This window comes from Methylovorus glucosotrophus, assembly GCF_009858335.1.
In the GTDB taxonomy this organism is placed as follows: Bacteria; Pseudomonadota; Gammaproteobacteria; order Burkholderiales; family Methylophilaceae; genus Methylovorus; species Methylovorus glucosotrophus.
This window is the reverse complement of sequence record NZ_VMSE01000001.1, coordinates 1,959,016-2,322,754: the sequence shown is the minus strand read 5'-3', so window position 1 is coordinate 2,322,754 and position 363,739 is coordinate 1,959,016. Positions and strand designations below refer to the sequence as shown.

Below are 363,739 nucleotides of genomic sequence, written 5' to 3'. Positions count from 1 at the left end.
ACCACCCCTTCCCATCTCGAACAGGGCCGTGAAACGATTCTGCGCCAATGATAGTATACTTCTCGTATGCGAAAGTAGGTCACCGCCAAGCTTCTCATTAAAAAAGCCTCTGCTGATGCAGAGGCTTTTTGCTTTTGTGGTACTTGAAATCCATTATTACTAGCACAATTACTAGCTCACTCCGGACAGTAACCATGCTGTCCGGAGCTCTTAATGTACTCAGTTCATCATGCAAACCTAGCTGTGTATCTAGCTTGCTGCAGTTTTGAACACATGAATCGAGCGTGCTGGTATTACTAATATATCCTTTTGCTTTACCTCTTTGCCTTCACCCGATGAACTCACCAGGAATTGCCATTGCTTGATTTCGCAGTCTGGGATGGTGGCTTCTATTTCAATGTGCGAGGCATTGAATATCACTAGTATGCTAGCTTGGTGCTTGTCGACAGCCATGAGTTTCACGATAAGCGATTTATTGAAGGGGTCTTCCCATTGCTCGTTGGTCATTAGCTGACCATTGACGTTGTACCACGCTACATCGGCATTCCCGTGTTTGTTCACGCCGGTTAAAAACTCTGCCCTGGATATCGCATTATTTTCACGGCGTATCTGGGCAAGTAATCCGACAAGTTCGATCAAGGTTTTGTCAGGGTTTTGCCAGTCTATCCATCCAATTTCACTATCCTGACAGTAGGTATTGTTGTTACCGCCCTGGCTGTTGTGTAGTTCATCCCCCGCTAACAGCATGGGGACGCCTTGCGAAAGAAATAATGTAATAAGGAAATTTTTCTTTTGCTGCAGACGCAACGCATTAATCTCGGCATCTTCAGTTTCACCTTCTACACCACAATTCCAGCTTCTATTGTCATTGGCACCGTCGTTATTATCTTCGCCATTTGCCTCGTTATGTTTTTCGTTATAGGAAACAAGATCGTGCAGTGTGAATCCATCATGGGCGGTCACGAAATTCACACTGGACCACGGACGGCGATGCTGGGCGTCGAACAAATCACTGGATGCAGCAAATCGGCCTGCGAATTTGGCTAAACAGCCTTCATCCCCTTTCCAGAAATCACGAGTCACATCACGATAGTCGCCATTCCATTCCGAAAATCCAGGTGGAAACTCACCTAGTTGATAACCACCCGGGCCGACATCCCATGGTTCTGCGATGAGTTTGCAGCGGGACAATATGGGATCTTGCAATATGGTATGGAAAAAAGGGTGGCGGGCTGTAAAACCAGTGTCCTCGCGGCCCAGGGTTAAGGCCAGGTCAAATCGGAACCCATCAACGCCATACACCGTTGTCCACATCCGCAGACTATCCATGACCATCTGCAGTACTTTCGGGTGCGATGTATTCAAGGCATTCCCGCACCCGGTCAGGTTGTCGTAATAGCGCGGTTCACCAGGCAGGGATCGGTAATAACTTAGATTGTCTATGCCTTTCCAGGATAAGGTAGGTCCCAGATGATTGCCTTCACATGTATGGTTGTAAACAACATCCAGAATCAACTCAATGCCGGCTTCATGCAAACGATCCACAGTCGTGGCTATTTCTTCGAGATCCCCGCTATGCAGGTAATTGGTCTCTGGGGCAAAGAAGGCCAGAGTGTTATATCCCCAATAATTTCTAAGATTACGCTCAATCAGATGCCTGTCCTGAGCAAAGGCGTGTATCGGCAACAACTCCAATGAAGTAATGCCGATGCGATGCATATGGTCAATCAAGGCAGGGTCTGAAAGGGCTGCAAAGCTTCCACGAATATCATCCGGTATGAGGGGATGCTTCATGGTCAGCCCTTTGACATGGGCCTCGTAGATAATGGTTTTGGGCCATTTGACTTGTGGTTTGTTTGATTTGGTCAGCGGCGCAGGATCCACCACGATCGCTTTGGGCATAAAGGCCGCGCTGTCGCGATCATCCATGCGGAGGTCCGCATCTTTGGATGGACTGAGCTGGTAGCCATACAGGGCATCATCCCACTGGATATCCCCGGAAAGCTTTCTCGCATAAGGATCGAGCAATAATTTGTTGCTATTGAAACGCTGCCCTTGAACAGGATCCCAAGGGCCATGAACCCGGTAACCATACAACTGGCCTGGCTGGATGTCTGGAATATAAACATACCAAACCCCGTTGGTGCATTCCGTGAGGTCTATTCGTTCAACTTCTTTGCCATCTGCGGAAAACAGGCACAAGGTCACACCTGTGGCATTATCAGAAAATAATGCAAAGTTAGTACCTTTGCCATCGTATGTTGCGCCCCGGGGAAAAGGGGATCCTTCTTTTATTGTGCGCATACTTTCCTCAAAACAGTAGGTGGATGACGAATGTTCAGTTTGGAACGTACTATCCGGATAAAGTTTATTCAGGGATTGCCGTATTAGGATTATCGACAAGCAATATAGCAACGCGATGAAGCATGGGCAGAGGCTCCGCCATGCTTGGTCATGGGGATGCTATTGCTGAGGTATAACAAGGGGGCGGGGCAATGGAAAGCAGGGTTGCAGCGAAATACGTATACCAGATACGAAGTAGAAATGGTGTGGTGGTAGACAATTTGCAGATATTCGGCCGAGACGAGACGGAAGCCCGGCTAAAACTGCAAAAAATGTACACGCACTGTGAAATTCTGGATTGTCGGGTGTTATCCGGTGGCAAAGCGCCGACTTCCAATTACGAAGATATACTGGACCTCTTGGTTAAATCCACATGAACAGCAGGATCAAGCTTTTCGCTCAGCTCAATCTTGCTGAGCTCCTGCAGTAGTGCCATATAGTCATGGGCGCCCTTCGCCTGAGGGCTGTAGCTGAAAATATCCTGTTTGGCCTGGGGGCTTTCTGCGACTGCCACATTTTCCGAAATAACTGTCTGGCATAGCTCGTGAGCGAAATATTGCCGCGCGAGCTTCTCGACTTCGAACGTCATGCTTCTCCGTCTATCGTAACAAGTCAGCAAATAACGCCGAGGCACTCGACGTTTAAGCACATTCTCCAGCGCCTTCAATGTCTTCTCTACTTTCTGGGCCCCCTGCAGAGATAAAAAATCGGAAGCAATCGGCACGATAATCAAGTCTGCTGCAAATACCGCATTCAAGGAAAGTACGCCCAGATAAGGGCAGCAATCCAGTAATATGCAGTCAAGATTGATCTTTTTTTCCAGCGCATCCAGTCCTGATCGCAGGCGATTAAGGATAGTGGGACCCTTGCCAAAAATACTATCCACCTTCACCAATTCCCGATGTCCCGGAATCAACAAGCCAGCGTCATTCCATGGCGTAGTGAGCTCATCAAGCGGTGTATTGTTCTGGTAAAAGCCAAATAAACTGCGCTGCGAACTGGGAAGGCCGTCGCTCAGGATTTCCGTGAGATGGCATTGGGGGTCCATGTCGATCAATAACGGCGATTGTTTCTGACTGAGCATGGCGGCTGCAAGATTAAGCACGGAGGTTGTTTTTCCTACGCCTCCTTTTTGATTGAATACCGCAATTCGACGCATGTAATTCCTTTTAAGGCATACAAAAGCTGAATCTGAAACCCGATCTTCGTGTAAAACAGAACTATCATACGATCAAGCCCACTAATTCGGTAGTAATTGATAGCAGCGATTTTTTCGTTTGCGATAACTGACAGGATGCGCCATGGTAAAAGAGTTGGATGTAGCAGTATTGGCGGGCGGTTGTTTCTGGTGCCTTGAGCCTGTGTTTTCACAGCTGGATGGCGTTGAGAAAGTCGTCTCCGGATACACGGGCGGGCATACATTGCAGCCGGACTACAAACAGGTGTGCCGCGGGGATACGGGGCATGCGGAAGCCATCCGTATCAGCTTCGATCCTGCGCGGATCAGCTTCTATGAATTGCTGGAAATCTTCTTTTTATCGCATGATCCGACGACGCCAAACCGGCAGGGAAATGATATTGGCACCCAGTACCGTTCGGCGATTTTCTGCCAGAATGCAGCACAGCGATCTACTGCCGAACAAATGATTGCCGAGCTCAATCAACTGCATGTGTTTGCCTCGCCTATCGTCACCGAAGTTAATGATGCCGCCGTGTTTTATGCCGCGGAAGATTACCATCAGCAATACTATGAGCAACATCAGGAGCAACCCTATTGCATGCTGGTTGCAGCCCCCAAGGTCGCTAAGATTCGCGCCAAATTCCCTGAAAAAATTCGCAACTGATAAAGCCTGGGTAGAGGAGCCAGGCCTAGTGCCGGCTCAGCCATTGGCGGCGCCAGAATAAAAGCCCCATGGAGGAAGCGACAAAGGCCATGACGCACAGCGTCCACCAGAAACCATTGGGGTTTTTAAGCCACGGCATGCTGTCAAAGTTCATGCCGAATATCCCGGTGATCAAGGTAGCCGGCATGAAGAGCATGGTGACGACCGTCAGCGCCCGCACTTCCATGTTGACCCGGTTGCTGATGCTGGACATGTAAATATCCAGCATGCTGCCTAACTGATCCCGTATCGCTTCCAGCGATTCGATCAGGTGGATGGTGTGGTCATACACATCGCGCAGGAAGACGACATTTTCCACGGCAAAAAACTTATCGTCATTACGCACCAGCTGGTTGACGGCTTCACGCAATGGCCAGATGCTGCGGCGCAATTCCATGCTCTGGCCCTTGAGCTTGTGCAGCTGGAGCAAATGCTGATTGTTGGGCGCGTGCAGCAATTGCTCCTCCAGCTCCTCGCATTCATCACCCAGTTTTTCCAGGGTGCTGAAATACTGGTCCACGGCGGCATCCAGCAAGGCATATGCAAGATAATCTGTCCCCGCCTCGCGTATGTGTACGCGGCCATTGCGCAGGCGCTCGCGCACTGGCTCGAAGCAACCGGTAGGGCGCTCCTGAAAGGTCAGTACATAGTCGCGCCCGAGGATGATGCTGATTTGTTCGGTTTGCAGCTGGTCAGATACCGAGTCGTAGGCCACATGGTGCAAGACGATATAGAGGTAATCGCCATAGCTTTCCACTTTGGGACGCTGATTGGTGTTGAGGATATCCTCCATGACCAGCGGGTGTAGTCCGAAACATTTACCTAATTCAGCGATCAGGCTGGTTTCGTGCAAACCATAGACATTCAGCCATAACTTGCAGGAGGGCGGCCGCTGGTAATGCGCGAGCTCAGCCTGGGTGAGCTGCTTTTCATGCAGGCTCTCCGCTCCATATTCCAGAATATGAATGGCGGGTTGCTGGGTTTTGATGTCCCCGATATACACCAGGGTGCCGGGGGCTGCCCCGGCTTTTTTCAGGCGCGATTTGCGATGCTTTTTACTCGCCATTACACATCCAGGTGGCTATAAAGCGGCGTCGACAAATAGCGTTCGCCAAAGGATGGAATAATCACCACAATCAGTTTGTCCTTGTTTTCCGGGCGGGCGGCCAATTGCAATGCGGCCGATACGGCTGCGCCGGAGGATATGCCGACCAGCAAGCCTTCCTCCGTTGCCATGCGGCGGGCGATGTCCATGGCATCATCATTCTTTACACGGACGATTTCATCATAAATCGCCGTATTCAAAATCTCGGGAATAAACCCTGCACCTATGCCCTGAATCGGATGCGGACCGCGAGCGCCTCCGGATAATACCGGGCTGGCATCGGGTTCTACGGCAACCACCTGTATGGCAGGGTTGCGGGCCTTCAACACCTCGCCAACACCCGTAATGGTGCCGCCGGTGCCAACGCCAGACACAAAAATATCCACCTTGCCATCGGTATCGCGCCAGATTTCCTCAGCGGTTGTGCTGCGGTGTATGGCCGGGTTGGCGGGATTGGAAAATTGCTGGGCGATCACATACCGGGAATCAGCCGCCGCCAGTTCTTCTGCCTTGCGTATGGCTCCAGGCATGCCTTCGCTACCCGGGGTCAGGATCAGTTCTGCCCCATACGCCTTCAGCAGCAGTTTGCGCTCGCGGCTCATGGTTTCCGGCATGACAAATGCACAGCGCAAGCCGCGCGCTGCACACACCATGGCGAGGCCTATGCCCGTATTGCCACTGGTTGGTTCAAGCACGATGCTGTCTGCCTTGAGTTTGCCAGCGGCCTGCAAGGCATCAATCATGGCTACGGCAATGCGGTCTTTCACGCTATGGGCTGGATTCATGTATTCCAGTTTGCAGACGATGGTAGCGGGCAGATTGGCACTGATACGATTCAAGCGTACCAGCGGGGTATTCCCTACCAGCTCAGCGGTATTGTTGGCAATGTTCATCCTGATAGCTCTCCAAAAATTAAGCGATGCACGAAGGCAAAATATAATGGCGTTATTTTATCCGCGCTCTTGCTTTAGCAGGCGCATAAATTGCATCTCCCTAGCAGATTTTCCCGGCGCGTCAAATCAGTATTGCCATTTACAGTCACTCTGGAAAGGGTTACTGTACGAACATTGGGGATGTACATATAAAAACAGATGCAACATGATGAAATTACTACCATTATTAAAAAATTCAATGATGCCAATATGCCTCCTATAAATTCCCTTGCACGCAGGTCCGGCTTCAAAGCGCTTTCGCTGATACTTCTGCTGGTATTGGTGCCTGTGCTTGCGTTTGGTGCAGGCCTGGGGCGTATCAATGTCAAATCGACGCTGGGGGAACCACTTAACGCAGACATCGAGTTGCTGGAAATGCCAGCCAAGGAAGCCGCCACGCTTGTCGCGCGTATCGGCAATAATGATGAATATCTGACAGCCGGACTGCAGGATGCCATCGTGCCACCGGGAGTCCGGGTTACCAGTGTGGCGCGGCCAGATGGCACACATGTTCTGCACGTCACCACACCAAGAGTGGTCAATGAGCCTTTTCTTGAGCTGCTTATCAAGGTGGACTCGGATAATTTGCATATGGTTCGGCAATACACGGTATTGCTCGATCCTCCCGCCAGCAAAATGGGCGATGAACCTGTCCTCGTCAATACGATCCCCGAGTTGCAAAGTCAGGGGCTGGTCGCAGAAGTACCGCCTCCATTCCCGGTAAAATCCAAATCCCGCAAATCACGCTCTGGCGGCAATGGTGCCCATGCGTTTGACACGTCCAAAGCCGCTATCCCGTTATCCGCCGATACCTATCTGACACAGCCGGGCGATATTTTTGGCAAGGTTGCCCAACAATACCAACCGGCGGGAGTACCACTGAAAAAGGTGATGGCCGCTTTGTATGCCGCCAACCCCGAAGCCTTTCTCGATGGCGATATCAATCAGCTCAAGTCTGGTCAGGTGCTCAAGATTCCCAGTCCTGAAGCGCTGGGCGGAGAGCTTCCAAACAAGGCAAAGCCTGCGGTCGTTGAGGTGCCTCCTCCTGCAGCTCCCAAGTCCGCAGATGCTCCAGCCAACCCGGAGTTTGTTTTAAAAATATCGCCCGGAGATACCTCCGATACTGCCGACAAGGATGGTCAGACTGGGGAGCCCGCTGCCGATGCAAACGCGGAAGCGAAAAGTCAGGGTGCGCAGGCCACTCCCGCGCCCGAGCCTGTTGCGCCAGCGCCTGCTGTCGCCCAGGCTGCACCCCCCGCACCCTCACTGGCAACGGTTGCCAACCAGGGGCAGCCGGGTTTCTGGGATACGGTGCTCGACCGCCTGGTATGGATAGGCCTGGGCTTGCTGCTGGGATTGGTCTCACTGGGCATGGTGTATTACCTGCACATGCGTCGATTGACCGCCATGCAGAAATGGCACGAAAGCATGGTACAAACGACCACTCCTCGCCCTCATCCGAATGATGTTGAGCCTAAAGTGGTGAGCGCGCCTCCGCCGGTAATGCCTGTTGAGCCAGCCGTAGCGGCTATTATGGCCCCTGCCATTGCGGCGGCTGTGGCAGAGGATAAGCCGGAGGCATCCTCATCGACTGCGCCGTCGCAGCCCGGCTCGGAGCAGGAGGCTGATTTTGACATCCATGAGGTGGATCCTATTGTCGAGGCAGAGATTTACATCTCCTATGGACGTGACGAGCAGGCCGAAAACATTCTGCTGAATGCACTGGAAAAAACACCGGATCGCCATGAGTTGACGCTTTGCCTGTTGAAAATTTATGCGGAACGTCAGGACGCGATTGCCTTCGATAATCTTGCATTGCGCTTGCAACAAGCTGCGGAAAATGGGGAGCCAGGTACGCTGGAACAATGGCACACTGCGGCTGTGATGGGGCATCGCCTGTCGCCGCATAACCCGCTTTATATTGTTGAGGGGCTGACGGATCAGACACCCTCTCCAGAACCAGAAGAAGACACTCTGATGTTGCCGGAGCTGGAGCCTATTGTGGAGGAGCCTCCGGTTCTTCCCGAGTTTGAACCATTAAAGCCATTGGCGGAAACCAATATTCTGGAATTCACGTTTGAAAAAATCCCGGCAGAGGGTGCCCAGAAAAAACCACAAGAGGTTGAAGAGCATGACACCCATGCCACTTTGTTTCCCTCTGAGAAAAAATAGCACCAGGCAGTGAATGAAAAAGCCGACGATGACGTCGGCTTTTTTGTTTAAGTCGCCTGAATACTCTTGCCGGGCGTGAAGAAAAATCCTCCGGCCACATGGTGCAGGGTTTTCAATGCATCATGATCGTCAAAATGCCAGCGACCATCCGAGAATACCCGCTCGTCTGCCCAGGCGGCGACTACCTCAGCGAGGTATAAATCGTAGGTATCCTGAATATGGGGCTCAGGAATCAGCTCGCATTCCAGCCATGCGACACAACCCTTGATTAACGGTGCCGGGACTTTGCTGGCAGCAAAGGTTGGCAAATCAAAAGCGGCAAACTTGGTGGCTGGTGCCTTCCCCAGCAATTCACGTCCCGAGCTCGAGCCTACCTTCACTACCAAGTCGGCTTGAGCCGCACATGGTACGTTAATGGCAAACTTGCCACTGGCCAGGATGAGTTCGCGTGTGTAGGTATTGCTGTCGATCACTATGGCCACTTTGGGTGGCTTGAAGTCCAGCGGCATGTTCCAGGCCGCTGCCATCACATTGCGTTGATCCCCATGGGCAGAGCTTACCAGCACGGTGGGCCCGTGGTTCAGCAGTCGATATGCTTGCTCCAGGCTCACCGCGACCACATTTTTCTCCATGGGGGTCAAACGGCCGGCTTATTTCTGCCAGGCATCGCGTAATGTCACGGTGCGGTTGAACACGGGTTTGCCCTCCACCGAGTCTTTTTTATCGGCGACAAAATAACCATGGCGTTCAAACTGGAAGGTGTCTTCCAGTTTGGCTTCCTTGAGGGCAGGTTCGAGTTGCGCCGTGATGACGGTGAGCGAGTTCGGATTGATGTCATCCAGGTAGTTGCGGTCGCCACTGCCTGGATGAGCCTCCTTGAACAGGCGATCATACAGCCGGACTTCGGCGGCATAGGCATGCGCGGCGGACACCCAGTGGATGTTGCCCTTGACCTTGATGCTGTCGGCGCCAGGCGTGCCGGACTTGGTATCTGGCAGGTAATCGCAGTGCACGACGGTCACATTGCCGTCGGCGTCTTTTTCAAAGCCAGTACATTTGATGACATAGCCATAACGCAGGCGCACGGTATTGTCCGGGAACAGGCGGAAATACCCCTTGCTGGGGACTTCCATGAAGTCTTCGCGCTCAATCCAGAGTTCGCGCGACAAGGGGACTGTGCGTTTGCCGAGTTCTGGTTTTTGCGGGTGGTTAGGGGCAAAGCAGTCTTCGGACTGACCTTCCGGATAATTGTCGATGACAAGCTTGATCGGGTCCAGCACGGCGATACGGCGTTCGGCAGACTCATTCAGCGTCTCGCGCATGCAGTCTTCAAGTATGGTGTACTCAATCCACGAATCGGCTTTGGAGACGCCGATGCGGTCGGCAAACAGACGGAACCCTTCGGGGGTGTAGCCGCGACGGCGTGCGCCCGCCAAGGTGGGCAGGCGAGGGTCATCCCAGCCGCTGACATGGCCGCCATCTACCAGCTCAATCAGCTTGCGCTTGGACAGCACCACATAGGTGAGGTTGAGCCGCGAGAATTCGTATTGTTTGGGCAACGGGTGTGCCAGCAGGCCACCCTCTGCCAGTTTTTCCAATACCCAGTCGTAAAACGGCCGCTGGTCTTCAAATTCCAGCGTGCAGATGGAGTGGGTAATGCCTTCCAGCGCATCCTCCAGCGGATGGGCATAGGTATACATCGGGTAGATGCACCAGGTGTCGCCCGTGTTGTGGTGCGTCGCGCGCTTGATACGGTAAATCGCCGGGTCACGCAGATTGATATTGGGGGACGCCATGTCGATCTTGGCGCGCAATACCATGCTGCCATCCGGATGCTTGCCATCACGCATCTCGCGGAAAAGGGCAAGGTTTTCTTCAGCCGGGCGGTCGCGCCAGGGGGAATTTTTGCCCGCTTCGGTCAGCGTGCCACGGTTAATCCGCATTTCTTCGGCGGATTGCTGGTCGACATAGGCATTGCCGGACGTGATCAGGTATTCCGCCGCGCGGTACATGAAATCGAAATAATTGCTGGCGTAATACAGATGGGAGTGACCAAATGCCTCCCAGCCAAAGCCCAGCCATTGCACGGAGTCCTTGATGGAGTCCACGTACTCTTGTTCTTCTTTTTCCGGGTTGGTGTCATCGAAGCGCATGTGGCATACGCCCTGATAATCCCGCGCCAGACCGAAATTCAGGCAAATGCTCTTGGCATGGCCGATATGCAGGTAACCATTGGGCTCAGGCGGAAAGCGCGTGCGGATCTTGGCCGGATCGGGCTGGCCGGTTGCCTGCGTGCTTGCATCGCCGGGTTCGCCACACCATTGGCGGCTGGCATAGGTGCCTTGCTCGATGTCGCGTTCAACGATGTGGCGAATGAAATTGGAGGCAGGTGCTACTGGGGTTTTATCGGCTGACATGGAATCTGACTAAAATGGGATTGCCGATATTTTACACCCAGCCGCCTGCTGAGTGGACACTCGTGCCTATGCTAATATAGCCCTGACATGACAAACCCGCTTACATTCCCCATTCTGCACCGCCTGGCGGATAGGGGCTTCCATTCTGGCGAGGCACTTGCTGCCCATTTCAAGGTAAGCCGATCGACGGTATGGAATGCAGTCAAACATGCAGAAACACTAGGCGTTGAAATTTTCTCGGTGCGTGGCAAAGGCTATCGTCTTTCCCAGCCGCTCAATTTATTGCGGGCCGATAAGATTTCGGCGGCGCTCGGGTCTGCCTCTAACAACGTGCATCTATTGGTGCACGATCAGCTCGATTCCACCAATCGCTGGTTGATGCAGCAGGCAGCTAACGGGGCTGCTCATCTCAGCTGTGCCGTTACCAGTCATCAAACCCAGGGGCGAGGGCGCCGTGGTCGGGTATGGCAATCCGCGCTGGGTAACAGCCTCACATTCTCTCTGCTTTGGCGCTTCGATACGGGGGCGGCAGCCTTATCTGGCTTGAGTCTGGCAGTTGGGCTGGCACTTGGGCAGGCATTTGCCGAGATGGGCGTGACCGTTGCGCTCAAGTGGCCGAATGACGTGCTGGTGGAGTACCGCAAACTTGCCGGTATCCTGATTGAGTTGCAGGGCGATATGGAGGGGCCGAGTGCTGCTGTGATTGGCGTTGGAATCAATTTGCGTTTGCCGGAGCGCATGCTGGCGCAGATTGACCAGGCGGCGATTGATCTGCAAAGCCTCAAGGATGAAGCCGTGGATGCCAATGTGGTGCTGGGCATTGTGCTGAAGCACATGCTGCAGGTGATTAGCCGCTTTGAGCAAGAGGGGTTTGCGGCGCTGGTCGCCGACTGGCAAGCCATGCATGTTTACCATCAGCAGCCCGTGCGCTTGTTGATGCCAGATGCTACCGAACGCCATGGCGTGGTCGCTGGCGTGGCGGAGGATGGCAGCTTGCGGGTGATGACCGAGGCGGGTGAGCAGCGTTTTACCTCAGGCGAAATCAGTTTGCGAAAGGGCGTGGCGTGATACTGGCAATCGATGCTGGCAATACCCGTTGCAAATGGGCCTTGTTTGATCCCAAGGCAAGCGTGGTGGCCGAGGGCAGTTGGCTAAACGAGGCGTTGGCGGATTCAGTCTTGCCCACGTGCTGGCAAGAGGCCAAGCGCATTGTCGTTTCGAATGTGGCTGGCCTGGCGGCAAGCCGACCTTTGCTCAGCCTGTTTGAACAACTGAAAGCACCAGTGCACTGGGTACATGCATCGCATGCTGCGGCTGGGGTGTTTAATGGTTATCAGCCGCCTGAGGCCCTGGGCAGTGATCGCTGGGCCGCTCTGATTGCGGCCTGGCAGCACTATCGTGAGCCTTGTCTGGTGGTAAGTGCAGGCACGGCGCTGACGGTGGACATGCTAGGTCGTCACGAACAACCGTCAGGTGGCGAATTTAAAGGGGGCACGATCAGTCCCGGTTTTCGCTTGATGCATCAGGCCCTTTTGCAGAATACCGACGGCATCCGGACTTTGCCCGGGATGTGGCGTACAGCGCCGACGAATACTGGCGATGCCTTGTATACTGGCATCTCGCATGCGATGGCGGGCAGTGTGTTATTGCAATGGCAGCAGATGAAAACCCTGTCAGGGTTGGATCCCGCTATCGTGATTCCGTGCGTGCTGACCGGTGGCGATGCGGAATTGTTAAGACAGGCATTGGTGCAAGCGCAAGCTGATATGCCCATCACAATAGATGCTTCGCTGGTATTGCGAGGCTTGTTCTATCTTGAAAGAGAATGTTTATGAAGTGGTTGGTTTCCGCGCTGATCGTTGTGAATGTATTGGTCTGGGCCTATTTCAAAACGCAGCCCTCCGGCAACGAATTGCCTGGCGTTGCTGAGCAATCGATTTCACCCGAGCGCATCAAACTTTATACCGCAGAAGAAGCCGCCAAGCTGCCGAAAAAAGCAGCGGTAGAAGCTGAGAGCACTACCAACGCATGTTACGAATGGGCGGGGTTCACCGCCAATACTGTCGCGACGGCGCGCGCTGCACTGCTCAAATTATCCATATCGCCTCAGGAGCGTGAGGATAAGGTCAGTGATACCATCCGCTACTGGGTTTACATTCCGCCCATGAAATCCCTGCAGGCAGCCCAGGCAAAAATCCAGGAACTGCAGTCATTGGGAATTACCGAAAGTGCCGTGATGCAGGATCCTTTATGGAGAAACGCGATTTCACTGGGGGTATTTACCGATGAGCAACTGGCCAACCGTCTGCTTAATGATTTGCGGAACCGCGGAGTGCGTTCTGCAACCAAGGGAATGCGGCATGCGGAAAAAGGCCTGACAACCTTGTTGCTCGGGCCGTTATCTACCGAAGTCGTGACCGAAGTCGAAAAACTGAAGCCGGAGTTTGCCGGCACTGAATTCAAGCAGGTTAATTGCCAATAGGAGGTAGTATGGGGTTTTTCAACACAGTACTGAAGTCCGTCGCAAAGAAAGCTGCGCTCGCCGCACTGGTCGTCGTAGGCAAGCAGGTGCTTACCAAAGCCATTGGCAGTGCCATTGATAAACGCAAGGCAGAGGATACCGGGGTGGGCGAGGAAACGCAGGCGCCATCCGCAGCCGCTCCCTCTGACGTGACAGTAAAAGCCAAACCAGTACGCAGGTCCCGCGCCAAGCCCAAGCCAGCGGTGGCTACGGATGAGAAGCCCGTCAAAAAGCCCGCTGCCAGTCGCAGCAAACCCAAGGATGCCAGCACAAGCACCGCGACCGCCCGCAAGCCAAGAGCACCCAGAAAACCGAAAGTCGTGGAAAGCAAAGGGGAGGCGCCAGGCACTCCGAACCAGCCAGCACAAGGGCCAGCCAGCGAGTGATGAACTTAACCCTCGCCGGAATGGCGAGGGTGGGACTACTTGACTACTTCACTTCTGCCGTTGTTTTCGGGGTAGCAACTGCTACTTCGGTAGGCGCAGTACCTGTGCTCTTGCCTGCCAAGGGTTGGTTTTCTACCTCGTCCTTGCGGTCATAAACCAGGTGCTGACCCATGACAACCTTAATCCAGGAAGGATAGCTGTAAGCGGTACCTTTGTTGTGATCAATGATCGCACCAATGCCGCCTCCAAAGAGGATATTGCCATACATCCCCCCATTGGCGCGCGAGATGACTGTGCCATCACCAGTAGGCTTGTCTTCCAGTTCGCAATGCACTTCCAGATTCTCCCCCGAGCGATGCACGCTGACGCTACCTGGTGTGTAAGTGGTCCATGTGCCCCGATCATTTTTTGCTGAACAACGTACCCCTTTTACAGGTTGATTGTCAGCAGTGAATGTTTCAATTTGGACGCTCTGATTGGCATCTTTGGTGATCGTTGCACAACCGCTGAGTAATGCTGAATACGCTAACACTCCTGTTAGCAAAGCCATGCTTTTTTTCATTATTGTCATATCCCTAAAAATAAAAGAGCCGCGATAGCGACACATTATTTTCTCATGAGCGTTCCCATAAATCATCGGAACGCATCAACAATATTTCAAATTTAGAGGATATCTGCTTAAGGGCGAATAGACGTAGATTCTGTGGTGACGAACGCAGTCGTTGCGGGAAGCTGATCTTTTTTCCGTTCTGAGCCGTATGTGAGCGATGCATCATTACCCATGACCACCCGCATGGTGATGGGGTAGTTATAACCATAGCCAGTGGCGTGATCAATCAGCGCTCCTATGGCGCCACCTGGCATCACCAGATTGCCGCGAGCGGCATCATTCGCGTGCGATGCTGAGGTAAAACGTCCGGCCTCATTGTCACCGCGTTCACGCTCGCAAATAATCCTGAGGTCGCCACTGGAACGATGAATTTGCAATTTCCCGGGGGCATAGCCGACCCACGTCCCCACATCATTGCTGGCTACACAACGCGCCTGCACGGACTGGTTGTCCTTGGTATACGCTTCCAGCATCACCGTCTGCATGCCGTCCTGTGTAAGGGTTGCGCAGGCATCGAGCGTGGCTGCCGCTAGCATTAGGACCGCATATATCAAAGCATTCCGCATGTTGCTCTATCCTCTCAGGCAGAATTTCTGTAATTCGTCATTTTTATAACGACAGAATTTAACGATTGTTTAATCGCTGCCCTCATTTTTTTTCGGGGGCCAATTCTTGAGTGTGGAAAATGGGTTTTATTCTTATGGAGATGATTGATGATCTTGCATTTATGCAGCAGAATCATTACGCCTTATAAAAGGCAATTACATAACAAAAGGGTCAATAATGAAAAAAATAATCAAATTAATGCTTGTGATAACAAGCTTGCAGCTTTCCGGATGTGCCAGTTTAGTTGCTCCCAGTTACAGTCCTAGCTATGAATCCATTGATCAGGTCAAAAAGGTAAAAGCAGTGCGACTTTCTGTTGGTACCGTGTTGCCGACAGATCCCGCAGCGAAAGTGAACACCATTTCCTTGCGCGGCTCTTCTCTTAAGGCTTCAGATGGAACATTCGCCAAATATCTGGAAAATGCCATTGTTTCCGACCTGAAGGAGATGGGGTTCTATGACAGCACGTCGTCATCACGCATCGATATTACGATTCTGAAAAACGATATTGATATTTCCGGGTTCAGCAATGGCAACGGGATGCTGGAGGCCGCAGTCAAGGTGACGCGTAATAATGTGGTTAGTCTTGACAAAACATATACGGCGACAACGCAGTTTGACTCTTCATTTGCTGGAGCTGTCGCGATTCCCAAAGGGCAGAGTGAGTATCCCAATTTAGTGAGAGCGTTTTTGACTCAGCTATATAGTGACTCGGCGTTTGTCGAAGCTATCAAGCAGTAACGGAGGCATGAACATGATCAGAATATGCCTTTTGATACTCATGAGTTTCCTGGCTGCTTGTGCCCATCCTATTAATGTAAGCCCACTGTCTGCCCCGAAACGGGATGAGGCACACCTTGTGAACAAGCACGTTGCTTATGTCATGACAGACGAACTTCGAAACAAGGTAGTGACGAGCAGTGGTGGCGGTGGGGACAATGTAAGCTATACGCCATACAAAGATGTCGAGAAAGCCATACGCGACGCCTTGCGAGCAGTCTATACAGAGGTATCTGTTATCAAAGCCGCTGCAGATGCCAAGGCTTATTCTGCAGAGCCGATAGCATTGGTCTTTACGCCTGAAATCTCAACGTCATCCAGTTCAGATTCAATGCTGACGTGGCCACCTACCCGTTTTTTCATCAACCTAGAGTGCGTGGCAACGAATGCTAATGGGGAAGAAGTCTCAAGGTTGCGAATAAGTGGTAACGGCTCTGCGGAGTTTTCAGAGTTCAAGGCCGACTTCGGTCTTGCAGGTAGGCGGGCATCAACGGATTTGGCAAACAAATTGGTAAAAGAAATTCTAGCCACCCCATCTTTGCAATAACGTCTCTGGGGAAAATAAAAACGGCGCATAAGCGCCGTTTTTATTGTTTCAAATATTGATTAGCGTTTTTTCGGTGGCAGCATATCCGTGATCGTGCCTTCCTTCAGTTCTGCGGCAAAGCAGATGGTTTCAGACAAGGTCGGGTGCGCATGGATGGTGAGACCCAGATCATGCGCATCGGCGCCCATCTCAATGGCCAGCACGGCTTCTGCCAGCAATTCACCGGCATTTACCCCGACGATACCCGCACCAATGACGCGATGGGTTTCCTTGTCGAAAATCAGCTTGGTAGCACCTTCGGTACGTGCGATGGACAATGCACGGCCGCTGGCGGCCCACGGGAAGGAGGCCTTTTCGATTTCGATGCCTTTGGCCTTGGCTTCGGTTTCGGTCATGCCTGCCCATGCGACTTCAGGGTCGGTGTAGGCGACAGATGGAATGACCAGTGCCTGGAACTCGACCTTGTGACCGGCAATGACTTCGGCGGCAACTTTGGCTTCGTGCGTGGCTTTGTGCGCCAGCATGGGTTGTCCGACGATATCGCCGATGGCGAAGATGTGCGGCACATTGGTACGCATCTGCTTGTCGACCGCAATAAAACCACGATCATCTACCGCAACACCGGCATTCTCGGCGCCAATGTTCTTGCCATTGGGGCGGCGGCCAATCGAAACCAGTACGCGGTCATAGACCTGGGCTTCTTTCGGTGCATTTTCGCCTTCAAAGCTGACATGAATGCCATCTTTTTTGGCATCAATCTTGGCAACCTTGGTTGACAGCATGATGCTTTCAAAGCGCTTTTCCATGCGTTTCTGCAATGGGCGGATCAGGTCGCGGTCGCAACCGGGGATCAGGCCATCCATGAATTCGACCACGCTGACTTTACTGCCCAGCGCGTCATAAACCGTGCCCATTTCCAGGCCGATAATCCCGCCGCCAATGACCAGCAGACGCTTGGGGATATCCGTCAGCGCGAGGGCGCCAGTGGAGTCCATGATGCGTTCGTCATCCGGCGCACCGGGGAATTTGGTGGCTTGCGAGCCAGCCGCGATAATCGCGTTCTGGAATCCGACCGTCGTTACCTTGCCATCGGCTGCCGTGACGGCAATCTGATGTGAGCTGGTGAATTTGCCTACACCCTGCACCACCGTTACGCCACGTTGCTTGGCCATGGCGGCCAGACCACCTGTCAGCTTGCCAACGACATCGTTGGCTTTCCAGTTACGCAGTGTGTCGAGATCTACCTTGGGCGCGCTGAAGCTCACGCCGTGATGGCTGGTTTCTTCGGCTTCGGTAATGACCTTGGCCGTGTGTAAGAGTGCCTTGGACGGGATGCAGCCTACATTCAGGCAAACACCGCCCAGGGTGGAGTAGCGCTCGATCAGCACTACCTTCTTGCCCAGATCAGCAGCGCGGAAGGCCGCGGTATAGCCGCCAGGGCCAGAGCCGAGTACGACCACTTCTGTATCAATATCATTGTTGCCACTGGGCGCTGCTGCCACGGGGGCAGGAGCGGCTGGCGCGGCAGCTTGGGTCGGTGCAGGCGCTGCGGCAGCAGGGGCAGGGGCACTGGCGGCGACGGGCGCTGCTTCGGCAGCAGATGCTTCCACCAGCAGAATCAACGAGCCCTTGGCGACTTTGTCACCGACCTTGATCTTGACTTCCTTGACGGTGCCGGCGTGGGAGGATGGAATATCCATGGAGGCCTTGTCGGACTCCAGGGTGACCAGTGCATCTTCCTTGGCGATAACATCGCCCACCTTTACCAATACTTCAATGACATCGACGCTATCGAAATTGCCGATGTCTGGGACGAAAACTTCTGTTAACTGACTCATGAAAACCCTTTACAGCAAGAGACGGCGAACGTCGGACAGCATCATGCGCAGGTGGCTGGTAAAGCGCGCACCATCGGCGCCATCGATCACGCGGTGGTCGTAAGACAATGACAACGGCAGGATCAGACGCGGCTCGAAGCCTTTGGTCTTGGGGTCATACACCGGCTGGAAGCTGGAACGTGACACGCCCAGGATCGCTACTTCAGGGCAATTGATGATGGGCGTGAACGCCGTGCCACCGATACCACCCAGGCTGGAAATCGTGAAGCAACCACCCTGCATTTCCTCGATCTTGAGTTTGCGCTCGCGAGCCTTGGCAGACAGGTCAGCCAGATCACGGGCAATATCCAGCACATCTTTCTGGTTCACATCACGGATGACGGGCACGACCAGGCCATCCGGCGTGTCGCAGGCAAAACCGATGTGGTAATACTGCTTGAGGATCAACTCGTCGCCAGCAGGAGATAGCGAGGAATTGAAGTTGGGGTAAGTGCGTAGGGCGTTGACCACGGCCTTCATCAGAAAGGCCAGCATGGTCAGCTTGACGCCGCGCTTGGCTGCTTCATCCTGCATGGACTTGCGGAAATCTTCCAGATCGGTGATGTCGGCTTCGTCGAATTGCGTGACGTGCGGTGCGGTCACCCAGTTGCGATGCAGGTTGGCACCTGACAGCTTCTTGATGCGCGACATCGGCTTTTGCTCAATGCTGCCGAACTGGCTGAAATCAATGACTGGCGCCTGTGAAACGGCAATGCCACCGGCGGCGCCACTGCTTTGCGGCTTGGCCAGCTGGGCTTTTACATAGGCTTGCACATCGCTTTGCAGGATGCGGTTTTTCGGGCCGCTGCCGCTGACCAGCGACAGGTTGACGCCGAGCTCGCGCGCAAACTTGCGGATGGATGGGCTGGCATGGGCCAGTTTGCCAGGCGCAGCCGCTGTGCTGGCGGCAACCGGATTAGGCGTGGCTTGCGGCTGGATCACCTTGGGTGGCTCAGCCACGGGACGGCTAGGCGCAGGCACGGCCTGCTCCTGTACCGAGGTCACCACGGGTGGTGCCGTTGGTGCTGGCGCAGGCTTGGCTGCGGTCGCCTGTTCCTCTGCGGCATCCAGCGTCAGGATCAATGTGCCCTGAGCAGCCTTGTCACCTACCTTGATGCTGACTTCCTTGACTACCCCGCCAAAGGGGGCGGGAATGTCCATGGAGGCCTTGTCGGATTCCAGGGTCACCAGCGAGTCATCCTTGGCGACGGTGTCGCCAGCTTTGACCAGCACTTCGATGACATCTACGCTATCAAAATTGCCGATATCGGGGACGAGTACTTCCTTGATTGCCATTTTCTAATCGTCTCCTGAATTAAAGAGTCACCGGGTTTGGACGGGTGATATCGATGTTGTATTTCTTGATCGCTTCCGCGGCCTTGGCTGCAGGCAGCTTGCCTTCGTCAGCCAGCGCCTTGAGGGCGGCCAGCACGACGTAGTAGCGGTCTACTTCGAAGAAACTGCGCAGTGCTTCACGCGAGTCCGAACGGCCGAAACCATCGGTACCCAGCACCACATAGCGCTGCGGGATGAAGTTGCGGATCTGGTCAGCAAACGAACGCATGTAGTCGGTGGAGGCGATCACCGGACCTTCGGCCTTGGACAGTTGCTGTGCCACATAGCTTTGCTTTTGTTTCTTTTCAGGATTCAGCAGATTCCAGCGCTCGACATCCAGGCCTTCGCGACGCAGCTCGGTAAAGCTGGTGACGCTCCAGATATCGGCAGAAACGCCCCAGTCTTTTTCCAGCAGTTCGCCAGCGGCAATTACTTCACGCAGAATCACGCCGCTGCCCATGAGTTGTACTTTAGGGCCCTTGGCTTTGGATTTGCTGAAGTTGTAGATGCCTTTGAGGATGCCTTCTTCAGAACCCTTGGGCATGGCCGGATGGCTGTAGTTTTCGTTCATCAGGGTGATGTAGTAGTACACATCTTCCTGATTTTGCACCATGCGGCGCAGGCCTTCCTGAATGATCACGGCCAGCTCGTAGGCAAAGGTCGGGTCATAGGAAATGCAATTCGGCACAGTGGCAGACATCAGATGGCTGTGGCCATCTTCGTGTTGCAGGCCTTCGCCATTCAGCGTGGTGCGGCCGGCAGTAGCGCCGAGCAGGAAGCCACGCGTACGGCTGTCGCCAGCGGCCCAGGCCAGGTCGCCAATACGCTGGAAACCGAACATGGAGTAGAAGATGTAGAACGGGATCATTTGCACGCCGGTCACGCTGTAGGACGTGCCCGCTGCAATCCAGGACGAGAATGAACCGGCTTCGTTGATGCCTTCTTCCAGAATCTGGCCGTCCTTGGATTCCTTGTAGAACATGACCTGGTCAGCATCCTGTGGCTCATACAGCTGGCCCAGGTGCGAGTAGATGCCCAGCTGGCGGAACATGCCTTCCATACCAAAGGTGCGGGCTTCATCCGGCACGATAGGTACCACGAATTTGCCCAGCGTCTTGTCACGCACCAGGGTGGAGAGAATGCGCACAAAGGCCATGGTGGTCGAGATTTCGCGCTCGCCGGTGGCACCCAGCATGTTTTCAAAGGCGGAAAGCTCGGGCACGGTCAGTTCGTTACCCTTGCGGCGGCGTGATGGCACAAAACCACCCATGGCTTCGCGACGCTGCTTCATGTACTGCATTTCCGGGCTGTCATCAGCCGGCTTGTAGAAGGACAGGTTTTCTACCTGTTCGTCGGTCAGCGGCAGATCAAAACGATCACGGAACGCCTTCAGCGAGGCAATATCCATGCTCTTCTGCTGGTGGGTCGTGTTGTGACCTTCACCAGCTTCGCCCATGCCGTAGCCCTTGACCGTCTTGGCCAGGATCACGGTAGGTTGGCCCTTGTGGTTCACTGCCGAGTGGTAGGCCGCGTACACCTTGTGTGGGTCATGACCACCGCGATTGAGGCGCCAGATGTCCTCATCGGACATGGCGGCGACCATTTCCTTCAGCTCGGGATACTTGCCGAAGAAATGTTCGCGGGTATAGGCGCCGCCCTTGGCCTTGAAGTTCTGGTATTCGCCGTCCACGGCTTCTTCCATGCGCTTCTTCAGCAGGCCGTCCTTGTCCATGGCCAGCAATGGATCCCAGTAGGAACCCCAGATCACCTTGAGCACATTCCAGCCGGAACCGCGGAAATCGGATTCCAGTTCCTGGATGATCTTGCCATTGCCGCGTACCGGACCGTCCAGACGTTGCAGGTTACAGTTGATGACGAAAATCAGGTTGTCGAGCTTTTCACGGGCGGCCAGCGAAATCGCACCCAGCGATTCCGGTTCGTCCATTTCACCGTCGCCGCAGAATACCCAGACCTTGCGATCGGAGGTATCGGCAATGCCGCGGTCATGCAGGTATTTCAGGAAGCGTGCGGTATAGATGCCTTGCAATGGTCCCAGGCCCATGGACACCGTGGGGAATTGCCAGAAATCAGGCATCAACCATGGGTGTGGGTAGGAAGACAGGCCATTGCCGCCGGTTTCCATACGGAAATTGGATAATTGTTCTTCATCGATGCGGCCTTCAAGGAAGGCGCGAGCATATACCCCAGGGGACGAGTGACCCTGGAACAGCACCAGATCGCCGCCGAAGTTATCGGAAGCGGCGCGGAAAAAGTGGTTGAACCCGGTGTCATACAGCGTGGCAGCAGACTGGAAGCTGGCAATGTGGCCGCCGACGCCAGGGGATTTTTCGTTGGCGCGCAATACCGTCATGATCGCGTTCCAGCGTACTAGTGCGCGGATCTTGCGCTCCATGGCGGTGTCGCCAGGATGCTTGGGCTGCAGGTGGGCTGGAATGGTGTTAACGTAGGCCGTGGTGGCATTGTACGGAAGGTATGCGCCTGAGCGTCTTGCCTTGTCTACCAGGGTTTCGAGCAAAAAGTGCGCGCGTTCTGATCCCTCGTTCTCAAGTACCGCATCGATGGCTTCCAGCCACTCGTGGGTTTCTTGAGGGTCAATATCGGGGGTTAATGCCATGTGAGAAGTCTCCGGGAAACTTTTGTCTATGCTGTAGGTATAATCAGCCAAGGACTTATTGTTGTGCTTGAACTGAAGCTTGAGTGCCGAGGCAGTTTTTGACTGACTGACTTAAGGCGATATATTGGCTTTTTTGACTATTTTGGTCAAGTTAAGCATCTCCAGTAGATTTAAAACTTCTGCTGCTAAGTGCCCGCAAAATCTGAAAAATTTGTAACAAACTGTATACATTCCAAGAGGGTTTATGGCCATCCAATTAAAGCAAAATGCGGCATATGCTGATGCCAGCCAGCTTAACAACGCGACGCATATCCTGTTTGTACTCCCCGCCAAGCGGCCGCAGGATCTCCCTCATGCATCGGTGCTGGATGCCAGAATGAAGCGGCAGCGCAGTCTATATGCTGAGCTTGCCAAGTCCCCCTTGACCGCCGACTTGCCTGAAGGCGCCAGGGCAAGTTGGGTCGTGCTTGAGCAAAAGCAATCTGTGTTCCAGCGTCACACCTTGCTGCGCAAAGCGGTCAAGCCGCTGCTGGATGAGTCGCCAGCGCAATTGGTGATTGCAGTATATGGTGACGCGGAAGAGGCCGCGCAGGCAGCTGCAGAGGCGCTGTATGTCACTGAGGTGAATGCAGCGGTGCTGCCCACCCGCAAATCCAAATCAAAAAAACATGCGCTCAAGACGATTCAGCTCTATGGACACAAGCGTGCCGACGGCTTTGCGGCGGTGCGTGCGCGTGCCCAGGGCAATATTCTGGTGCGCCAGCTCACCGTGTTGCCACCGAATGAACTGACGCCCGCCCTCTATCGGGACCGTATCGCCGAGTTGGCAGCCAAGCATGGCTGGGACCATGAGAGCTTTGACATGAAGAAGCTCGGCAAAATGGGCGCCGGGGCATTTGTGGCCGTGGGCCAGGGTTCAGACCCGCAAGACGCCGCGATTGTGCATCTGCGCTATAAACCCAAGCATGCCAAAAAGCGCATCTCACTGGTGGGCAAGGGCATCTGTTTTGATACTGGTGGCCATAACCTCAAGCCTGCCCGCTACATGAATGGCATGCATGAGGACATGAACGGCTCCGCTGTGGTGCTGGGTACGCTGCTTGCCGCTACCGAGGCCGGCTTGCCTGTGGAAATTGATGCCTGGCTTGCCATTGCGCAGAACCACATCGGCCCACGGGCCTATAAACAGAATGACGTCATTACCGCGCTCAACGGTACCACCATCGAGATTGTGCATACCGATGCCGAAGGCCGCATGGTGCTGGCGGACACGCTTACGTTGGCTTCACGCCAGAAGCCGGACCTGATGATCGACTTTGCCACGCTGACCGGCAGCATGGTGACGGCGGTGGGCAATCGCTACAGCGGTGTGCTGGGCAACCGCCCCGACATGCTGTGCCATGCGGTGGCGGCGGGTAACGAGGCGGGCGAGCGTGTGTGTGCATTCCCGTTCGATGCGGATTATGAGGAAGAGCTGGATAGTGATATTGCCGATATCAAGCAATGCACGCTGGATTCGGATGCCGACCATATCATTGCGGCGCGTTTCCTTTCGCGTTTTATCGAGGGCGATATTCCCTGGATGCATGTCGACCTCGCTGCCGTGAACCGCAAGGGCGGGCTGGGTGCTGTGGCTACCGATACCACCGGTTTCGGGGTCGGGTTTGCGCTGAATGTGATAGCGGCGTTTATGGCGACCAAGGCATGAGTGCCGGCTACAGGCATCACTAGATAGGACGCGGGCAGCCATGGCTCACATCAAACCCATTACGGATCTGGACTGGTTGGTGCAATTCCCCGCGCTGATGGCATTGGAGCCCGAGGCGCGGAGCTTGCTGCTGAAGCATGCGCGCGTGGTCGAAGCCCCGGCCGGCACCATAGGCTATGAAGAGGGCACCCCTTGCCACGCTTATGTGCTGAGATTGGCGGGGCAATCGCGCGTGTTCAAACTTTCCAGCAGCGGCCGGGAGATTTTGCTGTACCGCGTGACGGGTGGCGAAACCTGCGTGCTGACGACCACCTGTCTGTTGGGTTCCAGCGACTATCCCGCATCCACCATCGTGGAGGAGCCGATACGCGATATCCTGGTGCCGGCCGCTGCCTTTCACGAAATGATGCTGGAGTCACGCGTGTTCCGCCGCTTTGTCATGGAAAACTATGGCGCCCTGATCAGTGACCTGATTGTGCTGCTGGATGAAGTGGCTTTCCATAGTCTGGACGCCAGGCTTGCCAAACTGCTGCTGGAGGAGCCGGGTGACCAGGTTCGCCGCACTCATCAGCAGCTTGCGGATGAACTGGGCACGGCACGTGAAGTGGTGAGCCGCCAGCTCAAGCGCTTCGAGCAAAAAGGCTGGCTGGCGCTGGGGCGTGGCAAACTGGAATTGCTGGATCGGGCTGCGCTGGAGCGCATGATTCATTAGCCGGATTTTTTATACGGAAGCGTTGTGTGCGGATTTGCGCCGTTTGATCTGCCGCCACAGCCAGCTATCCGCCAGCTGCTGGTCATGCAGCATGTAGCGCATGGTTTTGAAATCTGCCAGCGCGTAAGTCGTGGTGCTCTTGGCGTTGTCATGGCCGCAAAACAGGATACGGTCACCGCGTTCAAGCGGGGTAGTGGCTTCTGGCAGCAGTAGCGGCTGATGGTTGCGTAATATCATCAAGGGCACAATCGGCAGACTGGTTTCGCGATGATGCGGATTGCGCAGGATGTCCGCCAGCGTAATCGGTTCATGCGCCAGCATGTGGAACAGGGCGGGCGTGTTTTCCTGCGTAATGCTGATGGCCCAGGTTTCCGGCACATTTTCGCCCACGGTTTCCACCAGGCGCTGTATCAGGCTGTTGGCCCAGACATTGGTTTGCAGCCGGACCAGGCTGAGGAATTGCGCCAGCAGCGGTGAAATCATGTTGGCCAGGCATTCATGCGCAATGATGTCGCTGGGTTCCATGGTGATGTCGGCCTTGAAGTGCTCAAACAGCGCGGCGTTGAAGCGCTTGTTCTTGCGCAATACCACAAACAGATCCGGGTTCATCTCCCGCGCGGTCATCACGATAGACAGGTTGTTGATGTCGTCATTGGTGCCCGCCACGATACCCACCGCTTCATGCACCCCCGCCTGTTGCAGCGTCTCCTTCTCGGTGCCATTGCCCACGATACATTCCTTGCAGCCAGTGCGCTCCGGGTCGGCCTCAATGATGGTGGTAACTATGTGCTCCAGCTCCAGATTCTGCACGACCGAACGGCCAAAGCGGCCATAGCCGCAAACGATCCATTTGCCGATGGGCGGGCAGATCGGCGATTTCAGGCTTTCCCCAGGCACGCCGGTCAACCATTCATGCAGCAGGTAAGTGCCAATGGCATGCACTTCCATCGCCAGATGATCGCCAAAAATCGTGTAGGGATTGATGATGTGGTCAGTGCCAAACGAGGCCATGTTGGACGCCGTCTGTTCGGTTTCGGCGCGCCCCAGTACGCGTAGCTCCGGGCTGATCAGCTTCACTGCCACGGCAATGGCGAGATTGGCATGATCGTCATTGGTGAGCGCGGCAACGCCCTGACACATCGGGTTTTTCAGCCCGGCACGCAGCAGGGTTTCGGGCAGCTTGGCGTCGGCACACAGGTTGGGGATATCAAACTGGTAATCTTCCAGCTCCAGCTCATTGATGCGTTCCTGCTCCAGCTCGATCACCACCACGCGCACTTCGTTCTTGTCCAGTGCCCGCACCAGCAGGCTGCCGGTTTCGCCATAGCCGCAGACGATATAAAACGGTTCCATCAGATGGTTGACCTCACGCGCAAAGCGCGAGGTGGTAAAGGCCTGGCGCAAGCCTGGGTCCTGAAACAGGGTAATGATCTTACCGATGGCATAAAACCAGGGTATCACCGTGAGGTAAATCGAAAACGACATCCACATGCGTTGTGCCGTGGAGTAAGGGTAAGGCACTTCGCCAAAGCCTATGGTGGTGGCGGTATAGCTGATGACGTAAAACGCTTCAAAAATGCTGAGCCGCCATGGGTGACCATCCGGGTCTACCCCGGGCACGAGCGACATGCCGGCGACCGCGATGGTGTAGCTGACAATAACCGCGATGATAGGCAGGCGCATGCGCCTGAGAATCAGAAACAGGATGTTGTTCACGGCGTGGCGGCTTTGTGCTTGCCTTGGCCTAGCGCTTGATCTGGATGGTTTCTGCAATCAGCAGAACCACGGAGGTGATGTTGGCAAGCAGTGCGCCGCCCGAGAGCGAGACCACACTGACGATAACGCTGGGGTCATCACCCTGCGTGCCTGCTGCTGCCCAAAGGATAGCCGCGGCAATCAGTTGCAGATCCGCGACCAGGCTGGTGGCCAGGTGAATGGCCCCAATATGCGTGCGGTCGCCGAACTTGAGCACGGTGGCAATCAGATTCACCACAATCGCGACATACAGCTCATAGGCGTGGTGATGGTGCGGGTTATCAATGTCGCCGATAAAAAAGCCGAAATTCAGCGTCAATGCCAACAGGATAAAAAAACCGAAAATGACTTTCTCGAGATTCATGGTATTCCCTTGTGCTGATGAGGCTAAAAGCGGTTACCCATTATGCAGAGCTTACCGGGGCTGGACAAGCGTTGCCTGGGCCAGCAGCCAGGCGCCGGTTTGCAGCAGCAGGCGCTGGCAACGCTGGCTATGCAACAGCGTGTGGATGTGATGCGCTGCTGCTTGGTCATCCGGCTGCGTGGCATGGGCCGTATCGTGCAGCCAGTGGTATTCGGTCAGCAATGCAGCAGGCGTGGATTTGAAGAGCTGCAGTGCGCTTAGCAGGTATTGCAAGGTGCTACGGATCTCGGCGATGGCATGCTGCTGGAGTTGAGTGTCGTCTGCTTCCAGCAAGGCTTGCTTGCTTTGCACTTGATGCACGCATGCCCACACCAGCTTGGTCAGCGCCGCTTTATCGAGAGCTTGCGGCAATGCAGCCAGCGCCAGGGTGGAAAGCGATGGCGGCAGCGTGCGGTAATGTCCATAGCCGCGCTGTGCCTTGCTGATGTTTTCGATGGTGAGCGGAATATCTGCCTGCAAAGCCAGCGCCAGCGAAAATACCTGTGCGGCATCGCCACTTTTCAGTTCGATCTCGACTTCGCTGATGGTTTCGCGAATATGGCTGCCCACTTGCAGCTCGCCCAGATCAAGAGCCACTTCCAGCGCCGTGCCGTCAGGCATGCGCAGTTGCCATTCGGTGCGTGCTACATCGGTCACGAACAGGGGCTGCAAGGCATCGCGCAATTGCCGGTCGGCAAATATGGCAGCCAGCCCGGGTTCGGTGATTTTGCTGAAATCAGGCTCGCTGCCGCTGATAATGTCTTCCCACTCCATGCGCTGGTGGAGGCCGGCGACGGAGGAGCCCGCGGCTTTTACCGCCTGAAACCAGCCGCCGGACATGCTGCGCACGCGCAGGCTGATCTCGGCATCCAGCAAACGCAGGTCGGGGGTGTCGAAGTACGTGCTGATGAGCTGGCGCGTAAGCGGGCCATGCTCCAGCCCATGCGTCAGTGCTGGGTGATTGAACAGGCGCGTTGTGTCAGCCGCGTCTATGCGCAGCTTCAGTTCTATTTCATTAGGCATTGCGGTCTGCGTTCACCAGCCAGTGCAGCAACGGGGCCCATTGCTGCAAATCACGAGCGACCTGCGATGGGCGAATGTCAAACAGGCTGGCGCCTTGCTCGGCCACCAGGGCATAAATCTGCGCATCCCGCAGGTTGCCCATGACGGGGAAGCCGCTTTTATCCAGATAGCGCTGCAAATTCGCTGCCGAACGGGTACGGCTGTCGATGCGCATGCCGACGACGGCGACAAAGGTACGCTCTTTGCGCACGGCTTTTTCTTCGCGCAGGGTTTCAAGAAATTCCTGGCTGGCGCCAATATCAAAGGCCGAGGGCTGGATGGGCACAATCACCCAGTCGGCTGTTTTTACAGCATCGGTCAGCTTGTCGCCGCGCAGTCCGGCGGGGGAGTCGATGATGGTCCAGTCTGCACTCAGGCTGTCTGCGTGTCTGCCGCGACCATCCATGCCATGAATCAAGGGTAATTGACTCGGTCTGCGCTCCAGCCATTGCAGGGAAGATTGCTGCCTGTCCATGTCCGACAGCACGACATGGCGTCCACGGCTGGCAAAGTACCCGGCAAGATTGGTGGCCAGTGTGGTTTTGCCGCTGCCTCCCTTGGGGTTGGCGATCAGTACGGTTCTCAAATTCAGTCTTCCTTGTTTGCCGGCCTGTTGTGCCAGCCGGTGGCTGACCACGTTATTCCGCGCGGCATTTCTTCTTGTGTCTGTTTATGCTTGGGCGCTTGATTTTGCATGCTGAGCGTTATGGGATGCAACCAACAGGCTTGCGATATATCTCCAGGTAACGCGTTTTATAGATGATCCGGCGAGATAACCGCACGCAAAATGGTCTGGTCTTCATGGGCGCGCTGGCGATTGCTCAGCCACCAGATATTGCCTTTCTTGACGCACCAGTACTGAATTTTTCCGCTCATGGCCAGCGCAGCCGCCATACCAAGCGAGGGTTGATGCCCGACAACCAGCACTGAGCCCTGAGCCTTGGGCCAGCCGGCGGCTTGCAATACATCATGCGGAGCGGCGCCGGGGGCGAGGGCGTCGACTGTCGTGAAATCCATCCCCAGTGCCAGCGCAGTTTGCTGGGTGCGCGTGGCCGGGCTCACGATAATGCGAGTAGCGGGGGGCAAGTGCTGGCGTAACCATTCGCCCATGACAGCGGCCTGCTTTTTACCATTGGCCGTGAGTGCGCGAGTGATGTCAGGTGAGGTGTCGTCTGCTTCGGCATGACGCCATAAAATGAGATCCATATAGCGTATCATTCTGTTAAGTTGAATATATCTTAGCGCCTGCACGGCGTATAACAAAGTGACATCTAAGTGAACCTGAAGTGAATCTCCAGATTTTCCTGAAAACACCGCACACATTAATGACCATGAGTCCCGCCGTGGCGGCGACCTTTGAGCGTTTGCTGGCGGTAGGTCGACGCGAATTCCTGACGACGACCATTGATGAGATATTGTGCAGCAGCGCGGGTCTTGCCAGGCAGCAAGACTGGCCGCTGGCGTCATTGGCGGCGCTGGCTGACGGCCTTTCATTGTCGACCGAGTATGTGTTTTTTGCCCAGCCTGTGCATCTGCAACTGCAGCGCGACTCTTTTACGATTGCCGGGCCTGAGGCCTTGTCGCTGCAAAAAGCAGAGGCGGATAGCTTGCTGACTTTATTGAATGAGCATTTTGCGGAGCAGGGACTTAAGTTTGCACAGAGCCCGCATTGCGCTGATCGCTGGTATTTGCAGGTGCAAGCGCCGTCGCATATTCAAACAACCCCGGTCGATGTGGCAATGGGGCGCGATATTCGCGGCCTGTTGCCGCATGGGCAGGATGCGGCTTTCTGGAATGCTGTTTTGAATGAAGTGCAGATGTTGCTGTTCGAGCATCCGCTAAATCAGGCGCGCGAGGCGCAGGGCGCATTGCCGGTAAGCGGCCTGTGGGTCTATGGCGGCGGCGTCTTGCCAGCGAAATCCCCCCGGGTATTGCCGCTGCTTTTTGCTGAGGATGCCGTGGCGCGTGGTCTGGCTACCCTGCAGGCAGGCGAATGCCATGCGGTGCCGCAGGATATTCGCGAATTGCTACGGCATGAAGCGACGCAGGCCTGGCTGGTTCCGGTTGAGTCGGCAGCCGCGGTGGTGAATGGATTGCCCATGCTATGGCAGGCGCTACGTCGCGGGGGGCTAAGTCAGCTGGAATTGAATATTGCTTTGGGAGATCGGGTATTGCAGTGTCGCGTGAACAAATGGGATACCTATCAATTCTGGCGTAAATCCAGACCGTGGACGGAGGTGCTTGGTGGTTAATATTGTAAGACGCGAGCCTGACGAGGCTGCTGCTGCCACGCTGGCAGCCAGTGGCTTGTCGCCATTGCTGGCGCAGCTGCTGGCGGCGCGCGGAGTTAAAACGCCAGTGCAGCTTGAAGCCTCGCTCGCCGGGCTGATTCCTCCTGATCGTCTGACCAATAACACCCGCATGGCGGCTTTGCTGGCAGATGCGATTGTCGCAAAGCGCTCTCTGCTGGTCGTCGGCGATTATGATGCAGACGGGGCAACCGCCACCGCCGTGATGGTGCGCGGCTTGCGCATGCTGGGCGCGGTAGTGGATTTTCTGGTGCCTAATCGCTTTGAGTATGGCTACGGCCTGACGCCGGAAATTGTAGAGCTTGCTGCCCAGTCCAAGCCGGATTTCATCATCACCGTGGATAATGGCATTGCCAGCGTCGATGGGGTGGCGCGTGCTAATGCCCTGGGCATGTCCGTGCTGGTGACGGATCACCATTTGCCCGGCGACCATGTGCCGGCAGCCGCCTGCATTGTGAATCCCAATCAGCATGGCTGCGATTTCCCCAGCAAGCATCTTGCTGGCGTGGGCGTGGCGTTTTATGTGATGCTGGCTTTGCGTGCCGAGATGCGGGCGAGAGGCTTGTTTGAGGGCAAGGCTGAGCCGAATCTGACCAGCCTGCTCGACTTGGTGGCCTTGGGAACGGTGGCTGACCTGGTCAAACTGGATGACAACAACCGCATTCTGGTTGAGCAGGGGCTGCGGCGTATTCGTGCCGGCCAGTGCAGTCCGGGTATTTTATGGCTGATGCGGCTGGCTGGCCGCGAGCCCGCCACCAGTTGCGCGCAGGATCTGGGGTTCAGCGTGGGGCCAAGGCTGAATGCGGCAGGGCGCCTGGATGACATGACGCTGGGCATCAGCTGTCTTCTGGCGGAGGATGAGCCATCGGCCCATGCCATGGCCCAGCAGTTGCATGCCCTCAACCATGAACGTCGCAGCATAGAGGCGGATATGCAGGAAAGTGCGCTGGCTGAGCTGGATGGCCTGGATGCGGAAGGCCGCTACAGCCTGAGTTTGTATCAGCCGGACTGGCATCAGGGGGTAATAGGCATTCTGGCATCGCGCATCAAGGAGCGTTACCACCGTCCGGTGATTGCATTTGCCCAGGCAGGCGATGGGGTGCTCAAAGGTTCGGGGCGCTCTATACCCGGGTTGCATCTGCGCGACGCGCTGGATCTGCTGTCCAAGCGCGAACCTGATCTGATACTCAAGTTTGGCGGACATGCCATGGCGGCCGGATTGAGTATTCGCGAAGAGGATATGGAGCGTTTCCGGCTGGGTTTTGAGTCGGTGGTGACAGGGTTGCTGACCCCGGCTGATCTGGAGTCGATTATTGAAGTCGACGGCGCGCTGACGCTGGATGACATGCACTGGGATGTAGCGGTGGCGCTGCAGCGCCAGGTGTGGGGGCAGGGATTTCCTCCCCCGATGTTTTGCGACGATTTTGAGGTGGTGGCGCAACGGATTGTCGGTGGCAAGCATCTCAAGCTCACTTTGTCGACCCGAGGACGCGCCGTGGATGCGATATTTTTCCGGCAGGAAGAGTTTTTGCCGCAGTATGTCACGGCGGTGTATGAATTGCAGACCAATGCCTTTAACGGCGCCCGCAACGTACAGTTGCTGATCAAGCACTGGCAGCCTGTGGCGGCGCAGTCAAATTGACTGCCGAGCAGGCTGCACGGTACCATTCGGAAAATTTTTAGGTATTCATATGCGTCGTAAGCTGGTGGTCGCTAATTGGAAAATGCATGGCGACCTTGCGCAAAACAAGGTGCTGTTTGATGCATTCAGGCAGCGGCTTGATCATTTGACCTCGGCCGATTTTGCCGTCTGCGTGCCATACCCTTATCTGTTTCAGGCGCAGCAGGAGCTGCAGGGCAGCCATATTGCCTGGGGCGCACAGAATGTTGCCAAGCATGAAGTCGGAGCATACACCGGAGAAGTCAGTGCGCGCATGCTCAAGGACTTTGGTGCCAGTTATGTGATTGTGGGGCACTCCGAGCGCAGTACCGCCTATTGCGAAAGCGACGAGAATATTGCCGCCAAATTTGTGGTGGCGCGCAAATCGGGCATCACGCCTGTGCTTTGCCTGGGAGAAACCCTGGCCGAGCGCGAGTCCGGCCTGTGCCATCAAGTGATTGCCAGCCAGATTGATGCCGTGCTGAAGACGGTGGGGGCTGGCGTGTTTGCACATGCGGTTGTTTCCTATGAACCGGTATGGGCCATCGGCACGGGTTTATCTGCAACACCGGAACAGGCGCAGCAGGTACATGCGTTTATCCGTGATAGAATCGCCGCGCTGGATGTGCATGCGGCAGAAACCGTAAGAATTCTGTATGGGGGTAGCGTAAATCCCCTAAATGCGTCACAATTATTCGTTATGCCGGATATAGACGGCGGTTTGATTGGCAGATGTTCATTGAATGCCAACGATTTTGAGGAAATTTGTCGCGCTGCTTGTCAGTAGATTTGATAAAATCAAACTAAAGCTGACTTAAGCAGTGGATTTGAGAGAACATGGAAACTTTAGTATCAATTGCGCACGTATTGGCTGCACTCGGTGTTATCGGATTGGTATTGCTTCAGCACGGCAAGGGTGCTGATATGGGTGCCGCTTTTGGTAGTGGTGCTTCAGGCAGCCTGTTCGGTGTTAGCGGATCCTCCAACTTCATGAGTCGTGCCACCGCTGTTTTTGTGGCCATCTTCTTTGCTACCAGCTTGACCCTGGCTTACATGTCCAGCCACCGCACCCAAGGTTCAAGCGTCGTCAAGCTCCCAACGAATTCTGTTGTTGCACCTGGCAAGGCAAGCGAAAGCGCGCCAGCCAAACCTGCTGAATCCTCACCAGCAAAGGATGTGCCGCAGTAATAGTTGTATTGGCTTTAGCAGCCAGACTTGCCGTCGTGGTGGAATTGGTAGACACGCTATCTTGAGGGGGTAGTGTCGAAAGACGTATGAGTTCGAGTCTCATCGACGGCACCAATAATTAAAATACTCAATCACAATTAGGTGCATTGAGTTAAATTGGGGCGTGAACATGCTGGAAAACTACTTTCCTATATTACTGTTCATCATCGTCGGTTTAGCCGTCGGTATAGCCCCTATTGTCCTTGGCAAAGTGGTGGCCCCCAGCCGCCCTGACGCCGAAAAAAATTCTCCCTATGAATGCGGCTTCGAAGCTTTCGAAGACGCTCGCATGAAATTCGACGTACGTTATTACCTCGTCGCTATCCTCTTTATCCTGTTCGATCTTGAAATCGCTTTCCTCTTTCCCTGGGCCGTTGTGCTGCAGGAAATTGGTCTTTTCGGTTTTATTGCCATGCTGGTTTTCCTGGGAATTCTGGTGGTGGGTTTCGTCTACGAATGGATGAAGGGGGCGCTCGAGTGGGAATAAACCTCAATCGCTGTCCTGGTAATGTGCCATTGGCGGCGCATGTTCAGTCCGCTGCCTTGCTATCCATTACGCATATTGTTATCGCTCTGCTACCTGCTTTATGGCAAGTAGATGCCGACTACGGGGTCTCTGCATGAGTATTGAAGGTGTACTGGAAAAAGGGTTTGTCACGACCACGCTGGATACGGTCATCAATTACACGCGCACGGGTTCGCTGTGGCCGATGACGTTTGGTCTGGCGTGCTGTGCGGTGGAGATGATGCATGCGGGCGCATCCCGTTATGATCTGGACCGGTTTGGCATTGTATTCCGCCCAAGCCCTCGCCAATCCGATGTGATGATCGTGGCAGGCACGCTGGTCAATAAAATGGCGCCTGCGCTGCGCAAGGTATATGACCAGATGGCCGAGCCGCGCTGGGTTATTTCCATGGGCTCCTGTGCCAATGGCGGCGGTTATTACCATTACTCGTATGCTGTTGTTCGCGGCTGTGACCGTATCGTTCCTGTCGATGTATATGTGCCAGGTTGTCCACCGACAGCCGAGGCGCTGCTCTATGGCATCATCCAGTTGCAAAACAAAATCAAGCGTACCAATACTATCGCCAGGTGATCACATGAGCTCCCGTCTGCAACAACTTACCGCCAATATCGAGTCGGCGCTTGGAGACAAGCTGGGCCGTCTGGTGAGCCATGTCGGCGAATTGACGATTGAATGCTCGGTTGCCAATATGCTGGATGTCTGCCTTATCCTGCGAGACCATCCTTCGCTTAAGTTTGAACAGCTGATTGATCTCTGTGGCGTCGACTATGCCGAGTATGGGGAGGGCAGCTGGAGCGGGCTGCGTTTTGCCACGGTCTACCATTTTCTTTCCATCAGCTTGAACCAGCGTGTACGTTTGCGGGTATTCGCAGCAGATGATGATTTTCCCGTACTTCCTACGCTGGTGGATATGTGGCCGGTTGCCAACTGGTTTGAACGCGAGTCCTTCGACCTTTACGGCATCATGTATGAAGGCCATCCTGATTTGCGCCGCCTGCTCACCGACTATGGTTTTGTAGGCCACCCTTTCCGCAAGGATTTCCCGATGATAGGCAATGTGGAAATGCGCTATGACCCTGAGCAACAGCGCGTCATTTATCAGCCAGTGACGATTGATCCCCGCAACAACGTGCCACGCGTTATTCGTGACGAGGGCTTCCATCATGGCTGAAATTCGTAACTACACCATGAACTTCGGTCCCCAGCACCCGGCTGCGCACGGCGTGCTGCGACTGGTGCTGGAGCTGGATGGCGAAGTCATCCAGCGGGCCGATCCGCACATTGGCCTGTTGCACCGTGCGACGGAAAAGCTGGCCGAGAATCGCACCTATCTGCAGTCCGTGCCTTATATGGATCGCCTCGATTATGTGTCGATGATGGCGAACGAGCATGCCTATGTCATGGCGATTGAAAAGCTGCTTGGGCTCGAAGTCCCCATCCGCGCCCAATACATCCGCGTGATGTTCGATGAAATTACCCGCGTGCTGAATCACCTGCTGTGGCTGGGTGCGCATGCGCTGGACGTGGGGGCGATGACGGTATTCCTGTACGCGTTCCGCGAGCGTGAAGACCTGTTTGACTGCTATGAAGCCGTCTCTGGCGCTCGCATGCACGCTGCTTACTACCGGCCTGGCGGTGTCTATCGTGATTTGCCAGCCCGTATGCCGCAATACGAAAGCTCGACGGTACGCGCCAAGGATGAAATCAAGCGCCTCAATGAAAATCGCCAGGGCTCCTTGCTCGACTTTATTGAAGACTTTACCAACCGCTTCCCAGGCTATGTGGACGAATACGAAACCCTGCTGACTGATAACCGTATCTGGAAGCAGCGTACAGTGGGTATTGGCGTGGTGACGCCTGAGCGTGCCTTGGCGCTGGGCTTGTCCGGTCCCATGCTGCGCGGTTCTGGTTTCGCCTGGGACCTGCGCAAGAAACAGCCTTACGAAGTCTACGACAAGATGGATTTCGACATCCCGGTGGGCGTAAATGGCGATTGCTATGACCGTTACCTGGTGCGTATCGAAGAAATGCGCCAATCCAACCGCATCATCAAGCAATGCATAGACTGGCTGCGCAAAAATCCTGGCCCGGTGATTACTGACAATCACAAGGTGGCACCACCCGCCCGTGAAGGCATGAAGCAGGACATGGAGTCCTTGATTCACCACTTCAAGCTGTTTACCGAAGGCTTTCATGTGCCCGCCGGAGAAGCCTATGCAGCGGTGGAACACCCCAAGGGTGAGTTTGGCATTTACCTGATTTCGGATGGGGCGAACAAGCCTTATCGTTTGAAAATTCGTGCGCCTGGTTTTCCGCATCTGGCAGCGCTGGATGAAATGACGCGCGGCCACATGATTGCCGACCTGGTGGCCATTATCGGTACACAGGATATCGTTTTCGGGGAGATTGATCGCTAATGTTGTCTCAGGAATCCCTCGCCAAGATTGATCGCGAATTGACCAAATACCCGGCTGACCGTCGTCAGGCAGCCGTCATGTCCGCCTTGCGTATTGCCCAGGACGAAAAAGGCTGGTTGTCCAAAGATACAGTGGCCTTTGTGGCGGAGTATCTGGGCATCCCGCCGATTGCCGCTCTGGAAGTCGCCAGTTTCTACAATATGTATGAACTGGAACCGGTAGGGCAGTACAAGATCACCGTCTGTACCAATATCTCCTGCATGCTGCGTGACTCCGATGTCATTGTGGACCATTTGCAGGAGCGCCTCGGTATCGGCTTCAACGAAACCACGCCTGATGGCAAATTCACACTCAAAGAAGGCGAGTGCATGGGCTGTTGCGGCGGTGCGCCTTTGTTCCATATCAACAACAAGCGCATGTGTGAATTCCTGACCAAGGAAAAAGTGGATGCGATTCTGGAGGAGTTGAAGTAATGGCTGCTTTTGATACGCCTGTTCAACATCGCTCCGACAAGGAAACTCTGGTCTGCCTGCGCACGCTGGGGCAGCCTGATCCCGCATCGCTGCAAGCCTATCTGAATGTGGGCGGCTACAAGCAATTGCAACGCCTGGTGCAGGATAAGGTGAAAGCCACCGACGTCATCACTCAGGTCAAGCTTTCCGGTCTGCGCGGCCGCGGTGGCGCTGGTTTTCCTACCGGCCTCAAGTGGAGCTTCATGCCGCGTTATTACGATGGCACCAAGTATCTGGTATGCAATACCGATGAAGGCGAGCCCGGTACCTTCAAGGACCGCGACATCATCCGCTACAACCCGCACCAACTGATCGAAGGCATGGCCATCGCCGCCTATACGCTGGGTGCGCGCGTCGGCTACAACTACATACACGGTGAAATCTGGCAGGACTACGAGATCTTCGAGCGTGCGCTGGATGAAGCGCGTGCTGCTGGCTTCATAGGCGAAAACCTGTTCGGCACCACCTTCAGTTTTGATCTGTTTGCCGTGCATGGCTATGGCGCTTACATCTGCGGTGAAGAAACTGCACTGATCGAGTCGATTGAAGGCAAGAAGGGCCAGCCGCGTTTCAAGCCGCCATTCCCCGCCAGTTACGGTGTGTTCGGCAAGCCGACCAATGTCAACAATACCGAGTCCTACACCTCGATTCCCTGGATACTTGAGCATGGTGGCGATGCCTTCCAGGCGCTGGGTGTGCCAAACTCAGGCGGCACCAAGCTGTTTTCGGTGTCCGGTCATGTCGAGCGCCCGGGCAATTACGAAGTGCGCATGGGCGTGCCGTTTACCGAACTGCTCGATATCGCCGGTGGCGTCTGGAAAGGTCGCCAGCTTAAGGCCGTGATTCCTGGTGGTCCATCGACGGCCGTCATGCCCGCTGCCGCCATCATGGGTGCGACCATGGATTACGACGGCTTGTCCAAGGCGGGTTCAAGCCTGGGTGCAGGATCCATGATCGTGATGGATGAAACCACCTGCATGGTGAAAACCCTGAAACGTCTCTCGTATTTCTTCTATGAAGAATCCTGCGGTCAATGCACGCCGTGCCGTGAAGGTACAGGCTGGCTTTACCGCGTGGTGAAACGTATTGTCGAGGGTGAAGGTCGCATGGGCGATCTTGATCTTCTGACCGATGTGAGCAGCAATATCTCCGGCCGCACGATTTGCGCGCTGGGCGATGCCGCTGCCACGCCGGTGCTCAGTTTCATCAAGCATTTCCGTCCCGAATTCGAATATTACATTCAGCATGGCAAGTCCATGGTGACGGGCAAGGCGGAGTGATGGTCATGACCACGTACACATGTAATTTCAGTCGTGATAAAGCCAGCCAGCTGGCGTTCTTGCGTGTGCCCGGGGTTGAACATGGCTTTTCAGTGTTAGGCTTTTCAAGGTTAGTACCATGCTGAATATAGAGATAGACGGCAAAGCCGTAGAAGTCGATCACGGCACCACGATCATCGATGCAGCGGACAAGCTTGGCATTGCCATTCCGCGTTTCTGCTATCACAAAAAACTCTCCGTCGCCGCCAATTGCCGCATGTGCCTGGTGCAGGTCGAGAAGTTTGCAAAGCCTTTGCCTGCCTGCGCAACCCCGGTTGCTGATGGCATGAAAATTTTCACCCGCTCCAAAGCCGCCGTGGAAGCGCAGAAAAGCGTCATGGAGTTTCTGCTGATCAATCACCCGCTGGATTGCCCGATTTGCGATCAGGGTGGCGAGTGTGACCTGCAGGATATCGCCGTTGCCTACGGCGCCCCCGCTTCGCGCTATGCCGAAGAAAAGCGGGTGGTACTGAACAAGAATATCGGCCCACTGGTCTCCACCGACATGACGCGCTGCATTCAGTGCACGCGCTGCGTTCGCTTCCTCAAGGAAGTCGGCGGCATGATGGAGCTTGGCATGGTCGGCCGTGGCGAGCATGCCGAAATTACGGCGTATGTCGACAAGAGTGTCGACTCTGAACTATCCGGCAATATCATTGATTTGTGCCCCGTGGGCGCACTCACCAGCAAGCCATTCCGCTACAAAGCCCGTACCTGGGAACTGACGCGCCGTCCTTCCATTGCACCGCATGATGGTCTGGGTTCGCAGATCGAAGTACATATCAAGGATGGCAAAGTGCTGCGCGTACTGCCGCGCGAGAAGGAAAGCATCAATGAATGCTGGCTGTCTGACCGCGACCGTTTTTCCTATGAAGGCCTGAACAGCCCCGACCGTCTGACCGTGCCTATGATCAAGCATCACGGTGAGTGGCACGAAACGGACTGGAAGACAGCACTGGAATTTGCGGCAGGCCAGCTCAAGGACATTACCAATGCCGATGGCGGCGAGCAGCTGGGCGTACTGGTTTCACCCAACAGCACCATGGAAGAAGCCTACCTTGCCAAGCAGATTGCGCATGGCCTGGGCTCCAGCAATATTGATTATCGCCTGCGCCAGACCGACTTCCGCCTGGATGGCAAGCGCATGGGTACGCCGTGGATGGGCTGCAATATCCCTGACCTGCAAGAGATGGATCGCATTCTGGTTATCGGTAGCAATCTGCGCAATGAGCACCCGTTGCTGGCAAACCGTATTCGCAAGGCAGTAGCGCAGGGCGCCGAGCTGTCGCTGGTCAACCCGATGGATGATGATCAGTTGATGGCCGTCAAGCACAAGGCCATCTGCACCCCGAACGATATGGTCAACGTGCTGGCGCAGATACTGAAAGCCATGTCAGGCTTGCAACGCCTGTCGCTGTGTTTGCCCAAGTCCCTTAATGATCTGCTGGAAACCGTCCGCGTGTGGGATAACTCGCAAGCCATGGCAGAAAGCCTCGCCGGGCTGGGCAAAGAGGTCGACCTCGTCAGCCCGCGCACCGGTATTTTCCTGGGCAATATTGCCCAAAGTCATCCTCGCTTTACCGAGCTTTACAGTCTGGCTGAAGCCATTGCATCGCTCTGCGGCGCTACCTTTGGCATCCTGTCGCCAGCAGCCAATAGCACCGGTGCCCATCTGGTGGGCGCCCTGCCAGGCGAGCATGGCCTGAATGCCAAAGCCATGCTGGAGTCACCTCGCAAGGCTTACCTGCTGGTGAATGTGGAGCCTGAGCTGGATTGCCATCATGCTGCGCAGGCCCGCCAGGCCATTGCGGAAGCCGAGTGTGTGATCGCGCTGACAGCATACAAATCCGAGGCGCTGGAGCATGCCGATGTGCTGCTGCCAATTGCGCCGTTTACCGAGACCTCCGGCACCTACATGAGCATGGAAGGGCGCGTGCAGAGTTTTACCGCGGTGACCAAGCCGTTGGGCGAATGCCGTCCGGGCTGGAAGGTATTACGCGTGTTGGGCAATACCCTGGGCTTGTCCGGCTTTGATTTTGATAGCAGTGAGCAAGTTAAAAACGCGATTTTTGGCGGTCAGAAACCTTCTACTGTGGTCTGGAATTCGCTCAATAACAATCTGCGCGAACTGATCGAAATTCAGGTCAAGATCAAATCCAATGTCTTGCAACGCCTGGGCGAAGTACCGCAGTTCCAGTCCGATGCCATCGTGCGTCGCTCACCGCCATTGCAGAAAACCCGTGCCGTGCAGGCTCCGGTAGCTGCCATGCATAGTCAGCTGCTTACAGAGCTGGGCCTGGATGATGGTGAAATGGTCACCGTGAAGCAGGGGGTGGCAAGTGTACTGCTGAAAGCCAAGCGTGATGATGGCCTGCCACATGGCGTGGTGCGCGTACCGACCGCTCTGCCGGTAACCAGCCTGCTGGGTGATCTCATGGGCGAAATCGAGGTGACACGCGCATGATCGCCTTTATGCAAAATCTGTTGGGCCCCGCGTGGCCCGTGGTCTGGACCCTGGTCAAGATCATTGCCATCGTGGCGCCCATCATGGGCGCGGTGGCTTACCTGACTCTGGCTGAACGCAAGGTGATTGGCTTCATGCAGGTGCGCATGGGGCCTAACCGTGTGGGCTATTTTGGCTTGCTGCAGCCGATTGCCGATGGCCTGAAGCTGCTGATGAAGGAAATCATCATCCCTTCGGCGGCTAATAAAACCTTGTTCCTGCTGGGGCCTGTGCTGGCGATTGCGCCTGCGCTGGCGGCCTGGGCCGTGGTGCCGTTTGATGTGGACATGATACTGGCCGATATTGACGCTGGCTTGCTGTATATCCTCGCCATGACTTCGGTGGCCGTATATGGCGTGATCATCGCCGGTTGGGCATCCAACTCCAAGTATGCCTTCCTTGGCTCGCTTCGCTCGGCGGCTCAGATTGTTTCCTACGAAATTGCCATGGGTTTTGCCCTGGTAGGCGTGCTGATGTGCGCCGGCAGCCTGAATCTGGGCAAGATCGTGGTCGCGCAGGCGGGCGGTTTCTGGCAATGGTACTGGTTGCCATTGTTCCCCTTGTTTATTGTTTACTTTATCAGTGCAGTGGCTGAAACCAATCGCGCCCCATTTGACGTGGCCGAAGGCGAATCCGAAATTGTCGCGGGGTTCCATGTGGAATACTCGGGCATGGCGTTTGCCGTGTTCTTCCTGGCTGAATACGCCAACATGATACTGGTCTGCATGCTGGCAGCCATCATGTTCCTGGGTGGCTGGCAGCCTTTGCTGGACGTAGCGCCTTTCAACATGATTCCAGGCTTCCTGTGGCTGATCATCAAGGTGGCGCTGCTGTTGTTCTTCTTCCTTTGGTTTCGGGCTACTTTCCCGCGTTATCGCTATGACCAGATCATGCGACTGGGCTGGAAGGTGTTTATTCCTATCACGCTTGTTTGGATCATCGTGGTTGGCGGTCTGATGCAGACCCCGCTGGCCTATCTGTTCCACTGAGACCATTATGCTAGCCAAGATCAAAACCGTATTATCAAGCCTGATGCTGGTCGAGTTGCTGAAAGGCATGGCGCTGACCGGACGTTATTTCTTCGCGCGCAAGATCACCATTCAGTTTCCGGAAGAGCGCACTCCCATGAGCCCGCGTTTCCGTGGTCTGCATGCCTTGCGCCGCTACCCGAATGGCGAGGAGCGCTGCATTGCCTGCAAGCTGTGCGAAGCGGTTTGCCCGGCCATGGCGATCACCATTGAATCTGAGCAGCGCGAAGACAATACGCGCCGCACCACACGCTACGATATCGACCTGACCAAGTGCATTTTCTGCGGCTTCTGCGAAGAATCATGCCCGGTCGACTCCATTGTGGAAACGCGGATTTTTGATTACCACGGCGAGAAGCGCGGCGATTTGCTCTATACCAAGCCCATGCTGCTGGCGGTGGGCGATAAATATGAAACCCAGATTGCGGCGGATCGCAGTGCGGACGCCAAATACCGCTAATTTAGCGTGCCAATAAACACGAGCGACGGATACGAAAAACCATGCGCCCTACATCAACCGAGCTGACTAGATGAATTTCAACGACTACGTATTCTATGTCCTGGCGGCTATCCTGCTGTTTGCTGGCTTGCGCGTCATTACTTCACGCAATCCGGTGCATGCCGCCTTGCATCTGGTGCTGGCCTTTTTTACCGCCGCCGGTATCTGGTTGCTGCTGGAAGCCGAGTTTCTGGCGATTGCCCTGGTGCTGGTTTACGTGGGCGCGGTGATGGTGCTGTTCCTGTTTGTGGTGATGATGCTGGATATCAACCTCGACAAGCTGCGTGAAGGTTTCTGGGAAGCGCTGCCGATTGCCTTGCCCGTGGGCATTCTGATGACGCTGGAAATGGTCATGATTCTGGGCTCCAGGCACTTCGGCGTTGACCGTGTTGCAGCGCCAACCCCGCATCCCGCCGGTTATAGCAATACTGCCGAGCTTGGGCGCCAGCTGTATACCGATTACCTGCTGCCGTTTGAGCTAGCTTCTGTGGTGCTGCTGGTGGCGATTGTGGCGGCCATTGCGCTGACCCTGCGTGATCGCAAGGATTCGAAATTCATTGACCCGGCCGAGCAGGTCAAGGTCAAGCGTGCAGATCGTATTCGCATGGTGAGCATGCCTGCCGATGTGGAAATCCCGGCAGCTGCCGAGACCGAAGGAAAGGACAAGGCGTAATGGTTGGACTCTCGCATTACCTCATACTGGGTTCATTGCTGTTTGCCATCAGCGTGGTCGGCATTTTCCTTAACCGCAAAAACGTCATCGTGCTGTTGATGGCGATTGAGCTCATGCTGCTGGCGGTTAACCTCAACTTTATTGCCTTCTCGCATTATCTGCAGGATACGGCTGGCCAGGTGTTCGTGTTCTTCATTCTGACGGTGGCGGCGGCAGAGTCTGCCATTGGTCTAGCCATTCTGGTGGTGCTGTTCAGAAACCTGAAAACCATCAACGTCGATGACATCAACAGTCTCAAGGGTTAAGCGGAAAATAACAAATGACTGACATGCAAACCATCTATCTGCTGATCCCGCTCTTGCCACTGGTAGCAGCGACCATTGTCGGCCTGTTTGGCCGCATGCTGCCGCGCGCTGCTGCACACTGGCTCACCATTGCCGGTGTGGCAGGTGCCTTTGCGCTGTCGGTAGTGGTATTCAATGATGTGTTGCAGGGCAGGGTGTTCAACGGCACGGTCTACACCTGGCTGACCAGTGGCGATACTAGCTTTGAAGTGGGCTTCCTGATTGACCGGCTGACAGCTGTCATGATGCTGGTGGTGACCTTTGTTTCGCTGATGGTGCACGTGTACACCATAGGCTACATGGCCGAAGATCCTGGCTATAGCCGCTTCTTCAGCTATATCTCGCTGTTTACCTTCTCCATGCTGATGCTGGTGATGAGCAACAACTTCATGCAGCTCTTCTTCGGCTGGGAGGCGGTGGGCCTGGTGTCCTATCTGCTGATTGGTTTCTGGTACACACGTCCAACCGCCATCTACGCCAATCTCAAGGCTTTCCTAGTTAACCGCGTGGGCGATTTCGGCTTCCTGCTCGGCATTGCCATGGTGCTGTATTTCTTTGGCAGCCTGGATTACGCCGCCGTGTTCTCCATCGCACCGCAGTTTGCCGATGCCACGGTCAGCATCATCCCCAATACCGAATGGTCGCTGCTAACGGTGATTTGCATCCTGCTGTTCATCGGCGCCATGGGTAAATCGGCGCAAGTGCCTTTGCATGTGTGGCTGCCAGATTCCATGGAAGGCCCGACCCCTATTTCTGCGCTGATCCACGCGGCCACCATGGTGACCGCCGGTATTTTCATGGTGGCGCGCATGTCGCCGCTGTTTGAAATGTCGACCACCGCCTTGTCCACCGTGATGGTGATCGGCGCGATTACTGCCTTGTTCATGGGCTTTCTGGGCATTATCCAGAACGACATCAAGCGCGTGGTGGCGTATTCCACACTTTCACAGCTGGGATACATGACAGTGGCGCTGGGTGCATCGGCATACTCCGTGGCCATCTTCCACCTGATGACCCATGCCTTCTTCAAGGCCTTGCTGTTCCTGGCCGCCGGTTCTGTGATCATGGGCATGCACCACGATCAGGACATCCGCAATATGGGTGGCCTGCGCAAATACATGAAGATTACCTGGATCACCTCGCTGATTGGCTCCCTGGCGCTGATCGGCACACCATTGTTGTCCGGCTTCTATTCCAAGGATTCGATTATCGAAGCGGTGAAGCTGTCGCATATCCCCGGCAGTGGCTTTGCCTACTTTGCCGTGCTGGCCGGCGTGTTTGTGACGGCGTTTTACTCTTTCCGCATGTATTTCCTGGTATTCCATGGCAAGGAGCGCTGGATGGAAAAACCAGCGCACGCGCATGATCACCATGATGCCCATGCCGATGATGATCATGATCACGACGAGCATCACCACGGCCTGGGTCCGCACGACAAGCCGCACGAGTCGCCCTGGGTGGTGACCCTGCCGCTGATCGCACTGGCGATCCCATCGCTGGTTATTGGCTATATCGCCATTGGCCCCATGCTGTTCGGACATTTCTTTGATGGCGTGATCTTTGTGGATACCGAGGCACACCCCGTCATGCATGAGCTGGCGCATCATTTCCATGGCGCAGGTGCCATGGCGCTGCATGCCCTGACCAGCCTGCCTTTCATTTTTGCCCTGGCGGGTGTGGTGCTGTCGTGGTTTTTCTACATGAAGCGGCCGGACATCCCTGCCGCCATCCAGAAGCGTTGCGGCTGGCTGTATCGCCTGATGGAAAACAAATATGGCTTTGATACCTTTAACGAGAAGGTATTCGCCGGTGGCTCGCGCTTCCTGGGCGGCAAGCTCTGGGGCATAGGCGACGTCAAGTGGATCGATGGTTATCTGGTCAACGGCACCGCACGCCTGATTGGTCGCATTTCTGGCATCATCCGGCACTTGCAGTCCGGCCTGATCTATCACTACGCCTTTGCCATGATCATCGGCGTGTTCCTGTTACTGTCCTTGTTCATGAAAGTATAAGCGGTGGATTGGCCTATTCTTAGTCTAAGTATCTGGGTACCTATTTTCGCCGGGGTGCTGGTGCTGTGCACGGGCGGTGATCAAAACGCACGTCTGGCGCGCTGGCTGGCCTTGTTCGGCAGTATCGCGGCTTTCCTGGTCACGCTGCCTTTGTATACCCATTTCAACATGATGGATGGCGGCTTTCAGTTTCAGGAAGGCCATCGCTGGATCACCTCCTTCAATATCAATTACCACCTGGGTGTTGATGGCCTGGCCGTACCGCTGATCATCCTCACCAGCTTTACCACGGTGATAGTGGTGATTGCCGGCTGGGAAGTGATCGAAAAGCGCGTGGCGCAATACATGGCGGCATTCCTGATCATGTCTGGGTTGATGATCGGCGTGTTTGCCGCGCTGGATGCCATTCTGTACTACATGTTCTGGGAAGCGATGCTGATCCCGATGTTCCTGGTGATTGGTATCTGGGGTGGGCCTAACCGCGTCTATGCCACCATCAAGTTCTTCCTGTATACCTTTATCGGCTCTCTGCTGATGCTGGTGGCTTTCATCTATCTCTATCACCAGAGCAATAGTTTTGAGCTGGTGGATTACTACCAGCTGCCGCTCAGCTTCAAGGCGCAGATCCTGATCTTCCTGGCTTTCTTCATGGCATTTGCCGTCAAGGTGCCGATGTGGCCTGTGCATACCTGGCTGCCGGATGCCCACGTGGAAGCGCCAACGGGTGGTTCCGTGGTACTGGCGGCCATTGCGCTCAAGCTTGGCGGCTACAGCTTCCTGCGCTTTGCCATGCCGATAGCTCCAGATGCTGCGCATTACCTCTCCGGCTTCATGATCACGCTGTCGCTGATTGCCGTGGTGTATATCGCCCTGGTGGCGCTGGTGCAAAAAGACATGAAAAAGTTGATTGCCTATTCGTCGATTTCGCACATGGGCTTTGTCACGCTGGGCTTCTTCATTTTCAATCCGCTGGGCATGGAAGGCGCGATTGTGCAGATGATTTCGCACGGTTTTGTATCCAGTGCCATGTTCCTCTCGGTGGGCGTGCTGTATGACCGCATGCATAGCCGCCAGATCGCCGATTACGGCGGTGTGGTCAATACCATGCCAACATTTGCCGCCTTTGCTGTGCTGTTTGGCATGGCCAATGCCGGTCTGCCAGGCACCTCCGGCTTTGTGGGGGAATTCATGGTAATTCTGGGCGCCTTGCAAGCCAACTTCTGGTTTGCCTTCCTCGCCTCCACCACGCTGATCCTGGGCGCAGCCTATACGCTGTGGATGGTGAAGCGCGTGTTCTATGGTGAGATCGGCAATGCCCATGTGGCCGCGCTGAAAGACCTGAATCGCCGTGAGTTTTTCATCCTGTCGGTGCTGGCTGTGCTGGTGATCGGGTTTGGCGTGTATCCGCACCCGATTACCGAAATGACACACGCCACCGTGAACAACCTGCTCGCGCACATGGCGCAGAGCAAGCTGCTTTGATAATGCCTAGATAACAAGCGAACCAGCCAATGAACGCGATTCAATCCGACCTGTATGCCGCCTTGCCGGAGATCATCATTCTCTGTATGGCGATGTTCGTGCTGCTTCTGGACCTATTCCTCAAGTCACACAATCGCTCCCTGATATACATTTTTACCCAGCTGGGCCTCGCAGCGGCGGCAGTCGTCACCGCGTGCACGCACAATGTCTCGGTAGTGAGCTATGCCTTCAATGGCATGTTTGTCGATGACCCTTTGTCTGATGTGCTCAAGCTGATGATGTACCTGACAACATCGGTGATGCTGGTCTATACCCGCCAATATGTCTCGCTGCGTGACATGTTCCGTGGCGAGTATTTTGCCCTCACGCTGTTTGCTTTGCTGGGCATGATGATCATGGTCTCCGGCCAGCACTTCCTCACGCTCTACATGGGCCTGGAACTACTGTCGCTGTGTCTGTATGCACTGGTCGCCATGGACAGGGATAATCCGCGCGCCACCGAAGCCGCCATGAAGTATTTTGTGCTGGGTGCGCTGTCCTCCGGCATGCTGCTGTACGGCATGTCCATGCTGTACGGCGTGACGGGGACGCTGGATGTTGCCGAAGTCGCCAACGCCTTGCTGCAAGGCGCACCTGATCATGCCGTGCTGGTATTGGGCGTGGTATTCCTGATTGCAGGCCTGGGCTTCAAGCTGGGTGCCGTGCCGTTCCAGATGTGGGTGCCGGATGTGTACCATGGCGCGCCAACGGCCGTCACGCTGTTCATTGGTTCCGTGACCAAGCTGGCCGCATTTGCCTTCATGATTCGCCTGCTGATCCAAGGGCTGTATGTGCTCGCCATCGATTGGCAGGGCATGCTGGCGATCATGGCTGTGTTGTCCATCCTCATCGGCAATATCACCGCCATTGCGCAAACCAACCTCAAGCGCATGCTGGCATATTCCACCATCTCGCATGTGGGCTACCTGCTGTATGGCTTCATGAGTGCGGGCACCAATGGTTATGTGTCCGCCATGTTTTACATCATGGCTTATGTGCTGATGACCCTGGGCGGCTTCGGCATCATGCTTTTGCTGTCACGCAAAGGCTTTGAGGCCGATAACCTGGAAGACCTGAAAGGCCTCAACCAGCGCAGCCCATGGTATGCCTTCCTCATGCTCATCATCATGTTCTCCATGGCCGGTGTGCCACCCACGCTGGGCTTCTACGCCAAGTTTGCCGTGCTGCAGGCCGCGCTCCAGGCTGGCTTTGTTGGCCTCGTCATCTTTGCCGTGGTCATGGCCGCGATTGGTGGTTTCTACTACCTGCGCGTGGTCAAACTCATGTACTTTGATGAACCACTGGATAACACGCCGATCAAAGCCCCGATCGACATGAAAGTGCTGCTCAGCCTCAATGCGCTGCTGTTGCTCGCACTCGGCATGTTCCCGCAACGATTGATGGATATTTGCGCTTACGCCATCACCCACAGTTTTCAATAAGTAGCTGATATGACACAAACGATTTTGCTGTTGCTGGCCCTGGTGCTGGCGAATATGCCCTGGTTTTCCGAACGCCTGTTTTTCGTGATCCCGCTTAAAGGCGGCACCAAGCACACTGGCTGGTGCCTGCTCGAACTCATCGTGATGTACTTTGTCACCGGTGGCATCGCCCACTACGCCGAACTCTCTACCATGGGCCAGGCATTCCCCCAGGGCTGGGAATTCTATGCCACCACCGGCAGCCTGTTCCTCGTCTTCGCCTTCCCTGGCTTCGTCTACCGCTACTTCTGGCTCAACCGCGCCTGAGCCTGCGTTATCAAGCCGCCAGCACTCAGTGATGGCGGCCTGTCTGTTGAATTTTGCTTTCAGGACCAGGATAATAAAGCCTCCTTTCGCCATCACCCGCATGGCTTCCGGGGTGTAGCTTAGCCTGGTAGAGCGCCGCGTTCGGGACGCGGAGGCCGGAGGTTCGAATCCTCTCACCCCGACCATCTCTCAATACTAAATTCATTCCTTTATTTCATTGGCCGACTGGGCTTCGCTGAATGACAATAATAGCGACTGCCATAATTAATAGAACTGTTATAAGTCCGATCTTTCTTCCCCAGCCAATAGGGTGATGCGTGATTGTAAAACCACATGATTTATCCCAGCTCGTCTCACCAGTTGTCGTTAGCCTTCTGTAGGCCATGTATTGCGCGACGGTACTGAGAAATGGCACGCCAAATGCCATCCCACTCCACGTTAAGGCGACAGTTCGTTTTAAAGCGTCCAGGTATTCGATTAGTTCAGAACCATTTTTATTGATTTCTATATTGAACAAAAACTTCCCTGGAGTTATTCCAAAGCTCGTGAGAATAATTGGCTCAATGATACAAGCCAGGGCAAGTATCAGGATATTGATGAGTCTCCCATCTAAAAACTCATTGCCTGTAAACACCAATGGCGCTGAGTCGGATGGTATGAATACACCAATTATTAAGCCGATAATAAGGTACAAAGCAACATAGTCTATAGTCCTGGCAAACAGCCTTCTCCATGGGTGCGTTCCTGAAATTGCCTCAGAACTGCAAACTGAGTTGCTTGTTATTTCAGCACCGGTTGGAGTCAGGCATTCCGAACAAATCTCGGTCCCCTGATCATAATTCTTTCCACAGCTTACACAGTAGTTCATGACGTTAAATTTCCCCTTTATTTTTCGATCAATTCGCCTTTTTATGTTTGTGTTATATCGTGGAGTTTTGTGGGGCTCTGGCAGAGCATCGCACTTCTATTTTGACCTATCTTCTCTGTCGTACAAACATTAAAGTTATTTAAGTCCACGTTTCAGCTCGATGGAATATACACGCAGGGCTTTAATCTCAGACATGGTCCTGTTGGGCATCTGTATCAAGAGTACTTTTAAGCGGTAGTGGAGGACGCGCCTGCTTGCCGATATTAAGCAGTAACCCAGCGCATGCCCATAGCCGATCTATGGACTTGCAAGCATAAGCGCTGGTCCGTACCATGTTCTTCAAGCTGGCGGTGCTTTAAGTGACGGAGATGTGAAGAGCGCTGCAGGATTTCTTGCTCTCGGAGCAATTGAGTTCGAAGGACGGAAATCGCTTGGGCTGGGGGCGAACACTGGAGTCTCCGACGGCGCATTGTTGATCGGTAGTAAACGACTTCAATTTAATCAACCAAAGAGCCCAGAATATCAGCCAGTCAGAAATGAACCTGCAACCATATACGGTAGAGAGTATTCGGGTCATGCTTTAGATCGCATGCAGGATCGAGGAGTTATGCCCTCTGTTGTCCAGAATACTGTTGAAAATGGGTTTGCAACTCCCAGCAGAGGTTCTACAACAGTTCATTATGACTCGGTCAACAACGTTACCGTAGTGACAAATAGCAAAGGAAAGGTTGTAACCGTCAAGTATGGACGATAGTCTTGATAAGCATGTGTTTCTTGCAGAAGCCAGGGAGGCAGTCAGTACTCATATTGCATTTTCCCGTTTTGTGCGTGGTACCGAATCCTTATGCGGTAGCGGTAACCCGTTTTTGTCAGGTGAGGATATTTCACGGTTCGACAAACTGTGGTTTGAATTAGAAATCGTCAATGCTGGTGCGCTCTCTGATTGGGAGGATCAGGGCAAGCCAGCCAACTGGATTAATGAATGGGAGGCAACGTATAAGCCTGATGCAGTGGAATTAATCGAAAACCTTGTGGTTTTGCTACAGAATAAATAAAACGGCCTCTTATCGTAGATGCAAATAAAGCATTACAGGCATCTAGCCGCCCACATGGTCGAACCGGCGGGTGCTTGGCCTTGGGGCAGTTATGGGCGCCAATGTTGGTGAAATACCTTCTTCGTTATCAATCCCTTTGTATGACTTTCATCCAGATGATGGTAAAGCCTAACCCGTAACAGCTGCATGTCTGATGGAATGAAAAAACAACAGGGATTGCTAGACTCAAGTTGGCTATGGCATCGTATCTTCTCTTAGAGATATCAGTGACGAATGATATGGTTCACATCCTAGTTAAACACTACCTACCCATGCGCATAGCCGAATGTCCCGCTATCGCTTAAACTCAATCCTCTACCTACTAATTCCTCCCTCCCATGCACAACTACAACGACCTCATCGAAACTCCTATCTCTTCTGAAGTAATCGCCTCGGGCGGTATGCTGACGGCGCGCCGCGATCAGGTGCGCTTGCCTAATGGCGGGCAAAGCCAGCGCGAGTATGTGTTGCACCCCGGTGCTGTGGTGATGGTGGCACTGCTGGATAACGGCCATCTGATACTGGAGCGACAGTTCCGCTACCCTTTGCGCCGGGTGTTTATTGAGTTGCCGGCGGGCAAGATTGATCAGGGCGAGGCGCCGCTGCTGACTGGGCAGCGCGAGTTGCTGGAGGAAACCGGCTACACCGCCAAGGAGTGGGTGTATCTCGGTTTGCAGCATCCCTGCATTGGCTACTCAAATGAAGTGATTCATATCTATCTGGCCCGTGGTCTTACCGCTGGTGAACACAAGCGCGATGAAGATGAGGCTTTGCATATTATTGATGCCAGCTTGCAGGATTGCCTGGCGATGGTGCAGCGCGGCGAGATTACCGATGGCAAAACCATCGTGGCGTTGATGTGGGCGGAGAAGTATTTGTCTGGCCAATGGCAGCCGATGCCAGCGCAGGCTTGAGATGACAGATCGCGCACTGGTAGTGGGCTGCGGTGATCTGGGGCAGGCCGTCGCCAGCCTGCTGCAGGATGGAGGACTGGAAGTGTATGGGCTGAAGCGCAGCGCCACGGACTTGCCGGCAGGTGTGCATCTGCTGCAGGCGGACGTGACGCAGCCTGAAACCTTGCAGGGGTTGGCGGCCTTGAAGCCCCGTATCGTGATTTATTGCGTGGCGGCGGATGCGCATCGCGATGACAGTTACCGTGCGCATTATGTGGATGGTTTGCGCAATACCCTGGCGGCCCTGCGGCAAGCGCCACCTGAGCATGTGTTTTTTGTTTCCAGCACGGGCGTGTACGGGCAGGTGAGCGATGATCTGCTGGATGAAGCCACGATACCGGTGCCGGATGGTTTTAGTGGCGAACGCATGTTGCAGGCGGAGCAGCTATTGGCGAGTGAATATCCTGCCGCGCATACGATTCTGCGTTTCTCGGGCATCTACGGACCTGGCCGCCGCCGTATGCTGGACCTGGCGCGTGAGCCTGCGCGCTGGCCCGCGCAAAATGGCTGGACCAACCGCATCCACCGGGATGATGGCGCGGCCGCGATTGCCTACCTGGTCAAGCAACTGTTTGCAGGCAAGCCGGTGGAGCCGCTGTATGTGGTGACGGATGACCGGCCTGCATCGCAATACGAGGTGCTGCAATGGCTGGCACAGCAGATGGGGGTGCCGGATGCCCCGCAGGCTGCGCCTGCGATTAGTGGCAACAAGCGCCTGAGCAATCAGCGCCTGCGGCATACAGGGTTTCAGTTGCGCTATCCGGATTATCAAGCAGGTTATGCGGCGCTCTTGGAACAGGAAAACCTGGAGCCTTGATTATTCTGCCAGGATAGTCAGCAACGCCGTTTGTCGGGCATGCTCCCATCGGGGCCTCATCCCCACGCAACCCTTGCGGATATGAATGGGCGGGCGATTCCGACAATACAGGTTCGATAATATAGAGCCGATCAAACAGAAATACGCATATCCCAGTCCGTCAGGCCAGGGCTTGCTGGGCCAGCTGATTCAGCGCCAGCAACAGCTCATCCATATCTTCTGTTTGTGTGTAGGGGTTCATCAGCGTGGTGCGTAGCCAGACGCGGCCTTCCAGCGTGACGCGCGTTAAATGAAAGCGGCCGCTCTGCACCAGTTGCTCGCGCAGGCGGCTCTGATGCGCATCCAGCGCGGGGCCTTCCAGTGCAGTTGGCCGATGGCGGAAACACACGATATTGGTTTGCGGCTGCATGAGCAGCTCAAAGTCTGGATGTGCATCCAGCTTTTGAGCCAGCAGGCGCGCCTTGGCAAAGGTGCTGTCCAGCAGTTGCGCCATACCGCGCACGCCATACAGTGAAAACGCCACCCACAGCTTCAGCCCCATCATGCGCTTGGTGCATTCCAGCGTGCGATAGCTGACGTTATACATTTCCTCAATGTGCTCGCCGCCCTGAAAAAGGTAGGACGCATCCTGGCTGAATGCTTCAAAGCTGCTGGCCGTGTTGCGAAACAGCACGGCGGAAACAGCGGCGGGCATGTACAGCAATTTGTGACCATCCCACACCACGGAGTCGGCGAGGGCAATGCCTTGCAGCGCAGGGCGATGCTGCTCGGAAAGCAAGGCTGAGGCGCCATGCGCGCCATCTACATGCAGCCACAATCCATGGTCCTGGCAGTAGCGGCCTATCTCCAGCAACGGGTCTATGCTGCCCGTGGGGGTGCAGCCTGCGGTAGCCACCACGGCCATCACCGTGGTGTCATTCGCCAGGACTTCGGCATGCGCAACAGCCAGCGCGTTGACCAGCATGCGGCCTTCGGTATCGGTAGGAATACTAACGACGGCATCGGTACCCAGCCCCATGATGCCCGCCGCGCGACTGATGGAGTAATGCGCATGCTTGGACACCAGAATGCGCAACGGTTTGACGTCGGCCACGCCATGCTTCCATACATCGGCCGCATGTTGGCGCGCAGCGAGCAGGGCGGTGAGATTGGCTTGCGCGCCGCCCGAGGTCAGTATGCCACCTGCATCCTGCCAGCCGATCAGCTCGCCCAGCCAGCGCAGGACTTGCCGCTCCAGCATGGTGGCACTGGGGCCGGTTTCATAGACGGCCATGGCCTGGTTGGTGAGGGCGGCGACCAGATCGCAAAGGGCGGCCACGGGCAATGGCGTGGCGACCTGATGTCCCATGTTGTGCGGATGATGAATCGCCAAACTGGTCGGGAGGATGTCATTTTTCAGGCGTGCGAGTAATCCGTCAGCATCAAGCACAGGCTCTTGTGGCAAGGGCATTTGCCATTCTGCGTCCGCTTTCTCGGGGGCTTGCCAATGCATCACCGGGTCTTGCCCTGCCAGATTGCCAGCCAAGTAATCTGCCAGTAAATCGATCAGCTTATGCCCTAGCTCACGGAAGGTCTCCGGGGCAAACATGGCGGCGATGTCCGCCGAAGGGGTTGGTGGTGTGTTCATCAAATGGCAGTGCTGCGTGTTCTGAACCAGCCAGTCAGGCTGATGCGTTCGCGGCGTGAAGGCATGACTTCATGCATAAAGCGGCCAGAGAGAAAGGTGACCAGCGTACCGCCGGTCGGGCTGATGTCCATATAGGGTTCGCTGGCGTTGCCATTCAGGTAGATGCGCAAGGTGCCGCCGTCTTCCGGCTGCCAGTCTTCATTCAGGTACAGGATGCAGCTTACCTGACGCTCAGCACGCCCCTGAAACTGATCCAGATGTTTGCGATAAACGGCCCCGGGCGGATAAACGGCCAGATGCGTTTCCAGCTCAAACAATCCCATGAACAGGGCCTGGTTGAAGTCCTGCTGCAACTGCCGCATGGCGGCCAGATAATTCTGCTGTGCCGGGCTGGCGAGCTCATCCTCAAGCCAGTGAATGAAGTCACCCCGCAGCCCTACATTGTCTGCCGACCGGCGACTGGAAAGTCCCGTGGTCGCCGCCTGCAGTGCGCCTTGCGCATGCAGGGCCTTTGCCTCATCTGCCAACGTCTTGATCAGGGCCGGTGGCAAAAAGTCAGGAGTAATGGCATAGCCATCATTGGCAATGGCATCCACCAGTAAATCATTGGAACGTGAATTCATGTGAGGGCAGAACCCGGACTAAGAGCAGTCGCCCATTATAGCCCGCACAGGCCGGGCTTATGCAGCGGGCAGATGATACAAGGCGTATGCCAGGCCTCCTGCAAGCAATACCCCCAGCCAACCCAGCAAACGCAAACGCCGCCGCAGGGATTCCATCTGCGCCACCATCCCGGCATTCTGCTCGGCCAGCCGCTTGATCAGCTGACCCGACTCCTCCAGCTCATCATGCAAGCGCGCCAGTGCCTGACGCTGCTCACGCACGGCCTGCGCCAGGGCTTCCGGTTCGGGCGGAAGTACCGTAATCCCGGTTCCATACGTGTCGGTTTCCGCCTGGCCTTCGGCTCTCAGGCGCTGATACAGCCTTTTTGCGCCATCCAGCACTTGGGGGGCGTGATCAATCACTTGCCCCCACGGGATCAATTTGAATAATGTAGACCAGAGCATGATCTTCCTTTGAATAATGACCCTTGAATAACCGCTTACCTGATCAAAAGACCGCCAGCGGCTGAAATCATTCCCTCCCGCATGAAGATCAAGCGTCATCTGGCGTGCGTTACGGTGATTGTTCCACGCCGGGAGTTCGGCTATAATGCGTGCCTCTTGAAGCTTGAGGCATCAATTCAAGCCTGCAGTCGCGTAGCTCAGCTGGTTAGAGCACCACCTTGACATGGTGGGGGTCGATGGTTCGAGTCCATTCGCGACTACCAAACAAATAAAAAAAGCCGCTCATTTGAGCGGCTTTTTTTATTGTCAGATTCAGTTCAAAGATTACTTGGATGCCAATCCATACCAGCCGCTCTTGCGCATGCAAATAAGCAAGCCGCGAGTGGTGTATTGCGTGACCGGGTCCGGACGATGCTCTTCGCCGAGTTCAGCAACGCACTGGTTGGTGGCGTCTGCCAGCTCAGTACGTCCTGCTCCGCGCTTCCACCATGACGTAACCTTGAATTTGTCTGTCATGCTTTTGACGGGCGCGGCTGGCGCGCCATCTGGCGCTTTGCTGGCAGTTGAAGCCGGTGTGCCGGACTCTACCATGGTGGCTGCGGCGGCTGCCGCCACATCACCCTGGCTGCTACTACTGCGGTTATCTTCATTTGGCATCAGTATCGCTACCGGGTCCATATCGCTCAAGTCATGTACGAACCAGCCTTGATCTTCCAGGCATTTTTTCACGGCGGCGTCGCTCATGCCGTTGGCTTTGCAGGCGTCTCGGGACTTTTCAAGATCAGCGGCAGTCGCCCCGCGCTTATAAGAAAACTCGCCGCAAGCACTTAACAGCAGGCAGGCCAGCAAAGGCACTAGTAGCACTTTTTTCATCGGGATGTCCTCGCCTTTATTCACGTCATCAAATTCCTTGTAGGACAAATGCTCACACAGCATACCGCTCTCGTCTGTAAAAACAACTACGCAATATGACGTATTTAAGCCCCCCTTCGCACTCGCTAATCTAGCACCACGTTGCACGTCAGTCGGCTGTTGCGATGGATGACGTGAAACCCGTTTCAGGGTGCAGGTTTTTTTACAGTGTGCGGCTCATCAACATAAAGGGGATTACGCGATGAAATTCAAGCTTAACAAGTGTTTGCTGGCAGTGGCTGCGACCATGACGATGGCTGTTCCTGCCATGCAGGCGCAAGCAGGTGGCACCATCAATTTCGGTGATGATAAGTCCATTACCGTCGGTCTGGGCATGCGGACCAGTTTTACCAGCCAGGAAGATGCAGCGCCTAATACCACTTCACGCAGCAAAGATTTCAACCTGGACAGCATTCGTCTGTATACCAGCGCTTCGCTGAACAAGTACATCAAAGGTACTTTCAACACGGAAAAGAACGCCGATGACACGGTCAAGATGATCGATGCCATTGCCCAGTTCGAATTCATGCCTGAATTCAACCTGTGGGCAGGTCAGATGCTGCCACCAAGCGACCGCGCCAATCTGGATGGTCCATACTACCTGACTGCCTGGAGCTATCCAGGCGTGGTTTCGCAATACCAGAACAAGAACACCGGCCGTGACGTGGGTGTGACCGCCTGGGGTAAGTTGCTGGACAAACACCTTGTTTACTCGGTGGGTGCCTATGAAGGTAATCACGCGTCCAATCTGGCAGGCACAGGCACTACTGATCCTAATCGTAGCGATGCGCTGATGTATGCCGGTCGTGTGCAATATGATTTCTGGGAAGCTGGCCTCGATCCCGCTTACTACACCAGCAGCACCTATTACGGCAAGGATGTCCTTTCTGTCGCCCTGGTTGGCATGTATCAGAAAGATGCCGTCGGTTCTGCCACCACCAAAGACGATTACCTCGCTTACAACATTGATGCTGTCCTGGAAAAGGTGATGAGCGCTGGGGTGCTCAATCTGGAAGGTGCTGCCTACCGCTATGACTTCAGCAACGATGCTGTTATTGCAGGTGCCGGTAGTGGTACTTCCCCGGTAAAGGCAGGTAAGGCTTATCTGGGCCTGGCTGCCTGGATGTTCCCTGACGTTGTGGGCTGGGGCAAGTTCCAGCCGTATGTTCGCTATCAGAAGTTCAATGGTGACGGCTCTGCCAGCCTGGATGTTAAGGAATATGACGTGGGTCTGAACTACATCATTGATGCTCACAACGCTCGCCTGAGCGCCGTGTACACCAAAAATGACACGGAAACTCAAGAAAAATACAACAAGTTCACTGTCGGTCTGCAATTGCAATTCTAGGCAGTTTAAAGGGGATGCGCACCGGGAAGCCGGTGCGCAACGGACCGATGCGAGTGCTGCTCTGATCGTACCGGGAAGAGCCCCCGCAGGGGCATTAATAAAACATGAGGATAGCTATGAAAACCCTTGTAAAACTCGATCTTGATAAAAAGCCATGGGAACAGGACGGCCAGATTCACAATCGCTGGCATCCCGATCTGCCGATGATTGCCATGGTGAAGCCTGGTGATGAATTCCGGGTGGAGTGCATGGATTGGACTGGCGGTCAGATCAAGAACGACGACAGTGCAAACGACATTCGTGATGTGGATCTGTTGCAAGTGCATTACCTGAGTGGCCCGATTGGCGTCGAAGGTGCCGAGCCGGGTGATTTGATGGTGGTGGAGATTCTGGATGTAGGCACGCTGGAAGATTCGCAGTGGGGTTTCAATGGTTTGTTTGCCAAGGAAAATGGCGGTGGTTTCCTGACCGATCATTATCCTGAAGCACGCAAGTCGATCTGGGACTTCCACGGCATTTACACCACATCGCGCCATGTGCCCAACGTCAAGTTCGCCGGCATCATGCACCCTGGTCTGATCGGTTGCCTGCCATCCCGCGAGTTGCTGGATACCTGGAACAAGCGCGAAGGCGAGCTGATTGCGACTGATCCTGAGCGCGTGCCACCACTGGGCCTGCCACCAAATGCGCAAGCCGCCGTGATGGGCAAGATGACCGGTGAAGCTGCCAAGGCGGCTGCGATGGAAGGTGCGCGTACCGTGCCGCCACGCGACCACGGCGGTAACTGTGACATCAAGAACCTGACCAAGGGTTCCAAGGTGTTTTTCCCGGTCTACGTCAAGGATGGCGGTCTCTCCATGGGCGACCTGCACTTCTCGCAGGGCGACGGTGAAATCACTTTCTGCGGCGCGATTGAAATGGCCGGTTACCTCGATATCAAGGTCAGCCTGATCAAGGATGGCGTCAAGAAATACGGCATCAAGAATCCGGTGTTCCAGCCTAGCCCATTGACCCCCAACTATCGTGATTACCTGATTTTTGAAGGTATTTCGGTGGATGAGCAGGGCAAGCAGCATTACCTGGATGTGCATGTGGCTTACCGTCAGGCCTGTCTCAATGCCATCGAGTACCTCAAGAAGTTTGGTTACAGCGGTGCGCAAGCCTTGTCGATTCTGGGCACAGCGCCGGTAGAAGGCCATATCAGTGGCGTGGTGGATATCCCGAATGCGTGCGCCACCTTGTGGTTGCCGACCGAGATCTTTGACTTCGACCTGAAGCCCAATGCCGATGGACCGAAAATCATGGTCGCCAGCGGTCCTGACCTGGCCAAAGCCAGCTGATCAGAACGTCGTCGACTAGCGTAAATAAAGGGGAAGCCGGTATGCCTGTATATGAGTATCACTGTGAAAGTTGTGGCGTGTTTTCTGCACTGCGCAAGATGTCCGAATCCAGCCAGCCAGCCGTCTGCGAAAGCTGTGGCGGCATGGGCGAGCGGATTCTGTCAGTACCCAACCTGGCCATTCTTGGCAAGGCACAGCGCAGCGCACACGAGCGCAATGAAAAGTCCGCACACGAGCCAGGCGTACGCCGTCGCTCCAGTTGCGGGTGCACGGGTTCTCATACCTGCAAGCCATCCGGCGGCGCCACCAAAGAGAAATCAGCAGGTGGTAACAACGGTTTGCAGATGCAAACCAAAAAAACGGCAAGGCCGTGGATGCTGGGGCACTAGCCCCTTTATCCCCGCCTTTGCTGCAAGCAGTTTTTCGTAGGGCAGATAAGGTTAGCTTCACTTTCAACTAGGAGAAATTTATGAGTACCAATGATAGACGTCGATTCATGACTAAAGTGGGCGCCCTGACCGGCGCACTGCTGGCGGTCAGCATGGTTTCCGGCATGGGCAGCGCTTTTGCCGAGGACTTTCCTACTGCCAAGGTGAACACCACCAAGCTGGCCGTGACCGACAAGACCGTCAAGGTCGGTATTCTGCACTCGGCTACCGGCACCATGGCCATCAGTGAAACAGGTTCCATCCAGGCTGAAAAGCTGGCGATTGCCCAGATCAATGAAATGGGTGGTGTACTCGGTCGCAAGATTGAAATCATTCAGGAAGACGGCGCCAGCGACTGGCCGACCTTTGCTGAAAAATCCAAGAAACTGCTGGAAAACGACAAGGTAGCCGCCGTATTCGGTTGCTGGACTTCCGCCTCCCGCAAGGCCGCCTTGCCTGTGTTTGAAAAAGACAACGGTCTCTTGTTCTACCCCACCTTCTACGAAGGCCTGGAGCAATCCAAGAACGTGTTCTACACCGGTCAGGAAGCGACTCAACAGATTCTTGCTGGTCTGGACTGGATCGCCAAGGAAAAGAAGGCAAAAACCTTCTACCTGATTGGCTCTGACTACATCTGGCCACGTACTTCCATGAAGATTGCCCGCAAGCACATTGAGCAGCATCTGGGTGGCAAGGTGGTAGGTGAAGAGTACATCGCGCTGGGCGATACGCAGTTTGGTTCCGTGATCAACAAGATCAAGCTGAAGAAGCCTGATGTGATCTACGCAGCGGTTGTAGGTGGCAGTAACGTGGCCTGGTTCAAGCAATTGAACGCTGCTGGTCTTAACTCCAGCAAGCAAACCATGCTGACTATCTCGGTAACCGAAGATGAAGTACTGGGTATCGGTGGTGAAAACCTGGCTGGCTTCTACTCTGCCATGAAGTACTTCCAAACCTTGAAGAACCCGAACAACGAAAAATTCGTGGCTGACTTCAAGAAAATGTGGGGCCCGAAAGCCGTTATCGGTGACGTGACCCAGGCTGCTTACCTCGGCCCATGGCTGTGGAAGGCTGCAGTTGAACGTGCTGGCAGCTTCGACGTGGACAAGGCAGTGGTTGCATTGCCAGGCTACGAGCTGAAGACAGCGCCAGAAGGCTACGTCAAGGTTGATCCTAACCATCACCTCTGGAGCAAGCTGCGCATCGGTAAATGGCGCGCTGATGGCCAAGCTGATGTGGTGTACGAATCTGAGCTGATCAAACCTGATCCGTTCCCAAAGGGTTACCAATAAGCATCACGTAAACCATACGGCCCTTAGGGGCCGTATTGGTGAGCGGTAACAAAAACAGTTCAAGCAATGGGAAGTTTTGTGAAATTGTGCAGTGAATTTTTCAGGCAAGTCATACAAGTGGAGGCCTAATCATGTTCGGATATTCAATGGCGGAAATAGGAAACATCATGGTGATGCAGGGCTTCGCCGGCCTCAGCATGTTCAGCGTCCTGTTACTGATGGCGCTAGGTCTCGCGATCATTTTCGGGCAAATGGGGGTGATCAACATGGCGCATGGCGAGTTCATGACCATAGGCGCATATACCACCGTGATGCTCTCAAAACTGGCCGTCGCCTACGGCTTTGTTAATTACTACTTTATCTTCGCCATTATCGTGGCCTTTGTGCTGGCTTTCGCCATCGGCTACCTGGTTGAGTTCACTTTGATCCGGCATCTCTACAAGCGACCGCTGGATACCTTGCTGGCGACCTGGGGCTTAAGCCTGGTCATGCAGCAGATTTTCCGTTCCAGCTTCGGTGCCAAGGAAGTGAGCGCTGAATTGCCAGAATGGCTGCTGGGTTCTTTCCAGCCTACACCTGATATTGATATCCCGATTAACGGCGTATTCGTGATGGGCCTTGCTGCCGTCGTCACCTTCGGTGTGTTCCTCTTCATGTTCCGCTCGCAATGGGGCCTGCGTGTCCGCGCTACCGTGCAAAACCGTGTCATGGCAGGGGCTGTTGGCATCAATACCAAAAAGGTGGACCGCGTAACGTTCGCACTGGGCTGTGGCATTGCCGGGGTTGCCGGTGCTGCATTTACCACCATTGCCTCCACCGGTCCTACCACCGGTACGCTCTACATCGTCGACAGCTTCATGGTCGTCGTGTTTGGCGGTGCGGCAAGTCTGTTCGGTACCATTGCTTCTGCCTTCGGCATAGCCCAGGCGCAATCGATACTGCAGTTTTTCATGACCAGTTCCATGGGTAAGGTGGCCACCCTGCTCACCATCGTCGGCATTCTGATGATGCGTCCTGAAGGTCTGTTCGCTTCCAAAGTACGTAAGTAAAGGAAACATTCATGAAAATACTCTCCGATAAATTATTGGGCGGCAAGCAGGGGGTCTTGGGCCTTGCCCTGCTGGCGCTGCTGATCCTGGTTATCCTGCCGCTGGGCCTGGATATCTTCCGGCTCAACCTGGTGGGCAAATACCTCACTTACGCCTTTGTGGCACTGAGCCTGGTGCTGCTGTGGGGCAATGGCGGCATCCTTAGTCTGGGGCAGGGCATGTTCTTCGGCCTGGGCGGTTACTGCATGGCGATGTTCCTGAAACTGGAAGCTTCTGACCCGATCAGTACCAAGATCCAGACCACGCCAGGCATTCCTGACTTCATGGACTGGAACCAGCTGACGGCCTTGCCATGGTTCTGGGAGCCGTTCAAGAGCTTGCCATTCACCATCCTGGCAATCCTGATCGTGCCCACCATCTTTGCCTACATCATCGGCTTTGCCATGTTCAAGCGTCGTGTGGGTGGTGTGTACTTCGCCATCATCACGCAGGCGATTGCGCTGATCCTGAGCATCCTGATTGTGGGTCAGCAAGGCTATACCGGTGGTGTGAACGGCATTACCGACCTAAAGACCATGCTGGGCTGGGATATCCGTACCGATAGCGCAAAGTACATTCTTTACTATGTGAATGCGATTCTGCTGTTCGGCTGCATCTTCCTGTCGCGTTACATCCTGACCAGCAAATTCGGCATGCTGCTGCTGGCGATGCGGGACAAGGAAGAGCGCGTGCGCTTCTCTGGTTACGATGTGTCTGACTTCAAAATCTTCACCTTCTGCGTGGCAGCGATGATCTCCGCCATCGGCGGCGCCATGTTCACCCTGCAAGTGGGCTTCATGTCACCTTCGTTTGTCGGCATCGTACCGTCGATTGAAATGGTGATCTTCGCTGCTGTGGGTGGGCGCATGTCGCTGATAGGCGCGGTATACGGCACCTTGCTGGTCAACTACGGCAAGACCGTGTTCTCGGAAACCTACCCTGAACTGTGGCTGTTCCTGATGGGTGGCCTGTTCATCGCCGTGGTGATGTTCTTCCCGGATGGCCTGGCTGGCATTTACCAGAAACATGCCCGCAAGATTCCTTTCCTCAAGCGCTGGGTGGCGGAGGAAAAACAAAAGCAGACTGACGCCCATGCCAGTCATGGCAAGGTAGGCACCAAACTGGGAGCAGAAGCATGAGTAATACTGACTTTATCCTGGCAATTGAAGACCTGACCGTATCGTTTGACGGTTTCAAGGCGGTGGACAAGCTGAACCTGTACGTCGACAAGAACGAGCTGCGCGTGGTGATCGGCCCTAACGGCGCCGGCAAGACCACCGTGCTCGATCTGATCTGCGGCAAAACCAAATCCACCTCGGGCTCGATCAAGTTCAAGAACAAGGAGTTGACCAAGCTGGCCGAGCATGAAATTGTGCGCGCCGGGGTGGGGCGCAAGTTCCAGACGCCTTCCATCTACGAAAACCTGACGGTGTACCAGAATCTGGAAGTGTCGTATCCACGTGGCCGCAGCGTCTGGGGCAGCCTGCTGTTCAAGCGCTCTGACGATGTAATGACACGGGTGTACAAGGTGGCGGAAGAAATCCTGCTGAAAGACCTGCTGGATATGGAAGCCGCCTTGCTGAGCCACGGCCAGAAGCAATGGCTGGAGATCGGCATGCTGTTGATGCAGGAGCCTGAACTCTTGATGCTGGACGAGCCAGTGGCGGGCATGAGCGCCAAGGAGCGCGACCAGACGGCCGACTTGTTGAATCGTATCTGCCAGAACCGTTCGGTGATCGTGATTGAGCACGATATGGAATTCGTGAAGAAGATCGCGCACAAGGTGACTGTGTTGCATCAGGGCAAGATTCTGGCCGAAGGCAGCATGGACAAGGTGCAGGCCGATGAAAAGGTCATTGAAGTGTATTTGGGCCACTAGCAGTTGAGCCATTACGTCACGGGAGACAGACGATGTTTGAAATTCAAGACCTGAATGTGAGTTATGGCCAGAGCCAGGTAATCCATGGCCTCAGCTTCAAGGCTGAGCGCAACGAAACCCTGGCCATCATGGGCCGCAATGGCATGGGCAAGACCACGCTGTTCAAATCGCTGATGGGCATACTGCCCAGCAAGGCCGCCAAGGCAACGGTGGATGGGGTAGACCTCAATGGCAATGAAAGCCACGAGCGCGTGGCCAAGGGCCTGGCATATGTGCCACAGGGCCGGATGATATTCCCCACCATGACGGTGCAGGAAAACATCATGACCGGCATGGAGAAATCCAAAACGCGGGAAATTCCTGAGGATATCTATGCCTTGTTCCCAGTGCTGTTCGAGATGCGTAACCGCAAGGGCGGCAATCTCTCCGGTGGTCAGCAGCAGCAGCTGGCGATTGCCCGCGCACTGGTGACCAATCCCAAGGTATTGCTGCTGGATGAGCCCACCGAAGGCATACAGCCTTCCATCATCAAGGACATTGCCAAGGTGCTGAATGAAATCCGCAAAATGCGCGAGATCACCATCATCGTGTCCGAGCAGGTGCTCAGCTTTACCATGGAAATTGCCGATCGCATCATCGTGATCGACAAGGGTAAATTCATCCACGAAAACAAGCGTGAAGAAGTGGATGCGGCCAAGATCAAGAGTTACCTCTCGGTGTGAGCGACCGGGAGTTTCCCCCGACTGGCAGGCCCTTTCAGACTGCCAGTCGGCCCTTTTCGCAGTCCGTTTTTCCATTTTTTTATGTCATGATGCGGTATGAACCAGATTTCCCATAAGGCGCTTACCGCATTATCCGGCGCATATGCCGCAGGCTGGCAAGCCAGGCTGGAGCTGGAGTTTGCCGTCAGTCACCAGCGCAGCACGCTGGTTCGCCGCGCCCATCAGGGGCCGCTGGTCATACAGAAAAGCCTGCATCCGGAAGGACCTGAAGTCTGCCACGGCATTATCGTGCATCCGCCCGGTGGTGTTGCCGGTGGTGATCAGCTGACACTGCAAGCCACGCTGGGGCCGCAATCGCAGGCCTTGCTGACGACACCCGGGGCGGGCAAGTGGTATAAATCCGGTGGTCGTCGCGCCAGTCAGGCACTGCAGTTTCATCTGGCTGACCAGGCGCAACTGGAATGGCTGCCGCAGGAAAATATATTGTTTGATGGTGCTGATGTGCACTTCGAAGCCGACATTGACCTGACCGGCCAGGCTGTTTTTGCCGGATGGGATATTCAGTGCTTTGGCCGTCAGGCGCGTGGCGAGCAATGGCAGCACGGTGGTGTGCGCCAGCGCTTTACCATCCGTCGTGATGGGCGCTATATCTGGCTGGAGCGTGGTCACTGGCATCCAGAATCCCTGGTCATGCGTTCGCCCGTCGGTCTGCATCACGCGCTGGTCCATGGCAGTTTTGTGGTCGCCGCGGGCAGTGCGCCCAAGGATATTCTGGCGGATTGTCAGGCATTGACGGTGGCATCCGCCGCGCGCGTCGGCGTGACTGCTTTGCCGGAGATCGTTGTGGCCCGCTACCTGGGGGATTCTGCCCCGGAAGCCCGGCAGTATTTTGAGACCCTATGGCAGCGCTTGCGCCCCTGGTACGGTGCGCGTCTGGCTGTGCGGCCGCGTATCTGGAACACCTGACAGGTCAGGGTACCTCGGCGGGGTAAGCAGCCGGACGGTGTTCCTGTGTCTGCGTGGCTTGGCGATCATGGCGGTGAAGTGGTAGAAAACGGCTTGCTATAACAGGATGAGTTGGCGAAATGCCAAGAGGATGAAACGAGGCAAACGATGGAATTAAGCCCAAGAGAAAAAGACAAATTGCTGATTTTTACAGCCGCGCTGCTGGCTGAGCGTCGCAAGGCACGCGGGCTCAAGCTGAATTACCCGGAATCGGTGGCGTTTATTTCAGCCGCCATCATGGAAGGCGCACGCGACGGCAAGACCGTGGCCGAGCTGATGGGTTATGGCGCCACGCTGCTGACGCGTGACGATGTGATGGAGGGCGTGCCGGAGATGATTCCTGAAATACAGATTGAAGCGACATTCCCCGATGGCACCAAGCTGGTCACCGTCCATCACCCCATACCCTGATTGTCTGTCACGCAAAAGTTAACGAAAAGAGACATGTCATGATTCCTGGCGAAATGCAGGTAGAAGCAGGCGAGATACTCCTTAACGATGGCCGTGCCACGGTGACGCTGGCTGTTGCCAACACTGGCGACCGGCCGATACAGGTAGGCTCGCATTACCATTTTTACGAGACCAACGAAGCCTTGAGTTTTGACCGTCAGCTTGCCTATGGCTTCCGGCTGGATATCGCCGCGGGCACTGCAGTCCGTTTTGAGCCGGGGCAGACACGCACCGTGCAACTGGTAGCACTGGCGGGTGACCGGCAGGTGTATGGATTTGCCGGCAAGGTTATGGGAGCACTGAAATGAGCGTCAAGATTACACGGCAAGCCTATGCTGAAATGTTTGGCCCTACGGTGGGCGACCGCCTGCGACTGGCCGATACCGATCTCTGGATCGAGGTGGAAAAAGACTACACGCTGTATGGCGAAGAGGTGAAGTTCGGTGGTGGCAAGGTGATACGCGATGGCATGGGCCAGGGCCAGCGTGTCGCGGCCGAGGTAGCCGACACGGTGATCACCAATGCCCTGATTGTGGACTACACCGGCATCATCAAGGCCGATATTGCGATCAAGGCAGGCCGTATCGCCGCGATTGGCAAGGCGGGTAATCCCGATATTCAGCCTGGTGTCACCATTGCCATTGGCGCCGCCACTGAAGTCATTGCCGGCGAAGGCATGATCGTGACCGCTGGCGGCATTGATACCCATATCCATTTCATCTGTCCGCAACAGATTGAAGAAGCGCTGATGTCGGGCGTCACCACCATGATAGGCGGCGGCACCGGCCCGGCAACGGGTACCTTTGCTACTACCTGTACCCCGGGCCCCTGGCATATTCATCGCATGTTGCAGGCGGCAGATGCCTTCCCCATGAACCTGGGTTTTCTGGGCAAGGGCAATGTCAGCGTGCCGCAGCCGCTGGTGGAGCAGGTGGAAGCCGGCGCCATCGGTCTCAAGCTGCACGAAGACTGGGGCACCACGCCCGCCGCCATTGATAATTGCCTGAGCGTGGCGGAGGACATGGATGTGCAGGTGGCCATCCACTCCGATACCCTCAATGAATCCGGCTTTGTCGAAACCACGATTGCTGCCTTCAAGGATCGCACCATCCATACCTTCCATACCGAAGGCGCGGGTGGCGGTCATGCGCCGGACATCATCAAGGCGGCAGGCTTTGCCAATGTGCTGCCATCTTCCACCAATCCGACCCGGCCCTACACCGTCAATACCATCGATGAGCATCTGGATATGTTGATGGTGTGCCATCACCTTGATCCCGCCATTGCGGAAGACATCGCGTTTGCCGAAAGCCGCATCCGCCGCGAGACCATTGCCGCAGAAGATATCCTGCATGACCTGGGTGCTTTTTCCATGATGTCGTCCGATTCGCAGGCCATGGGCCGCGTGGGCGAAGTCATCATTCGGACCTGGCAGACCGCGCACAAAATGAAAGTGCAGCGCGGCGCCCTCGCCGAAGATACCGCGCGTAACGATAATTTCCGCGTGAAACGCTATATCGCCAAATACACCATCAACCCCGCACTGACGCACGGGATAGCGCACGAAGTGGGCTCCATCGAAGTCGGCAAGCTGGCAGACCTGGTGCTATGGCGCCCGGCATTTTTTGGCGTAAAACCCTCTACTATCCTCAAGGGGGGCATGATCGCCGCGGCGGCCATGGGCGATCCCAATGCGTCCATTCCCACGCCGCAGCCTGTGCACTATCGCCCCATGTTCGGCGCCTACGGCGGCGGGCTTAAAACGTCGGTGACCTTTGTTTCGCAAGCTGCGCTGCATAATCCGCAGCTGGCGGCACTGGGCTTGCAAAAGCCGCTGGTGGCCGTGCGCGGCACGCGCGATGTCAAGAAAAAAGACATGATCCACAACGGCTGGATGCCAACGATCGATGTGGATACCGAAACTTACGCCGTGCGCGCCGATGGCATGCTGCTGGTGTGCGAGCCCGCCACCGTCCTGCCCATGGCGCAACGCTATTTTCTGTTTTAATGGCATGTATTGCATGGCCGCAAGTCAGAGAGAAGCGCAGATTCAATGAGCGAAATGCTGAATATATTTGAACGGGCCGCTGGCCACGACCACATTGATGACCGGGTGGCATTGCCATTTGACCGTCGCCAAAAAAGCCGGTTGCGCGTCACCTTGCAGTCTGGCCAGGAGGCCGCCTTGCTGCTGGAGCGCGGCACTATCCTGCGTGGCGGTGATTGCCTGCGCGCGGAAGATGGCCGCATTGTTGAAGTACTGGCGGCCGACCAGCCGGTGATGGATGTGACGGCCGCCGATGCGCCGACGCTCACCCGTGCGGCTTATCATCTGGGTAACCGGCATGTGCCTTTGCAGGTTGGCGACGGCTGGTTGCGGCTGGAACAGGATCACGTGCTGAAAGACATGCTGCTGGGGCTGAATGTGACGGTGCATGAACTGCAGGCACCGTTTGAACCTGAAGCCGGTGCCTATGGCGGTGGGCATCGCCATCATCATGATGAAGATACCGGTAGCAACCTGCGTCCGCCCACGCGGTTGAAGCGCTATGCCGGATAAGGCTCTGGCCCTTTCGCGCCTGTTGCAGCTGGCAAGCCCGATGTTGCCAGTAGGTGCCTACAGTTATTCGCAAGGTCTGGAGTGGGCTATCGAGTGCGGCGATGTCAGCGATAAAGCCAGTGCTGAGGCCTGGATAGGGGCGGTGCTGGCGATGTATCAGGGGCAGTTTGAGTTACCGCTTTTGCACCGCCTGATGCTGGCATGGGCGGCGGGTGATCAGCCAGCGGTCCATGAATGGGATGCGATTTACCAGGCCGGGCGCGATACTGCCGAAGCGCATGCCGAAAGCCGCCAGATGGGCTATTCACTGGTGCGATTGTTGAGCGAGTTTGACTCGCTGCCAGCCGAGTGGCTGGCGCGCCTGCAAGCGATGCCAACCCCGGCGTTTATCACGGTATATGCCGGGATTGCCGACCAGTGGCAGATTGCCTCTGAGCAGGCCTTGCATGCTTATGCCTGGTCCTGGCTGGAAAATCAGGCCTCTGCCGCCATGAAGGCGGTGCCACTGGGGCAGGTGGCCGGGCAGAAAATACTGCTGGAACTGGGCGGGCGATTGCCCGCGCTGGTGGCGAGTGCCATGGCATTGCCGGACGAGGACATCAGTAACTTCTGCCCCGGCCTCAGCATTGCTGGCTGCCGCCATGAAACACAATATACCCGGCTATTCCGCTCCTAATGGGGTAGCCGTGACCATCGCAATGAACAGTGAGATCAAGCCAAGGAACACGATATGAGCACATCGACAGAACACACGACTGAACCCCTGCGTGTCGGCATAGGCGGCCCGGTAGGCTCCGGCAAGACGGCGCTGACACTCGCCTTGTGCAAGCGTTTGCGCGACGTCTACAACATCGCCGTGGTGACCAACGATATTTACACCAAGGAAGACGCTGAGTTCCTGACGCGCAACGAGGCCCTGAGCCCGGATCGCATTATCGGCGTGGAAACCGGCGGCTGCCCGCATACCGCCATTCGCGAAGATGCGTCCATGAATCTTGAGGCGGTGGCACAGCTCAGTCAGCGCTTTGCGCCGCTCGACGTGGTATTCGTCGAGAGCGGTGGCGATAACCTCGCCGCCACCTTCAGCCCCGAGCTGTCAGACCTGACGATTTACGTGATTGATGTAGCGGCAGGCGAGAAGATTCCACGCAAGGGCGGTCCTGGCATTACCAAATCCGATTTGCTGGTCATCAACAAAATCGATCTCGCCCCCATGGTAGGCGCATCGCTGGAGGTCATGGACCGTGACGCCAAACGCATGCGCGGCGAGCGGCCATTTCTGTTCAGCAATCTCAAGACCGGCCAGGGCCTGGAAGACATTGTCCGCTTTATCGAAAAACAAGGGCTGATGCAGTAATTGCACGGTCCGTTACCCGCTACACAACAGGAGTCCATTATGCAAAATCGACATACACACACAGGTCTGGCAGCCATGGCCTTGCTGCTGAGTCCAGCGCTGGCACTGGCGCACCCGGGTCATGGCCTTGACAGCGCCGCAGCTGGCTTCATGCATCCGCTGACCGGCTGGGATCACTTGCTGGTGATGCTGGCGGTGGGGCTTTGGGCTGGGCGTCTTGGCGGCGCTGCCCGCTGGCAATTGCCGCTGACCTTTTTACTGGTGATGCTGGTGGGCGCACTGGCCGGCATGGGCGGGCTCACACTGCCCGCGATGGAAACCGGCATTGCTGCCAGCGTTATGGCGATTGGCCTCTTGATTGCCTTGCATGTGGTATTGAAACCCCTGTGGCAGGTGGCGCTGGTCGCGCTGTTTGCCCTGCTGCACGGTGTAGCGCACGGTGCTGAGCTGGTCAGCCACTCAGCGCTGATGGTGCTGCCTGCCATGCTGACGGCCACGGCCTTGCTGCATATGGCGGGTTTGCTGTTGGCCTCGCGCGGCCTGCCTTTGTCCGCACGCCTGCAGCAAGCCATCGGCGGTGCCATTGCGCTGGCGGGCGGCTGGATGCTTTTCGCCTGATACCGCTTCACGGAATCACTTGAAAAACGCCTGCCCATTCTGGGTGGGCGTTTGTTTTTTCCCTCCTGTCATCTGCCATTTCTGCATGGCAGCTTGGCGATTCACATTTCTTTACCGGGGCGTATTGCCCGATATTGATGATTTTGGTGTTATAAAACACTGACTATGCGCAGAGCTGGCAGGTAAGGTGCATCTCTTTGAAATACGTCATTTGACGCAGTGCGAAAAGTTTTGAGCTTGCGTAGGATGAAGTGGGGCAGGTTTGTGCCAAACAAATAACAAGGCAGCAGGGGGCATTGCTGCGCTATATGGCGGAAATGAAATGGCAGACGGGACAGTCAATCAGGGGAAATTGAACGGCGAATCCATGGCGACGCAGCGTATCGTGAAGATACGTCGCGACTACAACACATGGGTCGCCAATGAGACCCTGGAAGACTACGCCCTCCGATTCACTCCGCGCTCTTTCCGCAAATGGTCGGTGCTACGCGTGGCGAATACCGCATTCGGCGCCATTTCCTTTCTGGTGCTGGAGGCCATAGGCGGCACCATCGCCGTCAACTACGGTTTTATCAATGCCTTCTGGGCCATCATGGCCGTCGGTCTCATCATCTTCATGACCGGGCTGCCCATCAGTTATTACGCTGCCAAGTATGGCGTGGACATGGATCTGCTGACCCGTGGCGCTGGCTTCGGCTATATCGGCTCAACCATTTCCTCCTTCATCTACGCGTCGTTCACTTTTATTCTGTTTGCGCTGGAGGCCGCCATCATGGCCTATGCGCTGGAGCTCTGTTTCCATTTGCCGTTGTGGATAGGGTATATGGTGAGCGCGCTGGTGGTCATTCCGCTGGTGACGCACGGCGTGACGCTAGTGAGCCGCATCCAGATGATCACCCAGCCGATATGGCTGGTGCTGCTGGCCTTGCCTTTCATTTTTGTGATCTATAAAGATCCGGACATACTCAATCGCCTGCATGCCTATAGCGGCAGTTCCGGCCTGCATGGCGAGTTCAACCTTCTGATGTTTGGGGCCGCCATTGCCGTGGGTATCGCCCTGATTCCGCAGATTGGCGAGCAGGTCGACTTCCTTCGATTCATGCCGGAAAAAACCGAAAAGAACAAATGGCAATGGCATGCGGGCGTTTTGCTGGCGGGCCCGGGCTGGATATTGCTCGGCATCCTCAAAATGCTGGGTGGCGTGCTGCTGGCGTATCTGGTGATTGAGCAGGGCGTCAGTCATGAGCAGGCGATCAACCCGACGCATATGTACATGGCAGGGTTCAATTACGTCTTCTCGTCGCCGCAGGTGGTGCTGGGGGTCACGACCCTGTTTGTGGTGATCTCGCAGGTCAAGGTCAATATGACCAACGCCTATGCCGGTTCGCTCGCCTGGTCCAACTTCTTCGCGCGGCTCACGCACAGTCACCCCGGACGTGTGGTGTGGATGGTGTTCAATGCGCTGATTGCCGTCATGCTGATGGAGCTCGATGTGTTCCAGGCGCTGGAGCAGGTGCTGGGGCTCTACTCCAATATTGCGATTGCCTGGATCGCCGCTGTGGTGGCCGATCTGGTGATCAACAAACCGCTGGGCTTGAGTCCCAAGGGCATCGAATTCCGCCGCGCCTATCTGTTTGACATCAATCCGGTAGGGGTGGGCGCGATGCTGCTGTCATCCGTGCTATCCATCCTGGCGTTTTCTGGCACCTTTGGTCAGCAGGCGCAGGCATTCTCGGCCTTTATTGCCTTGTTTACCGCCTTGCTGGCATCACCGCTGATTGCCTGGGCCACGCGCGGCCGTTATTACATTGCGCGTGAGCCGTTCAAGTTCACCTTGCCACAATCCAGCATCCCCATGCGCATCGCCAAATGCTCGGTGTGTGGCAATGATTACGAAACTGACGACATGGCGAACTGCCCGGCCTACCAGGGCTTCATCTGCTCGCTGTGCTGCTGTCTGGACGCCCGCTGTAACGATGCCTGCAAACCGCAGGCGCGTTTCTCCGAACAGTGGCAGGACATGCTCAAGTTTGTCTTCCCCAAGGCCTTGTGGTCCTATTTGCAGAGCGGTCTCAGTAACTATCTACTGCTGATGGGGGTCACGCTGACCTTCCTGGGCGCCCTGCTCGGGCTGATTTACTTCCACGAAACGCTGATACTGGAGAAAAGTGCCGCCGCCGCTTTGCTCGGGCCCTTGCGGCTGGCCTTCCTAAAGGTATTTGCGGCGCTGGTGTTTGCCAGTGCGGTGATCGCCTGGTGGCTGGTGCTCACCAGTGAAAGCCGCCGTGTGGCGCAGGAAGAATCCAATCGCCAGACCGGCTTGCTGCTGCGCGAAATCGAACTGCACCGGCAAACCGACGCTGAGCTGCAACAGGCGCGCCAGGTGGCCGAGCAAGCCAATCAGGCCAAGAGCCGCTATATCACCGGCATCAGCCATGAGTTGCGCACGCCGCTCAACAGTATTCTTGGCTATGCCCAGCTGCTGGATAACGATGTTTCCATTCCTGCTGCCCGCCAGCCCGCCATCCGCGTGATTCGGCGTAGCGGTGAGCATTTGCTATCGCTGATTGAAGGGACGCTGGATATTGCCCGTATCGAGAGTGGCAAGTTGACCTTCGATATCAAGCCCTTGCGCCTGCCGGAGTTTATCCAGCAGGTGGTCGATATGTTCGAGCTGCAGGCCCGCAACAAGGGCTTGACCTTCAGCTATCAACTCACTGGCGATCTGCCCGATATGGTGCGCGCCGATCAGAAGCGCCTGAGCCAGATCCTGATCAATATTCTGGGCAATGCCGTGAAATTCACCCGGCAGGGCGGCGTGGTATTCCGGCTGCGCTATGCGCGCGAGCTGGCTGTCATTGAGATCGAGGACACCGGCCCTGGCATTCTGAAAGATGAGCTGGATGAAATCTTTGAGCCGTTTGCCCGTGGCAGTGCGGCCAATAACAGCACGGTGGCAGGCACCGGCCTGGGGCTGACCATCAGCAAGATGCTGACGCAGTTGATGGGCGGCGAGCTGAGTGTGCGCAGTGTGGTGGGCAGTGGCACCGTGTTTCAGATACGTCTCTTCTTGCCGCAAATTCACAGCAGCAACGAGATGCAGTCGGTCATCATTGCGCAGCCTGTGGCATACAAAGGCCCGCGTCGCCGCGTGCTGGTGGTGGATAACGAGCATGTGGACCGCGAGCTGATCATTAATATTCTGGAGCCGCTGGGCTTTGAAATGGCGCAGGCGGCCAATGGGCGCGAGTGTCTGGAGATATATCCCAATTTCCGTCCCGATCTGATTTTGATGGATCTGGCGATGCCGGTGATGGATGGCTGGGAAGCGAGCTACATCATACGCAAGGTGCATCAATCCGATGTCTGCATTGGGATCGTTTCGGCCAATGCTTTCGACAAGGGGCTGGAAAACACGGCCGGAATTCCGACTGAAGACATTATCCTCAAGCCGGTGAATGTGTTTGAGTTGCTGGGCTGGATGGGTAACCGCCTGGGCCTGGAGTGGGTGACACGCGCCGAGAGCGTTGCCGAGGAGCCACCTCCACCACCGCAGGAGCCTTTGCTATTCCCGCCGCCGGAGTTTCTGCATGAGTTGCAGTCGTTCCTGAAAATCGGCTTTGTGCGTGGAGTGGCAGAAAAACTGGAAGTCATTGCCTTGCTGGGCCCACAATACGGCCCCTTTGTGACCCTGATGCAGCGGCTGCTGAAAGAATTTCAGCTCGATGCCATGCGAAAAATACTGGAAGAAGTGAGTCTCCATGAAAAAAGCGAATGATGACCGTAGCGTGCAGACGGTTGTTCTGATCGTTGACGATGTGCTGGATAACCTGGCGGTATTGCATGATGCCCTGGATGAATCCGGCTTTATGGTGCTGATTGCCCAGGATGGCGCAACGGCCCTGGCGACAGCGGCACAGGCTCAGCCTGATGTCATTCTGCTGGATGCCATCATGCCGGGGCTGGATGGCTTTGAGGTATGCCGTCGCCTGAAGCAGGAGCTGGTGACGCGACATATTCCGGTGATTTTCATGACTGGCCTCACCGAGTCCGAAAACATTGTGGCGGGGTTTGAGGCGGGCGGCACCGATTATGTGACCAAGCCCATACGCACGGCAGAGGTACTGGCACGTATCAGCGCACATTTGAAGACATCGCGACTGGTACACCAGACCCGTGGGGTGCTCGATGCCTTTGGCCAGGCCGCGATTGCGGTGACGCCGGGCACTGGCAAGATCGTCTGGCAGACACCATTGGCGCGGCAGTGGATGGAGCGTTATTTTGGTGAAGAAACCATGCCTGAATATAGCGCTACCATGCCGCCGGAGCTGGTGCGCTGGCTGAAAGAGCTGTTCGAGGGCGGCATTGCTGGACTCAACAAGCCGACACTGACCATTCCGCAAGGCAGTGGCCGCCTGATTTTTACCCTGGTGGAAATCGATAACGATGACCAGTGGGTGATTCTGCTGCACGAAGAGTCGGATGCTGCCAAGATTGATGCGCTGATGACCACCTTCAAACTCACCCGACGCGAGTCCGAGGTGCTGTACTGGGCCATGCAGGGCAAGACCAATCGCGATATCGGCGACATCCTGGGTACCAGTCCGCGTACCATCAACAAGCATCTCGAGCACGTGTTCACCAAGCTCGGGGTAGAGACCCGCACCGCCGCTTCGGCGCTGGCAAGAAGCAAACTCAAGATTTAGCGTTTCCTCGTTTGGCTTTAAGGCCGGATATGCTATGTTGAACCACAGGATAATAAATCCAGCAGTTCAATAACAGTCACAGCGCATGCCGTCAGCGGCAAGGCGCATCTATGGGTGGAGAGCATATGGCGGCAAAGATCGGCCGTTTTGAAATCGTGCGCATGCTGGGCAAAGGCGCGCAAGGCATTGTATACCTTGCGCGTGACAGCCATCTGGGGCGCGATGTGGCGATCAAAACCCTGCATGCCACGCAAGAGGGCATGGGCGCGCTGCTGCAGGAGGCGCGTATCGTCAGCAAGCTGCAGCACGCCAATATCGTGACCCTGTTTGATGCGGGAGAACACGAGGGCGCCCCCTATCTGGTGTATGCCTATGTGCAAGGGCAGACGCTGGCGCAGCTGCTGCACGCGGAACCCGGGCTGCCGCTGACCCGTGCCGTGCAGATTGTCAGCAGCCTGCTGGATGCCGTTGCCTATGCGCATGCGCAGGACGTGCTGCATCTGGATATCAAGCCCGCCAATATCATGCTGAACGCGACCGGCCAGCCGCAGATCATGGATTTTGGGATTGCGCGTAGCATCAGCCAGCCACCTCAGGGCCGTATTGAAGGCTCGCCACATTACATGGCGCCCGAAATGGTCACCGGCAAAACAATCACGCCGCGTGCCGACCTTTATTCGCTAGGCATGCTGTTGTATGCGCTGGTGACGGGCCAGCCCGCAGTGGAGGGCGATGATGTGCAGGAGGTGCTGCGCAAGACGCTGCATGATGCCACCACCGCGCCGTCTGAACGCAACATCCATGTGGATGCCCAGCTGGAAGCCATTATCCTGAAAGCGCTGGCAAAAAATCCGGATGACCGCTATGCCAATGCTGCCGCCATGAACCAGGCCTTGCAGCAATACCTTGACCCGACGCGCGAGGATGAAAAATCCGGGCACGACGGCAAGCACAGCACGCTGGAGTTTTTGCTGCGGCGCATGCAGAGCAAGAGTGATTTCCCGATTTTGTCGTCTACCCTGAGCGAGATCAATCGCGTGGTGGATGACGAGTCTGCCAGTACCAACATTCTCACCAAGACCATCCTGCAGGACTTTGCCCTGACCAACAAGCTGCTGCGACTGGTGAATACCGTCACCTATGGCCAATTTGGCGGCAAGATCAACACCATTTCCAAGGCGGTGGTGATCCTGGGTTTTGAGACGGTGCGCAATGTGGCGATGACGCTGATTCTGTTTGAGTTTCTCCAGAACAAGGCGCAAGCCGCCCAGCTGAAGGACGATGTGCTGTCATCGTATTTTGCCGGGATACTGGCCGCGCAATTTTCCTCGGGCCGCAATATACGTGATGCCGAGGAGGCCATGATCTGCTCCATGTTTCGTAACCTGGGCAAGCTGTTGGCGACGTTTTATTTCTTTGAAGAAAGCCAGGAAGTCGCGCGGCTGGTGGAACAGGGCGACGGCGAGGAAAAGGCAGCGGTAAAGGTGCTGGGCATAGGGTATAGCGAGCTGGGCGTGGGCGTTGCCAAGAGCTGGAATTTCCCGCCCCGTCTGCTGGCGGGCATGCAAAGACTGGTGGGTGAGGTGATCAAGCCCTATGGCGAGCTGGAAACCCTGACGGTGACGGTCAATCTCGCCAACGAGCTCTGTGCGGTGATTGCCCATGGCAACGCCGAGCAGCAAACACAGGGCATACGCAAGATCATGAAGCGCTACAAAGATGCGGTGGCGATTACCGAGCCGCAGTTGCGTGCGGCGATAGAGTCCAGCCTGGCTGAAATGTCGGCACGCGCCGGTATCGTCAGCATCAATCTCGCCCAAAGTGCCCTGATGAAAAAAATGCGGCAGTGGGCCGGGGAGGAAGAGCCAGTCGCCAAACAGCAGCCTCCCGAAGTGGATAGCATGGCCGGTATCACGCGTCTGGACATGGGGCATATTGCCGATGTGGAGGATGGGGATGCTGACCGGCACGATGCCGATGCCATCCTGTCGGCGGGCATTCAGGACGTGACCAATACGCTGGTGGAAGACCATCAGCTCAATGACATCATGCAGATGGTGCTGGAAACCATGCATCGCGGCATGGAGTTTCAGCGCACGATTATCTGCGTGCGCGATGCCAAGCACAACGTGATGGCGGCCCGCTTTGGTTTTGGCAAGGATGCCGACGCCATGCTGCCCAAGTTTCGCTTTCCTATCAGTACGGCGCCCGATGTGTTTCAGATCGCGCTCAGCAAGGCCGCCGATCTCTCCATCGCGGACATCAATGCGCCCAATATTGCGGACAAAATTCCCGCCTGGTATCGCGCCATGGTGACGACGGGTAGCTTGCTGCTATTGCCTATCGTCATCAAGGAAAAACCCATTGCCCTGTTTTATGCCGATATGCCTACCGCCAACAGCATGCAGATATCGCAGCGACAGTTGTCCTTGTTGCGCACCTTGCGCAATCAGGCCGTGCTGGCCATCCGCCAGAAAATGTAGCGCGAACGCCATGGCGTGATGGCGGTCACATTGGTAGTGAGATCAATAATGGGAGGTAATGCATGGAAAGCCCCGCGCATGAAATGGCTCAATTGTTTGAGCAGCTAGGATTGCCTTCGGATGAAGCATCGATAGTGGAGTTCATTAGCACGCATGGCCATTTGCACACGGGTCTGGCGTTGAGCGAAGCCCCATTCTGGACGCTATCGCAGGCGGCATTCCTGCGTGAAGCCATCCAGGCCGATGCCGATTGGGCCGAAGTGGTGGACAGATTGAATGCCAGTTTGCATGCGGCGCGCGATGCGGTTGGCGACCAGGCTTGAGAAAGATGGCAGCTGTCCGGAGTTAACAAAAAAGGCAGCTCAGGCTGCCTTTTTATGTATTAGCACGCCTTAAGACGGGCTATTTTGACCGTGGCGGCCGGGGAGCGATTTGCGCTCTGGCGGCTGATGGGCTGTCGACGGTGAAGTGGCGATGTTGCCCAGCTGTAGAAAGCCCACGCGGCCGAAACCACAAAGCCGGTTGTGCCGGTCAGCATGGCGCCGTCGCTTTCATTGGCAAACCAGCCTAAACCAGCGCTGAATGCAGTAAAGACAAAGGGTATGGCAAACAGAATGAAAAACTTGATAAGCATAATGTCCTTTTGGGATTTTTGATGTTGAGAAATCGTTGGTTTGGGTAAAACCAACAATTGCATTGTGACAGACATTTGTTACAGAAAAATGTAATAAATGAAAGCAATTGAAACAGCGGCTGGCTTGCGGCGGCCTTGCCACTGGGTTTGAAGCCCGCAGAGCGCTGAGCTTCAGGGCTTTGTTCAGGCCTCTGTTCAGGGCTCAGAAAGCTCAGCCAATATCGCCTGCCACTCTTCTTCCGGCGTCTCGTATTCCTCATAGCGACGGCTAGTCCTCGCATACCAGTAGCGGCTGTTGCCCTCGTCAGGTTCTATCTTATGCAACACGGCGTGAATCCAGTGCGCGATGGGATGCCCCGAGGCCTGGGCAATGTTGTGGGCGGCATCCCATTGGCCAGCCATCGCCAGATGAGTGGCTCGGATCAATTCTTCACGTGCTGTTTCTGGCTTCATTCTACTGGCTCCTTGTCTGGCATCAGCGCGCCACGTTTACCCAGGTTGGCTGCTTGCCATAAATACCACGCAGCAATACTGCGGTAGGGTTTCCATTGTTCGCCAATCACAGCCAGGGCTTTGGGCTTAGGCTGCTCAGGCAGGTTTTTAAGCAGGCGCCAGCCTTCGCGTACGCCAAAATCATCCACCGGCAGCACGTCATTGCGTCCCAGGCTAAATATCAGCAGCATTTCTACCGTCCACCGGCCTATGCCCTTCAGCGAGGTGAGGCGGGTGATCAACTCTTCTTCGCTCATGCCCGCAGCGAGCCTGGCGCTGGGGACGGTGCCCGCCAGCGTGGCTGCGGCAATGCCCCTGATGGCGTTGACTTTTGCCATGGATAGACCGCAGCTTCTGAGCTGTGTTTCATCCGCGGTTGCAAGCTGCTCCGGACTGGGAAAACCATGATGCGGAAAGCTTGCCATCAGTCTGGCCAATATGGCGGCGGCGGCGTTGCCATGCAATTGCTGGTGGGCGACGGCGCGTACCAGCGCCTCATAAGGTTCTCCCTGCTCGCGGCGCTGAATGGCGCAAGGCCCCACCAAGGTGACCAGGCGTTGCCAGTCTGCATCCAATCCCGCCAGAAAGCGGCTGGCTGCGATGTCTGTATTGTCAGGTGGGGCTGTTTGCATGGGCTCTCGTCATGAATGTGCGGCATGCAGGCGTGTTCAACATGAGGTGTTCGGGTGCCTGATTTTCCGCAAATGGGGCATAAATAGCCTAGCATGATTCAGTTGGTCAGGGATGTTGTCCAGCTTTTGCGCTTTGTGCGATAATTTCCCGTTGGGCGGCATCCTCCCCCATACGCTGGAAAGCCGTTAAATCAACGACTTTTACATCTGCAGTCCCCTTAATAGCTTGAAAGATCACTATGCCGGTAATACGTTTGCCTGACGGCTCTGAACGACAGTTCGACGCCCCCTTAACCGTTGCTGCGGTTGCGCAAAGCATAGGCGCAGGCCTTGCTCGTGCCGCACTGGCAGGCAAAGTCACATTGCCGGGGCAGGAGCCTCGCCTGGTGGATACGTCTTTCGAGATCGCCGAGGATGTGGACCTCGCCATCATTACGGACAAGGATGCGGACGGCCTTGAAGTCATTCGCCACTCCACTGCTCACTTGCTGGCGTATGCGGTCAAAGAGCTGTTCCCGGAAGCCCAGGTAACCATTGGCCCGGTCATTGATAACGGCTTCTACTATGACTTTTCATACAAGCGTCCATTTACGCCGGAAGATCTGGAAGCCATTGAAAAGAAAATGGCCGAGCTCGCCAAAAAGGATGAGCAGGTAACCCGCAAGGTATTGCCGCGCGATGAAGCCGTGGCGTATTTCCAGTCCATAGGCGAGGCCTACAAGGCGGAAATCATTGCCTCCATTCCGGCGGACCAGGATGTGTCGCTCTATACCGAAGGCAATTTCACCGACCTCTGTCGTGGTCCGCATGTGCCCTCTACCGGCAAACTCAAGGCATTTAAGCTGATGAAGGTTGCTGGCGCTTACTGGCGTGGCGATTCCAACAACGAAATGCTGCAACGCATTTACGGTACTGCCTGGGCAAAAAAGGAAGACCTGGAAGCCTATCTGCACATGCTGGAAGAGGCGGAAAAGCGCGATCACCGCAAGCTGGGCAAGCAGTTGGACTATTTTCACATGCAGGACGAAGCGCCCGGCATGGTGTTCTGGCATCCGCGAGGCTGGAACTTGTGGCAGGAAGTGGAGCAGTACATGCGCGGCCTGTTCCGTCAGTACGGTTATCAGGAAGTCAAAACGCCGACCATCATGGACCGCTCCCTGTGGGAGAAGTCTGGTCACTGGCAAAATTACCGTGAAAACATGTTCACCACATCCTCGGAAAATCGCGATTACGCGGTGAAGCCGATGAATTGCCCTGGCCATATCCAGATATTCAACAGTGGTTTGCACAGCTACCGCGACCTGCCCCTGCGACTGGCCGAGTTTGGCTCCTGCCACCGCAATGAGCCTTCCGGCGCATTGCATGGTCTGATGCGCGTGCGTGGGTTTACCCAGGATGACGCACACATTTTCTGTACTGAAGATCAAGTAAAGCAGGAAGTTGCGAACTTTATTGTCATGCTGTACCAGGCTTACAAGGATTTTGGTTTTAACGATGTGCTGGTCAAGCTCTCGACTCGCCCTGAAAAGCGCGTGGGTTCTGATGAAACCTGGGATAAAGCCGAAGCATCCCTGGCAGCGGCATTGCGGGAAAATAATCTGGCATTCGACCTGCAACCGGGCGAAGGCGCGTTTTACGGTCCCAAGATTGAATTTACCCTGAAAGACAGTCTGGGCCGCCTGTGGCAATGCGGTACTATACAGCTGGATTTCAACTTGCCAGAGCGCCTTGGTGCGGAGTATGTGGCTGAGGACAACACGCGCAAGCACCCTGTGATGCTGCATCGCGCCATCGTCGGTTCCATGGAGCGTTTCCTGGGTATCCTGATTGAAAACTATGCCGGAGCGATGCCTACCTGGCTCGCCCCTGTTCAGGCCATGGTCCTCAATATCACCGATAGCCAGTCTGCTTATGTGCAGGAAGTGGTCGCCGAACTCAGGAAAAACGGCTTCCGGGTCGATTCGGACTTGAGGAATGAGAAAATAACCTATAAAATTCGCGAACATAGCTTGCAGAAGCTGCCTTATCTGCTAGTGGCAGGTGACCGCGAAATGCAAAGCGGACAAGTGGCTGTGCGTACCCGCAAGGGTGAAGACCTTGGTTCCATGTCGGTGAGCGCTTTTATAGAGCGACTCAAGGCGGACGTTGGCGCCAAGGTTTAAATTTATGCATGGCCGTTTAATGATTAATTTGGAGAATTTGCGATAGCTCAAGAAAAAGAAATACGAATCAACGGTGACATCACTGCACAACAGATTCGATTGGTGGGGGTTGATGGCGAGCCGCTGGGGATCATGAGTCTCAATGAGGCTTTTGCAAAAGCGGAAGAAGCTGATATTGATCTGGTTGAGATTGCGCCTCAGGCGCAGCCGCCAGTCTGTCGCTTGATGGATTACGGCAAATTCAAATATGCCGAAAGCAAGCGTCAGCACGAGGCTCGTCTCAAGCAGAAGCAGGTTCAGGTCAAGGAAGTGAAATTCCGACCAGGCACGGATGAAGGCGATTACCAGGTCAAGCTGCGTAGCCTGATCCGCTTTTTGCAGGAAGGCGACAAGGCCAAGATTACCTTGCGTTTCCGTGGCCGTGAAATTACCCACCAGGAACTTGGGCTCGCACTTTTGAAACGTGTGGAAGCCGACTTGCAGGAACATGCGGTGGTAGAGCAGTTCCCCAAGATGGAAGGCCGTCAGATGGTGATGGTGCTCGGTCCGCACAAGAAGCAGAAGTAAGTGCATTAACTTCAGCCCGTTATTGCGTTATAATAGCGGGCTGTTTTGATGATGACTGGCGCTAAGTGGTGCCAGTATCAAGCAGCAAGAGGTAGCGACGCGGCTAAAGGCATGCCCGATCGCTCTTTTTTATTGTTCCTTCAGGAGAAAAAAATGCCAAAAATGAAAACCAAGAGTGGCGCCAAAAAGCGCTTCAAGTTCTTGGGTAATGGCAAGGTTAAGCGTACCCATTCGCACCTGCGCCACATCCTTACCAAGAAGACCACCAAGCAGAAGCGTAACCTGCGTGGCACGGCTATTATTTCCGCAACTGACGTCAAGCGCGTACGCGCCATGATGCCAACTCAATAAGGAGATAGAGCATGCCTAGAGTAAAACGTGGTGTCATCGCCCGCGCACGTCATAAAAAGGTTTTAGACGCTGCCAAGGGTTACCGTGGTCGTCGCAAGAATGTATACCGCATTGCCAAGCAAGCGGTAATGAAGGCTGGTCAATATGCATACCGTGACCGTCGTCAAAGAAAGCGTCAATTCCGTGCCTTGTGGATCGCGCGTATCAACGCCGGTGCACGTGAGTATGGTTTGACATACAGCCGTTTCATCAACGGTCTGAAGAAGTCTGCGATTGAAGTGGATCGCAAGGTATTGGCCGATCTGGCTGTGTTCGACAAAGTGGCATTTGCCAAGTTTGCCGAGCTGGCAAAATCGGGCCTTGCTGCCGCTTAAATCCGGCAATTGAAAAAGGAGGCCTTGTGCCTCCTTTTTTATTGGGTTTTTCCCTCAGCCGTTTCGCTGTGGATTTCCGATGGAATTCCTGCATCTGAATGCTGATGAAAATGCCCTGGTTTATTGATGCATGACACATGCAAGTAAGGTCTCAAGAATATATGACACAACATCTTGATCACATCCTGAGCGAGGCACAAAGCGCGTTTGCTGCGTGTGACAATCTCAATGATCTGGAGCAGGCCAAGGCACGATTCCTCGGTAAGAGTGGTGCCTTGACCGATGCATTGAAGGGCTTGGGTAAACTGTCAGCCGAAGAGCGTCCCGCCGCCGGTGCGGCGATAAATGTCGTGAAGCAGGGCGTAGAAGAAGCTTTGCGCAACCGTCGCGATACGCTGTTGCTGGCGGAGCAGGAACGTCAGCTTTCCAGCGAGTCGCTGGATGTGACATTGCCAGCCCGGAGTGGTGATCGCGGTGGCGCACACCCGGTTTCGCTGACGCTGGCACGGATTGAGCAACTGTTTCATTCGATCGGTTTTGATGTGGCTGAAGGCCCGGAAATCGAGTCCGATTTCTATAATTTCACCGCCCTGAATATTCCTGAAGATCACCCTGCGCGTGCCATGCACGACACGTTTTATGTGGATGAGCAGCATGTGTTGCGTACGCACACCTCGCCTGTGCAAGTCCATTACATGCAGAACAAGACCCCCCCGCTGAAAATCATTGCGCCTGGCCGCGTGTATCGTGTGGATTCCGATGCCACCCACTCGCCCATGTTCCATCAGGTGGAAGGCTTGTGGGTCGATGAAGACATCAGCTTTGCCAACCTCAAGGGCGTCGTGCAGGATTTCTTGCAGCGTTTCTTCGAGCGCGAAGATCTGGAAGTGCGCTTCCGTCCTTCCTTTTTCCCGTTCACCGAACCCTCTGCCGAAATGGATATGAGCTGGAATGGTGGCTGGCTGGAAATCGGTGGCTGCGGCATGGTGCATCCCGAAGTGTTCAAGCATGTGGGTATCGATAGTGAAAAATATCGTGGGTTTGCCTTCGGGCTCGGCGTTGAGCGCCTGACGATGCTGCGGTATGGCGTGAATGACCTGCGCCTGTTTTTCGAAAACGATCTTCGCTTCCTCAAGCAGTTTGGTTAACGATCATGCAATTCTCAGAAATTTGGTTACGCCAGTACGTCAATCCTGCCATTAGCAGTGAGCAGCTCGGTCATGCCTTGACCATGGCTGGCCTTGAGGTGGAAGCGATGGACGCTGTGGCACCAGCGTTCAGTCACGTCGTGGTGGCAGAAGTGCTCACGGCAGAAAAGCATCCGGATGCGGATCGCCTACAAGTATTAACAGTGGATGTCGGCTCGGGTACGCCCCTCCAGATCGTCTGTGGCGCCAGCAATGCTCGCGTGGGCCTGAAGGCGCCATGCGCCATGGTTGGTGCGGCCTTGCCTGGCTTTAACATCAAGCAAGCCAAAGTGCGTGGTGTCGAGTCGTTTGGCATGATGTGCTCCGCCAAGGAGCTGGGGCTTGCCGAAGAGAGCAGTGGCTTGCTGGAGCTGCCTGCCGAGGCGGTAATCGGTACGGATATTCGTGATTACCTGCAACTCAATGATCAGCTGTTTACATTGAAGTTGACGCCTAACCGTAGCGACTGTCTGAGTATCGTTGGTGTTGCCCGCGACGTGGCCGCGATCACCGGCGCCGCCTTGCAGGTACCGGCGACGGCCAGCATCAGCCCGGTTGCCAGCACCGACTTCAAGATCTCCGTGCGTGAGCCTGAGGCATGCCCGTATTACAGTGGGCGCAGCATCCGTGGCGTGAATGCCGCCGTGGCGACACCCGACTGGATGCAACGACGTCTGGAGCGTAGTGGTATTCGCAGCATCAGTGCGATTGTCGATATTACCAATTATGTATTGCTGGAACTGGGGCAGCCTCTGCATGCCTTTGACGCTGGGAAGCTGCAGGGCGATATCGAGGTGCGATATGCCAATTCTGGCGAGGCGCTGAGCTTGCTGAATCAGCAGCAAGCGAACTTGCAACAGGATATGCTGGTGATTGCCGACGCCCATGGCCCACTGGCCTTGGCCGGTATCATGGGTGGGCTGGACTCGGCTGTGTCACTGGAGACACGCGACATTTTTCTGGAAAGTGCATACTTTGCCCCCGGCGTGATCGCTGGCAAAGCACGCCGCCTGGGCTTGTCGACGGACTCGTCGTATCGCTTTGAACGTGGCGTGGATTTTGGCAGCACCCGTCAGGCATTGGAGCGTGCAACCGCGCTTATTCTTGAGATTTGCGGTGGTGAGCCTGGTGATGTTGTCGAAGTCAAATCTGCCTTGCCCACGCGCAAGCCGGTGACATTACGCTATGAGCGGCTGCTTTCGGTGCTGGGTATCCCGCTGGAGCGTAGCGAAGTATCGGCCATATTTGCCCGCCTTGGTTTCGCGGCACGTGAGTCGGATGGTCGTTACGAGATTACGCCTCCCAGCTATCGCTTTGATATCGAAATTGAGGAAGACCTTATCGAGGAAGTGGCTCGCCTGCATGGCTATGAGCATATCCCCGCGATTGCGCCGCAAGCCACATTGGCCATGTTGCCTGCCTCAGGTAGCGAACTGAATCGTGCCTGGGTGCGCGACGCTCTGGTGGCTGGTGGCTATCAGGAAATCGTCAGCTACAGTTTTGTGGATGCCAGCTGGGAACGTGACTTGCTGGGGAATAATGACGCGATAGTGCTGAAAAACCCCATCGCCAGCAACATGAGCGTGATGCGTAGCGGCTTGTGGGGCGGTCTGTTGCAGACGCTGGTTTATAATCTCAACCGCAAGCAGCCGCGCGCCAAACTGTTTGAAATTGGCTCCGCCTATCATAAAGCCGATTCTGGCTATGCTGAAACCATGCGGGTTTCCGGGTTGGCTTACGGTGCTGCCCACCCTGAGCAATGGGCTGAGGACGAGCGTGATGTGGATTTCTATGATGTGAAAGCCCAGGTGGATGCGCTGACGCACGGACGCGCTGTGTATCAGGCCGCCACGCATCCGGCGCTGCATCCAGGTCAATCTGCCCATATCTTGCTGGATGGCAAGATCATCGGCTGGCTGGGCAAGTTACACCCCAAGTGGCAACAGCATTATCAATTGCCACGCAGCACGGTGGTGTTTGAATGTGATCTTGCCCCTTTGCTTACCGTTCAGTTGCCTAGATATCAAGAGGTGGCTAAGTTCCCGCCTGTGCGACGCGATATTGCCGTGGTGGTGGATGAGGCAACCCCTGTTCAAGCGCTATTGGATACCATGAATGATGCGAAAAATGTCTTGATTTCAGACATCGCATTGTTCGATATTTACCGCGGAAAAGGTGTTCCGGAAAACAAAAAAAGCCTTGCATTTCTTGTGCTTATGCAAGATACTCAAAAAACTTTGACGGATGCTGAGGCAGATGCCGTCATGAGTAATTTGCTAGCATTGCTCAAGACCAAACATGGTGCGGAATTAAGAAATTAGAACGCCAATGGGGCGCCAGTTTTTAGAAAATGCGTCGCGATGGTGCGAAAGTTAAGAAAAGTAGTTGGGAGATTTGCATGACATTAACCAAAGCCGATCTGGCTGATTTGCTCTTTGAACAGGTTGGGCTGAACAAACGTGAGGCCAAAGATATGGTCGAAGCGTTTTTTGAAGAAATACGTACGGCTTTGGAATCAGGAGACAGTGTAAAACTGTCGGGTTTCGGCAATTTCGAATTACGTCAAAAATCAGAGCGGCCAGGCCGCAACCCCAAAACAGGCGAAGAAATCCCGATCACGGCACGCCGTGTCGTCACGTTTCATGCCAGCCAGAAGCTCAAGCTAAAGGTAGAGGAGGCTTATGCCGGAGACCGCGCCTAAGGTTGTGTTGCCGCCGATTCCTGCCAAGCGTTACTTCACCATTGGTGAGGTCAGCGAGCTATGTGGCGTTAAGCCCCATGTCTTGCGCTATTGGGAGCAGGAATTCACGCAGCTAAAACCCGTCAAGCGTCGTGGTAATCGCCGGTATTACCAGCATCATGAAGTTCTGCTGATTCGCCGTATCCGTGAATTGCTCTATGAGCAAGGCTTCACCATCAGCGGCGCCCGTAACAGGCTTGATGATGCGGCACAAGCAGTAGAAGCTCCACCTGAAACTGTGGTGGAAAAGCAGGTTGAGCATTCCTCACCTGCCTCCGCCTATCCGCAACTGGATGTTGGTTTGTTGCGCAGCGAGTTGCGTGAAGTGCTTGATCTGCTGCGCGCTCCCTAAAAACCAATTTCCTGTTTGTTCCCTCCAGTTCATTCCGCTATAATGCAGGCCTTGTTGCTTTAGCGACATCGGGGCGTAGCGCAGCCTGGTAGCGTACTTGCATGGGGTGCAAGTGGTCGCAAGTTCGAATCTTGCCGTCCCGACCAGTATCCAAAAGGGGTTAGGTAACTAACCCCTTTTTTCATGCCCCTTTTTCATGTTCGTGCGATCAGCACGATATCTTGTTTATTCCTGTTTCCGGACTATCACGTTTTTCCAAGGCGTTGGAATCTTCACGTTTTGTTATCGCTCGGCTCGTTCATGGGTTCCGAATTGGATTCTTAAGCATCGACATTGTTAATGAGAATTGTTATTATTTGTAAATGCTTCTTAATAACAATGATGTGCAAGGAAAATAATGTCTCGCTTCTCTTTACTGACCAGTTCGGTCGATCCCATACAAGTTTCTGGCAAGGCAGCGGGTGCTTTATTACTGTTGGCATTTTCTACGGGCGGGTCTGCAGAGGAGGTGACAGAGCAGCAACTGGCGGATAAAAAGAAAGCACAGCAGAGTGCAGCGGCAACGCCAGTTGCGACAACACTGGATACTGTCCATGTTGTTGATAAGTCGGCAGATACGGTTTTGCCTGGCGAGTTGATGCCTGCGTATGTGGGTGGTCAAGTCGCGCGAGGGGGGCGGGTGGGATTGCTGGGCAATAAGTCAGTGCTGGATACGCCATATAGTGTGATTAGCTATACCCGTGAGCTGATTCAGAACCAGCAGGCGACGACCTTAGCGGATATTGTCGAAAACGACTCATCCATTCGCAATAACAACCCCAGGTTTGGTCGCTTTGATCAGTTCTCCATCCGTGGTTTTTCTCTATCGAATGGGGAGGTGGCGCTGAACGGTTTGTTCGGGCTGGTTCCCAATTACACAGTACCACTGGAGGGGGTTGAGCGAGTTGAAGTGCTCAAGGGGCCTAACAGCTTGTTGAATGGCATGGCACCTACGGGTGGCGTTGGCGGTGCGATCAATGTGATTGCCAAGCGGGCGACAGATGCACCGATTACCCAGTTTACCGCTAACTATGCCTTAAGCTCGGTTTTTGGCGGGCATGTGGATATTGGTCGACGCTTCGGTAGCGATAACCAGTTTGGCATTCGTCTGAACTCGGTATATCAGGATGGCAGGACGGCATTTTCGAATGATCAGAGAATAGAGCGCTCACTCATGACATTGGGGCTGGATTTTCGAGGTGAAAATTTACGCCTGTCTACGGATGTTTGGCATTACGAGAATCGAGGCACGGCGCCAATGGAACGGGTAACCTTGAACAGCCGCGGTGGTGTTCTGGCCGCCGTGCCAGATGCCGATAAGGTCACGCGCAACTTTGCCCAGCGCTGGTCTTATGCCAATACCATAGACACGACCGTTGCCGTGCGTGGCGAGTATGATTTTTCACCTGCTATCACAGCCTACGCCGCGGTGGGGGCTCGTCGCGGTCGATATGATTTTCTGCGGGTGCCGGTGGCGGTCGATTCTGCGGGCAATTTTGTTACCACGACCGGTAATACTACGGTCAATACGAGTACCGTGAATCGTTTTCTAAGGCATGAGGATACGGTGTCTGGAGAGGCGGGCGTGCGCACCATGTTTGATACTGGTGTGGTTCACCACACGGTGAATCTCAATACCAGTTTGTATCGTATCCAGTTTGGTAATCTGGAAAATGAAATAGGCACGGTGGCATCCAATATTTACAACCCGGTGAATGGGATAGAGCCAGCCGTGATTGGCATGTCCAATACACCTCCACGAACAGCGGAGACCGACTTGAGCAGTATTGCCCTGAGCGATACTTTATCCATGCTGGATGATCGTCTGCAAATCACCATAGGCGTCCGCAAGCAGGCGGTGCTTAATAAAACCTATCTGGTGACAGGGCCCGTGCGTGCCAAGTATGACGAAGACGCACTAACGCCGACGTTCGCTTTTACGGTAAAGCCGCTCGACCATCTCGCCCTTTATGGAAATTACATTGAGTCGCTGACCCAGACCGCTATGGCCCCTACAAATGCTGCCAATGCGGGAGATATTTTTCCTCCAGCCAAAACCAAGCAGGTTGAAGTGGGGGCGAAGCTGGATCTTGGTAGCTTCACTTCTACCTTGGCATTGTTCCGGATTGAACGTCCCAGTACATTTCGCGACCCCACCACTCTTGTTTTTGGGTTGAATGGCGAGCAACACAACACGGGCCTGGAGTGGTCTCTGTATGGGGAGCCTGTGAGTGGCGTACGTGTATTGGGTGGTGTGACACTGCTGGATGGCAAATTGAAAAAGACACTGGGTGGCGCGAACGATGGCAATACTGCGCCAGGCGTAGCCAAAGTGAATGCCAATCTCGGCATGGAGTGGGATGTTACTGCCATACCTGGTTTTACCTGGACGGCACGTACCATCTATACCAGTGATCAATATGTAGATGCTGCCAATACGCGCGAGATTCCCGATTGGGCGCGGCTGGATCTTGGTGCCCGCTACCGGTTTGTTTCGGCGGGTAAAAACGTAACCCTGCGCGCCACGGTAGATAACGTGCTCGACAAGCATTACTGGGCTACCGTCAGCACTAGCGATAGCGTGAATGGCCTGACGTATGGCACACCGCGCATGGCATTTTTCTCTGCCACGGTGGACTTTTAATCGGAGCGATATCTGGGAGTTAATGGCCAATGGCTGATTCCAAGCCATTGGCCATCAGACTATTTTTGGCTCTGGCGCTTTTTGAGCCAGATAAAGACACCGGTCCAAGCCAGCAATACGGTCAGCAAGCCTGTGACTAAAATGAGTATGCGCCCGGGCAATCCAAATATCTGCCCGGTATGTAGCGGATATTGCAGAATACTCAATCGATCTCCCGTTTTGCCTTGTGAGTAGCCGTATTGGGCTTTCAGTTCGCCCGTGTTTGCATCAAAAAACACTTGTTCACGCTTGAAGGTCAGCCAGGCATTGGGTTGACGTTCATCAAAGGTCAACCGGTAGACATTCTGCTTGGCCAAGTATGAAATATTGGCAACCCGGTAATCATCCGCACTGGCGGGCCGCAAGGCTAAGCCACGCTGATAAGCAGCATCCCAATCCAGTGAAATCTCCCCATCTTTCACTTTGGGCAAGGTATCACCAGGAAGAGGGCTGAAGGGCATTATCATGCCCATCACCGGTCTGAACACTTCCCGGTTGAGATTGAGATAAAAACTACTGAACGCGACGACAGCCAGCACGGGCCACAGCCACAAGCCACTGGCACGATGCAGGTCAAAATTTACGCGAGTTGCATTTGCCTGATACTTTATTTTCCAGGCGGGCGCCCATTTTTTCATGAACTGCACGGGCGATGGCAGTAGACCATGTCGGGGCAAAGCCAAATAAAATCCAACAAAACAATCCAGTAGCCAAAGTATGGCGACGCCACCCAATAGCCATTTTCCAATTTTTCCTGGCAGATGAAGTGTGTCATGCAATTTGAACAGGAATGGCATCAAGCCCTGACGACTGATATCAACCTTGCCCCATTCGCGGGCGCCCAGAATTTCATTGGTATAAGGGTTAACAAATACCTGCATGGGAAGAGGGGCGTCGTCGCCAGTCTGTTTACTATTCATACGCACAATCAATGCGCGATCGGCGCTGTGCTGAAACTCAATGCGTGCTATCCGATGGTCGGGATAGGCCTGACTGACCTTGCGTGCAAGTTGTGCTAGCGGCACTGGTGAGGCAGCCGTGGGCGTCACCAGCATCCAGTCCGGATTCAGCCATTCATCAAGCTCGTGATAAAACGCCAGCGATGCTCCGGTTAGTCCCGCAACCGTTAAAAACAACACTAGGATTAACCCCGCATAACGATGCAGGCGGACAAACAATTTTCTGGACATGAGGGCGAGAGCCTGTTCTTTGGTGTCGCGATTGGAAATAGCAAGGATGCCTGCCGTAGACCTGGATGAATGAGGCGGACGGGTAGCGTGTATTATCGTAAAGTGTAAATGATATCAATTATCATTTGAGATGTATAATGCGGGACGAAAATATACACGCAGGAGCTGTTATGAAATTAAAGTGGGGCGTTGTTTGTGCCTTGATGATGCCGTATTGGTCTGTCCATGCTGAAGTGGCGGAGGATGCCGCTGAATTGCCGGAAGTCGCTGTCAGCGCCCGGCAGGAGGAGTCGGCCACCGGGCCAGTAAAAGGCTACAAAGCCAGCCGTTCGCAAACGGCCACCAAAACCAATGCCGCGTTATCAGAAACCCCCCAGTCCGTGACGGTGATTGGCAGTGAGCAGATCCGCGATCAGGGCGTGCAGTCGCTGGCGGAGGCTTTGCGCTTTACCGCTGGGGTCGATGCCGGGCAGCGCGGACGGCGTGGGCTGGATGATATTTCCATCCGCGGTTTTGTGCAGAGTGCTTATGTGCTGCGTGATGGCATGCGCATGGATAACGACATGTGGATACAGAACGAGCCGTTTGCCTTTGAACGTATCGAGGTACTGAAGGGCCCGGCATCTGTGTTATATGGCCAGATTTCTCCGGGTGGGCTGGTTAATCTGGTGACGAAACGGCCAACTGACAAGCCTATTGCCGAAATCGGCATCGGTCTGGGCAATTACAATCAGAAGCAACTGACTGCCGACTTTTCGGATGCGTTGAACGAAGATGGCACAGTGCGTTATCGCCTGGTGGGCATTTCATCCGCCAGCGATGACCAGGTAGATTTTGTCGATCGCCAGCGTACCTATATTGCGCCGTCATTAACCTGGGATATCAGCGACAAGACCAGCCTGACCTTGCTGGCAAGCTATCAGAAGAGTGACTTTGTGCCGATTCGTGGCCTGCCTGCGCGCGGTACCGTGCTTGCCAATCCCAATGGCCAGATTTCATACAGCCGGTTTGTCGGCGTGCCGGGTGTGGATAAATACAGCACCGAGCAGACGCAATTCGGCTATCTGTTTGAACACGCGTTTACCCCGTCAATCAAATTCAAGCAGAGCATGCGCGTGAACGATTATGACCTGGAAGGTGCCTTTACCAGCCCCACATCGCTGTCGGCCAACGGGCTCAACTATGCGCGGCAGATCCAGTATCGCGATGTGCATGGCCAGATGCTGACCATGGACAATCAGCTCAACATGCAGTTTGACACGGCAGCCTTGCGCCATGATGTGCTGGTGGGGTTTGATTACCTGCATTTTGACAGCAAGCGCACGGACAAGCGCGCCAGCGTCACTGCGCTGAATCTCTATAACCCGAATTACAGCCCCACTATAGGTGTTGCCGTTACAACACCTACGACCACCGGCACGGACAAGCTCGAACAAAAAGGGTTATATCTGCAGGATCACATCAAGTTTGGCGATGGCTGGAATCTGGTGCTGGGCTTGCGTCGCGATGAATCTGATCTATTGGAAAAACGCCTGAGCGGCAGCAGGACTCGCACCAATCCGGGGGCAACTACCGGGCGTGCCGGCTTGCTGTATGCCTTTGGCAATGGCTGGTCACCTTATATCAGCTATAGCGAATCTTTCGTACCCGTTACCGGCAGCGGGGCAGACGGTACTGCCTTCAAGCCGGAAACCGGCCAGCAGCGCGAAATCGGCCTCAAGTATGAAACTCCCAACAGGGCATTTGGCACCACCGTGGCGCTGTATGACCTGACGCGCCAGAACGTGACGACGACGGATCCCAATAACACCGCATTCAACATCCAGACCGGCGAGCAGCAGCATCGAGGTGTGGAAATCGAGGCTACCGGGCAACTGACCTCGCGGCTCAATGTGGTGGGCAGCTACAGTTATATTGATGCTGAAATCACCAAGAGCACGACGGGCACGCTGCACAAACGTCCGATTCTGGTGGCGAAAAACATGGCCAATCTCTGGGCCAATTACGACATGGGGCGCTGGCTGCAAGGCCTGGGTGTTGGCATAGGCGCGCGTTATATCGGCAAGCAGGCGGGGGATGATCTCAATACCTTCTACACGCCGCATTACACCGTGTACGATGCCGCCTTGTTCTACCGCACGGGACCATGGCGCTTTGCCTTGAATGCGCGCAATCTGGCTGACAAGGAGTACATTGCCTCCTGCTCCAGCGTGAGCGCCTGTTACACGGGTGATCCACGCATGATCATGTTGAATGCCACCTACGCCTTCAAATAACACCGCCATTTAGCTGAGAAACCGCGGAGCCTGGCCATTCGGTCAGGCTCCGTTTCCATATGGGGCGGCATCTGCTACATTGAGGGCAGTGTTTACTACCTCATCGAGATACCTCCTTGTCGGCCTCTGCCTTGCACGATTACCCCGCATCGTTTCCTGTAGCACGCGGCATGCGGCGCCATTTCCATTTTTACCTTGGCCCTACCAATTCCGGCAAAACCTATGAAGCACTGCAAGTGCTGCAGCAAGCGGCATCGGGCGTCTATCTGGCACCTTTGCGACTGTTGGCAATGGAGGTGCGTGATCGGCTGATGGAAGCGGGGGTGCCCTGTAACCTGGTCACCGGGGAAGAGCGGCACTGGGTGCCGGGTGCCCGGCATACGGCCTGCACGGTTGAGATGATGCGGCCGGATCAGGTGGTGGATGTGGCTGTCATCGACGAAATCCAGATGCTGCAGGATGAGGCGCGTGGCTATGCCTGGACCGCTGCACTGGTTGGCGTCCCCGCGCAGCAGGTGTTTGTGTGCGGTTCGGATGCCGTGACGCCCATCTGCCTGGCCTTGCTGGAATCGCTGGATGAGCCGTGGCAACTGACGCGGCTTGAGCGCAAAACGCCATTGATACTGGAAGAGCACGCCATTTGCGGCCAACGCTACAACCGGACGCGGCTAAAAGGCAAGCTGCAAAAGGGCGATGCCGTGATCGCCTTTACGCGCAAGGATGTGCTGACCCTGAGTGCGCGCATACGGCAATGGGGCTTGTCGGTGGCCTCTATTTACGGGGCCTTGTCGCCCGAAGTGAGGCGTACCGAGTCGCGACGCTTTGCCAATGGCGAGGCCGATGTGCTGGTGGCGACCGATTCTATTGGCATGGGGCTGAATCTGCCAATCCGGCGCGTGGTGTTTACTACCGTACATAAATTTGATGGCGTCGCGAGCCGCCTGATCGGCCCGACCGAAACCCGGCAGATTGCGGGGCGTGCCGGACGTTACGGTATCTATCCCACCGGCTTTGTCGCCGCGGTGGAGGCCGATGAACTACTGCATCTGCAACACATGCTGACGACATCGGATAGTGCGGAGTTGCAGCAATTGCCGGTGGCCGCCAATTGGCCGGATATCGCGCGGCTTTCGCAGCGGGTGCACGCCGCGCGCATAGGGGAATTGCTGGAGCGTTTTTCCCGGCAAGCGCTGGAAAGTGATCTGTTTCACCTCACCAGTGCCGAGGGCCAGATTGCGCTGGGGCATCTTATCGACCAGCATGCTCCTCATATGCCCCTGGCCGACAAGTTCCGGTTTTCATGCGCCCCGGTGTCTTTCGACAAGCGGCACGAGATGGATTATTTCATTCAATGCCTGAAAGCCCATGCCGACCACAAGCGCAGGCGCCTGCCAGAGGATGTGGCCTGGCTGGACAGCAGCGGGCCGCAATACCTGGAGCAGGCGGAACAGTTCAGTCAGGACATCAGCCTTTATGCCTGGCTGGCATTCAAGTATCCGCAGACCTTTCCTGATGGCGAGCTGGTGCCCATGCTGCGGCAGCGGGTGAGCCGTTATATTGAGCGCGCGCTGCTGACGCAGGCGGGCTATGGGGATATCACGCGCGAGCTGTATGTGTATGGCTGAGACGTGCATGCCTCTGCCGGAGTAAGCGGGAAACGACAGTCACCTGCCGCGCTACCCAACACGCGTAGCGGGGCTAGCGCCCCAGCCCCAAGCTGGCCTTAGCTAATAAAAGCTAGACGCACACGGCACGCACTTGTGCGATATCGGTTTTGCCCTGGAGTACCTTGTTGATGCCATCCTGCTTCAGCGTCAGCATGCCGCTATTGAGGGCTTCTTCCAGCAGTTCACTCACCGGTGCGCGTTTCTGAATCATGCGCTTGATTTCCGGCGTCACGATCATCAACTCATACAGGCCAAGACGCCCACGGTAGCCGGTGTTGTTGCACTCTTTGCAGCCTTTGGCGCGATAAAGGGTGAATTTGCCCTCACGCGCAAACTCCTCCTGAAAACGCGCCAGTTCTTTCGTCGCGCCATGGCTGGTGCCAAGGACAAATTCGGCCGCCAGCTCTTCCAGCTCGGCATGGCTGGGTTCATAGGCTTCCTTGCATTTGTCGCACAATGTCTTGGCAAGACGTTGGGCCATGATCGCCAGCAACGCATCGGCAAAGTTGAAGGGGTCCATGCCCAGATCGAGCATACGCACAATACTTTCCGGCGCGCTATTGGTGTGCAGCGTGGAGAGCACCAGGTGGCCGGTCAATGAGGCTTCAATGCCGATCTTGGTGGTTTCCTGATCACGCATTTCACCCACCATGATCACATCCGGATCGGCTCGCAGAAAACTGCGCATGGCGGCGGCGAAGGTCCAGCCTATCTTGGCATTCACCTGCACCTGGCGCAGCCCCTGCTGGGTAATTTCCACCGGGTCTTCGGCTGTCCAGATCTTGCGTTCCGGGGTGTTGATGTACCCCATCAACGAGTGCAGCGATGTGGTTTTGCCTGAGCCGGTCGGGCCACAGACCAGAATCAGCCCATAGGGCCGCTGCATCAGCTTTTTCAGGTTTTCCAGTTTGTCCTGCGCCAGCCCGAGTTTATCCACCGGTACAGGTTTGGCCGCTGCCAGCACCCGCATCACTACATCTTCCAGGCCATTGGCTGTGGGGATGGTCGCCACGCGCAGCTCGACATTGGCCGGGCCGAATTGCTTGAAATCCAGCTTGCCATCCTGTGGCTTGCGCCGTTCGGAAATATCCAGCTGCGACATGATCTTGATCCGCGAGATCAAGGCATTGCGGAAATTGGATGGGATTTCCAGATACTGCACCAGCGTGCCATCTTTGCGGAAACGCACCTGCGTATTGCGGCGATCCGGATAGGTTTCAATATGAATATCCGACACGCCATCCTGATAAGCATCCAGAATCATTTTATTGACCAGCTGCACCAGCGTGTTATCAGACTCTGCCACGGGCTCTTCGGCAGACTCAAACTGCATGCTGTTCTCTTCGCTGAACAGCTTGGTGGCCAGGTCATCAATCTGCATGCCGGCGACATTGCTGGATTTCAGGTCGAAATCCAGCATGTCATCCTTGCTTTTGCTGAATTCAAACGCACCGCTGCGACCATAAAAGCTGTCAATAGCCGTGACGATATCTTCACGCGAGGCCATGGCAGGCAGGGTTTTCATCTGCGTGAGAAAGCGTACCTCATCAATCGCCTTCACATTCATCGGATCTTCAAACGCCACCACCAACGCGCCTTCATACATGCACAGCGGTATCAGCAGATGCTTGCGGGCCACGGGCGCGCCAATCAGGCGTATGGCATTCGGGTCAAAGTTGAATTTACTGAGACTGACATACGGAATCCCCAGCTTTTTCGCCAGCGTGCCCTTGAGGGTCTGCTCATCGACGATGCCCATGTCGACCAGAATGCGACCCAACGGAATACCGCGGTTTTCCTTCTGCTTGTTCAAGGCATGCTGCAGTTGATCTTCGCTAATCAGCTCCAGCTGTCTCAGTGCCTCGCCCAGCTTGAGAATCGGGCGACTTTCCTGATGGCGAATCGCCTTTTGCAGCTCTTCACTGGTGACAATCTGATTTTCAAACAGGTAATCGCCTATGCGCTGATTGCGCAATTCGTCCTGGCGTTTCAGCGCTTCTTCCACCGCATCTTTGGTTGCCAGCTTTTCCTGAATCAGGATTTCGCCTATTTTCTGGCCAATCTTGTAACTCTTGATGGACGCGCGTGGAAAGTAACCGCGGATGATCTTGCTGTCAGCCGTGGTCGGGTAAATGTACAAGCCATGGTTTGTGGTGACATAGCTGTAGGTATAACCCACCACCATTTCGCCATCGGTATATTCAATGGCATAGGTTTGTTTTTCGGAAGGGGGAAACAGCTCCTCAGCCCTGTCCTCAAGAAAAGACTGGTTGGGCACCAGTTCCATGGGTTGCATCAGCTGTATGCTTTTGATTTTATCGACGGCCAGCGTTTCTTGCGGTTTATCCTTGGCGGTACGATAGATCAGGGTATTGGCATCGGGCATGAACTCGATGAGCTGTCCCAGCAGCTTCTTGCCATCAAACAGGTAGATCAGGCAGATTTCGTTAGCAGGGCTCTCGCCATTGGCAGCAAAGCTGAAATAAGGTGGCTTGGGCCACTCGATCACTGATTCTTTCATACTCCCCCTAGTGATACGTACGTATATATTCCGCTTATTAAAGCACGGCCCATGCCATCACATAAGGGGGCTTTTATTTTTATTTTAAATGGGTAACGCTGGCATGCCACAGGCCTGAGAGGCGGGGCGACAATACCATCCGTTAGATGAGGGGCAGCCTGGCTTGCCCATCCGGTCGGCGCATGATGTTCTGCAGTCAAGACTGGGTAGTGCCTTCCTCGCCATCCCGCATGTTCAGGTGAATTCGGGAAAATTTCCCGAATGATGAAAGGAGCTAAGACTATAGAATAGCCGTTTTCACGAAGACGGAGCGCCATGAGCCTCAAGTTACGCTTAAATCTGATGATCACGGCCCTGCTGGTGCTGATCATGGCGCTTGGCACCATGCTGATGGTGGCAAATGCACGGCAGGATGTGCGTGCCGAGGTGGAGTCCACCGCCAAACTGGCCCTGTATCTGCTGGATGCAGAAGCCTTGTATTACTCCCAGCTTTCCAATCCCCAGCAGCTGCGTTCATTCCGGCTTAAAAGCCTGAGCAATCTGCGTCACTTGCGCATTGAATTCTATGATCACAACGGCACGCTGGTGGACAGCAACAGCCTGCCTGCCGATGCGGAAAACGAAGCACCACCTCCACGCTGGTTTGTCAGTGCCATGGGCATGGTATCGAGCGAGTGGATACAGTCGCGCCGCATGATCAAGGTCAATGGCCGGGTGATTGGTGTGCTGGTCGTCACGCCTGACCCTTCTTACGAGATTGCCGAAGTGTGGGGCGATACCCAGGATCTGCTGGTGCTGTCGGCGCTGTTTTTCCTGCTGGTGAATCTGATGGTGTACTGGGCGGTGGGCCATGCCTTGCGTCCGGTGGATACGGTACTGGCCGCGCTAAACGAACTGGAGCGTGGCAATCTCAAGGCACGCCTGCCGGATTTCAAGCTGAAAGAGCTGGCGCGCATCAGCCACAAATTCAATCTGATGGCGCACAAGCTGGAAACCAGCGTGGAGCGTAACCATCGTTTGTCGCAACAGCTGATACGTGCGCAGGAAGATGAGCGCAAGCATCTTGCACGCGATCTGCATGACGAAATCGGCCAGAGCCTGACGGCGATCAACGCCGATGCCACGGCCATCGTGAATTCCGACTCAAGCAATCCGCGCATCAAGGAGAGTGCGGCGGCGATTGTGCAGGTGGCACGCCATGTGGTGACTATTGTGCGCGACATGCTGGAGCACCTGCGGCCAGATACCCTGGATAAGCTCGGCCTGCACATTGCCCTCACGGATCTGGTGAGCAACTGGCGTCAGCGGCATCCCGAGGCGACCATCACCATCAATATTGAGGAAGACCTGGAAGATCTGGGCGAGTTTATCCCGATCACCATCTACCGCCTGGTGCAGGAGGCGCTGACCAATATCAGCCGTCATGCCAGGGCGGGGTCGGTCAGCCTGGCAGTGCAACGCATGGGCAACCACCTGCATCTGGTGATACGCGATAACGGCTGTGGGTTTGAAATGGAAAAAGCGCCTTCCGGCTTTGGCTTGGCTGGCATGCGCGAGCGGGTGGAAGGGTTGGGCGGCAAGCTTGATGTGCAGAGCGCGCCAGGGGAGGGGACGACCATCATGGTCAGTATCCCGGTGATAAATCAACAGGAGTTGTCAGGTGAGTGAAGAAATTATCCGGGTCTTGCTGGTCGATGACCACACAGTGGTGCGCTCTGGCTTGTGCCGCTTGCTGGAGCAACACTCCGGCATCAAGGTGGTGGCCGAGGCTGAGAGCGGTGAGCAGGCTTACCAGGTGTTTGGCGAATACCTGCCCGATGTGACGGTGATGGATCTTTCCATGCCGGGCATGGGCGGGCTGGAAGCCATGCGCCGGATATTGGCGCGGTATCGTACAGCGCGCGTGCTGATTTTCTCCATGCATGAAAATGCCGCGTTTGCCATGCAGACCCTGAAGAGCGGTGCGCGTGGCTATGTAGCCAAAACCGGCTCGTTTGATGAGCTGGTAAAAGCCGTGGTGGAAGTGGCGCGTGGCAAGAGCTATATCAGCACCAGCATTGCCCAGAAGATCGCCCTGCAAACAGTCATCGGCGATGGTGACCTCATCAGCCAGCTGTCGCCGCGTGAATTCGAGGTGTTCCGCTTGTTTGCCGAGGGCAAGAATGCCGAGGAAATTGCCGAAGTGTTGAAGATCAGCCAGAAAACGGTGGCGAATTACCACACGCTGGTGAAGCAGAAGCTGGGCTTGTCCAACCCGGTGGAGATGGTGCGTTTTGCCATCAAGCACGGCTTGATTGATAGCTGAGGCCAGTTCATGGCTGGTCTGGCGAACCATATAAGCCAGCGCAAAAAAAAGACCGGCAAGGGTATGCCGGTCCATCAACTATGGTGTTGTCAGTGGAGAGAGACAACTGACTCCAGTGTAAAAGCAGAGCCCCGCTTGCCGTGAGAGACAGCTTCATGATTTCAGCGGGAAATGTTCACGTTTTGATGATGTTGAGCTTGATGGCGAGCAGCATCAGTTGCGCGGCGTTTTCCACATTCAGTTTTTGCCGCAGGCGCGTCTGCACATTGGCGATGGTCTTGTAATCCAGACACAGAGCCGCGGCAATATCCTCAATCGAGCGGCCCTGGGCCAGCAGGTTGAATACCTCGAATTCGCGTGAGCTCAGGCTGTTGAGTATGTCGCCGCCATTGATGTTGTGCATGGCGATTTCCTGCGCGATATCGTGGCTGACGTATTTGCGGTTATTGGCAATGGCAAAGACGGCCTCTACCAGCACATCCGGCGCAGACGACTTGGTGACATAGCCACTGGCGCCCGCTTGCAATGCGCGGGTGGGGAATATGGCATCGTCATGCATGCTGAACACCAGCACCTTGGCATTGCGGTCGCGCGAGACAATGCGCTTCAGCGCTTCCAGGCCGCCCATGCCGCGCATGGAAAGGTCCATCACCACCACTTCCGGCTGGTGCTCCGAGTAAACCCGGTAGGCATCCTCGCCGCTATCCACTTCGGCGATCACCTTGATTCCGGATTTTTCCAGCAGGTGGCGATAGCCCTGCCTTACCACGGCATGGTCGTCCACTAGCATCACTCTTACTGCACCTTGCATTACACCATCTCCTTTATCGGGGTTATGGGGATGACCGCGCGAATCCGGGTGCCCGTGCCAGCAGCGCTGGACACCTCGAATTTACCGTCAACCGCCTTGATTCTTTCACGCATGCCGGCAAGCCCCAGGCCTTTGTGTGGCTGGGCCTGCGAGATGCCGCAACCATCGTCGGTAATATCCACGATCAGCCTGTCACCCTGCATGAACAGGTGCACATCAATCAGGCTGGCCTGGGCGTGGCGTGCGGCATTGGTAATCGCCTCCTGAATCACGCGATAGATATTGATGGTCAGCTTGTCATCCAGATGATCAAGCGCATCGTCTATCGCCAGCTGATAGCGCGTGCCATTGGCAGGATATTTCCAGGTGTCGATCAAATGCTGCAGGGCGGCACCCAGCCCAAGCTCGTCCAGCGCGGCAGGGCGCAGGCGATGAATAAGCTGGCGCGCCGAGCGGTAGATATGATCGGAGTGCGAAATAATGTGCAGCGCCACTTCACTGATACTGGGTGGCAGATCCGGCATATTGACCAGGCTGGTGGCGTTGGCCTTGATCGCATTCAGGTATTGCCCCATGTCGTCGTGCAGGTCGCGGGCGATATGGCGGCGCTCTTCTTCCTGCAACTCCAGCGCCTGCCGCAACAGAAAGTGATTCTCCCTGAGCAGGTTGGAAATTTCCGATTCGGCGGTTTTGATCTCGGTGATATCGGCAGCAAACACATGCAGGAACTGCAAGCTGCCATCCTGGCTGAAATGCCCGAGGATGCGAGCCATGGCATAGGTGCGTTTACCGTAGACGCCTATTACACAGAGCTGCTCCACATCCACTTTTTGATGTTCTTTGACCACTTCCATCAGGTGCGACCACGACGGGCCGTGCTGTAAGTAGTCGGCCAGGTTATTCCCCACGGCCAGCTCTGGCGTCTGTATTTCCAGGAAGCAGGCCATGGCTGGGTTGCACATCTGGATCACGCCTTGCGTCGTGACCACGGCATTGCCCGCCAGGTTTTCATTGAATAGTGTCTGGAATTGCAGGCGCTCGGCCAACAGTGCCTGTTCGGTCTGGTTGCGGCTGCGCACCTCGCGCTTGATCTCCTGCCAGCGGCGCCAGGCAAACCAGCTCATGGCGAGGGTGGCGGCGGCCAGCGCATAGGGCAGCTCATCAATGTCGTATTCGTCTTGGCTGGTCAATGTCCAGTCGATGAAGATTTCCGACAGCTCAAAGTAGCCTGCCAGCAGGTAAGTCAGGATGAAGCTGCAAGGGACAATCGCAAACTCAAGCAGGACATTCTTTCTATCCAGCTGCTTGCCTAGGGTAATGGGGGCGAACGGGATGCGCATAAATGCTCAGTATGCGCTGTGTCACATTGGCGCCCTAGCGACTCGCTCCCGAATGTGACCGGGAGCTCATCCTTACATTGCTACAAAATGTAATTAAGTATTACAAATTGTGAATATGTGAATTTTTCCCTGCGCAAAAGTGAATGGCGCACCTCGTGCCGCAAAGGCAGGTTTGAGATAGTTCGTCGTCGCTCTACGACAGTGGTAGCGAGGGAGTAGGACTATATCAACATACGAGGAGGATTCCGAAGATGAAGGCAAGAATAACAGCTACTGGCTTTGCAGTTGCTGGATTGGCATTGTCAGCCATGCTGCCATCAGTAGCTGCGGCAGCTGATAGCCTGGAAGCGCTGGGTGCCAATCCCAATAACTGGACAATGCAAACTGGGGATTATACGGGGCAACATTACAGCCGCCTTTCACAAATCACGACAGGTAACGTCAAGAACCTGAAAGCTGCCTGGTCGTTCTCCACCGGCCTGCTGCACGGTCATGAAGGTGCGCCGCTGGTGATTGGCGACATGATGTACATCAACACGCCATTTCCAAACAATACATTTGCCCTCAACCTGGCTGAGCCAGAAAAGATTGTCTGGCAGCACAAGCCCAAGCAGGATGCCTCCGTCAAGGCGGTTGCCTGCTGTGACATCGTGAACCGTGGCCTTGCCTACGATGATGGTCGCATCTTCAAGACCCAGCTGGATGGTCACCTGGTTGCCCTGGATGCCAAGACCGGCAAGGAACTGTGGAAGATGGAAAACTGCGATCCTGCAGTAGGTTCCACCATTACCCAGGCGCCTTTCGCTGTTAAGGGCAAGGTGCTGGTTGGTTGTTCCGGTGCTGAGCTGGGCGTGCGCGGTTACGTGACTGCCTATGATCAGAAAACTGGTGAGCTGGTATGGCGTTCGTTCGCGACCGGTCCTGACAATGAGCTCAACCTGGCCAAAGACTTCAACAAGGACAATCCTCACTACGGTCAAATGGGCCTCGGCACCAAGACCTGGGAAGGCGAAGCCTGGAAAATCGGCGGCGGCACCAACTGGGGCTGGTATGCCTATGATCCCAAGCTGAACCTGTTCTACTACGGTTCCGGCAACCCTGCTCCATGGAACGAAACCATGCGTCCAGGCGACAACAAGTGGACCATGACCATCTGGGCACGTGATGTGGATACTGGCGCTGCCAAGTGGGGCTACCAGAAGACTCCTCATGACGAGTGGGACTTCGCTGGTGTTAACCAGATGATCCTGACCGATCAGCCAGTTGGCGGCAAGTCGCAGCCTCTGCTGACTCACGTTGACCGTAACGGCATCATGTACACACTGAACCGTCAAACCGGTTCTATCGTACAAGCTGCCAAGGTTGATCCTGCAGTGAATGTATTCAAGAAGGTGGACCTGAAGACCGGCCTGCCATTGCGCGATCCTGAATTCAGCACCCGCATGGACCACAAGGGTACCAACATCTGCCCATCTGCCATGGGTTTCCACAACCAGGGTCTGGATGCTTACGATCCTGACAGCCGCACGTTCTACTTCGGTCTGAACCACATTTGTATGGATTGGGAGCCGTTCATGCTGCCATACCGTGCAGGTCAGTTCTTCGTTGGTGCAACGCTGGCTATGTACCCAGGCCCTAACGGCCCAACCAAGAAGGAAATGGGTCAAGTTCGCGCCATGGACGGTGTGACAGGCGAAGTGAAGTGGACCAAGTGGGAGAAATTCTCCGTTTGGGGCGGCACTCTGGCTACCAAGGGCGGCCTGGTGTTCTACAACACTCTCGACGGCAACATCAAGGCTCTCGACAAGACCAACGGCAAGGAAATCTGGAAGTTCAAGATGCCTTCCGGTGCGATTGGTGCGCCTATGAGCTACGCCTACAAGGGTAAGCAGTACATCGCTACCAACTACGGTGTGGGCGGTTGGCCTGGTGTAGGTCTGGTATTTGACCTGACCGACCCAAGTGCTGGTCTGGGCGCTGTAGGTGCCTTCAAGGAACTCCAGAACTACACCCAGATGGGCGGTGGTGTGATGGTGTTCGGTCTGTAATACAGGCCTTGTGATTAGGCCGCCGGTGCCCGGCACGATGACAGGGTGCCGGCGGTTTTTATCAGATAGCGTTTTTACTGTGCAGTTTTAAAGATCATCACGGTGTGTTTTAAGGGAAAGCAATGAAACTGATCAAGTGGAGTGTGATGTTCGCCATCTGGGCGAGCGCGTTCGGCGGGCAGACTGCCATGGCGCAAGACAATGCGCAAATCAAGACCAAAGCCGACAGTCCATTACGAATTTGTGCGGGTGAGGATGAACTGCCTTACTCGAATACCCGGGAAGAGGGGTTTGAAAACCGGATCGCCGATGTGCTGGCCAGTGAACTGGGCCGCAAGGTGGAAAACGTCTGGTGGAAAGATGCGCGCTATGTGGTGCGTGACCTGCTGGATAAGGATAAATGCGATGTGATTATTGGCGCCGATGAAAACGACCCACGTGTCGCCACGACGCCTGCTTATTACCGTTCCGGCTACATCTTTGTTTACAAGAAAGACAAGGGCGACCTGGGGCTGACGGACTGGAATAGTCCTTACCTGAAGAAATCATCCACCCAGATAGGCTGGATTCCGGAAACGCCACCAGAGGTGATGCTGGTGCAGATCGAGCGCTTTGTCGACATGTTCCAGTACAAGGCCGAGATCTCCAATTACAAGTCGCCGCGCAACCATTACATCAAGTATGACCCATCGCGTGTGGTGAATGATGTGGTGAATGGCCGCCTGGATGTGGCGGTGCTGTGGGCGCCTGCAGCTGCCCGATATGTCAAGCAGTCCAGCGTGCCGCTGGTGGAAAAGCTGGTGGTGGATAACGCCAAGAAATCGAATGGTGAGCGTGTTCCGCATCAGTTTTCGGTAAGCGTGGGTGTGCGTAAGAACGATACCGAGCTGCTGAAGCAGATTGAGCAGGCGCTGGTGAAGCGCAAGGGCGATATTGATGCCATTTTGAAGGCAGAAGGTATCCCGCTGTTGCCAACAACCAAGCCTTGAAGCGACGCTTTACTGAGCGGTAGCCACGATTTTTCAATAAGCAATAAAGGGTAATGCAATGCGTAAACGTAACAAACTGGTTCTGGTCGCAGCACTTCTGGCGGCCACCGTATCTGTCTTCGCGGATGACCTGATCTTCCGCGGCACCATCTCCGGTGAAATGCTCGATTTCAAGGGCCTCAACGAGACGGAAACCGATGCGGTGAAGAAATTCAAGCAAACCGGCGTCAACCCCTACAACGGCAATGCCGAGGTGATCAAGAAGGGTGAGAGCCTGTTCTCCACCGCCTGTTCAGGCTGTCATGGCCATCTGGCCGAAGGCAAGCTGGGCCCGGCGCTGTCCGACGACTACTGGACCTACCCCAAGAATGCCACCGACAAGGGCTTGTTCGAGACCATTTTTGGTGGCGCCGAAGGCATGATGGGCCCGCAACGCGGCCGTCTGACGCAGGATGAGATGCTGCAGATCATGAGCTGGGTACGTTCCATTTATCAGGGCGATCCTGAAAAAGCCAAGTGGCTCAATAACTAAGTTGCTTTTGTATCACTCCCTTCGCGATGTGATCCTGGCCGCGCGAAGGGTTCTTTAACTGCCGGGTATGAGGAGGAATGCAATGCAAAGCAAAAATTGGCTCAAGCACGGTCTGATGGGCGTGGCGGTTTTGGTATTTTCATCCAGTGCTTTTGCTTACGATGGCACCAACTGTAAAGAACCAGGCAACTGCTGGGAACCAAAACCAGGTTTCCCGGAAAAGATTGCTGGTTCCAAATACGACCCCAAGCATGACCCCGTCGAACTCAGCAAACAGGAAAAGGCCATCAAGGCCATGAACGAGCGTAACGCCAAGCGCGTTGCCAACCTGAAAGAAACAGGTCAGTTCAAATACGACGTCAAGTAAAGCGATTGATTTAACTGGCGTAGCGGATAGTGCATGTTATGCGCTATCCGTTTTTTCCGGTGCCACCGCGGCATCCCGGACCCCCTCTGCCGCCTTGCGCGGATTAACCCGATAGTGAGTTCCATGAATACGACACCTTCTGCTCTGGCCGACTGGCGTGAACGCGCCACGGCGTTTGAACAATCCCTGAATGCGGTCGTTCTGGGGCAGACCCACCCGATCCGTTCCCTGCTTATTTCACTGTTTGCCCGTGGCCATGTATTGCTTGAAGGCGATGTGGGCGTAGGCAAGACCACGCTGCTGCGAGCGGCAGCGCGCGCGCTGGGTGGCGCTTATCAGCGCGTTGAGGGCACGGTGGACCTGATGCCTTCCGACCTGATTTACCACACCTGGATAGATGATGCCGGGCAGATGCGCATTGATCCTGGCCCCTTGCTCAGTCAGGGCGACGCCTTGTCCGTGTTTTTCTTTAACGAAATCAACCGGGCGCGTCCGCAAGTCCACTCACTGCTGCTGCGCGCCATGGCCGAGCGCAGCGTGACGGCATTTAACCGCGAATATTATTTCCCGCATTTCATTCTGTTTGCCGACCGTAACCGCGTGGAAAAAGAAGAAACCTTTGAGCTGCCCGGCGCCGCGCGCGACCGATTCTTCATGGAAGTGCTGGTGAAGGCTCCGGACGACGACGAAATTCGCAAGCAACTGATGTTTGATACCCGCTTTCAGGATACCGACAAGCTTATCGAGAGTGTGCCTGCGGCCATCCTGCCGTATGACCAGCTGAACGATGTGGCCGCCAGCATTCAGAAGCATGTGCAGGCCAGCCCTGCACTGCAGAATTACGCGCTTGCCCTGTGGCAAGCCACTGCCAAACCACAGGATGTGGGTGTGCAGTTATCCGGCATTGACGTGAGCAGTCTGGTGCTGGCCGGAGCCAGCCCGCGTGGCATGGGCATGCTGATGCGTGGTGCGCGTGTGGTAGCGTGGCTGGCCGGGCGTGATTACCTGATGCCGGAAGACATACGCGAAGTGTTCTACGACATTATTGCCCACCGCGTGTTTCTGCAGCCAGTGCACGAGCTGCACCGCGATGTGATTGCCCCAGCCTTGATGGAAGCCGTACTGGCACAAGTGGCGGCACCGTGAGCCTGTTGTCCTCTATCCCCGAGCTGATTCACTACTATGTGAAATGGCGCGCCAACGGCTTGCGTGCTGGCGCCCATGTCGGCCGCATTGCCGGTTCCGGCAGCCGTTTTCGCGGGCACGGCCCCTTGCTGGATAACCCGGATCCGCGCCGCATTGATGTGCGTGCGACTGCACGTGATCCATACCGCCGCCTGCTGGTGAAGATGTACCAGCAAAATGTATCGCTGCCAGTGTGGGTGGTGGCCGACTGGTCGGCCTCCATGGCGTTTCAGGGCGAGCAGGGGACAAATGATGGCCAGCCTCAGCATTCCGCTGGGAATTCCGTTTCCAAACCTTCTGCGCGTATTGACGCAAACAAGATCGAGGTGATCGCTGACCTGTGCGAGCAACTGGCCTGGTCTACCTGGCGTATGGCAGACCGGCTGGGGTTCATAGCCTGCAACGATGGCATCGTGCGCGAGCTGCAAGTCCCCGCGCGCTGCAGCCGCCTGCAGGGCAGCGCCATTCGCCAGCGGCTCATGCAAGCGCCCGCTCCGCAAGGCGGCGCGCATGGTCTGGCCTCTGCCGCCGCCGAGATCGGCCGCGAGCGTTCGCTGGTTTTTCTGGTGACCGATGCCCATTACCCCTTGCCTGAATTGCAACAGGTGCTGCAAAGCCTGAGCGGCCATGATGTGGTGCCCGTGGTGCTATGGAATAGCGCCGAATACAGCGCCCTGCCGCGCTGGGGCTTTGCCCGCTTTCGCGATGCCGAAACGCGGCAGGAGCGCCTGCTGTGGTGCCGGCCTCGCCTGCAGCAAAAAATCAATGCCGCCTATGAGGCGCGCCGTGAGGCCATTGCCGAGGTCTGTGCGCAATGGGGACGCCTGCCGTTTTTTATCAGCGACCGCCTGCAAGCGCGGGCGCTGACACATTATTTTATGGAGTCGGCACGATGATGCCTTTACACCGTCCGTGGCGCCTGATTCGCGGGTGCCGCAGGGCATGGCTGGCGATGCTGGGCCAGGCCATGCTGGTTTTTTCGATGGCAAACGCACACGCCGCCGCTGATGCGCATGTGGAAAGCCATTACCGCGAGGCCGGATACTTTATCGGCGACGTGATTGATGAAGTGGTGGATATTACCGCCACGCCCGGTGCCACGCTGGTGGAAGAAACCCTGCCGCGCAGTGGCGATGGCCAGTGGATAGAGCTGCGTGAGGTGGATGTGCAGGAAAACGCCCCCGAGCAGGGCCGTTTCAAGCTGCACCTGCGCTGGCAGTTGTTCAAGGCCCTGCGTGAGACGCGCACCATTCCCTTGCCTGCCTTCACCGTTAACCTGCGCCATGGCCAGACCGTGTTGCCGGTTAAAATCCACGAGCGGCAGGTCATGGTGTCGCCCTTGCTGCCGGTGATTCTCGATACCAGCCAGACCAGTTTGCGCCCAGACAGCCTGCCGCCATTACGCGATACCGCGCGGCCCATGCGCTACACCTTGCTAGCACTGGCGCTGACGCTGACTGCCGCACTCTGGCTGTTATGGCGCCATGACAAACCGCCTTTCCGCTGGGCGCCCGCTGGGCCATTCACGTCGGCCTGCCGTCGTCTGCGTGGTCGCCAGGGCCGCAAACTCAGCCTGGCGCAAAGCTTTGCCGTGGCGCATCACGCGTTTAACCAGGCGGCAGGGCGGACGGTGTTTGCCAGCGATGTGCCGGTGTTGCTGAAACTGCGGCCTGAACTTGCGCGCCTGCGCCCCGAGATTGAAGCGTTTTATGCGCGCTCTGCCCGCGTGTTTTTTGCCGAGGCACCGAATGCCGCGAGCGCTGACGATGTCGCTGCGATCAAGACCTTGCTGGCCGCCTGTCGCGCATTGGAGCGAGGCCGCAAACCGTGATCAACGCCCTGGGGTTTGATACGCCAGCCGCTCTGTGGCTGCTAGTGCTAGGCCTGTTGCCCCTGTGGCGCCATGGTCAATCGGTATTGCGCCATCCAGCCATGCTGTTGATGCCGGAAGACCGCTGGTCGCGCATCTTGTCATGGGCCTTGCGGCTCATTGGCATGCTGAGTGTGGTGGCGCTGGTGCTGGGCATGGCGGGCTTGCACCTGCGCCAGTCCGAGGTGGAGCGCGTGGGGCATGGCGCCCATATCATGGTGGTGCTGGATCGCAGTGCCAGCATGAACGATGACTTTGCCGGCAAATATATCCAGTCGACCGACGCTGTGCAGAATCCCTCCAAGCTCAAAGCCGCCCGCGAAGTGCTCGCCAAATTTATCGAGAGCCGCCAGCAGGATCTGGTGGGCCTGATTACTTTCAGTACCTCGCCGGTGTTTGTGCTGCCACTGACGCATGACCAGGTCGCGCTCAAGGCGGCGCTGGATAGTGCCGAAGCCCAGGGTATGGGCTTTACCGCCGTGGCGCGGGGCCTTGGCATGGCGCTGGATTACTTCAAGGGCAAGCCGGTGACAGGCGCCCGGCTGATCCTGTTGGTATCCGATGGTGGTGCCCACATCGACAGCCAGACGCAGGATCGGATACGCAGCTGGTTTGCCAGTGAGCACGCAGCGCTTGCCTGGATTTATATCCGCGGTACCAATTCCCCCAGCATTTTTGTGCAGCCGGGGGAAGGTGACGATGCCGCCAGTGCCCCTGAGTATTTCCTGCATGAATATTTCAAAACCCTGGGCGTGCCTTATCAGGCTTATGAGGCGGAAAACCCGCGCGCGCTGGAAGCCGCATTGCGCGATGTAGGCAAGATGCACAACCTGCCTTCGCATTACTTTGAAAAACAGCCACGCCGCGATCTGGCAGGGATTTGCTATGCCGCAGCCCTGCTGTTGCTGGTGCTGCTGTATGGCGCAAAACGAATGGAGATATCGCAATGGCACGCATGATCTTGTGGCGCGAGACCCTGGCCTGGAGCCTGCTCGCCGCCGGTCTGGGGCTTACCACCTGGCAGGGCTGGCAATGGTTGCAGGCCAGCCAGGTGAATCAGGTACTGGCTAACCCCAAGGAGCCGATAGAGAAGCACGCGCCATGGCTAAGCCAGACCCCCGAAGGGCAGCTGCTGCAAGCCTGGCAGCTGACGCGACGTGGTGATAGTACGCATGCGCTGGAAATCTATGGTCGGCTGGAGCAGCGCCTGCCCCCGGCCTTGCTTGCGCGCGCCAAATACAATATGGGCAATACCTATCTGTCGACGGCGCTGGGCGCGTTGACTGAAGAGGGCGCGCTGGCCTACAACCAGGCCGCTCCCTTGCTGGCGATGGCCAAAGATGCTTATCGCGATGCCCTGCGCCATGACCCGCAGCTATGGGATGCCCGTCACAACATGGAGCTGGCGCAGCGTGCCAGCCCGGATCTGACACCCGGCATCCGCAATGAGCAATCACAGGAAGAAACCGAGCTGAAGACCACCACCGAGCGTGCCTGGCCGACGATCCCAGGTTTCCCCAAGGGCATGCCGTGAAGCAAGGCTGGCGTTTGCGTATTGCCCGGGCGCCGGGGCGGGCGCTGCTGCTGGCGGCCTGTATCCTGATGTTGCCGGTGTTTCTGCATCTGGAGCTGCCCTTGCCGCGCAAGGTGTACTCGGTGGGCTTTGTCATCGATATTACTCAGAGCATGAATGTGCGCGATGGTGGCCCCGGTGGTGTGGCACGCCTGGCATTCGCCCGACAAGCGGTGCGCGATGCCTTGCGTCATCTACCCTGTGGCTCGCTGGTGAGCATCGGCATGTTTACCGAGCGCGACGTTTCCATGCTGTTCAAGCCCATGGAAGTCTGTGCCCATTTCAGTGTGCTGGATGAAGCCGTGGAGCGGCTGGACTGGCGCATGGCCTGGGCGGCGGATTCCTTCATCACGCATGGCCTGTATCGCGGTATTGAAGAAACCCGCAAGCTCAAGCTCGATACCCTGGTGTTTCTGACCGATGGTCAGCAGGCACCGCCTGCCAATCCGCGGTACATGCCGGTGTTTGATGGCAAACCGGGCGAAGTAGGCGGCATCATTGCCGGGGTCGGCGGGCTGCAACGGCAAGCCATCCCCAAGCTCGATGAAAACGACAACATTACCGGCTACTGGCTGCCGGAAGATGCCATGCAATTTGCCACCTTCGGCATGTCCCACGTGCAGTCCGTGCTGGAAATGGAAGGCTACCATGGACGCAATGCGCCGCATGGCGCACATCCCGAAGGCTCGTATACCGAGCATATGTCGGCCCTGGATGAAAAAGGCCTGCAGGAACTCGCCAAGATAACCGGTCTGCATTATCTGCATTTGCAGGACAAGGCCCAACTGGCCGATGCCTTGCGTCAGAACACCTTGCACCGGCAGTGGGTTGCCAGCGATATCCGCCCCGTATTTGCCGGGCTGGCCTTGCTCCTGCTGCTGGCCTCGTATTTCCCCGCTTTTATTTCATCATTGTTCAAGAAAGGAAAACCATGAAATCATGGATTGCAGCACTGTTATTGGCATTACCCCTGGCGGCGTGGGCGCATGGCCCCACCCCGCAGAAAGCCGAGGAAACTGTAGAGATCAATGCGGCACCCGCTGCTGTCTGGGCCAAGATCAAGGACTTCGGTGCGATTGCCAGCTGGCAACCTGCCGTGGAAAAAGTGGCGGCTGAAGGCGGCAATGGCAATGGCGCCAAGCGTACGCTGACATTCAAGAGCGGCGGTGTGCTGGAAGAAGAACTGGATGATTACTCGGATGCCGAGATGCGCTATGCCTACCGCATGGGCCGTGACATGGATATCAAGGCCTTGCCGGTCAGCTCGCTGAATGGCCGTCTGGAAGTCACTGCAGGCAAGGACGGCAAGACCGTAGTGACCTGGAAGGCCCGTTTCTACCGTGCTTTTACCGGCAATGAGCCGCCAGCCGGGCAGGATGATGCCACGGCAGTGGAAGGCGTGAAGGCCTATTTCCGTCAAGGCCTGGATAATCTGAAGCAGCTGGTGGAAAGCGGCAAGTAACTTTCGGGAAAAATTCCCGAGGTTTTTCGGGAGTCCCAGTGTAGTGGCAACAGACGGCGACCTTTAGTATGCAACACATGCTCTAGTGCAATTGAAATGTCAGGAATGACGGTTCGCGTGTCGCACAATGTTCAGGCATACTCCATAGAAATTCAACCAGACTTGCTCTCCAGGTCTGGTTTTTTTTTGCCGGTTATCGGCCGGTCTGATCCTCCCCGCAATTAACGCTTGTGAAATTATGTGGATGCGATTATCTTAAAATCGCTTGCACGCCTTGTGCTGACTGCCTGCAAGCGGCTTGATCTCCATAAAAACTTATCCATGAACAACAGGTGATGTCTTGCTAGAGGCAACGATAGCCAATCCATTTTTTTCTGCACTGATGTCAGGCATGTCGGATGAAGCGTATCTGGTGGATGCCAACAACATGCAACTGGCCTGCGTCAGCAGCCAGGCGCTGGTCAGTCATCAATGCACGCTGACGCAATTGCATGCGATGCCATTGCATGCGGTGCTCGGAATGCCCGAGACCGAGCTTGTGCAATGGCAGGCCCAGTGTGTGAAACAACCATCCGGCGCACCGTTGACGACGCTGTTATTACCCAAGGCCGATGGCGAAAAAGGGCGGCGTGCAGGCGACAGCACAAAAGTGAGCTTTTTTGAGGCCGAAGGGCGGTCCTGGATGCTGGTCATGAAAAACAGCGTCAGCCGCTCTGCCATGCAGGCGCTGGATGACAGCGAGTCGCGCTTTCAGGCGATTGTGGCCAACACGCCGGGTCTGGTATTCCAGTTCAGATTGCTGGGGCCTGGTCGGCTGGGCTTTATCTATCTGAGCGAGGCCTGTTATGCCGTGCTGGGCATTACCGAAGCCGAGCTGACCAAGACGCCGTCGCAGTTTTACCGGCTGATGGCAGAAGAAGACCGGCCATCGTTCCGTGAAGCCTTGCTGACCTCGGCCAATGAAATGAAAGTATTGAACTGGGAAGGCCGCATCTGGATCAAGGCCTGGCAGGATACCAAGTGGATCAACCTGCGCGGCAGCCCCATCAAGCTGCACAATGGCGAGGTGCAGTGGGGCGGCATCATTACCAACATCACGCAGAGCAAAAACGAAAAACTCGAGATTGAACGTTCACGCCAGCGCATGGCGGAGCTGTCTGCCCACCTGACACAGGTGAAAGAGCAGGAGCGTCGGCGCATTGCGCGCGAGATACATGATGATCTCGGCGGCAACCTGACCGCGATCAAGATCGGCCTTACCTCCATTATCAAGCGTATCAATCCCGACGAACCCAAGCTGGTGGAGAAGGCACTCAATCTGGAAAGCATTGTCGATCGCACCTTTGATATCGTGCATCGCATTGCCAGTGACTTGCGGCCGGATGTGCTGGAGCTGGGAATAGTCGCGGCGCTGGAGTGGCAATGCGGGCAATTTGAAAAGCAGTTTTCCTTGCCATGCCGGTTTTACAGCTCGCAGACCGAGCTTGCTGTCAGTGCCGATGAGGCGATCACGCTATTCCGCATCTGCCAGGAGGCGATGTCCAATATCGCCAAGCATGCCAGGGCCAGGCAGGTGGAAGTTGAGCTTCTGGTGGAAGACCGCGATATCATGCTGCGTATCGTCGATGACGGCCAGGGCATCCGCATGCAGGACCAGCATAAAGCCAACTCTTTTGGTCTGCGGGGCATGCGGGAGCGCGTCGCTGCGCTGGATGGCAGTCTTGAAGTCGAAAAACGTGTACGTGGGGGTACAGCGGTGCAGGTTAAAATTCCACGCAGTCTCAAGTAAGATTGCGACATAACGAAGGTGATACGGGGACAAGCATTTATATGCCTGCAGATAAAAAAATAAAGGTCATCATCGCCGATGATCATGCGATTCTTCGCGAAGGGCTGAAGCAGATATTGTCGGAAACCGAGGATATCGAAGTCATCGCCGAGGCGCAAAATGCCAGCGAGGCCATCCACTACGCCTGCAAACTTGAGGCCGATGTGCTTCTGCTGGATATTTCATTGCCGGACCGCAGTGGTATCGATGCGCTGCGCTATATCAAAAAGGAAAACACCAAGATTGCCATCCTCATGCTGTCCATGCATCGTGAGGATCAATACGCCATCCGCTCGCTCAAGGCCGGCGCGGCTGGCTATCTGGGCAAGCAGGGTGCCTCTTCCGAGCTGGTGAATGCGATCCGGGTGATCGCCAAGGGCAAGAAATACATTACGCCGGAAGTGGCGGATGCCCTGGCCAATCAGGTGATGGACACTGAAAAGCCCTTGCATGAATCGCTGTCCGACCGCGAATTCCAGACGCTGACGCTGATTGCCTCCGGCCTGACGGTGGGCGAGATTGCCCTGCGGCTGTCGCTATCCGTCAAAACCGTGAGCATGTACCGCACCCGGCTACTGGAAAAAATGCAGCTGAAGCACAACGCTGAACTCACGCACTACGCGATAAAAAACAATCTGGTCGATTAGGCGGCTGTCGCTGCCTGGAGACAGCGCAGATGTGAGTCCACGTCTCTGGTCTGACCCTACTCTGGCAAAGCTCAGCCGTGGGTTTTGCCGATTTAAGCGGTTTTTACCTCCCTGTTAGGCTGTTTGCATTGTCGTCTGTTTGATTAGCATGGCGGAATCAAACTATAGACGGAGCCTTTGCCCGAGCGGCAAAGGAGATGCAGCCATGGCAGACCCTACTCTCCATATCTATCAGCAGAAACCCGCCTTGCTCGGCCAGGAAATCCTGGCACGACTGGAGGCGCGTGATATTGCGCCTACGCCTGAAGCCTATCAGGCCTTGTATCTGGAATTGACTGGACAACAGGCCGCCGCGCCGACGAGCGCCCCACAACAGGGCAGCCCGACGCCTGCCGCTCCCAGCATGCTGGAGCAGCGCTTTCAGAAAGTGGCCCGCCAGCTGGCGAAAAACTCCAATGAAGCGGGGATGAAGCTGGCCTATGCCATTGAGAATGAAGACTGGGATGCATTGCTGGACGGGATTTTCAAGCTGGTGAAGGCCTCGGTGGCCATCCAGTCGCAACGGTCCCGGTTTGCCGCCTTTGGTGATTTAAGCAATGCCGCAGATGATGGCCGACCCTGGCAGGATCAGCTTGCCAAGATGTTGGCACATACTTTGCCTGCATTGTTGCAGAACGAATCCGAGCTGGCCATGAAGTCACGTCAGCTGGCTGAACAGGTGAAGACAACACAATCTTACCGGGCCATGCAAAAGGTCATGCGCGAGGTCAATGAGCTCAGTTATCGCATCAGCATGGTGACCGAAGATGAGTACGGCAAGCAGAAAGCGTTCATCCGTTTGCTCAATTTGACACTGGATAGTCTCACCGAAGTGATCCAAAGCGACGATCAAGTCCTGCATGAAGTGCGGAATTTTCAGAAAATCGTCAATGAGCCATGGGATCAAACCAAGCTAAACAAGGCAGCAAAGCAGTTGACCACGCGAGTTTCGGCTCAGCGTGCATAAGTTTAAGTAATTGATTTTTATAGTTCTTAATAAAAATATATGAGAAAGGTTTAAAGATTTGTTAATTACGGCCGTCATCAAACACAAGATTGCTTGATTCGGAATGCTTGAAAATTTAAATAGCCAACCCCGCTAAATTTTCACTAAAAGTAACCGATAAACAATTTAACAGCGGCGCGATGAACGCAATGCTGAAATGCAAAGTAAGTGTTTGAATCAATTAACAAAGGAGAATTACCATGGCTGCTGTAATTAACACCAACATCGCCTCGCTGAATGCTCAACGTAACCTGTCGTCTTCTCAGTCGAGCCTGAATACTTCGCTGCAACGTTTGTCTTCTGGTCTGCGCGTAAACAGCGCTAAGGATGACGCTGCTGGTATGTCCATCGCAACGCGTATGGACTCCCAGGTTCGCGGTCAAACGGTTGCGATCCGTAACGCTAACGATGCGATCTCTTTCGCACAAACTTCTGAAGGCGCGCTGGGTAAAGTAACCGATGCACTGCAACGTATGCGTGAACTGGCTGTGCAATCTGCCAACGCCACCAACGGTACTGGTGACCGTTCTAACCTGGATGCTGAATTCCAGCAACTGGCTAGTGAAATCACACGTCTGGGCACTGACACCAAGTTTAACGGTATCGCTGTGTTCGGTTCTACCAGCATGACCTTCCAGGTGGGTGCAGATAGTGGTCAAACCATCACCGTTAGCGCAGTAGCAGCATCTTCGATCTCAGGCAACATCCTGACTGACACGGCTGCCAACACTGCACTGTCTGCGATTGATACGGCCCTGAACACTGCCAATACCAACCGCGCTACGCTGGGTGCTGTGCAAAACCGCTTTGAGTCTGTGATCAGCGCCTTGCAAGTATCGGTTGAAAACCAGTCGGCAGCCAAGTCACGGATCATGGATGCAGACTTTGCGGCAGAAACCGCCAACCTGACCCGTACGCAGATTCTGCAACAGGCAGGTACCGCGATGTTGGCCCAGGCTAACACCGTACCGCAAAACGTGCTGACCCTCCTGAGAGGCTAAGACGTAAGCGAAGGCTAGATGGGATGAATCGCCCGTAGAAGGAACGAAAGCCTTCTACGGGCATTCACACAAAGGAGCTAAAAATGTCGATCGCAAATATAAATGCATATACATATGGCGCTGGCAGCAGCCCCCAGGGTTTGGGTGGCGGCAGGGCAGCAGCGACAGTGTCAGCACCAGCCCAGACAACGGCTGCGCAAAACGACACCAACAAGACAGCGAGTGATAAGGATATTGCAGCGGCGGTAAAAACGCTGAACAGTTTTATTTCACCCGTGGCACAGAGTGTGCAATTTTCCATGGATCAGGATTCCGGAAAAGTCGTGGTGAAAGTAGTGGATACAGAAACAAACAAAGTGTTGCGGCAAATCCCCAACGAAGAAGTGCTGGCGATTTCCAAGACGCTGGATAAATTGCAAGGTCTGGTTATTAAACAAACGGCTTGATGCCGATAGGTAGGAGAGGATTATGGCGACATTGACAGGATTAGGAAGTGGTTCCGGACTGGAGCTCGAGACCTGGGTGACGGCATTAGTCAACGCAGAAAAAGGCCCTCTTACCCAAGTAACCGCGCAAAAGACTGCAACGCAATCCAAGATATCGGCCTATGGCACCTTGAAAAGTGCGCTGTCAACTTTCCAGACCACGATCAGCAGTCTGGCAACCGCATCCAAATTCAACCTGCAAACGGCAACGTCCAGCGATACCAGCCTGTTCACGGCTACTGCCACCGGCAGTGCTACTGTGGGCAATTACTCGATCAATGTGACCCAGCTTGCCCAAGCGCACAAGATCGCTTCTTCCGGTTTTTCCTCGACCAACGCGGTAATCGGTAGCGGCACGCTGGAGATCAGCTTCGGCGAGTACAACAGCACCACCAATACCTTTAGCGTCAACGGCAGCAAAACCGGGGCGACCATCACCATTGACTCTTCCAATAACACCCTGGCTGGCGTGCGCGATGCGATCAATTCCGCCAATGCCGGTGTGACGGCGTCGATTGTGAATGACGGCTCCACCAATGGTGCGCGTCTGGTGGTGACCTCCAAAGAGACGGGTGCCTCCAGTAGCGTCAAGATCAGCGTAACCGATAGCGATGGCAACAGCAGCGATGCCAGCGGTCTTTCGCAGCTGGCCTACGACCCAACCAGCACGGCAGGCGCGGGCAAAAACATGACACAAAGCCAGGCTGCTACCAATGCCTTGCTGACAGTGGATGGCATCAGTGTCACCAAGTCCAGCAATACCATTACAGACGCGATTCAGGGCGTGACCCTCAATCTGCTCAAGGTAGGCACCGGCACCGCCACCAATCTGAATGTGGCTACCGATACGGATGGTATCGTCAAGAATGTGCAGGCGTTTGTCGATGCCTACAACGCCCTCGACACCACCATACGCAACCTGACCAATTTCAATGCGACAGACAGCACCAAGTCTGGCGTATTGCTGGGGGATTCTGGCGCACGCTCCATCTCCACCCAGATGAAAAGTATTTTTACCCAGACCATTGATGGCACCAGCACTTACAGCACCCTGTCGCAAATTGGCGTCGGCTTTCAGCGCGATGGCAAACTTGCGCTGGATAGCACCAAGCTCAAGACTGCTCTGGAAACCAATTTCTCTGATATTTCAAAACTGTTTGGTGCCAGCGGCACGACCACGGATGCGCTGACTGCATACGGCGGCAGCTCCACCGCTACCAAGGCCGGTACCTATGCCGTGACGGTGACACAGCTGGCCACCCAGGGCACCATGGTGGGCGGTGGCGCCCCTAACCTGACGATTACCGCCGGCAGCAACGACAAGGTGACCTTTTCGATTGACGGCAAGGACTACAGCATTACGCTCGCCGCAGGCACTTATGCCAGCACCCAGGCCCTGGCTGACCAGGTGCAGCAGCAGCTGGTGAGTGCAGGTTCCCTGGCCCAGATTGGCGTGGATGGCGGCGGTGCGCTGAAAATCACTTCGCCCAGCTACGGTTCTGATTCGCGGATTACGTTGAATGGTGGCAATGGTGCCAGCGATCTGTTTGGCAGTGCCACTTCCACCACCGGTGTGAATGTCGCCGGCTCGATCAATGGCGTTGCCGCTACCGGCACAGGGCAGAGCTTGAAGGGCGCGACGGGTGACGATTCTGAAGGCCTGTTCGTCAAGATTCTGGGTGGCAGCACCGGCAGTCGCGGCACGATTACCTTCAGCAAGGGCTTCGCCAGCCAGTTGAATGAAGTCACGACCAATCTGCTGAGCGACGATGGCTTGCTCGCGACGCGTACCGATGGTCTGAACAGCTCAATAACTCGTTTGACCAAGCAGGAGGAGGCCTTGAATGATCGTCTGGATGCGATTGAAAAACGCTACCGCGCCCAGTTCAGCGCGTTGGATACTCTGGTCGCCAGCATGAAAACGACGAGCAGCTACCTGACCCAGCAGCTCGCGCAACTTTCGGCAAACAGCTAACCCTGCCATTTAAGGAATAAAGATTATGTTTGGATCTAGTCGTGGTGTGAATGAATATTCCCGGGTTGGCGTTGAAACCGGCGTGGTCTCCGCCGACCCCCACAAGCTGGTGGTGATGTTATATGACGGTGCCATGACGGCCTGCCACACCGCCGTGATGCATATGGAAGCCAAGGATTTTGAACGCAAGAGTGCCATGATCTCCAAGGCGATCATGGTGATTGAGAGCGGCCTGCGCCTGAGTCTGGACAAAAAAGCCGGTGGCGAGATTGCCACCAGTCTGGATGCGCTGTACGGCTATATGAGCGACCGTCTCTATATGGCCAATATTAAAAATGATCCATCGCTGATACAGGAAGTCATACGCCTGTTGGGCGATCTCAAGAGTGCCTGGGAAGCCATTGGTATCCAGGTTTCACCTGACAACACCCAGTTTCAGCGTGTACAAAATTACGCAAAGGCATCGTGATGAGTGAATCCATGGAAGTCCAAATCTACGAGTCTGTGGCCGATGTCACTGGCGAAATGCTGCTGGCAGCGCGCGAACATGACTGGGAGCGCCTGGCACAGCTGGAGCAGCGCTGCGCGGATTTTGTGCAGCAACTGAAGTCCTGCACCGAAGAGCATTTGAGTGGGCCATCCTTGCAGCGCAAGATCGCCAGCATCAAGAAAATCCTGGCAGATGACCGTGAAATCCGCAATCTGGTGGATCCTTGGATGGTCAAGCTGTCGGCCATGATCAGCAGCAACAGCAACGAGCGTCGACTCGGTAGCAGTTATCGGCAGTAATGAACTGCCATGCAGATCAAGCTATCGGATACGCCAGGAGTTGCGCCGGTTAGCCGGGTAACCCAGGCGCTGCCTACGGTCAGGGTTGCCGATACTGTTCAGGATGTCGATTTTCGTTTCAATCAATTCATCAAGGGCCAGGATTATCTGGCCCAGGTGATGTCCCGTGCCGATCCGCGGCATTTCAATGTGGAAGTTGGCGGCACGCTGCTCAAGATGGACCTGGGTTCGCAGGCCAGGGTAGGGCAAAACCTCACCCTGCGTTTTCTGGATGAAACGCCGACCCCCACCTTTCAGCTCATGTCATCGCTTACTGCAGAGGCCGAGCCCGACATTGCCCTCAGTTCTGCCGCCCGACTGATCGACAGCAAATTGCAGGAAGCCCAGAAGCAGGGCGTTCCTACCCGGTTTGAGGCCACAGGCATTGTCAGCCAATCGCCACAGGCGCCGCAGCAAATGGCGCAGGATCTCAAGCAGGCCCTCACGCTGACCGGGCTGTTTTATGAATCGCATCTCAAATCCTTTGCCGAAGGTGGGCGCCCCCTGGCGGCGATCCTGCAAGAGCCACAGAATCAACCCAACTCCAACGCTGGTACCATGCTGTTGCCGCAGCAGCTTTCCGTGCTGGAAAACAGCCGGGTGAACTGGCGCGGCGAGGTTTGGCCAGGCCAGCAGATGAACTGGTCGGTGGAGGTGCAACAACAGACGCAGCAATCCCAGCAACAGGCGCAAGCGTCATCGGCATCCATCGCCCAAACCGCACAAGCACAGGCATTCAATCAGCCATCGCCGTTGCAGCAATCCATGTTGCCCAATCCTGCTCTCAATCAGCCCTTGCTGTACCAGCCGCCCTCGGTGCCGGTGGAGCAGCGCGGCAATCAGCAGGATACGGCTACCGATCACGCCACCGCGCAGCTGGATTACGAACCTGAAGTCAGCAGCGAGCTGACGCTGGACTTGCCACAACTGGGACGCGTCAGCGCCCGCCTGCGCGTGGTGAATGGCCACATGAGCATACAGCTGCAGGCGCAGCAGATCGATACGCTGCAAACCATGCGCGCACGTCGGCATCAGCTGTTTGAGGCATTGGAACAAAGCGGGCAAACGATAGATGCCTTGGTGGTGGTGCGTGATGGCGAATAAACCGGCCGAAGCGGGTCTGACCCAGCAGGCGATAGCCCTGGCCTACGAGACCGGTGACTTTGCGCCGCGTGTGGTGGCCAAAGGCCGTGGGCTGGTGGCGGAGCAGATTATTGCGCGGGCGCGCGAGCATGATGTGTTTGTGCATGAATCCAAGGAGCTGGTGTCCTTGCTGATGCAGATTGATCTGGACGACCATATCCCGCCCAAACTGTATATGGCGATTGCGGAGATTCTGGCCTGGCTCTATCGGCTGGAGCAGGATGCGGACGCGGAGCCGCCGCAATACCACCCCTGAAATTTTTATCCTGAAACGGCTTAAACCTGCATGTTCATGATGTCCTGGTAGGCGGACACCAGTTTATTGCGCACCTGCAAGGTGGCCTGGAAGGAAATATTGGCCTTCTGCCCGGCAATCATGACATCGGACAGGCTGACCGAATCATCACCCATGGCGAAATTCTTGCCCAGGCGTTCCGCTTCCAGTTGCGACTGGTTCACCTGATTCAGGCTGGCTTTCAGTGTTTCGGCAAAGTCGACTTTGGGTGTGCTCTGCGTGTTGCTGGCAGGCGTGGTCTCAGCAACAGGCGCCATGGCTGGCTTCTGCGTTGCCGCTCTGATCTGCGCCAGCATGGATTCTATCCTGCTGGAATCTATTCCGTTAATGGCCATCTTGTCCTCACCGCATAGGGAATGCTACGAAGCTAATGTATCATTCCCCTTATCCAGTCAGCCCCCAAATAAACCAGTGAAATTCGCTCTATTCCAGCATTTGAAAATGGCGGATGCGATGATAATGACCTGCAATCGGTAATCCCTGCTCAAGGGCCCAACATTAAACCGGTCACTTGAGCGCGTTTTGAATTGGAGATGGATATGGCTGCAGCACCTGACGCCGTTGTTGAAGCTGCCCCCACTGGCATATTTGGGCAGAACACGGCTGTATTGACCAACAAGGTTTTGCTCGCATTGGGCGTGGCCGCCGTGGTCGCTGTCATGGTGGTGTTCTGGCTATGGAGCCAGCAACCCGAATACCGTGTGTTGTTTTCCAATTATGCTGACAAGGATGGCGGCGCCATTGTCGCCTCGCTTGAGCAGATGAATATCCCCTACAAGTTTTCCGAGAGCGGCACCGCCATTCTGGTGCCAGCATCGCAAGTGCATCAAGTGCGACTGAAGCTTGCAGCCCAGGGCTTGCCCAAGGGCGGCAATATCGGCTTTGAGCTGCTTGAAAACCAGAAATTCGGGGTTTCCCAGTTTGTCGAGCAGGTGAATTTCCAGCGCGGCCTCGAAGGCGAGCTTGAGCGCAGCATCCAGACCATCTCCGCCGTTGAAGTGGCCCGTATTCACCTGGCGATTCCCAAGCCTTCCGTCTTTGTGCGCGATCAGCAAAAGCCCACTGCCAGTGTGCTGCTCAATCTGCGCCCAGGCCGCATGCTGGATCAGCAGCAGGTGAGCGCCATCGTGCACCTGGTGGCGAGCAGCGTGCCTGAGCTGCCGATTGCCAATGTGACCGTGGTCGACCAGAACGGCAATCTGTTGTCCGATACCGACAAAAAAGCTGGCCGCAATAATCTGGACCCAACGCAACTTAAATATATAGACGAGTTGCAGCAAAATATCGTGCGCCGCGTTGAGTCCATCATCGCGCCTATGGTCGGTGCCAAGAACGTGCATGCCGAAGCCAGTGCCGAGGTGGATTTCTCTACCCAGGAGCAGGCGGCTGAAACCTATCGTCCCAATCAGGCACCAGATGCCATGTCGGTGCGCAGCCAGCAATCTAATGAATCACAAAGTACCTCGCCGGCTGGCGTGGGTGGTGTCCCTGGTGCGCTGTCCAATCAGCCACCGGCACCAGCCACGGCACCGCTGAATACCGCTGTTCCAGCCAATGCCGGTGCGCCCGGCGCAGGCACGCCGGCGAATGCAGCGGCCGCCAACGCAGCCAATGCCACGCCTGCCGTACCGGTTAACACGCAAAAGAACGTCACCACCAATTACGAGCTGGATAAGACCATCCGCTATGTGCAACAACCCATGGGTGGCGTCAAACGTCTGACCGTGGCCGTGGTGGTGAATCACAAGCAGGTGGTGGACAAGAATGGCAAGGTGACCAACCGTCCACTGACCGATGCCGAGAAAACCGAGATCAGCGATCTTGCCAAGCAGGCCATGGGCTTCAACCAGGAACGTGGCGATTCGCTGACCGTGGTCAACAGCTCGTTTGCCGGTGATCAGATCGAAGCCATCCCTGATCTGCCATTGTGGAAGCAGCCAGAAAACATCGAGATGGCCAAAGAGTGGCTGAAGATGGCCGCAGGCCTGCTGGTAATCTTCCTGCTTTATCGTAAACTGATGAAACCGATGATGCAAAAGCTGGTAAAGTCGGATGAAAAGGAAGCCTTGCCCGCGCCCGGTGACGATGATGCCGCCGTGGTGACACTGACTGGTGCCGCTGAGGGAGCGGAGGGTGAAAATATGGTGGGTGTGCCGAGAAAGCTCGCCGCCAAGGGCTACGAACAAAATCTGGAAGCTGCCAAACAGCTGGCCAAGGAAAACCCTAAACTGGTCGCGAGTTTGGTAACGAATTGGGTGAGTAAAGAATGAGTGAAGATGGCGTGATGAAAAGCGCAATCCTCATGCTCGCATTGGGGGAGGATGAGGCGGCGGAGGTCATGAAGTACCTGAGCCCGAAAGAGGTGCAGAAGCTTGGGTCGGCCATGGCGGGTATGAAGTCGGTTGAGCATGACCAGATTGAAGCCGTGGTGACGGAGTTTCTCGATATTGCTGACCAGAAAACCTCCATCGGCCTCGATTCCGACGAGTACATCCGCTCTGTGCTGACCAAGGCACTGGGCGATGACAAGGCAGCCGGGCTGCTGAACCGCATTCTGCAAACGCGCGACGCCAGCGGCATTGAAAGCCTGAAATGGATGGATGCGCAGACCGTGGCGGAATTCATCAAGAACGAACATCCCCAGATCATCGCGACTATCCTGGTCCATCTTGAGCCCGATCAATCCGCTGAAGTGCTGAGCAATTTTACTGATCGTCTGCGGCAGGACGTCATGCTGCGCATTGCCACGCTGGATGGCGTAAAGCCGGTCGCGCTGCGCGAACTCAATGAAGTGATGACCAAGCTCCTGACTGGCAACGAAAGCCTGAAGAAGCAGCAGATGGGCGGTATCAAGGCGGCAGCCGAGATCATGAACTATCTGGGCGGCGACAACGAAGCCAGCGTCATGGAAGGCCTGAAGAGCTACGACGAAGACATGGCCCAGAAGATCATGGATGAGATGTTTGTCTTTGATAACGTCATTGATATCGACGACAAGGGCATACAGGTCATGCTGCGCGAAGTGCAGTCCGAAACCCTCATCGTGGCACTCAAGGGTGCGACGCAAGAGCTGCGCGACAAGATATTCAAGAACATGTCCAGCCGTGCGGCTGAGATGATGCGCGAAGACCTCGAAACCAAGGGCCCGGTCAAGCTTTCCGAAGTCGAGGCGCAGCAGAAGCAGATCCTGCAGATCATTCGCCGTCTGGCCGACGAAGGCCAGATTATCTTAGGCGGCAAGGGCGATGAGGCTTATGTCTAACGCCACCATCCCCAAGGAAAAACAGACCGCATATCAGCGCTGGGAGCTATCCTCATTTGCCGAGGATAAACCCAAGCCGGTGGCGGTCGCGAAATCGCCCCAGGAAAAAGAAGCCGACAGCGCCAAGCTGGCGCAGATGATAGACAAGCTGCGCCAGGAAGGTTACGCCAAAGGACTGGAAGAAGGCTATGCCGCTGGCATGGCGCAAGCCCTGGAGCAGGCGCAGGCCGAGCGTGAGCAATTGCAGGTGTTGCTTAACTCGCTGACCGAAGCCATGTCGGCATCGGATGAAGCCGTGGGCGAGCAATTGCTGGCACTGGCGCTGGATCTTGCCAAGGCCATGCTGAAGACCAAGATCGAAGTCGATCCGGCCGCCGTGCTGAGCGTGGTGAAAGATGCCATCCACTATTTGCCCTATGTGCAGCGTCCTGCCCGTATTCTGGTGCATCCCGAGGATGTGAAAACCCTGAAAAACTATCTGGTGGACGATATTGCCGAGCACCACTGGATGATCCAGGAAGATCGCAATGTCGAGCGTGGTGGCTGCATCGTGGAAACCGCCGCCAACCAGATCGACGCCACCAATGAAGTGCGCTGGAAGCGCATTGCCGATGCACTTTCCCAGCAGAATGACTGGCTGAAATAATGACCGCCGCCAATCCTCACGTGCAACGCTGGCATCGCTATCTGCGCGATTGCGGCGAGATACTGGAGATTGTTGAGCCGCTGGAAGTGGCAGGCCGTATCACCAAACTCACCGGGCTGGTAATGGAAGCCGTCGGCATCAAGCTGCCCATCGGCAGCGCCTGTGTGGTGCCACTGGCCGAAGGCCGCCGAGTAGAGGCTGAAGTCGTGGGCTTTGATGGCGATAAATTGCTGTTGATGCCGCAAAGCGGGGTAGAGGGTATCGTCCCCGGTGCCAAGGTGTTTGCCATGGACGTGTCCGATGCCTTGCCCAAACCCAGCCATTCCAATCCGCCACGCCGCCGTACCTCGGATCGTGCCCGCCATTTGCCGGTCGGCGATGGTTTGCTGGGGCGCGTGGTTGATGGTGCTGGCCGTCCGCTGGATGATCTCGGCCCATTGCTCACGCAGAACAGCGTGCCACTGAATACCCGTCCGCTTAATCCCTTGATGCGTGCCCCGATTACCGATGTGCTGGATGTGGGCGTACGCGCCATCAACAGCATGCTGACCGTAGGCCGCGGCCAGCGCATGGGCCTGTTTGCCGGTTCCGGTGTGGGCAAGAGCGTGCTCCTGGGCATGATGGCGCGCTACACCACAGCCGATGTGATTGTGGTGGGCCTGATCGGCGAGCGCGGCCGCGAAGTGAAAGAGTTTATTGAACAGATTCTGGGCACGGATGGCCTGGCCCGCTCGGTGGTGGTGGCGGCTCCGGCCGATGTGCCCGCACTGATGCGCTTGCAGGGCGCCAGCTATGCCACGGCGATTGCCGAGTTTTTCCGTAATCAGGGCAAGAATGTTCTGCTGATCATGGATTCGCTGACGCGCTATGCCATGGCTCAGCGCGAGATCGCATTGGCGATCGGCGAGCCGCCTGCCACCAAGGGCTATCCGCCTTCGGTATTTGCCAAGCTGCCTGCGCTGGTGGAGCGTGCGGGCAACGGACGGCCTGGCGAGGGCTCTATCACTGCGTTTTATACTGTGCTGACCGAAGGCGATGACCAGCAGGATCCGATTGCCGATGCCGCGCGTGCCATTCTCGATGGGCATATTGTGCTGAGCCGTAGCCTGGCAGAAAGCGGCCATTACCCGGCGATTGATATCGAGCAATCCATCAGCCGCGCCATGCATAACATAACCTTGCCCGAACATCAAAAGCTATCAAGAAGGTTAAAGCAGCTCAATTCGCGGTATACACGCAGTGCGGATTTGATTAATGTAGGAGCATACGAAGCTGGCAGCGACCCGGTCCTGGATGAGGCGATTGCCAAGCACACAAAAATCGAGGCGTTTTTGCAGCAGGATATTGCAGAGCGCTCCGATGTTGAACATAGCATTGCTGAGCTTGCCGCCGTGGTGGCAGGCTGAGTTAATCAGTAGGGGGCAGATATGACAGCACAATCACTGGTTCTGGTGACATTGACCGAGCTGGCTGGCAAGGAGGCCGATCAGGCCGCCGAAAAGCTGGTGGCACTCAACAAGCTGCTCGAAGACGCACAGGTCAAGCTCAATATGCTGACCGAATACCGCAATGACTACATGGCCAAGCTGGCGCGTGATCTCGAAACCGGCATGGATGCCCAGTCGTATCAGAATTTTCAGTCCTTTATCCGCAAGCTCGACCAGGCGGTAGGGGGGCAGCAGGAATCTGTGGAACTGGCGCGCAACCGTGTTTCCGCCCAACGCATCGTCTGGCAGGAATGCCAGAAAAAGAAATTATCTTATGAGGTACTGGCAGAGCGCTCGGAAAAGAAAGCGCACCAGCAGGAGCAAAAGCGCGATCAGAAACTGATGGATGAGCATGCCATGCGCAGCAGCCGTCAGCCTGGCCGAGGCTAGCTCCCATACTGCGAAAGAGTGAATCATGCAAAATACCCCGTTACCGATCATTTCCAGCACCCCGTCCAGCAATGGCATGGGCTCCATGAATGCCCCCAAGTCCACGACGACAGACAACGCGGCGGCCACCAATAGTTTTCAGAAAGTGCTGTCCAACCAGGTGCAGCAGCGCCAGCAAAAGAACGACAGCCAGCAGGGCAAAGCCACGACGGCGAATGTGAAATCGCCGCAGGCCGAGCAAAAAGCGACGGATACCAAGGCGGCTGACGCCAAAAAAGATGCCGCAGACAGCAGCGCCAATATCGCCCCTGAATTGGCTGACCAGTTCAAGGACCTCGCCTTGCTTGCCAAGCAGGGAAAAGACCTCAAGGGCAAGCCTGAGAAGTCGGAAGAAACAAAAGAAACCACAGATGCCGCGTCCGTGGTGACTACGGATCCTGCCATTGCGGCACTGGCCGTGCCTGCCAACGTGCCGGTAACGCCTGCTGACAAGCCTGCCTTGACCACAGAAGATGCCGCAGCCGCCCCGAAGCCGCAGGTGGATACCACAGACAGCCGCCCTCGAGGCCGTCTGGATCAGGAGCTGGGCAATATGCTGGCTCAAAGCCGCACTGACACTAGCGATACCAGCCAGATTGCGCAGGCTGGCAGTGACCAGGCCGATATGAGTGCATGGCTGGAAAAAATGCTGCCAGGCTTCAGTACAGGCGAAACCGCCAAGCTGGCTGAACAGCAAGCAGCCAAGGTGGATAACACCGCCACCATTGCCCAGGCGCAAGCTGTCGCAGCGACTGCGCCCATGAATCCTGTGCAGGCGAGCGAAGCCGTCGGTAGTTCCAATACCATTACGGCGTACCCTGGCCGCGCAGGCTGGGATCAGGCCATCGGCCAGAAAGTGGCCTGGATGGTGGCTGGCGGTGAGCAATCTGCCACACTGACCCTGAACCCGCCTGACATGGGGCCGCTGCAAGTGGTCATTCATGTGCACAATGACATTGCCGATGCCACCTTCATGTCCAACAACCAGGAAGTGCGTCAGGCGCTGCAGGATGGCATGTCCAATCTGCGTGACATGCTCAATGCCTCTGGCATCCAGCTTGGGCAGAGCAACGTCGGCGAGCATACGCAATCCCAGCAGCAACTGGCAGAAGCGGGTGGCCGTAGTGGCCGTGCTTCCGGCAATGCTGCGGAAGATGGCAGTGCAGCTCCCGCCGCCGTGCAGTCTACCGTGGTGCGTAGCGGCAACGGCATGGTGGATACCTTCGTCTAGGGCGTTTGCTCAGTCACGTAAGTCGGGCACATTCAGCCGGGCACCTTCAGTCGCCCTGATACACAGATCGGCATCCGCTCTGGCCCTCATACGGCCCGGATGCCCATCCAACCCTCCCCGCCGCGCTCTCTCTGCCCGATTTGGGCTATTTTTCTCCCTCTTTTCGACGCATCTTGGTATCCTTGGATTTTTCATAATAGAAGCGTCCAGATAGACGCGGTTACAAGGGAAGAGCATTAGATGGCAAAAGATCCAAAAGCGGCAGCGCCCGCAGAAGAAGCACCTGCAGCGGGTTCCAAGAAGAAGCTAGTCATGATTATCGTGATTGCCCTGCTGGTGCTCGGCGGTGGCGGTGGGGCGGCAGCATGGTTCTTCCTGCACAAACCTGCCAAGGAAGAACACAAGGTCGAAGAAAAGCACGAAGAGGCGCCAAAACCGCCGGTCTTTGTCAGCCTGGAGACTTTCACCGTCAATCTGCAACCTGATCCTGAATCCCAGTTCCTGCAAGTCGACCTCACATTGAAAGTCGCCGATGCCGAGCAGGCCGAGATCGTGAAGCTGCACATGCCGGAAATACGCAACCGTCTGCTGATGCTGCTTTCCAGCAAAAAGCCTTCCGAAGTTACCAGCATTGAAGGCAAGAAAGCCTTGAGCGACGAGATTGTGGCGCAGGTCAAACAGCCATTCTCGGCGGGCGAAAAGCCGCTGGAAGTCAGTGGCGTATTTTTCACTTCATTCGTGGTGCAATAAACAGCCATGGCGGACAGTTTTTTATCTCAGGATGAAGTCGATGCCCTGCTGAAGGGCGTGGGCCTTGACCAGGACGATACCCCGGTCGAGCACGACCCGCATGGCGTGCGCGAATACAACCTGGCCACCCAGGAACGTATCGTCCGTGGGCGCATGCCTACGCTTGAGATCATTAACGAACGCTTTGCCCGCCTGTTGCGCATTGGCCTCTTCAACTTCATGCGCCGTAGCGTGGAAGTCTCCGTAGGCCCCGTGCGCATTTCCAAATACAGCGAGTTCGTGCGTAATCTGGTGGTGCCTACCAATCTTAACCTGGTGCACATGAATCCACTGCGCGGCACCGGGCTCATGGTGTTTGATCCCTCGCTGGTATTTTCCATCGTCGACAATATGTTTGGTGGCGATGGCCGTTTTCATACCCGCATTGAGGGGCGCGACTTTACCCAGACCGAGCAGCGCATCATCCAGCGCGTACTGGCGATCGTGATCGAAAACTACGAAAAATCCTGGGAGCCGGTATATCAGGTCAAGTTTGAATACCTGCGCTCGGAAATGAACACCCAGTTTGCCAATATTGCCACTCCCAACGAAGTGATCGTGGCGACTACCTTCAGTATTGAGCTGGGCCCGGCAGGCGGCGAAATCCATTTCTGCTTCCCGTATTCCATGATCGAGCCGGTGCGTGATCTCCTGACTTCCAGCCTGCAAGGCGAGGTGCTGGGCGTGGACAAGCGCTGGGTGCGCCTGATGACGCAACAGATTCAGGCCGCCGAGGTAGAGCTGGTGGCTAACCTGGCCAAAGCCAGAATGCAGCTGGGCGATGTACTGAACATGAAAGTGGGCGATGTGATTCCCCTCAATATTTCGGAAACGATAGAGGCGCATGTCGATAATGTGCCGGTCATGGAATGCAAATACGGGGTGTTCAACGGGCAATATTCGCTGCGGGTAGAGAAATTGCTGCGGGCCAACGCCTCAGAGTATGTAAAAGGAGAGAAACATGGCGAATAGCCCGGAAGACGAATTTGAACAAGCCGCAGCAGACGCTGCCGCTGAAGACGACTGGGGTGCCGCCATGGCAGAGCAGCAGCAGGCCGAAGACAGTCCGCTGCAAGCCAAGCCTGCCCAGGCGACGGTGTTTACCGAGCTGACCGGCAAGAAGATGAGCGAGACGCAGAACGACATCGACTTCATTCTCGACATTCCCGTACAGCTGACCGTCGAGCTGGGCCGTACCAAGATCGCTATCAAGAACCTGCTGCAACTGGCGCAGGGCTCGGTGGTGGAACTGGATGGCATGGCCGGTGAGCCGATGGATGTTCTGGTGAATGGCTGCCTGATTGCCCAGGGTGAAGTGGTGGTGGTGAATGACAAGTTTGGTATCCGCCTCACCGATATCATCACCCCGGCTGAACGCATCCGTAAAATCAACCGATAGGCAGCGCATGAGAAAACTGGCTGCCCTTCCCGCGCTGCTGTTGCCGATGATGGTGTTTGCTGCTGATGCGCCACCGACGCCTGCCACCAGTGCCCTCAAGATGACGTTTGGTTTGCTGGTCGTGCTTGCCATCATGGCTGGCCTGGCCTGGCTTGTTCGCCGGTTTGCCCCTGGACGCACCGCCCAGAATTCGGTCGCCCGCGTCGTGGGTGGCGTCAGCGTGGGTACCCGTGAACGTGTCGTCGTGGTCGAAGTAGCGGGACGCTGGATCGTCGTGGGCGTGGCCCCCGGGCAAGTGCGTGCACTGGCCGATCTTGAAGCGGGTGACAGCCAGGTCGAGCAGGCCATCACCAGTGCCAACCCGCAGCCCTTTGCCGGCTGGTTACAACGATCCGCAGAGAAATTTCATGGCAAAAAGTAATTCCATCCTGGCGCATCGTCATTGCAAAACCCTGCTCCGGCATCTGCCATGGGCACTGCTGGCTATTCCGACGCTGGCCCATGCCGAGGCCGCCATGCCCCTGATCAATGCCGCTCCGGGCTCCGGTGGCAGCCAGAATTACACCCTGAGCCTGCAGACGCTGCTGCTGCTGACCTCGCTTTCTTTCCTGCCTGCTGTATTGCTGATGATGACGGGCTTTACCCGCATCATCATTGTCTTGTCGCTATTGCGCCAGGCGCTGGGTACGCCAACTTCGCCACCCAACCAGGTGCTGGTGGGGCTGGCGCTGTTCCTGACATTTTTTGTGATGAGTCCGGTGATGGACAAGATCTATGTCGAGGCTTACCAGCCTTTGTCCGAGAACAAGATCACCCTGCAGGAGGCGCTGGAGAAGGGCGCTGCCCCGCTCAAGACCTTTATGCTGAAGCAAACGCGCGAGGCCGATATTGCCCTCTTTATGCGAATTTCGCGCAGCGATGCCGTCGATGGCCCGGAGCAGACGCCTTTGCGTGTGCTGGTGCCTGCCTTCATGACCAGTGAGCTGAAAACCGCCTTCCAGATCGGCTTTGCCATTTTCATTCCCTTCCTCATCATCGACATGGTGGTCGCCAGCGTGCTGATGTCCATGGGCATGATGATGGTGTCACCTGCCATTGTGGCCCTGCCATTCAAGCTCATGCTGTTTGTGCTGGTGGATGGCTGGCAACTGGTGCTTGGCTCGCTGGCCGAGAGTTTTTACTGAGGTCTCGGCTCGCTAGCCGGGATTTTTTATAGAGAAAGGTGCGGACATGACCCCAGAAGGCGTGATGACCCTGGGCCGCCAGGCCATGGAAGTGACTCTGATGGTATCGGCGCCCATGCTGATCGTGGTGCTGGTCATCGGCTTGCTGGTCAGTATTTTTCAGGCGGCGACGCAGATCAACGAAACCACCTTGTCGTTCATTCCCAAACTGGTCGGTGTATTTGCCGTGCTGGTGATCGCGGGCCCGTGGATGCTCAGCGTCATGCTGGACTACATGCGCGCCATCTTCACCAGCATTCCTTCCCTGGCGGGATAAGCCCACGCTGTGGTCTCTCTCAACACTGACATCCTGCAATCCTGGATCGTGCTGCTGTTGTGGCCCATGACCCGTATTCTGGCCATGATCGCCGTGGCCCCTGTCCTCAGTCACCGTTCCATCTCCGCCCGCGTCAAAATCAGCATGGCGCTGATGATGACACTGGCGCTACTGCCTAGTCTGCCTCAACCGCCGTTGCTGGATATTTTCAGCTGGAAAGGCATGCTGGTGCTGGCGCAGCAGATGGTGATCGGGTTTGCCATTGGCTTCAGCATGCGTATCGTGTTTGCCGCGGTGGAAATGGCGGGCCAGATGATAGGCATGACCATGGGTCTGGGCTTTGCCATGTTTTACGATCCGCAGACCCAGGGGCAGAGCAATGCCATCAGCCAGTTCATGGTGTTGCTGACCACGCTGATCTTCCTGAGTCTGGATGGGCATTTGCTCATGATCTCGGCGGTAATGGAAAGCTTTGCCAATTTCCCCCTGAGTGCCGAATGGCAGGGCGGGCTGGACTTCATGAAAATGGCGAACTGGGGCGGCAAGATTTTCAGTGCCGGTCTGCTGATTTCACTGCCGGCGATCGCGGCCTTGCTGATTACCAACATGGCGCTTGGCATACTGACGCGTACCGCGCCGCAGCTTAATCTTTTCGGGATAGGGTTTCCGGTGACCATCGCCATAGGCTATGTGGTGGTCGCGCTGGTGTTGCCGGGGATTTTGCAGCCTATCCTGCAATTGATACAGGAAAGCACGGCCAATATGGCCTTGCGTTTCTAGCCACCTTATCTTCAAACCGCCTGTCTTCAAGCCCTGCACATTCGCAGGCAGATCACATTAGATGTACTTGAACAGCGTGAGGCCGGAGAGCTGAACGTAAGACTGCTGCGCTGCTTCCAGAATGGTTTTTTGCTTGGTAATGTCGGACAAGGCCTGGGCGTAATCCAGATCCTGAATGTCAGACAGCTCTGCCTTGTATTGCAGATTTCTATCGTCGCCGTTGTTGTCCAGCGCGTCGATTTCCTTCAGCTTGGAGCCGGTGGAGGCGCGCACGGTCAGCACGTTGTCCAGGCCTTTATCCAGACTGGTATTGGCCGAGGCCAGGGCGGTATTCAGCGCGGCGGAGGTGGTGGCGGGGTTGGAGAGCAGGTCCACAATATTGGAAAGCGTGGCAAACACGTCATTGCCCTGTGCCTGAAATACGTCCGGGCCATTTTCCGTGGTCGACATGCGGCGGGTATCGCTGACCTGCATGTCCATCTGGCCATTATCCCCGTTGTAAGTGGCGCCTGTGGTAGTGGCGGTATAGGGCTGGGTTGTGTTCTTGAAACCGCCGAACAGGTAGTTGCCATTGCCGTCCTTGCTATTGGCAAGGCCGATCAATTCCTGCAGATCATTACTCAGCTGGGTGGCAATGTAATTTTTTTCCTCGCTCGACAAGACCGCATTGCCTGCACCGACCAGCGTGCTCTTGGCCGACACCATGAGATCGGTCACGCTGGTCAAGGTGCTTTCAATTGAGTTCAGATTGAACGATGCCATGGCGCGGTTATCGGCATACTGGCTGTTAATGCTCTGTGCCTGGCTGATGGTCAGCGCGCGGGCAGCGCCGACAGGATCATCGGCGGGGGTCAGAATACGTTTGCCGGAAGAAACCTGTTGTTGCAGCTTGTACTGCTCGCTCTGCAGGGCGCTGATCTTGTTGATCCCGGTTTGATAAATTGTATTGGTGCTAATGCGCATGGCGATATTCCTTAGCGGATATTGATCAGCGTGTCGAACATCTGGCTGGCAATCTGCATGACTTTGGCAGCGGCCTGATAAGACTGTTGATAACGCAGCAGGTTGGCGGCTTCTTCGTCCAGGTTGACCCCGGAGTTGGACTCCATTTCGGCCTGTGCCTGTTCCAGCAGGGTGGCTTCTGCCGCGCCTGTTACCTGCAGCTCACTGGTCTTGTTGCCCACTGCGCTCACGATTTGGGCAAAGGCAGCTTCATATGACTTGTTGCCGCTAACGGTAGAGGCTGTTTGCAGCTTTGCCAGCAACAAGGCGTTGGTATTGTTGCCCGAACTGCTGCCGGTGCTGGGCGTCAGCGTGAAGCTGTCGCCGTTATTCGGTGTGCCGCCCATGGTGAAACTGGCCCCGGCCACGGTGTAGGTTGCCCCGGCGGTATAGGGAACAGCAGCGCCAGCGGCATAAGTCGTCGTGGTACCGCTACTGGTTTTGACGGTGACGGCTTCGGTCGCGGGGAAACCATTCAGCGTGCCTGTACCGCTATTGTATGTAAGGGTCAGCGCGCTGCTGAACGGGCTGCCCATGTAGGCACTGTTCACTGTCAGGTTGCTGATGGCGCCGCTACCGGTGTTGCTGCTGCTTTTGGCGGCAATTAATGGTGATGCTGCGGCAATCTGGTCGGTGCCGGTGATCGACACGGAAATCTGTCTGGCGGCATCGGCTGTGGGCTGGATGAGGAAGTTATCACCGCTGCTCATGGTGCCGCTACTGACGCTGATGCTGACCCCGTCAATGGTGATCGGCATGCTGGTGTAGTTGGTGGTGGTGCCATCACTCAGGCGTTTCACCGAGTAATTGGTGCCGCCGTTATAGGTCAGCGTATAGTCGCTGGTGGTAACCGCCGAGGCATCGGTAAAACTGCCGGTCAACACGGCATTGCCGGTATTGTTGCCATTGGATTTGATGGTCGGGCTGATGGTGTTGAAGTAATTCACGCCCGCATTGCCATTGAGGTCCAGCCCCAGTTTTTGCTGAGCGTTGAAGGTCTCGGTCAGTGAAACGGCAATCTGGCCCAACTGGTTTTTGGTGGTATCCAGCGAGTGGTTGCGGAACTGAATCAGGCCGCCCAGTGTGCCGCCGGTGACGCTGTTTTCCCCCAGGATAATGGGTGTGCCACCCTTGCCGGAATATGCCACTTCAAGCCGGGTGCTGTCGGTGGGCGAATTGACCACGGACAGGCTGTAGCTTTCCTTGTCCACCACCAGAGGCAAACCATTGCCGACAAATACGTTATAGCTGTTGCCCGATTGCACGATGGTGGTCTTGATCTGACTGCTCATCTTGCTGACCAGCAGATCACGCTGGTCCATCAGGTCATTGGGTGTTTTGCCCGTGGCTCCCATCGCATTGTTGATCGAGTCATTCAGAGAAGCGATCTGCTGGGCGTATGAGTTGACCAGTGAGGTGCTGCTTCTCAGTTGCGAGTTGACCGAATTTTCCATCTCGGTGAGGCGGCTGCTGAGGCTCTGAAAACGGCTGGCAAGCGCTTCGGATGAAGAAAGCATGGCCTGGCGGCTGGAAGCCGAGCCCGGGTTGTTGGTCAGGTCCTGCACGCTGTCGAAAAAATCCTGCAGGGCAGGCGACAAGCCAGCCGAAGAATCGGCCAGCATGTTGTTGATACTGTTGATCTGCGAACTGTAGGTGGAGAGCTCACTGCTGCGGGCCTGGCTGACATTCACCTGCTTGGCCAGCAGGGCACTGTATACCCGCTCGATGCTGGTTACCTGGGTACCTTTACCCAGATAGCCAAAGCCTACATTCTGCGAAGCGGCTGCTGATTGCGAAATCACTTGCCGGTTGTAACCCGCACTGGAAGCGTTGGAGATATTGTTGCCCGTCACGCTAATCCCGATCTGGGCTGCGTTCAGCGCACTTTTACCTATATTTAAGATATCGCTTCCCATGGTTCTTTTTTCCTAGACTATGGATTATTGACGGCAGAAGCCGCAGGAACTTTAATCGTGGGCATCAGGCGGTAGTGACCTTCTTGATCACACTGATCAGTTTGCTGGCGTAGTCAGGATCTGTAGCGTAACCCCCGTTTTGCAGTCCTTGCGCGTAGGCATTGACGTCGTTCAGGTTGGACATGGCGTTGCCATAGCGCGGATTCTTGCTGATCATGTTGGCAAAATCCTTGAAGGAGTCTGCATACGAGTCATAGGCGCGGAAGGTTTCCACGCGCTTCTGCTTGACGCCATTCACGTATTCCGTGGTGACGGCATCCACGGTCTTGCCAGTCCAGCCGGCGGTGGCCTTGATGCCAAACAGGTTATAGCTGTTCTCGCCGTTGACGCCCTTGATTTCGCGTTTGCCCCAGCCGCTCTCAAGTGCGGCCTGACCCAGCATGAAGTTGGCCGGGATGCCCGTTGTGCGGCTGGCTTCCTCGGCATACGGCGCCATGGTGGCCTGGAAGCTGTCAGCATTGCCATCGGACTTGGTCGAGCCTGAGCCCTTGTTGGCGTCCTGTGATGGGTCCGCATACATCTGCAGCGCCGTGCGGGGCACAAAGGGGCTGCTATAGGGCAAAGCCGCGCTCACACCGTCATCCTGATCGGGGTTGGCGCCGGGGGTAACACCAGTTTTGCTCAGCTGTCTTGCCAGTACATCGGCCAGGCCTATGCCCTTGGATGCAATATTCTGACTCAACTGCTGATCCAGCATGGCAGTGAAAGTGCGGCTTTGTTCATTGTCAAACATGCCCTCCTGGGGCGTGGCATCGCGCATGCTTTTCAGCATCATGTTGACGAATACGGCTTCAAACTGCTTGGCGACGGCCTTGATCGCTTCAGGCGAATCATTCTTGCCGGCCAGCTTCAGCTGATTCAGGCTATTTGCATCAAATGCCAGTTTGCCGGTGCTGTCTGAAGGAGCGTTGACCATGGTGTCTGGCCTAGATCACTTCAAGTTCTGCGCGCAAGGCGCCAGCAGACTTCATGGCCTGCAGAATGGCGAGCAGGTCCTGGGGGGTGGCGCCGATGGCATTCAGGGCCTTGATCACATCGGATAGCGATGCGCCGCCATCCAGTTTCAAGACCTTGCCAGGTTCTTTTTCAATGGAGATTTCCGAGCGGGCAGTGCTGACCGTTTGTCCGCCGGAAAGCGCGCCAGGCTGGCTGATGACCGGCGCAGTGTTGATGACGACGGAAAGATTGCCGTGCGATACCGCGCAGTCTTCCAGCGATACCGAGCGGTTCATGACCACCGAGCCGGTGCGCGCATTCAGAATCACCTTGGCCGAAGATTCGGCCGGATTGACGTTAATCGACTCCAGCGCAGCCAGAAAGCTGACGCGGCTGCTGTCTGCGGGGGCATTGACGCGGATGACGCGGCCATCCTGCGCGGCGGCCGTGCCCGTGCCAAAGCGCTGGTTGATGGCATCGACCACCTTGCTGGCGGTGGAGAAGTCCGAATCTTTCAATTCCAGGTTAATGCCGGTGCCCTGATTCAGCGCCACCGGAACCGCACGTTCCACCGTGGCACCGGCCGAGATACGGCCTACGCCCAGGTGATTGATCTGGGTCTGGCTGCCATTGGCCGAAGCACCCACGCCGCCCACCACCAGGTTGCCCTGTGCCATGGCGTAGACTTGGTTATCAGCACCTTTCAGCGGTGTCATCAACAGCGTGCCGCCGCGCAGGCTCTTGGCATTACCCATGGAAGATACCGTCACGTCCAGCGCCTGGCCCGGCTGGGCAAATGGCGGCAGGGTAGCGGTGACCATGACGGCAGCGACGTTTTTCAGTTGCAGGTTGGTGCCCTGTGGCAGGGTCACGCCCATGCCTTGCAGCATGCTGATCAAGCTTTGTACGGTAAATGGCGTTTGTGTGGTCTGGTCACCCGTGCCATCCAGACCCACGACCAGACTGTAGCCGATCAATTGGTTGGAGCGCACGCCCTGTATGGTCGCCAGATCTTTCAGGCGCTCCGCTTCCACCGGCAGGCTCATGCCCAGGTCGGCGGCCAGCAGGGCAATCAGCAGAATATTCAGGCGGCGTTTAGGCAGAAGCGTGGTCATGATGGCATTCTCACAGCGGGATGAAGCTCAGGAAAAAGCGCGACAGGATGGACGTCACCAGGGCGGCATCCACACGGCTGTTGGTGCGATATTCGATACGGGCGTCAGCCACGCGGGTCGATGGCACGGTGTTGGCGGCCGTGATGGTGTCGGGGTTCACCACGCCGGACAGGCGTACAAACTCGGTGCCTTTATCCAGAGCCACCTGTTTTTCGCCACCCACGACCAGATAGCCGTTAGGCAACACATCAAGTACCGTGACCGCAATCGAGCCAGTAAAGACGTTGCTGGCATTGGCGGCAGCGGCATCGGTGTACGACAGGTCAGATGCGCTGTTAAACGCGGCACGTGGTACTGGGCTGCCAAACGAGGCGGTGACGGAAGAGTCTACGCTGCCTTTTTTGCTGGCGGAGCTGCCGTTGGCTTTCGTGGCCGAGGTGTTCTCGGTAATGTTGATCATCAGCGTGTCGCCGATCAGGCGCGCGCGACGGTCTTCAAACAGCGGGCGGTAAGCGGCGACGTTGTAAATGGCGCCGTTGGTGGGCGGACGTGCCGAGGCCGGGTAAGGCTTGGTGGTCAGCGGCCCTTGCGTGATCGAGGTGGGTGTGCAGGCGCTCAAGGTCAGCGCGCCAGCCGCCAGCAGCCCCAGTACGGCGGGCTTCAGTTGCGTTGCAATATGACGAATGATCTTAAGCATGTTCATACTCCCGGCCTTGCCATGACTATAGCTGCGACAGCCTTTGCAGCATCTGGTCAGAAGTGGTGATGGCCTTGCTGTTGATTTCATAGGCGCGCTGGGTCTGGATCATGCTGACCAGTTCCTCAACGACGTTCACGTTGGAGGTTTCCACGTAACCCTGATTCAATACACCCGCGCCGTTGGCGCCTGGGGTATTGGTGCTGGCGGTTCCCGAAGCCGAGGTTTCGACATACAGGTTTTCGCCCTTGGATTGCAGACCGGCCGGATTGATAAACGTGGCCAGCTGGATGGTGCCAATCTGGGTGGTCGCCACCGAGTTGGGCAGGGTGACGGACACCGTGCCATCGCGACCGACCGTGATGCTCTGCGCATTGGCCGGAATGGTGATGGCAGGCTGGATGGTGTAACCGCTGGCGGTCACCATCTGGCCCTGGTTATCGACCTGGAATGAACCATCGCGCGTATAGGCGGTGGAACCATCGGGCAGCAGCACCTGAAAGAAGCCTTCGCCATTGATGGCGAGATCCTTGGCATTTTCCGTTTGCTGCAGGTTGCCCTGGCTGAAAATGCGCTCAGTGGCCACGGGTTTGACACCGGTGCCGAGCTGCATGCCGGAAGGCAATTGGGTTTGCTGAGAAGACTGCGCACCGGGCTGGCGGATGTTCTGGTAGAGCAGATCCTCGAATACGGCGCGTGAGCGCTTGAAGCCATTGGTGCTGACGTTGGCCAGGTTATTGGCGATCACGTCCATTTGCGTTTGCTGCGCATCCAGGCCGGTCTTTGAAATCCACAGTGAGCGTATCATGATGATGTCCTCTCGTGCCCGAGATGCATAAACGGGCGTTGGTATGACTGCATATTAACGTAAGCCTGATCAACCCAAACTGAAGAGTTGACTGGCTTTATTGGCGTTATTCTCGGCGTTCTCCAGCAGTTTCATCTGCGTTTCGAACTGGCGGGCCAGGCTGATCATGTTGACCATGGCATCCACCACATTGACATTGCTGCCTTCCAGCGCGCCGCTGGCGACCTGGATATTGGCATCAGCCTGTGCTGGCTGGCCATTCTGCGTGCTGAACAAGCCATCCGTGCCACGCACCAGCGTGCTTTCGTCCGGATTCACCAGCTTGATGCGGCCGACAATATTGGTCGGGCTGGGTACGGTCACGCGCGACACGGTGGATACCGTGCCATCCCTGCCGATGGCGATTCTTTCATCGGGCGGTATGGTGATGGGGCCACCATCGCCCAGCACGGTCAGGCCGTCTGCCGTCTGCAAAATGCCGTTTTCATTGACCTTGAGCGAGCCATTGCGGGTGTAAGCCTCCCTACCATCCAGCCGTTGCACCGCAATCCAGCCCCGGCCCTGAATGGCGATATCCAGATCGCGCGAGGTGCCGATAATGGTGCCGGGCGTGAAATCGGTAGCCACGGTGGTGTCAATGACGAAAGCCCGGGTTGGCAGGCCATCGCTGACGATAGGCACAGCGCGGAAAGAATCCACCTGGGCCTTGAAGCCGGTAGAGGTGGCATTGGCCAGATTGTGCGCCGTGGTCGCTTGCTGCTCCAGAATATGCTTGGCGCCTGACATCGCGGTGTAAATCATGCGGTCCATATGGTCTCTCCTTTACGGCTTCAGCCCGGGCTCAATGCTTAACGCAGGTTGACCAGGGTCTGCAAGACCTGATCCTGCGTCTTGATGGTCTGCGCGTTGGCCTGATAGTAGCGCTGTGCGGTAATCATGTTCACCAGCTCAGCCGTCAGGTCGACGTTGGAATCTTCGGTGGCCGAGGATTGCAACACACCCAGGCCGCCGGTGCCGGCTTTGCCGATCACCGGTACGCCAGCGTCTGAAGTTTCGGCAAACTGGTTGTTACCCAGGGCAGCGAGGCCGTTGGGGTTGGCAAACTTCGCCAGTACCACCTGGGCCAGGGCCTTGGCCTGGCCGTTGGTGTAGCGGCCGATGATGGTGCCGTCAGCCGCGGTGCTGAAACTGGAGAGGCGGCCGGAGGCATAGCCATCCTGCACCTGGCTGTTCAGGCTGTAATCGGAACCGAACTGGGTAGAGCTGGCGAAATCGACCGTAATGCTCTGGGCGGCAGGTACCGTAGGTGGTGCCAGCGTCACGGTTTGCGTGGTGGTGCCCGTCAACAGGCCGTTGGTGTCAAAGGTTAGTTGCGATGAACCGACAGCGGTAGTGCCACCATCAACAGTGGTGCGTACATCCCAGGTGTTAGCAGCGGTTTTGATCAGGTAGCTTTGCAAGGTATGCGGATTGCCCTGGCTGTCATACACCGAAATCGGCACCACCTGGGTGTAGGTGGTGGGGTCGGCTGGATCGAACGAGGCGATCGGCAGCACGGCGCTACGCGAGTCCAGGTTGAATACGTCACTTACCTTGGTGGAAGCCTGAGGTGCCAGGTCGGCCGAGTTGATCTTGATGTCGGTCAGGGCGCCGGTCTGCAGGGCGCCATTGCTGTCTGCCACATAGCCAGTCAGATGCTCGCCGCTGGAGGTGACGATATAGCCTGCCTTGTCGAGCTGGAACTGACCATTGCGGCTATAGGTAATGGCGCCGCTATTGCTGAGGCGAAAGAAGCCGTTGCCATTGATGGCGATGTCCAGCGGATTTTCGGTGTTGGTGATATTGCCCTGGGTGAACTGGCGCTGGATGTCGGCGACTTTCACGCCGATACCGGCGGAGCCGGTGCCAGAACCGTTCAGTGCGTTGGCGTACACATCAGCAAACTCGGCGCGCGATTGCTTGAACCCGACTGTGTTGGCGTTGGCAACGTTATTGCCAATGACGTCCAGACTCTTGGATGCGGCATTGAGGCCGCTTAACCCTTGTTGAAAACTCATGTTGATCTCCTTGTTAGCGTGAGGACGTGCATTGACTAAAAGACTTCCACGACATCATCAATACCGATGGAGTCGAGTTTGCCCAGGTTGAGTTTGATGCCACTGCTGCTGTTGGATACGCTCATGACCTGATCGTAAGACAACGGCGTGGCGGTGACGCTGGTATTGGCGGTGGTGGCGGTGACTTCGAACTTGTAATTGCCGTCTGCTGCCTTGGAACCGTCATCCTTGTAACCATCCCAGCTCAGTGGCAATACGCCTGCTTCCTGCTTGCCCAGGGTCAGTTGGCGCATCTGATTGCCGGCAGAATCCTTGATGGTGACGGTGACCTTGTCGGCGCCTACCGGCAGGTTGATGCCCAGATAGGATTTGCTCTCGGTGAGGGTCAGGCTGTCGCCCTTGGTCAGCACATAGCGGCCTATCATATTGGATGCCTGGTAGGTCTGGCTGGACTGCACATTGCTGATCATGGATTCCATGGTGCTGTTCAGCTTGTCGATACCGGTAACCGTGGAAAGCTGGGCCAGCTGACTGGTCACCTGCGCGTTGTCCATCGGGTTGAGCGGGTCCTGGCTTTTCATCTGGGTGATGAGCAGGGTCATGAACCGGTCCTGCGCATCGGCGGCTGTGGAGCCCGAGCCGGATTTGCGCGTGTTCATCGTGGTCAGCAGGTCATTGGAAATGGTGGTCATGGCGTGATCCTTAAAAGGAAATTATTGTCCGATGGTCAGTGTTTTTAACAACATGGTCTTGGCGGCATTCATGGTTTCCACGTTATTCTGGTAGGCACGCGAGGCCGAGATCATGTTGACCATTTCTTCGGTCACATTCACGTTGGGCATGGTGACATAGCCTTGCGCATTGGCTGCCGGGTGCTTGGGGTCGTACACCACCTTGGGTGGAGACGGGTCTTCAATCACCTGTTGCACCTTGACCCCGCTGACAGCGGCGTTGTTGGTGGGGGTGGCGCTGAACACCACCTGCTTGGCCTTGTACGGCTGACCATTGGCACTGGTGGCGCTATCGGCGTTGGCCAGATTGCTGGCGACGGCATTAAGCCGCTGCGACTGGGCGCTCATGGCTGAGCCGGACACATTGAATACATTGAACAGAGACATGATGGTGCTCCTTTATATAATCCGGCTATTGGCCCTGAATCGCCGACAGCAGCTTCTTGATCTGGCCGTTGATCATGTTGAGGCTGGCTTCGTAACGGATGGCATTGTCGGTAAACTGGTTGCGCTCCACATCCATGTCGACGGTATTGCCATCCACGCTACCCTGGATAAGGGGGCGGAACATGGGCTCGCCCGGCTTGCCGGTCGGCACGTAGTCGACACTGGTGGGATCACCACTGAGGTGGGCGCTGGATGTTTTGCTGACGTCGAGGCCAGAGCCGGGGGTGTCGTTACCGCTCAGGGCATTATTGAGCGCATCATTGAAATTGATGTCGCGCGCCTTGTAGTTCGGGGTATCGGCATTGGCGATATTGGCGGCAATAAGCTCCTGCCTTTGCGCACGCACGCGAAGAGCGGACTGCTGAAATGCCAGTGCTGCATCTAGTCTGTTCATGTGTACTGACCTCCTGTTTCGATCCGGCTTAAAGTTTTCACCCAGCTCAGGTTTTTACCTGGCTCAAGTTTTCACTTAGTGCAGCCGTTATCTATGATGAGGGCGAGTGTAGAGCGCGACAGTCAACTTCAATCAGAGGAGTAAAGGGGGAAATGTCGTCTTTTTCCACCATTTACTTTTGTCCCGGCTACGTAGAATGCAGGCTGTATCTTTCTCCGCAGTCGAGGAACGCATCATGGCAAGTCATTCTATCGTAAAGCAATTTTTGGCATTCTGCACAGGAATATTGCTCCTGGCTGGCAGTGCGCTTTCCCACGCTGAAGCGATGCCGAATACTGACCAGACGCAGAACCTGACCTCCATCCGCAAAAAGGTCGAAGAATTCCTGACCGTGCAGACCGCCGGTTATCCCGGTCGTGTCACCGTCACTGCCGGTGCCATAGACAATAATCTCAAGCTCGCCAAATGCCCGGCGCTGGAAGTGTTCATGCCGCAGGGTAGCCGTGCCTGGGGCAAGACCAATGTCGGTGTGCGCTGCAATGCGCCCGCCTGGACCATCTACATGCAGGCCACAGTGAATGTGGTGGGGCAGTATCTGGTGGCGGCCGCGCCGCTGGCCCAGGGCCGGGTGGTGGATAGCGGTGACCTGCTATTTGAAAGTGGCGATCTCGCCCAGCTGCCTCCCGGTATCTTTACCGATCCCGAGCAAGCCATTGGCCGCATCGTTAATATTTCCATGAATGCCGGTACCGTGCTGCGCCAGGAGATGCTGAAAGCGTCACCTGTCGTACAGCAAGGTCAAACGGTGACGCTGATTACGCGAGGCAAGGGTTTCAGTATCAGCGCCGAAGGCCACGCACTCAATAATGCTACCGATGGCCAGCTGGTGAGGGTCAAGGTCGCCAATGGGCAGGTAGTAAGCGGGATTGCCCGCAATGGTGGAAAAATTGAAGTCAGTTTTTAAGCATGTGTTTTTGCGTCGAATGAATGTAAAGGCTGGCAAGAGCCGTTTCAAACTTGCCGATCGGTGTTAAAGTTTAAGAAAACCCTGCCGATATGAGCCTTATAGAAGGCAAGATGCACACACATTCATGCATGAGGAAAAACCATGAAGATCAATGACTCCATCCAGAAAACCACTGGGTTGGTGACCGAGAAGATCGAATCCGGCACCGCAAAGAAAACACCGGCAGCGGCAGTGGGTGGCGCAACCGCCACCGAAAGCGTCACGCTTTCACCACTGTCCTCGCAATTGCAATCCCTGGAAGCACGGATTGCGACGCAGACGGTATATGACACAGATAAGGTAGACGCCATCAAGACGGCGATTACCAACGGCCAATTCCAGGTCGATTCCGGCAAGGTTGCCGATGGCCTGATTGAAACCGTTAAGGATTTATTAACTTCAGCCAAATCGTGAGATAACCATGAGCACAAGCATCTCGTTCGAGCAGGATAGCCAACTGGTCAATCAATTGATCGTTTTATTATCCCGTGAACAAGCCAGCCTGGTGAGAGCCAATATGGACGAGATCGAGCAGATTCTTGATGAGAAGGCGCATCTGCTCAGCGAGCTTGGTAGCACGGTACAAAAGCGTCACGACGCCCTGGTGAAACTGGGCTTCGAAGGCAGCGAAAAAGGCATGGCAGATTGGCTGGTAGCCCAGAAAACTGCGGCTGTGCAGCAATCGTGGATGCAGTTTCACAAAATGCTGGTGCAAGCCCAGGAAATGAACCGTGTGAATGGCGTGCTGATCAACAAGCACTTCAGTCGTAATGAACAGTTTCTCAATGCGCTGCATGCGCATCACTCACCTGGCCAGATGTATGGTGCCAACGGCCAGGCCACGACGCAAAGTTATCTGCGGAGTGGATTACAGGCCTAGCGAACTTCCAGTTCCTCCAGAGGCGTTAAGTGTAGTTAACGCCCCGCCGCCCCGATGGGCGGTTTTTTTTTGCCTGCGGATGCTGATCCGCCTGGTTTACTGACCCTCGCTGTCTTGCTTGCTGCCTTCTTGCGCCTGGTGATACTGGTGGGCAAGCTTGGGCACGATATGCAGGATGGCATACGCCAGAATCGCGCTCAGGATGGCGGTGGACTCGCGGCCCAGGCCAGCGGCAACGCCGATGGCGGCCGTCATCCACAAGCCGGCGGCGGTGGTGAGGCCATGCACTTCGCCATCGTGTCCATGTTTGATGATGGTGCCTGCGCACAGGAAACCCACCCCGGCAATCACCCCTTGAACCACGCGGCTGATTTCAGCGTCGGTGAGACCGGCCTGTATTGGCACCAGCACAAACATCGCTGCGCCCAGCGCTACCAGCATGTGCGTGCGCATGCCGGCGGCCTTGCCGCGGAATTCACGCTCATAGCCCAAAAGCCCGCCCAGCATCGCGGCGATGCCCAGACGCAGAACCACGCGCGTGACCTCGGCCCCGTTGGGCAGGTCGGAAAACTCGGCCATGATGGTGTTTATGACTTCGTGCAGCAGGCTATCCATCCGGTTTCCTTCGTCTTACTTGCTAGCCAGGCTGACGCTACGCCCGCTGGCGGCGGCTTCCAGCGTCGCGACAATCGCGCGGCAATTGGCCCTGGCATCCTGCAGGCTCAGTAGTGGGGTTTTATCGTTGAGCACACAGTCGCTGAAATGGGCGATTTCCAGATTGAAGTGGTTGCTGGGCGCGTAGGTTTCGACGTGTTTTTGACCGTCATCGGTCCACCAGCTGATCAATGGCACATCGCTGGTGCCTGGCAGTTGCCACACGGTATGGCAGATCAGCGAGCCTTTGTTGCCGACAATACGGTATTCGGACTGGCGACTGCATTCAAAGCTCACATCAAAATGCCCGCGTTTGCCATCGCCAAAGTCGAGGATGCCGCTGGCAGAAATATCGGCGCCGCTTTCGGCGTATTTGGCCATGGCCGATACGGCGAGGGGCTCGCTGCCAAAGCAGTGGCGCAGGGTATGGATGGCATAAGGGCCCACATCCCACATGGCACCGCCGCCATTGGCGGTGTCTTTTGCCAGGCGATAAAGCCGGGCAGGGCGCATCAGGAATGAAAAGCTGGCGTGCGCATAGCGGATTTCGCCCAATACCCCCGAGGCCACAATCTCTTGCACGCGCTGGTGCTGCGGGTGAAAGCGATACATAAAGCCTTCCATCACCTTGAGGTTTTTTGCCTGGGCAGCGGCTTCAATGGCGTTGATGTCCTCTACCTTGAGTGCCATGGGCTTTTCGATCAGCACATGCTTGCCTGCGGCCAGTGCCTTCAGCGCCCATTCGGCGTGCTCGTCATTGGCCATGGGCAGGTAGACGGCTTCCACACGTTCATCCTGCAGCAGTGCTTCCAGGTTATGGTAAAGCGAGATACCGGGCGTGCCGGGCGCGTATTTTTTCAGGGTTTCGGCCGCGGCATCGGGACGGCGGCTGGCAATCGCAACCAGTTCGGCATTGGGCGCTGCCACGATGGCAGGCAACAGGCGTTCATTGACTCTGGCAGCACCCAGAATGCCCCAGCGCAGGCGAGAACTTGAGCTCATGTACAGGCCTTATGGTGATAAGTGAAGCGTTGAATGATGGCAGAATTCGGGGGCCGCGGCTAGCTGAGCCGTGAGCGGTGGCTAGTTGGCGGCGGGTTTGCTGCTGGCTGCAGCTGGCGGTTTGGCTGACGCCGGTGCTGGTGCCGCTGCCGGCGTAGCGGTGGCTTCCGGGGCATTGCTTGCCTCGGGTGCGGGTGGCGCTGTTGGCCGGATGACCGTCGTTTTGTCAGGGGTAATCTCGGAAACATCGGTCTGATTGGGCATCAGCGAGTCGTAAAGAATCATGATGGAAACGCGACGGTTGCGCGCCCGGCCCAGTGGCGTGCTGTTGTCCTCCAGCGGTTGCGAGGCGCCAAAGCCCACGGCGCTCAGGCGTTTCTCATCCAGGCCGCTATCCTGCAGCATGCGTACCACGCTGCTGGCGCGCATGGCGGACAGCTCCCAGTTGGAGTAAAACTTGTCGTTATGGATGGGCACATTGTCGGTGTGGCCTTCCACCTGAATCGCATGGTTATTGGCTTTCAGTGCCTGCGCGATTTCGTTGAGCGGACCGCTGGCGATGGGTTGCAGCTCGGAGGCGCCGGGCGCAAACAGCAGGCTGTCGTGGATATCCACCCGCACGCCGCGGTTGTTCTGCATGACTTTGATCTTGCCTTCCAGCACCATGGGGGCCAGGTGGTTGGCGAGATTGTTCGCCATGGCGGTCATGGCTTCGCGTTCACGGCGTTGTTTGTCGTTGCGGCGGGCGAGTTCCAGCGGACGGATGAACGATGGCTGCCCATACAGGCCCTTGATATTGGCATGCTCGTTGTTGCCATCGGGCGGGTTGTTGAGTTGGGGCGTGTTTTCGCCGGTGAAGGCGGTGCCCAGAGAAGATGTCAGCTGCTCGTACTTGCCCTGATTGACCGAGGAGATCGCGTACATGACCACAAAAAACGCAAACAGCAGGGTGATGAAGTCAGCATAGGACACCATCCAGCGTTCCTTGTTGTCCTCGTCTTCCTCTACCTGTCTTCTGCGCATGGATAGGGTTCCGTATCAGCGCATGTAGCTGTTGAGGCGCTCTTCCACCACGCGCGTATGGTCGCCTTGGGCGATGGATACCCAGGCATTCATGAGCATTTCGCGCCGGCTGGCCTCTTGCAATACGTAAGCCTTGAGCTTGCTGCCTATGGGCAGGAACACAATATTGGCGAGGCCCACGCCATAGATCGTGGCGACGAATGCCACCGCAATGCCACTGCCCAGACGGCTGGGGTCGGACAAATTTTCCATCACATGAATCAGGCCCAGCACCGCCCCCAGAATGCCAATGGTAGGCGCGTAGCCGCCGGCGGAATCCCAGATTTTGGCGGCGCTGCGGTACTGGCTTTCGTAATAGTAGATATCAATGGCGCAGATTTCGCGGATCTTGTCAGCGGCGATGCCGTCGATCAGCAGGCGCAGGCCTTTTTTGATAAAGGGGTCAGTTTCGTTATACAGCTGGGCTTCGAGCTTGAGCAGGCCATCGCGGCGGGCGGTGTGGCTCCAGCCGATGATGCGGCGACTGAGTTCTTTTCGGTCATCCACCGGTGGTTGCACGATCCAGCGCAGCAGCATGATACCCAGCTTGAAATTGGCAGGTTTGCTTTGCAGCAGGACGGCACCAAAGGTGCCAAAAACCACAATCAGGAAAGCCGCAGGCTGAATCAGCGAGGCAACCTTGCCGCCTTCAATAGCTTGCCCCAACAGAATGCCGAAAATGGCGAGTAAGATGCCGCCTAGGCTGCCCCAGTCCATAATTGCTCTTTCATGTAAGCGCGTAATCGAGCAATGGCTTGACTATGCAACTGGCAGACCCGTGATTCTGAGACATTCATCACGGCGCCAATTTCTTTGAGGTTAAGTTCTTGTTCGTAGTACAGACCCATTAAAATCTGTTCGCGCTCGGGCAGGTTTTCAATTGCTTCAATCAGGGTTTCCCGGAAATTGCTGTCGAGCAGGCCTTTGATCGGGTTGCCTGAGTCATCCTGCAGAAAGCGGTCCAGAAAGTGGTCGCCGCCTTCGGATTCATGAAAATCTTCGTAGTAGAGCAACTGGTGGCCGCTGCATTCGCCCAGCATGTCGTAGTAATCATCCAGCGACATCTTGAGTTGCTTGGCGACTTCGCCTTCGGTCGGTGGCCGTCCCAGCACTTGTTCCAGCTGGTTGATGGCACCTTCCACATCGCGCATGTTCTTGCGGATGCTGCGCGGCAGCCAGTCGGCATTGCGCAGCTCATCTATCATGGCGCCGCGTATGCGCTGGGCTGCGTAGGTTTCAAACTGGGCGCCATGCGTATCTTCATAACGATTGATCGCATCCAGCAGGCCCATCATGCCGGCCTGCACCAGGTCGTCCAGCTCCACGCTGGGCGGCAGCTTCGCCTTCAGCTGATAGGCCAGCTTCTTCACCAGCGTGGCATGCTGGTGCAGCAGGCTATCTTTCTGATTGGGTTTTCCCGTGGCCGTATACATACTTTCCTTGCTTGGGCACCTTGTCGTTTAATAGTGTGAGATGGATCACAAGCATTGCTTGCCGACATTCTACACCCGTGCCGCGCGAGCGCCAGCCCGCCTGCGGTTGCGCATATCAATCCGATATGTGCAACCGTGCCTGAGCCGAGGCTGCGGCAGTGTCTTGCCCTGCGTATTGTGGCCTGGCCTTACAGCGTGATCGAAGTGCGCTGAATCTCTGCCAGTATCGCCTGCCGGTAGTCCAGCTTGCGCGCCAGTGCCTTGAAGGCAGCCGAGGCTTGTGCCATTGGAAATGCATCAATGACTACGCGCCCCAGTTTTTCTGCCCGGCTCAGGTGCTCATCCGCCGGGATCGCCCCCATGAACTCCAGGTCTATCTGCATGAAGCGGCGTGCTACCTGTGCAATGTTCTCAAACACCAGCATGGCCTGGGCCTGGCTGGCGTTGCTCACCACAATACCGAAAGAACGTCGCCCCAGCTGGCTGCATACCTGCTTGATGAGGATATAGGCCTGCTTGATCGACTCCGGATCGCGCGTGAGTTGAATCACAATTTCGCCATCGTTGAGCGATTGTAATGGCAGAGCGTTATTATTTAAAACAGTATCGACCAACACGATGTCATATTCCTGCGCCAGCTTGCCGAAGATACGGTCCAGCTGCAGGCCTTCTGCCTGCTGGAACTGCATGCTGCCCTGCTTGGGCAAGAGACGGCTGATGCGATAACCCTGCTCGGAAAACTTTATCGCCTTGTTCAAAGGCACGCGCTGATTGGCAACTTCCAGCAGGCTGGGGGTATTGCCCAGCTTGTAATGGGTCAGGGCATCGCCGGTATTGGCGGTGGCGTGCACGATGATGACATTGTTGCCATCATCCTGAATCGAGGCGCCGAGATTCTTGATCAGTCTGGCCTGGGCATTGCCCGGCATGGCGGATAACACCGACACGATACGGGGCCGGGGGCCGGACATGATGCGCCGCAGACCAGCGGCTTGATCTTCGCGGAAACTAGACATGATCGGCTCCCATGCTCAGCTTGGTGGCGACTGGCGAGGTATTGCCCATCAGGAATGGCAGCTCGTTATGCTTGAACTGGAAGGATGACGTGTTCTGCGCGCCAGCGCGGAAAGCGCGATGGATCAGCAGCTTTTTATTGGCGACATGCAGGTCTTCCGGCACGCGCTGACCATTGGCCACGTAATACAGGCGCAGTTTTTCGCGGATGATCACATCCAGCGCGCTGCCGATGGTGGCGGCTTCGTCCAGCTTGGTGATGATGCAGCCATCCAGCTGCTTGACCTTGTAAGCACGCACCACATCGGTCAGTGTTTCGCCGGTGTTGGTGGCGTTGAGGCACAACAGCTTCTTGATCGGCTGGCGGGTGCTGGACAGCATGGCGATCTGCTCGGCCACCATGCGGTCTTTCTGGCTGACGCCCACGGTATCAATCAGGATGGTGTGCTTGCCCTTGAGTTCTTCTAGGGCAATTTTCAGGTCGGCTTCGTCTTTCACCGCATGCACCATCACGCCCAGAATCTTGCCGTAGATGCGCAATTGCTCATGACCGCCAATCCGGTAAGCATCGGTCGTGATCAGGCCCAGCTTGCCAGGGCCATGCTTCATGACAAAACGTGCGGCCAGCTTGGCGGTGGTGGTGGTCTTGCCGACACCGGTTGGCCCGATCAGCGCAAACACGCCACCGCGATTGAGGATTTCATCTTCATTGGGGATGGCCTGCAGGTTCTTTTCCAGAATCGATTGCACCCAGGTGTTGGCTTCGGCGCTGGTGCGATGATCTGGCATGTTTTCGGCAATCTGGCGCGACAGCGCAGCACTGAAGCCTGCGGACAGCAGCATGTTCAGTGTGTTGGATTTGACCGGGTCACGGTGCTGGATATTGCCCCAGGAGATTTCCACCAGTTGCGATTCGATCACGCTGCGCATATTGCGGATCTCGTTCAGCATGTCATTGATCTGCTTGTTGGACTGTGGCGCGGCTGCTTGCGCTGGCGTGGTGGTGACCTTGGGGCGTGCCGTGGTGGTAGGTGCAGGCTCGGTACGCACGGCGCGATAAGGTTCGGCTTCGGGCGCAGCCTGACGCACAGGAGGACGTGCCTGGCGTGCGGCGGGGCGGGCCTGCGCAGCTTGCAGGGGCTCCATGGCAGGCGCTGCACGGCGCTTGCTGCTTTGCACCGGGGTATCATCGGACATGAAGGAGGCCATGTCTTCTTCCTTGAAGGCCAGGATCTCGTTACCCCCGTTGACCGCACGGTTAGACAGGATAACGGCATCCTCACCCAGGCTTTTACGGACCATGGCTAATGCTTCGCGGGAACTCGATGCGAAAAAGCGTTTGATGTTCATGCTTGACCTCCAATAAGGCTAGTGACACGGATAGTTTTTGAATCAGGAAGCTCTTCATGCGACAACACACGAAGATGCGGAATAGCACGGCGCAGGAATTTCGACAGGGCAGAGCGCAACGGACCCGGTACCAGCAGCACAGGCGTCATGCCCAGTTGCTCCTGCTTGCGGGTAGCGGCTTCGGCCTGTTTGGACAGGGTTTCAGCCAGGCCAGGCTCAATGGCAGCACCGCCTGCATTGCTGCTGCTCAAGGCTTGCATCAACAGGCGTTCCAGCTGGTTATCCAGCGCCATGACAGAGACTTCATTACCGTTGGGGAACAGCTGCTGCACGATGGCGCGGCCCAGCTGCACGCGGACAAAGGTAGTCAGCTCGCTTGGGTCTTGTGTGCGTGAGGCGTATTCGGACAGGGTTTCGACGATGGTGCGCATATCGCGGATGTGCACGCCTTCGCTCAGCAAGTTCTGCAATACCTTCTGCACCACGGACAATGGCAATTGCTTGGGCACCAGGTCTTCGACCAGCTTTGGCGAATCCTTGCCAATATGGTCCAGCAGCTGCTGGACTTCCTGGCGGCCCAGCAAGTCAGCGGCATTGGTGGTGATGATGTGATTCAGGTGGGTAGCCACCACGGTGCTGGCATCCACTACGGTATAACCCATGGCCTGGGCCTGATCACGCACTGTGGATTCCACCCAGATGGCAGGCAGGCCAAAGGCCGGGTCGGTGGTGGCGGTGCCAGGCAGGGTGCCACTGACCATGCCAGGGTTGATCGCCAGAAACTGACCATGGTTGGATTCGCCGCTGCCGACCTCAACACCTTTCAGGGTGATGCGATAGCCGGAAGGACGCAGCTCCAGGTTGTCGCGTATGTGCACGGTAGGAGCGAGGAAGCCGACTTCCTGGGCGAATTTCTTGCGCAGGCCTTTGATGCGTTTCAAGAGATCGCCACCCTGGGCTTTGTCGACCAGCGGAATCAGGCGATAACCCACTTCCAGCCCGATGACATCGACCGGGAGCACATCATTCCAGCTAGCCTCTTCAGGCTCGCCGGTAGGAACAGGTGGCGGTGCCACCACAGGGTCTTCTGCGCTCTTCTTTTTCTCGGCCACGAAATAGGCCAGACCGGCAAGCAGGGCACCCAGCGTGAGGAATGCAAAGTGTGGCATGCCAGGAATAGCGCCCATGCTGCCGATAATGGCGGCGGTGACATAAATGACCTTGGGGTTGGAGAACAGCTGGGTCACCAGTTGTGTGCCGACGTCTTCCGTATTGGCGACGCGGGATACCACCACACCGGCCGCCACAGAAATCACCAGCGAAGGAATCTGCGCGACCAGACCGTCACCAATCGCCAGCAGGGTGTAATTCTTGATGGCATCGGCAAAGGCCATGTCGTGCTGCACCATGCCGACGATCAGGCCACCGACGATATTGATGACCGTGACCAGGATGCCAGCGACGGCATCGCCCCGTACATATTTGCTGGCACCGTCCATGGCGCCGTAGAACTCGGCTTCCTGACCGATCTCGGAACGGCGGCGGCGGGCTTCATCTTCACCGATCAGGCCGGCATTCAGGTCGGCATCAATCGCCATCTGCTTGCCGGGCATCGCGTCCAGGGTAAACCGGGCGCCCACTTCGGCAATCCGGCCAGCACCCTTGGTCACCACGGTAAAGTTGATGATGGTCAGGATCACGAACACCACGATACCCACGGTGTAGTTACCGCCAATCAGGAAGTGGCCGAAGGCTTCGATCACTTTACCTGCAGCATCCGGACCGGCATGCCCCTCGGTCAGCACCACGCGGGTGGAAGCCACGTTCAATGACAAGCGCAGCATGGTGCTAACCAGCAGCACGGTCGGGAAGGCGATGAAGTCCAGTGGCTTGGATGTTTGCAGGCCTATCATCAGCACCATGATGGACAGGGCGATGTTGAAGCTGAACAGCACATCCAGTGCGATGGCAGGCAATGGCAGAATCATCATCGCCAGCAACATGACGATCAGCAGCGGGGCGGCGATGGTGCGGCCGCCCAGATGACTCAGGATATCCTTGAGGGCAAAGTTGTTCATCAGGCTGTTACCTCAGTCAGCTTGTGATGGGGATCCAGTGCATCCGGCACATCCAGTTGGGTCGGTGTTTCAGGGCGGAAGCCGCCATGCTTGTTGAAGGCGCGCATCTGGAACACATAAGCGATGATCTCAGCCACGGCGGAATACAGTGCCTGAGGAATTTCATCGCCCAGCTCGGTGTGGGCATAAAGCGCCCGTGCCAGCTTGGGGGATTCCAGCGTCATGATCTTGTGCTCGGCGGCCACTTCACGAATCTTCAGGGCCACGGCATCGGCACCCTTGGCAATCACCACCGGTGCACGCATGCCCAACTCCTTATATTGGATAGCCACGGCGTAGTGGGTCGGGTTGGTGATGACGACATCCGCCTTGGGGATTTCCGACATCATGCGGCGGCGGGCAATCTCACGCTGTTGCTGACGGATACGTGCCTTGATCTGCGGGTTGCCTTCGGATTCCTTGGACTCCTGCTTGACCTCTTCCTTGGTCATCTTCAGGTTATTGGCATAGGTAGTGAGCTGGTAGGGCACATCAATCGCGGCAATCAGCACCAGGGCGCCCACAATGAAAAAGAAGCTTTTCAGCAGCATGTCTTCCACTTCGGCGATGCTGGTGTGCAAGGGCAACAGGGCAAGCGAGAGGATGGTGTCGACATCATGTGCTACCACGACATACGCCACCGAGCCCACCAGTATGGTTTTGCCCACGGCCTTGAGCAGTTCCACCAGGGCATTTTTGGAGACCATATTGCCCAAACCACTGACGGGGTTGAGGCGGTTGAATTTGGGCACAAAGGCCTGATTGCTGACGTTCCAGCCACCAATGAGGGTAGGGGCGGCAATCGCCATGATGAACAGCAAACCTGCCAGCGGAGCAAAGGTGATTAACAGACTATATATAGAGTCGGAAATTTTCATGAGCAGCAGATTGCTGTCATAGGCCAGGGCGCGCTCAAAATGCAGGCTGCCGCCCATGGTGTGCTTGAGCGCATCACCAAACTGCGAACTCATCATGGCAATGCCCATGCCGCCAGCCAATAACATTGCACAGGTCACGAACTCGCGTGAGCGGGGGACATTACCTTCCTCGCGCGCCTTTTCGAGGCGCTTGGGCGTCGCCGGTTCTGTCTTTTCTAAATCGCTGTCTTCAGCCATTTCGTGTCCTGTGTGCCGTGTGTGTGATGGGGATGTGCGGTCCCGCTGACATGGAGCACATTATCAGTGGCTGACCCCATGGAGCATTCCATGAATAAAAGGGGTAAACCCATGCTTAATTCCAATGGCGATGGTGGACTTGAGAAGATTCAGTACAGATTTTTAAAAAAATTGAAAATAAAAATATATATAAAACAAATACATATTAATTTTATTAAAAATAATTTAAAAAAATCCTAAAGTTTTCCTGAAGCCAGCCGATAGACCATTTGTGTGATACGGATTAATGCGTCTTCAAGGGGTTGGCGGCGCGTAGTGCGTATGTTGGTGTGTGTAGCAGCAGCCTGGCTTTAGGGATTTTTTAATAAAATTAGGTTAATTGAAACAATGAGTTATCAAATTAATTCTAATTTTTTAAAAAAATCCCTAAAGTTTTTAAAAGCCGGGCCGATAAATCCTTTGTGTGTAGTCCAGTAGTGTGTGTGGTGGTGTGGTTTGTTGAAGTGTGTGGCTTTAACAAATCTGACAATCGTAAACTTGTGTAAGGTTGTGTAAAAATTAAGGTTTTTATAAACAACAACTTATCAAATTGTTTATGATGCATTCCAGGTAAGCGCTAAAGTTTTTCTCAGGCGTGCCGTAATGGAAGTGTGTGTAGTAAATCGTGTGTGTGTCAGGCTGCTTTTAGCGCCTACCCGATGTGTGCAGTAAAGTAGTAAAGCTTATAGCTCTTTGATTTTAAAAGGCTTAAGCTCAAAATCAGTCAAGTATCCCAGCCGGATGTAGGCGTTTGTAAGACAAACGCCTACATTTGCGCGTCTTCGCGTCTTACGCAAAAAACCGACAGACTCCAGTTATGCCCGCATCCCTTTAGGTTCAAAGTACGTCTCACGCGCCCCACACACAGCGCACACACACACGAGGGACCCAAAATGACTGAAAAAGACATGATGTCTGACATCAAAGACGCCAACCTGAGCTACCTGATGCTCGCCCAACAAATGATTCGCTCCGACAAGGCTTCCGCCATCTTCCGTCTGGGCGTCAGCAAAGAAATCGCGGATGTTCTGGAAAGCCTGACTACCGCTCAATTGCTCAAACTCTCCAGCACCAACATGATGCTTGCCCGCTTTCGCTTCGACGACTGCGCCATTCTGAACATGCTGACCAGCTACACCAAGGATCGTCACCTTGCCAGCGCGCATGCCGCCATCCTGATGGCAGGCCAGGCGCCTGAGGCAATGGCTTAAGGTTTTTGGAAAGCGCCGCTCCGGCAAATTGATCAAGAAGGCAGGCATTATCATGGAAAAGAAAAGCGTAGTTAACGAAGCACAACAAATCCAGTTGGCGATACAGCTGATCACGCTGGGCGCACGGTTGCAACTGCTGGAATCGCAGACGACCTTGTCCCGTGAGCGCCTGATCAAGTTGTACAAGGAGCTGAAAGGCGTATCGCCACCCAAGGGCATGCTGCCGTTTTCCACCGACTGGTTCCTGACCTGGCAGCCCAACATTCACTCCTCCATGTTCCTGAATATTTACAATTTCATGCGGGAACATACGGATGTGAACGGCATAACCGCCGTGATCAAGGCCTACCAGCTGTATCTGGATGAAACCGGTACCGAAGATCCCGAAACTGCCGTGCTGTCGCTCACCCGCGCCTGGACTCTGGTAAGATTTGTCGAGAGCAAGATGCTCAAGCTGCAAGCCTGCAGCTGCTGCGGCGGCCACTTTGTGGTGAATGTGTATGACTTGAATCAACACTTTGCCTGCAGCTTGTGCCATGTACCATCGCGTGCTGGCAAAACCAAAAAAACCAGGGAAATGGCTGCCGCCTGAGGCGCCGGGCAAATTCGCGCTGTTGAGGTATCACCACACCGCCAGTGAATAGCGCCCCGCGCGCCAGGGCGCTTGATCGGGGGTAGGGTGAATTACGCAAACAAGCAACATCAACAGCAAGCGACATTACCCCGAGAGGTATTTGCCTGCGCAGGCTCAAGCCATGTCGTGGCGCCTGCCATCCGGCCGGGTGATTTTCTGTCAGCTGACAGTCATTGTCCCTTGTTCATCACCCCGTCTTTTCTAAACCTGCCTGGCGTTCTCCATGGCATCTGAATCTCCTCGTGTATTGCCCGCAACCCTTGCCTTGCTGATACAACTGGGCATGCTGGGCATCAATTTACTCATTGCCTTGCTGTTTGGCCAGCTCACCGGGCGCGTATATCCCTTCTGGTTGCTGGTGCTGATACAAGCGGTAGGAGCTTATGTATTGGCCCGACTCTGGGGCATGGCCTCGTGGTGGCGCCTCATCCATCTCTTTTTTTCGCTGGTCGTCTGGCTCATGGTGCAGCTGCATCTTCCCAACTGGGTGTACCTGGCTGGATTCTTGTTTAGCCTGATGCTGTTCTGGACCACATTTCGCACACAGGTACCGTTTTACCCCTCCTTTCCGGCAGTGTGGCGGCAAGTGCTGGCGTGGATGCCAGCGCGGCAGGGCTTGCGCATGATTGATATAGGCAGCGGGCTCGGTGACATGGCCATGCACATCGCCAAGGTGCGCCCCGACTGCCAGATGCTCGGCATTGAAGTGGCCCCGCTGCCATGGCTGATCAGCCATGCGCGTGGACGCTGGCGCAGATCCTCCGCCCGCTTTGTGCTGGGGGATTACCACAAGCTGGACTTTCGGGAATTTGATGTGGTGTTTGCCTATCTGTCACCCGCGGCCATGCCCGCGCTGTGGCAAAAGGCGAGTGCCGAGATGCAGCCGGGCAGCCTGCTGATCAGCTATGAATTTGAAATACCGGGCCTACCGCCCGCATTGCAGCAGCCTATTGGTGAAACGGGGAAAGTGCTTTATGGCTGGATCATGCCGGGCATGTGAGCTCACTATTGATCGCGAAGCAGCCGCCTGTTGCCAGACATCACAATCGGGTTGCCGGAGGCTGGGCATCGTGCGCCATACTTGATGATACCCAGCCTGCTTTAACCTAAAAATCCATGGTGGCCGATAGCATTACGGTGCGCGGCTGGCCAAGATATAACCAGCTGCCGGAGCTGCTGCTCCAGTAGTCGCGACCAAACAGATTCTGTATTCCCAGTCTCAGGACCAATGGCCGTTCGGCCGCGGTGGTTTTGTAGCGAGCACCGACGTCCCAGCGAGTCCAGCCCGGAATGCTGCGTGTATTGGCTTCATCCAGATACTGGGCGCTGGTTGACATCATGCGGGCGGTGAGGGTCATGCCTGGCACCAGCGAAAGATCATATTCGCTGCCCAGGTTCAGCTGCCAGCGCGAGACGTTGGGCGCGGTGTTGCCGTCATAAGCGTCGCTGCTCGCATGCGTGAGTTTGGGCTGGATGTAAGTCGCCCCGCCAAGCAGGCGCACGCCCTGAACTTCGCCGAACACATTCAGCTCAATACCGCGATTGCGTTGTTCTCCTCCTACCTGGTAGGTCGAGGTGCCATCGCCATTGGAAACCGTCAGCCCGCTTGGTTTTTCAATCTGGAAGGTGCTAAGCGACGTAGTGAAGCGGCCAAAATCGTATTTCACCCCGACTTCGTGTTGCTTGGTCTTCACCGGAGGGAACACCTTGCCTGCATTGGTGGTGCCGATAGGCGCAGTGTCGCCTTGCGTCAGCCCTTCTATGTAATTGCTGTAGATGGACCAGTTTGCACCGGGTTTCCACACGGCAGCCAGCACCGGAGTCACGGCATGCTTGTCATAGGAGGTGGTGCTTTCCCCGGTGCTGCTGTAGTCAATCACTTCTACGCGCTGATAACGTCCCCCCAGGGTAACGGTGAGTCTGTCATCAAGAAAGCCCAGGGTGTCGGCCACGGCCAGAGATGGCAGCTGCAGGCGGTTGGTCTTGTCCGGGTGGGAGTCCATGCCGGCAGTGGATGGGCGGCTAACACTGGGCGGGTTGTAGATGTTGGTAGCAAAACTGCTGAAGCCATAATAGTCGGCCGTATAGCCGCTATCTTTCATCAGGTAGTTGGCGCTGATGTTGAGCTGATGGCTAACCGCGCCCGTGCTGAAATTGCCACGCACACCGCCCTGTGCAGTGCGGTAATTCGTCCAGTTGGGCCAGTAGTACACGGTGGCTTGCGCATTGCCCTGGGCATCGGCCACGCTGACGTCGGTGGAAAGATAACTCGAGATGGTATTGCTGCCGCCTGCTGCGCCGTAGAGGGTCCAGGTGGGGGTGAGGTCATACTCGGCTTTTGCCAGCAGATAATTGCTTTTGGAGTTGGCATACTCCCAATCCTGGGCAATCCGTTTTTTGGCGCTGGGCGGAGAGGGGATGGTGATGCCGTCGGCAATGCCGAAACCAGCTGCGCCCTGAGGAGCTTCGTTGTTCATGGTCTGATGCCCGGCATCCAGCGATGCCCGCAGACGATTGCCGCGGTAATCAATGCCGATGGTGGCTGCGCCCAGTTCAACCGATTGCCCGGCGGTGGCATTTTTGCCGTCGCGATATACGCCATTGAAGCGGATGCCCCAGGCATTATCCTCGCCAAAGCGCCGCCCGATATCGACATGACCACCGAAGTTGCTATTGGACATATAGGTGGCCGTCAGTCGGGTCAGGGGTTTGTCATCCGCCCGCTTGGGTACCATATTGATGGTGCCGCCGACAGCTCCGCCCGCGCCTGGCGCCATGCCGTTCAGGAGGGCGCTCGGGCCTTTCAGCACCTCGATGCGCTCCGCCATCTCTACCGGGGCAGCGCGATTGGATGCGATGCCGCTGATGCCATCAAACAGCACGGAATCCTGAACCGAAAATCCGCGTATCAGGAAAATATCCCCGCCAGCGGCCGCGTTGGTCAGGCTGTAAGACACCGTGCGCACGGAAGGGTCGTTGAGCACCACATCCGCAGCGGTGATCGCCTGCTGGTTTTCCATCAGTTCGGCGGTGTAACTCGTGGTGTTGAATGGCGTATCCAGCACATCCTTGTTGCCCAGCAGTCCCAGACGGCTGCCACGGGCGACCTGGTCTCCAGCATAGGCGGCGGGCAAGCCATCAGGCCGTTCTGCATTTGCTGTGACGGCCACAAGCGGTAAGGTAGACACGTCATCCTTGCGCGTGCTTGCGGCTTTGACCGCTACCGCCCGCATGCCATAACTGCCATCGGCCTGCCGGTATGCCTCAAGCCCGCTTCCGGCCAGCAGCCTTGCCAAGCCATCCTCCACATTAAAATTACCCTTCAATCCCTCGCTGGTCTTGCCTTCGATTATCTCGCCAGCCCCGACCAGGTATATCCCGGATTCGCGCGAAAATCGGGTCAATGCGACGCTGAGCGGCCCGGCGGGAATGTCATACGTGCGCAGGCTCTGGGCGCCGCTGGTTTGTGCGTGGGCTGGAGGCGCCCATACGCCAAGGGCGAGCGCGCCCTCGAGCATGAGCAGGTGAATGGCGAATGCCAGTGGGCGCATCTTGGGGAAGCGTGCGGCAGTCGCAGGTGAAGCAGGCTTGGTCTGGTCGTGGTGATACATCAATGCATATCCTTCAGCGTTAAGGGTCTGGAAAAAGCGAAGACCCTTACGGCACGGATCGTTTGGCTACCTTGACGCATCGCGGCCATTGCCACGGGAGGTCATCTTGAGGATGGCGGGAATTCAATGATGAAAGGGGTCTTCTTGCTTGGTATAACCATTGGCAAAGCAAAACCCGGAACTATATTTTGCAAATATTTTTTCAGCGCGCGGATTCCAGCGTTGTCCACCAGGGCAGCGGCTGCTCGACGCGGATGGGCAAGGCCGATGCCAGCATGCGCAATACGCGATCTGTGTCTTGCAGCGGGAAGCTTCCGTAGACCTTGAGTTCGGCCACGCCATCCGCCACACCAAGATGGCCTGACCGATAGCGGCGCAGTTCCTGCACGACGTTGTGCAATGGAATGTTATCGGCCACCAGAATGCCCTGCGTCCAGGCTTCCCGCGCAGCACCCGCCGTTGCCATGGCGGTAATGTCTGCGCGATCAAAGCGTGATTGCTGGCCTGCCCTTACTACGCGGCTGATGGCGCTTGACGCCGTGCGTATTTCCACCGCGCCCGCATACACGTCGAGCTGAGTGTGTGCTTCATCCAGATACACATTAAATCGCGTGCCCAGTGCCCGCATGCGGCCATGCGGTGTTTCCACCAGAAATGGTCGAGTTTCATCATGGGCGGTTTCAATGAACACCTCACCTTGTACAAGCTCTATGCGACGTTCACTAGCACTGAAGTGAACATTAAGGGCACTGGCTGTATTGAGCCAGAGCTGGGTGCCGTCGGCCAGGGTGAGGCTGCGCTGCTCCCCGGTGGGGGTGCGATGATCGGCTGTCCACGCCAGCATGCTTGCAGGCAACATGCTTTGGCGCCAGCTCAGCAAGCCCAGCGTGCCGCCGCTGGCGAGCGCGGCCAAGGTAATCAGTACGCGCCTGCGGGCATGCAGGCGTGCATGGGCCTTGGTCAGCGCATGGGCGGTTTGCCGTGGGTCAACGGTGGTGCGCAAGGGGTCAAGTCCGCGGCTGATGTCTTCCACATACTGCCAGGCGGCTTGATGTTCTTCGGCGGCGTGCAGCCACGCTTGCCAGCGGGCGGTCTCGTAGCTGCTGGCGCTGCCATCGCGCAAGCGGGCATACCATTCGGCAGCTTGGGTCAGCACGGCGTGCGAGGGGGCTGGCTGTAGATTGCTGGTAGGGGCGGGTTTCATGGATAACGATGAACGTATAACAACAAGCGCATCAGCTTGCAGGCTCGCTAGTCAACTCGCGCATGGTCTGCTGCGCGCGCAGCGTCAGACAGCCCAGCATCGCCTGTGCCACGTATTTTCGTACCATGCGGCCAGACACACCCAGCGCTAACCCGACTTCGTCGTCGGTCATGTCGCAGATAACGGCCAGCGTGAACGCGCGAGCGGCTTTGGGGGGCAGCTGGCCGAGCATGGCGGTGACTTCTTCCAGTGCCTGCAACACCATGGCCTGGCGTTCGGCAGAAGGGTGGTGCGTGGCAGGCATGGCTGCCAGTGTTTCCAGCCAGGCTTGCTCAATCTCGCGGCGACGCCACAAGTTGATGCATAGATGCTGTGCGGTAGTGCGCAGATAGGCTCTCGCTTCGGCCACGCTGTCAAAACGCCGTTGCGTGCGACCGCTGATCAGTCTGACAAAGGTGTCATGTGCAAGGTCGGCGGCATCGGCGCCGTTGCCCAGGCGACGGCGCAGCCACCCCTGCAGCCAGCCATGATGATGAACATAAAGATTTTCAAGAATAGAAGATGGCTGGCTCAATGGAGGATGCTCAACGGCAAATGAGAATTAATATCAATTATTGCCGAACAGAGGCCGATGCGCAACTCCCGGCCACAGGGAGATTACCTTTTCAGCAGATGGTATGCGAAAATCAGCACAGGGGCAGACAGCGCAAGCCAGGAAGCCCAGTGCCATATTCCAGTGCCCAGCAAGGCGGCCAGCAGGCCAAATGCAATCAGCACCGCCATCAGCAATGGCGCGCGCCAGATTTGCCAGGATGTTTTCATTTGGGCTCCTTCAGGTCCACGGCAAAATCCAGATGCAGCTGCTCCAGTTCGCTGATGCGTTTGTCGGTACGCTTGCGTCGGCCCCACCAAAGATAGAGACCGCTGCCCAGGACCACGATGGCGAACATATCGAAGAGGGTCCAGAGCATCTTCAGGGGAAGGCCGCCGTAATCGCCGAAGTGCAGGGGTTGGGATAACAGCAGTGTTTTGACATACCACGGCATATCGCGCGTATCGGTGAGCTCACTGGTCGTCGTGTCAATCAGGGCGGGCTTGAGCAGGCGCGATGTCAGCGGCGTATTGCCTTTCATAAAGACGGTGTAGTGATGGGGGCTGGAGAACATGCTGCCAGGGAAGGCCACAAAACTGGGATGCATGTCTGGCACGGCTTGGCGCGCAGTTTGCATGGCCTTTTCCAGTGATCCCGTGCTTGTCGGTGGCGGCAGGTTTTTATAGGGTTGCAGCATCTCGGCCATCTGGTCTTGCTGCCAGATGGCAATGATGATCTGGCTCAGCGTGTTGATGGAGCCAGTGATGCCGACAACCAGAACCCAGACAATGGTGACGATGCCAATCAGGTTGTGCACATCTAGCCACTTGAGACGCTGCGATTTTTCCTTGCGTACCGTACCAAAGTCCAGCTTTCTCATGAATGGCTGATACAGCACAATCCCGGAGACAACCGCTGCAACGAAGAGCAAGCCCATCAGCCCTAAAAACAAGGTGCCGGGCAGCCCGGCAAACATGTCGGTATGCAGCTTGAGCATGATGTACATGAAGCCTTTGTCCGGCGGTGGCACATCCAGTATGTTTGCGGTGCGGGAGTCGAGCAGCACCGTCTTGAATTCGTCAGGTGGCGTATCCATGCGTTCTGACATGGAGACCTGAGTGATATGCGGGTGTTCCTCCGCATCCCAGAACATGAACTGGATGACGTCGTTCGGGCGGGCTTGTTTGGCTGCCGTCACGATGGCGTCCAGGCTGGCATCCGGTGTATCGGCGGCCATCAACGGTGCTTCAACCACGCCGCTGAAGTGCTCGATTTCTTCATGAAAAATCAGCGGCAAGCCTGTCAGGCAGAGCATGAGCAGGAAAATGGTACATAGCAGGCTGGTCCACTTGTGGGTCAGGTACCAGAGACGGATGTTCATGAGGTTTCCTTCGTGACGCAGGTCATGACCGGGCTTGGTCTGTCATGACCTGCATGCGGAACTAGAAGTCTACTGTCGCGGACAGCAGCAGCGTGCGCGGCGCACCGATAAACAGGTAGCCCTCGTTGGAGGAGCCCCAGTAGCGCTTGTCGAACAGATTTTCGATATTGGCGCGCAGGGTCACCGGTTTGTCCTGAAGCACGGTCTTGTAGCGGGCGCCGATATCAAAACGGGTCCAGGCATCGATATCCAGATTGTTGGCGCTATCGACATACTGTTTGCTGGTATAAACCGTACGCGCATTGAGGCTCAGGCCTTGCACCGCCAGCACATCCCAGTCCGCGCCGAGGTTGGCTTGCACGCGCGGTACGGCAATGGCTTCGTTGCCATCATTGGTGCCACCTGCGGTGTTGTCCAGACGGCTGCGCGTGATCGCCATGCCGCCGAGCAGGCGCACATGGTCAACAATCTCGCCAAATACGTTGAACTCCAGGCCACGATTTTTCTGCTCGCCATCGACACTGAACGTGTTGTTGAAGGTGTAGCTCAGCGGTCTTTCAATCTCGAACAGGCTCACCGTCGTGGCGATCTTGCCCCAGTTGACCTTCACCCCCGCTTCCTTCTGACGGGTTTTGTATGGCGAGAATATCTCGCCGGCATTGCTGGTGCCTACCGGAGCGCGTTGACCTGGGCTCAGACCCTGAATGTAATTGGCATACAGCGAAATGTTTTCCCAGGGTTTGATGACGATGCCCGCCAACGGGGTCACCACGCTTTCATCGTAAGAAGGGCCATTGCGCGCGCCGGTGCCAAACTGGTAACTGGGAGTGTAAACATTCTGATGACGCAGCCCCAGCGTTAGCTGGATGCGGTCATCCAGAAAAGACAGCGTGTCCGCCAGCGCGTAGCTGGTCAGCGTAGTGCTGGCATATTTCGTGATATTGGTGTCAATGCCGTCGGTACTTGGCGTGTCGCTATATAAGGGCGAGTAAATATTGGAGTTTCTGCCAGAAAAAGCCGTATCGAAGAAGATGAATTGATCTTGCACGACGCGGGTGCTACCCAGCGAAAGGCTATGGCCAACGTTCCCGGTATTGAAGCGTGCCTTGACGCCAGCTTCGATGGAGCGTGATTCGATATGGAAAAGCTGCCAGGCGGGCGAGGAGGTGAAATTGCCATTATTGCTGGTCAAAACAGGGTTGCCGGCGATAGCGTCCATTTCGCTCTTGCGGGTGCCATAGCCGCCATAAACCGTCACCTGGTCTGTCAGATCATACTCCGCACGCAGAATCTGGCTTTTGTCCTTCATTTTGGAGTGGCCATAGCCCGGGTAGTTGAGCTTGTTGTCCGGTGCACTGGGCATCTCGGTCAGCAGGCTGCCCACCGTAAATTGCCGCGTCACGGCATCTATGTTCTGCTGCTGCTGGATATGGTCAAAGGTGACACGCAGTTTTTCGCCGCGATAATCCAGGGCTAGCGAGCCTACGGTGTCTTCCAGGTCCTGATGGTCTATGCGGGCGTCGCCTTCACGGTAGGCGCCGTTGAAACGGATGCCGAATTCCTTGTTTTCGCCAAAGCGTCTGCTGACATCCACATGGGTGCCGAATATGGCGTCCGACAAATATGAGGCGGTCACGCGCGTCAGCGGATCATCGCCAGCGCGTTTGGGGATAATGTTGATATTGCCGCCGACATTGCCGCCTGGCGTCATGCCATTCAACAGGGCACTCGGGCCCTTGAGGACTTCGACCCGCTCGATGAACTCCACCGGGGTGCGGTAGAACGGGGAAAGGCCATACATGCCATTGATGGCAATATCCTGACCCGCCACCGTCAGGCCACGAATGGAGAAATCTTCGTTGATGTTGTTACGGGCGGAGGACAAGCGCACTGAGGGATCCGCGATCAGCAGATCGGACAGGCTGCGTGCCTGCACATCTTCTGCGCTCTGGCTGGTGTAGCTGGTCTGATTGAATGGGGTATCCATGAAGCTTTTGCTGCCCAGAAGGCCAAGACTGCCACCTTTTGCAACCTGGCCGCCTGCGTAGGCACGGGGCAGAGCATCTGATTTTTCGGCGCCCGACACCACGCTGACCTCCGGTAGCGTTTCGACGGCACTGGAAGGACTCCGGCGCTGAATAACCGTGGCGCCGTCGTGGGTGACGGCTTCCAGGTCGGTATCCTTGAGCATCTGCTTGATGGCCTGATACCGGGTGTAGGTCCCACTTAGCCCTGCCGAAGTTTTGCCTTTCACCAGCGCTGGATCAAAGCTCAATGTCATGCCATTTTTCTTGGCAAAGGCATTCAGTGCGTCTTCAAGATTGCCAGCGGGAATCTGAAAAGTCTGGTTTGCCTCGTCCGCGATTGAAAAGGGTGAATACACTAAAGCCGTGATCAGGCTGCTTCCCAAATAGAGCGAGGGCAACAACGCCGCGATGGACAGTTTACGTTTAAAGCCCCAGGCGTCGGCCGACAGCGGCGACGGCAAGGAGCGGGCAGTTACTGCATTTGACATACGATATCCTCATGGAAGAGTGTGTTGATACCCGTATGCCGAATGAAGACTAAAAAACCCACATACCCCACGCAATTTTTTTCAGATTATTTTTTTTCGATCTGAAGTTGCGTGGCAGAAAACTGCGAAATCTTGATAGGCAGGCTGCGAGCGACGGCCCGCAGTGCGTGGACTGCCGGATATTGCTGATTCAACTGAAAAACCCCAGAGACGGTCATGGCGGCAACTTCACTATCCATTTGGATATGGACGGCCTGATAGCGTGAAAGCTCGCTGGCAAAGTTGTCTAGCCGCATGCCCTTGGCGACCAGCACGCCATCCATCCAGCCCGTCGGGTCAAAATGGGTGTCGGCCGTTTTAATGGGGTCCTGGTTGGCAGCGTAAATGTCGTAGGATTCGCCCGCATGCACGTTCAGGGTTTGCGCGCCATGAATTGCCACCGCGCTTTCAATGACATGCAGACGCGTGCGCTGTTTATTCTGGTCTACCGTGAATTGCGTGCCGAGCGCTTCCAGGCTGGCGTTTGGCGTTTGCACCCAGAAGGATCTGTGCGCCCAGGGACCTTCGCTGTCACTGCCGGTGGCGATATAAATCTCTCCCGAGGTCAGCACGATCTCGCGTTTCAGCAGGGAGTAATACACCTTGATGCGGGTATTGGTGTTCAGCATCAGCCGGGTGCCATCCGCGAGATCCAGCTGCATTTTTTTACCAATGGGGACTGCATACTCGGTCTCCAGCGCCCACGGGCCATGATCGTTAAGAAAGCAGGCCCCCGAAGTGACGAGCACCAGGCCTATGCCTAGCAGCTTAAGCGCTTTTCTACGGCCATGATGGACTGCGTGCTGCCTGCTGGCGGCATCCAGCGTGTTGATGGCCAGGGTTTTGGCTGTTTCCGGCATGTTGACCAGATTGGCCTCCAGGGCTTGCAGCTTTTGCCAAGCCTGCTCGTGAGCGGGGTTTGAGGCTCGCCACTGGTGAAAATCTTCATAATCACGCTCAGTGGCTTGCCCCGAAGCAAGTTTCACCGACCATGAAACAAGCGCTTCCTCAATGTCAGAAAATACGCCAGAGCTGGACGGCATGGAATTGCTTTCCGAAGGAGTTTTCAAAGCCGGATCAAGAAATGAAAAGGAGGCTAGCCTAATGTATCTTGTCGGGCATTGGCAAGCAGATGGCCGATGGCTTTGGCCATATAGCCCTCGACCGAGCGCAGGGAAACACTCATTTCCCGGGCAATGTCGGGATACGTCATCCCGTGCAGGCGTGATAGCAGAAACGCCGTTCTGATATTGGGATTCAGTCCGGCAAACATCGCGTCGATGCGCATCAAGGCTTCAATATTCATCATGCGTTCCTCGGCCGATTCCATGTGCCGGGTGGGCAGATGTTGCAATGCCTCAAGATAGGCCTGCTCGATGGCCCGGCGCCTGAACTGGTCGACCATCAAGCCATGGGCGATTCTGCTAAGAAACGCCCTGGGCTCGTGAACTCCCTGAATAACCAGTGGCTTGTCCAGCACCCTGACAAACGTATCCTGTGCCAGATCATGTGCATGATGAACGCAGCCCAGCCGGCGTCGCAACCACTCCACCAGCCATCCGTGATGAATGTTGTATAGCTTGTGGACTTCGTGATGAGGGGCGGAACTCAAGGAACGCTTTTCTGATTTTGATAGGAATGATTCTCATTATAGGGTGTGGGGTGCAGATTAGGCAATCTGTTCGCGCTGACTTGCAGGCCAAACAGATTCCCGGATATGCGCATGCGGGATGACAGCCTGTGATGCGATGTTGAAGTGGCAAGCCATCAACAGCAACCCAAACCATGGCTTAAATCAACGCCAATGATTTGAGTTGCAGTTGAATAGCTCTCAAGAGGGATATTAGAAAGTGCCGCGCAGTGTCAGCATCATGCTCTGGGGTTCACCATACCAGTAGTTACCTGCCACCGTGTAATAGTGCTTGTCGAACACGTTGTTGATATTTATGGTAGCGGTCCAGTGCTTGTCAACGCGATAGCTGGCACTGGCATTCCATACGGCATAACCTTCCTGCGTGTAACGTACCGTTCCGTCTTGAGTATAAATTTCGCTTTGCAGATTAACCCCGCCGCCGACGGTGAATTTCTCCCATGCACCTGGCAGCTGGTAAGTCATCCAGCTGCGCAAGAGCTGGCGCGGGATGAAACTGCTTTGGTAAGCGCCGCCCTCATTTGCGGTTGGGTTGCCTGTGGCATCGCGATCGCGTACATATTTGGCAGTATTGTAGGTGTAGCCAGCGAACACCTGCAGTCTTGGCAGAATTTCACCATTTATCTCGGCATCAAAGCCTTCACTTTTCAGCTTGCCACCGTTGATAGAGCAACCTCCTTGCGCAGGCGTTCCCGGACAGCTTGTCGGATTCCTTGGGTCGGTCTGGGCTAAATCATCCATATTGATCCGGAATAGCGCAAAGGATGTATTCAATTTGCCACCGGCAAATTCCCCCTTGATTCCTGCCTCATAATTGCTGCCGAGTGCTGGGTTGAGTGGGGTGCCACTGGCAGTATAGGAGTTGCTCTGAGGACGGAATACATCCGTATAGCTACCATAGGCGGACCATTCATTATTGAGGCGCAGGATAGCGGCGACATAGGGCGTTACCTGGTGTGTTTCTTTGGATTGCGTAATGCCTAACAGGCTATTTTCATACCAGCTGACACGTCCGCCTAAGATCACTTTCAGCGGAGCTGATACTTGTAGTTTCAGGTTGCCATAAAAGCCTTGCGTGGTTGTTTCGCCGCTGATTGGCGTACCGTAGGGTCCACTGTACAGGCGAGCTAATGCTGATAAATCAGGAGAACGTGGATCTATCAATATGGGAGACGAATATGTCACCCTGCTGCCCTTGTAAGACAATGTTTCTTCTTTCTGCCAGTTAGCCCCCAGAAATAGCTGGTGCTCTTGGCCCCATGCGCCAAATTTGCCGTGCAATTGGGCATCTGCTCCTCGGGTGCGGTACTGGTTGTCTTCGAAATCGGCTCCCCGCAGATAAAAATTTTGCAGGTTGTTGGGGTCTAGCGGAAGATTTTCGTTGTATATGGCAGCATCTTGCCGTTCGCTTAGCTGAGCGGTCCCAGTTAATTTGACTGACCAGTCATCATTGATATGGTGCGTGATATCCCCAAAAACCTCTCTCACCGTGCTCTTGAAATAGGTCCAGCCAGGGCCGTAAGAGGTAGAGCGGGATAAGCCCAAATCACTGCCATCGCTTGATATGGGCAATCCATACGCCCAGCGTCCGCCTTGCTGTGAATAATGCTGATAGCGCGCACCTACGGCAGCCACAGTCTTTTCGCCCAAGTCGGCTTCCAGCATGCCATAGAGCAAGGGCAGCTTGGTTTGCGCTTCATCGTAAAAATAATGCCTATCTTCGTAGCCCGCGAGCAGGCGGCCGCGCAGGGTGCCTGCATCGTTTAGCGGGCCGGTGATGTCGCCATCCAGGCGGTAGTAATCCCAGCTGCCAGCGCGAGCAGTAATTTGCATCTGTTTTTCGGCCAATGGCCGTTTGCGTACCATGTTGACCGTGCCACCGGGGTCGCCATTGCCGATTAGCAAGCCGGGGGCTCCTCGTAGCACTTCGATACGATCAAAGATCGCGGTGTCAGGGGCAATGCCTATGCCGCCGTAATAGCCCATGGGGACACCATCGGTCATGAAGTTATCCAGGGCAAAACCGCGTGAGTAATAAACAGTATGGCCGTAATTACGGAACTCCTTGGTTACCCCTGTCACCTGGCTAAGTGCGCTGTCCAGTGAGGTCAAGTTTTGGTCGTCCATGCGCTGGCGCGTCATGACCGAGACGGATTGAGGAATATCGCGCAGGGATTGCTCGCCTTTGCCTATGCTGACGGCACGCGCCGCATAGGATCCGGTTCCTTCGCTCACCGCCTGCGACTCGCGATCAGAACTGGCGACCACGCTGACTTCGGGCAGTGTCGCGATACTCTCTTTAGTCTTCGGTGGCTGGACAGCAGGCGCAGGCCTGAGCAAATAGCTTCCATTCTCCAGTGTTAGGGCCTGCAAACCAGTACCAGCCAGCAATGCATTTAGCGCGGATGAAGCGGTATGCGGCCCTTTGATTCCTTCCGTGATTTTTCCATCGGTCTGCTCTGCGGTGAAGGTCAGCAGCACATTGGCTGTGCTGGCGAAGCTGCGCAGCGCCGGCGCCAGCGGGCCCGCCGGGATATTGAAAGTGTATGTGGCGCTTGTTTGCATGGATGGGCTGGCGATGGCCTCTGCTCTTGCCGAGCCTGTTGTGGAGAGCAGCGCTCCACAAATTGCCAGCGAGACGGCATGGACCAAAGGACGCAGGCCTGGTGAATGTGCTGATGGATGGAGGTGTCTGCGTATATGCAGGCTGTGAGGGCGGGCGCCAAGGCCGCTGTTTGTCATGATGGTTTCCCCAGATGTTGATATTGAAATGAAGTCCTTACTGGGTAGGTGGCATGAGATTCAAAATCGGGCAGGCCAAAAGCAAAAAAATCTCAACATAGTTTTTATGGCATGTGTTGCATGGGTTTGTGCCTATGGGGAACGATGCTGGATGGCGCGTCCTGAACGCAAGCCGGATTCCCTGATCTTTTATCGCAAACAGTGCTGGGAATTCAGGAGACTGTGTCGATTGTGACCCAGTAGCGCGTTCGCAGCAGAATTCTGACGGGTAGAACGCTTGGTAGTGTAGCGAGGATACGGTCAGTGTCTTCCAGCGGGAACACGCCGGAGAAACGCAGGTCGGCAACGGCCGGATTGCAGCGTATCAAGCCTGGCCGATAGCGGGACAGTTCGGTGGCAAAATCCCCCAGCCGCATCTGGTCGGCAATGATTTGTCCTTTGGTCCAGGCGGTATCGCTGTCTCGCAGGCTGTTGATGGTGAGGCTGTCGCGGGTGAAGATTGCGCTCTGTCCTGCCGATAGTCGATGCGAAGGCGCCTGCTCGAGTGTGATTTCAACGGCGCTTTCGAGGACGGCGACCCTGCTGCTCCCATCCGGCTGCTGTCGCACCGCAAAACGTGTGCCCAATGCACGGATACGGCCTTCTGTTGTTTCAACCACGAAAGGGCGCGCATCGGAGATGGCGTGACCAGTGGTGATCAGCACCTCACCTGCCACCAGGCGAACCAGCCTTTGCTGATGGCTGAAATGTACATTGATGGCGCTGGCGGTATTGAGAGTGATGACAGTGCCATCGTCCAGCGTGATCGTGCGTTGCGTGCCGGTATCGCTGTGGTAATCAGCGACCATTTGCTGCCAAGCCGGTGTGCGGCTGGCCAGCAGGCCAGAGGCGCCTGCTGCCCCCGCCCACAGCAGCATGACGATAGCTTTGCGTCGATCCTGGGAGTGCAGGCCTTCCCGCCTGGTGTAAGGCGAAAGTGTCTTGTAAGCAGCATGCGGCTCCATGATTTTTAGCCGGCCAATAATGGTCTCGATATGCTGCCAGGCGCGTTCGTGGTCTGCATGTTCCATCCGCCATTGCTGCCAGCGCTGGCGATCATCTTCGCTGGCCTCGCCTGACATGAGCAGGGTCAGCCACTCTGCCGCCTGATTTGCCACCGCTTCGCTGACAGCAATGCCCCCGGCGAAGGCTTGCACATGCCCGGCGGATGATGCGATGGAGGCATCAGGCATTGCCTTGTTGCGTGTACTTTGCTGCATCAGGCCAGCGCGAACAGACAATGCCGGTTGGCACGCGTAAGGTATTGCTTGACCGAGCTGATGGACACCTTCAGCCGCGTTGCGATCTCCAGGTAACTCAGCTCTTCAAAGTGCGCAAGCAAAAAGGCTTCTTTCACCCGCGGTGGCAAGCCGTTAAGCGCCTGGTCGAGCTGACGCAAAGCCTCTAATGCCAGGTATTGTGCCTCGGGCGATGGCATCAGCGCTTCTGGCAAAGTGGCCAGCATGTCAAGGTAGGCATTTTCGAGCAGCTGACGGCGATAGCGGTTGGCGATCAAGCGGCGCGCAATAGTGGCGAGAAATGGCCTTGGCTCCTGAATCTGGCTGGCAGAGCTTGCGGTGAGGATACTGACGAACGTATCCTGCGCAAGATCTGCAGCGGCGAACGAATCTCCCAGCTTGCGCCTGAGCCAGCCATACAGCCAACCATGGTGGTCGCTGTACAGGCTTTCAACCGTAGGGGAAATTGAATTGTCAGGCATGCTCACAAGAGGGCGTCATGCTGCGCGGCGGGGACCAGCAGCATGAAGGTTCCAGTCATAGGGTTTATATGAGAATAGTTATCATTATCTCATGTGCTTAACATCGTACGCAATACCGGATATGGCATGTGGGCCCGGCATGTTGTTATGGTGGGAGGCCTTCGCATAATTCGCCTATGTGCGGCAAGAACAAATATCTGAGGTTTGCGAGGAGGATAAACATCCAGAGAATCAAGACTCTATACCTGGATAGTCATGTCTGGCTGCATCGGTCCTCCATGAATAATGGCCAGAATTTCAGGCCTGGGTGGCGGATTAGAGGGATTGGTCGGTATGATTTGCGACCATGGTCGATGGCAATATGTGCTGCGTCATGGCGCTCGTGCCTTAATTAATCGAAACTTATGCCGACATAATGCATGTTGAGCCTGAAATCGTGCCGCATCCGCCTGTGCATTTGGCGAATGACAGGATTGGCAATATAAAATGGAAAACACAGGCTGATCGACGTTTGGCGGATAACAATACCCTGCTAAGCTTAGGGGAATGGCTTAATATGTGGCATGCATCACAGGCGATAGACGCTGTTTTTTAATCGGGGGGTTTAAAAGTGCTAGTAATCGTAGGGTATGTTGTGGTCCTGGCGGCCGTGTTCGGGGGATACGCGCTGGCAGGGGGGCATTTGGGGGCCTTGTGGCAACCCCTTGAAGTATTGATGATTTTTGGTGGTGCCATCGGGGCGTTTATTGTCGGCAATAACGGCAAGGCGTTGAAAGCAACGCTGGGCGCGCTGCCAACACTATTCAAAGGTTCCAAATTCACCAAAGCGCTGTACATGGATTTGCTGGCCTTGCTGTTCGAAATTCTCAGCAAGATCCGCAAAGACGGCATGATGTCGATTGAAAACGACGTTGAAAATCCCGAGAGCAGCCCCCTCTTCAGCAAATACCCTGCCTTGCAGGCAGATCACCACCTTATGGAATTCATCACCGATTATCTGCGCTTGATGATTTCCGGCAACATGGATGCCTTCCAGGTGGAAAATCTCATGGATAACGAAATCGAAACCCACCACCAGGAAGGGCATGTGCCGGTGCACTGTATCGCCCGCCTGGGCGATGGCCTGCCTGCTTTTGGTATTGTGGCCGCGGTGATGGGCGTGGTGCACACCATGGAAAACGTGGCCTTGCCACCTGCCGAACTGGGCATTCTGATTGCCCACGCGCTGGTGGGTACCTTCCTCGGTATTCTGCTTGCCTATGGTTTCATCGGCCCGCTTTCCAGCCTGCTGGAACAAAAGCTGGATGAGTCCACCAAGATGTACCAGACCGTGAAGGCTACGCTGCTGGCCAGCCTCAACGGCTACGCCCCGGCGATTGCTGTCGAGTTTGGCCGCAAGGTACTGTACTCCACCGAACGCCCTGGCTTTACCGAGCTCGAAGAGCACGTCAAGCAAGCCAAGTCCAAATAAGCCCATAGCGTAGCGGAGTCTGTCGTGGCAGAAGATACCAAGCCGATAATTGTCAAACGCATTAAAAAGGTGGCCGGTGGTCACCATGGCGGGGCATGGAAGATTGCCTACGCCGACTTCGTCACCGCCATGATGGCGTTCTTCCTGCTGATGTGGCTGTTGGGGTCTACCTCCAAGGCCACGCTGGAGGGAATTTCCGAGTATTTCAAAATGCCGCTCAAGGTTGCGCTGCAAGGCGGGCCCTCGGTTGCAGCCAGCGATTCGGTGCTAAAAGGCGGCGGCAAGGACCTCACCAAAAAGCAGGCGCAGGTAAAACCTGTCGATGGCCCTAAAGGAAAGCAAAAAGAGGTCGATATAAAAGATGCGAAGACTGCTCTGGAGAAGGCGGAACAGGAAAAACTGGCTGAACTGAAACTCAAGATTGAAGAAGCGATTGATGCCAGCGCCACCTTGAGCAAGTTCAAAAAGCAATTGCTGATTGATATTACGTCGGAAGGCTTGCGCATCCAGATCGTGGATGAGCAGAACCGGCCTATGTTTGCTTCTTCCAAAGCCGAGCTACAGCCTTACGCCAAGCAGATTTTGCATGAGATAGGCAGCATGCTGAACGATGTGCCAAACAAGATCAGCTTGTCGGGACATACCGATGCTGTGCCTTACCCCACCGGGGATAAAGGTTACAGCAACTGGGAGCTTTCTTCTGACCGGGCCAATGCCTCGCGCCGCGAGCTGGTGGCGGGCGGAATGGATGAATCAAAGCTGTTGCGTGTGGTGGGGCTGTCATCGGCTTCCTTGTTTGACAAGGAAAACCCGTTGAACCCGGTGAACCGCCGGATCAGCATCATCATCATGAACAAAAAGGCCGAGGAAGACGCGGTCAAGGATGAAGGTGCGACGGTCAATGTGCCGTCGGATAACGCCGCCAGTGAAGTCCAAAAAGCGACTGAAGTGCAGAAAGCGGCGACTGGCCAATGAAGACATAGATAACGACCGTACTGGTACTGAATACGGCGAATAAAAAAGAAGGATGATGGGAATATGCAGTCGGAGACAATACCAGTAGAAGAGCTGAGACAGTTGTTGGCGGGCGTGTCCGACCATGGGACACAGCACCTGCTTGAGGTCGAGGCCGATCTGATGCAAACCACCTACCTGCTGAGTGAGGCGATAGAGAAACTCGGCGCCTGTTTCATGTCCGTCCACGAGGCCGTCACGGCCCAGCAGCAGGAGCTTGATCTCCTGCTGCAACAAACCAAACTCCCAGACCAGCAGCAGCAAAAGCTGCTCCAGTATCGCGAGCACATCGCCAAAGAAGTCAATACAGCCGTTACCGGGCTGCAATTCCAGGATTTAACCAGTCAACTTATCGCCAGAACCATCAAGCGCGTCAACGGGCTCAAGGAGCTATTGAGCGCGCTCGCCACGCACGGCGACAGCATGGACAGCGAGCAGGAGCACCAGGAAATCGCCCGGCTTCTGCAAGAAATGAATCGCAGCCTGAATAGCCGCAGTGTTGAGCTGTCAGGCGGTTTGCGCAAAGCCGTGGACCAGCACCATATGGGAAGTGGAGATATTGAGTTGTTCTGAGGATTGAGATCGGCAGATTCATGGTATAGAGCAGTTCATGTGTAGAAATTTAATCAACAAGCGAGTATGAAAATGGCAAAAACAATTTTAGCGGTCGATGATTCGGGATCTTTACGTCAGATGGTGGCGTTCAGTCTGACGGCGGCTGGCTATCAGGTCGTGCAAGCTGTGGATGGCCAGGATGGCTTGAACAAGGCGCGCGACCAGGTAGTGGACCTGGTGCTGACGGATCAGAACATGCCCAATATGGATGGCCTGACGCTGATCAAATCCCTGCGTGGCATGAGCAGCTATCAGAAGGTGCCTATCCTGATGCTGACCACCGAATCCAGCGACGAGATGAAGGCCAAAGGCCGCGCTGCCGGTGCCAATGGCTGGCTGGTCAAGCCGTTTGATCCCAAGCGCTTGATTGATGTTGTACAAAAAGTAATCGGTTAATACCTCTTTTTTCGACCTAATGAATACGCCCGCCGCATGATGCAATGCAGGCAAGCAAAAATGGAGTCAGCAAATGTCGATTGATATGAGTCAGTTTTATCAGGCTTTCTTTGATGAAGCCGAGGAATTGCTCGCCGAGGCGGAGCATCTGTTGCTCGCCCTCGATCTGGACAATCCCGACTCGGAAGACCTGAATGCCATTTTCCGTGCTGCCCATTCCATCAAGGGCGGCGCCGCCACTTTCGGCATGACCGACATGGCAGAAATCACACACGTTCTGGAAAACCTGCTGGACAAGATCCGCAAGAACGAGATGGCGTTGACCGGTGAGCATGTGGACACCTTTCTCGAAGCCAAGGATGTGTTGAATTCGCAGCTGGAAGGCCACCGTTCCGGTGCCGATGTGGATCGCGATGTGCAGGAAGAAGTCAAACGCAAGCTGAAAGCCTTGTCCGAAGGCAAGCCGGTATCGGCCGCTGCGGAAATGGCGGCAACGGCCGCCCCGGCTGCGGCATCTGCCCCGGCGGCTCCCAAGCCCGCCGCTGCCGCCCCGGCTGCACCCGCAGACAAGATGCGTCATTACAATATCGACGTCAAAGCCTTGAGCGAAAAAGACACCGCCAACCTTGAAGGCGAGCTGGGTCTGCTCGGCGAAGTCAGCAGCAAGCGCCTTGATAATGGGCATGTGGCTTTCTCGCTGAAAACCGAAGACAGTGAAGATGACATCATCTCCATCTGCGCGTTTATTGTTGAACCCGAAGATATCAAGATCACCCTGCAGTCTGGCGCTGCTGCGCCAGCGGCTGCGGCGGCTGCCCCTGCCGATGGCAAGCACCGCTTCAACATTGAAGTGCCCGAGCTCAGCGACAAGGATGCAGAAAACCTGAAATCCGAGCTGGCATTGCTGGGTGACGTCAGCATCAGCAAGGCGGGTGGTAAAACCATCTTTGCCCTGACCACCGAAGATAGCAAAGACAGCATCGAATCCATCTGTTCGTTTGTGGTGGACCTCGACACGCTGGTGATCAAGGATGCCCCAGCCGCGGCTGCGCCAGCCCCTGCTGAAGCACCTGCGGCAGATGTCGCAGCTGCGGCAAGTGGCTTTATTGAAGGCGATGGCTTCGGCTTTTTTGAGCCGATCACGCCACCAGCGCCAGCACCCGTCGTCGAGGCGGAAGCTCCCAAGCCAGTGGAAGCAGCACCTGCCCCGGTTGCCGAGAAAAAACCCGCCGCCGCCAAAAAAGAAGTCGAAAAACCGGCCGCTGCCGAAACCACCTCGATTCGGGTGGGCGTAGAAAAGGTCGACCAGCTGATCAACCTGGTGGGCGAACTGGTGATTACCCAGGCCATGCTGGAAGAACGTATCAGCAAGCTGGACCCGGTTACCCATGAAGATCTGCTGAATAGCCTGGGCCAGCTCACCCGCAACACGCGTGATCTGCAAGAGTCGGTGATGTCTATCCGCATGATGCCGATGGACTATGTGTTCTCGCGCTTCCCCCGCATGGTGCGTGATCTGGCTACACGTCTCGGCAAGAAAGTGGAGTTTGTCACCAGTGGTGCCGCCACCGAGCTCGACAAGGGCCTGATCGAACGCATTGTGGATCCTTTGACCCACCTGGTGCGCAACAGCATTGACCATGGCATTGAAGTGCCGGACGTACGTCATAAATCCGGCAAGAATGAAACCGGCCGCTTGTCCCTGTCTGCTTCCAATCGCGGCGGCAACATCGTGATTGAAGTAACGGACGACGGCGCTGGCCTCAACCGTGAACGCATTCTGAGCAAGGCCAAGCAGAGCGGCCTGCCCGTGAGCGATACCATGCCCGATAGCGATGTCTGGCAGCTGATTTTTGCCCCGGGCTTTTCCACGGCCGAGCAGGTGACCGATGTATCCGGTCGCGGCGTTGGCATGGATGTGGTGAAGCGTAATGTGAGCGCCATGGGCGGCGTGATTGATATCCGCTCGGCGCTGGGCTACGGCACTACCATGTCGATCTCCTTGCCGCTGACGCTGGCGATTCTCGATGGCATGTCGGTTTCGCTGGGCGACAACATGTACGTGGTGCCACTCAATCTCATCGTGGAAACCATGCAGCCGCAAGCGACGGACATCAAGACCGTCACCGGTGCCGGTTTCATGGTGCATGTGCGCGGCGAATATCTGCCGATTATTCCGCTGTATTCCCTGTTTAATCAGCCTACCCAGATCACCAACCCGGTGGATGGTGTGCTGGTGATCATTGAAGCCGAAGGCAAAAAAGCCGCCCTGTTTGTCGATGGCCTGGTTGGCCAGCAACAGGTGGTGATCAAGAGTCTGGAAACCAATTACCGCAAAGTGCCCGGTATTTCAGGTGCCACCATCATGGGCGACGGCTCGGTCGCGCTCATCCTGGATGTGCCCACCATTATCAAGATGGGCCAGAACAATAATTCTGAAGGAGTGTATCAATGAGCAGCATCACGGAAAGTGGTAACAACGACGGCGTTACCAATGCCAAGGAATTCCTGACCTTTGTACTGGGCAACGAAGAGTACGGCCTGGAAATTCTCAAGGTGCAGGAAATCCGTGGTTACGACGCCGTGACCAAGATTGCCAATACGCCTGACTTCATCAAGGGCGTGGTCAATCTGCGCGGCCGTATCGTGCCGATTGTGGATCTGCGCATCAAATTCAATCTGGGCAAGGTGGAGTACAACGAATTCACCGTGGTCATCATCCTCAACCTCAATGGCCGCATTGTCGGCATGGTGGTGGATGGCGTATCCGACGTGATGAGTCTGCAACCCAACCAGATTCGTGCAGTGCCCGACATTGTTGCCAGCATTGATACCAAGTACATCGTGGGGCTGGCATCGGTGGAAGAGAAAATGTTCATCCTGGTGGACATTGAGCAGTTGATGAGCAGTACGGACATGGAGCTGATGGATAGCGTCGCCATGCATTAAGTGAAGCACCTAGCCGAGCGTCACGCCGGCACATAACTATAAATTTGAGGAGTATGCACATCATGAAAATGACTGTCGCAAATCGTATCAAGCTGTTGATTGCTGCTGCAGTAATCGGTCTGCTGATCGTGGTAGCCATCGGTCATGTTCAGACTGGGCGGGTATTCGACAAAGCCAACTATGGCAACGAAAACACCACGCCAAGTGTCGCAAGTCTGGGCCTGATACAAGAGTATTTCCAGCGCTATCGCATCGTGGTTCTGCGCCACATTCTGGATACCGAGCCTGCGGAAATGGTCAAGGATGACCAGCGATTGCTGGAACTCAAAGGCAAGCTCGACGATGAATTGAAAACCTATGGCGATAATTACATCAGCAATGATGAAGACCGCCAGATGTATGACAAAACCAAGGCAGACTGGGATAAATATCAGCAGCTATTGCAGAATGTGCTGAGCCTTTCACGTGCAGGTGAGCGCGATCAGGCGGCCGCACTGCTCAAAGCGCAGGCCGATAATATTGCCCGGGATCTTACCGCCCATATCGAAGAACACTTCAAACTGAACATGACCTTTGGTACCGCTGCTGCGGAAGACGCCTTGGCAACGCGTCATACGGCGACCATCATTAATGTTGTGGTTGCAGTAGTAGTGACCCTGGCCGTGATTGTGATTGGTATCTTCATGCTGCGCGCCATCATGCGCCAATTGGGCCAGGAGCCAGCAGAGCTGGCTGAAATGAGCCGGAAATTTGCTGCGGGCGATCTGACCCAGAAAATCACGGTGGCCGAAGATGATAAATCCAGCGTGGTGTACTCCATGCGCCGGCTGCAGAAGACCCTGCAAGGCCTGACCGATTCTCTCAATTTTGTCAGTGCCGCCCATGAAAAAGGCGATATCGACGAGACCTTGAAGGCCGATCTGTTTGAAGGCTTGTTCCGTGATGTTGCCAATGGCGTCAATGGCATGGTCGGTGGCCATGTGAACATGATGCGCAAGACCATGGCTACGGTTGAAGGCTTTGGTGCCGGCAATTTTGATGCGCCGCTGGAGAAATTCCCGGGCAAGAAAGCCTTCATCAACGACACCATTGAAAAAGTTCGCAGCAACATCAAGAGCTTTATTGCGGACATGAACCACATGTCGCAGGAGCACGATGCGGGTGATATTGATGTCCGCATGGACGTGAGCAAATATCAGGGTGCCTATGCCGAGATGGCAAATGGCGTGAATACCATGGTGGGCGGTCATATTGATGTGAAGAAGAAATCCATGGCCGTGGTGCGTGCATTTGGTGAAGGTGATTTGACCGCGACCATCGAGCAATTGCCAGGCAAGAAGGCTTTCATCAACGAGGCGATTGAGAAAACCCGTGGCCAGCTGAAGGCTGCTGGCGAGGCTGCCCGTTTTGCCGAACTGATCAAGACCAGCCTGGACAATGCCGCTGTCAGTGTCATGGTAGCCGACCCTGATGGCATCATCATCTACATGAACAAGTTTACCGAAGACCTGATGAAGCGCTCCGAAGCCAATCTGCGCACACAACTGCCCAACTTCTCGGCGAACAATATCATTGGTCAGAACTTCGACGTTTATCACAAGAATCCCAGCCATCAGCGCAATATGCTGGCCAGCCTGCACAGCCCTTATGCCACGGAAATCACCGTCGGCGAGCAGATATTCAAGCTCAATGCAGCGCCTATCTTCAGTAGTAGCGGAGAACGTATGGGCACCGCCGTGCAGTGGATAGATCGCACGACCGAGGCACATGCCGAGCACGAAATCGGCGAGATCGTGAAAGCTGCTGCGGATGGTGACTTCAGCAAACGTGCGCGCAGTGATGGGCGTGAAGGCTTCTTCAAGCTGGTGGCTGAAGGCCTCAACCAGACCCTGGATACCATCATCGCGCCGATCAGCACGGTAAAAGAAGCGGCAGATGCGATCAACACCGCCGCGAAAGAAATTGCGCAGGGCAACTCCGACCTGAGCCGCCGTACGGAAGACCAGGCATCGTCGCTGGAAAAAACCGCTGCCAGCATGGAGCAGTTGGCCTCCACCGTGAAGCAGAACGCCGACAACGCCAAGCAAGCCAACCAGCTCGCTTCTGCGGCATCCGGTGTCGCTGTAAAGGGCGGCGAAGTGGTCGCCGATGTGGTGTCTACCATGAGCGCCATCAACGACAGCGCCCGCAAGATCGAAGACATTATCTCGGTGATTGACGGCATTGCCTTCCAGACCAACATCCTGGCGCTGAACGCTGCGGTAGAAGCCGCCCGTGCTGGTGAACAAGGCCGCGGCTTTGCCGTGGTAGCAGGCGAAGTACGCAACCTGGCGCAACGCTCTGCGGCAGCTGCCAAGGAAATCAAGGAACTGATCAACGACTCGGTTAGCAAGACCACCGAAGGTACGACTCTGGTGGAAAACGCCGGCAAGACCATGGAAGAAGTGGTGCAATCTGTGAAACGCGTATCAGACATCATTGGCGAAATTGCCGCGGCCTCGCAAGAGCAGAGCGCCGGTATTGCGCAGGTGAACGACGCCGTGATCAAGATGGACGACGTGACGCAGCAGAACACCGCGCTGGTGGAAGAGGCTGCTGCGGCAGCGGAATCGCTGGTTGAGCAGGCCACTGCGCTGACCGATGCCGTGGCAGACTTCAAGCTGCGTGAAGGCGATGTCCGCGCACCTGCCGCTGCCAAGATGCTGTCCCGGCCAGAAGTACGAAGCAACCCGGCTCCGCGTCCAGCGCCTGCCAGAGCAGCAGCTGCGCCAGTGCTCAAGGTCGCATCCAAGGCCAGCGTGAATGAGGATGAGTGGGAAGAGTTTTAATGCAAACATCCTGATTTGCATCTCAATGAAGTAAAAAAAGCCCCGGATTTCCGGGGCTTTTTTTTGCATAGGAGTGCAGCCTATGCAATCTGTAATCAAGTGTAAATACTGTAAAAAATCATGAATATATGCATTTTGTAGCTGTTTTTTGAATTAAAGCCCTAAAGTTTTTCAATGCATTGATTTAATTGGGTATTTTTTGTCTTGTTCCATGTATTCCCGGCAATATCGGGAAACTTTATTGTTAATGATGTGTAATTTTCCTAAAGAAATCCGAGGGTTAGGTCGTAGCAGGTTCAGATGGTGATGATCGAGAAGTGAGCGCCTCACCAGTCTGCAGTACCTATATATCCCTACATGGAGAATGACAAATGACAAAGATGATCGTAGCAATCGTTTCCCTGGTGGCTGCAATGGCAGCATTCAATGTGCAAGCTGAAGAAGTGTGCAAGGTAAGCGTAATGGGCCGTATCTGCACCAATGACAACAGTGCTGAAACCGCCGCCCACATGAAGGGCAACGCTGTTGCCGAAGCCGAAGCCAAGAAGCTTGCTGCTACCACTAAGGATGGCAAAACCGTTCTGGTAGATGCCAAGGACGTGCAGTCCAAGTAATCCAGCACCCCGGGTAGCCCGTGCCCGAGAGCCAAGTCTCATCTCCGCGACCACCGCTCTCGCACTGATAGCTCCCAAAGATGTACTAACCGCTTCTTATTGAAGCGGTTTTTTTTTGCCAGTACCTGGAGCATATTGCCCAGACAGGACAGTGGCCACATGGCCTGCATGGCATAAATAAGCTGTAAATACGCGTTTGTTCATGCGATGACCAGAAGCAGCTGGTCGCTATAGTGGCTGGCATAGGGGTAAAACCCTGCACAGGACAGGCGCGATGCACTGAAAAAAATGCGTTAAAGATTCAAGTTCTGCGGAATTTACACGTAAGAGATGTAGAAGCTTGTAGCTCGGTTTGCCGAGCGCTGCACCGGATCAATGCCAAGGCATGAAACAACATAAAAATGAAGTCGGAGAAAAGAAATGACTGTCGCTAAGCGTATGTATCTTTTGATGGCGGTTGCCATTCTGGGGCTGGTGTCCTTGGCCGGGTTGGCCTATCACCAGATTAATCGGGTCTATGACATCACCAACTTTTCCAATGTGGATTCCATGCCCAGCATTGCCAGGCTCGATGAAGCGCTCAGTGAGTTTGAAGAGCTGAATACCCTGGTATGGCAGCACATGACCAACCAGGACAATGCCAAGAAGGCTGAGATTGAGACCAAGGTTGCTGCGGCTCACGTACGCCTGACCGATACCCTGAAAAAATACGAAGACAATCATATCTCCGATGATGAGGACAAGCGTTTGCTGCAGGTGGATCGCCTGTTGCTTGCGGACTACGACAACCTGGCGGGCAATGTGCTGACGCTTTCTCTCGCCAACAAACATGATGAAGCGCGTGATGCCTTGCTGGCAGGCGAGACCACCATTCTCAAGTTGCAAAAGGCGATCGCTGACCACCGCCAGCACAACGTTGAGTTGGGTTCCCAGAGCGCTGAAAAAGCGGCTGCCATCAAAGCCAGTGCAACCGAGTTCATGATCATTATCGCCATCGTGGCTCTGGCTCTGGTCACCGTGATCGGCTTCATGATCATCCGCACCCTCATGCGTCAGCTCGGTGGCGAGCCCGCCCTGGCTGCGCAGGTGGCCAAGCGTATTGCGGCTGGCGATTTGCATGTGGCGATCAAGCTGGCCAATGATGATAAAACCAGCCTGATGTATTCCATGAAGCAGATGACCGACACCATCATCACCCTACTCAAGGATCTGGAAAGCCTGGCCGATCAGCATGAAGCCGGCAATATGCGCGCCACCATCGTCAGCAGCCGCTTCAATGGCGAATTCAACACCCTGGCTGACAAGATCAACCACATGGTGGGCAATTATGCTGACGTGCTGAATAAATCCATGTCCTGCATTACGGCGTTCTCCCAGGGCGATTTCACCAAGACCCTGCAAACCCTGCCAGGTGACCTGGCCTTTATCAACAAGGGAGTGGAAGGTCTGCGCCAGAATATCCAGACCCTGATCTCCGATATGCATTACATGTCGAACCAGCACCGTGAGGGCGAGGACGATGTGGTGATGGATATCAGCAAATACAGCGGATCCTATGCCGAAGTTGCCGCCGGTGTGAACAGCATGGTCGGCGACCATATTGAAGAGAAAAACAAGATTGTGAGCTTCGTGACCGCCATTGGTAACGGTGACTTCACCATCAAGGTGGATCCATTCCCAGGCAAGAAGGCTTCCATCAACAAGAGCCTGGAAAAAGTCCGTGGCAACCTGCAAGGCCTGATTGACTCCATCAAGTGGGTCAGCAACGAGCATGAGCAGGGCAATATCGACATGACGCTGCATGCGCATCTGTTCAAGGGTGACTTCAGCAAGGTAGCCGAGAACGTCAATATCATGGTGGGTGGCCATATCCAGCTGATGGAAAAAGCCATGGCCTGTGTCAAAGCCTTTGGTGAGGGTAACTTCAATGCCGAACTGGAGCAGTTCCCAGGCAAGAAGGCGTATATCAACGAAACTGTTGAGCAAGTGCGCAAAAACCTCAAGGCACTGAATGAAGACGTACAGATGCTGGTGCGTGCCGCCAATGAAGGCCGTGTATCGGTACGTGCCGATGCCAGCCGCCATCCTGGTGACTTCCGCAAGATTGTCGATGGCGTGAACGAAACGCTGGAAATGATCGTAGGCCCGATCAGCACGGTAAAAGAAGCCGCAGATGCGATCAACACCGCCGCGAAAGAAATTGCGCAGGGCAACTCCGACCTGAGCCGCCGTACGGAAGACCAGGCATCGTCGCTGGAAAAAACCGCTGCCAGCATGGAGCAGTTGGCCTCCACCGTGAAGCAGAACGCCGACAACGCCAAGCAAGCCAACCAGCTCGCTTCTGCGGCATCCGGTGTCGCTGTAAAGGGCGGCGAAGTGGTCGCCGATGTGGTGTCTACCATGAGCGCCATCAACGACAGCGCCCGCAAGATCGAAGACATTATCTCGGTGATTGACGGCATTGCCTTCCAGACCAACATCCTGGCGCTGAACGCTGCGGTAGAAGCCGCCCGTGCCGGTGAACAAGGCCGTGGCTTTGCCGTGGTGGCAGGCGAGGTGCGCAACCTGGCCCAACGCTCTGCGGCAGCGGCCAAGGAAATCAAGGAACTGATCAACGACTCGGTTAGCAAGACCACCGAAGGTACGACTCTGGTGGAAAACGCCGGCAAGACCATGGAAGAAGTGGTGCAGTCTGTGAAACGCGTATCAGACATCATTGGCGAAATTGCCGCGGCCTCGCAAGAGCAGAGCGCCGGTATTGCGCAGGTGAACGACGCCGTGATCAAGATGGACGACGTGACGCAGCAGAACACCGCGCTGGTGGAAGAGGCTGCTGCGGCAGCGGAATCGCTGATGGAACAAGCCAACGGCCTGTTGAATTCGGTGAGTGTATTCGTGCTGGATGGTCAGGCTGCGCCTGCCGTCGCCGCGCCTACCCGCCGGCCCGCCATTGCCTCCGCACCGTCTGGTCGCCCGGTGCCTGCACCGCAACCCAAGCTGCAAGCACCGGCCAAAACCGGTACGGATGACGAGTGGGAAGAGTTTTAACGCTGTAAACGCAATACGCTGACAGGCTGGGGCAGGGCGCTTGTGTCTTGGCCTGCCTGTCAGGCACTGTCAGTGCAATAAACGAGAGGTAATGCCAACCAGGACATTACCCGGTACCAGGTGGAGAAAGCCATGCATTATCCTGTTCTTGAATCGGCAAGGTCGCCATACGATGGCAGCGTTGCTGGTCTATGCTACGTGCGATTTTTCACCTGTCCTGTTCACGATGAGCCATTGGGGCCCAGGGGCGCAATTTGCGGCAGTGTCTGATTTCCTGTCGTGCATATTCATGCGATGCTGTTTGCGAAGTTGCCGGCGGGTTGGAGGTCGATCAGACCATGCTGACCTGGTGGCAAGCGCTTGATGGGTTGAAAAGAAAACAAGGTTAATTATGGTAACGAAATCCAGCCATGGTGGTGAGCGCGAGTTCGAGTTTACGCAACAGGACTTTGAAAAGGTACGCAAGCTGATTTATGCCCGTGCCGGCATCTCATTATCCGAAGCCAAAGTCGACATGGTGTATAGCCGTATCGGCCGCCGATTGCGTGCTCTCGGCATGAATTCGTTCAAGTATTATCTGGATGCACTGGAAAGCAATGCCAACCCGGATGAGTGGGAAGCCTTTACCAACGCGCTGACCACCAATCTGACCTCGTTCTTTCGCGAGGAGCACCATTTCCCCGTGCTGGCCGAGCATCTGGCCAATCTCAAAAAACCGATTACCATCTGGTGCTCTGCCAGCTCGACTGGCGAAGAGCCCTATTCGATAGCCATGACCGCTTGCGAAGCGTTTGGCACCCTGCATCCGCCCGTCTCCATTATTGCTTCCGATATTGATACCAATGTGCTGGCAACAGCCGCGCGTGGTGTGTACCCGGAAGACCGCATCAGCAAGATGTCCCCTGAGCGCTGCAAGGCGTTTTTCCTGCGCGGCAAGGGCGCACAGGAAGGGCTGGTGCGCGTGCGCAATGAGCTGCGTGATCTGATTACCTTTCAGCAAGTGAATCTGCTGGCCGATGAATGGCCGTTGAAAGAGCCGTTTGATGCGATTTTCTGTCGCAATGTCATGATTTACTTCGATAAGCCGACCCAGGCCAAGATTATCAGCAAGTTTGTGCCATTGATGAAGCCGCATGCCTTGCTGTTTGCCGGCCATTCTGAAAACTTCCTGTACGTGTCGCACGACATCAAGCTGCGCGGGAAAACCGTCTACGAGTTGAATCCTGCCACTGCAGGTGCGGCGACGGAGTCTGCCATGAGCCGACTGGCAAGGGAGACCGTCTAACCATGCTGGTGAATGAAGAAATCTCGACCTCGCTTTACTACGATCGCACTTTTGATTGCGATGCCGCCAAGATATCGCCCGGCGAGTATTACTACACCGACAAGGACATGGTGATTGTCACCGTGCTGGGCTCCTGTGTATCAGCCTGTATACGCGATACCGTCTCCGGTATAGGTGGCATGAACCACTTCATGCTGCCCGATGGCGGTAATGCCGATAAAGACAACCCGGCTTCTGAATCCATGCGCTATGGTGCCTATGCCATGGAAGTGCTGATCAACCAGCTGTTGCGCAATGGTGCGCGCCGCGAAAACCTCGAAGCCAAGATTTTTGGCGGCGGTAACGTACTGCGCAGTTTTACTTCCATGAACGTGGGTGAACGCAATGCGCTGTTTGTGCGCCAGTTCCTCAAAGATGAAAACATCAAGGTCACCGGTGAAGACCTCAATGATATCTATCCGCGCAAGGTCTACTTTTTCCCGAAAACGGGTAAAGTACTGGTCAAGAAGCTCAAGCAGCTGAACAATTACACTCTTATCAAGCGCGAAGAAACATACGCAAGCCGCCTCAAGACGGACAGTGTGGGTGGTGAGGTTGAGCTGTTTTAACGATTAATCAACACATAACAAAAAAAATTTAGGGAAGAGATTAAGCAGAATGAAGATCAAAGTATTGGTGATAGATGACTCCGCCTTGATACGCAGCCTGTTGACGGAGATCATTAACAGTCAGCCCGACATGGAAGTGGTCGCCACCGCGCCCGACCCGTTGATCGCGCGTGATTTGATCAAGCAAACCAATCCCGACGTGCTGACGCTGGATGTGGAAATGCCGAAGATGGACGGGCTGGATTTTCTGGAACGCCTGATGCGCCTCCGCCCCATGCCGGTAGTCATGGTCTCCACCCTGACCGAGCGTGGCTCGGAAATCACCATGCGCGCGCTCGAGCTTGGCGCCATTGATTTTGTTACCAAGCCCAAGCTCGCCATCAGTGACGGCATCCGTGAATACGCTGATCTCATTGCAGACAAGATCCGCGCTGCCAAGCAAGCCCGTATCTCAACCTTGGCGCCACGCAGCACCGCGCCAACTCCAGGCGCACCTCAACAAAATGCTTCGCTTCGCAACCCGCTGATCAGTAGTGAAAAGCTGATCATTATTGGCGCCTCGACCGGTGGTACCGAGGCGATCAAATCTTTCCTGATGGAAATGCCGCCTGACTGTCCCGGTATCCTGATCACCCAACACATGCCAGCTGGCTTTACCCGTTCATTCGCCAATCGCCTGGATTCCTTATGCCAGATTTCCGTGGCCGAAGCGCAGGGTGGCGAGCGTATCCTGCCGGGGCATGCCTTTATCGCACCGGGCGACAAACACTTGCTGCTGGCACGTAGCGGCGCCAACTATGTAACCGAATTGAGCGATGCCGCGCCGGTGAGCCGTCACAAGCCATCGGTAGACGTGCTGTTTGACTCGGCAGCCGCCCAGGCTGGCAAGAATGCCATTGGGGTGATACTTACTGGCATGGGCAAGGATGGCGCCCTCGGCATGCGCGCCATGAAAGAGGCAGGTGCCTACAATTTTGCGCAGAACGAAGAGAGCTGCGTGGTCTACGGCATGCCGCGCGAAGCGGTGGCGCATGGCGGTGTGGATGAAGAATTGCATCTGCGCGACATGCCTTCCCGCGTGCTGGCGTACCTGATGGCCAACAGCTCGCAGTCGCTGCGTGTGTAATTTTGCTAAGATGCTGATTAAAGCTTGCCCGGTTTTGGACGATAAACAAGGTAAGACCTTAATCAATGCTCGGTAACATGATTCAATTCGCTAACATCACGGATCAGCCTGATTGGATCATGGCAGCACATAACTATGGAGTTTTAGATGGCTAATCCAAATACCAAATTTCTCGTGGTTGATGACTTTTCAACCATGCGCCGAATTGTGCGCAACCTGCTCAAGGAGCTGGGCTATACCAATGTCGATGAAGCCGAAGATGGCGTCATGGCCCTCAGCAAGCTGCGTGGCGGCAATTTTGAGTTTGTCGTGTCCGACTGGAACATGCCAAATATGGATGGCCTGACCATGCTGAAGGAAATCCGCGCCGACCCCACCTTGTCATCGCTGCCCGTGCTGATGGTGACCGCAGAAGCCAAGAAGGAAAACATCATCGCCGCTGCCCAGGCTGGCGCTAATGGTTACGTGGTGAAGCCCTTCACCGCTGCCACGCTGGATGAGAAGCTCGCAAAAATCTTTGAAAAACTGGAAAAGTCAGGGGCATAACATGAGCGAGCCTCTTACTTCTGAAGACAATAGCTCGTCGGCAGCTCCAGTGAATACCAACGACGAAATCCTCAACCGTATCGGCCATGTCACGCGTGCCCTGCACGACAATCTCTCCGGCCTGGGCTTTGACAAAATTCTGGAAAAAGCCGCCTCAGAAATCCCCGATGCGCGCGAACGCCTGAATTATGTGGCCAAGATGACGGAGCAAGCGGCTGAGCGCGTGCTGAATGCCACCGATGTCGCTACACCGCTGCAAAATGCCTTGTCCACCCAGGCTGCCGATCTGCAGAAGCGTTGGGATGCCTTGCTGGCTACCCCGGCCCTCAAGAGCCAGTACGATGCGATTGCGACCGATACCATGGCTTTCCTGGACCAGACGGTGAAGAACACCTCTGAGACCAAGGATCTCTTGATGGAAATCATGATGGCGCAGGATTTTCAGGATCTTACCGGTCAGGTGATCAAGAAGATCACCACGCTGGCGCAGGATCTGGAACAGCAGCTGGTACAAGTGCTGATCGACTTCTCGCCCGGCCATATCAATACGCCCAAGAAAGAAGCCGATACCGGTCTGCTGAATGGGCCACAGATCGACCCGAATGCGGTCGATGTGGTGGCGAGTCAGGCACAGGTGGATGATCTGCTCGATAGCCTGGGGTTCTGAAGCGCGCAGTATGAATGAAAAAAGCCGACGAAAACGTCGGTTTTTTTTATGGGGCAGAATGGAATTGACTGGCTGATCGCATGTATCAGGATCAGCCAGCAGGTGTTTTGCCGCTTATCCCACCACCGTGTAGCCTGCCTCTTCAATAATGCTGGCCAGCTCTTGCTTGCTGAGTGTGCTTTCAGTGCTCAGCTTGCCGCTGGCAAGATCCACTTCCACTTTGGCTGCAGCATCCTCGTTCTGAATCGCCCGGGTAACAGCATTAACGCAGCCGCCGCATACCATGCCTTCTACCTTGAATGTCTCCATGCGCTTTGCTCCTGACCTGATTTTCTGAAAAACCGATTATACTGATGATGCTGTTGTCATATGAGACTGGCGTTGCCGATAAAGGTTTTGCTTTCGCTGAACGAGATGCCGGAATCCGGTATGACGGCTGATGATAGCCGGGCAGAGTTGCCCGTGAATGTGAAGCAAACCAGGCAAATAAAAAAGGCCTGTGCAGAGCACAAGCCTTTGTTTTTGGTGGGAGATCGGGGGATCGAACCCCGGACAAACGGATTAAGAGTCCGCTGCTCTACCAGCTGAGCTAATCTCCCTTTGCGACTTCAAAATCGCGAAGAAGGCGAATTATCAATATAAACGTGACCTCTGTCAACCTTAAGTCACCAAAATCAGGAAGAGTATTCATGACAGTACAAGTTGTTGCCAGCCAACCCTATCAGGACCAGAAGCCAGGGACTTCCGGCCTGCGTAAACGCGTGCCTGCATTTCAGCAGGTGCACTACCTGCAGAATTTTGTGCAGAGCATTTTCGATACCATACAGGCAGCTCCCGGCGCGACACTGGTGCTGGGCGGCGATGGCCGTTACTACAATCGTCAGGCCATTCAGATTATCCTCAAAATGGCGGCGGCCAATGGCTTTGGCCGCGTGCTGGTCGGGCAGGGCGGTATCTTGTCCACGCCCGCCGCTTCGTGCGTGATACGCAAATACAAGACCTTTGGCGGCATTATCCTGTCTGCCAGCCATAACCCCGGTGGGCCAGATGGCGATTTTGGCATCAAATACAACATGGAAAATGGCGGCCCGGCGACGGAAACCGTGACCGAAGCCATTTACGCCCGCAGCAAGGTCATCAACGAATACCGCATTGTGGATGCCGCCGATGTGGCGCTGGATGTGATCGGCGAAAGCCAGCTGGGCAATATGGTGGTGCAGGTGATTGATGCGGTGGCGGATTATGCCGAGCTGATGGAGTCCCTGTTTGATTTTCCTGCCATTCGCAGCCTGCTCGCGAGCGGCTTCCGGCTCAAGTTTGATGCCATGCATGCGGTAACAGGCCCTTATGCACGCGAGATTCTGGTCAAGCGTCTGGGCGCCAGTGCAGATAGCGTGATGAATGCCGTGCCCTTGGAGGATTTTGGCCAAGGCCACCCCGACCCCAATCTGACCTATGCGCACGAACTGGTCGAGATCATGTATGGCGAAAATGCGCCTGAATTCGGTGCTGCTTCAGATGGTGATGGTGATCGCAACATGATACTGGGCGATCATTTCTTTGTGACGCCCTCAGACAGTCTTGCCTTGATGGCCGCCAATGCGCGTTTGATTCCGGCCTATGCGGCTGGCATTGCCGGGGTGGCGCGCTCCATGCCTACCAGCGCGGCGGTGGACCGTGTGGCTGAAGAGCTTGGGATTCCCTGCTATGAGACACCCACGGGCTGGAAGTTTTTTGGCAACCTGATGGATGCTGGCAAGGTGACGCTGTGCGGCGAAGAAAGCTTCGGCACTGGCTCTGACCACGTGCGTGAAAAAGATGGTTTGTGGGCCGTGCTGTTCTGGCTCAATATTCTGGCCATCAAGCGCCAGCCGGTGGCAACCCTGGTCAAGCGGCATTGGCGCCAGTTTGGCCGCAATGTGTATTCGCGCCACGATTATGAAAACCTGCCAACCGAAGCGGCACAAGGCGTTATGACGCTGCTGCGGGACAGCTTTGCAAGCCTGCCTGGCAAGAGCTTTGGTCGCTACACCATCGCCAGCTGCGACGACTTCAGCTATACCGACCCCATTGATGGCAGCCTGAGCACCAAGCAAGGCGTGCGTATCCTGTTTGAAGATGGTTCGCGCATCGTGTTCCGGCTTTCCGGCACCGGCACTGAAGGCGCAACTCTGCGCATCTACCTGGAAGCCTACGAACCTGATAGCACCAAGCATGACCTGGATGCACAGGATGCGCTTTGGGACATGATCAAGATTGCCCTGACCATCTCGGAGCTCGCCACCCGCACCGGCCGCGATACACCTACCGTGATTACCTGATGCAAACGCGGATGTGCCCTGTGCCTGTATGGGCATAGCTCACATCCGCGAACCTTGAATGGGTGAAATGAGGGCTGGCAGGAATGCCAGTGCTCAGAAATCGCCGCCTTTAGCAGCAGGGACCGGTTCATCGCCTTGTTTGATGGTCATGCTGCCACGAAACAGCCGCACATCCATGCGCCCCAGAAATGACATGCCGAGCAGGGCCTCGCCTTGCAGACCTGGCGTGATCATGGCGGCGACATCCTGGGCTTCCACATCACCGATCTTGACGCTGCGAAGGCGCGTGATATAGGCCACGGCGTCCCCATTGGCCGTGCTGGTGCGCGCTGCCACATGGCTACTCAGGCCCAGACGCTCGGCAGTCTGGCTTGAGATCGCCACTCCCGTCGCGCCTGTGTCCACCAGCACTTCCACTTTTTCGCCATTGATCAGCGCGGTGGCCCGGTAATGCCCATCCATGCCGCGCTGCAGTGTTACTTCGCCGCCCTGGCTGCTTGGGTTGCGGTTGGGGTTCATGCGGGCATCCACCACATAGTAGATGCCGCCAGCCGCCAGCAACCAGGCTAGCACCGCCAGCCATGCCGTTTTACTCAATGGATCACCTGTTTAGAAAGGCAGATGCACGTGCGGCGCTGCCGCCAGAATCACACTGCGGAAGGCTTCCTGAATACGGCGCAGTGCGGCTTCGTCATCCGCTTCAAAGCGCAACACGATCACCGGGGTGGTGTTGGATGGCCGCATCAGACCAAAGCCGTCCGGGTATTCCACGCGCAGACCATCAATGGTGATGACTTCGGTGGCGCCCGCAAATTCAGCGGTCTTTTGCAGGCTGGCGATCAGCGCATGCGGCTCGCCTTCATTCATGTGTATGTGTTGCTCAGGCGTGCTGACGCTGTCTGGCAATGCATTCAGCAGCGCGGAAGGGTCGGACGAGCGGCTCAGGATTTCCAGCAGGCGCGCGCCGCTGTAAAGGCCATCATCAAAACCGAACCAGCGTTCCTTGAAGAATACATGCCCGCTCATTTCGCCCGCCAGGGCCGAGCCGGTTTCTTTCATTTTTGCCTTCACCAGCGAGTGGCCGGTTTTCCACATCAGTGGCAAGCCGCCGCGTGCCTTGATCCAGGGCGCGAGGTTGCGTGAGGATTTCACGTCATAAATGATGGTGGCGCCGGGTTCGCGCTGTAGGACATCTTCTGCAAACAGCAGCAGTTGACGATCAGGGTAGATGATCTTGCCATCTTTGGTGACCACGCCCAGTCGGTCCCCATCGCCATCGAATGCCAGGCCGATTTCGGAGCTGCCTTTGCCGAGGGCGGCAATCAGATCCAGCAGGTTTTCCGGCACGGAAGGATCAGGGTGATGGTTGGGGAAATGGCCATCGACCTCGCAGAACAGCTCTTCCACCTCGCAACCCAGAGCGCGGTAGAGCTTGCCCGCGTAGGCGCCAGGCACACCATTGCCGCAATCGACGGCAATGCGCATGGGGCGGCTCAGCTTGATGTCAGAGGCAATGCGGTTGATGTAGTCATCGGCAATATCGTAATCGCTGGCCTTGCCACTGCCGCTGGCAAAGTCCTGTTGTTCAATGCGGGTACGCAAACGCTGGATGCTCTCGCCGGAAAGGGTTTCCTCGGCGATCACCATCTTCAGGCCGTTGTAGTCAGGCGGATTGTGGCTGCCCGTCACCATGACGCCACAGCCGGTCTTGAGCTGATGCGCGGCAAAATACACCATAGGCGTTGCCACCAGGCCCAGTCGTATGACATCCACCCCGGTGCTGAGAATGCCGCGTGCCAGGGCTTCCGCCAGCTCGGGGCCGGAGAGGCGGCCATCGTAGCCTATGCAAATGGCTTTCTGCTGCAGTTTGGCAGCTTCGCTACCGATTGCCTTGCCGATTTGTTCGACAATCTCGGGAGTCAATGTTTTACCGACAATACCGCGGATATCGTAAGCCTTGAAAATCTCTTTTGGTGCAAGCATGCGACGTGCCCTTTGCTGAATGGAATTACTCCTATTCTAAACGGGATTCCGATATCGCGGCTTGCTCAAATCGGGCAATACCACAGGCAATAGTCCAGATGGATTAAGGCTGGAAAATTTTAACCATAAATATATAATGGTTATTATGGAATTCCCGACCTCACTTGTGCACAAATACAGCAAGGCTGCGCCGCGTTACACCTCGTATCCTACGGCCTTGCATTTTCATACCGGCTTTGATGCCGCAGCCTGGCAGCATGAGCTGCAAGCCAGCCGTGACAGCGGGCGCGATATCTCGCTGTATGCGCATATCCCGTTTTGCGACACGCTCTGTTATTACTGCGGCTGCAATATGGTGGCCACGCGCGATTACAGCAAAGCCGAGCGCTACCTGCAGGTATTGCTGCAAGAGATGGCGCTGGTGGCAGACACTGCCTCAGCTGATCGCCTGGTGCGGCAGATGCACTGGGGTGGCGGCACACCTACTTATTTAAAACCGGATGATCTGGTGAAGCTGCATCAGGCATTTGCCCGTCGTTTCCGCATGACGGACGATGCCGAAATCGGCTGCGAAATGGATCCGCGTGAGCTGACGCGTGCGCATGTGGATGCACTGGCTTCCTGTGGGTTTAACCGCCTGAGCCTGGGCGTGCAGGATCTGGATTCGCAGGTGCAAGAGGCCATCAACCGCATTCAGTCGCAGGATCTGATCGAGCAGGTGTACGGGTGGATACGCGATGCCGGGATCAACAGTATCAATTTTGACCTGATCATCGGCTTGCCGCACCAGACTCCCGAGCGCTTTGCCCATACGCTGGATGCGGTGATCGCGATGGCGCCGGATCGACTGGCCGTCTTCAATTACGCGCATGTGCCGTGGATGAAAAAGCATCAGCGCCTGATACCTGAATCTGCATTGCCGACGCTGGATCAGCGCCTGGAGTTGCTAAGAATGACCTTGGATCGCCTGACGGCGGCGGGCTATGTGCACATTGGCATGGATCATTACGCAAAACCCGAGGATGAGCTGGTACGTGCCCAGCAGCAGGGGAGCTTATATCGCAACTTTCAGGGCTACACCACGCACAAGGATTGTGACATCCTGGCGTTGGGCGCCTCAGCCATTTCGCAAACGGAAAACGCCTATGCGCAAAATACCAAGGTGCTGTCAGAGTATCGCGATACGGTGACGGCAGGGCGGCTGCCGATTGAACGTGGCTTGCACGTAACCCCCGAAGACCAGCTGCGCCGCGCGGCCATTACCCAGGTGATGTGTGAGTTACGCCTGGATAAACGCGCATTTTCAGCGACATGGAATATCGATTTTGATGACTATTTTGCTGCGGCTTTGCCTCAGATGGAGGAGATGCAGCAGGATGGTTTGCTGGTATTGCAGGGCGATGAACTTCGCGTCACCGAGATCGGCCGCTTGTTTCTGCGCAATATCGCCATGCTGTTTGATGGCAGGCAGGAGCCGAAAGCAGCAAACAGCGGTCAGACGATCCAGCTTCAGCCGCGGTATTCCAATAGCATCTGACGGATTGCGCTAATACTGAAACAAGATGAAGAAGCCTGGGCCGGAGCAGGGGCTTAGTCACCCGCTACTCCCAGCTGCCCGAGCCTAGTGCTTATTCTGCCTCTTCTATCCAGGCCAACTGGATCGCTTCCAGTATCTTTTCGCCGCATTTTTCCGGCGCATCGTCAAACTCCTCCAGATTCAGCACCCATTGATACAAATCGGTAAAACGGATGGTCTTGGGATCGATATCCGGGTGTGCGTCATACAGCGCTTCAGCGATGCGCAGGCTGTCAGTCCATTTCATGCGGGTTTCCTTGCGTAAGAGTGAATATCAAAAACTTTTGGCACGCTCGTACTGCAGCGGCCAGGGGTGATCTGCCCGTAATTCGCGTGCGGCATGCAATGGCCAGTGCGGGTCGCTCAGCAACGTGCGCGCCATGAAAATCACATCGGCCTGATGCGTGGCGAGAATATGCTCCGCCTGGGTCGAGGTGGTGATCATGCCCACTGCACCACTGGCAATGCCGGCTTCATTGCGAATACGGCTGGCAAATTCGGTCTGATAGCCAGGTCCGGTGGGAATCACGGCATCGTAAATCAGGCCGCCGCTGGAGCAGTCAATCAGGTCAATGCCGATCTCCTTGAGCCAGCGTGCGAATTGCACGGACTGAGCGATATCCCAGCCGCCTTCTATCCAGTCGCTGGCGGAAATGCGCACGAACACAGGTTTATCCTGCGGCCAGAAGTCGCGCAGGCGCTTCGCGATTTCCAGTGGCAGGCGGCAACGGTTTTCCAGGGTGCCGCCGTATTCATCGTCGCGCTGATTGGCAAGCGGCGACAAAAATTCATGTAGCAGATAGCCGTGGGCGCAATGTAGTTCAATCACGTCAAAGCCCGCGGCCAGCGCCCGTTCAGCCGCTACCATAAACGCATCCGAAATACGGGCGATGCCTGCTTTATCCAGCGCTTGTGGCGTTGCATGCTGCGGGCTGAATGGTATGGCGGATGGCGCGACGGTCTCCCAGCCAGCCTGCGCGACGGGTATGCCCGTGCTGCCTTCCCAGGGGCGGGTCGACGATGCCTTGCGTCCGGCATGCGCCAGTTGAATGGCGGCCGCGGCGCCTTGTCCATGAATGAAATCCACAATGCGATGCAAGGCATCGCGCTGGGTGTCGTTCCACAAGCCCAGGCACTGCGGTGTAATGCGGCCTTCCGGCAGCACGCCGGTGGCTTCCACCATCACCAGCCCGGCCCCACCGCGGGCAAAGCTGCCCAGATGCACCAGATGCCAGTCATTCGGCATGCCCTCAATGGCGGAGTACTGGCACATAGGCGATACAAAAATGCGGTTGCGGATAGTCAGCTCACGCAGCGTGATGGGAGTAAAAAGATGGGCCATGACGGGACTCGCTTCCTAGGCAGTAAAAATGGGGATGTCGGCAATCTTTGGACGCCATTCCGCCGGGCCGGTTTCATGCACCGAATGGCCCTGGCTATCGACGGCTACCGTCACCGGCATGTTTTCCACGGTGAATTCATACACCGCTTCCATCCCCAGATCGGCAAACGCCACCACGCGCGCGGCTTTGATGGCGTGCGAAATCAGATAAGCAGCACCGCCGATGGCAATCAGGTACACCGATTGATGACGGCGTATGGCATCTACCGTCGCTTCACCGCGTTCGGCTTTGCCTATCATGCCCAGCAAGCCGGCTTCGCCCAGCATGGTGTCGGTGAAGCGGTCCATGCGGGTGGCGGTGGTCGGGCCTGCGGGGCCGATGACTTCATCGCGCACCGGGTCTACCGGGCCGACGTAATAAATGAAGCGGTTATGAAAATCCAGGCCATCCGGCAAGGGATGGCCGGAGGCCAGCAGATCGACAATGCGTTTATGCGCGGCATCGCGCCCGGTCAGCAATTTGCCGCTCAGCAGCAGCTGTTCGCCCGGTTGCCATTGCAGGATGTCGGCTTTGGTCAGGCTGTCCAGGTTCACCTGGCGCATTGGCGTGCCTGATTCCTGCGCAATCTGCGGCCAGTCTTGCAGGCGCGGCACGGGCAATATGGCCGGGCCGCTACCATCGAGCGTGAAATGAATATGACGCGTGGCCGCGCAGTTGGGGATCATGGCGACCGGTAGTGAGGTGGCGTGCGTGGCGGTTTGCAGGATTTTGACATCCAGTACCGTGGTCAGGCCGCCCAGCCCCTGAGCGCCTATGCCTAGGCGATTCACTTTTTCGTAAAGTTCCAGCCGCAGCTCTTCCGCGCGGTCCGCCGGGCCGCGTGCCCGCAGTTCATGAATATCAATCGGCGCAAACAGCGATTGCTTGGCCAGCAGAACGGCTTTTTCTGCCGTGCCGCCTATGCCTATGCCCAGCACGCCCGGTGGGCACCAGCCGGCGCCCATGGTCGGCACCGTGCGCAGTACCCAGTCGACGATATTGTCCGACGGCTCCAGCATGGCGAGCTTGGCCTTGTTTTCCGAGCCGCCACCCTTGGCAGAAATGTTGATCTCGACCTTGTCGCCCGGCACCAGTTCCACATGCACCACGGCAGGCGTGTTATCCCGTGTGTTCAGGCGCTTGCCTGCGGGGTCAGAGACGATGGAGGCGCGCAGGCGATTATCCGGATCGCCATACGCCAGGCGCACGCCTTCATTGACCATCTCTTGCAGACTCAGCTTCGCATCCCATTGCACCTGCATGCCAACCTGCACAAAGGCCACCACGATGCCGGTATCCTGGCACAGCGGGCGCTGCCCCTGCGCGCACAGGTAGGAGTTGATGAGTATTTGCCCCATGGCATCGCGCGCGGCGGGCGCGGGCTCGCGTTGCCATGCCTCATGCAGCGCCTGCAAAAAATCAGGTGAGTGATAGCAGGCAATGTATTGCAGGGATTGGTAAATGCTCTGTATGAAGTCGTCTTGGCGAATCGTGGTCATGGAAGCGCTCGGGGATAAATGCTCGGCCATTATAGCGCTCAACAAGGACCTCACAAAAAAAGACCGCTGTGCGGCCTGAGCCATGCACAGCGGGTGAAGAGACCTATGAGATATACGTTAGGAGACTGCCATTAGCTGTATCGCAAGGCGCGTGCCAGATATTTTTTGATTTTTAATCAATGGCTTGAGTTTAGCGCTCGGTTGACTGGTGGTTGTAATCAGCCACATGGCTGTATATAGCCACCAATGATGCACTGCGCAATGAGTGAAGCGTATTCATTCTTTAAGTGGCTGATCATGTTAAAATTCTGCCTATTTACTTTTTAAGCCCTTGGAAAATTGAACATGTTTAGCACGGCAAAAACCCTGAACGTCGCAGATCCTGAACTTTGGCAGCATATAGAAGCCGAGCGTCAGCGCCAGGATGAGCATATTGAACTGATCGCCTCTGAAAACTACACCAGCCCTGCTGTCATGCAGGCGCAAGGTTCTCAGCTGACCAACAAGTATGCTGAAGGTTATCCAGGCAAGCGTTTTTACGGTGGCTGTGAGTTTGTCGATCAGGTTGAGCAATTGGCCATTGACCGTGTGAAGAAGCTGTTCGGTGCTGAATATGCCAACGTGCAACCGCATTCCGGCTCTCAGGCCAACCAGGCTGTGTATTTCTCCATTCTCAAGCCAGGCGATACCGTCATGGGCATGAACCTTGGCCACGGTGGTCACCTGACCCACGGTTCCCCAGCCAACCTGTCCGGCAAGCTGTTCAACATCGTGCCTTACGGCCTGAACGACAAGGAAGAAATCGATTACGACGAGATGGAGCGTATTGCCATCGAGTGCAAGCCCAAGCTGCTGATTGGCGGTGCTTCTGCCTATGCCTTGCGCTTTGACTGGGCACGCATGGCCGAGATCGCCAAAAAGGTGGGCGCTTATTTCATGGTCGACATGGCGCATTACTCCGGCCTGATTGCCGCTGGTGTTTACCCTAACCCGGTACCCCATGCCGATTTCGTGACCTCCACCACCCACAAGACCCTGCGCGGTCCACGTGGCGGCATCATTCTCGCCAAGGCTGAGTTTGAAAAGTCCCTGAATTCCAATGTGTTCCCATCCCTGCAAGGCGGCCCGCTGATGCACGTGATCGCAGGCAAGGCCACCGCTTTCCTCGAAGCATTGCAGCCAGATTTCAAGGCGTATCAGGAGCAAGTACTCAAGAATGCCAGCATCATGGCGCAAACCCTGGCAGAGCGCGGCCTGCGCATTATCTCCGGCCGTACCGAGTCGCATGTGTTCCTGGTGGACCTGCGTCCCAAGAACCTCACCGGCAAGGCGGCGGATGCTTATCTCGGCCAGGCCCACATCACCGTGAACAAGAACGCGATCCCGAATGACCCGGAAAGTCCGTTTGTTACCTCCGGCATACGTATCGGTTCGCCAGCCATCACCACCCGCGGCTTCAAGGAAGAAGAAGCCCGTCTGGTGGCCAACCTGATTGCTGATGTGCTGGACAACCCGACCGATGAAGCCGTGATTGCTGCGACCAAGGCCAAGGTACATGCCTTGACCAGCCGCTTCCCGGTATACGGCGCTTAATTCCCGCCCATCACCATCGCGACACATGAAAGGGGACATGTGAAACATCAGGCTGGCGGGTCCATATCCATGGAAGAGGGTAAACCTCGTTCATGGGCAGAAGGTCTGCTGCCTAGGTTTCATCCCTTTCAACGCGTTGCGTTTAACCTGCCTGGTCAACTCTCATGAAGTGTCCTTTTTGCGGTACCGATGACACCCAGGTCATTGATTCCCGGGTGAATGAAGAAGGCAACTCCATCCGTCGCCGTCGCCGTTGTGCGGCCTGCGACAAGCGCTTTACCACCTACGAAACCGCCGAGCTGCATCTGCCGCAAGTGGTCAAGCAGAATGGCAACCGTGAGGAATTCAATCGCGACAAGCTGCGGCTTTCTTTTACCCGTGCCTTGCACAAGCGTCCCGTGCCCACCGAATATGTGGATCGCGCCATCGAGCACATTGTGCAAAAGCTGCTGGCCAAGGGCGAGCGCGAAATCATGGCGCGCGATCTCGGCGAGAGCGTGATGCAGGAGCTGCGCCTGATGGACAAGGTGGCCTATGTGCGCTTTGCTTCGGTGTATCGCAGCTTCCAGGATGTCGACGATTTCAGCGATGTGATTCGCGACCTGGACAAGCCCCACCGTCGCCTGACGGACCCTGCCGGAGAATAAGCCCGTGTTCAGCGCGCTGGATCATCAGATGATGGCGCGAGCCCTGCGGCTGGCAGAGCAGGGCCTCTACACCACCACTCCCAATCCCCGTGTCGGCTGCGTGATCGTCAAGGACGGTCAGATTGTCGGCGAAGGCGCGCACCTCAAAGCTGGCGAGCCGCATGCCGAAGTACATGCCCTGCGGCAAGCGGGCAATCTGGCGCAAGGCTCCGATGCCTATGTCACGCTTGAACCCTGCAGCCACCATGGACGTACACCGCCGTGTGCAGACGCCTTGATCAAGGCCGGTGTGAAGCGCGTGGTCGCCGCCATGCAAGACCCTAACCCCCAGGTTGCCGGAAGTGGTTTGCAGCGCTTACAGGCGCAAGGCATTGCCGTGCAGTCCGGCTTGCTGGAAGCGCAGGCGCGCAGCCTGAATGCTGGATTCATTTCGCGCATGACGCGCCGTCGTCCGTTTGTGCGCAGCAAGATTGCCGCCAGCCTGGATGGCGCCACCGCTCTGCAAAATGGCATCAGCCAATGGATTACCGGCCCTGAAGCCCGCAAGGATGTGCAACACTGGCGCGCGCAATCCTGCGTCATGCTGACTGGCATAGGCACCGTGCTGGCCGATGACCCGCAACTCAGCGTGCGGGATGAGGCTGGAGAGTTGCAAGGCCGCCAGCCGCTACGCGTGATTGTGGATAGCCATCTGCAGATTTCGCCGCAAGCGCGCATCCTGCAAGGTGGCAATGCCCTCATAGTCTACGGCAGCGCCAGCGCGGACCGTATCGCGGCCCTATGCCAGCATGGAGTAGAGTTGATGCACTTGCCCGACCATCAGTCGCGCGTCAGCCTCGATAGCCTGCTGGAACTCCTGGCGAGCCGTGGCATCAATGAAGTGATGGTGGAAGCCGGCGCCACGCTGAATGGGGCCTTGCTGCATGGCGGACTGATTGATCAGCTGATTCTGTATTACGCCCCCAAGCTGCTGGGCGCCGATGCCCGTGGCATGTTTGCCCTGCCTATGTTGCAAAGCATGGCGGCCCGCATTGATCTGGATATTACCGACATGCGACAGATCGGCCGCGACATCCGTTTGCTGGCAACGCCGCACCCGCCACAACCCTGAATCACCAAGGTCCGCCACACGGACACCTCACCCCAGGAGAAGCCGCGCGTGCTTGTCGATACCCATTGCCATCTTGATGCGCCAGAGTTCGATGCCGACCGGGCAGACATTGCCGCGCGTGCGCATGAGGCTGGCGTTGCGCGCATCGTGGTGCCGGCGGTAGAGGCGGCAAATTTCACTATCGTGCAGGCATTGGCCGCCGAATTTCCCTGGTGCCGCTACGCGCTGGGCATACACCCACTGTTTATTGCGCGTGCTAAAGAAGAGGATATCGATGCGCTGAAACAGCAGCTGGAGCATCGCCTGCCCGTGGCGATTGGCGAAATCGGCCTCGATCTCTTCATCCCCAACCCGGATATCGAACGCCAGCAGGCTTTTTTCGTGGCGCAGCTCAAACTGGCGCGTGACTTTGATCTGCCGGTCATCCTGCATGTGCGCAAATCCAGCGATCTGATCCTCAAGCACTTGCGCCGCATCGGCGTAAAGGGCGGCATTGCCCATGCTTTCAATGGCAGTTTTCAACAGGCAGAGCGCTTTATGGAGATGGGCTTCAAGCTCGGCTTTGGCGGCGCCATGACCTATGACCGCGCCCTGCATATCCGCGAGCTGGCCCGGAAACTGCCACTGGAAGCCATCGTGCTGGAAACCGATGCCCCCGATATTGCCCCCGATTGGCTGGGACATCGTGGCCGTAACAGCCCGCACGAGTTGCCTGCCATTGCCCGGGTACTGGCTGATTTGCGTGGCCTGCCGTTGGCAGAAGTCATTGCTGCGACAGGCAAAAATGCCCGGGAAGCCTTGCCTGCGATAGCCTAGTTATGCACATGAGCTCATGTGCTACATTAACTTGAAGCGAAAAACCTTAACAATCCAATGACATAACATAAGTCATTGTTTTTAAATGGTTATTTATAAGACTATTTTTTAGGCGTTTTAAAAAATCCCTTACGGCAGCCATAGTTACATTTTTAAGTCACAGCTGTTCACAGTTTTATCCACAGAAATTGTGGATGGATAGTGAAGGCATAATTAACCAGCCTTAAGGCGTGTTTAGCAGGGCATCCGTGTCAGGAAGATAGGCAAAAATCCATTCGCTGTAACTGGTCTGCTTTTCAAAGCTTTGATAGATAGGCGGAAAGTTGCGCTGTTTGAAGGGCTTACCCTGCGCCAGGCTGTAGACCCCCATGATGCCTCCGCTGGGTGCTTCCAGTGTGCCCCAGCTGGCTTGCCCGGTCAGCGGGTCGGCGTAGAGTGTTCTGAGATAGCGTTCTGGTTTGGGAAAACGGTTATCTTTTACCAGTTCTTCCAGCGAGCGCGGATACTGCTTCACCAGCCCCGGCGAGCGCTGATAGTAATTGCCGATGGCTTCCCGTATTTTGCTGCCGACACGCAGCAGTTCCTGTTCGCGCTCACGCTGACGCATATTGCTCCAGCTGTTGGCGGCCTCTGCCAGGACCAGGCCCGCGAGTATGATCACCAGCAATATGCCCAGCAGGGCAAAACCCCCTTGGCCACTTTCCCTTTGGACTATCTCTCGTTTACCAGTCTGCATAGGCTGTTCCATCTTCGGCGATCTCGGCTGAGCCGCTGCGTATATCGTAGATGGACCCTTTGGTTTCGGGGTCGGCAGGCGCAACAAAAGTCCAGGTTTGCGAGCTTTTGGTGATGGGATCTTCCGGAATGCTGCGCAGGTATTTGCCTTGCACCAGGTCTTCCAGGGTATCTGGATAGGCGGCGTTATCGGCATAGTATTTATCGATAGCATCGCGCATGGTGGCGAGATCGTGCTTGAGTGAAGTTTCCTGCGCACGCGAGATGGTATCAAAGTAGCGAGGGGCGACCAGGCTGAGCAGGGTGGCAATGATCGCCAGCACCACCAGCACTTCGATCAGGGTAAAGCCTTTACGCTTATGCATTACCACTCCCGGTATGGACGTTTGTCCAGCCCTGTTTCGCGAGACAGCGAGTAAACGTCATACACATCCTCGCCCGGCTGCGGTTCATCGAAAGAGCTGGCATAACTGCGCAAGCCCCAGGTGGCTTCCGGGTTGGTCTCGCTGGCCGGTGCAAACGGATCCCGCGGGATACTGCGCAAGAAGGTGATCTTGCGTTTCTTGGGGTCACGCTGGTTTTCCACGCCTTTTACCAGTATCTGCAAATTGGGCGGATAGCCTGATTGCCCCGGGATTTTCTTCACCAGGCCATCGTCGCCTGCCTTTTTGTAAGCATCCAGCGCATCGCGGATTTGCCACAGGGCGCGGCGCAACTCCTGCTCCTTGTTGCGCTTGATGGACATCTGCACCATGGGCGCGGCAGAACTGAGGATCAGCGCCAGCAAGACCAGCGCTACCATCAGTTCGATCAGGGTAAATCCCCGCATCACAAACCTCGATGTCATGGTTCAGGGCGCCGTTGCGCCCTGCGGCGCGCTGATCTGGTCTACTGGCCGCATTACCGAGTCGGCAAATGCTTTGTCCTCGCGTGCACGGGCTGCTTGCACATCCTGCGGTGTCGCGGCGGCTGCCTGTTGCGCGACTGGCGCTTCCTGCACCGCAGCACGGCCTGCGGCCTTGTTCAGGCCGCGGTCCACACCCGCCGGGAAAGCGGTGTACATGGCATCTGCCGGAGTAATGTTGCTGATGATGCGGGGTGTGATCAGCAGGGCGATTTCCTTTTTGGTGCGATCGGTGTTGCGGTCGGTGAACAGCTTGCCTATCAGCGGCAGGTTAGCCAGCCCCGGTACCTTGTTGGAAATCTTCTGTTCGTCATCGCGCAGCAGGCCCGCCAATACCTGTGTTTCGCCGTTTTTGAGGCGAAGCATGGTATTGGCGTTACGCGTGCCTATGGTATAGGTCACGGTGCCTGAGCTGGAGGTGATCTTGTCGGTCTGGTTGCTGACCTCGAGGCCCACCTTGATCGAAACTTCGTCATTCAGCAGCACGGTAGGCTCCACATCGAGCTTGATGCCCACCTCGATATAACTGACCGACTGCGACACAAAGCCGGTGGAGTTGGCGATGCTGGTCAGCACCGGGATACGGTCACCCACGTGAATCTTGGCTTTTTCACGATTTTTGACACGGATGCGCGGATTGGCCAGCAGGTTGGTGTCGGTATCCTGCTGCAAGAGATTCAGCGCCAATACCGGGTCGCTGATGCTGAATACACCAAGGTCCGAGTTGAAGTTTTTGAGCTCACGCACAGTCAGCTCACCTGGGCTCAAGGTCGTGGTGCCATTCACCGTATCGCGACCCTGCACGCCCACACTCACGGCGCTAGGATAACGGATGCCGATGGCTTCCAGGCTGCGGCGGTTGATCTCCAGCACTTCCACCTCCAGCACCACTTCCGGCTCTGCCATGTCCTGCGACATGATCAGCTTTTCGGCGGTGCGGATGGCCTCGGGCGTATCGCGCATGACCAGCGTGTTCAGCTTTTCATCGATGTAAACATCCTTGCTTTTCACCACGGTCTTGATCATGTTCATGGCTTTTTTGGCCTCGGTATTGCCGAGGTAAAAGCTGCGCACATACATTTCCTGGTATTCCTGGCTGCGGCTCAGGGGGTAGATCATCAGCGTGTTGTCATTCAGCACCTTCTTGGCCAGCTGGTTGCTGGTAAGGATGACTTCGATGGCGTCTTCAATCGGCGTATTGCGCAGGAACAGGCTGGTGCGCTGGTCATTCGGCATGTCGTGGTCGTAGGTAAAGTTGATGCCCGCCGCCTTGGAAATAAACTCGAACACCGACTTGATCGGCACATCCTTGAACTCCAGGGTGATGGGCTGCTTGAACGCCGACTTGATCAGTGGCGGGTTGGCAATCTTGTCTATGCGTTTCTGTTCGATATCTTCAAACATGGCGCGCGCCGCCACATGGTTGCTTTCTTCCGCCAGCACGGCGCGGGTGATGTTCTGCGCGCCCTCGCTATCGCCTGCCTTAAGCAAAGCCTGCGCGCGCTGCAGCATGGCATCGTGACGGGCCGCATTGTTGAGCTGGCGCAAGCCTTCCTGCGCACGCTGGTTCTGATTGTCCAGGGCCAATACGCGGTAATAGCCTGCCTCGGCTTCTGTCATCCGGCCTTGCTGCTTGTTCTGGTCGGCTTCTTTCAGCAGCAGGGTCAGCTGCATGTCCTGTTGCTGTTTCAGGTAGGCGCGATACTGCGGATTATCAGGAAAGGTGCGGAGCAGCTCGCGCAGGCGGGCGATGCCGCCTTCAATATCTCCGGCATTTACCAGCTTGCGGGCTTCCTGGAATTCGGCATTGCCTTGCTGCACCTTTTTTTCCTGCGCGGAACAGGCGGCCAGCCCCAGCATCAATGCAACAACAACAGCGCGATAAGGGCGGGGCAATTTCAATTGATATCTCCAATCATCATGGGAACTTCGGTATTCAATGGGCGGTAGCTCATGATCATCTGCGGCGGCTCTATGCGTTTTACCTGCCATTTGCCGATGACATCGCCTTCGCGCACGGTGTAATTCAATGCGCCCTTGCTGAGAAACACCGTCAGCTGGCCGTTGTTAACCAGCTTGCCCGCATAGATGAATGGCAAGGCCGGCGTTTGCGGCACGGGTGGAGCTTCCTGCGCCTGGGCAGACTCAGGGGGCTCTGGCATTTCCAGATTGAACAGGTTGGGAATAGGCTCATCGCTGGTGCGTTGGCTCAGCTTGCGGATATCCAGTTCGTCGTTATCCGCGGCTTCCTCACCGCGCGAGCCGGAGGCGAATACCTGGCGTTCTGGTTTTATTGCGGTAGCGGGCTTGCCAAGTTTGCTGACCTTAGGCCTTGCCGCGGCAACATCCGCTTCAGGTTCGTTGATGGATGTCCACACGGTGGCGCCCAGTGTCAGCGCCAGGCCCAGCCAGATCGCATAGCGGGAAACAGGCGTGCGTTCGCTCATGACTGACCCCGCTGCAAAAATACGGTGAAGCGCAGACGGGTTTCCAGCGCTTCGGTATTGATATCCTGGCGTTTCAGCGTGATCTCGTTCAACGCCGCCGAGGGGATGCGCTGCAATACCTGGTTGGCAAAGCTGCGAATCTGGACATAGTTTCCACGCACTGGCAGGGTGATCTGATAACGGGTAAAGGCCGCGGCTGGGCTGCGTGCCAGAGAGTAGTCGGCTTTTTCCGGCACCAGTTGATGCTCGGTGGCGGTGGTCAGTATGACGCCCAGCAGGCGAGTGGCTTCTTTTTCCGCGGGCAAAAAGCCATAAAAGGTATTGAGCGTGGCCTGTGGGGAGCGATCCACAAAGCGGGCCTGATGTTGTGGCATGGTGGCACGCAAGACGTCCAGCTCCTGCTCACGCTGTGCCAGATGCGTATTGCCTGGCACCAGCCAGCCTAGCACCAGGGCCGCGCTGATCACCAGCAAGACCAAGCCGACCAAGCCCTGCCAGCCCAGCTGACGCGCCTGATACTGCAGCCAGGCCATGATGGCATGCTGATTTACTGTACCCATGCCGCCTCCACAACAAAATGCACGGGCATGGGGCTGCCTTCGCTGCGTTCATGGGTCAGCAAAAACACATCCTGCAACACCGGTTGTGCTGCCAGTTTTTGCACGTAGCTCAGCATGCCTTCCACGTCCATCGCCTCGGCGGTAATGCGGATTTTTCGCAGCCTGGCATTGGGCTCAATCGCCAGCAGCTTGACCTCGGGCGTATTCAGGCCTTCCAGGGTTTTAAACAGCGGCCGCCAGGGCAGTGCCAACTCGGCCATCACGGTTTTTACCGCGGCAATCTCATCGCGTTTGGCGGCGTTTTCCTTGCCACTCAGCGAGAGACTGTTGGTGCTGCGGCGTGGCTGCTGCCATTGCTGCAGATCCTGTTCCAGCTTGCGCTGCTGTTCGTCGAGTTGTTGCCAGGCAATGCCGGTGGCGACAGCGGCCGCGCCGCCGATCAGCAACAACAGACGGGCAAGCGAGGTTTGCGCGTGGGCAGGGCGCCCATGATCAAGTACCAGGGTTTTCATGATGCGGTCTCCGCCAGACCAGGCTGGCGTACAAAAGGAATTTCACGGCTGAACTGCTGCAGCGCACGGCCACTGATATGCACGCGCGGCGCACCCGGTTCAGCGCTGTAGATTAATACCGGCCATGGCTGGCTATCGAGCCCGGCCAATATCGCATCGCGCTGAATCAGGGCGGGCAGGGCGTCAACATGGGCGCTGTGGCACTGCACGCTGCGCCATTGCTTGTCCTGTTGCAGCAGCACGGCGATACGCCCCTGCTCCAGCACCGCGAGGCATAAGCCAGATGCGCTGGTATTGCCGCGCTTGCCTTTGCCTGCACGCTTGCTGCGCTGGCGAGCGGTCTCGTTAATGGCCTGCATTAATAATGGGTGTATGTGTTGCAGCCGCATGCCCGCTTCCGCGAAACAGTGCTGCAAGGCTTGCAGCAGGGCGGGGTCGACGCCACTGGCGATCGCGGCCTGTCCATAGCCCGCCGGGCTGACGCGCAGATCCCATTGCCGGGCAGGCTCGCCATAAGCCTGGGTAAAACAGTGGCGCACAAAGGCGTGTTTTTCTTCCGGCCGGCTGAGGCTGGCGTTCCAGGGAATCAGCACATAGCGCACCAGATGATTGGAGAGCACGACACGCGGCTCGCAGGCTTGCCAGGCCTGATCGCGTAGCGCCAGGGCCAGTTGGGTGAGGGCGGCTTGCCAGATGGCAGGGGCGGGTATGCCGGCATCACCGGCCATGGCAGGGGACGGACGGGCAATGGTGATCACGTCTTCGCATATCACGCGCTGTTTGCGCCAGCCACCCAGGCGCGTCAGCACCAGCTGGTGCGGCTGTACCAGCACGCGCAATTCGTCGCGCCCCAGCTTGCCTATGAGTGGCAGGCGCGAGAGCAGGCCAGAGGCGCTGCCTGTGGAAAGGCCAGAAGATATGTTAGACCAGCGAGGTAACACGGTTGATCTCCAGTAAGGTGGTTTCGCCACGCCGCACCATATCCAGCGCAGCTTCGCGCATGGTGCGGGTACCGTTGGCGCGGGCGGCTTCCTTGACCTTGCGCACGGGTTCACGGGTAACGATCAATTCGCGGATCAAATCATTGAATACCAGCAATTCGGCCACCGCCTTGCGGCCCTTGTAGCCGGTGCCGTGGCAATGGCCACAGCCCTGTCCGCTGCGGAAGTGAAAGCTGGGCAGCATGTCGGCAGTTACGCCGGATTTGGCCAGCAGCTCGTCGTCCGGCATGTCATCCACCCCGCAGTGCGGGCAGATGATGCGCACCAGTCGCTGCGCCATGATGCCGTTGATGGCAGACACAAAGCTGTAGGGGTCGACGTTCATATTGGTAAAGCGGCCGATCACGTCAAACACATTGTTGGCGTGCACCGTGGTCAGCACCAGGTGGCCGGTGAGGGCAGACTGCACGGCAATCTGCGCAGTTTCGGAGTCGCGGATTTCGCCCACCATGATCTTGTCCGGGTCGTGCCGCAAAATGCTGCGCAGCCCGCGGGCAAAGGTCAGGCCTTTTTTCTCGTTGACGGGAATCTGCAGCACGCCAGGCAGCTGATATTCCACCGGGTCTTCAATAGTGACGATCTTGTCCTGGCCGTTATTGATTTCGGAGATGATGCCGTACAGCGTGGTGGTCTTGCCCGAGCCAGTGGGGCCGGTGACCAGCAGCATGCCGTAGGGCTCCTCGGCCAGCAGGCGGAAGCGCGCCATGATGGATTCTTCAAAGCCCAGCACTTCCATGCTGAGGCCCTTGGCCTGATCGGTGACGGCCTTGCGGTCCAGAATCCGCAACACGGCATCTTCGCCAAACACGCTGGGCATGATGGAGACGCGCAAATCCACTTCTCGCCCCATGGCCATGACCTTGAAGCGGCCATCCTGCGGCACGCGGCGCTCGGCAATATCCAGCTCGGACATGACCTTGATGCGTGAAATCGCCTGCTCGGCCTGCGTTATCCCCTGCACGCTGCCCACCATGTTCAGCACACCGTCGATGCGGTATTTGATGGTGAGGCCGTGCGGGTCGGTTTCCATGTGGATATCGCTGGCACCGGCCTTGAGCGCGTCATACAGCGTCGAGCGCACCAGCTTCACCACCGGGCTGGTGTCTTCCGAGATGGAGCGTAGCGAAATATCTTCTATGCCGCTGTTGCCGCTTTCGGCATCGCCATGCTCCGGCAGTATGCCATCCATGGCGCGCATGCTTTCTTCAAAGCGGGCGAGGTAGGCGGCAAAATCCTTGCGGTGCGCCAGTGCCCAGCGTGCGGGCTCCGCCAGGCGCAGCTCCATGCGGCCATGCAGGTAAGGGTCCAGCGGATTGGCGCAGACCATATGCAGCTGGCCGTCATCATCGCGCAAGGCAACGCATTCCTGCTTGCTGGCTTCGGCATACGGCAGCAGGGCAAAATCCGGTGTCAGTGCATGCAGCTCGACCATGGGCAATACGGGGTAATGCAGCAAGGCGCCCAGTGCCTGGGCAAAGCTATCGGCATCCAGCGCCGAGAGTTCTTCCAGCACATCCAGCACATGGCGCTGGCTTTGGCTGGCAAGCTGGCGTGCCTGCTCAACTTGAGTCAGCGTGAGTTGGGCCAGTGTGAGCGGAGCAGATGGGCTCATGGTGTCGTTGCCTGTGCTTTGCGCGGCAAGCTGATCGAGCGCGGGCGATAACATGGCGTCCAGAGGTTGGTTCATTGAATATTCCCCGCCAGTTCAAAAATCGGCATATACATCAGCACCACCACCACGCCGATCACGAGACCAATCACCACCATCAGGAGCGGCTCCAGCAGGCGGGTGAACCAATCCACAGCGCGGGCGATTTCCTCGTCGTAAAACACGCCTATGCGTTCCATCATCTCGCCCATGCGGCCGGTGCGTTCACCCACGCGCAGCATGCGGATGGCGATGGACGTTGTCATGCCATGTTCTTCCATGGCGCTGGAGAGTGGCTTGCCTTCGCGGATGTCGCGCTCGACCAGGGCCAGGCTGTTGCGCAGCGCCGGTTGCAGCAGCGAAGACACCATCTGCATGGCGGTGACCAGCGGAATGCCGCCACGCAACAGCATGCCCAGCGTGCGGTAAAAACGCGCCAGCTGATAAATGCGCATGGTTTCGCCCAGCGCGGGGATCTTCCACACCTGATTCATGATGGCGGCGCGCACGGTCTGGCGGCTCAGCACATAGCCCAGTACGCTCACCACGGCAATAAATCCCAGAAACACCTGCTGGCCGTGCTCTTGCAGCAAACGGCCCCAGGCCAGCAATACTTGCGACATCCATGGCAGGTCAGTGCCTGCGCTTTCATAAATCGTGCTGAACTTGGGCACCACATAGCCCAGCAAAAACAGCATCACCAGCCCGCCGACAATAATCAGCAGCACCGGGTAAATGGAGGCAGTGACAATCTTCTTGCGCACGGCATCCAGCTGACCCTGATACGTCACATGGCGGCCCAGCGCCTGCACCATGTCGCCTGTGCGTTCGCTACTGCGGATCAGCGCCACATACAGTGCGGGGAATACCTGCGGAAAGCGCTCCAGCGCGCTCGATAGCGGCAGGCCTTCATACAGTGCCGCCATCACCTGGGTGAGGATGGTTTTGGACTCGGCATTGGCTTCTTTTTCCGCCAGTGCCTCTATCGCCTCCACCAGGCTCAGGCCCGAATCCAGCAGCGACAACAACTCCTGGCTGAACAGCATCAGGTTGAATTTCTGCTTGCCCAGCCCACGCGCCACCGCCAGCTTGCCCTGCGCCTTGGCCGCCAGCACGCTATAGCCTTGCGCCTCAGCCTGCAGTTGGGCTTGTATCGCATCGCCCGCATCTAGCACCAGCGATTGAATCTGCTGCCCGCGGGCCACTTTCAGTTCAAATTTCATGGCAGCTCAACTCTCATCACGCTTCAATTTCATATACTTGAACGGCATATCCACAAATCGCGCCCCATGTCAGCGCGTTAACTGCACACATGCATTTCTGTGTCGCTTTACCACACCTGCACCTGGTCGTTACCAGTTCACCACATCGGCAAACTCATCATTGCCGCCAGCCTGGCCATCCTTGCCAAACGACCACAGGTCAAATTCCCCATGCTCGCCTGGATATTTGTATTGGTAAGGCTTGCCCCAGGGGTCATTCGGCACGGTTTTCTGCAGATACGGCCCTTGCCATTTCGGCTCATCCGACGGCGCGCTATTCAGCGCTGCCAACCCCTGCTCTGTGGTCGGGTAATGCCCGGTATCCAGCCGGTATTGATCCAGCGCCTTGCCCAGCGCATCTATCTGCGCCTTGGCCGTTTTCACTTCCGACTTGCCAATCTGCGCAAAGTATTTCGGCCCGACATAACCCGCCAGGAGGCCGATGATGACCATGACGACGAGGAGTTCGAGCAGGGTGAAGCCGCGGGATTTGGGAGTGGCTGAAGATAGGCTGGAGGTCATTACGTTTCCTGAATATGGGTAAATTAAAATACTGAAACTCCAGAGCCTGCCAGGCAGGCTCTGGCAAACAATTGCTTAGTAAGTGGTAGCTGAAGAACCGGTGCCTGGAACGAGTCCTCGAACCTTGATCTCTATCAAATCACCTGTGCGGGTCTGCCGGATCTTGATGGCATCATCCAGCTGTGTAGTTGTGTAGGTTGCGCTGGGGCAGGAGGCTTCTATGTAATACTGTGCCGTTCCTTCACTAATTAAGTCATATTGGCGGGTGGTAAATGTTACCCAGTTAGGGCTCAATGCAGCAGCTTGCTGCGCAGCTGTGGGCGTACCGGAGGGGTATGAGGTCAATCCATTAATAGATGTGCTCGCAGCAGGCGCGGATGTCGTAAGTGGCAGGTCAACATAGCCAGCACTTGAACGATATTGCACCGCAGTATGGGTGCGTCCGGCACGGAATGCGCCATAGTCCCCGCTCGAACTGGTGACGTAGTAGGCTACATTGACATCTGATGTGCCGTTATACGCAGCGAATCCTCCATAAGCTATATCGTTGATTTCAAAAATCTGGGTTCCGGGGGTATTGAGGTCATAGTCATTCCCTGTCAATCCAGTTAATCGAACGCCAAAAATGCACATATTGGTAGTGGTATTGCGCCATAGATAATTGCGCAAGGTGCCTATAACGACATCTGTATTGTTGGTATGCGTAGCATCGTTCAGTTTGATCTGAAAAGTTCGAGCTAGAGCTAATGAATATCCACTAATAGGTGGAGTGGTGGCAGATGCAGGCGAAACATCGCACGTACTGCAGTATCTATATGCGGAGGTTCCTCCCGTGACGCTAAATCCTGTAGTTGGAAGAGGCACAAATCCTGCGGCCATGGTGTAAGCCGAAGCCAGAGCAAATACGCTAGTCATTGCTATTTTCAGTGCTCGAATTTTCATCATGTTCTCCGTTGCGTGAAAGTACGGCAAGAGCCTGCCAGGCAGGCCCCGCCGTGCATTACTGCTTAGTACGTTGTTGCTGAAGCACCGGTACCAGGCACATAACCAGATGCCTTGATCTCGATCAAGTCACCTGTTTCTTGGCCGGTCTGACGGAACTTGATGACATCTGCCAGTGGGGTGGTGGTGTAGGTATTGCTGGGGCAAGAAGCCTCAACGTAGTACAACGCCGTACCATCGCTGGTGGAAGTGCCGTCATCATCAATTGCATTTGCATCGGTAGTGAAAGTTACCCAGTTGGCGCTCAGTGCAGCTGCTTGCTGGGCTGCAGTTGGGGTGCCGCTTGGATAGCTGGTCAGACCATTGATGGACGTGCTGGCCGCAGGTGCTGAAGCTGTCAGTGGCTGAGCAACATAACCGCTGGCTGGCAATGCATCATTTGTTGGGTCTGCACGGTGCTGTACGGCGGTATGGGTGCGGCCGATACGGAAGGCAACAGAGTCACCGCTGGAATTGGTAACAAAGTAACCGGCATTGACAGCGGAGGAGCTGTTGTAAGCCGCAAAGCCACCGTAAGCCACGTCATTCACCTCAAAGCTTTGTACACCTGCGGTGTTCAGATCGTAGTCATTCCCGGTCAAGGTAGACAAACGCGCACCAAAAATGCACATATTGGTGGTGGTGTTGCGCCACAGATAGTTGCGCAGTGTGCCAATACGGACATTGGTATTGTTGGTGTGTGCAGCATCGTTCAGGTTAAGAGCAACCGAGCGTGAGGCCGCCAAAGTATAACCACTCACAGGGGATGTCGTTGCGCTGGCAGGGAAAACCGCGCAATCGTTGTTGGCAGTCGAGGTTGGCAGAGTAGTATCGTCCGAACCAAAATTGCCTGTGGTGTTGCAAAGGCGATAAGCCGTGGCATTGCCCGAGACTGTAAAACCAGTGGCGGGAATCGATACCAGGCCTGTGGCCATGGCTTGAGCCGAAACAAAACCAAAGGCCCCAGCAATAGCTACTTTGATTGCAAGCTGTTTCATGATTATCTTCCTTGAGTATAATGAACAGGCACTTATGGCTGCCTGTAACACCAATTCGACCCTATCGTCCCAAGTGACCCGCAAAGCTCAACTGGTCTGATAGATGCCAAATTCGTCGCGCAGGCAGTCCATGGTGCACCGCCTGCCATTTTTCTTATCCCTGTTATCTCCCGTCCGCATCAAAGTCATAGCGAATACTGACCCATGCTGCCCGTGGTGCGCCTGGTGCCACAAAGCTGGTGGAGTTCCAGTCGTTTGAGTTGTAGTTCCAGCCACTGGCGCCTACCGTGCCATTGATCGATGGCGAGAAGGGGTTGATGCCAAGCCGCGATGCACTGTAGTACTCTTTATCCAGCAGGTTATTGATCAGCAATGTCCCGCTCCAGCCCTTGCCAAAGTTGTAGGTGGTGCTGAAATTTAAGACGCCATAGCCCGGGGTTTTGCCGGACTGGGTGTAGCGTTTGGTCGTGGTGACTTGCTGACCATCAACTGTGCGTGTGTAGGTAATGGTGGTTGGTGTGTGTTCGTTGTTTTCATTGCCGCGCGCGAAGGATTCGCCATGAGCAATAAAGGTCAGGTTTACCCGCCAGTCACTGGTGAGCTGGTAGCCAAAGTTGGCATTGAGGTTATGCAGCGGTATGCCAGGCATGCGGTTGCCGGGGTTGACCGTCTGCATGTCGTAGTTGGGCAAACCAACGATGTGGTTGACCGAGCTGTTGTCCTGATTCGCCATCTGGAACTGGCTCTGGAAGGTAGCATCGGTCAGTGAATAGTTAATCTTGAAGTCAGCCTTGCCATAACTGCCGCTCAACCCAAGCTCCAGGCCCTGACGCCGGGTGCGGCCTATGGTGTCAAAGAAACTTTGTGTGGCGGTATAACCGACAAAATAAATGTCATCAAACAAATTGCTGCGGTAAACGCTGGCATTCCATTTGAGATTGAGCTGGCCTGGGATGGAGCCTCTGGCACCTACTTCAAATGTGCGAGATACCACCTGGGGCAGGTAAGGGTCGCCTGATAGCGTGGTAGGCAGTGTGCAGGATGTACCGTTTACAAGGCTGCGTGGACGTGGGCCGCCAGGAATACCCAGGCCGCGCCAGTCGACATCTACCAGCGTACTATCAAATGCGCAGCCCAGCTCAATGGCCGATGGGGTACGGGTACCCTGGCTCCAGTTGGCATACAGGTTGAGGTTATCGTTAGGGGACCAGGTGACGCCGGTAGATGGGTTGAGCTTGTGATATCTAAAGCTCTCGCGCTCAGCGCCATTGGTAAAGGCGTCATAGCCGAGAACACGAGTGTCTTCCAGTGGGTTGGTTAACAGGTAGCTATCGCAGGAATCCAGTCCCAGGCCTGTACAGAGCAGGTAATCCATGTAGTTGGCCTGATAGTCCATCAGGCTGATGGAGCTGGTGCCGCGGCGGGTGGACATCACGGTGGTCACCTTGGTGTAGTTGTAACGGGCGGCGAACGAGAAATGCAGGTTTTTCTGCGGAGAAAAGGTTTCCGAGAAATACACGCTTTTGGTATCGCTCAAGCCTGTGAAGTCATTGTTATTGATGGGATAGCGCGCCGCGGTAAATTCGGATCCGATATTGTCAGGGTCCAGATAAGCCTTGCGATTGGCATCCAGCAGCCCCAGCATTTGGCTATTGGCATAGGTGCTATTGGCATGGTCCAGAGAGGTGCCTACCATGAATTTGTGTTTGTCGAGGTTCCAGTTGAACTGGATGGCGCCGCCTTTCACCAATTGATTGATGTCGGTATTGGAAATAACGGATGTGGGTGTGCCATCGGCATAGCCGGTTTTGGACTGACCGCCGGTGACGGATGCATTGGCACCGTTACGAGGAATGGTGTTGCCATTGCTGTCCAATACCTGAATCTGGCCATCTTTCATTTGCGCTGTAGCTGAGTTGACACTGTCAGTGCCGCATGTGCCGTTGATCGGTTCCTTGAACACAAGAAAATGTCTGACGAACTCATCATTGGGGTCTGTGTATGAGTACCCGCCATTCACCAAAGTAGCCCATGTTGAGCCAGTAGTTGTCTCTGGAAAATATACTTGTGCAGCACTGCCCAAACCATCCACAGCATCTGATGTGTACTCGGTGCCGGACCCTGATGTTTTGCTGTAGAGCTGCCCAGGTTGGTAGCCACCGACTCCATGAAACATGTTCGATTCAATTGATCTGGCTGCAGCTAACCATTCGGTGAGTTCTGCTGGTAGGGTCTGATTCAATGTGGATGGATTAATATCGCCAGCGGCGATGGCTCCGGCGATGTTGGTATATACCCCATTGGCAAGCCCCAGCGCGACAGCACTAATTCCTGCGCCAGAGCCATCACCAAACGCTTCGCTCACCACGTAGTAGTCTGGTATGCCGTATTGATTGGTGCTTGAAAATGCACAGACTGGATTTTCGCCTGCTGCGGCTTTGCGGGTGGCGACGCCATCGTAATCTTCAAAGTCCCGATTAATATCGCCAGTGATGGCCTTGCGGTCACTGCGGCGGTTATAAATCTGGCCGGTGATGCTGAAGGTGTCGGATACCTGAAACGCGCTGGCGATCTGGAATTGCAGCAGTTCGTTTTTCGTTTTATCTGCCGAGGTGAAAACGCTGGAGGCACTTTGCTGGTACATCTCCATGGGGATCAAGCCATTGCCGTTCAGGTTGTTGCTGGCATAGAGCACGCTGCCATCCAGGCTGAGACGTTCATTGCGGTAGCTCAGTTTGCCAAATATCTGGTTGACCTTGGAGGCGGAATCCTGGCGCCAGCCGTTTTCATCAAACAGATTCAAGGCGACAAAGCCCGCCACGTCGCCTTTGCTGCCACCGGCGGAGAGCAGGAACTGTTTGCGGCCAAAGGCGCCTGTCAGCACATCGGCGGTGACGCCTGCATCATCAAAACCGTTTTTGGTCCGCATGGCCAGGGCGCCGCCCAGGGTGTTGAGACCAAAAATCGGGTTGGAGCCGGGGAACAAATCCATGCCCGCCAGGGCGTTCATGGGAATCATGTCCCAGTTCACCACATCGCCAAATGGCTCATTGACGCGTATGCCGTCCAGAAAGACCGATAAACCTTGCGGTGTGCCGATTTGTGGGCTGGCGGTGAAGCCGCGGTAGGTCACGTCCATTTGGAATGGATTGCCCTGGTAGTCATTGACGTTTACCGACTGCAGCTGCGAGTTCATAAGGTCGGCCAGGCTGATGGAGCGGGCATTTTTGATCTGCTCGCCGGTGATGCTTTGCACGTTGCCGGGAATCTCTTCCTTGGTCAGGCTGAGACCAGGCATGGGGCCGATATCCATCTCGCGCCTGGCGCGGATATTGATCTCTTGGAGTTTTAGTTCGGACTCCTGGCCGGGCAGGGTTTCCAGGTTGCTTGTTGGCATGCCGTTTTTTTCATCACTACCGGCTGCCAGCAGAATGCCTTTGGATACGTTGTATGTGCCTGCGATGGTAGGGCGTTTGGTGCTGACTTCATCGCTGGATGCATTGCTTGCACTGGTCGCTGGATCTTCAGCATAGGCATGGGCGCATAAGGCGAGACAATAGGCGCCAACCAGTCGGGAAATTTTCCCGACATTTTTCCGGGTAAATGGGTATGGTTCTTGTTTGCCCAGTGCAGCTGCATAGCCCCTCAGGGCAAGGGTTTTGCTTGGTTTTGCGAATAATTTTGTTGATTGGTTATTTGTTTTCTGGTTTTGCATTGACATCCCTCCACTATGGTTATGGAGGGGCAAAAGCTGTGCCAAATGTAAAAGTTTGTAACAAAAATTTGGAAAAAACGAGTTAAATTAAAAACTTGAAATGAAGATTAATTGTAAAAAGTTGTATGCAAGGGTAAAGCCGGATTGGCTGGTTTTAGCCAAATTGGCTGAAGACATGCAACCAAGTTGGTTGATAGCAACCAATGTGCTGAAAAGTTCTTGAGGAATGAGTATTCGGGAAAATTTCCCGATAAAAATTAAGCAGATGTGCAGCTGCCTGGCGTCAGGGCAATGAGACTACAGCGGGTGCGAAATGTTGAAACCGGGAAGCGGTGTGGATGACGAGGGCACCCTAAATGTAAAAAGCCCATTAGGCAGCAAGGCTTTATGAAATTGGTGTAAAAACCGCTTGCCATGCGGGTAAAACAGTGTTTCTTGAATTCATTTATACACACCACCTAAAGTGTTACATTAACTCGTGTAAAAAAATGATACAAATCCAATAACATACGAATTTATTTATTAAAAACAATAAGTTGTAAATAAGTTCAAAAAATAAGCGATTTAAAAAAGTCCTTATAAATGCAATGGTTACATTTTTAAGTCACAGCTATCCACATAATTATCCACAGATTTTGTGGATAGGAATATTTCGTATTTGGCACCCTTTCAAATGAAAATAAATCAAGCTTTTTTTCGTACTATTTGGCCGGTGGTGGAAGGCGGGGCGGTGGAGATTATCGACCAGACCCAGCTGCCGCACCGCTTGCATATCGCCCGCATCGAAACCGTGGATGAGATGGTGCATGCCATCAAGCACATGCAGGTGCGCGGGGCGCCTTTGATCGGTGCTGCTGCGGCGTATGGCATGGCCTTGGGTATTGCCGATAGCGCTCTGGATGGCGATGTTGAACGCACCGGTGAAGCTTTGTTGCAGAGTCGGCCGACGGCGGTGAACCTCCGTTGGGCGGTGCAGCGCATGCAGCGCGTGCTTTTGGCCTTGCCAGAGGAAGAGCGCGCGGCCGCTGCCTGGTGCGAGGCCGCGGTGATTTGCGATGAGGATGTCGCGCTGAATCAGGCCATAGGCCAGTATGGTCTGGCGATGCTGCGTGCGTTGGCGAGTGCGCGTGGTCGCGGCTCTGCGGCGCAGCCCTTGCAGATACTCACGCATTGCAATGCGGGCTGGCTGGCGACGGTGGATTGGGGCACGGCTTTGGCACCCATCTATGCCGCGCACGAGGCTGGGCTGGCGGTGCATGTGTGGGTGGACGAAACCCGGCCGCGCAACCAGGGGGCGGCATTGACCGCCTGGGAACTGGCACAGCATGGCGTGCCGCATACCATCATCAGTGACAACGCGGGTGGGCACCTGATGCAGCATGGCAAGGTGGATTGCGTGATCGTGGGGGCCGACAGGGTGACGGCAACAGGCGATGTCTGTAACAAGATCGGCACCTATCTCAAGGCGCTGGCGGCCCATGACAATGCGGTGCCGTTTTATGCGGCTGTGCCATCGCCCACCATAGACTGGAGCATGCAGGATGGACGGCGGGAGATTCCCATAGAAGAGCGCGATGCCGATGAGGTGCACTATATGCAGGGTGTGACGGCGGATGGGGTAGTGCAGCGGCTGCGTATCACGCCGCCGGGGAGTGCGGCCGCCAACCCGGCCTTTGATGTGACACCTGCGCGACTGGTGACAGGGATTATCACCGAGCGGGGCATTGCCAGCCCTGCTGCATTGCATGCGCTTTTTCATACCTCAGACTGATGGTATGCGGGTGGGGCGCCGCACCGATACGCAGGCTCCAGCAATCCGTGTAAGATCGCAGTTCACGTTCCGGGAGTGAACATCATCATGCTCAGCCAGCGCGAAAACCTGTTGAATACCAGTCGCAAGCTCGTGGAATTAGGGCTTAACCGTGGCACCTCCGGCAATGCCAGCGTGCGCAGCGAAAAAGGGTTTTTCATCACGCCCTCGGGCATGGAGGTGGATGCCATGACCCCGCACGACATGGTGCTGATGGATATGGCTGGCAAACACAAGGCGGGGTGCAAGCCTTCCAGCGAATGGCGTTTTCACCGGGATATTTATCAGGCGCGGCCTGAGGTTGGCGCCGTTATCCATGTGCACTCCACGTTTGCCACCAGCCTGGCTTGCCTGCGTCGCGATATTCCGCCTTTTCATTACATGATTGCCGTAGCCGGTGGTAGCGATATTCGCTGTGCGCCCTATGCGCTGTTCGGGTCGCAAGCCCTGTCGGATGCGGCTTTGCAAGCCCTGCAGGGTAGGCGCGCCTGCCTGCTGGCGAATCACGGCATGATAGCCTTGGGTGCCACGCTTAAGCAGGCGCTGGATATTGCCCATGAGGTGGAAACCCTGTGCGAGCAATACTGGCGCGCCTTGCAGGTCGGTGAGCCCGCGTTGCTGACGGAAGCCGAAATGGCGGAGGTTTTTGAACAGTTCAAGGGCTATGGGGCATGGGCCGAGCCTTCCCAGGCGGCATCGGCATAAGCTGGCAGCACATGCGAGTGCGAAAATGAATACTCAGGAATCGACATGCAAGCCTTATATCTGACCTCCAGCCTGCGCAAGCTTGAGCAACAGTACGCGTCAGAACCGCTGATGGAGCGGGCAGGGCACGCAGTGGCGACTCTGGCCCGCACATTGTTGGCGGAGGGACACAACCGCATTCTGGTGGTCGCCGGCCCCGGCAATAATGGCGGTGATGCGTTTGTCGCCGCGCGCTACCTCAAGGCCTGGTGGCACGAGGTGACGGTGGTATTTGCCGGGCAGCGCACCAGCCTGCCGCCGGATGCCGCGCATGCTTATGATGGCTGGCTGGAATGCGGGGGCGAGGTGCTGAACACCTGGCCGGAAACGGGAGCCTGGCAACTGGCGATTGATGGCTTGTTTGGCATAGGCTTGCTGCGGCCCCTGACCGGTGAGATGGCGGACCTGGTGGCACGCATCAATGCCCTGAGCCTGCCTGTGCTGGCGATTGATATCCCCAGTGGCCTCGCCGCTGACACCGGCGTCATACTGGGGACGGCGGTGCGTGCGACCCATACCATTACCTTTCTTGGCCGCAAACCCGGGCTCTATACGCTGGATGGCCCTGACCATGCCGGGAAAGTGCATGTGGATTTGCTCGGCTTGCCGCCTTTGCCGGAAGCCGATGGTACCTTGCTGGATGCACCTTTCGCCTTGCCTGCCCGTAGGCGCCTGAATAGTCACAAAGGCAGCAATGGCAGCGCAGGCGTAATTGGTGGTGCGGCCAGCATGACAGGCGCTGCCTTGCTGACCGCCCGTGCGGCTCTGCTGCTCGGCGCCGGGCGTGTTTATGCCGGTCTGCTGAATCCGGCTGCGCCTGCGCTGGATGCGGAGTATCCGGAGTTGATGCTGCGCGATGCTGACCAATTGCCCACGGTGCATGCTCTGGCGGTGGGGCCAGGCATGGGCCGCTCGCCGCAGGCATACGCGGCATTGCAGCAGGCGCTGGCTAACCCGGCGCCGCTTGTCCTGGACGCCGACGCGCTTAATCTGCTGGCAGCGGATGCTGATTTGCAGCATCGCCTGGCTGAGCGGGCACCTGGTTCGGTGGTGATCACGCCGCACCCCGGAGAAGCGGCGACCTTGCTGGCGACGGATACGGCCAGCCTGCAGGCGGACCGCATTGCTTCTGCCCGGGCACTGGCGCTGCGTTATCAGGCGATTGCGCTGCTCAAGGGCTGCGGCACGGTGGTGGCAACGCCGGATGGGCGCTGGTGGATCAATGCCAGTGGTAACCCCGGGCTGGGAAGTGCTGGCATGGGTGATACCCTGACCGGCATCATCGTCGCGCTGGCGGCGCAGGGCTTGCCTTTGCTGGAATCCACCCTGCTCGCCGCGTACTTGCATGGGGCGGCAGCCGATGCGGCGGTGGCCCATGGACAAGGGCCGCTCGGGCTTACTGCAACGGAGGTCATGCTCTCTGCCAGGCGCTTGCTGAATCGCTGGCTGAGTACCGCCCACGCTTGATGACTGGACGCACAGAGGCGGTCGATAGGGCCAATTGTCATTTGTGGCGAATGGCCGTTTCCAGTAAAATACGCTTCCGTCCGCAATGTCCGAAAAGCTCCATCACATGACCAAATACGTATTCGTTACCGGCGGGGTTGTTTCCTCACTTGGTAAAGGCATTGCAGCCGCAAGCTTAGGCGCAATTCTCGAATCGCGTGGTATCAAAGTTACCATGCTCAAGCTAGATCCCTACATTAACGTCGATCCGGGCACCATGAGCCCGTTTCAGCACGGTGAAGTGTTTGTCACCGACGACGGCGCTGAAACCGACCTCGACCTCGGCCACTATGAGCGCTTTATCAGCGCCCGCATGGCCAAACGCAATAATTTCACCACTGGCCAGATTTACGAAACCGTGATCAAGAAAGAACGTCGCGGCGAATATCTTGGCAAAACGGTACAAGTCATTCCGCATATCACTGACGAGATCAAGGCCCACATCAAGCGTGGCGCCGAAGGTGCCGATGTCGCCATCGTTGAAGTGGGCGGCACGGTAGGCGATATCGAGTCCCTGCCATTCCTGGAGGCGATTCGCCAGATGGGGATAGAAGAAGGCAAGTCCAACGCCTGTTATATCCACCTGACGCTCCTGCCCTGGATTCCCACCGCCGGTGAGCTCAAGACCAAGCCTACCCAGCACTCGGTAAAAGAGTTGCGTGAAATCGGTATTCAGCCCGATATCCTGTTGTGCCGGGCTGACCGTACTATTCCTGATGATGAGCGCCGCAAGATCGCGCTTTTCACCAATGTGCCACCGGAAGCGGTTATTTCCGCAATTGATGCCAGCTCCATCTATCAGATTCCTGGCCTGTTGCATGACCAGATGCTGGATGAAATCGTCTGTCACAAACTGAATATCCTGGCACGTGCTGCCGATCTTTCCAGCTGGAACAAGATCGTGCATGCGCTGGCAAACCCACGTTATGAAGTCAATATTGCCTTCGTAGGCAAATATGTAGACCTGACGGAATCCTATAAATCGCTGACCGAAGCCCTGATACACGCGGGGATTCATACCGAATCCAAGGTCAAGATCCACTACATCGATTCCGAAGATATCGAGAAAAACGGCACTGGCGCATTGAAGGCCATGGACGCCATTCTGGTTCCCGGTGGCTTTGGCAAGCGCGGCACCGAAGGCAAGATTGCCGCTATCCGCTATGCCCGTGAAAACAAAGTGCCTTATCTGGGCATCTGCCTTGGCATGCAGCTGGCGGTGATTGAATTTGCCCGTGATGTGGCAGGTCTTGCCGATGCCAATAGCACCGAATTTAATCCGGATGGTCCACATCCACTGGTGGGTCTGATCACCGAGTGGAAAGATGCCAGCGGCAATGTGGAAGTGCGCAGCGAAGACTCCGACCTGGGCGGCACCATGCGCCTGGGTGCGCAGAAGTGTCCTATCGAGCCGGGCACCATGGCGGCTGCTATTTATGGCAGCGAAGTCAACGAACGCCATCGCCATCGCTATGAAGTCAACAATCATTATGTTGAACAATTGCAGGCGGCAGGCCTGGTGATTTCGGCGCGCACCCCCACAGAAAATCTCTGTGAAATGATCGAGTTGCCGCAGGATGTGCACCCCTGGTTCGTGGCGTGTCAGTTCCACCCGGAATTCACTTCCAATCCGCGTACCGGGCATCCGCTGTTCAAGGCTTATGTGCAGGCGGCATTAGCCAGAAAAAACAAATAGGCTGGTTTGAAAGGGGAACCTGTCTCCCCTGAGTTTTCCGTCGCAGATAGCTTGATGGGTGATCTGCCTGGTGAGCATGGGCAATTATTAAAGGCGTAAAAGTATGAAATTATGTGGTTTTGATGTTGGTATCGAGCATCCGATTTTTCTGATCGCTGGCCCATGTGTCATTGAGTCCAAGCAAATGGCGATTGATACTGCCGGGCAGTTGAAGGAAATCGCCGCTGCCATCGGTATTCCCTTCATCTACAAGTCTTCTTACGACAAGGCTAATCGCAGCTCCACCAAGACCTTTCGCGGCTTTGGCATGGAAGAGGGCCTGCGTATTCTGGACGATGTGCGTGCGCAGATCGGCGTGCCTATCCTGACCGATGTGCATACCGAAGAGCAGGTGCCGCATGTGGCGGCTGTAGTCGATGTATTGCAAACGCCCGCATTTCTGTGCCGCCAGACCGATTTCATTACCGCCGTCGCTACCTGCGGCAAGCCGGTGAATATCAAGAAAGGCCAGTTCCTGGCGCCAGGCGACATGAAACAGGTGGTGCAAAAAGCCAAGGAAGCCAATGGCGGCGCCGATACCATCATGGTTTGCGAGCGCGGTGCTTCGTTTGGGTACAACACCCTGGTGTCGGATATGCGCGGACTTGCTATCATGCGCGAGACACAATGTCCGGTGGTGTTTGATGCCACCCACTCGGTGCAGCAGCCCGGTGGTCAGGGCGACAAGAGTGGAGGCCAGCGTGAGTTTGTGCCGGTCCTGGCCCGTGCGGCTGTGGCCAGCGGCATTGCCGGTCTGTTCATGGAGACCCATCCTGACCCCAGCAAGGCGCTGTCAGATGGCCCGAATGCCTGGCCTTTGCCCAAGATGAAAGACTTGCTGCAGGTGCTGGTGGAACTGGATCGCGTGGTTAAAAAAGCTGGTTTTATCGAGCATACGCTATAACAGGAGCCTGTCGGCGGAGAGGTCCGCAGGCAGTGCCACAGATCCATACGTCATACCCATAAATACCGTTTATTAAGTACCGTTTTTTTATTCGCATGTACCTGTCCCCGGGGCAGAACCATTCAAGTTTTTATATAAAGGAAGAAAAAGCATGAGCGCAATTGTAGACATCATTGCCCGCGAGATTATTGATTCCCGCGGTAACCCGACGGTAGAAGCGGATGTGTTGCTGGAGTCCGGCATTATTGGCCGTGCTGCCGTGCCTTCCGGTGCTTCTACTGGCACCAAGGAAGCCGTCGAGCTGCGTGACGGTGATACGGGTCGCTACCTGGGCAAGGGTGTACTGCAAGCCGTTGAAAACGTGAATACCGAAATCGCCGAAGCGATTGTGGGCCTGGATGTGGAAGAGCAAAGCTTTATCGACACCACCCTGATTGATCTCGACGGCACGGAAAACAAGAGCCGTCTGGGTGCCAATGCCATCCTCGCGGTTTCCATGGCTTGTGCGCGTGCCGCTGCCGAAGAATCTGGCCTGCCACTGTACCGTTACCTGGGTGGTTCCGGTTTCATGCAACTGCCTACCCCCATGATGAACATCATCAATGGTGGCGCGCACGCTGAAAACAGCGTCGACATGCAAGAATTCATGATTATTCCAGCTGGCCTGCCCAGCTTCCGCGAAGCCCTGCGTGCAGGCGCTGAAGTATTCCACGCTCTGAAGAAGACCCTGCACAAAAAGGGTCTGGCCACTACCGTGGGCGATGAAGGCGGCTTTGCGCCTGACCTGCCATCCAACGAATCTGCCATTCAGCTGATTCTGGAAGCCATTTCCGCTGCTGGCTACGAGCCAGGCCGCGACATTCTGCTGGGCCTGGACTGCGCCAGCTCCGAGTTCTACAAGAATGGCATGTATCACCTGGAATCCGAAGGCCTGCAACTGACCTCTGCTCAGTTCTCTGACTATCTGGCAACCTGGGTCGACAAATACCCCATCATCAGCATTGAAGACGGCATGTCCGAGCATGACTGGGATGGCTGGAAGCTGCTGACTGACCGCATGGGCAAAAACGTGCAGCTGGTGGGCGATGATCTTTTCGTCACCAACGCCAAGATCCTGCGTGAAGGCATCCAGAAGGGTGTAGCCAACTCCGTGCTGATCAAGGTCAACCAGATCGGTACCCTGACCGAAACCTTCCAGACCATTGAAACGGCCAAGCGCGCGGGTTACACCTCGGTGATTTCGCATCGCTCCGGTGAAACCGAAGACACTACGATTGCGGATATCTCGGTAGCGACCAATGCCTTGCAGATCAAGACCGGCTCCCTGTCCCGTTCCGAGCGCATTGCCAAGTACAACCAGCTCTTGCGTATCGAAGAAGAGCTGGGCGACGCAACCAGCTACGCTGGCATCGATGCCTTCTATCATCTGGCTCGCTAAGCACTTGCCGGATTAAATCAACATGCGCAGTTTGCCTGGCAGACTGCGCATTGTTATTTAAAACGTATCCATGCGATTTTTAACCCTTATTTTTGTCATACTGATTGCGACGCTGCAGTATCCCTTGTGGCTGGGCAAAGGCAGCTGGTTGCGGGTGTGGGACTTGAACCGGCAAATCAGCGAGCAGAAAGACAAGAACGCTCAGTTAAAAGCGCGAAATGATACACTGGACGCAGAAGTGCGTGATCTGAAACAGGGCTTTGCTGCCATTGAAGAGCGCGCCCGCAGTGAGCTGGGAATGATCAAGCAGGATGAAGTGTTTTATCAGGTGATCGATAAAGCGCCCGTTGCACCGCCTGCACCGCCCGCTGCACCACAAAAATAAGAGTTCGACTTCATGGGTAAATTCATCATGAATAGACACAAGCTCATTTTTTTATTGACGCTTGTCCTGGCGATGGGCGGTATCAGCATTTCGCTGATGAGCTACTCCGTGTCCAAAGCCTCTATTCACCGCGCCATCAGCGATAACGAGTTGCCACTCACGGCAGACAATGTCTATTCCGAGATTCAGCGCGATCTGGTCCGGCCTGTCTTCATTTCCTCCATGATGGCTTCCGATACCTTCCTGCGCGACTGGGTGCTGGATGGCGAACGGCGTGTCGAATCCATCAGCAAATACCTGCAGGAAATCCAGAGTACCTACGGTACTTTCATCAGCTTTTTCGTCTCGGAAAAAACCCGCCAGTACTATTACGGCAACGGCGTTCTGAAAAAAGTGCAGAAGACCGAGCCCCGCGATGTGTGGTATTTCCGGGTGCGGGATCTCAATCAGCCTTATGAAATCAATGTAGACAAAGACCTCGCGCATCAGGATGCGCTGACGATTTTCGTCAATTATCGTGTTTACGATTATGCGAAAAACTATATAGGCGCCGTGGGTGTTGGCCTGACGGTGGATTCGGTCAAAGGATTGATTGACGGCTACCAGGAGAAATTCCGCCGCTCGGTGTATTTCATCACCTCCGAAGGTACTGTGATGCTCTCCGGCAGCAAGCAGCATATCTCCGGCAGCCATGTGCGCGAATTGCCTGAATTGCACGCCCTGTTGCCGCAGATTACTTCGCAGGAGACCGGCTCATTTGAATACCGCTACAAAGGCAGTGATCGCCTGATCAATACCCGCTACATTCCCGAGCTCAAGTGGTATCTGATCGTGGAAAAAAACGAGAGTGAAGCCACGCAAGTCATTCGCAATACCTTGTATATCAATCTTGGGATTTGCCTGCTGTTGACGGCCCTGGCGGTCTATCTCACCAACCTTGCGCTCAAGCGGTATCAAACCCAGATTGAAACCATGGCGACTACGGACTCGCTGACGCACCTGCCCAATCGCAAGGCCTTTGAGATCATCATCGATGTCATCATGCAGGAGCGCATACGCTATGGCAAAGACCTGGCGGTGATCCTGCTGGATATCGACCATTTCAAGCAGATCAATGATCGCCACGGGCATTTTGCTGGCGACCAGGTGCTGACCGAAGTCGCGCTGATCATACGCTCCTGCCTGCGCTCGGTGGATTTTGTCTGCCGCTGGGGTGGGGAGGAGTTCCTTATCCTGCTCAAGGATTGCAACGAACGGAATGCCCGTCTGCTGGCAGAAAAAATCCGCGAGACGCTGGAAACGCGTCCGGTGGACCACAAGAATGTGCCCATACACCTTACCGCCAGCCTGGGCGTAGCCATGGTACAGAATGGCGAACGCATCGAGCAGGTGCTGGAACGGGCGGATTACGCCATGTACCAGGCCAAGGCGCTGGGCCGTAATCAGGTGATTTTCAGTAACTTCAAGAATGGCTGAGTTGGCTTGCTAGCGTATTGATGCTGCGTCGTCTCGCATAAAAAAAGCCCGCTAAATGCGGGCTTTTTTGTTGGTTTATTTTCTGTCTGGGGGAAAAGCGTAGGGCATGGGTAACCAGGTGATCGCTTGTTGATGCCAGCTTACGGTTTTACCCTCGCTGGCTTCCTGGCGCAGTTCCACCAGCACCCGGCCTTCGGCGCCTGCAATGCCGCTGCTGCGAACTATCTGGCCTACGGCTTCGCCTTCGCCGATAAATACCTCATCGCCTGGCGCGGGTATCTGGTCAGTCGCTGTCAGACTGCCAATCAGCGACCGGCGCTTTACCTTGCCCAGATAATGGGTGCGGGCGACGATTTCCTGGCCGGTGTAGCAGCCTTTCTTGAAGTTGATGCCGCCCAGCGCATCCAGATTCACCATCTGGGGAACAAAGGCTTCCTGCGTGGCGGGGAATATCTCGGGAATGCCAGCTTCGATTTCCAGCCAGTCCCAGCCGGTCTGGCCGACCGGGTCAAAGTGCTGTTCCAGTTCCTGCCAGAGTTCTTGCGCGTTTTCCTGCGAGGTAAAAATCTCAAAGCGCGGCAGCGTGCCAGGCAAGCGGATCAGTGTGGCATTCTCCTGCGTGCTGATGCCGTGAACTTCTGTAGGCACAAACTCAAACATGGCCCCCAGAATTGCCTCGCTATTGCTGCCTGCTACGCCGATGCGCACGATAGTGGCTGACACATCCTGAATCACCACCTTGGAACGCAGCACATACATTTTCAGACGTTTGAGTATGGGCTCCAGCAGGCTGCCATTCAGTTGCAGGTGAATGTGGCCCTGATGGGCAAAGGCGAGAAACAGGGCCAGCAGGCGGCCTTTGGCGGTGCAATAACCTGCATAGTGGCTGTTGCTGCCGTTCAGCAGGTTGATGTCATTGGTCAGCTGGCCTTGCAGGAAGGTAATGGCATCTTCGCCATCTACCTGCAGCAAACCCAGATGAGAGAGATCGGCCATGACATGATCGTGTTGGGCGGCGGCCAGCTCTTTGGCGGGGGCACCGAAATCAAGGAGGCGACCATCGACAATGGAGGCGCCGCGGGACTGTAAGAATTCTTGCCATTGCGTCATGATAGTAAGCCATCAATAATCGAATGGGACATTATAGCGTGAAGCCCCTGCAAGTCGACCTTCGTCCATCGCCCCGGCTCGCGGCCATCCTCATGGTGGCGAGTGCCAGCGCAGTGCTTATGTTACTGGTTGTTCCTCTGGTATGGTGGGTGAAGCTGGCGGGCGGCGTCGCTATCGTGGTGGCCAGCGTATGGCATCTGCGCCGCCATGCCTGGCGCTCTGTTCCGCAGGCTTGGGTGGGCTTGCGCTGGTCAGCGGAAAGCGGCTGGCAAGCCTGGCGCAAGGATGGGGAGGCCATGGCGATTACGATATTACCGGGCTCCATGGTGACCAGCGCGCTTACGGTGATTCGATTTCGCAGCGCTGACCAGCGTTGGCCGCAGGCCCTCGTGCTGCTGGCCGACAGCGCGGATGCGGAGTCCTTGCGCCGCTTGCGCGTGCAGTTGCGCTGGGCTTATGAGCGCACGTCGGCTGAACCGGCCGCGCGCTGACGACGTTCGGCTCTGGCTGCCCGCAGGCGCTTGAACAGATGCACCAGCCGTTGCGGGGTATAAGCGCCGATGATGGCGATGCCTGCCAGGGTAGCGAGTATCCAGTCGATCTGCATGGGCGAAAAATCACGGCGGGAAGGCTTGAGTTCGCTCATGGCGCTGCGTACCGCTTGCAGGCTATCGCCACGCACATAGGTCGCATGGATTTCTTTCGACAGTTGCATCAGGTATTCCTCATCCAGCCGGGATGCGTAACGGTCGTTTTCTGAAGGTGCGACGTTGTCGTCGCGATTACCAAAGTTCTGCTGCGAAATCTGGGCGATACCGGGTTGCATGGTGAAGTTTTCAGCAGACCAGTAGCCAATGACCTTGTTGGACTCATCCATCTTGGGAATGGGGTGCGGGTCCATGCTGCCTATGCCCACCATCAGCCAGCCACCGCCTTGAAAGGTGCTCAGGTCGCGCGTGTTGAAGGCATGCAGCTTGGGTGCTTCTTCACCATCGGTAAAAAACACCACTTGCGAAGCTTCCGGCATGGCACGCAACAAGCGGCTCAATGACTCGGTACTGTCGCGCAGGCGGCTGTTGCCAGACCAGGCCATGCGCCATTCCATATGGTCGATGGTGTCCTGAATCGCCGAGTAGTTGGCGCAGACCTCAATCGGCGTGTAAAGCGCGGCCACACTGACCCCCGCAAACAGCGAGATGCTGACCCGGCTGCCGCAGGGCAAGCGCCCGATAATGTCGTGCAGCATGCTCTTGGTGTAATCCAGGCGCGAGACTTCCTTGCCATGCCAGTACATGCCCTTGACGTTCATGCTCTGGCTGATATCCACCACAAACACATAGCTGTAGATATTTCGGGGGATGGGCACGGTAGGTTTGAATGCCGCTGCCAGCACCAGCACAAACGCGGTCGCCAGCATGGCGGCATCGCGGCGGTGCCACAGGTAATGCCCAAAACGTTTAAGCAGCTCAGTGCGCCACATGATCAAGGCAGCCCGACCGGAATATTGCCCATGATCAGACCCGGCGAATCAGAATCACCCACGCCCGGGGTCGGGTGAGCGGGCAACATGGTCAGCACGCGATCCAGATTGTGGCGGGCATCCCAGAAGTGGTTATCCAGCCGCAGGGATTGCTGGTAGGCGGTTTTTGCCTGCGTTAGCAGATACTCGGTCTGGTCGCGCACGGTCATGTTGGTGCCGTTGATGGCGAGTCCGCGCAGGAAGAAGATATTGCCCATATTGAATTGCACCGCCGAGCGTTGCGTATCCGTGCCCTGGTCATTGAGCTGGCTGAACAAGAGCGTGGCTTCCTGCAGCTTGCCATTTTTGGCCTGCCAATAGGCCACGGCAAACTTGGCTTCGTAAGACTGTTTGTCAGTTTGCGGGGGATCACCCTTGCTGATGGCAGCGTTGAATGCCTTGATCTGCTGGATGCGGTAGGCTTCGCCGGCAGCAACAGCGGCGCTGGCGATGGCAATGACGCTGAGGGTCAGCGTCCATTTTTTAGCACTTAATGCCATGTTCGGACCTCAATGAATTTAACGGCAAGCAGCAAGGCAATCAGAACGGCGGCGATGCTGTAGCACCACGGCGCATAATCCTTGCCAGGAATCTCTTCAATGTACTTGATCGGTTTTTTCTCTTTGCGATTGATATCCTGAATCGCGGCTGCCAGCGATTGCGGATCTTCCGCTTCATAGGGCTGGTAGCCCGAGCGCAGGGTCTTGAAATAATCGTTGAGCTCAATCGCCGGTGGTGGTGGCCGGTCATCCGGGGTTTTGTAGGTCTCATCAAAAATACTGATGGAGCCCGGCTGGCGCAGCACGATCCAGTACAGCGTCACGTGCATGCGGTCCAGCCAGTCGCGGATTTTCTCTTGCGTGGCTGCGCCTATGCGACCGCCGCCATCCGACAGCAGGATAATGGCGCGGGAACCCGAGTCCGGCGTCTTGTCGAACTGGGCAAGGCCAGTTGTCAGGCCGCTGCCGATATTGGTCTGGAACAGCGCCGAGCCGCCAGCCGCGCGGATGGCCGCCAGAATCGCTTCCTTGCTCTCTGTTAGCGGCAACACATGCATGGCGGAGTTGCTGAAGGTCACCATGCCAAACATATCGTTCTTGCGCTCATTGACGAAGCGGGTGATCAGGCGTTCGGCGGCGGCGGCTTTGGATTCACCGGCACGCCCGCTGGCAATCGCGCCGGAAAAGGGGTCATCCATACTGGCACTGCGGTCTATGATCAGTACCAGCTGCGCGCCAACGCCGGTGCGTTCAATAGGCTGCGAGGGCGTGGCCGGTCCGGCAACGCCCAGGATAATGAACATGAGCGCCAGCGCCGCCAGTATCTTGAGCAACAGCCCCAGCAGGTCGGACAAGCCATCGCGCGGGATCAGCTGCATCCATGAGTAACTCTTGCTGTGCTGGCGATCCAGCAGCAGTGGCACCAGTGCCAGCGGTAACAACAGCAGGACCCAGGGTGTGACGAAATTCACTTGTTCAGCCCTCGTTCGCAATCGCGGCAGTGGCGGCAAAATTGTTGCAGCCATTGTTCGGGGTCACCCTGCACCTGGTGCTTGGCCGTGGCATCAAAAAATACGCTACGCGACAGGCGGAAGAACTGGTTCAGCTCATCGCGCATGCTGGCAAAGCCTGGTTTGCGGGCAATGATGTCATCTGCGCTGAATACGCTACCGTCGCTACTCTGGTTCAGGGCATGGTGCATGCGCGTCATGCCCGTCTGCAGGCCCAGGTTCTGTTTGCGGATTTTCTTGATGTCGCGATAAGCGCGCGCGAATTCACCCCCCATGCGCGGCAGCCAGCGGCGGTTGCCCAGAATATAAAGCAGCCCTAGCAGTGAGAGTGCCAGCGTGCCGAGTGCAATCCACAGCGCCAGTTTTTGCTGGCTGTCATCCAGTAGCAAGGGGCCGCGCAACTGGCTCATGTCGTTTTCGATCTTTACCGAGCCATATACCGCCAGCGGGGAAATGCGGAAGCTCCAGTAAGGAATCCGCACCTGAAATACGCGGCCTTCGCCACCAAACTTGACGTATTCCGCCGGCAGTTGGCTGGGCTTAACCACCACGTTGTTGGTAAACACCTGGTATTGCAGCTTGAGCGTGTAAATATTGAAGGCGCCTTGCTGTTTTTCGCTGATATCCACCGAGCGCACTTCCACGCCCTGATTCTGTCCGCGGTATTTTTTCTCCGTGCCCTTGAGCGGCAGTGAAGTGTCCAGCAATTTGTAGCTGGCGGGCGCTTTCAGGATGATGGTGCGATGCAGGATATCGCCCACATGGTAGCCGACATCACGCGCCGGGTTGATCTCAGTGACCAGCACTTGCGGGTTGGGTTGGCTATCGGCAAGTGCGGCGGGGATGCCGTGCACGCTGAGCACTACCAATATCAGGGAGAGTATCCGGGAGTTGATCATCATTAAGCAGCCACAAACTGGTAAAAATACTCGGTTAAGGCGTCGGGCTTGAAGCCGTCTTCCATGAAAAATGGGGGCAGGTCGTAACGCATGAATAGCGCGCTTAGGGCGGCGCGGCGTTCGGCAAAGGCCGCCTGTATGCGTGCATGCATGTCGCCGCGCAAAAACACTGTGCGGCGCTCGCCGGTTTCACTATCGGTAATGTGCGTTACGCCAAACTCCGGCAGCTTGCGATATTCCGCCGCATCCCACAGCACCATGGGTACCACGTGATGGCGTTGCATGCCGACCAAGGCTTCTTCAAGCACATTCAAGGGCATGTGAAAGTCGGATACCAGGAAAATCAGCGCCCGCTCGCGGGAGAGGTAGGGCACGACCTGCGCCAGACCATCGCCCCCGACTTGCGGCGGCTGGTAATCGCGCAGGCGTTCGGCCATCTGATATGCACCTTGCAGGCGGGTGCTGGGGTGTGACATCCAGTCCTCACGCACCTGCTGATCAAAGCCGATAAAGGTGAATGGGTCGTTGACGCGTGAGGCTGAATACGCCGCCGAGGCGGTAATCTCCGCGGCAATCTGCAGCTTGTGGTGCTCGCCGTTGAAGCCCATGGAGCCTGACAGATCGCACACCACGTAAATGGGGGTGGCGCTGCGCTGGTTGAAAATGCGCACAAACACCTGCTCGGCAGGGTCGCGCAGCGTCAGGCGCAGGTCGATACGACGCGGGTCGGGATAGGAAATCAGCGGTGCGTGGCCGACGAAGTCCATGCCCAGCCCGCGCTGTACGCTGGCGTGGCGGCCAGCGTGGCGGCCACGGGAGCGCCAGCCGATCTGGTAAGTGAATTCCTTGGCAAGTGCGTGGGTCATGTGCGGTCAACTATTCCGTAAAATCAACGGCCTTAATTCCTGGCGTGTCGCCGGTGTTCAGCATGAAGGTCAGGGCCATGCGAGGTTTCAGCACCTGTCAAATCAAGGAACGCTGATGGCATTGACAATGCCGGACAGCAATTCACGCGCAATCTCGGTACGGCGCATTTCATAAACCGGGCTAAATACCAGACGGTGCGCCACTGTTTCGTGGAACACGGCATGTATGTCTTCCGGTAGCACGGCATCGCGCCCATTGAGCCAGGCATTGACACGCGCAGCGCGCAACATCATCGCCATGCCGCGTGGGCTGGCGCCTGCGATGACCAGGCGGTTGATGTCGACGCCACTGATCTGTATGCCATATTGGCCAGGGGTCTTGGTGGCCAGCCACAGATTGAGGGCATAGCGGCGCAGGGCAGGGCTGGCTTGCACCTTGTCCTGCACCAGGGCCGCAAATTCATTCAATTGATCAAACTGCAGAATACCTGCGGGAACGCGTTCTACCAGTGCATCCACATTGTGGAAGCGCGTATCAAACATCAGCGATTCCATCACATCGGCATCGCTGGGGACGATGATAGGAATTTCCATCATGAAGCGATCGCGGGCGGCGGACGGGATTTCAAAGGTTTCTTCTTTTTCCACCTGGTTGCGGTCAGCGAATACCAGCATGTGCGGGAACTGGTGTTCCTTGTTGAAGGCGGACAGGGTGCGCTCGGCCATGACGCGCAGCAGCAGCGAGTGCACTTGCGGGCGGGCACGGTTGATTTCGTTGAAGAAGAACACGGCCAGGTTTTCACCTTCGGACAGCAATGGGCCCGGGCTGACATGCGGGCGGCCATCTTCGCCCAGATAGGTGTGGTACACCAGATCGTTGGGCATCAGGTCTATCGTGCCTTCAATACGCTGGTAGCCGCCGCCAATGCCGCGGGTAAAGGCACGCAGCAGGGTGGTTTTGCCCACGCCAACATCGCCTTCAAGCAATACGTGCCCACGCGCAAAAATGGCGGTGGTAATCAGCCGCACCGGCGATTCCTGGCCGACGACGACTTTATTGATTTCGGATTCCAGGTTTAACGCATGTGCTTGCCAGTCAGCTAAAAGACGGTCACTCATTGACTTGATCCTGATGGTAGATAAGGGTGAATGTAAAAAAATGTTACGGCATCTTAGCCAGATTCCCGGTGGGTGTAAACCGATCGGTATACCCCTTGCAAAATATAGTTTATTTTCAAAGGGCTTTCGTTTCGAAGCGTTTCCGGCGAAAATACTGTTTTTTACCGATCAGCATCCTACAAGCAGAATTACATGCAAAAACAAAACAGTTTCACTTTTGAAGAGCTTCTGGCCTGTGGCCGAGGCGAAATGTTCGGCGCTGGCAATGCGCAGCTTCCCTTGCCCCCCATGCTGATGTTCGATCGCATTGTGTCGATTACCGAAGATGGCGGCAAATATGGTCATGGCCAAATTGTGGCCGAACTGGATATCAAGCCTGATCTCTGGTTTTTTAATTGCCACTTTGAAGGTGATCCTGTCATGCCTGGCTGCCTGGGTCTGGATGCCATGTGGCAACTGGTGGGCTTCTATCTGGGCTGGATGGGTGGCGCAGGCCGTGGCCGTGCGCTGGGCGCTGGCGAGGTGAAATTCACCGGCCAGGTATTGCCTACCGCCAAACTCGTCACCTATCGCATTGATCTGAAACGCGTCATCATGCGCAAGCTGGTTATGGGGATTGCCGATGCCCATATGGAAATTGATGGGCGTGAAATCTACAATGCGCAAGATCTGCGTGTGGGCCTGTTTACCCGCACCGACAATTTCTAAGCAAGGTTTTAAATTAACAGAGCAAAGCAGGGTAACGGTATCATCGGGTGCAATGCAGTTGGCGATGTTCATGATGACATACGCAAAAACGACTTTGTCACACGGTTACCCTAGACTCAAAGGTTCATCTGGCAAGTTGAACTCAATAATGTGAGGAATCACGAGATGCGTCGTGTAGTAGTAACTGGCATGGGGATCGTCTCCAGCCTAGGCAACAACAAATCCGAAGTGCTGGACAGCCTGCATGCAGGCCGTTCCGGTATTACCTTTCAGCAGGAATATGCTGACCAGGGCTTGCGTTCGCACGTCGCCGGGTCAATCAAAAACCTGAACGTGGAAGAATTGATTGATCGCAAGCTGATGCGCTTCATGGCCAAAGGTCACGCCTATGCCTGGCTGGCCATGCAGGAGGCGATTGCCGATGCTGGCCTGCCCAAGGAGCTGGTGTCCAACATTCGTACTGGCCTGATCGTGGGCCAGGGCGGTGCTTCGCATGAGAGCATCATGAACGGCATTGATACCCTGCGTGAAAAGGGCGTGCGTCGTGTAGGCCCATACATGGTGACCAAGGCCATGGCGAGCGGTGTTTCCGCCTGCCTGGCAACCGGTGCCGAGATCAAGGGTATCAATTACGCCATCAGCTCCGCCTGTGCCACCAGCGCGCATTGCATAGGCGCCGGGCTGGAGCAGATTCAGCTGGGCAAGCAGGATATCGTGTTTGCCGGCGGTGGTGAGGAAGAGCACTGGACGCTGTCTTTCATGTTCGATGGCATGGGCGCACTTTCCAGCAAGTACAACGACACCCCTGAAAAGGCATCGCGTACCTATGATGCCAATCGCGATGGTTTCGTCATCTCTGGCGGCGGCGGTATCGTGGTGCTGGAAGAGTATGAGCATGCCAAGGCACGCGGTGCCAAGATTTATGCCGAAGTGGTCGGTTATGGTGCCACTTCCGATGGTTACGACATGGTGGCCCCAAGCGGTGAAGGTGCAGAGCGCTGCATGCGTCTGGCGCTGCAGGGCGTGGAAGGTGGTGTGGATTACATCAATACCCACGGTACCAGCACACCTGTGGGTGATCTGAAGGAACTGGAAGCCATTCGCGCCGTGTTTGGCGATAGCAATACCGCCATTGCTTCCACCAAGTCATTGTCTGGTCATGCGCTGGGCGCTGCGGGTGTGAATGAAGCGATCTACACGCTGCTGATGATGGAAAACAATTTCATTGCGGCTTCCGCCAATATTGAAACGCTGGACCCGGCTGCCGAAGGCCTGAACATCGTGCGCCAGCGTATTGATAACGCCAATATCCAGACCGCACTGTCCAACAGCTTTGGTTTTGGCGGCACCAACGCCACGCTGACATTCTCGCGTCGCGGTCTGTAACTTCTTCCCGGCTGTGTGCCTCTGAAGTTCGGAGGGTGCGCGGCCGGATAAATTCCAAGCAAAATGAAAGCGCAGCCAAGCTGCGCTGACAAAGATTCAGTCGTTCAGTCAGCTGGCTGCCGGGTTGACCAGCAGGGCAGCGGCGACGTGACGGTCTTCTGCCATGAGGATGTTGTAAGTGCGACAGGCGGCGGCCGTGGTCATGCATTCCACCGGGATGCCGCGTGCAGTGAGTGACGCCGTGAGACGGGGATGGATAAACCGGTGCTTGTCGCCAGTGCCCAGCAATACCACCTCGGGTGCCAGTTCGGCAATGCGTTCAAAATCCGCTGCGGTGAGCGCATCAAAATCTGCTACCTGCCAATCGGTCACCAGCAGGTTGGGGAGCACCAGCAGGCTGCCGTGATAGCGCTGGGCATTCACCTCTACCCACTCGGGCGCATGTCCGGTAATCAGCTGGTTGCCAGCCGCCTGGGTTAAATGCAGTTTCATTGGTTGTCAGTCCTGGCTTTAAATTGCCTGATAAGGCTATGACAATGTAAGATAACACATTTTTTTCGTCAGGTTTTCCGCCGTGGATCCATTACTCAAGTCTTCCAAACTCAATAACGTGTGCTACGACATTCGCGGCCCGGTATTGGCGCGCGCGCGCGAAATGGAAGAAGACGGCCACCGCATCATCAAGCTGAATATCGGCAACCCTGCGCCGTTTGGTTTTGAAGCACCCGAAGAGATTCTGCAGGACGTGATCCACAATATGGATCAGGCGTCCGGTTACACCGATTCCAAGGGCCTGTTTGCCGCCCGCAAAGCCATCATGCACTACACCCAGCAGAAGAATATTGCGGGTGTGACCATCGATGACATCATCATAGGCAATGGCGTGTCCGAGCTCATCGTCATGGCAATGCAGGCACTGCTTAATAATGGCGACCAGGTACTGGTGCCCATGCCCGACTATCCATTGTGGACAGCGGCAGTCACCCTGGCTGGCGGAACGGCCCGTCACTACCTGTGCGATGAAAACACCGGCTGGTTGCCTGATCTCAAGGATATTGAGTCCAAGATCACCGCCAACACGCGCGGCATTGTCATCATCAACCCGAACAACCCGACTGGTGCGCTGTATCCGCGTGAAACGCTGGAAGGCATTATCGAGATTGCCCGCCATCACGGCCTGGTGATTTTTGCTGACGAGATTTACGACAAGGTGCTGTATGACGGCAACACGCACACCTCCATCGCCTCACTGGCCGATGATGTGCTGTTTGTGACCTTCAACGGCTTGTCCAAGAATTACCGTACCTGCGGCTACCGTGCTGGCTGGCTGGTGGTGTCCGGTGAAAAACGGCATGCCGGTGATTATATTGAAGGCCTGAACATGCTGGCCTCCATGCGCCTCTGTGCCAACGTGCCGGGGCAATTGGCCATCCAGACCGCGCTGGGCGGCTATCAGAGCATCAATGATCTGGTGGCCCCGGGCGGGCGGCTCTGCAAGCAGCGGGACCTGGCGTATGAGTTGCTGACGGCGATTCCTGGCGTCACCTGTGAAAAGCCAGCGGCCGCCATGTACCTGTTCCCGCGGCTGGACCCCAAGATTTATCCTATCAAGGATGACCAGCAGTTCATTCTTGACCTGTTGCTGGAAGAAAAAGTCCTGCTGGTGCAGGGCAGTGGGTTCAACTGGAAAAAACCGGATCATTTCCGCGTGGTGTTCCTGCCCAATGTGGATGACCTGACCGAAGCGATCAAGCGTATTGCCCGCTTCCTCGAAGGCTACCGCAAGAAGCACGGCACAGACAAAATCAGCGCATAACGCGCCATCTGCCGCGGCTTGATATGGCCGCGAGTAGTTGCCATTGTTTACTTTAAAAAGATCAGCGTGAATATGAAATCAATCAATGTAGGCTTGTTGGGTATTGGTACGGTGGGCGGCGGCACTTACACTGTGCTGACCCGTAACCATGATGAAATTGCACGGCGTTCCGGCCGTGACATTCGCATTACCCGCGTGGCTGACCGCAATCTGGAACTGGCTCGTCAAGTGACCCAAGGCAAGGCGGACGTCACCGATGACGCGTTTGCCGTGGTGAGTGACCCTGCCATTGATGTGGTGGTGGAACTGATTGGTGGCTATACCATTGCCCGCGAACTGGTGTTGCAGGCGATTGCGAATGGCAAGCACGTGGTCACTGCCAACAAGGCGCTGATTGCCTTGCACGGCAAAGAGATTTTTGCGGCCGCGCGCGCCAAAGGCGTGATCGTGGCCTTTGAGGCGGCGGTGGCTGGTGGCATCCCCATCATCAAGGCGCTGCGTGAGGGCCTGAGTGCCAACCGCATTGAGTGGATTGCCGGCATTATTAATGGCACCACCAACTTCATTCTTTCCGAAATGCGTGAAAAAGGTCTGACCTTTGCCGATGTGCTGAAAGAAGCGCAACGCCTGGGCTATGCCGAAGCCGACCCTACCTTCGACGTCGAAGGCATTGATGCTGCCCACAAGCTGGCGATTCTGTCTGCCATTGGTTTCGGTACGAATCCGCAGTTTGATAAAGCCTATACTGAAGGTATTACCCGCTTGGATGCGGTTGATATCAAGTATGCCGAGGAACTCGGTTATCGCATCAAGCTGCTGGGCATTACCAAACGCAGTGAAGCCGGGGTGGAGTTGCGCGTGCACCCGACCCTGATTCCGGAAAAGCGCCTGATCGCCAATGTGAATGGCGCCATGAACGCCGTGGTGGTGAAGGGCGATGCAGTGGGCCCCACCTTGTATTACGGCGCCGGTGCCGGTGCCGAGCCTACCGCCAGTGCCGTGGTGGCTGATCTGGTGGATGTGGCGCGCATGATGGATGCAGCCGTTGACCAGCGCGTGCCTTATCTCGCTTTCCAGGATGAGCAGCTGCAGGACCTGCCGGTATTGCCGATCAGCGACATCAGCAGCGCCTACTACCTGCGCCTGCGTGCCATGGACAAGCCTGGCGTGCTGGCTGAAGTGACCCGCATCCTGGGTGACCGCGATATTTCGATTGATGCCATGATCCAGAAAGAGCCGGAAGAGGGCGAGGATCAAGCCGATATCATCATTCTCACCCATGTGACCGTCGAGAAAAACATGGATAGCGCGATTGCTGCGATTGAAGCCTTGCCTGCCATTGCCGGCAAGATCACCAAATTGCGTATGGAAGAACTGGGCCGATAATGAAGTACATCAGTACCCGCGGGCAGTCGCCTGCACTCTCGTTTACCGAAATCCTGCTGGGTGGTCTGGCGCCGGACGGCGGCCTGTACTTGCCCGAGCAATATCCACAGCTGAGCGATGCGGACCTGACACGCCTGCGCGGGATGAATTACCGCGATCTGGCATTCAGCATTCTCTCGCTGCTGGCGGATGATATTCCGCCAGCGGATCTGCGCGCGATTGTCGACAAGACCTACCGTGCGGATGTGTATGCCTATGCGCGGCCTGAGCAAAATGCCGAGGACATTACCCCGACGCTGAAGCTGGAAGACAATCTCTATCTGCTGTCCCTGTCCAACGGCCCGACCTTGGCCTTCAAGGATATGGCCATGCAGTTGCTGGGCAATCTGTTTGAATATGTGCTGGCGAAAAAAGGTGAGACCACCAATATTCTGGGTGCCACCTCCGGCGACACCGGCTCCGCGGCTGAGTACGCCATGCGCGGCAAAAAAGGCGTCAAGGTGTTCATGTTGTCGCCGCACAAGAAAATGAGTCGCTTCCAGACCGCCCAGATGTTCAGCCTGCAGGATGAGAACATTTTCAATATCGCCGTCAACGGCGTGTTTGATGACGCGCAGGATATCGTCAAGGCCGTGTCCAATGACGCCGCGTTCAAGGCCAGGAACAAGATAGGCGCGGTGAATTCCATCAACTGGGCACGCGTCGCGGCGCAGGTGGTGTATTACTTCAAGGGCTACTTTGCCGTGACCCACAGCGACACGGAAAAAGTCAGCTTTGCCGTGCCTTCCGGCAATTTTGGCAACGTGTGTGCTGGCCATGTGGCGCGCATGATGGGCCTGCCTATCGATAAACTGGTGGTCGCCACCAATGAAAACGATGTGCTGGACGAGTTCTTCAAGACTGGCGTGTACCGTCCGCGTAGCTCGGCCAATACCTACCACACCTCCAGTCCTTCCATGGACATCAGCAAGGCCTCCAACTTTGAGCGCTTTGTGTTTGATCTGACCGGGCGCGATGCCGCCAAGGTGCGTGCCCTGTGGAGCAAGGTAGATCAGGGCGGTGCCTTTGATCTGAATGAAGACGGCCTGTTTGCCCAGGTGGCCGATTACGGCTTTGTCTCGGGCAGCAGCAACCATGCAGCCCGCATGCAGACGATACGCGAGACGCAGGCCAAGTATGGTGTCACCATTGATACCCACACCGCTGATGGTCTGAAAGTCGCGTTGCAAGTGCGCGACCCTGCCACCCCCATGCTGGTGCTGGAAACGGCCTTGCCGGTCAAGTTTGAAGATGCGATTCAGGAAGCCCTGGGCCACAAGCCGGAACGCCCGGACAGCCTGCAAGGCCTGGAAGATCTGCCGCAGCGCTTTGAAGTGATGGATGCCGATGTGCAGGCCATCAAGCAATTCATTGTCGACCACACCGCCGATTAGGCTGGATTTACGCGGAAAGCCGTCACTTTATGCAAACCTATCATGATCTGATGCGCCATGTGCTTGAGCATGGCCACAAGAAAGAAGACAGAACCGGCACCGGCACTCTGTCCGTATTTGGTTACCAGATGCGGTTTGATCTGGCGGCTGGTTTTCCGCTGCTCACCACCAAAAAGGTGCATCTGAAATCCATCATCCACGAGTTGCTGTGGTTCCTGCAAGGCAGTACCAATATTGCCTATCTCAAGGAAAACGGCGTCACCATCTGGGACGAATGGGCCGATGCCGAGGGCAATCTGGGCCCGGTGTATGGTTATCAATGGCGCAACTGGCCCAAACCGGATGGCAGCCATATCGATCAGATTACCCAGGTGGTGGACGCCATCAAGCGCAATCCGGATTCGCGTCGACTGATCGTGTCCGCGTGGAATGTGGGCGATGTCGACCAGATGAAGTTGCCGCCTTGCCATGCCTTCTTCCAGTTTTATGTGGCGGATGGCAAGCTCAGCTGCCAGCTGTATCAGCGCAGTGCGGATATCTTCCTTGGCGTGCCGTTCAACATCGCTTCCTACGCCTTGCTGACCATGATGGTGGCGCAGGTGTGTGGGCTTAAACTGGGCGATTTTGTGCATACATTGGGCGATGCGCACATTTATCTTAACCATATGGAGCAGGTCAAAGAGCAGTTGTCGCGCACGCCCCGCAGCTTGCCCACCATGCAAATCAACCCAGACGTGCGTGATATTTTCGCATTCCGCTACGAAGATTTCAGTTTGCAGAATTACGATCCATATCCGCCCATCAAGGCACCTGTCGCTGTTTAAGCTTGGCGGGAAGCTTCATTTTTCCCGCACAAGCGTCACATTTCAATAACTACAATAAATGCCATAATCTGGCTGTAAGCTCTTGTCGGCATTGGTTTTGCTTGCAAATTTTTGCTGACTTGTTTTTTTAATCACTATGGAGTTGTTACTATGAAAAAATTATCTGTTGGTGCTGCACTGATCGCTCTGGCATTTGCTGCTAATAGCGCGGTTGCTGCCGATCTGGTGATCCCCAAGACCAAGGTTAGCCTGGAAAAGTGCCTGGTTGCTGCAACCAAGGCCAAGCCTGGTACCGTGGTAAAAGTGGAAATGAAGCTGGAGAAAAAGGTTCCAGTTTATGAGTTCGACATTGAAGCCGCTGATGGCAAGGCTTGGGATGTGGAGTGCAACGCGCTGAGCGGCAAAGTGACTGAAATCGAGCAAGAAGTGAAGTCTGCTGAAGACCCACTGTTCAAAGCCAAGATGAAGGTCAGCGAAGCCGATGCACGCAAGACGGCATTGGAAGCTCATCCAGGTGAAATCACCGAAGTCGAATACGAAATCGAAGAAGACGGCGCTGCCACTTACGAGTTCGACATCGTGGGTAAGGATGGCAAGGAAATCAAGGTTGAGGTTGATGCCACTTCCGGCAAGATCGTGGAATCGCACAGCGAGATCTACCAGATCGGCAAGGAATAATCAGCAGCCTGATTGGTGTTGATTCGATCCAATAAAAAACGCCCGTGAGGGCGTTTTTTATTGCCTGTTTCCAGGCAGCGGGGGAAGAAAAAAGGCGGACCTCCTCGGGGATTAGAGGCCCGCCACGGGGAAACGTTAAGCGTTAAGCTGGCGCCCTATGCTAAGCCGGACTTGCTCACCCACGGCGAGTCGGGGACGGTCAAGTTGCGTAATGGTATGCGTCACGCCATCTGCCATGCGCACCTGGATGATGTAGGCGGTCAGTTTTTCGCCATCACGCGCCTGCAGGGCGGGTTGTTGCAGTGGATGCTGCAGGGCTTCGCCCTCTACCGTGCGTATCGAAATAATCGTGCCGCAGCTGCTGCAAGCTGACGAATGCTGATCGGGAACCGGCGCAGCAGCGGCCTGGGGCTTGGCAATGGCGGCGTCACGGTGACGGCCATCAGTCAGGCTTTGCGCCGCATCCTGTTTTTCGGAATGCACTGGAATCAGACCGGTAATTGCCGCGCTGCCAAGCAGACTGAAGATTGTCAGTGCGACGGCGGCAACCAGAACCAGTGGATGCGTTTTGCGTGGATTAGGATTTTTCATGGTAATACCCTCCCTTAGTATCCGTAACCTTGATAACGATAGTATCTGTCGTGACCATGGCCGTGGTCGTGATGACGTGGACCGCGCCAGTCGCGCTCATACACCATGTAACCGCGTGGGGCTGGCTGATAGTAGACGCGCGGTGCAGGTTGGTAATACACCCGTGGGGCGGGGCGATAGCGAGGCTCTGCCTGATAGCGTGGTGTCTGCGACGCAATCGCCACACCTGCGGCCGCACCAATGGCGCCGCCGATGATCGCGCCATCACGCCCACCGATGGAGGAGCCGACTATGGCGCCGGCACCGCCGCCCAGTGCGCCACCGAGAATCGAGGGTCCATTCACCTCCATAAAGCCTTCGGCCTGGGCCGAGGTGCTGAAGGCACAAACCAGCGCCAAGGCTGCGCAGGCGTGGGTAATTTTCGTATTCATCTTGTTCTTAAGCATGTGATTTACCCCTTAACAACCAAACTGTTTTTAACCGTTTGCACACCCTGCACGGAGGATGCAATTTCCACCGCGCGATGTGCTTGCTGATCCGTATCGACAAAGCCGCTCAATATCACTTCACCTTTATAGGTTTCCACACTGATGTTGAGCGATTTGGTGTGGCTATCGTGCACCAGTTCATCGCGAATCTTTTCGGTGACTTCGGTATCGTCCAGAAATGCTTCCATGCGGGCTTGCTGGGCAGCTAGCTTGAACTGCTCAAATTCCTGCTCGCTCAAACTGCCATTGCGGTCGATATCGGCATTTTCGAAATGCTGTGCGAGGTCTTGATCCTGAACCGCCTCATCGTGGTTCAGACGGTGATCCTGATTGCTGTCCAGCTTGCTGAAAGCGCTGGCAAAAGGCTGCACCAGTGGACGATCAGCGTTAGCCGCAATCCCGGATGCGCTGTAGGCGCACAGAGCCAGGCTCAGCGTCAGGGCAGTGGTTTTCAGATTAAATGTAGATGGCTTGTTTTTCATGTTGGTTTGCTTACATTGCTCACAAGAGATATGGCAAGTAGCGTGCCAACATGAAAATATTGTTTTAAATCAAGTGATTAATTGAAATTTAGGATTTTGAACCCGCGGTGGAATCGTCGCTGAATGGCGACGTTCCGCAGGGGGTGTTTTGTAAGGCGTTGAATTTAAATAGGAATGTGTGTCGCGAAAACTAGGCAGCTTGGCCGCTGGTGTCGTCTTTGAACAACGCCGGGGTCAGTTGATGCCGTTGCAGCAGCTTGTAGAACTCAGTGCGATTACGTTGAGCCAGTCTGGCAGCTTGCGTGACGCCGCCATTGGTGGCCTTGAGCAGCTTGATAAGGTAGTCACGCTCAAAGTTCTTGCGCGCAATCTCAAATGGCACAATGCCGCCGATATCGTCCTGCAGGGCCTTTTGTACCAGGGAGGTGGATACCAGCGGTGTGGTCGATAACACCACCGTCTGTTCCACGATGTTTTGCAATTGCCGGACATTGCCCGGCCACGGCGCTGCAATCAGCAACTCCATGGCGTCGGGTGAAAAGCCATTGAGGTTTTTGCCGTATTTGGTGCTCAAGGCATGGAGGAAGTTATTGGCCAAGAGGGGGATGTCCTCGCGCCTGCCTGCCAGAGAAGGGATGTCCAGCGATACCACGTTGATGCGGTAATACAAATCCTCACGGAAGCGCCCGGCTTTCATTTCTTCGGCGAGGTTTTTATGCGTGGCCGAAATAATCCGTACATCCACCGCAATCGAGGTGTTGGAGCCCACAGGCCGTATCACGCGCTCTTGTAATGCCCGTAGCAGCTTGACCTGCAAGGGCATGGGCATGTCGCCGATTTCATCGAGGAAAATCGTGCCGCCCTCCGCGCTCTGGAACAGGCCTTTGTTATCCCTGACGGCGCCGGTAAAGGCGCCTTTGGTATGACCAAACAGCTCGGATTCAAGCAGGGCTTCGGGGATCGCGCCACAGTTGATCGCCACAAACGGGCGACGATTGCGCGGACTGGCTTTGTGTATGGCACGCGCCAGCAGTTCCTTGCCGGTACCACTGTCGCCTTGAATAAACACACTGGCGTCCGACATGGCCATCAATTTGGCCTGGCTCAGCAGGTTTTCCATGTGCGGACTGCGCGTAATAATGGCTTCGCGCCAGCTTTGATCTTCCGTGCTGTCTGCCGTGACATGTGCGCCTGCCGTTAGCCGCAAGGCCGCTTCCACCTGTTGCAACAGAGATTTGCTGTCAAATGGTTTGGTCAAAAAGCCAAACACGCCACGCCGGGTGGCATCCACCGCTTCCGGAATTGAGCCGTGCGCGGTGAGCAGGATGACGGGCAGGGCAGGATCCGCCTGATGGATGGCATCAAACAGCGCCAGGCCATCCATGCGCGGCATGCGCAGATCGCTGATCACCAGTGCGGGGCGACTCACCCCGATATGCGCCAGCGCTTCTTCGCCATTGGCAGCGGTGACAACCTGGTAGCCAGCAGCCACCAGCCGCATTTCCAGCAGTTTGAGAATGTCGGGATCGTCGTCTACAGCCAGAATCTTGCGGCCAGTGACGGGCGATAAAGCCAAAACACTCATTTCTTCGGTCCTTGGTCACGATCTATCATGGTTTTTTCAATATCCTTGAGGTCATCCAGTTTTTTCTGCAGGTTCATCATGCCGGTCTGGGCCGTATCCGCGCGCTTTTGCTCATCGCGCACGCGGCTTACCAATCGAAGGTTTTCGCCAACGAAGTCGCGCAACAGACCAAACAGATTCTTTTCATCGGCAGACAACGTTTTCTCTGTCAGTAATTCATCCAGCAAGATTTGGGCCTTCTGCGAATCACGCGTTTTGCTGGAGGGCAGTGCATAAGCAATCGCCAGCTTGCTGCGCGTGAGCAGTGGCAGTTTTTCCTTGCCATTGCTTGTGCTCAGGATGGCGACCTCCTTTTTCTGAGTATCGGCGGGCAGGTCGGTGAAATACTGCGCGTACTCCAGCAAGGCATTGTTGTTGACCACGGGGGTTTCCGCTTTGACCTCGGTTTTGCTGCTATGTTCGTGGTGCGTGGTCGCAGACTCGGTAACCGGAGCCTGTGGTTTGGTTGAGACCGGCGCGCAGGCATTTAACAGCAGCGCGGTGAATAGCGGCAATGCTGCTCGGGTCAGGCCCGGATAAAGGGCGGTAGTCTTCATGGAATATTCTCCTAAAAATTCGTATTAATGCCGATATGCCTGACCACGCGGGGTGAGGCATATTGCTGACATGCCATGAAGGACGGCAATAAGGGCAAGGCTTGAGTGGACTAGGCGGCTTTACTGGCCGGATGCAACGGCAGGCGCACCTGGAAGTGGGCACCATGGTCCGATGGCAGCAGCATGATCTCGCCACCGTGCGCATCTACATATTCTTTGGCAATCGACAAGCCTAGCCCGCTTCCACTGACCAGACTTTCATAGACGCCGTTCCCTTTGTAAAAAGGATCAAACAGTTTTGCCTTGTCCGCCGCCATGACGCCCGGGCCGCCATCATGGACTTCAAACACCAGACTGTCATTAGTTTGCCGGGTGCGCAAGCGGATGGTGCCGGATTTTGGCGTGTACTTGATGGCATTCGAAATCAGGTTGTCGACGATGGTGGCGACTTTTTCTGCATCAGCCTTGAGGTGCACGGTTTCGCAGTCGCGCTCAATAGTAATCTGCTTGCTGCTCATGGTCAGCGCATACGAATTCAACACATTTTCCAGCAGGGTGGGGAAGTCAAATCCGCTTAATTCCAGCTGCGGTTTCTGATACTGCACGGCGGAATAATTCAGCAGGTTTTCTATCATTTTTTGCAGGCGCATGCTGCTTTCGCGCAGGATGTTGGCGATTTCTTTCTGCTGCGGACTCAGGGCGCCACCAATTTCATCGCTCAGCAGTTCGCTGCCTTCGCGGATGGCGGTGAGAGGCGTTTTCAGCTCGTGCGATACGTGGCGCAAGAAACGTTGTTTTTGCTGATTGAGCTCGTCCAGCTGCGCCCGCAGCCAGTCCAGGCGTATGCCCAGGTTATGCAGGTCGCCCGGGCCATCAATGCTGATGGGTTCATCGTATTTGCCTTCGCCCAGCCGCCGGATGGCGGCATCCATGCGCTTGATGGGTTGTGCGACCAGGAATGTGATCACGGCGGCAACCAGTAGCGCTACCGGGATAAGCGTCATGGTCTGGCTAATCAGCATTTCCTGGGTTTGCTCGGCCGTGCGCGCCAGGATCGCTGACTCGCGGTCAATCAGACGATTGTTTTCACGCAGGATATTCTGCGCCTGATCGGATAAATCCAGGAATTCGGCAATGGCTGCCTTGGCCGTTTCCGGGGTGGGCTGCAATTGCACCACCGTGTCGTAGAGCTTGTCTTCCTGCTGGTTGATTGCTTTCAGCGCCTCGGCCTGGCTCGCCGTAATGCTGAGGCCGCTCAGCTCATCAATCGCATCGGCAAACTGCTCGTGTGCACGCGTGAAGTTCACCAGCAATTGCACGTCATGCAGCACAAAATACTGACGGGCGCTGCGCTCCATCAGCATGAGTTGTTCAGCAATCGCCCGGCTGGCGCGGGTGGCCTGCACCGATTGCGCCACGGTCGTGCGACTTTTATCGGCGAGTCTGTCCAGGTAAACCGCCGCATTGCCGAAGGCAAATAGCAATGGGAGCATGGTGAGTGCAAAACCAAACAGCAATAGCTTTAAAAATGATCGAGGATAAGCAATGCGCAACTAATCAATCTCCAATGTTCAGGCCATGCCTGGCTTGCCTGAGCTTGCCGCCATATGGACCGGCGATTTTTCATGAATGGGCGAATGTGACCCTGTGTGTCCGTTGCCGTTCGGCATTCAGGGGCCGGGCAGTATAATACCGCCATGCCCAAACTCTCTCTTATCGTAGCCATCGCGCATGATGGCGTTATCGGGGTCAATAATACCCTGCCTTGGCATTTGCCCGAAGACCTCAAGCGCTTTCGCGCCTTGACCATGGGCCATCATATCATCATGGGCCGAAAAACCTATGAGTCACTGAACCGCCTGTTGCCGGGCCGCACTACCGTCATTGTCACGCGCAATGCTGACTATCGGGTTGAAGGCGCGCTGATTGCAAGCTCCCTGCAGGATGCCATTTTGCAGTCCGCAGGAGATGACGAAGTGTTCCTCATCGGTGGGGCAGAACTTTACCGTGAAGGCCTGGTCCAGGCAGACAGGTTGTATATCACTGAGATTGAGGCCAGTTTTTCCGGGGATGCTTTTTTCCCCGCCATTGACTACTCCTTGTGGAGACTGGTGGCAGAAGAACGCCATGTCAGTGTCAATGGCCTTATCTATCGGTACCTGACATACGATCGTTTGATTCAGACTTAATCACGGGTGATGCATCATGGTGGCTGAAAACATGACCGAAACTGAGAAGACGTCACAGGCTGAGTCCACCGCATGGTTTGCCCAGGCCTTGGCCTACATGCGTATCCAGCATTGGCAAGAGGCTGAGCAGGCGTTGCGCCAGGCGCTGGAGATCGATCCGGACTATGCTGAAGCACTTTGTAATCTTGGCTATGTGCTGGAGCAGCGAGGTTACCCTGATGCGGCGGAAGAGGCGTATCGGCGCTCCATGGCGCTGGCACCCTCGTTGCTGAATGCGGCACTGAATCTGGGTGTCATGTTGCAGAGCCAGAGTCGCTTTGATGAAGTTGAGGCCATTTACCAGCAAACCATCCGGCAGCATCCTGACCAACCGGCGCCATGGACGAATCTGGGGATTCTTTACACCGCCATGCAGCGCGATCACGAAGCCGAGCGTTGTCATCGCCAGGCCCTGATGCTGAATCCTGATTATCGCAAGGCGAGATTCAACCTGAGTTATTTATTGCTGAGGCAAGGCCGTTTTGAAGAAGGCTGGGAGTGTATTGAAGCGCGTACCATGCCCGCGCAGGCAGGCTTCATCGACGCGCCACGCTGGCAAGGCGAGCCGCTAAGCGGTAAAAGTCTGTTGCTGGTCTGCGAAGGTGGTCATGGCGATGCGCTGCATTTTTGCCGCTATGCCATCTTGTTGCAACAGCAGTGGTCGGTGCGTTTGCATATTGTCTGCCCGCCCGCGCTGGAGCGATTGTTTGCCATGCAGCCGGTATTCGAGCAGGTGTTGACTAATCCGACCAAGGCGCAGTGCGACTATTGGTGCCCGCTCCTGAGCCTGCCACGTTTGTTTGGCACGCGCATAGACAATATTCCGGCAGAGACACCTTACCTGCGCGTTAACGAAGAACTCGCCACGCAGTGGCAGGCATTGCTTCCTGAGAGCGGCTTGAAAGTAGGGCTGGTCTGGCAGGGTAACCCCCAGTTTGAAAATGACGCTGATCGGTCACTCTCAACCCTGGCTGTGTTGAGCCCTTTGCGGCAAATTTCCGGGGTGCATTTATTTCGTCTGCAGCAAACTCCTGTGGGTGAGTCCTGTGCAAAAGTTATCGGAATGAAGGATTTGCCCGAAGTGATGGTGGATTTTGCCGATACCGCTGCCGTGATCACGGGCCTTGATCTGGTGATTTCCGTGGATACCGCCGTCGCCCACTTGGCTGGAGCACTCGGAAAGCCATGCTGGCTGATGTTGCCGCATTACATGACCGACTGGCGCTGGATGACGACCCGGGACGACAGCCCCTGGTATCCCACGTTTCGGCTATTTCGGCAGCAGCTGCGGGGGGATTGGGTTTACGTGGGATGGTGCATTGCCCAGGCTCTGCAGGCCAAACTTGAGGCAGACACTACCCGCTAATCGAAGGCGGCCGCGATGAACCGGTAAGTCTCAAGAAAAACGCCTGCTAGCAGGCGTTTTCAGATAGGCGCATGTAGCGCGCTGACCCGAAAGATCAGCGCGTCATGGTTTTAAGCCGCCACGCAATCCACGTAGTAATACGCTTTGCCATCCACCACTTGTTTTACCAGGCCATGCACATCGGTTTCAAAGCCAGGGAAGCGCTCATTGAAATCGCGGGCAAAGCGCAGGTAATTCACGATGATCGCATTGAACTGCTCACCCGGAATCAGCAATGGAATGCCAGGCGGGTAAGGCGTCAGCAGCACGGCAGTGATGCGACCTTCCAGTTCGTCAATCTGCACGCGGTCAATCTTGCGGTGCGCCATGCGCGCAAATGCATCGGTCGGCTTCATGGCTGGAATCATGTTGGACAGATACATTTCGGTGGTCAGACGTGCCACGTCGTTGGCGCGATACACTTCGTGAATCTGCGTACACAAATCCTTGAGGCCAATGCGCTCATAGCGGGGCTGCTTGGCAACAAACTCCGGCAGCACTTTCCACAGCGGCTGGTTCTTGTCGTAATCATCCTTGAACTGCTGCAAGGCGGCGACCATGGTGTTCCAACGGCCCTTGGTAATGCCGATGGTGAACATGATGAAGAACGAATAAAGACCGGTCTTTTCCACGATAACGCCGTGCTCGGCCAAATACTTGGTGACGATGGCGGCGGGGATGCCAAACTCGTCCGAGAACGAGCCATCCACATCCAGCCCAGGCGTGATGATAGTGGCCTTGATCGGATCCAGCATGTTGAAGCCTTCGGCCAGATTGCCGAAGCCGTGCCAGCGTTCGCCGGCTTTCAGCATCCAGGCTTCGCGCTCTTCAATGCCTTCTTCGGACAAGTCGTCCGGGCCCCAGACCTTGAACCACCAGTCGCTGCCCCATTCTTCGTCTACCTTGCGCATGGCGCGGCGGAAATCCAGGGCTTCCATGATGGATTCTTCCACCAGGGCTTTGCCGCCCGGGGCTTCCATCATGGCGGCAGCTACATCGCAGCTGGCAATAATCGAATATTGCGGGCTGGTGGAGGTGTGCATCAGATAGGCTTCATTGAATACATCGCGGTCCAGGCGGTTGTCTTCTGCATCCTGCACCAGAATCTGCGATGCCTGGCTCAGGCCGGCCAGCAGCTTGTGCGTGGACTGGGTGGAGAACACCATTGAGTCTTTGCAGCGCGGGCGGTCAGCGCCAATGGCGTGGTAGTCACCGTAAAAGTCATGGAAGGTGGCGTGTGGCAGCCAGGCTTCATCAAAATGCAGGGTGTCGATCTTGCCATCCAGCATTTCCTTGATTTCTTCCACGTTGTAGAGCACGCCGTCGTAGGTAGACTGCGTAATCGTCAGTACCCGTGGCTTGGCATTTTTGTCGGTGGCAAACGGATTGGCTTCAATCTTCTTCTGGATGTTTTCCCAGGCGAATTCTTCTTTGGGAATCGGCCCGATAATGCCGAAGTGATTGCGCGTTGGCATCAGGAACACCGGCACGGCGCCGGTCATGATGATGGAGTGCAGCACCGACTTGTGGCAATTGCGGTCCACCACCACGATATCGCCCGGGGCGACGGTGGAATTCCACACGATCTTGTTCGAGGTCGAGGTGCCATTGGTCACGAAATACAAATGGTCGCAGTTGAAAATGCGTGCTGCATTGCGCTCGGAAGCAGCCACCGGGCCGGTATGGTCCAGCAGCTGGCCCAGTTCGTCCACGGCGTTGCAGACGTCAGCGCGCAGCATGTTTTCACCAAAAAACTGGTGGAACATCTGGCCGACGGGGGATTTCAGGAAGGCCACGCCACCGGAGTGGCCGGGGCAGTGCCAGGAATAGGAGCCATCGGCTGCGTAATGGGTCAGCGCGCGGAAGAACGGCGGCGGCAGGCTGTCCAGATAGGTACGCGCTTCACGCACGATGTAGCGGGCCACGAATTCCGGCGTATCTTCAAACATGTGGATGAAGCCGTTCAGTTCGCGCAGGATCTCATTCGGGATATGGCGGCTGGTGCGGGTTTCACCATGCAGGAAAATCGGGATTTCCTCATTGCGGTAGCGGATTTCGTCGACGAATTTGCGCAGGTTATCCAGCGCTTCGGGCTTCTCTTCGACAAACTCTTCATCGTCAATCGACAGGATGAAGGCCGAGGCGCGACTTTGCTGTTGCGCAAAGGAGGTCAGGTCACCATAACTGGTCACGCCCAGCACTTCAAAGCCTTCTTCTTCGATGGCTTTGGCCAGCACGCGTATGCCGAGACCGGAGGAGTTCTCCGAGCGAAAGTCTTCATCAATGATGACGACAGGAAATCTGAACTTCATATAGGCCTCCGAAGGCTGCCCGAAATGGCGAAAGGAGCGGAATATAGCACGTTTTCGTGACGTGACAAGCCTTTGAGCAGTAAAGCTTTGTCCGTGTGGAATCGAATATGCGGATTGGAGCGGCTTGGCGGCCGAACGTTCATAAAAATGTCATATTGGCGCATGCATTTTCTGGGGGCTGCCGGGGGCAAAATCGCGCGTTTTCGTACCTGTATTTCTGGCGCTCTGGATATACCTAAGCAGCCCAGACGAAATCAACGCCTGGGCAACCATATTTTCCGGCATATTTTCTGCGCAGCGCTCCTAGAGCTGCATCAGCGCATCGCGCACGCGCAACTCGTCGACGCCTTTGCCAATAAAGACAATACGCGTTAGCGGCTCGTCTTCATCCCAGCCTTCCAGCAGGGTGGGGGGGTAGAGGGTATGTTGCACGGCATGCACGGCAATCGGCGCAGGCTGGTCTTCGGCGTGGATAATGCCCTTGAGTCGCAGCAATTGCTCGCCAAAGGTCGCGCACAGCCATTTCAGCACCGGCTCCAGTTGATCCCAGGTCAGCGGCTTGGGCAGGGTGACGGTGAAGCTGACAATCTCGTCATCGTGCACGGCCTTGGGCAACGTGCCGCGGCCCGCCTTGGAGCGGGTGGGGGCGCGCAACCAGCGTTGTGGTTGCGCCTGCTTGCCATCCTGACTGAACAAGCCCACATCAATCAGGTGTTCGGGCTCAATCTCGCCATGGCGGATCATGTGTTGCGTGGCGCCAGGATTGAGATCCGTGAGTGTCGCCGCCAGCGCCTCCTGCTGTTCGGGCGTGGCCAGGTCTGACTTGGTCAGCAGCAGCACATCGGCCACGGCGGCCTGCTTGCGTGCTTCGCCATGCTTTTCAATCTGCTGAATGCCATATTGACTGTCGATAGTGACCACCACGGCATCGAGTCTGTAAGTCGAGCTGATTACCGGTTCGTTCATCAGGTTGGCGAGGATGGGGCCGGGATCGGCCATGCCGGTGGTTTCGATCACCAGGCGTTTGAATTCGGGAATCGCCGATAACGCGCGCTTGAAGAACAGATCGCGCAGGGTATCGGCCAGCTCATTGGTCAGCGTGCAACACAGGCAGCCCGAGCTAAGTAACACGGTGTTGTCGGCGACATGCTCGCTTTCCACGGTGCGGGCCAGTATGTGGTCCAGCCCGGCCTCGCCCAGCTCATTGATCACCACCGCCGTATCTTTCATGCCGGGGTTGTTGAGCAGCTTGTTCAGCAGCGTGGTTTTGCCGCTACCGAGAAAGCCGGTGAGCAGGGTGACGGGAATGCGAGGATCGTGGCTCATGGATAACCTGTTGCTTGGGGCCAAAAGGCAGAGTTTAAAAGGTTGGTGATGTGTCGTTGCCAGGAATGCGCCAGACCAGACTCTGGCCTGACCCGGCTACATCGCTCAAGTTCTATTGTAGCCGCAGATTCTTCAGCTTGGAAAACCGCTCATGCCGCGTCTTGCTCTTCTTCATGCGCCGCATGCCACGCCGGGAAGGGGTCGGGCAGTTTGCGCCAGCCGGATACGCCGCTGGCCATTTCCTCATCGCTTAGCAGGCAGGCATCAAACCCAGCCCGAATAGCGGATTTGTCCATGTTCATGCCTATCAGCACCAGTTCCTGCTGGCGGTCGCCCCAGGGTTCCAGCCAGCGTTGCTTGATCATGGCGAGGGATTCTTCGTCCTGCGGCCAATAGTCAGAAGGGGTAGCCGCCCACCACATGCCCGCCAGTTCATTGCGCGAGATGGCGCCCGCTTGTGACCAGTTGGCGCAGAAATCAGGACGGCTGGCCAGCCAGAAATGGCCTTTGGACCTGACCACGCCTGGCCATTCCTGCCCCAGCCATGCCCACAGACGCTCCGGATGAAACGGTTTGCGCGCCCGGTAGACAAAGCTGCGGATGCCATATTCCTCGGTTTCAGACACGTGTTCGCCGCGCAGCTCCTTCAGCCAGCCAGGGGCATCCTGCGCCGCTTCAAAGTCAAAGCGACCGGTATTCAGCACGCGGTCCAGCGGCACCTTGCCGAAACTGCTGTGCACGATGTCGGCACGCGGATTCAGTGTCTTGAGTATGCCTTCCAGCTGGCCGATCTCGGCAGGCGTCATGAGGTCAGTCTTGTTGAGGACGATCACATCACAGAATTCCACCTGCTCGACCAGCAGGTCGACCACGGTGCGCGTGTCTTCTTCGCCCATGGTTTCGCCACGATCTGCCAGAAAGTCACGCGAGCTGTAGTCGCGCAGGAAATGGTAGCCATCGACCACGGTGACCATGGTGTCCAGGTGCGAGACATCCGACAGGCCGACATCATTTTCATCGCGGAAGGTAAACGTCTCGGCCACCGGCAGTGGTTCCGAGATGCCGGTGGATTCGATCAGCAGATAATCAAAACGGCCCTCGGCGGCCAGGCGGCGGATTTCCACCAGCAGGTCTTCGCGCAGTGTGCAGCAGATGCAGCCATTGCTCATCTCCACCAGCTTTTCTTCGGCGCGCGATAGTGCCGCGCCGCCTTCACGTACCAGGCGCGCGTCAATGTTGACTTCGGACATGTCGTTGACGATGACCGCGACGCGGCGACCTTCGCGATTATTGAGAATATGGTTGAGCAGCGTGGTTTTGCCGGCGCCGAGAAAGCCGGAGAGCACGGTGACAGGGAGTTTTTTCATGGGATGTCCTTCGCTAGAGAATGTGGCTGGTGTCGGTGGCGCTCAGTGCCCGAACTGGCGTTCACGGCGTTCGTGTCTTTCCTGGGCTTCCACGCACAGTGTGGCGGTGGGGCGGGCCAGCAGGCGTGCCAGGCCGATGGCTTCGCCGGTTTCTTCGCAGTAGCCATAGCTGCCTTCTTCAATCCGGCGCAGCGCGGCATTGACCTTTTTCAGCAATTTGCGCTCGCGATCGCGCGCCCGCAGCTCCAACGTGCGCACTTCTTCCTGGGTGGCGCGGTCGGCCGGGTCGGCGGCATCTTCGGTTTCGCGCAGGTGCTCGCCGGTATGCGCGGCGTTATCGCTGATTTCGGCCTTGAGGCTTTGCAGCAGATGTGCAAAGTACGCCAGTTGCTTACCGTTCATGTAGTCGGTGGCGGGCATGGCGAGTAGCTGTTGTGGGGTCAGGTCTTGTGGCATGTGGGTCAGCAGGGACTGATTATTTTTGCAACAATGTTGCGATTCCGTGCATGCTAATGCCTGGTGTTAAAAAATGCAACCTAGTTGCATTTATGAAGGTGGTGTTGCAGGTAATGAAAATGATGCCGTGTTAAAGACAGGGGCTGGAAGGTGAGACTGGCTGCCACGGATGAGTGGCAGGGGTTTGAGACTCAGGCCTGCGCGCGCTGGCAGTCGGCGCAACAGCCTTTAATGTTGAGTTCGATGGAATCGACGGTAAAATGCTCGGGTATCTGCGCAGGCAATCTGGCATGCACGCCTTCCAGGCAAAACACCTTGCCGCACGAGGTGCATTTGAAGTGAGCATGCTGATGCAGCGTATTTTTTTGCGTGTGCTGGAAGCGGCGAGCCCGGTCATGCCCCATAATAGCGTGCGCCAGACCATGCTCCAGCAGCCAGTCCAGAACGCGGTAAAGAGTGACCCGGTCAAACGATGCTTCGCTGCCCAGGGCCTGCAGGATTTCAGGATGGGTGAGGGCGTGCTGAGCGCCCGCCAGTACATTGAGTACGGCAATACGTGAAGGCGTGGGACGTTGTCCGGCGTCCCGAATCAATTGTTCTGCGTTTTCCATAGGCTTGAAAAGGTTGTCAGCTTTCAAGTGTCAGAGATAACGCCGGAAACGTCAACCACATGCCCACAAGGGCGGAAAAAGAATCAAACACGCATGAATGTATTTTACGAAGAGGATGGAGGCTTCAAGGTTGCCGCCATCATGACCGAGAATCCGGGTTCCTTGCAGGTTGAGGCCCTGACCGGCAAACGTTCCAAGATCAAGTCTGCCAATGTGCTCATGAAGTTTGAGCAATCCCTGTCCGGTTTCATGGAAGCCGCCAATGCCGAGGCTGAGCAGCTGGATATCCCGTTTTTGTGGGAATGCTGTGGCGAGGACGAATTTGCCTTTGATGCGCTGGCGCAGGATTACTACGGACAAAAACCCACGCCGGTGCAATCGGCTGCGGTGGCGATTCGTCTGCACAGCGCGCCGGTGTATTTTTATCGCAAGGGCAAAGGGCACTACAAGGCCGCGCCTGCCGATACCCTGAATGCCGCGCTGGCCGCGATTGAAAAGAAGCGCCTGCAAGCCGAAAAAATTGCCACCTTTGCCGAACAACTGAAGGCCGGTGAGCTGCCCGAAGAGTTCCGCAGCAAGCTGGACATGCTGTTTTACGATCCCGACAAAAACTCCATGGAATGGAAAGCGCTGGAGCAGGCGGCGGCCGAAACCCATACCGGGCATGTGCAAGTGCTGGCGGCTGCGGGTGCCATCGCTTCCATACACGATTACCACCTGGGCGCTTTTCTGCGCGAATATTTCCCCAAAGGCACCGGATTTGATGCGGTGGCCGCCTTGCCGCCGGTCGACGACCTGCCGCTGGCCGAGGTCGAAGCTTTCAGTATTGATGACAGCACCACCACCGAAATCGACGATGCCCTATCGGTAACGCCGCTGGGCAATGGCCTAACACGCGTCGGCATTCATATTGCCGCCCCGGCGCTGGGTATTCTGCCGGACTCACCGCTGGATGCGGTCGCGCTGCACCGTTTGTCTACGGTCTATATGCCGGGCAACAAGATCACCATGCTGCCGGAAGAGGCTATTGAGCCTTTTAGCCTGAATGCAGGCCATGAGCGGCCTGCGCTGTCGCTGTATCTGGATGTGGCGGCCGATTTCAGCATTGTGCATCGCGAGAGTCGTGTGGAGCGCGTGCGTATTGTGGAAAACCTGCGCCATGATGCGCTGGAGCCTTACTTCAACGAGGCCACGCTGGCAGAAGATAGCGGGCATCCCTATTGGGCGCGCCTGCTGTTCCTGTTCAATCTGGCCGAAGCGCTGGAAAAAGCCCGTGGCAAGTACGACCCGACGCGGCCGCCACAGCTCGATTACAACTTTTATGTCACCGACGGCAAGGTGCAGATCGTGGCGCGCCGTCGCGGTTCGCCCATGGACAAGCTGGTGGCCGAGCTGATGATAGAAGCCAACAGCCAATGGGGTCTGCTCTTGAAAGAGCATGCCATTCCCGGCATTTACCGTGCGCAGAATGGCGGCAAGGTTTACATGACCACGCAGGCGGAGCCGCATCAGGGCCTGGGCGTCGGGCAATATGCCTGGAGCACTTCGCCACTGCGTCGCGCGGTGGACCTGATCAACCAGCGCCAGGTGATCTCGGTATTGCGCGCTGAGCTGCCGGTGTATCCGCCGAACAGCGATCTGCTGGCCTCGGCCATGCGCAATTTTGACCAGACTTACAATGCTTACAATGAATTCCAGACGCGCATGGAGCGCTACTGGTGCCTGCAATATCTGGTGCAGGAAAACATCCAGGAAATCGGCGCCACGGTGTGGCGCGAGAATCTGGTGCGGCTGGATAACCTGCCCTATATCACCAAGGTGCACAGCCTGCCGGAGCTGGCACCGGGTACTCGCGTCAAGCTGGAAATTCGTCAGGTGGATACGCTCATGATGGAACTGGACACCAGGTTCAAAGGCGTGGAGACACCCGTGGCGGAGGTGGACCATGTTTAGGATGGGACGCAACATCGCACGCAGCATACACCGGGCCATTACGCATGAAGACAGCGTGGATGTGAGCGAGATCGACGGCGTGCGCTCGCTGCATCTGGGCTCGGATACCGTGCAAAGCTCCATGCGGGTCAAGGCGCCCTATGATCTCGAGCTGAAATACACGCGCGGCATGATGGTGTTTCTGCTGTTCAACAAGCAGGTGCGCAATCTGGTTATGATCGGCCTTGGTGGCGGTTCGGTGCCCAAGTACATTTACCAGTACCTGCCGCAGATTGCCTGCAAGGTGATCGAGATCAACCCCCGCATTATCCAGGTGGCACGCAGTCACTTTTTTGTGCCGCATGATGAATACCTGCCTTCGGGCGAGGCGCGTTTTGAAGTCGTGCAGGCCGATGGCGCCGTGTATGTCGCCGAAAATGCCGACAGCATGCAGGTGCTGGTGATCGACGCCTTTGACAGCCGTGGCATCCCGCAGGACCTCTGCACCCAGTCTTTCTTTGATGACTGCTTTGAAGCGCTGACGCTGGATGGCATGCTGGTGGTCAATCTGTGGGGCTCGGACCGCAACTTTGATGTCTACCTGCAACGCATCGAGCAAAGTTTTCATCAGCGCGTGCTGGTCATGCCGACCGGCCGCCCTGGCAATATCATCGTATTTGCCTTCAAGCGTGCGCCGCAGGATCTGCGCTGGAGCTCGCTGCGCGAACGTGCGCGTGCGCTGGAAGCCGAATACAAGATCGAATTCATGGATTTCATTGAGCGCTTGCGCGACCATAATCCGAATACCCCTAATCGCTTGCTGCTGGAAAGAGAGTCCGCGGAATGAAATCCCATCAATTTTTTGCCACCTGCCCACGCGGGCTGGAAGCGCTGCTGGCCGAAGAGCTGCAGCAACAGGGCGCGCGCGCCGTGCAGGTGACCGATGGCGGTGCCTCGTTTGGCGGCGACATGGCGGTATGCTACCGCGTCAATCTGCACAGTCGCCTGGCGACGCGCGTGCTGCTGGAAGTGGTGCGCGGCAACTATGCCAGCGAAGATGATCTTTATCAGGCCGCGCTCAAGTTCAACTGGCCGGAGTGGTTTGATGTGGGCCGCAATTTCATGGTCAAGGTGACTGGCGTCAAATGCCCGCTGAAGAGTCTGGAATTCGCCACCCTGCGCATCAAGGATGCCGTGTGCGACCGTTTCCGCCAGGCCGTGGGCAGCCGTCCCTATATCGATACCAAAGAGCCGGATGTCCGCATCCACGCCTATCTCGCTGCCGAGCATTTTCAGTTTTACCTGGATACTTCCGGCCATGCGCTATACCAGCGCGGTTTGCGCCGTGCCAGCATAGAAGCGCCGTTGCGTGAAAACCTCGCCGCGGGCATCCTCAAGCTGTCCGGCTGGCAGCCGGGCACCTCGCTGCTGGACCCGATGTGCGGTAGCGGTACCTTTTTGCTCGAAGCTGCCATGATGGCCTTGCACATTGCGCCCGGCAGCCGCCGCCATTTCGGCTTTGAGAAGCTGAAGAATTTTGATGCGGACAAATGGAAGAGCCTGCGTCAGCAAGCGCAGAGCCAGGCCAAGCCTGCGACCTTCCAGAAAATCTACGGCAGTGATCAGGATTTGCGCGCCGTGCGCGTCAGCAAGCAAAACCTGCAGGAGGCTGGGTTACTGGAAGCCGTGCAGCTGAGCCATGCCGATATGGTGGAAGTGCCGCCGCCCGCCGAAGCTGGTGTGCTGGTCGCCAACCCGCCTTATGGCGTGCGTATTGGCGAAGATGAAGAGCTGGCCGCGCTTTACCCCAAGATGGGCGAAGCGCTCAAGCGCAAGTTTGCCGGCTGGAATGCCTATTTTCTGACCAATGATCTGCGCATGCCCAAGCTGATGCGACTGGCGCCTTCCAAGCGCACGCCTTTGTTCAACGGCCCGCTGGAATGCCGGTTGTTTGAGATCCGCATGGTGGCGGGCAGCAATCGCAAGGAGAAGCCTGCCGATGAGTGACAGCCTGGATGAACTGCGTGCCCGGGTAAATGCCTTTGTCGCCGAGCGCGACTGGGCGCAGTTTCATACGCCCAAAAATCTGGCGATGGCGATGATCGTGGAAGCGGCGGAAGTGGTGGAGCATTTTCAATGGGACACCCCGGCAGAAAGCGCCACCATGGATGCTGCCCGCAAGACGGAGATTGGTCATGAGTTGGCCGATACCTTTGTCTACCTGCTGCGGATTGCCGAAGTCTGCGGCATTGACCTGATTGCCGCCGCCAATGCCAAGATAGACCTTAACGCGAAGAAATATCCGGCTGACCTGGCGCGTGGCAGCAATGCCAAATACACCGCTTATCAAGTGCCGCCTGAGACGAAAGACTAGCGCTCAAACGCCTTGCCATACTCGCGCCATCCCTGGCGAGCCTGCTTGATCAATAGACCGGTTTGCCCTTGCAGGGCAGGGCAGCCGAGGTAATGCGGCCTATCCAGGCCGTATTGCCCATATCGCCCTCAGGCAAAAACAATTCCCCTAGCGTTTTCTGGCCTTTAACGTCCGACATGCTGAGCACAAACAGCACGCGCTGATCGGCACGCAGGCGTATATCCCAGCCATGCGCGGTCTGATCCACCGTGCTGGTGCGGTTGGGGTAGGATTCGGCCAGCCTTTGCAGCACGCAATAACTCGCGTTTTCACTGCTATCGGCAAACTGGTAGCGCGCCTTCAGCAGCATGGCGCTCGATTGCGGAGCGTTGCTGGCACAGCTGCTTAGTAACAATGCGATCAGCATACTGGCAAATGTCAGCATGCCGGGGTTGCGGCCTTGATGCATGGCGATTCCTCGCAGGGTGGTCATGATGCGCCGGATTTTAGCAGGCAACAGGCGAGGAATAGGCGGCGGTTTCTGGTAAAATTACATTTTTGCCAACGTCCTGAATTTATTCATGTCCAGCCTCCAAATGATCAGCCTTCGCGGCAGCGCAGCACTCTCCGATTTTCGTCTCGATAAAATTCTCACTGCGCTCAAGGCAACCGCCCCGCGTATCAGCCATCTCTATGCCGAGTTCTGGCATTTTGCCTGGTCCGAAACCACGCTGACCACCGCCCAGCAGGACACCCTGAAGAAGATTCTGACCTATGGCCCCAAGCTGCACGAAGAGCAGCCGCAAGGCGAGTTGCTGCTGGTGGTGCCACGCCCCGGCACGATTTCGCCCTGGGCATCCCGCGCGACCGATATTGCCCGCCACTGTGGGCTGGAAGCCATGCAGCGCCTGGAGCGCGGTGTGGCTTACTATGCGGCCACGGCCGATGGCACGCCCCTGACCGAGGCTGAAAAGCAGGCGCTGAAAGCGCTGATTCATGACCGCATGACCGAAGCCGTCTTCCCGACGCTGGAAGATGCTGCGCGTCTTTATCACATTGCCGAACCAGCTCCGCTGGCCACGGTGGACATTCTCGCTGGTGGCAAGCCCGCACTGGAAGCCGCCAATAGCGAGATGGGCCTGGCACTGTCGCCGGACGAAGTGGATTACCTGCTGGAAAACTTCACCCGCATCGGCCGCAACCCGACCGATGTGGAGCTGATGATGTTTGCCCAAGCCAACTCCGAGCATTGCCGGCACAAGATTTTCAATGCCGACTGGGTGATAGATGGCGTAAAGCAGGACAAATCGCTGTTTGCCATGATCCGCAATACGCATCAGCTGAACCCCGGCAATACCGTGGTGGCGTACTCCGACAATGCCTCGATTGTGCAGGGCGAAACCACCCGCCGCTTTTACCCGCAGGCCGATGGCGAGTATGGCTACATCGAGGAAGACATGCACTTCCTGATGAAAGTGGAAACGCATAACCACCCGACGGCGATTTCGCCATTTGCCGGTGCTGCTACCGGTGCTGGCGGTGAAATCCGCGACGAAGGTGCGACCGGTTCCGGCTCCAAGCCCAAGGCTGGTTTGACCGGGTTTTCCGTGTCCAACCTCAATATTCCCGGCTTCAAGCAGCCGTGGGAAACCGATAACGGCAAGCCATCGCGCATTGCTTCGGCCTTGCAGATCATGATTGACGGCCCACTGGGTGGCGCCGCGTATAACAACGAATTTGGCCGCCCCAATATCGCGGGTTATTTCCGTACGCTGGAACTGGAAGCCGCCGGTGAGCTGCGCGGCTATCACAAGCCCATCATGCTGGCGGGTGGTGTGGGCAATATCTCGGCCAAGCATTCGAAAAAGAATCCGATTCCGCCGGGCGCCTGTCTGATTCAGCTGGGCGGTCCCGCCATGCTGATTGGCCTGGGCGGCGGCGCGGCATCCAGTATGGATACCGGTGCCAATACCGAAAACCTGGACTTTGACTCGGTGCAACGTGGCAACCCCGAGCTTGAGCGCCGCGCGCAGGAAGTTATCGACCGCTGCTGGCAGCTGGGGGATGACAATCCTATTCTGAGTATTCACGACGTTGGCGCTGGTGGTATCTCCAATGCCTTCCCCGAGCTGGTGAACGATGCCGGTGTGGGCGCGCTGTTTGAGCTGCGCAATGTGCATAACGAAGAGCCCGGCATGTCGCCGCGTGAGCTGTGGAGCAATGAAGCGCAGGAACGCTATGTCATGGCTGTGGCGGTGGAAGATCTGGCACGCTTTGCCGAGATTTGCGAACGTGAGCGCTGCCCGTTTGCCGTGATTGGTCATGCTACCGAGCAACGCCACCTGACCGTGGCCGACAGCCATTTTGACAACAAGCCGGTGGACATGGATTTGTCCGTGCTGCTGGGCAAGCCACCCAAGATGACGCGCACCGTGACGCATCTGGAGCGCGATCTCAAGCCTTTCGATGCCAAGGTGTCGCTGAAAGAAGCCGCCGAGCGCGTATTGCGCCTGCCTGGCGTGGCTGACAAGACCTTCCTGATCACCATTGGTGACCGCACGGTGACCGGCCTGATCGCCCGCGACCAGATGGTGGGCCCATGGCAGGTGCCAGTGGCCGATGTGGCGGTGACGCTGGCCGGCTATGAAACCTACCGCGGCGAAGCCTTTGCCATCGGCGAAAAAGCGCCACTGGCACTGATTGATGCCCCGGCTTCCGGCCGCATGGCGATTGCCGAATCCATTACCAATATTGCTGCCAGCCGCATTGAGCAGTTGTCTGACCTCAAGCTTTCTGCCAACTGGATGGCGCCTGCCGGTCACCCCGGTGAGGATGCTGCACTGTTTGATACCGTGCGTGCCGTGGGCATGGAGCTGTGTCCGCAACTCGGCATCAGCATCCCGGTCGGCAAGGATTCCATGAGCATGAAGACCGTGTGGGAAGAGGGCGGCGACAAGAAAGCCGTGACCGCCCCGATTTCGCTGGTAGTCACTGCCTTTGCCCCCACGCCCGATGCACGCCAGACCCTGACGCCACAACTGCGTACGGATCTGGGCGACAGCAAGCTGATACTGATTGATCTGGGTAATGGCCGCAACCGCATGGGCGGTTCTGCCTTGGCCCAGGTATATGGTGCCACCGATAACGTGGCGCCCGATCTGGATAAACCGGAACAGCTCAAAGCCTTCTTCGAGCAGATTCAGGCGCTGAATGCCGCTGGCAAGCTGCTGGCATACCACGACCGTTCGGATGGCGGCCTGTTTGTCACCCTGGTGGAGATGGCGTTTGCCGGTCGTTGTGGCATTGATATTGATCTTTCGGCCTTGTCTGGCGATGCCGTCAGCGTGCTTTACAACGAGGAGCTGGGTGCCGTGATTCAGGTGCTCGCTACCGAAGCATCCACCATTGCCGAGCAGCTCAACCAGGCTTTGCAAGGCTGTGCGCATGTGCTCGGCGCGCCGGTGACCAACAATCACGGCATCATCATCCGCCAGCATGGCGAAGTGGTATTTGCCGAGCTGCGTACCGATCTGCATCGCATGTGGTCCGAGACCACCTACCAGATGCAAAAGCTGCGCGACAACCCGGTATGTGCCCAGCAGGAATACGACCGTATTCTGGATGTGCAAGACCCCGGCCTGCATCAGTACCTGACCTTTGATATCGCCAACAAGATCGAAGCGCCTTATGTGGCAACCGGTGTGCGTCCCCGCATGGCGGTGCTGCGCGAGCAGGGCGTCAATGGCCAGGTGGAAATGGCAGCGGCGTTTGATCGTGCAGGCTTCCAGTCGGTGGATGTGCACATGAGCGACATCATCAGCGGTCGCGTCAGCCTCAAGGACTTTGCCGGTGTGGTGGCCTGCGGTGGTTTCTCCTATGGCGATGTGCTGGGGGCGGGCGAAGGCTGGGCCAAGTCCATCCTGTTCAATAGCCGCGCCAACGATGAGTTTTCAGCTTTCTTCCAGCGCGAGGATTCTTTTGCGCTGGGTATTTGCAATGGTTGCCAGATGATGAGCAACCTGCGCGACCTGATTCCCGGTGCCAGCCACTGGCCGCATTTCGTGCGCAACCGCTCCGAGCAGTTCGAGGCGCGGGTGGCCATGGTGGAAGTCCTGGATTCGCCTTCGCTGTTTTTCAGTGGCATGGCGGGTAGCCGCATGCCGATAGCTGTCGCGCATGGTGAAGGTTTTGCGGAATTTTCTGATGAAAGTGCGGTCAACAGCGTACTTGCCGACAAACTGGTCAGTATACGGTTCGTTGACAATACGGGGAGTGCGACGGAAACCTATCCATTCAACCCCAATGGTTCGCCACAGGGCATTACCGGACTCACTACGCGCGATGGGCGTTTTAGCATTATGATGCCGCATCCGGAGCGTGTATTCCGTACCGTGCAGCACTCGTGGCATCCTGATGGCTGGGGTGAAGATGGGCCGTGGATGCGTATGTTCCGTAATGCACGCAAGTTCATCGGTTGATGTGTGAACGTGGATGTTAATTAAAATACGATAATAAGATTAGAGAGAGAACAGCATGAAAACAATCAAGGCAATCCTGTTGGCAGCAGCACTCTGTATTCCATTTTCGGCCTTTGCGCTGACAGGCGATGAGCAGGTCGAGTACACCGATGCACTGGGTACCGGCAAGCTCAAGGTGGTAAAGAAATACTTCAGCGAACACAAAGTGGACGTTAACGACAAATACTTCGCCTGGTCGGCTTTGCAGATTGCCGCCAACAAAGGCCAGTTGGCCGTGGTGAAGTATCTGGTTGAGCAAGGCGCTGATGTGAATTACCAGCACCCCATGACCAAAATGACGCCGCTGCATCTGGCGGCTTATGATGGCTATACCGATGTCGTCAAGTACCTGATTTCCAAGGGCGCTGACGTCAATATCAAGATGCGTGGTGGTGTTTCCATCGTGCGTGCCGTCAGGGACACAGGCAACACCAAGATGGTAGAAGTGCTGGAAGCTGCAGGCGCCAAGGACGATGGTTGCGAAGGCCAATGTAACTAGGCTTGTTATCAAGCCCATGCAGTTAAAGCTGGTGTTTAACCCGCTATAATCCGAAGAGCGAAGCCTGTCATCGAACACAGGCTTCGCTCTTTTGCATTTCCCGGCCGCTTGGCCCAATCCTGCAACGATTGGTAGCCCATGAAACTGATAGCCTCATACTGGATTCCCGCCTTGGGGATCCTCACATGTATTTCTGGTAGCGCTTATGCGCAACCCCCGCAATATTCCCCCCATATTCAGGTGCTGGCTGCCTCCTGCGCGGCTTGCCACGGCACCGATGGCAATAGTGTCGGTGGAACGCCCGTGCTGGCCGGTCTCGATAGCCTGCATTTCATCCGCCAGATGAAAGCATTTCGTTCTGGTGAGCGTCCGGCGACCGTGATGCAACGCCACGCCAAAGGACTGACCGAAGACGAGATCGTAGGCCTGGCCGCATTTTTTTCCACGCAGCCGCGGGTGACTGGCAAGCTTCCTCCGTCCATGAAGCTGGAGCCCTCCCATGATTGATAGACGCAATTTCCTCAAGCTCGGCTCGGCGGCGGCACTGCTGACCGGGTGCTCGCCTTTATTGCGTGCGGCCGGGAGACCCAAGCCCCGAGTCGTGGTGGTCGGCGGTGGCTATGCAGGTGCGGCTGCAGCAAAGTATCTCAAGCTGTGGGGCGGTAATGCCGTCGATGTCGTGGTGGTGGAGCCCAGCTCGCAGTTTGTCTCCTGCCCCTTGAGCAATCTGGTACTGGGTGGCAGCAAAACCATCGACGACCTCACCTTCAGCTATGCCGCGCTGAAGAAAAACCATGATCTGCAATGGGTGCGTGACTCGGTGGTGGCGATTGATCCTGAACATAAAAAGTTGATCCTGGGCCGCAGTGATTTTGGCTACGACAAGCTGATCCTCGCTCCCGGCGTCGACTTTATTTACGATGCGCTGCCGGGGCTGGAAAGCGACGCTGCCCGCAAGCAGGTGCCCCATGCCTGGAAAGCCGGGGAGCAGACGGTCAATTTGCGCCGCCAGCTGGAGAGCATGCCGGACGATGGCGTGTTTGTGATGAGCATCCCCAAAGCGCCGTACCGGTGTCCGCCCGGGCCTTACGAGCGGGTGTGTCAGGTGGCGTTTTACTTCAAGCAGCACAAGCCCAAGGCACGCATTATCGTGCTGGATGCCAATCCGGAAATCGTCTCCAAGAAAGCCTTGTTTACCAAAGCCTGGGCTGATCTTTACCCCGGCATGATTGAATACCGCCCCAATAGCGTGGTGGTTGAGGTGGATGTGGCGGGCCATACCCTGATGACGGAATTCGACAGCATCAAGGGCGATGTGCTGAATGTGATTCCACCGCAACGAGCCGGTATCCCTGCGCAACTGGCGCAGGCCAACAATATCGACAAGCGCTGGTGCGAGGTCGATTTTCTGACATATGAATCTATGGTGGTTCCGCATGTCCATATCATAGGCGATGCAGTATCGGCGGCCCTGCCCAAGTCGGCGCACATGGCGACATCGCAAGCCCGGGTTTGTGCCAATGCCGTGCTGGCCGCACTGACCGAGCAGCCGATTGATACATCGCCGGTGTTTGCCAACACCTGCTACAGCTATGTCAGTGACCATATGGCGATGCACGTCGCCAATGTGTATCGCTACAACCAGGCGAAAAAAATCATGCTGTCAGCCGAAGGCGGCGGCGTCTCAGACGCACCCTCCGAACTTGAGGCCGACTATGCCCGCTACTGGGCGCAGAATATCTGGTCGGATGTGCTGACATAACAACCTTTACAGGAGCAAGTGAATGCCCAAGCCGAGTATTCGACGTCCGTTCGGCGGATTCTGCATGATGCTGGCGGTGATCATGACCGTCGCATCTGCCAGCAGCCATGCCGATCAGGCCGTTGAGGCGCCCATCCCGGCAGATGTGGCGAGTGCCGTGCGCTTGCCTGCTGGCTTCAGCCTGAATGTGTTTGCCCGTGTGAATCCGGGCGAAGGGTATTTCAGCGGCCCGCGCATGATGGCATTCGGCCCGGATGGCAATCTCTATCTCACTACCGGTATGGGTGGCCAGGTGCTGATGCTGCCTGACCGCGACAAGGACGGCAAAGCCGATGAAACCGTGGTGGTGGCAGACAAGCTGAATGCGCCCAACGGCATTGTTTTTGTGGATAAACAGCTGCTGGTGGCAAATCAGGATGGCGTAGTCAGGCTGGAGCAGCAGGGCGGCAAATGGCCCGCTAGCAAAGCCCAACCCATCATCAGTGGACTGGCGACAGGTGGGCATACGCTCAAGACCATCAGGCAGGGGCCGGATGGTTATCTCTATCTCAATGTTGGCTCCAGCTGCAATGTTTGCGTGGAGCAAGACCCTAGCCGTGCGGCTATTCTGCGCTATACCGTGGATGGCAAGCCTGCCGGGGCATTGATGACGCTGGGACGCCATGCCCAGTCAGCCGTGTGGGCGAGCGGGCTGCGCAATTCACAGGGCTTTGCCTGGAATCCGCAAACGCAGGTCATGTTTGCTACCAACAATGGTGCAGATATGCGCTCGGAAACCCGTGGCGGGCGCGTGAATGATGATATTCCGCCTGAACATCTGAACCAGATTGAGTCTGGAAAGAACTATGGCTGGCCGCATTGCTGGGGCCAGCGCGTGCCGGATCCTAACTTTGAGGGCCCCAGCGGATTCTGTGATGCCATGCAGCCGCCTGCCATCACCTTTGACGCGCACTCCACGCCACTGGGCATTACGTTCCTGAATCAAAGCGGGTTCCCCAGGGATTACCAGCAGGATGCCATCGTGGCACTGCATGGCTCGTGGAACCGGGTAAATCCCTCGGGATACAAACTGGTACGTGTTAAATTCAAGCACAATCAACCCGTTGAAGTCACGGATTTTGCCACTGGCTGGCTGCAAGGAAACGCGGCCTGGGGACGCCCGGTGGATACACTGATTGGCCCGGATGGTGCCTTGTATGTGTCAGATGACCGCTCCGGCCTGGTGTATCGCATACGCTATCAGGGCAAGTAATCGTTTTTAATGAAGGAAAGTACCATGAAACACAAACTGCATTTACTCTCCTGGCTGGTTGCCGGGCTCTTACCGGTGCAAGCCATGGCGCTGGCGGATGAAGCGGCCACCAAGCCAGCCGATATGCTGATTTACATCAATCCGCAGGAATACCAGCACCCGATCAAGCTCTGGCAGTTTTACAACGACTACTGGTTTGCCCAGGGCCCGGCAGTAGAGCCGGTTGCCAAAGAGGTGATGGGGGCCGAGTTTGGCAAGGTCGGCATGTGCGAGAGCAATCTGGTCGGCAATACGCTGGTCAAGCTCCAGCCCAAGATGTTCTACAACCCGCACATGAAGATTTTCTACGGCACCATTATCGTCAGCGCTTATAGTGGTAGCGGCAAGCCGATAGGCACCTATGTCGGCGAGTCGCAGAAAACCGGCTATCTGGATGTTGTGCCTGCCTATCAGGTGGAGCAATCCTACAAGCTCGCCATGCAACAAGTGGTAACCAAGATGAAAGCCGACCCCGCCTTCAGCGATGCCGTGAAAAATGGCATTCCCTCCAACGAAACCGCTACCCCGTGTTCCATGGTGAGCGTGCTGCCTTCCATAACAAGCCCTAAATAACCAACCCAGGAGATATACGCCATGACCCGAATTCCCCGTCTCACCCCGCTTGCGCTCGCGTTGTCCGTGCTGTTCGCGCCGCTGGCGCATGCCCACGAAGGCAAAACCATAGGCGGCTTCAAAACGCCAGAATCCGTGCTGCAAACCAAGGATGGCCGCGTATTTGTCTCTGAAATCGGCGAATTCGGCAAGGATGGCGATGGTCAGATCAGCGTCATCTCACCCGATGGCAAGGTCAGCGTATTCGCGACCGGCATGGATGACCCCAAAGGCCTGGCGATTATCGGGCAGGATATTTATGTCACCGACAAGGCGCGCGTGCTCAAGGTCAAACCCGACGGCAAGTGGGAAGTGTTTGCCGATGCCAAGGCATTCCCGGTGACGCCGCAGTTCCTGAATGACATTGAGCCCGATCCCAAAGGCAATCTCTACGTCAGCGACAGTGGCGATATCAACACCGGCAGCGGTGGCGCCATTTATCGCCTGGACAAGGCCGGCAAGGTCACGCTGGTGATCGACGGCAAACAGGATCCCAAGGTACTCAGCCCCAATGGCCTGGTGGTGGATGATACCGGCGATGTTCTGCTCGATGTCGACTTTGCCTCCGGCATCCTCTACAGCTACAACATGAAATCCAAAAAGCTCACCAAGCTCGCGGAAGGTTTTGGCGGTGGTGATGGCCTGGTGCATGCCAGCTCCGGCGTTATCTACGTCAGCGACTGGAAAAACGGCAAGGTATTTGAACTGGGTCACGACGATGAAGTGAAACTGCTGAAGGATGGATTCAAGGCTTCTGCCGACATTGCCCTCAGCAAAGATGAAAAATACCTCATCGTGCCTGACATGAAAGCAGGCGAAGTAGTGTGGCTGCCTTTGCATCCCAAGAAACACTAAGCTCGCGACCAGCGCAATCAAGTGGCGCTGGTATAAAAAAACCGCCTGTCCAAAGGCGGTTTTTTTTCGTTTATGACGCAGACGGATGGTTAACTGAACAACCCGACCAGGCCTTCCAAACCAACATGATTCAGCGCATAAGAGGCCTGCTGCTGCACGATAGGTTTGGCATGATACGCGACACCCGCAGTGGCGACGGACATCATCTTGAGGTCGTTGGCACCGTCACCAATGGCGACTACCTGATCCGCGCTCAGTCCTAGTTTGTCGCGGGTGGCGATCAGAAAATCGGCCTTGGCCTGGGCGTCGACGATATGGCCGAGCACCTTGCCCGTGAGTTTGCCGTTCACGATTTCCAGGGAGTTGGCCTGGGCATAGTCCAGGCCCAGCATGGCTTTTACCTTGTCTGCAAAGAAATCAAAACCCCCAGATACCAGCATGGTGCGTATGCCGTTTTCGCGGCAGGCGTCTATCCAGGTCTGGGCGCCGGGGTTGAGTTGCAGTCGCTCGTCGATGACGCGTTGCAGGGCGGAGTCTTCCAGGCCTTCCAGCAGGGCCACGCGGCGGCGCAGGCTTTCGGCGAATTCGATTTCACCACGCATGGCGCTTTCGGTAATGGCGGCGACTTGTGGTTTGAGGCCGTACATATCGGCGATCTCGTCTATGCATTCAATGCTGATGAGGGTGGAGTCCATGTCCATCACCGCCAGGCCGAAGCGCTTGAGGGTGTGCTTGTCATCAACATAGGCGCAGTCAATCTGTTGCTCGCGACAGAAGGCGATGACGTTTTGCTGCGCTTCGGTTTGTCGTGGCAGGCTGTAGGCATGCTCGGCCAGTTGCGTGAATTGCAGCCCTTGCTGGGCACCGCTGAGCTGGTGCAAGTGGGCGAGGTGCGAGAAGCTAATGGCAGAGCCTTGAACAACGAGACGCATGGCAGGGATCGAAGTCTGTGAGTAAGGCTGGCATTATACATTGCGCGGGCTCTGCATGCGGCTTCCGGGCCGCTATCTGCACTGGCGCAATAGGCCGAATTGCGCGAAAATGCGGTATTGCATCCACACTAAGCCCCTTCTATGAATTTGCACGAGTATCAGGCCAAAAGCCTATTGCAGCGCTACGGTTTGCCCATTCCCCAGAGTCAGGTCGCAGAGAATCCCCAATCCGCCGTTGAGGCCGCCAAGAGCATTGGTGGCGATGCCTGGGTGGTGAAGGCGCAGATTCACGCGGGTGGCCGCGGCAAGGCCGGTGGCGTCAAGGTGGTGAAGTCGTATCAGGATGTGGAAGCGGTGGCCGCCAGCTTGCTCGGCAAGCCACTGGTCACGTATCAGAATGCGCCGGATGGTCAGCCTGTATTGCAGGTGCTGGTGGAGCAGACCTTGCCGATTGCGCGTGAGCTGTATCTCTCCCTGCTGGTGGATCGCAGCCTGGAGCGCGTGGTGATGGTAGCCTCGGCGGCGGGCGGCATGGATATTGAAGACATCGCCGCCACTCAGCCGGAAAAAATTCTGCAAGAAGTGTGCGACCCCTTGAATGGTCTGGTGGATTTTCAGGCCCGCAACCTGGCGTTTGGCTTAGGGTTGGCCGGTGAGCAGATTGCCGCCTTTGTGCGCCTCGCCAAGGGCTTGTACAAGCTTTTCAAGGAAAACGACCTCGCCTTGCTGGAGATCAATCCGCTGGTGGTGACCAGCGAAGGTGCGCTGGTGGCACTGGATTGCAAGATGAGCGTGGACGACAACGCGCTTTACCGGCAGAAGGCCCTGGCCGAGCAGCGCGACTGGAGCCAGGACGATGCCAAGGAAGCCGAAGCGCACAACGCCGGACTCAATTACATTGCACTCAACGGCAACATCGGCTGTATGGTCAACGGCGCCGGGCTTGCCATGGCCACCATGGACCTGATCAAGCTGCATGGTGGCGCGCCTGCCAACTTTCTGGATGTGGGCGGTGGCGCAACGGCCGCCACTGTGGCGCGCGCGTTCAAGATCATTCTGGCTGATAGCAACGTCAAGGCCATCCTGGTGAATATCTTCGGCGGCATTATGCGTTGCGACATCATTGCCGAAGGCATCATTACCGCGGTGAAAGAAGTCGGCATACAGATTCCGGTTGTCGTCCGTCTCGAAGGTACAAACGTTGAGCTTGGCAGAAAGATGCTGAGCGAAAGCGGTCTCTCGATTATCTCGGCAGCCGGCTTGACCGATGCCGCCCAACAGGCGGTGCGTGCCGTCAATAATGCAGCAGTGAAAGCGTAATCATGGCAATTCTGGTTGATCAACATACCAAGGTCCTGTGCCAGGGGTTTACCGGCAAGCAGGGTACTTTTCATTCCGAGCAGGCGTTGGCCTATGGCACCCGCATGGTAGGCGGTGTGACTCCCGGCAAGGGCGGTCAGCAGCATCTGGATTTACCCGTATTCAATACCATGCGCGATGCCGTGCGTGAAACTGGTGCCAATGCGTCGGTGATCTACGTGCCGCCACCTTTTGCTGCTGACTCCATCCTCGAGGCCTGTGATGCGGGTGTTCCGCTGATCGTCTGTATTACCGAGGGCATCCCCGTGCTGGACATGCTCAATGTCAAGGCCGCGCTGAAGGCCAATGGAGCCCGTCTGATCGGCCCCAACTGCCCAGGCGTCATTACGCCCGATGCCTGTAAAATCGGCATCATGCCGGGCAGCATCCACCTGCGTGGCAAGGTGGGTATTGTTTCCCGCTCCGGCACCCTCACGTATGAAGCGGTACACCAGACCACTGCCTTGGGCCTGGGCCAGTCCACCTGTGTCGGCATAGGCGGCGACCCGATCCGCGGCATGAATTTTATTGATTGCCTGGCATTGTTTGAACAAGACCCCGAAACCGAAGCCATCATCATGGTGGGCGAGATCGGCGGGGCGGACGAAGAGGCGGCTGCCGAGTACATCAAGCAGCATGTGACCAAGCCAGTGGCAGGCTATATTGCCGGCCAGACGGCGCCCAAGGGCAAGCGCATGGGCCATGCCGGTGCGATTATCTCCGGTGGTAGCGGCAAGGCAGAAGACAAGATACGGGCACTGGAGCAGGCGGGTGTTATTGTCGCCAGCTCACCAGCCGGACTCGGCGAAGCAGTACAAGCGGCCATCAAGGCCGCGACCCCAGCGAATTGATCACAAAGGAATCACATGCGGCGCTATCCTGACAAGGTTGCAATAAAACTCCTGCTGGCCCTGGCAGCTCCCATGCTGGCATTGCCATTAGCCTTGCCCGTCGCGCAGGCCGCCGAGCAGATTCCCTATTTGCTGACGGTATCTTCCAAAGGCGATATCGCCACGGTCAAAGCCATTCTGGACAGCGGCGCCAGCCCCAACACCAAGGATGCCGATGGCGTGACCGCGCTGATGTATGCGGCGCGCAAGGACAAGGCTGATGTGGTCAAGCTGCTGCTGCAGAAGGGCGCCAACGTCAATGCCAAGGATAACGGCGGCTGGACAGCGCTGATGATGGCGGCCAAAAAGAACTTTGTGGCCACGGCAAAAGTGCTGCTGGAAAACGGCGCCGACCCCAAGATTCGCGATGAATCCGGCTGGAGTGCATTGGGCATGGCCGCCACCTCTGGCTACAGCGAGATGGTGGATCTGCTGGTGAAGAATGGCGTAGACGCCAGCGCCAAGAGTGACGATGGCAAGAGCGTGCTGATGTATGCCGCCAAGAATGGCGACTTGCCCACGATCAATACCCTGATTGATAACGGGGCGGACATGCGTGCCCGGGATCGTTTCGGCGCCACGGCCCTGATGTGGGCAGCCCGCGAAGGCAATGCCGCTGCGGTGAAGCTGCTGCTGGAGCGTGGTGCCAAGGTCAATGAGCAGGATAGCTCCAAATGGACTGCGCTCACCTGGGCGGTCAAGAAGTCGAATGTCGATGCTGCTACTGTGCTGCTGGACAACGGCGCTGACGTCAATCATCGCGATTCCGAAGGCACGCCGCTATTGCAGCTGGCGGTGGACAATGGCTCGGTCTCTATGGTCAAACTGATGCTAGAGCGCGGCGCCAATGTCAAAACCAAGGATCAATACGGACTGACAGCCCTGGTATATGCCCTCAAGGGTGGCAACGCAGAAATCGTACAACTCATCAAAGATGCAGGTGGAAGCTATTAGTAAATCGCAGATGCAGGTCGCCATCGCCCAGATCAATTGCGTAGTGGGCGATCTCGCCGGGAATGCTGCCAGGATATTGAGCTATGCGCATGAAGCCAAGGCCGCCGGCGCCAGTTTGATGCTGACACCAGAGCTGGCCTTGAGCGGTTACTCGCCGCAAGACCTGTTGTTGCGTGAAGACTTTACCCATCATTGCCAGCGTGAACTGCAAGCGCTAGCCAAGGCATTGCCTGCGGATATTACCGTGGTCGTCGGCCATCCCCACCGTGAGCATGGGCGGTGTTACAACGCTGCCTCGGTATTGCAGGGCGGACGCATCGTGCTTACGTATCACAAGCATGCCCTGCCTAACCATAGCGTGTTTGATGAGGTGCGCTACTTTTCTCCCGGTAACAAGGCTGGCGTGTTTGAACATCAAGGCGTGCGCTGCGGTATCCTCATTTGCGCTGATGTCTGGGAGCCAGGCCCGGCAAAAGTCAGCAAGCAGGCCGGTGCCGAATTGCTGCTGGTGCTGAATGCCTCGCCTTTCCATCTGGAAAAACAGCAGCAACGCTACAAGGTATTGGGCAAACGGGTGGAAGAGACTGGCTTGCCGCTGGTATATGCCAATCTCGTGGGCGGCCAGGATGAGCTGGTGTTTGATGGCAACTCGGTGGTGATTGATCGTTGTGGCGCGCCTGTGCAGCAATTGCCTGCCTTCACTGAGCAGCTGGCGCTGGTCAGTATAGACCTCAGTCCGCAGAACCGCGCCAACCCGTTGCCTGCCGATATCGCGCCAGGTCTGACACGTGAAGAATCTGCCTACCAGGCATTAACTCTTTGCCTGCGCGATTATGTGCAAAAAAATGGTTTCCCCGGCGCCGTGCTGGGCTTGTCTGGCGGTATAGACTCGGCGTTGACCCTGGCGATTGCCGTCGATGCCCTGGGCGCTGACAAGGTGCATGCCGTGATGATGCCTTCGGAATTTACTGCCGACATGAGCGTGGATGATGCTCGCCAGATGGCGCAATTGCTGGGGGTAAAGTACACGGAGCTGCCGATCAAGCCGCTGTTTGACCAGTTTTGTGAAACGCTGGCCGAACCTTTCGCCGGGACCAGCTTTGATATCACCGAAGAGAATCTGCAAGCCCGCATTCGTGGCATGCTTTTAATGGCATTATCGAACAAGTTTGGTAGCATAGTGCTTACCACGGGCAACAAGAGTGAAATGGCCGTGGGGTATTCCACCCTGTATGGTGATATGGCTGGCGGTTTCGCTGTACTGAAGGATATCTCCAAGACATTGGTGTATCGTTTGGCCCGCTACCGCAACAGCCTGTCGCAGGTGATTCCCGAGCGCATCATTATTCGGCCACCGTCGGCGGAACTGCGGCACGGGCAAACCGATCAGGATAGCCTGCCGCCCTATGATGTGCTGGATGCCATCATGGAGGCGTATGTCGAGCGGGATAGCAGCCGGCAGGAAATCATTGCCATGGGATATCGCGAGCAGGATGTCGCGCGTGTGCTCAACCTGATAGACCGCAATGAATACAAACGGCGACAATCGCCGATTGGCGTGCGAGTGACAGAGCGCGGATTTGGTCTGGACCGACGGTATCCTGTGGTGTCCAGATTCGTGAGCAAAGACTGAATCAACTAAAAGAGGCTAGGGGACATAAGCAAATGAAGAAAATTGAAGCAATCATCAAACCATTCAAACTCGACGAAGTGCGTGAAGCGCTGTCTGAAATCGGTGTGAATGGCCTGACCGTGACAGAAGTAAAAGGCTTTGGCCGTCAGAAAGGCCATACCGAACTTTATCGCGGTGCTGAATACGTGGTGGACTTCCTGCCCAAGATCAAGGTTGAGCTGATTATTGCCGACAGCCTGCTGGATGCCGCGATGGAAGCTATCATCAAGGCAGCTCGCACTGGCAAGATTGGTGACGGCAAGATTTTCGTCTCGAATGTCGAACAAGTGGTGCGTATTCGTACTGGCGAAACGGACGAGGCCGCCATCTAGGCTGGCCCCAGGTGGGCTAGATCCTCTTTATGCCGGTCATTGCCAAGACAGTGCTGTTGCTGACCATGTCAAACGTCTTCATGACGTTTGCATGGTACGCCCACCTTAAAAGCCTCAATGACAAACCCTGGTATGTCGCTGCATTTCTCAGCTGGCTGGTCGCGTTTGTCGAATACATGTTTCAGGTGCCTGCCAACCGCGCAGGCTTTACCGTGCTCTCCCTGGGCCAACTCAAGGTGCTGCAGGAAGTCATCACGCTGATGGTTTTTGTGCCGTTTGCCGTGTTTTACATGCATCAGCCACTCAAACTGGATTATCTGTGGGCGGGTTTGTGCCTGCTGGGCGCGGTATATTTCATGTTTCGGAGTTAAGTCAGGTAAGTCAGTTAAGTGCCCGGCGTTCGTCATGAACGGACATTCAATAAAACAAAAGGCCCTACGCCATGGCGTAGGGCCTTTTGTCATTCTGCTGCCAGGCGTGTGTTGTCCGCTGGCTAATACCCTAGTGCACGCGCCGTCTGGTAAAACACAAAGCTCACTACCCACGCCAGGCCCAGCGACCATAACAGCGAGAGCATCATGAAGCCTATGCTTTTGGACTCGTTTTTGAGCGTGGCAATGGTGGAGAGGCAGGGGGTGTAGATCAGCGTGAACAGCATGAAGCTCATGCCTTGCACCCAGTCCAGCTTGGTTGCCATGACTTGCATCAGGGCATCGCCCTGCAGGCCATAGATGACGGCGAGCGCGCCCACGACGATTTCCTTTGCCACAAAGCCAAAAATCAGCGCTATCGCCAGCTGGCCGTCGATGCCAACCGGGTTGAGCACGGGCGCCAGCCAGGTGCCTATCATGCCGGCAATGGTGCCTGTACTGGCGGCAGGAACGTCGCTAGGGAAGTTGGTTAGCGCCCAGACCAGCAGCACCCCGATGATGATGAACTTGCTGGCTCGAGTGAGGAAGTGGCGCACCTCTTGCCAGCCGCGCAGCCATATCTGGCGTGGCGTGGGGAAACGATAAGGCGGCAGCTCCAGAATAAACGGCTCGGTGCTGCTATAGCGGCCTTTATAAATCACCGCCGTCAGGAAAATGGTGGCAAAGCTCACCATGTAGAGCGAAAACAGCACCAGCGGTGCCTGCTTGGGTGTGAACAGCGTGGCCGTCATGAACAGGAAAACCTGCAGGCGGGCCGAGCAAAGCGAAAGCGGGATGACCAGCATGGTGAGCAGGCGCATATTGCGCGAACGCATGACCCGGGTTCCCATCAGGGCCGGCACATTACAGCCAAAGCCCATCAGCATCATGACAAAACCACGGCCATCCAGGCCCATCTTGGCCATCAGCGCATCCACCAGAAAAGCGGCGCGCGACAGATAGCCGCTGTCTTCCACCATGGTCATTACCAGGAAAAACAGCACGATGATCGGAATGAATGCCGCGACCGTGCCTATGCCGTTGTAGATGCCATCCAGCATCAGGCCGCTGAACCAGCCAGGCGCATTCTTCAGCAATGGCTCCAGTACATCGGCACGGAACAGATCAAGCGCCCAGGCAATGCCTTCCTGCAAGGGCGTGCCCAAGGTAAAAATGAACTGGAACAGCAGATACATGGCAGCAAAAAACAGCGGCAGGCCTAGCCATGGGTGCAGCAACACGCGGTCTATGCGTGAGGTCACCACATCATCCAGCTGGGCAGGATAATGCACGGTGCTTTTGACGATGGCTTCCATCTGGTTTTCGATGGTATCGTCGTTTTTCAGTTGTTCGCGAATCTCCGCCGGGCTGGGGTGCTGCTCAGCCAGATGGCGGGCGGCTTCCTTCAGGGCTTCCGGGCAGCCATTGCCATGCTTGGCGCTGATCTGCATGACAGGCATCTGCAATTGCTGCTGCATGCCGGGCAGGTTGAAGGTGATGCCGGATTTTTTTGCCTCGTCGCTCATGTTCAGCAGCAGAATACAGGGCAGGCCCAGCGCTTTTACCTGCAAGGCGAGGGAAAGCTGACGGTCTATCTGCGAGCCATTGAGCACGATGACGGCAAGGTCAACATCATTGTTTTCAAGAAAATGCCTGACCACGGATTCATCGTCTGAAAACCCATGCAGGTCATAAATGCCTGGCAGGTCGATGATTTCGACGATGTGGCCGCCCAGCAGCAGCTTGGCGGCCATCAGGTCTACCGTGATGCCCGGCCAGTTGCCGACACGCGCCGAAGCGCCGCTGACACGATTGAAAAAAGTGGATTTGCCCGTGTTGGGCATGCCGAGCAGGGCGATACGTTTCATTGTTGGCTAATCTGTATGCGGCGCGCTTCTGTGATGCGCAGGATGATATCGGTGGTGCCGATGCGAACATGCAAGGGGCCGTTAAAACTGGCACGGCGGATGACTTCGATTTTCTTGCCAATGCGGAAACCCAGCGCGGCAAGCCGTTGGAACAGGGATTCATCAGCATCTATACCGCAGATCACCGCATGGGTGCCAGGCTGCAGTTGTGAAAGGTCGGACATTGGTTTGTTCAACAAATGATAATTATTCTTATTATTTCACAATTTGCTCAAGCTGGCATGCCGGATTTGTGTTTGCCATCTCGCTGCTTGGCTGAATTCTTCACTGTCGCCAGCCAGAAGGCTCGCAGTGGGTGCTCCTCCGCCAGCATGTGCAAGCTGCATTCCGCCACGGTCTGGCTGCGTTTGGTGATACGGCATTTCCTGAGCTGGTCTCTGCGGAAGAAATGCAGTGTGAGGCTGGCGCCTTCAGCCAGTCGCGCTACCTGTTCCTGTAACTGTTTGGCGCTGGCTTTGATGCCATCGGCGGCAATAATCACATCCTGTGCGGCCAGGCCGGCCTCTTCGGCCGAGCTGTTGCGATAGACATGCGCGATGCGCGTGTCCTGCTCGTTGGCCAGCTGCAAGCCCCAGGCGCTGCGCAGGCTGTTGCTGGCAGTAGGCTTGGCTTCATCCTGATAATCAATGCCAACGTTGGCAAACAGCTTGCGGAAGGCGGGGTCCTCGGTACCACGTACCAGCTTGTCCAGGAGCTTGCGCAGGTCGTGCCCGGTGTGTTTCAGGATAAGAGCATCTATCTGTTCTTCGGCCATGGCTGCCCCCGTTAACTGATAATCCCGCCACATGCCTTGCATCAGGATATCCAGCGAGCTGCCTTTCTTGCGCAGGGTAAGGTCAAGCGCCAGTGCCACCAGCGAGCCTTTCAGGTAATAGCTGATCTGCGCATTCGGCGTGTTCTCATCTGGCTTGTAGAGCTTGATCCATGCATCAAAGCTGGATTCATCGACACGCTGCACATGGCGGCCTGGCGTGCGCAGGTAGCGGGTGATGGTTTTGGCCAGGTCCTTAAGATATTCCTCGGGCGACATCAGGCTACTGCGTACCAGCATCAGGGTATCGTAATACGCGGTAAATCCCTCAAATACCCACAGCAAGCGGGTGTAGGCTTCCTGCCCGAGGTCGGGTTCCACAAATGCCTGGGGGCGCATGCGCTTCACATGCCAGGCATGGAAATATTCATGGCTGCACAGCCCCAGGAAATCCTGATAACGGCTGGCATCTGCCTCCGCACCTGTGGATGGCAGCCAGCTGCGCGGGCAGATCAGGCTGGTGGAGTCGCGATGTTCCAGGCCGCCATACTGGTCGTCGCCCGCGGCATACAGCATGAAGTCGTAGCGCTCAAATGGCGCGCTGCCAAAAAAGCCGATATGCGTTTCGCACAAGGTCTTGAGGTCGCGGGCTATTCTTTTAAGGTCTGCCTGATGCGCGCCTGAAACAATCAGGCGGTGCGGAATGCCAGCGGCCTTGAATGTCACGATAGCGAGCTTGCCTATCTCCACCGGGTAATCGATGAGTGCGCGATAGTCAGGCGCCTGGTACAAGCCGAATCCGGCGCGATTCACCTTGATGGCAGGAAGTGCGGTACCAACTTGCCAGCCTTTGATGTCGGGAGCATGCAGCGTCACCTGACAGGGGGCATGTTCTTGTCCTGTCACACAGAGAAACAGGCTGGAGCCATTGAAGTAGCCGCGTTCGTCGTCAAGGTAGGCCGTCCGCACCGAGAGGTCGTAGGCATATACCTGATAGCGCAAGGTCAGCGGACCTTTGCAGGGGGCACACTGCCAGCGGTGTTTGCTGACTTTTACGATCTCGACGGCCTTGCCGCTGGACATCGCCTCCATGCTGACAATATGGCGCGCAAAATCTCTTACCAGATAGCTGCCCGGTATCCAGGCTGGTAGTGAAACCTCTTGTCCCTGAGGATCGGGCTTGGCGATAGTGCATTGCACTTCAAAGAGATGAGTGGCGGGCTGACCTAAGCGAACTTGATACGAAATGGTGGACATCATCAGGATATGGGCAAGCGAATAAAAATGCGAATGCATGCCAGTGTAAAGCACTCGGCGGCATGTGCAAGTGATGCATAAAAAAGCATGGGTTCACGTGGGCGACGCATAAAAAAAGACCTGGCTAGCCAGGTCTTTTTTATCGCGCCAAGTGCTAGGCCCGAACAACTCCGGGCTTAGCCAGACTTACTTCTTGGCAGGATTTTCTACAATCTTCGCCTTGCTGCGCAAATCGGACAGCAGCTTTTCCAGCTGGCGTTGTTGCAGTTGTTTTTTCAGGGCATCCTGTACTTTTTCAAAAGGCATAGGTTGCGCGTCACGTACATCTTCCAGCTTGATGACATGCCAGCCAAACTGGGTTTGTACCGGGTCTGCAGTGTAGCTGCCTTTTTTCATCTTGGTGACGGCTTCGCTGAATGGCTTGACCATGCTGCCTGGCGCAAACCAGCCCAGATCACCACCATTTTCCTTGCCACCTGGATCCTTGGATTTTTCCTTGGCCAGCTTGGCGAAATCAGCACCCTTGCCCAGTTGAGCAATGATGTCCTTGGCTTCAGCTTCGCTGGCAACCAGAATGTGGCGTGCGTTGTATTCCTTGTCGCCGACTTCCTGCTTGTACTTCTCGTATTCAGCCTTGACCGCAGCATCGCTCACGGGGTTTTTCTTCAGGTAGTCTTCCAGATAGCTGTTGACCAGCAATTCACGGGCGGCCAGCTCTTGTTTGGCCACATACTCAGGACGTTTGTCAAAGCCGCTGCGTTGCGCTTCCTGGTAGATCAGCTCGCTGCTGATCAGGCGGTTGACGATGACGGTACGTACATTGTCATCCACATTCTGGCCGCGGGCAGCCGCATCCTTGGTGATGTAATCGAAGAGCGACTGCTTGATCGGCTTGCCGTTGACGGTGGCAACAGCCGGGTCAGCCGCCATCGCCAGGCTGGAAATGCCGATGGCAACGATGGCCAGCAAGGCTCTAAGTGTGATTTTCATGTTCATACTTCCTTGTCATTTCAATGAGGGGTTGATTAGGGATTGTTTTCATCGGGAGCGAGAGCACGAATGCTGAGCGCGTGAATTTTGCTGGGTATCAAGTCTGCGAGTGCCTGGTAAACGATCCGATGCCGGATTATGGGTGATTTGCCGCTAAATTGCGAGCTGACAACGCACACATTGAAGTGTCCACCACCGCCGTTACCGGCATGCCCCGCATGCAGGGCGCTGTCATCCTGAATGGTCAGATCAACAGGCTCCAGCACCGCCAGCCGTGTGCGGATTTCGTCTAGAAGTGACATCAGGCGGGCAGGGTCTTGCGAAAAGGTTTGACGCTGACCTCGGCATACACGCCAGCAGCCACAAAAGGATCGGCATTGGCCCAGTCTGTGGCTTCCTGCAGCGTGGCAAATTCAGCCACGATGAGGCTGCCGCTGTAGCCTGCCGGGCCGGGGTCTATGTTATCAATCGCCGGGAAGGGGCCTGCAAGCAACAGACGGCCAGCATCCTGCATGGCCTGCAATCTTGCCAGGTGTTCCGGGCGGGCCAGCAGGCGTTTTTGCAGACTGTCTGGCGTATCTTGCGCCACGATGGCATACCACATCACTCGTTGCTTTCCATGTATTTGTTGAGGACCAGGGTCTGGCCGATGATGAACAGAAACATCAGGCCCATGGTGCCGAACAGCTTGAAGTCGACCCAGATGTCGGTGGAGTAGTGAAAGGCGACGTACAGATTGAGGAAGCCCAGAAAGGTAAAGAACAAGGCCCAGGCCAGATTCAGCTTGCTCCAGACGCTATCCGCCATGGTGACCTGTTTTTCCATGAGGGCGCGCATGGCATTCTTGCCAAAGAAAAACTGCGATACCACCATGGCAATAGCGAATACCCAATAAAGTATGGTCGGCTTCCACTTGATGAAATTTTCGTCATGCAAAAACAGGGTGGCGCCGCCAAAGACAATAATGATGACGCCACTGGCGATCAGCATGTTATCGACCTTGCCATGCTTGAACTTCACCCAGGCGATTTGCAGCACTGTGGCAATCATCGCCACCGCTGTCGCGGCATATATGCCGGAAATCTTGAAGACAATGAAAAACAGAATGACCGGGAAGAGGTCAAAAAGAAACTTCATAACAAGCCTTACGCGTGAGGATGAGTTGCCGCATTTGCATGCGTGAGGTATTAGCCCTATCGGTATTTTGCTATGATTCGTCTTGTGCCACAAGACTTTACACTTCATGTTCTTCATTGCCAGCCCGACATGGCGTGCTGCAAGATGTTTTCGAGACGCTTTTCTTGATTGATCTGCATAGCCACTCCACGGTTTCCGACGGTACGTTGACCCCGGCAGAACTGGTGCGCCATGCGGCAGCCCAGGGGGTGAGACTGCTCTCGCTGACCGATCACGACGATGTTGCTGGCCTGGAGGAGGCACGCCAGGTGGCGGATGAGCATGGCATGCAGTTTGTCTCCGGGGTTGAAATCTCGGTGACCTGGAAACGCCGCACCCTGCATATTGTGGGCTTGCGCATAGATCCGACCTACCAACCGCTGGTCGATGGCCTGGCCCGAATTCGGGCCGGTCGTCATATCCGTGCCCAGGGCATGGCAGCGAGCTTGCAGGCGGCCGGTGTCGAAGGCAGCCTGGAAGGCGCTTATAAGCACGCCAAAGGCATTATCAGCCGCACCCATTTTGCCCGCTATCTGGTCGAGGCTGGCTATGCCGCCGATACACGCAAGGTGTTCAAGCGCTATCTGGTCAAAGGCAAGCCGGGGTATTACGAACACCACTGGGCCGACCTGGATGAAGCACTGGGCTGGATTATCGAGAGTGGTGGCGTTGCCGTGCTGGCGCATCCCGGCCGCTATGATCTTGGCCGCACCAACATGCTGTTATTGCTGGAGGAGTTTCGGTCCCTGGGCGGCAGCGCGATTGAAGTCGTCACTGGCAGCCATACGCCCGATCAGTTTCAGGAGTTTGGCAAACTGGCACGGCAATTCAGCCTGCGGGCATCACTGGGGTCGGATTATCATGGCCCCGGCCACACCTATATCGAGATGGGGCGCTTGCCCGATCTCCCGCATGGATGCACTCCGGTCTGGCAGGATTGGCCAGAGCTGGAAAAACTTGCTCCCTTACCTTCTGCAGCATCTCCACTTTAACGACAGGCACGTCTGAATGGCCCAATATTTTGTTTTACATCCGCAGAACCCCCAGCCGCGCCTGATCGCGCAAGCCGTGGAGATTCTGCGCAATGGTGGGGTAGTGGCCTATCCTACCGACTCCAGCTACGCGCTTGGCTGCGTGGTCGGCAACAAGGACGCGCAGGACAGAATACGTGCCATCCGCGGCGTGGACGATGACCATTTGTTTACCCTGGTTTGCCGCAACCTGAGCGAACTTGCCGTCTATGCCCAGGTGGATAACAGCCAGTTTCGTCTGCTCAAGGCCAATACGCCGGGGCAATACACCTTTATCCTGAAAGCGACACGTGAAGTGCCACGTCGCCTCCAGCACCCCAAGCGCAGCACCCTGGGGCTGCGCGTCCCGGATCACGCCGTAACGCAAGCTTTGCTGGAAGCATTGGATGAGCCCTTGCTCAGCATGTCGCTGCAATTGCCGGGGGAGGAAGATGTCCTGAATGAAGCTTGGGAAATCCGCGACCGGCTGGAACACCAGCTGGACCTGGTGATTGATGCCGGTGCCTGTTCCGCCACGCCGACCACCGTGATTGATCTCACCGGTGACAGCCCCATATTGGTCAGAGCCGGTGCCGGGAGCCTGGCACCTTTTGGCCTCACTGAATAACGTTCCACTTTTTAAGGAAATCCTCGTTCGCCATGGAACTCACTTTCATCCAGAAAATTGCGATTTATGCGCTGCCCGTTATTTTTGCCATCACCGTCCATGAAGCGGCGCATGGCTATGCCGCCCGCTATTTTGGCGACATGACGGCCCATCAGGCTGGCCGCATTACGCTGAATCCGTTGCGCCACATTGATCCGATCGGCACCATCCTGATCCCGGCGCTCACCCTGTTTTTTGGTGGCATCCTGTTTGGCTGGGCCAAACCCGTGCCCGTGGATTTCTCGCGTTTGCGGCATCCTAAAAAAGATATGCTGTGGGTGGCGGCGGCTGGTCCTGCGTCCAATCTCATCATGGCCCTCATCTGGGCGCTGATCTGGAAATTTGCCCCTGCGCTATCGCCCAGTATGGCCGTGCCCTTAAGCCTGATGGCGCAGGCTGGCATCATGATCAATGTGGTGCTGATGGTGCTGAATCTCTTGCCACTGCCACCGCTGGATGGCGGACGGATTGCCGTCAGCCTGCTGCCCAACCACCTGGCGGAAAAATACGCAGGCGTTGAGCGTTATGGCTTTGTTATTTTGCTGGTGCTGCTGTTTACCGGGCTGCTGTCGCAGATCATGCATCCTTTCATAAACGCCTCGATCAGCTTAATATCTTGGCTATTCAAATAACAATTCACTTTTGGACTTCTAGACATCATGGCGGTTGAGCGTGTTTTATCGGGGATGCGTCCCACAGGCAATCTACATCTTGGGCATTATCATGGCGTACTGAAAAACTGGACGCGCCTGCAACACGAGCATGAATGCCTGTTTTTTGTGGCTGACTGGCATGCCCTTACCACCCACTACGACACCCCTGAAGTCATTGAGGAAAGTGTCTGGGAGATGGTGATTGACTGGCTGGCCGCGGGTGTGGACCCCGCCAGTGCCACCATTTTCATCCAGTCGCGCGTGCCTGAGCATGCCGAGCTGCACACCTTGCTGTCCATGATTACTCCGCTGAGCTGGCTGGAGCGCGTGCCTACCTATAAAGACCAGCAGGAAAAGCTCGCCAGCAAGGATCTCTCGACCTACGGTTTCCTGGGCTATCCGCTGCTGCAAAGTGCTGACATCCTGATTTACAAGGCCAGCCAGGTGCCGGTGGGCGAAGACCAGATTCCCCATATTGAATTCACGCGCGAGATCGCCCGTCGTTTCAATCATATCTATGGCCGTGAAAAAGGCTTCGAAGAAAAAGCCCAGGCCGCGATCAAGAAGCTGGGCAACAAGCGCGGCGCCCTGTACGAAGAGCTGCGCACCCGCTACCAGGAAAGCGGCGACGATGAAGCCCTGGAATCCGCGCGTGCCATGATTGATGAGCAGCAGGGCATGAGCCTCGGCGACAAGGAGCGTTTGCTGGGTTACCTCGAAGGCGGCGGCAAGATCATCCTGCTGGAGCCGGAATACAAGCTGACTCCGGCCTCCAAGATGCCAGGGCTGGACGGGCAGAAAATGTCCAAATCCTATAACAACACGATTTCATTGCGCGAATCGCCAGACGTGGTGGCCAAGAAGATCAAGACCATGCCGACGGATCCCGCGCGTATTCGCCGTACCGATCCGGGTGATCCGGAGAAATGCCCGGTATGGCAGCTGCATGAAGTGTATTCCGACGACAAAACCCGCGAGTGGGTGCAGCAGGGCTGCCGCAGTGCTGGCATTGGTTGCATTGAATGCAAGACGCCGGTGATCGAGAGCGTGCTGGAAGAACTGAAACCCATACAGGAACGCGCGGCGCAATATGCCGAAGACCCGATGCTGGTCAAGAACGTGGTGGCCGAAGGCTGCGAGCGTGCTCGCAAGCTGGCACGCGAGACCATGCGGGATGTACGCGAGGTCATGGGCCTGAATTACTCTTGAAGCAGATATGAACCACTGGCTTGCGCTTGGTATTGCAATTATCGCTGAGGTGATTGCCACCACGGCCCTCAAATCCACCGAGGGCTTCACCCGCCTGGTGCCCTCGCTCATGGTGGTGGCAGGCTATGGCACTGCGTTTTATTTCATGACGGTGAGCCTGCGCGTGTTTCCGGTTGGCATCATGTATGCCATCTGGGCTGGCGTCGGCATCGTGCTGGTGGCCATCCTGGGCTGGGTGTTCTACAAGCAATCGCTGGATTGGCCGGCCATACTCGGCATTGCGCTCATCATCAGCGGTGTCATCGTCATTCACGTGTTTTCGCGCGCAGTGGCTCACTGATGCAGACCCAGCTCGCAATTGACGTTCGTATCTATGGCGAGCAACTCGATACCATCCCGCAGGATCTCTATATCCCGCCCGATGCGCTGGAAGTTTATCTGGAGGCCTTTGAAGGGCCGCTGGACCTGCTGCTTTACCTGATCCGCAAACACAATCTGGATATCCTGGATATTCCCATGGCGGAGCTCACGCGCCAGTACATGGACTATGTGGAAAAGATGCGCGCTACCAAACTGGAGCTTGCGGCTGACTATCTGCTGATGTCCGCCATGCTGATCGAGATCAAGTCACGCATGCTGCTGCCCAAGCCCGCGGATATTGAGCAGGAAGATGATCCACGCGCTGAGCTGGTCCGCCGCCTGATGGAATACGAAGCCATCAAGCTAGCCGCCCAGCGCCTGGATGAGATGCCACAGGTCGGGCAGGAGATCGTGGTGGCACATGCCTATTTTGAGCAGATTGCCGTGGCAGGCCCGCCCGGCATCAGTTTTGAAGACCTGGTGGCGGCCTGGCAATCGGTATTGCAGCGAGCCAGCCATTTTCAACACCACCGGGTCGGCCGCGCCGAACTCTCGGTGCGCGAGCACATGAGCCTGGTGTTGCGCCGATTGCAGCGCGATAGCATGGTGGAATTCATGGACCTGTTTGATGTGGTGAATGACGGCCTGCCCAAGCTGGTCGTGTATTTCCTGGCGATACTCGAGCTCGCGCGCGAAGGGCTGATCAAGATCACCCAGCAGGCTTCATTTTCGCCCATTTATTTGCAAGCACAGGAGCGATAGCGTGTTGCAGGAACCGCTCAATACCGCGCAAATGAAACAAATACTGGAAGCCGCCTTGCTCACCGCCGGGCAGCCGCTTTCGCTGGACGAGTTGCTGCGCCCCTTTGACGGTCGCATGGAGCGCGCTACCTTGCGCATGCTGCTGGATGAGCTGAAGGCTGACTGGCAGCAGCGCAGCATGGAGCTGGTGCAAGTGGCCAGCGGCTGGCGCTTTCAGGCGCGTCCGGAGTTTTCGCTGTATCTTTCACGCATCAGTCCCGAGCGCCAGCAGCGCTACTCACGGGCTGCGATGGAGACCCTGGCGATTATTGCCTATCGCCAGCCGGTGACACGCGGTGATATCGAGGAAATTCGCGGCGTGGCGGTCAACCCCAACATCATGCGCCAGCTGATCGAGCGCAACTGGATTGATGTGGTGGGCCAGCGCGATGTGCCGGGGCGGCCATCGTTATATGCCACCACCAAGACCTTTCTGGATGACCTCAACCTGCGCTCGCTGTCTGAATTGCCCGCGATGGAGAACTTCAGCCAGCAGGATATTCTGTTTGAGCCGCCGCAACCCGAGTAGCTCCTGCAAGTTTTAATTTTTTAGCGCTCTGGTTGCCCGTATAATAAGCACTTAATTATTCAGGCAAGATTCAGATGGCACGTCCCTTCAAACAGCAACGCAACCCCGGCAATATCAAACCCACTGCTTCCGTCAGTACCGATCCGGATGCAGTGCCACAGCGCCTGCACAAACTGCTGGCGTTGGCAGGCCTGGGCTCACGTCGTGAGATGGAAGAGCTGATCCTGAGCGGCCGCATCACCATCAACGGCAAGGTGGCCGAGGTAGGTGCTGCCGTGGTGCCTGGCGATGTGGTGCGCTTTGATAGCCGCCCGGTGCATCTGCCATTTGAGGCCGAGCTGGCCCAGGTGCTGATCTACCACAAGCCTGAAGGCGAAATCGTCAGTCAGGATGACCCGGAAAAACGCGCTACCGTATTCGACAAGCTGCCACGTGTGCGCGGTGCCAAATGGATTGCCATTGGCCGTCTCGATATCAATACCTCCGGCTTGCTGATTTTCACTACCTCAGGCGAATTGGCTAACCGCTTCATGCATCCGCGCTATGAAGTGGAGCGCGAATATGCCGTACGCATTTTTGGCGAGCTGACCGAAGGTGAAATGCTGCAGCTGACGCAAGGCATTGAGCTGGAAGACGGCCCGGCCAGTTTTGACAGTATTCGCCCCCAGGGCGGTGAAGGTGCCAATCACTGGTATCAGGTTATTCTGCGTGAAGGCCGTAACCGTGAAGTGCGCCGTTTGTTCGATGCTTTCCAGAAGCCGGTCAGCCGTTTGATGCGCGTGCGCTTTGGCCCGGTCAATCTGCCACCACGCCTGAAGCGAGGCCAGATGCTGAATCTTGATCCCAAGGAAGTGCTGGGCTTGCTGGAGTGGGCTGGCTTGCCTTTGCCAAAAGCGCCGTTGCGTCAGCGTACCGCGCGTGAAAAAGAGAAAGCCGGGCAGGTATTTACTCCTAAAGCCCGCCGCGCAGCGCCTGAACGTGAGCCACGCGCTGAGGGCACAACAGGCCGTCCAGCCTATGGAGCTCGCCCGGATGCAGCAGGCCGTGCCGATGGCAGAAAAACCAGCACCAGCCCGGCGCGCAAACCTGCGCAATCACGCCGCATTCGTCAGGATGCGGATATCCCCGCGCCGCGTTCACGTCGCCCTGCCACCAAGCGTTAAGCGGGCTTTGGCAAGACCTTAATTAAGCCATATCCCGGCCGAGCTGCTGGCAAATCAGCCGCTCGGCATCGTCTGCCGTCACCGGTGGGCTGAACAGATAGCCCTGGATTTTTTCGCAGCCATTTGCCCGCAAAAATTCGGCCTGGGCTTGCGTTTCCACCCCTTCCGCCACCGCACTCAGCTTGAGTGTTTTTGCCAGTGCCAGTATCGCCTGGGCAATGGCGCTGCCTTCCGGATCATCGGGCAAGCCCTTGATGAAGCTGCGATCGATCTTGATGGTATTGATGGGGAACTGCCGCAAATAGCTCATGGATGAGTAGCCGGTGCCAAAGTCGTCAATGGCGATATCCAGCCCGGCCTGCCGCAGCATGTGCATTTTTTCGATCATTACGCTGGACTGATCCATCAGCACGCTTTCCGTCAGTTCGATATTGAGCAGTCTGGCGTCAAGCCCGACCTTGTTCACCATATTGACGATGTTCTGCACGATATTCGGGTGGTGGAACTGGCGACCTGAAAAATTCACATTCATGATCAGACCGCTTGCGTAGCGTTCCTGCCAGGCTTTCGCCTGCAGGCAGGCGGTTTCCAGTACCCACTCGCCAATCTGCATGATGAGCCCGGAGGCTTCGGCCAGCGGGATGAAGACATCGGGGCGTATATTGCCCAACTCCGGCTGGTGCCAGCGCAACAGGGCTTCGAAACCGACGATCTTGCGGGTTTCCAGCGCAATGATGGGTTGGTAGTAAAGCTCCAGCTCATGTCCTGGCAGGGCTTTTTGCAGCATGGACATCAGCTTTTCCTGCTGGTGCGCTGAGTCTTCCAGCTCACGCGAGTAATAGCGGAAGGTGTTTTTGCCATCGGCCTTGGCCCAGTACATGGCAGTATCCGCATTGCGCAACAGCCCGGATACATGGTCGGCATCGGCGGGGAAGTTGCTGATGCCTATGCTGGCACCGACAAATACCTCGTGCGCGTTAATGACAAACTTTTCCGAGAACAAGGCGATGATGGCGCTGGCGGTGGCGTCAATCGCCGATAGCGGCTGATCGCGCAGGATAATGGCAAACTCATCGCCGCCTATGCGACAGAGGATGCTGCCCGGCACCAGGGTTTGCAGTATGCGACTGCCAGCCTCCCGCAACAGGCTGTCACCGGCCAGATGCCCCAGGGTATCGTTTACGCTCTTGAAGTTATCCAGATCAATAAACATCAGGTAGCAGCTTTGCTGGCGCTGGGCCGCATGTTCCAGCATCAGCGTCAGTTGTTCATTGAAGAAATGCCGGTTGGGCAGGTGCGTGACCGTGTCGTAGTAGGCGAGTTTATCCAGCTGCTCTTCGGCCAGCTTGCGTTGCGAGAGTTCATCTTCCAGGCGCTTGCCATGGTTGTACAAGCTCAGCAGCATGCCGTCTATGCCTTTGGCCAGGGTGCCGAATTCGTCACGCCGCGCCATGTTTGTACGCAAGCCGTAGTTCTGCTCGGCGGAAACGCGGCTGACAAAGGTGGTGAGCGAACTCAATGGTTCGGTAATCAGCAGATTGAGCCGTGCCGCAATCAGGCGCGCAGCCAGCATGGCAAGCAGACCCGCCATCAACACCACCAGGGCAAACAGCCCCAGGCGCGCATTCAGCTTGTTGAGATTGATCTCGATATACAGAATGGCCAGCGGCTTTTGTTCCAGTATCAGTTCATAACGCCGGTTCATGCGATGCAGCCCGGTATAGGGGATGCGAATATCCGGAGCATCCGGATTCGCTTCCTTGGCGTAATGGCTGAAGCGGCTACCGTTGTAGAGGTAGACTTCGGCGCGATTGATGCTGGGCACCAGTCGCAGGCTGGACAGTATCTCGTCTGCGGTTTTTTTGTCTTCAAATGCCACCGCGGCGCTGAGGTTGCTTTTCAGAATCTCGGCCTGGGCATTGAGGTCATTCTCGATATCGGTCAATGCGCTCTGATACTGAAATACCAGCATGACGGCAAACACCACGATCAAGGCGGTTGCCGTGACGATGAATTGTAAAATCAGCAGCTTGGTGCGTATCGAGCTGATGTTGAAACCTTTATGTGCCATCGTCTTCCTTGCGTACGGTCTTGGCCAGCCTCAGCAGTTTGGAACTGATGGTGACGTTGGCGCGCCTGGACTGCACCAGGTCCACATTAAAGCTGAGGCGTTTGTTTTCCACATTCATCTGAATCATGGCCTGGCTCTGGCTGCCTTCACCTACGATCAGCACCGGGCTGCCTGCCAGCCTTGTCAGCATCTGACGGGTGCCGGAGTCCGTGGCCTTGCCTATGTAAAGCAGCTGGCATTCGTCGGTGTCACGCTGCATGGGTTCGATAATGCGCAGGGTACGGCCGTTGATCTGCTTGCTGGCGAGCAGGCGCACATTCACCAGCGTGGCCTGGCCGGGCAGCAGACATATATTGAGCGTATCGCGGCCATTGTCCGGCCACTCGGTAAATACCGCGAAGTTATAGAGGTAGGCGGCGCGCATATCGCTGATCGGGATCACATCCTCTCCGTGGCTGCGCAGGATGGGCAGCAGGGAGGCAGCAAGCAACAGGAACGCGCGGCGGGTCAGCATCACTTGAAGTCGTAGATGCATTGCAGCCAGAAGGTGCGGCTGTTCTGTGCGATGCGGTCGGGAAGCATGTAGCTGGAAGCGGCCACGGCGTAATCACGATCCAGCAGGTTTTTCAGGCTGGCCGAGACTTCCAGGTTGGGGATCACCTGACGCGATACCAGTGTCAGGTTCACCAGTGTGTAGGAGGGCAGGGTAGCCCGGCTATCGTCCGGGCGCTGCCCCATGTACAACACTTCCAGGCCGGAATTGAGGCGCGGCCCGAGAAGCGGATAGGAAACACTGCTTTTCGCCATGTGGCGCGGCGAGTTGATCATCTGCTTTCCGCTATCGTCGCGGTTATCCTGCCAGGCATAGCTGGCGCGCATATAGGCACCATTGTCCCAGTGCTGTTCCAGCTCGATGTCGGCGCCACGGGCATGGCTGTCTGGCCAGTTGAAATACTGCAGGGTGTTGCCATCGACGTAGGTTTCGCCGATGCGACGCTGGGTCTGATAGTGGTACAGCGAGCTCAGGATGCGGATATTGGGCAGCGGGCGATGTTCCAGCACCAGCTCATAGGCTTTGACCAGCTCGTTTTTCAGGTCGGGGTTTTCGCGCTGTATGGTGCGGTCGCTGTAGTACTTTTCGTAGACATTGGGCCGCCTGAACGCGGTGGAGTAGGAGGCTTTCAGCGTCGTCATGCCACTGAGCTCATAGGCCAGGCCGGCGCGCGGCGAAACCTGGTGCAGATGATCATTGCCCAGGTCCAGCCGGGCGCCATAATTCAATGTCAGCCGGGGCGAGATACTGTATTCATCCTGAATATAACTGCTGACCGTCTGCGTCTGGCGATGCAGGGTGCCTGTCGGCAACTCGAAATCCTGCTGATAATCCTGGCGATACTCCGCGCCCATGAGCAGGCGATGGCCGGCAAAGCGCGTATCCACGAACTTGATATCCGTGCCCCACCAGCGGCCGATCCCGCGTTCGCTGAACAGCTCGCCGTCATACATGTAGCGGCCAGCGTTGCGGTATTGGCCGTAATAGGTACGCAACGACATCTTGAGTACCGGGCTCAGCGTGTCATCGTATTTGAGATTGAGGAAGCCACTGGCGTCGCCCAGGCTGCTGGGTTTGGCGTTGAAATCCGCACTGTAGGCGGCCGTGGGGTCATCCTTGTAGCGGGAGACGTAGCCGCCTTCCAGCGACCATTGTTCGTAACTGCCCTTGATGAAGTAGCGGCGATTGCGTTCGCCATCCAGATCACGGGCCACGCCATCGCTGCCGCCGCTGGCAAACTCCTTGAAATACAGGTTTTGCCCGGCGCTGTAAAAGGTGGAGGCGGACATCAGCACATCCGCCCCGTTATCCAGCACTTTGCCATAGGTAATGCGCTGTTTGCGTCCCTGATAGCTGGAAAACTCGGTACTGACCTGGGTGCCGTCAAATTGCTGGCCGGTTTTGGTAATGATGTTGATGATGCCGTAGAAGGCACCGTTGCCATAGGTCACGGACCCCGGCCCTGATACATATTCCACGCGCTCGATCAGTTCGGTATCCAGCAGACCATCCTGTCCGAGGTATGCCGAGTTGTAGAGGTTGTCATTGGCCTGAAAACCATCGATCAGCAGCATGACGCGCCCGGGATAATCGCCAGTGCGGCCGAATCCGCGGCCACCCATGTAGTCATACTGGCGGTCATTGGACACTTGCAGGCCACGCATGCTGGCGAGGATATCGGCCAACGTGCGGTAACCGAACAGCTTGATGTCTTCAGCCGTCACGATGCTGACGGCGGAGGACGACTGGCTGATCTGCTGCGAAATGCTGGCAGCCGTCTGCACATCCGTTTCCACCAGTTGTTCCAGCGGGATGTCAGTGATATCGCCGACGGCCAGCGCGGGGCCTGGCAGTACGGCAAGGCTGCCAAGCAGGCAGGCCATGAGGGAACGGCTTGAGATCAGGATATGCATGCCAGATAAATCGTGAGGTACAAACAGCTTGGGCTAGCGCAGCGTGTGGAATGCGGTAGCCTTTTTGTCGTGTATGGCCTGATCCTTGAGGTTGAAATCAATTAAGCGTTGGCGGGCAGGGGGAGCTGCTCTTTGCTGAGCAGAAACACAAACTCATTGCCGGACTCCACTTCCAGCCAGGTAAATGGCAGGTCGGGATAGGCTTCATGCAGGGCATCGCGGTTATGGCCGATTTCCACGATCAGCAGGCCACCGTCATTCAGGTAATGCCAGGCTTCGCGCAACAGGGTGTGGGTATGCTCGAGGCCATCAGTACCGCTGCCCAGCGCGATCTGCGGTTCGTTGCGGTACTCTTCCGGCAGTTGTGCCATGGAGGGGGCATCGACATAAGGCGGATTGCTGATAATGAGGTCGTAAGTCTTGCCTTGCAGCGCGCTGAACATATCGGACTGGATGGCCGTTATCTGATCCTGCAGCCCGTAGTTGGCGATATTGATATTGGCGACCGCCAGGGCATCGGTGGAAATATCCACCACATCGACTTCGGCATTGGGGAAGGTGTGCGCCAGCAACACGCCCAGACAGCCACTGCCAGTGCAGATATCGGCTGCGCTTTCCACCATTTCAGGGTAATCAATCCAGGGTGACAGGCCATCTTCCAGCAGCTCGGCGATGAAGGAACGCGGCACAATGACGCGCTCATCCACATAGAACTTGAAGCCCTTGAGCCAGGCCTCGCGCACGAGGTAGGCGGTGGGCACGCGCTGCTCTACACGGCGTTCCAGCAGGTGCGCCAGATGCTTGCGTTCGGACTCCAGCAAGCGGCTATCCAGAAAATTATTCAGTGTGTCGTGCGGAAGATGCAGCGCGCTCATGATGAGCCAGACGGCTTCATCATAGGCATTGTCGGTGCCATGGCCAAAGAAAATGCCGGCCTCTTCAAAACGGCTGACGGCGAAGCGCAGCCAATCGCGGATGGTGATCAGCTCTTCGCTCAAACGAGGATAGTGGGTCATGTCAGCAGGGTTTCCATAGTCAGGCGGTAGGCGTCTTTCAAGGGCTCGATATCGGCCACGCCTACGCATTCATTCAGTTTGTGGATGGTGGCATTCAAGGGGCCGAATTCAACGACCTGGCTGGCAATATCGGCAATGAAGCGGCCATCGGAAGTGCCGCCACTGGTCGAGAGTTCCGGTGTGACACCAAAGGCGGTTTCAATGGCGGCGCTGATGGCTTCGACCAGCGTGCCCTTGGGCGTGAGGAAGGGCTTGCCGGAAAGCTCCCATTGCAGATCGTATTCCAGTGCGTGTTTGTCCAGAATGGCATGCACGCGCTCGCGCAATCCTTCTGCCGTGCTGGCCGTTGAAAAGCGGAAGTTGAACAGGATGGTGACTTCGCCCGGCACCACATTGGTGGCGCCAGTGCCGCCGTTCATGTTGGATATCTGCCAGGAAGTGGGCGGGAAATATTCATTGCCGCTATCCCACACGGTATCGGCCAGCTCCTTGATTGCCGGTGCTACCAGGTGAATGGGATTTTTGACCAGATGCGGGTAGGCGATGTGGCCTTGCACGCCCTTGACGACCAGTTTGCCGGATAGCGAACCGCGGCGGCCATTCTTGATCATGTCGCCGACGACCTTGCTGGAGGTGGGTTCGCCGACGATGCAGTAATCAATCAGCTCGCCGCGGGCTTTCAGCGCCTCAACGACCTTGACCGTGCCATGAGTGGCAATGCCTTCCTCATCCGACGTGATCAGAAGGCCAATCGAGCCTTGATGGTCAGGGTGCTCGGCGACAAATTCCTCAATGGAGGTAATAAACGCCGCCAGCGAGGTCTTCATGTCGGCCGCGCCGCGTCCATACAACATGCCATCCTTGATGGTGGGCTCAAAGGGCGGGGTATGCCATTGGTCGACCGGGCCGGTAGGCACCACATCGGTATGGCCTGCGAAGACCAGTAGCGGGCTTGCGGTGCCGCGTCGTGCAAAGAAATTGTCGACATCGCCAAAGCGCATGCGCTCAATTTTGAACCCCAGCGGTTCCAGCCGTGAAATCAGCAGCTCCTGGCAACCCAGGTCTTCTGGCGTGACCGAGCGCCGGGCAATCAGGTCCTGGGCCAGGTCTAGGGTTTTACTCATGGTTCAGCAGCTTTCCGTAGGTGGATTCATCGAAACCCAATGCCAGCAGTTTGCCATCAGCAACCAGAACCGGGCGTTTGATGACGGAGGTTTTATCCTGCATCAGGCGTATTGCAGAGGTATTATCGGTGACCGCGGATTTTTCTGCTTCAGGCAGATTGCGCCAGGTCATGCCGCTACGGTTGACCAGTTTTTCCCAGGAGGTTTGTGTCAGCCATTGCTGCAGGGTGCTGGCGTCTATTCCCAGCTTTTTGAAGTCATGGAATTCATAAGCCACCTGGTGTTCATCCAGCCAGCTGCGTGCTTTTTTCACGGTGTTGCAATTGGGTATGCCGTAGAGTTTCATCTGCCTGTCTGACATCAAATAATCAAATATCGATTTTAACAGCCCGGCCCTGGCTTTAGGCGGGCATTATCAACGGGTGGTCCGCCCATGCCGGATTGCCATTAGCGCATGAATGCAAAAGGCTAACCCAGGTGGCACCCAGGTTAGCCTTGCAATCACAGCAGCCCTGCAAATCTTGGGTTAGATGCCGCGCAGCAATTCGTTGATGCCGACCTTGCCCAGCGTTTTGGCATCGACTTTCTTGACGATCACGGCGCAGTACAGGCTGTAGCTGCCATCCTTGGAGGGCAGGTTGCCGGATACCACGACGGAGCCCGCAGGTACGCGGCCATAGGTGATGCTGCCGGTTTCGCGGTCATAAATCTTGGTGCTCTGGCCGATGTAAACGCCCATGGAGATCACGCAGTTGTCTTCTACCACCACGCCTTCCACCACTTCGGAGCGGGCACCGATGAAGCAATTGTCACCGATGATGGTAGGGCCAGCCTGGATGGGCTCTAGCACGCCACCAATGCCTACGCCGCCGGACAAGTGCACATTCTTGCCGATCTGCGCGCATGAACCGACAGTCGCCCAGGTGTCGACCATGGTGCCTTCACCGACGTAGGCGCCGATGTTGACGTAAGACGGCATTAGCACCGCGTTTTTGGCGATATAGGAACCGCGACGCACGATGGCGTTAGGTACCACGCGGAAGCCACCGGCCTTGAAATCGGCTTCGGTGTAATTGGCAAACTTGGGAGGCACTTTGTCGAAGTATTTGGTCACGCCATCATCCAGCAGGACGTTGTCTTCCAGACGGAAAGACAGCAGCACGGCTTTCTTGATCCACTGGTGCGTCGTCCATTCCTGGGTATCGCCCACGCGTTCGGCAACACGCAGCTTGCCCGCGTCCAGATCAGCCAGCACGCTGAATACAGCATCCTTGACTTCGGCCGTGGCGGTGGCAGGGGTAATGTCGGCGCGACGCTCAAATGCGTCTTCGATGATGGCTTGCAATTGACTCATGAATGTTCCCGGATAAATGCGTAAAAACCGCTATTTTAACTCAAAGAGCCCGCTTGATCTGCCTAATTGCAGTTATGCGAGGCGGAATGTGAAGTGAGGCTGCCGGACATGGCAGCCTCCTGGTCAGGCTTACTTTTTACCGCTGATGGCTTGCTGGTAAAGCGGCATCACGGTGGGGATCAGCGACTTGATGTCCGCAATCCGACTCTCGTCAGAAGGGTGGGTGCTGAGGATTTCCGGTGGCTTGGAGCCGCCTTGCTGCCCCATTTTTTCCCACAGCGTAACGGCGGCATTGGGGTTGTAGCCCGCACGGGCGGCCAGCTCCAGGCCCATTTCATCGGCTTCGTGTTCGGCCGTGCGGCTATTGGGCAGCGTCAGCGCTACCGCCGCCACAGCACCACCCAGCGCCAGGGTTTTGGTGGCATTGTCCGCACTCTTGGTGGAAAGGCCAATCAGCGCAGCAGCGCCCAGCAGGCCATATTGCTGCACCTTGGCACGCGACATCTGCTCCCGCACATGCTCACGCAGCGCGTGCGAGATTTCATGCCCCATCACTGCAGCCAGCTCGTCATCGGTCGGTTTGATCTGATCCAGCAGGCCGGTGTACACCATGATCTTGCCGCCTGCCATGCAGTAGGCGTTGATCTCCTTGCTTTCCTGCACATTGATTTCCCATTTCCACTTCAGGGCATCCGGCCGGAATACCCCCACCTGCGCAATCAGGCGCTCAGCAATGGCGCGCACACGCTGGGTTTCCTTGCTGTCCGTATTCAGCAGTTTTTTCGATTCTGCTTCTTTGAGCGTCTGCTGGTAGGCGAGTGCTGATTGCTGCTCGGCTTCCTGTTCCGATACCAGGCCGACATATTGTTTGCGGTCCACACCGACGGCGCCAGACTTGGTCGTGCTGGTGGTGGCGCAACCACTTAGCGTCGTGGCAACGAGAAACGCCAGAATCAGGGTCTTCCTCATGTTGATCTCCTGCTGAATTTCATGGGTACTAAGTGAATATGTGCCATTGGGATGGCATCGTTTTACTGTTTATTGTGGTTATTTCTTCATTACAAGGTCACCTGCGCTCCCAGTTCAACGACACGGTTAGGCGGCAACTTGAAATGATTGGTCACGCTATCGGCGTTACGGAACATGGTGATGAACAGTTTCTCACGCCAGAATGCCATCTCAGAGTGGCGCGCGGGGAACAAGGTTTCCTTGCCGATAAAGAAGGAGGTGTCCATGGTTTCCAGCTCCAGACCCTGTTCGGCGCATAGCTCCAGATCGCGTGGCAGATCGGATTCGTCTTTGAAGCCATAACGCACGCTGACGCGGTAAAAATCGTGTGGCAGGGCTTCGACGATGATGCGTTCGCGGCGCGAGATAAACGGTTCATCCTCAATCTTCACGGTCAGCAACACGACCTTTTCATGCAGCACCTTGTTGTGCTTGAGGTTATGCAGCAAGGAATGGGGCACACCGTAGGGATTTGGCGTCATGTAAATGGCATTGCCCTGCACGCGGGTAGGCGGGAAGCTGCCAATCGCATCGACAAAAGGCGCCAGCTCCATGGCTTCACTCTTCAGGCGGCGGAACAGAAGGTCACGCCCGGTTTTCCAGGTGGTCATCAAGGTAAAGATGACAATACCGATCAGCAGCGGGAACCAGCCGCCATCGGGGATTTTGAGTACATTGGCACCGAAGAAGGCGAGGTCGACGGTCAGAAAGACGGCGATCAGCGAGCCAGTACGCAGCCAGCTCCAGCCCCAGATGCCATGGAACACAACGCCCGCCAGCAGGGTCGTGATCACCATATCACCAGTAACGGCAATGCCATACGCAGCGGCAAGATCACCTGATGAACCAAAGCCCAGTACCAGCGCCATGACGGCCAGCATCAAGCCCCAGTTGACGCGGGGAATGTAAATCTGCCCTTGTTCCTTATCTGACGTGTGCATGACCGGCATGCGGGGCAGATAGCCAAGTTGCAATGCCTGGCGCGAAACCGAGAATGCGCCGGAAATGACGGCCTGGGCGGCAATGACCGTAGCCAAGGTCGCCAGTATGATCAATGGAAACAGCAGCCATTCAGGCGCCATCAGGTAAAACGGGTTTTTAACGGCGGCATTGTCATGCAGGATCAGCGCGCCCTGGCCAAAGTAGTTGAGCACCAGCGCTGGCAGCACAAAGCCGAACCAGGCAAGGCGGATGGGTTTTTTGCCAAAATGCCCCATGTCGGCATACAGTGCCTCCGTCCCAGTTACCGCCAGTACCACTGACCCCAGCGCCACAAAAGCCACCCAGGGGGCAGCAGCAAAAAAACGCACGGCATAAATCGGACTCAATGCCTGCAGCACAAGCGGTTCATGCATGATGTTGACCGCACCCAACACCGCCAGCGTACCGAACCACAGCACCATGATAGGCCCAAAAAAAGCACCCACGAGCGCGGTGCCTTTGCTTTGTACCCAGAAGAGAATGAAGATGACGACCATGGTGATCGGGATGATGGCGCCATGCATGTGCGGCGCGGCTACTTCCAGACCTTCCACCGCGGAAAGTACCGAAATGGCGGGGGTGATCATGCCATCCGCGTAAAACATGCAGGCCCCGAGAATACCGATCAGCATGATCATGCGCTCTTTGCGCACATTGCCTGCCACGTTGCGACTCGCCAATGCCAGCAGCGCCATGATGCCGCCTTCGCCGCGGTTGTCTGCCTTCATGATAAAGGCCACGTATTTCACCGACACGATCATGATCAAAGACCACAGGATCAATGACAGGATGCCGAAAATATTGTCATGCGTCAGCGGCACCGGGTGCGGGCTGACAGCAAACACTTCTTTCATCGTGTAAAGCGGGCTGGTACCGATGTCCCCATATACAACGCCAAGTGCAGCCAATGCCAAGGCAGGGAGCGGGGTCTTGCCGGTTTTTGCGGATTCCATTCAGACAGGCTTCTGATAATAGTTTGCAAATTTTAACAGGGTTCAAAAAATGCCTGTCCAGCTTTTTATGATTATTTTTGTTATGCAAGCCAGTCCTCCGCAATGTTTCACGCGAAAAAACGATACAAAAATAGCTATATTTTCATTTATAAACATGAGCTTACATTTTTTTAATCAAACGGACTATTGCTGGACATAGTCCGGTTTTCTACTATTCGTTCCACAAGCTTGCTCTGATGCCATTTCAGAGCTCGGGGGCTTTAGGTTTTTTGTAATTATTTTAATGGCTTACATAAAAAACACGGGGAAATTCAATCATGAATAAAATCAAAATCGGTTTGCTGATCGGTCTGGCTGTATTCAGCCTGAACGCATCTGCTACCAACTTCACTTATGGCAAGGGCGACAAGCACGACCGCGATGGCAAATACAGTACTTCGCACGATGGCTGTGCAGTTTGTGATCCAGACAACAGCATTTTCGGTTCGGATTTCAAAGATGGCAAAACCACGCAAACCTTCAAGAACTTCATTCCTGACACCGATGCCACATTCACGGCTGTTGGTGGCAAATTCGAGAAGAAAACCCAGGACGGCTACACCGGTGTAGGTATTTCCGGCAAGACCGCTGGTGAAATTGATATTGGCGAGCGCATCGATGTATCGTTCACCAAGAACATCATCATCACCAACATTACTCTGGGTCTGCTGTTTGATGGTCCTGAGTACGGCGATGTGAACGAAACAGCCAAGATCACCGCTACCTTCATGGACGGTACCAAGTCTGATTTCTTCCTGACTGCTACTGGCCTGAAGACCGCTACATGGACTGGTTCCGGCACTGTGAGCAACATCAGCGAAGCCAGCTACGGCGAGGGCGCACTGTGGGCGATTGCCAATCCATTCGGCACCAAACAAGTGAGTGGTCTGTCTTTCACTGCAGTGACTGGTCTGTGCGGCAAGGGTAGCTGCAACAACCAATCCGACTACGTTCTGCACTGCATCTCGGCCGTACCAGAGCCTTCTACCTACGCCATGATGATGGCAGGCATTGCAGCTGTTGGCTTCAGTGCTCGTCGCAAGGCCAAGAAAACCCAAGCTTAATCTGCTTGCGTTAATCTGAAAAAGCCCGGTGCAAACCGGGCTTTTTTTATGTCTATTAAGCTAATTCAAATGGTTTCCGTGAATTACTGAGGATGGACCTGATCTACCGATGTCTTGACCAGGCCATCGGAGAGTTGCAGTGTTATCCCTTTGCCCTTTTGCAGGGTCTGGACGGATTTCAGCAGGCTGCCATCTTCCGCATAGGCCAGCGTATAGCCTCGGCTGAGAATGGCTTGGGGATTAAGGTGCACAAGGTTTTGCTGCAGGGTTTGCAATTGGCGGGTTTGGCGATCCAGCTTCTGGCGCATGGCTTGTTGCAGGCGCCATTGCCATTGCTGCAGTTGATGGCCGCGGTGGGCGATCTGCTGGCTGGGGGAGAGTAGGCGGCGGGTGAGGTAGTCCATATGTTGCATACGCTGGTTGAGCAGCTGTTGCATGGCACGGCTCAGGCGACGACTGAGTTGCGCTTGTGCTTGCAGCAGGGCCTGGCGGTCGGCACTGACCAGTTCGGCTGCAGCGGTGGGGGTCGCGGCGCGAACATCGGCAGCAAAGTCAGCAATGGTGAAGTCGGTTTCATGGCCGACGCCGCTGATCACCGGCATGCTGCAGCCGTGGATGGCGCGGGCGACGATTTCTTCATTGAACTGCCACAGGTCTTCCATGCTGCCACCGCCACGGCAGACGATCAGCACATCGACTTCGGCGCGGGCGCTGGCGGTTTCGATGGCGGCAGCAATCTGCGCGGCAGCCCCTTTGCCTTGCACCGGGGTGGGGTAAATAATGACTTCCAGCGAGGGCATGCGGCGGCGCAGGGTGCTGAGCACATCACGCAGGGCCGCGGCATCGGGCGAGGTGACGATGCCGATGCGTTGCGGATGCGCAGGGATGGGACGTTTCAGTGCAGCATCAAACAGCCCTTCGGCTTGCAGCTTGGCCTTGAGTTTTTCGAAAGCCTCGAACAGTGTGCCGAGGCCGGCGCGTTGCAAAAACTCGATGGTGAGCTGAAAATCGCCGCGCGCTTCATACAGAGTGACCAGTGCGCGGGCTTCGACTTTGTCGCCTTCCCGTGGTTGCCAGTCCAGATAGCTGTTGCGGCCGCGAAACATGACGCAGCGCACCTGGGCGCCTGCATCCTTGAGTGAAAAATACCAATGACCGGAAGCGGCCCGCGTGAGGTTGGATATCTCGCCCGAGACCCAGAACAAGGGAAATGCGCGTTCCAGTGTGTCGCGAGCCAAACGATTCAGCTCGGTCACGGTCAATATGCGGGGCGCTGATTCAGCCATTTCGGTGCTTACCTGTAATCCGTTACAATGGCTCGATTATAAAGTGTTGAGGAAATCTCCATGACAATAAAATTCCTGCAAGGCAGAACCGGGTATGTGCTGGGCTTTATCGCCAGCTTTGGTCTGGTGGCGTTTGCCTTGTATATCCAGCAAAAACACAATCTTGAGCCTTGTCCGCTCTGCATCTCGCAGCGCATTGTCTACATGGTGCTGGGCGTGCTGTTTTTGCTGGCGGCCTTGCATAATCCCAAGGCGGCAGGTCGTAAAGTATATGGATTGCTGCATGTGGCGGCGGCGCTGACCGGCGTGGTGATCGCTGCGCGGCATATGTGGATACAGGCTAACCCGGACAAGGTGATGGCCGAGTGTGGCGCGGGCTTTGACTATCTGTTTGAGAGCTTCCCCATGAAAAAGGCCATGGAGCTGGTGTTCAAGGGCACCGGTGAATGCTCGGCGATAGACTGGACGCTGTTTGGCCTGACCATTCCGCAGCTGTCGCTGATTGCGTTCTCGGCGCTGGGCCTCTATGCGGTCTATCTCGCATTCCTGAAAAAGAACTGAATTCAATTTTTATGTATAAAACCCTGGAAGATTTTGTCGGCAATACGCCGCTGGTTCAACTCAAGCGTTTGCCTGGCAATACCAGCAATACCATATTGGTGAAGCTGGAAGGCAATAACCCCGCCGGGTCGGTAAAAGACAGACCAGCCCTGTCCATGATCAAGCGGGCCGAAGCCCGTGGCGATATCAAGCCGGGCGATACCCTGATCGAGGCGACTTCTGGCAACACCGGCATTGCACTGGCCATGGCGGCGGCGATGCGCGGTTACAAAATGGTGCTGGTTATGCCGGAAAACCAGAGCCTGGAACGGCGCCAGACCATGAAGGCCTTTGGTGCCGAGCTGGTATTGACCCCACGCGATGGCAGCATGGAGCTGGCGCGCGATGTGGCGATGAAGCTGCAAGCGGAAGGCGAGGGCATTGTGCTGGACCAGTTTGCCAATATGGATAATCCTTTGGCGCATTACGAGGGCACCGGCCCCGAAATCTGGCGCGATACGGGCGGCAAGGTCACGCACTTTGTCTCCAGCATGGGCACTACCGGCACCATCATGGGCACTTCGCGTTACCTCAAGGAGCAAAACCCGGCCGTTCAGATTATCGGCGTGCAGCCGGAAGAAGGCGCGCAGATTCCCGGCATCCGCAAGTGGCCGGAAGCTTACCTGCCCAGCATTTACGATGCAGGCCGCGTCGATGAACTGGTGTATGTGAGCCAGGCGGATGCCGAAAAAACCACGCGCAAGCTTGCCAGCGTTGAGGGCATATTCGCTGGTATCTCATCGGGTGGCGCACTCCACGCCGCCCTGCAATTGTCAAAAAAGGTCGAAAACGCCGTGATCGTGTCCATCGTGTGCGATCGGGGTGACCGCTATCTCTCCACCGGGGTATTCCCCGGTTAAGCCAGGCCAGCCGTGATCACGCGACGCGATCTGCCTGGTTTGCGTATCACGGTTGGCTGCTGTCGAGCCTTATCAAGACTGATTCCGCTCATTGTTTTCATGGGCATTGCCTGGTCGCCGAGTCTGGTCATGGCCGCCAGCAGCCTGACCATTGAAGCCGACACGGTGGAGGCGGAGGGCTGGCAGGCCAAAGCCGTGAAGCTGGTGCTGGCACCAGCCCAGCGTCCGGCGCTTGCACTCACCAGCCAGATCAAGCTTGCCAAGGCTCCGGCATGGAGCAGCCTGCATGCCGAGTGCGGGCAGATCAAATTGCCTGCCGGGCGTGGTGCATGGTCATGCCAGCAAGGTCTGGTAACCGCCGATCGTATTCGGCTTCCGTTTAACCTCACTCTTGATACAGCCCCCGTCGCCGGTCGGGCCGCCTTGCGGCTGGATGCGCAGGTGCAGGATGCCCAGTTCAGCGATGCTGCCGGTTTGCATGCCGCTGAAAAGCTACATGCCCGTGCGCAAGTGCAGGCGCGACAACAAGCCGGGCGTTGGCTGTGGGATGCGGCCATCACCTGGTCAGGCGGCGAATTGTTCTGGCAGCCGCTCTATATGCAAGGCCAGGGGCAAACGCTGAATGCCGCTGGCACATGGGATGCGCAGGCCTTGCAGCTGGACCGGGCTGCATTGCAGTTGCCCGGCGTGGCGACCGTGCATGCGAGCGGCAAGTGGTCAGTGCCTGAGCGGCAATGGCAAACCCTGCATGTGGATGTTCCGGATGTCGATCTGGCCAAGGCTTATCCTGCGCTGCTTAAACCCATGGTGGAGCAGAGTGCCCTTGGGCATGTCGAGATGGCCGGCAATGTCGCGCTAAAGGCAGACTGGCAGGCGGGGCAACTGCAAGCATTCCAGCTGCGCCTGCGCGATGTAGATATGGAGGACGAGCAGCATCGCTTCGCCTTTTACAAACTGAATGCCAATATCCCCTGGGATTACGACCAACCACAGTCTGTAACGATGGACTTTGCCGGTGGGCATCTGCTCAAAGTGCCGTTGGCCGCGAGTCAGTTGCAGGCGGAGATCAACCGCTATGCGCTGACGGCGCCTGAGCTGCGGCTGAATATACTGGATGGCGCGCTGGTGTTATCGGATGTCTCTGCGGCTACGTTAGGCGGGCAGTGGTATTGGCATCTGCGAGCCAACCTCACGCCTCTCGATATGCCGGAGCTGAGCACCGCCCTGGGCTGGCCGCGCATGGCGGGCAAGGTAGCAGCCTCTATTCCCATGGTGACTTACAACGCAGGCACGCTGACAACGGATGGGGTGCTCGGCTTCAATCTGTTTGATGGCAGCATCAGCGTGAATAACCTGGGCATGCAAACGCCGCTGGGCAGCACTCCGCGGCTGCATGCCGATATCGAAATGCGCAATCTGGACCTGGGACATCTCACCCGCACCTTCTCCTTTGGTGCCATTGAAGGCAAGCTGGATGGCGATATCCAGCATCTGGAGCTGCAGAATTGGCAACCCGTGGCATTCGATGCCGTACTCAAGAGCAGCCCCGGGAAGTATCCGCGCAAGATTTCCCAGCGAGCTGTGGAAAATATCTCAGCCCTGGGCGGTGCAGGGGCTGCTGCTGCCATACAGCGCAGTGTGCTGCGGTTTTTTGATCAATTCAATTATGAAAAACTGGGCTTGAGTTGCCGCCTGCATGCCGATGTATGCACCATGGACGGCGTGGCGCAGGCGCCGCAAGGCTATGTCATCGTCAAAGGCAGTGGCATCCCGGCCATTACGGTCATGGGGTACAATCGCCAGGTCGGCTGGAGCGAGCTTGTGAGCCGCATCCGGCGCGTCACCGAGAGCAATGTCAAACCGGTGATCCAATAGGAGAAATTAACACATGAAACATTTGTACTGGGCGCTGCCCGCCGCATTGCTGCTACCTGCCTGCGTCACCATCAATATTTATTTCCCTGCGGCTGCCGCTGAAAAAGCCGCCGATCGCATCATCGATGATGTCTGGCAATTACAGGATAAAAAAGCGGCGCCTGCTGCCCCTGCTGGCGAAACACCTGCCGTTCAACCCGCGCCATAAAGGATTCTTCATGAAAAATATCATTATCGTCTTCAGCCTTATGATGAGCATGTGGCTGTCATTGAGCCCCGCCCATGCGGCGGCGGATCTTGAAATCAATACGCCCGCCATCAGCGCCATCAAAAACAGCATGCAGGCGCGCCATGCCCAGCTGGCGCCGTTTTACAGCAGTGGTGCGGTCGGATTTTCCCGCGATGGCCTGGTGGCTGTGCGTGATGCCGCGGCAGTTCCGCTGGCGCAGCGGCAGGCCCTGAATAGCCTGGTAGCGGCCGAAAACAAGGACCGCAACGCGCTCTACGCCGAGATTGCCAATGGCAACCAGCATCCCGAATGGGAGCCCGAAATCCGCGCCACCTTCGCCAAACGCTGGGCCGATAAGGCGCAGGGCGGCTGGTGGGTGCAGGATGGCAGTGGCTGGATCAAGAAGTAAGCTCGCGGACAGCTGACTTCAACGCCCATCTGGCTGGCCTTTTTACAACCCCGCTTTATAACCCAGCGCCTCACCGTGCTTTTTCACCAGATATTCACCGAGTGACACCATGACCCCGACCCTTGTGTTCGATATTGAAACCATCCCCGATGTCGACGGCCTGCGCCGCCTGTACGATCTGCCGCCAGACACTTCCGCCGAGGATGTCGCCCGCATTGCCTTTCATCAGCGCCGCCAGCAAAACGGCAGCGAGTTTTTGCCGCTGCAACAGCATAAGGTGGTGGCCATTTCATGCGCCATGCGCGAAGGGGATAGCTTTCGGGTGTGGACGCTGGGCGCTGCGGATGCCCCCGAGCGCGAGATCATTCAGCGATTTTTTGATGGCATTGAGAAGTACAAACCGAATGTGGTGTCATGGAATGGTGGCGGCTTTGACCTGCCTGTGTTGCATTATCGCGGCTTGATTCATGGGGTGCAGGCGAGCAGCTATTGGGATATGGGCGAAGATGATAGAGACTTCAAGTGGAACAACTACATCAGCCGTTACCATACTCGGCATCTGGACTTGATGGATTTGATGGCGCTGTATCAGGCGCGCGCCAATGCGCCGCTGGATCAGATCGCACAGCTATGCGGTTTCCCTGGCAAGCTCGGCATGGATGGCTCCAAGGTCTGGGATGCCTACTGCCGGGGTGAGATTGAAGCCATACGCAATTACTGCGAGACCGATGTGGCAAATACCTACCTGGTCTACCTGCGCTTTCAGCTGATGCGCGGGCATCTTAACCCTGAGTCTTATGCCAGCGAGATCGCGCTGGTGCGTCAAACACTGGCTGCCAGTGAAGGGCCGCACTGGAAAGAATTTCTGGCGGCGTGGGCGGAGGATTAAACCTTGTCTGCGGGCGAGTCTTGCTGCCCCGTTATCTAGTGCAGCCACGCAAATTTGCGATGGCAGGCTGTCCCGCAGACTGGGCTTAAACAGCTGCGCTTATTGCTGGCTAGCGGTGTAGCGGGGCACTTCCAGATTCTGAATATTCATTTCCCCCGACGCGATTCCGCTCAACACTGGGCCGAAAAGTAAAAAAGCGAGTAGTAAATGAACAAACTTTTCCATGATGAATTCTCCCGGTTCAACAAGTTAAAAAAAGTAAAAAAGCGTTGATGGAAGATTAAAACGGCTGGTGTCTGGTCCATATCCGACATAAGCTGATTCTCATGTAGGAATGCAGGAAGCAACGCCTGACCGCAAAGGCGTGGTGAATATAACAAGCGGATCAAGAGCTTAATATAAAAAGATCGGGGTTTGATATCCATGGAGAGCACAATGCAAAACAATAAATTAACGAGTCTGGCGGCATGCCTGTGTCTGATGGGCGGGCTGGCACTCTCTGCCCCCGCCTTTGCTGCCAAGCCGGATGGAGCAGGCCACGGCAATGGCAATGGGCAAGGTCAGCAACATGGCGGCCCGGACCGTGGCGGACGTGATAATGACGGACCAGGCGGGCGTCCCGACGGCGGCGACCGTGGTGGTGATCGCGGAGCCTACAAGGGCGGTGACCGCGGTGGCGATCGTGATCACCATGGCGGCGACGTACGTGTGGGCATGTATTTTGGCGATCAGCAACGCACCATCGTGCATGATTACTATGGTGAACAATTCCGCGGCGGCCATTGCCCACCGGGACTGGCGAAGAAACACAACGGTTGCATGCCACCCGGCCAGGCGCGCAAATGGCGCAAAGGCTATCCATTGCCACGCGATGTTGTGTATTACGACTTGCCACCGCGCATCATTGTTGAGCTCGGCGCGCCGCCGGCGGGATATAAATATGTGCGTGTTGCTGCCGATATTCTGCTGATTGCGGTTGGCACCGGCATGGTGGTGGATGCCATAGACGACTTGAGCCGCATGTAAGTTTTTTTACAGAGACGTGTCATCGCAAAAAGCCCCGGATTACTCCGGGGCTTTTTCTTTTTTGCGTGCATCAAACATGGTGCATGTGCGCTATTTTTGCACGTCCATGGTGCCATGCGCCTGATGCTGAATTTGGCATTGCATCAAGCAATATTCTGGTAAAAATCAAATAAAAACATCAGCATGTAAATATTTTTCACGTTTGTGTGATGGGTGGCATAGCGGTTGCTTTGGTATTACTGAAATTCATTTTCGTAATACTAACCAGGAGAGCCATTGTGATATCACTTTTACCATCTTCAGGCATTAAAAACATTGCACGCATGGCGGTATTAGCCGCCGGTTTCTGTTTTACTTTATCTTTCACTATGGCGGCCGAAGCCGCCGCTCCCCTCAAGATCGGCTATAGCGACTGGCCGGGCTGGGTGGCATGGCAAGTGGCCATCGAAAAAGGCTGGTTCAAGGAAGCTGGCGTGGATGTGAAGTTTGACTGGTTTGATTACTCCGCTTCCATGAATGCCTTCAGCGCGGGCAAGATCGACGCCGTCACCGTGACCAATGGCGATGCACTGGTTACCGCCGCCGGTGGTGCCAAAAACGTCATGATCATCGTCACTGATTACTCCAATGGCAACGACATGATTGTCGGCAAGCCCGGCATCAAGAGCCTGAAAGACCTGAAAGGCAAGAAAATCGGTCTGGAGCTGGGTCTGGTAGAGCATCTGCTGCTGCTGAATGGCCTGCAAAAAGCTGGCCTCAAGGAAAGCGACGTCACGCTGGTTAACACCCCTACCAACGAAACCCCACAAGCACTGGCTTCCGGCGACCTGGCGGCAATTGGTGCATGGCAGCCCAACTCTGGCGAAGCCATGAAGCGCGTTCCCGGTGCCAAGCCTATCTACACATCTGCCGATGAACCCGGCCTGATCTACGACGTATTGACCGTTAGCCCAGCCAGCCTGTCCAGCCGCCGTGCGGATTGGGAAAAAGTCGTGAAGGTCTGGGCCAAGGTAGTGGATTACATCAATGACCCCAAAACCCAGCCTGATGCCGTGAAGATCATGGCCGCCCGCGTGGGAATCAAGCCAGAAGCCTACCTGCCATTGCTCAAGGGCACCCGTCTGCTCACCCTGGACGAAGGCAAGGCCATTATGGTGAAGGCCGATGGCTTCAAGTCGCTGTACGGTTCATCCAAGATCGTGGATGACTTCAACGTCAAAAACGCCATCTACAAGAAGCCGCAAGACCTGAACAAGGCGATTGATCCTACGCTGGTCAGCAAGTAAGTCATCCGTTATCAGGCGCAGGGAGAAGGTTATGGGTTCCAATTGGTTTGCAGTGCGGCAGGAGTTGACGCCAGAGCGTCGCAAATTCCTGGCAATTGCATCGTTTCTACTGCCTCTGCTGGTGTGGGCGCTGGTCAGCTATGTGCCGTTCATCTGGCACCCGATGGTGAAGGTGACTTCACCGGGCGACGTGGATTATTTTCAGGTTGACATGCTGGTCAACAAAGCGACCTTCGAGGAAGAAACGGCCACCATGCAGGAGGAGGGTAAACAGCTGCCGCTGGGCATCCCCTCCAACCCCATTTACCTGCCGCCTCCGCACAAAGTGGTGGAAGCCTTGTATACCGCTTTTACCACGCCACCGGTGCAGCGCGACGGCCTGTGGTTGCACCAAAGCCTGTGGCAAAGCATACAGGTGATTTTCTGGGGCTTTGTCATCTCATCGCTGGTCGGGGTGCCGCTCGGCATCCTGGCGGGCACCTATAGTGCGGTATCGCGTTTGTTTGAACCGTTTATCGAGTTTTTCCGTTACCTGCCCGCCCCGGCGTTTGGCGCCCTGGCCGTGGCAGTGCTCGGTATTTACGATGGCCCCAAGATCGCCATCATCGTGATTGGTACCTTCTTTCAACAGGTGCTGATCATCAGCAACACCACGCGCAAACTGGATTATTCGCTGCTGGAGGCCGCCATGACTCTGGGCACCAGCCGCTGGAAACTGCTGCGCCATGTCGTGATCCCGGGCGTGCTGCCCGAGTTGTATCGCGATCAGCGCATTCTGCTGGGCTGGGCCTGGACTTATCTGATTGTGGCCGAACTGATCGGTACCTCGTCCGGCATCACCTGGTTCATCACGCAGCAGGCACGCTATGAGCACTTTGAAAACGTGTACGCCGCCATTTTGATTATCGGCATTATCGGTCTCGGTACGGATATGGTGCTGGCCCGCCTGGGCAAGCGTCTCTTCCCCTGGGATAAACCGGCGAACAAGGAGTAGGCCGTCATGCAAGCAAATACAGATCAAATCAGTTACCTGACCCAGTCCGAAGCCGTGAAGGCGCGCTTCGACAAGCTGAAACAGCGCGAAGTGATCCTGGAGGTGAAAAACCTGACCAAGGTCTACCGCGGCGCCAAGGGCGAAACCACGGCGTTGAAGGACGTCAGCTTCAAGACGCACCGCCGCGAATTTGTCTGCGTCATCGGGCCTTCTGGCTGTGGCAAGTCCACGCTGATCCGCACGCTGGCAGGCCTGGAGAGCTATACCAGTGGCGAAGTGCTGCTGGATGGCAAGCCGGTCACCGGCCCCGGCCGCGATCGCGGCATGGTGTTTCAGGGCTACACCCTGTTCCCATGGCTAAGCGTAAAAAAGAACGTGATGTTCGGCCTGGAAATGAATGGCATGCCCTCTGAAGAAGCCTCGCGTGAAGTCGCGCTGTGGCTGGAACTGGTGGGCCTGGAGAAATTTGCCAATGCCTATCCGCATGAGCTTTCCGGCGGCATGAAGCAACGCGTGGCGATTGCCCGTGCCCTGGTCAACCAGCCGCGCATCCTGCTGATGGATGAACCGTTTGGCGCACTGGATGCGCAGACCCGCTGCAAGATGCAAACGCACCTGCTGGAGATCTGGCGCAACATCGACATCACCATCCTGTTCATCACGCATGATCTGGATGAAGCCATCCTGCTGGCAGACCGCATTCTGGTTCTGAAAGCGCATCCGGGTGAAGTGCAGGAGCTGATTGAAGTATCGGTGCCACGTCCGCGCAGCCCTGATCAATTGTTCACCCCCGAATTCATTGCCACCAAGGCGCGGCTGGAAGAGCTGATCCATCCGCCTACCGAACCCGTGGATGAAGACGCCGTCTCCGTGCCCAGTCGCATGATTCGCTTCGTCAATGTTGCCGATAACGTGGAGTAAAGAAATGACGATGCAATGGTCTGAAACCACTTGGGATGAACTCCCCGCCAAGCTGGCTGCGGCCAGCGGCACCGCCATGCTGCCGATAGGCGCAACCGAACAGCACGGCCCGCACATGGGCTGTGGCATGGATTACATCCTGGCCGATATTCTTTGCCGCGAAGTGGCGGAAAGCACGGGCGTGCCCATGCTGCCGACCATGCCTTATGGCTGCTCGGTAGGGCATAGCCGCCGCTGGCCAGGCACCATCGCGCTCAGCCCCATCACCCTGATCAATCTGGTGAAGGAGATTGGCGACTGGGCTTACCACAGCGGTGTGCGTCGCCTGTTTATCATCAATAGTCACGTTACCAATGCGGCGCCCCTGCGTTGCGCGCTGGAGATGCTGCGCAGCGAGCACGACGACATGATGGTGGCCGTGATCAATACCGCCACCATGAGTCCGCGCGTCAAGCAGTTCCACCATGCCGATGGCGATGACTGGCATGCCAACGATGCCGAAACTTCGCTCATGCTGGAAAAAGCCCCGCACATCGTGCGCACAGACAAGCTCACGCTGTCCGATGACCCGGACCGCACCGATGACCTGGTGTTTGCCCACCCGGTGAATCGCACCAGCCTTAATGGGGTGACCGGCCAGCCCAGCATTTCCAGTGCCGAAAAAGGCGCGGAATGGTTTGCCTGGATGGTCGAGGATTTATCCGAATTGATACGCCGCGGTCAGGCCGAACAGCCACCGCTCCCACATTCCTATTTCAGCCATGCCGCTGCCTGAGACGTCAGGCCCGGCACAGCAAAACCGCAGCACCCTAATCCGATTTAATTGAAAGGTATGTATATGTCGAAGTCGACTGCAGAAATTGCCACGATCCAGAACGAGCTCAAAGCCAAGGGCGTCAAGTATTGCATAGGCGCTTACGTGGATATCCACGGCGTGCCCAAGGCCAAGGTGGTGCCGATTGATCACCTGCCGCAAATGGCCGCTGGCTCCGAGCGCTACACCGGCTACGCGCTGGATGGCCTGGGCCAGGCACCAAGCGATGATGAACTGACCTCGGTTCCTGATCTGGACCATATCATTCCCTTGCCATGGGAACCGAAAGTCGCCTGGATGCCGGCTGACAATGGCTTTCAGGGCGAGCCCTATGCGCTGAACACCCGCGTGGCACTGAAAAACGTGCTGGCACAGGCCGCCGAAATGGGCTTTGGCATGAACCTCGGCATTGAGTGCGAGATTTACCTCCTGAAGCAGGAAGCCGATGGCAAGCTGTCTATCCCTAACCCCGATGACAAGCTGGTCAAGCCTTGCTACGACGTACGCGGCTTTATGGATAACTTCGGCTGGCTGGACAAGATGGCGACCGCCATCAACGACCTCGGCTGGGATCTGTATTCGTTTGACCACGAAGACGGCAACAGCCAGTTCGAGTTTGACTTCAACTACAGCGATGCGCTGACCATGTGCGACCGCTTCACCTTCTTCCGTTACATGGCCAAGCACTATGCCAAGGAAGAGGGCCTGCTGGCGACCATGATGCCCAAGCCGTTTGCCGACAAGACCGGCACCGGCGCGCACTTCAACATGTCGCTGTACGACCTCAAGACCGGCAAGAACCTGTTTGCCTGCGACCCCAAGGATGATCCACGCGGCCTCGGCCTCACCACGCTGGGTTACCAGTTCATCGCCGGTATTCTCAAGCACGGCCCGGCCCTTTGCGCTGCCTTTGCGCCTACGGTCAACAGCTACAAGCGCCTGGTGCGTCGCGGTGCCATGAGCTACTTCAGCTGGGCGCCGGTGTTCAACTCCTACGGCTCCAATAACCGTACCAACTCGGTACGCGTGCCCATGGGCGGTGGCCGTTGTGAATCCCGCAATGCGGATGGTGCCGTGAACCCGTATCTGGCCGCGACGCTGGCATTGGCCGCGGGTCTGGAAGGCATACGCGAACAACTGGACCCAGGTGCACCGAACGAAGACAACCTGTACGCCATCAGCGAAGAAGAGCGCATGGGCCGTGGCATTCAATTCCTGCCGCAAACCCTGCAGGAAGCGGTTGAGGCATTCGCTGCCGATCCGCTGGTGGAAAAAACCCTGGGCAAGGAGCTGCGTGACGAGTTTGTCACCTACAAGAGCCAGGAATGGGAAACCTACCACCTGACCGTGAGCCAGTGGGAAATTGATCGTTACAGCTACATGTTCTAAGCCGAGGTGTTGACGGGGCAGGCTGCAAGGCCTGCCCCGGTCTGCCATGATGGCGCCTTTAGTCGCGCCAAACCGGCAAGTCACACAGGAGGAAACATGAACGAGAAAAACAAAAAGGCACCGGTAAATCGCATCAGTATCTCCTTGCCGGATGAGCTGCATGCGGAACTTGATTCCATGGTGATTGAGCGGGGCTTCGAAAGCCGTTCGCAAGCCATCAACGACATGCTGCGCCAGCATCTGGCCGAGCATAAGCGTGAAAAAGGCAATGAGGTGATGGTGGGTACCATCACCATTCTTTACAACAATGGCACGCGGGGCCTGCAAAAAACCATTGCGGATTTGCAGTACCAGCACCTGGATGAAGTGATCAGCTCCCTGCACGTGCATCTGGCCGATAACCAGACCATGGAAGTGATACTGGTACAAGGCCCGGCACTCATCGTGCAGGCCGTGGCGAATGAGATTATCGCGCTGCGCGGCGTGATTACCGGCAAGCTGCAACTGATGGGGGCGGTCATCCCGCCGTTACACCCGATGACGCCCAAGGCCCGCAGGGCAGGGCAGTAAGCGGGAAAAGAGACAAGGATAAGAGCATGAGCGCTGTATTTGAACCTGCTGCCGTGCTGTGGGAAGAAACCATCCCCGGCGGCAATCACTGGTCAGGCCTGATACGCCGTGGCACTGCGCTGCGTATCACTGACCTGGAAGGCGGGGCCAATCTGGCCGCGCTGTTTTATAACCCGGAAGACAAGCTGGAACGCTACAACATGCCGGATTCGCTGAAGGCGCAGCATACCGCGTACCTCACCACCGGCCATGTCTGCTATTCCGACATGGGGCGCGTCATGTGCTCCATCATTGGCGATAGCGTGGGCTGGCACGATACCTTCAGCGGCGTGACCGATGCCGCCATGATCGAAGGCCAGTACGGTAAAGCGACCTTCCAGACCCATCGCAATGCCATGCACCGCAGCGGCAAGGATGGCCTGCTGATCGAGCTGGCGAAATACGGCCTGGGCAAGCGCGATCTGGTCGCCAACGTCAATTTTTTCAGCAAGGCCGTGCCGGATGACAACGGTGCGCTGAGCTTTGTCGCCGGCCATAGCAAGGCGGGGGATTATGTGGATGTGCGCTTCGACATGAACGTGCTGCTGGTGCTATCTGCCGCGCCGCATCCGCTAGACCCTGCCACCGAATACAAACCGGCTGCGGTAAAGCTCACGGCCTGGTATGCCGGGGCCGCCGCGCCCGATGATGTGTGCCGCACGCAGTGTGAGCAAAACGCCCGCGGCTTTATCAACACGGAAAGGTATTACCTATGAGCCAGATGCTGACCGAAAGCCCATTGGATCCGCGCAACGCCGTGCTGGACCAGGTATGCGATGCCGGCGATCCCTGGATGGCCGAAGTGAAAAAAGGCCAGATATTCCGCATTCTGGACCTGGAAGGCAACCAAGCGGTGGATACGCTTTTTTACAGCGCCGCTGATCCCGAAGAGCGCTACAGCGCAGTCGATACCATTGCCCGCCAGCGCCAGCTTTACCTGACTACTGGCTCGGTGCTGTATTCAAATGAAGGCCGGCCCATGCTGACCATCACCGCGGATACCTGTGGCCGCCACGATACCCTGGGCGGGGCCTGTGCCGCCGAGAGCAACACCGTGCGCTATGCCCTGGAAAAGCGCCCCATGCACAGCTGCCGCGATAGCTTCATGCATGCGCTCAACCACTGCGGCTGTGCCACGCACCGGAACATGAGCAAGCGCGACATCACCGCCAACATCAATTTCTTCATGAATGTGCCGGTCACCGCCGATGGCCATCTCAAGTTTGATGATGGCATTTCCGGCGCTGGCAAATACGTGGAAATGCGCGCCGAGATGGACGTCGTGGTGCTGATCTCCAACTGCCCGCAACTGAATAACCCCTGCAACGCCTATAACCCGACGCCAGTTCGCCTGCTGGTCTGGGATCCCGTCCAGGCTGCTGCATAAATCTGGCATGCAACATGCTAGGGAATAGATAGATAACCATGGTCAGTTAGTCACAGTCGACTGAATCAACCGCTCACCGGGACGGCCCGGTGAGATCTATACCCAGCGGGACGGCCCGCACAAGGTTAGTCATGTTTCATAAAGTGCTTATTGCCAACCGCGGTGAGATCGCTTGCCGCATTATCCGCACCCTCAAGCAACTTGGTGTCCGCTCTGTAGCCGTCTACTCTGAAGCTGATGCCGGTGCCCGCCATGTGCTGGAAGCGGATGAAGCGATCTGTGTTGGTCCGGCTCCTGCCGCCGAGAGTTACCTGAATATCCCCGCGATCCTGCAAGCCGCGCACCAGACTGGTGCACAAGCCATTCATCCGGGTTATGGCTTTCTGTCTGAAAACCCCGGTTTTGCCGAAGCCTGCGAAGCCGCAGGCATTGCCTTTATCGGCCCCACTCCCCAACAGATGCGTGACTTTGGTCTAAAGCACACCGCCCGCGCGCTGGCCGAGGCCAATGGCGTACCGCTGTTGCCGGGCACCCGTTTGCTGGCGGATGTCGCCGAAGCTCGCACGCATGCCGCACGCATTGGCTACCCGGTGATGCTGAAGAGCACGGCAGGTGGCGGCGGCATCGGCATGCGCCTGATCTGGGGTGAAGATGAACTGGCCGAAGCCTTTGCCTCGGTGCAGCGGTTGTCACGCGCCAATTTCAAGGAATCCGGCCTTTATCTGGAAAAATACGTGGAAGCCGCGCGCCACATTGAAGTGCAGATTTTTGGCGATGGCGCAGGTCATGTGGTGGCGCTGGGCGAGCGCGATTGCTCGGTGCAGCGCCGCAACCAGAAGGTGATAGAAGAAACCCCGGCGCCCAATATCAGCGAGGCGATACGCCAGCAGCTGGCCGAGACAGCGGTGCGTCTGGCCAGTGCCATCGGCTATCGCTCGGCGGGCACGGTGGAATTTGTTTACGACAATGCCAGCGGCGACTTTTACTTTCTGGAGGTCAACACCCGGCTGCAAGTGGAGCACGGCGTGACCGAACTGGTGAGCGGCGTGGACCTGGTGGGCTGGATGATCCGCCTGGCCGCAGGCGAGCGCGACTTTATTGCGGCCTATCAACATCAGCCTAAGGGCCATGCCATCCAGGTGCGGGAGTATGCCGAAGATGCCAACAAGCAGTTTCAGCCCAGCTCGGGCGTGCTGACCGAAGTGGTGTTCCCCTCCGATGTGCGGGTGGATGCCTGGGTAGAGCAGGGCAGCGAGGTTTCGCCGTATTACGACCCCTTGCTGGCCAAGGTGCTGGTGCATGCCAGTGACCGCGCCGCCGCGGTGCAGTCCATGCAAACCGCGCTCGACCAGACCCGCCTCGCCGGCATTGAAACCAACCTGGAGTATCTGCGTCAGGTGCTGGCCGACAGCGTATTCCCGGCAGGGCAACAGACCACGCGCTACCTCAATAGCTTTGTTTACCGCCCACACACGCTGGATGTGCTGGATGGCGGCGTCATGAGCACCATACAGGATTATCCCGGCCGCACCGGCTACTGGAACATTGGCGTGCCGCCTTCCGGCCCCATGGACCATCTGGCGTTTCGCTTTGCCAATCGCCTGGTGGGCAACGCCGAAGGCATGGCGGGCCTGGAAATCACCCTGATTGGCCCCACGCTGAAATTCAATACTGATACCGTGATTGCCGTGACCGGCCCTGAGCTGGCATTGACACTGGATGGCCAGCAGCTCGCCATGTGGCAGGCGCATGCCGTCAAGGCGGGCAGCACGCTCGCCATCGGCAAGCTGGGCGACCTGGGGTGCCGTGCGTATCTAGCCGTGCAGGGCGGCTTTGATGTGCCGGATTACCTGGGCAGCAAATCCACCTTTACTCTGGGTCAGTTTGGCGGCCATGGCGGCCGCGCCCTGCGCGTGGGCGATGTGCTGCATCTGGGCAAGCTGGCTGCGGCGGAAACTGCGATATCGGTGATTCCGCCCGCCCTGCGCCCGCAATACACGCACGAATGGCAGATCGGTGTGCTGTATGGGCCACATGGCGCGCCGGATTTCTTTACCGACGACGATATTGCCATGTTCTTCTCCACCGACTGGGAAGTGCATTACAACTCCAACACCACCGGCATCCGTCTGATCGGTCCCAAGCCCCAATGGGCGCGGCAGGATGGCGGTGAGGCGGGCTTGCATCCCTCCAACATCCACGACAACGCCTATGCGATTGGCAGTGTGGACTTTACCGGCGACATGCCGGTGATTCTGGGGCCGGATGGCCCCAGCCTGGGCGGCTTTGTCTGCCCGGCTACCATTGTGCAGGCCGAGCTATGGAAAATGGGCCAATTGAAAGCGGGCGACAAGGTGCGCTTTGTCCGTCTCTCCCAGGCCCAGGCACGCGTGCTTGAAGTCGCGCAAAACGCCATGCTGGCAGACCTGGCAAGCGCCACTGCGCCGCTGGCCTTGCCCGCCTCCGATCTCGCCCACACCACAACCCCCATTCTGGCCACCTTGCCGGAGACGGCAGAGCGCGTGGCCGTGGTGTATCGCCAGGCCGGTGACAAATACCTGCTGGTGGAATATGGCCCGCTGGTGCTGGACCTCAACCTGCGCTTCCGCGTGCATGCCCTCATGCAGGCGCTTGAGCAGGCCAAGGTGCCCGGCATCATTGATCTCACGCCCGGCATACGTTCGTTGCAGCTGCATTACGACAGCCTGCGCCTGCCGGTGGAGCAGTTGCTGACCACCTTGCAAACCCTGGAAGCGCAACTGCCCGCCATCGATGAAATGGAAGTGCCGACCCGCATCGTGCACCTGCCGTTGTCGTGGGACGATGCTGCCACCCAGCTCGCCGTGGAAAAGTACATGCAATCGGTGCGCAAGGATGCGCCCTGGTGCGATGTGGAGTCCGGCCATGGCAGCAATATCGAGTTCATCCGCCGCATCAACGGCCTCGATAGCATTGAGGACGTCAAGCGCATCGTGTTCGAGGCGAGCTACCTCACCCTGGGCCTGGGCGATGTGTATCTGGGCGCGCCCGTCGCCACGCCGGTAGACCCGCGCCACCGTCTGGTGACCACCAAATACAACCCGGCCCGCACCTGGACGCCGGAAAACGCCGTGGGCATTGGCGGCGCCTATATGTGCGTGTATGGCATGGAAGGCCCCGGCGGTTACCAGTTTGTCGGCCGCACCTTGCAGATGTGGAACCGCTGGCGTGCCACAGCCGACTTCCCGCAGGGCAAGCCCTGGCTGCTGCGCTTTTTTGACCAGATCCGCTTTTACCCGGTCAGCGCGGAAGAGCTGCTGCAAATCCGCGAGGATTTCCCGCGTGGCAAATTCAAGCTCAAGGTGGAAGAGCAGGTGTTCCGCCTCAAGGATTACAACGCGCTGATTGCCGCTGAAGCCGCCACCATGATCGCGTTCAAGGAGCGCCAGCAAGCCGCATTTGATGCCGAGCGCGAGCGCTGGATTGCCAACGGCCAGGCCAATTACAGCAATGATGAGTCGGCAGCGAGCACGGTGGCGGAAGACGCGCTGCCCGATGACTGCCGTGCCGTGGCCGCCCATGTGGCCGGCAATCTGTGGCAAGTGGCAGTGAATGTGGGCGATACGGTCGCCGCGGGCGATACGCTGGTGATTATTGAATCCATGAAAATGGAAATCGCCGTGGTCGCCCCGGCAGCCGGGACCATCAGCCATGTGTTGTGCCAGCCGGGCAAGCCCGTCAGTGCCGGCCAGACCCTCATTGCCATTGCAACGGAATAAATCATGACCACACTCGATCTGCAAATCACCAGCCTGCGCGAGCAATACCGCACAGGCAGCCTCACCCCCTCGCAACTGGTGCGGCAGCTGGATGCCGCCATGGGCACGGAAGACCCGCACCGCATCTGGATTCATCGCCTGCCGCTGGCGCAGTTGCTGTCTTACGCCGAGGCGCTGGTAGGGCGCGACCCTGCCAGCCTGCCGCTGTATGGCATTCCCTTTGCCATCAAGGACAATATTGATCTCGCCGGCGTGCCGACTACCGCCGCCTGCCCGGACTATGCCTATACCCCTGCGCAGCACGCCACCGTGGTGCAGCGGCTGATCGATGCCGGGGCCATTCCCTTGGGTAAAACCAATCTGGACCAGTTCGCCACGGGCCTGGTGGGCGTACGCTCGCCGTATGGCGCCTGCCATAACAGCATAGACCCGGATTATATTTCCGGTGGCTCCAGCTCAGGCTCGGCAGTGTCGGTGGCGCTGGGCCTGGCGAGCTTCAGCCTGGGTACGGATACCGCAGGCTCAGGCCGGGTGCCGGCCGCGTTCAATAATCTGGTTGGGCACAAGCCCAGCTGCGGGCTGCTCAGCACCCGTGGCGTGGTGCCTGCCTGCCGCACGCTGGATTGCGTGTCCATCTTTGCGCTGACGGCACAGGATGCCGCCACGGTGCTGGAAGTCGCACAGGGCTTTGATGAGGAAGACCCGTATTCGCGTGAGGCGCTCACGGCAGGCAAGCCCTTGCCCGAGCATGGTTTCCGCTTTGGTGTGCCACGTGCCGATCAGCTGCAGTTTTTTGGCAATGCGGAAACGCCCGCTTTGTTTGATGCTGCCGTCGCCAAACTGGTGGCGCTGGGCGGGGTGGCGGTGGAGATTGATTTCACCGTGTTTTTGCAAACGGCCCGCCTGCTCTACGAAGGGCCATGGGTGGCCGAGCGCTACGCAGCTATCCGTGAATTCATCGAAGCCAAACCGGAAGCGCTGTACCCGGTCACGCACAAGATCATCAGCGGCGCGACACGCTTCAGCGCGGCCGATGCCTACAGCTTCGGTTATCAGCTGAAAGCCCTGCAACGCAAGGCTGCTGCGGTGTGGGATTACCTGGACATTATCGTCACCCCGACGGCGGGCACCATTTACACGATTGCCGAAGTCGAGGCTGATCCGGTGCAAACCAATTCCAACCTGGGCTATTACACCAATTTCATGAATCTGCTGGACCTGTCGGCGATTGCCGTGCCTACCGGATTCCAGGCCAACCGCCTGCCATTTGGCGTCACCCTGTGTGCCCCGGCGTTTCATGACGCTTCTCTGCTGGCGCTCGCCGCCCGCATGGAAGACGCCGCGCGCACGCTGGGCGCTACCTCATTTACCCGCAAGGAGATTCACGCATGAGCGATACCCCCATGATCAAAGTCGCTGTGTGCGGCGCCCACATGAGCGGCCTGCCGCTCAACCCGCAACTGATGGCCCTGGGTGGCGAATTCGTCGAGAAAACCCGTACTTCGCCTTATTACAAGCTGTTCAAGCTGAATGGCTTCACGCCCGAGCGGCCTGGGCTATTGCGGGTGACAGAGGGTGGTTCGGCGATTGCGCTGGAAGTCTGGCAACTGCCGCTCACCAATTACGGCGCCTTTGTCGCCAGTGTGCCTGCGCCCCTGGGCTTCGGCACGCTGGTGCTGGAAGACGGCTCGCAGGTGCAAGGCTTTATGTGTGAAGCCTATGCCACCGAAAACGCCGTGGACATCTCGGCATGCGGTGGCTGGCGTGCCTGGTTGTGCAAAAAAGAGACAGTCTGAGACTGGTGTGGCTATTTTGCCAAAATGGGATAGTGCGATGTTTTTCAAAGGAGGATTATCAAACCCAACACGTGATTGTGACGTTTGTTTTTTTATCTCTATTCATTCATTAAATAAGGGGATTGTGATGTTGAATACACCTGTAAAGAGTCTTGTTGCCCTGATGTTTGCTGCAGGCTTTGCTGCACCAGTTTTTGCTGCTGACGAAGCTGCTGCTCCTGCAGCCGAGTCGGACTGGACCTTTCCAAGCAGCATCGGCTTTGTCAGTGATTACATCTTCCGTGGCCAGTCCCAGACCTGGGGCAAGCCAGCGGCTCAACTGAGCGTTGAAGCAGACCACAAGTCCGGTTTGTATGCGGGTTTCTTTGCTTCCAATGTATCTGACAAGTGGTTGCCAGGCGCCAACCTGGAAACTGACCTGTACGCAGGTTTCCGTAACACCATTCCAAGCACAGCCGTGGGCTACGATGTGGGCGCGATTTACTACATCTACCCAGGCGCAGACTGGGAAGACTCTGCTTTCAACCCACCAATATATCCAGCTGGTACTACCAAGGCCAACCGCCTGAATACGCTGGAAATCTACGGCTCGCTGACCTACCAGTGGCTGACGTTCAAGACTGGTATCACCGCCACTGAATACTGGGGCTGGAACACCAACAACTCTCCTGTGAATGGTGGGTTCGCGGGTGATCTGAGCGCTGGTGTGACTGGTAGCACCAAGGGTTCGTATTTCTACGAGCTGGATGCTGCCTATGAAGTGGTGCCAACCTGGAACCTGACAGGTCAAGTCGGTCATCAAGTGATCAACAACTCGACCGGTCTGGATATCACCTACTACAAGGCAGGTGTTGCCAAAGTGTTTGACAAGGGCTGGTCTGTCGGTGCTTTCTATTCCGGTACCAACGAACCTGATGCATACAAGGACTTCCTGAGTCTGGAAAACACGGTATCCAAGTCGGATATCGCCAAAGACAAGTTCTTCGTTTCGATCTCCAGAGCATTCTAATGCTGGTCAATACGGCGGCTGAGGCCGCCGTATTGGTTTCTCACGTCCATTTTCGATACGGAGTTCTGTCATGAGCACCTCTTTAAAATCCTCTTTGAACGGCTGGCACCTGTGGGGCCTGGCTGTGGGCCTGGTGATTTCAGGTGAATATTTCGGCTGGAGCTACGGCTGGGCGCAAGCCGGTACGCTGGGCTTTCTGGTCACCGCGATCCTCATCGCGATCATGTATACCACTTTCATTTTCAGCTTTACCGAGCTGACAACTTCCATTCCGCACGCGGGTGGGCCGTTTGCCTATGCGCGGCGTGCCCTGGGTTCCAAGGCGGCCTTTATTGCCGGCTTTGCCACGCTGGTGGAGTTTGTATTTGCACCGCCGGCGATTGCCATGGCTATCGGCGCCTATCTCAATGTGCAGTTCCCGGGCGTTGATCCCAAGATCATGGCGGCCGGGGCTTATGTGATCTTTATTGGTCTCAACATCATCGGCGTGCGCATTGCCGCGACCTTTGAGCTGTTTGTGACCATTCTGGCCATTATTGAATTGCTGGTGTTCATGGGCGTGGTGTCGCCTGGCTTCTCTTTCAGCAATTTTGTGGCGAACGGCTGGTCTGGCGAGAACACCTTCAGCATGGCCGCTATCCCCGGCATTGTGGCGGCGATTCCGTTTGCGATCTGGTTCTTCCTGGCGATTGAAGGCGTGGCCATGGCAGCAGAAGAAGCCAAAGATCCTAAGCGCACCATTCCCAAAGCTTACATTGCCGGTATTCTGACCCTGGTAGCGCTGGCGATAGGCGTGATGGTATTTGCCGGTGGTGCTGGTGACTGGCGTACGCTGTCCAACATCAATGATCCATTGCCACAGGCGATGAAGATGATCGTCGGTGAAAACAGCGGCTGGCTGCATATGCTGGTGTGGATTGGCCTGTTCGGCCTGGTGGCTTCGTTCCACGGCATTATCCTGGGCTACTCGCGCCAGATTTTTGCCCTGGCTCGGGCTGGCTACATGCCCAAGTATTTCGGTGAAGTGCACCCCAGGTTCAAGACCCCGCACCGTGCCATCATTGCCGGTGGTGTTGTGGGCGTGGCCGCGATTTTCAGTGATGACCTGATTCAGTTCGGCGGTATGACACTGACGGCCAACCTGATCACCATGGCGGTGTTTGGCGCGATTGTCATGTACATCATGTCCATGATCAGCCTGTTTGCGCTGCGTAAAAAAGAGCCTAACCTGGAACGTCCGTTCACCGCGATTGCCTATCCATTGTTCCCGGCAATTGCGCTGGGTCTGGCCGTCGTCAGCCTGGTGACCATGATCTACTATAACCAGCTGCTGGCTTTCATCTTTGTTGTGCTGATGGCGCTGGCCTATGTGTACTACAGTGTGACCCAGCATCACCGCGATGCTTCGTCAGACAATGTGGTAGCAGGCACTGCCGTATAGTTTCAGAGAGTTATTTGTGATCGTCATGTAACAATGGCCGCAGGAATGTCAGTGCCGGGGTCTGCCGACTCCGGCACGGCATGCGGGCAGCTTGATTGCTACCTGCGGCCATCTTCAACCCAATGGATGCATGCCATGAAATACAGTCATAGCGTAGGCCAAGTCCACTATACCTTTACCGATTTGAAAGACGTGCTGGCCAAAGCAACGCCAGCCCGCTCCGGCGATTATCTGGCCGGTGTGGCCGCGGAGACCTATGCCGAGCGCATGGCCGCCCGCATGTGCCTGGCCGATATTCCCTTGCGCCAGTTCCTGCAGGAAGCGGTTGTGCCGTATGAAGAAGATGAGGTGACGCGCCTCATCCTGGATACGCACGATGCCACCGCCTTTGCCGAGATCAGTCACCTTACCGTGGGCGGTTTTCGCGACTGGCTGCTGTCTGATATGGCCGATAGCGCCACGCTGAAGCGTGTAGCCCCCGGCATTACCCCGGAAATGGCCGCGGCGGTCAGCAAGCTGATGCGCAATCAGGATTTGATACTGGTGGCGCGCAAATGCCATGTGACCACGGCGTTTCGCAATACCATAGGCTTGCCCGGCCGCCTGTCGGTGCGCTTGCAACCGAATCACCCCACCGACGATGCGCGTGGCATTGCCGCCTCCATGCTGGATGGCCTGCTGTATGGCTCCGGCGATGCGGTGATCGGCATCAACCCGGCGACCGATAGCATCCCGGCGCTGATGGATCTGTATTATCTGGTGGATGAAGTCATCAATCAATATGGCATTCCCACCCAATCCTGCGTGCTGACGCACGTCACCAACCAGATTCAGGTGATGGAAAAGGGCGCGCCGGTCGATCTGGTATTCCAGTCGATTGCTGGTACCGAAAAAGCCAACCAAAGCTTTGGCATCAATCTGGGCATTTTGCAGGAAGCCTACGATGCGGCACTGGCGCTCAAGCGCGGCACGGTCGGCAATAACGTCATGTATTTTGAAACCGGGCAGGGTTCGGCCTTGTCTGCCAACGCCAATTTTGGCGTGGACCAGCAAACGGTAGAGGCGCGTGCCTATGCCGTGGCACGCCGCTTCTCGCCCTTGCTCAGCAATACCGTGGTGGGCTTTATCGGGCCCGAATACCTCTACGATGGCAAGCAGATTATCCGCGCCGGGTTGGAAGATCATTTCTGCGGCAAGCTGCTGGGACTGCCGCTGGGCTGCGATGTCTGCTACACCAATCACGCCGAGGCCGACCAGGACGACATGGATACCCTGATGACGCTGCTGGGCGCGGCGGGCATTACCTTTATCATGGGCATCCCGGGTGCGGACGACATCATGCTGAATTACCAGACTACCTCTTTCCACGATGCGCTCTATCTGCGCAAGGTGCTGGGCCTGAAGCCCGCGCCGGAGTTTGAGCAGTGGCTGATGAAAATGAACATCATGGATTCGCAGGGCCTGGTGCAGCCGGTGCGCACTGGCCATCACATGTTGCAAAACATGCCCAAGAATCTGTTGAGTGCGGCGTAACCCCTCATGAAAGAAAACGATCAACCCCTTAAACCGGAAGCCTTGGCCGATGACCCTTGGCAGCAGCTGAAAGGCTTTACCCGCGCGCGTATTGCGCTTGGCCGCGTCGGCAGCAGCCTGCCCACGCGTGAAGTGCTGGATTTTGGCATGTCGCATGCCATGGCGCGCGATGCCGTGCATCTGGCACTGGATATGGATCAGCTGGCGGCAGGCATTTCAGAACTTGGCTACGACACCATGCAGGTCAACAGCTGCGCGCCGGATCGCGCCACCTATCTGCTGCGGCCCGACCTCGGGCGCCGCCTCAGCGAGGCCGATAGCGAAAAACTGCTCGCCATGCGTAGCGCCAGTCCGATAGACCTGCTTATCGTGGTCGGTGACGGCTTGTCGTCGCTGGCGGTGGAGCGGCATGTGCAGGGCTTGCTGGCGGAGATCAAGGCGATTTTTCCGCCAGACTGGAGCACAGGCCCGGTGGTACTGGTGCGCCAGGCGCGTGTCGCCATTGCCGATACCATAGGCGAGTTGCTGAATGCCCGCATGGTCGCCATGCTGATTGGCGAACGGCCGGGCCTGAGTTCGCCTGACAGCCTGGGTGTTTACCTGACCTATGACCCCCGCACCGGGCGTAACGATGCTGATCGCAACTGCATTTCGAATGTGCGGCCAGAAGGCCTGATGTATGCGGCGGCGGCCCGCAAACTGCTGTGGCTGGCGCGCGAATCCATGCGGCTCAAGCTATCGGGTGTGGCGCTGAAGGATGAGAGTGATGCGGTGGAAATCGAGGTACAGGCTGCACCGCGTTTGCCGGGGGAATCTGCCTGACTAGAACTCTTCGTCGGTCAGGTTGTAGGTCTGCATATTGCCGTTTTCCACTTTGTACAGCGTCATGGTGATCTTGCTGAACTGTATGCCATCGGTGGTGCTTGATTCTTCCAGTTTGAAAGCTTCTGATCTTGCCAGGGCGCCATTGTGCAGGTTGCGGTAGCGGATATCGTAATTGCCGGGGTTGACCTTGGTCAGGGTAAATTTGCCGCGGGCGGGAATGAAAAACTGCCGTACCGGAAATGCCTGGTCATCGCCCAGGTAGACCAGTTTGACGAAGACATCGCCATCGTTCTGACGATTATCCACGGTCACGGTCGATAGACCCTTCATGCGCAACTTGGGATAGCCATCCACATAGCCCGCGTTGTGGGGCCATGGCGCACCATTGGGCGCGAATGGCTCGCGCTTGCTGGCGGCCAGCGTGGGCTCGGGCTCCATGGGCGGATTCGCCACATACTGCTTGGGCATGGTGACCGCCGGGGCCTGCTTGTCGCTGCTGAACGTCCAGATGAAGACGGCGCTGCTGATGTAAAGCAGGCCATAGCGCAAAAGATGCTTCACGGCCCAATGCTGGCGCAGACGGCTTGCAAAAACGGTCGACGATTTCGGGGCGGGTGTTTCTGTTCGGGGCTCAGTCCGGGTGGCACGCGGCTGCTCGGGAGGCGGTGGCGGTGCCCGCCGTACTACCACTTCCTGCTCGGCAATCCAGAGATCATGCGATTTGCGTTTTTCCTGATCAGACAACACTTCATAAGAGGTGTTGATCAGCGCCATGATGCGCGAGGCCTCAGCGTTATCCGGATTGCGGTCCGGATGGTACTTCTGCGACAGGGTTCTGTAGGCCGCACGAATCACTTCGGGTGGCGCGTTGCGCGCGACCTTGAGGTTGTCGTAATGCGTATGCAGTTTCTTACGCATTGTCCCGATGTTGAATGATGTGGCCGCTCAATGCGTGCGGCGCCTTGGTGGAGCTAATCATGGTCTATGCCGATTTATCGTTTTGAAGGCTTATTCCCAAGCCGTGTTGCATGATAATCAAAGCGTCATGCGGGTGCAATAATCCTTTATGACTAATGACTTATCATGTCCCCTCCGCTGATTGCCGACGGGAGAGGGCTTAAATGCTGATTTGCGGCGTAAATCGTCACGGTGTAAATAATCAATCTACTTTTTTTTGCACAGCTCTTATAATAGCCGTTTTACTTCAAGCACATCGTTTGCGCCTTGCGCTGCATTGCAGAATTCATGAGTCCTAGTCAAAAATTTGCCACCGATGATGTCCGTATCAAGGAAATCAAGGAGTTGCGCCCACCGTCAGACCTGCTGGATGAATTGCAGGCCACGAGTGCGACGACAGACAATATCCTCGAAACCCGCGCTGCCATTCACCGTATCCTGCACAGCTCCGATGACCGCCTGCTGGTGATCATCGGGCCATGTTCCATCCACGATTACGATGCGGGCGTCGAATACGCCAAGCGCCTGCTGCAAGAGCGCAAGCGTCTGGCAGCCGATCTGCTGATCGTCATGCGCGTGTATTTCGAGAAGCCACGCACCACCGTGGGCTGGAAAGGCTTGATCAACGACCCGTATCTCGATGGCAGTTTCCGCATCAACGAAGGCCTGCAACTTGCCCGTCGCTTCCTCTTGGAAGTGAATGAGCTGGGCATGCCTGCCGGTACCGAATTCCTCGACACCATTACGCCGCAATACACCGCCGACCTGGTGAGCTGGGGCGCTATTGGTGCGCGTACCACCGAGTCGCAGGTGCATCGCGAGCTGGCCTCCGGGCTATCATGCCCGGTGGGCTTCAAGAATGGCACGGATGGCAATATCCGCATTGCGGTCGATGCCATCAAGGCGGCCGCCAGCCCGCATCACTTCCTGTCCGTTACCAAGGAAGGGCATTCTGCGATTGTCTCGACCAGCGGCAATGAAGATTGCCATGTGATACTGCGTGGCGGCAAGGAGCCTAATTACCAGGCACCCTACGTCGAAGCAGCCGCGCATGAGCTGGCGACGGCAGGCTTGGCCGCCAAGGTGATGATCGATTGCTCGCATGCCAATAGCCTCAAGCAATACCGGCGTCAGCTGGATGTGGCGCTGGATGTCTCCGGCCAGCTGGCGGGTGGCGATGATCGTATCATCGGCGTGATGGTGGAATCGCACCTCAACGAAGGCCGTCAGGAACACAGCCCGGGCTGCACGCTGGAATACGGCAAATCAATCACCGACGCCTGTCTGGGGTGGGATGACACGGTGTCCCTGCTTGATACGCTGGCCGCCGGTGTGCGTGCCCGCCGCAAATTTCAGGATGAAACCGAGTAAGGCATAAGTTCAACGTTTGGTGAATGCCTGCACGGGCGGATGCCGACGATCTAAAAAGGCTTGATGATGGACACCCGCGGGTGCCCATCATCAAGCCTTTAGTTTTTTGGCGGAGATACTAGTTGAGGGGGTGCAGGCGACGAAAGGTCGTCGATGGCAGCTCGCCAAACATCTTTTTGTATTCCTGCGAAAAGTGCCCGAAGTGCCAGAAGCCCCAGTGGGTCGCGGCTTCGGTCACCGAGTTGGCGGTTTTCAGCATGCGGCGCACGCCATTCAGACGTTCGGCGCGCAGGAAGGCAATCGGGCTGATATCCAGCGCCTGCTCGAAATGGTATTGCAGACTGCGGCGGCTGGTGCCCAGCTTCTGGCACAAATCCGCGACGGTGAGGGCCTGAGTATCCGGCTGGCTCACCAGTTCGCGTACTTCGGTAATCATTTTCCAGGATTTTGCCCCAGGGACATGAATCGCCTCCGCGGCAGGCAGCAGGCAATCGGCAATGACTTCAAGGCCGGCCATGCGCACGCTTTCAAGGAAGGCGGTGCTATCGGCGAGCTCTGGCGTGGTCGCCAAGCGTTCAAACGTGCCAGAAAGATACGTGCAGAGTTTGATCCAGGCGCTTTCGCTCACAGGCAGCAGGCGTGCCTGTTTGATGACATTCATCAGCTGCGCCTGCTCATCGGGGCAGAGCGCCGCCAGCAGGACTTCGCGCTTGATGGTCAGAACGCCCACCAGGGTCTCCTGGGCGGAAATATATTCAAAGCCCTCGTTGCCGGAATACAAATGCACAGCCGCAGGCTGGCAGGTGCTGCCACAGAACATGCCGTGTGGTCTTTGCAATGGAACGCCGATGGCGATGACATCCTCGCCGAGGTGGCCGCTCTGGTAGAGCACCTGGTTGGTGTATTCGAGAAACAGATGCATGTCACGCAGGTAAAGCTCCGACACATAGCCTTCGAACGCGCCAGCGGAGAGTTGCAGGTAATCCTGGTTCCAGCCCTTCAGCAAGCTGGCCTGATGTTCAAAATCCCCGGTCTGCTGATGCTGTATCAGGCTGGATGTCATGGTGCTCAGTGCGGTATGAGATGCAGTTTGCATACGGCCTCTGTTCTGAATAAATGTGATCAGGAACACTTCAGCAAAAAACATGCCCATGGGGACAATGGCCTTAATGCATTGGTTTGCATGGAATTTGTCCGCTGGCACAGGAGATTCTGCACCTGCCGGGTGCATGTTCACCAAATAAAGGTGCATGCATCGATGTATGACGTGTGCAAGGCAGTCTGCGGTAAAATGCGGGCCATGGAAAATTCTACTATTGCATTTATTGAGTCGCTGGATCAGGAAGGGCGCGGTGTCGCCCATGTGGACGGCAAAACCATTTTCATTGACGGTGCGCTGCCGAGCGAGCAGGTGACCTACAAATCGCATCGCCGCAAATCCAGCTACGAGGTGGCGGATGTGGTGGAGGTCTTGCAGCCATCCAACCTCAGAACCACGCCCAAATGCCCGCATTTTGGCTATTGCGGTGGCTGTGCCCTGCAACATCTGGACTTCTCCGGGCAAGTGGCGGCCAAGCAGCGGCTGCTGGAAGGCAATCTCTGGCATATCGGCAAGGTGAAGGCCGAAACCATGCTGCCACCTATCTACGGCCCGGCATGGGGCTATCGTCACAAGGCCCGGCTGCGCGTGCGCCATGTGCCGAAAAAAGGCGGTGTGCTGGTTGGCTTCAATGAAAAAGCCAGTAGCTTTGTGGCGCATATGGATAGCTGCGAAGTCTTGCCTCCGCACGTGTCGGCATTGATCGTGCCCTTGCAGCACATGATCGCGCAACTGAGCGTGCGCGAGCGCCTGCCGCAGATTGAAGTGGCGGTGGGCGAGCAGGCCACCGTGCTGGTGTTGCGCATACTCGAGGCATTGCGGCCCGAAGATGGTCCCATTCTCAAGGCGTTTGCCGATACGCATGGGGTGCAGATATGGACCCAGACCAAGGGGCCGGATACCGTTATGCCGTTTTATCCATTGAACGGTCCGGCGCTGACTTATTCGCTGCCGGAATTCCAGCTGACCTATCCGTTCAAGCCGACTGAATTCACCCAGGTAAACCCGCATATCAATCGCGTCATGTTGCGCCGTGCCATGCAATTGCTCGGCGCCCAGCCGCAAGATCGTATTGCCGATTTCTTCTGTGGCCTGGGCAACTTTACTTTGCCTATCGCACGCAGCGGCGCGACCGTGCTGGGCATGGAAGGCTCAGCCGCGCTGGTGGCGCGTGCGGTGGAAAGCGCCAGTCTGAATGGCTTGGCCGATCAGGTGGAATATCGCGAGGCCGATCTGTTCAAAATGACGCCGGAAGCGCTGCAATCGCTGGGCTACTTCGACAAATGGCTGATTGATCCACCGCGCGATGGCGCACTGGAACTGATCAAGTCGCTGGCGGATGTCGGCCGCGGCGAGGATGGCGCCATGCCAGTCGCCCCCAAGGTGGCCGGGCCTGAGCGCATCGTGTATGTCTCGTGCAATCCGGCGACGCTGGCGCGCGATGCGGGTGTGCTGGTCAACCTCAAGGGCTATCGTCTGCTGGCTGCAGGCGTGATCAATATGTTTCCCCATACCTCGCATGTGGAATCGATCGCACTGTTTGAAAAAATCCAGACTCCCGTCTGACGTCGGATACCTGCGTCTGGCCATGCTTTTCAGGCCTGACCAAGCGCCTGATTAAGCTAAAAGCGCTTGGTCAGCGTTTCCAGCATCAGCCCCGGTACTTTTTGCAGGCCGTAGCGCGGATCATCGGGGAAGGGTTGCAGCTTGCCGGTGCGCTGGTAGCCCAGACGCTCGTAATAGGCAATCAGGCTGGTGCGCAGGGTGATCACCGTCATGAAGATCTCGTTGGCTTGCCAGCCTTGGCGCGCGGTTTGCTCGGCGTGCGTGAGCAGGGCGCGGCCAGTGCCGCGCTGCTGCAAGCCCGGCTCCACGGCCAGCATGCCCACATAGGCTGACTGGCTTGCCGTCTGGTTAAGATGGATGGAGGCGATGATCTGCCCGGCCTGCTCGGCCAAGAGAATATACGAGGCTGGTGCCGCGATCAGCTCGGACAATTCCCCGGCATCCGTACGTTGCCCGCCCAGTATGTCAGCCTCGGTGGTCCAGCCACGGCGGCTTGATTCACCGCGATAAGCGCTGTTGACCAGTACCGCCAGGGCGGGAATATCGGCGGTGTCGGCCACCCTGAAATGCAACGTACTCAAATGGCATCAACCCTGTAATGTGGCGAGGAAGCCCTTGTGATCCATGGGAACGGAAAACATGGGGAAGTTTTTGGCAATCGCCATTTCCTGTTCTTCCGGGCTCAAGGTGGCGGTGCAATCGCCCAGGGTAATCACCTGGTAGCCCAGTTCGTAAGCGGTACGCATGGTGGACTCCACACAGCAATTGGTGAGGAAGCCTGCCAGTGCCACGTGTTGTATGCCGCGGCTGCGCAGGACAAAGTCCAGATTGGTGCTGGCAAACCCGCACAGGCCGCGCTTGCCTTCCACGATGATGTCGCCTTCAGCAGGTGTCAGCACATCCACAATCTCGGCGCCCCAGGTGCCTTTGCGAAAAGACTGGCTATCCACTACGCCCTTGAGAATGCCGTAGGGCGCGCTGGGCAGCTCACGGTAGTCCGGCGTAAAACTGATGGGCACATGGACGATGGTAACGCCCTTTGCACGCGCCTGATTCACGGTATCCACGGTATTCGCCAGCATGTTGTTCTGTGCCATGACACCGCTTACCGCGCCATGCAGGCTGCCGCCTTCGGACGTAAAGTCATTCTGAAATTCAATCATTACCAATGCCGTTTGCTTGGGATTCATTTCATCTCCTGAAGATTGGGAAAAGGACAGCGCCATGGCGGCCCGACATGCCATCAGACTGCAGCGCGGCAGGATATGTTGCCTGCATCAACGCGCTAGTCTGCTACAGGCGTATAAAAAAGCAATACTCCCTAAATGTAATAGAATGCCAGGCAGCGGGAATCGACAATGACGGGAAAGGGAATGACGCTTGCATAGGTATTTAAGCGCTTGGTGGCTGGGCTTGGCGCTGGTGCTCAGCAGTTGCACGCCGTCTGCCCCCGATACCGCCTTGCACATGGGGCTGGCGCAGGCGCCGGTGAATCTGGACCCCCGCATGGCGACGGATGCAGCCTCTGCCCGCGTCAATCGCCTGCTTTACCAAGCCCTGGTGCGCTTTGATGCCCATGCCCTCCCGCAACCGGCGCTGGCCCACTGGCAACAACTGGCCTCTGATCACTACCGCTTTCATTTGCTGAAACCTGTGCCGCGATTTCATGATGGCAGTGCCATGACCGCCCATGATGTCGTCGCGACCTATCAGTCCATGCTCAAGCCTGGCGCCAGCCCGCTGGCCGCCGAGTTTTCCCATATCCGCAAGGTATGGGCCGTGGATGATGATACGGTGGATTTCACGCTGGATGCGGCAGACCCGGAATTTCCAGCGCGGCTCATCATCGGCATTTTGCCTGCGCACCTCATTGCCGCCGGGCATGATTTCAGCCGCCAGCCTGTGGGCAGCGGACCTCTTGCCTTTGTGAGTTGGCGCGGTCCACTCGTATTGCAACGTTGGTCTGACGGGCAGCGCTATGTGCTGGAAGAGGTGAAAGACCCGACCGTGCGCGTGCTGAAGCTGGTGCGCGGTGAAATTGACCTGCTGGCGGGCGATCTGCCGCCCGAGCTGCTGGTGTATCTGCAAACTCAGCCAGCGCTCAAGGTGGAACATACGCAGGGCGCCAATTTTTCGTATATCGGCTTTAATCTGCAAGACCCGCTGCTTGCCAACCCCAAGGTACGTCAGGCCATTGCCCATGCTATTGATCGGCCTGTCATCGTGCGTCTGGCCCTGGTGCCGGATAGCCGTCTGGCAGGTGCCATCTTGCCGCCCGAGCACTGGGCTGGCAATGCCAGCCTGACGCCGTATGCGCATGATCCGCAATTGGCGCGTCAGCTGTTGCAGGAAGCCGGGGTGCACCTGCCGCTGACGCTGGTTTACAAGACCTCCACCGATGCCCAACGCGTGCGGCTAGCCACCATACTGCAGGCGCAAATGCGCGAGGCGGGTATCGATTTGCAGATACGCAGCCTGGACTGGGGCACATTTTTTGATGATATCCGCCAGGGTCATTTTCAGATGTACAGCCTCAACTGGGTGGGTATCCGCACGCCGGATATTTACCGGCTGGCGTTTCATTCGGCCAGCGTGCCGCCGCTCGGCGCCAACCGTGGGCGGTTGCATGATGCCGGGCTGGATGCCCTGATAGTCCAGCGCAACTGGCCCGCGGCCACTCAGCGCATTCATGCACTGCTGCCGTATGTGCCGCTATGGTACGAAGGGCAGTTTGTCGCCATGCGGCGTGGCCTGTACCATTACACGCTGGCAGCCGACGGTAATTGGGATGGCCTCATCACGCTAACGCGGAACAGTAAAAACGACCATGCAGATTAATATTTCCTTTAAAAAGCAACAGCTTGATGTGCTGGGTGACGATGGTGCACTGCTGGCGAGCTATGCCGTTTCTACCGCGCTGAATGGCCCAGGCGAGCAGAAAGATAGCGGATGCACGCCGCGTGGCGCGCATATCGTACGGGCCAAGATAGGCGCGGACGCAGCGCCTTATACCGTGTTTCGTGGCCGTCGCCCCACAGGGGAAATCTGGACGCCTGAACTGGCCGCCCACTATCCGGGACGCGACTGGATATTGACCCGCATACTCTGGCTTTCCGGCTGCGAGCCTGGCTTCAACCGGCTGGGGCAGGTCGATAGCATGCAGCGCTACATCTACATTCATGGCACGCCCGATACCGAACTCATGGGGGTGGCGGCTTCGCATGGTTGCGTGCGCATGCGCAATACGGATGTCATCGCACTGTTTGATCTGGTACCGGTGGGAACACCCGTATGGCTTGAGGATGATACGGCGCGTGATTAAGCGATTGTGGGGCGTGCTGCCGGTCGTGTTTGGCGTGCTGCTGCTGACTTTTTTGCTGTTGCATCTGGTGCCGGGCGATCCGGTGGATGTCATGCTGGGCGAGTCTGCCGCCGTGGCAGACCGTGCCCAGCTGCGGGCTGAACTGGGGCTGGATCAGTCCTTGCCAGTGCAGTTCGTGCAATACCTCAAACATCTTGCCCATGGCGATTTCGGGCGCTCCATTCATAGCGGGCAGGCCGTGAGCAGCCTGCTGGCGGAGCGCCTGCCCGCGACGCTCAGGCTTGCCATTCTTGCCTTGCTGATCGCCCTGCTGGTGGGGCTGCCGCTCGGCATCATCGCCGCGCTCCGCGCCCGGCAATGGCCTGATACCGTGGCAACCTTGTTCAGCCTGTCATTATCGGCCATGCCGCATTTCTGGCTGGGGCCTTTGCTCATGCTGCTGTTTGGCCTGTGGCTGGGCTGGCTGCCTATCAGTGGCATGACGCCCGCTTCTGCCATCATTCTGCCTGCCCTGACACTGGGCTTTGGCTTGAGTGCCATCCTGACCCGCATGACACGCGCCAGCCTGCTGGAAGTGCTGAGCGAAGATTTCGTCCGCACGGCACGGGCCAAAGGCCTGAGCGAGTCGCATGTCATCCTGCGCCATGCGTTGCGTGCTGCCCTGCTGCCGGTAGTGACGGTGGTTGGCCTGCAAATGGGCAGCCTGCTGGCAGGCACAGTGATTACAGAAACCGTGTTTGGCTGGGATGGTCTGGGCCGTCTGCTGGTGGAGTCCATCGAAAAACGCGATTACCCGGTGACCCAGGCCTGTGTACTGGTGATTGCGCTGACCTATGTGCTGGTGAACCTCTGCACCGATATTGCCTATCAGCGGCTGGATCCGCGCGTGCGCCTGACATGAAGCAACTGCCTGCACTGGTGATACTGTTCTGGCTGGCCGCCGTGGTGCTGGCAGCGATGTTGGATCTGCAGCCCGACCATATTCGCCTCGAACATATCCTGGCCGCCGCCGATCAGCATGCCTGGCTGGGCTACGATGATCTTGGCCGCAACATACTGGCGCGTTTGCTCAGTGGGGCAGGGGTGTCGCTGCTGGTGGTAGGGGCCGTTACGCTGATTACCTTGTCGATAGGCACCGTGCTCGGCTTGCTGGCCGGATTTTATGGCGGCTGGCTGGATCGCCTGCTGATGCGCATCACCGATATCTTTCTCGCATTCCCCGGCATGCTGCTGGCGATTGCCTTTGCCGCCGTGCTCGGCCCCGGCCTGAACAATTTGTTGCTGGCCTTGTGCATGACCTCGTGGGTGGGCTATGCGCGCCTGACCCGGGCGCAGGCGCTCTCGCTGCGCCAACGCCAGCACGTGCAGGCCTCGGAAGCGCTTGGCGCCAGCCCCTGGCGATTGATGCGGCACCACATGCTGCCTTTGCTGGCGGCACCGCTGGTGGTGGAGGCCACCTACAGCATGGCGGGCCTGGTAATTGCGGAGGCGAGCCTGTCCTTCCTCGGGCTGGGTGTGCAGGCACCGCAGGCCTCCTGGGGCAGCATGTTGCGCGATGGCGTACGCTATCTGCTGGTGGCGCCGCATTACGTGCTGGCTACTGGCATCAGCCTGATGTCGCTGGTGCTGGCGATCAATCTGCTCGGCGATCGCCTGCGTGACCATTGGGATGTGAAGCGGGCATAAGCGGAAAAAGCTGCTACTATTCCGGCATCGCTTTCCAAAACTTACTTCCCCGTGCAGACAACGCGTAGCTACCGCTATTACGACCTCATGATGGCTGCTTTTGTCACCGTGCTGGTCTGCTCCAATCTGATTGGCCCGGCCAAGATTTCGCAGATCGAGGTACCGGTGCTGGGTACGCTGACCTTCGGCGCGGGCCTGCTGTTTTTCCCTATTTCCTTCATTTTTGGCGATATCCTGACCGAGGTTTACGGCTATTCCCGTTCACGCAAAGTCATCTGGGCCGGATTTGCTGGCCTCGCCTTTGCCTCGTTCATGGCGTGGATGATCGTCGCCTTGCCGGCCGCGCCGTTCTGGCATAACCAGGAAGCCTATGAAGTGGCCTTCGGCTCGGCCTGGCGCGTATCGCTGGCTTCGCTGGTAGCCTTTGCTGCAGGCGAGTTTGTGAATTCCTACATCATGGCGAAAATGAAAGTCATGACCGCCGGACGCTGGCTGTGGATGCGCACCATAGGTTCTACCATTTTTGGTGAAGGCGTGGACTCGGCGCTGTTTTATCCCCTGGCGTTTTACGGTAGCGGGGTGATCCCCGATGACAAGCTGCCGCTGGTGATGCTGGCGCAATTTGTAGCCAAGGTCGGCGTGGAGGTGGTATTTACCCCGGTGACATACAAAGTGGTGGCCTGGCTCAAGCGTGCCGAAAACGAGGATTACTACGACCGCCATACCGATTTCAATCCGTTTGCCCTGAAAACCGACACTTAACATCAAGCTCTTGAAAACCAAACCATGACATTAGGCCCGATTATGCTGGATGTGGTTGGCACCGAACTGGACGCCGCCGACATCCGCCGTTTGCAACACCCGCTGGTGGGCGGGGTGATTCTGTTCGCCCGCAACTACCAGTCGCCCGCACAACTGAAAGCCCTCACCGCCAGCATTCATGCCGTGCGCCAGCCACCCTTGCTGATAGGGGTGGATCATGAGGGTGGCCGCGTGCAACGTTTCCGCGAAGGCTTTACCCGCATTCCGCCCATGCGCGAATTCGGCAAGATCTGGGATAAACAACCGAAAAAAGCCAAACAGCTGGCCGAAGAAGCAGGCTGGCTGATGGCCGTGGAGCTGCGTGCCCATGGCATTGATTTCAGCTTTACGCCAGTGCTGGATATGGATTACGGCGTCAGCCAGGTAATCGGCGATCGCGCCTTTCACATGCAGCCACAAGCCATTGCCGAGCTCGCGTATGCGCTGATGCAAGGCCTCAAACGTGGTGGCATGGCGGCAGTTGGCAAGCATTTCCCCGGCCATGGCTACATTGCTGCGGATTCCCATGTAGCGATTCCGGTGGATGAACGCAGCTTTGACGAGATTGCCTCTACCGACATGCAACCTTTTCGCCAGATGATTGATGACGGCCTGCCCGCCATCATGCCTGCGCATGTGATCTACCCCAAGGTGGACGACAAGCCCGCTGGCTTCTCGGAGCGCTGGCTGCAGAAGGTCCTGAGGCAACGTCTGGCGTTCAATGGCGTGATTTTCAGCGATGATCTGTCGATGGAAGGCGCGGTGGTGGCGGGCAATGTTACCCAGCGTGCGCTGGCCGCACTGAATGCCGGGTGTGATATGGCCTTGCTGTGCAACCGTCCCGACCTTGCCGATGAGCTGCTTGAAAATCTTCAGTGGAATATTTCGGCACCCAGTCTGGCACGGCTCGCCCGCATGCATGGCAAACTGCATCCGGCTGACATGACGGCCCTGCGCGAAAGCCACGAGTATATCGAGGCGGTGCATACCATCAGCCAGATCGGCATCCATGAGGATGACATGTTCGCCGAGGCTTCCTGATGGGCCGTGCTAAATGTGATGCCAAGGTTGAAACTTTACCGATGTTTGTTTAGTCTTAACAATTGATTGAAGTACAGATTTTTTTGATGAGGAACGCAAATGATGCAAAGCAATTATGAGATCGCACGTAATTCCGAAGTGCTGGTTGCCGATAGCAACAAGGTACTGCGCAATACTTACGCGCTACTCGGACTCAGCATGATCCCCACCGTGATCGGTGCCTTCATCGGCATGAGCATGAATTTCAGCTGGGCTGCCCAGCACCCCATCATGTTCGCGCTGGCCACACTGGCTGGCATGTTCGGCCTGTTCTATGGCATTCAGGCCAACCGCAACAGCGGCCTGGGTGTGATTCTGCTGCTGGCCCTGACCCTGTTCATGGGCGTGATGCTTGGCCCTATCCTGCAAGTGGCGCTGCAACTGCGTAATGGCGGTCAGCTGATTGGTCTTGCCGCAGGCGGCACCGGCATTATCTTCCTGACACTGGCTGGCATTGCCACCACCACCAAGAAGGATTTCAGCTTCATGGGCAAGTTCCTGATGGTCGGCATCGTGCTGCTCATCATTGCTTCCCTGGCCAATATGTTCTTCCAGATTCCAGCGTTCTCGCTGGCCCTGTCTGGCGTGGCTGTGCTGCTGTTCTCCGGCTTCATTCTGTATGACGTTAGCCGCATTGTGAATGGTGGCGAAACCAACTACGTGATGGCTACACTGGCGATTTACCTGGATATCTACAACCTCTTCGTCAACCTGCTGCAGATTCTGATGGCAGTACTGGGTGACCGTGACTAACGATTTGCCTTGATCGCTGGCAAGCGGATCAAACCGGCCGAAATGGCCGGTTTTTTTATGTCTGTTGCGCGTGAAAGCTGAGGTTTTGTTGGAGCATGTCTGCTGATAAAACCAGGCTATTCAGCAGTATCCGGCTTGCTGGATAGCGCTTTTTTGCTGGCACGGCGGGCGGAGAAAAAGCGGCTCAGCATGCTGCCGCATTCTTCGGCCAGAATGCCGCCTGCCACCTCGGTATGGTGGTTGAGCCTGGGCTCTGCCATCAGGTCAATCACGCTGCCGCAGCTACCGGTCTTGGGGTCGCGGGCGCCGTATACCAGCCGCGCAATGCGGGCGTGTTGTATGGCGCCGCTGCACATGGCGCAGGGTTCCAGCGTGACGTATAGCGTGCAGCCTACCAGTCTATAGTTGCCTATGGCGGCGGCGGCCTCGCGCATGGCCTGGATTTCTGCATGGGCGGTAGGGTCGTGGCGGCCGATGGGGGCATTCATTCCGCGCCCGATAATAGCCCCATCCTGCACCACGAGCGCACCGACAGGGACTTCACCAGCGTCAGCGGCGGCTTGCGCCAGTTGCAGTGCCTGTTGCATGAAGGCCTGGTCGATGGCGAGCTGTTCGTCGGGGGTGGCAGATGTTGGCTGGGTCATGAGTAAATGGGTTTGGTAATGAGTGGCTTATAACTTTTTAAAGCTTATGAATTGTTGAAACTTTAAATTCTTGAAACTTATAGATTCCTGAACCTTATAGATTTCTGATCTCGCGCTTCAGCATCTGCAGCGAGGCGTTAGAGGGGCGGCCATAACGCAATTGCAGATAAAGCGCCGTAATCGCCGCGATCTGCGCAGCCTGCATGGGCAACTGCTGTTGTGCTCGATGGCTGAAATCCTGTGCGCCTTCCTCAGGTGCTTGCTGCAAACCTGCGCGCGCCATCTTTCGCAGAAACCTGGCATACACCTGTTGCAGCGGGTCGCGCCTTGTTTTGTCACGCAGCAGTACCCAGCTGATCAGGCCTAGCACCAGTGCCGTGACCGCGATAAACAATGCCGTGAGTAGCGACAATGGAAAAGACGCGCCAAAAATCCGGGATAGCAACTCGGCCTGTTTTTGCTGATTGTAACCCAGCACCCACTGGTTCCAGCCGTTGTTGATCGCATCCCAGTTGAGGTAGAGCTTGCGCAGCAGCGGGTAATCGCGCCGTGCCAGCAGGGGCAGGCTGGCGCTTTCGCTAATTGCGCTGGCGATGCCTGCTTCAATGCGCGATGGCGATACGGCGGCGGTCGGGTCTACCCGCACCCAGCCGCGATGGGGCAGCCAGACTTCGGTCCAGGCATGGGCGTCGGATTGGCGCACGATCATGTACTGGCCGACCGGATTCAACTCTCCGCCCTGATAACCCGTGACTACGCGTGCCGGTATCCCGGCGGCCCGCATCAGAAAGGCAAAGCTCCCGGCATAGTGCTCACAGAACCCGCGGCGCGAGTTGAACAGAAAGTCATCTATGCTGTTCGTGCCCAATGGTGGCGGGGTCAGCGTGTAATAGAAGTCCTGTTGGCGAAACATGCGCAAAGCAGTATCTACAATCGCCTGGTGGTCTGGCAGTTGTGCGCGCCATTGTTCGGCCATGGCGCGTGCCTTTGGGTTGCCCTGCTGGGGCAGTTGCAGCAGATAGCGTTCGGCCACCGGCGATAGTTGATCCGCCAGGGTGTAGTCCAGATGCGATACGCCTTCATAGCGTATGCGGGTGCGTACCGGTTCACGCGCCAGTATCTGCAGATCCGGGCTCGCCAGGGCGCCTGCGGGCAATTGCGATGGCATGTCCAGCACCAGCATCCATGGCTGGTTGTGCGGTTCCAGCGTCACGCTATACCGCACAGGTTCTCCGCGCACCGATAGCGATTCACGCGGCAGATACCCCGCGCGCCTGTCGGCACGCCACTCGCGGCCATCAAAATAGCCAAACACCGGACCGCGCCAGTAAAGCTGGCTGGCCCTGGGGGGCGCTCCGGTAAAACTGACCCGAAATGCCGTGGCACCGGACAGGCTGAGCTCGCTGATATCGCCGGGGCGCATGCGGTCAGAAAGCCCGGTCATGCTCTTGTAGCTATCTTTGGGCACGCCCCACAACGGCCCCGGCAGGCGCGGGAATAACACAAACAGGACCAGCATCAGCGGTATGGCCTGCCCCAGCAGGGTGAGCGCGAGGCGTAACTGCAGGCCCTGGTCTGAGCCCGACTGCGGTTTTTGCAGGCCGATCAGGGCGGCTGTCAGGCCTGTCACCGGGATCAGCATGCCAGCCGCGACCAGCATGGATTGACCAAACAGGAAGGCGTTGACGGTGAGGAAATAGGCTATGAAGATCACCAGCATGAAATCGCGGCTGCTACGGGACTCCAGCAGCTTCAGCCCCAGCATGAGCGTGAGCAGGGCGACGCTGGCATCGCGCCCGAACAGCCCATCGAAGCTGGCGACGATGCCGGCAATACCGAGCAATGTCAGCGGCAGCAATACCGGCATGCGTGGCAGCGACCAGCCTCGCGACGCAATCAGCCAGCGCCAGCCGAAGATGAGCGCCATCAAGCCATTGATCCACAGAGGCAAGTGCGCAATATGCAAGCCCCATACCGCCAGCAGGGAAAGCAGCAGCCAGATCACATCATGGCGTTGCGGCGTGAAGTTGCGCAGGGCGTGGCGGGTAACGCTCATGCGGGCAACTCCATCAGTGCCAGGGCTTGCAGGCAGCGGTGGTAATGCGCTTCACCGCGATCCGCCGCCAGCGTGAGCTGCGGCAGGCGCAGGCCATAGCGACCTCCAGCCTGATGCGCGTCCACCACCCAGCGTACCAGCTGGCAGATGCGCTCCTCGCCATCGGGCCCTGTGGTTTCATGCCAATCCAGCCAGACGCTGGACACGGGCTCGCCCTGAAAATGCTTGCTGTACATGCCTTGTTCACGCGAAGAGGCTTTCCAGTCGATGCGGCGTGGCGAGTCGCCCGGCCGATAGTGACGCAGTCCGGCAAAATCCTGATCGCCCAGCAAGCTATCCCGACTGCCTTTGCCTGCCTGATCCGTGCTGGAGGCGCTACTACGGCCAGATGCTGCCGGGCGCGGGTAAACCAGCACCCGGCAATCCGTATCAGCATACGACCATGCCTGCAGCAGGCCTAGCGGAAACACAGTGAAAAGGGTCAGGCGACCGGGTTCGCTCCAGCCGCGACGCGCAGTGGGGTAAGCCAGCGTAATCGTGCCAGATTGCCTGGGCGGGATGTCGGTGCTCTGCGGCTGCAGGCAGGCTGCGCAGGAGGCGTAAATGGCATGACGCATGCGACCGGAGGATTCTTTGAGGCGAATTTCCAGTGTGGCTTCTTCCCCAGCAAACACGGGGCTGGCCTGGCAGTGGCTGACTTCCAGCCAGGCGAGATTGCGCCAGGTATGCAGCATGCATACGATGCCCAGCGCAGCCAAAAGAAAGGTCAGTACAAAGCCCAGGCTCAGGCTGTAATTGATGCTGCCCAGCAGCATGGCAATGATGATGGTGCCGTAGAGCACGCCAGCGCGAGTCGGCAGGATGTAGATATGGCGGGTGGTGAGAACGGGGCCGCGGCGGGAATCAGCGCGGGCTGTGCGTAGCCAGCGTGTCCAGTTCAGGGAAGATTTGATAAAGGCAGCAGGGCGGCTCACAGGCGTTGTGCTGGCCGCGCTAGGGGATGGCGACCGCATTCAATAAATGCAGTCCGCTATCCGCATGGGATTCCATGCCAACGGCCCATTGCAGGCGGTGACCCGCGACACCGGGCAGTACCGCCTGGATGTCTTCTGGAATCACAAAGTCACGGTTGTGCATCAGTGCCCAGGCTTGCGCACATTGCCGCAGGGCAAGTCCGGCGCGTGGCGATAACCCGGCACTGTAATCCACCGCTTGTCGGCTGTATTGCAGCAGGGCTTGCAGGTAATCCAGCAGGGCATCTGAAAGGTGCACATGGTCTACTTCAGCCTGCAAGGCCATCAACTCCACCGCGCTGATGCAGGCTTCGACCTCGCTGACATGGGCGCGGCCACCATTGTTCTGCAGCAAGGTGCGCTCGGATTGCGGATCAGGGTAGCCCAGCCGAATGCGCATCAGGAAACGGTCCAGTTGCGACTCTGGCAGGGGAAAGGTACCAATGTGATGGGTGGGATTCTGCGTGGCAATCACGAAAAACGGTGTGGGCAGGGGGCGGGTTTCTCCTTCCAGGGTGACCTGGCCTTCTTCCATGACTTCCAGCAGCGCGCTCTGGGTTTTGGGCGTGGCACGGTTGATCTCGTCGGCCAGCAACACATGCGTAAAGACCGGGCCAGGATGAAACGTAAAAGCGCCAATATTGCGGTCATACACCGAAATGCCCAATACATCGCCCGGCAACAAGTCGCTGGTGAATTGCACGCGGTTGAACTGCAGCCCCAGTACCTGCGCCAGCGTATGCGAAAGCGTGGTCTTGCCCATGCCGGGCAAGTCTTCGATCAGCAGATGCCCCCGCGCCAGAATGCAGGCCAGTGCCAGCTTGATCTGCTGCTCCTTGCCAAGAATGATGCTGGAGGTGGCACGAATGATCTGGGCGGCGACAGGGTGCAGGCTGGACATGGGCGTTTAGTTGGTTTTACCGAATTTGTTGGACCAGCGTACCAGCACATACATGATGCCCAGCATCAGGCCTGCGCCTACCCACAGGGCGACATCGGAAGGGATCAGCGAACCATCTTCCACCGGCATGACGATCAGCTTGCGCAGGACCACGATCATGGCAACTTCGATAAACGCTTCCACTTCCAGCTGGCTACCACGCAGGTAACGAATCTCTGCAGTAATCAGCGCTGAAATGGACCACAGCAGCATGAGGGTACCGAGGGCATGCAAAAAGCCATGTACCAGATTGTGGGCGGAGGCCGCATCGCGTACATCCACATAAAACAGCCAGGTAAACATCAGCACGGCCACGGCCAGTGCCAGCCCGATGATGATGTGGGCAAAGCCATTGAGCCAGACCATGGCTTTGACCGCATAGCGGTTAACAGCATACAGCTCACGTGGAATATGCACTTTGTCGTATTGTTCTGGTTTTTCTCTGATCATGATGGCAGCTCTTGATGAATATTAGGTGGATGAAATGGCCTTCCCCCGGCCATGCTCTTGGTCCTGCGCGGCCTGGAACTGTTCTGATCCAAGGCTGCATCATGGATTTTGGCACTAGATCAGCAGTTCATCCAGTGCTAGTTGGGAAATTTCACGAATCAGCCAGGCCTGCGCTTTGCCGCCATCGCTGCGCCAGGCAAGAAAACAGGGCACCTCAGGCTTGGGTTCAGCCACCTGTTTGATCACCAGCGTGCCATTGGCAACATGCTTTGTGGCCATGGTCCGGGGCAGGTAGCCCACTCCCAGGCCGCGTTGCTGCGCCAGGAGCTTGGATGCCATGTCCGATACCGTCAGCACATCCTGCCCCTGCAGAATGCCGGAGGTGCGGGGCGCCAGGTCGCGCGAGCTATCGGCAGCGGAGATGGAGCGGTATTGCTGGATATCCTGATTTTGCAAGGGTTCGGGCAGGGCGGCCAGCGGGTGATGCGGAGCTACGGCATAGTCAAACTCCACTGTGCCCATGGTGTGGGTAATGTAGCCGCCGCCGGGCGGGCCATCGCCCGGCGCGCCTATGGAAATGTCGGCACGGCCAGTTACCAGGGCATCCCAGCTGCCACCATATACCTCGCGCATCAGCCGGATGCGCGTGCCAAAGCCTTGTTCATAAAACTTTTCCAGCACCCGGTATATCGGGGCCACAGTAAACAGGTCGCTCAGGGCAATGCCCAGTTCGGTTTCTACGCCGGTGGCCACGCGCTTGACGCGGGATTCAATCTCTTGCGCCGCCTGCAACAGGCGTCGGCCTTCTCGCAACAGCTCGGCGCCTGCTTCTGTCAGCTCCGCCCGATGGCCTTTGCGGTCAAAAATGGCAATGCCCAGATCACTTTCCAGCTTGCGCACCGTGTAAGTGATGGCCGATGGCACGCGAAACAGCGATTCTGCTGCCGCTGCAAAGCTGCCCTTGCGCGCAATGGCATCCAGCACTTCCAGTGCATCCATGGTGAGAGAGGTGTTCATATTTTTTGAATGAGATATGCAAAATTATTTGCTAATCTCGTCTTGGCCTTAGGTTTAATATGCTGCAGGTCATTCAATATAATTGAATAAGGCATTCATGATCAAGCTTAGAAAATCCCGTGAACGGGGACATGCCAATCTTGGTTGGCTGGATAGTTACCACTCGTTTTCGTTTTCAAGTTATTACGACCCCGCCTATATGGGCTATTCAGTGCTGCGCGTGATCAATGAGGACGTGATTGAGCCGGGCCGCGGGTTTGGCATGCACAGCCATCGTGATATGGAAATCATCACCTATATGCTGCAGGGCGACTTGCGCCATGAAGACAGCCTGGGAAATGGATCGACCATCCATGCTGGTGATGTTCAGCGCATGACGGCGGGCAGCGGTATTTCTCACAGCGAATTCAATGCATCTAAGACCGCGCAGGCACATCTGCTGCAAATATGGTTGATGCCCGAGCAGGATGGCCTGTCACCCGGGTATGAAGAAAAGCATTTTCCACTCGCCGCCAAGCATAATCGCTGGTGCCTGATTGCCTCACGCGAGGGCCGTGACAACAGTTTGAAGATCAACCAGTTCGTGGATCTCTACGCCAGTGTGCTTGATCAGGATGTAACCTTGGACATGACGCTGGATAGTGGACGCAGCTATTACCTGCAAGTCGCCCAGGGCAGCCTTCAGGCAAATGGACAGGATTTGCAGCAAGGGGATGCGATCAGAATGGATGGTGAAACCCGGCTGGACATACGGGCGCTGACGCAAGCGGAAGTGCTGCTGTTTGATCTGCCACCCCATCACATTCCCGCAACGCAGTCGATCTAAGGTCTTTTATCTCAATACGTCAGCTGTATCTCAACTAACTCATCAGGAGCACACATCATGGCAACCATCGCAATCGTGTATCACAGTGGCTACGGCCACACCGCCGCCCAGGCCCAGGCCGTCGCACGCGGTGCTGGCAAATCCGCCGGCACGCAAGTTCACTTGCTGACCAGCGAAGAGGCTCAGCAGCAATGGGAACTTTTGGCAGGGGCCGATGCCATTATCTTCGGCAGTCCGACTTACATGGGCTCGGTGTCGGCCAAGTTCAAGGAGTTCATGGAAGCGAGCTCCAAGATCTGGTACGAGCGCGGCTGGCAAGACAAGCTTGCAGCCGGCTTTACCACCTCTGCCAGCCAAAGCGGCGACAAGCTGGATAGTCTGATTCAGCTGTCCGTATTTGCCGCTCAGCATGGCATGCTGTGGGTCAGTCTGGGGCTGTTGCCCGGCAATAATCATAGTCAGGGCTCAGTAAACGATTTGAATCGACTGGGCAGTTTTCTGGGCGCAATGGCACAAGCCAATAGCGACCAGGGTGCCGATGTGGCGCCTATACAAAGTGATCTGCTGACTGCCGAACATCTGGGCGAACGCGTAGCCGAGCTAGCCAAGCGTTTGCAGGCTTCTTAATTTTTTGCATTTTTAATGGGGATTTCAATGAAACACATCATCGCCTCTCTGGCGCTCGTAAGTTTTGCTGGCGTTGCATCTGCTGCTGTCGATACCTACAACATCGATACCGCACACAGCTTTGCCAACTTCAAGATTCGCCACGTGGTTTCCAAGACTGCGGGCAGCTTCAATGACATCAAGGGCGTTATCAAACTGGACCCGGATAATCTGGCTAACTCCAGCGTCGATGCCCGCATCAATGTACTCAGCATCAGCACTGGCCTGGCCAAGCGCGATGAGCATATCCAGAAGCCGGAGTATCTGGATGCTGGCGCCTTTAGCGAAATCCAGTTTGTCAGCACCAAGGTCGAAGCCAAAAGCAAAACCCAGGGCGTGATCACCGGTAAATTCACTCTGCATGGCGTGACCAAGGAGATTTCCTTCCCCTTCGTGGTACTGGGCTATGGCAATGACGCATGGGGCGGCCAACGTACCGGGATCGAAGCAAACGCTGTGATCAAGGCTTCCGATTACGGCTACACCTGGGGCCAGAAGGTCGGCGCCCCGGTAGGTGACGATATTGAAGTCAATCTGCTGATTGAAGGCGTGAAGCAAAAGTAAGCTAATTCCTGATTCTTAACCTTGGCGTGCTTGCACGCCATTTGTATTTAAAACGTAAAGGAATCTCTCGATGACAGATCTATTCAGCCCGGTAAGCCTGGGTTCCATCCAACTCAAAAACCGCATGGTCATGGCGCCACTGACCCGCAACCGCGCGGGCACCGGCAATGTGCCAACTGACCTCAATGCGCTCTACTACCAGCAGCGTGCCAGTGCTGGATTGATCATCACCGAAGCCACGCCTATTTCCGCCATGGCCCATGGTTATCCGGCAACGCCTGGTATCCATACCCCGGCGCAAGTGGAAGGCTGGAAAAAAGTGGTGCAGGCCGTGCATGCCCAAAGTGGCAAGATCGTTCTGCAACTCTGGCATGTAGGCCGTATTTCGCATCCTTCCTTGTTGCCGGACAATGCCTTGCCGGTGGCGCCCTCTGCCATCAAGCCTGCCGGACAGGCCTTTACCTATCAGGGGCTGCAGGATTTCGTCACGCCACGTGCGCTGGAACTGGCCGAGTTGCCCGGCATCGTGGCAGATTACGCTGCCGCTACCAAGCACGCGCTGGAAGCCGGCTTTGACGGCGTAGAGGTGCATGCCGCCAATGGGTATCTGCTGGATCAGTTCCTGCGTGATGGCAGCAACAAGCGCACGGATCAATACGGTGGCAGCCTGGAAAATCGCAGCCGTCTGTTGCTGGAAGTCGTGAACGCGGTGATTGCCGTGGCCGGTGCCGACAAGGTGGGCGTGCGTATTTCGCCTCTTAACCCGTTCAACGACATGGCGGATTCCAATCCACAGGCACTGTTCAATCACGTGGCCGAAGTATTGAGCCCGCTGGGTCTTGCCTATCTGCACGCCGTTGAAGGCGGCATGGGCGGCGGCGAAGTGGCGCCATTTGATTTCAATGTGCTGCGCAAACACTTCAAGGGTCCGTACATTGCCAATCTGGCCTATGACAAAGCGAAAGGCAACGCGGCTATTGCCAGCGGACATGCCGATGCCATCGCCTATGGCGTACCTTTCCTGGCAAATCCGGATCTGGTGGAACGCTTCCGCCAGGATGCGCCATTGAATGCGCCGGATCAGGCCAGCTTCTACGGTGGCACGGAAAAGGGCTACACTGATTACCCGACACTGCAGCAAGCTTAAGCCCTTATTGCCACATTCAGCCCTGACGTGATCAGGGCTGATTTCCATCAGAACAAGGAGTATTCATGAAAAAGCCAGCTACCACGCAAGTCCCTGTTGCCGAGATTATCGCGAACCGCTGGAGCGGACGCGCGTATGACGCCGCCAAAGCGGTGAGCCGCCAGCAGATCATCAGTTTGCTCGAAGCTGCCCGCTGGGCACCATCCTGCTTTGGTGACCAGCCATGGCGTTTTATTGTCTGGGATCGCAACCATGATGCCGGCGCCTGGCAGCAAGCGTTTGAGTGTCTGGTCGAAGGCAATCAGTCCTGGGTGCGCAATGCACCGGTGCTGTTGCTGGTGACCGCCAATACGCTGTTTGATCACAATGGCAAGGAAAACCGCTGGGGCAGCTATGATGCCGGCGCCGCCGCTGAAAACCTGTGCCTGCAGGCGGAAGAGCTCGGCCTGATGGCGCACCAGATGGGCGGGTTTGACACGAAAAAGACGCGCGAAGTCTTTGCTATCCCCGAGCAGTTTCAATTGATGGCCATGATTTCGGTGGGCTATGCCGCGGATGTCTCCACGCTTTCCGGCGATATTCTGGACCGGGAAACCGCTCCGCGTGCGCGCAAAGCCTTGGGTGATATCTTTTTTGATGGTGCCTGGGCCAAGCCGGTAGCCTAAGCCGGACTTGATTCTGTCGCAGGCTGGATATCGATTCGGGGCGCCTTTGGGTGCCCCGAATGCTTTTTCATCTGCTAGAATCGCAGCCTATTTACTATAAAAGCAGGGGTCGGATCATGGCAGTGGTAACCTTAAACCGCAGTAACTTCAAAGACACGATCGTCAACAATGCCATCGTCATTGTCGACTTCTGGGCGCCATGGTGTGAGCCTTGCGTGAACTTTACCGACGTATTCACCGCGGCTTCCGAGAAAAATCCTGACATCGTGTTTGGCATGGTGGATACGGATGATCAACCCGAGATTGCCGAATACTTCGAAGTGAAAAAAGTACCTGGCATTCTGGTGATTCGCGAGCAGGCTGGCATTCATGCACAAATCGGCGAAATCGGCGCGCCTGCGCTGGACAAGCTGATCGAATGGACACGCGATTTTGACATGACGCAGGTACGTGCCTATCTGGCGGAAGAAGATGCCCGCCTGGCAAAAGAAGCGGCCGCCAAGTAACTCCCGGATATTCCATCCATCTGCATCGGGTGCGGCATGTCTTGAGCATGTGCTGTACCCGATGCCATCCCAATAGCGGCGTTCGCCGCCATGGTCATAAACTTCCGGTTGTAATCAGGCGATACAGAAAGTAGGCGCCTATGCCCATCATGATGTACATGGGCAAGTCGCCACGGGTGGAGGCTTTGCCGTCAGTCGCGGTGCCCAGCCAGCGGTTGAACAGATAGAGCGCCAGCAGTGCCAGTGGAATGGAGAATATCCCCAGCGGGGAATCCAGCATTTTTGTGAATAATTGCTTCAGCAGGCCATTGTCGCGAAAAATCTCCACCGCCAGTCCGACAATACCCAGCAGCATGATGCCGATTTTCAACACGGCAATCAGCGTGCTTTTCAATGAATCCGGTTTTTCGGGCTGGCTGGTTTTCATGATGCAGACACTCCCATTGAATCGCGGTTACGGATTACTGCCGGGCAGGTATTTGGCGGGGTCGACGGATTTGCCTTGCTGGCGTATTTCAAAGTGCAGCTTGACCTTGTCGGTATCGCTGTTGCCCATCTCGGCAATTTTCTGGCCGCGGCTGACTTGCTGGCCCTCTTTCACCAGAATCTGATTGTTGTGGGCATAGACCGAGAGATAGGTCTTGTTGTGCTTGATAATCACCAGCTTGCCATAACCACGCAGGTCCGAGCCGCTGTAGATCACCTTGCCAGGGGCGGCTGCTAACACGGGCTGCCCTTGTGAACCGGCAATATCAATGCCTTTGCCACTGCCTGTGTCGCTGAAGGTGCCAATGACCTTGCCATTGGTGGGCCAGACCCATTCCAGTGCCTCGTCATTACCGGCAGCGGCAGCATCCGGTTTGGCGGCGCTATCGGCAGGCTTCGTCTCAGCCGGTTTGGCCTCGGTGGGTTTTGCGTCCGTGGCTTTTGCCGTATCACTTGAAGTAGCGGCTGGCGTCGCCGTTGCTGGTTTGACTGGCGCAACCTGCATGGCTTGCTCGCTGTATGGCACGCGCAACGCCTTGGGCTCGCTCAGCACCGGGATGCCGGTGGCAGGGCTGCTGGCAGATGGCGGGGCATCCGAGCCCAAGGGACGGACTACGACGTTGCCATCGCCGCTGCCCAGGGGGGCGGTGACCACTCCTGTAGCGGTGTCTGTGGATTCCTTGCTGTCCACCGACTTCAGCTGTAATTGCTGGCCAATACGGATGATGTAAGGCGGCGGTATGTTATTGGCCTGCGCGATTTCCTTGTAGTCATAGCCGTACTCCAGGCCAATGCTGAACAGCGTATCGCCTTTTTTCACGGTGTAGCGGTCCGGGCGCCAATCCTTTCCGGGCTGGCTGGTGGCTACGGAGCTGGAAGGTTTTACGGCAGGTGACTTGCTGGCGGGTGGCCGGCGGTCGATGACCGGCGCGGGCTCATTGGCGGCACAGGCTGCCAGCACCAGTGTGCATGCCAGAGTCAGATAACGGTAAAAAGCAGCTTGTATACTCAAATGATGATGTCCACTCAATTCGTTCCGCCCAGCAGGGGAACGAACTTCACCGGCTCGAGCTTGGTTTGCCGGTATTCGCTGCCATTGGTGGTGGCAACATGTTCAATCAGGTAGAGGATTTGTTCTTCGGTGCCCACCGGGATCACCATGCGTCCGCCTACCGCCAGCTGTTCCAGCAGCTCCTGTGGTACATGGCTGGCAGCCGCTGTGACAATAATGCCATCGAATGGTGCAAGCTCCGATAGCCCCATGGTGCCATCCGCATGCTTGAGCTTGATGTTGCTCATGCGCAGCTCGCGCAAGTGGCCGCGGGCTTTCATCAGCAGAGGGCGTATGCGCTCCACTGAGTAGACTTCTTTGGCCACCTTGGAGAGCACGGCGGTCTGATAGCCGCAGCCAGTGCCGATTTCAAGCACGTTACCGAGCGGTTTGCCAGCACGCAGGATTTCCGTCATGCGGGCGACGATGTAGGGTTGAGAGATGGTCTGGCCGAAACCGATAGGCAAGGACACATCTTCATAGGCGCGGGAAGACAAAGCCTCATCGACAAAAATATGGCGGGCAATGCTGCCCATGGCAGAAAGGGTAACTTCATCGCGTATGCCTTGCTCACGCAGACGCGCCAGCATGCGCTCACGCGTACGAAGAGAGGTCATGCCTATGCCACGGATTACGCTACTCATGGGTCTTGATCAGAAGTCTAGCCAGGTTTTCAGGGAGCTCAGCTGGTTGTAGTGCGTGAGATCAATCTGCAGGGGTGTCATGGAGACACGGTTGTTGGCAACGGCATAAAAGTCGGTGCCATCACCGGCATCCTGCGCGCCACCTGCGGCACCTACCCAGTACACGGTTTCGCCACGCGGTGTAGTCGACTTGATCACGGGCTCTGCCTTGTGGCGCTTGCCCAGGCGGGTAATCACACGTCCTTGCAGGGCATCGTAAGGCACGTCGGGAATATTCACATTGAGCAGCATGGGCGGCGGCATGTCTTTTTTCTGGATATGCTGCACCAGCTCAACGGCGACGCGGGCGGCGGTCTCGAAATGCGCTGGATTATGCTGCGACATGGAGAACGCAAATGAAGGCACGCCCAGCAGATAGCCTTCCATGGCGGCAGCCACCGTGCCGGAGTAAATCGTATCGTCGCCCATATTGGCGCCATCATTGATGCCGGAGATCACCATGTCGGGCAGCTGGTCCAGCAGGCCGGTCACCGCAAGGTGCACACAGTCGGTAGGGGTGCCGTTGACGTAGTAGAAACCATTAAGCGCCTTGCGCACGGTCAGCGGACGATCAAGTGTCAGGGAGTTGCTGGCACCGCTGCGGTTGCGCTCGGGGGCGACCACGACGACTTCGGCGATCTTGCTGATGTGCTCGGCCAGAATACTGAGGCCAGGCGCAAAATAGCCGTCGTCGTTGGATAGTAGAATTCTCATGCAATTATTATAAGGGAATAATGACGGCGTTGGGGCAGGCTTAACGTGATTGGTCAGCTTTGAGTTTGGCCTTGTGCTGCTGCTTTATTGGCTGCAGTAGCCATCTGGCTGGGGCGGGTAAAACGGGCATAGAAAATCGCGCAGGTGAAAAACACGAGGGTCAACGCAACTTCCAGCAGGGCCAGTCTCGCGGATAATCCCTGATCTGCCCATGCGCGTACGCAGCCTTCGGTAAAGTAAAACAGGATAAACATGCAGGCCCACTGATAGGTGTAGCGCTTGCCGCGCAATACGCCGAAAAGCGCCGGCAGCAGAAAGGCGGCTTTCCAGATCAACATGGAGCCCCCGGGGCGCAAGGGCGCGAGCCAGCCTTCCCAGGCCAGACACAATAAAATCAGGGCAATCAGACTGATGCTGGCGCCGAGTTGCAGGTTTTTGATCATGTTCGGCACACCTTTGCCATCGCCACCAGTGCCTGGCGTGCTTGCATGGCATCCTGGATGGCTTGCTCGAATTCAAAGCGCAGTATAGTGGGCGGCTGGTGTGCGCTGGAGGCGCGTACGTCAAACCCCAGACTGTCTATGCCTATCATCTCGGCCTGTTCGGTATCAAGTTGGTGAACGTGCTGGCAATAGGCGCGCAGGTTGTCAGCGTGGTCCGCATTCATGTGCTCGATGATGCCGGTTTCCTGCTGTGCCAGTGGCGGCAACGGCGTGGTAAGCGCGGCGCCTTCTTCCCAGCCCATTTTGCCAAAGCCTGCGATGTAGCGCGCTTGCACCGGCGTAATGCGATAAAACGAAAAATCATGCATATCAAAATACCCCGCGGCTTGGGGGAAGTAGCGCAAATAGCGGGCACGCAGATCGGCATCGGTTTTGTCAGCCGCCAGCGCTTGGCCGAGCACGGTAAGACGCGCGTTGGCCTGCATGTCATCGGCATTATCCAGCACGATCAGCGAAACATGCGGGTTTTGCAGGATATTTTTGGTGTGCTCGGCCAGTGTGCTGATCAGAATGATGGGGCAGCCGGTATGGTCCACCACAAAAGGTGCGATGGAGCCAAAGGGGTAACCCGCAAAGCGTGCCGAGTGCGTGGATAGCACGCCCTTGCGCGAACGATGCAGAAATTGTCGGGCTTCAGTACTGAGGTTCATGCGTCAGGCTTTGTGTTCGAAGTGGCTGCCATGGTGTTCGAGTCAGGCACCAAGCTTGGCCGCGGTGGTGGCCAGGCGCTTGCCCAGGGCAATGCACAGCTTGCGTTCATCTTCGGTAATTGGCCGGTCATCGCTGGCGCCACCGATATGGCTGGCGCCGTAAGGCGTGCCGCCGCTGGTGGTGGATGCGAGGGCTGGTTCGGAATAGGGCAGGCCGACAATCAGCATGCCGTGGTGCAGCAATGGCAGCATCATGGTGAGCAATGTGCTTTCGTTGCCGCCATGCTGCGAGCCGGTGGAAGTAAATACGGCGGCAGGTTTGCCGATCAGCGCGCCCTTGAGCCACAGGCTGGTCGTGCCATCCAGAAAGTATTTCATGGGGGCGGCCATATTGCCGAAGCGGGTGGGGCTGCCCAGGGCCAGGCCCACGCATTCTTCCAGGTCTTTCAGTTCTACATAGGGCGCGCCAGTCGCTGGAATCTCCGGCTCGGTTGCTTCGCAATTGGCCGAGACTTTAGGCACGGTGCGCAATCGCGCTCGCATACCGGGCACGCTATCAATCCCGCGCGCAATCAGTTGCGCCATGTCGCGCACGGCGCCGCCCTGTGAGTAATACAAGACCAGTATGTCGCTCATTTCTTGCGCTTGTCCTTGATGCGTTGCTTTTGCGTGTCGGCTTCAAACAGGCCGGTGGCCTTGATCAGGTCGCTGAACTTGCCATAACCATAATTGCGCGAGTCGAATGCCGAGAAGTTTTTCACGATGTGTTTTTTGACTTCGCCCATATGGGCAAAGCCATCATCGTCCGACAGGGCTTCAATCGCAGAACGTATCAGCGTCACCAGCTTGGTATCCATCGCCAGTTCCTTGGCGCTTTTGCGGATGCCGGGGGCGGTGGCAGGCTCGGTGGCAGAAGGTCGTGCAACCTTTGCTGCTCTGCCCTTGGTCGTTTTGGCAGTCTCCTGCGCTGCTGGTTCCGGCTCGATGGCAGCGCTGTCTGCCAGCTTGTTCTGCGAGAGAATCTCGATGTAAATGAACTGGTTGCAGGCCGCCATCAGCGATTCAGGCGTTTTTTGCTCACCAAAGCCGTACACCATTTTGCCGGATTCACGAAAACGGATCGCCAGGCGCGTGAAATCGCTATCGCTGGACACAATGCAGAAGCCATCGAGCGGGGCGGTATACAGCAGGTCCATGGCATCAATGATCAGCGCGCTGTCCGTGGAGTTTTTGCCCTTGGTATTGGCGTATTGCTGTATCGGCTGTATGGCGTGCTTGGGCAGGATTTCCTTCCAGCGGTTCAGCTGGTTTTGCGTCCAGTCACCATAAATGCGCCGGACGCTGGCATCACCAAACTTGGAAATTTCCTCGAACAGCTCGTCGATGATGTCGATCACCTTGAAGGTATTGTCCGCGTCTATCAGCACCGCCAGACGTGGATTGTTACGGTCGGTGATCATGCCATGCTCGATCAAATGCGCTTGGCCAGCTCAACTGCCTTGCCGATGTAGCTGGCCGGGGTCATGTCGAGCAACAATTGCTTGGCATCTTGCGGGATTTCGAGGTCCTGGATAAATGCCTGCAGGGATTCCTTGCTGATGCCGCCCTTGCCACGCGTCAGCGCTTTCAGCTGTTCGTAGGGGTTGGCAATGCCATAACGGCGCATCACGGTCTGGATAGGCTCTGCCAGCACTTCCCAGTTGTTGTCCAGGTCTTCCAGCAGGCGCGCGCGGTTGGCTTCCAGCTTGTTCAGGCCTTTGAGGCAGGAATCGTAGCCCAGCAGGGTGTAACCCAGCGCCACGCCCATGTTGCGCAGCACGGTGGAGTCAGTGAGGTCACGCTGCCAGCGCGAGATCGGCAGTTTTTCTGCCAGATGGCGCAGCACGGCATTGGCCAGGCCCAGATTGCCCTCGGAATTTTCGAAGTCGATCGGGTTGACCTTGTGCGGCATGGTGGAAGAGCCGACTTCGCCTTCTTTCACCTTCTGCTTGAAGTAACCCAGGGAGATGTAACCCCAGACATCGCGATCCAGATCGATCAGGATGGTGTTGATGCGCGACAGGGCGTCATACAGCTCGGCCATGTAGTCATGCGGTTCAATCTGAATGGTGTAAGGGTTGTAGGTCAGCCCCAGCGCGGTGACAAATTTCTGGGCAAAGCTTTCCCAGTCAAAGTCAGGGTAAGCCGATAAGTGCGCATTGAAGTTGCCGACGGCGCCATTGATCTTGCCCAGAATTTCCACCTCGGCCAGCTGCTTGTGCTGACGGCGCAGGCGGTAAACCACATTGGCAATTTCCTTGCCCAGCGTGGTGGGTGAAGCAGGCTGCCCGTGTGTGTGCGACAGCATGGGCGCATCGGCCAGGTCATGGGCAATCTCGGTCAGGCGCGTGATCATTTGCTCCAGCGTGGGCAGCATGACCTGGTCACGGGCTGCTTTCAGCATCAGGCCATGGGAGAGATTGTTGATATCTTCGGAAGTGCAGGCGAAGTGGATGAATTCGCTGACCTTGCGGATTTCGCTGTTGCCGTCGAATTGCTCCTTGAGCCAGTATTCGAGGGCTTTGACGTCGTGATTGGTGCGCGATTCAATCGCCTTGACCTGTGAGGCTTCCACTTCGCCAAAGTTGGCGATGGCAGCATCCAGGTCCTGGATGGTTTGCGGGCTGAATGGCGCGATTTCTGCCAGCGCAGGCTCAGCCGCCAGTGCTTTGAGCCATTCGACTTCCACCAGGGCGCGATGCCGGATCAGCGCATATTCGCTGAAAAAAGGGCGTAACGGATCCAGTTTGGCTTGATAACGACCATCAAGCGGTGAAAGTGCATTGAGTGATGTGAGTTCCATCAGCAGCCTTTGCTCAATTGTAAAAAGAACAAGATTTTACCCTACATCGGGGATGGGCAAAAATCTGATCATGAAATATTTGGAATGTCATGCCGATGATGAGGTCAGAAGCTTAGGGCTCGCATGATGGAGATTGAGCGACAGGATGATCCATCATGTTTCTGAAACGATCAGCGCCATGTAGGGTAATGATCATGGATGGTATCCGGGCAAGGGGTTATGTGGTTAAATAACAAGCAGCTAGCAGTCAGCTCGAGTCTTTCAATCGTGTGCCGCAATCTGCTTGGCGTCAATGGAAATTTTGGTTTTCAAATGACGATGAAGGCCATGCATGCAATCGGAAATGAAGGTGAAATCAAAATGGACATCATGAAAATCGACATGTGGAAATTGGCCGGGCTTGCCCTTGTCGTCTGTGCCATTCCGGTTGCCGCCGCCGAGTCGCCATTTATCACGGTGGAAGAGCGCCTGCAGAAAATGGACAAGGACCATGATGGCATGGTGACGGTGGAGGAAGTGCGTGCCTATATCGAAACCGTGCATGGCAAGGATTTCAACAAGCCGGTGATGGATGAAATGGTGTCTGCTGCCAACAGCAAAAGCTGTGGCTCGCCATTCTCGCGTTCGTTTTACTAGAGATTCCCCAGCGGTGACCGCATTTTTTGCTTTTCCCCTCGTCAGTCTTTGAGCTTGCACTGGTGACAGGCTCTCCTCATTCATAGCCTCAGGGCTTCAGCATCTCATCCAGCGGGGCCGGTTTGTGGCGCAGATAGCCCTGCGTGTAGTGAATGCCCATGCCGCGCAGCAGGTTTTCCACTTCTACGGTTTCGACATACTCTGCAATGGTCTTCAATCCGGTGCCGTTGGCAATTTCGCAGATGCACCGCACCATGGCCTGATCAATCACATTGCTATCAATCGCGCGAATGAACTGACCATCAATCTTGAGGTAATCCACGTCCAGATTCTTGAGGTGTCCAAACGACGATACGCCACTGCCAAAATCATCCAGTGAAAAACGAATGCCGAAGCGGCGCATGGAGGCGATAAAACTGTTGGCGTCCGCCAGATTGGTAATGGCAGCGGTTTCGGTGATCTCAAAACATAATTTGGAGTAGGTGGCTGGCGTGGAGACGATCAGCTCCAGCATGTAGTCATGAAAGGCCCGATCGCCTATGGATTGCCCGGAAATATTAACGGACAGCACATCAATATGGTCGATCACATGCTCGTGTTGCATGAGCCAGTGCAGCACGCGTTTGGTGACCCAGCGATCAATGCGGGACGTGATATGAAAGCGCTCGGCCGCTGGCATAAAGGCGCCAGCAGGGATCATGCCGCTATTGCCATCCGGCAGGCGCAGCAGGATCTCGCCATGGATGCCACTGTTTTCGTTCAGCGGAAGAATGCGCTGGCAATACAGGCTGAAGCGGTTTTCTTCCAGCGCGAGTTCCAACCGGTTCACCCACTGGATTTCCTCGTGATGTTTTTTGATGGCGAAGTCGGTATCGCGATAAAGGTGCGTGCGGTTGCGACCTTCCTGCTTGGCGGTGTAGCAGGCAGCGTTGGCAATTTGCAGCAGAGCGCTGATGTCCTGCCACTGATGGTCTATCCTGACCAGGCCGATACTGGCGCTGACGTGAAAGCGTTTTTGCTCATGCGCGAAGCGGAACGCCTCGATCCGGTTGCAGATGTCATCGGCAATCTTGCCAGCGGCATCGCTATCGCAACATAACAGCAGAATGGCAAACTCATCTCCGCCCAGCCTGGCCAGCAAGGCGTCTGTGCTGAGGCAGCCGCGGATGATGCTGACGATCTGTTTGAGCAAGGCGTCACCGACGGCATGGCCGCAGGTATCGTTGACAATCTTGAACTGATCCAGATCAAGATACATGAACATATGCTGCTCGCCCTGCGTATGCGCAGAAGCAAGCGCGGCTTGCAGGCGGGTTTCGAGCGCGGTGCGATTGTGAATGCCGGTTAGCGGGTCCAGTTCAGGCTGGCCAGGTGCCAGGGCCTGCCCTTCTTGTAGAACGATAATAGTACCGGGTTTTTGTCGGCCTTCAGGGCTGAGGGGGCTGATGGTACTTTTCAGTATAGGGGATGCATGCTCAGCCAGTACGCGCAACGGAATATCCAGCGAGCGCATCTCCCGCATGCTGAGGTCCAGCGCTTCATCAATCCCGGCCTGCAGGCTGCCGTCTGCCAGGCTTATGAAATGACGCAAAGGTTGCCCCCCAATGCGGCTAAAGCCTTGCCCTAGCAGCCTTTCGGCTGCCGCATTCAGAAACTCGATGCGGCCGCGCTGGTCTGTGGTGATGACGGCGTCGCGCACAGCGGACAACATGGCGTGCCAGCGCTGCTGCTCCATGAAGAGCGCCTGGCGGATGCGATTGTTTTCAGTCAGGTCATGTACGACGCGTGAAGCGCCAATGATATTGCCAAGAAGATCCCACAATGGGGTGAGGGTATTGAGAATAAGCAGCATGCTGCCATTTTTGTGCACATGCTCGGTTTCAAAATGCATGATGCATCGGCTTTCCCGCATCTTGTTCAGGCGGCTTTTCTCTTGGGCTTGCTGCTCCTGCGTGCAGAGGGCGCTGAAAGGTTGGCCGATGACTTCCAGCGAGGAGTAACCAAACATATCTTCTGCGCGCTGGTCCCAGCTAGTAATGATGCCATCCAGGGTTTTTCTGATGTGGGCGCCTCTGGAGCACTTGATTATTTCTAGCGGTGGGTTAGATTTCATCATGGCCTGTTTTTACTTGGATGGGCGATGTGGTTTATCAAGGTCTGGAGGCGCATCGCCATGTCAGCGCTGCCGTTTTCGATATTTCCCTGAATGGAGGCGGGGAATAGACGGATGAAATGCCTGCATCTCTTTGGCTTGAGCCAGATGCGGCGGTAGTATGATGAGGGATGGATTCAGGCTAAGGACGGCGTGTTTGCCGGTCAGGCAACGGTCATGTAACTGCCGTGTGTCTATCTGCATGCTGCGGCCCCCTTAACCCATGACATCATTGGCGATGTGTTCTGCCTTGCCATCGTGATGTGCAAGGCCACGTTCAGCCCAGCCTCGGAGTATGCAGGCTGAGATGAATCTAATTAACGATTAAAACCGTCATATGGCAGGGGATCAGAAAGCGGCCGTGTTCGGTATATATATGTGTCATAGATCACACATATACGCTGACTAACGCGGATTGCACCCCCTGTGCGGTTTTAATTTCGCTTGATTTGCCTTGGGCAATCTAAGCGTTTTTGGTTGTGAGTCAATGTTAGGAAATATTTCTCAACTTGTCAACACGATCTGCTTAATTTTTACGAATAAAAACCAATACCAACAAATAAATATATAGAACAAATAGTTAAATAAATACGCATGCCTAACATTTTCCCAACATTTTTATCCACCGGGACGAATCCATATGGGCATTAAGCAATGGTTTTCCGCATCCGAGCTTGCATTGCTCTCACAACATTTGGTGGTGAGGCTACCTAACTCCGTTCGCGGCTGCCGAGACAAGGCAAAAAGAGAAGCCTGGCCTTCACGTCAAGTGAATGGCAAGGGCGGGCCCAATGGCATTCTTAATGAATACCTGCCGCCGCCTGAGCTTTCCGAGGCCATCCGTGTGTTTCTGGAAGCGCGACCGGATTTTTTTGGATCTGTCCCTCGCGCCAAGATGGTCGAGGTGTTTCATGATGAAAGCCTGTGCGTGGAACGCTATTGCGCCGACCATGCTTCGTCCAGCCAGCTGCTTATCCATGAAAATCATCTGATTAAAAAGGTCGAGCTCAATGCCGACTCCGGGCTGGGCGGGGTGCCTTCGCGTTACCTCAAGCTGGTGCATGTCTATGGCGATGGCATGGAACCCTTGTTGAGCGATGGTGATGAGGTGTTCATCGACATTCGCTGCAATGCCTTTGATGGAGATGCGCTTTACGCCATTCGCCAGCACGGACGCATCACGATCAAGCGTGTGCAAGTGCGCCTGGATGGTAGCGTTGCCATCAAGTACGACAACGACGGTGGCTTCCCCATTGAAGTCTATTCCGCCGAAAATGCAAAAGACGTTGAAGTCGTGGGCAAAGTCATGCCCTTCAAGTTCGGCAAGTTCCGAGCCTAAGCGCGGGCACCAGTTTGGGGCATAGCCCCGGCTGGGCGCGGTCTCTCCCCGGCCATTCGCGCCGGGCGTTTCCTTTCGCAGTCTCATACTCAAGCTATGGCAGCCACGCTGGCAGGGGGGATATTGCTCGTCTTTGAAATGTGAATGGAAATGCGAATACCGTATCAAGGCAGGCACAGTCATTGCATGTACTTATTGCATATAGTTTGCATGTGATTGCCTGCACGATTTATAGGGCTTGCGACGCACTGTATAATCCCATCATCTATTACTTATCCTCGAATGAGTGCCATGCTGAAAAATTACCGTGAACATGTAGCCGAGCGTGCCAATGTCGGTTTGCCCCCCTTACCCCTTACCGCTGAACAAGTTGCCGAGCTGGTCGACCTGCTGAAAAATCCGCCAGCCGGTGAGGCTGATGCCTTGCTCGAGTTGCTGGCAAACCGCATTCCTGCCGGGGTGGATCAGGCTGCCTACGTCAAGGCTGCTTTTTTGGCCGATATTGCCAAGGGTAGTGCCACATCGCCGCTGGTGAGCCCGGCCAAGGCCGTGGAGCTGCTGGGTACCATGCTGGGTGGCTACAACGTGCAGGCACTGGTGGAGCTGCTGGATGGCGCGATGGCAGAAGATGCGGTCAAGGCACTCTCCAGAACGATACTGATGTTTGATGCCTTCCACGATGTGGCCGAGAAGATGAAAGCGGGCAACCTGCATGCCAGGAAACTGGTGGAATCCTGGGCCGCTGGCGAGTGGTTTACCAACCGCCCGGCCTTGCCTGCGGAGATTCGCGCCATTGTGTTCAAGGTGCCAGGCGAGACCAATACCGATGACTTGTCGCCTGCGCAGGAAGCCTGGTCGCGTCCGGATATTCCTTTGCATGCCAAGGCCATGCTGGTCAACAAGATGCCCAATGGCTTGCAGACTATCCTGGACCTGCAGCAAAAAGGCCTGCCACTGGCCTATGTTGGCGATGTGGTCGGCACCGGTTCCTCACGCAAATCGGCTATCAACTCTGTGCAGTGGCTGATGGGCGACAACATTCCGAATATCCCCAACAAGCGTAGCGGCGGCATTGTGCTGGGCGGCAAGATTGCCCCGATTTTCTTCAATACCGCGGAAGACTCCGGTGCTCTGCCTATTCAATGTGATGTTGGCCAGATGAATACCGGCGATGAAATCGTCATCAAGCCATACGATGGCAAAGTGCTGAATGCCGCGGGCGAGGTGATTTCCACCTTTGATCTGGCGCCATTGACCATGCCGGATGAAGTCCGTGCCGGTGGCCGTATTCCTTTGATCATCGGCCGTGGCCTGACCACCAATGCCCGTCAGTTGCTGGGCCTGCCGCCATCAGATCTGTTCATCAAGCCCATCGCCCCCAAGGATACTGGCAAGGGTTACACCCTGGCCCAGAAGATGGTGGGCCGCGCGTGTGGCTTGCCAGAAGGGCAGGGCGTGCGTCCTGGTACCTATTGCGAGCCGAAAATCACGACCGTGGGTTCGCAGGATACGACGGGTGCCATGACCCGTGACGAGCTGAAAGAGCTGGCCTGCCTGGGCTTCTCGGCCGATCTGGTGATGCAGAGCTTCTGCCATACCGCTGCTTACCCCAAGCCGGTGGATATCAAGCTGCAGCACAGCCTGCCTGAATTCATGTCCAGCCGCGGCGGCGTCAGCCTGCGTCCTGGTGACGGTGTGATCCACTCCTGGCTGAATCGCCTGATTCTGCCTGATACTGTTGGTACCGGCGGTGATTCGCATACCCGCTTCCCGATCGGGATTTCCTTCCCGGCCGGCTCTGGCCTGGTGGCGTTTGCCGCTGCCATGGGTGCCATGCCGCTGGATATGCCTGAGTCTGTGCTGGTGCGCTTCAAGGGCGAAATGCAGCCTGGCATCACCTTGCGGGACCTGGTGAATGCCATTCCGTATGCCGCGATTCAGAAGGGTGATCTCACCGTAGGCAAGCAGGGCAAGAAGAATGTATTCAACGGGCGCATTCTGGAAATCGAAGGCCTGCCTGACCTCAAGGTCGAGCAGGCATTCGAGTTTGCCGATGCGTCCGCCGAACGCTCGGCCAATGGCTGCACCGTCAAGCTCAACAAGGAGCCGGTGATTGAGTTCCTGCAATCCAACATCGTGTTGATGCAAAACATGATCGACAACGGCTATGCCGACGCCCGCACCCTGCAACGCCGCATCGAAGCCATGCAGGCCTGGCTCGCCAGCCCTAACCTGCTGGAACCGGATGCCGATGCCGAATACGCTTACGTGCTGGAAATCGACCTCAACGAAATCAAAGAACCGCTGGTGGCTTGCCCCAATGATCCTGATGACATCAAGCCGCTTTCCGCAGTGGTGGGCGACAAGATAGACGAAGTGTTTATCGGCAGCTGCATGACCAACATCGGCCACTACCGCGCCGCTGCCAAGGTACTTGAGGGCTCAGGCGGCATACCCACTCGCTTGTGGATTGCGCCACCTACCCGCATGGACGAAAACCAGCTGCGCGACGAAGGCGTGTATTCCGTCTTTGGCGTGGCCGGTGCGCGTACCGAAGTGCCGGGCTGCTCGCTGTGCATGGGTAACCAGGCGCGCGTGGCCGACAAAGCCACCGTGTTCTCCACCAGTACCCGTAACTTTGATAACCGCATGGGCAAGGATGCCCGCGTATATCTGGGTTCCGCCGAACTGGCCGCTGTGTGTGCCCGTCTGGGCCGCATGCCGACGCCTGCCGAGTATCTGGAAACCGTGGGCGACAAGCTCAGCAAAAATGCCGACAGCATCTACAAATACCTCAATTTTGACCAGATGCCGGAATACACCAAAAAGATCATCCCGATTGCCGAGGTCATCTAGTAGCACATTGGTGAAGTCAACGTTGGTGAAGTCAAATCAGAAAAGCCGCGAAAGCGGCTTTTTTGTTATGCGCGGATCAGAATTTATCGGGTACTTCAGCGTCCTATGTTTAGTGACCTGGTAGGGGGAATGCCATGAATTTCAAAAGAGTAAGCACGCGATACCTCCTGATGGCGATGCTGGTGTTTTGTTTGAACCATGCGCATGCGGAACCTCCCGCTGGGGCGGTGGTGGTGGAGTTCGTTCAGCCCGAGAAGTTTACCGATGCGGGCAATGACAGTTTTGGCGGATATAGCCCGTCTACCTTGGCGTCGTTACGGAAATATATCGAGCGCACGGCCCCGCGCTATTTGCAGCCGGGGCAGCAGCTCAGCATCCGCATTACCGATATTGATCTTGCCGGCAGTTTTGAACCCTGGCGTGGCCCGGGGCGTGATGTGCGTATCGTGCGTGATGTGTATCCGCCACGTATCAAGTTGCAATATGAATGGCGCGATGCCGATGGACATATCCTTGGGCAGGGCGAGAAAAACTTGCGCAATCTGGGGTTTCAGATGACGACAGTAGCGCGGGACAGCGATGCATTGCGCTATGAAAAAGCGCTGATCAATGACTGGCTGGCGAGCGAATTTTCGCCATCCAGATAAGCATCAAAACAGGGTGAATGCCTTGGCGATCAGTGACTTAAGGGTGGCGAGGTTGAGATTTTCAGCGCGTAGCCGGTCCAGTTTTTGTTTCAGCGATGGCGCGCCTGCCAGAATGCGGGCAGAGACTGCCTGATCCTTGATCTGGCTGCGGATAATTTCGTCAAACTCGCTGCCCGCACGCTCGGCGTGTTCCATAATCAGCTCCAGCAAACGTGCCGCCGAGATGCGCAACACTTCGCGATTCAAGGTGTATTCGGCATGATGGCCGCGCGTTTTCAGGAAGTTTTCCAGTTCGCGTCGCTCCAGCGGGTCTTCAAGTGAAATATCAATTTTGCCTTCGTTCAGTTCAGCAAACTGCTGGCTGGCGATCAGGCGCTCCACCACGCGCGCCAGTATCGCCCGTGGATTGATCTCTTTGTAACGCAGGGCGGCATTCAGTTTGAGGGTCTTGATGCGGGTCTCAGAGATGCCAAAGGTGTTGGCGAGTTCGTAGTTGGATTTGCCCCTGTGCTCGGCACTTTGGATCAGGGCATGAAACACAAACAGATCAATCTCGCGTTTGGGCAGGCTGCCCAAACCCATGGAAAGATAAAGCGTGAGAAAGTCGTCGGCAAACGCGATTTTTTCCTGTGGCGTCATGGATCTTCCTTTGCGTGGTGGCTGCTGTTACCGGTAGCTGCGCGTTTTTTGATCGGCAAATGGACTGCAAGCCGCATGGGCGGCTTGCAGGAGATACATCAGTTGCTTAGTGCTTGTTGTCTGCGTGCGTCATCAGTCGGTCAATCCAGGCAATCGATACGGCTGACAACACAAAGGCCATATGGATCACTGTTTGCCAGAGCATGGTCTTGTCATCCAGATTCGGCGCGTTAATAAACGTCTTCAGCAGGTGAATCGATGAAATGCCGATGATGGCCGTGGCCAGCTTGACCTTGAGCAGATTGGCATTTACGTGCGAAAGCCAGTCGGGTTCGTCAGGGTGGCCTTTGAGGTTGAGGCGCGAAACAAAGGTTTCATAGCCGCCTACAATCACCATGATGAGCAGGTTGGAGATCATGACCACGTCAATCAGGCCCAGCACAATCAGCATGATGTCGGCTT

Annotated in this window: 350 protein-coding genes, 5 tRNA genes and 1 rRNA gene (1 of these 356 cut by a window edge); 215 read left to right on the top strand and 141 right to left on the bottom strand. The window is 56.4% G+C overall.

Annotated features, from left to right (window positions below; genetic code table 11):
* Positions 1 to 91, top strand: a 5S ribosomal RNA gene (rrf, locus tag FNL37_RS14150); the annotation flags it as partial.
* Positions 92 to 249: 158 nt separating this feature from the next.
* Here the strand turns inward: rrf and glgX are convergent.
* Both glgX and FNL37_RS10955 read right to left on the bottom strand, forming a co-directional pair.
* Entirely contained in the window at positions 250 to 2,304 is a 2,055-nt protein-coding gene (gene glgX, locus FNL37_RS10960) for a glycogen debranching protein GlgX (RefSeq protein ID WP_159356122.1), read from the bottom strand.
* A 376-nt stretch (positions 2,305 to 2,680) separates the two neighbouring features.
* Positions 2,681 to 3,502, bottom strand: a complete 822-nt coding sequence (locus tag FNL37_RS10955) for a ParA family protein (RefSeq protein WP_159356121.1) — start codon at positions 3,500 to 3,502, stop codon at positions 2,681 to 2,683.
* A gap of 142 nt (positions 3,503 to 3,644) precedes the next feature.
* On the opposite strand from FNL37_RS10955, the gene msrA reads away from it, so the two are divergent.
* Positions 3,645 to 4,187, top strand: coding sequence for a peptide-methionine (S)-S-oxide reductase MsrA (gene msrA / locus FNL37_RS10950; RefSeq protein ID WP_013441477.1), 543 nt, complete (start codon positions 3,645 to 3,647; stop codon positions 4,185 to 4,187).
* Between the two features lie 25 nt (positions 4,188 to 4,212).
* Here msrA and corA read toward each other — a convergent pair whose 3' ends face one another.
* Positions 4,213 to 5,292: a magnesium/cobalt transporter CorA gene (gene corA, locus FNL37_RS10945; RefSeq protein WP_015829508.1), complete on the bottom strand. Its 1,080-nt coding sequence runs from the start codon at positions 5,290 to 5,292 to the stop codon at positions 4,213 to 4,215.
* Positions 5,292 to 6,224, bottom strand: coding sequence for a cysteine synthase A (gene cysK / locus FNL37_RS10940; protein ID WP_159356120.1), 933 nt, complete (start codon positions 6,222 to 6,224; stop codon positions 5,292 to 5,294). Before cysK ends, corA begins: the two co-directional genes overlap by 1 nt.
* A gap of 249 nt (positions 6,225 to 6,473) precedes the next feature.
* Between cysK and FNL37_RS10935 the strand changes: the two genes are divergently transcribed.
* The gene (locus FNL37_RS10935; RefSeq protein ID WP_244948271.1) at positions 6,474 to 8,435 is read left to right on the top strand and encodes a type IV pilus assembly protein FimV; all 1,962 of its coding nucleotides are present in this window, start codon (positions 6,474 to 6,476) and stop codon (positions 8,433 to 8,435) included.
* 47 nt (positions 8,436 to 8,482) lie between these two features.
* Here the strand turns inward: FNL37_RS10935 and FNL37_RS10930 are convergent, their stop codons facing one another.
* The gene (locus tag FNL37_RS10930; RefSeq protein WP_159356118.1) at positions 8,483 to 9,067 is read right to left on the bottom strand and encodes a flavin reductase family protein; all 585 of its coding nucleotides are present in this window, start codon (positions 9,065 to 9,067) and stop codon (positions 8,483 to 8,485) included.
* Positions 9,068 to 9,085: 18 nt separating this feature from the next.
* A complete protein-coding gene (locus tag FNL37_RS10925; RefSeq protein ID WP_159356117.1) occupies positions 9,086 to 10,852 on the bottom strand; it encodes a glutamine--tRNA ligase/YqeY domain fusion protein in 1,767 nt (588 codons plus the stop codon).
* Between the two features lie 87 nt (positions 10,853 to 10,939).
* Between FNL37_RS10925 and FNL37_RS10920 the strand changes: the two genes are divergently transcribed.
* From FNL37_RS10920 to FNL37_RS10905, 4 genes are read left to right on the top strand one after another with little or no spacing between them, the layout of a single operon-like run.
* Positions 10,940 to 11,920 carry a biotin--[acetyl-CoA-carboxylase] ligase gene (locus tag FNL37_RS10920; RefSeq protein WP_159356116.1) on the top strand — a complete coding sequence of 327 codons (981 nt, stop codon included), beginning with the start codon at positions 10,940 to 10,942 and terminating at the stop codon, positions 11,918 to 11,920.
* On the top strand, positions 11,917 to 12,687 hold the full coding sequence (locus tag FNL37_RS10915; protein WP_159356115.1) for a type III pantothenate kinase: 771 nt from the start codon (positions 11,917 to 11,919) through the stop codon (positions 12,685 to 12,687). The genes FNL37_RS10920 and FNL37_RS10915 overlap by 4 nt, the downstream gene beginning before the upstream one ends.
* Positions 12,684 to 13,334 carry an SPOR domain-containing protein gene (locus FNL37_RS10910; RefSeq protein ID WP_013441486.1) on the top strand — a complete coding sequence of 217 codons (651 nt, stop codon included), beginning with the start codon at positions 12,684 to 12,686 and terminating at the stop codon, positions 13,332 to 13,334. Before FNL37_RS10915 ends, FNL37_RS10910 begins: the two co-directional genes overlap by 4 nt.
* A gap of 8 nt (positions 13,335 to 13,342) precedes the next feature.
* Entirely contained in the window at positions 13,343 to 13,759 is a 417-nt protein-coding gene (locus FNL37_RS10905; RefSeq protein ID WP_159356114.1) for a molecular chaperone DnaK, read from the top strand.
* A 43-nt stretch (positions 13,760 to 13,802) separates the two neighbouring features.
* On the opposite strand, the gene FNL37_RS10900 is transcribed toward FNL37_RS10905, so the two are convergent.
* Together FNL37_RS10900 and FNL37_RS10895 are read right to left on the bottom strand one after the other, a co-directional pair.
* Positions 13,803 to 14,366, bottom strand: coding sequence for a hypothetical protein (locus tag FNL37_RS10900; RefSeq protein ID WP_211371959.1), 564 nt, complete (start codon positions 14,364 to 14,366; stop codon positions 13,803 to 13,805).
* Positions 14,367 to 14,437: 71 nt separating this feature from the next.
* Positions 14,438 to 14,905 (bottom strand): hypothetical protein, encoded by a 468-nt coding sequence (locus tag FNL37_RS10895; protein ID WP_159356113.1) that lies wholly within the window; start codon positions 14,903 to 14,905, stop codon positions 14,438 to 14,440.
* A 247-nt stretch (positions 14,906 to 15,152) separates the two neighbouring features.
* Between FNL37_RS10895 and FNL37_RS10890 the strand changes: the two genes are divergently transcribed.
* On the top strand, positions 15,153 to 15,716 hold the full coding sequence (locus FNL37_RS10890; protein WP_159356112.1) for a YajG family lipoprotein: 564 nt from the start codon (positions 15,153 to 15,155) through the stop codon (positions 15,714 to 15,716).
* Positions 15,717 to 15,723: 7 nt separating this feature from the next.
* On the top strand, positions 15,724 to 16,302 hold the full coding sequence (locus FNL37_RS10885) for a YajG family lipoprotein (RefSeq protein WP_244948270.1): 579 nt from the start codon (positions 15,724 to 15,726) through the stop codon (positions 16,300 to 16,302).
* 59 nt (positions 16,303 to 16,361) lie between these two features.
* Here FNL37_RS10885 and lpdA read toward each other — a convergent pair whose 3' ends face one another.
* From lpdA to aceE, 3 genes are read right to left on the bottom strand one after another with little or no spacing between them, the layout of a single operon-like run.
* Positions 16,362 to 18,140 (bottom strand): dihydrolipoyl dehydrogenase, encoded by a 1,779-nt coding sequence (lpdA, locus tag FNL37_RS10880; RefSeq protein ID WP_159356111.1) that lies wholly within the window; start codon positions 18,138 to 18,140, stop codon positions 16,362 to 16,364.
* 9 nt (positions 18,141 to 18,149) lie between these two features.
* On the bottom strand, positions 18,150 to 19,475 hold the full coding sequence (aceF, locus tag FNL37_RS10875; protein WP_015829518.1) for a dihydrolipoyllysine-residue acetyltransferase: 1,326 nt from the start codon (positions 19,473 to 19,475) through the stop codon (positions 18,150 to 18,152).
* A 19-nt stretch (positions 19,476 to 19,494) separates the two neighbouring features.
* Entirely contained in the window at positions 19,495 to 22,149 is a 2,655-nt protein-coding gene (gene aceE, locus FNL37_RS10870) for a pyruvate dehydrogenase (acetyl-transferring), homodimeric type (RefSeq protein WP_159356110.1), read from the bottom strand.
* 244 nt (positions 22,150 to 22,393) lie between these two features.
* Between aceE and FNL37_RS10865 the strand changes: the two genes are divergently transcribed.
* Both FNL37_RS10865 and FNL37_RS10860 read left to right on the top strand, forming a co-directional pair.
* The gene (locus FNL37_RS10865) at positions 22,394 to 23,857 is read left to right on the top strand and encodes a M17 family metallopeptidase (RefSeq protein ID WP_159356109.1); all 1,464 of its coding nucleotides are present in this window, start codon (positions 22,394 to 22,396) and stop codon (positions 23,855 to 23,857) included.
* Between the two features lie 40 nt (positions 23,858 to 23,897).
* Positions 23,898 to 24,569, top strand: coding sequence for a Crp/Fnr family transcriptional regulator (locus FNL37_RS10860; RefSeq protein ID WP_159356108.1), 672 nt, complete (start codon positions 23,898 to 23,900; stop codon positions 24,567 to 24,569).
* A 9-nt stretch (positions 24,570 to 24,578) separates the two neighbouring features.
* Here FNL37_RS10860 and FNL37_RS10855 read toward each other — a convergent pair whose 3' ends face one another.
* From FNL37_RS10855 to FNL37_RS10835, 5 genes are all read right to left on the bottom strand, one after another.
* Positions 24,579 to 26,285, bottom strand: coding sequence for a potassium channel family protein (locus tag FNL37_RS10855; RefSeq protein WP_159356107.1), 1,707 nt, complete (start codon positions 26,283 to 26,285; stop codon positions 24,579 to 24,581).
* Between the two features lie 28 nt (positions 26,286 to 26,313).
* Positions 26,314 to 26,688 carry a DUF6394 family protein gene (locus tag FNL37_RS10850; RefSeq protein WP_013441495.1) on the bottom strand — a complete coding sequence of 125 codons (375 nt, stop codon included), beginning with the start codon at positions 26,686 to 26,688 and terminating at the stop codon, positions 26,314 to 26,316.
* Positions 26,689 to 26,739: 51 nt separating this feature from the next.
* Positions 26,740 to 27,750 carry a CYTH domain-containing protein gene (locus FNL37_RS10845; protein ID WP_159356106.1) on the bottom strand — a complete coding sequence of 337 codons (1,011 nt, stop codon included), beginning with the start codon at positions 27,748 to 27,750 and terminating at the stop codon, positions 26,740 to 26,742.
* Positions 27,743 to 28,375, bottom strand: a complete 633-nt coding sequence (locus FNL37_RS10840; RefSeq protein ID WP_013441497.1) for a ParA family protein — start codon at positions 28,373 to 28,375, stop codon at positions 27,743 to 27,745. The genes FNL37_RS10845 and FNL37_RS10840 overlap by 8 nt, the downstream gene beginning before the upstream one ends.
* A 167-nt stretch (positions 28,376 to 28,542) precedes the next feature.
* Complete coding sequence (locus FNL37_RS10835) at positions 28,543 to 28,995, bottom strand: SixA phosphatase family protein (RefSeq protein ID WP_013441498.1); 453 nt, start codon at positions 28,993 to 28,995, stop codon at positions 28,543 to 28,545.
* Between the two features lie 80 nt (positions 28,996 to 29,075).
* On the opposite strand from FNL37_RS10835, the gene FNL37_RS10830 reads away from it, so the two are divergent.
* From FNL37_RS10830 to FNL37_RS10730, 21 genes are all read left to right on the top strand, one after another.
* Positions 29,076 to 30,041, top strand: coding sequence for a hypothetical protein (locus tag FNL37_RS10830; RefSeq protein WP_244948269.1), 966 nt, complete (start codon positions 29,076 to 29,078; stop codon positions 30,039 to 30,041).
* Complete coding sequence (gene recJ, locus FNL37_RS10825; RefSeq protein ID WP_159356105.1) at positions 30,034 to 31,740, top strand: single-stranded-DNA-specific exonuclease RecJ; 1,707 nt, start codon at positions 30,034 to 30,036, stop codon at positions 31,738 to 31,740. The genes FNL37_RS10830 and recJ overlap by 8 nt, the downstream gene beginning before the upstream one ends.
* A 49-nt stretch (positions 31,741 to 31,789) precedes the next feature.
* Positions 31,790 to 32,545, top strand: coding sequence for a triose-phosphate isomerase (tpiA, locus tag FNL37_RS10820; protein ID WP_013441501.1), 756 nt, complete (start codon positions 31,790 to 31,792; stop codon positions 32,543 to 32,545).
* Positions 32,546 to 32,595: 50 nt separating this feature from the next.
* Positions 32,596 to 32,946, top strand: a complete 351-nt coding sequence (secG, locus tag FNL37_RS10815; RefSeq protein ID WP_159356104.1) for a preprotein translocase subunit SecG — start codon at positions 32,596 to 32,598, stop codon at positions 32,944 to 32,946.
* A 29-nt stretch (positions 32,947 to 32,975) separates the two neighbouring features.
* Positions 32,976 to 33,060 (top strand) — tRNA-Leu (locus tag FNL37_RS10810).
* A gap of 55 nt (positions 33,061 to 33,115) precedes the next feature.
* Complete coding sequence (locus tag FNL37_RS10805) at positions 33,116 to 33,472, top strand: NADH-quinone oxidoreductase subunit A (protein ID WP_015829529.1); 357 nt, start codon at positions 33,116 to 33,118, stop codon at positions 33,470 to 33,472.
* A gap of 133 nt (positions 33,473 to 33,605) precedes the next feature.
* Positions 33,606 to 34,082 carry a NuoB/complex I 20 kDa subunit family protein gene (locus FNL37_RS10800; protein WP_013441505.1) on the top strand — a complete coding sequence of 159 codons (477 nt, stop codon included), beginning with the start codon at positions 33,606 to 33,608 and terminating at the stop codon, positions 34,080 to 34,082.
* Between the two features lie 4 nt (positions 34,083 to 34,086).
* Positions 34,087 to 34,683: an NADH-quinone oxidoreductase subunit C gene (locus FNL37_RS10795; RefSeq protein WP_013441506.1), complete on the top strand. Its 597-nt coding sequence runs from the start codon at positions 34,087 to 34,089 to the stop codon at positions 34,681 to 34,683.
* The gene (locus FNL37_RS10790; RefSeq protein WP_013441507.1) at positions 34,676 to 35,929 is read left to right on the top strand and encodes an NADH-quinone oxidoreductase subunit D; all 1,254 of its coding nucleotides are present in this window, start codon (positions 34,676 to 34,678) and stop codon (positions 35,927 to 35,929) included. The genes FNL37_RS10795 and FNL37_RS10790 overlap by 8 nt, the downstream gene beginning before the upstream one ends.
* On the top strand, positions 35,929 to 36,402 hold the full coding sequence (gene nuoE, locus FNL37_RS10785) for an NADH-quinone oxidoreductase subunit NuoE (RefSeq protein ID WP_013441508.1): 474 nt from the start codon (positions 35,929 to 35,931) through the stop codon (positions 36,400 to 36,402). The genes FNL37_RS10790 and nuoE overlap by 1 nt, the downstream gene beginning before the upstream one ends.
* Complete coding sequence (gene nuoF / locus FNL37_RS10780) at positions 36,402 to 37,721, top strand: NADH-quinone oxidoreductase subunit NuoF (protein WP_159356103.1); 1,320 nt, start codon at positions 36,402 to 36,404, stop codon at positions 37,719 to 37,721. The genes nuoE and nuoF overlap by 1 nt, the downstream gene beginning before the upstream one ends.
* Before the next feature lie 118 nt (positions 37,722 to 37,839).
* Entirely contained in the window at positions 37,840 to 40,224 is a 2,385-nt protein-coding gene (gene nuoG, locus FNL37_RS10775) for an NADH-quinone oxidoreductase subunit NuoG (protein WP_015829530.1), read from the top strand.
* A complete protein-coding gene (gene nuoH, locus FNL37_RS10770) occupies positions 40,221 to 41,252 on the top strand; it encodes an NADH-quinone oxidoreductase subunit NuoH (protein ID WP_013441512.1) in 1,032 nt (343 codons plus the stop codon). The genes nuoG and nuoH overlap by 4 nt, the downstream gene beginning before the upstream one ends.
* Positions 41,253 to 41,259: 7 nt before the next feature.
* Positions 41,260 to 41,751, top strand: a complete 492-nt coding sequence (gene nuoI / locus FNL37_RS10765) for an NADH-quinone oxidoreductase subunit NuoI (RefSeq protein WP_013441513.1) — start codon at positions 41,260 to 41,262, stop codon at positions 41,749 to 41,751.
* 70 nt (positions 41,752 to 41,821) lie between these two features.
* The gene (locus tag FNL37_RS10760) at positions 41,822 to 42,463 is read left to right on the top strand and encodes an NADH-quinone oxidoreductase subunit J (protein WP_159356102.1); all 642 of its coding nucleotides are present in this window, start codon (positions 41,822 to 41,824) and stop codon (positions 42,461 to 42,463) included.
* Positions 42,463 to 42,768 carry an NADH-quinone oxidoreductase subunit NuoK gene (nuoK, locus tag FNL37_RS10755; protein ID WP_013441515.1) on the top strand — a complete coding sequence of 102 codons (306 nt, stop codon included), beginning with the start codon at positions 42,463 to 42,465 and terminating at the stop codon, positions 42,766 to 42,768. Before FNL37_RS10760 ends, nuoK begins: the two co-directional genes overlap by 1 nt.
* 14 nt (positions 42,769 to 42,782) lie before the next feature.
* The gene (gene nuoL / locus FNL37_RS10750) at positions 42,783 to 44,819 is read left to right on the top strand and encodes an NADH-quinone oxidoreductase subunit L (protein ID WP_159356101.1); all 2,037 of its coding nucleotides are present in this window, start codon (positions 42,783 to 42,785) and stop codon (positions 44,817 to 44,819) included.
* Between the two features lie 3 nt (positions 44,820 to 44,822).
* Entirely contained in the window at positions 44,823 to 46,301 is a 1,479-nt protein-coding gene (locus FNL37_RS10745) for an NADH-quinone oxidoreductase subunit M (protein WP_015829533.1), read from the top strand.
* A gap of 29 nt (positions 46,302 to 46,330) precedes the next feature.
* The gene (gene nuoN / locus FNL37_RS10740; RefSeq protein WP_015829534.1) at positions 46,331 to 47,782 is read left to right on the top strand and encodes an NADH-quinone oxidoreductase subunit NuoN; all 1,452 of its coding nucleotides are present in this window, start codon (positions 46,331 to 46,333) and stop codon (positions 47,780 to 47,782) included.
* A 9-nt stretch (positions 47,783 to 47,791) separates the two neighbouring features.
* Complete coding sequence (locus FNL37_RS10735; protein WP_013441519.1) at positions 47,792 to 48,088, top strand: DUF2818 family protein; 297 nt, start codon at positions 47,792 to 47,794, stop codon at positions 48,086 to 48,088.
* A gap of 108 nt (positions 48,089 to 48,196) precedes the next feature.
* A tRNA-Pro gene (locus FNL37_RS10730) sits at positions 48,197 to 48,273 on the top strand.
* 29 nt (positions 48,274 to 48,302) lie between these two features.
* Here the strand turns inward: FNL37_RS10730 and FNL37_RS10725 are convergent.
* Positions 48,303 to 48,956, bottom strand: coding sequence for an RDD family protein (locus FNL37_RS10725; RefSeq protein ID WP_159356100.1), 654 nt, complete (start codon positions 48,954 to 48,956; stop codon positions 48,303 to 48,305).
* Positions 48,957 to 49,699: 743 nt separating this feature from the next.
* Between FNL37_RS10725 and FNL37_RS10720 the strand changes: the two genes are divergently transcribed.
* The 3 genes from FNL37_RS10720 to FNL37_RS10710 all read left to right on the top strand — a co-directional run bounded on the left by FNL37_RS10720 (position 49,700) and on the right by FNL37_RS10710 (position 51,820).
* A complete protein-coding gene (locus FNL37_RS10720; protein WP_159356099.1) occupies positions 49,700 to 50,011 on the top strand; it encodes a hypothetical protein in 312 nt (103 codons plus the stop codon).
* Between the two features lie 377 nt (positions 50,012 to 50,388).
* Positions 50,389 to 50,964, top strand: coding sequence for an NUDIX domain-containing protein (locus tag FNL37_RS10715; protein ID WP_159356098.1), 576 nt, complete (start codon positions 50,389 to 50,391; stop codon positions 50,962 to 50,964).
* A 1-nt stretch (position 50,965) separates the two neighbouring features.
* Positions 50,966 to 51,820, top strand: a complete 855-nt coding sequence (locus FNL37_RS10710) for an SDR family oxidoreductase (protein WP_159356097.1) — start codon at positions 50,966 to 50,968, stop codon at positions 51,818 to 51,820.
* Between the two features lie 160 nt (positions 51,821 to 51,980).
* On the opposite strand, the gene FNL37_RS10705 is transcribed toward FNL37_RS10710, so the two are convergent.
* The 3 genes from FNL37_RS10705 to FNL37_RS10695 are packed head-to-tail and all read right to left on the bottom strand — an operon-like array spanning position 51,981 to position 54,514.
* The gene (locus FNL37_RS10705; RefSeq protein WP_159356096.1) at positions 51,981 to 53,447 is read right to left on the bottom strand and encodes a pyridoxal phosphate-dependent decarboxylase family protein; all 1,467 of its coding nucleotides are present in this window, start codon (positions 53,445 to 53,447) and stop codon (positions 51,981 to 51,983) included.
* Positions 53,447 to 54,070 (bottom strand): 2OG-Fe(II) oxygenase, encoded by a 624-nt coding sequence (locus FNL37_RS10700; protein WP_159356095.1) that lies wholly within the window; start codon positions 54,068 to 54,070, stop codon positions 53,447 to 53,449. The genes FNL37_RS10705 and FNL37_RS10700 overlap by 1 nt, the downstream gene beginning before the upstream one ends.
* A 57-nt stretch (positions 54,071 to 54,127) precedes the next feature.
* Positions 54,128 to 54,514: a hypothetical protein gene (locus FNL37_RS10695; protein ID WP_159356094.1), complete on the bottom strand. Its 387-nt coding sequence runs from the start codon at positions 54,512 to 54,514 to the stop codon at positions 54,128 to 54,130.
* 186 nt (positions 54,515 to 54,700) lie between these two features.
* Here FNL37_RS10695 and FNL37_RS10690 point away from each other — a divergent pair.
* Positions 54,701 to 54,777 (top strand) — tRNA-Val (locus FNL37_RS10690).
* Between the two features lie 61 nt (positions 54,778 to 54,838).
* Here the strand turns inward: FNL37_RS10690 and FNL37_RS10685 are convergent.
* The gene (locus tag FNL37_RS10685) at positions 54,839 to 55,450 is read right to left on the bottom strand and encodes a hypothetical protein (RefSeq protein ID WP_159356093.1); all 612 of its coding nucleotides are present in this window, start codon (positions 55,448 to 55,450) and stop codon (positions 54,839 to 54,841) included.
* Positions 55,451 to 55,628: 178 nt separating this feature from the next.
* Between FNL37_RS10685 and FNL37_RS10680 the strand changes: the two genes are divergently transcribed.
* From FNL37_RS10680 to FNL37_RS10585, 20 genes are all read left to right on the top strand, one after another.
* Positions 55,629 to 56,774 (top strand): porin, encoded by a 1,146-nt coding sequence (locus tag FNL37_RS10680; protein WP_159356092.1) that lies wholly within the window; start codon positions 55,629 to 55,631, stop codon positions 56,772 to 56,774.
* Positions 56,775 to 56,890: 116 nt separating this feature from the next.
* Positions 56,891 to 58,114: a formamidase gene (fmdA, locus tag FNL37_RS10675; RefSeq protein ID WP_015829545.1), complete on the top strand. Its 1,224-nt coding sequence runs from the start codon at positions 56,891 to 56,893 to the stop codon at positions 58,112 to 58,114.
* A 41-nt stretch (positions 58,115 to 58,155) separates the two neighbouring features.
* Positions 58,156 to 58,503: an FmdB family zinc ribbon protein gene (locus tag FNL37_RS10670; RefSeq protein ID WP_159356091.1), complete on the top strand. Its 348-nt coding sequence runs from the start codon at positions 58,156 to 58,158 to the stop codon at positions 58,501 to 58,503.
* An 80-nt stretch (positions 58,504 to 58,583) separates the two neighbouring features.
* Positions 58,584 to 59,834, top strand: a complete 1,251-nt coding sequence (gene urtA / locus FNL37_RS10665; protein WP_013441529.1) for an urea ABC transporter substrate-binding protein — start codon at positions 58,584 to 58,586, stop codon at positions 59,832 to 59,834.
* 131 nt (positions 59,835 to 59,965) lie between these two features.
* The gene (gene urtB / locus FNL37_RS10660) at positions 59,966 to 60,883 is read left to right on the top strand and encodes an urea ABC transporter permease subunit UrtB (RefSeq protein WP_013441530.1); all 918 of its coding nucleotides are present in this window, start codon (positions 59,966 to 59,968) and stop codon (positions 60,881 to 60,883) included.
* 11 nt (positions 60,884 to 60,894) lie between these two features.
* Positions 60,895 to 62,061, top strand: coding sequence for an urea ABC transporter permease subunit UrtC (urtC, locus tag FNL37_RS10655; protein ID WP_159356090.1), 1,167 nt, complete (start codon positions 60,895 to 60,897; stop codon positions 62,059 to 62,061).
* Positions 62,058 to 62,801 carry an urea ABC transporter ATP-binding protein UrtD gene (urtD, locus tag FNL37_RS10650; RefSeq protein WP_013441532.1) on the top strand — a complete coding sequence of 248 codons (744 nt, stop codon included), beginning with the start codon at positions 62,058 to 62,060 and terminating at the stop codon, positions 62,799 to 62,801. The genes urtC and urtD overlap by 4 nt, the downstream gene beginning before the upstream one ends.
* Before the next feature lie 32 nt (positions 62,802 to 62,833).
* Positions 62,834 to 63,523, top strand: a complete 690-nt coding sequence (gene urtE / locus FNL37_RS10645) for an urea ABC transporter ATP-binding subunit UrtE (RefSeq protein WP_013441533.1) — start codon at positions 62,834 to 62,836, stop codon at positions 63,521 to 63,523.
* Positions 63,524 to 63,619: 96 nt separating this feature from the next.
* Positions 63,620 to 64,489, top strand: coding sequence for an urease accessory protein UreD (locus tag FNL37_RS10640; RefSeq protein ID WP_159356089.1), 870 nt, complete (start codon positions 63,620 to 63,622; stop codon positions 64,487 to 64,489).
* Positions 64,490 to 64,636: 147 nt separating this feature from the next.
* A complete protein-coding gene (ureA, locus tag FNL37_RS10635) occupies positions 64,637 to 64,939 on the top strand; it encodes an urease subunit gamma (protein WP_013441535.1) in 303 nt (100 codons plus the stop codon).
* Positions 64,940 to 64,977: 38 nt separating this feature from the next.
* Positions 64,978 to 65,286: an urease subunit beta gene (locus FNL37_RS10630; protein WP_015829548.1), complete on the top strand. Its 309-nt coding sequence runs from the start codon at positions 64,978 to 64,980 to the stop codon at positions 65,284 to 65,286.
* On the top strand, positions 65,283 to 66,986 hold the full coding sequence (gene ureC, locus FNL37_RS10625; RefSeq protein WP_013441537.1) for an urease subunit alpha: 1,704 nt from the start codon (positions 65,283 to 65,285) through the stop codon (positions 66,984 to 66,986). The genes FNL37_RS10630 and ureC overlap by 4 nt, the downstream gene beginning before the upstream one ends.
* 54 nt (positions 66,987 to 67,040) lie before the next feature.
* Entirely contained in the window at positions 67,041 to 67,538 is a 498-nt protein-coding gene (gene ureE, locus FNL37_RS10620) for an urease accessory protein UreE (protein WP_159356088.1), read from the top strand.
* A complete protein-coding gene (locus tag FNL37_RS10615; protein WP_159356087.1) occupies positions 67,528 to 68,214 on the top strand; it encodes an urease accessory protein UreF in 687 nt (228 codons plus the stop codon). The genes ureE and FNL37_RS10615 overlap by 11 nt, the downstream gene beginning before the upstream one ends.
* A gap of 54 nt (positions 68,215 to 68,268) precedes the next feature.
* Entirely contained in the window at positions 68,269 to 68,895 is a 627-nt protein-coding gene (gene ureG, locus FNL37_RS10610) for an urease accessory protein UreG (RefSeq protein ID WP_013441540.1), read from the top strand.
* A 39-nt stretch (positions 68,896 to 68,934) separates the two neighbouring features.
* Positions 68,935 to 69,513 (top strand): HupE/UreJ family protein, encoded by a 579-nt coding sequence (locus FNL37_RS10605; RefSeq protein ID WP_159356086.1) that lies wholly within the window; start codon positions 68,935 to 68,937, stop codon positions 69,511 to 69,513.
* A 322-nt stretch (positions 69,514 to 69,835) separates the two neighbouring features.
* Positions 69,836 to 73,291 (top strand): hybrid sensor histidine kinase/response regulator, encoded by a 3,456-nt coding sequence (locus FNL37_RS10600; protein ID WP_159356085.1) that lies wholly within the window; start codon positions 69,836 to 69,838, stop codon positions 73,289 to 73,291.
* Entirely contained in the window at positions 73,275 to 74,219 is a 945-nt protein-coding gene (locus FNL37_RS10595; protein ID WP_159356084.1) for a response regulator transcription factor, read from the top strand. The genes FNL37_RS10600 and FNL37_RS10595 overlap by 17 nt, the downstream gene beginning before the upstream one ends.
* A 125-nt stretch (positions 74,220 to 74,344) precedes the next feature.
* Positions 74,345 to 76,702: a serine/threonine protein kinase gene (locus FNL37_RS10590; RefSeq protein WP_170291273.1), complete on the top strand. Its 2,358-nt coding sequence runs from the start codon at positions 74,345 to 74,347 to the stop codon at positions 76,700 to 76,702.
* A 62-nt stretch (positions 76,703 to 76,764) separates the two neighbouring features.
* Positions 76,765 to 77,025 carry a DUF2789 domain-containing protein gene (locus FNL37_RS10585; RefSeq protein WP_159356082.1) on the top strand — a complete coding sequence of 87 codons (261 nt, stop codon included), beginning with the start codon at positions 76,765 to 76,767 and terminating at the stop codon, positions 77,023 to 77,025.
* Between the two features lie 59 nt (positions 77,026 to 77,084).
* Here the strand turns inward: FNL37_RS10585 and FNL37_RS10580 are convergent, their stop codons facing one another.
* The 3 genes from FNL37_RS10580 to FNL37_RS10570 all read right to left on the bottom strand — a co-directional run bounded on the left by FNL37_RS10580 (position 77,085) and on the right by FNL37_RS10570 (position 78,460).
* Positions 77,085 to 77,399 carry a hypothetical protein gene (locus FNL37_RS10580; protein ID WP_244948268.1) on the bottom strand — a complete coding sequence of 105 codons (315 nt, stop codon included), beginning with the start codon at positions 77,397 to 77,399 and terminating at the stop codon, positions 77,085 to 77,087.
* A 132-nt stretch (positions 77,400 to 77,531) separates the two neighbouring features.
* Positions 77,532 to 77,789, bottom strand: a complete 258-nt coding sequence (locus FNL37_RS10575; protein ID WP_159356081.1) for a hypothetical protein — start codon at positions 77,787 to 77,789, stop codon at positions 77,532 to 77,534.
* Entirely contained in the window at positions 77,786 to 78,460 is a 675-nt protein-coding gene (locus FNL37_RS10570) for a DNA-3-methyladenine glycosylase family protein (RefSeq protein ID WP_159356080.1), read from the bottom strand. Before FNL37_RS10570 ends, FNL37_RS10575 begins: the two co-directional genes overlap by 4 nt.
* Positions 78,461 to 78,699: 239 nt before the next feature.
* Here FNL37_RS10570 and thrS point away from each other — a divergent pair, with 239 nt between their 5' ends.
* The 10 genes from thrS to FNL37_RS10520 all read left to right on the top strand — a co-directional run bounded on the left by thrS (position 78,700) and on the right by FNL37_RS10520 (position 88,876).
* Positions 78,700 to 80,622, top strand: a complete 1,923-nt coding sequence (gene thrS, locus FNL37_RS10565; protein ID WP_159356079.1) for a threonine--tRNA ligase — start codon at positions 78,700 to 78,702, stop codon at positions 80,620 to 80,622.
* A gap of 42 nt (positions 80,623 to 80,664) precedes the next feature.
* Positions 80,665 to 81,189, top strand: coding sequence for a translation initiation factor IF-3 (gene infC, locus FNL37_RS10560; RefSeq protein ID WP_015829557.1), 525 nt, complete (start codon positions 80,665 to 80,667; stop codon positions 81,187 to 81,189).
* Positions 81,190 to 81,342: 153 nt separating this feature from the next.
* A complete protein-coding gene (gene rpmI / locus FNL37_RS10555; RefSeq protein ID WP_013441551.1) occupies positions 81,343 to 81,540 on the top strand; it encodes a 50S ribosomal protein L35 in 198 nt (65 codons plus the stop codon).
* Between the two features lie 11 nt (positions 81,541 to 81,551).
* Positions 81,552 to 81,914: a 50S ribosomal protein L20 gene (rplT, locus tag FNL37_RS10550; protein ID WP_013441552.1), complete on the top strand. Its 363-nt coding sequence runs from the start codon at positions 81,552 to 81,554 to the stop codon at positions 81,912 to 81,914.
* Positions 81,915 to 82,075: 161 nt separating this feature from the next.
* A complete protein-coding gene (gene pheS / locus FNL37_RS10545) occupies positions 82,076 to 83,062 on the top strand; it encodes a phenylalanine--tRNA ligase subunit alpha (protein WP_159356078.1) in 987 nt (328 codons plus the stop codon).
* A gap of 5 nt (positions 83,063 to 83,067) precedes the next feature.
* Positions 83,068 to 85,422, top strand: coding sequence for a phenylalanine--tRNA ligase subunit beta (pheT, locus tag FNL37_RS10540; protein ID WP_159356077.1), 2,355 nt, complete (start codon positions 83,068 to 83,070; stop codon positions 85,420 to 85,422).
* 77 nt (positions 85,423 to 85,499) lie between these two features.
* Positions 85,500 to 85,802 carry an integration host factor subunit alpha gene (locus FNL37_RS10535; RefSeq protein WP_013441555.1) on the top strand — a complete coding sequence of 101 codons (303 nt, stop codon included), beginning with the start codon at positions 85,500 to 85,502 and terminating at the stop codon, positions 85,800 to 85,802.
* The gene (locus tag FNL37_RS10530; protein WP_159356076.1) at positions 85,783 to 86,193 is read left to right on the top strand and encodes a MerR family transcriptional regulator; all 411 of its coding nucleotides are present in this window, start codon (positions 85,783 to 85,785) and stop codon (positions 86,191 to 86,193) included. Before FNL37_RS10535 ends, FNL37_RS10530 begins: the two co-directional genes overlap by 20 nt.
* Before the next feature lie 69 nt (positions 86,194 to 86,262).
* Positions 86,263 to 86,339 (top strand) — tRNA-Pro (locus FNL37_RS10525).
* A gap of 251 nt (positions 86,340 to 86,590) precedes the next feature.
* Positions 86,591 to 88,876 carry a TonB-dependent receptor gene (locus FNL37_RS10520; RefSeq protein WP_159356075.1) on the top strand — a complete coding sequence of 762 codons (2,286 nt, stop codon included), beginning with the start codon at positions 86,591 to 86,593 and terminating at the stop codon, positions 88,874 to 88,876.
* 59 nt (positions 88,877 to 88,935) lie between these two features.
* On the opposite strand, the gene FNL37_RS10515 is transcribed toward FNL37_RS10520, so the two are convergent.
* The gene (locus FNL37_RS10515) at positions 88,936 to 90,105 is read right to left on the bottom strand and encodes a PepSY-associated TM helix domain-containing protein (RefSeq protein WP_159356074.1); all 1,170 of its coding nucleotides are present in this window, start codon (positions 90,103 to 90,105) and stop codon (positions 88,936 to 88,938) included.
* 170 nt (positions 90,106 to 90,275) lie between these two features.
* Here FNL37_RS10515 and FNL37_RS10510 point away from each other — a divergent pair, with 170 nt between their 5' ends.
* A complete protein-coding gene (locus tag FNL37_RS10510) occupies positions 90,276 to 92,381 on the top strand; it encodes a TonB-dependent siderophore receptor (RefSeq protein WP_159356073.1) in 2,106 nt (701 codons plus the stop codon).
* Between the two features lie 116 nt (positions 92,382 to 92,497).
* Positions 92,498 to 94,006: a helicase-related protein gene (locus tag FNL37_RS10505; protein WP_425325800.1), complete on the top strand. Its 1,509-nt coding sequence runs from the start codon at positions 92,498 to 92,500 to the stop codon at positions 94,004 to 94,006.
* A 112-nt stretch (positions 94,007 to 94,118) separates the two neighbouring features.
* Here FNL37_RS10505 and FNL37_RS10500 read toward each other — a convergent pair whose 3' ends face one another.
* A complete protein-coding gene (locus tag FNL37_RS10500; protein WP_159356072.1) occupies positions 94,119 to 96,569 on the bottom strand; it encodes a GspE/PulE family protein in 2,451 nt (816 codons plus the stop codon).
* Positions 96,570 to 96,884: 315 nt separating this feature from the next.
* On the opposite strand from FNL37_RS10500, the gene FNL37_RS10495 reads away from it, so the two are divergent.
* The gene (locus FNL37_RS10495) at positions 96,885 to 98,237 is read left to right on the top strand and encodes an ATP-binding protein (protein WP_159356071.1); all 1,353 of its coding nucleotides are present in this window, start codon (positions 96,885 to 96,887) and stop codon (positions 98,235 to 98,237) included.
* Entirely contained in the window at positions 98,230 to 98,874 is a 645-nt protein-coding gene (locus FNL37_RS10490; protein ID WP_013441563.1) for a response regulator, read from the top strand. Before FNL37_RS10495 ends, FNL37_RS10490 begins: the two co-directional genes overlap by 8 nt.
* A 175-nt stretch (positions 98,875 to 99,049) precedes the next feature.
* Here the strand turns inward: FNL37_RS10490 and FNL37_RS10485 are convergent, their stop codons facing one another.
* Complete coding sequence (locus FNL37_RS10485) at positions 99,050 to 99,685, bottom strand: response regulator (protein WP_013441564.1); 636 nt, start codon at positions 99,683 to 99,685, stop codon at positions 99,050 to 99,052.
* Positions 99,685 to 101,025: an ATP-binding protein gene (locus FNL37_RS10480; RefSeq protein ID WP_159356070.1), complete on the bottom strand. Its 1,341-nt coding sequence runs from the start codon at positions 101,023 to 101,025 to the stop codon at positions 99,685 to 99,687. The genes FNL37_RS10485 and FNL37_RS10480 overlap by 1 nt, the downstream gene beginning before the upstream one ends.
* A 308-nt stretch (positions 101,026 to 101,333) precedes the next feature.
* On the opposite strand from FNL37_RS10480, the gene FNL37_RS10475 reads away from it, so the two are divergent.
* The 21 genes from FNL37_RS10475 (at position 101,334) to FNL37_RS10375 (ending at position 120,259) form a co-directional block, all read left to right on the top strand.
* A complete protein-coding gene (locus FNL37_RS10475; protein ID WP_280526118.1) occupies positions 101,334 to 103,073 on the top strand; it encodes a methanol/ethanol family PQQ-dependent dehydrogenase in 1,740 nt (579 codons plus the stop codon).
* Positions 103,074 to 103,195: 122 nt separating this feature from the next.
* The gene (moxJ, locus tag FNL37_RS10470) at positions 103,196 to 104,062 is read left to right on the top strand and encodes a methanol oxidation system protein MoxJ (RefSeq protein WP_013441567.1); all 867 of its coding nucleotides are present in this window, start codon (positions 103,196 to 103,198) and stop codon (positions 104,060 to 104,062) included.
* A gap of 58 nt (positions 104,063 to 104,120) precedes the next feature.
* Positions 104,121 to 104,594, top strand: a complete 474-nt coding sequence (gene moxG, locus FNL37_RS10465) for a cytochrome c(L), periplasmic (protein WP_013441568.1) — start codon at positions 104,121 to 104,123, stop codon at positions 104,592 to 104,594.
* A gap of 82 nt (positions 104,595 to 104,676) precedes the next feature.
* Positions 104,677 to 104,961: a methanol dehydrogenase [cytochrome c] subunit gene (locus FNL37_RS10460; RefSeq protein WP_013441569.1), complete on the top strand. Its 285-nt coding sequence runs from the start codon at positions 104,677 to 104,679 to the stop codon at positions 104,959 to 104,961.
* Between the two features lie 123 nt (positions 104,962 to 105,084).
* Complete coding sequence (locus tag FNL37_RS10455; RefSeq protein WP_159356068.1) at positions 105,085 to 106,107, top strand: AAA family ATPase; 1,023 nt, start codon at positions 105,085 to 105,087, stop codon at positions 106,105 to 106,107.
* A complete protein-coding gene (locus tag FNL37_RS10450) occupies positions 106,104 to 107,042 on the top strand; it encodes a DUF58 domain-containing protein (protein WP_159356067.1) in 939 nt (312 codons plus the stop codon). The genes FNL37_RS10455 and FNL37_RS10450 overlap by 4 nt, the downstream gene beginning before the upstream one ends.
* On the top strand, positions 107,039 to 107,977 hold the full coding sequence (locus FNL37_RS10445) for a hypothetical protein (RefSeq protein WP_159356066.1): 939 nt from the start codon (positions 107,039 to 107,041) through the stop codon (positions 107,975 to 107,977). The genes FNL37_RS10450 and FNL37_RS10445 overlap by 4 nt, the downstream gene beginning before the upstream one ends.
* Positions 107,974 to 108,975 carry a vWA domain-containing protein gene (locus FNL37_RS10440; RefSeq protein WP_159356065.1) on the top strand — a complete coding sequence of 334 codons (1,002 nt, stop codon included), beginning with the start codon at positions 107,974 to 107,976 and terminating at the stop codon, positions 108,973 to 108,975. Before FNL37_RS10445 ends, FNL37_RS10440 begins: the two co-directional genes overlap by 4 nt.
* On the top strand, positions 108,963 to 109,550 hold the full coding sequence (locus FNL37_RS10435; protein WP_159356064.1) for a tetratricopeptide repeat protein: 588 nt from the start codon (positions 108,963 to 108,965) through the stop codon (positions 109,548 to 109,550). The genes FNL37_RS10440 and FNL37_RS10435 overlap by 13 nt, the downstream gene beginning before the upstream one ends.
* On the top strand, positions 109,547 to 110,524 hold the full coding sequence (locus FNL37_RS10430) for a vWA domain-containing protein (protein ID WP_159356063.1): 978 nt from the start codon (positions 109,547 to 109,549) through the stop codon (positions 110,522 to 110,524). Before FNL37_RS10435 ends, FNL37_RS10430 begins: the two co-directional genes overlap by 4 nt.
* On the top strand, positions 110,521 to 111,051 hold the full coding sequence (locus FNL37_RS10425) for an SRPBCC family protein (RefSeq protein WP_159356062.1): 531 nt from the start codon (positions 110,521 to 110,523) through the stop codon (positions 111,049 to 111,051). Before FNL37_RS10430 ends, FNL37_RS10425 begins: the two co-directional genes overlap by 4 nt.
* Positions 111,052 to 111,442: 391 nt before the next feature.
* Complete coding sequence (locus FNL37_RS10420) at positions 111,443 to 112,840, top strand: sensor histidine kinase (protein ID WP_015829576.1); 1,398 nt, start codon at positions 111,443 to 111,445, stop codon at positions 112,838 to 112,840.
* A 41-nt stretch (positions 112,841 to 112,881) separates the two neighbouring features.
* Complete coding sequence (locus FNL37_RS10415; protein WP_013441578.1) at positions 112,882 to 113,526, top strand: response regulator; 645 nt, start codon at positions 112,882 to 112,884, stop codon at positions 113,524 to 113,526.
* Positions 113,527 to 113,731: 205 nt separating this feature from the next.
* Positions 113,732 to 114,532 (top strand): hypothetical protein, encoded by an 801-nt coding sequence (locus tag FNL37_RS10410; protein ID WP_159356061.1) that lies wholly within the window; start codon positions 113,732 to 113,734, stop codon positions 114,530 to 114,532.
* Between the two features lie 239 nt (positions 114,533 to 114,771).
* Positions 114,772 to 115,572 carry a flagellin N-terminal helical domain-containing protein gene (locus FNL37_RS10405; RefSeq protein WP_159356060.1) on the top strand — a complete coding sequence of 267 codons (801 nt, stop codon included), beginning with the start codon at positions 114,772 to 114,774 and terminating at the stop codon, positions 115,570 to 115,572.
* 83 nt (positions 115,573 to 115,655) lie between these two features.
* Positions 115,656 to 116,018, top strand: coding sequence for a flagellar protein FlaG (locus FNL37_RS10400; protein WP_015829579.1), 363 nt, complete (start codon positions 115,656 to 115,658; stop codon positions 116,016 to 116,018).
* Positions 116,019 to 116,040: 22 nt separating this feature from the next.
* Positions 116,041 to 118,032 (top strand): flagellar filament capping protein FliD, encoded by a 1,992-nt coding sequence (fliD, locus tag FNL37_RS10395; protein WP_159356059.1) that lies wholly within the window; start codon positions 116,041 to 116,043, stop codon positions 118,030 to 118,032.
* A 25-nt stretch (positions 118,033 to 118,057) separates the two neighbouring features.
* A complete protein-coding gene (fliS, locus tag FNL37_RS10390) occupies positions 118,058 to 118,501 on the top strand; it encodes a flagellar export chaperone FliS (protein ID WP_159356058.1) in 444 nt (147 codons plus the stop codon).
* Positions 118,501 to 118,821, top strand: a complete 321-nt coding sequence (locus tag FNL37_RS10385) for a flagellar protein FliT (RefSeq protein WP_013441584.1) — start codon at positions 118,501 to 118,503, stop codon at positions 118,819 to 118,821. Before fliS ends, FNL37_RS10385 begins: the two co-directional genes overlap by 1 nt.
* 9 nt (positions 118,822 to 118,830) lie before the next feature.
* Complete coding sequence (gene fliK / locus FNL37_RS10380; RefSeq protein WP_159356057.1) at positions 118,831 to 119,964, top strand: flagellar hook-length control protein FliK; 1,134 nt, start codon at positions 118,831 to 118,833, stop codon at positions 119,962 to 119,964.
* Positions 119,954 to 120,259: an EscU/YscU/HrcU family type III secretion system export apparatus switch protein gene (locus FNL37_RS10375; RefSeq protein WP_013441586.1), complete on the top strand. Its 306-nt coding sequence runs from the start codon at positions 119,954 to 119,956 to the stop codon at positions 120,257 to 120,259. The genes fliK and FNL37_RS10375 overlap by 11 nt, the downstream gene beginning before the upstream one ends.
* A 20-nt stretch (positions 120,260 to 120,279) precedes the next feature.
* Here FNL37_RS10375 and fliE read toward each other — a convergent pair whose 3' ends face one another.
* Complete coding sequence (fliE, locus tag FNL37_RS10370; RefSeq protein WP_015829583.1) at positions 120,280 to 120,633, bottom strand: flagellar hook-basal body complex protein FliE; 354 nt, start codon at positions 120,631 to 120,633, stop codon at positions 120,280 to 120,282.
* A 204-nt stretch (positions 120,634 to 120,837) separates the two neighbouring features.
* Here fliE and fliF point away from each other — a divergent pair, with 204 nt between their 5' ends.
* From fliF to fliR, 13 genes are all read left to right on the top strand, one after another.
* On the top strand, positions 120,838 to 122,568 hold the full coding sequence (gene fliF, locus FNL37_RS10365) for a flagellar basal-body MS-ring/collar protein FliF (protein WP_041362562.1): 1,731 nt from the start codon (positions 120,838 to 120,840) through the stop codon (positions 122,566 to 122,568).
* Entirely contained in the window at positions 122,565 to 123,560 is a 996-nt protein-coding gene (fliG, locus tag FNL37_RS10360; protein ID WP_013441589.1) for a flagellar motor switch protein FliG, read from the top strand. The genes fliF and fliG overlap by 4 nt, the downstream gene beginning before the upstream one ends.
* Complete coding sequence (locus FNL37_RS10355; RefSeq protein WP_013441590.1) at positions 123,553 to 124,206, top strand: FliH/SctL family protein; 654 nt, start codon at positions 123,553 to 123,555, stop codon at positions 124,204 to 124,206. The genes fliG and FNL37_RS10355 overlap by 8 nt, the downstream gene beginning before the upstream one ends.
* Positions 124,206 to 125,612, top strand: a complete 1,407-nt coding sequence (gene fliI, locus FNL37_RS10350) for a flagellar protein export ATPase FliI (protein ID WP_013441591.1) — start codon at positions 124,206 to 124,208, stop codon at positions 125,610 to 125,612. Before FNL37_RS10355 ends, fliI begins: the two co-directional genes overlap by 1 nt.
* 21 nt (positions 125,613 to 125,633) lie before the next feature.
* Positions 125,634 to 126,083: a flagellar export protein FliJ gene (gene fliJ, locus FNL37_RS10345; RefSeq protein ID WP_015829586.1), complete on the top strand. Its 450-nt coding sequence runs from the start codon at positions 125,634 to 125,636 to the stop codon at positions 126,081 to 126,083.
* Positions 126,084 to 126,108: 25 nt separating this feature from the next.
* A complete protein-coding gene (locus tag FNL37_RS10340) occupies positions 126,109 to 127,353 on the top strand; it encodes a flagellar hook-length control protein FliK (RefSeq protein WP_159356056.1) in 1,245 nt (414 codons plus the stop codon).
* A gap of 240 nt (positions 127,354 to 127,593) precedes the next feature.
* A complete protein-coding gene (gene fliL / locus FNL37_RS10335; RefSeq protein ID WP_159356055.1) occupies positions 127,594 to 128,103 on the top strand; it encodes a flagellar basal body-associated protein FliL in 510 nt (169 codons plus the stop codon).
* 6 nt (positions 128,104 to 128,109) lie between these two features.
* Positions 128,110 to 129,114 (top strand): flagellar motor switch protein FliM, encoded by a 1,005-nt coding sequence (gene fliM, locus FNL37_RS10330; RefSeq protein WP_013441595.1) that lies wholly within the window; start codon positions 128,110 to 128,112, stop codon positions 129,112 to 129,114.
* On the top strand, positions 129,104 to 129,541 hold the full coding sequence (gene fliN, locus FNL37_RS10325) for a flagellar motor switch protein FliN (protein ID WP_159356054.1): 438 nt from the start codon (positions 129,104 to 129,106) through the stop codon (positions 129,539 to 129,541). The genes fliM and fliN overlap by 11 nt, the downstream gene beginning before the upstream one ends.
* Positions 129,542 to 129,548: 7 nt before the next feature.
* Positions 129,549 to 129,962 carry a flagellar biosynthetic protein FliO gene (gene fliO, locus FNL37_RS10320; RefSeq protein ID WP_159356053.1) on the top strand — a complete coding sequence of 138 codons (414 nt, stop codon included), beginning with the start codon at positions 129,549 to 129,551 and terminating at the stop codon, positions 129,960 to 129,962.
* Entirely contained in the window at positions 129,949 to 130,725 is a 777-nt protein-coding gene (gene fliP, locus FNL37_RS10315; protein WP_244948267.1) for a flagellar type III secretion system pore protein FliP, read from the top strand. Before fliO ends, fliP begins: the two co-directional genes overlap by 14 nt.
* Before the next feature lie 46 nt (positions 130,726 to 130,771).
* Complete coding sequence (gene fliQ / locus FNL37_RS10310) at positions 130,772 to 131,041, top strand: flagellar biosynthesis protein FliQ (protein ID WP_013441599.1); 270 nt, start codon at positions 130,772 to 130,774, stop codon at positions 131,039 to 131,041.
* A gap of 9 nt (positions 131,042 to 131,050) precedes the next feature.
* A complete protein-coding gene (gene fliR / locus FNL37_RS10305) occupies positions 131,051 to 131,821 on the top strand; it encodes a flagellar biosynthetic protein FliR (RefSeq protein ID WP_159356052.1) in 771 nt (256 codons plus the stop codon).
* Between the two features lie 57 nt (positions 131,822 to 131,878).
* On the opposite strand, the gene flgL is transcribed toward fliR, so the two are convergent.
* The 11 genes from flgL to flgB all read right to left on the bottom strand — a co-directional run bounded on the left by flgL (position 131,879) and on the right by flgB (position 141,984).
* Positions 131,879 to 132,784 carry a flagellar hook-associated protein FlgL gene (gene flgL, locus FNL37_RS10300; protein WP_159356051.1) on the bottom strand — a complete coding sequence of 302 codons (906 nt, stop codon included), beginning with the start codon at positions 132,782 to 132,784 and terminating at the stop codon, positions 131,879 to 131,881.
* Positions 132,785 to 132,795: 11 nt separating this feature from the next.
* Positions 132,796 to 134,739, bottom strand: a complete 1,944-nt coding sequence (flgK, locus tag FNL37_RS10295; protein WP_159356050.1) for a flagellar hook-associated protein FlgK — start codon at positions 134,737 to 134,739, stop codon at positions 132,796 to 132,798.
* A 64-nt stretch (positions 134,740 to 134,803) separates the two neighbouring features.
* A complete protein-coding gene (gene flgJ, locus FNL37_RS10290; protein ID WP_159356049.1) occupies positions 134,804 to 135,715 on the bottom strand; it encodes a flagellar assembly peptidoglycan hydrolase FlgJ in 912 nt (303 codons plus the stop codon).
* 10 nt (positions 135,716 to 135,725) lie between these two features.
* Complete coding sequence (locus FNL37_RS10285; protein WP_159356048.1) at positions 135,726 to 136,850, bottom strand: flagellar basal body P-ring protein FlgI; 1,125 nt, start codon at positions 136,848 to 136,850, stop codon at positions 135,726 to 135,728.
* 10 nt (positions 136,851 to 136,860) lie between these two features.
* A complete protein-coding gene (locus FNL37_RS10280; RefSeq protein WP_015829594.1) occupies positions 136,861 to 137,547 on the bottom strand; it encodes a flagellar basal body L-ring protein FlgH in 687 nt (228 codons plus the stop codon).
* A gap of 25 nt (positions 137,548 to 137,572) precedes the next feature.
* Positions 137,573 to 138,355 carry a flagellar basal-body rod protein FlgG gene (gene flgG, locus FNL37_RS10275; protein ID WP_013441606.1) on the bottom strand — a complete coding sequence of 261 codons (783 nt, stop codon included), beginning with the start codon at positions 138,353 to 138,355 and terminating at the stop codon, positions 137,573 to 137,575.
* Between the two features lie 69 nt (positions 138,356 to 138,424).
* Complete coding sequence (gene flgF, locus FNL37_RS10270) at positions 138,425 to 139,165, bottom strand: flagellar basal-body rod protein FlgF (protein WP_159356047.1); 741 nt, start codon at positions 139,163 to 139,165, stop codon at positions 138,425 to 138,427.
* Between the two features lie 38 nt (positions 139,166 to 139,203).
* Entirely contained in the window at positions 139,204 to 140,412 is a 1,209-nt protein-coding gene (gene flgE / locus FNL37_RS10265; protein ID WP_015829596.1) for a flagellar hook protein FlgE, read from the bottom strand.
* Between the two features lie 35 nt (positions 140,413 to 140,447).
* Positions 140,448 to 141,104, bottom strand: a complete 657-nt coding sequence (locus FNL37_RS10260; RefSeq protein WP_015829597.1) for a flagellar hook assembly protein FlgD — start codon at positions 141,102 to 141,104, stop codon at positions 140,448 to 140,450.
* A gap of 21 nt (positions 141,105 to 141,125) precedes the next feature.
* Positions 141,126 to 141,530 carry a flagellar basal body rod protein FlgC gene (gene flgC / locus FNL37_RS10255; RefSeq protein WP_013441610.1) on the bottom strand — a complete coding sequence of 135 codons (405 nt, stop codon included), beginning with the start codon at positions 141,528 to 141,530 and terminating at the stop codon, positions 141,126 to 141,128.
* Positions 141,531 to 141,555: 25 nt separating this feature from the next.
* Positions 141,556 to 141,984 carry a flagellar basal body rod protein FlgB gene (flgB, locus tag FNL37_RS10250; RefSeq protein WP_013441611.1) on the bottom strand — a complete coding sequence of 143 codons (429 nt, stop codon included), beginning with the start codon at positions 141,982 to 141,984 and terminating at the stop codon, positions 141,556 to 141,558.
* A 235-nt stretch (positions 141,985 to 142,219) separates the two neighbouring features.
* Here flgB and flgA point away from each other — a divergent pair, with 235 nt between their 5' ends.
* From flgA to FNL37_RS10235, 3 genes are all read left to right on the top strand, one after another.
* Positions 142,220 to 142,948 carry a flagellar basal body P-ring formation chaperone FlgA gene (gene flgA, locus FNL37_RS10245; RefSeq protein WP_013441612.1) on the top strand — a complete coding sequence of 243 codons (729 nt, stop codon included), beginning with the start codon at positions 142,220 to 142,222 and terminating at the stop codon, positions 142,946 to 142,948.
* A 144-nt stretch (positions 142,949 to 143,092) separates the two neighbouring features.
* The gene (gene flgM / locus FNL37_RS10240; RefSeq protein WP_015829598.1) at positions 143,093 to 143,404 is read left to right on the top strand and encodes a flagellar biosynthesis anti-sigma factor FlgM; all 312 of its coding nucleotides are present in this window, start codon (positions 143,093 to 143,095) and stop codon (positions 143,402 to 143,404) included.
* Positions 143,405 to 143,411: 7 nt separating this feature from the next.
* Positions 143,412 to 143,870, top strand: coding sequence for a flagella synthesis protein FlgN (locus tag FNL37_RS10235; protein WP_015829599.1), 459 nt, complete (start codon positions 143,412 to 143,414; stop codon positions 143,868 to 143,870).
* A gap of 96 nt (positions 143,871 to 143,966) precedes the next feature.
* On the opposite strand, the gene FNL37_RS10230 is transcribed toward FNL37_RS10235, so the two are convergent.
* The 9 genes from FNL37_RS10230 to flhB all read right to left on the bottom strand — a co-directional run bounded on the left by FNL37_RS10230 (position 143,967) and on the right by flhB (position 153,617).
* On the bottom strand, positions 143,967 to 144,485 hold the full coding sequence (locus tag FNL37_RS10230) for an MgtC/SapB family protein (protein ID WP_159356046.1): 519 nt from the start codon (positions 144,483 to 144,485) through the stop codon (positions 143,967 to 143,969).
* Between the two features lie 15 nt (positions 144,486 to 144,500).
* Positions 144,501 to 145,526 (bottom strand): Gfo/Idh/MocA family protein, encoded by a 1,026-nt coding sequence (locus FNL37_RS10225; protein WP_159356045.1) that lies wholly within the window; start codon positions 145,524 to 145,526, stop codon positions 144,501 to 144,503.
* Between the two features lie 81 nt (positions 145,527 to 145,607).
* Entirely contained in the window at positions 145,608 to 146,549 is a 942-nt protein-coding gene (gene motD, locus FNL37_RS10220; RefSeq protein WP_159356044.1) for a flagellar motor protein MotD, read from the bottom strand.
* 15 nt (positions 146,550 to 146,564) lie between these two features.
* Positions 146,565 to 147,305, bottom strand: a complete 741-nt coding sequence (locus tag FNL37_RS10215) for a flagellar motor protein (RefSeq protein ID WP_013441629.1) — start codon at positions 147,303 to 147,305, stop codon at positions 146,565 to 146,567.
* The gene (locus FNL37_RS10210) at positions 147,287 to 148,021 is read right to left on the bottom strand and encodes an RNA polymerase sigma factor FliA (RefSeq protein WP_013441630.1); all 735 of its coding nucleotides are present in this window, start codon (positions 148,019 to 148,021) and stop codon (positions 147,287 to 147,289) included. Before FNL37_RS10210 ends, FNL37_RS10215 begins: the two co-directional genes overlap by 19 nt.
* 188 nt (positions 148,022 to 148,209) lie before the next feature.
* Positions 148,210 to 149,037: a MinD/ParA family ATP-binding protein gene (locus tag FNL37_RS10205; RefSeq protein ID WP_013441631.1), complete on the bottom strand. Its 828-nt coding sequence runs from the start codon at positions 149,035 to 149,037 to the stop codon at positions 148,210 to 148,212.
* Positions 149,030 to 150,385 (bottom strand): flagellar biosynthesis GTPase FlhF, encoded by a 1,356-nt coding sequence (gene flhF / locus FNL37_RS10200; protein ID WP_013441632.1) that lies wholly within the window; start codon positions 150,383 to 150,385, stop codon positions 149,030 to 149,032. Before flhF ends, FNL37_RS10205 begins: the two co-directional genes overlap by 8 nt.
* Positions 150,382 to 152,463 (bottom strand): flagellar biosynthesis protein FlhA, encoded by a 2,082-nt coding sequence (gene flhA, locus FNL37_RS10195; RefSeq protein ID WP_159356043.1) that lies wholly within the window; start codon positions 152,461 to 152,463, stop codon positions 150,382 to 150,384. The genes flhF and flhA overlap by 4 nt, the downstream gene beginning before the upstream one ends.
* Positions 152,463 to 153,617, bottom strand: a complete 1,155-nt coding sequence (gene flhB, locus FNL37_RS10190) for a flagellar biosynthesis protein FlhB (RefSeq protein WP_013441634.1) — start codon at positions 153,615 to 153,617, stop codon at positions 152,463 to 152,465. Before flhB ends, flhA begins: the two co-directional genes overlap by 1 nt.
* A gap of 932 nt (positions 153,618 to 154,549) precedes the next feature.
* Between flhB and flhD the strand changes: the two genes are divergently transcribed.
* The 3 genes from flhD to FNL37_RS10175 all read left to right on the top strand — a co-directional run bounded on the left by flhD (position 154,550) and on the right by FNL37_RS10175 (position 156,501).
* Complete coding sequence (gene flhD, locus FNL37_RS10185; RefSeq protein ID WP_013441636.1) at positions 154,550 to 154,867, top strand: flagellar transcriptional regulator FlhD; 318 nt, start codon at positions 154,550 to 154,552, stop codon at positions 154,865 to 154,867.
* Between the two features lie 52 nt (positions 154,868 to 154,919).
* Positions 154,920 to 155,459 (top strand): flagellar transcriptional regulator FlhC, encoded by a 540-nt coding sequence (gene flhC / locus FNL37_RS10180; protein ID WP_013441637.1) that lies wholly within the window; start codon positions 154,920 to 154,922, stop codon positions 155,457 to 155,459.
* Between the two features lie 265 nt (positions 155,460 to 155,724).
* A complete protein-coding gene (locus FNL37_RS10175) occupies positions 155,725 to 156,501 on the top strand; it encodes a class I SAM-dependent methyltransferase (protein WP_159356042.1) in 777 nt (258 codons plus the stop codon).
* A 106-nt stretch (positions 156,502 to 156,607) separates the two neighbouring features.
* On the opposite strand, the gene FNL37_RS10170 is transcribed toward FNL37_RS10175, so the two are convergent.
* From FNL37_RS10170 to FNL37_RS10125, 11 genes are all read right to left on the bottom strand, one after another.
* Positions 156,608 to 159,112 (bottom strand): TonB-dependent receptor, encoded by a 2,505-nt coding sequence (locus FNL37_RS10170; protein ID WP_159356041.1) that lies wholly within the window; start codon positions 159,110 to 159,112, stop codon positions 156,608 to 156,610.
* Between the two features lie 202 nt (positions 159,113 to 159,314).
* Positions 159,315 to 160,316, bottom strand: a complete 1,002-nt coding sequence (locus FNL37_RS10165) for a FecR family protein (RefSeq protein ID WP_159356040.1) — start codon at positions 160,314 to 160,316, stop codon at positions 159,315 to 159,317.
* A gap of 31 nt (positions 160,317 to 160,347) precedes the next feature.
* Entirely contained in the window at positions 160,348 to 160,890 is a 543-nt protein-coding gene (locus FNL37_RS10160; RefSeq protein ID WP_159356039.1) for a sigma-70 family RNA polymerase sigma factor, read from the bottom strand.
* 83 nt (positions 160,891 to 160,973) lie between these two features.
* The gene (locus FNL37_RS13905; RefSeq protein WP_170291272.1) at positions 160,974 to 161,138 is read right to left on the bottom strand and encodes a hypothetical protein; all 165 of its coding nucleotides are present in this window, start codon (positions 161,136 to 161,138) and stop codon (positions 160,974 to 160,976) included.
* Positions 161,135 to 162,289 (bottom strand): PepSY-associated TM helix domain-containing protein, encoded by a 1,155-nt coding sequence (locus FNL37_RS10155; protein ID WP_159356038.1) that lies wholly within the window; start codon positions 162,287 to 162,289, stop codon positions 161,135 to 161,137. Before FNL37_RS10155 ends, FNL37_RS13905 begins: the two co-directional genes overlap by 4 nt.
* Before the next feature lie 61 nt (positions 162,290 to 162,350).
* Positions 162,351 to 164,804 (bottom strand): TonB-dependent receptor, encoded by a 2,454-nt coding sequence (locus tag FNL37_RS10150; protein WP_159356037.1) that lies wholly within the window; start codon positions 164,802 to 164,804, stop codon positions 162,351 to 162,353.
* Between the two features lie 86 nt (positions 164,805 to 164,890).
* The gene (locus tag FNL37_RS10145; protein WP_159356036.1) at positions 164,891 to 165,886 is read right to left on the bottom strand and encodes a FecR family protein; all 996 of its coding nucleotides are present in this window, start codon (positions 165,884 to 165,886) and stop codon (positions 164,891 to 164,893) included.
* Positions 165,887 to 165,939: 53 nt separating this feature from the next.
* Positions 165,940 to 166,455: a sigma-70 family RNA polymerase sigma factor gene (locus tag FNL37_RS10140; protein ID WP_159356035.1), complete on the bottom strand. Its 516-nt coding sequence runs from the start codon at positions 166,453 to 166,455 to the stop codon at positions 165,940 to 165,942.
* A gap of 231 nt (positions 166,456 to 166,686) precedes the next feature.
* Positions 166,687 to 169,059: a TonB-dependent siderophore receptor gene (locus FNL37_RS10135; RefSeq protein ID WP_244948266.1), complete on the bottom strand. Its 2,373-nt coding sequence runs from the start codon at positions 169,057 to 169,059 to the stop codon at positions 166,687 to 166,689.
* A gap of 389 nt (positions 169,060 to 169,448) precedes the next feature.
* Positions 169,449 to 170,468 (bottom strand): FecR domain-containing protein, encoded by a 1,020-nt coding sequence (locus FNL37_RS10130; protein WP_244948265.1) that lies wholly within the window; start codon positions 170,466 to 170,468, stop codon positions 169,449 to 169,451.
* A gap of 26 nt (positions 170,469 to 170,494) precedes the next feature.
* A complete protein-coding gene (locus FNL37_RS10125) occupies positions 170,495 to 170,995 on the bottom strand; it encodes a sigma-70 family RNA polymerase sigma factor (RefSeq protein WP_159356033.1) in 501 nt (166 codons plus the stop codon).
* Between the two features lie 610 nt (positions 170,996 to 171,605).
* Between FNL37_RS10125 and motA the strand changes: the two genes are divergently transcribed.
* From motA to cheZ, 14 genes are all read left to right on the top strand, one after another.
* Positions 171,606 to 172,466 (top strand): flagellar motor stator protein MotA, encoded by an 861-nt coding sequence (gene motA, locus FNL37_RS10120; RefSeq protein WP_015829619.1) that lies wholly within the window; start codon positions 171,606 to 171,608, stop codon positions 172,464 to 172,466.
* Between the two features lie 24 nt (positions 172,467 to 172,490).
* Positions 172,491 to 173,441 (top strand): flagellar motor protein MotB, encoded by a 951-nt coding sequence (motB, locus tag FNL37_RS10115; protein WP_013441643.1) that lies wholly within the window; start codon positions 172,491 to 172,493, stop codon positions 173,439 to 173,441.
* Between the two features lie 63 nt (positions 173,442 to 173,504).
* Entirely contained in the window at positions 173,505 to 174,053 is a 549-nt protein-coding gene (locus FNL37_RS10110) for a hypothetical protein (RefSeq protein ID WP_015829620.1), read from the top strand.
* Between the two features lie 72 nt (positions 174,054 to 174,125).
* On the top strand, positions 174,126 to 174,491 hold the full coding sequence (locus FNL37_RS10105; protein ID WP_015829621.1) for a response regulator: 366 nt from the start codon (positions 174,126 to 174,128) through the stop codon (positions 174,489 to 174,491).
* A 73-nt stretch (positions 174,492 to 174,564) separates the two neighbouring features.
* Positions 174,565 to 176,946 (top strand): chemotaxis protein CheW, encoded by a 2,382-nt coding sequence (locus tag FNL37_RS10100; protein ID WP_159356032.1) that lies wholly within the window; start codon positions 174,565 to 174,567, stop codon positions 176,944 to 176,946.
* The gene (locus tag FNL37_RS10095; RefSeq protein WP_159356031.1) at positions 176,943 to 177,440 is read left to right on the top strand and encodes a chemotaxis protein CheW; all 498 of its coding nucleotides are present in this window, start codon (positions 176,943 to 176,945) and stop codon (positions 177,438 to 177,440) included. The genes FNL37_RS10100 and FNL37_RS10095 overlap by 4 nt, the downstream gene beginning before the upstream one ends.
* A gap of 62 nt (positions 177,441 to 177,502) precedes the next feature.
* Positions 177,503 to 180,268, top strand: coding sequence for a methyl-accepting chemotaxis protein (locus FNL37_RS14085; protein WP_159356030.1), 2,766 nt, complete (start codon positions 177,503 to 177,505; stop codon positions 180,266 to 180,268).
* 371 nt (positions 180,269 to 180,639) lie between these two features.
* Positions 180,640 to 180,882, top strand: a complete 243-nt coding sequence (locus tag FNL37_RS10085) for a hypothetical protein (RefSeq protein ID WP_015829625.1) — start codon at positions 180,640 to 180,642, stop codon at positions 180,880 to 180,882.
* Between the two features lie 420 nt (positions 180,883 to 181,302).
* The gene (locus FNL37_RS10080) at positions 181,303 to 183,930 is read left to right on the top strand and encodes a methyl-accepting chemotaxis protein (protein WP_159356029.1); all 2,628 of its coding nucleotides are present in this window, start codon (positions 181,303 to 181,305) and stop codon (positions 183,928 to 183,930) included.
* 391 nt (positions 183,931 to 184,321) lie between these two features.
* Entirely contained in the window at positions 184,322 to 185,215 is an 894-nt protein-coding gene (locus FNL37_RS10075) for a CheR family methyltransferase (RefSeq protein ID WP_015829627.1), read from the top strand.
* Positions 185,216 to 185,217: 2 nt separating this feature from the next.
* Positions 185,218 to 185,823, top strand: coding sequence for a chemoreceptor glutamine deamidase CheD (gene cheD / locus FNL37_RS10070; protein WP_013441652.1), 606 nt, complete (start codon positions 185,218 to 185,220; stop codon positions 185,821 to 185,823).
* Positions 185,824 to 185,872: 49 nt separating this feature from the next.
* Entirely contained in the window at positions 185,873 to 186,949 is a 1,077-nt protein-coding gene (locus tag FNL37_RS10065; protein WP_013441653.1) for a protein-glutamate methylesterase/protein-glutamine glutaminase, read from the top strand.
* Between the two features lie 147 nt (positions 186,950 to 187,096).
* Complete coding sequence (gene cheY / locus FNL37_RS10060) at positions 187,097 to 187,495, top strand: chemotaxis response regulator CheY (protein WP_013441654.1); 399 nt, start codon at positions 187,097 to 187,099, stop codon at positions 187,493 to 187,495.
* Between the two features lies 1 nt (position 187,496).
* On the top strand, positions 187,497 to 188,162 hold the full coding sequence (gene cheZ / locus FNL37_RS10055; RefSeq protein WP_013441655.1) for a protein phosphatase CheZ: 666 nt from the start codon (positions 187,497 to 187,499) through the stop codon (positions 188,160 to 188,162).
* A gap of 114 nt (positions 188,163 to 188,276) precedes the next feature.
* Here cheZ and FNL37_RS10050 read toward each other — a convergent pair whose 3' ends face one another.
* Positions 188,277 to 188,471: a heavy-metal-associated domain-containing protein gene (locus FNL37_RS10050; protein WP_013441656.1), complete on the bottom strand. Its 195-nt coding sequence runs from the start codon at positions 188,469 to 188,471 to the stop codon at positions 188,277 to 188,279.
* A 214-nt stretch (positions 188,472 to 188,685) separates the two neighbouring features.
* Positions 188,686 to 188,761 (bottom strand) — tRNA-Lys (locus tag FNL37_RS10045).
* Positions 188,762 to 188,851: 90 nt separating this feature from the next.
* Here FNL37_RS10045 and FNL37_RS10040 point away from each other — a divergent pair.
* Positions 188,852 to 190,483: an alpha-D-glucose phosphate-specific phosphoglucomutase gene (locus FNL37_RS10040; RefSeq protein WP_159356028.1), complete on the top strand. Its 1,632-nt coding sequence runs from the start codon at positions 188,852 to 188,854 to the stop codon at positions 190,481 to 190,483.
* A gap of 93 nt (positions 190,484 to 190,576) precedes the next feature.
* On the opposite strand, the gene FNL37_RS10035 is transcribed toward FNL37_RS10040, so the two are convergent.
* A complete protein-coding gene (locus FNL37_RS10035) occupies positions 190,577 to 191,080 on the bottom strand; it encodes a retropepsin-like aspartic protease family protein (protein ID WP_013441658.1) in 504 nt (167 codons plus the stop codon).
* A 12-nt stretch (positions 191,081 to 191,092) separates the two neighbouring features.
* Entirely contained in the window at positions 191,093 to 192,466 is a 1,374-nt protein-coding gene (locus FNL37_RS10030) for a phosphomannomutase/phosphoglucomutase (protein ID WP_013441659.1), read from the bottom strand.
* Positions 192,467 to 192,602: 136 nt separating this feature from the next.
* Here FNL37_RS10030 and hemN point away from each other — a divergent pair, with 136 nt between their 5' ends.
* Positions 192,603 to 194,003: an oxygen-independent coproporphyrinogen III oxidase gene (hemN, locus tag FNL37_RS10025; protein ID WP_244948264.1), complete on the top strand. Its 1,401-nt coding sequence runs from the start codon at positions 192,603 to 192,605 to the stop codon at positions 194,001 to 194,003.
* 91 nt (positions 194,004 to 194,094) lie between these two features.
* Here the strand turns inward: hemN and iscX are convergent, their stop codons facing one another.
* The 3 genes from iscX to FNL37_RS10010 are packed head-to-tail and all read right to left on the bottom strand — an operon-like array spanning position 194,095 to position 196,923.
* Positions 194,095 to 194,289: a Fe-S cluster assembly protein IscX gene (gene iscX / locus FNL37_RS10020; protein ID WP_159356027.1), complete on the bottom strand. Its 195-nt coding sequence runs from the start codon at positions 194,287 to 194,289 to the stop codon at positions 194,095 to 194,097.
* 27 nt (positions 194,290 to 194,316) lie between these two features.
* Positions 194,317 to 195,384, bottom strand: a complete 1,068-nt coding sequence (locus tag FNL37_RS10015) for an NADH:flavin oxidoreductase/NADH oxidase (protein WP_159356026.1) — start codon at positions 195,382 to 195,384, stop codon at positions 194,317 to 194,319.
* A 15-nt stretch (positions 195,385 to 195,399) separates the two neighbouring features.
* Entirely contained in the window at positions 195,400 to 196,923 is a 1,524-nt protein-coding gene (locus FNL37_RS10010) for a fumarate hydratase (protein WP_170291271.1), read from the bottom strand.
* Positions 196,924 to 197,268: 345 nt separating this feature from the next.
* Between FNL37_RS10010 and glyA the strand changes: the two genes are divergently transcribed.
* The 4 genes from glyA (at position 197,269) to FNL37_RS09990 (ending at position 201,090) form a co-directional block, all read left to right on the top strand.
* Positions 197,269 to 198,516 (top strand): serine hydroxymethyltransferase, encoded by a 1,248-nt coding sequence (gene glyA, locus FNL37_RS10005; protein ID WP_159356024.1) that lies wholly within the window; start codon positions 197,269 to 197,271, stop codon positions 198,514 to 198,516.
* 164 nt (positions 198,517 to 198,680) lie between these two features.
* Complete coding sequence (gene nrdR, locus FNL37_RS10000) at positions 198,681 to 199,163, top strand: transcriptional regulator NrdR (protein WP_015829640.1); 483 nt, start codon at positions 198,681 to 198,683, stop codon at positions 199,161 to 199,163.
* Between the two features lie 4 nt (positions 199,164 to 199,167).
* Positions 199,168 to 200,274 (top strand): bifunctional diaminohydroxyphosphoribosylaminopyrimidine deaminase/5-amino-6-(5-phosphoribosylamino)uracil reductase RibD, encoded by a 1,107-nt coding sequence (gene ribD, locus FNL37_RS09995; protein ID WP_159356023.1) that lies wholly within the window; start codon positions 199,168 to 199,170, stop codon positions 200,272 to 200,274.
* Positions 200,275 to 200,322: 48 nt separating this feature from the next.
* On the top strand, positions 200,323 to 201,090 hold the full coding sequence (locus FNL37_RS09990) for a TatD family hydrolase (protein WP_159356022.1): 768 nt from the start codon (positions 200,323 to 200,325) through the stop codon (positions 201,088 to 201,090).
* A gap of 223 nt (positions 201,091 to 201,313) precedes the next feature.
* Here FNL37_RS09990 and FNL37_RS09985 read toward each other — a convergent pair whose 3' ends face one another.
* From FNL37_RS09985 to FNL37_RS09920, 14 genes are all read right to left on the bottom strand, one after another.
* Complete coding sequence (locus tag FNL37_RS09985) at positions 201,314 to 201,826, bottom strand: type II secretion system protein (protein WP_159356021.1); 513 nt, start codon at positions 201,824 to 201,826, stop codon at positions 201,314 to 201,316.
* A complete protein-coding gene (locus FNL37_RS09980) occupies positions 201,813 to 202,190 on the bottom strand; it encodes a type II secretion system protein (protein ID WP_159356020.1) in 378 nt (125 codons plus the stop codon). The genes FNL37_RS09985 and FNL37_RS09980 overlap by 14 nt, the downstream gene beginning before the upstream one ends.
* Positions 202,190 to 202,672: a type II secretion system protein gene (locus FNL37_RS09975; RefSeq protein ID WP_244948263.1), complete on the bottom strand. Its 483-nt coding sequence runs from the start codon at positions 202,670 to 202,672 to the stop codon at positions 202,190 to 202,192. Before FNL37_RS09975 ends, FNL37_RS09980 begins: the two co-directional genes overlap by 1 nt.
* Positions 202,673 to 202,675: 3 nt before the next feature.
* Entirely contained in the window at positions 202,676 to 204,589 is a 1,914-nt protein-coding gene (locus FNL37_RS09970; protein WP_244948284.1) for a secretin N-terminal domain-containing protein, read from the bottom strand.
* Between the two features lie 38 nt (positions 204,590 to 204,627).
* Complete coding sequence (locus tag FNL37_RS09965; RefSeq protein ID WP_159356018.1) at positions 204,628 to 205,176, bottom strand: hypothetical protein; 549 nt, start codon at positions 205,174 to 205,176, stop codon at positions 204,628 to 204,630.
* A complete protein-coding gene (pilO, locus tag FNL37_RS09960) occupies positions 205,173 to 205,736 on the bottom strand; it encodes a type 4a pilus biogenesis protein PilO (RefSeq protein ID WP_159356017.1) in 564 nt (187 codons plus the stop codon). The genes FNL37_RS09965 and pilO overlap by 4 nt, the downstream gene beginning before the upstream one ends.
* On the bottom strand, positions 205,724 to 206,248 hold the full coding sequence (locus tag FNL37_RS09955; protein ID WP_159356016.1) for a hypothetical protein: 525 nt from the start codon (positions 206,246 to 206,248) through the stop codon (positions 205,724 to 205,726). The genes pilO and FNL37_RS09955 overlap by 13 nt, the downstream gene beginning before the upstream one ends.
* Positions 206,245 to 207,189 carry a hypothetical protein gene (locus tag FNL37_RS09950; RefSeq protein ID WP_159356015.1) on the bottom strand — a complete coding sequence of 315 codons (945 nt, stop codon included), beginning with the start codon at positions 207,187 to 207,189 and terminating at the stop codon, positions 206,245 to 206,247. Before FNL37_RS09950 ends, FNL37_RS09955 begins: the two co-directional genes overlap by 4 nt.
* The gene (locus FNL37_RS09945) at positions 207,170 to 208,936 is read right to left on the bottom strand and encodes a GspE/PulE family protein (RefSeq protein WP_211371957.1); all 1,767 of its coding nucleotides are present in this window, start codon (positions 208,934 to 208,936) and stop codon (positions 207,170 to 207,172) included. Before FNL37_RS09945 ends, FNL37_RS09950 begins: the two co-directional genes overlap by 20 nt.
* On the bottom strand, positions 208,933 to 210,120 hold the full coding sequence (locus FNL37_RS09940; RefSeq protein ID WP_159356014.1) for a type II secretion system F family protein: 1,188 nt from the start codon (positions 210,118 to 210,120) through the stop codon (positions 208,933 to 208,935). The genes FNL37_RS09945 and FNL37_RS09940 overlap by 4 nt, the downstream gene beginning before the upstream one ends.
* 129 nt (positions 210,121 to 210,249) lie before the next feature.
* On the bottom strand, positions 210,250 to 210,681 hold the full coding sequence (gene gspG, locus FNL37_RS09935; protein ID WP_159356013.1) for a type II secretion system major pseudopilin GspG: 432 nt from the start codon (positions 210,679 to 210,681) through the stop codon (positions 210,250 to 210,252).
* A 75-nt stretch (positions 210,682 to 210,756) separates the two neighbouring features.
* Positions 210,757 to 211,626: a hypothetical protein gene (locus FNL37_RS09930; RefSeq protein WP_159356012.1), complete on the bottom strand. Its 870-nt coding sequence runs from the start codon at positions 211,624 to 211,626 to the stop codon at positions 210,757 to 210,759.
* Positions 211,627 to 211,688: 62 nt separating this feature from the next.
* Positions 211,689 to 212,660 carry a hypothetical protein gene (locus tag FNL37_RS09925; protein ID WP_159356011.1) on the bottom strand — a complete coding sequence of 324 codons (972 nt, stop codon included), beginning with the start codon at positions 212,658 to 212,660 and terminating at the stop codon, positions 211,689 to 211,691.
* A 163-nt stretch (positions 212,661 to 212,823) separates the two neighbouring features.
* On the bottom strand, positions 212,824 to 216,057 hold the full coding sequence (locus FNL37_RS09920; RefSeq protein WP_244948262.1) for a TonB-dependent receptor: 3,234 nt from the start codon (positions 216,055 to 216,057) through the stop codon (positions 212,824 to 212,826).
* A 991-nt stretch (positions 216,058 to 217,048) separates the two neighbouring features.
* Here FNL37_RS09920 and mtnA point away from each other — a divergent pair.
* The 8 genes from mtnA to FNL37_RS09880 all read left to right on the top strand — a co-directional run bounded on the left by mtnA (position 217,049) and on the right by FNL37_RS09880 (position 226,373).
* The gene (gene mtnA / locus FNL37_RS09915; protein ID WP_159356009.1) at positions 217,049 to 218,146 is read left to right on the top strand and encodes an S-methyl-5-thioribose-1-phosphate isomerase; all 1,098 of its coding nucleotides are present in this window, start codon (positions 217,049 to 217,051) and stop codon (positions 218,144 to 218,146) included.
* A gap of 87 nt (positions 218,147 to 218,233) precedes the next feature.
* Entirely contained in the window at positions 218,234 to 218,890 is a 657-nt protein-coding gene (locus tag FNL37_RS09910) for a class II aldolase/adducin family protein (RefSeq protein WP_159356008.1), read from the top strand.
* A gap of 45 nt (positions 218,891 to 218,935) precedes the next feature.
* Positions 218,936 to 220,396 (top strand): NAD(P)H-hydrate dehydratase, encoded by a 1,461-nt coding sequence (locus FNL37_RS09905; protein ID WP_159356007.1) that lies wholly within the window; start codon positions 218,936 to 218,938, stop codon positions 220,394 to 220,396.
* Positions 220,397 to 220,502: 106 nt separating this feature from the next.
* The gene (locus FNL37_RS09900; protein ID WP_015829664.1) at positions 220,503 to 222,131 is read left to right on the top strand and encodes a CTP synthase; all 1,629 of its coding nucleotides are present in this window, start codon (positions 220,503 to 220,505) and stop codon (positions 222,129 to 222,131) included.
* Between the two features lie 103 nt (positions 222,132 to 222,234).
* Positions 222,235 to 223,074 carry a 3-deoxy-8-phosphooctulonate synthase gene (kdsA, locus tag FNL37_RS09895; RefSeq protein ID WP_013441688.1) on the top strand — a complete coding sequence of 280 codons (840 nt, stop codon included), beginning with the start codon at positions 222,235 to 222,237 and terminating at the stop codon, positions 223,072 to 223,074.
* Positions 223,075 to 223,225: 151 nt separating this feature from the next.
* Entirely contained in the window at positions 223,226 to 224,512 is a 1,287-nt protein-coding gene (gene eno, locus FNL37_RS09890) for a phosphopyruvate hydratase (RefSeq protein ID WP_013441689.1), read from the top strand.
* A gap of 70 nt (positions 224,513 to 224,582) precedes the next feature.
* Entirely contained in the window at positions 224,583 to 224,897 is a 315-nt protein-coding gene (gene ftsB / locus FNL37_RS09885) for a cell division protein FtsB (protein WP_159356006.1), read from the top strand.
* 27 nt (positions 224,898 to 224,924) lie between these two features.
* On the top strand, positions 224,925 to 226,373 hold the full coding sequence (locus FNL37_RS09880) for a sensor domain-containing diguanylate cyclase (RefSeq protein WP_244948261.1): 1,449 nt from the start codon (positions 224,925 to 224,927) through the stop codon (positions 226,371 to 226,373).
* Between the two features lie 75 nt (positions 226,374 to 226,448).
* Here FNL37_RS09880 and ygfZ read toward each other — a convergent pair whose 3' ends face one another.
* Positions 226,449 to 227,483 carry a CAF17-like 4Fe-4S cluster assembly/insertion protein YgfZ gene (ygfZ, locus tag FNL37_RS09875; protein WP_159356004.1) on the bottom strand — a complete coding sequence of 345 codons (1,035 nt, stop codon included), beginning with the start codon at positions 227,481 to 227,483 and terminating at the stop codon, positions 226,449 to 226,451.
* A 38-nt stretch (positions 227,484 to 227,521) separates the two neighbouring features.
* Between ygfZ and FNL37_RS09870 the strand changes: the two genes are divergently transcribed.
* Positions 227,522 to 227,974 carry a protein YgfX gene (locus FNL37_RS09870; RefSeq protein ID WP_244948260.1) on the top strand — a complete coding sequence of 151 codons (453 nt, stop codon included), beginning with the start codon at positions 227,522 to 227,524 and terminating at the stop codon, positions 227,972 to 227,974.
* On the opposite strand, the gene FNL37_RS09865 is transcribed toward FNL37_RS09870, so the two are convergent.
* The 6 genes from FNL37_RS09865 to FNL37_RS09840 all read right to left on the bottom strand — a co-directional run bounded on the left by FNL37_RS09865 (position 227,938) and on the right by FNL37_RS09840 (position 233,396).
* The gene (locus FNL37_RS09865; protein WP_013441694.1) at positions 227,938 to 228,963 is read right to left on the bottom strand and encodes a VWA domain-containing protein; all 1,026 of its coding nucleotides are present in this window, start codon (positions 228,961 to 228,963) and stop codon (positions 227,938 to 227,940) included. The genes FNL37_RS09870 and FNL37_RS09865 overlap by 37 nt on opposite strands.
* A 2-nt stretch (positions 228,964 to 228,965) precedes the next feature.
* On the bottom strand, positions 228,966 to 229,502 hold the full coding sequence (locus tag FNL37_RS09860; RefSeq protein WP_159356003.1) for a hypothetical protein: 537 nt from the start codon (positions 229,500 to 229,502) through the stop codon (positions 228,966 to 228,968).
* Positions 229,493 to 230,473: a vWA domain-containing protein gene (locus FNL37_RS09855; protein WP_015829671.1), complete on the bottom strand. Its 981-nt coding sequence runs from the start codon at positions 230,471 to 230,473 to the stop codon at positions 229,493 to 229,495. The genes FNL37_RS09860 and FNL37_RS09855 overlap by 10 nt, the downstream gene beginning before the upstream one ends.
* Positions 230,470 to 231,414, bottom strand: coding sequence for a hypothetical protein (locus FNL37_RS09850; RefSeq protein WP_159356002.1), 945 nt, complete (start codon positions 231,412 to 231,414; stop codon positions 230,470 to 230,472). Before FNL37_RS09850 ends, FNL37_RS09855 begins: the two co-directional genes overlap by 4 nt.
* Positions 231,414 to 232,277 (bottom strand): DUF58 domain-containing protein, encoded by an 864-nt coding sequence (locus tag FNL37_RS09845; RefSeq protein ID WP_159356001.1) that lies wholly within the window; start codon positions 232,275 to 232,277, stop codon positions 231,414 to 231,416. The genes FNL37_RS09850 and FNL37_RS09845 overlap by 1 nt, the downstream gene beginning before the upstream one ends.
* 102 nt (positions 232,278 to 232,379) lie before the next feature.
* Positions 232,380 to 233,396 (bottom strand): AAA family ATPase, encoded by a 1,017-nt coding sequence (locus FNL37_RS09840; RefSeq protein WP_159356000.1) that lies wholly within the window; start codon positions 233,394 to 233,396, stop codon positions 232,380 to 232,382.
* A 192-nt stretch (positions 233,397 to 233,588) separates the two neighbouring features.
* Between FNL37_RS09840 and fabA the strand changes: the two genes are divergently transcribed.
* Positions 233,589 to 234,104 (top strand): 3-hydroxyacyl-[acyl-carrier-protein] dehydratase FabA, encoded by a 516-nt coding sequence (gene fabA, locus FNL37_RS09835; protein WP_013441700.1) that lies wholly within the window; start codon positions 233,589 to 233,591, stop codon positions 234,102 to 234,104.
* Positions 234,105 to 234,269: 165 nt separating this feature from the next.
* Positions 234,270 to 235,490: a beta-ketoacyl-ACP synthase I gene (gene fabB / locus FNL37_RS09830; RefSeq protein WP_013441701.1), complete on the top strand. Its 1,221-nt coding sequence runs from the start codon at positions 234,270 to 234,272 to the stop codon at positions 235,488 to 235,490.
* A gap of 108 nt (positions 235,491 to 235,598) precedes the next feature.
* On the opposite strand, the gene FNL37_RS09825 is transcribed toward fabB, so the two are convergent.
* Positions 235,599 to 235,982, bottom strand: coding sequence for an Mth938-like domain-containing protein (locus tag FNL37_RS09825; protein ID WP_159355999.1), 384 nt, complete (start codon positions 235,980 to 235,982; stop codon positions 235,599 to 235,601).
* Positions 235,983 to 236,064: 82 nt separating this feature from the next.
* Here FNL37_RS09825 and FNL37_RS09820 point away from each other — a divergent pair, with 82 nt between their 5' ends.
* The 5 genes from FNL37_RS09820 (at position 236,065) to FNL37_RS09800 (ending at position 241,627) form a co-directional block, all read left to right on the top strand.
* Positions 236,065 to 237,306 carry a pyridoxal phosphate-dependent aminotransferase gene (locus FNL37_RS09820; RefSeq protein WP_013441703.1) on the top strand — a complete coding sequence of 414 codons (1,242 nt, stop codon included), beginning with the start codon at positions 236,065 to 236,067 and terminating at the stop codon, positions 237,304 to 237,306.
* Between the two features lie 72 nt (positions 237,307 to 237,378).
* Positions 237,379 to 238,692: a homoserine dehydrogenase gene (locus FNL37_RS09815; protein ID WP_159355998.1), complete on the top strand. Its 1,314-nt coding sequence runs from the start codon at positions 237,379 to 237,381 to the stop codon at positions 238,690 to 238,692.
* On the top strand, positions 238,692 to 240,125 hold the full coding sequence (gene thrC, locus FNL37_RS09810) for a threonine synthase (RefSeq protein WP_159355997.1): 1,434 nt from the start codon (positions 238,692 to 238,694) through the stop codon (positions 240,123 to 240,125). Before FNL37_RS09815 ends, thrC begins: the two co-directional genes overlap by 1 nt.
* A 29-nt stretch (positions 240,126 to 240,154) precedes the next feature.
* Positions 240,155 to 240,949, top strand: coding sequence for a thymidylate synthase (locus tag FNL37_RS09805; protein ID WP_159355996.1), 795 nt, complete (start codon positions 240,155 to 240,157; stop codon positions 240,947 to 240,949).
* 150 nt (positions 240,950 to 241,099) lie between these two features.
* A complete protein-coding gene (locus FNL37_RS09800; RefSeq protein WP_013441707.1) occupies positions 241,100 to 241,627 on the top strand; it encodes a PepSY domain-containing protein in 528 nt (175 codons plus the stop codon).
* A gap of 135 nt (positions 241,628 to 241,762) precedes the next feature.
* On the opposite strand, the gene FNL37_RS09795 is transcribed toward FNL37_RS09800, so the two are convergent.
* From FNL37_RS09795 to FNL37_RS09770, 6 genes are all read right to left on the bottom strand, one after another.
* Entirely contained in the window at positions 241,763 to 242,218 is a 456-nt protein-coding gene (locus tag FNL37_RS09795; RefSeq protein ID WP_013441708.1) for a hypothetical protein, read from the bottom strand.
* Between the two features lie 14 nt (positions 242,219 to 242,232).
* Entirely contained in the window at positions 242,233 to 242,664 is a 432-nt protein-coding gene (locus FNL37_RS09790; RefSeq protein WP_159355995.1) for a glycine zipper domain-containing protein, read from the bottom strand.
* Positions 242,665 to 242,669: 5 nt separating this feature from the next.
* Positions 242,670 to 243,188 (bottom strand): BON domain-containing protein, encoded by a 519-nt coding sequence (locus FNL37_RS09785; RefSeq protein WP_159355994.1) that lies wholly within the window; start codon positions 243,186 to 243,188, stop codon positions 242,670 to 242,672.
* A gap of 190 nt (positions 243,189 to 243,378) precedes the next feature.
* Positions 243,379 to 244,773, bottom strand: coding sequence for a sigma 54-interacting transcriptional regulator (locus tag FNL37_RS09780; RefSeq protein ID WP_013441711.1), 1,395 nt, complete (start codon positions 244,771 to 244,773; stop codon positions 243,379 to 243,381).
* Positions 244,770 to 245,369: a hypothetical protein gene (locus FNL37_RS09775; protein WP_159355993.1), complete on the bottom strand. Its 600-nt coding sequence runs from the start codon at positions 245,367 to 245,369 to the stop codon at positions 244,770 to 244,772. The genes FNL37_RS09780 and FNL37_RS09775 overlap by 4 nt, the downstream gene beginning before the upstream one ends.
* Before the next feature lie 110 nt (positions 245,370 to 245,479).
* On the bottom strand, positions 245,480 to 246,862 hold the full coding sequence (locus tag FNL37_RS09770; protein WP_238525839.1) for a sensor histidine kinase: 1,383 nt from the start codon (positions 246,860 to 246,862) through the stop codon (positions 245,480 to 245,482).
* 204 nt (positions 246,863 to 247,066) lie between these two features.
* Here FNL37_RS09770 and FNL37_RS09765 point away from each other — a divergent pair, with 204 nt between their 5' ends.
* Positions 247,067 to 247,558: a dihydrofolate reductase gene (locus tag FNL37_RS09765; RefSeq protein ID WP_159355992.1), complete on the top strand. Its 492-nt coding sequence runs from the start codon at positions 247,067 to 247,069 to the stop codon at positions 247,556 to 247,558.
* Positions 247,559 to 247,589: 31 nt separating this feature from the next.
* On the top strand, positions 247,590 to 248,963 hold the full coding sequence (locus FNL37_RS09760; RefSeq protein WP_244948259.1) for a tetratricopeptide repeat protein: 1,374 nt from the start codon (positions 247,590 to 247,592) through the stop codon (positions 248,961 to 248,963).
* A gap of 110 nt (positions 248,964 to 249,073) precedes the next feature.
* On the opposite strand, the gene FNL37_RS09755 is transcribed toward FNL37_RS09760, so the two are convergent.
* The 5 genes from FNL37_RS09755 to FNL37_RS09735 all read right to left on the bottom strand — a co-directional run bounded on the left by FNL37_RS09755 (position 249,074) and on the right by FNL37_RS09735 (position 255,101).
* Entirely contained in the window at positions 249,074 to 251,314 is a 2,241-nt protein-coding gene (locus tag FNL37_RS09755) for an arginine/lysine/ornithine decarboxylase (protein WP_013441716.1), read from the bottom strand.
* A 303-nt stretch (positions 251,315 to 251,617) separates the two neighbouring features.
* Entirely contained in the window at positions 251,618 to 252,640 is a 1,023-nt protein-coding gene (locus FNL37_RS09750) for a CobW family GTP-binding protein (RefSeq protein ID WP_159355990.1), read from the bottom strand.
* A gap of 149 nt (positions 252,641 to 252,789) precedes the next feature.
* Positions 252,790 to 254,007 (bottom strand): zinc metallochaperone GTPase ZigA, encoded by a 1,218-nt coding sequence (gene zigA, locus FNL37_RS09745; protein ID WP_159355989.1) that lies wholly within the window; start codon positions 254,005 to 254,007, stop codon positions 252,790 to 252,792.
* Between the two features lie 42 nt (positions 254,008 to 254,049).
* Positions 254,050 to 254,463: an RNA polymerase-binding protein DksA gene (gene dksA / locus FNL37_RS09740; RefSeq protein WP_159355988.1), complete on the bottom strand. Its 414-nt coding sequence runs from the start codon at positions 254,461 to 254,463 to the stop codon at positions 254,050 to 254,052.
* Positions 254,464 to 254,654: 191 nt separating this feature from the next.
* Positions 254,655 to 255,101: a Fur family transcriptional regulator gene (locus FNL37_RS09735; RefSeq protein WP_148211143.1), complete on the bottom strand. Its 447-nt coding sequence runs from the start codon at positions 255,099 to 255,101 to the stop codon at positions 254,655 to 254,657.
* A gap of 66 nt (positions 255,102 to 255,167) precedes the next feature.
* Here FNL37_RS09735 and FNL37_RS09730 point away from each other — a divergent pair, with 66 nt between their 5' ends.
* From FNL37_RS09730 to FNL37_RS09715, 4 genes are read left to right on the top strand one after another with little or no spacing between them, the layout of a single operon-like run.
* Positions 255,168 to 257,027, top strand: coding sequence for a ribonuclease catalytic domain-containing protein (locus FNL37_RS09730; RefSeq protein ID WP_159355987.1), 1,860 nt, complete (start codon positions 255,168 to 255,170; stop codon positions 257,025 to 257,027).
* The gene (locus tag FNL37_RS09725; protein WP_015829692.1) at positions 257,020 to 257,853 is read left to right on the top strand and encodes a polyamine aminopropyltransferase; all 834 of its coding nucleotides are present in this window, start codon (positions 257,020 to 257,022) and stop codon (positions 257,851 to 257,853) included. The genes FNL37_RS09730 and FNL37_RS09725 overlap by 8 nt, the downstream gene beginning before the upstream one ends.
* A complete protein-coding gene (locus tag FNL37_RS09720; RefSeq protein WP_015829693.1) occupies positions 257,850 to 259,013 on the top strand; it encodes a THUMP domain-containing class I SAM-dependent RNA methyltransferase in 1,164 nt (387 codons plus the stop codon). Before FNL37_RS09725 ends, FNL37_RS09720 begins: the two co-directional genes overlap by 4 nt.
* Entirely contained in the window at positions 259,006 to 259,380 is a 375-nt protein-coding gene (locus FNL37_RS09715; RefSeq protein ID WP_159355986.1) for a nucleotide pyrophosphohydrolase, read from the top strand. Before FNL37_RS09720 ends, FNL37_RS09715 begins: the two co-directional genes overlap by 8 nt.
* 49 nt (positions 259,381 to 259,429) lie before the next feature.
* On the opposite strand, the gene FNL37_RS09710 is transcribed toward FNL37_RS09715, so the two are convergent.
* Complete coding sequence (locus FNL37_RS09710; protein ID WP_159355985.1) at positions 259,430 to 259,852, bottom strand: hypothetical protein; 423 nt, start codon at positions 259,850 to 259,852, stop codon at positions 259,430 to 259,432.
* Positions 259,853 to 259,940: 88 nt separating this feature from the next.
* Between FNL37_RS09710 and purL the strand changes: the two genes are divergently transcribed.
* The 7 genes from purL to FNL37_RS09675 all read left to right on the top strand — a co-directional run bounded on the left by purL (position 259,941) and on the right by FNL37_RS09675 (position 268,895).
* Complete coding sequence (gene purL, locus FNL37_RS09705) at positions 259,941 to 263,837, top strand: phosphoribosylformylglycinamidine synthase (protein WP_159355984.1); 3,897 nt, start codon at positions 259,941 to 259,943, stop codon at positions 263,835 to 263,837.
* A gap of 55 nt (positions 263,838 to 263,892) precedes the next feature.
* Positions 263,893 to 264,375 (top strand): ankyrin repeat domain-containing protein, encoded by a 483-nt coding sequence (locus FNL37_RS09700; RefSeq protein WP_013441727.1) that lies wholly within the window; start codon positions 263,893 to 263,895, stop codon positions 264,373 to 264,375.
* Positions 264,376 to 264,513: 138 nt separating this feature from the next.
* On the top strand, positions 264,514 to 264,882 hold the full coding sequence (locus tag FNL37_RS09695; protein WP_015829697.1) for a c-type cytochrome: 369 nt from the start codon (positions 264,514 to 264,516) through the stop codon (positions 264,880 to 264,882).
* Entirely contained in the window at positions 264,875 to 266,137 is a 1,263-nt protein-coding gene (locus FNL37_RS09690) for an NAD(P)/FAD-dependent oxidoreductase (protein WP_159355983.1), read from the top strand. Before FNL37_RS09695 ends, FNL37_RS09690 begins: the two co-directional genes overlap by 8 nt.
* A 22-nt stretch (positions 266,138 to 266,159) precedes the next feature.
* The gene (locus FNL37_RS09685) at positions 266,160 to 267,389 is read left to right on the top strand and encodes a PQQ-dependent sugar dehydrogenase (RefSeq protein WP_159355982.1); all 1,230 of its coding nucleotides are present in this window, start codon (positions 266,160 to 266,162) and stop codon (positions 267,387 to 267,389) included.
* A gap of 24 nt (positions 267,390 to 267,413) precedes the next feature.
* Positions 267,414 to 268,001 carry a hypothetical protein gene (locus FNL37_RS09680; protein WP_159355981.1) on the top strand — a complete coding sequence of 196 codons (588 nt, stop codon included), beginning with the start codon at positions 267,414 to 267,416 and terminating at the stop codon, positions 267,999 to 268,001.
* Between the two features lie 21 nt (positions 268,002 to 268,022).
* Positions 268,023 to 268,895, top strand: coding sequence for an SMP-30/gluconolactonase/LRE family protein (locus FNL37_RS09675; RefSeq protein WP_159355980.1), 873 nt, complete (start codon positions 268,023 to 268,025; stop codon positions 268,893 to 268,895).
* Positions 268,896 to 268,984: 89 nt separating this feature from the next.
* On the opposite strand, the gene serB is transcribed toward FNL37_RS09675, so the two are convergent.
* Positions 268,985 to 269,827 (bottom strand): phosphoserine phosphatase SerB, encoded by an 843-nt coding sequence (serB, locus tag FNL37_RS09670; protein WP_159355979.1) that lies wholly within the window; start codon positions 269,825 to 269,827, stop codon positions 268,985 to 268,987.
* A gap of 141 nt (positions 269,828 to 269,968) precedes the next feature.
* On the opposite strand from serB, the gene sucC reads away from it, so the two are divergent.
* Genes sucC through FNL37_RS09640 form a run of 6 tightly spaced genes read left to right on the top strand, consistent with a single transcriptional unit; the run spans position 269,969 to position 275,405 of the window.
* Entirely contained in the window at positions 269,969 to 271,147 is a 1,179-nt protein-coding gene (sucC, locus tag FNL37_RS09665; protein WP_159355978.1) for an ADP-forming succinate--CoA ligase subunit beta, read from the top strand.
* Between the two features lie 2 nt (positions 271,148 to 271,149).
* Positions 271,150 to 272,037, top strand: coding sequence for a succinate--CoA ligase subunit alpha (sucD, locus tag FNL37_RS09660; RefSeq protein ID WP_013441737.1), 888 nt, complete (start codon positions 271,150 to 271,152; stop codon positions 272,035 to 272,037).
* A 15-nt stretch (positions 272,038 to 272,052) separates the two neighbouring features.
* Positions 272,053 to 273,030 (top strand): ankyrin repeat domain-containing protein, encoded by a 978-nt coding sequence (locus tag FNL37_RS09655; protein WP_159355977.1) that lies wholly within the window; start codon positions 272,053 to 272,055, stop codon positions 273,028 to 273,030.
* A gap of 10 nt (positions 273,031 to 273,040) precedes the next feature.
* Positions 273,041 to 274,663, top strand: a complete 1,623-nt coding sequence (locus FNL37_RS09650; protein ID WP_159356194.1) for an NAD+ synthase — start codon at positions 273,041 to 273,043, stop codon at positions 274,661 to 274,663.
* Positions 274,664 to 274,695: 32 nt separating this feature from the next.
* The gene (locus tag FNL37_RS09645) at positions 274,696 to 275,034 is read left to right on the top strand and encodes a P-II family nitrogen regulator (protein WP_013441740.1); all 339 of its coding nucleotides are present in this window, start codon (positions 274,696 to 274,698) and stop codon (positions 275,032 to 275,034) included.
* Between the two features lie 29 nt (positions 275,035 to 275,063).
* Positions 275,064 to 275,405, top strand: a complete 342-nt coding sequence (locus tag FNL37_RS09640) for a DMT family protein (RefSeq protein WP_013441741.1) — start codon at positions 275,064 to 275,066, stop codon at positions 275,403 to 275,405.
* A 122-nt stretch (positions 275,406 to 275,527) separates the two neighbouring features.
* Here FNL37_RS09640 and feoB read toward each other — a convergent pair whose 3' ends face one another.
* From feoB to FNL37_RS09605, 7 genes are all read right to left on the bottom strand, one after another.
* Positions 275,528 to 277,312, bottom strand: a complete 1,785-nt coding sequence (gene feoB, locus FNL37_RS09635) for a ferrous iron transport protein B (protein ID WP_159355976.1) — start codon at positions 277,310 to 277,312, stop codon at positions 275,528 to 275,530.
* A complete protein-coding gene (locus FNL37_RS09630; RefSeq protein ID WP_015829706.1) occupies positions 277,309 to 277,536 on the bottom strand; it encodes a FeoA family protein in 228 nt (75 codons plus the stop codon). The genes feoB and FNL37_RS09630 overlap by 4 nt, the downstream gene beginning before the upstream one ends.
* Before the next feature lie 47 nt (positions 277,537 to 277,583).
* Positions 277,584 to 279,419 (bottom strand): M61 family metallopeptidase, encoded by a 1,836-nt coding sequence (locus FNL37_RS09625; protein WP_244948258.1) that lies wholly within the window; start codon positions 279,417 to 279,419, stop codon positions 277,584 to 277,586.
* 147 nt (positions 279,420 to 279,566) lie between these two features.
* Positions 279,567 to 280,370, bottom strand: coding sequence for a peptidylprolyl isomerase (locus FNL37_RS09620; RefSeq protein ID WP_159355975.1), 804 nt, complete (start codon positions 280,368 to 280,370; stop codon positions 279,567 to 279,569).
* 35 nt (positions 280,371 to 280,405) lie between these two features.
* Positions 280,406 to 280,672 (bottom strand): BolA family protein, encoded by a 267-nt coding sequence (locus tag FNL37_RS09615; RefSeq protein WP_159355974.1) that lies wholly within the window; start codon positions 280,670 to 280,672, stop codon positions 280,406 to 280,408.
* Positions 280,672 to 280,974 carry a YciI family protein gene (locus tag FNL37_RS09610; RefSeq protein WP_159355973.1) on the bottom strand — a complete coding sequence of 101 codons (303 nt, stop codon included), beginning with the start codon at positions 280,972 to 280,974 and terminating at the stop codon, positions 280,672 to 280,674. Before FNL37_RS09610 ends, FNL37_RS09615 begins: the two co-directional genes overlap by 1 nt.
* Positions 280,974 to 281,507 carry a septation protein A gene (locus tag FNL37_RS09605; protein WP_013441748.1) on the bottom strand — a complete coding sequence of 178 codons (534 nt, stop codon included), beginning with the start codon at positions 281,505 to 281,507 and terminating at the stop codon, positions 280,974 to 280,976. The genes FNL37_RS09610 and FNL37_RS09605 overlap by 1 nt, the downstream gene beginning before the upstream one ends.
* Positions 281,508 to 281,641: 134 nt before the next feature.
* On the opposite strand from FNL37_RS09605, the gene FNL37_RS09600 reads away from it, so the two are divergent.
* The 8 genes from FNL37_RS09600 (at position 281,642) to rluB (ending at position 287,938) form a co-directional block, all read left to right on the top strand.
* On the top strand, positions 281,642 to 282,538 hold the full coding sequence (locus FNL37_RS09600) for a 3',5'-nucleoside bisphosphate phosphatase (RefSeq protein ID WP_159356192.1): 897 nt from the start codon (positions 281,642 to 281,644) through the stop codon (positions 282,536 to 282,538).
* A 16-nt stretch (positions 282,539 to 282,554) separates the two neighbouring features.
* Positions 282,555 to 283,184: an L-threonylcarbamoyladenylate synthase gene (locus FNL37_RS09595; RefSeq protein WP_015829710.1), complete on the top strand. Its 630-nt coding sequence runs from the start codon at positions 282,555 to 282,557 to the stop codon at positions 283,182 to 283,184.
* A gap of 32 nt (positions 283,185 to 283,216) precedes the next feature.
* Positions 283,217 to 283,855, top strand: coding sequence for a site-2 protease family protein (locus tag FNL37_RS09590; RefSeq protein ID WP_013441751.1), 639 nt, complete (start codon positions 283,217 to 283,219; stop codon positions 283,853 to 283,855).
* A 27-nt stretch (positions 283,856 to 283,882) separates the two neighbouring features.
* Positions 283,883 to 285,085, top strand: a complete 1,203-nt coding sequence (locus FNL37_RS09585) for a tryptophan--tRNA ligase (RefSeq protein WP_013441752.1) — start codon at positions 283,883 to 283,885, stop codon at positions 285,083 to 285,085.
* 7 nt (positions 285,086 to 285,092) lie between these two features.
* Positions 285,093 to 285,425: a DMT family transporter gene (locus tag FNL37_RS09580; RefSeq protein ID WP_013441753.1), complete on the top strand. Its 333-nt coding sequence runs from the start codon at positions 285,093 to 285,095 to the stop codon at positions 285,423 to 285,425.
* Positions 285,425 to 286,207, top strand: a complete 783-nt coding sequence (locus tag FNL37_RS09575; protein WP_159355972.1) for a segregation and condensation protein A — start codon at positions 285,425 to 285,427, stop codon at positions 286,205 to 286,207. Before FNL37_RS09580 ends, FNL37_RS09575 begins: the two co-directional genes overlap by 1 nt.
* Before the next feature lie 4 nt (positions 286,208 to 286,211).
* Positions 286,212 to 286,775, top strand: a complete 564-nt coding sequence (gene scpB / locus FNL37_RS09570) for an SMC-Scp complex subunit ScpB (RefSeq protein ID WP_013441755.1) — start codon at positions 286,212 to 286,214, stop codon at positions 286,773 to 286,775.
* Between the two features lie 74 nt (positions 286,776 to 286,849).
* Positions 286,850 to 287,938 carry a 23S rRNA pseudouridine(2605) synthase RluB gene (gene rluB, locus FNL37_RS09565; protein WP_013441756.1) on the top strand — a complete coding sequence of 363 codons (1,089 nt, stop codon included), beginning with the start codon at positions 286,850 to 286,852 and terminating at the stop codon, positions 287,936 to 287,938.
* 22 nt (positions 287,939 to 287,960) lie between these two features.
* Here the strand turns inward: rluB and FNL37_RS09560 are convergent, their stop codons facing one another.
* From FNL37_RS09560 to FNL37_RS09520, 9 genes are all read right to left on the bottom strand, one after another.
* Positions 287,961 to 290,009: a bifunctional diguanylate cyclase/phosphodiesterase gene (locus FNL37_RS09560; RefSeq protein ID WP_159355971.1), complete on the bottom strand. Its 2,049-nt coding sequence runs from the start codon at positions 290,007 to 290,009 to the stop codon at positions 287,961 to 287,963.
* Entirely contained in the window at positions 289,999 to 290,544 is a 546-nt protein-coding gene (locus FNL37_RS09555) for a YfiR family protein (protein ID WP_244948257.1), read from the bottom strand. The genes FNL37_RS09560 and FNL37_RS09555 overlap by 11 nt, the downstream gene beginning before the upstream one ends.
* A complete protein-coding gene (locus FNL37_RS09550; RefSeq protein ID WP_159355970.1) occupies positions 290,523 to 292,475 on the bottom strand; it encodes a TonB-dependent receptor plug domain-containing protein in 1,953 nt (650 codons plus the stop codon). Before FNL37_RS09550 ends, FNL37_RS09555 begins: the two co-directional genes overlap by 22 nt.
* A 101-nt stretch (positions 292,476 to 292,576) precedes the next feature.
* Positions 292,577 to 293,491: a 50S ribosomal protein L3 N(5)-glutamine methyltransferase gene (prmB, locus tag FNL37_RS09545; protein WP_159355969.1), complete on the bottom strand. Its 915-nt coding sequence runs from the start codon at positions 293,489 to 293,491 to the stop codon at positions 292,577 to 292,579.
* A complete protein-coding gene (gene dapE, locus FNL37_RS09540; protein ID WP_159355968.1) occupies positions 293,488 to 294,615 on the bottom strand; it encodes a succinyl-diaminopimelate desuccinylase in 1,128 nt (375 codons plus the stop codon). Before dapE ends, prmB begins: the two co-directional genes overlap by 4 nt.
* A complete protein-coding gene (locus tag FNL37_RS09535; protein WP_159355967.1) occupies positions 294,608 to 294,976 on the bottom strand; it encodes an ArsC family reductase in 369 nt (122 codons plus the stop codon). Before FNL37_RS09535 ends, dapE begins: the two co-directional genes overlap by 8 nt.
* Before the next feature lie 165 nt (positions 294,977 to 295,141).
* A complete protein-coding gene (dapD, locus tag FNL37_RS09530) occupies positions 295,142 to 295,969 on the bottom strand; it encodes a 2,3,4,5-tetrahydropyridine-2,6-dicarboxylate N-succinyltransferase (protein WP_013441762.1) in 828 nt (275 codons plus the stop codon).
* Positions 295,970 to 296,098: 129 nt separating this feature from the next.
* Entirely contained in the window at positions 296,099 to 296,938 is an 840-nt protein-coding gene (locus FNL37_RS09525) for a M48 family metallopeptidase (RefSeq protein WP_159355966.1), read from the bottom strand.
* Between the two features lie 89 nt (positions 296,939 to 297,027).
* Positions 297,028 to 298,911 (bottom strand): potassium transporter Kup, encoded by a 1,884-nt coding sequence (locus FNL37_RS09520; RefSeq protein ID WP_159355965.1) that lies wholly within the window; start codon positions 298,909 to 298,911, stop codon positions 297,028 to 297,030.
* Between the two features lie 317 nt (positions 298,912 to 299,228).
* On the opposite strand from FNL37_RS09520, the gene FNL37_RS09515 reads away from it, so the two are divergent.
* Positions 299,229 to 300,014 (top strand): PEP-CTERM sorting domain-containing protein, encoded by a 786-nt coding sequence (locus FNL37_RS09515; RefSeq protein WP_159355964.1) that lies wholly within the window; start codon positions 299,229 to 299,231, stop codon positions 300,012 to 300,014.
* An 83-nt stretch (positions 300,015 to 300,097) separates the two neighbouring features.
* On the opposite strand, the gene xseA is transcribed toward FNL37_RS09515, so the two are convergent.
* On the bottom strand, positions 300,098 to 301,300 hold the full coding sequence (gene xseA, locus FNL37_RS09510) for an exodeoxyribonuclease VII large subunit (RefSeq protein WP_159355963.1): 1,203 nt from the start codon (positions 301,298 to 301,300) through the stop codon (positions 300,098 to 300,100).
* Between the two features lie 60 nt (positions 301,301 to 301,360).
* On the opposite strand from xseA, the gene FNL37_RS09505 reads away from it, so the two are divergent.
* From FNL37_RS09505 to eutC, 22 genes are all read left to right on the top strand, one after another.
* Positions 301,361 to 301,861: a disulfide bond formation protein B gene (locus FNL37_RS09505; RefSeq protein ID WP_159355962.1), complete on the top strand. Its 501-nt coding sequence runs from the start codon at positions 301,361 to 301,363 to the stop codon at positions 301,859 to 301,861.
* A gap of 11 nt (positions 301,862 to 301,872) precedes the next feature.
* On the top strand, positions 301,873 to 302,760 hold the full coding sequence (gene cysM / locus FNL37_RS09500) for a cysteine synthase CysM (RefSeq protein WP_015829723.1): 888 nt from the start codon (positions 301,873 to 301,875) through the stop codon (positions 302,758 to 302,760).
* A gap of 12 nt (positions 302,761 to 302,772) precedes the next feature.
* A complete protein-coding gene (locus FNL37_RS09495) occupies positions 302,773 to 304,635 on the top strand; it encodes a translocation/assembly module TamB domain-containing protein (protein WP_244948256.1) in 1,863 nt (620 codons plus the stop codon).
* 13 nt (positions 304,636 to 304,648) lie between these two features.
* Complete coding sequence (locus tag FNL37_RS09490) at positions 304,649 to 304,843, top strand: hypothetical protein (RefSeq protein WP_159355961.1); 195 nt, start codon at positions 304,649 to 304,651, stop codon at positions 304,841 to 304,843.
* Positions 304,844 to 304,853: 10 nt separating this feature from the next.
* Positions 304,854 to 305,273, top strand: a complete 420-nt coding sequence (locus FNL37_RS09485; protein ID WP_159355960.1) for a YdbL family probable chaperone protein — start codon at positions 304,854 to 304,856, stop codon at positions 305,271 to 305,273.
* 109 nt (positions 305,274 to 305,382) lie between these two features.
* Complete coding sequence (locus FNL37_RS09480; protein WP_159355959.1) at positions 305,383 to 306,162, top strand: 3'-5' exonuclease; 780 nt, start codon at positions 305,383 to 305,385, stop codon at positions 306,160 to 306,162.
* Between the two features lie 435 nt (positions 306,163 to 306,597).
* Positions 306,598 to 307,188 carry an RcnB family protein gene (locus tag FNL37_RS09475; RefSeq protein ID WP_159355958.1) on the top strand — a complete coding sequence of 197 codons (591 nt, stop codon included), beginning with the start codon at positions 306,598 to 306,600 and terminating at the stop codon, positions 307,186 to 307,188.
* A 323-nt stretch (positions 307,189 to 307,511) separates the two neighbouring features.
* Complete coding sequence (locus FNL37_RS09470; protein WP_049821872.1) at positions 307,512 to 308,474, top strand: ABC transporter substrate-binding protein; 963 nt, start codon at positions 307,512 to 307,514, stop codon at positions 308,472 to 308,474.
* A gap of 31 nt (positions 308,475 to 308,505) precedes the next feature.
* Positions 308,506 to 309,468 (top strand): ABC transporter permease, encoded by a 963-nt coding sequence (locus FNL37_RS09465; RefSeq protein WP_015829730.1) that lies wholly within the window; start codon positions 308,506 to 308,508, stop codon positions 309,466 to 309,468.
* Between the two features lie 6 nt (positions 309,469 to 309,474).
* The gene (locus FNL37_RS09460) at positions 309,475 to 310,389 is read left to right on the top strand and encodes an ABC transporter ATP-binding protein (protein WP_013441777.1); all 915 of its coding nucleotides are present in this window, start codon (positions 309,475 to 309,477) and stop codon (positions 310,387 to 310,389) included.
* Between the two features lie 4 nt (positions 310,390 to 310,393).
* Positions 310,394 to 311,164 carry a creatininase family protein gene (locus tag FNL37_RS09455; protein ID WP_159355957.1) on the top strand — a complete coding sequence of 257 codons (771 nt, stop codon included), beginning with the start codon at positions 310,394 to 310,396 and terminating at the stop codon, positions 311,162 to 311,164.
* 63 nt (positions 311,165 to 311,227) lie between these two features.
* Positions 311,228 to 312,592 (top strand): type III glutamate--ammonia ligase, encoded by a 1,365-nt coding sequence (gene glnT / locus FNL37_RS09450; protein ID WP_159355956.1) that lies wholly within the window; start codon positions 311,228 to 311,230, stop codon positions 312,590 to 312,592.
* A gap of 96 nt (positions 312,593 to 312,688) precedes the next feature.
* Positions 312,689 to 313,162, top strand: coding sequence for a nickel-responsive transcriptional regulator NikR (gene nikR / locus FNL37_RS09445; RefSeq protein ID WP_159355955.1), 474 nt, complete (start codon positions 312,689 to 312,691; stop codon positions 313,160 to 313,162).
* Positions 313,163 to 313,188: 26 nt separating this feature from the next.
* Positions 313,189 to 313,917 (top strand): urea amidolyase associated protein UAAP1, encoded by a 729-nt coding sequence (locus FNL37_RS09440; protein WP_159355954.1) that lies wholly within the window; start codon positions 313,189 to 313,191, stop codon positions 313,915 to 313,917.
* Positions 313,914 to 314,588 (top strand): urea amidolyase associated protein UAAP2, encoded by a 675-nt coding sequence (locus tag FNL37_RS09435; RefSeq protein ID WP_159355953.1) that lies wholly within the window; start codon positions 313,914 to 313,916, stop codon positions 314,586 to 314,588. Before FNL37_RS09440 ends, FNL37_RS09435 begins: the two co-directional genes overlap by 4 nt.
* A gap of 131 nt (positions 314,589 to 314,719) precedes the next feature.
* Entirely contained in the window at positions 314,720 to 318,346 is a 3,627-nt protein-coding gene (uca, locus tag FNL37_RS09430; RefSeq protein WP_159355952.1) for an urea carboxylase, read from the top strand.
* Between the two features lie 3 nt (positions 318,347 to 318,349).
* Entirely contained in the window at positions 318,350 to 319,738 is a 1,389-nt protein-coding gene (gene atzF, locus FNL37_RS09425) for an allophanate hydrolase (protein ID WP_244948254.1), read from the top strand.
* Positions 319,735 to 320,142 (top strand): allophanate hydrolase-related protein, encoded by a 408-nt coding sequence (locus FNL37_RS14000; RefSeq protein WP_244948253.1) that lies wholly within the window; start codon positions 319,735 to 319,737, stop codon positions 320,140 to 320,142. Before atzF ends, FNL37_RS14000 begins: the two co-directional genes overlap by 4 nt.
* Before the next feature lie 127 nt (positions 320,143 to 320,269).
* Complete coding sequence (locus FNL37_RS09420) at positions 320,270 to 321,151, top strand: TorF family putative porin (protein ID WP_159355951.1); 882 nt, start codon at positions 320,270 to 320,272, stop codon at positions 321,149 to 321,151.
* Positions 321,152 to 321,221: 70 nt separating this feature from the next.
* The gene (gene eat / locus FNL37_RS09415) at positions 321,222 to 322,592 is read left to right on the top strand and encodes an ethanolamine permease (protein WP_013441787.1); all 1,371 of its coding nucleotides are present in this window, start codon (positions 321,222 to 321,224) and stop codon (positions 322,590 to 322,592) included.
* A 135-nt stretch (positions 322,593 to 322,727) separates the two neighbouring features.
* On the top strand, positions 322,728 to 324,125 hold the full coding sequence (locus FNL37_RS09410) for an ethanolamine ammonia-lyase subunit EutB (RefSeq protein ID WP_159355950.1): 1,398 nt from the start codon (positions 322,728 to 322,730) through the stop codon (positions 324,123 to 324,125).
* Between the two features lie 6 nt (positions 324,126 to 324,131).
* Positions 324,132 to 324,947, top strand: coding sequence for an ethanolamine ammonia-lyase subunit EutC (gene eutC / locus FNL37_RS09405; RefSeq protein ID WP_159355949.1), 816 nt, complete (start codon positions 324,132 to 324,134; stop codon positions 324,945 to 324,947).
* Here the strand turns inward: eutC and FNL37_RS09400 are convergent, their stop codons facing one another.
* Positions 324,948 to 325,868 (bottom strand): J domain-containing protein, encoded by a 921-nt coding sequence (locus FNL37_RS09400; RefSeq protein WP_015829740.1) that lies wholly within the window; start codon positions 325,866 to 325,868, stop codon positions 324,948 to 324,950.
* A gap of 327 nt (positions 325,869 to 326,195) precedes the next feature.
* On the opposite strand from FNL37_RS09400, the gene aroG reads away from it, so the two are divergent.
* Positions 326,196 to 327,278, top strand: coding sequence for a 3-deoxy-7-phosphoheptulonate synthase AroG (aroG, locus tag FNL37_RS09395; RefSeq protein ID WP_159355948.1), 1,083 nt, complete (start codon positions 326,196 to 326,198; stop codon positions 327,276 to 327,278).
* Positions 327,279 to 327,396: 118 nt separating this feature from the next.
* On the opposite strand, the gene FNL37_RS09390 is transcribed toward aroG, so the two are convergent.
* Positions 327,397 to 328,374 (bottom strand): helix-turn-helix domain-containing protein, encoded by a 978-nt coding sequence (locus tag FNL37_RS09390; protein WP_244948252.1) that lies wholly within the window; start codon positions 328,372 to 328,374, stop codon positions 327,397 to 327,399.
* 195 nt (positions 328,375 to 328,569) lie between these two features.
* On the opposite strand from FNL37_RS09390, the gene rlmD reads away from it, so the two are divergent.
* Entirely contained in the window at positions 328,570 to 329,943 is a 1,374-nt protein-coding gene (rlmD, locus tag FNL37_RS09385; protein WP_015829743.1) for a 23S rRNA (uracil(1939)-C(5))-methyltransferase RlmD, read from the top strand.
* 56 nt (positions 329,944 to 329,999) lie between these two features.
* Here the strand turns inward: rlmD and FNL37_RS09380 are convergent, their stop codons facing one another.
* Complete coding sequence (locus tag FNL37_RS09380; RefSeq protein ID WP_159355945.1) at positions 330,000 to 330,524, bottom strand: GNAT family N-acetyltransferase; 525 nt, start codon at positions 330,522 to 330,524, stop codon at positions 330,000 to 330,002.
* Between the two features lie 6 nt (positions 330,525 to 330,530).
* Positions 330,531 to 331,133, bottom strand: coding sequence for a cysteine hydrolase family protein (locus FNL37_RS09375; RefSeq protein WP_159355944.1), 603 nt, complete (start codon positions 331,131 to 331,133; stop codon positions 330,531 to 330,533).
* A gap of 190 nt (positions 331,134 to 331,323) precedes the next feature.
* Here FNL37_RS09375 and FNL37_RS09370 point away from each other — a divergent pair, with 190 nt between their 5' ends.
* The 7 genes from FNL37_RS09370 (at position 331,324) to FNL37_RS09340 (ending at position 337,585) form a co-directional block, all read left to right on the top strand.
* Entirely contained in the window at positions 331,324 to 332,781 is a 1,458-nt protein-coding gene (locus tag FNL37_RS09370) for an ABC transporter substrate-binding protein (RefSeq protein ID WP_244948251.1), read from the top strand.
* A complete protein-coding gene (locus tag FNL37_RS09365; protein WP_159355943.1) occupies positions 332,771 to 333,265 on the top strand; it encodes a L,D-transpeptidase in 495 nt (164 codons plus the stop codon). Before FNL37_RS09370 ends, FNL37_RS09365 begins: the two co-directional genes overlap by 11 nt.
* Positions 333,246 to 334,166 (top strand): nickel ABC transporter permease, encoded by a 921-nt coding sequence (gene nikB / locus FNL37_RS09360; protein ID WP_159355942.1) that lies wholly within the window; start codon positions 333,246 to 333,248, stop codon positions 334,164 to 334,166. Before FNL37_RS09365 ends, nikB begins: the two co-directional genes overlap by 20 nt.
* Positions 334,163 to 334,951, top strand: coding sequence for an ABC transporter permease (locus FNL37_RS09355; RefSeq protein ID WP_159355941.1), 789 nt, complete (start codon positions 334,163 to 334,165; stop codon positions 334,949 to 334,951). Before nikB ends, FNL37_RS09355 begins: the two co-directional genes overlap by 4 nt.
* 51 nt (positions 334,952 to 335,002) lie before the next feature.
* Positions 335,003 to 335,713 carry a queuosine precursor transporter gene (locus FNL37_RS09350; RefSeq protein ID WP_013441800.1) on the top strand — a complete coding sequence of 237 codons (711 nt, stop codon included), beginning with the start codon at positions 335,003 to 335,005 and terminating at the stop codon, positions 335,711 to 335,713.
* Between the two features lie 24 nt (positions 335,714 to 335,737).
* Positions 335,738 to 336,793 (top strand): beta-N-acetylhexosaminidase, encoded by a 1,056-nt coding sequence (gene nagZ / locus FNL37_RS09345; protein WP_159355940.1) that lies wholly within the window; start codon positions 335,738 to 335,740, stop codon positions 336,791 to 336,793.
* Between the two features lie 99 nt (positions 336,794 to 336,892).
* A complete protein-coding gene (locus FNL37_RS09340) occupies positions 336,893 to 337,585 on the top strand; it encodes a Bax inhibitor-1/YccA family protein (protein WP_013441802.1) in 693 nt (230 codons plus the stop codon).
* 116 nt (positions 337,586 to 337,701) lie between these two features.
* On the opposite strand, the gene tadA is transcribed toward FNL37_RS09340, so the two are convergent.
* From tadA to FNL37_RS09310, 6 genes are all read right to left on the bottom strand, one after another.
* Positions 337,702 to 338,229: a tRNA adenosine(34) deaminase TadA gene (tadA, locus tag FNL37_RS09335; RefSeq protein ID WP_159355939.1), complete on the bottom strand. Its 528-nt coding sequence runs from the start codon at positions 338,227 to 338,229 to the stop codon at positions 337,702 to 337,704.
* Between the two features lie 94 nt (positions 338,230 to 338,323).
* Complete coding sequence (locus tag FNL37_RS09330) at positions 338,324 to 340,285, bottom strand: transglutaminase TgpA family protein (protein ID WP_159355938.1); 1,962 nt, start codon at positions 340,283 to 340,285, stop codon at positions 338,324 to 338,326.
* Positions 340,282 to 341,298 (bottom strand): DUF58 domain-containing protein, encoded by a 1,017-nt coding sequence (locus tag FNL37_RS09325; protein ID WP_244948250.1) that lies wholly within the window; start codon positions 341,296 to 341,298, stop codon positions 340,282 to 340,284. Before FNL37_RS09325 ends, FNL37_RS09330 begins: the two co-directional genes overlap by 4 nt.
* Positions 341,279 to 342,199 (bottom strand): AAA family ATPase, encoded by a 921-nt coding sequence (locus FNL37_RS09320; protein ID WP_159355937.1) that lies wholly within the window; start codon positions 342,197 to 342,199, stop codon positions 341,279 to 341,281. The genes FNL37_RS09325 and FNL37_RS09320 overlap by 20 nt, the downstream gene beginning before the upstream one ends.
* 6 nt (positions 342,200 to 342,205) lie before the next feature.
* Positions 342,206 to 342,688 (bottom strand): phosphate-starvation-inducible PsiE family protein, encoded by a 483-nt coding sequence (locus FNL37_RS09315; RefSeq protein ID WP_013441807.1) that lies wholly within the window; start codon positions 342,686 to 342,688, stop codon positions 342,206 to 342,208.
* 114 nt (positions 342,689 to 342,802) lie between these two features.
* Positions 342,803 to 343,705 (bottom strand): LysR family transcriptional regulator, encoded by a 903-nt coding sequence (locus tag FNL37_RS09310; RefSeq protein ID WP_159355936.1) that lies wholly within the window; start codon positions 343,703 to 343,705, stop codon positions 342,803 to 342,805.
* 97 nt (positions 343,706 to 343,802) lie between these two features.
* Between FNL37_RS09310 and FNL37_RS09305 the strand changes: the two genes are divergently transcribed.
* The 6 genes from FNL37_RS09305 to FNL37_RS09280 all read left to right on the top strand — a co-directional run bounded on the left by FNL37_RS09305 (position 343,803) and on the right by FNL37_RS09280 (position 348,079).
* Positions 343,803 to 344,531 (top strand): pirin family protein, encoded by a 729-nt coding sequence (locus tag FNL37_RS09305; RefSeq protein ID WP_159355935.1) that lies wholly within the window; start codon positions 343,803 to 343,805, stop codon positions 344,529 to 344,531.
* Positions 344,532 to 344,588: 57 nt separating this feature from the next.
* Positions 344,589 to 345,158, top strand: a complete 570-nt coding sequence (locus tag FNL37_RS09300) for a flavodoxin family protein (RefSeq protein ID WP_013441810.1) — start codon at positions 344,589 to 344,591, stop codon at positions 345,156 to 345,158.
* 27 nt (positions 345,159 to 345,185) lie between these two features.
* A complete protein-coding gene (locus tag FNL37_RS09295) occupies positions 345,186 to 345,761 on the top strand; it encodes a YceI family protein (RefSeq protein WP_159355934.1) in 576 nt (191 codons plus the stop codon).
* A gap of 70 nt (positions 345,762 to 345,831) precedes the next feature.
* Positions 345,832 to 346,908 (top strand): alkene reductase, encoded by a 1,077-nt coding sequence (locus tag FNL37_RS09290; protein ID WP_159355933.1) that lies wholly within the window; start codon positions 345,832 to 345,834, stop codon positions 346,906 to 346,908.
* Between the two features lie 65 nt (positions 346,909 to 346,973).
* A complete protein-coding gene (locus FNL37_RS09285; protein WP_013441813.1) occupies positions 346,974 to 347,573 on the top strand; it encodes a nitroreductase family protein in 600 nt (199 codons plus the stop codon).
* A gap of 116 nt (positions 347,574 to 347,689) precedes the next feature.
* Entirely contained in the window at positions 347,690 to 348,079 is a 390-nt protein-coding gene (locus FNL37_RS09280; protein ID WP_013441814.1) for a thioredoxin family protein, read from the top strand.
* A 94-nt stretch (positions 348,080 to 348,173) separates the two neighbouring features.
* Here the strand turns inward: FNL37_RS09280 and FNL37_RS09275 are convergent, their stop codons facing one another.
* Genes FNL37_RS09275 through purB form a run of 9 tightly spaced genes read right to left on the bottom strand, consistent with a single transcriptional unit; the run spans position 348,174 to position 355,008 of the window.
* Entirely contained in the window at positions 348,174 to 348,506 is a 333-nt protein-coding gene (locus FNL37_RS09275; RefSeq protein ID WP_013441815.1) for a hypothetical protein, read from the bottom strand.
* A gap of 27 nt (positions 348,507 to 348,533) precedes the next feature.
* On the bottom strand, positions 348,534 to 349,595 hold the full coding sequence (locus FNL37_RS09270) for a peptidoglycan DD-metalloendopeptidase family protein (protein ID WP_211371955.1): 1,062 nt from the start codon (positions 349,593 to 349,595) through the stop codon (positions 348,534 to 348,536).
* Positions 349,592 to 350,260, bottom strand: coding sequence for a protein-L-isoaspartate(D-aspartate) O-methyltransferase (locus tag FNL37_RS09265; protein WP_159355932.1), 669 nt, complete (start codon positions 350,258 to 350,260; stop codon positions 349,592 to 349,594). Before FNL37_RS09265 ends, FNL37_RS09270 begins: the two co-directional genes overlap by 4 nt.
* A 9-nt stretch (positions 350,261 to 350,269) precedes the next feature.
* Positions 350,270 to 351,013: a 5'/3'-nucleotidase SurE gene (surE, locus tag FNL37_RS09260; protein ID WP_015829761.1), complete on the bottom strand. Its 744-nt coding sequence runs from the start codon at positions 351,011 to 351,013 to the stop codon at positions 350,270 to 350,272.
* Positions 351,014 to 351,066: 53 nt separating this feature from the next.
* Entirely contained in the window at positions 351,067 to 351,456 is a 390-nt protein-coding gene (locus FNL37_RS09255) for a DUF2069 domain-containing protein (RefSeq protein WP_159355931.1), read from the bottom strand.
* Positions 351,453 to 352,166 carry a HugZ family pyridoxamine 5'-phosphate oxidase gene (locus FNL37_RS09250; protein ID WP_159355930.1) on the bottom strand — a complete coding sequence of 238 codons (714 nt, stop codon included), beginning with the start codon at positions 352,164 to 352,166 and terminating at the stop codon, positions 351,453 to 351,455. Before FNL37_RS09250 ends, FNL37_RS09255 begins: the two co-directional genes overlap by 4 nt.
* A 42-nt stretch (positions 352,167 to 352,208) precedes the next feature.
* Positions 352,209 to 352,802 (bottom strand): NAD(P)H:quinone oxidoreductase, encoded by a 594-nt coding sequence (gene wrbA / locus FNL37_RS09245; RefSeq protein WP_159355929.1) that lies wholly within the window; start codon positions 352,800 to 352,802, stop codon positions 352,209 to 352,211.
* Complete coding sequence (locus FNL37_RS09240) at positions 352,799 to 353,626, bottom strand: NYN domain-containing protein (RefSeq protein ID WP_015829764.1); 828 nt, start codon at positions 353,624 to 353,626, stop codon at positions 352,799 to 352,801. Before FNL37_RS09240 ends, wrbA begins: the two co-directional genes overlap by 4 nt.
* Before the next feature lie 11 nt (positions 353,627 to 353,637).
* Entirely contained in the window at positions 353,638 to 355,008 is a 1,371-nt protein-coding gene (gene purB, locus FNL37_RS09235; protein ID WP_159355928.1) for an adenylosuccinate lyase, read from the bottom strand.
* 327 nt (positions 355,009 to 355,335) lie between these two features.
* Here purB and FNL37_RS09230 point away from each other — a divergent pair, with 327 nt between their 5' ends.
* Complete coding sequence (locus FNL37_RS09230) at positions 355,336 to 355,644, top strand: calcium-binding protein (RefSeq protein WP_244948248.1); 309 nt, start codon at positions 355,336 to 355,338, stop codon at positions 355,642 to 355,644.
* An 88-nt stretch (positions 355,645 to 355,732) separates the two neighbouring features.
* Here the strand turns inward: FNL37_RS09230 and FNL37_RS09225 are convergent, their stop codons facing one another.
* Positions 355,733 to 357,760: a bifunctional diguanylate cyclase/phosphodiesterase gene (locus tag FNL37_RS09225; protein WP_244948247.1), complete on the bottom strand. Its 2,028-nt coding sequence runs from the start codon at positions 357,758 to 357,760 to the stop codon at positions 355,733 to 355,735.
* A 676-nt stretch (positions 357,761 to 358,436) separates the two neighbouring features.
* Here FNL37_RS09225 and FNL37_RS09220 point away from each other — a divergent pair.
* The 3 genes from FNL37_RS09220 (at position 358,437) to FNL37_RS09210 (ending at position 362,638) form a co-directional block, all read left to right on the top strand.
* On the top strand, positions 358,437 to 359,135 hold the full coding sequence (locus tag FNL37_RS09220) for a S24 family peptidase (protein ID WP_041362071.1): 699 nt from the start codon (positions 358,437 to 358,439) through the stop codon (positions 359,133 to 359,135).
* A 291-nt stretch (positions 359,136 to 359,426) separates the two neighbouring features.
* Positions 359,427 to 361,991: a bifunctional aconitate hydratase 2/2-methylisocitrate dehydratase gene (acnB, locus tag FNL37_RS09215; RefSeq protein WP_041369968.1), complete on the top strand. Its 2,565-nt coding sequence runs from the start codon at positions 359,427 to 359,429 to the stop codon at positions 361,989 to 361,991.
* A gap of 134 nt (positions 361,992 to 362,125) precedes the next feature.
* Entirely contained in the window at positions 362,126 to 362,638 is a 513-nt protein-coding gene (locus FNL37_RS09210; RefSeq protein WP_015829770.1) for a DUF3016 domain-containing protein, read from the top strand.
* 3 nt (positions 362,639 to 362,641) lie between these two features.
* On the opposite strand, the gene FNL37_RS09205 is transcribed toward FNL37_RS09210, so the two are convergent.
* Positions 362,642 to 363,277 (bottom strand): hypothetical protein, encoded by a 636-nt coding sequence (locus tag FNL37_RS09205; RefSeq protein ID WP_015829771.1) that lies wholly within the window; start codon positions 363,275 to 363,277, stop codon positions 362,642 to 362,644.
* A gap of 106 nt (positions 363,278 to 363,383) precedes the next feature.
* On the bottom strand, positions 363,384 to 363,739 hold the 3' portion of the coding sequence (locus tag FNL37_RS09200) for a TIGR00645 family protein (protein ID WP_015829772.1). 184 nt of this gene lie beyond the right edge of the window; only the last 356 of its 540 coding nucleotides appear in the window; the start codon falls outside the window, past its right edge; the stop codon is at positions 363,384 to 363,386.

Bases quoted from the DNA above. Each gene is read 5' to 3' on its own strand.
- FNL37_RS10860 (WP_159356108.1), top strand. From the start codon at position 23,898: ATGGCTCACATCAAACCCATTACGGATCTGGACTGGTTGGTGCAATTC.
- FNL37_RS10475 (WP_280526118.1), top strand. From the start codon at position 101,334: ATGCTGCCATCAGTAGCTGCGGCAGCTGATAGCCTGGAAGCGCTGGGT.
- ureA (WP_013441535.1), top strand. From the start codon at position 64,637: ATGGAATTAAGCCCAAGAGAAAAAGACAAATTGCTGATTTTTACAGCC.
- nikR (WP_159355955.1), top strand. From the start codon at position 312,689: ATGAACGAGAAAAACAAAAAGGCACCGGTAAATCGCATCAGTATCTCC.
- acnB (WP_041369968.1), top strand. From the start codon at position 359,427: ATGCTGAAAAATTACCGTGAACATGTAGCCGAGCGTGCCAATGTCGGT.
- FNL37_RS09690 (WP_159355983.1), top strand. From the start codon at position 264,875: ATGATTGATAGACGCAATTTCCTCAAGCTCGGCTCGGCGGCGGCACTG.
- FNL37_RS10405 (WP_159356060.1), top strand. From the start codon at position 114,772: ATGGCTGCTGTAATTAACACCAACATCGCCTCGCTGAATGCTCAACGT.
- FNL37_RS09580 (WP_013441753.1), top strand. From the start codon at position 285,093: ATGAACCACTGGCTTGCGCTTGGTATTGCAATTATCGCTGAGGTGATT.
- secG (WP_159356104.1), top strand. From the start codon at position 32,596: ATGGAAACTTTAGTATCAATTGCGCACGTATTGGCTGCACTCGGTGTT.
- tpiA (WP_013441501.1), top strand. From the start codon at position 31,790: ATGCGTCGTAAGCTGGTGGTCGCTAATTGGAAAATGCATGGCGACCTT.
- purL (WP_159355984.1), top strand. From the start codon at position 259,941: ATGTCCAGCCTCCAAATGATCAGCCTTCGCGGCAGCGCAGCACTCTCC.
- FNL37_RS09490 (WP_159355961.1), top strand. From the start codon at position 304,649: ATGAAACATTTGTACTGGGCGCTGCCCGCCGCATTGCTGCTACCTGCC.
- fliE (WP_015829583.1), bottom strand. From the start codon at position 120,633: ATGGCCATTAACGGAATAGATTCCAGCAGGATAGAATCCATGCTGGCG.
- FNL37_RS10905 (WP_159356114.1), top strand. From the start codon at position 13,343: ATGGGGTTTTTCAACACAGTACTGAAGTCCGTCGCAAAGAAAGCTGCG.
- FNL37_RS10280 (WP_015829594.1), bottom strand. From the start codon at position 137,547: ATGCTTAAGATCATTCGTCATATTGCAACGCAACTGAAGCCCGCCGTA.
- fmdA (WP_015829545.1), top strand. From the start codon at position 56,891: ATGAAAACCCTTGTAAAACTCGATCTTGATAAAAAGCCATGGGAACAG.
- flgG (WP_013441606.1), bottom strand. From the start codon at position 138,355: ATGATACGCTCACTGTGGATTTCAAAGACCGGCCTGGATGCGCAGCAA.
- eat (WP_013441787.1), top strand. From the start codon at position 321,222: ATGAGCACCTCTTTAAAATCCTCTTTGAACGGCTGGCACCTGTGGGGC.
- FNL37_RS09805 (WP_159355996.1), top strand. From the start codon at position 240,155: ATGCAAACCTATCATGATCTGATGCGCCATGTGCTTGAGCATGGCCAC.
- tadA (WP_159355939.1), bottom strand. From the start codon at position 338,229: ATGACCCAGCCAACATCTGCCACCCCCGACGAACAGCTCGCCATCGAC.
- FNL37_RS10285 (WP_159356048.1), bottom strand. From the start codon at position 136,850: ATGACCACGCTTCTGCCTAAACGCCGCCTGAATATTCTGCTGATTGCC.
- eno (WP_013441689.1), top strand. From the start codon at position 223,226: ATGAGCGCAATTGTAGACATCATTGCCCGCGAGATTATTGATTCCCGC.
- atzF (WP_244948254.1), top strand. From the start codon at position 318,350: ATGACCACACTCGATCTGCAAATCACCAGCCTGCGCGAGCAATACCGC.
- flhA (WP_159356043.1), bottom strand. From the start codon at position 152,463: ATGAACAACTTTGCCCTCAAGGATATCCTGAGTCATCTGGGCGGCCGC.
- FNL37_RS10920 (WP_159356116.1), top strand. From the start codon at position 10,940: ATGACAAACCCGCTTACATTCCCCATTCTGCACCGCCTGGCGGATAGG.
- FNL37_RS09460 (WP_013441777.1), top strand. From the start codon at position 309,475: ATGCAAGCAAATACAGATCAAATCAGTTACCTGACCCAGTCCGAAGCC.
- fliF (WP_041362562.1), top strand. From the start codon at position 120,838: ATGGCTGCAGCACCTGACGCCGTTGTTGAAGCTGCCCCCACTGGCATA.
- flhB (WP_013441634.1), bottom strand. From the start codon at position 153,617: ATGGCTGAAGACAGCGATTTAGAAAAGACAGAACCGGCGACGCCCAAG.
- FNL37_RS10890 (WP_159356112.1), top strand. From the start codon at position 15,153: ATGAAAAAAATAATCAAATTAATGCTTGTGATAACAAGCTTGCAGCTT.
- mtnA (WP_159356009.1), top strand. From the start codon at position 217,049: ATGAAAATAAATCAAGCTTTTTTTCGTACTATTTGGCCGGTGGTGGAA.
- FNL37_RS09720 (WP_015829693.1), top strand. From the start codon at position 257,850: ATGAAATCCCATCAATTTTTTGCCACCTGCCCACGCGGGCTGGAAGCG.
- nrdR (WP_015829640.1), top strand. From the start codon at position 198,681: ATGAAGTGTCCTTTTTGCGGTACCGATGACACCCAGGTCATTGATTCC.
- FNL37_RS10080 (WP_159356029.1), top strand. From the start codon at position 181,303: ATGACTGTCGCTAAGCGTATGTATCTTTTGATGGCGGTTGCCATTCTG.
- nuoN (WP_015829534.1), top strand. From the start codon at position 46,331: ATGAACGCGATTCAATCCGACCTGTATGCCGCCTTGCCGGAGATCATC.
- FNL37_RS09850 (WP_159356002.1), bottom strand. From the start codon at position 231,414: ATGATGATCAACTCCCGGATACTCTCCCTGATATTGGTAGTGCTCAGC.
- FNL37_RS09650 (WP_159356194.1), top strand. From the start codon at position 273,041: ATGCAGGTCGCCATCGCCCAGATCAATTGCGTAGTGGGCGATCTCGCC.
- FNL37_RS10580 (WP_244948268.1), bottom strand. From the start codon at position 77,399: ATGCAATTGTTGGTTTTACCCAAACCAACGATTTCTCAACATCAAAAA.
- prmB (WP_159355969.1), bottom strand. From the start codon at position 293,491: ATGACCCACTATCCTCGTTTGAGCGAAGAGCTGATCACCATCCGCGAT.
- FNL37_RS10800 (WP_013441505.1), top strand. From the start codon at position 33,606: ATGAGTATTGAAGGTGTACTGGAAAAAGGGTTTGTCACGACCACGCTG.
- FNL37_RS10415 (WP_013441578.1), top strand. From the start codon at position 112,882: ATGCCTGCAGATAAAAAAATAAAGGTCATCATCGCCGATGATCATGCG.
- FNL37_RS09205 (WP_015829771.1), bottom strand. From the start codon at position 363,277: ATGACGCCACAGGAAAAAATCGCGTTTGCCGACGACTTTCTCACGCTT.
- FNL37_RS09680 (WP_159355981.1), top strand. From the start codon at position 267,414: ATGAAACACAAACTGCATTTACTCTCCTGGCTGGTTGCCGGGCTCTTA.
- sucD (WP_013441737.1), top strand. From the start codon at position 271,150: ATGGCAATTCTGGTTGATCAACATACCAAGGTCCTGTGCCAGGGGTTT.
- FNL37_RS10165 (WP_159356040.1), bottom strand. From the start codon at position 160,316: ATGAAACCCGCCCCTACCAGCAATCTACAGCCAGCCCCCTCGCACGCC.
- FNL37_RS10155 (WP_159356038.1), bottom strand. From the start codon at position 162,289: ATGAACATCCGTCTCTGGTACCTGACCCACAAGTGGACCAGCCTGCTA.
- FNL37_RS09265 (WP_159355932.1), bottom strand. From the start codon at position 350,260: ATGAGTAGCGTAATCCGTGGCATAGGCATGACCTCTCTTCGTACGCGT.
- FNL37_RS10865 (WP_159356109.1), top strand. From the start codon at position 22,394: ATGGCCATCCAATTAAAGCAAAATGCGGCATATGCTGATGCCAGCCAG.
- nuoF (WP_159356103.1), top strand. From the start codon at position 36,402: ATGGCTGCTTTTGATACGCCTGTTCAACATCGCTCCGACAAGGAAACT.
- FNL37_RS09555 (WP_244948257.1), bottom strand. From the start codon at position 290,544: ATGCATCTACGACTTCAAGTGATGCTGACCCGCCGCGCGTTCCTGTTG.
- FNL37_RS09695 (WP_015829697.1), top strand. From the start codon at position 264,514: ATGAAACTGATAGCCTCATACTGGATTCCCGCCTTGGGGATCCTCACA.
- FNL37_RS09955 (WP_159356016.1), bottom strand. From the start codon at position 206,248: ATGAAAACCCTGGTACTTGATCATGGGCGCCCTGCCCACGCGCAAACC.
- FNL37_RS10125 (WP_159356033.1), bottom strand. From the start codon at position 170,995: ATGCCTGACAATTCAATTTCCCCTACGGTTGAAAGCCTGTACAGCGAC.
- FNL37_RS09375 (WP_159355944.1), bottom strand. From the start codon at position 331,133: ATGAATCCCAAGCAAACGGCATTGGTAATGATTGAATTTCAGAATGAC.
- FNL37_RS09585 (WP_013441752.1), top strand. From the start codon at position 283,883: ATGGCGGTTGAGCGTGTTTTATCGGGGATGCGTCCCACAGGCAATCTA.
- FNL37_RS10930 (WP_159356118.1), bottom strand. From the start codon at position 9,067: ATGGAGAAAAATGTGGTCGCGGTGAGCCTGGAGCAAGCATATCGACTG.
- flgJ (WP_159356049.1), bottom strand. From the start codon at position 135,715: ATGGTCAACGCTCCTTCAGACAGCACCGGCAAACTGGCATTTGATGCA.
- FNL37_RS09590 (WP_013441751.1), top strand. From the start codon at position 283,217: ATGGAACTCACTTTCATCCAGAAAATTGCGATTTATGCGCTGCCCGTT.
- FNL37_RS09305 (WP_159355935.1), top strand. From the start codon at position 343,803: ATGATCAAGCTTAGAAAATCCCGTGAACGGGGACATGCCAATCTTGGT.
- serB (WP_159355979.1), bottom strand. From the start codon at position 269,827: ATGCGTCTCGTTGTTCAAGGCTCTGCCATTAGCTTCTCGCACCTCGCC.
- fliI (WP_013441591.1), top strand. From the start codon at position 124,206: ATGACCGCCGCCAATCCTCACGTGCAACGCTGGCATCGCTATCTGCGC.
- FNL37_RS09970 (WP_244948284.1), bottom strand. From the start codon at position 204,589: ATGCTGGGGCTGGCCGCCTGTTCCGCGCAGGAAAAAAAGGTGCAGCAA.
- FNL37_RS10640 (WP_159356089.1), top strand. From the start codon at position 63,620: ATGAACCAGATTTCCCATAAGGCGCTTACCGCATTATCCGGCGCATAT.
- FNL37_RS09595 (WP_015829710.1), top strand. From the start codon at position 282,555: ATGGCCCAATATTTTGTTTTACATCCGCAGAACCCCCAGCCGCGCCTG.
- FNL37_RS09300 (WP_013441810.1), top strand. From the start codon at position 344,589: ATGGCAACCATCGCAATCGTGTATCACAGTGGCTACGGCCACACCGCC.
- sucC (WP_159355978.1), top strand. From the start codon at position 269,969: ATGAATTTGCACGAGTATCAGGCCAAAAGCCTATTGCAGCGCTACGGT.
- ftsB (WP_159356006.1), top strand. From the start codon at position 224,583: ATGCGATTTTTAACCCTTATTTTTGTCATACTGATTGCGACGCTGCAG.
- FNL37_RS09485 (WP_159355960.1), top strand. From the start codon at position 304,854: ATGAAAAATATCATTATCGTCTTCAGCCTTATGATGAGCATGTGGCTG.
- FNL37_RS09755 (WP_013441716.1), bottom strand. From the start codon at position 251,314: ATGAAGTTCAGATTTCCTGTCGTCATCATTGATGAAGACTTTCGCTCG.
- FNL37_RS09975 (WP_244948263.1), bottom strand. From the start codon at position 202,672: ATGACATCGAGGTTTGTGATGCGGGGATTTACCCTGATCGAACTGATG.
- FNL37_RS10585 (WP_159356082.1), top strand. From the start codon at position 76,765: ATGGAAAGCCCCGCGCATGAAATGGCTCAATTGTTTGAGCAGCTAGGA.
- FNL37_RS10935 (WP_244948271.1), top strand. From the start codon at position 6,474: ATGCCTCCTATAAATTCCCTTGCACGCAGGTCCGGCTTCAAAGCGCTT.
- FNL37_RS09355 (WP_159355941.1), top strand. From the start codon at position 334,163: ATGAAGCAACTGCCTGCACTGGTGATACTGTTCTGGCTGGCCGCCGTG.
- FNL37_RS10850 (WP_013441495.1), bottom strand. From the start codon at position 26,688: ATGAATCTCGAGAAAGTCATTTTCGGTTTTTTTATCCTGTTGGCATTG.
- FNL37_RS10535 (WP_013441555.1), top strand. From the start codon at position 85,500: ATGACATTAACCAAAGCCGATCTGGCTGATTTGCTCTTTGAACAGGTT.
- flgC (WP_013441610.1), bottom strand. From the start codon at position 141,530: ATGTCTCTGTTCAATGTATTCAATGTGTCCGGCTCAGCCATGAGCGCC.
- FNL37_RS10040 (WP_159356028.1), top strand. From the start codon at position 188,852: ATGACAGTACAAGTTGTTGCCAGCCAACCCTATCAGGACCAGAAGCCA.
- surE (WP_015829761.1), bottom strand. From the start codon at position 351,013: ATGAGAATTCTACTATCCAACGACGACGGCTATTTTGCGCCTGGCCTC.
- FNL37_RS10445 (WP_159356066.1), top strand. From the start codon at position 107,039: ATGATGCCTTTACACCGTCCGTGGCGCCTGATTCGCGGGTGCCGCAGG.
- FNL37_RS09420 (WP_159355951.1), top strand. From the start codon at position 320,270: ATGTTGAATACACCTGTAAAGAGTCTTGTTGCCCTGATGTTTGCTGCA.
- FNL37_RS09520 (WP_159355965.1), bottom strand. From the start codon at position 298,911: ATGGAATCCGCAAAAACCGGCAAGACCCCGCTCCCTGCCTTGGCATTG.
- corA (WP_015829508.1), bottom strand. From the start codon at position 5,292: ATGGCGAGTAAAAAGCATCGCAAATCGCGCCTGAAAAAAGCCGGGGCA.
- FNL37_RS10515 (WP_159356074.1), bottom strand. From the start codon at position 90,105: ATGTCCAGAAAATTGTTTGTCCGCCTGCATCGTTATGCGGGGTTAATC.
- FNL37_RS10695 (WP_159356094.1), bottom strand. From the start codon at position 54,514: ATGCTCTGGTCTACATTATTCAAATTGATCCCGTGGGGGCAAGTGATT.
- FNL37_RS09475 (WP_159355958.1), top strand. From the start codon at position 306,598: ATGCAAAACAATAAATTAACGAGTCTGGCGGCATGCCTGTGTCTGATG.
- FNL37_RS10605 (WP_159356086.1), top strand. From the start codon at position 68,935: ATGCAAAATCGACATACACACACAGGTCTGGCAGCCATGGCCTTGCTG.
- gspG (WP_159356013.1), bottom strand. From the start codon at position 210,681: ATGACCTCCAGCCTATCTTCAGCCACTCCCAAATCCCGCGGCTTCACC.
- fliK (WP_159356057.1), top strand. From the start codon at position 118,831: ATGCAGATCAAGCTATCGGATACGCCAGGAGTTGCGCCGGTTAGCCGG.
- motD (WP_159356044.1), bottom strand. From the start codon at position 146,549: ATGCGCAGAAGACAGGTAGAGGAAGACGAGGACAACAAGGAACGCTGG.
- FNL37_RS10065 (WP_013441653.1), top strand. From the start codon at position 185,873: ATGAAGATCAAAGTATTGGTGATAGATGACTCCGCCTTGATACGCAGC.
- FNL37_RS10520 (WP_159356075.1), top strand. From the start codon at position 86,591: ATGTCTCGCTTCTCTTTACTGACCAGTTCGGTCGATCCCATACAAGTT.
- FNL37_RS09330 (WP_159355938.1), bottom strand. From the start codon at position 340,285: ATGAGCGTTACCCGCCACGCCCTGCGCAACTTCACGCCGCAACGCCAT.
- thrS (WP_159356079.1), top strand. From the start codon at position 78,700: ATGCCGGTAATACGTTTGCCTGACGGCTCTGAACGACAGTTCGACGCC.
- FNL37_RS10205 (WP_013441631.1), bottom strand. From the start codon at position 149,037: ATGTCTAGTTTCCGCGAAGATCAAGCCGCTGGTCTGCGGCGCATCATG.
- cheD (WP_013441652.1), top strand. From the start codon at position 185,218: ATGCTGGTGAATGAAGAAATCTCGACCTCGCTTTACTACGATCGCACT.
- FNL37_RS09240 (WP_015829764.1), bottom strand. From the start codon at position 353,626: ATGATCACCGACCGTAACAATCCACGTCTGGCGGTGCTGATAGACGCG.
- aceF (WP_015829518.1), bottom strand. From the start codon at position 19,475: ATGGCAATCAAGGAAGTACTCGTCCCCGATATCGGCAATTTTGATAGC.
- FNL37_RS09940 (WP_159356014.1), bottom strand. From the start codon at position 210,120: ATGAAATTTGAACTGAAAGTGGCCCGCGGGCAGCAGATTCAATCGCTG.
- rplT (WP_013441552.1), top strand. From the start codon at position 81,552: ATGCCTAGAGTAAAACGTGGTGTCATCGCCCGCGCACGTCATAAAAAG.
- uca (WP_159355952.1), top strand. From the start codon at position 314,720: ATGTTTCATAAAGTGCTTATTGCCAACCGCGGTGAGATCGCTTGCCGC.
- urtA (WP_013441529.1), top strand. From the start codon at position 58,584: ATGAGTACCAATGATAGACGTCGATTCATGACTAAAGTGGGCGCCCTG.
- flgE (WP_015829596.1), bottom strand. From the start codon at position 140,412: ATGAGTTTTCAACAAGGGTTAAGCGGCCTCAATGCCGCATCCAAGAGT.
- nuoE (WP_013441508.1), top strand. From the start codon at position 35,929: ATGTTGTCTCAGGAATCCCTCGCCAAGATTGATCGCGAATTGACCAAA.
- FNL37_RS10210 (WP_013441630.1), bottom strand. From the start codon at position 148,021: ATGTATACGGCCACGGGAAAACCCAATCAGAAAGATAGCCTGCTGCAC.
- FNL37_RS09560 (WP_159355971.1), bottom strand. From the start codon at position 290,009: ATGGCACATAAAGGTTTCAACATCAGCTCGATACGCACCAAGCTGCTG.
- fliO (WP_159356053.1), top strand. From the start codon at position 129,549: ATGAGAAAACTGGCTGCCCTTCCCGCGCTGCTGTTGCCGATGATGGTG.
- FNL37_RS14085 (WP_159356030.1), top strand. From the start codon at position 177,503: ATGAAAATGACTGTCGCAAATCGTATCAAGCTGTTGATTGCTGCTGCA.
- FNL37_RS10600 (WP_159356085.1), top strand. From the start codon at position 69,836: ATGGCAGACGGGACAGTCAATCAGGGGAAATTGAACGGCGAATCCATG.
- FNL37_RS09455 (WP_159355957.1), top strand. From the start codon at position 310,394: ATGACGATGCAATGGTCTGAAACCACTTGGGATGAACTCCCCGCCAAG.
- FNL37_RS10530 (WP_159356076.1), top strand. From the start codon at position 85,783: ATGCCGGAGACCGCGCCTAAGGTTGTGTTGCCGCCGATTCCTGCCAAG.
- fliP (WP_244948267.1), top strand. From the start codon at position 129,949: ATGGCAAAAAGTAATTCCATCCTGGCGCATCGTCATTGCAAAACCCTG.
- FNL37_RS09480 (WP_159355959.1), top strand. From the start codon at position 305,383: ATGACCCCGACCCTTGTGTTCGATATTGAAACCATCCCCGATGTCGAC.
- FNL37_RS09220 (WP_041362071.1), top strand. From the start codon at position 358,437: ATGGGCATTAAGCAATGGTTTTCCGCATCCGAGCTTGCATTGCTCTCA.
- dapD (WP_013441762.1), bottom strand. From the start codon at position 295,969: ATGAGTCAATTGCAAGCCATCATCGAAGACGCATTTGAGCGTCGCGCC.
- FNL37_RS09685 (WP_159355982.1), top strand. From the start codon at position 266,160: ATGCCCAAGCCGAGTATTCGACGTCCGTTCGGCGGATTCTGCATGATG.
- FNL37_RS09255 (WP_159355931.1), bottom strand. From the start codon at position 351,456: ATGATCAAAAACCTGCAACTCGGCGCCAGCATCAGTCTGATTGCCCTG.
- FNL37_RS09515 (WP_159355964.1), top strand. From the start codon at position 299,229: ATGAATAAAATCAAAATCGGTTTGCTGATCGGTCTGGCTGTATTCAGC.
- fliQ (WP_013441599.1), top strand. From the start codon at position 130,772: ATGACCCCAGAAGGCGTGATGACCCTGGGCCGCCAGGCCATGGAAGTG.
- FNL37_RS10460 (WP_013441569.1), top strand. From the start codon at position 104,677: ATGCAAAGCAAAAATTGGCTCAAGCACGGTCTGATGGGCGTGGCGGTT.
- FNL37_RS09465 (WP_015829730.1), top strand. From the start codon at position 308,506: ATGGGTTCCAATTGGTTTGCAGTGCGGCAGGAGTTGACGCCAGAGCGT.
- FNL37_RS09325 (WP_244948250.1), bottom strand. From the start codon at position 341,298: ATGCGGTCGCCATCCCCTAGCGCGGCCAGCACAACGCCTGTGAGCCGC.
- feoB (WP_159355976.1), bottom strand. From the start codon at position 277,312: ATGAAACGTATCGCCCTGCTCGGCATGCCCAACACGGGCAAATCCACT.
- fliJ (WP_015829586.1), top strand. From the start codon at position 125,634: ATGACAGCACAATCACTGGTTCTGGTGACATTGACCGAGCTGGCTGGC.
- FNL37_RS10670 (WP_159356091.1), top strand. From the start codon at position 58,156: ATGCCTGTATATGAGTATCACTGTGAAAGTTGTGGCGTGTTTTCTGCA.
- FNL37_RS09645 (WP_013441740.1), top strand. From the start codon at position 274,696: ATGAAGAAAATTGAAGCAATCATCAAACCATTCAAACTCGACGAAGTG.
- FNL37_RS09615 (WP_159355974.1), bottom strand. From the start codon at position 280,672: ATGTCACTTCTAGACGAAATCCGCACACGGCTGGCGGTGCTGGAGCCT.
- hemN (WP_244948264.1), top strand. From the start codon at position 192,603: ATGGTTATTATGGAATTCCCGACCTCACTTGTGCACAAATACAGCAAG.
- fliS (WP_159356058.1), top strand. From the start codon at position 118,058: ATGTTTGGATCTAGTCGTGGTGTGAATGAATATTCCCGGGTTGGCGTT.
- FNL37_RS10805 (WP_015829529.1), top strand. From the start codon at position 33,116: ATGCTGGAAAACTACTTTCCTATATTACTGTTCATCATCGTCGGTTTA.
- FNL37_RS10510 (WP_159356073.1), top strand. From the start codon at position 90,276: ATGAAATTAAAGTGGGGCGTTGTTTGTGCCTTGATGATGCCGTATTGG.
- FNL37_RS09505 (WP_159355962.1), top strand. From the start codon at position 301,361: ATGACAATAAAATTCCTGCAAGGCAGAACCGGGTATGTGCTGGGCTTT.
- FNL37_RS10110 (WP_015829620.1), top strand. From the start codon at position 173,505: ATGCAGTCGGAGACAATACCAGTAGAAGAGCTGAGACAGTTGTTGGCG.
- cheY (WP_013441654.1), top strand. From the start codon at position 187,097: ATGGCTAATCCAAATACCAAATTTCTCGTGGTTGATGACTTTTCAACC.
- FNL37_RS10050 (WP_013441656.1), bottom strand. From the start codon at position 188,471: ATGGAGACATTCAAGGTAGAAGGCATGGTATGCGGCGGCTGCGTTAAT.
- FNL37_RS09290 (WP_159355933.1), top strand. From the start codon at position 345,832: ATGACAGATCTATTCAGCCCGGTAAGCCTGGGTTCCATCCAACTCAAA.
- FNL37_RS10015 (WP_159356026.1), bottom strand. From the start codon at position 195,384: ATGGCCCATCTTTTTACTCCCATCACGCTGCGTGAGCTGACTATCCGC.
- nuoH (WP_013441512.1), top strand. From the start codon at position 40,221: ATGATCGCCTTTATGCAAAATCTGTTGGGCCCCGCGTGGCCCGTGGTC.
- FNL37_RS09785 (WP_159355994.1), bottom strand. From the start codon at position 243,188: ATGAAAAACAAGCCATCTACATTTAATCTGAAAACCACTGCCCTGACG.
- FNL37_RS10010 (WP_170291271.1), bottom strand. From the start codon at position 196,923: ATGACCACGATTCGCCAAGACGACTTCATACAGAGCATTTACCAATCC.
- FNL37_RS10085 (WP_015829625.1), top strand. From the start codon at position 180,640: ATGACAAAGATGATCGTAGCAATCGTTTCCCTGGTGGCTGCAATGGCA.
- FNL37_RS09765 (WP_159355992.1), top strand. From the start codon at position 247,067: ATGCCCAAACTCTCTCTTATCGTAGCCATCGCGCATGATGGCGTTATC.
- FNL37_RS09230 (WP_244948248.1), top strand. From the start codon at position 355,336: ATGCATGCAATCGGAAATGAAGGTGAAATCAAAATGGACATCATGAAA.
- FNL37_RS09945 (WP_211371957.1), bottom strand. From the start codon at position 208,936: ATGAACCAACCTCTGGACGCCATGTTATCGCCCGCGCTCGATCAGCTT.
- FNL37_RS10910 (WP_013441486.1), top strand. From the start codon at position 12,684: ATGAAGTGGTTGGTTTCCGCGCTGATCGTTGTGAATGTATTGGTCTGG.
- FNL37_RS10835 (WP_013441498.1), bottom strand. From the start codon at position 28,995: ATGGATCTCATTTTATGGCGTCATGCCGAAGCAGACGACACCTCACCT.
- FNL37_RS09575 (WP_159355972.1), top strand. From the start codon at position 285,425: ATGCAGACCCAGCTCGCAATTGACGTTCGTATCTATGGCGAGCAACTC.
- FNL37_RS09435 (WP_159355953.1), top strand. From the start codon at position 313,914: ATGAGCCAGATGCTGACCGAAAGCCCATTGGATCCGCGCAACGCCGTG.
- FNL37_RS09770 (WP_238525839.1), bottom strand. From the start codon at position 246,862: ATGCTCCCATTGCTATTTGCCTTCGGCAATGCGGCGGTTTACCTGGAC.
- FNL37_RS09275 (WP_013441815.1), bottom strand. From the start codon at position 348,506: ATGAAAACCAGCCAGCCCGAAAAACCGGATTCATTGAAAAGCACGCTG.
- rlmD (WP_015829743.1), top strand. From the start codon at position 328,570: ATGCGGGCCATGGAAAATTCTACTATTGCATTTATTGAGTCGCTGGAT.
- nuoL (WP_159356101.1), top strand. From the start codon at position 42,783: ATGACTGACATGCAAACCATCTATCTGCTGATCCCGCTCTTGCCACTG.
- glyA (WP_159356024.1), top strand. From the start codon at position 197,269: ATGTTTAGCACGGCAAAAACCCTGAACGTCGCAGATCCTGAACTTTGG.
- FNL37_RS10760 (WP_159356102.1), top strand. From the start codon at position 41,822: ATGAATTTCAACGACTACGTATTCTATGTCCTGGCGGCTATCCTGCTG.
- FNL37_RS10455 (WP_159356068.1), top strand. From the start codon at position 105,085: ATGAATACGACACCTTCTGCTCTGGCCGACTGGCGTGAACGCGCCACG.
- FNL37_RS09965 (WP_159356018.1), bottom strand. From the start codon at position 205,176: ATGAGCGAACGCACGCCTGTTTCCCGCTATGCGATCTGGCTGGGCCTG.
- cysM (WP_015829723.1), top strand. From the start codon at position 301,873: ATGTATAAAACCCTGGAAGATTTTGTCGGCAATACGCCGCTGGTTCAA.
- lpdA (WP_159356111.1), bottom strand. From the start codon at position 18,140: ATGAGTCAGTTAACAGAAGTTTTCGTCCCAGACATCGGCAATTTCGAT.
- FNL37_RS09900 (WP_015829664.1), top strand. From the start codon at position 220,503: ATGACCAAATACGTATTCGTTACCGGCGGGGTTGTTTCCTCACTTGGT.
- FNL37_RS10175 (WP_159356042.1), top strand. From the start codon at position 155,725: ATGGCATCTGAATCTCCTCGTGTATTGCCCGCAACCCTTGCCTTGCTG.
- FNL37_RS09840 (WP_159356000.1), bottom strand. From the start codon at position 233,396: ATGAGTGACCGTCTTTTAGCTGACTGGCAAGCACATGCGTTAAACCTG.
- FNL37_RS09320 (WP_159355937.1), bottom strand. From the start codon at position 342,199: ATGTCCAGCCTGCACCCTGTCGCCGCCCAGATCATTCGTGCCACCTCC.
- FNL37_RS09285 (WP_013441813.1), top strand. From the start codon at position 346,974: ATGAAAAAGCCAGCTACCACGCAAGTCCCTGTTGCCGAGATTATCGCG.
- FNL37_RS09390 (WP_244948252.1), bottom strand. From the start codon at position 328,374: ATGCAAACTGCATCTCATACCGCACTGAGCACCATGACATCCAGCCTG.
- ureG (WP_013441540.1), top strand. From the start codon at position 68,269: ATGAGCACATCGACAGAACACACGACTGAACCCCTGCGTGTCGGCATA.
- FNL37_RS09730 (WP_159355987.1), top strand. From the start codon at position 255,168: ATGAATGTATTTTACGAAGAGGATGGAGGCTTCAAGGTTGCCGCCATC.
- FNL37_RS09725 (WP_015829692.1), top strand. From the start codon at position 257,020: ATGTTTAGGATGGGACGCAACATCGCACGCAGCATACACCGGGCCATT.
- FNL37_RS09620 (WP_159355975.1), bottom strand. From the start codon at position 280,370: ATGAAAATCACACTTAGAGCCTTGCTGGCCATCGTTGCCATCGGCATT.
- FNL37_RS10595 (WP_159356084.1), top strand. From the start codon at position 73,275: ATGAAAAAAGCGAATGATGACCGTAGCGTGCAGACGGTTGTTCTGATC.
- pheS (WP_159356078.1), top strand. From the start codon at position 82,076: ATGACACAACATCTTGATCACATCCTGAGCGAGGCACAAAGCGCGTTT.
- FNL37_RS10420 (WP_015829576.1), top strand. From the start codon at position 111,443: ATGTCGGATGAAGCGTATCTGGTGGATGCCAACAACATGCAACTGGCC.
- FNL37_RS09675 (WP_159355980.1), top strand. From the start codon at position 268,023: ATGACCCGAATTCCCCGTCTCACCCCGCTTGCGCTCGCGTTGTCCGTG.
- FNL37_RS13905 (WP_170291272.1), bottom strand. From the start codon at position 161,138: ATGAAAACATCCTGGCAAATCTGGCGCGCGCCATTGCTGATGGCGGTG.
- FNL37_RS10150 (WP_159356037.1), bottom strand. From the start codon at position 164,804: ATGTCAAATGCAGTAACTGCCCGCTCCTTGCCGTCGCCGCTGTCGGCC.
- FNL37_RS10435 (WP_159356064.1), top strand. From the start codon at position 108,963: ATGGCACGCATGATCTTGTGGCGCGAGACCCTGGCCTGGAGCCTGCTC.
- FNL37_RS10400 (WP_015829579.1), top strand. From the start codon at position 115,656: ATGTCGATCGCAAATATAAATGCATATACATATGGCGCTGGCAGCAGC.
- FNL37_RS09775 (WP_159355993.1), bottom strand. From the start codon at position 245,369: ATGAAGACTACCGCCCTTTATCCGGGCCTGACCCGAGCAGCATTGCCG.
- FNL37_RS10135 (WP_244948266.1), bottom strand. From the start codon at position 169,059: ATGCAAACAAGCGCCACATACACTTTCAATATCCCGGCGGGCCCGCTG.
- FNL37_RS10795 (WP_013441506.1), top strand. From the start codon at position 34,087: ATGAGCTCCCGTCTGCAACAACTTACCGCCAATATCGAGTCGGCGCTT.
- FNL37_RS10895 (WP_159356113.1), bottom strand. From the start codon at position 14,905: ATGCTAGCGGCAGCCACGCTCGATGCCTGCGCAACCCTTACACAGGAC.
- FNL37_RS10485 (WP_013441564.1), bottom strand. From the start codon at position 99,685: ATGCAAGGTGCAGTAAGAGTGATGCTAGTGGACGACCATGCCGTGGTA.
- FNL37_RS09860 (WP_159356003.1), bottom strand. From the start codon at position 229,502: ATGGCATTAAGTGCTAAAAAATGGACGCTGACCCTCAGCGTCATTGCC.
- glnT (WP_159355956.1), top strand. From the start codon at position 311,228: ATGTCGAAGTCGACTGCAGAAATTGCCACGATCCAGAACGAGCTCAAA.
- FNL37_RS10570 (WP_159356080.1), bottom strand. From the start codon at position 78,460: ATGCAAACAGCCCCACCTGACAATACAGACATCGCAGCCAGCCGCTTT.
- urtC (WP_159356090.1), top strand. From the start codon at position 60,895: ATGAAAATACTCTCCGATAAATTATTGGGCGGCAAGCAGGGGGTCTTG.
- FNL37_RS09910 (WP_159356008.1), top strand. From the start codon at position 218,234: ATGCTCAGCCAGCGCGAAAACCTGTTGAATACCAGTCGCAAGCTCGTG.
- ygfZ (WP_159356004.1), bottom strand. From the start codon at position 227,483: ATGACGCAATGGCAAGAATTCTTACAGTCCCGCGGCGCCTCCATTGTC.
- kdsA (WP_013441688.1), top strand. From the start codon at position 222,235: ATGAAATTATGTGGTTTTGATGTTGGTATCGAGCATCCGATTTTTCTG.
- aroG (WP_159355948.1), top strand. From the start codon at position 326,196: ATGAGTCCTAGTCAAAAATTTGCCACCGATGATGTCCGTATCAAGGAA.
- FNL37_RS09310 (WP_159355936.1), bottom strand. From the start codon at position 343,705: ATGAACACCTCTCTCACCATGGATGCACTGGAAGTGCTGGATGCCATT.
- FNL37_RS09655 (WP_159355977.1), top strand. From the start codon at position 272,053: ATGCGGCGCTATCCTGACAAGGTTGCAATAAAACTCCTGCTGGCCCTG.
- flgF (WP_159356047.1), bottom strand. From the start codon at position 139,165: ATGGACCGCATGATTTACACCGCGATGTCAGGCGCCAAGCATATTCTG.
- FNL37_RS09535 (WP_159355967.1), bottom strand. From the start codon at position 294,976: ATGTCAGACAGGCAGATGAAACTCTACGGCATACCCAATTGCAACACC.
- FNL37_RS10715 (WP_159356098.1), top strand. From the start codon at position 50,389: ATGCACAACTACAACGACCTCATCGAAACTCCTATCTCTTCTGAAGTA.
- FNL37_RS14000 (WP_244948253.1), top strand. From the start codon at position 319,735: ATGAGCGATACCCCCATGATCAAAGTCGCTGTGTGCGGCGCCCACATG.
- FNL37_RS09925 (WP_159356011.1), bottom strand. From the start codon at position 212,660: ATGAAACAGCTTGCAATCAAAGTAGCTATTGCTGGGGCCTTTGGTTTT.
- FNL37_RS09605 (WP_013441748.1), bottom strand. From the start codon at position 281,507: ATGAAGTTTCTTTTTGACCTCTTCCCGGTCATTCTGTTTTTCATTGTC.
- ureE (WP_159356088.1), top strand. From the start codon at position 67,041: ATGCTGAATATATTTGAACGGGCCGCTGGCCACGACCACATTGATGAC.
- FNL37_RS09980 (WP_159356020.1), bottom strand. From the start codon at position 202,190: ATGCATAAGCGTAAAGGCTTTACCCTGATCGAAGTGCTGGTGGTGCTG.
- flgB (WP_013441611.1), bottom strand. From the start codon at position 141,984: ATGAACAGACTAGATGCAGCACTGGCATTTCAGCAGTCCGCTCTTCGC.
- FNL37_RS10030 (WP_013441659.1), bottom strand. From the start codon at position 192,466: ATGCTTGCACCAAAAGAGATTTTCAAGGCTTACGATATCCGCGGTATT.
- FNL37_RS10100 (WP_159356032.1), top strand. From the start codon at position 174,565: ATGTCGATTGATATGAGTCAGTTTTATCAGGCTTTCTTTGATGAAGCC.
- FNL37_RS10225 (WP_159356045.1), bottom strand. From the start codon at position 145,526: ATGAGCTCAAGTTCTCGCCTGCGCTGGGGCATTCTGGGTGCTGCCAGA.
- flgK (WP_159356050.1), bottom strand. From the start codon at position 134,739: ATGGGAAGCGATATCTTAAATATAGGTAAAAGTGCGCTGAACGCAGCC.
- FNL37_RS09865 (WP_013441694.1), bottom strand. From the start codon at position 228,963: ATGTGGCGCACTGAGCTGCTTAAACGTTTTGGGCATTACCTGTGGCAC.
- FNL37_RS10215 (WP_013441629.1), bottom strand. From the start codon at position 147,305: ATGGACTGGGGCAGCCTAGGCGGCATCTTACTCGCCATTTTCGGCATT.
- FNL37_RS09750 (WP_159355990.1), bottom strand. From the start codon at position 252,640: ATGAGCCACGATCCTCGCATTCCCGTCACCCTGCTCACCGGCTTTCTC.
- nuoI (WP_013441513.1), top strand. From the start codon at position 41,260: ATGCTAGCCAAGATCAAAACCGTATTATCAAGCCTGATGCTGGTCGAG.
- FNL37_RS10340 (WP_159356056.1), top strand. From the start codon at position 126,109: ATGCAAAATACCCCGTTACCGATCATTTCCAGCACCCCGTCCAGCAAT.
- fliD (WP_159356059.1), top strand. From the start codon at position 116,041: ATGGCGACATTGACAGGATTAGGAAGTGGTTCCGGACTGGAGCTCGAG.
- zigA (WP_159355989.1), bottom strand. From the start codon at position 254,007: ATGAAAAAACTCCCTGTCACCGTGCTCTCCGGCTTTCTCGGCGCCGGC.
- fabA (WP_013441700.1), top strand. From the start codon at position 233,589: ATGCAAAAACAAAACAGTTTCACTTTTGAAGAGCTTCTGGCCTGTGGC.
- xseA (WP_159355963.1), bottom strand. From the start codon at position 301,300: ATGGCTGAATCAGCGCCCCGCATATTGACCGTGACCGAGCTGAATCGT.
- FNL37_RS09315 (WP_013441807.1), bottom strand. From the start codon at position 342,688: ATGATCAGAGAAAAACCAGAACAATACGACAAAGTGCATATTCCACGT.
- cheZ (WP_013441655.1), top strand. From the start codon at position 187,497: ATGAGCGAGCCTCTTACTTCTGAAGACAATAGCTCGTCGGCAGCTCCA.
- FNL37_RS09905 (WP_159356007.1), top strand. From the start codon at position 218,936: ATGCAAGCCTTATATCTGACCTCCAGCCTGCGCAAGCTTGAGCAACAG.
- eutC (WP_159355949.1), top strand. From the start codon at position 324,132: ATGAAAGAAAACGATCAACCCCTTAAACCGGAAGCCTTGGCCGATGAC.
- flhC (WP_013441637.1), top strand. From the start codon at position 154,920: ATGGAAAAGAAAAGCGTAGTTAACGAAGCACAACAAATCCAGTTGGCG.
- FNL37_RS10790 (WP_013441507.1), top strand. From the start codon at position 34,676: ATGGCTGAAATTCGTAACTACACCATGAACTTCGGTCCCCAGCACCCG.
- FNL37_RS10705 (WP_159356096.1), bottom strand. From the start codon at position 53,447: ATGAACACACCACCAACCCCTTCGGCGGACATCGCCGCCATGTTTGCC.
- FNL37_RS09800 (WP_013441707.1), top strand. From the start codon at position 241,100: ATGAAAAAATTATCTGTTGGTGCTGCACTGATCGCTCTGGCATTTGCT.
- FNL37_RS09930 (WP_159356012.1), bottom strand. From the start codon at position 211,626: ATGATGAAAATTCGAGCACTGAAAATAGCAATGACTAGCGTATTTGCT.
- FNL37_RS10480 (WP_159356070.1), bottom strand. From the start codon at position 101,025: ATGCGCATCCCGTTCGCCCCCATTACCCTAGGCAAGCAGCTGGATAGA.
- nuoK (WP_013441515.1), top strand. From the start codon at position 42,463: ATGGTTGGACTCTCGCATTACCTCATACTGGGTTCATTGCTGTTTGCC.
- FNL37_RS09795 (WP_013441708.1), bottom strand. From the start codon at position 242,218: ATGAAAAATCCTAATCCACGCAAAACGCATCCACTGGTTCTGGTTGCC.
- ureC (WP_013441537.1), top strand. From the start codon at position 65,283: ATGAGCGTCAAGATTACACGGCAAGCCTATGCTGAAATGTTTGGCCCT.
- FNL37_RS09625 (WP_244948258.1), bottom strand. From the start codon at position 279,419: ATGCATTCGCATTTTTATTCGCTTGCCCATATCCTGATGATGTCCACC.
- FNL37_RS10700 (WP_159356095.1), bottom strand. From the start codon at position 54,070: ATGAATTCACGTTCCAATGATTTACTGGTGGATGCCATTGCCAATGAT.
- FNL37_RS09365 (WP_159355943.1), top strand. From the start codon at position 332,771: ATGCAGATTAATATTTCCTTTAAAAAGCAACAGCTTGATGTGCTGGGT.
- flgM (WP_015829598.1), top strand. From the start codon at position 143,093: ATGAAGATCAATGACTCCATCCAGAAAACCACTGGGTTGGTGACCGAG.
- msrA (WP_013441477.1), top strand. From the start codon at position 3,645: ATGGTAAAAGAGTTGGATGTAGCAGTATTGGCGGGCGGTTGTTTCTGG.
- FNL37_RS10410 (WP_159356061.1), top strand. From the start codon at position 113,732: ATGGCAGACCCTACTCTCCATATCTATCAGCAGAAACCCGCCTTGCTC.
- FNL37_RS09710 (WP_159355985.1), bottom strand. From the start codon at position 259,852: ATGACCACCCTGCGAGGAATCGCCATGCATCAAGGCCGCAACCCCGGC.
- aceE (WP_159356110.1), bottom strand. From the start codon at position 22,149: ATGGCATTAACCCCCGATATTGACCCTCAAGAAACCCACGAGTGGCTG.
- FNL37_RS10925 (WP_159356117.1), bottom strand. From the start codon at position 10,852: ATGTCAGCCGATAAAACCCCAGTAGCACCTGCCTCCAATTTCATTCGC.
- FNL37_RS09470 (WP_049821872.1), top strand. From the start codon at position 307,512: ATGGCGGTATTAGCCGCCGGTTTCTGTTTTACTTTATCTTTCACTATG.
- FNL37_RS09640 (WP_013441741.1), top strand. From the start codon at position 275,064: ATGCCGGTCATTGCCAAGACAGTGCTGTTGCTGACCATGTCAAACGTC.
- pheT (WP_159356077.1), top strand. From the start codon at position 83,068: ATGCAATTCTCAGAAATTTGGTTACGCCAGTACGTCAATCCTGCCATT.
- fliN (WP_159356054.1), top strand. From the start codon at position 129,104: ATGGCGAATAGCCCGGAAGACGAATTTGAACAAGCCGCAGCAGACGCT.
- FNL37_RS10955 (WP_159356121.1), bottom strand. From the start codon at position 3,502: ATGCGTCGAATTGCGGTATTCAATCAAAAAGGAGGCGTAGGAAAAACA.
- FNL37_RS10885 (WP_244948270.1), top strand. From the start codon at position 15,724: ATGAACATGATCAGAATATGCCTTTTGATACTCATGAGTTTCCTGGCT.
- FNL37_RS10095 (WP_159356031.1), top strand. From the start codon at position 176,943: ATGAGCAGCATCACGGAAAGTGGTAACAACGACGGCGTTACCAATGCC.
- glgX (WP_159356122.1), bottom strand. From the start codon at position 2,304: ATGCGCACAATAAAAGAAGGATCCCCTTTTCCCCGGGGCGCAACATAC.
- FNL37_RS10355 (WP_013441590.1), top strand. From the start codon at position 123,553: ATGTCTAACGCCACCATCCCCAAGGAAAAACAGACCGCATATCAGCGC.
- FNL37_RS09630 (WP_015829706.1), bottom strand. From the start codon at position 277,536: ATGTCCGACCTTTCACAACTGCAGCCTGGCACCCATGCGGTGATCTGC.
- FNL37_RS10500 (WP_159356072.1), bottom strand. From the start codon at position 96,569: ATGAAAGAATCAGTGATCGAGTGGCCCAAGCCACCTTATTTCAGCTTT.
- urtB (WP_013441530.1), top strand. From the start codon at position 59,966: ATGTTCGGATATTCAATGGCGGAAATAGGAAACATCATGGTGATGCAG.
- FNL37_RS09210 (WP_015829770.1), top strand. From the start codon at position 362,126: ATGAATTTCAAAAGAGTAAGCACGCGATACCTCCTGATGGCGATGCTG.
- flhD (WP_013441636.1), top strand. From the start codon at position 154,550: ATGACTGAAAAAGACATGATGTCTGACATCAAAGACGCCAACCTGAGC.
- flhF (WP_013441632.1), bottom strand. From the start codon at position 150,385: ATGAACATCAAACGCTTTTTCGCATCGAGTTCCCGCGAAGCATTAGCC.
- FNL37_RS10260 (WP_015829597.1), bottom strand. From the start codon at position 141,104: ATGACCACCATTTCCAATGACCTGCTGACCACGATGAACACGCGCAAA.
- FNL37_RS10375 (WP_013441586.1), top strand. From the start codon at position 119,954: ATGGCGAATAAACCGGCCGAAGCGGGTCTGACCCAGCAGGCGATAGCC.
- FNL37_RS09400 (WP_015829740.1), bottom strand. From the start codon at position 325,868: ATGCGTAAGAAACTGCATACGCATTACGACAACCTCAAGGTCGCGCGC.
- FNL37_RS10385 (WP_013441584.1), top strand. From the start codon at position 118,501: ATGAGTGAATCCATGGAAGTCCAAATCTACGAGTCTGTGGCCGATGTC.
- moxG (WP_013441568.1), top strand. From the start codon at position 104,121: ATGCGTAAACGTAACAAACTGGTTCTGGTCGCAGCACTTCTGGCGGCC.
- nagZ (WP_159355940.1), top strand. From the start codon at position 335,738: ATGACATTAGGCCCGATTATGCTGGATGTGGTTGGCACCGAACTGGAC.
- purB (WP_159355928.1), bottom strand. From the start codon at position 355,008: ATGGAACTCACATCACTCAATGCACTTTCACCGCTTGATGGTCGTTAT.
- FNL37_RS09550 (WP_159355970.1), bottom strand. From the start codon at position 292,475: ATGCATATCCTGATCTCAAGCCGTTCCCTCATGGCCTGCCTGCTTGGC.
- FNL37_RS09525 (WP_159355966.1), bottom strand. From the start codon at position 296,938: ATGAGGAAGACCCTGATTCTGGCGTTTCTCGTTGCCACGACGCTAAGT.
- FNL37_RS10680 (WP_159356092.1), top strand. From the start codon at position 55,629: ATGAAATTCAAGCTTAACAAGTGTTTGCTGGCAGTGGCTGCGACCATG.
- FNL37_RS09280 (WP_013441814.1), top strand. From the start codon at position 347,690: ATGGCAGTGGTAACCTTAAACCGCAGTAACTTCAAAGACACGATCGTC.
- FNL37_RS10900 (WP_211371959.1), bottom strand. From the start codon at position 14,366: ATGTGTCGCTATCGCGGCTCTTTTATTTTTAGGGATATGACAATAATG.
- nuoG (WP_015829530.1), top strand. From the start codon at position 37,840: ATGCTGAATATAGAGATAGACGGCAAAGCCGTAGAAGTCGATCACGGC.
- FNL37_RS10710 (WP_159356097.1), top strand. From the start codon at position 50,966: ATGACAGATCGCGCACTGGTAGTGGGCTGCGGTGATCTGGGGCAGGCC.
- iscX (WP_159356027.1), bottom strand. From the start codon at position 194,289: ATGAAATGGACTGACAGCCTGCGCATCGCTGAAGCGCTGTATGACGCA.
- thrC (WP_159355997.1), top strand. From the start codon at position 238,692: ATGAAGTACATCAGTACCCGCGGGCAGTCGCCTGCACTCTCGTTTACC.
- FNL37_RS09340 (WP_013441802.1), top strand. From the start codon at position 336,893: ATGATGCAAAGCAATTATGAGATCGCACGTAATTCCGAAGTGCTGGTT.
- FNL37_RS09760 (WP_244948259.1), top strand. From the start codon at position 247,590: ATGACCGAAACTGAGAAGACGTCACAGGCTGAGTCCACCGCATGGTTT.
- fabB (WP_013441701.1), top strand. From the start codon at position 234,270: ATGCGTCGTGTAGTAGTAACTGGCATGGGGATCGTCTCCAGCCTAGGC.
- FNL37_RS09880 (WP_244948261.1), top strand. From the start codon at position 224,925: ATGAATAGACACAAGCTCATTTTTTTATTGACGCTTGTCCTGGCGATG.
- dksA (WP_159355988.1), bottom strand. From the start codon at position 254,463: ATGCCACAAGACCTGACCCCACAACAGCTACTCGCCATGCCCGCCACC.
- FNL37_RS09815 (WP_159355998.1), top strand. From the start codon at position 237,379: ATGAAATCAATCAATGTAGGCTTGTTGGGTATTGGTACGGTGGGCGGC.
- FNL37_RS10845 (WP_159356106.1), bottom strand. From the start codon at position 27,750: ATGCCTAATGAAATAGAACTGAAGCTGCGCATAGACGCGGCTGACACA.
- FNL37_RS09845 (WP_159356001.1), bottom strand. From the start codon at position 232,277: ATGACCCACGCACTTGCCAAGGAATTCACTTACCAGATCGGCTGGCGC.
- moxJ (WP_013441567.1), top strand. From the start codon at position 103,196: ATGAAACTGATCAAGTGGAGTGTGATGTTCGCCATCTGGGCGAGCGCG.
- rluB (WP_013441756.1), top strand. From the start codon at position 286,850: ATGGCACGTCCCTTCAAACAGCAACGCAACCCCGGCAATATCAAACCC.
- FNL37_RS10495 (WP_159356071.1), top strand. From the start codon at position 96,885: ATGAGCCTCAAGTTACGCTTAAATCTGATGATCACGGCCCTGCTGGTG.
- FNL37_RS09715 (WP_159355986.1), top strand. From the start codon at position 259,006: ATGAGTGACAGCCTGGATGAACTGCGTGCCCGGGTAAATGCCTTTGTC.
- urtE (WP_013441533.1), top strand. From the start codon at position 62,834: ATGTTTGAAATTCAAGACCTGAATGTGAGTTATGGCCAGAGCCAGGTA.
- urtD (WP_013441532.1), top strand. From the start codon at position 62,058: ATGAGTAATACTGACTTTATCCTGGCAATTGAAGACCTGACCGTATCG.
- FNL37_RS09985 (WP_159356021.1), bottom strand. From the start codon at position 201,826: ATGCAGACTGGTAAACGAGAGATAGTCCAAAGGGAAAGTGGCCAAGGG.
- fliM (WP_013441595.1), top strand. From the start codon at position 128,110: ATGGCGGACAGTTTTTTATCTCAGGATGAAGTCGATGCCCTGCTGAAG.
- FNL37_RS09700 (WP_013441727.1), top strand. From the start codon at position 263,893: ATGAAAACAATCAAGGCAATCCTGTTGGCAGCAGCACTCTGTATTCCA.
- cysK (WP_159356120.1), bottom strand. From the start codon at position 6,224: ATGAACATTGCCAACAATACCGCTGAGCTGGTAGGGAATACCCCGCTG.
- FNL37_RS10145 (WP_159356036.1), bottom strand. From the start codon at position 165,886: ATGCCGTCCAGCTCTGGCGTATTTTCTGACATTGAGGAAGCGCTTGTT.
- pilO (WP_159356017.1), bottom strand. From the start codon at position 205,736: ATGGGTACAGTAAATCAGCATGCCATCATGGCCTGGCTGCAGTATCAG.
- FNL37_RS10170 (WP_159356041.1), bottom strand. From the start codon at position 159,112: ATGTATCACCACGACCAGACCAAGCCTGCTTCACCTGCGACTGCCGCA.
- dapE (WP_159355968.1), bottom strand. From the start codon at position 294,615: ATGAGTAAAACCCTAGACCTGGCCCAGGACCTGATTGCCCGGCGCTCG.
- fliG (WP_013441589.1), top strand. From the start codon at position 122,565: ATGAGTGAAGATGGCGTGATGAAAAGCGCAATCCTCATGCTCGCATTG.
- nikB (WP_159355942.1), top strand. From the start codon at position 333,246: ATGATACGGCGCGTGATTAAGCGATTGTGGGGCGTGCTGCCGGTCGTG.
- FNL37_RS10685 (WP_159356093.1), bottom strand. From the start codon at position 55,450: ATGCTGTGTGAGCATTTGTCCTACAAGGAATTTGATGACGTGAATAAA.
- FNL37_RS10720 (WP_159356099.1), top strand. From the start codon at position 49,700: ATGGACGATAGTCTTGATAAGCATGTGTTTCTTGCAGAAGCCAGGGAG.
- FNL37_RS10105 (WP_015829621.1), top strand. From the start codon at position 174,126: ATGGCAAAAACAATTTTAGCGGTCGATGATTCGGGATCTTTACGTCAG.
- flgL (WP_159356051.1), bottom strand. From the start codon at position 132,784: ATGCGCATTAGCACCAATACAATTTATCAAACCGGGATCAACAAGATC.
- FNL37_RS09610 (WP_159355973.1), bottom strand. From the start codon at position 280,974: ATGTGGTATGCCATCGTGGCGCAAGATACGCCAGACAGTCTGCAAAAA.
- FNL37_RS09440 (WP_159355954.1), top strand. From the start codon at position 313,189: ATGAGCGCTGTATTTGAACCTGCTGCCGTGCTGTGGGAAGAAACCATC.
- FNL37_RS09225 (WP_244948247.1), bottom strand. From the start codon at position 357,760: ATGATGAAATCTAACCCACCGCTAGAAATAATCAAGTGCTCCAGAGGC.
- wrbA (WP_159355929.1), bottom strand. From the start codon at position 352,802: ATGAGCGACATACTGGTCTTGTATTACTCACAGGGCGGCGCCGTGCGC.
- FNL37_RS09295 (WP_159355934.1), top strand. From the start codon at position 345,186: ATGAAACACATCATCGCCTCTCTGGCGCTCGTAAGTTTTGCTGGCGTT.
- FNL37_RS10615 (WP_159356087.1), top strand. From the start codon at position 67,528: ATGCCGGATAAGGCTCTGGCCCTTTCGCGCCTGTTGCAGCTGGCAAGC.
- FNL37_RS10130 (WP_244948265.1), bottom strand. From the start codon at position 170,468: ATGCCTGATGCCTCCATCGCATCATCCGCCGGGCATGTGCAAGCCTTC.
- FNL37_RS09825 (WP_159355999.1), bottom strand. From the start codon at position 235,982: ATGAAACTGCATTTAACCCAGGCGGCTGGCAACCAGCTGATTACCGGA.
- FNL37_RS10735 (WP_013441519.1), top strand. From the start codon at position 47,792: ATGACACAAACGATTTTGCTGTTGCTGGCCCTGGTGCTGGCGAATATG.
- FNL37_RS10230 (WP_159356046.1), bottom strand. From the start codon at position 144,485: ATGGATAGCCTGCTGCACGAAGTCATAAACACCATCATGGCCGAGTTT.
- FNL37_RS10235 (WP_015829599.1), top strand. From the start codon at position 143,412: ATGAGCACAAGCATCTCGTTCGAGCAGGATAGCCAACTGGTCAATCAA.
- FNL37_RS10590 (WP_170291273.1), top strand. From the start codon at position 74,345: ATGGCGGCAAAGATCGGCCGTTTTGAAATCGTGCGCATGCTGGGCAAA.
- FNL37_RS10425 (WP_159356062.1), top strand. From the start codon at position 110,521: ATGAAATCATGGATTGCAGCACTGTTATTGGCATTACCCCTGGCGGCG.
- FNL37_RS10075 (WP_015829627.1), top strand. From the start codon at position 184,322: ATGGTAACGAAATCCAGCCATGGTGGTGAGCGCGAGTTCGAGTTTACG.
- rpmI (WP_013441551.1), top strand. From the start codon at position 81,343: ATGCCAAAAATGAAAACCAAGAGTGGCGCCAAAAAGCGCTTCAAGTTC.
- FNL37_RS09410 (WP_159355950.1), top strand. From the start codon at position 322,728: ATGAAATACAGTCATAGCGTAGGCCAAGTCCACTATACCTTTACCGAT.
- FNL37_RS09920 (WP_244948262.1), bottom strand. From the start codon at position 216,057: ATGCCAACAAGCAACCTGGAAACCCTGCCCGGCCAGGAGTCCGAACTA.
- flgA (WP_013441612.1), top strand. From the start codon at position 142,220: ATGGCAAGTCATTCTATCGTAAAGCAATTTTTGGCATTCTGCACAGGA.
- FNL37_RS09790 (WP_159355995.1), bottom strand. From the start codon at position 242,664: ATGCTTAAGAACAAGATGAATACGAAAATTACCCACGCCTGCGCAGCC.
- FNL37_RS10630 (WP_015829548.1), top strand. From the start codon at position 64,978: ATGATTCCTGGCGAAATGCAGGTAGAAGCAGGCGAGATACTCCTTAAC.
- FNL37_RS09780 (WP_013441711.1), bottom strand. From the start codon at position 244,773: ATGAGTGTTTTGGCTTTATCGCCCGTCACTGGCCGCAAGATTCTGGCT.
- FNL37_RS10725 (WP_159356100.1), bottom strand. From the start codon at position 48,956: ATGAACTACTGTGTAAGCTGTGGAAAGAATTATGATCAGGGGACCGAG.
- FNL37_RS10575 (WP_159356081.1), bottom strand. From the start codon at position 77,789: ATGAAGCCAGAAACAGCACGTGAAGAATTGATCCGAGCCACTCATCTG.
- FNL37_RS09250 (WP_159355930.1), bottom strand. From the start codon at position 352,166: ATGAACCTCAGTACTGAAGCCCGACAATTTCTGCATCGTTCGCGCAAG.
- fliL (WP_159356055.1), top strand. From the start codon at position 127,594: ATGGCAAAAGATCCAAAAGCGGCAGCGCCCGCAGAAGAAGCACCTGCA.